Origin of the sequence: Streptomonospora arabica (genome assembly GCF_039531585.1) — a bacterium.
GTDB lineage: Bacteria > Actinomycetota > Actinomycetes > Streptosporangiales > Streptosporangiaceae > Streptomonospora > Streptomonospora halophila.
Genome location: NZ_BAAAQI010000004.1, coordinates 1 through 403439, shown reverse-complemented (window position 1 = coordinate 403439; position 403439 = coordinate 1). Strand labels below are relative to the sequence as shown.

At 73.6% G+C, this 403439-nt stretch carries 332 protein-coding genes, 2 tRNA genes, 4 pseudogenes and 1 riboswitch; of the genes and pseudogenes, 192 read left to right on the top strand and 146 right to left on the bottom strand.

Annotated features, from left to right (window positions below):
• Nucleotides 1-149: 149 nt before the first annotated feature.
• Nucleotides 150-500: a hypothetical protein gene (locus tag ABD284_RS10190; protein WP_344142435.1), complete on the bottom strand. Its 351-nt coding sequence runs from the start codon at nucleotides 498-500 to the stop codon at nucleotides 150-152.
• Between the two features lie 152 nt (nucleotides 501-652).
• On the opposite strand from ABD284_RS10190, the gene ABD284_RS25775 reads away from it, so the two are divergent.
• The 4 genes from ABD284_RS25775 to ABD284_RS10170 all read left to right on the top strand — a co-directional run bounded on the left by ABD284_RS25775 (nucleotide 653) and on the right by ABD284_RS10170 (nucleotide 4801).
• Nucleotides 653-1345: a hypothetical protein gene (locus ABD284_RS25775; protein WP_386699460.1), complete on the top strand. Its 693-nt coding sequence runs from the start codon at nucleotides 653-655 to the stop codon at nucleotides 1343-1345.
• A complete protein-coding gene (locus tag ABD284_RS10180; protein ID WP_344142434.1) occupies nucleotides 1342-1938 on the top strand; it encodes a DNA-3-methyladenine glycosylase I in 597 nt (198 codons plus the stop codon). Before ABD284_RS25775 ends, ABD284_RS10180 begins: the two co-directional genes overlap by 4 nt.
• Before the next feature lie 400 nt (nucleotides 1939-2338).
• Complete coding sequence (locus ABD284_RS10175; protein WP_344142433.1) at nucleotides 2339-2920, top strand: hypothetical protein; 582 nt, start codon at nucleotides 2339-2341, stop codon at nucleotides 2918-2920.
• A 60-nt stretch (nucleotides 2921-2980) separates the two neighbouring features.
• Nucleotides 2981-4801 (top strand): serine/threonine-protein kinase, encoded by a 1821-nt coding sequence (locus tag ABD284_RS10170; protein ID WP_344142432.1) that lies wholly within the window; start codon nucleotides 2981-2983, stop codon nucleotides 4799-4801.
• Nucleotides 4802-4840: 39 nt separating this feature from the next.
• Here ABD284_RS10170 and ABD284_RS10165 read toward each other — a convergent pair whose 3' ends face one another.
• Entirely contained in the window at nucleotides 4841-5557 is a 717-nt protein-coding gene (locus tag ABD284_RS10165) for an enoyl-CoA hydratase-related protein (RefSeq protein ID WP_386699608.1), read from the bottom strand.
• 418 nt (nucleotides 5558-5975) lie between these two features.
• Between ABD284_RS10165 and ABD284_RS10160 the strand changes: the two genes are divergently transcribed.
• On the top strand, nucleotides 5976-6143 hold the full coding sequence (locus tag ABD284_RS10160; protein WP_084722758.1) for a DUF3117 domain-containing protein: 168 nt from the start codon (nucleotides 5976-5978) through the stop codon (nucleotides 6141-6143).
• A gap of 109 nt (nucleotides 6144-6252) precedes the next feature.
• Nucleotides 6253-7791, top strand: a complete 1539-nt coding sequence (locus ABD284_RS10155; RefSeq protein WP_344142430.1) for a leucyl aminopeptidase — start codon at nucleotides 6253-6255, stop codon at nucleotides 7789-7791.
• A 29-nt stretch (nucleotides 7792-7820) separates the two neighbouring features.
• On the opposite strand, the gene ABD284_RS10150 is transcribed toward ABD284_RS10155, so the two are convergent.
• A complete protein-coding gene (locus ABD284_RS10150) occupies nucleotides 7821-8444 on the bottom strand; it encodes an O-methyltransferase (RefSeq protein WP_344142463.1) in 624 nt (207 codons plus the stop codon).
• Between the two features lie 408 nt (nucleotides 8445-8852).
• Between ABD284_RS10150 and sigE the strand changes: the two genes are divergently transcribed.
• The 7 genes and pseudogenes from sigE to ABD284_RS25770 form a co-directional block, all read left to right on the top strand.
• Nucleotides 8853-9464, top strand: coding sequence for an RNA polymerase sigma factor SigE (gene sigE / locus ABD284_RS10145; protein ID WP_344142428.1), 612 nt, complete (start codon nucleotides 8853-8855; stop codon nucleotides 9462-9464).
• Between the two features lie 2 nt (nucleotides 9465-9466).
• The gene (locus tag ABD284_RS10140; RefSeq protein ID WP_344142427.1) at nucleotides 9467-10141 is read left to right on the top strand and encodes an anti-sigma factor family protein; all 675 of its coding nucleotides are present in this window, start codon (nucleotides 9467-9469) and stop codon (nucleotides 10139-10141) included.
• A complete protein-coding gene (locus ABD284_RS10135; RefSeq protein WP_344142425.1) occupies nucleotides 10138-11241 on the top strand; it encodes a sigma-E factor regulatory protein RseB domain-containing protein in 1104 nt (367 codons plus the stop codon). Before ABD284_RS10140 ends, ABD284_RS10135 begins: the two co-directional genes overlap by 4 nt.
• 177 nt (nucleotides 11242-11418) lie before the next feature.
• Nucleotides 11419-13137 carry a S1C family serine protease gene (locus ABD284_RS10130; protein WP_344142424.1) on the top strand — a complete coding sequence of 573 codons (1719 nt, stop codon included), beginning with the start codon at nucleotides 11419-11421 and terminating at the stop codon, nucleotides 13135-13137.
• A 59-nt stretch (nucleotides 13138-13196) separates the two neighbouring features.
• Nucleotides 13197-13997, top strand: coding sequence for a helix-turn-helix domain-containing protein (locus ABD284_RS10125; RefSeq protein ID WP_344142422.1), 801 nt, complete (start codon nucleotides 13197-13199; stop codon nucleotides 13995-13997).
• A 10-nt stretch (nucleotides 13998-14007) separates the two neighbouring features.
• Nucleotides 14008-14394, top strand: coding sequence for a VOC family protein (locus ABD284_RS10120; RefSeq protein WP_344142421.1), 387 nt, complete (start codon nucleotides 14008-14010; stop codon nucleotides 14392-14394).
• A gap of 28 nt (nucleotides 14395-14422) precedes the next feature.
• Nucleotides 14423-14578 (top strand): annotated as a pseudogene (locus ABD284_RS25770) (IS982 family transposase); the annotation flags it as partial.
• A 311-nt stretch (nucleotides 14579-14889) separates the two neighbouring features.
• On the opposite strand, the gene ABD284_RS10115 reads toward ABD284_RS25770, so the two are convergent.
• Nucleotides 14890-15363, bottom strand: a complete 474-nt coding sequence (locus ABD284_RS10115; protein WP_344142419.1) for a nucleoside deaminase — start codon at nucleotides 15361-15363, stop codon at nucleotides 14890-14892.
• Nucleotides 15364-15623: 260 nt separating this feature from the next.
• Nucleotides 15624-16769, bottom strand: a complete 1146-nt coding sequence (locus ABD284_RS10110) for an Mrp/NBP35 family ATP-binding protein (RefSeq protein ID WP_344142418.1) — start codon at nucleotides 16767-16769, stop codon at nucleotides 15624-15626.
• A gap of 406 nt (nucleotides 16770-17175) precedes the next feature.
• Between ABD284_RS10110 and ABD284_RS10105 the strand changes: the two genes are divergently transcribed.
• From ABD284_RS10105 to ABD284_RS10090, 4 genes are all read left to right on the top strand, one after another.
• Nucleotides 17176-18531, top strand: coding sequence for a CPBP family intramembrane glutamic endopeptidase (locus ABD284_RS10105; protein ID WP_344142417.1), 1356 nt, complete (start codon nucleotides 17176-17178; stop codon nucleotides 18529-18531).
• A gap of 166 nt (nucleotides 18532-18697) precedes the next feature.
• Nucleotides 18698-19354: a DUF6758 family protein gene (locus ABD284_RS10100; RefSeq protein ID WP_344142416.1), complete on the top strand. Its 657-nt coding sequence runs from the start codon at nucleotides 18698-18700 to the stop codon at nucleotides 19352-19354.
• A gap of 51 nt (nucleotides 19355-19405) precedes the next feature.
• Nucleotides 19406-20296, top strand: a complete 891-nt coding sequence (locus tag ABD284_RS10095) for a PHP domain-containing protein (RefSeq protein WP_344142414.1) — start codon at nucleotides 19406-19408, stop codon at nucleotides 20294-20296.
• 166 nt (nucleotides 20297-20462) lie between these two features.
• Nucleotides 20463-21614, top strand: a complete 1152-nt coding sequence (locus ABD284_RS10090; protein WP_344142413.1) for an MBL fold metallo-hydrolase — start codon at nucleotides 20463-20465, stop codon at nucleotides 21612-21614.
• 245 nt (nucleotides 21615-21859) lie between these two features.
• Here ABD284_RS10090 and ABD284_RS10085 read toward each other — a convergent pair whose 3' ends face one another.
• Nucleotides 21860-22750, bottom strand: coding sequence for an alpha/beta fold hydrolase (locus ABD284_RS10085; RefSeq protein ID WP_344142412.1), 891 nt, complete (start codon nucleotides 22748-22750; stop codon nucleotides 21860-21862).
• Nucleotides 22751-23206: 456 nt separating this feature from the next.
• Entirely contained in the window at nucleotides 23207-24685 is a 1479-nt protein-coding gene (locus ABD284_RS10080) for a DEAD/DEAH box helicase (RefSeq protein WP_344142461.1), read from the bottom strand.
• 914 nt (nucleotides 24686-25599) lie between these two features.
• Here ABD284_RS10080 and ABD284_RS10075 point away from each other — a divergent pair.
• From ABD284_RS10075 to ABD284_RS10065, 3 genes are all read left to right on the top strand, one after another.
• Nucleotides 25600-26373, top strand: a complete 774-nt coding sequence (locus ABD284_RS10075; protein ID WP_344142410.1) for a ferritin-like fold-containing protein — start codon at nucleotides 25600-25602, stop codon at nucleotides 26371-26373.
• A 166-nt stretch (nucleotides 26374-26539) separates the two neighbouring features.
• Entirely contained in the window at nucleotides 26540-26851 is a 312-nt protein-coding gene (locus tag ABD284_RS10070; RefSeq protein WP_344142409.1) for a DUF6401 family natural product biosynthesis protein, read from the top strand.
• Between the two features lie 255 nt (nucleotides 26852-27106).
• Nucleotides 27107-27355, top strand: coding sequence for a hypothetical protein (locus ABD284_RS10065; RefSeq protein ID WP_344142407.1), 249 nt, complete (start codon nucleotides 27107-27109; stop codon nucleotides 27353-27355).
• Between the two features lie 158 nt (nucleotides 27356-27513).
• Here ABD284_RS10065 and ABD284_RS10060 read toward each other — a convergent pair whose 3' ends face one another.
• The 3 genes from ABD284_RS10060 to ABD284_RS10050 form a co-directional block, all read right to left on the bottom strand.
• A complete protein-coding gene (locus ABD284_RS10060) occupies nucleotides 27514-28350 on the bottom strand; it encodes a mechanosensitive ion channel family protein (protein ID WP_344142406.1) in 837 nt (278 codons plus the stop codon).
• Nucleotides 28351-28618: 268 nt separating this feature from the next.
• Nucleotides 28619-29242 (bottom strand): TetR/AcrR family transcriptional regulator, encoded by a 624-nt coding sequence (locus ABD284_RS10055; protein ID WP_344142404.1) that lies wholly within the window; start codon nucleotides 29240-29242, stop codon nucleotides 28619-28621.
• A gap of 202 nt (nucleotides 29243-29444) precedes the next feature.
• The gene (locus ABD284_RS10050; protein WP_344142402.1) at nucleotides 29445-29645 is read right to left on the bottom strand and encodes a hypothetical protein; all 201 of its coding nucleotides are present in this window, start codon (nucleotides 29643-29645) and stop codon (nucleotides 29445-29447) included.
• A gap of 234 nt (nucleotides 29646-29879) precedes the next feature.
• On the opposite strand from ABD284_RS10050, the gene ABD284_RS10045 reads away from it, so the two are divergent.
• The 4 genes from ABD284_RS10045 (at nucleotide 29880) to ABD284_RS10030 (ending at nucleotide 33182) form a co-directional block, all read left to right on the top strand.
• The gene (locus ABD284_RS10045) at nucleotides 29880-30863 is read left to right on the top strand and encodes an alpha/beta fold hydrolase (protein ID WP_344142401.1); all 984 of its coding nucleotides are present in this window, start codon (nucleotides 29880-29882) and stop codon (nucleotides 30861-30863) included.
• A gap of 155 nt (nucleotides 30864-31018) precedes the next feature.
• The gene (moeZ, locus tag ABD284_RS10040) at nucleotides 31019-32179 is read left to right on the top strand and encodes an adenylyltransferase/sulfurtransferase MoeZ (protein WP_344142399.1); all 1161 of its coding nucleotides are present in this window, start codon (nucleotides 31019-31021) and stop codon (nucleotides 32177-32179) included.
• Nucleotides 32180-32356: 177 nt separating this feature from the next.
• Nucleotides 32357-32737: an SPW repeat domain-containing protein gene (locus ABD284_RS10035; RefSeq protein ID WP_344142397.1), complete on the top strand. Its 381-nt coding sequence runs from the start codon at nucleotides 32357-32359 to the stop codon at nucleotides 32735-32737.
• Between the two features lie 94 nt (nucleotides 32738-32831).
• The gene (locus ABD284_RS10030; protein WP_344142395.1) at nucleotides 32832-33182 is read left to right on the top strand and encodes an MGMT family protein; all 351 of its coding nucleotides are present in this window, start codon (nucleotides 32832-32834) and stop codon (nucleotides 33180-33182) included.
• A gap of 142 nt (nucleotides 33183-33324) precedes the next feature.
• On the opposite strand, the gene ABD284_RS10025 is transcribed toward ABD284_RS10030, so the two are convergent.
• Nucleotides 33325-34290 carry an arginase family protein gene (locus ABD284_RS10025; RefSeq protein WP_344142394.1) on the bottom strand — a complete coding sequence of 322 codons (966 nt, stop codon included), beginning with the start codon at nucleotides 34288-34290 and terminating at the stop codon, nucleotides 33325-33327.
• A gap of 729 nt (nucleotides 34291-35019) precedes the next feature.
• Between ABD284_RS10025 and rsmA the strand changes: the two genes are divergently transcribed.
• The gene (gene rsmA / locus ABD284_RS10020) at nucleotides 35020-36006 is read left to right on the top strand and encodes a 16S rRNA (adenine(1518)-N(6)/adenine(1519)-N(6))-dimethyltransferase RsmA (RefSeq protein ID WP_344142393.1); all 987 of its coding nucleotides are present in this window, start codon (nucleotides 35020-35022) and stop codon (nucleotides 36004-36006) included.
• Between the two features lie 31 nt (nucleotides 36007-36037).
• On the opposite strand, the gene ABD284_RS10015 is transcribed toward rsmA, so the two are convergent.
• Nucleotides 36038-38065 carry a serine/threonine-protein kinase gene (locus ABD284_RS10015; RefSeq protein ID WP_344142391.1) on the bottom strand — a complete coding sequence of 676 codons (2028 nt, stop codon included), beginning with the start codon at nucleotides 38063-38065 and terminating at the stop codon, nucleotides 36038-36040.
• A 237-nt stretch (nucleotides 38066-38302) separates the two neighbouring features.
• On the opposite strand from ABD284_RS10015, the gene ABD284_RS10010 reads away from it, so the two are divergent.
• The 4 genes from ABD284_RS10010 (at nucleotide 38303) to ABD284_RS09995 (ending at nucleotide 43175) form a co-directional block, all read left to right on the top strand.
• On the top strand, nucleotides 38303-39238 hold the full coding sequence (locus ABD284_RS10010; RefSeq protein WP_344142390.1) for a 4-(cytidine 5'-diphospho)-2-C-methyl-D-erythritol kinase: 936 nt from the start codon (nucleotides 38303-38305) through the stop codon (nucleotides 39236-39238).
• 217 nt (nucleotides 39239-39455) lie between these two features.
• Nucleotides 39456-40151: a transketolase gene (locus tag ABD284_RS10005; protein ID WP_344142387.1), complete on the top strand. Its 696-nt coding sequence runs from the start codon at nucleotides 39456-39458 to the stop codon at nucleotides 40149-40151.
• A 50-nt stretch (nucleotides 40152-40201) separates the two neighbouring features.
• Nucleotides 40202-41101, top strand: a complete 900-nt coding sequence (locus tag ABD284_RS10000; RefSeq protein ID WP_344142459.1) for a transketolase family protein — start codon at nucleotides 40202-40204, stop codon at nucleotides 41099-41101.
• Between the two features lie 289 nt (nucleotides 41102-41390).
• Entirely contained in the window at nucleotides 41391-43175 is a 1785-nt protein-coding gene (locus ABD284_RS09995) for an ABC-F family ATP-binding cassette domain-containing protein (protein WP_344142386.1), read from the top strand.
• A 1806-nt stretch (nucleotides 43176-44981) separates the two neighbouring features.
• Here ABD284_RS09995 and ABD284_RS09990 read toward each other — a convergent pair.
• The 4 genes from ABD284_RS09990 to ABD284_RS09975 all read right to left on the bottom strand — a co-directional run bounded on the left by ABD284_RS09990 (nucleotide 44982) and on the right by ABD284_RS09975 (nucleotide 48433).
• The gene (locus tag ABD284_RS09990) at nucleotides 44982-46049 is read right to left on the bottom strand and encodes a GDSL-type esterase/lipase family protein (RefSeq protein ID WP_344142385.1); all 1068 of its coding nucleotides are present in this window, start codon (nucleotides 46047-46049) and stop codon (nucleotides 44982-44984) included.
• A gap of 113 nt (nucleotides 46050-46162) precedes the next feature.
• The gene (locus ABD284_RS09985; protein WP_344142384.1) at nucleotides 46163-46651 is read right to left on the bottom strand and encodes a MarR family winged helix-turn-helix transcriptional regulator; all 489 of its coding nucleotides are present in this window, start codon (nucleotides 46649-46651) and stop codon (nucleotides 46163-46165) included.
• Nucleotides 46652-46787: 136 nt separating this feature from the next.
• Entirely contained in the window at nucleotides 46788-47453 is a 666-nt protein-coding gene (locus ABD284_RS09980) for a TetR/AcrR family transcriptional regulator (protein WP_344142383.1), read from the bottom strand.
• A gap of 14 nt (nucleotides 47454-47467) precedes the next feature.
• Nucleotides 47468-48433, bottom strand: a complete 966-nt coding sequence (locus ABD284_RS09975) for an acyl-CoA desaturase (protein WP_344142381.1) — start codon at nucleotides 48431-48433, stop codon at nucleotides 47468-47470.
• A 310-nt stretch (nucleotides 48434-48743) separates the two neighbouring features.
• On the opposite strand from ABD284_RS09975, the gene ABD284_RS09970 reads away from it, so the two are divergent.
• From ABD284_RS09970 to ABD284_RS09925, 10 genes and pseudogenes are all read left to right on the top strand, one after another.
• Nucleotides 48744-48815: transfer RNA gene (locus tag ABD284_RS09970), tRNA-Gln, on the top strand.
• A gap of 460 nt (nucleotides 48816-49275) precedes the next feature.
• Complete coding sequence (gene glmU, locus ABD284_RS09965; protein WP_344142378.1) at nucleotides 49276-50748, top strand: bifunctional UDP-N-acetylglucosamine diphosphorylase/glucosamine-1-phosphate N-acetyltransferase GlmU; 1473 nt, start codon at nucleotides 49276-49278, stop codon at nucleotides 50746-50748.
• A 30-nt stretch (nucleotides 50749-50778) separates the two neighbouring features.
• Complete coding sequence (locus ABD284_RS09960) at nucleotides 50779-51753, top strand: ribose-phosphate diphosphokinase (protein ID WP_344142377.1); 975 nt, start codon at nucleotides 50779-50781, stop codon at nucleotides 51751-51753.
• Nucleotides 51754-52101: 348 nt separating this feature from the next.
• On the top strand, nucleotides 52102-52761 hold the full coding sequence (locus tag ABD284_RS09955) for a 50S ribosomal protein L25/general stress protein Ctc (protein WP_344142376.1): 660 nt from the start codon (nucleotides 52102-52104) through the stop codon (nucleotides 52759-52761).
• A 116-nt stretch (nucleotides 52762-52877) separates the two neighbouring features.
• Entirely contained in the window at nucleotides 52878-53558 is a 681-nt protein-coding gene (gene pth, locus ABD284_RS09950) for an aminoacyl-tRNA hydrolase (RefSeq protein WP_344142374.1), read from the top strand.
• Nucleotides 53559-54095: 537 nt separating this feature from the next.
• A pseudogene (locus ABD284_RS09945) lies at nucleotides 54096-54603 on the top strand (sugar transferase); the annotation flags it as partial.
• Between the two features lie 5 nt (nucleotides 54604-54608).
• Nucleotides 54609-55400: a 3'(2'),5'-bisphosphate nucleotidase CysQ gene (locus tag ABD284_RS09940; RefSeq protein WP_344142373.1), complete on the top strand. Its 792-nt coding sequence runs from the start codon at nucleotides 54609-54611 to the stop codon at nucleotides 55398-55400.
• Between the two features lie 50 nt (nucleotides 55401-55450).
• On the top strand, nucleotides 55451-56383 hold the full coding sequence (cysD, locus tag ABD284_RS09935; protein ID WP_344142371.1) for a sulfate adenylyltransferase subunit CysD: 933 nt from the start codon (nucleotides 55451-55453) through the stop codon (nucleotides 56381-56383).
• Between the two features lie 40 nt (nucleotides 56384-56423).
• The gene (gene cysN / locus ABD284_RS09930; protein ID WP_344142369.1) at nucleotides 56424-57692 is read left to right on the top strand and encodes a sulfate adenylyltransferase subunit CysN; all 1269 of its coding nucleotides are present in this window, start codon (nucleotides 56424-56426) and stop codon (nucleotides 57690-57692) included.
• A gap of 135 nt (nucleotides 57693-57827) precedes the next feature.
• Nucleotides 57828-58154 (top strand): annotated as a pseudogene (locus tag ABD284_RS09925) (sulfotransferase); the annotation flags it as partial.
• Between the two features lie 109 nt (nucleotides 58155-58263).
• Here ABD284_RS09925 and ABD284_RS09920 read toward each other — a convergent pair.
• The 4 genes from ABD284_RS09920 to mfd form a co-directional block, all read right to left on the bottom strand.
• Complete coding sequence (locus ABD284_RS09920; protein WP_344142367.1) at nucleotides 58264-59139, bottom strand: sulfotransferase domain-containing protein; 876 nt, start codon at nucleotides 59137-59139, stop codon at nucleotides 58264-58266.
• Between the two features lie 142 nt (nucleotides 59140-59281).
• Entirely contained in the window at nucleotides 59282-60511 is a 1230-nt protein-coding gene (locus tag ABD284_RS09915; protein ID WP_344142365.1) for a phosphotransferase, read from the bottom strand.
• Between the two features lie 234 nt (nucleotides 60512-60745).
• Nucleotides 60746-62419, bottom strand: coding sequence for a Wzz/FepE/Etk N-terminal domain-containing protein (locus ABD284_RS09910; protein WP_344142364.1), 1674 nt, complete (start codon nucleotides 62417-62419; stop codon nucleotides 60746-60748).
• Between the two features lie 256 nt (nucleotides 62420-62675).
• Complete coding sequence (gene mfd / locus ABD284_RS09905) at nucleotides 62676-66293, bottom strand: transcription-repair coupling factor (protein WP_344142363.1); 3618 nt, start codon at nucleotides 66291-66293, stop codon at nucleotides 62676-62678.
• Nucleotides 66294-66930: 637 nt separating this feature from the next.
• Between mfd and cysC the strand changes: the two genes are divergently transcribed.
• Nucleotides 66931-68490: an adenylyl-sulfate kinase gene (cysC, locus tag ABD284_RS09900; protein ID WP_344142362.1), complete on the top strand. Its 1560-nt coding sequence runs from the start codon at nucleotides 66931-66933 to the stop codon at nucleotides 68488-68490.
• Nucleotides 68491-68559: 69 nt separating this feature from the next.
• Nucleotides 68560-69339, top strand: coding sequence for a MazG family protein (locus tag ABD284_RS09895; protein WP_386699474.1), 780 nt, complete (start codon nucleotides 68560-68562; stop codon nucleotides 69337-69339).
• Between the two features lie 12 nt (nucleotides 69340-69351).
• Here the strand turns inward: ABD284_RS09895 and ABD284_RS09890 are convergent, their stop codons facing one another.
• Both ABD284_RS09890 and ABD284_RS09885 read right to left on the bottom strand, forming a co-directional pair.
• Nucleotides 69352-70791, bottom strand: a complete 1440-nt coding sequence (locus ABD284_RS09890; RefSeq protein ID WP_344142361.1) for an FtsW/RodA/SpoVE family cell cycle protein — start codon at nucleotides 70789-70791, stop codon at nucleotides 69352-69354.
• A 226-nt stretch (nucleotides 70792-71017) separates the two neighbouring features.
• Nucleotides 71018-71941, bottom strand: a complete 924-nt coding sequence (locus tag ABD284_RS09885; RefSeq protein ID WP_344142360.1) for a sulfite exporter TauE/SafE family protein — start codon at nucleotides 71939-71941, stop codon at nucleotides 71018-71020.
• A 567-nt stretch (nucleotides 71942-72508) separates the two neighbouring features.
• On the opposite strand from ABD284_RS09885, the gene eno reads away from it, so the two are divergent.
• The gene (gene eno, locus ABD284_RS09880) at nucleotides 72509-73792 is read left to right on the top strand and encodes a phosphopyruvate hydratase (protein ID WP_344142358.1); all 1284 of its coding nucleotides are present in this window, start codon (nucleotides 72509-72511) and stop codon (nucleotides 73790-73792) included.
• 164 nt (nucleotides 73793-73956) lie between these two features.
• Entirely contained in the window at nucleotides 73957-74550 is a 594-nt protein-coding gene (locus tag ABD284_RS09875) for an FtsB family cell division protein (RefSeq protein WP_344142357.1), read from the top strand.
• Between the two features lie 33 nt (nucleotides 74551-74583).
• Here ABD284_RS09875 and ABD284_RS09870 read toward each other — a convergent pair whose 3' ends face one another.
• A complete protein-coding gene (locus ABD284_RS09870; RefSeq protein WP_344142356.1) occupies nucleotides 74584-75198 on the bottom strand; it encodes a mycothiol-dependent nitroreductase Rv2466c family protein in 615 nt (204 codons plus the stop codon).
• Between the two features lie 82 nt (nucleotides 75199-75280).
• Between ABD284_RS09870 and ABD284_RS09865 the strand changes: the two genes are divergently transcribed.
• The 5 genes from ABD284_RS09865 to ABD284_RS09845 all read left to right on the top strand — a co-directional run bounded on the left by ABD284_RS09865 (nucleotide 75281) and on the right by ABD284_RS09845 (nucleotide 80680).
• On the top strand, nucleotides 75281-75880 hold the full coding sequence (locus ABD284_RS09865; protein WP_344142354.1) for a DUF501 domain-containing protein: 600 nt from the start codon (nucleotides 75281-75283) through the stop codon (nucleotides 75878-75880).
• Entirely contained in the window at nucleotides 75877-76902 is a 1026-nt protein-coding gene (locus tag ABD284_RS09860; RefSeq protein WP_344142353.1) for a Ppx/GppA phosphatase family protein, read from the top strand. Before ABD284_RS09865 ends, ABD284_RS09860 begins: the two co-directional genes overlap by 4 nt.
• 414 nt (nucleotides 76903-77316) lie before the next feature.
• Nucleotides 77317-78696 carry an NAD(P)/FAD-dependent oxidoreductase gene (locus ABD284_RS09855; protein WP_344142351.1) on the top strand — a complete coding sequence of 460 codons (1380 nt, stop codon included), beginning with the start codon at nucleotides 77317-77319 and terminating at the stop codon, nucleotides 78694-78696.
• Nucleotides 78697-79133: 437 nt separating this feature from the next.
• Nucleotides 79134-79207, top strand: a tRNA-Leu gene (locus ABD284_RS09850).
• 612 nt (nucleotides 79208-79819) lie between these two features.
• Nucleotides 79820-80680, top strand: a complete 861-nt coding sequence (locus tag ABD284_RS09845; protein WP_344142349.1) for a nitroreductase/quinone reductase family protein — start codon at nucleotides 79820-79822, stop codon at nucleotides 80678-80680.
• A 21-nt stretch (nucleotides 80681-80701) separates the two neighbouring features.
• On the opposite strand, the gene ABD284_RS09840 is transcribed toward ABD284_RS09845, so the two are convergent.
• Entirely contained in the window at nucleotides 80702-82516 is a 1815-nt protein-coding gene (locus ABD284_RS09840; RefSeq protein WP_344142348.1) for a PucR family transcriptional regulator, read from the bottom strand.
• Between the two features lie 138 nt (nucleotides 82517-82654).
• Here ABD284_RS09840 and pruA point away from each other — a divergent pair, with 138 nt between their 5' ends.
• The 3 genes from pruA (at nucleotide 82655) to ABD284_RS09825 (ending at nucleotide 86621) form a co-directional block, all read left to right on the top strand.
• Nucleotides 82655-84280, top strand: coding sequence for an L-glutamate gamma-semialdehyde dehydrogenase (gene pruA, locus ABD284_RS09835; RefSeq protein WP_344142346.1), 1626 nt, complete (start codon nucleotides 82655-82657; stop codon nucleotides 84278-84280).
• A 235-nt stretch (nucleotides 84281-84515) separates the two neighbouring features.
• Complete coding sequence (locus ABD284_RS09830) at nucleotides 84516-85442, top strand: proline dehydrogenase family protein (RefSeq protein ID WP_344142345.1); 927 nt, start codon at nucleotides 84516-84518, stop codon at nucleotides 85440-85442.
• A 285-nt stretch (nucleotides 85443-85727) separates the two neighbouring features.
• Nucleotides 85728-86621, top strand: coding sequence for a Bax inhibitor-1/YccA family protein (locus ABD284_RS09825; protein WP_344142344.1), 894 nt, complete (start codon nucleotides 85728-85730; stop codon nucleotides 86619-86621).
• Between the two features lie 147 nt (nucleotides 86622-86768).
• Here the strand turns inward: ABD284_RS09825 and ABD284_RS09820 are convergent, their stop codons facing one another.
• The 3 genes from ABD284_RS09820 to ABD284_RS09810 all read right to left on the bottom strand — a co-directional run bounded on the left by ABD284_RS09820 (nucleotide 86769) and on the right by ABD284_RS09810 (nucleotide 89681).
• The gene (locus ABD284_RS09820; protein WP_344142343.1) at nucleotides 86769-87017 is read right to left on the bottom strand and encodes a DUF4287 domain-containing protein; all 249 of its coding nucleotides are present in this window, start codon (nucleotides 87015-87017) and stop codon (nucleotides 86769-86771) included.
• A gap of 269 nt (nucleotides 87018-87286) precedes the next feature.
• Entirely contained in the window at nucleotides 87287-88510 is a 1224-nt protein-coding gene (locus ABD284_RS09815; protein ID WP_344142342.1) for an acetyl-CoA C-acetyltransferase, read from the bottom strand.
• A 64-nt stretch (nucleotides 88511-88574) separates the two neighbouring features.
• The gene (locus tag ABD284_RS09810) at nucleotides 88575-89681 is read right to left on the bottom strand and encodes an SGNH/GDSL hydrolase family protein (RefSeq protein ID WP_344142341.1); all 1107 of its coding nucleotides are present in this window, start codon (nucleotides 89679-89681) and stop codon (nucleotides 88575-88577) included.
• Between the two features lie 377 nt (nucleotides 89682-90058).
• Here ABD284_RS09810 and ABD284_RS09805 point away from each other — a divergent pair, with 377 nt between their 5' ends.
• Together ABD284_RS09805 and ABD284_RS09800 are read left to right on the top strand one after the other, a co-directional pair.
• Complete coding sequence (locus ABD284_RS09805) at nucleotides 90059-91426, top strand: cystathionine beta-synthase (RefSeq protein ID WP_344142339.1); 1368 nt, start codon at nucleotides 90059-90061, stop codon at nucleotides 91424-91426.
• Between the two features lie 1265 nt (nucleotides 91427-92691).
• Nucleotides 92692-93387, top strand: coding sequence for an acyltransferase (locus ABD284_RS09800; RefSeq protein ID WP_344142338.1), 696 nt, complete (start codon nucleotides 92692-92694; stop codon nucleotides 93385-93387).
• A gap of 173 nt (nucleotides 93388-93560) precedes the next feature.
• Here the strand turns inward: ABD284_RS09800 and ABD284_RS09795 are convergent, their stop codons facing one another.
• Both ABD284_RS09795 and ABD284_RS09790 read right to left on the bottom strand, forming a co-directional pair.
• Nucleotides 93561-94679, bottom strand: coding sequence for a lysylphosphatidylglycerol synthase domain-containing protein (locus tag ABD284_RS09795; protein ID WP_344142336.1), 1119 nt, complete (start codon nucleotides 94677-94679; stop codon nucleotides 93561-93563).
• Nucleotides 94680-94788: 109 nt separating this feature from the next.
• The gene (locus tag ABD284_RS09790) at nucleotides 94789-95823 is read right to left on the bottom strand and encodes an alpha/beta fold hydrolase (RefSeq protein ID WP_344142334.1); all 1035 of its coding nucleotides are present in this window, start codon (nucleotides 95821-95823) and stop codon (nucleotides 94789-94791) included.
• Nucleotides 95824-96116: 293 nt separating this feature from the next.
• On the opposite strand from ABD284_RS09790, the gene ABD284_RS09785 reads away from it, so the two are divergent.
• Nucleotides 96117-96830: a class I SAM-dependent methyltransferase gene (locus ABD284_RS09785; protein ID WP_344142456.1), complete on the top strand. Its 714-nt coding sequence runs from the start codon at nucleotides 96117-96119 to the stop codon at nucleotides 96828-96830.
• On the opposite strand, the gene ABD284_RS25765 is transcribed toward ABD284_RS09785, so the two are convergent.
• Entirely contained in the window at nucleotides 96715-97305 is a 591-nt protein-coding gene (locus ABD284_RS25765) for an SgcJ/EcaC family oxidoreductase (RefSeq protein ID WP_386699484.1), read from the bottom strand. The two genes, ABD284_RS09785 and ABD284_RS25765, sit on opposite strands and share 116 nt — an antisense overlap.
• Nucleotides 97298-97939 carry a PadR family transcriptional regulator gene (locus ABD284_RS09780; RefSeq protein WP_344142332.1) on the bottom strand — a complete coding sequence of 214 codons (642 nt, stop codon included), beginning with the start codon at nucleotides 97937-97939 and terminating at the stop codon, nucleotides 97298-97300. The genes ABD284_RS25765 and ABD284_RS09780 overlap by 8 nt, the downstream gene beginning before the upstream one ends.
• A 185-nt stretch (nucleotides 97940-98124) precedes the next feature.
• Between ABD284_RS09780 and ABD284_RS09775 the strand changes: the two genes are divergently transcribed.
• The 3 genes from ABD284_RS09775 to ABD284_RS09765 all read left to right on the top strand — a co-directional run bounded on the left by ABD284_RS09775 (nucleotide 98125) and on the right by ABD284_RS09765 (nucleotide 102348).
• Nucleotides 98125-100752: a bifunctional FO biosynthesis protein CofGH gene (locus ABD284_RS09775; RefSeq protein WP_344142330.1), complete on the top strand. Its 2628-nt coding sequence runs from the start codon at nucleotides 98125-98127 to the stop codon at nucleotides 100750-100752.
• Nucleotides 100753-101023: 271 nt separating this feature from the next.
• Complete coding sequence (locus ABD284_RS09770) at nucleotides 101024-101710, top strand: RNA polymerase sigma factor (RefSeq protein WP_344142329.1); 687 nt, start codon at nucleotides 101024-101026, stop codon at nucleotides 101708-101710.
• On the top strand, nucleotides 101707-102348 hold the full coding sequence (locus tag ABD284_RS09765; RefSeq protein WP_344142328.1) for a hypothetical protein: 642 nt from the start codon (nucleotides 101707-101709) through the stop codon (nucleotides 102346-102348). The genes ABD284_RS09770 and ABD284_RS09765 overlap by 4 nt, the downstream gene beginning before the upstream one ends.
• Nucleotides 102349-102656: 308 nt before the next feature.
• Here ABD284_RS09765 and ABD284_RS09760 read toward each other — a convergent pair whose 3' ends face one another.
• Nucleotides 102657-103640, bottom strand: a complete 984-nt coding sequence (locus ABD284_RS09760; RefSeq protein WP_386699609.1) for a chitinase — start codon at nucleotides 103638-103640, stop codon at nucleotides 102657-102659.
• A 555-nt stretch (nucleotides 103641-104195) separates the two neighbouring features.
• Between ABD284_RS09760 and ABD284_RS09755 the strand changes: the two genes are divergently transcribed.
• Nucleotides 104196-104396 carry a DUF397 domain-containing protein gene (locus tag ABD284_RS09755; protein WP_344142327.1) on the top strand — a complete coding sequence of 67 codons (201 nt, stop codon included), beginning with the start codon at nucleotides 104196-104198 and terminating at the stop codon, nucleotides 104394-104396.
• A gap of 45 nt (nucleotides 104397-104441) precedes the next feature.
• Here the strand turns inward: ABD284_RS09755 and ABD284_RS09750 are convergent, their stop codons facing one another.
• Nucleotides 104442-105173 (bottom strand): DUF1266 domain-containing protein, encoded by a 732-nt coding sequence (locus ABD284_RS09750; RefSeq protein ID WP_344142326.1) that lies wholly within the window; start codon nucleotides 105171-105173, stop codon nucleotides 104442-104444.
• A gap of 360 nt (nucleotides 105174-105533) precedes the next feature.
• On the opposite strand from ABD284_RS09750, the gene ABD284_RS09745 reads away from it, so the two are divergent.
• On the top strand, nucleotides 105534-105689 hold the full coding sequence (locus tag ABD284_RS09745) for a hypothetical protein (RefSeq protein ID WP_344142325.1): 156 nt from the start codon (nucleotides 105534-105536) through the stop codon (nucleotides 105687-105689).
• A gap of 15 nt (nucleotides 105690-105704) precedes the next feature.
• Here ABD284_RS09745 and ABD284_RS09740 read toward each other — a convergent pair whose 3' ends face one another.
• From ABD284_RS09740 to ABD284_RS09720, 5 genes are all read right to left on the bottom strand, one after another.
• Entirely contained in the window at nucleotides 105705-107114 is a 1410-nt protein-coding gene (locus tag ABD284_RS09740; RefSeq protein WP_344142323.1) for an L-serine ammonia-lyase, read from the bottom strand.
• A 104-nt stretch (nucleotides 107115-107218) separates the two neighbouring features.
• Nucleotides 107219-108490: a serine hydroxymethyltransferase gene (locus tag ABD284_RS09735; RefSeq protein ID WP_344142321.1), complete on the bottom strand. Its 1272-nt coding sequence runs from the start codon at nucleotides 108488-108490 to the stop codon at nucleotides 107219-107221.
• Nucleotides 108491-108494: 4 nt separating this feature from the next.
• Nucleotides 108495-108875 carry a glycine cleavage system protein GcvH gene (gene gcvH / locus ABD284_RS09730; protein ID WP_311544711.1) on the bottom strand — a complete coding sequence of 127 codons (381 nt, stop codon included), beginning with the start codon at nucleotides 108873-108875 and terminating at the stop codon, nucleotides 108495-108497.
• 176 nt (nucleotides 108876-109051) lie between these two features.
• The gene (gene gcvT, locus ABD284_RS09725; protein ID WP_344142320.1) at nucleotides 109052-110173 is read right to left on the bottom strand and encodes a glycine cleavage system aminomethyltransferase GcvT; all 1122 of its coding nucleotides are present in this window, start codon (nucleotides 110171-110173) and stop codon (nucleotides 109052-109054) included.
• 46 nt (nucleotides 110174-110219) lie between these two features.
• A riboswitch (glycine riboswitch) is annotated at nucleotides 110220-110319 on the bottom strand.
• A 327-nt stretch (nucleotides 110320-110646) separates the two neighbouring features.
• Nucleotides 110647-111702 carry a 3-deoxy-7-phosphoheptulonate synthase gene (locus tag ABD284_RS09720; RefSeq protein WP_344142319.1) on the bottom strand — a complete coding sequence of 352 codons (1056 nt, stop codon included), beginning with the start codon at nucleotides 111700-111702 and terminating at the stop codon, nucleotides 110647-110649.
• A 496-nt stretch (nucleotides 111703-112198) separates the two neighbouring features.
• On the opposite strand from ABD284_RS09720, the gene pip reads away from it, so the two are divergent.
• Both pip and ABD284_RS09710 read left to right on the top strand, forming a co-directional pair.
• Nucleotides 112199-113158, top strand: a complete 960-nt coding sequence (gene pip / locus ABD284_RS09715; RefSeq protein WP_344142318.1) for a prolyl aminopeptidase — start codon at nucleotides 112199-112201, stop codon at nucleotides 113156-113158.
• 136 nt (nucleotides 113159-113294) lie between these two features.
• Entirely contained in the window at nucleotides 113295-113486 is a 192-nt protein-coding gene (locus tag ABD284_RS09710; protein WP_344142317.1) for a ferredoxin, read from the top strand.
• On the opposite strand, the gene ABD284_RS09705 is transcribed toward ABD284_RS09710, so the two are convergent.
• On the bottom strand, nucleotides 113470-114681 hold the full coding sequence (locus ABD284_RS09705) for an NAD(P)/FAD-dependent oxidoreductase (protein WP_344142454.1): 1212 nt from the start codon (nucleotides 114679-114681) through the stop codon (nucleotides 113470-113472). The genes ABD284_RS09710 and ABD284_RS09705 overlap by 17 nt on opposite strands.
• A 209-nt stretch (nucleotides 114682-114890) precedes the next feature.
• Nucleotides 114891-115871 carry an asparaginase gene (locus ABD284_RS09700; RefSeq protein WP_344142316.1) on the bottom strand — a complete coding sequence of 327 codons (981 nt, stop codon included), beginning with the start codon at nucleotides 115869-115871 and terminating at the stop codon, nucleotides 114891-114893.
• A 139-nt stretch (nucleotides 115872-116010) separates the two neighbouring features.
• Between ABD284_RS09700 and ABD284_RS09695 the strand changes: the two genes are divergently transcribed.
• Nucleotides 116011-116976: a 3'-5' exonuclease gene (locus tag ABD284_RS09695; protein ID WP_344142314.1), complete on the top strand. Its 966-nt coding sequence runs from the start codon at nucleotides 116011-116013 to the stop codon at nucleotides 116974-116976.
• A gap of 13 nt (nucleotides 116977-116989) precedes the next feature.
• On the opposite strand, the gene ABD284_RS09690 is transcribed toward ABD284_RS09695, so the two are convergent.
• The 3 genes from ABD284_RS09690 to ABD284_RS09680 form a co-directional block, all read right to left on the bottom strand.
• Entirely contained in the window at nucleotides 116990-117184 is a 195-nt protein-coding gene (locus ABD284_RS09690) for a hypothetical protein (protein ID WP_344142313.1), read from the bottom strand.
• A 115-nt stretch (nucleotides 117185-117299) separates the two neighbouring features.
• The gene (locus ABD284_RS09685; RefSeq protein WP_344142312.1) at nucleotides 117300-117938 is read right to left on the bottom strand and encodes a TetR/AcrR family transcriptional regulator; all 639 of its coding nucleotides are present in this window, start codon (nucleotides 117936-117938) and stop codon (nucleotides 117300-117302) included.
• 180 nt (nucleotides 117939-118118) lie between these two features.
• Nucleotides 118119-118748: a biliverdin-producing heme oxygenase gene (locus ABD284_RS09680; RefSeq protein WP_344142453.1), complete on the bottom strand. Its 630-nt coding sequence runs from the start codon at nucleotides 118746-118748 to the stop codon at nucleotides 118119-118121.
• A gap of 478 nt (nucleotides 118749-119226) precedes the next feature.
• On the opposite strand from ABD284_RS09680, the gene ABD284_RS09675 reads away from it, so the two are divergent.
• The 4 genes from ABD284_RS09675 (at nucleotide 119227) to ABD284_RS09660 (ending at nucleotide 123274) form a co-directional block, all read left to right on the top strand.
• Entirely contained in the window at nucleotides 119227-120402 is a 1176-nt protein-coding gene (locus tag ABD284_RS09675) for a PP2C family protein-serine/threonine phosphatase (RefSeq protein ID WP_344142452.1), read from the top strand.
• Nucleotides 120399-122231, top strand: a complete 1833-nt coding sequence (locus ABD284_RS09670; RefSeq protein WP_344142311.1) for a sensor histidine kinase — start codon at nucleotides 120399-120401, stop codon at nucleotides 122229-122231. The genes ABD284_RS09675 and ABD284_RS09670 overlap by 4 nt, the downstream gene beginning before the upstream one ends.
• A gap of 29 nt (nucleotides 122232-122260) precedes the next feature.
• Nucleotides 122261-122674: a response regulator gene (locus ABD284_RS09665; RefSeq protein ID WP_344142450.1), complete on the top strand. Its 414-nt coding sequence runs from the start codon at nucleotides 122261-122263 to the stop codon at nucleotides 122672-122674.
• 66 nt (nucleotides 122675-122740) lie between these two features.
• A complete protein-coding gene (locus ABD284_RS09660) occupies nucleotides 122741-123274 on the top strand; it encodes a low molecular weight protein-tyrosine-phosphatase (RefSeq protein WP_344142310.1) in 534 nt (177 codons plus the stop codon).
• A 43-nt stretch (nucleotides 123275-123317) separates the two neighbouring features.
• Here ABD284_RS09660 and ABD284_RS09655 read toward each other — a convergent pair whose 3' ends face one another.
• The 5 genes from ABD284_RS09655 to ABD284_RS09635 all read right to left on the bottom strand — a co-directional run bounded on the left by ABD284_RS09655 (nucleotide 123318) and on the right by ABD284_RS09635 (nucleotide 127977).
• Nucleotides 123318-123989, bottom strand: coding sequence for a methylated-DNA--[protein]-cysteine S-methyltransferase (locus ABD284_RS09655; protein WP_344142308.1), 672 nt, complete (start codon nucleotides 123987-123989; stop codon nucleotides 123318-123320).
• A gap of 93 nt (nucleotides 123990-124082) precedes the next feature.
• The gene (locus tag ABD284_RS09650) at nucleotides 124083-124643 is read right to left on the bottom strand and encodes a hypothetical protein (protein ID WP_344142307.1); all 561 of its coding nucleotides are present in this window, start codon (nucleotides 124641-124643) and stop codon (nucleotides 124083-124085) included.
• Nucleotides 124640-124975: an SHOCT domain-containing protein gene (locus tag ABD284_RS09645; RefSeq protein WP_344142306.1), complete on the bottom strand. Its 336-nt coding sequence runs from the start codon at nucleotides 124973-124975 to the stop codon at nucleotides 124640-124642. The genes ABD284_RS09650 and ABD284_RS09645 overlap by 4 nt, the downstream gene beginning before the upstream one ends.
• 195 nt (nucleotides 124976-125170) lie before the next feature.
• Nucleotides 125171-127168, bottom strand: a complete 1998-nt coding sequence (locus ABD284_RS09640) for a helix-turn-helix domain-containing protein (protein WP_344142305.1) — start codon at nucleotides 127166-127168, stop codon at nucleotides 125171-125173.
• The gene (locus ABD284_RS09635; RefSeq protein WP_344142304.1) at nucleotides 127153-127977 is read right to left on the bottom strand and encodes a 3-hydroxybutyrate dehydrogenase; all 825 of its coding nucleotides are present in this window, start codon (nucleotides 127975-127977) and stop codon (nucleotides 127153-127155) included. Before ABD284_RS09635 ends, ABD284_RS09640 begins: the two co-directional genes overlap by 16 nt.
• A gap of 300 nt (nucleotides 127978-128277) precedes the next feature.
• Between ABD284_RS09635 and ABD284_RS09630 the strand changes: the two genes are divergently transcribed.
• The 4 genes from ABD284_RS09630 to lon all read left to right on the top strand — a co-directional run bounded on the left by ABD284_RS09630 (nucleotide 128278) and on the right by lon (nucleotide 134299).
• Nucleotides 128278-129648 (top strand): MFS transporter, encoded by a 1371-nt coding sequence (locus ABD284_RS09630; RefSeq protein WP_344142303.1) that lies wholly within the window; start codon nucleotides 128278-128280, stop codon nucleotides 129646-129648.
• Nucleotides 129649-129804: 156 nt separating this feature from the next.
• Nucleotides 129805-131082, top strand: coding sequence for a sensor histidine kinase (locus tag ABD284_RS09625; protein ID WP_344142301.1), 1278 nt, complete (start codon nucleotides 129805-129807; stop codon nucleotides 131080-131082).
• Nucleotides 131079-131735: a response regulator gene (locus tag ABD284_RS09620; protein ID WP_344142300.1), complete on the top strand. Its 657-nt coding sequence runs from the start codon at nucleotides 131079-131081 to the stop codon at nucleotides 131733-131735. Before ABD284_RS09625 ends, ABD284_RS09620 begins: the two co-directional genes overlap by 4 nt.
• Nucleotides 131736-131887: 152 nt before the next feature.
• Nucleotides 131888-134299 (top strand): endopeptidase La, encoded by a 2412-nt coding sequence (lon, locus tag ABD284_RS09615; protein WP_344142299.1) that lies wholly within the window; start codon nucleotides 131888-131890, stop codon nucleotides 134297-134299.
• 78 nt (nucleotides 134300-134377) lie between these two features.
• Here lon and ABD284_RS09610 read toward each other — a convergent pair whose 3' ends face one another.
• Both ABD284_RS09610 and ABD284_RS09605 read right to left on the bottom strand, forming a co-directional pair.
• A complete protein-coding gene (locus tag ABD284_RS09610; protein WP_344142298.1) occupies nucleotides 134378-134689 on the bottom strand; it encodes a hypothetical protein in 312 nt (103 codons plus the stop codon).
• Nucleotides 134686-135006 (bottom strand): AbrB/MazE/SpoVT family DNA-binding domain-containing protein, encoded by a 321-nt coding sequence (locus ABD284_RS09605; protein ID WP_344142297.1) that lies wholly within the window; start codon nucleotides 135004-135006, stop codon nucleotides 134686-134688. Before ABD284_RS09605 ends, ABD284_RS09610 begins: the two co-directional genes overlap by 4 nt.
• A gap of 306 nt (nucleotides 135007-135312) precedes the next feature.
• On the opposite strand from ABD284_RS09605, the gene ABD284_RS09600 reads away from it, so the two are divergent.
• Complete coding sequence (locus ABD284_RS09600; protein ID WP_344142296.1) at nucleotides 135313-136389, top strand: Gfo/Idh/MocA family oxidoreductase; 1077 nt, start codon at nucleotides 135313-135315, stop codon at nucleotides 136387-136389.
• A 90-nt stretch (nucleotides 136390-136479) separates the two neighbouring features.
• Here ABD284_RS09600 and ABD284_RS09595 read toward each other — a convergent pair whose 3' ends face one another.
• A complete protein-coding gene (locus tag ABD284_RS09595; protein WP_344142295.1) occupies nucleotides 136480-137136 on the bottom strand; it encodes a TetR/AcrR family transcriptional regulator in 657 nt (218 codons plus the stop codon).
• A 54-nt stretch (nucleotides 137137-137190) separates the two neighbouring features.
• Between ABD284_RS09595 and ABD284_RS09590 the strand changes: the two genes are divergently transcribed.
• From ABD284_RS09590 to ABD284_RS09575, 4 genes are all read left to right on the top strand, one after another.
• Entirely contained in the window at nucleotides 137191-138426 is a 1236-nt protein-coding gene (locus ABD284_RS09590) for an MFS transporter (protein WP_344142294.1), read from the top strand.
• 172 nt (nucleotides 138427-138598) lie between these two features.
• On the top strand, nucleotides 138599-139735 hold the full coding sequence (locus ABD284_RS09585) for an MFS transporter (protein ID WP_344142449.1): 1137 nt from the start codon (nucleotides 138599-138601) through the stop codon (nucleotides 139733-139735).
• Between the two features lie 66 nt (nucleotides 139736-139801).
• Nucleotides 139802-141175 carry a four-carbon acid sugar kinase family protein gene (locus ABD284_RS09580; protein WP_344142292.1) on the top strand — a complete coding sequence of 458 codons (1374 nt, stop codon included), beginning with the start codon at nucleotides 139802-139804 and terminating at the stop codon, nucleotides 141173-141175.
• 253 nt (nucleotides 141176-141428) lie between these two features.
• Nucleotides 141429-142547 carry an adenosine deaminase gene (locus ABD284_RS09575; protein ID WP_344142291.1) on the top strand — a complete coding sequence of 373 codons (1119 nt, stop codon included), beginning with the start codon at nucleotides 141429-141431 and terminating at the stop codon, nucleotides 142545-142547.
• A 139-nt stretch (nucleotides 142548-142686) separates the two neighbouring features.
• Here ABD284_RS09575 and ABD284_RS09570 read toward each other — a convergent pair whose 3' ends face one another.
• The 3 genes from ABD284_RS09570 to ABD284_RS09560 all read right to left on the bottom strand — a co-directional run bounded on the left by ABD284_RS09570 (nucleotide 142687) and on the right by ABD284_RS09560 (nucleotide 145686).
• Entirely contained in the window at nucleotides 142687-143001 is a 315-nt protein-coding gene (locus tag ABD284_RS09570; protein WP_386699610.1) for a DUF4873 domain-containing protein, read from the bottom strand.
• A 15-nt stretch (nucleotides 143002-143016) separates the two neighbouring features.
• Nucleotides 143017-144534: a flavin-containing monooxygenase gene (locus ABD284_RS09565; RefSeq protein ID WP_386699611.1), complete on the bottom strand. Its 1518-nt coding sequence runs from the start codon at nucleotides 144532-144534 to the stop codon at nucleotides 143017-143019.
• 198 nt (nucleotides 144535-144732) lie between these two features.
• Nucleotides 144733-145686 (bottom strand): AurF N-oxygenase family protein, encoded by a 954-nt coding sequence (locus tag ABD284_RS09560; RefSeq protein WP_386699496.1) that lies wholly within the window; start codon nucleotides 145684-145686, stop codon nucleotides 144733-144735.
• A gap of 265 nt (nucleotides 145687-145951) precedes the next feature.
• Here ABD284_RS09560 and ABD284_RS09555 point away from each other — a divergent pair, with 265 nt between their 5' ends.
• Nucleotides 145952-146806 (top strand): MerR family transcriptional regulator, encoded by an 855-nt coding sequence (locus tag ABD284_RS09555; RefSeq protein ID WP_344142285.1) that lies wholly within the window; start codon nucleotides 145952-145954, stop codon nucleotides 146804-146806.
• Between the two features lies 1 nt (nucleotide 146807).
• Here ABD284_RS09555 and ABD284_RS09550 read toward each other — a convergent pair whose 3' ends face one another.
• Nucleotides 146808-147746 carry an alpha/beta fold hydrolase gene (locus ABD284_RS09550; RefSeq protein ID WP_344142284.1) on the bottom strand — a complete coding sequence of 313 codons (939 nt, stop codon included), beginning with the start codon at nucleotides 147744-147746 and terminating at the stop codon, nucleotides 146808-146810.
• 101 nt (nucleotides 147747-147847) lie between these two features.
• A complete protein-coding gene (locus ABD284_RS09545; protein WP_386699612.1) occupies nucleotides 147848-149593 on the bottom strand; it encodes a GMC oxidoreductase in 1746 nt (581 codons plus the stop codon).
• Between the two features lie 347 nt (nucleotides 149594-149940).
• Between ABD284_RS09545 and ABD284_RS09540 the strand changes: the two genes are divergently transcribed.
• Entirely contained in the window at nucleotides 149941-150564 is a 624-nt protein-coding gene (locus ABD284_RS09540; protein ID WP_344142282.1) for a DUF6230 family protein, read from the top strand.
• A 4-nt stretch (nucleotides 150565-150568) separates the two neighbouring features.
• On the top strand, nucleotides 150569-152155 hold the full coding sequence (locus ABD284_RS09535) for a DUF6114 domain-containing protein (RefSeq protein WP_344142281.1): 1587 nt from the start codon (nucleotides 150569-150571) through the stop codon (nucleotides 152153-152155).
• A gap of 140 nt (nucleotides 152156-152295) precedes the next feature.
• On the opposite strand, the gene ABD284_RS09530 is transcribed toward ABD284_RS09535, so the two are convergent.
• Nucleotides 152296-154200 (bottom strand): UvrD-helicase domain-containing protein, encoded by a 1905-nt coding sequence (locus ABD284_RS09530; protein ID WP_344142280.1) that lies wholly within the window; start codon nucleotides 154198-154200, stop codon nucleotides 152296-152298.
• Between the two features lie 1343 nt (nucleotides 154201-155543).
• Here ABD284_RS09530 and ABD284_RS09525 point away from each other — a divergent pair.
• Nucleotides 155544-156152, top strand: a complete 609-nt coding sequence (locus tag ABD284_RS09525) for a DUF1707 SHOCT-like domain-containing protein (protein ID WP_344142279.1) — start codon at nucleotides 155544-155546, stop codon at nucleotides 156150-156152.
• A 97-nt stretch (nucleotides 156153-156249) separates the two neighbouring features.
• Here the strand turns inward: ABD284_RS09525 and ABD284_RS09520 are convergent, their stop codons facing one another.
• The 6 genes from ABD284_RS09520 to ABD284_RS09495 form a co-directional block, all read right to left on the bottom strand.
• Nucleotides 156250-156780 carry a hypothetical protein gene (locus ABD284_RS09520; RefSeq protein WP_344142278.1) on the bottom strand — a complete coding sequence of 177 codons (531 nt, stop codon included), beginning with the start codon at nucleotides 156778-156780 and terminating at the stop codon, nucleotides 156250-156252.
• A gap of 392 nt (nucleotides 156781-157172) precedes the next feature.
• On the bottom strand, nucleotides 157173-158918 hold the full coding sequence (cydC, locus tag ABD284_RS09515; RefSeq protein WP_344142447.1) for a thiol reductant ABC exporter subunit CydC: 1746 nt from the start codon (nucleotides 158916-158918) through the stop codon (nucleotides 157173-157175).
• A gap of 95 nt (nucleotides 158919-159013) precedes the next feature.
• Nucleotides 159014-161320, bottom strand: coding sequence for an ABC transporter ATP-binding protein/permease (locus ABD284_RS09510; RefSeq protein ID WP_344142277.1), 2307 nt, complete (start codon nucleotides 161318-161320; stop codon nucleotides 159014-159016).
• A 21-nt stretch (nucleotides 161321-161341) separates the two neighbouring features.
• Entirely contained in the window at nucleotides 161342-162436 is a 1095-nt protein-coding gene (gene cydB / locus ABD284_RS09505) for a cytochrome d ubiquinol oxidase subunit II (protein ID WP_344142276.1), read from the bottom strand.
• A 12-nt stretch (nucleotides 162437-162448) separates the two neighbouring features.
• Complete coding sequence (locus ABD284_RS09500) at nucleotides 162449-163924, bottom strand: cytochrome ubiquinol oxidase subunit I (RefSeq protein ID WP_344142275.1); 1476 nt, start codon at nucleotides 163922-163924, stop codon at nucleotides 162449-162451.
• Between the two features lie 165 nt (nucleotides 163925-164089).
• Nucleotides 164090-164782 (bottom strand): DUF305 domain-containing protein, encoded by a 693-nt coding sequence (locus ABD284_RS09495; RefSeq protein ID WP_344142273.1) that lies wholly within the window; start codon nucleotides 164780-164782, stop codon nucleotides 164090-164092.
• Nucleotides 164783-164896: 114 nt separating this feature from the next.
• Between ABD284_RS09495 and ABD284_RS09490 the strand changes: the two genes are divergently transcribed.
• Nucleotides 164897-165592 carry a thioredoxin-like domain-containing protein gene (locus ABD284_RS09490; protein ID WP_344142272.1) on the top strand — a complete coding sequence of 232 codons (696 nt, stop codon included), beginning with the start codon at nucleotides 164897-164899 and terminating at the stop codon, nucleotides 165590-165592.
• 73 nt (nucleotides 165593-165665) lie between these two features.
• Here the strand turns inward: ABD284_RS09490 and ABD284_RS09485 are convergent, their stop codons facing one another.
• Both ABD284_RS09485 and ABD284_RS09480 read right to left on the bottom strand, forming a co-directional pair.
• The gene (locus ABD284_RS09485; RefSeq protein ID WP_344142271.1) at nucleotides 165666-166130 is read right to left on the bottom strand and encodes a DUF3515 domain-containing protein; all 465 of its coding nucleotides are present in this window, start codon (nucleotides 166128-166130) and stop codon (nucleotides 165666-165668) included.
• Between the two features lie 68 nt (nucleotides 166131-166198).
• Nucleotides 166199-166432, bottom strand: coding sequence for an Lrp/AsnC family transcriptional regulator (locus ABD284_RS09480; protein WP_344142270.1), 234 nt, complete (start codon nucleotides 166430-166432; stop codon nucleotides 166199-166201).
• A gap of 159 nt (nucleotides 166433-166591) precedes the next feature.
• On the opposite strand from ABD284_RS09480, the gene ABD284_RS09475 reads away from it, so the two are divergent.
• The gene (locus tag ABD284_RS09475) at nucleotides 166592-167617 is read left to right on the top strand and encodes a thiamine-phosphate kinase (RefSeq protein ID WP_344142269.1); all 1026 of its coding nucleotides are present in this window, start codon (nucleotides 166592-166594) and stop codon (nucleotides 167615-167617) included.
• A 266-nt stretch (nucleotides 167618-167883) separates the two neighbouring features.
• Complete coding sequence (locus ABD284_RS09470; protein ID WP_344142268.1) at nucleotides 167884-168567, top strand: cellulose binding domain-containing protein; 684 nt, start codon at nucleotides 167884-167886, stop codon at nucleotides 168565-168567.
• 147 nt (nucleotides 168568-168714) lie between these two features.
• Here the strand turns inward: ABD284_RS09470 and rpmB are convergent, their stop codons facing one another.
• The gene (gene rpmB, locus ABD284_RS09465; protein WP_184636557.1) at nucleotides 168715-168900 is read right to left on the bottom strand and encodes a 50S ribosomal protein L28; all 186 of its coding nucleotides are present in this window, start codon (nucleotides 168898-168900) and stop codon (nucleotides 168715-168717) included.
• 401 nt (nucleotides 168901-169301) lie between these two features.
• Here rpmB and recG point away from each other — a divergent pair, with 401 nt between their 5' ends.
• The 13 genes from recG (at nucleotide 169302) to ftsY (ending at nucleotide 184570) form a co-directional block, all read left to right on the top strand.
• The gene (gene recG / locus ABD284_RS09460; protein ID WP_344142266.1) at nucleotides 169302-171521 is read left to right on the top strand and encodes an ATP-dependent DNA helicase RecG; all 2220 of its coding nucleotides are present in this window, start codon (nucleotides 169302-169304) and stop codon (nucleotides 171519-171521) included.
• Between the two features lie 58 nt (nucleotides 171522-171579).
• Nucleotides 171580-172161: a 16S rRNA (guanine(966)-N(2))-methyltransferase RsmD gene (rsmD, locus tag ABD284_RS09455; RefSeq protein WP_344142264.1), complete on the top strand. Its 582-nt coding sequence runs from the start codon at nucleotides 171580-171582 to the stop codon at nucleotides 172159-172161.
• A gap of 86 nt (nucleotides 172162-172247) precedes the next feature.
• Entirely contained in the window at nucleotides 172248-172736 is a 489-nt protein-coding gene (gene coaD, locus ABD284_RS09450) for a pantetheine-phosphate adenylyltransferase (protein WP_344142263.1), read from the top strand.
• A 340-nt stretch (nucleotides 172737-173076) separates the two neighbouring features.
• Nucleotides 173077-173619: a YceD family protein gene (locus tag ABD284_RS09445; RefSeq protein WP_344142262.1), complete on the top strand. Its 543-nt coding sequence runs from the start codon at nucleotides 173077-173079 to the stop codon at nucleotides 173617-173619.
• 142 nt (nucleotides 173620-173761) lie between these two features.
• A complete protein-coding gene (rpmF, locus tag ABD284_RS09440; protein ID WP_344142261.1) occupies nucleotides 173762-173935 on the top strand; it encodes a 50S ribosomal protein L32 in 174 nt (57 codons plus the stop codon).
• A 492-nt stretch (nucleotides 173936-174427) separates the two neighbouring features.
• On the top strand, nucleotides 174428-175192 hold the full coding sequence (gene rnc, locus ABD284_RS09435) for a ribonuclease III (protein ID WP_344142259.1): 765 nt from the start codon (nucleotides 174428-174430) through the stop codon (nucleotides 175190-175192).
• Between the two features lie 7 nt (nucleotides 175193-175199).
• Nucleotides 175200-176066, top strand: coding sequence for a bifunctional DNA-formamidopyrimidine glycosylase/DNA-(apurinic or apyrimidinic site) lyase (mutM, locus tag ABD284_RS09430; protein ID WP_344142258.1), 867 nt, complete (start codon nucleotides 175200-175202; stop codon nucleotides 176064-176066).
• Between the two features lie 84 nt (nucleotides 176067-176150).
• Nucleotides 176151-176441 (top strand): acylphosphatase, encoded by a 291-nt coding sequence (locus tag ABD284_RS09425; protein WP_344142257.1) that lies wholly within the window; start codon nucleotides 176151-176153, stop codon nucleotides 176439-176441.
• Nucleotides 176442-176729: 288 nt separating this feature from the next.
• Nucleotides 176730-176921, top strand: a complete 192-nt coding sequence (locus ABD284_RS09420) for a hypothetical protein (protein ID WP_344142256.1) — start codon at nucleotides 176730-176732, stop codon at nucleotides 176919-176921.
• 418 nt (nucleotides 176922-177339) lie between these two features.
• The gene (gene smc, locus ABD284_RS09415) at nucleotides 177340-180900 is read left to right on the top strand and encodes a chromosome segregation protein SMC (protein ID WP_344142255.1); all 3561 of its coding nucleotides are present in this window, start codon (nucleotides 177340-177342) and stop codon (nucleotides 180898-180900) included.
• Between the two features lie 369 nt (nucleotides 180901-181269).
• Entirely contained in the window at nucleotides 181270-182211 is a 942-nt protein-coding gene (locus ABD284_RS09410; RefSeq protein WP_344142254.1) for an ABC transporter substrate-binding protein, read from the top strand.
• Nucleotides 182212-182216: 5 nt separating this feature from the next.
• A complete protein-coding gene (locus ABD284_RS09405) occupies nucleotides 182217-183251 on the top strand; it encodes a FecCD family ABC transporter permease (RefSeq protein WP_344142252.1) in 1035 nt (344 codons plus the stop codon).
• A 125-nt stretch (nucleotides 183252-183376) separates the two neighbouring features.
• Complete coding sequence (ftsY, locus tag ABD284_RS09400; RefSeq protein ID WP_344142251.1) at nucleotides 183377-184570, top strand: signal recognition particle-docking protein FtsY; 1194 nt, start codon at nucleotides 183377-183379, stop codon at nucleotides 184568-184570.
• An 82-nt stretch (nucleotides 184571-184652) separates the two neighbouring features.
• On the opposite strand, the gene ABD284_RS09395 is transcribed toward ftsY, so the two are convergent.
• Together ABD284_RS09395 and ABD284_RS09390 are read right to left on the bottom strand one after the other, a co-directional pair.
• Complete coding sequence (locus ABD284_RS09395) at nucleotides 184653-185450, bottom strand: ABC transporter permease subunit (protein WP_344142249.1); 798 nt, start codon at nucleotides 185448-185450, stop codon at nucleotides 184653-184655.
• Entirely contained in the window at nucleotides 185437-186378 is a 942-nt protein-coding gene (locus ABD284_RS09390) for an ABC transporter ATP-binding protein (RefSeq protein WP_344142247.1), read from the bottom strand. Before ABD284_RS09390 ends, ABD284_RS09395 begins: the two co-directional genes overlap by 14 nt.
• Nucleotides 186379-187313: 935 nt before the next feature.
• On the opposite strand from ABD284_RS09390, the gene ABD284_RS09385 reads away from it, so the two are divergent.
• The 10 genes from ABD284_RS09385 to ABD284_RS09340 all read left to right on the top strand — a co-directional run bounded on the left by ABD284_RS09385 (nucleotide 187314) and on the right by ABD284_RS09340 (nucleotide 197132).
• Nucleotides 187314-188624, top strand: coding sequence for an ammonium transporter (locus tag ABD284_RS09385; RefSeq protein ID WP_344142246.1), 1311 nt, complete (start codon nucleotides 187314-187316; stop codon nucleotides 188622-188624).
• A 432-nt stretch (nucleotides 188625-189056) separates the two neighbouring features.
• Nucleotides 189057-190289: a LolA-like protein gene (locus ABD284_RS09380; protein ID WP_344142245.1), complete on the top strand. Its 1233-nt coding sequence runs from the start codon at nucleotides 189057-189059 to the stop codon at nucleotides 190287-190289.
• 103 nt (nucleotides 190290-190392) lie between these two features.
• Complete coding sequence (gene ffh, locus ABD284_RS09375) at nucleotides 190393-191985, top strand: signal recognition particle protein (RefSeq protein WP_344142244.1); 1593 nt, start codon at nucleotides 190393-190395, stop codon at nucleotides 191983-191985.
• A gap of 325 nt (nucleotides 191986-192310) precedes the next feature.
• Nucleotides 192311-192790: a 30S ribosomal protein S16 gene (rpsP, locus tag ABD284_RS09370; protein ID WP_344142243.1), complete on the top strand. Its 480-nt coding sequence runs from the start codon at nucleotides 192311-192313 to the stop codon at nucleotides 192788-192790.
• A 1-nt stretch (nucleotide 192791) separates the two neighbouring features.
• The gene (locus ABD284_RS09365) at nucleotides 192792-193034 is read left to right on the top strand and encodes an RNA-binding protein (protein ID WP_179769298.1); all 243 of its coding nucleotides are present in this window, start codon (nucleotides 192792-192794) and stop codon (nucleotides 193032-193034) included.
• 142 nt (nucleotides 193035-193176) lie between these two features.
• On the top strand, nucleotides 193177-193689 hold the full coding sequence (gene rimM, locus ABD284_RS09360; protein ID WP_344142241.1) for a ribosome maturation factor RimM: 513 nt from the start codon (nucleotides 193177-193179) through the stop codon (nucleotides 193687-193689).
• Between the two features lie 138 nt (nucleotides 193690-193827).
• Nucleotides 193828-194610: a tRNA (guanosine(37)-N1)-methyltransferase TrmD gene (gene trmD / locus ABD284_RS09355; RefSeq protein WP_344142239.1), complete on the top strand. Its 783-nt coding sequence runs from the start codon at nucleotides 193828-193830 to the stop codon at nucleotides 194608-194610.
• 468 nt (nucleotides 194611-195078) lie between these two features.
• Nucleotides 195079-195423: a 50S ribosomal protein L19 gene (gene rplS / locus ABD284_RS09350; RefSeq protein ID WP_344142238.1), complete on the top strand. Its 345-nt coding sequence runs from the start codon at nucleotides 195079-195081 to the stop codon at nucleotides 195421-195423.
• A gap of 276 nt (nucleotides 195424-195699) precedes the next feature.
• Nucleotides 195700-196575, top strand: a complete 876-nt coding sequence (lepB, locus tag ABD284_RS09345; RefSeq protein ID WP_344142237.1) for a signal peptidase I — start codon at nucleotides 195700-195702, stop codon at nucleotides 196573-196575.
• Between the two features lie 233 nt (nucleotides 196576-196808).
• Entirely contained in the window at nucleotides 196809-197132 is a 324-nt protein-coding gene (locus ABD284_RS09340) for a DUF2469 domain-containing protein (RefSeq protein ID WP_131099733.1), read from the top strand.
• 260 nt (nucleotides 197133-197392) lie between these two features.
• Here ABD284_RS09340 and dprA read toward each other — a convergent pair whose 3' ends face one another.
• The 3 genes from dprA to ABD284_RS09325 all read right to left on the bottom strand — a co-directional run bounded on the left by dprA (nucleotide 197393) and on the right by ABD284_RS09325 (nucleotide 200682).
• Nucleotides 197393-198622, bottom strand: a complete 1230-nt coding sequence (dprA, locus tag ABD284_RS09335) for a DNA-processing protein DprA (RefSeq protein WP_386699507.1) — start codon at nucleotides 198620-198622, stop codon at nucleotides 197393-197395.
• Between the two features lie 150 nt (nucleotides 198623-198772).
• Entirely contained in the window at nucleotides 198773-200320 is a 1548-nt protein-coding gene (locus tag ABD284_RS09330; protein ID WP_344142236.1) for a YifB family Mg chelatase-like AAA ATPase, read from the bottom strand.
• Nucleotides 200320-200682: a YraN family protein gene (locus ABD284_RS09325; RefSeq protein WP_344142445.1), complete on the bottom strand. Its 363-nt coding sequence runs from the start codon at nucleotides 200680-200682 to the stop codon at nucleotides 200320-200322. Before ABD284_RS09325 ends, ABD284_RS09330 begins: the two co-directional genes overlap by 1 nt.
• Nucleotides 200683-201525: 843 nt before the next feature.
• Here ABD284_RS09325 and ABD284_RS09320 point away from each other — a divergent pair.
• The gene (locus ABD284_RS09320; RefSeq protein ID WP_344142235.1) at nucleotides 201526-201900 is read left to right on the top strand and encodes a RidA family protein; all 375 of its coding nucleotides are present in this window, start codon (nucleotides 201526-201528) and stop codon (nucleotides 201898-201900) included.
• A gap of 128 nt (nucleotides 201901-202028) precedes the next feature.
• Nucleotides 202029-203033 carry a tyrosine recombinase XerC gene (locus ABD284_RS09315; RefSeq protein WP_425573286.1) on the top strand — a complete coding sequence of 335 codons (1005 nt, stop codon included), beginning with the start codon at nucleotides 202029-202031 and terminating at the stop codon, nucleotides 203031-203033.
• Here ABD284_RS09315 and ABD284_RS09310 read toward each other — a convergent pair.
• The gene (locus ABD284_RS09310; protein ID WP_344142234.1) at nucleotides 203006-203698 is read right to left on the bottom strand and encodes a murein hydrolase activator EnvC family protein; all 693 of its coding nucleotides are present in this window, start codon (nucleotides 203696-203698) and stop codon (nucleotides 203006-203008) included. The two genes, ABD284_RS09315 and ABD284_RS09310, sit on opposite strands and share 28 nt — an antisense overlap.
• A 314-nt stretch (nucleotides 203699-204012) precedes the next feature.
• Here ABD284_RS09310 and rpsB point away from each other — a divergent pair, with 314 nt between their 5' ends.
• From rpsB to ABD284_RS09285, 5 genes are all read left to right on the top strand, one after another.
• Entirely contained in the window at nucleotides 204013-205023 is a 1011-nt protein-coding gene (gene rpsB, locus ABD284_RS09305) for a 30S ribosomal protein S2 (RefSeq protein ID WP_344142233.1), read from the top strand.
• Nucleotides 205024-205140: 117 nt separating this feature from the next.
• Nucleotides 205141-205977, top strand: a complete 837-nt coding sequence (gene tsf, locus ABD284_RS09300) for a translation elongation factor Ts (RefSeq protein WP_344142231.1) — start codon at nucleotides 205141-205143, stop codon at nucleotides 205975-205977.
• A gap of 181 nt (nucleotides 205978-206158) precedes the next feature.
• Nucleotides 206159-206887, top strand: a complete 729-nt coding sequence (gene pyrH / locus ABD284_RS09295; protein WP_344142443.1) for a UMP kinase — start codon at nucleotides 206159-206161, stop codon at nucleotides 206885-206887.
• A 58-nt stretch (nucleotides 206888-206945) separates the two neighbouring features.
• The gene (frr, locus tag ABD284_RS09290) at nucleotides 206946-207503 is read left to right on the top strand and encodes a ribosome recycling factor (RefSeq protein ID WP_344142229.1); all 558 of its coding nucleotides are present in this window, start codon (nucleotides 206946-206948) and stop codon (nucleotides 207501-207503) included.
• Nucleotides 207504-207508: 5 nt separating this feature from the next.
• Nucleotides 207509-208570 carry a phosphatidate cytidylyltransferase gene (locus tag ABD284_RS09285; RefSeq protein ID WP_386699510.1) on the top strand — a complete coding sequence of 354 codons (1062 nt, stop codon included), beginning with the start codon at nucleotides 207509-207511 and terminating at the stop codon, nucleotides 208568-208570.
• A gap of 287 nt (nucleotides 208571-208857) precedes the next feature.
• Here the strand turns inward: ABD284_RS09285 and ABD284_RS09280 are convergent, their stop codons facing one another.
• Both ABD284_RS09280 and ABD284_RS09275 read right to left on the bottom strand, forming a co-directional pair.
• Nucleotides 208858-210108, bottom strand: a complete 1251-nt coding sequence (locus ABD284_RS09280) for an MFS transporter (protein WP_344142227.1) — start codon at nucleotides 210106-210108, stop codon at nucleotides 208858-208860.
• Nucleotides 210105-210731 carry a helix-turn-helix domain-containing protein gene (locus ABD284_RS09275; RefSeq protein ID WP_344142225.1) on the bottom strand — a complete coding sequence of 209 codons (627 nt, stop codon included), beginning with the start codon at nucleotides 210729-210731 and terminating at the stop codon, nucleotides 210105-210107. Before ABD284_RS09275 ends, ABD284_RS09280 begins: the two co-directional genes overlap by 4 nt.
• A 187-nt stretch (nucleotides 210732-210918) precedes the next feature.
• Between ABD284_RS09275 and ABD284_RS09270 the strand changes: the two genes are divergently transcribed.
• On the top strand, nucleotides 210919-211188 hold the full coding sequence (locus ABD284_RS09270) for a hypothetical protein (protein WP_344142223.1): 270 nt from the start codon (nucleotides 210919-210921) through the stop codon (nucleotides 211186-211188).
• A gap of 63 nt (nucleotides 211189-211251) precedes the next feature.
• On the opposite strand, the gene ABD284_RS09265 is transcribed toward ABD284_RS09270, so the two are convergent.
• Nucleotides 211252-212337: a suppressor of fused domain protein gene (locus tag ABD284_RS09265; protein WP_344142222.1), complete on the bottom strand. Its 1086-nt coding sequence runs from the start codon at nucleotides 212335-212337 to the stop codon at nucleotides 211252-211254.
• A 248-nt stretch (nucleotides 212338-212585) separates the two neighbouring features.
• On the opposite strand from ABD284_RS09265, the gene rlmN reads away from it, so the two are divergent.
• Together rlmN and ABD284_RS09255 are read left to right on the top strand one after the other, a co-directional pair.
• Nucleotides 212586-213683, top strand: a complete 1098-nt coding sequence (gene rlmN / locus ABD284_RS09260) for a dual-specificity RNA methyltransferase RlmN (RefSeq protein WP_344142221.1) — start codon at nucleotides 212586-212588, stop codon at nucleotides 213681-213683.
• 41 nt (nucleotides 213684-213724) lie between these two features.
• Nucleotides 213725-214201, top strand: coding sequence for a VTT domain-containing protein (locus tag ABD284_RS09255; protein WP_344142220.1), 477 nt, complete (start codon nucleotides 213725-213727; stop codon nucleotides 214199-214201).
• Nucleotides 214202-214271: 70 nt separating this feature from the next.
• Here the strand turns inward: ABD284_RS09255 and ABD284_RS09250 are convergent, their stop codons facing one another.
• Together ABD284_RS09250 and ABD284_RS09245 are read right to left on the bottom strand one after the other, a co-directional pair.
• Nucleotides 214272-214760 carry an Lrp/AsnC family transcriptional regulator gene (locus tag ABD284_RS09250; protein ID WP_311547148.1) on the bottom strand — a complete coding sequence of 163 codons (489 nt, stop codon included), beginning with the start codon at nucleotides 214758-214760 and terminating at the stop codon, nucleotides 214272-214274.
• 117 nt (nucleotides 214761-214877) lie between these two features.
• Complete coding sequence (locus ABD284_RS09245; RefSeq protein WP_344142218.1) at nucleotides 214878-216509, bottom strand: PucR family transcriptional regulator; 1632 nt, start codon at nucleotides 216507-216509, stop codon at nucleotides 214878-214880.
• Nucleotides 216510-216665: 156 nt separating this feature from the next.
• On the opposite strand from ABD284_RS09245, the gene ABD284_RS09240 reads away from it, so the two are divergent.
• Both ABD284_RS09240 and ABD284_RS09235 read left to right on the top strand, forming a co-directional pair.
• Complete coding sequence (locus ABD284_RS09240; protein WP_344142216.1) at nucleotides 216666-217958, top strand: aspartate aminotransferase family protein; 1293 nt, start codon at nucleotides 216666-216668, stop codon at nucleotides 217956-217958.
• A gap of 214 nt (nucleotides 217959-218172) precedes the next feature.
• Nucleotides 218173-219631, top strand: a pseudogene (locus ABD284_RS09235) (CoA-acylating methylmalonate-semialdehyde dehydrogenase); the annotation flags it as partial.
• A gap of 959 nt (nucleotides 219632-220590) precedes the next feature.
• On the opposite strand, the gene ABD284_RS09230 reads toward ABD284_RS09235, so the two are convergent.
• Nucleotides 220591-221388, bottom strand: coding sequence for a carbon-nitrogen hydrolase family protein (locus ABD284_RS09230; protein WP_344142214.1), 798 nt, complete (start codon nucleotides 221386-221388; stop codon nucleotides 220591-220593).
• Between the two features lie 301 nt (nucleotides 221389-221689).
• Here ABD284_RS09230 and ABD284_RS09225 point away from each other — a divergent pair, with 301 nt between their 5' ends.
• Nucleotides 221690-225280, top strand: a complete 3591-nt coding sequence (locus tag ABD284_RS09225; protein ID WP_344142212.1) for a hypothetical protein — start codon at nucleotides 221690-221692, stop codon at nucleotides 225278-225280.
• A gap of 253 nt (nucleotides 225281-225533) precedes the next feature.
• Here the strand turns inward: ABD284_RS09225 and ABD284_RS09220 are convergent, their stop codons facing one another.
• Together ABD284_RS09220 and ABD284_RS09215 are read right to left on the bottom strand one after the other, a co-directional pair.
• Nucleotides 225534-226163 (bottom strand): phospholipase, encoded by a 630-nt coding sequence (locus ABD284_RS09220; RefSeq protein WP_344142211.1) that lies wholly within the window; start codon nucleotides 226161-226163, stop codon nucleotides 225534-225536.
• A gap of 1502 nt (nucleotides 226164-227665) precedes the next feature.
• The gene (locus ABD284_RS09215; RefSeq protein ID WP_344142210.1) at nucleotides 227666-228418 is read right to left on the bottom strand and encodes a hypothetical protein; all 753 of its coding nucleotides are present in this window, start codon (nucleotides 228416-228418) and stop codon (nucleotides 227666-227668) included.
• Nucleotides 228419-229326: 908 nt separating this feature from the next.
• On the opposite strand from ABD284_RS09215, the gene ABD284_RS09210 reads away from it, so the two are divergent.
• Entirely contained in the window at nucleotides 229327-230730 is a 1404-nt protein-coding gene (locus tag ABD284_RS09210; RefSeq protein ID WP_344142209.1) for a GH1 family beta-glucosidase, read from the top strand.
• A gap of 102 nt (nucleotides 230731-230832) precedes the next feature.
• On the opposite strand, the gene ABD284_RS09205 is transcribed toward ABD284_RS09210, so the two are convergent.
• Entirely contained in the window at nucleotides 230833-231678 is an 846-nt protein-coding gene (locus ABD284_RS09205) for a DUF8017 domain-containing protein (protein ID WP_344142207.1), read from the bottom strand.
• A gap of 187 nt (nucleotides 231679-231865) precedes the next feature.
• On the opposite strand from ABD284_RS09205, the gene ABD284_RS09200 reads away from it, so the two are divergent.
• The 4 genes from ABD284_RS09200 to ABD284_RS09185 all read left to right on the top strand — a co-directional run bounded on the left by ABD284_RS09200 (nucleotide 231866) and on the right by ABD284_RS09185 (nucleotide 237121).
• Entirely contained in the window at nucleotides 231866-233482 is a 1617-nt protein-coding gene (locus tag ABD284_RS09200; protein WP_344142205.1) for a serine hydrolase domain-containing protein, read from the top strand.
• A gap of 82 nt (nucleotides 233483-233564) precedes the next feature.
• Nucleotides 233565-234023 carry a helix-turn-helix transcriptional regulator gene (locus tag ABD284_RS09195; protein ID WP_386699613.1) on the top strand — a complete coding sequence of 153 codons (459 nt, stop codon included), beginning with the start codon at nucleotides 233565-233567 and terminating at the stop codon, nucleotides 234021-234023.
• Between the two features lie 5 nt (nucleotides 234024-234028).
• Nucleotides 234029-234439 carry a VOC family protein gene (locus ABD284_RS09190; protein WP_344142203.1) on the top strand — a complete coding sequence of 137 codons (411 nt, stop codon included), beginning with the start codon at nucleotides 234029-234031 and terminating at the stop codon, nucleotides 234437-234439.
• 291 nt (nucleotides 234440-234730) lie between these two features.
• Nucleotides 234731-237121 (top strand): ATP-binding cassette domain-containing protein, encoded by a 2391-nt coding sequence (locus ABD284_RS09185; protein WP_344142202.1) that lies wholly within the window; start codon nucleotides 234731-234733, stop codon nucleotides 237119-237121.
• 66 nt (nucleotides 237122-237187) lie between these two features.
• Here the strand turns inward: ABD284_RS09185 and ABD284_RS09180 are convergent, their stop codons facing one another.
• From ABD284_RS09180 to ABD284_RS09170, 3 genes are all read right to left on the bottom strand, one after another.
• Nucleotides 237188-238123, bottom strand: a complete 936-nt coding sequence (locus tag ABD284_RS09180) for a 3-methyladenine DNA glycosylase (protein ID WP_344142201.1) — start codon at nucleotides 238121-238123, stop codon at nucleotides 237188-237190.
• Nucleotides 238124-238236: 113 nt separating this feature from the next.
• Complete coding sequence (dacB, locus tag ABD284_RS09175) at nucleotides 238237-239868, bottom strand: D-alanyl-D-alanine carboxypeptidase/D-alanyl-D-alanine endopeptidase (protein ID WP_344142200.1); 1632 nt, start codon at nucleotides 239866-239868, stop codon at nucleotides 238237-238239.
• Nucleotides 239869-240294: 426 nt separating this feature from the next.
• The gene (locus tag ABD284_RS09170) at nucleotides 240295-241353 is read right to left on the bottom strand and encodes a trypsin-like serine peptidase (protein ID WP_344142199.1); all 1059 of its coding nucleotides are present in this window, start codon (nucleotides 241351-241353) and stop codon (nucleotides 240295-240297) included.
• Nucleotides 241354-241558: 205 nt separating this feature from the next.
• Here ABD284_RS09170 and dxr point away from each other — a divergent pair, with 205 nt between their 5' ends.
• From dxr to ABD284_RS09145, 5 genes are all read left to right on the top strand, one after another.
• Entirely contained in the window at nucleotides 241559-242758 is a 1200-nt protein-coding gene (gene dxr, locus ABD284_RS09165) for a 1-deoxy-D-xylulose-5-phosphate reductoisomerase (RefSeq protein WP_344142441.1), read from the top strand.
• A 22-nt stretch (nucleotides 242759-242780) separates the two neighbouring features.
• On the top strand, nucleotides 242781-244139 hold the full coding sequence (locus tag ABD284_RS09160) for a M50 family metallopeptidase (protein ID WP_344142198.1): 1359 nt from the start codon (nucleotides 242781-242783) through the stop codon (nucleotides 244137-244139).
• Nucleotides 244140-244567: 428 nt separating this feature from the next.
• A complete protein-coding gene (gene ispG / locus ABD284_RS09155; RefSeq protein ID WP_344142196.1) occupies nucleotides 244568-245725 on the top strand; it encodes a flavodoxin-dependent (E)-4-hydroxy-3-methylbut-2-enyl-diphosphate synthase in 1158 nt (385 codons plus the stop codon).
• Between the two features lie 352 nt (nucleotides 245726-246077).
• Nucleotides 246078-247505: an alpha/beta hydrolase gene (locus ABD284_RS09150; RefSeq protein WP_425573285.1), complete on the top strand. Its 1428-nt coding sequence runs from the start codon at nucleotides 246078-246080 to the stop codon at nucleotides 247503-247505.
• A gap of 195 nt (nucleotides 247506-247700) precedes the next feature.
• Entirely contained in the window at nucleotides 247701-248543 is an 843-nt protein-coding gene (locus tag ABD284_RS09145) for a GNAT family N-acetyltransferase (RefSeq protein ID WP_344142192.1), read from the top strand.
• Nucleotides 248544-248664: 121 nt separating this feature from the next.
• Here the strand turns inward: ABD284_RS09145 and ABD284_RS09140 are convergent, their stop codons facing one another.
• The 5 genes from ABD284_RS09140 to ABD284_RS09120 all read right to left on the bottom strand — a co-directional run bounded on the left by ABD284_RS09140 (nucleotide 248665) and on the right by ABD284_RS09120 (nucleotide 255444).
• Complete coding sequence (locus tag ABD284_RS09140; RefSeq protein WP_344142191.1) at nucleotides 248665-250383, bottom strand: ABC transporter ATP-binding protein; 1719 nt, start codon at nucleotides 250381-250383, stop codon at nucleotides 248665-248667.
• A complete protein-coding gene (locus tag ABD284_RS09135) occupies nucleotides 250380-251282 on the bottom strand; it encodes an ABC transporter permease (RefSeq protein ID WP_344142190.1) in 903 nt (300 codons plus the stop codon). Before ABD284_RS09135 ends, ABD284_RS09140 begins: the two co-directional genes overlap by 4 nt.
• Complete coding sequence (locus ABD284_RS09130; RefSeq protein WP_344142189.1) at nucleotides 251279-252229, bottom strand: ABC transporter permease; 951 nt, start codon at nucleotides 252227-252229, stop codon at nucleotides 251279-251281. The genes ABD284_RS09135 and ABD284_RS09130 overlap by 4 nt, the downstream gene beginning before the upstream one ends.
• 88 nt (nucleotides 252230-252317) lie before the next feature.
• Nucleotides 252318-253895 (bottom strand): ABC transporter substrate-binding protein, encoded by a 1578-nt coding sequence (locus ABD284_RS09125; RefSeq protein ID WP_344142187.1) that lies wholly within the window; start codon nucleotides 253893-253895, stop codon nucleotides 252318-252320.
• 580 nt (nucleotides 253896-254475) lie between these two features.
• Complete coding sequence (locus ABD284_RS09120; protein WP_344142186.1) at nucleotides 254476-255444, bottom strand: ATP-binding protein; 969 nt, start codon at nucleotides 255442-255444, stop codon at nucleotides 254476-254478.
• Between the two features lie 419 nt (nucleotides 255445-255863).
• Between ABD284_RS09120 and ABD284_RS09115 the strand changes: the two genes are divergently transcribed.
• Nucleotides 255864-256430, top strand: coding sequence for an ATP-binding protein (locus ABD284_RS09115; RefSeq protein ID WP_344142185.1), 567 nt, complete (start codon nucleotides 255864-255866; stop codon nucleotides 256428-256430).
• A 131-nt stretch (nucleotides 256431-256561) separates the two neighbouring features.
• Complete coding sequence (locus ABD284_RS09110; protein WP_344142183.1) at nucleotides 256562-257509, top strand: alpha/beta hydrolase; 948 nt, start codon at nucleotides 256562-256564, stop codon at nucleotides 257507-257509.
• Nucleotides 257510-257587: 78 nt separating this feature from the next.
• On the opposite strand, the gene ABD284_RS09105 is transcribed toward ABD284_RS09110, so the two are convergent.
• From ABD284_RS09105 to ABD284_RS09075, 7 genes are all read right to left on the bottom strand, one after another.
• Nucleotides 257588-258439: an AMP-binding protein gene (locus ABD284_RS09105; RefSeq protein ID WP_344142182.1), complete on the bottom strand. Its 852-nt coding sequence runs from the start codon at nucleotides 258437-258439 to the stop codon at nucleotides 257588-257590.
• 401 nt (nucleotides 258440-258840) lie between these two features.
• Complete coding sequence (locus ABD284_RS09100; protein ID WP_344142181.1) at nucleotides 258841-261375, bottom strand: ATP-binding protein; 2535 nt, start codon at nucleotides 261373-261375, stop codon at nucleotides 258841-258843.
• Between the two features lie 217 nt (nucleotides 261376-261592).
• On the bottom strand, nucleotides 261593-264028 hold the full coding sequence (locus tag ABD284_RS09095; RefSeq protein ID WP_344142179.1) for an ATP-binding protein: 2436 nt from the start codon (nucleotides 264026-264028) through the stop codon (nucleotides 261593-261595).
• Nucleotides 264029-264257: 229 nt separating this feature from the next.
• On the bottom strand, nucleotides 264258-265574 hold the full coding sequence (hisS, locus tag ABD284_RS09090) for a histidine--tRNA ligase (protein ID WP_344142178.1): 1317 nt from the start codon (nucleotides 265572-265574) through the stop codon (nucleotides 264258-264260).
• Between the two features lie 116 nt (nucleotides 265575-265690).
• Nucleotides 265691-267127, bottom strand: a complete 1437-nt coding sequence (locus tag ABD284_RS09085; RefSeq protein ID WP_344142177.1) for a YlbE family protein — start codon at nucleotides 267125-267127, stop codon at nucleotides 265691-265693.
• A 91-nt stretch (nucleotides 267128-267218) separates the two neighbouring features.
• Complete coding sequence (locus ABD284_RS09080) at nucleotides 267219-268715, bottom strand: AllF/FdrA family protein (RefSeq protein WP_344142176.1); 1497 nt, start codon at nucleotides 268713-268715, stop codon at nucleotides 267219-267221.
• Nucleotides 268712-269473: an oxamate carbamoyltransferase subunit AllH family protein gene (locus ABD284_RS09075; RefSeq protein WP_344142175.1), complete on the bottom strand. Its 762-nt coding sequence runs from the start codon at nucleotides 269471-269473 to the stop codon at nucleotides 268712-268714. Before ABD284_RS09075 ends, ABD284_RS09080 begins: the two co-directional genes overlap by 4 nt.
• A 381-nt stretch (nucleotides 269474-269854) precedes the next feature.
• On the opposite strand from ABD284_RS09075, the gene ABD284_RS09070 reads away from it, so the two are divergent.
• On the top strand, nucleotides 269855-271474 hold the full coding sequence (locus ABD284_RS09070; RefSeq protein ID WP_344142174.1) for a PucR family transcriptional regulator: 1620 nt from the start codon (nucleotides 269855-269857) through the stop codon (nucleotides 271472-271474).
• Between the two features lie 63 nt (nucleotides 271475-271537).
• Here the strand turns inward: ABD284_RS09070 and ABD284_RS09065 are convergent, their stop codons facing one another.
• A complete protein-coding gene (locus tag ABD284_RS09065) occupies nucleotides 271538-272278 on the bottom strand; it encodes a lytic polysaccharide monooxygenase auxiliary activity family 9 protein (protein ID WP_344142173.1) in 741 nt (246 codons plus the stop codon).
• 469 nt (nucleotides 272279-272747) lie between these two features.
• Between ABD284_RS09065 and ABD284_RS09060 the strand changes: the two genes are divergently transcribed.
• The 14 genes from ABD284_RS09060 (at nucleotide 272748) to ABD284_RS08995 (ending at nucleotide 291137) form a co-directional block, all read left to right on the top strand.
• Nucleotides 272748-274232 carry a uracil-xanthine permease family protein gene (locus ABD284_RS09060; RefSeq protein ID WP_344142171.1) on the top strand — a complete coding sequence of 495 codons (1485 nt, stop codon included), beginning with the start codon at nucleotides 272748-272750 and terminating at the stop codon, nucleotides 274230-274232.
• A 64-nt stretch (nucleotides 274233-274296) separates the two neighbouring features.
• A complete protein-coding gene (locus ABD284_RS09055) occupies nucleotides 274297-275208 on the top strand; it encodes an FAD binding domain-containing protein (protein ID WP_344142170.1) in 912 nt (303 codons plus the stop codon).
• Nucleotides 275205-275789 (top strand): (2Fe-2S)-binding protein, encoded by a 585-nt coding sequence (locus ABD284_RS09050; RefSeq protein ID WP_344142168.1) that lies wholly within the window; start codon nucleotides 275205-275207, stop codon nucleotides 275787-275789. The genes ABD284_RS09055 and ABD284_RS09050 overlap by 4 nt, the downstream gene beginning before the upstream one ends.
• On the top strand, nucleotides 275786-278275 hold the full coding sequence (cutA, locus tag ABD284_RS09045) for an aerobic carbon-monoxide dehydrogenase large subunit (RefSeq protein ID WP_344142166.1): 2490 nt from the start codon (nucleotides 275786-275788) through the stop codon (nucleotides 278273-278275). The genes ABD284_RS09050 and cutA overlap by 4 nt, the downstream gene beginning before the upstream one ends.
• On the top strand, nucleotides 278272-278925 hold the full coding sequence (locus ABD284_RS09040) for an SRPBCC family protein (RefSeq protein WP_344142165.1): 654 nt from the start codon (nucleotides 278272-278274) through the stop codon (nucleotides 278923-278925). Before cutA ends, ABD284_RS09040 begins: the two co-directional genes overlap by 4 nt.
• A gap of 360 nt (nucleotides 278926-279285) precedes the next feature.
• Nucleotides 279286-279879, top strand: coding sequence for a GTP-binding protein (locus tag ABD284_RS09035; protein ID WP_344142164.1), 594 nt, complete (start codon nucleotides 279286-279288; stop codon nucleotides 279877-279879).
• 151 nt (nucleotides 279880-280030) lie between these two features.
• Nucleotides 280031-282343 (top strand): accessory Sec system translocase SecA2, encoded by a 2313-nt coding sequence (secA2, locus tag ABD284_RS09030; protein ID WP_344142163.1) that lies wholly within the window; start codon nucleotides 280031-280033, stop codon nucleotides 282341-282343.
• 591 nt (nucleotides 282344-282934) lie between these two features.
• Nucleotides 282935-285067 (top strand): hydantoinase/oxoprolinase family protein, encoded by a 2133-nt coding sequence (locus ABD284_RS09025; RefSeq protein WP_344142162.1) that lies wholly within the window; start codon nucleotides 282935-282937, stop codon nucleotides 285065-285067.
• On the top strand, nucleotides 285064-286995 hold the full coding sequence (locus ABD284_RS09020) for a hydantoinase B/oxoprolinase family protein (protein ID WP_344142161.1): 1932 nt from the start codon (nucleotides 285064-285066) through the stop codon (nucleotides 286993-286995). Before ABD284_RS09025 ends, ABD284_RS09020 begins: the two co-directional genes overlap by 4 nt.
• Nucleotides 286992-287933: a carbamate kinase gene (locus tag ABD284_RS09015; protein ID WP_344142160.1), complete on the top strand. Its 942-nt coding sequence runs from the start codon at nucleotides 286992-286994 to the stop codon at nucleotides 287931-287933. Before ABD284_RS09020 ends, ABD284_RS09015 begins: the two co-directional genes overlap by 4 nt.
• Before the next feature lie 49 nt (nucleotides 287934-287982).
• Nucleotides 287983-289092 carry a barbiturase gene (bar, locus tag ABD284_RS09010; RefSeq protein WP_344142159.1) on the top strand — a complete coding sequence of 370 codons (1110 nt, stop codon included), beginning with the start codon at nucleotides 287983-287985 and terminating at the stop codon, nucleotides 289090-289092.
• 250 nt (nucleotides 289093-289342) lie between these two features.
• Nucleotides 289343-289612: a DUF6406 domain-containing protein gene (locus ABD284_RS09005; protein WP_344142158.1), complete on the top strand. Its 270-nt coding sequence runs from the start codon at nucleotides 289343-289345 to the stop codon at nucleotides 289610-289612.
• Nucleotides 289613-289710: 98 nt separating this feature from the next.
• Nucleotides 289711-290487 (top strand): class I SAM-dependent methyltransferase, encoded by a 777-nt coding sequence (locus tag ABD284_RS09000; RefSeq protein WP_344142157.1) that lies wholly within the window; start codon nucleotides 289711-289713, stop codon nucleotides 290485-290487.
• A 344-nt stretch (nucleotides 290488-290831) separates the two neighbouring features.
• A complete protein-coding gene (locus tag ABD284_RS08995) occupies nucleotides 290832-291137 on the top strand; it encodes a Dabb family protein (RefSeq protein ID WP_344142156.1) in 306 nt (101 codons plus the stop codon).
• 369 nt (nucleotides 291138-291506) lie between these two features.
• Here ABD284_RS08995 and ABD284_RS08990 read toward each other — a convergent pair whose 3' ends face one another.
• The 6 genes from ABD284_RS08990 to ABD284_RS08965 all read right to left on the bottom strand — a co-directional run bounded on the left by ABD284_RS08990 (nucleotide 291507) and on the right by ABD284_RS08965 (nucleotide 298138).
• On the bottom strand, nucleotides 291507-291875 hold the full coding sequence (locus ABD284_RS08990; RefSeq protein WP_344142155.1) for a hypothetical protein: 369 nt from the start codon (nucleotides 291873-291875) through the stop codon (nucleotides 291507-291509).
• Nucleotides 291876-292444: 569 nt separating this feature from the next.
• Nucleotides 292445-293563, bottom strand: coding sequence for a cytochrome d ubiquinol oxidase subunit II (locus ABD284_RS08985; RefSeq protein WP_344142154.1), 1119 nt, complete (start codon nucleotides 293561-293563; stop codon nucleotides 292445-292447).
• Nucleotides 293564-293609: 46 nt separating this feature from the next.
• Nucleotides 293610-294863, bottom strand: coding sequence for a cytochrome ubiquinol oxidase subunit I (locus tag ABD284_RS08980; protein ID WP_344142153.1), 1254 nt, complete (start codon nucleotides 294861-294863; stop codon nucleotides 293610-293612).
• Between the two features lie 220 nt (nucleotides 294864-295083).
• A complete protein-coding gene (locus tag ABD284_RS08975; protein WP_344142152.1) occupies nucleotides 295084-295749 on the bottom strand; it encodes a response regulator in 666 nt (221 codons plus the stop codon).
• Nucleotides 295746-297002: a sensor histidine kinase gene (locus ABD284_RS08970; protein WP_344142150.1), complete on the bottom strand. Its 1257-nt coding sequence runs from the start codon at nucleotides 297000-297002 to the stop codon at nucleotides 295746-295748. The genes ABD284_RS08975 and ABD284_RS08970 overlap by 4 nt, the downstream gene beginning before the upstream one ends.
• A 128-nt stretch (nucleotides 297003-297130) precedes the next feature.
• Nucleotides 297131-298138 carry a DMT family transporter gene (locus ABD284_RS08965; RefSeq protein ID WP_344142149.1) on the bottom strand — a complete coding sequence of 336 codons (1008 nt, stop codon included), beginning with the start codon at nucleotides 298136-298138 and terminating at the stop codon, nucleotides 297131-297133.
• Nucleotides 298139-298550: 412 nt separating this feature from the next.
• Here ABD284_RS08965 and ABD284_RS08960 point away from each other — a divergent pair, with 412 nt between their 5' ends.
• Nucleotides 298551-299237 carry a hypothetical protein gene (locus tag ABD284_RS08960; RefSeq protein ID WP_344142148.1) on the top strand — a complete coding sequence of 229 codons (687 nt, stop codon included), beginning with the start codon at nucleotides 298551-298553 and terminating at the stop codon, nucleotides 299235-299237.
• 14 nt (nucleotides 299238-299251) lie between these two features.
• Here the strand turns inward: ABD284_RS08960 and ABD284_RS08955 are convergent, their stop codons facing one another.
• Nucleotides 299252-300088, bottom strand: a complete 837-nt coding sequence (locus ABD284_RS08955; protein WP_344142147.1) for a spermidine synthase — start codon at nucleotides 300086-300088, stop codon at nucleotides 299252-299254.
• Between the two features lie 338 nt (nucleotides 300089-300426).
• Here ABD284_RS08955 and ABD284_RS08950 point away from each other — a divergent pair, with 338 nt between their 5' ends.
• The gene (locus tag ABD284_RS08950; RefSeq protein ID WP_344142439.1) at nucleotides 300427-302166 is read left to right on the top strand and encodes a proline--tRNA ligase; all 1740 of its coding nucleotides are present in this window, start codon (nucleotides 300427-300429) and stop codon (nucleotides 302164-302166) included.
• Nucleotides 302167-302426: 260 nt separating this feature from the next.
• Here the strand turns inward: ABD284_RS08950 and ABD284_RS08945 are convergent, their stop codons facing one another.
• Both ABD284_RS08945 and ABD284_RS08940 read right to left on the bottom strand, forming a co-directional pair.
• Nucleotides 302427-302888: a ferritin-like domain-containing protein gene (locus ABD284_RS08945; RefSeq protein WP_344142146.1), complete on the bottom strand. Its 462-nt coding sequence runs from the start codon at nucleotides 302886-302888 to the stop codon at nucleotides 302427-302429.
• Nucleotides 302889-303401, bottom strand: a complete 513-nt coding sequence (locus ABD284_RS08940) for a ferritin-like domain-containing protein (protein ID WP_344142145.1) — start codon at nucleotides 303399-303401, stop codon at nucleotides 302889-302891.
• 515 nt (nucleotides 303402-303916) lie between these two features.
• Between ABD284_RS08940 and rimP the strand changes: the two genes are divergently transcribed.
• From rimP to ABD284_RS08885, 11 genes are all read left to right on the top strand, one after another.
• Nucleotides 303917-304399: a ribosome maturation factor RimP gene (gene rimP / locus ABD284_RS08935; protein ID WP_344142144.1), complete on the top strand. Its 483-nt coding sequence runs from the start codon at nucleotides 303917-303919 to the stop codon at nucleotides 304397-304399.
• Between the two features lie 24 nt (nucleotides 304400-304423).
• Nucleotides 304424-305464, top strand: coding sequence for a transcription termination factor NusA (gene nusA, locus ABD284_RS08930; RefSeq protein WP_344142143.1), 1041 nt, complete (start codon nucleotides 304424-304426; stop codon nucleotides 305462-305464).
• On the top strand, nucleotides 305448-305762 hold the full coding sequence (locus tag ABD284_RS08925) for a YlxR family protein (protein ID WP_344142142.1): 315 nt from the start codon (nucleotides 305448-305450) through the stop codon (nucleotides 305760-305762). Before nusA ends, ABD284_RS08925 begins: the two co-directional genes overlap by 17 nt.
• A gap of 215 nt (nucleotides 305763-305977) precedes the next feature.
• On the top strand, nucleotides 305978-308950 hold the full coding sequence (infB, locus tag ABD284_RS08920; RefSeq protein ID WP_344142141.1) for a translation initiation factor IF-2: 2973 nt from the start codon (nucleotides 305978-305980) through the stop codon (nucleotides 308948-308950).
• A 159-nt stretch (nucleotides 308951-309109) separates the two neighbouring features.
• Nucleotides 309110-309406 carry a DUF503 domain-containing protein gene (locus ABD284_RS08915; protein WP_344142140.1) on the top strand — a complete coding sequence of 99 codons (297 nt, stop codon included), beginning with the start codon at nucleotides 309110-309112 and terminating at the stop codon, nucleotides 309404-309406.
• Nucleotides 309407-309412: 6 nt separating this feature from the next.
• On the top strand, nucleotides 309413-309853 hold the full coding sequence (gene rbfA, locus ABD284_RS08910; RefSeq protein WP_344142139.1) for a 30S ribosome-binding factor RbfA: 441 nt from the start codon (nucleotides 309413-309415) through the stop codon (nucleotides 309851-309853).
• A gap of 192 nt (nucleotides 309854-310045) precedes the next feature.
• A complete protein-coding gene (truB, locus tag ABD284_RS08905; protein ID WP_344142138.1) occupies nucleotides 310046-310933 on the top strand; it encodes a tRNA pseudouridine(55) synthase TruB in 888 nt (295 codons plus the stop codon).
• Between the two features lie 293 nt (nucleotides 310934-311226).
• Complete coding sequence (locus tag ABD284_RS08900; protein WP_344142137.1) at nucleotides 311227-312177, top strand: bifunctional riboflavin kinase/FAD synthetase; 951 nt, start codon at nucleotides 311227-311229, stop codon at nucleotides 312175-312177.
• 325 nt (nucleotides 312178-312502) lie between these two features.
• On the top strand, nucleotides 312503-312772 hold the full coding sequence (gene rpsO, locus ABD284_RS08895) for a 30S ribosomal protein S15 (protein ID WP_311543892.1): 270 nt from the start codon (nucleotides 312503-312505) through the stop codon (nucleotides 312770-312772).
• 405 nt (nucleotides 312773-313177) lie between these two features.
• Nucleotides 313178-315478 (top strand): polyribonucleotide nucleotidyltransferase, encoded by a 2301-nt coding sequence (locus ABD284_RS08890; RefSeq protein WP_344142136.1) that lies wholly within the window; start codon nucleotides 313178-313180, stop codon nucleotides 315476-315478.
• A gap of 139 nt (nucleotides 315479-315617) precedes the next feature.
• Complete coding sequence (locus tag ABD284_RS08885; RefSeq protein WP_344142135.1) at nucleotides 315618-316952, top strand: M16 family metallopeptidase; 1335 nt, start codon at nucleotides 315618-315620, stop codon at nucleotides 316950-316952.
• Nucleotides 316953-317030: 78 nt separating this feature from the next.
• Here the strand turns inward: ABD284_RS08885 and ABD284_RS08880 are convergent, their stop codons facing one another.
• From ABD284_RS08880 to ABD284_RS08855, 6 genes are all read right to left on the bottom strand, one after another.
• On the bottom strand, nucleotides 317031-317504 hold the full coding sequence (locus ABD284_RS08880; protein ID WP_344142134.1) for an Hsp20/alpha crystallin family protein: 474 nt from the start codon (nucleotides 317502-317504) through the stop codon (nucleotides 317031-317033).
• Between the two features lie 19 nt (nucleotides 317505-317523).
• Nucleotides 317524-319176, bottom strand: a complete 1653-nt coding sequence (locus tag ABD284_RS08875; protein WP_386699615.1) for a BCCT family transporter — start codon at nucleotides 319174-319176, stop codon at nucleotides 317524-317526.
• 898 nt (nucleotides 319177-320074) lie between these two features.
• The gene (locus ABD284_RS08870) at nucleotides 320075-320290 is read right to left on the bottom strand and encodes a hypothetical protein (protein ID WP_344142133.1); all 216 of its coding nucleotides are present in this window, start codon (nucleotides 320288-320290) and stop codon (nucleotides 320075-320077) included.
• 273 nt (nucleotides 320291-320563) lie between these two features.
• Nucleotides 320564-320944, bottom strand: coding sequence for a VOC family protein (locus ABD284_RS08865; RefSeq protein ID WP_344142132.1), 381 nt, complete (start codon nucleotides 320942-320944; stop codon nucleotides 320564-320566).
• Nucleotides 320945-320986: 42 nt separating this feature from the next.
• A complete protein-coding gene (locus ABD284_RS08860; RefSeq protein ID WP_344142131.1) occupies nucleotides 320987-321367 on the bottom strand; it encodes a VOC family protein in 381 nt (126 codons plus the stop codon).
• A gap of 203 nt (nucleotides 321368-321570) precedes the next feature.
• Nucleotides 321571-323160: an MFS transporter gene (locus tag ABD284_RS08855; protein WP_344142130.1), complete on the bottom strand. Its 1590-nt coding sequence runs from the start codon at nucleotides 323158-323160 to the stop codon at nucleotides 321571-321573.
• 224 nt (nucleotides 323161-323384) lie between these two features.
• On the opposite strand from ABD284_RS08855, the gene ABD284_RS08850 reads away from it, so the two are divergent.
• The gene (locus tag ABD284_RS08850) at nucleotides 323385-324611 is read left to right on the top strand and encodes an MFS transporter (RefSeq protein WP_344142129.1); all 1227 of its coding nucleotides are present in this window, start codon (nucleotides 323385-323387) and stop codon (nucleotides 324609-324611) included.
• A gap of 127 nt (nucleotides 324612-324738) precedes the next feature.
• Nucleotides 324739-325098 carry an ArsR/SmtB family transcription factor gene (locus ABD284_RS08845; RefSeq protein ID WP_344142128.1) on the top strand — a complete coding sequence of 120 codons (360 nt, stop codon included), beginning with the start codon at nucleotides 324739-324741 and terminating at the stop codon, nucleotides 325096-325098.
• Between the two features lie 21 nt (nucleotides 325099-325119).
• Here the strand turns inward: ABD284_RS08845 and ABD284_RS08840 are convergent, their stop codons facing one another.
• Nucleotides 325120-325653, bottom strand: coding sequence for a hypothetical protein (locus ABD284_RS08840; protein ID WP_344142126.1), 534 nt, complete (start codon nucleotides 325651-325653; stop codon nucleotides 325120-325122).
• A 421-nt stretch (nucleotides 325654-326074) separates the two neighbouring features.
• Here ABD284_RS08840 and ABD284_RS08835 point away from each other — a divergent pair, with 421 nt between their 5' ends.
• Nucleotides 326075-328261 carry a HelD family protein gene (locus tag ABD284_RS08835; protein WP_344142125.1) on the top strand — a complete coding sequence of 729 codons (2187 nt, stop codon included), beginning with the start codon at nucleotides 326075-326077 and terminating at the stop codon, nucleotides 328259-328261.
• Between the two features lie 206 nt (nucleotides 328262-328467).
• On the opposite strand, the gene ABD284_RS08830 is transcribed toward ABD284_RS08835, so the two are convergent.
• A complete protein-coding gene (locus ABD284_RS08830; protein ID WP_344142124.1) occupies nucleotides 328468-328647 on the bottom strand; it encodes a hypothetical protein in 180 nt (59 codons plus the stop codon).
• Between the two features lie 272 nt (nucleotides 328648-328919).
• On the opposite strand from ABD284_RS08830, the gene ABD284_RS08825 reads away from it, so the two are divergent.
• The gene (locus ABD284_RS08825) at nucleotides 328920-329846 is read left to right on the top strand and encodes a helix-turn-helix domain-containing protein (RefSeq protein WP_344142123.1); all 927 of its coding nucleotides are present in this window, start codon (nucleotides 328920-328922) and stop codon (nucleotides 329844-329846) included.
• A gap of 538 nt (nucleotides 329847-330384) precedes the next feature.
• Here the strand turns inward: ABD284_RS08825 and ABD284_RS08820 are convergent.
• The 3 genes from ABD284_RS08820 to ABD284_RS08810 form a co-directional block, all read right to left on the bottom strand.
• A complete protein-coding gene (locus tag ABD284_RS08820) occupies nucleotides 330385-330810 on the bottom strand; it encodes a PPOX class F420-dependent oxidoreductase (RefSeq protein WP_344142122.1) in 426 nt (141 codons plus the stop codon).
• A gap of 180 nt (nucleotides 330811-330990) precedes the next feature.
• Nucleotides 330991-331593, bottom strand: coding sequence for a DUF4352 domain-containing protein (locus ABD284_RS08815; protein ID WP_344142121.1), 603 nt, complete (start codon nucleotides 331591-331593; stop codon nucleotides 330991-330993).
• 617 nt (nucleotides 331594-332210) lie between these two features.
• A complete protein-coding gene (locus tag ABD284_RS08810) occupies nucleotides 332211-332642 on the bottom strand; it encodes a MarR family winged helix-turn-helix transcriptional regulator (RefSeq protein WP_344142120.1) in 432 nt (143 codons plus the stop codon).
• A 63-nt stretch (nucleotides 332643-332705) separates the two neighbouring features.
• On the opposite strand from ABD284_RS08810, the gene ABD284_RS08805 reads away from it, so the two are divergent.
• On the top strand, nucleotides 332706-333038 hold the full coding sequence (locus ABD284_RS08805) for an antibiotic biosynthesis monooxygenase family protein (RefSeq protein WP_344142119.1): 333 nt from the start codon (nucleotides 332706-332708) through the stop codon (nucleotides 333036-333038).
• Between the two features lie 127 nt (nucleotides 333039-333165).
• On the opposite strand, the gene ABD284_RS08800 is transcribed toward ABD284_RS08805, so the two are convergent.
• From ABD284_RS08800 to ABD284_RS08780, 5 genes are all read right to left on the bottom strand, one after another.
• Nucleotides 333166-334128, bottom strand: a complete 963-nt coding sequence (locus ABD284_RS08800) for a PfkB family carbohydrate kinase (RefSeq protein WP_344142117.1) — start codon at nucleotides 334126-334128, stop codon at nucleotides 333166-333168.
• Nucleotides 334125-335360 (bottom strand): AGE family epimerase/isomerase, encoded by a 1236-nt coding sequence (locus ABD284_RS08795; protein WP_344142115.1) that lies wholly within the window; start codon nucleotides 335358-335360, stop codon nucleotides 334125-334127. Before ABD284_RS08795 ends, ABD284_RS08800 begins: the two co-directional genes overlap by 4 nt.
• 277 nt (nucleotides 335361-335637) lie before the next feature.
• Entirely contained in the window at nucleotides 335638-336660 is a 1023-nt protein-coding gene (locus ABD284_RS08790; protein WP_386699539.1) for a LacI family DNA-binding transcriptional regulator, read from the bottom strand.
• Nucleotides 336661-336836: 176 nt separating this feature from the next.
• Complete coding sequence (locus ABD284_RS08785; protein WP_344142113.1) at nucleotides 336837-337727, bottom strand: LacI family DNA-binding transcriptional regulator; 891 nt, start codon at nucleotides 337725-337727, stop codon at nucleotides 336837-336839.
• The gene (locus ABD284_RS08780; RefSeq protein ID WP_344142112.1) at nucleotides 337724-340237 is read right to left on the bottom strand and encodes a glycoside hydrolase family 2 protein; all 2514 of its coding nucleotides are present in this window, start codon (nucleotides 340235-340237) and stop codon (nucleotides 337724-337726) included. Before ABD284_RS08780 ends, ABD284_RS08785 begins: the two co-directional genes overlap by 4 nt.
• 207 nt (nucleotides 340238-340444) lie before the next feature.
• Between ABD284_RS08780 and ABD284_RS25760 the strand changes: the two genes are divergently transcribed.
• Nucleotides 340445-341818, top strand: coding sequence for an alpha-galactosidase (locus tag ABD284_RS25760; RefSeq protein WP_425573284.1), 1374 nt, complete (start codon nucleotides 340445-340447; stop codon nucleotides 341816-341818).
• Here the strand turns inward: ABD284_RS25760 and ABD284_RS08775 are convergent.
• Both ABD284_RS08775 and ABD284_RS08770 read right to left on the bottom strand, forming a co-directional pair.
• Complete coding sequence (locus ABD284_RS08775) at nucleotides 341815-343398, bottom strand: PQQ-dependent sugar dehydrogenase (RefSeq protein WP_344142111.1); 1584 nt, start codon at nucleotides 343396-343398, stop codon at nucleotides 341815-341817. The two genes, ABD284_RS25760 and ABD284_RS08775, sit on opposite strands and share 4 nt — an antisense overlap.
• A gap of 300 nt (nucleotides 343399-343698) precedes the next feature.
• Complete coding sequence (locus tag ABD284_RS08770) at nucleotides 343699-344535, bottom strand: poly(ethylene terephthalate) hydrolase family protein (protein ID WP_344142110.1); 837 nt, start codon at nucleotides 344533-344535, stop codon at nucleotides 343699-343701.
• Between the two features lie 702 nt (nucleotides 344536-345237).
• Here ABD284_RS08770 and ABD284_RS08765 point away from each other — a divergent pair.
• Nucleotides 345238-346473 (top strand): ROK family protein, encoded by a 1236-nt coding sequence (locus tag ABD284_RS08765; protein ID WP_344142109.1) that lies wholly within the window; start codon nucleotides 345238-345240, stop codon nucleotides 346471-346473.
• Nucleotides 346474-346557: 84 nt separating this feature from the next.
• On the opposite strand, the gene ABD284_RS08760 is transcribed toward ABD284_RS08765, so the two are convergent.
• The 4 genes from ABD284_RS08760 to ABD284_RS08745 all read right to left on the bottom strand — a co-directional run bounded on the left by ABD284_RS08760 (nucleotide 346558) and on the right by ABD284_RS08745 (nucleotide 350023).
• Nucleotides 346558-347091 carry a dihydrofolate reductase family protein gene (locus ABD284_RS08760; RefSeq protein WP_344142107.1) on the bottom strand — a complete coding sequence of 178 codons (534 nt, stop codon included), beginning with the start codon at nucleotides 347089-347091 and terminating at the stop codon, nucleotides 346558-346560.
• Between the two features lie 45 nt (nucleotides 347092-347136).
• The gene (locus tag ABD284_RS08755; RefSeq protein ID WP_344142106.1) at nucleotides 347137-347856 is read right to left on the bottom strand and encodes a helix-turn-helix domain-containing protein; all 720 of its coding nucleotides are present in this window, start codon (nucleotides 347854-347856) and stop codon (nucleotides 347137-347139) included.
• An 86-nt stretch (nucleotides 347857-347942) separates the two neighbouring features.
• Nucleotides 347943-348755, bottom strand: a complete 813-nt coding sequence (locus ABD284_RS08750; protein ID WP_344142104.1) for an ArsR/SmtB family transcription factor — start codon at nucleotides 348753-348755, stop codon at nucleotides 347943-347945.
• Nucleotides 348756-349045: 290 nt separating this feature from the next.
• Nucleotides 349046-350023 carry an aldo/keto reductase gene (locus ABD284_RS08745; RefSeq protein ID WP_344142103.1) on the bottom strand — a complete coding sequence of 326 codons (978 nt, stop codon included), beginning with the start codon at nucleotides 350021-350023 and terminating at the stop codon, nucleotides 349046-349048.
• 228 nt (nucleotides 350024-350251) lie between these two features.
• On the opposite strand from ABD284_RS08745, the gene ABD284_RS08740 reads away from it, so the two are divergent.
• Nucleotides 350252-351151: an alpha/beta fold hydrolase gene (locus ABD284_RS08740; protein ID WP_344142102.1), complete on the top strand. Its 900-nt coding sequence runs from the start codon at nucleotides 350252-350254 to the stop codon at nucleotides 351149-351151.
• A 27-nt stretch (nucleotides 351152-351178) separates the two neighbouring features.
• Here the strand turns inward: ABD284_RS08740 and ABD284_RS08735 are convergent, their stop codons facing one another.
• Nucleotides 351179-351409 carry a DUF397 domain-containing protein gene (locus tag ABD284_RS08735; RefSeq protein WP_344142100.1) on the bottom strand — a complete coding sequence of 77 codons (231 nt, stop codon included), beginning with the start codon at nucleotides 351407-351409 and terminating at the stop codon, nucleotides 351179-351181.
• Nucleotides 351393-352217, bottom strand: coding sequence for a helix-turn-helix domain-containing protein (locus ABD284_RS08730; protein WP_344142099.1), 825 nt, complete (start codon nucleotides 352215-352217; stop codon nucleotides 351393-351395). The genes ABD284_RS08735 and ABD284_RS08730 overlap by 17 nt, the downstream gene beginning before the upstream one ends.
• A gap of 431 nt (nucleotides 352218-352648) precedes the next feature.
• On the opposite strand from ABD284_RS08730, the gene ABD284_RS08725 reads away from it, so the two are divergent.
• Entirely contained in the window at nucleotides 352649-353113 is a 465-nt protein-coding gene (locus ABD284_RS08725; protein WP_344142098.1) for an ATP-binding protein, read from the top strand.
• Between the two features lie 7 nt (nucleotides 353114-353120).
• The gene (locus ABD284_RS08720; protein WP_344142097.1) at nucleotides 353121-353402 is read left to right on the top strand and encodes a hypothetical protein; all 282 of its coding nucleotides are present in this window, start codon (nucleotides 353121-353123) and stop codon (nucleotides 353400-353402) included.
• 105 nt (nucleotides 353403-353507) lie between these two features.
• Here ABD284_RS08720 and ABD284_RS08715 read toward each other — a convergent pair whose 3' ends face one another.
• From ABD284_RS08715 to ABD284_RS08700, 4 genes are all read right to left on the bottom strand, one after another.
• On the bottom strand, nucleotides 353508-355049 hold the full coding sequence (locus tag ABD284_RS08715) for a tetratricopeptide repeat protein (RefSeq protein ID WP_344142096.1): 1542 nt from the start codon (nucleotides 355047-355049) through the stop codon (nucleotides 353508-353510).
• Nucleotides 355050-355803: 754 nt separating this feature from the next.
• Nucleotides 355804-356025 (bottom strand): hypothetical protein, encoded by a 222-nt coding sequence (locus tag ABD284_RS08710; protein ID WP_344142095.1) that lies wholly within the window; start codon nucleotides 356023-356025, stop codon nucleotides 355804-355806.
• 670 nt (nucleotides 356026-356695) lie between these two features.
• Nucleotides 356696-357451 (bottom strand): DUF4429 domain-containing protein, encoded by a 756-nt coding sequence (locus ABD284_RS08705; RefSeq protein WP_344142094.1) that lies wholly within the window; start codon nucleotides 357449-357451, stop codon nucleotides 356696-356698.
• A gap of 98 nt (nucleotides 357452-357549) precedes the next feature.
• Nucleotides 357550-358521: a DUF1206 domain-containing protein gene (locus tag ABD284_RS08700; RefSeq protein ID WP_344142092.1), complete on the bottom strand. Its 972-nt coding sequence runs from the start codon at nucleotides 358519-358521 to the stop codon at nucleotides 357550-357552.
• Between the two features lie 361 nt (nucleotides 358522-358882).
• Between ABD284_RS08700 and ABD284_RS08695 the strand changes: the two genes are divergently transcribed.
• The 3 genes from ABD284_RS08695 (at nucleotide 358883) to ABD284_RS08685 (ending at nucleotide 362134) form a co-directional block, all read left to right on the top strand.
• Nucleotides 358883-359989 (top strand): oxygenase MpaB family protein, encoded by a 1107-nt coding sequence (locus tag ABD284_RS08695; RefSeq protein WP_344142090.1) that lies wholly within the window; start codon nucleotides 358883-358885, stop codon nucleotides 359987-359989.
• Nucleotides 359990-360306: 317 nt separating this feature from the next.
• Complete coding sequence (locus tag ABD284_RS08690; RefSeq protein WP_344142089.1) at nucleotides 360307-361017, top strand: acetate uptake transporter family protein; 711 nt, start codon at nucleotides 360307-360309, stop codon at nucleotides 361015-361017.
• A 589-nt stretch (nucleotides 361018-361606) separates the two neighbouring features.
• On the top strand, nucleotides 361607-362134 hold the full coding sequence (locus ABD284_RS08685) for an EF-hand domain-containing protein (RefSeq protein ID WP_344142087.1): 528 nt from the start codon (nucleotides 361607-361609) through the stop codon (nucleotides 362132-362134).
• Nucleotides 362135-362335: 201 nt separating this feature from the next.
• On the opposite strand, the gene ABD284_RS08680 is transcribed toward ABD284_RS08685, so the two are convergent.
• The 6 genes from ABD284_RS08680 to ABD284_RS08655 form a co-directional block, all read right to left on the bottom strand.
• Nucleotides 362336-362788 (bottom strand): DUF6917 domain-containing protein, encoded by a 453-nt coding sequence (locus ABD284_RS08680; protein ID WP_344142086.1) that lies wholly within the window; start codon nucleotides 362786-362788, stop codon nucleotides 362336-362338.
• Nucleotides 362785-363765, bottom strand: coding sequence for a Gfo/Idh/MocA family protein (locus ABD284_RS08675; protein ID WP_344142084.1), 981 nt, complete (start codon nucleotides 363763-363765; stop codon nucleotides 362785-362787). The genes ABD284_RS08680 and ABD284_RS08675 overlap by 4 nt, the downstream gene beginning before the upstream one ends.
• Entirely contained in the window at nucleotides 363765-364991 is a 1227-nt protein-coding gene (locus ABD284_RS08670; RefSeq protein WP_344142083.1) for an Ldh family oxidoreductase, read from the bottom strand. Before ABD284_RS08670 ends, ABD284_RS08675 begins: the two co-directional genes overlap by 1 nt.
• Before the next feature lie 185 nt (nucleotides 364992-365176).
• Nucleotides 365177-366529, bottom strand: a complete 1353-nt coding sequence (locus tag ABD284_RS08665) for a M20/M25/M40 family metallo-hydrolase (protein ID WP_344142082.1) — start codon at nucleotides 366527-366529, stop codon at nucleotides 365177-365179.
• Nucleotides 366526-367479 (bottom strand): sugar phosphate isomerase/epimerase family protein, encoded by a 954-nt coding sequence (locus ABD284_RS08660; RefSeq protein WP_344142080.1) that lies wholly within the window; start codon nucleotides 367477-367479, stop codon nucleotides 366526-366528. The genes ABD284_RS08665 and ABD284_RS08660 overlap by 4 nt, the downstream gene beginning before the upstream one ends.
• Nucleotides 367463-368572, bottom strand: coding sequence for a Gfo/Idh/MocA family oxidoreductase (locus ABD284_RS08655; RefSeq protein ID WP_344142078.1), 1110 nt, complete (start codon nucleotides 368570-368572; stop codon nucleotides 367463-367465). The genes ABD284_RS08660 and ABD284_RS08655 overlap by 17 nt, the downstream gene beginning before the upstream one ends.
• A 540-nt stretch (nucleotides 368573-369112) precedes the next feature.
• On the opposite strand from ABD284_RS08655, the gene ABD284_RS08650 reads away from it, so the two are divergent.
• From ABD284_RS08650 to ABD284_RS08615, 8 genes are all read left to right on the top strand, one after another.
• Entirely contained in the window at nucleotides 369113-370351 is a 1239-nt protein-coding gene (locus ABD284_RS08650) for a DegT/DnrJ/EryC1/StrS family aminotransferase (protein WP_344142077.1), read from the top strand.
• Nucleotides 370348-371502, top strand: coding sequence for a DegT/DnrJ/EryC1/StrS family aminotransferase (locus ABD284_RS08645; RefSeq protein WP_344142075.1), 1155 nt, complete (start codon nucleotides 370348-370350; stop codon nucleotides 371500-371502). The genes ABD284_RS08650 and ABD284_RS08645 overlap by 4 nt, the downstream gene beginning before the upstream one ends.
• A 9-nt stretch (nucleotides 371503-371511) precedes the next feature.
• Nucleotides 371512-372501 carry a UbiA family prenyltransferase gene (locus ABD284_RS08640; RefSeq protein WP_344142074.1) on the top strand — a complete coding sequence of 330 codons (990 nt, stop codon included), beginning with the start codon at nucleotides 371512-371514 and terminating at the stop codon, nucleotides 372499-372501.
• A 49-nt stretch (nucleotides 372502-372550) separates the two neighbouring features.
• Nucleotides 372551-373891, top strand: coding sequence for a protoporphyrinogen/coproporphyrinogen oxidase (locus tag ABD284_RS08635; RefSeq protein WP_344142073.1), 1341 nt, complete (start codon nucleotides 372551-372553; stop codon nucleotides 373889-373891).
• Complete coding sequence (locus ABD284_RS08630; RefSeq protein ID WP_344142071.1) at nucleotides 373888-375513, top strand: AMP-binding protein; 1626 nt, start codon at nucleotides 373888-373890, stop codon at nucleotides 375511-375513. The genes ABD284_RS08635 and ABD284_RS08630 overlap by 4 nt, the downstream gene beginning before the upstream one ends.
• A 289-nt stretch (nucleotides 375514-375802) precedes the next feature.
• Nucleotides 375803-377722 (top strand): CoA transferase, encoded by a 1920-nt coding sequence (locus ABD284_RS08625; RefSeq protein ID WP_344142070.1) that lies wholly within the window; start codon nucleotides 375803-375805, stop codon nucleotides 377720-377722.
• A complete protein-coding gene (locus ABD284_RS08620) occupies nucleotides 377719-379440 on the top strand; it encodes a class I adenylate-forming enzyme family protein (protein ID WP_344142068.1) in 1722 nt (573 codons plus the stop codon). Before ABD284_RS08625 ends, ABD284_RS08620 begins: the two co-directional genes overlap by 4 nt.
• Nucleotides 379441-379474: 34 nt before the next feature.
• On the top strand, nucleotides 379475-380353 hold the full coding sequence (locus ABD284_RS08615; RefSeq protein ID WP_344142067.1) for a class I SAM-dependent methyltransferase: 879 nt from the start codon (nucleotides 379475-379477) through the stop codon (nucleotides 380351-380353).
• An 86-nt stretch (nucleotides 380354-380439) separates the two neighbouring features.
• Here the strand turns inward: ABD284_RS08615 and ABD284_RS08610 are convergent, their stop codons facing one another.
• On the bottom strand, nucleotides 380440-380775 hold the full coding sequence (locus tag ABD284_RS08610) for a hypothetical protein (RefSeq protein ID WP_344142066.1): 336 nt from the start codon (nucleotides 380773-380775) through the stop codon (nucleotides 380440-380442).
• A 513-nt stretch (nucleotides 380776-381288) separates the two neighbouring features.
• On the opposite strand from ABD284_RS08610, the gene ABD284_RS08605 reads away from it, so the two are divergent.
• The 4 genes from ABD284_RS08605 to ABD284_RS08590 all read left to right on the top strand — a co-directional run bounded on the left by ABD284_RS08605 (nucleotide 381289) and on the right by ABD284_RS08590 (nucleotide 387499).
• Entirely contained in the window at nucleotides 381289-381543 is a 255-nt protein-coding gene (locus ABD284_RS08605; protein WP_344142065.1) for a response regulator, read from the top strand.
• A gap of 452 nt (nucleotides 381544-381995) precedes the next feature.
• The gene (locus ABD284_RS08600; RefSeq protein ID WP_344142063.1) at nucleotides 381996-385205 is read left to right on the top strand and encodes an AfsR/SARP family transcriptional regulator; all 3210 of its coding nucleotides are present in this window, start codon (nucleotides 381996-381998) and stop codon (nucleotides 385203-385205) included.
• A 483-nt stretch (nucleotides 385206-385688) separates the two neighbouring features.
• Nucleotides 385689-386981: a hypothetical protein gene (locus ABD284_RS08595; protein WP_344142062.1), complete on the top strand. Its 1293-nt coding sequence runs from the start codon at nucleotides 385689-385691 to the stop codon at nucleotides 386979-386981.
• Nucleotides 386981-387499, top strand: coding sequence for a hypothetical protein (locus ABD284_RS08590; protein WP_344142061.1), 519 nt, complete (start codon nucleotides 386981-386983; stop codon nucleotides 387497-387499). The genes ABD284_RS08595 and ABD284_RS08590 overlap by 1 nt, the downstream gene beginning before the upstream one ends.
• Here ABD284_RS08590 and ABD284_RS08585 read toward each other — a convergent pair.
• Both ABD284_RS08585 and bla read right to left on the bottom strand, forming a co-directional pair.
• Entirely contained in the window at nucleotides 387411-389573 is a 2163-nt protein-coding gene (locus ABD284_RS08585) for a hypothetical protein (protein ID WP_344142059.1), read from the bottom strand. The two genes, ABD284_RS08590 and ABD284_RS08585, sit on opposite strands and share 89 nt — an antisense overlap.
• A gap of 320 nt (nucleotides 389574-389893) precedes the next feature.
• Nucleotides 389894-390835, bottom strand: coding sequence for a class A beta-lactamase (gene bla, locus ABD284_RS08580; RefSeq protein ID WP_344142058.1), 942 nt, complete (start codon nucleotides 390833-390835; stop codon nucleotides 389894-389896).
• A 206-nt stretch (nucleotides 390836-391041) separates the two neighbouring features.
• On the opposite strand from bla, the gene ABD284_RS08575 reads away from it, so the two are divergent.
• From ABD284_RS08575 to ABD284_RS08560, 4 genes are all read left to right on the top strand, one after another.
• The gene (locus tag ABD284_RS08575; RefSeq protein ID WP_344142057.1) at nucleotides 391042-391932 is read left to right on the top strand and encodes a LysR family transcriptional regulator; all 891 of its coding nucleotides are present in this window, start codon (nucleotides 391042-391044) and stop codon (nucleotides 391930-391932) included.
• Complete coding sequence (locus tag ABD284_RS08570) at nucleotides 391929-392852, top strand: serine hydrolase (protein WP_344142055.1); 924 nt, start codon at nucleotides 391929-391931, stop codon at nucleotides 392850-392852. The genes ABD284_RS08575 and ABD284_RS08570 overlap by 4 nt, the downstream gene beginning before the upstream one ends.
• Nucleotides 392853-393041: 189 nt before the next feature.
• On the top strand, nucleotides 393042-393524 hold the full coding sequence (locus tag ABD284_RS08565; protein ID WP_344142054.1) for a carboxymuconolactone decarboxylase family protein: 483 nt from the start codon (nucleotides 393042-393044) through the stop codon (nucleotides 393522-393524).
• 177 nt (nucleotides 393525-393701) lie between these two features.
• Nucleotides 393702-394955 (top strand): Nramp family divalent metal transporter, encoded by a 1254-nt coding sequence (locus ABD284_RS08560; RefSeq protein WP_344142053.1) that lies wholly within the window; start codon nucleotides 393702-393704, stop codon nucleotides 394953-394955.
• A gap of 68 nt (nucleotides 394956-395023) precedes the next feature.
• Here ABD284_RS08560 and ABD284_RS08555 read toward each other — a convergent pair whose 3' ends face one another.
• Nucleotides 395024-395485 carry a MarR family winged helix-turn-helix transcriptional regulator gene (locus tag ABD284_RS08555; protein ID WP_344142052.1) on the bottom strand — a complete coding sequence of 154 codons (462 nt, stop codon included), beginning with the start codon at nucleotides 395483-395485 and terminating at the stop codon, nucleotides 395024-395026.
• Nucleotides 395486-395548: 63 nt separating this feature from the next.
• Between ABD284_RS08555 and ABD284_RS08550 the strand changes: the two genes are divergently transcribed.
• Nucleotides 395549-396307, top strand: coding sequence for an SDR family oxidoreductase (locus tag ABD284_RS08550; RefSeq protein WP_344142051.1), 759 nt, complete (start codon nucleotides 395549-395551; stop codon nucleotides 396305-396307).
• A gap of 167 nt (nucleotides 396308-396474) precedes the next feature.
• The gene (locus ABD284_RS08545) at nucleotides 396475-397332 is read left to right on the top strand and encodes an SAM-dependent methyltransferase (protein ID WP_344142050.1); all 858 of its coding nucleotides are present in this window, start codon (nucleotides 396475-396477) and stop codon (nucleotides 397330-397332) included.
• A gap of 43 nt (nucleotides 397333-397375) precedes the next feature.
• Here ABD284_RS08545 and ABD284_RS08540 read toward each other — a convergent pair whose 3' ends face one another.
• Both ABD284_RS08540 and ABD284_RS08535 read right to left on the bottom strand, forming a co-directional pair.
• Entirely contained in the window at nucleotides 397376-398077 is a 702-nt protein-coding gene (locus tag ABD284_RS08540) for a formylglycine-generating enzyme family protein (protein WP_344142049.1), read from the bottom strand.
• Between the two features lie 67 nt (nucleotides 398078-398144).
• Complete coding sequence (locus ABD284_RS08535; protein ID WP_344142047.1) at nucleotides 398145-399173, bottom strand: LacI family DNA-binding transcriptional regulator; 1029 nt, start codon at nucleotides 399171-399173, stop codon at nucleotides 398145-398147.
• A 299-nt stretch (nucleotides 399174-399472) separates the two neighbouring features.
• Here ABD284_RS08535 and ABD284_RS08530 point away from each other — a divergent pair, with 299 nt between their 5' ends.
• The 3 genes from ABD284_RS08530 to ABD284_RS08520 all read left to right on the top strand — a co-directional run bounded on the left by ABD284_RS08530 (nucleotide 399473) and on the right by ABD284_RS08520 (nucleotide 403214).
• Nucleotides 399473-400567, top strand: a complete 1095-nt coding sequence (locus ABD284_RS08530) for a class I mannose-6-phosphate isomerase (protein ID WP_344142046.1) — start codon at nucleotides 399473-399475, stop codon at nucleotides 400565-400567.
• 179 nt (nucleotides 400568-400746) lie between these two features.
• Nucleotides 400747-401706, top strand: a complete 960-nt coding sequence (locus tag ABD284_RS08525; protein ID WP_344142045.1) for an ABC transporter substrate-binding protein — start codon at nucleotides 400747-400749, stop codon at nucleotides 401704-401706.
• A complete protein-coding gene (locus ABD284_RS08520; protein ID WP_344142044.1) occupies nucleotides 401703-403214 on the top strand; it encodes a sugar ABC transporter ATP-binding protein in 1512 nt (503 codons plus the stop codon). Before ABD284_RS08525 ends, ABD284_RS08520 begins: the two co-directional genes overlap by 4 nt.
• Nucleotides 403215-403439 lie beyond the last annotated feature (225 nt).

Genomic DNA, 403439 nt, shown 5'->3' with positions numbered 1-403439 from the left:
CGACGTGGTCGTCGAGGAAGGCATAGAGTGCGGTCAGAAGGGTGTCCAGGTCTCGTGTCACAGCAAGACTCTGCGACACCCTTCGTTGTGTCCGCGACCTGATCAGACTTCGGACTCACTCATCTAGGGACGGGCCCGTCGAACACGCGCTAAGCCAGCCCGCGACGGGCGACCGCGGGCGGGCGGCGGCCCTGTACCGACGCCACCAGGTCCAGCGCCTGGCGGACCGCGTCGGGCCGCCCGGTGGCGAAGACCCGGGCGCCCAGCCACGCGTAGACCGACGCCAGCGCCACCTCCTCCGCCGCGGCACCGGCCTCCGGCGCGGGCCAGTCGCCGGAGCCCCGCGGGGGAGTGCAGCGGACCAGCACCGTGCGCCCGCGTTCGGCGAGGCGCCGCACGTCCTCGGGGGCGGGCCGGTAGCCGAGGTCCTCGGCGCCCTCGACGACCGCGCCGGGCGCCACCACTCGGACGCCGCGTGTCTCGTCCGGCGCCGTGTCCATCGCCGGTCCCTCCTGTCGGTCCGCGCTGGTCGGGCCACCGCCCCGCGCGGTCGGCGGAGCGCCCGGAGGAGGCCGCGGAGCGGCCCGTGCGCTGCGCGTCGCCGCGGCGGCGACGGCGCCGAGCCCTCGCGGTTGTGGCACCATTGAGGCTAATGTCTCCGATCATCAGCGTCCTGATCGCCCTCGCTGCGGTGGCGGTACTCGCCGGCGTGGCGTTCGTGGTCATGGGGAAGGGCGGTGAGCTGGCGCGCTTCGAGGCCGACCACCCGCCGTTGGACCTCCCCGCCGACCGCCCGCTGTCCGGTTCCGACGTGAGCCGGGTGCTGCTGCCGCTGTCGCTGTGGGGTTACCACGTGCGCGCGGTCGACGACGTGCTGCGCCGCGTGGTGGGCGCGCTTTCCGAGCGCGACGCCCGGATCGCCGACCTGGAGCGGCGCCTTCAGGAGACCGGGCGGCCCGCGCCGGACACCGCCGCTTCCGAGACCGCCCCGGGGACGGGCCCCGGGACCGGTTCCGGGCCGCGCTCCGGCTCGGTCTGGGACGCACCGCGCGAGCCCGAGGCCCCCGACCGCACCGGTGGCGACACCGGCGCCGCCGCGGCCGTCCGCACGGGTGCCCACGCCCGGGGCGGCGCGTCGCCGAGCGGCGCCGCGGGTTCCGGCGACCGGCCGGGCGCGGGCGGGCCGGGCGAGTCCGGCGGCGCGGGTGAGGACGGCGACGACCCCGGACCCCCCGGCGACCGCGAGGGCTCCGAGGGCGGCTCGGCGGCCGCGGACGGCTCCGGCGCGACGGCCTCCGACCGCGGGTCCGAGGCCACCGGGGCACAGCGCCAGAGCGCCCGATGACGGCGGACGACGCGACCGCGCGGCCCGGCCCCGACGGCCTCCGCCGCTGCCACTGGGCGCTCGCGGGCGAGGAGCTGCTCGACTACCACGACACCGAGTGGGGCGTGGCGATCACCGGCGACGACGCCATGTTCGAGCGGATCTGCCTCGAAGGCTTCCAGGCCGGTCTGTCGTGGCTGACGGTCCTGCGCAAGCGCCCCGCCCTGCGCGAGTCCTTCGCCGGGTTCGTCCCCGCGACCGTGGCCCGCTACGGCGAGGCCGACGTCGAGCGCCTGCTGGGCGACGCGCGGATCATCCGCAGCCGCGCCAAGATCGAGGCGGTGATCCGCAACGCGCGGGCCGCGCTGGACCTTCCCGCGGGACTGGCCTCGCTCGTGTGGGAGCACGCGCCGCAGGACCACCGGGTGCCCGACCGCGTCACCGACGTTCCGGCCTCCACACCCGAAAGCGCCGCGCTGGCCAAGGCGCTCAAGCGGCACGGGTTCACGTTCGTCGGTCCCACCACCGCCTACGCGACGATGCAGGCCGCGGGGGTCGTCGACGACCACCTCGGCGGGTGCTTCCGCCGGTTCCGCAAGGCGCGCCCGGCCTGATACGGCGGACCCGCGCGGGAACCGCGCCGCGGCCCGACGCGTTGTAGGCTCCTGCTGCACACTCGGAAACCGGCGCCGCCTTGTCCCCGGGCGGTCGGCGGGGCGGAGGCGGGCGCGTGCTCCTCCGTTCGGTCCCGCCCTCGCACCGGCTCGCCGCGCCGTTCGATCCAGCCCGCCCCCGGCCCTCGACGGCCCCTCGTCTCCGTGCCGGATATGGGTGATTTGGGGCTGGATTTCATCTGCTGTGTGCCTCATCGCCTTTTGTCGGCGACGGTGGCCGAACGCGTCGCTTATTCTCTGTCGCTGTAGCCGCGAGCGGACACCTGCGCCTGTTCGCCTTGGAGGTCAACGCCATGATCACAGCCAAAGCCCGCGTGCGGGCCGTGCCCTGGAGCCCGCGGTGAGCGGCCCTCCCGGCTCCGCCTCCCACGACGACGGCGCCGATCCGCAGAGCGGCGGCTCGCCGATCCGGCAGATGTCGCTGTGGCCGCCGCCGCGCTCCACCCGCCACAGCGCCAAGCGTCGCAGGAGCCTCATCGTCGGCGTACTGGCCGTGCTCCTGCTCGGAACGGGCCTCGGCACCGCCGCGGTGTGGGCGCTGCAGCGCGGCGACGCGGCGACGGCCGACGGCTCGTCCGTGCCGGAGTCCTACGCGGGGACCTGGCGCGGCGAGATGAGCCAGGTCGACGAGCAGGGCGAGCACGTCGTCGACTGGGGTGCCGAGGTCAAGCTGGAGCAGGGCGAGGAGCGCGGTGTCTCGGAGTGGTACACCCTGGACTGCCGCGGCAGCCTCGACCTGACCGAGCGCACCGGCGACCGCCTCTCGTTCGACTACGTCGAGACCTACGACCCGGGGGAGAACTGCGTGGACGAGTCCGAGCTCGTCCTGGAGAGCGGCGGCTCCGCAGGTACGCTCAAAGCCCGCTGGACCGCCGTCTCGCATGACGGTACTCCGATGACCTCCACCGGGACTCTCCGTTAGGGTGGGCGCCGCTGAGGTCCGCGCGCCCGCTGTGCGCGGAACACGGCCCGTGGAGGGAAGATGACCGCTACCCAGCCCCTGACAGACGACGATCCAAGGCGCATCGGCGGATACGCGCTGACCGCCCGCCTGGGGCAGGGCGGCCAGGGTGTCGTATACCTCGGCCAAGACGACTCCGACGGCGCGCCCGTGGCGGTCAAGACCCTGCACTCCGACGGCATCGACGCCGCCGGGCTGCGTCGGCAGCTCGGCGAGGAGATCGAGACCGCCCGCCGGGTCGCGCGCTTCTGCACCGCCCAGGTACTGGCCGCCGACGTCGACTCCGACCCCCCGTACGTCGTCAGCGAGTACATCGAGGGGCCGACCCTGCGCGAGATCGTCCGGCGGGACGGCCCGATGCGCGGCGCGTCCCTGGAGCGGCTTGCGGTGGGCACGCTGACGGCGCTGGCGGCCATCCACCAGGCCGGGATCGTGCACCGCGACTTCAAGCCGGGCAACGTGCTCATGGGCCCCGACGGGCCGCGAGTGATCGACTTCGGCATCGCCCGCGCCCTGGAGGGCACCGCCATCCTCACCAGCCAGATCGCCGGGACGCCCGCCTACATGGCGCCCGAGCAGATCGCCGGCGAGGCGCTGGGACCCGCGGTCGACCTGTTCTCCTGGGGCTCGACCATCGTCTACGCGGCCAACGGGTCGAGCCCGTTCGGCCAGGACTCGCTGCACGAGGTCCTGCACAACGTCACCAGCGAGCCGCCGGAGTTGGGCGCGCTCGACGGGCGGCTGCGCGAAATCGCCGCGCGCTGCCTGGCCAAGGACCCCGCCGAGCGGCCCACGGCGGCCGAGACGCTGATGGGCGTGCTCGGCGTGGCCATGGCCGACCCCGCGGCGGCGGCACCGGAGGAGCCCGAAACCCCGGCCGGCGACGCGGGGGCGCTGCCCGTTCACACCCTGGCGGCCGGGGCGGTCGCGGCGGCCGCTCCCGAGGCGCGTGAGCGCACCGCCGCCGAACTGCGCGACAGCCTGCCGCACGGCGCCGGAGAGCCGGGCGGCGACGAGGGCGTCTTCCGCTCGTTCCCGCCCACCGCGCCCCCGCCGGGGACGGGACCGCACTACGGCCCGGCGGCGCAGACCCCGCCCGCGGCGCCGAGCGGCCCGCAGACGCCCCCGCCGCCCGCTGGACCGACCGGCGGCGCGCCCCGGCCGAACCCGCCCGCCGGCGACTGGTCGGCGCCCGGTTCGGGAGCCGCCTCGCAGCCGCCGCATGGAGCGTCCTCCGGGCCGCAGCGCCCCTACCCGGGCGGCGGGCCTGCTCCGATGCCCCCGACCGGCGGCCAGCAGCCCTTCGGTCCCGGTCACTCCGCGCCCGCGTCGGGCCCGCAGCCGCCGCTCGCGCCGGGACCCGGCGGCGGGCCGGGCGGCCCGCCGCCGGGGCAGCAGCAGGCCTACGGTCCGGGGCCCGCGACGCCGCCTCCCTCGCCCTACGCTCCCCAAGCCGCGGCGGGACCGACCGGCGGACAGGCTCCCCCGGGTCCGGGGCCCCAGCCCCCGCAGCGGCCTTCGGGGCCCGCGTCGGGCCCGCAGTCGCCCTACGGTCCCGCCGGAGCCGCGCCGCCGCACGCTCAGTCCGGGCCCCAGACCCCCTACGCGCCGGGACCCGGCGGCCCCGGCGGTCCGGTCTCAGGGCCGCAGGCGCCCGCGCCGTACGGGCCGGTCGGCGCCGGTCCGCAGACCGGTGGCCAGCAGCCGTACGGCCCCGCCGGGACCGCGCCGGCCAAGCCCTCCGGCGGCAGCGGGGCCGGCGTGATCGTCGGCATCGTCGCGGGTGCGTCGCTCCTGGTCGTGGTCCTGGTGGGGATCGTCATCGCCGTGATCCTCTCCTGAGGGGACCGCGGCGGCGAGCGCACCCGCGGCGGGAGGCGGCTAGTGCCCCTCGAACTCCGGCTTCTCCTTCTTCAAGAAGGCCACGGTGGCGGTGAGGTGGTCGTGTGTCTCGGCGCACTGGTCCTGCAGGCTGGCCTCCATCTCCAGGGCGTTGGCCAGGTCCAGCCCCGAGCCGAACGTCAGCTCGGCCTTGATGGTGGCGTAGGCGACCGTGGGCCCCTCGGCCAGGCGCACCGCGAGCTCCCGTGCGGCCGATTCCAGCTCGTCGTCCGGCACCAGCTTGCTGACCAGGCCGATGTCCAGGGCGCGCGCGGCCGGGACGGGTTCGGCGAGCATCAGCATCTCCATCGCGCGGGCGTGGCCGACCAGGCGCGGCAGTGTCCACGAGGCGCCCGAGTCCGAGCCCAGCCCGACATTGGCGAAGGCCATCAGGAACGACGCGCTCTCGGCCGCGACGCGCAGGTCGCAGGCGAAGGCCAGCGAGGCGCCCGCGCCCGCGGCCGTGCCGTTGACCGCCGCGACGACCGGCTTGGGCATGCGCGCCAGGCCCAGGACGATGGGGTTGTAGTGGTCGCGGACGGTACCGTTGAGTCCGCGGCCCTCATTGAGGTTCTCCGCGTGTTCCCGCAGGTCCTGTCCGGCGCAGAACGCCTTGCCGCTGCCGGTGAGCAGCACCGCGCGGGCCCCGGTGTCGTTCTTGGCGCGCTCGATCGCCGACAGCAGGGCCTGCTTGGTCTGCACGGTCAGCGAGTTCATGGCCTTCGGCCGGTTCAGCCGGATCGTGGCGACGCCGTCGGCGAGCTCGTAGCTGACAGCGGAGTCGCCGGTGTCCGCACCGGATCTCCCGTCGCCCGCTTCGGCGTTATTGCCGGCGGTGCCTGCAGTGTCTGACTCGGACAAGCCAATCTCCCGGTCTGTTCGGCTGCTGGCGCGGTCCCCGCGACCGCGAAAGTGCGCTGCGGCTATAACCTTACTGTTCGGATTCCTCGGGACCGATGGTCCCGGCACTGTCCGATCGTTCCCAATCGGTTCCCAAAACCGAGATAATGGCAGAACAGTGATTCGTTCCCTGAGTCACGCGGATGCGGCGCGACCGGACCGGCGCCCCGATGCAGGGGGTATCTCCGCCCGAGCGGCCCATTCACTGCAGTCTTCCTATGAAAGGGGATACGGCATGGCGGCGATGAAGCCGAGGACCGGTGATGGTCCGATGGAGGTCACCAAGGAGGGCCGCGGCATCATCATGCGGGTCCCGCTTGAGGGCGGCGGGCGACTCGTCGTCGAGCTCACGCCGGACGAGGCCGCCGAGCTCAAGGAGGCCCTGGACGGCGTCGTCGGCTGATCCGCCGCTCCGCCCGGCGGCGACTCCGACCGCCGCGCGAGCGTGCCGCTGCCACCGCGACGCGGGGCCGCGGCTCTACCGAGACCCCACCCCACGATTGCGAGCATCCGTGCCGATCGCTACGGAGATCCGCCCAGTTGCGGGCACCCTCATCGACTCGGCCGCCGATCTGGTGGCCATCCCCGTCGTCCGCGGCGAGGCGCCGGCCGCCGTCACCGTCGGCGCGGGTCCCGACCCGGCCGAACTGGCCGCGCGGCTGCCCGCATCGCTCGCGGACCTGGTCGCGCACTACGAGCTGACCGGGAAGCCGGGTGAAATCGCGCAGTTCCCCGCCGACTTCGGTGCTGGGCTCGTGCGGGTCGTGCTGCTGGGCGTCGGCGAGGCGGCCCCTGCCGACCTGCGCGCCGCCGGTGCCGCCCTGGCCCGCGCGGCCAGGGGCCACACAGCGGCGGCGACCACAGTGGCGCTGCTGGACGCGGCGGCCGAGAACGGTGCGGCAGGGGTGGAGGCGTTCGTCGAAGGCGTCCTGCTGGCCTCCTACCGCTTCACCCTGGCCTCCTCGGCCACAGGCGCCGCGGCGGTGGCGGCCCTCGAACTGGTCGGCGCCGACTCCGGCTCCGCCGCAGCGGCGGTCGAGCGCGGCAAGGCCCTGGCACAGGCCACCGGCATGGCCCGGGACCTGATCAACACGCCCTCGGCCGAGAAGGACCCGGCGTGGCTGGCCGCGCGTGCCGGAGTGGTCGCCGCGGAGTCCGGTCTGACGGCCGGGATCTGGGACGAGCGTGCGCTCGTCCGCGACGGCTTCGGCTCGATCCTGGCCGTGGGCGCCGGCTCGGACCGGCCGCCGCGGCTGGTGCGGCTGGACTACCGGCCCGAGAACCCCGGCGGCCACGTCGTCCTGGTCGGCAAGGGGATCACCTTCGACACCGGCGGGCTCTCCCTCAAGCCCAACGACAACATGAAGCTGATGAAGACCGACATGAGCGGCGCCGCCGTGGTCCTCGGCGTCATGTCGGCGCTGGCCGGGCTGGGCTCCGGCGTGGCCGTCACCGGTCTGCTCGCCGTCGCCGAGAACTCCTTCTCGGGCTCGGCGCAGCGGCCCGGCGACGTGATCACGACCTACGACGGGCACACCGTCGAGGTGCTCAACACCGACGCCGAGGGTCGGCTGGTCATGGCCGACGCCCTCGGCTACGCGGTGGCCGAGCTGGAGCCGGACGCCATCGTCGACGTCGCCACCCTCACCGGCGCGGCGAAACTGGCGCTCGGCACCGGTATGGGAGCCCTGTTCAGCGGCGACGACGATCTCGCCGCCGCGCTGAGCGAGGCGGCGGAGCGATCCGGCGAGCCCGTGTGGCGGCTGCCGCTGACCGAGGAGTACCGCGACTGCCTGGACTCCCGGGTGGCCGACCTGGCCAACATCGGCAACGGCGACTACGGGCGGCCGGGCGCCGCCGAGGCTGCGCTCTTCCTGCGCGAGTTCACCGGCGGCGTGCCGTGGGCGCACCTGGACATCGCCGGTCCCGGGCGCTCAATGAGCGACGAGGGCGTACTGAGCAAGGGCGGCACCGGGTTCTCCACCCGGCTGCTGCTGCGCTGGCTGTCGGGCGAGAAACCGCCGGTCGCCCCGGCCCGAGGCGCGGGCTAGCGCGGCGCCGCCTCCTGCGGGGCCGGCGCTCAGCTGTCGGCAGGGGCCTCCTCGCGGATCGCCGCGAGGAGGCCCTCGCCGATCGGCAGCAGCAGCGGGATGAGCTGCTCGTCGTCGCGGACCAGGCGGGCGACCTCGCGCACCGCCGCCGTGCCCGCATCGGGCGCGCTCAGCGGTCCGTCGGAGCTGGTGGCGGCCTCCAGGGCGTTGTTGAACACCACAATCCCGCCGACGCGCAGCAGCCGCAGCGCCTCGGCGAGGTACGCCGGGTAGGAGGCGGGCTCGGCGTCGACGAAGACCATGTCGTAGGCGCCGTCGGTCAGGCGCGGCAGCACGTGCAGGCCGCGCCCCAAAATCAGCCGCACCCGGTTGGCCGGAAACCCGGCCCGGCGGTAGGCCGCGCGCGCGAGCTCCTGGTACTCGGGCTCGATGTCGACGCTGGTCAGCACCGATTCCCCGCGCATGCCCCGGAGCAGCCAGATCCCGGAGCTGCCGCACCCGGTGCCCACCTCGACCACGGCCCGGGCGCCGATCGAGGCGGCCAGGAAGCGCAGCGCAGCCCCGCCGGAGGCGCTGATCGGCGATGACTCGGCCCGCTGCCCGGTCTCGCGCGCCGAGGACAGCGTGGCGTCCTCGACGGCGTACTGCTCGATGTGGGCCAGTGTGTGGGCCAGTGTGTCGTCTCGGCTGGCGATGGCGGCCTCCCCGCGTGTGACTTTCCTGGGTGCCCGAGCCGGGCGGCCCCGTCGCGGGACCTGGTTCGGCCGGATGGCGGACGCGGCGTGCGCCGGCTTGCGCGGACCGCGGAACGCGCCGGGCGCACCCGGGCTCACTCAGCGTGCCGATGTGCTCACCCGCCACCGGGTCCAGGGCACAGACTAGCCTGCCAGGGGCGTGCGCGGCGTGTTCGCGGCCCCGGGAACTTATTCGCCCTGTGGCGGCGTTGCAAACTGGGTAGGGACGATTCGACAATCCGACTGCCCGGTGGTGGCCCCAGCACGACCGGTCTGACGTCGCAGAGGCGGTTCGCCGCCGCTGCGAGGGCACGCGATCCGAAGGGAGTGGCGGTGGCAGACTCCGACGCTGCCGTGGACTTCGAGCCGTGGGAGCCGCCGAGCTGGGATGAGGTCGTGCGCAACCATTCGGCCCGGGTCTACCGGCTGGCCTACCGCCTCACCGGAAACAAGCACGACGCCGAGGACCTCACCCAGGAGGTGTTCATCCGCGTCTTCCGGTCGCTGTCCAGCTACACCCCCGGCACCTTCGAGGGCTGGCTGCACCGGATCACCACCAACCTCTTCCTCGACACCGCGCGGCGCAAGCAGCGCATCAGGTTCGAGGGGTTCTCCGACAACGCCGACGACCGCCTCCAGGGCCGCGAGCCTTCGCCCGCCCAGTCGTTCGACGACCGGCACTTCGACGCCGACATCCAGGCCGCGCTCGACGACCTGCCCGCGGAGTTCCGCGCGCCGGTCGTGCTGTGCGACATCGAAGGCCTGTCCTATGAGGAGATCGCCGCGACTCTGGGTGTCAAGCTCGGCACCGTGCGCAGCCGGATCCACCGCGGACGCGCCCAGCTGCGCAAGGCGCTGGAGCACCGGCGGCGGCTGGCCGCTCAAGAGTCCCCGCTCGGTGCGCAGGGCGCCGAATCGAGTATCGGGGAGGTGGAGTGAACATGGACCACATGGAAGAGCGCCTGTCCGCTCTGGTCGACGGCGAGCTCGGCCACTCCGAGCGCGACCGCGTCCTGCGGCACCTGGCCTCCTGCGAGAACTGCCGGTTCGAGGCCGAGATGCTGCGGGGCCTCAAGCGCCGCCTGCACGGCCTCGACTCCCCTGAGCCCTCCACCGACTTCCTGGGACGCCTGTCGGCGATGAGCGGTCCGCCGGGGCAGCCGCCGGGACAGGGCCCGCAGCCGCCCATGGGCGGCGCCGGCGGGTTCGGCTCCATGCCGCCGCTGGGCTCCAGCCGACCGATCGGCGGCGGGCTGCCCCGCGCCTTCGGCGGCGACACCGCCCTTGCCGTGGCCGAGGAGGCGCCGGCCCCGGCCCCAGCTCCGGCGCGCCCCCGCCGCCCGCGCCCGCAGCGCCCGCTCTCGGTGCTGCGCCCGCGCTGGGAGCGCACGCGCTACGCGGTCGCCGGGGTCTCGGTTCTGGCGGTCGCGCTCGGGACGGCCTTCGTCGTCGGCGGCGACGTCGAGGACGCCCCGGTCGTCATCCCCAACGTCGACGACTACGCCATCGAGCACGCGGTGACCTCGCGCCAGGCCACCGTGCCCGAACCCGAAAGCAGCGCCCCGGAGACCGGTGCGGTGGCGAAGGCCTCCGCACCGGCGTCCGAACCGCGGTGAGGGGCGCGGGGCCGTCGAACGGCGGCGCGCCCTCCCGCCTCCCGCCGCCCGCGAGGGCGGCACAGCACTCCGGCCCGCCCGTCAGGGTCCCGCTCGTCCTGCTGTCCCTGTCGCTGGTCGTCCTGGTGCTGCTGCCGGGGTCGGCCACCGCCCGGGCCGACGACGTGCCGGCCGCTGGCGAGGACGACGGCATGGCACTGCTGCGCCGGGCGTCCGACTCGGCCCGATCGGTCTCCTTCGAGGGCGTGCAGCTCGTGAACGCGGGAGGCGACTCCCGGTTGGTGGACGTCGTGCACCGGGCCGGCGAGGCGACCGGCTACCGCTACTCCGGCGGAGCGCGCCCCGACCGCGAGGTGGTGGTCGGCGAGACCCCGCCGCTGACGAAGGCCGACGACGAGCTGCTGGACCAGCTGGCCGCCAACTACCGGGTGACCCGCTCCGGAACGGGTCGGATGTGCGGGCGCCCGGCGACCGTGGTGGAGGCGCGCCGGACCGACGGCACCGTCGCCGGGCGGATGTGGATCGACCGGTCCACGGGACTGCCGCTGCGCCGGGAGACCCGCGACCACTCCGGCGCTCTCGTGCACGCCTTCGAGTTCGTCGAGGTGCGCGTGGACGGCGATCCCGAACCGCTGGCCGCGAAGGCGGCGCGGGCGCAGCCGTGGTCCGAGGACCTCTCCGACGGTGAGCTGGCGGACCTGCGCGAGCGCGGCTGGCACATTCCCGAGCGGCCGTCCTGGAACCTGCTCCTCGTCCGGGCCTGGACCAAGCCGGCCGAAGGCGGCCGCGTGGTCCACCTGGCCTACTCCGACGGGCTTTCGGTCGTCTCGGTGTTCGCCCAGCGCGGACGCCTTCCCGGCGGATCCGAAGGAACCGGCGAGGGTGCCCCGAAGGTCGTAAAAGGGGACGGCGCCGGCGGGTCCGGCACCGGGCAGCAGCGGATTTGGGACGCCGACGGCTTCGTCTACACGGCCATGGGCCAGGCGCCGCGGGGTCTGCTCGACGCGGCGGCCGACGGCTTCCCCGACGCGGAGCCGCTCCTCTTCTGGGCGCGGGTCCTGCGGGGGTTCGGCCACCTCTCCGCGACTGTGACCGAGTGAAGCGCGGCCAGTAGGGTCCAGAAAGGTCCGTCATGGGCGGACTCATGCTGCCAATCGCTGCGAAACCCCCACCGGCGGGCATAGGGTCCGCCGGTGGCGATGCCCGGCAGCGGACCTAACAGCCGGTTTATGCGGACTGCTCCACCATTGGGGCGGCGGCGACAGACGGAGAGTTGGATGACCGACGAAACCGGACCCCGTTCCCCCGACGGCGGGCCCGACCAGACCTGGTCGCACCCGCAGTCCCCGGCGGAGGGGCGACCGGAGGCCGCACAGCCCCCCGCGGACGCGCCCGCCGCTGAGCAGCAGCCCGAACTGCCGGCTCCGCCGCAGCAGCCCGCCGACGCCGGGACCGGTGAGCAGCAGGCCGAGCCGCCCGCACCGCCGCAGCAGCCGGCCGACCCCTGGGCCGGCGGGCCCGCCGGCCCGCCGCCCGATGCGGGCGCGGGCGCGGCACCCGACTCCCCCTATGCGCAGCAGTGGCAGCCTCCCCAGGGGCCGCCGCCGGCGGGTGCGTGGGCGGCCCGCCCCCCTCAGCACCCGGGCGCCCCCGTGGCCGGAACCGGCCAGTGGCCGATCCAGGGCGCGGGCGGCCAGGCGCCGGGAGCCCCCCATTACGCGCAGCAGGGCGGCGCCCCCGGCATGGGCGGTCCCGGAGCCCCGCCGCCCGGTGCACCCGGCGGACCGGGCGGACCGGGCGACCCGGGGGGTGCCGGGCCCTTCCCCGCGCCCGGCTTCCCGCCGCCCCGGCCGCCGAAGCAGCGGCGCGGCATGCCGCTGTGGGCGGTGCTGATCGTCGTCGCGGTGGTGGCGGTCGGATCGGCGGGTGTCGGCGGCGCCCTCGGCGGTTCGCTGGGTGTGCAGACCGCCGCTCCCTCGCCCGGCGAGTCCTCGCCCCGGCTCAACACCGACCTGCCCTCCGACGCCCCGAGCCGGGCCCCCGACACCGTCGCGGGCGTCGCTCAGCGCGTCAGCCCCAGCGTGGTCTCCATCCAGGACGGCGGCACATCGCTGAGCGGGAACGGCTCGGGCTTCGTCATCGAGAACGACCACGTCGTCACCAACAACCACGTGGCCTCGGCGCTGCAGGGCGGCGACATGGAGGTCGTCTACAGCGACGGCCAGACCAGCGGCGCGAGCATCGTCGGCACCCGGCCCGAGTCCGACCTGGCCGTGCTGGACCTGGAAGACCCCATGGACGTCCAGCCGCTGGAGTTCGGCGACTCCGAGAAGGTGACGGTCGGGGACGAGGTCATCGCGATCGGGGCGCCGCTGGGGCTGGCGGGCACCGTCACCTCCGGCATCATCAGCGCGGTCGACCGCCCCGTGAACCTGGGAGAGGGCTCCTCCGGCGGCGGGACCGCCATCAGCGCCCTGCAGACCGACGCCGCCATCAACCCGGGCAATTCCGGCGGACCGCTGGTCGACGCCCAGGGCCGGGTGATCGGCGTCAACACCGCGATCGCCACCCTCGGCGGCGGCGGGGCGCAGGGCGGCCAGGGCGGCAGCATCGGACTCGGCTTCGCGATCCCCTCGGCGGAGGTCGAGGGCGTCGTCGACGACATCATCAGCGGTGCGGGCGGGGGCGGCTCCGGTTCGCAGGGCGGCGCCGAGATTGGCGTGCTGCTCGACGAGAGCTACGACCAGGGCGCGCGCATCGCCGTCCCCGACGGGCAGAGCGGCGTCTCGGCGGTCGAGCCCGGCGGCCCGGCCGACGAGGCGGGCCTGCGCGAAGGCGACGTCGTCATCCGGTTCGACGGGCGGGACATCTCCGACGCGGACACGCTGGTCCGCCTCATCGGCGAGTACGAGGCCGGCGACCGGGTGGAGATCGTCTACGAGCGCGACGGCGAGCGCCGCACCACCGACATCACCCTGGGCTCGACCACGGACTGACGACCGTCCCGCCCCCGCCCGTCCGGCCCCGGCCGGCCGGGCGATGCGAGAATGCAGGGGTGGAGCTGGGTCACGCGTGCCGCGAGGCCGGTATCGGTGTGGTCGCCGCGGGTGAGCACACCGGCCCCCCGCGCCTGCACAGAGCCCTGCCTGCGCTGTCCACCCGACTGGTCCTCAGCCTGGGCGCCCCCGTCGAAATCCGCTACGACGGACACACCAGCAGCATGCAGGCGGTCGTCGCGGGGCTGATGCGGCCCGGGAAGGCGACCCCGTCCCTGGTCCTCCGGCCGCACCAGCCGACGGTGTACGTGGAGCTGTCCCCTCTGGCCATGCATCGCCTGACCGGGGTGCCGCTCGGCGAAGTGGACGCCGGCGGGGTCGGCGCCGACACCCTCCTGCCGTGGCTGCGCCGGCTGAGCGAGGAGCTGGCGGGCCGCACGGCCGGGCAGCGGGAGCGGCTCATGCGGGTCCGGCTCCTGGAGCGGCTGGAGCGGACCGACCGGCGCGCCGTTTCCCGAGACGCCCTCGAACCGCTGAAGATCATCGGGGCCGGTGCCGGGCGGGTGCCCGTGGACGACCTGGCTCGGCGCGCGCACCTGAGCCCGCGCCACCTGCGGCACGTGATGCGCACCGCGCTCGGGATCGGCCCGAAGCTCGCGTCGCGCGTCGCTCGCCTGTCGGCCGCCGTCGATCGGGCCGCCGACGGAGCCGGCTCCTGGGCCCAGGTGGCGGCCGAGAGCGGCTACCACGACCAGAGCCACCTGGTGCGCGACTTCCGGGATCTCATGCACACGACACCGTCCGCATGGCTGGCCGAGGAGGGCCGGAATCTACAAGGCTGGCGCCGCCCCTCGCCGTGATCATCGGAACATGACCACAGAGATCCGTCCCAAGCTGCTCGTATCCGACGCCGATGCGGCGATCGGCTTCTACACCGAAGCGCTGGGCGCCACGCTTGCCTTCCGGGCGGCCGATGAGCGCGACGTGGTGAACCACGCCGAGATCACCCTCGGGTCCGCCGCCTTCGCCGTGGCGCAGAGCGTCGAGGAGTGGGGGTGGAACGATCCCCGCTCGACGGGCGGCTCGCCCGTCCTCATCATGGCCGAGGTGCCCGATCCGGACTCGACCGCGGACCGGATGGTGCGGCTGGGGGCCGAATCGGTGATCCCGGTCGAGAACCGCCCCTACGGCAGGCGCCAGGGCAGGGTCAGAGACCCGTTCGGACACCTGTGGGTGATCAGCGGCGACCTTCGCTGAAGGGGAACCGCGGCCGATATGCCTGGGGCTGAAGAGCCGGCTCGGGCTGGAACGCCACGCCGCCCGCACCACCGAGGGCCTGTGGGCGCGGGTGTGCCGGCGCATCTGCGCGCTCAGCGCGGCGATCCGGCACAACCGGCTGATCGGCGCCCCGGTCAAGCGGTCCCTGATCGCTTATGACCATCGATCCCGGGCGCCCGACAACTTCCAGCAACGATCCCGCCGTGCTCGGCCATCGGGTTGATGACACATCGGCGTTGTCCGTTGGTCCACAACGACGACCTCCAGTGGTGTTGAGGCGGCCGTCCGCACACCACTGGAGGTCGTCGCGGCCCACGCCGGCGCGCGCCTGACCGCCTGCGGGCGAAGGCTCATCGTCCAGCGCGTCCGCCACCGGGGACGCCCGGTGGCCAGTGACGCCTCCGAACCCGGCGTATCGCGCCGATGCGCCCACACTGATGAGCCGCCTTCCACCGACGCCATGACCGCGTACAGCTAGCCGTCGGTGGCCGCGCCGATGTCCTCGTTCCACAGGTCGGGGCGGTCGCGGACGAACTCCGCCATCATGGCCGCGCAGTCGGGGTCGTCGAGCACCGTGACGGCCACGCCGTGCTCGGCCAGCCAGCCGTGTCCGCCGGTGAACGTGCGCGACTCGCCGACGACCACGCGCGAGATCCCGAACTGGCGCACCAGGCCGCTGCAGAACCAGCAGGGCGAGAGCGTGGTGACCATGGTCGTGCCGGTGTAGCCGCGCTGGCGTCCCGCGGCGCGGAACGCCGCGGTCTCGGCGTGCGCCGACGGGTCGCCGTCCTGCACCCGGCGGTTGCGGCCGCGGCCCAGGACCGCGCCGTCGCGGCCGATCAGCGCGGCGCCGATGGGGACGCCGCCCTCGTCGAGCCCGGCGCGCGCCTCCTCGGCGGCGACGGCGAGCCACTGCCGGAAGCGGACGGTGTCCGCGGGCTCGGGCAACGGGACCTCCGGAGCGTCGGTGTCGGCGGCGCGGCGGCTCCGCCCGGTCGGCGGGCCGCGGCGGCCTCCGATGCTACCGGCGGGCGCCGGGGCGCGGGCGGAGCGCGCCCGCGCGTCCTGTGGGCGCCCGCGCGTCCTGTGGGCGCCCGCGCGTCCTGTGGGCGTACGCGCCGCTTGAAAAGAGACCGGCCGACAGCAAAGCCGGGGGCCGCCGTCGGCGACGGCGGCCCCCGGCGGGGTCGGTGGAGCGGTCCGCGGAGCTACCGGCCGCCCCCGATGGGCGTGACGCCGAGCTGCATGCCTGACAGCCCGCGCGGCTTGCCGACGAGGTCCTCGGCGATCCCGCGCAGGAGCCGCGAGACCTCGGTGTTGGGCTCGCTGAGCACGAGCGGCTGGCCGGCGTCGCCGCCCTCGCGCAGGCGCATGTCCAGCGGGACCTCGCCCAGAAGCGGCACCTCGGCGCCGAGGGCCTTGGTCAGGCCGTCGGCGACGCTCCGGCCGCCGCCCTCGCCGAAGAGGCGGGTGCGCTCCTCGGTGCCGGGCGCGACGAAGTAGGACATGTTCTCGATGACGCCCGCGACGCGCTGGTGGGTCTGGGCGGAGATGGCCCCGGCCCGCTCGGCGACCTCGGCCGCGGCCTGCTGCGGCGTGGTGACGACGAGGATCTCGGCGCCGGGCAGCAGCTGGGCCACCGAGATGGCGATGTCGCCGGTCCCCGGGGGCAGGTCCATCAGCAGGATGTCCAAGTCGCCCCAGAAGACGTCGGCGAGGAACTGCTGCAGCGCGCGGTGCAGCATCGGGCCGCGCCACACCACGGGCTGGTTGCCCTGGGTGAACATGCCGACCGAGATGACCTTGATGTTGTGTGCGGTCGGCGGCATGATCATGTCCTCGACCTTGGTGGGGTGGCCGGAGACACCGAGCATCCGCGGCACCGAGTGGCCGTAGATGTCGGCGTCGACCACGCCGACCTTGTGCCCGAGGTCGGCCATCGCCGCCGCGAGGTTCACGGTCACCGACGACTTGCCCACGCCGCCCTTGCCTGAGGCGACCGCATAGACCTTCGTCAGCGAGTTGGGCTTGGCGAAGGGGATCTCCTTCTCCGCCTGCCCGCCCCGCAGCTTGGTCTGCAGGGCCTTGCGCTGTTCGTCGCTCATGACGTCGAGCTCGACGGTCACCCGGGTGACGCCCTCGACCTTGGATACGGCGCTGGTGACGTCGCTCTCGATCCGCCCCTTCATGGGACAACCGGCCACCGTGAGGTAGATGCCGACGTGTACGACACCGCCGTCGGCGACCTCGACGCTCTTGACCATGTCGAGATCGGTGATGGGGCGGTGGATCTCGGGGTCCTGGACGGTCGCCAGAGCCGCGTTCACCAGCTCGGTGGTGGGTGTGGAGGACATGTCCCCATGGTATGCAAGAAGGTCCGGAGACCCCGACTCCCTGCGCAGCCCGATTCCGCGGCCGCCCCCGGACGGGCGGCCGCCGCCGCGCGCCGGGAGGGGATCGCGCCCGTGCGGAGGGGTGTGCGGTGCAGCGCGCGCCTCGGATGTGACATAACTCACCAGCTTCGGGACTGGAGTACCGGCCGGTAACCGCCCTCTCGGCGCGGCGCCGGCAGCGCCCCCGGCCTGCTCCGCGGAGTGCGCCCGGCGCCGGCGGGGCCCGTACCGGGCGGCCGGTGCCGCGCGGGCGGGGCGGGGGCGAGCGCCGGGACCGGAGTCCGCCCAGGTCGGATGCGGTAGTCGGGTGGTGCCTGTGCGTTCTTAACACGGCCAATACAACCTCGGAGGGTAATCTCGGCAAACGATGAGAAACTCGCCGCCGCCACCCGGCTCGTCCTGGTCGTCTGAACCGCAGGGGCCCATCGGCCCGGACGGGTCGGCGCACCAGCATGAGCAGGTCTGGGCCTGGCCGCCGGCGGCGAGCCGGGACGAGCTGCACACCTCCTCCGCTTGGGCGTGGCCGCCGCCGGCTCAGCCGCGCCGCGGCCCCTCGGGGACCGTCCCGCCGCCCGCCGGGGCCCCCTACCACCGACTCGCACGCACCCGCCGCCACCGCTGGTGGATGCCGCCGCTGGCCGTCCTCGCCGCGGTGCTGGCGATCGTGGTCGTGCAGCTCATCATGGCCACCGCCGCGGTGGTGGTCGCCGTGGTCGCCGGCATCCAGGGCACCGGTGACGACGTCTTCCGCTCGCCGCTGGCCAACCTGGTGCTGCAACTGGTCGTCGTCGCCACGATGGCGCCCATCGTCTTCGCCGCCGCCTGGACGGTGCAGCGGCGGCCGGTGGGCACCCTGTTCTCGGTGGCCGGACGGATGCGGTGGCGCTGGCTGCTGTGCTGCCTGGCGCCGGCGGTGCCCGCGCTGGTGATCTCCTTCGCCGTCCTGTTCGGCCTCCACCGGATCACCTCGCCGGGCACGCCCTTCATCGGCGAGTACGCGGGCGGTCCCGGTTTCGTCTGGGCCCTCGTGCTGATCGTGCTGCTGGTGCCCTTCCAGGCCTCGGCCGAGGAGATCGCGCTGCGCGGCTTCCTGATGCAGGCGGTGGGCTCGATCGGCGCCGGAGCCGGCGAGCGGCGCGGGGCGAGCCACATCTCCTGGTTCCTGCGGACGCCGTTCCTGGCGATCCTGCTCAGCGGCACCGTCTTCACCCTGCTGCACGACTACTCCGGCTGGGGACTGGCCGACGTCGCCGTGTTCGGCCTCGCCATGGCCTGGCTGACCTGGTTCACCGGCGGCCTCGAAGCCGCCTTGGGGCTGCACGTCCTGCACAATCTGACCGCGTTCTCCATCAGCGCCTACGAGGGCACCCTCGACCAGGTGGCCACCGGCGGCGGCTCCTGGCAGGGCGTCCTCAGCACCTCGATCGAGGTCGCCCTCTACTGCGCCGCGGTGGTGTGGCTGGCCCGGCGGCTGGGCGTGCGCCGGTCCGTCGCCGACGACGAGGGCGACCGGAACACCGCCGGTGCCTCTGCCGCGCTTCCCGAGTGGGGCGCTCAGCCCCCCTCCGCGCCGTGGCAGCTTGAGCAGCCCGCGCACCCCGGCTGGGAGCGCCAGGCCGACCGGGTACCGGGCCCCGCGCAGTGGCGGTCGGGGTATCCCCAGGGTCCCTCCGGCGGCCCGGGCGGCGGATCGCCGTGGACGGCGCCGGGCTCCGGCGGATAGCGGACTGCGCCCCGGTGCGCCCGGCGCGGCGAACGGCCGCACCACGGGCGCCGCGCGGGGCAGCGGGCGTCGCGCCCCCACCTGTGGCGACACGGGCAACGCGGGTGCCGCAGCGTCCCCCCGACCGCGTTTCCCCACTGTGGGCACGGGTATCCTCCCGGCAGTCATGAAGTCGGATCCGTCGTGCCCCCGTTGCGGACGCGCCGTCCACCCGCCGGGACTGTGGTCGAGTGCGTGGCAGTGTGACGCCCACGGCCCCGTCGCCCCGCTGAACCCCGTGCGGGCACCCGGCAGCGCCTCCCTGGAGGTCCTGCTCGACTTCACCCAGGTGCCGGTCTGGCTGCCGTGGCCGCTTCCCGCGGGATGGCTCGTCACCGGCTTCGCCGACGCCGGCGACGAGCGCAGCGGCGCGCTCGGGGCCGCAGTCGCGCTCTCCGGGCCCGCTCCGCTGGGCGGCGTCGGCGAGCTGGCGCTGGTGGCCGAAGATCCCGGAATCGGCGTCGGCGCCCGCCTGGCCGGGCTCGACGGCCCCGATCCCGGCACCGGGTTCGGCTCCGGGCCGCCCGACGCCAAGGTCCGCTACGACGGCCACGACATCGCGCTGTGGAGCGTCGACACCGGCAGCGGGCGCGCGGCCTATGCGGGCGAGGCCATGGCCGACTGGCTGTGGGTCGTCTTCAGCCCCGCCGACGCCGCCGTGCTCATCGCCGAGTTGACCGACCTGCGCGACCTGCGCGACCGCCACGACGGCGGGGCCGCGCTGGAGCCCCCTTTCGGCGCTCCCTCGCCCTTCCTCGCCTCCGCGCTGAAGCCCGTCGCCTAGGCGGTCGCGCCGGGCGGCCGGAGTCGCGCGCAGGCGTGGAATGATCGGCGGATGCGCATCGACTTGCACGCCCACAGCTCGGTGTCCGACGGCACCGAGCCCCCCGCCGAGGTCGTCCGGCGCGCGGCGGAGGCCGGTCTGGACGTCCTCGCCCTGACCGACCACGACACCGTCTCCGGCATCGCCGCCGCCGCGGCCGCCCTGCCTGCGGGGTTCACCCTGGTCCCGGGCATGGAGCTGTCCTGCCTGCACGAGGGCGCCGGCGTGCACCTGCTCGCCTACCTCCTCGACCCCGCCCACCCCGAACTGGCGGCCGAACTGCGGCGCATCCGCGACGACCGCGCCATCCGGGCCCGCTCCATGGTCGAGCGGTTGCGGAACGCGGGTGTGGCTGTCGGCTGGGAGCGTGTGTGCGAGCTGGCGGGCGTGCCCGCCGGGGGTGACGGGCCGGCGGGAGCCGCCGGCGAGAGCGTCATCGGGCGCCCCCACATCGCCCGGGCGATCGTGGAGGCCGGTGCCGCCGCCGACGTGCCCGAAGCCTTCGACACCTGGATCGGGTTCGGCCGCCCCGGCTACGTGGCGCGCTACGCGCTCGACGCGCTGAGGGCGGTCGAGCTGGTGCGCGCCGCCGGCGGGGTGTGCGCCGTCGCCCACCCGGCCCGCGGTGAGGCGACCCCCGACGGCGCGGTCCCCCTGGCGCTGGTCGAGCAGATGGCCGAGGCCGGGCTCGGCGGAATCGAGGCCGACCACCCCGCGCACGACGAGGAGGAGGCCGCGTTCTGGCGGGGTGTGGCGAAGCGGTTGGAGCTGGCCGTCACCGGTTCCAGCGACGACCACGGCGAGCTGACGGGCCACCGCCTCGGTTGCCGCGAAACCGCCCCCGAGGAGTACGCTCGCCTGATTCGACCGGCGACCGGAGCCGCTCCCATCACCGCCGAATGAGGCGGTCCGCGCGGCGCGAACGCCGCGCTGAGAAGTCTTATAGGCGGTTTAGCCGCCGAATGGGATAATCGGCGGCCGTCTGGTGCGGGTACCGATGTGGCCCGCGTGGCGGTGACAATGGTCCCGTTAGTCAAGTGTTCGAGACGGACAGCGAAGGGTCGGCACCGTGTTCTGGAAGCGGAAGGGCAAGAAGAAGGACGGCGAGGAGGCCGGGGAGCCCGGTGCGGCGTCGGTGGCCACCAAGGGCGCCGACACCGAGGGGACCGCCGACGACGCCGCCGCCGAGAGCGCGGAGCCGTCGACGGCGGACGCCGCGGCCGGCAAGCCGGACACGGCTGCGAAGTCCGGCGGGGCGACGAAGAGGGACGCCGCCGCGAAGCCGGACGGCGGGGCCGCGGGCACCGAGTCCGAGGACTCCGGGGGCGGCGAGGCGGCGGCGGACGAGGACGCCGAGAACGCTCCCGCGGGGAAGGGCTCCGCGCAAGCGTCGACGAAGGCCGGAGAGTCCGACGAGGACACGGGCGCGACGGACCCGAAGGCGGACGCCGCGGAGGACGAGGACGAGGACGCCTCCGACGAGGACGGCGACCGCGAGGAGGCCGACGACGCCGCCCCGGTCGTCGCGGGCGGGAAGCCGCTGTTCGCCGACGAGGACGAGCCCGAGACCGCCGGCGTGTCCGAGCGCGACGAGGAGGGTGTGCAGCGCGTCCGCACCATCGGCGTGCTCAAGGCCGAGGACCAGGAGGTCGACGTCGTCAGCAACACCTGGATCGTCGACGCCGACGACGAGGGCGTCGTGGTGATCGACCCGGCGCACGACGCCGAGGCGATCATGGAGGCCGTGGGCGACCGCGAGGTGTACCTGGTGGCCTGCACCAACGGCTACAACACCCACATCGCGGCCGCCATCGAGGTCGCCGAGCGCGACGAGGCGCCGATCGCCCTGCACCGGCGCGAGCTGCGGCCCTGGCGGCGCCTGCACGGCGCCGAGCACCGCCCCGACCTGGAGGTCGAGGGCGGCGGCTCGCTGAAGGCCGGCGACATCGAGGTCGACATCCTGCCGATCCCGGGCACCTCCGTCGGAAGCGTCGCCTACTACGTCGCCGAAAAGGGCGTCGTCTTCACCGGCGACTCGCTGCGCAAGGGCGAGGTCGGCACCGTCGCCGGCGGCTACATCGACTACACCCAGCAGCTGCACTCCATCGGCGAGATGATCCTGACGCTGCCGCCCGACACCCGCGTCCTGCCCGACAGCGGCGCCGAGACGTCCGTGGGCGCGGAGTCGGACAACTTCGACACCTGGGTCTCCACGAACTGATCCCCGCCGGGGTGCGGGCCGCGGCGTCCGACCGGCGCCGTGCGCGGTCCCGCCTCCGGCGGGCTCGCGGGCGTCCGGAACGCGCGGGGCCGCGAGCGGAGACCACCCGCGCCCCGCTGCCGCCGTCTCGGCTCTGCCCGACGCGCGTCCGGCAGATGTCCGGGAGCGGCCTGCACCCGGGCCCGTGCGGGCGAGTTCGTGTCCGAACCCGCCGCGGCGGCCCGGACGGTGGCCTGCTCGCCGGTCTACGCGGTGCCGCTGCGGTCCTTGGACTCGACCTGGTTCCAGAACGCCGTCAGGGCCTCGGCCGTGGTCTCGGGCGCCTCGACGTTGGGCGAGTGGGCCGCGCCCGGGATGACCACCCGCTCGGCGCCCAGGTGCCCGGCCATCGCCGACTGCGCCTCGGGCGGCCAGGCGTCGTCGTTCTCGCCGTAGAGCACCAGCACCGGCAGCGCCGACCGGGCGAGTTCCGGGGTGCGGTCGGTCGCGTTGAGCAGTTCCTCGGCCATGTGCACCAGCGCGTCGGGGTGGTTGGCGACCATGCGTTCGCGCAGGAAGGCGTGGATCTCGGGGGAGACGCCGCTCGCGCGGGTCGGGGCGTCCAGGTGCTCGGCCCAGATCTCCTCCAGGCGCTCGCGCGTACGCGCCCGGCCGATGGCGTCCGCGAGCCGCCGGGCGTCGACGGCGCGGGCCCCGCCGATCGCCGAGGGGCCGGAGCTCATCAGCGTGAAGGACAGCAGCGGAACCGCGGCCGAGATGACGGTCTCGCGGGCCACCAGCCCGCCGAAGGAGTGGCCGAGCAGGTGGACGGGGCCGTCGTCCAGGGTCAGCGCGACCTCGCCGACGATCGCGCCCAGGCCGATGCGGGTGTACTCCCCGGGGTCGACCAAGCCGGGGGACTCGTACTGCCCGGGCAGGTCGACCGCCGTCACCGAGCGCCCCGCGGCCGCCAGCGTCTGCAGCAGCGCGATGAAGTCCTCTTTGCTGCCGGTGTAGCCGGGGACGAGCAGCGCCGGCTGCCGTTCGCAACCGCCGGCCGACGGCGTGGCCTGCAAAGCCGCGACGTTGCCCATGGGGGTGCGGACGGTGGTGTTCCGGACGCCGGGCGGGAGGCCCAGGAAACGAGGAGTACTCACGTCGGCTCACTATATGCGCCACTGTGCGACCGCAGATGCGGACGGAACGCGCCTGACGAGCGTGTGGTGCGAATCGCCGCCGCGGGGTGGCGGCCGGTCGCGGGAGGGGAGTCGCGATGGGGGGTCCGGGAGCGGTGGGAAGCCCCGGCGCGGTGCGGGACCGGGGCGGGCACCCGGGACGGGGCGCCGTTCGGGGACGCTGCCGCCGGGGCGGGCGGCGCCGGAGCGGCGGGGACGGGCTTGCGCCGCGCGGAGGCGCGCGGGGCGCTGTCCGAACGGTACGGGGGCGCCGGGGGACGGGGCCGGTGCGCGCTGGAACCGGCGCGGGCCCCGTCGGCGGACCGCTCCCTCGTGCCCGGTCGCGGCCTTGCGCCCGCGACCGGTGCCGTGCTTCGCCGGATGCCGCCCGGTCGGCGGCTCCGGCCTCCTGTGCCGCGTGGAACGCGGGTGCGGCGGTTACTGCGCCTGGTCGTTGCCGGGCTGCTCCACTCCGCTGCGGGTGCGCCGGCGCCGCCGCCGGCGGGGAGCCGGGGACTCGCCGCCCGAAGCGCCGTCGGGCTCGGGCTTGGCACCGGCGCCGGAACCGCCTTCGGCGGCCTTGCCGGTGTCGCCGGAGGCGCTCGCGGGTGCTCCGCCCGAGCTGCGGGTGCGCCGCCGGTTGCGTGAGCGGCCGCGCCGCTCGCCGCCCTTGCTTCCGCGCTCCTCGCGCCCGTCCTTGCCGCCGCGTTCGGTGCGGTGCCGCCCGGTGTCGCCGATGTCCTCGACCTCCTCGGCCTCCAGGCCGGCGCGCTCACGCCGGTCGGCGGCCAGGCGGCCCTTCGTGCCCTCCGGGATGCCCATCTCCTCGAAGAAGTGCGGCGAGGTGGAGTAGGTCTCGAGCGGGTCGGTGTGCGGCAGGTCGAGAGCCGTGTTGATCAGCTTCCAGCGTGCGACCTCCTGCCAGCTGATGAAGGTCACGGCGGTGCCCGAGCGCCCGGCGCGGCCGGTGCGGCCGATCCGGTGCGTGTAGGTCTTCTCGTCCTCGGGGCACTCGTAGTTGACCACGTGGGTGACGTCGTCGACGTCCAGACCGCGTGCGGCGACGTCGGTGGCCACCAGCACGTCGATCTTGCCGGCGCGGAAGGCCCGCAGTGCGCGTTCGCGCTGGCTCTGGCCGAGGTCGCCGTGCACGGCGGCGGCCGCGAACCCGCGGTCCTTCAAGTCGGCGGCGACCTTGTCGCAGGCCCGCTTGGTCTGGCAGAAGACCATCGTCAGCCCGCGGCTCTCGGCCTGGAGCAGGCGCCCGAGCATCTCGGGCTTGTCCATCGGGTGGGTGCGGAAGACGTGCTGGGAGATGTCCAGGATGCGCGCCTGGCCCGGCTCGTCGTCGTCGCCGGCCCGCACGTGGGTGGGACGCCGCAGGTAGTTGCGTGACAGGGAGACGATCTCACTCGGCATGGTGGCCGAGAACAGCATGACCTGGCGCTCGTCGGGGATCTTGCTGAGGATCTTCTTGATGTCGGGCAGGAACCCGAGGTCGAGCATCTTGTCGGCCTCGTCCAGCACGACCGCCGATACGTCCCGAAGGCTCAGGTGCTTCTGGTTCTCCAGGTCGAGCAGGCGCCCCGGAGTGCCCACGACGATGTCGATGCCGTCCTTGAGGCCGTCGATCTGCGGCTCGTAGGCGCGGCCGCCGTAGACGGTCAGGATCCTCCCGCCGGTGCGCTTGCCGGCGGTGCCGAGGTCGGCCGCGACCTGTATGGCCAGTTCGCGGGTCGGCACCACCACCAGGGCGCGCGGCTTCTTGGACGAACCCGGCGTCTCCTTGACGCGCTGAAGCAGCGGGAGTCCGAAGGCGAAGGTCTTGCCGGTGCCGGTGCGGGCCTGGCCGATGATGTCGGAGCTCGCTAGCGCGAGCGGGAGGGCTAGGGTCTGGATGGGGAAGGGCTCGACGATGCCTTCCGCTTCGAGTGCGTCCGCGATCTCGGGTTCGACTCCGAGTCCGCGGAACGTCTGGCGTTCTTCGTTCGTGTCTGCGCTTGTCAGGGCTCATGCCTCCTCTGGGCGGGCCGTTCTTGCGTTCGTGGCCGTGGTGTGTGGCGGACGGTGGCCCGATGGGCGGGCAGGGCGCTCCTCGCGCACGTGCCCGCTGGGGGGCTCGGCCGGCGCGGCTCGGGGACCGGTTCGGGTCCCCGGCGCGGCCCGGCGGCACGGTTCGGCACCGTCGCAGGGCCGTCCGCCTCCTGTCGTCGGGCGTCAGCGGCCGCCGGGTGCTGACGGGTGGGCGTGTGAGGGCATGTCCGCCGCACGTTCACGCTCCTTAGCCCGCCGCAGTGTCCCGGCGGTCCCGGCACTTGCGGGCGGTCGACGCTGACGCTCGCTCGTTCACCTTCGCGTTCGTGGCGCCGGTGACGGTTGTTGTCATGGTTCGCCGCGGTGCACACCGCGCGGCGGCGGCGCGGGGAACCGCGTGGAGACCGCCGCGCGCGGCCTTGCAGCAGCGCGTCCGCGCCCGCTGGGTGCGGTACGGCTGCGGCGAGGGCGCCGCGCGATGGCCGACTCCTAGCGGCCACTGCGACCGATTCTAACCCGCCGCTCTGCTGCTGGATATGCCGCGTTTCCGTACGCAGCGGCAGAACGGCGTCACTCTCGCGAGCGGTCTTCCGAGCGGCCTTCTCCGTGCTGGTCAACGCGCGGGGGCCGGCGAAAAGTCCCGAGCGCCGCCCGGCGCCTCGCGAACGCGTGCGCCGGCGGGCGTTCGAGCGGCTCCGGGGCGCGGCGCCGTGCCGGGGCGGTAGCCTGTCCGCCATGACCACGCGTGCTCGAAGGGCAGTGCAGCGGCCGTTCCACTCCTCGACGGGCGGGACGCGGTGAGCGAGCAGAACCCCGTCGCGTCCGACGCGGCACAGGACGCCCCGGCGGCCGCCGAAGGTGCGAGCGACCTGCTCGGCCTGCTGGCCTACGCGCGCCTCGTGGCCTTCTTCCGCCTGGCCGGCGATGCCGAACTGGCGCCGACCCTGGCGAGCAAGGGCGCGCTGGCCGACCTCGCCGCCGCCGAGCACGCCAACTACCGGCGGCTGCACGACCGCCTGGCCGAGCTGGGCGCCGACCCGGAGGCGGCGATGGAGCCCTTCGTCGTCCCGCTGGACGCCTGGCACGCGCGCACCGAGCCGCAGAGCTGGCTGGAGAGCCTGGTCAAGGCCTACGTCGGCGACGGCATCGCCGGCGACTTCTACAGCAAGGTCGCCGAGCTGTGCGATCCGAACACCCACGCGATCGTCCGCGACACCCTTGTGGAGTCCGGCCGCGCCGAGTTCGTCGCCGCGCAGGTGCGTGCCGCCATCGCCGAGGACCCGAGGCTGGCCGGCCGCCTGTCGCTGTGGGCGCGCCGGCTCGTGGGCGAGGCGCTCAGCCAGGCGCAGAGCGTGGCCGCGCGCCGGCCGGAGCTGGCGGCGCTGCTGGCCTCGGGCATGCGCTCGGCCGCGCAGGGCGAGGACTCCGGCGCCGCCGATCGGGAGGCCGCGGAGGACGGGGACCGTGCCCAGGCGGCCGAAGCCGCCGACCTGGCCATGGTGAGCCGGATGTTCGCCGACCTCACCGAGGCCCACACCGCCCGGCTGGAGGCGATGGGCCTGAGCACCTGACGGGAGCGCTGCGGCGGGGCGGCCGGCACCGTTCCCGCTCGGCGCGCGGGGCTGTGTCCAGGGCGTCCGTCTTGTGGGCTTTACAATGGCGCGTCACGATTTGCTCTTCGTTTCGTATATAGTCGGTCGCGTTCTTGCTCCGTCCCCTGTGCTGAGGTAGCCATCCATGCGTCCTGGGTTCTATGCCGAAGGCCCCCTGGCCCGGCTCTCCCGCGAGTTCGGGCTGCTCGGTCCCCTTGGCGACACGATGGAGCCCTGGATGACCGCTGAGCTGGACCAGCACGCCGCCGCGGTGCGCGATTCCATCGCCGCCGACAGCGGACCGATCACCCGCATCAGCCTCTCCCGCTACCTCGACGGGTTCATGGACGGATGCCGCGAACGGGGCTGGCACTCCTCCTGCGACGGCTACGACTGGGAGACACTGCGCGTGCTGGCGGTCTGCAGACTGGCCAAGGAACACGGATTCGTCCGCTAGGTTTGTTCTCACTCTCACCTGAAACGGGGGCTCGGACGGTGCCGCGGCGCCGATCCGCGAAGTCCCCTCACGAACGTGGTGACTGAGCGTAGGCTTGGCCCGATCCGGAGTGGCCGCGCAGCTCGCGGCTGAGGCGCGTCGGCGCGCCGGTGTCCCCGGGAACGGGTGCCGGGACGCGGGCCCGCAGCCGCCCGCGTGGAGCCGCACTCCGGGACGAGTACGCGCGGTGCCCGCACCGCAAGAAAGGAAGAGCGCATGGGGAGCGGCCGGCATGGTGCGGCGCGACCGCCGATCGGCGTCCTGATCCAGCAGGACCGCGTCGACTTCTCGCTGTTCACCTCGATCATGGTGATCGCATTGGCGGTCATGGTGCTTATCGGCGTCGGCTGGGCGAGTATCGCCTTCTGGCTCGCCGTGATCCCGGTCCTGGTCGCCGGGGTGCTCATCGTCCGCCGCATCAAGCGGCTCGCGCGCGAGGAGCTCGGCAACGACGAGCTGCTCTGAGACCGCCGGGGCAGCGCCGGGCGCGGTGGCGCGGCGCAGCCGGCGGCCGGGAGACCGCGGAAGCGCGCAAAGGGGGCGGAGCCGATCGATCGGCTCCGCCCCCTTTGCGCGCTTCCGCGGGACCGGATGAGCCGGCGCCGCACGGCGCCGGCCCGGGGTCACTGCTCGGGCGGGGGCGGCTGCTCACCGCCGCGGCGGCCGCTCTGGGCGGGCCCGCCCATGGTCGCCGGGCCGTGAGTGCTGTGCTCGCGCGTGGGCTGCTGCTCCGGCGCGCCCTGACCGGGACCCTGCTGCATGGCGTCGGAGCGTCCTGCCCGGTAGGAGTCCTCGCGCAGCCTCCCGGTCTCCCGCTCGGCGGCGTCCAGCCAGTTGGCCCAGCGCCCCTGCATCGGCCGGATCAGGCCGCCGCCGACGCCCACGACGAGGATTCCGCCGACGGTGGCGAGTACGGCGATCAGCACCGGCTGGGTGACGGTGGTCGCGACGCCGATCTGGTTCAGCGCGGCGATCACACCGAGGCCCATGATGAAGAGCCCGGCGATGTTGGCCAGCAGGCGCCCGTACCCCAGGCCCGCCAGAGCGCTGGAGATGATGTCGCGCGCGGCCTTGGCGATCATGCCGGCCACCACGACGATGACCAGCGCGACGATCGCAAGCGGAATCCAGGCGACCACCTCGTTCAGCAGCTGCGTGATCGGGTTGTTGGGCCCGAAGACGCTGAACGCGAGCTGCAGCGTGATCAGGAGCAGGACGTAGTAGACGATCCTGCCGCAGAGTTCGCTGGCGCTGTAGCGGCTGCGCTGGAAGTACTCACCCACACCGCTGCGCTCGAGGCCGCGGTCGAGGCCCGCTTTGCCCAGTCCCTTGCCCACGAGCCGGCCCACGATTTTCGAGATGATCCAACCGATGATCAGGATCACCAGGAATGCGGCCAGCAGTGGGACGAAGGAGGCGACGGCGCTCCAGGCGTCCGTTAACCCCTGCTGGATGTTCATGCGATTTCACCCCCATGGCGCCCCGCCGGTACCCGGGTCGCGCCCCGCGTCCGCCCGGCGAAACCGAGACGACTGTTTCTCACCACCGCGACTACCCGGTAACGGATACAGCGAATCACCAGAGAGTGACGATCGAACACGTAAAGTAATTGTTTGTGGTTCGTTGACGCGGAGTTGAACAACCGCGCGGGAGCGCGATCGTCGGGAAAAACCGCCGTTGGGAACGCGATGGCGAGGGGCGGCCCGCCGAGGGGCCCGCGGGATCCGCTCAGCCGCGGGTGAGGTCCCAGCCGCTGATGCCGCGCCAGGCCAGGCGCGCGATGAGCTGCTCGGCCGCCTCCTGCGGGATGCCTCCGTAGTTGCTCAGCCAGTACCGGGCGCTGGTTTCGGCCATACCGACCAGCCCGATGCTGAGCAGGTGCGCCTCCTCGCCGGAGATGCTGGTGTCCTGGCGGATGACGTCGCTGATCAGCTCGGCGCAGCGCTGGAGGGTCTGCTCGGTCTTCTCGCGTACCGCGGCGACGTTGCGCAGGTCGGACTCGAAGACCAGCCGGAACGCCTCGCCCTCGCCGGCGACGAAGTCGAAGTAGGCCTGGAAGCTGGCGGTGACCCGCTGGCGGTTGTCGTCGGTGCTCTCCAGCGCCTCGCGCTGCTTCTCGACCAGCGCCTCGGAGTGCTGCTCCAGCAGCGCCAGATAGAGCTCCAGCTTGCCGGGGAAGTGCTGGTAGAGGACGGGTTTGCTGACTCCGGCGCGCTCGGCGATCTCGTCCATGGCCGCGGCGTGGTAGCCGTGGGCGACGAAGACCTCCTGGGCGGCGGCCAGCAGCTGGCGGCGGCGGGCCATCCGGGGCAGGCGGGTCCCCCGCGGGCGGGCGTCTGAAGGAGCTGTCACGGCGACACCCTCCGAACTCCTCGCGGCCTGCAGCCTGCCGCGCTCGACGACCTTGCACTGGAACGCACCATCGGATCCGGTTGCACGTCCTCGACCCGGCGTACCGCCCCAATCTTACTCGCACGTAGCTTGGCCGCCGCCAGCGGCCGGGAGCCCGGGTGGCCGACGCCCCGCAGCCGCGGCCGCGGCGGCGGTCCCCGAGCTAGCGATACTCGTCCTCGTCGAGGTCGATCTCGCGCAGCTGCTCGACGGCGTCGGCCTCGGACACCTCGTCCTCGGCGTCCAGCCGCCCGCGGCGCGTCCAGTCGGCCCCTTCGGGAGCCAGCTCGGCGCGCTGCTCGTCGAAGTCGGCTTGGCCGGTCTCGACCGGGCGGTCGGTGTCGTCGTCCTGAGGCTGAGCCACTGCATCCCCCTGCATGGTCGGCTGGTGCCCACGGTACTGGGTCGACGGCCCCGGCCGCGGGCGCCGAACGGAAATCCGTCCGGAGCGGCCGCCGTCCCGGTCCCGCTACCCGCTCTTGCGCGCCTAAGCGCGCTTTGTGGAGCATGGAAGGCGCGCCGAGCGTTCGGTCCCCGGCCGCGCCCCGGCGCACCCGTGCACCAGCGCCAACCGCAGCCGGCCCCCGGGAGGACGCACATGGCAGAGCCCATCGACCCCTGGCCGGGCGGGCCCGTAGGCATCGGCGACGGCCGCGAGGTCTTCGTCCGCACCGACGCCGCCGCGCACGGCGGCGAGCGCGGCCGCGCCGTCTACGTCCACGGGCTCGGCGGCTCCTCAAGCAACTGGACCGACCTGATGGGCGTCCTGAGCTCCGAATGGGCCGGCGAGGCGCCCGACCTGCCCGGCTTCGGCGGGTCCCCGCCGCCGCCCGACGGCGACTACAGCATCGACGCCCACGCCGGCGCCGTGGCCCGCCTGATCGGCGCCGGCCGGCACCCGGTCCACCTGATCGGCAACTCCATGGGCGCCGCCGTGGCGGTGCGCCTGGCCGCCGAGCGCCCCGACCTGGTGCGTTCGCTCACCCTCGTCTCCCCGGCGCTGCCCGACCTGCGCCCGCGGCTGATCCCCTACCAGATGGCCGCCTCCCTGTTTCCGGTGCTGGGCCCGGCCGTCTACGCGATGATGCAGCGGCGCCCGCCCGAGGTGCGCGTGCAGGACATGCTCGCCACCACCTACTTCGACCCTTCCTCCGCGCCGACCCGGCGGGTCCTGGAGGCGCTTGAGGCCGAGCGCGAACGCGACGCACAGGAGCACGCCGCGACGGCGGTGCTGCGCTCGCTGCGCGGCATGGTCGCGGAGTACGTGCGGCGCGGGCACCGCTCGCTGTGGGCGCAGGCCGCGCGCGTGCGCTGCCCCGTGCTGCTCGTCTACGCCACCGGCGACAGGTTCGTGGACCCGCGCATGGCCGCCCGCGCAGCGCACGCGTTCCGCCGCAGCCGGCTGGTGCTGATGCCCGAGACCGGCCACGTGCCGATGATGGAGTGCCCCGAGCGGGTGGGGCGCGAGGTGCGCGCGTTCCTGCGCGCCGTCGACGGCGGTTCCGCGGAGCGCTCGGGTCCGGCGCGCACCGGTGCGCGCGGCTCCGCGGGCGCTTCGGAGGCAGGCCCCGACGAGGAGTGACGCACGCGGCTCGAACGCTCGGGTCGCGGCGGGAATGCGCAGCCCCACCCCGTAGGTTGGCTATGAATGCAAGCTCGTCACGTGCCCGTACGCCCCCGCGTCCACCGGCGACGCCCCGGGGACGTGACACCGATGAGGAATGCTGAGGAGCTGCTGTGTCGCTGCCGCCGCTGGTCGAACCGGCCGACGAGCTCACCGTCGACGAGGTTCGCCGCTACTCCCGCCACCTGATCATCCCCGATGTGGGCATGGACGGCCAGAAGCGCCTGAAGAACGCCAAGGTGCTGGTGGTGGGCGCCGGAGGGCTCGGCTCGCCCGCGCTGCTGTACCTGGCCGCCGCCGGCGTCGGCACGCTGGGCATCATCGACTTCGACGAGGTCGACGAGTCCAACCTCCAGCGCCAGGTCATCCACGGACAGAGCGACATCGGCAAGCCCAAGGCCGAGTCCGCCCGTGAAAGCATCGAGGAGATCAACCCCTACGTCACGGTCAACCTCCACAAGGAGCACCTCGACTCCGACAACGCGCTGGAGATCTTCCGGGGCTACGACCTCGTCCTCGACGGTACCGACAACTTCGCGACGCGGTACCTGGTCAACGACGCCTGCGTGCTGCTGAACAAGCCCTACGTGTGGGGCTCGATCTTCCGCTTCGACGGCCAGGTCAGCGTCTTCTGGAACGAGTACGGCCCCCAGTACCGCGACCTCTACCCCGAGCCCCCGCCGCCCGGGATGGTGCCCTCCTGCGCCGAGGGCGGCGTGCTCGGCGTCCTGTGCGCCTCGATCGGCTCGATCATGGTCAACGAGGCCATCAAGGTGATCACCGGGATCGGCGACCCGCTGGTCGGCCGCCTGATGATCTACGACGCCCTGGAGATGACCTGGAAGACGGTCAAGGTCCGCAAGGACCCCGAGGGCGAGCCGGTCACCGAGCTGATCGACTACGAGGCGTTCTGCGGTGCCGTGTCCGGCGAGGCCGAGGAGGCCGCCCAGGGCTCGACCATCACCGCTGGCGAGCTCAAGGACATGATGGACAACGGCGAGGACTTCTACCTCGTCGACGTCCGCGAGAAGAACGAGTACGAGATCGTCAGCATCCCCGGCGCCGTGCTCATCCCCAAGGGCGAGTTCCTCAACGGCGAGGCGTTCGGCAAGCTGCCGCAGGACAAGCGCGTCGTGCTGCACTGCAAGTCGGGCGGGCGCTCGGCCGAGGCGCTGGCCGCCCTCAAGGGGGCCGGCTTCAGCGACGCCGTCCACGTCGGCGGCGGGGTGCTCTCCTGGATCAACCAGGTCGACCCCAGCCTGCCCACCTACTAGGCGGCGGGCGGGCACGCGCCCCGCGGGGCCCGCCCCCGCCGCATCCGGGCCGCCGCGGCGACTGCGCCGCGGCGGCCCGCGGCGTCCGGTGCCGCGGGCGGGCAGTCCGTTGGCTCGCCCGCCCTGTGGGTAGGTATGCCCCCGGCGACGGAACCCGACGCTCGGAGGTGGGTCCACATGCGCGGCACCCGAAGGTTGGCGGACTGGGCGGCCCTGGTCGCGGGCTGCGTCGTGGTCGTCAGCTACGCCTGGCACGGGATGCTGGGCCTCGCCATGGCCACGCTGTTCCTGGTCGGCATCCTCATGGTGTTCCTGGCCTGTCTGTCGGTCATCCACCCCGAGCTGTTCGTCACCGAGATCGCGCTGGCCGTGACCGGGCTGTTCCTGATCACCACGCCGTGGCTGCTCTCCTTCACCGGCAACGCACCCGCGTCCTGGACCGCCTGGGTCTGCGGCGGGATCGCCGTGGTCGTCGGAGTGGTCACCCTGCCCGACGCCACGGCCATGTACCGCCGCATCGTCCCGCCGCAGCCTGCGAGCCGGCGGCTGACGAGCTGAGCGGCCCGACCGGTCGGCCCCGCCGCCGTCCGGGCCCCGACCCCCGGAGGGGCGGCGGCTCGGCCCGGTGCCCGGCCGCTACTACGATCGGCCCATGCCGCACGCCTTCAGCCGCCCCACCGAGTACGTGGACCGGGTGCTCGACGTCGTCGAGGCGATACCGCCCGGCAACGTGATGAGCTACGGCGACATCGCCGAGTACCTGGGCGAGGGCGGTCCCCGCCAGGTCGGCGCGGTGATGTCGGCGTGGGGCGGCGGCGTGTGCTGGTGGCGGGTCGTCCGCGCCGACGGCTCCCCTCCGCAGGGCCACGAGGTCGAGGCCCTGTCCCACTACGCCGCGGAGGCGACCCCCACGCGTCCCGGCGGCGACCGCGTCGACATGTCCCGGGCCCGCTGGGACGGCAGCGCGCCGCCCCGGCACACGGGCCTGCCCGAAGACCTGTAGGCCGGCCCCCGACCCGCCGCCAACCCGTGCCGGTGTTCCACCGCCGCACCCGTGCCCGCTCCCCTCCGGAGCCGGAGAACGGCGCCGGACGACCGGAATCCTCCGCCGCACGTCCGCAGAAGGCGCGGCCGGGTCCTGCGTGCTACGCGGAGGGCGGTGTCTCAGCACTCTGCGCGAAGGCGGAAACGAGCAGCTCCGCCAGCCTGCGGCCGCAGTTCAGCTGCGGATCGAGGTCGGGGTCGTAGATCGTCACATCGAGCCCGGCCAACCGGGGGTCGGCCAGCACCGGGGCGAGCGCAGCGGCGAGATCCTCGAACGAGAGCCCCTCAGGTTCGGGACTGTCGACGGCGGGCATCTGGCCCGGGTCGATGACGTCGGCGTCGACATGGACCCAGAACCCGTCGAGCTCGGGGCGGGTGACCACATCCAGCGCCTCGCGCGCCGCTCCTTGCGGATCCCGCCCAGTCATCCGGCTGTCGATGACGCGTATCCCGTTGCGGACCGCGTCGGCGGAGTACTCGTCGTCCGGGCGCGGGCCGAGGGAAACCACGTCCTCGGCCTGGAGGTAGGCACGCCGGCCCTCCAAATCCGCGAGTGATCCGCCCAGCCCGGTCACGAGGGCCAGGCTTTCGCCGCCGGCGGATCCAACGGCATCGCTGTTTCCCGGGTGCCGATAGTCCAAGCCGTCGAAGGACACAAGCCCGAACCGGCCGCGGCGACGCAACGCCAGCCCTACACCCACGAGGATGCTGCAATCGCCGCCCAGTACCACGGCTGTGTGCTGGTGAGCGGCGATCTCCCCCAACCGGTGGGCGAGACGCAGCGAGAGGTCGGCGATCGCCGCCTCGTTGCGCAGTGCGCCGGGAGTGCGAGCGGTCTCGTAGGGGGCGGGAACGACCGCTCCCGCGTCCTCGGCGCGGAGGTCGCGGACAAGCCCGGTGCCGCGGAGTACGCCCGGTGCCTTGTAGCTTCCTGAGATCCCGCCGTTCGCGGTCGGCCGCAAACCGAGACTCGACGGCGCGTCGAGGACGGTCAGCCGGCGGGCTCGATCGGCGGCGGGGGGCGTCGCACCCGCCTGCGGCTCCACACGCTTGTCCGTGTTCGTCATCAAGGGTCCTTTCCGGTGGTTTCCTGTCGATGGTTCACTGCGGATCGCGGAGCGCCGCCCGACGGAGCCGCCCTCGCCGCCGACCCCGGCCGGGTGCAACCCGTCGGTCTCCGTTCCACGGGTGCACCGCTGAGGCTGCTCGGCCGGCGGCGTGCGCCGAACGACGCGTGCCACCCCTCGCCGATCGTGCCCGGTCGTCCCCTCTGAGGGCCGCGTGTGCCGACGACGAGCCGACGACGAGCTGATCCTGGGCGGCTCCGATACGCAGGTTCGCAGCGCGGGCGCGCGAACCCGGGCCCACCGCCAGGAGGGTCCGTCGCTCGGCATCGGCGCGGAGTCCCAGGCCGAGAGTGCGGCGAATCCGGGCTCGGGCTGAGGTGCCGAAACCGATCCCGGGCTACGGAAAACGGGCGCCGCGTGATCGCTCATCGTGCCATCCCCGGCGTTCCCAGGGAAGCCGTGCCCCTGGTCCCCCTGCTGCCTCGACGGCGGCGGCCGCTCCAGCGCTTCAGGCCCGACCGGAGCGGGAGCGAGGACACCGAGGAAGGCGGCCGACGCCGGGCCCCACGTGACGGGCGGCCGGTGACGCCCCGGACCGCGCGAGTCCGCCGGCGGCACGCAGCCGGGAGCGGCAGAGCGCGCCCGGCGGGCGGCACGCGACGTCCCGCCGGGCGCTCGGCTCGCCGCCTCGCGCGCGTCGAGGAGCGCGTGTGCTGGCACAATGTTGCGGTGAACGAATCCGACTCCTCCGGCGGCGCGCGGCTGCTCACACCGGCCGACGTGCGGCGGCTGGCCGAGCGTACGGGCGTTCGACCGACCAAGACGCTCGGGCAGAACTTCGTGATCGACGCCGGGACCGTGCGGCGGATCGTGCGTACCGCCGGGGTCGGAGCCGAGGACACGGTGCTGGAGGTCGGTCCCGGACTCGGGTCGCTGACGCTCGCGCTGCTGCCGCACGTCCGCGCGGTGACCGCAGTCGAGATCGACCCCCGTTTGGCCGATGAGCTGCCGCGGACCGCGGCCGGGTTCGCCCCCGCCCACGCCGACCGGCTGCGGGTGCTCACCGCCGACGCGATGCGCGTTGCGGAGATCCCCGGCCCGGCCCCGACGGCGCTGGTGGCCAACCTGCCCTACAACGTCGCCGTTCCGGTGCTGCTGCACCTGCTGGAACTGCTGCCGAGCCTGCGCCGAGCACTGGTCATGGTGCAGGCCGAGGTCGCCGACCGGCTCGCCGCGGGGCCGGGCAGCCGGACCTACGGGTCGCCCTCGGCCAAGGCCGCCTGGTACGCCGAGGTGCGCCGGGCGGGGTCCGTCGGGCGGGGCGTGTTCTGGCCTGTCCCCAACGTCGACTCCGGGCTCGTGGCGCTGACCCGCAGGAGCGCGCCTCCCGGCGCCGACGGCTGCGAGGGCGGCGGGGCTTCGGCGCCGGACCGCCGCGCGGTCTTCGCCGTCGTCGACGCCGCGTTCGCCCAGCGGCGCAAGACCCTGCGCGCCGCCCTGGCCGGATGGGCGGGCTCGGCGCCGGCCGCGGAGCGGGTGCTGCGGGCCGCCGGCGTCGACCCGCGCGCCCGCGGCGAGTCGCTGGACATCGCCGCCTTCACCAGGATCGCCGCCTGCGCAGGCCATGCGGAGGAGCCCGAGGACGGCACCGGCGGACCGGCGGACGGCGGCGGCAAGGACGGCTCGCGGCGGCGGTCGTCCGGCAGGAGAGCCTGAGCCCGCCTGCCACTCTCGGCGCCCGGGCCGGTCAGCCCGCCTTGGTGACGGCGGCGACGTCGACGACGGCGGGCGAGCCGCCGTCGCCGCTGCTCAGATGCAGGGCGCCGGAGTCGACCTCCGACTCGTCCAGTACGAGGAACACCAGCTTGCCCTCGGCCTCGGCGCCCGCGGGGATCGACTGCCACAGCGGGGCCTGGCTCTCGCTGATCGACGGCTCCGACGCCGACAGGAACTCCTGCTCGCCCTTTGCCAGCCGCTGCTGGTCGTGCTCCAGCGTGATGCGCTCGGAACCGGTGTTCTGCACGTTCAGCGCGAAGACGCAGTAGGTGCCGCGGTGGACGGTGGACCTGCCGTCGATGCGCGGTGAGCACTCGTACTCGCGCACCTCGAAGACCATGCGGCTGTCGCTGGCGGTGTTGGCCGCCGAGGTCTCGTCGGACTGCTGACCCTCCGCGCCGGGAGCCGCACCGGCGTCGTCGTCGCCGGAGCCGCCGCTGTTGGACTGGTTGCCGCCTTCCTCGGAACCCGCGGCCGAGCCGGGCCAGATCAGGTTCTGCATGCCCAGCAGGGTGAGTGTGGTGAACAGCAGCAGCACGAGGATCGCGGCGGCGATCGCGGTGAGGGCCACCCACCGCTTGCGGCTGCCCGGCTGCATGGGCCGGTGTGGCGGCAGCGAGGCGGGCGGGACGTAGGGCTGGGCGTGCGGGCGCGAGCCCTGGCCCTGATCGGGGCCGGGCGGCACCTGCGGGATCGGGCCGGTCTGGTTCGGCGACATCGCGGGGAACTGGCCGGTCTGCCGGCCCTGCTGGCTCTGGGGGCCGGGTCCCTGCGGTCCGCCGCCCTGGCCCGGAGGCTGCGGTCCGGGCCCCTGCGGCGGGCCTTGCGGCGCCTGCGGCGCCGGAGCTCCCGGGGCCGCCTGGGCCTGGGCACCCTGCGGCCCCATGCCCGCCGGACGCGGCATGGGCTGGCTGTGGTGGCCCGGCTGTGCGGGCATCGGCGCGGGCTGCGGCGGGCCCGGGTAGGGCTGACCGGGGGGAGCGCCCGGGGGCGGACCGTGAGGGGCCGGCGGCGGGTGCGGCATGCCGGTGGCGGTCTGGTGCGGGTTGGGCGGCGGGCCGGGCTGCGGCATCGGCGCCATCGGCGGCAGGTTGGGCCGCCACGAGTTGTGCAGCGCGTGGCTGACCATCTCGTTGGCGTCACCGCCGCCGCTGGAGGCCTCACCCTCGCCGCCGGTCAGCTCCAGCAGCAGGTCCTGGGCCTTGGGGCGGCGCTCGGGCTCCTTGGCCAGCGCCTGGGCGACCAGCCGGTCCAGCGGGCTGTCGAGGTCGCCGATCTGCGGCTCGGCGAACAGCACGCGCTTGCCCAGCGTCATGGCGTCGCCGTTGCCGAACGGGTGCACGCCGCTGCCGGCGAACGCGACCAGGCACCCCCACGCGAAGATGTCGGCGGAGGTGGTGACCTTCTCCTCCAGCAGCTGCTCGGGCGCCATCCACCCGGGGCTGCCCATGACGATGCCGGTCTGGGTGTGGTTGGTGGCCGTGTTCATGGCCCGCGCGATGCCGAAGTCGATCACGCGCGGCCCCGACAGCGACAGCAGCACGTTGGCCGGCTTGAGGTCGCGGTGCACCAGCCCGGTGCGGTGGATGGCCGCCAGCGCCGCCGCCACGCCCAGCGCGAAGCCGTGCAGGGTGCTGGAGTCCAGCGCGCCGTGCTCGGAGATGTGCTCGGCCAGCGCGGTGCCGGCGATGTACTCGGTCACCATGTAGGGGCGGCCCTCGAAGGTGCCGTGGTCGAGGACCTTGGCCGTGCAGAACGAGGCGACCCTGCGGGCGTTCTCCATCTCGTCGCGGAAGCGCGCGCGCGTGGGCTCGTCGAAGGCGAGCTCGGGCCGGATCACCTTGATCGCGACTTGGGCGCCCTTCTCAGGGGTGCGGCCGAGGTAGACCGTCCCCATTCCTCCGCTGCCCAGGCGACCGGCCAGCACATAGGGACCGATGGTCGCCGGATCTCCGGCAGCCAACGGTTCCAAATTCTTCGGGAGCCCATCCGACGGCAAGCGACCCTCCCCGACGGTGTCCAAACTCCGCCTGGCCCCAAGGTAGCGGTGATCGGGTCCGGATACCCACCCGGGCAGGCCACGGCGCCCGCATCCGGACAGCCGTGACCCCGGGGCGGGCGTGTGACCGCCGAAGAGCCGCCCACCGCCGTCAGCCGACCGCAGGGCCCGCGCAGGCGCCCGGGTTCGCGGAAGGGGGATTCACGGGGGTGGGTGTTCCTTTACGATCTAGGACTCGTGACCACTACGACCGCCGTGACCGTTCGGGTCCCCGCGAAGGTGAACCTCCAGCTGGCGGTGGGGCCGGCGCGCGAAGATGGATACCACGATCTGGTCAATGTCTTCCACGCAGTAGCGCTGTTCGACGAGGTTACCGTCACCGGTGCCCGAACGCGCGCAAACGGGGGTGCTGCGGGACTTTCGGCGGAGGACGCCGGCGGCGGTCCGGCCTCCCACGTGGACCGCGTTCCGCTGGACGCGTCGAACCTGGCCTGGCGCGCCGCCGACCTCCTCGCGCGCGAGAGCGGCGCGCGGGAGCCGGTTCACCTGCACCTGCGCAAGGCCATCCCGGTCGCCGGCGGGATGGCGGGCGGCAGCGCCGACGCCGCCGCCGCGCTGGTGGCCTGCAACGCCTTCTGGGGCATCGGGCTGGACCGCGAGCGGCTGCTGGACCTGGCCGCCCGGCTGGGCAGCGACGTCGCGTTCCCGCTCGTCGGCGGCACCGCCGTGGGGACCGGGCGCGGCGAGGTCCTCGCGCCCGCGCGCTGCGCCGGGCGGCTGCACTGGGTCTTCGCGCTCTCGGAGGGCGGGCTGTCCACTCCCGAGGTGTTCGGCGCCTACGACCGCCTGCGCCCCGGCGCTCCGGCGCCCCGGGGCGACCCGGCGCTGATGGCTGCCCTGGCCGAGGGCGACGCGCGGGCGGTCGGCGCCGCGCTCAGCAACGACCTGCAGCCCGCCGCGCTCGCGCTGCGTCCTGCGCTGGCCGAGACCCTGGAGGCCGGCAGGGCGGCGGGGGCGCTCGGGGCGTTCGTGTCGGGTTCCGGCCCGACATGCGCGTTCCTGGCCGAGTCCGCCGAGCACGCCGACCGGATCGCCGATGCGGTGCGGACCGCACCGGACTGCGCGCACGCCGTCACCGCCCACGGGGACGTGCCCGGGGCGACCGTGGTCTGAGCGGGCCGGGCCGACCGGAGACCGACCGGGGCGGGCCGGGCCGGCCGGGCCGTGCGCGGTCGGGTGCGGTCGGCGGTGGGTCGGGGCTTTTCGCTCGGGAGCCCGCGCGCTCGTTGGCCCATCCGGGTAGGGAGTGGCCCACCTCACTTCCGGCGGCGTGTGCGGCGGGTTCCGCGGGTCTTGACCTCAACTTTGGTTGAAGTCTGAGACTGGCGCCATGACTACCGCACCACCGCTCACCAGATACGCCGATCTGCCCGCACTGATCGGGCTCATGACCGGCGACGAGAAGCACCAGCTCGCGGCCGAGTCCACCCGCGAAGTGCTGTGGGTTCTCTACGACCGCGTGCTCGACGTCTCGCCCGAGACCGCGGACGACCCCGACCGCGACCGGTTCCTGCTGTCCAAGGGGCACGGCCCCATGCCCTACTACGCGGTGCTCGCCGCCAAGGGCTTCCTCGACCTGGCCACCCTGCGCCGCTGGGCCGACTTCGACTCGCCCCTGGGCCACCACCCCGACCGCGTCCTGGTCCCCGGAGCCGAGATCAGCAGCGGTTCGCTCGGCCACGGGCTCGGCCTGGGCGTGGGCACGGCACTGGGGCTGCGCGCCCAGGGGCGCACCCGGCCGCGCGTGTTCGTGCTCATGGGCGACGGCGAGCTGGACGAGGGCAGCAACCACGAGGCGATCGCCGCCGCGGGGCGCCTCGGGCTGGACAACCTCACGGCCGTCGTCGTCGACAACGCATCGGCCACCCACGGCTGGCCCGGCGGGATCGAGACGCGCTTCTCCGGCGAGGGCTGGCAGACGCGCTCCGCGCCCGGCCGGGACCAGGCCGCCCTGTACGACGCCCTCACCGCCCCGCACAGCGGCCGGCCGCTCGCCGTGGTCGCCCGCATCCGACCGAAGGGATGAACGCCATGACCGCCGCACCGCCCGAACCCGCAGCCGTCGTCGCGCAGCCGATGCGCGACGCCTTCGCCGACACCGTCTCCGCAGCGCTGGAGACGGACCCGAGGCTGGCCGTCGTGCTCGCAGACATCTCCGCCGACCGCTTCACCGAGGCGGCCCGGCGCCACCCCCAACGCGTCGTCAACCTGGGCATCCGCGAGCAGCTGATGATCGGCGTCGCCGGAGGGCTGGCGCTGACCGGAATGCGCCCCGTCGCCCACACGTTCGCGCCGTTCCTCGTCGAGCGGCCCTTCGAGCAGGTCAAGCTGGACCTGGGTCACCAGGGAGCGGGCGCGGTGCTGGTCAGCTCCGGCGCCTCCTACGACGGCGCGCACTACGGCCGCACCCACATGGCGCCCGGCGACGTCCACCTGCTGGACTCGCTGCCGGGCTGGACCGTGCACGTGCCCGGGCACGCGGCCGAGGTCGCCCCGCTGTTGGAGGAGGCGCTGCGCCGGGACGGCAACGTCTACGTGCGGCTGAGTGAGCGCGGCAACGCCGCCGCCCGGCCGATCGGCCCGGGGCTGCAGACCGTCCGCGCCGGTTCGGGGCGCTCCAGCGGCGTGGTCGTCGCGGTCGGCCCGATGCTGGACCGCGTCCTTGCCGCCACCGAGGGCCTCGACGTCACGGTCGCCTACGCCGCCACCGTGCGCCCGTTCGACCGCGAAGGGCTGAACCGGCTGGTGGCGCGAGCAGGGCAGGCCGACGTGCTCCTGGTCGAGCCGTACCTGGAGGGCACCTCCGCGCACGAGGTCGCCGCGGCGCTGGAGGACCGCCGCCACCGGCAGCGCTCGCTGGGTGTGCGCAGGGACACCGAGGTCCGCGGCTACGGCACCCCGGCCGACCACGACAGGGCGCACGGGCTGGACACCGCGGGGATCGCCGAGCGGGCCCGCGATTTTTTTGCGGCCTGACGGCCTGGTCTCGGCCGTTGGTTTTGGTGGTTTCCGTTCCTTGTCGTTGGTCCTGGTTCTGGCCCTGGTTCGGGTTCTGGTCGGCCGGTCGGCCGGTCGGCCGTGCGATCGTCTGACCGGGCGGTCGGCCGGTCGTGCGACCGTGCGATCGTGCGGCCGCTCACCGGTGGGGGCGGGGTGGCGGGCCCGGTTTCGGTCCGGGGGTTGGCCGGGGGCGGGCCGGGAGCGCGGCGGCGCCTGTGGACCGTGGTCGCAGGCGCCCGCGCAGGCCACCACAATGGATAGCACGATGACGAATCTCGTGAACCTGCAAGACGTGTCCCTGGCTTACGGGCCGCTCGTACTGCTCGACGACGTCTCCCTCGGCATCGACGAGGGAGACCGCATCGGCGTGGTCGGGCGCAACGGCGGCGGCAAGTCCACCCTGGTCTCCGTGCTGTCCGGCCGCACCCCGCCCGACACCGGCCGGGTCGTGCACAGCCGCGGCCTGCGCATCGGGTTCCTGCAGCAGCGCGACACCTTCCCCGAGGCCACGGTCGGCGGGTTCGTCCTGGGCGACCTCGCCGAACACGAGTGGGCTGGCGACGCCCGCGTGCGCGACGTGCTGCGCGGCCTGCTGTCCGGTTGGGACCTCGACGCGCCGATGGCCACGCTCTCCGGCGGTGAGCGTCGCCGCGCCACCCTGGCGCGGCTGCTGATCGACAGCCACGACCTCGTCGTGCTCGACGAGCCCACCAACCACCTGGACATCGAGGCCATCGCGTGGCTGGCCGAGCACCTGCGCGGCCGCCGCGAGGCGCTCACCGTCGTCACCCACGACCGGTGGTTCCTGGACGCCGTCACCAACCGCACCTGGGAGGTCGTCGACGGCCGCGTCGAGCGCTACGAGGGCGGCTACGCCGCCTACGTGCTGGCCAAGGCCGAGCGCGAGCGGCTGGCGGCCGCCGCCGAGGAGCGGCGGCAGAACCTGATGCGCAAGGAGCTGGCCTGGCTGCGCCGCGGCCCGCCCGCCCGAACCTCCAAGCCGAAGTTCCGCATCGACGCCGCCAACGAGCTGATCGCGGGCGAGCCGCCGGTGCGCAACACCGTCGAGCTCGTGCGCTTCGCCAGCACCCGCCTGGGCAAGACGGTCGTCGACACCGAGGACCTCACCCTCGCCGCCGACGACACCGTCCTGCTGGACCGGCTGACCTGGCAGCTCGGCCCGGGCGACCGCATCGGCCTGGTCGGCGTGAACGGCTCGGGCAAGACCACGCTGCTGCGCGCGCTGGCCGGCGAGCGCGCTCCCGACGGCGGGCGCGTGCGACACGGTAAGACCGTCAACCTCGCCCACCTCTCCCAGAGCCTCGTCGAGCTGGCTCCCGACCTGCGGCCGCTGCAGGCGGTCGAGGAGATCCGCCGGCACATCACCATCGGCGGGAGGGAGTTCACCGCCAGCCAGATGCTGGAGCGGTTCGGCTTCCGCGGCGAGCGCCAGTGGACACCCATCGGCGACCTCTCGGGCGGCGAGCGGCGGCGCCTGCAGCTGCTGCGGCTGCTGATGAACGAGCCCAACGTGCTGCTGATGGACGAGCCCACCAACGACCTCGACATCGAGACCCTGACCGAGCTTGAGGACCTGCTCGACGGATGGCCCGGCTCGCTGGTGGTGGTCAGCCACGACCGCTACTTCCTGGAGCGCGTGTCCGATCGCGTGATGGCGCTGCTGGGCGACGGAGACCTGCTGTTCCTTCCCGGCGGCATCGAGGAGTACCTCCAGCGCCGCGCGCGCCAGACCGACGCCACCGCAGCGGTCCCCGGCCGGCGCGCCGAGCCCGGCACCCCGGCGGAGCCCGACTCCGCCCCGGCGCTCTCGGCCGCCGAACGCCGCACCGTGCAGAAGGAGGCGCAGCGCATCGAGCGCCGACTCGACCGCATCGGCACCCGCGAGTCCGAGCTCCACGAGCAGATGGCCCAGGCGGCCGACGACTACGCCCGCTTGGCCGAACTCGACTCCGAGCTGAAGACCCTCCAGGCCGAGAAGGAGGAGCTGGAGGAACAGTGGCTCGCGGAGGCTGAGAAGCTGAGCGATTGATGCGGCGGCCGCGCAGCTTGCGGCGAATGCGTCGCATGCGGCGCCCCTGAACGCCTGCGGTCACCGGTGCTGGTGCCCGGTGGTCGGTGGCCGCGCGGTCGCGACGGGGGTGGCGGTTGTGACGGGGCGGCGAGGGTGGCGAGGGTGATAGGCGGCGGGTGGTTGGGCCTGCGGTTGTCGGTTCGGGTGCTCGGCGGTGGTGGTTGCGGCGGGGCGGTGAGGGCGGTGGGTGGTTGGGCCCCGCGGTTGTCGGTTGGGGTGCGCGGCGGTGGTGGTTGCGGCGGGGCGGCGAGGGCGGCGGGTGGTTTGGCCCGCGGTCGTCGGTTCGGGTGCCCGGTGGGTCGCGCATGCGACGGGGCGGCGGCGATGGGTGGCGGGCGGTGGCGGAGTCGGTGAGGGGCGGGAGTGCTGCGTGCTGTGCGGTGGGCATTTCGGGCATATCGGGTTTGGCTTGGTGGGGCGGGGTGCGCGAGCCGAAGCGAACCAGCGCAGCGGCACCGCCACCCCACTCGGCTTCCGCGATGCGAAATGAAGCAGGGTAGTTTGTCCCATTCTTCCGATTCTGCGGGTGTCGCGGGGGCCCAAGGTGCGACGAGACCCCTGAAAACCGCGCTTCAGGGCCGCTGCGGGGTGCATTCGGGCCGACTCGTCGCTGCCGGCGGCCCGCAGAGGCCCTTGGGCTGGGGTGCAATTCGGGCATACATGCCGGAATCGCCTCGTGTGGCGGGGGTATGCGGCGCTCTAAAGTGCGGCAACCTGCATTAGGGCGGTCTCGTCGCATGCCGGGGACGCCGAATGCCCGCAATGCCCGGTTTGTGCCCGCCGTCGGCGCCACCGCCCCGCACGGCCATCGTCATGGAGTTAAATTAAATCGGGCATGGGGCGCTCTGGTCCGGCCCGCGCGGGCGAAGAGCCGCGCCGAAACCCTCACTCCATTCCGGGCCCCCTGCGCCCACCGCCCTCGCTGCCCCGGCACGTGGGTAACCGGCGGGCACCGGAACCGATGGGCTCGGGCTTGACCGCCCGTCGCCCTCGCTGCCTCGTCGCAGGGATAATCAGTCAGCACGCGAACCGACGACCGCGGGCTCGACCATCCGCCGCCCTTGCTGCCTCGTCGCGACCGCCACCGGCGGGCACCATTGCCGGTGGTCGCGGGCTGGGTCGTCCGCTGTCGTTGCTGCCTCGTCGCGGCCGTCACTGGCGGGCATGGGAACCGATGCTCGCGGGCTGGACCATTCGCCGCCCTTGCTGCCTCGTTGCAACCGGCCACCGGCGGGCACCATTGCCGGTGGTCGCGGGCTCGGCCTTCCGCTGCCGTCGCCGCTTCGTCGGGTGCGTGACCGGGGGCATCGGATCCGGTGGTCGTGGGCTGGGTCGTCCGCTGTCGTTGCTGCCCCGGCACGTGCGTAACCGGCGGGCACGCGAACCGACGACCGCGGGCTCGACCATCCGCCGCCCTTGCTGCCTCGTCGCGACCGCCACCGGCGGGCACCATTGCCGGTGGTCGCGGGCTCGGCCTTCCGCTGCCGTCGCCGCTTCGTCGGGTGCGCGACCGGGGGGCATCGGGTCCGATGCTCGCGGGCTGGACCATCCGCCGCCCTTGCTGCCTCGTCGCGACCGCCACCGGCGGGCACCATTGCCGGTGGTCGCGGGCTGGGTCGTCCGCTGTCGTTGCTGCCTCGTCGCGGCCGTCACTGGCGGGCATGGGAACCGATGCTCGCGGGCTGGACCATCCGCCGCCCTTGCTGCCTCGTCGCGACCGCCACCAACCGGCGGGCACCGGGACCGCCGGCCGCACGGGCTCGGCTAGATTTCCACGCGGGCGGCGAAGGCCCGGGCGATTGCGGCGGCGCCGGCCCGGTTGGTGTGGATGTCGGGGCCGCGGGCCGTGTTGCACATCCAGGTGTAGTCGCAGATCCGCTGCACGTTGGCGGGCATGCCGGTCTCGCTGCCGGCGGGTACGTCGAAGTCGGAGGAGTGGAAGGCCCCGGCCACGTCGGCGACCCCGATCCCGGCGTCCTCGTAGGTCTCGGTGATGACGGTGTTCATCTCCTCGAAGACGCCGGTGGCGTACTCGACGGTCTCGTTCTCGGGCTGCTCTGCGCCGTCCCCGCCGCCGTCCCCGCTCTGCGCCCCGGCGGCTCCGCCGTCCAGGAGCAGCGCGGCCAGGAAGGGGTTGTAGTAGGTCATACCGACGATCCGGGTGTCGGGGCCCGCCGCGTCGCGCAGACGGGTGGCGATGACGGGCAGTTCCTCGCGGAGGCGCTCCAGGCCGTCGTCGACGCAGCCGCGGTCGATGCTGCCCAGTCCGGACAGCCCGGGCCCGCCCCCGCTTCCGCCGGACCCGCCGGCCTCACCGGCCCCGCCCGATCCCGAGTCGGCTCCTCCCGGCTCATCCGACTGCGCGTGCTGCCCCGCCTGCCCCTCCTGCCCCTGCACGGCCTCCAGGACGCAGCCGGTGAAGTTGTTGGCCCCGATGCCCACTGTCACCAGCGCGGTGCGGTCGCGGTGCTCCTTGAGGAACCGCTCGGCCTGCGCCAGCTGCGACTCCTCCTCGTAGCGCTCGGCGCAGTGCTCCAAACCGCCGTTGACGAAGGTGGTGCTGTCCTCGCCGCCGCACCCCATGCGCTCGTGTTCGAGTGTGGAGTCGCGGTCGTAGAGGGTGCGGTACAGGGCGTCGGTGTAACCCTGAGAGGTCTCCTCGGCCGTCCCGTCGGGCTGCGGCTGCACCCCCACGGCCAGCGAGTCGCCGAGCGAGAGGTAGTAGCGCTTGCGCGGCTCCTCCTGCCCGTCATCGGCCGAGCAGGCCGCCAGTGAACCGGCCAGCACCAGGGCCGCCGCCGCTGCGGCGGCGGAACACCAGCGGTTGTGCATGTCGTCGACTCCGTCTCCTGCTCCTGCTTCCGGGGGCCGGTGGCGCGCCGGTGCGGCGTCCCGGTGCGAGCGGGGACGACGCCGCCGGGTCACAAGAGTGGCCGACGCGGCGGCTACTCGTCGAGGGGGGACAGTACCGACCTCAGCAGGGCGGCCAGGCTCTGGCGGTCCCTGCGCGAGACTCCGGTCAGCAGGGACTCCTCGTAGCTGAGCAGGGCGGCCAGCGCGCCGTCGACGCGTTCCCGCCCCTCGGGGGTCAGCCGGACCAGGACGCCGCGCTTGTCGGCCGGGTCGGGGCCGCGGCGGACCAGGCCGGCGTCGGCGAGGCGGTCGATGCGGTTGGTCATGGTGCCGGACGTGACCAGCGTGGCCCGCAGCAGTCGCCCGGGGCTGAGCTCGTAGGGCGGCCCCGAGCGGCGCAGCTCCGCCAGGACGTCGAACTCCCAGGGCTCCAGATCGTGCTCGGTGAAGACCGCGCGCCGCGCACGGTCCAGGTGCCTGGCCAGCCGGGACACCCGGCTCAGTACCTGGAGGGGCTCGATGTCGAGATCGGGGCGCTCGGCGCGCCACGCTTCGACCAGACCGTCGACCTCATCACGCATGCGGCCCAGCATATCTCTTGATATCAAGATAGTCGCCGCCGGTGCACGGACCCGTGCACGGACCAGTGTCCGGCCCCGCACACGCACAGGCCGGTCCGGCGGGCCCGGAGGCCCGCGGACCGGCCCGGCGCCGCTGCTAGGTGTCGCCGCGCTTGTGCTGGACGTGGTCCAGGCGCGGCTTGGGCTCCAGGTTCGACAGCCCGTTCCAGGCGAGGTTCACCAGGTGGGCGGCTACGACCTCGCGCTTGGGCTTGCGGACCTCGAGCCACCACTGGCCGGTCAGGGCCACCATCCCCACCAGCGACTGCGCGTACATCGGGGCGAGCTTGGGATCGTAGCCGCGGCTGCTGAACTCCTCGGCCAGGATGTGCTCGACCTGCGTGGCGATGTCGCTGATCAGGCTGGCGAAGCTGCCGGTGCCCGAGGCGGCGTGGGAGTCGCGGGCCAGGATGCGGAAGCCCTGGCTGCACTCCTCGACGTAGCGCAGCAGCGCCAGCGCCGCGTTCTCGATCTTGCCCCGGGGGGTGTCGGCGGCCAGCGAGTCGCCGACCATGCTCAGCAGGATCTGCATCTCGCGGTCGACGACGACCGCGTAGACGCCCTCCTTACCCCCGAAGTGCTCGTAGACGACCGGCTTGGACACCCCGGCCCGCGCCGCGATCTCCTCGACCGAGGTGGCGTCGAAGCCGCGCTCGGCGAAGAGCTCGCGCCCGATGTCCAGGAGTTGCTCCCGGCGCTGCTTGCCGGTCATGCGCTTGCGGCGCGACCGTGTGCCCTTCTCGCTCCCGCTGACCGTTGCCATGGTGGAGACTCACTTCAGCTCTCGGCGCCGACGCGCTTGGCGGCAAGGCGCTGGGTGTTGGGCCACCGGACCTTGCTCGCCCATCCGAGTTTCTCAAAAATCCAGATGACGCGGGCGGAAATGTCGATCTGCCCCTTGAGCACCCCGTGGCGGGCGCACGTGGGGTCGGCGTGGTGCAGGTTGTGCCAGGACTCCCCGAAGGACGGGATGGCCAGCCACCACACGTTGCGCGAGCGGTCGCGGACCTCGAAGTTCTCCTCGCCGATGGTGTGGCAAATGGAGTTGATGGACCAGGTGACGTGGTGCAGCAGCGCGACGCGCACCAGGCCGGCCCAGAAGAACGCTGTCAGCGCGCCCCACCAGGACATCGTGACCAGGCCGCCGATCAGTGCCGGGCCCAGCAGCGAGAACAGCACGATCGGACCGAACAGGCGGTCGACGCGGCGGATGTCGTCGTCCTTGAGCAGATCGGGTGTGAAGCGCTTGGGCGAGGTCTTCTCCTCGTCCAGGTAGAGCCAGGCCATGTGCGCGTAGTACAGGCCCTTGGCCACCGAGCGCCAGTCGTCGCCGAAGCGCCACGGCGAGTGCGGGTCGCCCTCGGCATCGGCGTACTTGTGGTGGCGGCGGTGGTCGGCCACCCACTTGATCACCGAGCCCTGGATGGCCACGCTGCCGGCCACGGCCAGCGCGATGCGCAGCGCGCGGTTGGCCTTGAACGATCCGTGGGTGAAGTGCCGGTGGAAGCCCACCGTGATCCCCAGGCCGCTGACGACGTAGAAGACCGCCCCGATGACGATGTCGGTCAGCGTGAGGCCCCAGCCCCAAGCGAAGGGCACAGCCGCCACCAGAGCCAGGAGCGGGATGAAGACGAATGCGAAGACGGTGTAGCGCTCGACCCTGCCCCGGCCCTCGGGGTCGAGTTCGGGTTCGGGCCTCCGCCTGGTCGCCTGGTCGGGCGAGAGCTCGGGTGCTGCGGTCATGTGTCCACCTCGTTCGCGGGCCTGACTGCTGAAGTCGGCGCGGAGTCTTCCTGGCCGGCCACCGACTGCGCCGGTCGCCGGAACCTATACCTACGTAACCGTAACCTACGCCCTCGTAAGTTCGAAAGGGCGCCGGCGAAAGTCGCAGCGCGCCGGCTGCGCAGAGCGGTGCCGCTTGCGGTCGGCCGCCGGGCGGTGCGGGCGGGAAACGCGCCCGGCCGGTGCGGGCACGACGGATGTGCCGACGTCCGGGCGGAGCCGCTATCGTTGGCATGCGGATCGCGCCGCCCCGCGGGCGGCGGAGTCCCCTTCCCGGGTGGTCTAAAGGCAGGACACAGGCTTTTGGTGCCTTGAGGTGAGGGTTCGAATCCTTCCCCGGGAGCCGAGCGGGCACCGGCCCCCCGTGCCGCCGAGCACGGTCGGCCGGTGCGATCGGCGCTTCCCGCCGTCGTCCCTCCCCGCGTCCCTGCCGCCCGAGGCCGCGGCGCGTCGCGAATTTCACAGCCCCGCCGCCCCCGGCTGTTTCCCCGCTGTTTCCGCCGGACGGCCGCTCGGGCCTGCCGTTTCCGGGCCGCCGGAGTCCCCGGTGCGCACGCGGCGGGCCCGGCGGCCGCAACCGCGCCGTCCAAAGGCCACATGTATCCTGCCCATGTCGGCCCGCGCGGTCTGGCCTGTCTGCGTTCCGCCTGCCAGGTACCCGTCGAGCGCCGTCAACCGAACGGATACGTCGTGTCGACCCCGCGGTCACCGCGGGGAGCCGCGTCGCGCCGCGTCCGCGACACCCCGCCCGCGCCGGCGCGGGGATCATCCGCATCCGCCAGCGACATGAGGAGTCTCCGCCAGTGAGCGTGAGCCGTCCGGCTGCCGTCATCGTCCTTGCGGCGGGCGAGGGCACCCGTATGAAGTCCAGGCTTCCCAAGGTCCTGCACGAGATCTGCGGCCGCAGCATGCTCGGCCATGTCCTGGCCGCCGCCGACGAGCTGGAGCCCGAGCGCACCGTGGTGGTGGTCGGCCACGCGCGCGAACGCGTCGCCCAGCACCTCAAGGACACCGCCCCGGCGGTCTCCACCGCGGTGCAGGAGGAGCAGAACGGCACCGGCCACGCCGTGCGCATGGCCGTGGAGGAGCTGGCCGCCCAGGGTGTGTCCCTCTCCGGCACCGTGGTCCTGGCCTATGGCGACACGCCGCTGCTGCGCGGGCGCACCCTCGCCGACCTCGTCGAGGCCCACGAGGCCGCCGGCAACGCCGTCACCGTCCTCTCCGCCGAGGTTCCCGACCCCGCTGGCTACGGCCGCGTCGTCCGTGACCCCTCGGGGGAGTTCACCGCGATCGTCGAGCACGCCGACGCCACCGAAGAGCAGCGCGCCGTCGACGAGATCAACTCCGGCATGTACGCCTTCGACGGCGCCCTCCTCGCCTCGGTCGTGGGCCGGCTGACCACCGACAACGCCAAGGGCGAGGAGTACATCACCGACGCCGCGGCGATCCTGCGCGGCGACGGCCACCGCGTCGGCGCCTCCGTCGCGCGCGAGTGGACCGAGATCCAGGGCGTCAACGACCGCGTGCAGCTCGCCGAAGCGCGCCGGATGCTCAACGACCGGCTGCTGGCCGAGCACATGCGCGCCGGCGTGACCATCGTCGACCCCGCCTCGACCTGGGTCGACGCCGAGGTCGAGATCGGCGCCGACGCGGTCGTGGAGCCCCAGACCCAGCTGCTGGGCCGCACCGTCGTCGACGAGGGCGCCGTCGTCGGTCCGGGCTGCCGGCTCAGCGACACCCGCGTTGGCGCCGAGGCCCGGGTGCGCCACGTCGTCGCCGACGACGCCGAGGTCGGCGCGAACACCAGCATCGGCCCCTACGCCTACCTGCGCCCGGGAACCGTGATCGAGCCCGCCGGCAAGATCGGCGCGTTCGTCGAGGTGAAGAACTCCACCGTCGGCGAGGGCTCCAAGGTCCCGCATCTGACCTACGTCGGCGACGCCGACATCGGTGTGGGCGTCAACATCGGCGCCTCCTCGGTGTTCGTCAATTACAACGGTGTCGCCAAGAACCGCACCACCATCGGCGACCACGCCCGCACCGGCAGCGACAACACCTTCGTCGCGCCGGTGCACGTGGGCGACGGCGCCTACACCGGTGCCGGCACCGTGATCCGCGAAGACGTCCCGCCCGGTGCGCTGGCGGTTTCGGCCGGCAATCAGCGCAACATCGAGGGCTGGGTAGGGCGCAAGCGCCCGGGAACGGCCGCCGCCGAGGCGGCCGAACGGGCGCAGGACGGGCCTTCGGGGTCCGCCGAGCGCCGCGATGAAGGTTGACTGAGTCAGTGTCTGTGGGGGATCTCTGAAGTGACCGGCATGAAGGCCGCGGGTCAGAAGAAGCTCATGCTGTTCGGGGGGCGCACGCACCCCGATCTGGCGGAGCAGGTGGCCGATCAGCTCGGCATCGAGGTCGCGCCGACGAAGTTCCAGGACTTCGCCAACGGCGAGATCTTCGTGCGCTACCTGGAGTCGGTGCGCGGGTGCGACGCCTTCGTGCTGCAGTGCCACTCCGACCCGATCAACGAGTCGATCATGGAACAGCTGATCATGGTCGACGCTCTGAAGCGGGCTTCGGCCAAGCGCATCACGGTGGTGACACCGTTCCTGGGCTACGCGCGCCAGGACAAGAAGCACCGGGGCCGCGAGCCCATATCAGCCCGGCTGATGACCGACCTCTTCCGCACCGCGGGAGCGGACCGGCTCATGGCGATCGACCTGCACACCGACCAGATCCAGGGCTTCTTCGACGGCCCGGTGGACCACCTGTTCGCGCTGCCGCTGCTGGCCGACTACGTGCAGTCGCGCGTCGGTTCGGCCGACGAGTCGACCGTCGTCTCGCCCGACTCCGGGCGGGTGCGCACCGCCGACCGCTGGGCCGACCGCATGGGCTCGCCGCTGGCGATCATCCACAAGCGGCGCGACCCCGACGTGGTCAACCAGGTGAAGGTGCACGAGGTCGTGGGCCAGGTGAACGGCCGGACCTGCGTGCTCGTCGACGACATGATCGACACCGCCGGCACCATCGTGAAGGCCGCCGACGCCCTGTTCGAGCAGGGCGCCCGCGAGGTCATCGCGGCGGCGACCCACGGTGTGCTCTCCGGGCCCGCCGCCGAGCGGCTGCAGAACTCGCGCATCTCCGAGGTCGTGATCACCAACTCGCTGCCGATCCCCAAGGACCGTCGGTTCGAGAAGCTCACGCAGCTGTCGATCGCTCCGCTGCTGGCGCGCGCCATCAGCGAGGTCTTCAGCGACGGCTCGGTCACCAGCCTCTTCGAGGGCTGACCCGGCGGCACGGCGGTCCGCCTGCGGGTGCGCGGTGAGCGTGTCCGCAGGCGTCGGTATATGTTCGAGGGGCCCGGCAGAGCCATTAGACTGGATCGGGTGTCCCCAGCTCCCGCTGGGACGCGTTGGGCGCTGGACAGGAACATGGCCGCACCGCCGCGGCCGGTGCGGCGCCGTCGGCGAGTGTTCGCGCCCGTTCCGGGTGTGCTCCACGCGGCGCGGGTCCGTTCCCGCCGTCGGCAGGCAGCGGCCCCTCGGCCCCTGAGGACGTCGCCGTCTACGCGGGAGCCGTTTTACGTAAAGTCGTGTTCCCCGCGGTTCGCGGGGACGATCCCGAGGAGTTTTGTCGTGTCCGAGGTACGCATCGCTGCCGAGCCGCGCACGGAATTCGGCAAGGGCGCCGCACGGCGCGTCCGCCGCGCGGGTAAGGTGCCGGCCGTCCTCTACGGCCACGGCACCGACCCTCGCCACATCACGCTTCCGGGCCATGAGCTGATGCTGGCCCTGAAGACCCCGAACGTGCTCCTGCGTGTCGACGGCCTCTCCGGCTCCGACAACCTCGCGCTGCCGAAGAGCGTGCAGCGCGACCCCATCAAGGGCTTCCTCGAGCACGTCGACCTGATCGTGGTGAAGAAGGGCGAGAAGGTCAACGTCGAGATCTCGGTGACGCTTACCGGTGAGATCGCGCCGGGCGGCGTGCTCAACCAGGAACTGGTCACCGTCGAGGTCGAGACCGAGGCCACCCACATCCCCGAGGGCGTCGAGTTCGACGTCGAGGGCTTGGAGGTCGGCGTGCACGTCACGGCGGCCGACCTGAAGCTGCCCAAGGGCACCGAGCTGGCGACCGACCCCGAGACCAACGTGCTGACGATCTCCCCCGAGCGCAGCGACGCGGAGGTCGAGGCGCTGGAGACCGAGGAGGCCGACGTCGCGGCCGAGGCCGTCGAGGCGGCCGCCAAGGGCGAGTCCGGCGAGTCGTCGCCGGAGGAGTCCTCCTCCTCGGAGTAGGTCCGAGACCTCGGCCGGGAGCGCCCGCACCGCGGGTGCCCCGGCCGCAGCAGTGCGCCGCGCACCCGTGGGGGAGCGCGGCGCACGCGACACACGGAACCAGACGGCGGACGGCTATGCGTGCTCTCCTGCGGCGGATCCTGCCCGGCGGCGTGCCGCCGTCCTCCGGCGCGTCCGCGGGCGCGCCGGCCGAGGAGCGGAGCGGTGAGGTGGCCCCGGTCGAGACCGAGCGCTGGCTGGTGGTGGGCCTGGGCAACCCCGGCCCCTCCTACGCCGGCAACCGGCACAACATCGGCTTCATGGTCGCCGATGCCCTGGCCGAGCGCGGCGGGCAGCGGTTCAAGGCCCACAAGGCGCGCGCCGAGGTCGCCGAGGCCCGCATCCAGGGCGTGCCCGCTGTCGTGGCCAAGCCGCGCTCCTTCATGAACCTCTCCGGCGGCCCCGTCGCGGCGCTCAGCCGCTTCTACAAGGTGCCGCTGGAGCGCGTCCTGGTGATCCACGACGAGCTGGACGTCCCCTTCGGCACGCTGCGGCTCAAGCGCGGCGGCGGCGCGGGCGGCCACAACGGGTTGCGCTCGATCAGCGCGTCCCTGTCCGACCCGGGCTACCTGCGGGTGCGCGTGGGCGTCGGCCGCCCGCCCGGCCGGATGGACGCGGCCGCCTATGTCCTCAAGGACTTCTCCTCCACCGAGCGCAAGGATCTGGGCGTCGTCGTCGAGCGCGCCGCCGACGCCGTCGAGACCGTGCTGACCGACGGCCTGGAGAAAGCCCAGAACATCTACCACACCGCGGCCTGACCCCCGGCACCGCCGGGCACCGCCGGCCTCCGCTCCCACCGCGCCGGACCGCTCGGCTCGCGCCTGCGCACGCGGGGCGGCAGCGCCACCGCTGCACGGCGGTCCCGATCCGGCAAGGCCGAAGCCTGTACAACGGCGCGGCCTTTTCCGGTGACGACCCGTCACGTCACGCGACGAGGTGATCACCTTTGGCTATGATCTCTCGCGTCAGATCGGGTCTACGCACCCCTCGTCCCCGCGCACCGGCTTCGGCCGCGCGCCGTGCCGCCCGCAGAGCCGATGGCGCAGGGCGCCGCCTGCGCACCGCGCCGTCGCACGGTCCGGGCGTTTGCCCGGGAGCCGGGCGGGCGGGGAGCGGGGGCTGCCGAGGTGGGGGTTCATGGTCGCAATCGAACGGGTCCCGGCACAGGCCGCAGTCGCGTCGACCCTCCGAGCCGCTCCGGCCCGGATGCGCTCCTACGTCCGCGGGCTCCGGTGGATCGGCGCCGGCGCGCTCGCGGGCGCGTGCGCGCTCCAGATCGCCGGCGGGGCACCGGTATCCGCGCGCCGGACCGCGGCCCGGCGCTGTTCCGCCAGACGAGAGTCGGCAAGGACGGTGTCGAGTTCACGGTCTGCAAGTTCCGTACCATGGTGGTCGGGGCGGACGACCTCAAGCGGGGACTCCGTCCTGCCAACGAGCACGACGGCGTACTCTTCAAGATGCGCCGGGACCCCCGGGTGACCGCGATCGGCGGCTGGTTGCGCCGTTGTTCGCTGGACGAGCTCCCGCAGCTGATCAACGTCGTGCGGGGAGATATGTCACTGGTGGGTCCGCGGCCCCCGCTGCCCGGAGAGGTTGCGCGGTACGGCCGCGACGTTCGTCGGCGCCTGGTGGTCGAGCCGGGCATGACAGGGCTGTGGCAGGTCAGCGGCCGGTCGGACCTCTCCTGGGAGGAAGTCCGTCCGACTGGACCTGCGATACGTGGAAAACTGGTCGTTGACCCTGGACGTCCAGATCCTGTGGAAGACATGGTCAGCAGTTGTCCGCGGAGCGGGAGCGTACTAAGGCCGGTGAGCAGCATCCGAAACGATCATGAAGTCGCGCGTGACCTGGCGACCGAGGCGGGGCAGCAGTTGCTCCGGCTCCGGGCCCGGCAGGGGTTCGACGAGCCCGAGGTTCTGCGCACACTCGGCGACCGCACGTCGCACGAGTTCCTCTTCTCCAGTCTGGGCCGCCTGCGTCCCAGCGACGCGGTGCTCTCCGAGGAGGGCATCGACGACAAGGCGCGGCTGAGCGCCCGCCGGGTGTGGATCATCGACCCGCTCGACGGCACTCGGGAGTTCTCCGAGTCGGGCCGCACCGACTGGGCCGTGCACGTGGCGTTGTGGGAGAACGGCGAGCTCGTCGCGGGCGCGGTCGCGCTGCCCGCCCAGGGGAGCACGGTCTCGACCGTCGACCCGCCGTGGCTGCCCGAGGAGCGCCCCGCCGCGCAGCGGCTGCGTATCACCACCAGCCGCACCCGCCCTCCGGAGTTCGTGCAGCGCCTGGCCAACCAGATGGGCGCCGAGATCGTCCCGATGGGCTCGGCCGGCGCCAAGATCTGCGCCGTGCTGCTCGGCATCGCCGACATCTACGTGCACGCGGGCGGTCAGTACGAGTGGGACAGCGCGGCCCCGGTGGCGGTCGCGCACGCGGCGGGCCTGCACACGTCGCGCATCGACGGAAGCGAACTGTCCTACAACAGGACCGACCCCTCGCTCCCGGATATTCTTGTCTGTCGACCGGAATTGTCGAATATGTTGTTGGCCAGTATCCGCGGCGTTGCCGAACGCGACGGCGCGGACCCACACGCGGCGGGCTGAGTGCACGGCAGCCACCCCTCGTGTGCGTCATAGGAGCGTGAGGCGGGTTCATGAGTCAGGCCAGTACGGCACCGCTCGGCAGGTACCAGCTCTCCCAGCTGGACTTCCTGGAGGCCGAGGCGATCTACATCATGCGCGAGGTGGCCGCGGAGTTCGAGCGGCCGGTGCTGCTCTTCTCGGGCGGCAAGGACTCCATCGTCATGCTGCGGCTCGCCGAGAAGGCCTTCTGGCCGGGCGCGATCCCCTTCCCGGTGATGCACGTCGACACCGGGCACAACTTCCCCGAGGTGATGGAGTTCCGCGACCGCCGCTTGGCGGAGGCCGGGGTCAAGCTCGTCGTCGCCTCGGTGCAGGAGCAGATCGACTCCGGCAAGGTCGTCGAGCCCACCGGCCGCTGGGCCAGCCGCAACCGGCTGCAGACCTCGGCGCTGCTGGAGGCTCTGGACGAGCACGGCTTCGACGCCGCGTTCGGCGGCGCCAGGCGTGACGAGGAGAAGGCCCGCGCCAAGGAGCGCGTGTTCTCCTTCCGCGACGAGTTCGGCCAGTGGGACCCCAAGGCGCAGCGCCCCGAGCTGTGGAACGTGTACAACACGCTCATCAACCGGGGCGAGCACATCCGGGTGTTCCCGCTATCCAACTGGACCGAGCTGGACGTGTGGGGCTACATCGCCCGCGAGAACCTCGACCTGCCGCCGATCTACTACTCGCACAAGCGCACCGTCTTCGAGCGCGACGGCATCCTGCTCTCCGAAAGCCCCTACATCGCCCGCAACGATGACGAGGAGCTGTTCGAGGCGACCGTCCGCTACCGCACGGTCGGTGACATGACCTGCACCGGTGCGGTGCGCTCCTCGGCCACGAGCTTGGAGGAGATCATGGCCGAGATCGCCGCGACGCGCATCACCGAGCGCGGCCAGACCCGCGCCGACGACCGGTCGAGCGAGGCGGCCATGGAAGACCGCAAGCGCGAGGGCTACTTCTAAGCCCCGGCGCCCTCTCCCCACCCACTTGGAACGCGTGCATATGAGTACTGACATTCTGCGGTTCGCCACTGCCGGCTCGGTCGACGACGGCAAGTCGACCCTGATCGGCCGCCTCCTCTTCGACTCGAAGTCGATCTTCGAGGACCAGCTCGACGCCGTGGAGCGCACCAGCCGCGGCCGCGGCGAGGAGCAGACCAACCTGGCTCTGCTCACCGACGGCCTGCGCGCCGAGCGCGAGCAGGGCATCACCATCGACGTCGCCTACCGCTACTTCGCGACGCCGCGGCGGACCTTCATCATCGCCGACACCCCCGGGCACATCCAGTACACCCGCAACATGGTGACCGGGGCGTCGACCTCCGACCTGGCGGTCATTTTGGTCGACGCGCGCAAGGGCCTGCAGGAGCAGAGCCGGCGCCACGCCTTCCTGGCCACCCTGCTGCAGGTGCCCCACCTGGTGGTCGCCATCAACAAGATGGACCTCGTCGACTACTCCCAGGAGCGGTTCGAGGAGATCAAGCAGGAGTTCACCGACTTCGCCACCAAGCTCGACGTCAGCGACCTGACCTACATCCCGATCTCGGCGCTGCACGGCGACAACGTGGTGGACCGCTCCATCAACATGCCGTGGTACGACGGCTCGTCGCTGCTGCACCACCTGGAGCACGTGCACATCGCCTCCGACCGGAACCTGATCGACGCGCGGTTCCCCGTGCAGTTCGTCATCCGGCCGCAGCGCGCCGCCGACCCCGAGCTGCACGACTACCGCGGCTACGCCGGGACGGTCGCGGGCGGCGTGTTCAAGGCCGGCGACGAGATCATGCACCTGCCGTCGGGGCTGACCAGCCGCATCGCGAAGATCCTCACCGCCGACGGCGAGCTGGACGAGGCCTTCCCGCCCATGTCGGTGACGATGCTGCTTGAGGACGAGATCGACATCTCGCGCGGCGACATGCTGTGCAGGCCCAACAACCAGCCCGTGGTCTCCCAGGACATCGAGGCGATGGTCTGCTGGATGGCCGAGAGCCGCAAGCTCACACCGCGGTCCCGGCTGGTCATCAAGCACACCACCCGCAACGCCAAAGTCATGGTGCGCGACATCCGCTACCGGCTGGACGTCAACACGCTGCACCGCGACGAGGACGCCGAGGACCTCTCGCTGAACGAGATCGGCCGGGTGAGCATGCGGGCCACCCAGCCGCTGTTCGCCGACGAGTACAAGGAGAACCGGCTCACCGGCGGCTTCGTGCTCATCGAAGAGGGCACGAACACCACCGTCGCCGCCGGCATGATCGTCCGCGCCGAGTAGGCCGCCCCGGGGCCGGTCCGCCCGTGCACGCGCCGCTCTCGTCCGGAGCGGGGCGGACCGGCCTTGACGCATCGTCGCCGAGAGCGTCCGGACGGACATGCACCGTACTAGTGTGCGCCCGCGGACGATTTCCAACTGCTCTTCGTCGGCGGCACGGGCCGCTCCGGCTCCACTCTGGTCGAGCGGCTGCTGGGCGAGCTGCCCGGCATCTGCTCGCTGGGCGAAGTGGCGCACAGGCGGCGCCGGGCGCTGATCGACGGCGAGGCCTGCGGTTGCGGTGCCCCCTTCGCCGAGTGCGGCTTCTGGCAGGAGGTCGGGGCCGCCGCGTTCGGCGGCTGGGAACGCCTCGACCCGGCGGAGGTGCTCGCGATCCAGGCCGCGGTCGACCGGACCAGGGTCGTTCCCGCCCTGCTGAGCGGTCGCCCGCCGGTGCGCAGGGCCGAGTCCCTGATGCGCTACACGGCGGGCGGCGTGTCCGGGCGGCCGGTACCGTCACCTTCTCCTCCGACGACCCCTCTCCCGACGGGGACAACGCGGGCGCCGCCGCGGGGCCGGCGGTGGCCGGGGGCGCTCACCTGCGCCACTGCGGGTCACGTCCCCACCAGTCGGCCAGGTCCTGGTCGTGCCCGGCGAAGTGCTCGGCCAGCCGGGCGCGCAGCCGCACGGGGATCGGGTCCCGCGTGCTCGTCTTGTGCCTGGCGAACCGGATCCGTTCGCAGTGGGCGATGCCCAGGAAGTCCTCGATGCCGGCGAAGACCTGCTCGGGGCGGTCGAAGTACGCCGCACTCTCGACCACGTGCAGCCGGTGGCGTCCCACATGGCGCTCCAGCCGGCGCAGCTGCTCGGCGTAGCGGCCGCGCGCCAGATAGGCGTGGTGCTGGTGGGAGTTGGAGCGCGCGGCGGGGTCGGCGCGCAGCCGCTCCTCCTCGCCGCGCAGCCGCTCGGGCTCCAGCTCCAGCGCCCGTTCGAACGGCTCGGTCTCGAAGCCGCGCGCCATCTCGTGGCTGTGCGCGGAGTAGGCGCGCTCGACCGGGTCGCGCACCATCACCACCACCTTCACGCCCGGCAGGTCGCGGGAGATCCGCTCGGGCGCCAGCGGGTGGAACACGTAGTAGGGGCTGGACTCGCCCACCTCGATGCGCGGGCGCCCGCTGCCGGGGCGCACGAGGGCCCGCAGCGGGAAGTGCCCCCGGTACCAGTCCAGACCGCGGTAGTAGTCGGTGTCGAAGTAGTGCACCCCATTGCGCAGGGGCGGGCCGAAGACCTGCGGGTGCTGGACCAGGGCGCGAAACAGCGACGTCGTGCCGCACCGCTGCGCGCCGGCCACGAGGAACGTCGGCAGGGCGCGGACGCCCCGGGTGGCCTGGCCGAGCGCGGTGTGCACCGAGCGGACCGAGCGCTTGACCGGATCCGGCACCGGCAGCCACGGGGTGTTGGCGTCGGACATCGTCTACCTTCCGTGAAAGTTCCGGATCCCGCGGTACCGGCGACGGGGCGCGGGCGGATCAGGCGGACAGGGGGGTGCGCGGGCGCCCGTCTCGCGTGCGGCGGTAGCCGGCGGTGCGCGTGCGGCGGGGGACCGGTGCGGCTCATCCGGCCTCCCCGATCTCGCGGGCGGCGCGGTCCCGCAGCCCGGACAGCGCCGGAAGCAGCCAGTCGTCGACGGCCGCCAGGCTGCCCCCCGCCTCGGCCTGGCGGTCCTGCAGGTAGCGCGTCGCCAGGTCGAGCAGGTACAGCGCCATGACCGTGGCCTCGGTGCCGGGCACCAACCCTGCTCCGGTCATCAGCGGGTCGCGCAGCAGGCGGGCGCCGGTGTCCAGCCAGCGGTGCACACCGGGGTGCACGCCGTCCTGGACGCACTCGTTCAGCTCGTAGTGCAGAGCGTCGAAGCCGACGGGCACGCCGAAGGCCAGGCGCTCCCAGTCCCACACGAAGGCGCGCCGCGGGGTTCCGGCGATGTTCCACCGGGTCAGGTCGCCGTGCCAGGCGCCGAACGGGAGCCGGGCGTCGGGCAGCGCGTCCAGGCACGCGCGCAGCGGCGCGGTTTCGGGGCGCCCGCCCAGCGCGGCGATCCGTTCGGCCAGCGCCTCGCGGTAGGGGCTCAGCGACAGCCGGAGCACCCGCACCGGTTCCAGGCCGCTGATCTGTACGACGCAGCGCAGCAGCTGGCGGCGCGTGGGCCGGTCGGTCTGGTTGCCGACCGGCAGCGCGTCCTGCACCAGCAGCGGGCGGCCGTTCCACTCGCCTTCGTGCAGCAGCCGGGGCACCGTGATGTCGCGCAGGTGCGACTCCGCCAGCAGCTCCAGCGCGCGGGTCTCGGCGCGCACCAGCCGCGAGGTCAGCTCGTTGACCCCGATCTTGGCGTAGCCGACGGTCCGGCCCGCCGGGGTGAGCAGCAGCAGGACCGGCTTCCGGTTGGCGCGCGGCGGACCGACGTGGACGGCGATGACCACGCGGCGGTCCAGCGCCGCCGACAGCTCGTGCTCGACGGTGTGGCCCGGTCCCACGTGCAGCCGGTCGCGCAGCAGCAGCGGCGCCAGCCCGCTGGCGAAGGCCGCGGTCAGGGCCGCCGCACGCAGCCGCTCCCGAAGCGAATGGCGCTGGGCGAAGGCGCCGACCGCGCGGGCCGCGGCGTAGCGGTTGCCGGCCGGCAGGATCATCCGCGGGTTGTGCGCCGAGGGGACCGGCAGGTAGGCGCGGCCGTCGCCGTCGGGCGCCGACCCGCCGCGGACCGTCCCCGGCTCGCCGCGCCCCAGCAGGCCGCCGCAGGGCCACAGCACCTCGGCGAGACCGGTCAGGTACGTGGTCTCGCCGTTCACCGCGCACCTCCCGGCGCGGGAGCGCCGGCGGCGAACCCCGGTCCGGTCGGGGAGGGCACGGCGGTCGGCGGTGCGGCGCCGGCGGCTTCCGCCGGAGGTTGCGGAGACCGCCGGCTCATCGTCTCGTCCTTCCCCGGGCGACCGTGCGGGCCGCAGCGGCGCCGCCGGTCGGCCGGCCGGCGCGGCGGCGGGTTCTCCGGGCGGTGCCGGGAGGCGGGATTGCGGGCATCCCGATCAGCGCTGCAGGGTGAGATCGGTGCCGTCCTGCCGGTCCTCGCCGGGGAACCCGGCCGGCGAACCGTGCGGTGCGCAGGCCGAGTGGGCCGCGTCCGGTTCCCCCGTTCCGGTGGCGGGCTCCTCCGCCCTGCGGGTCCGGTCGCCCGCTCGGCCGTGGCGGCCGCGGTGCGGCCTCCGCTTGCGGGCCCGGGCGGACTCCGCGACGAGTGCGCCCGGGACGCGGGCGCCGACGGCGGCGAACGCCTCCAGCGCCGACAGCAGGGCGCCGACGCGGTCGGTGTCCAGCTCGACCACCGGGACGACGGCGTCGGCGCAGCGGGCCAGTGCGTAGGCGTCGGCGCGCTCGGCGGTGGGCGCGGTGGCCACCACGACGACGTCGGCCTGCTCGCGCAGCCGCTCCAGCAACCTGGCCGTGGCGGGGCGCTGCAGCACGCCGGCCGCGTCGGCGCCGCCGTAGTCCAGGATGCGCAGGCCGGGCGCCGCCGCAGTGCGGCGCTCCAACGCGACGGGGTCGGCTCCGCCGAGCAGTACGTCGGCCAGACCCGCCCCGGCCGGCGAGGACTCGGCTCCGTCGCGCGCCTCGGCGGACGGCGGGTCGGCGCGGACCAGCAGTACGTCGGTGCCGACGCGCGCCAGGGCGGCGCCGAGCTCCTCGGCCGCCGCAGCCGCCGATCCGCCGCTGATCCCCGGCACGAGTACCACCGCGCCGCCGGACCGGTCGCCGCCGGGGCGGCCGAGGCCGGCGACCAGGCTCAGCGCGCCCCGGTTGGCCTCCTGGTGCGCTCGCGCTCGCGCCCGCGCCCGCTCGCCACGGTGCGCGCGGCCGCCGGGACGCGGCGCGCGCAGCAGTACGGCAACACCCGCGGCGCGCTCGGCGTCGCGGACGGTGCGCAGCCTGCGGTCGCGCCGCTCGGCGCCGAAGGCCGCCGCGAGGCCGGCCGCCAGCCCCAGCGCGCCTCCCGCGGCCGGCCACACCGCCGGGGCCGGTGACGTCGCCTCCTCGGGCGTGGTGGCGGGGGTGATGACCTGCGCGGGAACCACCGACGAGCGCAGCGCCGCGAGCGGGTGGATCTCCTTGTTCAGTTCGGTGATCTCGTTCTGCAGTGCGGCGATGCGGCCCTGCTCGAGGCCGCCGCCGTCCGCGGAGAGCCGGTCGAGCTCGGTGTACCGGGAGTCGGCCTCGTCGCGGAGGGCGGAGAGGGTGTCGCCGATCTGGCGGTCGGCCTGGTGGGCCCGGTAGTCGAGATAGGCGCCGGCCAAGGCGGCCGAGGCGCGGCGCGCCTCGGCGGGGTCGGGGCCGGGTGCGGAGATGCGCAGGACGCTGCTGTTGGGGGGCACGCTGACCTCGACCTCGCGCCGCAGCTCGACGGGATCGGCACCGGGCCCGATCCGCTCGGCGGCCGCCGCGGTCACCTCGGCCGACTGCACGATCTGCGCCTCGGTGTCCAGGTTGACCTCGCCGTTGGTGCGGCCCGCCCGCTCACCGGTGATCTCGGGGACGCCCGTGGGGCGGACGTGCACGGCCGTGGTGGAGGTGTAGGTGGGCGGCACGGCCAGGAGCGCACCCGAGGCCAGCAGCGGTCCGGCCAGGGCGCAAGCCGCCACGAGCCGCCACCGGCGCCGCAGTGTGGCCGCCGCGTGCGCGAGGTCTCCTTCGGCGGAGGTGTCCATACCGGCCCGCCCCCCTTCCCGAATACCACTACCAGTGCTGTAGAGAACACCAAGAGTAGTCGCCATGCGGTCGGGTGCCGGTGATCCACGCGCAAGACCGGCCCGGTCGGCCGCCCCGAGTGCGGCGGTGACTGCGGGCGCGCGAAGGCGCCGCACCCCGGCTCGCCGCCGCGTGAGCGCCGGCGCCGGGTGCGGCGCGCCGTTTCCGGGCGGTCGCGCGCTTCCGGTGTATCCGAAGCCGGAGTGCGGCCCCGGGTCAGGCGGAGGCGGCCGTGTCCTGCTTGCCGGGTTCGAAGACGGCCCCCACCAGCTCGCGGCACCAGGTCAGCAGTTCCAGGTCGCGCAACTGGCGGCCGCCCAGGCCACCCGCCTTGGGTGCGGGGACCAGCAGGGTCTGGGCCGGCTCCTTGTACACGGCCTTGGGGTAAAGCCGCCGCAGCCGCAGCCGCTGGGACTCGCGCAGCTCGACCGGCGCGAACCGGATCTGGCTGCCCTGCAGCACGACGTCGGTGAGACCCGCGCGCTTGGCCAGCACCCGGAACCGGGCGACCTCCAGCAGGTTGGCCACCGCCTCGGGCGGCGGGCCGTAGCGGTCCACCAGCTCCTCGCGGGCCGCGGCGATGTCCTCCTCGCTGCCGACGCCGGCGATGCGCTTGTAGGCCTGCAGCCGCAGCCGCTCGCCGGGCACGTAGTCGTGCGGTATGTGGGCGTCGATCGGCAGCTCGACCTTGGTCTCGGACTCCTCGGCGCCCGCGTTCGGGTCGCCCTTGAGCTCGCGCACGGCCTCGCCGACCATGCGCACGTACAGGTCGAACCCGACTCCGGCGATGCTGCCGGACTGCTCGGCGCCCAGGATGTTGCCCGCGCCGCGGATCTCCAGGTCCTTCATCGCCACGTACATGCCCGCGCCGGTCTCGGTGTGCTGGGCGACCGTGGCCAGCCGTTCGTGCGCGGTCTCACTCAGCGGCTTCTCCGGCGGGTACAGGAAGTAGGCGTAGGCGCGCTCGCGGCCGCGCCCCACGCGCCCGCGCAGCTGGTGCAGCTGCGAGAGGCCGTAGGTGTCGGCGCGGTCGACGATCAGCGTGTTGGCGTTGGGGACGTCCAGCCCCGACTCCACGATCGTCGTGGAGACCAGCACGTCGTAGTTCTTCTCCCAGAAGTCGATCATGACGCGTTCGAGCTGCTGCTCGTTCATCTGGCCGTGCGCGTACGCCACCCGGGCCTCGGGCACCAGGCGGCTGATCGACGACGCGACCTTGTCGATCGAGGCCACCCGGTTGTGCACGAAGAACACCTGGCCCTCGCGCATCAGCTCGCGCCGGACGGCGGCCGCGATCTGCTTCTCCTCGTAGGGCCCGACGAAGGTGAGCACCGGGTGGCGCTCCTCCGGCGGTGTAAGGATGGTGGTCATCTCGCGGATGCCGGTCATGCCCATCTCCAGGGTGCGCGGGATAGGCGTCGCCGACATCGCCAATACGTCGACCTGGGTCCGCAGCCGCTTGAGGGTCTCCTTGTGCTCGACGCCGAAGCGCTGCTCCTCGTCGATGACGATCAATCCGAGGTTCTTGAACTTGGTCTCGCTGGACAGCAGGCGGTGCGTGCCGATCACGACGTCGATCTCGCCCCTGCGCAGGCCCTCGCGGGTGGCCTCGGCCTCGCTGTCGGTCTGGAAGCGCGACATGGCACGCGCCGTCACGGGGAAGGAGGCGTAGCGCTCGGAGAAGGTGGACATGTGCTGCTGGACCAGCAGCGTGGTGGGCACCAGCACCGCCACCTGCTTGCCGTCCTGCACCGCCTTGAACGCGGCGCGCACCGCCACCTCGGTCTTGCCGTATCCGACGTCGCCGCAGATGAGCCGGTCCATCGGCACCGGCTTCTCCATGTCCTGCTTGACCTCCTCGATCGCGGCGAGCTGATCGGGGGTCTCGACGTAGGGGAAGGCGTCCTCAAGCTCGCGCTGCCACGGCGTGTCGGCTCCGAAGGCGTGCCCGGGCGAGGCCTGGCGGGCGCTGTAGAGCCGGATGAGGTCGCCGGCGATCTCGCGTACGGCCTTGCGTGCGCGGCTCTTGGTCTTGGACCAGTCGGCGCCGCCCATCTTGGACAGCGTCGGGGCCTCGCCGCCGACGTAGCGGGTGACCTCTTCGAGCTGGTCGGTGGGCACGAAGAGCCGGTCGCCGGGCTGGCCGCGCTTGGTGGCCGCGTACTCGATGACCAGGTAGTCGCGGGTGGCGCCCTGGATGTTGCGGCTGACCATCTCGATGTAGCGGCCCACGCCGTGCTGCTCGTGGACCACGTAGTCGCCGGACTTCAGCTGCAGCGGGTCGACCGTGCCGCGGCGCCGGCTGGGCATGCGGCGCATGTCCCGGGTGGAGGAGCGCTGCCCGGCCAGGTCGGTCTCGGTCAGCACGACCAGCCGCACCGAGCGCCATACGAACCCGTGCTCGATCACGCCGGTCGCCACCGTGGCCACGGAGCGGTCGGGCGGGGTGTCGACCTCCGAGCGCAGCTGTGCGCCCAGGCCGGCGTCGCGCAGCATGGCCACGAGCCGCTCGGCGGGCCCGTGCCCGGGGGTCAGCAGCACGACGCTCCAGCTGTCGTGCAGCCACGACTTCACGTCCGCCAGGGCGCGCTCGGTGTCGCCGCGGTAGGTGTCGGCGGCCGACGCGCCCATCTCCAGTCCGGCGTCGCCGGCGCGGCCGCCCCCGTCGTCCGCGGACTCGGCCGAAGCGGCGCCGGAGCCGGAGTCGAACGGCGAGATCGACCACCAGGGCAGCCCGAGCGCGTCGGCGTCCGCGCGGACCTCGGCGATGGACTTGTACGCGGAGCCGCCCAGGTCGATGGGCGCCTCGCCGCCGGACGCGGCGTTGATCCAGGACGCGTCCAGAAACTCCCGGCTGGTGGCCTCCAGCTCCAGGGCCCGGGTGCGGATGCGCTCGGGGTCGCAGCCGACGATGTGCGCGCCCTCGGGCAGGTAGTTGAACAGCGGCTCCATGCGCTCGGCCAGGACCGGGGCGAAGGCCTCCATCCCCTCGACGGAGGAGCCCTCGGCGAGCTTGTCCAGCACCTCGGCGAGGGCCGGATACCGCTGGGCGAGCTCGCGGGCGCGCTCGCGCACCGGCTGGGTGAGCAGGAGCTCGCGGCACGGCGGCGCGAACAGCCCCGACGCCGCCTCGGACTGGTCGCCCTCGCCGATCGAGCGCTGGTCGGCGACCTGGAAGTACCGGATCTCCTCGACCTGGTCGCCCCACAGCTCCAGGCGCAGCGGGTGTTCCTCGGTGGGCGGGAACACGTCCAGGATCCCGCCGCGCACGGCGATGTCGCCGCGCTTCTCGACCAGGTCGACCCGGGCGTAGCCGGCGTCGACCAGCGACTGGACCAGGTCCTCCAGCTCGACCTCGTCGCCCGGGCGCACGCGCACCGGCGTGAGGTCGCCGAGCCCCGCCACCAACGGCTGCAGGACGCTGCGGATCGGTGCGACGACGACGCGCAGCGGCGCGGTCAGCGGGTCGGCGGGGTCGGGGTGGGCCAGGCGGCGCAGTACGGCCAGGCGCTGACCGACCGTGTCCGAACGCGGCGACAGGCGCTCGTGCGGCAGGGTCTCCCACGCGGGGAACAGGGCGACCGAGTTCTCCGGTAGCAGGGACTCCAGCGCCTCGGCGAGGTCGCCGGCCTCGCGCTCGGTCGCGGTCACGGCGAGCACCGGCCGCTCGGCGCCCACGGGGGCGCCGGCGGCCAGCGAGGCGATCACGAACGGGCGCAGCGACGGCGGCGCGACGAGGTCGAGGTGCGGGTCATGGCCGATGCGGGCGGTCTCGACCGCCTGGCTGAGGGCCGGGTCGTCTGCGACGACCGAGAGAAGTCCGGTAAGGCTCATATCACCAGAGGGAAGGCTGTGACAGGGATTCGGCCGTGCTGCGCTCCGCGGTGCGCGGTCGGGGGAGCGGGTGTCCGGCGGATGCGGCGGCCGTGTGCAGGGCATCGGCCGCGAGCCGCCGAGGACCGGTGCGCGGGCCGCGGCGGGTGGTCGTACTCCCCATGGGCAAGCCTACGCCGCCCGCCGGTCGCGGGTGCACGGAGTCGGGTATCCGGAATGTGGTCCGGGTCATGTCTCTCCGTTCTGCCCGTCGGGCCGCGCATGCGGCGGCGGTCGGGGCGCGGTCGTCCGGAGAACGTGTCGGCGGGCTGCGCCGAAGGCGCACGGGACCCCCGCCGGTTCGGTCGACGGAACCGTACGGACCTGTGCACGCCCGATTGCCGGGCGCGCTGGAGCGGGCCGTACCGGGACGGCCTGTCGGTCGCTGTCCTGCACGACCAATACCGGTAACGCCTTCGCCGCCCCGGGTGTTCCCGGCGGTCGCGCGGGCGGCCGGCACCGCCGACCCGCGCGGCGCGCCTCGTCGGGGCGCCCGCGGGCGGTGGCGGGATGCCGTCCACACGCATCCCCGAATACGCTGTTGCGCAGATGCGGCAGCGCAGACGGTGTGGCAGCGCAGACGAACGGGGAGGCCGGGTTGAGCGACAGCAGTGACCGCAGCGGGGACGAGGCGGCGGCACCGGTGTTCGCGCCCGATCCGGTGAGCCTGGCCCATCTGGAGCTGATCCTGAACGGCGCCTACCCGCTGGCCGGGTTCATGACCCGCGAGGAGGCCTCCTCGGTCGCCAAGCGCGGCCGCCTGCCCGACGGCACCCCGTGGCCGGTACCGGTCACCTTGCCCGTGCCCGACCAGCTCGCCGACGCCGAGCGGCTGACGCTCACCGACCCCGAGGGGGCGCCACTGGCCGAGCTGCGGGTCGGGCAGCGCTGGTGGGCCGGTGCCCAGGACGGCGACGGCGCGGCCGCGCCCGGCCACCGGCTGGCCGGCGAGGTCCGCTTCGCCCAGCCTCCCGTCTACGGCGCGCTGCGCCACCTGCGCCTCTCGCCGGGAGAGATCCGCGGCCAGCGCGAACTCGCCGGCGACGGCGGCGTCCCGGTGCTGGCCGTGGTCACGGCCCGGCCCCTGCACCACCGCGAGCTCCACCAGATCCGCGCCGCCGCCGAGGAGCTGGCCGGCGACGACCGTGCCGAGGTGCTGGTGATCATCGACGCCCCGCTGGAGACCGAGGGCCTGGCCCCGGTCGTGCTGGCCGCCGAGCCGCTGCTGCCCGCACCCGCCCGGTTCGTCGTGGCGACCCTGCCCCGCTGGAGCTCCGACGGCGCCGCCGGGCCGGCCCTCGGGCGCCGCGTCCTGCTGCACGCCCACGTCGCCGCCGCCTACGGCGCGACGCGCCTCCTGGTCCTCGACTCCGCGCCGTCGGCCGGCACCGAGGAGGAGACCCCGATCCCGGTGGCCGCCGCCCCCGGTTGGGCCTACGACACCGCACAGGAGCAGTGGCGCCCGGTCGGCGAGGTGGCGCCGGAGGCGGCCGCCGACCTGCCGGACGAGGCGGAGGTCGAGGAGACGCTGGCGCGGGGACTCGCGCTGCCCGCGTGGTTCACCCCGGCGCGCGTGGCCGCGGAGCTGGCGCGCATCCGGCCGCCGCGCACCGAGCGCGGACTCACCGTCTTCTTCACCGGGTTCTCGGGCTCGGGCAAGTCCACGATCGCGCGCGGCGTGGCCGAGGGCATCCGCCGGTCGGGACGCACGCTCACGCTGCTCGACGGCGACGTCGTACGCCGCATGCTCTCGGCGGGCCTGACGTTCTCCCGCGCCGACCGCAACCTCAACGTGCGGCGGATCGGGTATGTCGCGGCCGAGATCTCCCGCCACGGCGGCGTCGCGGTCTGCGCGCCGATCGCGCCCTACGCCGCCACGCGCGCCGAGGTGCGCGCGATGGTCGAGGAGGTCGGCGACTTCTTCCTGGTGCACGTGGCCACCCCGCTGGAGGTGTGCGAGGCGCGCGACCGCAAGGGCCTCTACGCCAAGGCGCGGGCGGGCGAGATCCCCGAGTTCACCGGGATCTCCGACCCCTACGAGGAGCCGGAGGACGCCGAGCTGGTGCTGGACACCGAGGGCCGCTCCGTCGGCGAGTCGGTCGCCGAGGTGCTCTCCGCGCTGCGCGCCGGGGGCTGGCTGCCGGCCGAGAGCATTTGAGGGCCGAGTGCCGGAAGCCGGGGAGTCCGTAGGAATCGGGAGTCTGGGAGCGGAAGGGGCCACCGAGCCATGAACCCGAACAGCGGCGGGACCCAGCCGGACGGCGGCGCCGGGCCGAGCGGTGCAGCGGGTGGTGATGCGGGCGGCACCGGCGGCGCCGCGCCCGGCAGCCGGGTGCTCGACCTGGTCGAGGTGATGGACGTGCTGCGGCGGGAGTGCCCGTGGGACGCCTCGCAGACGCACTCCTCGCTGGCCAAGTACCTCATCGAGGAGGCCTACGAGACGCTGGAGACCATCGAGCAGGGCGACCTGGCGACTCTGCGCGAGGAGTTGGGCGACGTCCTGCTGCAGGTGGTCTTCCACTCCCGGGTGGCCCAGGAGCGCGGCGCCGACGGGTTCACCATCGACGACGTCGCCGCCGGCATCGTCGACAAGCTCACCCGCCGCCACCCGCACGTCTTCGGCGGCGCGGAGGTCGGCGGCGCCGACGACGTCCGGGCGAACTGGGAGGAGATCAAGGCCGCCGAGCGCGCCGAGAAGGGCCTCGGGGACTCCGTGCTGGAGGGCGTGCCCTTCGGCCAGCCCGCCGCGCTGCTGGCCTACGAGCTGCAGAAGCGGGCGGTGAGCAACGGGGTGCCCGACGATCTGGTGGGCGACGACGGCGAGGGCGGCGGTGCGCTGTTCGCCGGCGTCGCCGACGAGCGGCGCCGCGGCGCCGACCCCGAGATCGACCTGCGCTCGGCGGCACGGCGCTTCGACGCCCGGGTCCGCGCGGCCGAGGCGGCCGCCCGCGCCGACGGCCTCGACCCGCGCTCGCTGACCCCCGAGCAGTGGCGCGCCTACTGGTAGGCCGGGCGGCCTTCAGGGTGACGGGAAGAACGCCCGGCCCGGCCGCTGCCCGGCTTCGGGCATGCCGGCGGAGTCGCGGTTGGGCACGGCGGAGCTGGGGCGGCGCGCGGTGTCGCTGAGCCGCAGCCACAGGCCCATGATCATCCACGTCGAGACCAGCGACGAGCCGCCCGCCGACAAGAACGGCGTGGTCATGCCCGTCATCGGGATGAGCCGCGTTACGCCGCCCAGCACCACGAACACCTGGAAGCCCAGCAAGAACGCGCTTCCGGAGGCGGTCAGCTTGGCGAATATGTCGCGCGAGACCAGAGCCGTGCGGTAACCGCGCTCGGCCAGCAGGAGCAGCATCAGTACGACGGCCATCAGACCCGCCAGGCCCAGCTTCTCGCCGACGGAGACGAGGATCAGGTCACTGTCGGATGCGAAGAGGCCGGCGGTGCGGCCGTGCCCGAACCCGATCCCGGTCAGACCGCCGTCGGCCAGCGCGAACAGGCCCTGTACCAGCTGGCGGCTGCCGCCGACCGCCCGGTAGACGTCCGGGTCGAACGGGGAGTGCCAGATGGCCACCCGCTGGCGCACGTGCCAGAAGACCTGCCAGGCCACGGTCGCCCCCGCCAGGAACATCGCCAGGCCGATTCCCACCCACGACTTGCGCCGCGTGGCGACGTAGAGCATCGCCAGGAAGACGCTGAACAGCACCAGGGAGGTGCCCAGGTCGCGGGTGCCCACCAGGAGGAGGAGGGCCACGCCCCAGGCGGCGGTCATCGGCCCCAGGTCGCGCATCCGCGGCAGGCTGAAGACCTTCACCTCGCCCACCCGCAGGTGGCGCGCCGCCAGGGCCAGCACGTCGCGCTTGTGGCCGAGGTAGCCGGCCAGAAAGACGATCAGCAGGATGCGGGCGAACTCCGAGGGCTGAACGGTGTAGCCGCCGAAGCCGATCCAGCGCCGCGCACCGAACACCTCGATGCCGACGCCGGGCAGCATCGGCAGCATGATCAGCACCAGCCCGCCGATGAGGGTGATGTAGCGGTAGCCCTGCAGCGCCGCCGGGCGGCGGACGGCCGCGAGGACCGCGATGCAGGCGGCCATGCCCAGCGCGGTCCACAGAAGCTGCCGGTCGGACTCGTGCGGCCCGTCGCCCGCAGAGGCGTGCAGTCCCCAGATCACGGCCACGCCGATGCCGTTGAGCACGGTGGCCAGCGGCAGGATCAGGGGGTCGGTCCAGGGGGCCAGGAAGCGCACGGCGATGTGCGCTGTGGCGGCGAGCCCGCCGAAGACGCAGGTGTAGAGGGCGAACCGGTCGGGGACGCGGCCGTCGACCTGCAGGCCGGCCAGGCTCAGGATCAGTGCGAACACGCCTACCGCGAAGAGCGTCATCACCAGCTCGGCGTTGCGGCGGCGCGTCGGAACGCTCGGCAGCGGGGCGTTCGCGCCGGTTGCTGGTGTCGCCATTTCCGTCTCGCCTCGGTGCGCTGCGCCGGTCGGTCCCGCCTCTCCACGCGCCTGCGGCCTGGGGCCGCGGATCGAGCGGGGTGCGTGGCGCGAGGGGACGGGCACCGGCCGCGGCAGGTGGGTCGGGCATGGGCGCGCGTCTGCCATCTTCCCTGTAGCCAGGGCCGAAAACGCGGTTTCGGATACAGCCCCGGCGGCGGCGCGTGGTCGCCCCCGCCGGACGGGCTCAGTCGGCGGCCTCGGTGGCGCCGACGTGCTCGGGCGCCGCGGCCGCGCGCCGCATGCGCCGTTCGACGGTGTGGGCGCGCAGCGACCAGGCGACGGCGGCCGCCCACCCCAGGGCGACCGCGCAGTAGACGGCCAGCGAGACCCCGGCGGAGGCGCCGATAGCCTCGCTGTCCAGCAGGACCCGGGTGTTGGTGAAGATGATCAGCCCGCCCACCAGGGAGCCGAGCATGCGCGCGGGCACGTGGCTGGCCAGCCAGGCGGCGATGGGCGCGGCCAGCAGTCCGCCCAGCAGCAGGACGACCACCCAGGTGATGTTGATGCCGCCGAACCCGAGGCCGACGGCGAAGCCGATGCTGCCGGCGACCACGACCGCCGACTCGCCCACGCTGATCGACCCGATGACCTTGCGCGGCTCCAGCCGCCCGCTGGCCAGGAGTGCCGAGGTTCCCACGGGGCCCCAGCCGCCGCCCCCGGTGGAGTTCATGAACCCGGCGAACAGGCCGACCGGGGCGAGGAAGACGGTGCGCAGCGGGCGGCTGAGGTCGGGGTGCGGGAGGTCGCGGAAGGTGAACCGGGCCAGCAGATAGGCGCCCAGAACGAGCAGGATCGTCGACATCAGCGGGCCGGCGGCGTCGGTGGACAGGCGGCTGAGGAACACGGCGCCGACGAACGAGCCCAGGGCGCCGGGAAGCGCGATGCGCCAGACCACCCCCCAGTCGACGTTGCCGAAGCGCCAGTGCGCGAAGCCCGAGGCGATCTGCGAGCCGACCTGGGAGAGGTTGACCGTGGCCGAGGCGAGCGCGGGACTCGTGCCGATGACCAGCAGCGCACTGGTCGTGCTGATCCCGTAGCCCATGCCCAGGCTGCCGTTGATGAGTTGCGCCAGCAGGCCGACGAAACCCAGGAGGACGAGCGTCTGCATAACGGGCGGCCTTCCGGGATCAGGGATGTCGAAGTAACACCTCTATTTATACCTCTTTAGTAGGGATAGACGCCATGCGTCGGTGCGACGGTTGTCCGGCCGGGGAGTTCTCTGCGGAAAGCCGGTGTTCGGGCGGCGTTCATCCGTGCCTGGCGGGGACCCGGCGGCGCCGGCCCGGAGGGCGCCGCGCCTGCTGAGCGGCAGGTATCCCGGGCGTGTCGCGCCCACCGGAGGCGCACGGCACCGGTCACCCCTGGCGGCGGGGAGCGGCGCGGCGGCCGCTTAGCGTGGACTAGACCAATTTCGGGTGGCCGACACGACCGAGGCAGGCCCTAATCGCTAGGGTGTGGGGTGGACGGGCGCCGACTCCGCGCGGCCGTCGGCGCCGCTTGAGCGGGCGGTCGGCGGCACCGGTGCACGCCCGTTCCACAACGCCCGCGGCTCGGGGCGGATCGCACAGGGTGCGGGTGGGGCCTGCGCTTAGGAAGCAGGGAAGCCGCACCTGCCGAGTCCCATCCGCAACAGGGCCTGAGCCGGGTCCGCACGCGAATCGAAGGAGTTGCAACGTTGTCGTCGATCGAGGCAGTGCAGGCGAGGGAGATCCTCGACTCCCGCGGTAACCCGACGGTCGAGGTGGAGGTCCTGCTCGACGAGGGGACCACCGCGCGCGCGGCGGTCCCCAGCGGCGCGTCGACCGGGCAGTTCGAGGCGGTCGAGCTGCGCGACGGCGGAGACCGCTTCGGCGGCAAGGGCGTCGAGAAGGCGGTGGCCGCCGTCAACGACGACATCGCCGACGAGCTGATCGGCTTCGCCCCCGAGGAGCAGCGGCTCATCGACCGCGCCATGATCGAGCTGGACGGCACCCCCGGCAAGTCCCGGCTGGGCGCCAACGCCGTCCTCGGCGCGTCGCTGGCCACCGCCCACGCGGCGGCCGACAGCTCCGGGCTGCCGCTGTTCCGCTACATCGGCGGCCCCAACGCCCACGTGCTGCCGGTGCCGATGATGAACATCCTCAACGGCGGCGCCCATGCCGACACCAACGTCGACATCCAGGAGTTCATGGTCGCGCCGGTGGGAGCGGCGAGCTTCCGCGAGGCCGTGCGCTGGGGCGCCGAGGTCTACCAGGCGCTGAAGTCGGTCCTGAAGGGGCACGGGCTGGGTACGGGCGTCGGCGACGAGGGCGGGTTCGCCCCCGACCTCGACAGCAACCGCGCGGCGCTGGACCTGATCATCGAGGCGGTGCAGAAGGCCGGCTACACCCCCGGCCGCGACATCGCCCTGGCCCTGGACGTGGCCGCCACCGAGTTCTGCACCGACGGCGTCTACAGCTTCGAGGGCAAGAACCGCAGCGCCGAGGACATGGCCGCCTACTACGGCGAACTGGCCGACTCCTACCCGCTGGTCTCCATCGAGGACCCGCTTGACGAGGAGGACTGGGCCGGCTGGTCGCAGCTCACCTCCACGCTGGGCTCGCGCCTGCAGATCGTGGGCGACGACCTGTTCGTCACCAACCCCGAGCGGCTGCAGCGCGGCATCTCCGAGGGCGCGGCCAACTCGCTCCTGGTCAAGGTGAACCAGATCGGCACGCTGACCGAGACCCTGGACGCCGTCTCGCTGGCCCAGCGCAGCGGCTACACCGCGATGATCTCGCACCGCTCCGGCGAGACCGAGGACACCAGCATCGCCGACATCGCCGTGGCGACCAACGCCGGCCAGATCAAAACCGGCGCCCCCGCCCGCAGCGAGCGCGTGGCCAAGTACAACCAGCTTCTCCGCATCGAGGAGGAGCTCGACGACGCGGCCCTCTACGCCGGCGTGTCGGCCTTCCCGCGCTTCCGCCCGCAGGGCTAGTCTGACCGCTTATGCCCGAGGTGCCAGAGCAGCCGAAGCGGCCGCGCCCCGCGAAGGGCCGGCCGCCGGCCTCTGGTGCTTCGGGAGGCGCCAAAGGCGGTGGGAGCGGAACCCCGGGTGCGGGCGGGACGGCCGGCGGGGGCCGGTCGAAGTCGTCCAAGGTCGTGCCCATCGACGCAGCCCCCTCGTCCACGACCCGCGGCGGAGGCGCCAAGACCGGCGCGAAGGGCGGGTCCGGCAAGGGTGGCGGCCGCGGCACCGCTGCCACGAGCCCGGGGCGCGGTGCCGGCGGCGGATCGGGCTCCCGTGCGCCGGCGGGGCGGGGCGGAGCGCCGTCGGGCTCCGGCGGCGGGCGCACGCGCCCGGCGTTCACCAGCCGCGCCGCGATCCTCGCCCTGGTGATCTGCGTGATCGCGCTCAGCCTGGCCTATCCGCTGCGCGAGTACCTCGCCCAGCGCGCGCGCATCGCCGAACTGCGCGAAGAGAAGGCGCAGACCGAGCAGGCGGTCGCCGACCTGCAGGAGCGCAGCAAGCAGCTGAAGAACCCGGCCTACATCGAGCGCGAGGCACGCACCCGGCTGCACTACCAGTACCCGGGCGAGCGCGCCTATGTGGTGGTCTCCGACTCCGATGACCAGGACGCGGACGCCGCGGCGGGATCGGGCGAGCCGTGGTTCACCCGCCTGTGGAAGTCCGTGCTGGAGGCCGACAGCCCGGAGCAGGGCGGGAGCGCGTCCGAAGGGCGGCCCGCCGGCTGAGGCGCTGTGCCCGGCCCGCAGCGTACGGCTTGCTCAGTCCTCGATCTCGGCCTCCGGCGGGCCCTTGATGGTGTGGAACCCGGCGGTGCCCGCCACCAGCACCGCACCGTCCCACAGCCGTCCGGCCTCCTCGCCGCGCGGCACCCGGGAGACGACGGGGCCGAACATGGCGGCCACCCGCCTGCCGTCGGGCGCCGTTGCGGCCAGCACCGGAGTGCCGGCGTCGCCGCCGACGAGTCCGAAGCCCTCCTCGTGGGAAGCGCGGAGCGCGCCGTCGTAGGCGTCGGAGGTGCCGGCCCGCGCGAGTCCGGCGGGCAGTCCCGCCTGCACCAGCGCGTGCTCGAACCCCGCGGCGTAGTCGTCCGCCTGCTCACGGGAGGCCCACAGCGCGTCGTAGAAGCGGCCCAGCGCGTCGTGGCCGTGCTCGGCCTGGACCGCGGCGCAGATGCGCGCGGGAATCCACAGATAGCCCTCGGGGTCGCCTTCGGGATCGTCGTCGCGGTGCTCGTTGAGCACCGACAGGCTCATCACCCGCCAGCGCACGCTGATCGGGCGCACTCGGGCGGCCTCCGCCAGCCACCGGGCGGTGACGCGCGTGTAGGGGCAGGAGGGGTCGAACCAGAAGTCCGCGGTCCAGGTATCGGCCATGGCTTCGATGGTAGGCCGCCGGCGGCCTACCGGCCGTGCGGCGTGCCCAGCGGGTGCCACCGGGCACTACGCTGAAGTCGCGATGACTTCCGCCGAACACGCCGCCCCGCCGGACCGCGTCGACGACGCCGACGCCGCGGCGGTGCGCGACCAGATCGGGCGCCCGCCGCGCGGCCTGCGGGCGGTGGCCCACCGGTGCCCGTGCGGGCTGCCCGACGTGGTGCGCACCGCGCCGCGCCTGGAGGACGGCACCCCGTTCCCCACGCTCTACTACCTCACCTGCCCGCGCGCGGCCTCGGCCGTCGGGACCCTGGAAGCGGGGGGCACGATGCGGCGGATGCAGGAGCGCCTCGCCGAGGAGCCGGAGCTGCGCGCGGACTACGAGCGCGCCCACCGCGCCTACCTGGACGAGCGTGCCGAGCAGACCCGCCGCGACGGCGGCGATCCGCTGCCCGAGGGCATGCAGAGCGCCGGCGGCATGCCCGAGCGGGTCAAGTGCCTGCACGCACTGGTCGCCCACGAGCTGGCGCGGCCGGGTGCCAACCCCTTCGGCCGCGAGGCGCTGGACGCGCTGCCGCGCTGGTGGGCGGACGGACCCTGCGTGTGCGCCGGCGGCGAGGGCGCGGACGCCGCGGAAGGACTGCGGGCGCGAGACGACGACAGCGAGGGGACGACCAGGTGACGACCGTGGCGGCCGTGGACTGCGGCACGAACTCGATCCGGCTGCTGGTCTCGGCGCTGATCGGGGTGGAGGACGAGGAGGTCCAGCTCCTCGATCTCGAACGGCGCATGGAGGTCGTGCGGCTCGGCCAGGGCGTCGACCGAACCGGCGAGTTCACCCCCGAGGCCTTGGAGCGCACGTTCGCCGCCCTGCGCGAGTACGCCGACCTCATGCGGGAGAACGGCGTCGAGCTCGGGCCCGAAGCGGTGCGGATGGTGGCCACCAGTGCCACCCGCGACGTCCGCAACCGCGGTGAGTTCGTGCGGGGCGTGGCGGAGATCATCGGCGTGGAGCCCGAGGTCATCACCGGCGACGAGGAGGCCGAGCTGTCGTTCATCGGCGCCACGGCCGAGCTGGAGGATGCCGACACCGGTTTCGACGGGCCGTTCCTGATCGTCGACATCGGCGGCGGCTCCACCGAGTTCGTGCTGGGCCACGACGACCCGCGCAGCGTCCCGGACGGCGCGGGACCGGTGCGCGCGGCCCGTTCGGTCGACATCGGCTGCGTGCGGCTGGCCGAGCGCCACCTCGTGGACGACCCGCCCACGGCCGAGCAGATCGCCGCGGCCACCGCCGACATCGACGCCGCGCTGGACGCGGCCGCCGAGGTCGTCCCGCTGGACGAGGCCGCGTCGCTGGTCTGCGTGGCCGGCACCGCCACGACCGTCGCGGGCATCGCGCTGGAGCTGCCGGAGTACGACCCCGAGCGCATCCACCACGCTTGGGTCCCGGCGGCGCGGGCGCACGAGATCGCCGAGGAGCTGCTGGCGATGGAGCACGGGCAGCGGGCGGCGATCGGCGTCATGCACGCGGGCCGGGTGGACGTGATCGGCGCGGGCGCGCTGATCCTCTCGCGCGTGGTGGCGCGCACCGGAGCCGCCGGGTTCGTGGCCAGCGAGCACGACATCCTGGACGGGATCGCGTGGGGGCTCTGCCTGGGCGCGCCGGACGGGAGCGCGCAGGGGACCGCGGGCGCGCAGTAGGACGTGCGAAGGCCGGCGGCGTGTGACGGCGGGCACGCGGGGCGGGTTCCGGCGCGGACCGGCGCTGTGCGCTGGCACGGGGCCGCGGGGCCGATGTGACCCCGGTCGGCGGGCCCGGTGAGACGCGTCACCTGCGATCGAGTGCGTGAATCCCTTCACAAGCTCTCTGACCTGCACAAACGAACATCCGACTCCGTCTATCATGGTCTAAACCTGTGCCGTGCGCCGCTTTCATGTTAGGAGCGGCTTGTGAAAGAATGCACAAGCAGGAGGAGAGAGGAACCCTCGACTCCCGGGTGAAGAAGAGCGTTCTTTCCGTCGGAAGACGACAGGGAACATGCCAGTCAGCGAAGACTTACCGATTTTGGCGCCCCGGACCGGGGGCGTGGAACGGGACTCAAGGGCGGATGCGCGATGACCGAAGGCAGGAACTACCGCCTCGTGCACGGCGGCGGTGACAGGGAAGAGATCCCGCACGTACTCATCGTCGGTGGTGGGTACCTGGGCATGTACACCGCGAAGCAGCTGGAGAAGAAGCTGGGGCCGGGCGAAGCCCGCATCACGGTCGTCGACCCCAACTCCTACATGACCTACCAGCCGTTCCTTCCGGAGATCGCTGCCGGCAGCATCTCCCCGCGCCACGTCGTCGTTCCGCTGCGCAAGGTCTTCGACCGGGTGCGGGTGCTCACCGGCCGCGTCATCCGCGTGGACCACGCGAACCGCTCGGTCGACTTCGAGCCCGCCGTGGGCGACCCCCGCCAGATCTCCTACGACTACATCGTGATGGCCACCGGCGCCGTGTCGCGGACCCTGCCCATCCCGGGGCTGGCCGAGTGGGGGATCGGCATCAAGACGGTCGAGGAGGCCGTCTTCCTGCGCAACCACGTGCTGGAGCAGTTGAACATCGCCGACTCCACCGACGACCCCGAGATCCGGCGCAAGGCGCTCAACTTCGTCTTCGTCGGCGGCGGCTTCGCCGGTGCCGAGGCGATCGCCGAGCTGGAGGACCTCGCTCGCGACGCCACGCGGATCTACCCCTCCATCAGCGCCGACGACCTGCGCTTCTACCTGATCGAGGCGGCGGACAAGATCCTGCCCGAGGTCGGCAGCGACGTCGGCGAGAAGTCGCTGAACCAGCTGAAGCGGCGCGGGATCGACGTGCGGCTGTCCACGTTCCTGGAGTCGGCGGTCGACCAGCGCGTCAAGCTCAGCGACGGCACCGAGTTCGACGCCGGGACGCTCGTGTGGACCGCCGGCGTCAAGCCCAGCCCGGTGGTGCAGGCCGGCGACCTGCCGCTGGGCCCCAAGGGCCACCTCGACACCAGCGAGTACCTCGCCGTCAACGGCGTGGAGAACGCCTTCGCCGGCGGCGACAACGCGCAGGTGCCCGACGGCAAGGGCGGCTTCTACCCGCCCAACGCGCAGAACGCCGTGCGCCAGGCGCCGGTGCTGGCCGCAAACGTCATCGCCGCGCTGCGCGGCAAGGAGATGACCCGCTACGTCCACAAGAACCTGGGCGCGGTGGCCGGCCTGGGCCTGCACAAGGGTGCCGCCCAGCTCTTCGGCCGGATCAAGTTGACCGGCCGGCTGGCCTGGTACGCACACCGCTCGTACCACCTCTACGCAGTGCCGACCTTCAACCGGAAGATGCGCGTGCTGGCGGACTGGATCGTCGGGTTCTTCCTGCGGCGGGACTTCGCGGCCCTGCCCGAGATGGAGGACCCGCGCCAGGCCTTCGAGGACGCGAGCAAGCCCCAGGTGGAGAACGGGCAGCTGCTGCGCCGGGTCAGCTAGCGCGGTAGCGGAACGCCCCATGGCGGCCGGCCCCTGGCGGGGGGCCGGCCGTACTTCTGCGCCGAGGGCGCGCGCACGGGGCGCCGGCCGGGCCCGCTCCACCGCGCCGGGGCGATGTGACGGCGGTTGCGTTCCGGTTGAGTTGCAGGCACGTGTGACCGGAGTTCGTCGGCCGAATCCCGGCTTCCCGTCCGTTCGGCGGCCCGTGGCCGCAATGCGCCGCCGCCGAGGCCGCACAATGCCACAGTGGTGCGACGCGCCCGGGCGGGCCGCGGATTCGCGCGGGCCGGTCCGGGGCGGGAAGACGCGGGTACGCCCGTGTGACCGGCGCTGTCGCGGCGGCGGGAGGCCGCGGAGCGGACCGGCCGGATTCGCGTCTCGGCAGGTCGAACCGGCGCGAATCCCGGTGAATCGGCCATCGCCGGTATGATGGTGCCGCCCTCGTAGCCCAATGGTAGAGGCAGGCCCCCTAAAAGGGTCACAAGTGTCGGTTCGAGTCCGACCGGGGGTACAGCTGGACTCCGCGGCGGCGGTCCGGGCCGGCCCGCGCGCGTGCCCGCTGACGACGCCTCCCGAGCGCGCACCCGGCCCACCCCGCAAGCGTCCGCCGCTCCCGCCGCTTCCCGCCTCTTCGGCCCCGTATTGAGCCCCCGTCCGGATCCGGCCGGTTCCGTTGACGCGGTTGCTGTCATGAACTTGGATTCAAGGGGTGCCGAACGCCGCCGGAGAGGGACGCGGCGTGCGGGCGGCGCCCCGAACGCCGAAGGGGATGATGTCGTGAGCAGCCGATTCACAGGCGCCGTCTGACCTGACGCGGACAGCCCCGCGTCGTTCCCCCGCGTTCCGCAGCCCGGTCCGTGCCGGAGCAGCCGAGTTCTGCTCCGTGGCGTCCGGTGCGTCCCGCGTTCACCGGGCATCCCGGGCACCCGACTCCGTCCGGCTGCGCGGGCCGGGCGCGTGCTCCGGTTCCATCCCACCGCGGTCTTTGCCCGCGGCGGCGAGGCGACGCGCGTCCCGTCCGAAACCGCCGATCGCGCGCAGCGCATCCGCATGCGCGGGCACTGCGCGCCTCCGCAGACCGACCACCGCGACAGCGGTCCACCGATCCTGGAGTACGCACCGCATGACCGAAGAGCAGACCGAAGACCGCTTCGAGAGCGGCGATTTCAACAGAGCGATCATCGAGGAGTTCCGTGCGAACCACGGCCGTGTCGGCGGCATGTTCGAGGGCGCCCGCCTGCTGCTGCTGACCACGACCGGGACCCGATCCGGCAGGCGCCGCACCACGCCGGTCGCGTTCCTGCCCGACGGCGAACGCCTGCTGGTCATCGCCTCCGCCGGAGGCGGGGATCGCCATCCCGGCTGGTTCCACAACCTGCGCACCAACCCCCGCGTCACCGTGGAGAACGGGGTGTTCGTCATGGAGGCCGACGCCGTCGTCGTGGAGGGCGAGGAGCGCGACGCGCTCTTCGCCCGTGCCGCCGAGGCCGACCCCGGCTGGGCCGAGTACCAGGCCGGCACCGAGCGCACCATCCCCGTCGTCGCCCTCCACCCCGTGAGCGGCACGCCCGTCGAGCAGCGCATGGGGCAGGGCCTGAAGGTCCTGCACGACGCGTTCCGGCGCGAGCTCGCGATGATCCGCGACGAGGTCGCCCGCTCGGGTCCGAACCTCGGCGCCCAACTGCGGATCAACTGCCTGACCGTCTGTCAGGGCCTGGGCCGCCACCACACGATGGAAGACGCCGGGATGCTTCCCGGCATCGCCGAGGCCCGCCCCGAGCTCGCCGGCGTCGTCGCACGCCTCGGTGAAGAGCACAAGCGTGTGGAGAGCCTGCTGGAACGGCTCAAGTCCCGGCTCGACGCCCCCGCCGCCGGCCCCGCCGACCTCGGCGCCGAGGTCGACCGCCTGATCAACGAACTGGAGGCGCACCTCGACTACGAGGAGGAGCAGCTGGTGCCTGTCCTCGACGCCATGGCGCCGTAGGCGCGGCCGCGGGCCCGCGGGTCAGGTGGCGCGCTCCATCAGCAGTTGGAGGTGGGTGAACAGCCGCTGGGTCGGGTCGGAGAGGTCGATGCCGCTGACCGACTCCGCGCGGCGGACCCGGTAGCGCAGGGTGTTGGGGTGGATGTGCAGCCGGGCGGCCGCGGTGCGGACGTCGCCGAACTCCTCCAGATAGGCCAGCAGCGACACCACCAGGTCCGAGCCCTGCGCGGCGTCGTGGTCGGCGAGGGCGCTGACGCGGGGGTCGCGCAGGGCGGGCGTGCCGCGCAGGTAGGCCAGGGTCTCGCTGATGAGGACCTGGGTGCGTACGTCGGACATGGTGGCGACGTCCATCGCCAGATCGCGCCCCATCGCGTCCAGGATGCGGTCGGCCTCGGCACGGGAGTCGGGAATGGCGGCCAGCGAGTCCACCGGCGAGCCCACGGCGCCCTGCACCGCCACGCCCAGCGTGGCCCGCGCCGCCTCGACCGTCTTGCGGGTCAGCGCCAGCACCGACGACTCGGCCGACCGCCGGGAGGAGTCGGTCGGGGAGTCCGAGCCGCCCGATCCGCCGGAGCCGCCGCCGCGCACGAGGTCGGGCATGAGCACGTAGATCCGCCCGCCCACCGCCGTGACCAGCGACGTGCGGCGGTAGGCGGCGGTGTGCACGGTGATCAGGTCGACCAGCCGCCGACGGTTCAGCTCCCGGCCGGAGCGGTCGGTCCCGCCGCCGCGGGCGGGGTCGGTGCGGCCGCCCGCGCCCGGCGCCCCCGAGGGCGAGATGGCGAAGGCGGCGACGAGCGCCGGCCGGTCGGTGGTGACCTCGATGGTGTCGGCCAGCGCCGCCGCTTCGATGCGGCCCTCCAGCAGGCTGGCCAGCAGGTCGTCGCGCAGCCGCAGCCCCACTGTGGCCTCGGTGCGGTGCCGCACCAGGTGCAGCGCCGTCATCCGCGCCGCGCCCAGCAGCGCCTGCTCGGCGTCCTCGGCGAGGGGCTGGGCGCCCTCCTGCACCCAGATCGTGCCCAGCGGCTGCGAGCCCGCGTGGATGCCCACCGCCAGCCGCCGCCTGATGCCCAGCTGCGGGTGCTCGTCGATGCGCACCACCTCCTCGCCGGCGCGCAGCCGGGAGAACACGCCCCACTCCCGCAGCAGCGCGAGGTACTGCTCGGGCCCGCGGCGCCCCAGCACCGAGAGCCGGCGCAGCTCGTCGGCCTCCTCGCCGCTCGAATGGGCCAGGACCCGGCTGGCCGAGTCCTCGATGGTCACCAGCCCGCCCGTCAGCGCGGAGATCGTCTGCGCCAGCGAGTACAGGTCGCCCGCGGTCTCGCCCAAATCGGCCTCGGAGGTCAGCCGGGCGTCGTCGAGCACGCTGCGGCACAGCGACTGCAGCTGGTCCCAGCGCACCTCCGGACGCACGCCCAGCAGCGCCACCCCGGCCTCGCTGGCCTCGGCGCGCAGCAGCGCGACCTCGTCACCGCCGCGCCGCACCTGGGGCGCCGTGCCCCAGCCCTGCGGCGGCGGATACGCGGGCTCGTCGGAGTGCACCTTGACCGCCACCGCCGCCGCGCCGCGCCGCGCGGCCGCGCGGACCAGGTGCCGGGCGGCGCTGCCGCGCGCTCCGATCAGCAGCACCAGGTCGCCGGCGAAGGCCTCGGCCTCGTCCTCGGGGTCGACGATGACCACATTGTCCACCCGCACATCCAGGCCCGCGGGAGCGGCGAGCACGTCCACGAGCGGGTCGCCGACCGCCAGCAGCAGCCGGCGCAGCGGTATGCCCGCGCTCTCACCTGCGGTACCGGCCGCGGCGGGCGCTGCGTAGGGATCCGATGGCACGTCCATGACCGTCCATTCTGTCGCATCCCCGTTTGTCCTATCGGCCAACCGCGCGGTGCGAATCGTGGCTTCTGCGACAAGGCCGACCTCGGTCTGCTTCTTCTACGTTTGTCCGGTTCCACCAGACGAACCGAGGGAGGGCCCATGGACGCCGTCACGAACGTCCCCACCCCGGCCAACGAGCCGGTTCTGACCTATGCGCCAGGGAGCCCGGAGCGGGACGAGCTGACCGCCAAGCTGGCCGAACTGGCCAAGGAGCCCGTCGAGCTGACCATGACCATCGGCGGCGAGCGCCGCATGGGCGGCGGCGCGCGCGTGGACGTCGTGCAGCCGCACAAGCATGCGCACGTCCTGGGCACCCTCGGTACCGCGACGCAGGACGACGCCCGCGCGGCCGTGGCCGCGGCCAAGCAGGCGGCGCCCGCCTGGCGCGACATGCCCTTCGACGAGCGCGCCGCCATCCTGCTGCGCGCCGCCGACCTGCTGGCGGGCCCCTGGCGCCAGACCGTCAACGCCGCCACCATGCTCGGCCAGTCCAAGACGGCGATCCAGGCCGAGATCGACGCGGCCTGCGAGCTGATCGACTTCTGGCGGTTCAACGTCGCCTACGCCCGCAAGCTCATGGCCGAGCAGCCCTACAGTCCCGCCGGCCAGTGGAACCGCGTCGAGCAGCGCCCGCTGGAGGGCTTCGTCTACGCGGTGACGCCCTTCAACTTCACCGCCATCGCCGGCAACCTGCCCACTGCTCCGGCGCTGATGGGCAACGTCGTGGTGTGGAAGCCCGCCGTCACCCAGCAGTTCGCCGCGCACCTGCTGATGCGGCTGCTGGAGGAGGCCGGCATGCCCCCCGGCGTCATCAACATGGTCACGGGCGACGGCAAGGACGTCTCCGAGGTCGTCATGGCCGACCCGGACCTGGCCGGAGTGCACTTCACCGGCTCGACCCGCGTCTTCCAGCAGCTCTGGCGCACCGTCGGCGAGAACATCGAGAACTACCGCTCCTACCCCCGCGTCGTCGGCGAGACCGGCGGCAAGGACTTCATCGTCGCCCACTCCTCGGCGGACCCGGACGTGGTGCGCACCGCCATCGTGCGCGGCGCCTTCGAGTTCCAGGGCCAGAAGTGCTCGGCGGCTTCGCGGGCGTTCGTCGCCCGCTCGGTCTGGGAGCGGCTCCGCGACGACCTGGTCGCCGAAGTCGAGGCGCTGCCCATGGGCGACGTCACCGACCTGGGCAACTTCCTCGGCGCCGTCATCGACCGCCGCTCCTTCGACCGGCTGGCCGGCGTCCTGGAGCGCGCGCGCACCGAGGAGACGCTGGAGATCGTCGCCGGCGGCACCGCCGACGACTCCACCGGCTTCTTCGTGCGGCCCACGGTGCTGGTGGGCACCGACCCCGACGACGACGTGTTCCGCACCGAGTACTTCGGCCCGCTCATCGCCGTGCACGTCTACGAGGACGACGACTACGAGCGCATCCTCTCGGTCGTCGACCAGGGCTCGCCCTACGCGCTGACCGGCGGTGTCATCGCGACCGACCGCCAGGCGATCACCGCCGCGCACCACCGGCTGCGCTTCGCCGCGGGCAACTTCTACGTCAACGACAAGCCGACCGGCTCGGTGGTCGGGCAGCAGCCGTTCGGCGGTGCCCGCGCGTCGGGCACCAACGACAAGGCCGGCAGCGCGCAGAACCTCGCCCGCTGGGCGAGCCCGCGCTCGATCAAGGAGACCTTCGTCCCGCCGAAGTCCTCCGCCTACCCCCACCAGGGGTAGGGCGCGTTCGAGGCACCCGTCCCGCCGCGCGGCGCCCCCGCGCCGAGGGCCGCGCTTCGCGCCTCGGGCGCGCGAGTGCGCCGCGCGCGGGGGACGGAGCCATCCGGACACACCCTGTGGGCGGACACCCCACCGGGCCCGCGCCCCGACCGGGCGCAGGACCGGCGGGGCCCTAGCTAGCCGCACCGCTGGACCGCTACCCGGATCGGCGGGCACGAGGAGAACGAGGTCGCACATGCTTCGTACGACACTGCTGGCCGCGGCGCGGTCGCGCACCTGCCGCACGCTGGTCGAGCGCGCGCCGGTCACCCGGGGCCTGGTGGCCAAGTACGTCGCCGGCTCCACGCTGGAGTCGGCGCTGCCCGCCGTCGAGCGGCTGACCGCCGACCGCCTGGTGACCCTGGACCACCTGGGCGAGGACACCCGCGACGCCGGCCAGGCGCAGGACACCGTCGACGCCTACTCGCGGCTGCTGGCCGAGCTGGACCGCGCGGGCCTGGCCGAGCGCGCCGAGGTGTCGGTGAAACTGTCGGCGGTGGGCCAGTTCCTGCCCGGCGACGGCGAGAAGATCGCGCTGGAGAACGCGCGGCGCATCTGCGAGGCGGCCGCGGCGGCGGGCACCACGGTCACCCTGGACATGGAGGACCACACGACCGTGGACTCCACGCTGGGCATCCTCACCGAGCTGCGGACCGACTTCCCGTGGGTGGGCGCGGTGCTCCAGGCCTACCTGCACCGCACCCAGGCGGACTGCCGCGACCTGTCCGGAGCCGGCTCGCGCGTGCGGCTGTGCAAGGGCGCCTACGACGAGCCCGCGTCGGTCGCCTACCGGGACAAGGCCGAGGTCGACCGCTCCTACGTCCGCTGCCTGCGCGTCCTCATGGCCGGGCAGGGCTACCCGATGGTGGCCTCGCACGACCCGCGGCTGGTGTCCATCGCCGGCGCGCTCGCCGAGTCCGGCGGCCGCGGCCCCGGCGACTACGAGCACCAGATGCTCTACGGCATCCGGGAGAACGAGCAGCGCCGCATCGCCGAGCAGGGCAGGCGCATGCGCGTCTACGTGCCCTACGGCGACGAGTGGTACGGCTACTTCATGCGGCGCCTGGCCGAGCGCCCGGCCAACGTGGCGTTCTTCGCCCGGTCGCTGCTCACGAACGGCTGACCGGGCGAGCCACCGGGGGCCGCGGCCGACCGGCGTCCGCCCGCCGCCACCGGAAGGACCCGTGCGCCTCCCGGCGCCGGCGGGGGGAGGCGGACCATGTGCGCGGTGCGCCCGCTTCGGCGGGGCGGCGACCCGCGCTCGTGCGCCGCGGTCCCGTAGCGGTCCCGCCGCAATGCCGCCGGCCGAGGGCGAGTCCGACCTGTGATATGGCTCGGGAACCCGGCGGCGACGCAGTGCGTTACGTTAGCGGCAGACACGTCACGCCCTGGAAAGGCTTGCGCAGACATGCGGATGAGGAGTTCCAACCCCGTTCTCAAGCGGGCGATGCGGTCCGGCCAGGCCGGATACGGCCAGACGCCGTACGGCCAGGGCGCCCCCTACCAGGCCGGATACGCCCAGCCCTACGGCCAGCCGTCTCCCCAGACCGGATACGGCTACCCCCAGCCCGGTTACGGTCCGCAGACGCCGTCCACGGCGGAGCGGATGACCATCGACGACGTGGTCGTCCGCAGCGCGATGACGCTCGGCCTGGTCGTGCTGACCGCGGTGCCCACCTACTTCCTGGCCGTGTCGGGCAACCCGCTCGGCTTCGGCCTCGCCCTGTTCGGTGCTCTCGGCGGTCTGGTCCTGGGCCTGGTGATCGCCTTCAAGCAGTCCACCAACCCGGCGCTGATCCTGACCTACGGCGCCCTGGAGGGCCTGCTCGTCGGCGGCCTCAGCGGCGTCTTCGAGCTGTCCCTGATGTCGCAGAACGGCATGGCGATGGGCTCGCTGGTGACCCAGGCGGTCTTCGGGACGCTGATCGCGGCGGGCGCGGTGCTGGCGGTCTACCGCCTGCGGATCATCCGGGTGACCAACACCTTCGTCAAGGTCGTCACCGCCGCCGCGGCGGGCCTGCTGGTGCTGCTCCTGGTCAACTTCGTGGCCGCGCTGTTCATCCCCGGCGGCTTCGGTCTGCGCGAGCCCTCGCTCCTGGGCCTGGGCATCTCGCTGCTGGCGGTCACCCTGGCCGCCGCGATGCTCATGATCGAGTTCCGCCAGATCGAGGACGCGCTGAACATGGGCCTGCCGCGGAAGTACTCCTGGCAGCTCGCGTTCGGCCTGACCGTCACCCTGGTCTGGCTCTACATCGAGATCCTGCGCCTGCTGTGGATCCTGAAGTCGCTCTTCAGCGAGTAGCCGCCGCGCGGCCCGGCGGCGCGGCCTGAGCCCGGCGCGGGGCCCCCGCGCAGCCGGCACCGAAACGACAGACGCCCCGCCCGGTCGGACCGGGCGGGGCGTCGCCGTGCTGCGGGGTGCCGGCGCTGCGCGGGGGTGCGGTGATCATCAGCTCGTACGCTGGTTCGGGATGGGCGTGCGGTTGCGGCGGCGCCGGTCGTGCTCCTGGACGATCGCCTGGGCGTAGCCGTGGCTGAGGTTGTACTCGTCGGCGAGCCAGTTGGCGCGTTCCAGGCAGCGGGTGAGACCGGGCCCATTCTCCAGAGTGTCGAACCACTCGCTGAGTTCGCGGCCGGTGACGGTCGGGATCCGGGCGATCAATTGCGCGTGCATCTCCGGCGAGTGGGTTACCGACATTGGCACCTCCGTAGGTGAGTGGCACTTACCTGCGACACTGCATCAGGATCACGGTTCGGACAAGACCTTCGGCGTGTCTTTTACACCTGGTTTTGTCGGTCCGCCGTCCCGGTTCGGCCATCCGCTGTTCGCCCCCGCGACATGCGTACGCGCGCGAGCCCGGGGACGAAGGGCTTTCGCGGGATCGGGGGCCGGGAGCGCCCCGCGCCCCGGCCCCTGGGTCCGGCCGGCGGTCCGGCCGGCGAACCGGTCGCCGTCGAAGGGTCCGGTCAGCTCAGCCGCTCGAAGACGGCCGCCATGCCCTGGCCGCCGCCCACGCACATCGCCTCCAGGCCGTAGGTCTTGTCGTGGAAGTCCAGGCCGTTGAGCAGCGTCGTGGTGATGCGGGCGCCGGTCATGCCGAAGGGGTGGCCCACGGCGATCGCGCCGCCGTTGACGTTGAGCTGGGAGTCGATGTCGATGCCCAGGTCGTCGGCGGAGGGCAGCACCTGCGCGGAGAAGGCCTCGTTGATCTCGACGAGGTCGATGTCGCCGATGCTCATGTTGGCCCGGGCCAGCGCCTGGCGCGACGCCTCGACCGGGCCCAGGCCCATGATCTCCGGCGACAGCGCGGTGACGCCGGTCGAGACGATGCGCGCGATCGGTGTCAGGCCGAGCTGGGCGGCCTTGGTGTCGCTCATGACGACCAGCGCGGCGGCGCCGTCGTTGAGCGGGCAGCAGTTGCCCGCGGTCACCGTGCCGTCGGGGCGGAAGACGGGCTGGAGCTGGGAGACCTTCTCGTAGGTGGTCCCCCTGCGCGGGCCGTCGTCGGTGTCGGCGACGCCGCCGTCGGGCAGGGTGACGGGGGTGATCTCCCGGTTCCAGAACCCGTTGTCGATGGAGCGCTCGGCGAGGTTCTGCGAGCGCACGCCGAACTCGTCCTGGCGCTCGCGCGAGACGCCGCGGATCTGGGCGACGTTCTCGGCGGTCTGGCCCATGGCGATGTAGACGTCGGGCAGCCGGTCGTCCTCGCGCGGGTCGCGCCACGTCTCGGCCCCGCCCTCGGCGCGCTTGGCGGTGCGCTCCTCGGCCTCGGCGAACAGCGGGTTCTTGGTGTCGGGCAGCGAGTCGCTGTTGCCCTTGGTGAACCGGCTGACCATCTCGACGCCGGCCGAGACGAACACGTCGCCCTCGCCCGCCTTGATGGCGTGGTAGGCCATGCGGGTGGTCTGCAGAGAGGACGAGCAGTAGCGGGTGAGAGTGGTGCCGGGGACGCCGTCCAGGCCGAGTTGGACGGCGACGACCCGGGCGAGGTTGTTGCCCTGCTCGCCGCCGGGCAGCCCGCAGCCCAGCATGAGGTCGTCGATGCTGGACGGGTCGAGCTGGGGGACCTTGGCCAGCGCTGCGGAGACGATCTGTGCGGTGATGTCGTCGGGGCGGATGTCCTTGAGCGAGCCTTTGAACGCGCGCCCGATGGGGGAACGCGCGGTTGCGACGATGACGGCTTCGGGCATGTCCGCGGCCTTTCTGGTACGAGGCGGTTACCGACCAGTAGGTCGGTCGCTGTGATACCCGACGTTAACCTGTCGCGGAGCCTTCGCTCACCTCCGGGGCCGTATTGCCGGGCACTCCCCGGCCGCTACCCGCCGCGGCAGCGGCGCTACCGTCGCCGACCTGCTCCGCGACCGCCTGGTCGTCCTCGGCGCCCTCGCCCGAGCGCAGGTTCCACGGCCGCCGCAGGAGCGCGGCCCAGCGGCCCCGCTGCCCCCGCGCGCGCTGGCCCTCGCCGGCGCGGCTGACCTCGCTGCCGGCCTCCTCAGCCGCTTCGGCCGCGGCCCGGTGCACCGGGAGCACGTCCTCGTCGGGCGCCGCGTCGGGCTCCAGCGCCGGCTCCGGAAGCAGGCCCAGCGCCGCGCACGCCGACGGCAGCACCGCGGCGGCGGAGTACGCGTACCCCTCGGCGGAGGGGTGGAACCGGTCCGGTCCGAAAAGCTCGTGCGGCCGGGCCAGAAAGTCGGAGGCGAGCAGGTCGCTCAACGCGACCGTCCGGCCGCCCTCCTCGACCACGCCGATCGTCTGAGCCGCGGCGAGCTGGCGCGACGCGCGGCGCGCGATGGAGCGCAGCGGCTGCCCGATCGGCTGGACGGTGCCCAGGTCCGGGCAGGTCCCCACCACCACGGCGGTGCCCGCCCCGACGAGTTCGCGCACCACGTCGCGCAGGTGGCGCACGGAGTCCGCGGGCCGCAGGCGGTGGATGACGTCGTTGGCGCCGATGAAGATCACCGCGAGGTCGGGCGGCCGGTTGCGCAGCTTCTCCATCTGCGTCGGCAGGTCGGCGGAGGTGGCGCCGACCCGCGCCACCCTGCGCAGCCGCACCGGGCGGTCGGCCACCGCCGCGATGCCCGAGGCGAGCATGCTGCCCGGCGTCTCAGAGGCGTCGGCGACGGCGAAGCCCACCGCCGTGGAGTCGCCCATCATCGCGAAGGTGATCGGCTCGCCCTCGCCGTGGCCGTAGACGCCGTTGACCCGGGGCGCCTTCCACTCGGTGAAGCCCACCGCCTTCACCGCGAGGCGCGCCTGCAGGTAGAGCAGGCCGACGGTCGAGGCTCCCAGCAGCGTCAGCCCGCCCCCTCCGAACGCGGTGGCCGTGGCGATACGCCTGGCACGAGCGGCGCGCAGAACCATATCCGCCTCCCTGCAACGCACTGTCAGTTGTCGGGCCCGTCGGAAGGCGGGCCCCCGGGCGGTGCGAGCGGCGGGCACCGCGCGGCGGGCGCCTCCTCGGCGGGCGTCCGTACCCGAGGAAACGGCCTACTGTCTGCCGGTGTTCCCACTCGCGGAGGGGTTCACATCCCGTGCGCCGCGGGGCCTTCGGGGTGTCACCGCTCCTTCAGCGGGGTAGTCGGCCGCTCCGCCGCCGCGGAAGCGCAGAACGGCATCGATGTCCCTGGTGGGCGGGGCGCGCGGAGGTGGCGCCGGTTACAGTCGGGGCAGCGGCCGTCCGGCCCCGACCGGGCCCGGCGGCCCTCAGCGACGGTGCTGAACGTGAGAGGGGCTCAGCAATGCGGGTGCACAACACCCTGATCGACCTCGTAGGGGACACCCCCCTGCTGCGGTTGCACAAGGTCGTCGGCGGAGCCGCGCCGGCGGTTCTGGCCAAGGTCGAGTACTTCAACCCGGGCGGCTCGGTCAAGGACCGGATCGCGCTGCGCATGGTCGAGGAGGCCGAGAAGAGCGGGGCGCTGCGCCCTGGAGGCACCATCGTCGAGCCCACCTCCGGCAACACCGGCGTGGGATTGGCGATCGTGGCCGCCGAGAAGGGCTACCGCTGCGTCTTCATCTGCCCCGACAAGGTGGGCAACGACAAGCTGGCGGTGCTGCGGGCCTACGGCGCCGAGGTGGTGGTCTGCCCGACCACCGTCGCGCCGGACCACCCGGACTCCTACTACTCCGTCTCGGACCGCATGGCCCAGACCATCCCGGGGGCGTGGAAGCCCAACCAGTACGCCAACCAGGCCAACCCCGAGTCGCACTACCGCTCCACCGGCCCGGAGATCTGGGAGCAGACCGAAGGCCGCGTCACCCACTTCGTGGCCGGAATCGGCACCGGCGGCACCATCACCGGCGCGGGGCGCTACCTCAAGGAGGTCTCCGGCGGCCGCGTCAAGGTGATCGGCGCCGACCCGGAAGGCTCCGTGTACTCCGGCGGCAGCGGGCGGCCCTACCTCGTGGAGGGCGTGGGCGAGGACATCTGGCCCGAGACCTACGACCCCTCGATCTGCGACGAGGTCATCGCGGTCAGCGACAAGGAGTCGTTCCTGATGACCCGCCGCCTGGCCCGCGACGAGACGCTGCTGGTGGGCGGCTCCTGCGGAACCGCGGTGGTCGCCGCACTGCGCGTGGCCGAGCGCGCCGGCCCCGACGACGTCATCGTAGTCCTGCTGCCGGACGGCGGCCGCGGCTACCTCGGCAAGATCTTCAACGACGAGTGGATGGCCGACTTCGGCTTCCTCACCGAGGAGACCGGCGAGCCCACCGCCGGCGACGTACTGTCCGCCAAGGGCAGTGAGCTCCCGGAGTTCGTGCACATCCACCCGCACGAGACGGTGGGCACGGCCGTGTCGATCATGCGCGAGTACGGCGTCTCCCAGCTTCCCGTGATGAAGGAGGAGCCGCCGGTCATGGCCGCCGAGGTCGTAGGCGCCATCGCCGAGCGCGACGTGCTCGACGCGCTGTTCCACGAGCGGGCGCGGCTGGAGGAGCCGGTCGAGCAGCACATGGGCGCGGCGCTGCCGGTCGTCGGCTCCGGAGAGCCGGTCAGCCGGTGCGTTGAGCTGCTACAGCAGGCAGGTGCGGTGGTCGTGCTGATGGAAGGCAAGCCGTCGGGCGTGCTGACCCGCCAGGACATCCTGACCCATTTGTCGGGGTGAGCCGGATGGGGTGCAGGGCAGCGAGGGCGAGGCTGAGGTGCAGGGCAACGAGGCCAGGGTCCAGAGCGAGGCTGAGGCTGGGGCCTTGTGGCGTGAGGAAGAGGATGCGGTAGAGGATTCGCGGTAGGGGAGGCCGGCGGGTGGCCGAGGCCGGTGTTACCGGCTCGGGTGCTCGCCGGTGGCCCGTGTGACGGGGCGGCGGGGGTGGTGGATGGTTGGGCGCCGGCTCATCGGTTCGGGTGCCCGCCGGTGGCCCACGCGACGAGAGCAGCGGATTGGCGGCGGCTACTGTCGCTGGATGGGTCATCTCGGGCATTTCGGTGGCCCGATAGGCCGCGCAGGATTCGCGAGTCGAAACGAACCAGCACGGCAACGTCCCCCCTTCTCCTGGTTTTCGAAATGTGGAATATTCAAGGGTAATTTGCCCGATTTGCCTTTCTCTGTGGTCGCCGCGAACTGCCATGCGGGCACGAGAGTGCCCAAATTCGCTCTTCGAGGCCTCAGGGGCATGTATTTGGTGGGTTTCGTGGACATCGCTGCCGGTGAAGGGTGTTCGGATTGGGGTGTATTTCGGGCATTCGGTTATGAATTTCCTTTCGTGGAGGGGTGCGGAGAAGTGTCAGGGTGTCGCCGCGTGCATTTGAGTGGTCTCGTTGTATGGCGCGGACGCTTGCCCGTCCCGAATGCCCGATTCGTCCTCGTCGCGTGCCATCCGGTGCGACGGATGGCGACTGGGCGAGGCTGAGCTGCGTCAGCTCTCGGTCGACTACTGTCTCGCCGCCTCGTCGCCTGGGCCACTGGCGGGCGTCCGAACCGGTAGCCGCCGGACCTGGCCGTCCGCGGCCGTTGCTGCCTTGTCGCGTGGGTCACCGGCGAGCACCGATACCGATGGGCAGGGTCAGCCATCCACTGTCTTCGCTGCCCCGTCGCGTGGGTCGCCGGCGGGCACCCGAAGCGATGGGCTGGGGCTCGACCATCCGCCGCCGTCGCTGCCTTGTCGCGTGGGCCACCGGTAAGCACGCGTTCCGGTGGGCGTGGGATCAGCTATCCGCCGAAACTGCCACCCCCACCCCCACCTCCACGATCCCTCCACCCGCGCCCGTCCGGCGAGCCCCTCGCTGCAACAGCACAGCTGCAGCACCCTCGCTGCAGCACCCCCGCTGCAGCACCACGGGAGTAGCGCCAGGGGTGCGGTTTCTCCTCCGGCACGGTCGTGCATAATCTGGACACCTCCTCATTACCGACCAGTAGATTTGGGGATACGGGTGTCACGACTGGTGTCCTGGTTGCTGCGCGGGCTGTGGTCGTGGGCGCGGCGCCATGCCGACATCCGTTTCGGTTCGCGCGCCGCGCGCAGGTTCGCCGGATACGGGGCCGGTACCTCCATCGCCTTCCCTCCCGCGACGGTCTTCGGTGAGCCGTGGATCGCGATCGGCGCGCACACGCTGGTGGGCGCCGACATCACGCTCACCGCCGGCATGGTGCCCGGCCAGCGGCTGGACTCGGCGGGTCCGCTCATCCGCATCGGCGACGGGTGCACGATCGGGCGCGGGTCGCACGTGGTCGCCCACCGCTCGATCGAGCTGGGCGACGACGTGTTCACCGGTCCCTACGTCTACATAACGGACCAGAACCACGTCTACGCCGATGTGGACGTCCCGGTGGGCCGCCAGTGGCCGGCCGACGACCCTGTGCGTATCGGCGACGGCACCTGGATAGGCGCCAACGCGGTCGTGCTGCCCGGTGTGCGGCTGGGGCGCAACTGCGTGGTGGCGGCCAGTTCGGTGGTGCGGCCCGGCGACTATCCGGACCACAGCGTCGTCGCGGGGATCCCCGGCAAGGTGGTGCGCCGCTACGACCCCGAGGCGGGCTGGGTGCCGCCGCTGCGCAGCGGAGAAACCGCGGGCGACGACTCGTCGGCGCGCGTGGACGGCGGCAGCATGGCGCCGCCGGAGGTGTAGCCGCACAGCGCCCGACGATGCGCGGCGCGCCTCGGCCGAAGCGGGGGTTCTAGAGCCGGGCCCGCCGGTGTAGACGGGGATTGCGGGCGGTGCGCATCGAGCGGCGTGTAGGCGGCGCGGCGGCGGTCCGACATCACCGCTCTCGTCGGCGAGGGCGGCCGCGCGGGGTTCCGTCAGCCGGCGACCTGGTCGCCGCCTCCGTCGCCGATCCCGCCGCCGGTGCTGCTCCGCCCGCCCGCTGCCGGAGGGTCCGGGCGCGCCGTCGCGGCCGACCGCGTGGCGAGGAGCGCGCCGCCGGCCCACAGCAGGTCCGCGGCGGTCATGATCAACCGGGAGAGGGCGGCGACGACCAGCGCGGAGCCGGTGTCGAGTACCGGTGCCAGGCCCACCACCAGCACCAACTCGCGCACGCCCAGCCCTGCGGGGGCGAAGACCACCAGCACGCCGAGCGTCCAGGCCAGTGCGTAGGCCCCGGCGGCGGTCGGCAGCGCGCGGGCGTCCTGCCCGCCTCCCGCCGCCGCGACCAGCGCCCACACGTGCAGCGACAACGGCACCCATGCGGCCAGCGACCAGGCCAGCGCACCGGCCATCCCGCGCCCGGAGACGCGCTCCAGCTGAGTGTTCGCCGGAAGCGGCGTCGCGTTCGCTTCGCCGCCCGAAGCGCGCGTCCCGCCGCGGGAGCCGCCGGCCTCCGCATCGCCCGCTCGGCGCCTTGCTGTCCTGGGGCCGAGGACGTGCCGGAAGCGGTGTGTCACCCGCGTGGCCGTGTGGATCAGCGCCGTGACGGCCCGCGGATGCAGCAGCGCCAGCAGCACCGGCGCCAGCACCAGCACCCACCACCACCGGCGCGCGGCCTCGGCGCTGACGAACGGCAGCGTGGCGGCGGCGACCGCCAGGTTGACGGTGAGCGTCACCGCGACCGCCAGCACGGTCGCCGCGATCCCGCGCTGCCTCGCCACCTCGTGGTCGCGAGCCAGCTCGACCTGGGCGACGAACGCCCACACCGAACCGGGCAGGTACTTCCCGAGCTGTCCCAGGAACATCACACGCGCGGCGGTGCCCACCGGCAGGCGGGAGCCGAGGTCGGCCAGAACCGCGCGCCAGGCCATCATCTGCGCCCCGAGCCCCGCCAGCGCAGCCGCCAGCGATCCGCCCACCGCCCACGGCGACAGCGCCGCCAACGCGTCGCGCGCCTCGCCCCACCGGCTGTACAGCGCGACCCCGGCGCACGCCAGCACGACCAGGACGACGGCCAGGCGCATCCACCGGTTGGAGCGAAGGCGGTTCAGCACCCCGCCAGCCTAGTCCCGGAGCGCCCACCCGCCGCTCCGCCGACCGCGGGCGTCGGCGGAACGCCTTGCGGGACCGGCCCTCCGCCGCCGCGCGCGCCTGCCGCCGCGTTCACAGTGGGGGAAGAGCTGAGCCTCCGCGGGCGGTGCTCTGCCGGGGCGGGGCCGCCGACGGGGCGGCGCCCGGGGGGTTCCGCGGGGAACCGGCCGCGGCTCGGCTTTCGAGCCCGTAGAGGAACTCCTCGATCTCCCGGGCCACCGCCGCCGGGGCGCTGACGTGGGCCGGGAACGGGGCGTCCAGGCGCCGGGGAGTGCGGCAGGGGAACCGGGAGGCGAGCTCGTGGGCGGTGTGGGCGGCGACGATCTCGCCGAAGCGGACCGGTGCGCCGGGGATCGGCGGGAGGGGGCGGTCGGCGACCAGGGCCAAGGCAGGAACGCGCAGGCGGGCGGCCAGGGCGTCGGTGTCGTAGGAGGCGAGGTCGGCCCACAGCGCGCGCGTGGCGCGCGGGCCCGGGCGCAGGAACACCAGGCGGTCGTCGTGCACCGCCGCGCGCCTGGTCGTGGCCTGCAGCACCGCGCCGGGCAGGCCGAAGGCGCCGGCGCGGTAGCTCGTCAGCAACCGGTCGAAGACCTCGGCGGGCATCGGCGAGCAGGCCGCGGACATCTGGTCCACGGCGAAGGCGTCGGCGGCCGCCGCGTTGGCCTCGGCCTCCTCCGGGCCGAGCCCCAGGTGCTCGGCGACCAGGCCCGCGCCGGGCAGGCAGAACCCGTCGACGGTCACCGCCGCGGAGAGGTCGCCGCGACGCGTGGCGAGCAGGGTGGCCGCGACGCCGCCGAGGCCGTGGCCGGCGACGACCGGGGTGCGCAGCGCGAACCGGTCGATCACCCGCGCCAGGTCGGCGACGTGGCCCTCGACGGTCCAGTCGCCGTCGGCGGAGTGCCCGTGTCCGCGCAGGTCGTAGGTGACGACCGCGTGCCGCGGCGCGAGCAGCTCGGCCACCGGCTCCCATTCCTCCAGCGTGCTCCCGAGCCCGTGCAGGAGCACCAGCGGAGTCCCGGCGCCGTCGCGCCCCCGCGCGGCGAGTTCCGGTGCGTCGTCGCCCCCCGCGACGACGGCCTCCCAGGGCGGCGCTGTCGCCGTCGGCATTCGGGCCCCCTTCCACCTCGACTCGCGCCGCGCCGAGCGCCGCGCCTGCCGCCGACCGGCGGCCGATGGACGGAACGCTAACCGCCGCCGCTGCCGCACCCCTGACAGATCGCTGATGCGGGCGGGACCGTGCGCCGAGCCCGCGCTGGGCGCGCCGACCGCCGCAGCTCGGCAGCGCGGGGGCGCCGCGTCTTCTTGGGCGGTGCTCGGAACGCGCCCGCCCGGGGCCGCTCCTCCCGCGCAGCGGGCGCGCGGGGGTCGTGCGGCGTTCCCGTAGGCTGTGGCGCGTGGGAATGCCAGACGTCGTCGCCTTCGCCGGTCACCAGGTCCATGTCTGCCGCTACCGCGAGGCCAACGCGCTGCTTCGCTGGCTGGGCTCGGACCTGCGCGGCCAGACCGTGCTGGACGTCGCCGGGGGCGACGGCTACTGGGCCGGCCGGGCCCGGCGGCGCGGCGCCAACGCGCTCTCCGTCGACCTCGCGCGCACCAAGATGCTGCGCGGCGCCAAGCTGAGCCACGCGCCCGCGCTCGTGGAGGGCGACGCGCTGCGGCTGCCGCTGCGCGCGGCCTCGGTGGACAAGGTGCTCTCGATCTGCGCCATCGAGCACTTCGACGACGGACCCGCCGCCCTCGGCGAGATGGCGCGGGTGCTCAAGCCGGGCGGCGAGCTGGTGATGTCCGCCGACTGCCTGTCCCGGCGCGAGCGCTGGCCGCACCTGTTCGCCGCGCACAGCCGCCGCTACCACGTCAAGCGGACCTACACCCACGAGTCGCTCACCGCGCTGCTCGACTCGCTGGGGCTGGAGGTGCTCGGCCACAGCTACCAGTTCCGCGGTCCGCTGGCCGAACGCACCTACCTGTCGGTATCCGCCCGCGGTGGCCGGGTCGGCTTCAACGCCGCCGCCCCGCTGGTTCCCCTGATCGCCCTGGGCGACGCCCGCAGCCCCAACACGCGCGGCAGCATCGTGCTCGTCCGCGCGCGCAAGAAGGGCGAAGACGCCGCCTGAACCGCACAGGCGGGCCGGCCCGCCGGCCCCGGCCGGGCCCGCCGGGCGTCACGCCGCGCCGCGGCCCGCCCCCGCTCCCTCCGCCGTGCGGCGGGTGTTCTAACGCAGCGAAGCGCCACGCCTGACCGCGGCGCACCGCGAGATAGGTGATGCGGGAGTCGCGTGCGGGATCGGGGGCCTCCTGGCCGGCCAGCCGCACTCCTCCCGTCACCATCACGTGGGCGACGCCGGGAGCCACGAGTCTGATGGCGGGCGCCGCGGCCTCGACCCCGCCCAGGCTCGATCCCTGCAGCGGCCCGGCGAACAGATGGCGGTGGGCCTCGGCGATCTCGCGGGGCCCGCTCAGCAGCATCCCGTTGTAGACGATGTAGGTCGCGTCCTCGGTGAAGCAGTCGCCGTAGGCGTCGGCGTCGCCCGCGTTCCATGCGGCGGCCAGTTCGTCGAGCAGTGCGGCTACGGACTCGGTGTCATCCATCGTGTGCCCCCTTCGCTTCGGTGTCGTGCGCGGCGCCTCCCGGCAGCCGCCTCGCCAGTTCGGCGATGTCGTCGGGCCAGGTCAGGGTGCCGGAGTCGATGTCGGCGACGACCGCGCGCACCCAGGCGAGCTCCGCCCGCCTCAGCGCTCCGACGTACTCGTTCTCCAGGAGCAGCAGCCTCGGCAGCTCCCGTCCCAGGGAGGCGGCGTGCGCGTCGCCTCCGGCGATCTCCGCCTCCAGGGCGGCCGCGCGGGCCTGGAGGCAGTAGCGCGCCTCCTGCACCGGTAGGCACCCCATGAAGGACACCGCCGCGACGAAAACGGAGGTGTCCGGGTCGGGGCGCTCCAGCAGGTAGCGCAGCCGCGCCGCCAGCTCCCGGCGCCCTTCGCCGGTGAGCTCGTAGACGGTCCGCTCAGGACGGCGCCCTTCGCGTTCGGTGTCGACCGGGGCGATGAACTCGGCCTTCTCCAGCCGGTCCACCGCGTGGTACAGGCTCCGCGGCAGGCCGGTGACGAAGTCCTTGTGCGTCTGCGTGATCATCCGGTGCAGTTCGTAGGGGTGGCTGGGCCCGGTGCGCAGCAGCGCGAGCACGGTGAGCGCCGTCAGGTCACGGGCCCCGCGGCGACTCGGCATGGCGGTCTCCTTTAGAGCGTTCTTCCTTAGTGCATTTTGCACTATAGCCAGTAGCCATTGATCGCGCCAGTCGTGCGGTCCGGGAACGGGTTCGGCAGTGGGCCCGGGAGTGGACTCGGGCACACCGCGCCGCATCCGGCGGGGCGGCCTGAGCGCCGGAAAGGCGCCGCCGTATCGTGCCGACCATGACTCGTGCCGGACATCGGAACAGCGAAACCGCCGAATCCGCCCCCGCACCCTCGGCCATGCGCCGAGCGCTGGCCCGGGCCCGCGACGGAAAGGCCCTCGACCCCGCCGAAGCCGAGGTGCTGCTGCACGCCCGCGGCGACGACCTGGAGGCCCTGCTCGGCCACGCCGCCCGCGTCCGCGACGCCGGCCTGGAGGCCGCCGGGCGCCCCGGCGTCGTCACCTACAGCCGCAAGGTGTTCGTCCCGCTGACCCGGCTGTGCCGCGACCGCTGCCACTACTGCACCTTCGCCACCGCGCCCGGCCACCTGGAGTCCCCCTACCTCTCGCCGGACGAGGTGCTGGAGATCGCCCGCCAAGGCGCCGCCATGGGATGCAAGGAGGCGCTGTTCACCCTCGGCGACCGCCCCGAGGACCGCTGGCACCAGGCCGCGCGGTGGCTGGACGAGCGCGGCTACGAGGACACGCTCTCCTACGTCCGCGCCATGGCGATCATGGTCCTGGAGGAGACCGGTCTGCTGCCCCACCTCAACCCCGGCGTGCTGAGCTGGTCGGACTTCCAGCGGCTCAAGCCCGTGGCGCCGTCCATGGGCATGATGCTGGAAACCACCTCCGAGCGGCTGTTCACCGAGCGCGGCCGGCCGCACTACGGCAGCCCCGACAAGGATCCCGCGGTGCGCCTGCGGGTGCTGGAGGACGCCGGCCGCTGCACCGTCCCCTTCACCACCGGCATCCTCATCGGGATCGGCGAGACCGAGGCCGAGCGCGCCGACTCGATCTTCGCCATGCGCCGGGCCGCCCGGGAGTACGGCGCGATCCAGGAGATCATCGTGCAGAACTTCCGGGCCAAACCCGATACCGCGATGATGCACCGCCCCGACGCGGAGCTGGCCGAGCTGGCCGCCACCGTCGCCGTCACCCGCCTGGTGATGGGCGCCAAGGCGCGCGTGCAGGCCCCGCCCAACCTCATCGGCGACGAGTACGGCCTCATGCTGCGTGCCGGCATCGACGACTGGGGCGGCGTCTCCCCGCTGACTCCCGACCACGTGAACCCCGAGCGCCCCTGGCCGCAGATCGACGCGCTCGCCGACCGGACCGCCGAGGCCGGGTTCCGGCTGCGCGAGCGGCTCACCGTCTACCCCGAGTACGTCCGCCAGGGCGAGCCGTGGCTTGACCCGCGCGTCGCCGGCCACGTCGCCGCGCTCGCCGATCCCGAAACCGGCCTGGCCCGCGAGGACGCCGAGGTCGTCGGCCGCCCCTGGCAGGAGCCCGAGCCCCAGCAGGTTTCCAGCGGCCGCACCGACCTGCACACCGCCGTCGACACCGAGGGCCGCACCACCGACCGCCGCGGCGACTTCGACGCGGTCTACGGCGACTGGGAGCGCCTGCGCGAGCGTCTGCCCCGCCCCGAGCTGGGCGTCGGCGCCCCGCGCCGGTTCGACCCGGAGATCCGCGACGCCCTGAGGCACGCCGAACGCGACCCGGCCGGCCTGGACGACGAGGAGTCGCTGGCGCTGCTGCACGCCCACGGCCACGAGCTGGAGGAACTGGCGGGCCTCGCCGACGCGCTGCGCCGCGACACGGTCGGCGACGACGTGACCTTCGTCGTCACCCGCAACATCAACTTCACCAACGTCTGCTACACCGGCTGCCGGTTCTGCGCCTTCGCCCAGCGCCGCACCGACGCCGACGCCTACACCCTCTCCCTGGACCAGGTCGCCGACCGCGCCGCCGAGGCCTGGGAGGCAGGGGCGAGCGAGGTGTGCATGCAGGGCGGCATCCACCCCGACCTGCCGGGCACCGCCTACTTCGACCTCGCCCGCGCGGTCAAGGAGCGCGTGCCGGGTATCCACGTGCACGCCTTCAGCCCGATGGAGGTGGTCAACGGCGCCGCGCGCACCGACTCGCCGGTCCGAGGATGGCTGGAGCGGGCGCGGGACGCCGGGGTGGACTCGCTGCCCGGAACCGCCGCCGAGATCCTCGACGACGACGTCCGCTGGGTACTCACCAAGGGCAAGCTGCCCGCCTCGGCGTGGATCGACGTCGTCACGACCGCGCACGACCTGGGCATCCCCACCACGTCCACGATGATGTACGGCCACGTGGACACGCCCGAGCACTGGGTGGCCCACATCAAGCTGCTGCGCTCGCTGCAGCGGCGCTCACTGGAGCGCAACGGCCGCCCGGGCTTCACCGAGTTCGTGCCGCTGCCGTTCGTGCACACCAGCGCGCCCATCTACCTGGCCGGACTGGCGCGGACCGGCCCCACCGTCCGCGAGAACCGGGCCGTGCACGCGCTGGCGCGGCTGCTGCTGCACGGCTCGATCGACAACATCCAGTGCTCCTGGGTGAAGCTGGCCGAGGACACCTGCCGGCAGCTGCTCGCCGGCGGAGTCAACGACGTCGGCGGCACGCTGATGGAGGAGACCATCAGCCGCATGGCCGGCTCCGACAACGGCTCCTTCAAGACGATCGGCGACATCCGCGCCCTGGTCGAGCCCACCGGCCGCCCGCTGCGCCAGCGCACCACCCTGTACGGGCCGGTTCCGCCCGAGCGCCGCGAGATCGCCGAGGCCAACGACGGTGTGGCCGCGAGCATCCGCGGGACGCGGCTGCCGGTGGTCTGACCCCGCGCCCCTCACCTCCCGCCCGGCCGCCTCGTCCGGCCCCGCCCGGCGCCGTCCGGCCGGGGCCGGTTCGGGTGTGCGGGGTGCGCCGTACCGCGCCGCCGCCCGCCCTCCGCGTCCCCGCCGCTCCCCGTCCGCTCTCCGCCGGCCCCACCGGCTACCCTCGGCCTCCGCAGCCGGTCCTGACCTGGGCCGGTAACGCCTCGTCCCCGGTCCGCCAAGTACTCGTGAAGGCAGGCGGAACGCGATACAGGATGCTGAGAGGCGCCACGTGGCAGGTGAGAGAAGCAGACGCGCGGGACCCCGGGAAGCCGCGCGCGACCCGGACAGGTTCGAGGAGTTCTACCGGCGCCACGTCGAGAGGATCACCAGGTTCGTGGCGCGGCGGGTCGACGACCCGCACACCGCCGCCGACCTGACGGCCGACGTGTTCCTGGCGGCGATCCGCTCGGCGGACTCCTACCGTCCCGACAGGGGCGAGGAGGAGGCCTGGCTGTTCGGGATCGCGCGCAACGTGGTCGCGGCCGAGCGCAGGCGGGCGGCCCGCGAGGCCGACAGCGGCAACCGCCTGGCCGGCCGCAGGCTGCTGGACTCCGACGACATCACCCGTATGGAGGAGCGGATCCACGCCGAGGACCGGGCGCGCGCACTGCTGGGCTCGATGGCCGAGCTGCCCGAGGGCGAGCGCCAGGTGCTCGAACTCGTCGCGGTCGACCAGCTCAGCGTCACCGAGGCCGCGGCGGCGCTCGGCATCCGCAAGGTCACCGCGCGGGTGCGGCTGCACCGGGCGCGCAAGGCGCTGGCGGCCGCCGCGCGGCGGGGTCCGGCCGCGGAGGAGCCGCCGACCGGGACCTCTCCCGCTGACACCGCTCCCGGCGCTGACACCGCGCGCGCCGCCGAAAGCATGCGGACCGGGGACGCCCCGGTCGGGATCTCATACGCGAGGGGACAGGCATGACCGCAGACAAGACCGAACGCTTCGAGGACCGGCTGCTCGCCGAGCTGAAGAAGGAGGTCGCGCTCAACGCGGCCGAGCGCGCCGCGGAGCGGCGGCCCGCCGCACGGCGCCTGGTGACGCTCCCGCGGGTCGGTATGGCCCTGGCCGGGGGAGCCGCGGTGGCGGCCGGGTTCGTGGTGGTGCCGGGAATGACGGCGACGCCCGCCTACGCCATCGAGGAGAAGCCGGACGGCAGCGTGCAGGTGAGCATCAGGGACCTGACGCTGGATCGGGACGAGCAGCGGGATCTGGCCGCCGACCTGCGCGCAGCGGGGGTGGCGGTCGAGATCAGGAACCCGGAGCCGGGCACCCGGTGCGCCTCCGATCTGAGGGTGGGATCCATGACGGTGCTTCCCGGACGTTCCGGCGGCGACGGGGAGTTCTCCGTGGGGCGTGCATACTCGCCGGACTCTGCGGTGGATGCACAGGAGCCTCAGCCCTCGGTGGGCTCGCGGGTGCCCTGGGCCTTCGCGATGGACGCGGATGACTCCATGGTCATCGAGAACTTCGTGCCGGAGGAGGGGGCGCAGCACCGGACGAACTTCCTCATCGCTCAAGGCGCCCCCATGGCGTGCGAGGAGGTACCGGTCGAACGGTGAAGAAGCGGCGGCTCTTGAGGAGCCGGAAGCGAGAGGGTGCGGCGCCAGGGGATGAACGGTGCGCCGCACCCTGTGGGGAGGGCCTTCCGGTCCGGGCAGGGGCCGGGCGTGCCGGTGGGGGGCGGATCGGAGGCGGAGGCGGGAATCCGGTCCTTGAACGGGGGCCGAAGCCGTCTGGCGGTGGCCGGTCCCGGCGAGGGGAGTTGCCGGGACCGGCCACCTTCTCCGGCGGGGTCAGGGCCGGACGGTGCGCCTGCGCTTCACACGCCGGCGCGGGCGCGGCCGATCGGCGGCCGCCGCCCTGCGGATCAGCCGGTACCCAGCCGCGCGCCGAGGGCGTCGGCGAAGGCGTAGCCGTTCGTGGCGTCCCAGTTGATCGACCACGTCATGGCGCCGCCGATCGGCCCGTAGGGCTGGCTCGGGGTGAAGGACCCGCAGTTGCGCCCCTGTTCGAGGCAGTCCAGGGCCCGGATGACGTTGTGGGTCGACTGGTAGCCGCCGCCCGCCGCGGAGGGGGTGGCGGGCAGCCCCAGTCCCACCTGGTCGGGGCGCAGGCCCAGCTCCAGCTGAATGCACGCCTGGGCCGTCAGGAAGTCCACGCTGCCCTGCGAGTAGACCTGGTCATCGCAGCCCAGCATGGAGCCGGAGTTGTAGTACTGCATGTTGATGATGGTCAGGATGTCGCCGATGTTCTGGGCGAGCTTGTAGTAGGCGTAGCTGGGCGCCTGGAAGTCGATGGTCTGGGGCGCCATCGTGATCATCAGGTCCGAGCCGGCCTTGTTCCGCAGCGAGCGGAGCGCCTCCTCCATGTACCGGGCGTTCATGCCGTGTTCGAGGTCGATGTCGATCCCGTCGAACCCGTACTCCTGCATCAGGGCGTAGGCGGAGTCGGCGAAGTTGGCGGCCTCGGTGGAGTTGGTGACGTCCACGTGGCCGTTCTGGCCGCCGATGGACAGCACCACCTTGCGGCCCTCGGCCTGGACGCCGGCCACGTCCTGCTTGAACTGCTGGTCGGTGTAGCCGCCCAGTTCGGAGTCGGCGACGTCGAAGGTGATGCCGCCGGGGCTGCCGGCCTGGTTGCCGGCGAAGGCCACCGCGATGAGGTTGTAGGCGGAGGGCACCTCGCTGATCGGCATCGTTGTCGAGCCGTTGGAGAAGTTGTGCCAGTACCCGGTGAGCCACTGGCCGTCCGCCGCGGCAGGGGTGGCGGAGGTGGGCTCGGAACCGTCCAGCACAGTCGGTGCGGCGACCGCGCCCAGGCCGAGGGTGGACAACGCGGCTGCGCCGGCCAGGGCCGCGGAGAGCCGCGGGAAGCGGCGGAAGACACCGCTGAAGCGGTGTCCGCCGGGGGCGTGTCGGGGATGTCGGGGAGCGTTCACGAAAGAGGGCTCCTTCCAGGCGTCTCGCGTCCGTGAGCGGGGAATGGACGCGAATCCGGGTTGCATGCCGACCGGATTCGCTCTCAGTGTTCGGATCCGCACCTGAAGTGTTAAGAAACCTAGGAGTTGGCGTCCGAGACGTCAACCTATCTGGAAGCATTATTTCCAAAAACACTCGGTCGTGTATCGGGTACACAGCGCGCCCAGGCGGCTCCGCGCAGGTCGCGGGCGGGTCGGAGGAAGGGCGCGGGCCGAGGATCCGCGGGCGGATCCGCGGCGCCGGCACCGGGGCGGGCCTGACGCCCCGTGGTCGCGCGATCCCCGGGAAGCTGTTACGGTCCCTGCGGCAGTGGCGACGGGCCGCTGCCGCGCGGATGAAGGAATGCTTCGCAGGCGGGCGCGCGATGGAAGCTTTCTTCGTCGGTCCGCGCAGGGTTCCCGGCTCCGAGTCGGGGGAATCCTGCCGCCATGGACCTCCCTGCAGAAGCCGCGCGGCTCCACTTCCGCAAGTCGAGCTACTCGTTCAAGGAGAACTGCGTGGAGGTCGCGGACCGGCCGGATGCCGGCATCGCCGTCCGCGACTCGAAGGACGCCGCTGCGGGGCACCTGGACTTCCCCGGCGCCGCCTGGGCGGCGCTCCTCGGGCTCGTGAAGGCGGACAGCGCCTGAAGCCCCGTAGGTCCGCGCCCGCGCGCCGACCGCGCACCCGCGCGCTCAGCCGCGGAACGGCAGGTTCAGCCAGGGGCTCTGCGGGTGCGTCATCATGAGGTGGTGCACCTCCAGAGGCGTGGTGTACCAGTGGCTGAAGGCGCCCTGGTCGAAATGCAGGCAGCGCCCCAGGATGTAGCCCGCTGAGAAGTCCCACCACGTGGTGTAGTAGCGGAGCGCCTGCTCGCTCGCGCGCATCGCGAACCACTGCGACGTCTGCATGTCGGTGTAGCCGCACTGCACGCCCCAGCGCGCCATGTTCGCGCCGCGGCCGAGGTCCCACGCCTTGATCGCGGTGACGATCCCGCCCGGCGGCAGCAGGCCGTCGGCCGTGAACCGCTTCTCGTAGTCCAGGATGGTCCCGGCCAGGTCGATCAGCCGCTGGTAGACGGCGTTGTCCAGCCCCCGCTGCTGGCACATCCGCGCGATCGCGTCGCGCCAGAGTCCGGCGTCGATGGGGCGGCCGACGGCTTGGGAGGAGACCATGCGCAGCTCAAGCAGCGCGGCAGCGGGCGCGTTGCTGTCGCCGCCGACCAGTGCCTCGGCCTGCTGCAGCCAGTCGTCCGGGGACTCGATTCCCCAGTCCTCCCGCAGTCCCTCCCGCTTCTGCTCGGGCGTGCAGCAGGAACAGCCGCCGGGGCTGTTCCACGCCGCCTCGTTGGAGACCTGGATGTGGACGGCACAGGCGTAGGCGTGCGCGAGAGGGCCGTGGAAGGGGCCGTAGGGATCCGCGTTCAATGCGAGTCTGCTGCCCTGCACCGTGCCCCCTGACAGACCGCCGCCGCGAGGCGGCACTCGTAATCGTCGCGGGCCCCGGTATACCACGCCGCGAACACCGGTGCAGACGGGGGTTTCGGGCATCCGGCCTCGCAGGCGGCCGGTCGGCGCGCCCCTGGCGTTCAAGATGCAGGTCTGCGTCGCCGATGCCGGTGTCGAAGATCAGCTCCGGGGTGACGCGGGAGTCGATGCACACGACCACGACGGCGAACGGGTGCTGGCCCCGCGCCACCTCCTCCCGGGGCGGCGCTCCTCCAATCCTTGGCCCGCAACCCTGTCTTCGTCGACGGGAACAAGCGGGCCGCTTGGAACTGCACAGCCGTGTTCCTGGAAGTGAACGGCGCGTCATTGATCACGCCGGTCGACGAAGACAGGGCGGAGCGCTTCGTCCTCGGCGTGACCACGGGTGCGATGCCAGACGTGTCTGACATCGCCGTGGAACTCAGGGCCTTCCACCGCGCCGGTCCGATCGGCTGATGTCCGGCTCCGGTTTCAGCACTCGATGACGTTGACCGCGAGGCCGCCGCGGCTTGTCTCCTTGTACTTGTCCATCATGTCCCGGCCGGTGTCGCGCATGGTGCGGATCACCTTGTCGAGGGAGACGAAGTGGCTGCCGTCGCCACGCAGCGCGAGGCGGGCCGCGCTGATCGCCTTGATCGAGGCCAGGGCGTTGCGCTCGATACAGGGAACCTGCACCAGGCCCCCGATGGGGTCGCAGGTCAGGCCCAGGTTGTGCTCCATGGCGATCTCCGCCGCGTTCTCGATCTGGGCCGGGGTCGCGCCCCACGCCTCGGCCAGGCCCGCTGCCGCCATGGACGACGCCGAACCGACCTCGCCCTGGCAGCCGACCTCGGCGCCGGAGATCGAGGCGTTCTGCTTGTAGAGGATGCCGATCGCCCCCGCCGCGAGCAGGAAGCGCATCGTCCCCTCGTCGCCCGCGCCCTGGGTGAAGTGCGCGTAGTAGTGCAGCACCGCCGGGACGATCCCGGCCGCGCCGTTGGTGGGTGCGGTGACCACCCGGCCGCCGGCGGCGTTCTCCTCGTTGACCGCCAGGGCGTACAGCGTGATCCAGTCGGTGCCGCGCATCGGGTCGCCGGGGTCGCTGTGGTCGGGGCCGGCCAGACCCTCGGGGCCGCAGTGGCCGCCGAGTTGGCGGTAGAGCCGCGGCGCGCGGCGCGAAACCTTCAGGCCCCCGGGCAGAGTGCCCTCGGTGGTCACGCCCCGGCGCACGCACGCGCGCATCGCCCGCCAGATCTCCAGCAGGCCCTCGCCGATCTCCTCGTCGGTGCGCCCGAACGCCCGCTCGTTGGCGAGCATGACGGCGCTGATGGACATGCCGGTCTCGCGGCAGGTCTCCAGCAGTTCGGCCGCGCTGGAGAACGGGTAGGGCTGCGGAGTCTCGTCGGCCGTGATCCGGTCGGCGCCCACGGCCTCCTCGTCGACGACGAAGCCGCCGCCCACCGAGAAGTAGGTGTGGGCCCGCAGCTCCGTGCCCGCGGAGTCCAGGGCCAAAAAGCGCATGCCGTTGGGGTGGCCCGGGAGCGTCTCCTTGCGGCGGAAGTCCAGGTGCGTCTCGGGGTCGAAGTCGACCTCGCGGACGCCGGCCAGGGCGAGCCGGTGCTCCGTGCGTACACGCTCGACCGTCGCCGCGGCGGCGTCGACGTCGACGCCCTCGGGCGTCTGCCCGAGCAGCCCGAGTACCACGGCGCGGTCGCTGCCGTGCCCCTTGCCGGTCAGTGCCAGCGAGCCGTACAGCTCGGCGCGCACCGCGGCGGTGCGCTCCAGCAGCCCGGACTCGGCCAGCCCCTCGGCGAACCTGCGTGCGGCCCGCATCGGCCCCACGGTGTGCGAGCTCGACGGACCGATGCCGATGGTGAACAGGTCGAAGACGCTGATTGCCATTCCTGCCCTCCTTGCGGGTAACAGGAGCGATTTCGGTGTTCGGTGCGGCCGGGGCGGAGTGCCGAGCACGCCCCGGCCGCACCAGGAGGGCAGGGGACTGCCCTCTACAGCTCCGGGTAGAGCGGATTCTTGCGTACGAGCGCCTCGACGCGGCCGCGCAGCGCCGCGGCGTCGTATTCCGGCTTGAGCGCCTCGGCGATGACGTCGGAGACCTCGGTGAAGTCCTCGTCGCCGAACCCGCGCGTGGCAAGCGCGGGGGTGCCGATGCGCAGTCCCGAGGTCACCATGGGCGGCCGCGGGTCGTCGGGTACGGCGTTGCGGTTGACCGTGATGCCGATCTCGTGCAGCCGGTCCTCCGCCTCCTTGCCGTTGAGCTGGGAGTTGACCAGGTCGACGAGTACGAGATGGACGTCGGTGCCACCGCTGAGCACCCGCACGCCCGACTGCACGGCGTCCTCGCGCATCAGCCGATCGGCCAGGATCTTGGCGCCGGAGACGGTGCGCCGCTGCCGGTCGGCGAACTCCTCGCCCGCCGCGACCTTCAGCGAGACCGCCTTGCCGGCGATCACGTGCTCCAGCGGTCCGCCCTGCATGCCGGGGAACACGGCGGAGTTGATCTTCTTGCCGAACTCCTCCTTGCTGAGGATGAGCCCGCCGCGCGGACCGCCCAGGGTCTTGTGCGTGGTGGTGGTGACCACGTCGGCGTGGGGCACCGGGCTGGGGTGCAGCCCGGCCGCCACCAGGCCGGCGAAGTGCGCCATGTCGACCATGAACAGGGCGTCGACGTCGTCGGCGATCTTGCGGAACCGCGCGAAGTCCAGCTGGCGCGGATAGGCCGACCAGCCGGCGACGATCATCTTCGGCCGGTGCTCCTTGGCCAGCTTCTCGACCTCGTCGTAGTCGACGGTGCCGTCCTCGGGGCGGACGTGGTAGGCGACCGCGTTGAGGATCTTGCCGGAGTAGTTCAGCTTCATGCCGTGGGTCAGGTGGCCGCCGTGCGCGAGGTCCAGGCCCAGGATCGTGTCGCCCGGCTTGAGCAGCGAGAAGTAGACGGCCGTGTTGGCCTGGGCGCCCGAGTGCGGCTGCACGTTGGCGTGCTCGGCGCCGAACAGCGCCTTCGCCCGGTCGATCGCGAGCTGCTCGACCACGTCGACGTGCTCGCAGCCCCCGTAGTAGCGCTTGCCGGGGTAGCCCTCGGCGTACTTGTTGGTCAGGACCGTACCCTGGGCCTCCAGCACCGCCTGCGGAGCGAAGTTCTCCGAGGCGATCATCTCCAGCGTGTCGCGCTGCCGGTTGAGCTCGGCGCCGACGGCTGCGGCGATTTCCGGATCGAGCTGTTCGAGGGACTGGTCGAGCAGATTCCGCTGAGAGGGCATGTGATCAACCTTCGCCTTCGGTCAACTGCGTGTACTGCTCCGGAGAGAGCAGCTCGGACGGTTCCTCGGTGACCTCCACCTTGAAGAGCCACCCCTGGCCGTAGGGATCGGTCCCGATGACCTCGGGATTGTCCACCGCAGCCTGGTTCACGTCGACGACCTCGCCGTTGACCGGCGCGTACAGGTCGCTGACGGACTTGGTGGACTCCACCTCCCCGCAGGTCTCACCGGCGGCGACGGTGGTGCCCGTCTCCGGCGGTTCGACGTAGACGATGTCGCCGAGCGCCTCGGCGGCGAATGCGGTGATGCCGACTGTGGCGACACCGTCGCTGACCGCCACCCACTCGTGGTCGCTCGTGTAGTTCAGCTCCGCGGGAACGCTCAATTCAAATCTCCAGGAGGTCGTCGTTGTCCGGGTCTGGGACCGGGTAGGGCGCGGCGCCTTCGCGTGTGGCCGCCCGACCGGTTCGGCGTGGACCGTCGGCGGTTCCACCCAGTCGAATTCTGCCGCTTCGGCCTGCGGCCGCGCACGCTGTGTGCGCGCTTCGGCCGCCGCCGGGGTCAGCGCTCCCGGCGGTAGAGCGGCAGGTCGACGACGTCGACGGCCTCGGCGCGGCCGCGCACGTCCACGGCGGTCTCGCCCGAGGACGGGTCGGCCCCGCTGTCCATGTAGGCCATGGCGACGGGCTTGCCCAGCGTGGGCGAGGGCGCCCCGCTGGTGACCACGCCCACGGGCTCGCCGTCCAGCAGGACCGTGTTGTCCTTGCGCAGCGGACGGCGGCCGCGGGCCACCAGGCCGACCAGGCGGCGGCGCGGGCCGGAGTCGGCGACGCTCTGCAGCGCGTCGCGGCCCACGAAGTCGCCGGGCTTGTCCAGTTTGACGACCCGGCCGAGGTTGGCCTCGAAGGGGGTGGTCCGGGCGTCCAGTTCGTTGCCGTAGAGGGGCATGCCGGCTTCGAGGCGCAGCGTGTCCCGGGCGGAGAGCCCGGCCGGGAGCAGGCCGTGCGGCTCGCCCGCCTTGATCAGGGCGTCCCACACGGCGGGCGCGTCGTCGCCGGGGCTGAGGAAGATCTCGAAGCCGTCCTCGCCGGTGTAGCCGGTGCGGGCCAGGAGCACCGGGTGCCCGGCGACCTGGTGGGAGTATCCCGCGAAGTACTTGATGGTGCTCAGGTCGGCGTCGGTGAGCGGCGCCAGGATGTCGACGGCGGCCGGGCCCTGCACGGCGATCAGCGCGTAGTCGGCGGAACGGTCCTCGACGAGGGCGCCGAAGCCCGCCGCGCGCTCGCTGAGGGCGGCGAGCACGGTCCCGGTGTTGGCCGCGTTGGCCACCACCAGGTACTCGTCGTCGGCGAGCCGGTACACGATGAGGTCGTCGAGGACGCCGCCGTCGGCCGCGGTGATCATGGTGTAGCGGGCGCGGCCCGGCGCGACCTTGGACAGATGGCCCACGAGGGCGTAGTCCAGCATGTCGGCGGCTTGGGGGCCGGTGATGTGGATCTCGCCCATGTGGGAGAGGTCGAAGAGTCCGGCCGTCTCGCGCACGGCCGCGTGCTCGGCGCGCTCGCCGCCGTAGCGCAGCGGCATCTCCCAGCCCGCGAAGCCGACCAGGGTGGCCCCGGCCCGCTCGTGGACGGCGTGCAGCGGCGTTGTCCGCAGTGCCGATCCGTCGTCCGGCGCAGTCATTCTCACTCCCGAGAGGATGGACGTCGTTTCGTGACAGGCGTTGCCATCCTCCCCCTCTGTCATGATGCCTGAGAGCTTCGCCGCGCGAACGCGGCTTGCACCTTCGGCGAGGGGCTCGAACGCCCCTGCTTTCCAGAGTGGTCTCGACCGTACGGTCCGGCGCGCCTGAGAGGTTCTCTGGGGAGGAATTGCTCCTTCGGCGGCCCGTGCCGGCTGCACGGACTCTCTCCCGTACGGATTCAACGACCGGTTCCAGGCTAGCAGTGCGGCTTTCGCGCGAACAGCCAAGGGGACACGAAACGCCCACTTCACCGCACCTGCCAGCGGAGACGCCGACCGCCGCGGAGCCGGGGGCGCCGGCGGCACCCGAGCGCCGGGTCCCTCCGGCGGCGCCCCCGAAAGGCGTCCGCGGCGCGCGGCCCGCGGCGAGTCCGGGCGCCCTCGGCCGCGGGCGGGGCAGCGGGCTCCGGCGCTTAGACCGAGCGGCGCTTGCGTACCGCCTCGGCGAGCCGGCCCAGCACGTCCTCGGTGGTCGACCAGCTCATGCACGTGTCGGTGATGGAGCGCCCGTAGGAGAGCTCCGCGGGGTCGCCCAGCTTCTGGGCGCCCTCCTCGATGAAGCTCTCCAGCATCACGCCGATGATGCCGCGCTGACCGTCGGCGACCTGCGCCGCGATGGCGTCGGCCACCCCCGGCTGGCGGGTGTGGTCCTTGCCGCTGTTGGCGTGGCTGGCGTCGATCATCAGCCGCCGCGGCAGTCCGGAGCGCTCGACGACCTCCAGCGCGGGCGCGACGCCGGCCGCGTCGTAGTTGGGGCCGCTGCGTCCGCCGCGCAGGATGACGTGGCAGTCGGGGTTGCCCGCGGTGACCACGACCGAGCCCGCGCCCGAGGGGTCGATTCCGAAGAAGGTGTGCGAGGCCGCGGAGGCGCCGCAGGCGTCCACTGCCACCTGCACGTCGCCGTCGGTGCCGTTCTTGAAGCCCACCGGCATGCTCAGGCCGCTGCCGAGCTGGCGGTGGACCTGGCTCTCGGTGGTCCGGGCGCCGATCGCGCCCCAGGCCACCGCGTCGGCGATGTACTGCGGGGTGATGGGGTCGAGGAACTCGGTGCCGGCCGGCACGCCGATCGAGCCGATGTCGAGCAGCAGCTTGCGCGCGGTGCGCAGGCCGCGGTGCACGTCGTAGCTCTCGTCCAGCCCGGGGTCGTTGATGAGCCCCTTCCAGCCCAGCGTGGTGCGCGGCTTCTCGAAGTAGACGCGCATGACCAGGCAGAGGTCCTCGCTCAGGGACGGCGTCAGCGCCTTGAGCCGCTCGGCGTAGTCCAGCGCGGCCTCGGGGTCGTGCACGGAGCAGGGCCCAACGATGACCAGCAGGCGGTCGTCGGCGCCGTCGAGCACGCGCTTGACCTCGCCGCGGGCGTCCTCGACCAGCGCGGCGCGCTCCGGTCCCATCGGGAGCTCGGCGAGGAGGTCCTTGGGCGCGATCAGCGGCTGGTAGCTGGCGACGCGCGTGTCATTGGTGTTGGGCATGCCTTCTGTGTCCCTACTTCCGTCTCACCTGCGGACCCACTCAGAACACTAACGCGGGTGGGCGGCGTGCGGGGTGCCGGAGTGTTCCGGGGCGCCGCCCCGCGCACCCGGCCGCGGCCCTTTCGGAGCCGCCGGGTGTGGTGCGCCTCGGCGCGCACGGCCCGAAGCCGGTGTCCGCGCAGGTTCGCGGCGTTTCATGTGACCCTGGACACACTCTGGAGCCGGGCTCCGCCGCGGGGACGCCCGGCGGCCGCGGCGCGCCCGGCAGCGCGGGAGGCGCAGGCGCGGGGCGGGCAGCGGGGACGATGCCGTGCGCTGGAACGATCTTGGCGCGCAAATCCGCCGCGGCGTGCGAAACCCTCGGCGTGGCCGGGCTTCCGGCGCTGCGCCCGAGTGCCGGGAAACGCCGTCCCGCGGCGGACGCGCGGCACTGCGCCCGGTCGTCCCGGTTCTAGGATTGTCCGCGGCCACATCTGCGACGAAGGACGCCTAACCCATGCGCACGCTGTACCCGTCCATCGAACCCTACGACTCCGGCATGCTCGACGTGGGCGATGGACACCGGATCTACTGGGAGCTGTGCGGGAACCCGGCGGGCAAGCCTGCGGTGTTCCTGCACGGGGGACCGGGTGCGGGCTGCTCACCCGACCACCGCCGCCTGTTCGACCCCGAGCGCTACCGCGTGCTGCTCTTCGACCAGCGCAACTGCGGCCGCAGCACCCCCCACGCCGCCGGCATGGACGTGGACCTCAAGACCAACACCACCTGGGCGCTGGTGGAGGACCTGGAGCGCCTGCGGACGATGATGGGCGTGGACCGCTGGCAGGTGTTCGGCGGTTCGTGGGGCAGCGCGCTGGCGCTGGCCTACGCCGAGGAGCACCCCCGGCGGGTCAGCGAACTGGTCCTGCGGGGGATCTTCACCCTGCGCAACGAGGAGCTCCGCTGGTTCTACCAGAACGGCGCCAGCTACCTCTTCCCCGACCTGTGGGAGCACTACCTCGCGCCCATCCCCGAGGAGGAGCGCGACGACCTCATCGGGGCCTACGCGCACCGGCTGTCCTCGCCCGACCCCGATGTGCGCCTGGCCGCGGCCCGCGCCTGGAGCTTGTGGGAGGGCTCGACCATCACCCTGCTGCCCGACCAGCGCGTGCGCGCCCAGCACGCCGAGGCGGAGTACGCGCTGGCCTTCGCCCGCATCGAGAACCACTACTTCGCCCACGGCGGCTTCTTCACCCCCGGCCAGCTGATCGACGGCGCCGACCGGCTGAGCGGCATCCCCGGCGTGATCGTGCAGGGCCGCTACGACGTGTGCACCCCGGTCAAGACCGCACACGACCTGCACCGGGCCTGGCCCGAGGCGCAGTTCCACCTGGTCGACGACGCCGGCCACGCCTTCAGCGAACCCGGCATCCTGCACCACCTCATCGAGGCCACCGACGCCTTCGCCGACGCCTGAGAGGGGGCTGAAAGCGTCTGGGAGGCGTCTCCAGTGGCGGGGGGCGCGCCATCCGCCCGCGGGTCCGCGGCCGCTCGGTGCGGGATTAGGCTCGGACGCGCAAGCAGCGGCCCGACGGCGCAGAGCGAGGAGAACCATGCGGGTCAACGTCGACTTCGACCGGTGCGAGAGCAACGCGGTGTGCATGGGCGTGGTGCCGGAGGTCTTCGAGGTGCGTGAGGACGACTTCCTCTACGTGCTGCAGGAGGAGCCCCCGGAGGACCTGCGGGCCGAGGTCGAGGAGGCCGCCCGCATGTGCCCCAAGCAGGCCATCACGATCGAGGGCTGACCTCGGCCAGCGCGTCCTCCCAGGTGGTGGGCTCGGCCAGGAGCCGGCGCAGGCGCATCACCTTCGGCGTGGAGCGCAGGCCCAGGATGCCCACGAGCATCCCGGCGCGGCCGAGGAGGGCGACGAACTTGCGGTCCTCGGCCGAGCCGTGCACGATCTCGGCGGTGTCGGCGGGCGCGGCCTGGCCCAGCAGCTGGATCTTCATCCCGTACTGGTCGGACCAGAAGTAGGGGACCGGGGTGTAGGGCGTGCCGCCGCCCGCCAGCAGGTTGCGCGCAGCGGCGGCCGCCTGCTCGCCTGCGTTGGTCCAGTGCTCCAGGCGCATCAGGCCGCCGTAGCGCGGGTGCGGCCAGGCGGCGATGTCGCCCGCCGCATACACCCCGGGCAGGGCGGTGCGGCAGTACTCGTCGCAGAGCACTCCGCCGGTGCCCCCGGCCAGTTCGACGCCCGAGCCCTCCAGCCAGCCGGTGTTGGGCAGTGCGCCCAGGCCCGCCACGACCAGCGACGCCTCGACCGCGCTGCCGTCGCCGAGCCGTACCCGCTCGACGCGCCCGCGCCCCTCGAACCCGGTCACGCCCACGCCCAGCCGGAGGTCGACGCCGTGGTCGCGGTGCAGCTCGGCGAACACGCCGCCGACCCGGGGGTCGACGACGCGGGTGAGCGGGGTGGGTTCGGCCTCCAGCAGCACGACCTCCAGCCCGGCCGCGCGGGCGCTGGAGGCGACCTCGGCGCCGACGAACCCGGCTCCCACGACGACGACGCGCTCGGCGTCCTTGAAGGAGTCGCGCACGGCCTCGGCGTCCTCGACGGTGCGCAGCACGTGCACCCCCTCCAGCGCGGTGCCGGGGCGGCGGGCGCGGGAGCCCGTGGCGATCACCAGGCCGTCGGCGGCCACCTGCGAGCCGTCGTCGAGCTCGACGGCGCGCTCGCGCGGGCGCAGCCGCCGCGCGGACCGGCCCAGCCGCAGGTCCAGCCCCAGGCCGTCGAACGCGGAGTCCTCGCGCAGGTCGATGCCCGCACCGGCGCCCTTGCCCGTCAGGAACTCCTTGGACAGCGGCGGGCGCGAGTAGGGGCGGTGCGGCTCCTCGCCGACCATCGTGATCCGCCCCTCGAAGCCGGCTTCGCGCAGGGACTCGGCCGCGTGCAGCCCGGCCATGCCCGCTCCGGCGATCGCGACGCTGCGGATGTCGCCCATGTGCCGCCCTTCGTCGGTGGTGGTCACGCGCGTGGAACCGGCGAACCGGTGGGCCGCCGCTTCGGGGCCGCCGCACGGCCCCGTCTGGTCGAAACATAGCCCAGTGCCTTCCGATTCCGCCCACCGCGCGGACAGGGCCGGTACCGCGGTCGCGCCGTCCCCGGCGCCCGCACCGGCGCCCGCCGCCGGGACCGCCGGGGAGGGACGGGTCAGGCGAGCGCCTCGTCGGCGACGGGGCGAAGGCGGCCCACCGCCCTGCCGCCGCCGCGGACCTCCGCAGCGGCCAGGTCGCGAACGGGGGAGACGTCGGCGCCGACCGCCGCGAGGGCCTCCAGCGCCGCCAGGGTGCGCGCACGGAACAGCGGGTCGCCGTCGCTCAGCTTCACCGCCGCCACCTCGCCGGCGGGGGCGGCCACGACGAGCACGCCCTCGGCCCCCATCTTGGCCACCGCGCCCGGGAGGCCGCGCATCAGCAGGGTGTCGGTGCGCCCCTCGCCGGCGACGTACTCGGGCCGGTTCCGCATGGCCTCCAGCACCGCGGCCTCGGGCGAACCCTCCGGTGCCAGGGTCATCTCCCGCAGGCCGCGCGCCAGGCCCAGCAGGGAGACCGCCAGCTGCGGCGCGCCGCACCCGTCGACGGTGGTGTGGGCGACCGGCTCGCCGCACATCTCCTCGACCTCCCTGCGCACCAGCTCCTGCACCGGGTGGTCCGGTTCCAGGTAGTCCCCGGTGCTCCACCCGCGCGCGACGCAGGCTGCGAGCATGGCCGCGTGCTTGCCCGAGCAGTTCATGAGCAGCGGCGAGGGCGCACCGCCGTCCATGAGCAGCCGTTCGCGCTCGCCGCGGTCCAGGGGCCAGTCGGCCGGGCAGCGCAGCGCGCCGGCGTCCAGGCCGGCGCCGGCCAGCATCCCCTCCACCGTCTCGACGTGGCGCGGCTCCCCGCTGTGGCTCCCCGCGGCGATCGCGGTCTGCGCGGGTCCCAGGTCGGCGCCGGCGCGCAGCACGGCCGCGGCCTGGAAGGGCTTGGCGGACGAGCGCGGGAGCATCGGGGCCTCGGCCCCGCCGCGGACGTAGCCGATTTCACCGCGGGCGGTGAGCCCCACCGCCGTGCCGAAGTGCACGCCCTCGGCGAATCCGGACCGGACCACCTCGACCAGCGGGACGTACTGCGGCTGCGGGCTCTGCTGCATGGGGAACTCCTCGGTCGGGGGCGCTCATACGTCACGGCCGGAGCCCAGGGGGTGGCGGGTCCGGGCCGCTGGTTCAACGCCGTTCGCGGCAGCGGTCTTCCCGAGCGTGTCGTAGTGTCTGGCCGCGGGAGGTGCCGCGATGAGGATCGGACGGGGTGTGGACGACGTGCTGGACGCCGAACCCGACGCCGGGCGGATGGTCCGGATGGGTGCCCTGACCCGCCGCCGCGGCGCGGCCCGCGGCGCGCGCGATCTGGAGTACGCGGTCGTCGACGTCGAGACCACCGGGCTCTACCCCGGTGAGGGCGCGCGCATCTGCGAGATCGCGGTGGTGCGCATGCGCGGCGACGGCACCCTGCTGCGGGAGTTCACCACGCTGGTCGACCCCGGCTCCGCCGTCACCGGGCAGGAGTTCCACGGCATCGGCGCCAGCGACGTCATCGGCGCGCCCAAGGCCGCCGAGCTGGTGGACGCGCTGCGCGGCCTGTTCTCCGGCGCGGTGCTGGTGGGGCACAAGCTCGACTTCGAGGGCCGCTTCCTTGCCTCGGAGCTGCTTCCGGCCGGTCTTCCGGGCGGCCTGCCGGGCCTGTGCACGCTGCTGTCGCTGCGCTCCCAGCTCGACCTGCCCCGCTACTCGCTACCGCGCGCCTGCCACACGCTCAGCGGTCATTGGCCCACCGGACAGCACACCGCGCTGGGCGACGCCCGCGCCTGTGCCCAACTGCTGGCCGAGCTGCTGGCCAACGCCCCGGGCACGCTGCGCTACACCGGCCCCGCGCCGATCGAATTGGATTCGGGCGAACCGGATCCGGCCCCGCTCAAGCCCCGCACCTCCTACGCCGCCACGCCCTCGGCGGTCGCCCTGCGCGGCCACCCCGAGCGGCCGCCGGCCGAGTGGCCGGTCCGCTGGCGCCGGCTGGAGCTGGACCCGCGCGACTGCGGGGGCCGCTTCAGCCCCGAGCAGCGCGCGGCCGCCCAGCGCGACGCCGAGTGCCGCAGTGCGGCGCTGGAGGCCGCGGCGGCCTCGGCGGCGGTGGCCACGGCCCTGGCGGCCACCAGCGCCGCGCGGCTGGCGGCGCGCCGGCTGCGCACGGTGCTGGGCTGAGTCGGCGCCGCGGTCACATCCCCGACAGCGCCAGGAAGAAGGCGACGATCAGCGCGCTGCCGCCTACCGCGGTGAGCGTCGCCCGACCGGCCTCGGTCAGCCGCGCTCGTACCAGCTGGGGTGCTGCGCGGGCCTGGAACCGGGGCACGCGGTTGAACATCGCGACGGCGACCAGGAGGGCGCCGGCCAGGATCAGGAGCAGGGACACCGGGGGCTCCTCCGGAGCGGGGGCTGGCTGGGCGGTGCCCGATTTTGCCCCAGCTCCGGTGCGGGTGCGCAGCCGAAGAGCGGCCGCTGCCGGTTCCGGTCGCGCCGGTATGACCTCAGGTGAGCGAGGGTGACACGGAGTGACCGGCGGCGTCGGTTGCGCGGGCGCCGAGCGCGCGCAGCGTGAAGGCCGCCACCAGGCGCCCGGCGTCGCCGGGGGTGGTCTCGCCGTGCAGGAGGGGCGCCCGCTGGGCGCCCAGCATCGCCAGCACCAGGCGGGCCACGGGCTCCACCGGCGCCGCCGCGAACTCGCCGTCGTCGACGCCCTGGCGCAGGATGCCGGTGAGCAGCCGCTGCATCGGCGCGACGTGCTCGGCGAGGGCCTGGTAGGCGTCGGGGCCCAGGCTGGCGCCGAGCTCAGCGGCCGCGGGGTGGGGGTGCTCGGCCAGGGCCTCGACCTGGAGCCGCACGAAGGTCTCCAGCCGCTCGGCCGCGCCGGCGCCCGCGGGCAGCTCGCGGTGGTAGCGGTCGACGAACCCGGTGGTGGCCTGCTCGGTGAAGGCCAGCAGCAGCGCGGGCTTGTCGGGGAAGTAGTTGTACAGCGCCGTGCGCGTGATGCCCGCCTCGGCCGCCACGTCGGTCATGGAGATCTCGTCGATGCCCTGCACGCGCGTGAGGGCGGCGACCGCCTCCAGGATGCGCTCGCGGGTCTGCGCGCGGTGCGCTGCGATGGTGGGCGCCGAGATCTTGGGCATGCGCCCATGGTGTCACGCGGCGGCGGCGCCCGGTAAGCGCCGCGGTGGCGGCACACCGGCAGTACACCGGCACCAGGGCCGGGGTCGGGCGGGCGGCGGCGCGCCCGCCGGCGGCGGCGCCGTAGGTCCCCCGGCGGCGCCCGGCACGGGTGCCGCGGCCGGCGGAGCGCGCGCCCGGGTTCAGGCCGCCGTGTCGGCGGCGAAAATGTGGCCGAGATCGGCCAGTACCGCGACGTTGAGCCGGTATGCCAGCCGCGTCTCGCTTACGACGTGGTCGCGCGCGGCCTCGTCCAGCTCCAGCGCGTCCAGCCGCGCGCGGTAGCCGGCCTTGAACCGCGGCAGGCTGCCCAGCTCCGAGAAGTCGTAGAAGGCGGTCCCGCCGCGTTCGTCGAGCCCGTAGGCGCCGGCCGCGACCTTGCGGATGAACTGCCCGCCGGAGAGGTCTCCGAGGTAGCGGGTGTAGTGGTGGGCCACGTAACCGGCGGGGTCGCCGGCCGTGCGCTCGATGCGCGCGGTGTAGGCGCGGGTGGCCGCTGTGGGGGCGATGCGCTCGCGCCAGTCGCCTCCGTAGAGGGCCTCCAGGTCGCGCTCCAGCGCGGGCACGCGGAACAGGCCGGGGTGGACGACCGCGCCGGCGACGGGGTCGCCGGCCAGCGAGCGGCCGACCCGCTCCAGCGCGACGTAGGCGAAGTAGTGCTGCGCGACCATCGCCGCGTACCCCTCGCGGGGCAGCCGGCCGTCCAACAGGGCGCGGGTGAAGCCGTGCTGCTCGGCGTCTTCGTGCGCCGACCAGGTGGCCCGCTTGAGCAGCTCGGAGAACGGCGTGCGCGCGTCCTCGCGGGCGGCGGTGCGGGCGCGGAAGTCGGGGTCCTCACTGGGGCGGCGGCCTTCCGCAGTGGGCACATGCCCTCCTTTGTTGGCGTTTATCCCGATTGGGATACTGACATGATGTCAGCACGTGGGGGAGGTCTTCAAGAGTGAGATGACACAGTGTCGAGAAAGCAGGCTGGCGGAAGGCGGGTAGCCTGGACGGGCACGCAGGTGCGATCGAGCGCACCGAAGGCGCGGTGTCCCCAGCCGCCGTTGAATCCCTCCCGTGCAATCCCGCTAGCGACAAGACGTGCAGGCGATTATCGTTTGACTGCCGCAACGGCTGACGACGCGCACCGCGCACTGGTCGACGTAGAGGCGATGTGTGGATACCAGCAACCCCGGACCCGAGCCCGTGACCATGACCGATACCGAGCAACCGTGGCCGGCCGACCCCGGCCGCGCGGTTGAGGCCGTCATGGAGCGGCAGTCCCCCTCGACCGCGGAGGCGGTCGACGTCCTGCTCGTCGAGGACGACACCCAAGACGCGTTCCTGGTCGAGGAGCTCCTCGCCGACGCCGCACTCGACACCCGCATCACCTGGGTGCGCACGCTCGACGAGGCGCGCGAGCACCTCGTCGGCTTTCGCGGATGCGTGCTGCTCGACCTCAACCTCCCCGACGCCCGCGGCATGAGCCTGCTGCGCGAGGTCCTCACCACCGCCTCCGCGGCCGCCGTCGTCGTGCTGACCGGATTCAACGACGAGCACGAGGGCATCGCGGCCGTGGCCGCCGGCGCGCAGGACTACCTGGTCAAGGGGCAGGTCGACGGCTCCCTGCTGGCGCGCAGCCTGCGCTACTCCGTCGAGCGCCAGCGCGCCGACGAGAACGCCCGCCAGCTGCGCGAGGCCGAGCTGTACGCCCGCGAGAACATGCGCCTGGAGCGCGGCCTGCTGCCCCAGGTGCTGCTGGACAGCTCCCCGCTGAGCCACCGCTCCTTCTACCGGCCCGGCCGCAAGCGCGCCCTGGTCGGCGGCGACTTCTACGACGCCGTGCAGAAGGACGGGACCACTCACGTCATCGTCGGCGACGTCAGCGGCCACGGCCCCGACGAGGCCGCGCTGGGCGTGAGCCTGCGCATCGCCTGGCGCGCCCTGGTCATGGGCGGCGTCGCCGAGGCGGAGGTGCTGCCCGCGCTGGAGGAGATCCTCGTCAGCGAGCGGGCGCAGGAGGAGATGTACGCCACGCTGTGCCAGACCAGCCTGGACACCGGCAGCGAGGACGCCCGGATCCGGCTGTTCGGCCACCCGCCGCCGCTGGTCCTGCACGGCGGCGCCGTCGAGGAGGTCGCCGTCGCCCCCCGGCCGCCGCTGGGCGTGTTCCCCGAGCACGAGACCGAGATCGACGGCTTCCGGCTTCCCCGCGGCGCCACGCTGATGCTCTACACCGACGGCCTGGTCGACGCCTACGACGGCAAGCCGCCCGGCCGCCTGGAGGTCGGCGGGTTGCGCCGCATGGTCGGCGACGTGCTGGAACGCGGCACCTCCATCGTCGACCTGCCCGAGCACCTGGTCGACGAGGCCGAGCGCTACAACGGCGGCCCGCTGCAGGACGACGTCGCCATGCTGCTCATCACGCACGAGGACCGGACTTGAGAAGGTGGCCCCTGCGCCGCCGCGTGACCGTCCTGCTCGCCTCCGTGGCGGTGGTGCTGGTCGCGTCGGTGTCGACGATCACCCTCGCCGCGTTCAACGCCCGCGACGCCCTGGACCGCCAGGTCGACGAGCTCACACCGGCGCAGAGCGCCGTGCGCCAGACCATGTCGGCCTACCTGAACATGGACAACGGCATTCGCGGCTACGCACTGACCAACGACATCGAGTTCCTGGCCCCGTACCAGCAGGGAAAGCAGGACCTCGCTGAGAGCCTGCCGCAGCTGCGCGCCGTGGCCCAGCAGAACAGCCAGGTCGACGGCTACATCCACCGGCTGATCGCGGCCGGAGAGGCCTGGCAGGACGACTTCGCCGAGCCCACCCTGGAGAAGGTGCACGGCGGTCAGGAGATCACCTCGGCCGACTACCAGATGGGCCGCGACCGCTTCGACGACCTGCGCGCCGCCGGCGCCCGCACCGAGCAGCGCATCGACGACGAGCTGAGCCAGGCGCGCGACGGGCTCACCTTGGCCACCCAGCAGGTCATGGCCCTGCTCGTGCTGGTCGGAGCGGTGGTCGTGGTGCTGTGCTGCTTCCTGTGGGTCATGCTGCAGAACTGGGTCCTGCGGCCGCTGGACGAGCTGGGCCGCCACCTCATACAAGTGTCCGAGGGCTATTACGCCCACCGCATCGAGCTGCACGGTCCGCCCGAGATCGAGCGCGTCGGCCGCGACGTCGACGCCATGCGCGAACGCATCGTCCGCGACCTGGACGAGGTCGGCACCGCCCGCCGGACCCTCCAGGAGCAGTCGGAGCTGCTGGAGCGCCAGACCGACGAGCTGCGCCGCTCCAACCTGGAGCTGGAGCAGTTCGCCTACGTCGCCTCACACGACCTGCAGGAGCCGCTCCGCAAGGTCGCCAGCTTCTGCCAGCTCCTCCAGCGCCGCTACCAGGGCCGGCTGGACGAGCGCGCCGACGCCTACATCGACTACGCGGTCGAGGGCGCGAAGCGGATGCAGACGCTCATCAACGACCTGCTGGCGTTCTCGCGCGTGGGCCGCACCAAGGACGACCAGCCCGTCGACCTGAACGAGGCGCTCGCCGACGCGCTCAGCAGCCTGGAGACCCGGCTGGAGGAGGCCGATGCGCTGGTCACCTCCGACGGACTGCCCACGGTCCGCGGCGACCGCACGCTGCTCACCCAGGTGTTCTTCAACCTGATCGGCAACGCCGTCAAGTTCCGCGGCGAGGACCCGCCGCGGGTGCACATCGGGGCCGGGCAACAGGGCGACGAGTGGGTGTTCTGCTGCGCAGACAACGGCATCGGCATCGAGCCGCAGTACGCCGAGCGCGTGTTCGTGATCTTCCAGCGGCTGCACACCCGCGACAGGTACGGCGGCACCGGGATCGGCCTGGCGATGTGCAAGAAGATCGTGGACTTCCACGGCGGCCGGATGTGGCTGGACACGTCCTTCGGCGACGGCGACGGCGACGGCGAGGATGACGCCGAGCCCTTGCGGGGCACACGCATCTGCTGGTCGCTGCCCGTCGGCGACGGCGCCGCGGACGAGGCGGCCGAGCTGGAGCGGCCCGCGGGCGCAGCGGAGCCGGCCGGGCCCGAGCCGGCCGCGGAGGTCGAGGGGGCGCGCGATCCGCACGGCGCCCCCGGCGCCCGCGAGCGGGGCGCGCAGGAGGCGGAGCCCGCCGAGGCCGGGGCGGGCGCCGCCGGCCCCGCCGAGGAGGGCGGCGAAGACCCGGCGCCCCGGTCCGAAGGAGACGACACCGCCCCGGGCGCGCCCGGGGCCGATTCGGGACAGGTCGGACGAGATTGAGCGAGGACAACTTGGTGCAAGCCATTGAGGTGCTGCTGGTCGAGGACGATCCCGGCGACGTCCTGATGACCAAGGAGGCCTTCGCGGAGCACAAGGTGGGCAACCGCCTGCACGTGGTCTCCGACGGCGTCGAGGCGCTGCGCTTCCTCCGGCGCGAGGGCGAGCACGCCGGCGCCCCGATGCCGCACCTGATCCTGCTCGACCTCAACCTGCCCCGCAAGGACGGCCGGGAGGTGCTGGAGGAGGTCAAGAAGGACGAGGCGCTCTCCCACATCCCGATCGTGGTGCTGACCACCTCCGAGGCGGAGGAGGACATACTGCGCAGCTACCGGCTGCACGCCAACGCCTACGTCGCCAAGCCGGTCGACTTCGACCAGTTCATAAGGGTCGTCCGCCAGATCGACGACTTCTTCGTCACCGTGGTGCGCTTGCCCAAGGGGTGATTCCGCCGATACCGGGTCCGGCCGCCCGCCGGACGGGCGCGCCCGGCCTGGGCTACCGTGGTGATCATGAGCCTGCCTGATCCCCTCGACCCGACGGGGCCCTACCGGATCGCGCTGGTGTGCCTGGGCAACATCTGCCGGTCGCCGATGGCCGAGAAGGTCCTCACCGCCGACCTCGCGCGCGCCGGCCTCGGCGGCGCGGTGGCCGTCGACAGCTCCGGCACCGGCGGCTGGCACATCGGAATGGGCATGGACCCGCGTGCGGCCGCCGCACTGCGAGTGCACGGCTACGCAACCGACCACACGGCGCGCAGGTTCGACCCCGCCTGGTTCGCCGAGCGCGACCTGATCCTGGCGATGGACCTGGACAACTTCGACGAGCTGGTGCAGCTGGCCCCCGACCCCGCGTCGGCGGGCGACCGGCTGCGGCTCTTCCGCGGCTTCTCGCCCAAGCTCGGCGGCGCAGCCAACCCCGAGGTCCCCGACCCCTACTACGGCGGAGAGGACGGCTTCAGCAACGTGCTGGGAATGGTCGAGTCCGCGTCGAAGGGCCTGACCGGCGAGCTCGTCGCCCGATTCGGCCGCCGGGCCGCACGCTGACCGCACCGGGCCACGCGCTGACGCGCCGGGCCGGTGGCGGCGCTCACGCGTCGGCGTGCTCGGCCTCCAGCGCCAGCAGCCCCCGTTTGGCCGCCGTGCCGCCCGCGTACGGCCCCGGATCGTTCGGGTAGTCGTCGCCGACAACGCGGTGGCAGGGCAGGAACAGGCACAGCGGGTTCTCGGCGAGCGTGCTCGCGACGGCGCGGCGCGCGTTGGGCCGGCCGATCCGCGCGGCCAGGTCGCCCGGTGCGATGGTGGAGCCGTAGGGGACGTCCAGCAGCGACCGCAGCACCACGCGCCCGAAGTCGCCGGTCAACCGCAGGTCTAGCGGGACGGTGAACGTGCTCAGCCGCCCCGCGAAGTAGGCGCCGATCTCGCGGCGCACCGGGTCCAGGTGGGCGTCGTGCGGGCCGATGTTGGCCGAGACCGCCCGTTCCAGCCGCTCGACCACGGCCTCCTCGGGGGCGAACGAGCACGCCGCGAGCCCCGTCTCGGTCATCGCGCAGAACAGGAAGCCCACGGGGGTCTCGACCACGCCGGTGACCACGTCGAAGGGGACGCCGCGCGCTGCGGGCGCCGCAGCGGCGCCCCCGGGGCCGGCGCGGTCCTCCCCGGCCGCCGGGGAGGTGGCGCGGACCAGGGCGTCGATGTCGTCCGTGCCGCTTCCCGGCCCGTCGGTGCCTTCGAAATCGGCGTAAAGGTCGCCGTGCCACATGCCGGCCAATGATCCTCCCGCGTCTGGCTCGCCCGGACGAGGATGCCACGGCGCCGCGCGGCTGTCGCTTCGCCGCCCGGGCGGCGCCCGAATTCAGCGGGAGACGCGCTGCGCGGCGCGCGCGGACCCGCGCGGGGCCCCGGACCCGTCCTCCTCGCGGGAGCGCCTGCGGGGCCGGATGCGGCCGAAGGGCTTGACCGTCGACAGCAGGCTGGCGGCCACGAGCACCGACAGGGCCACCGAGAGCGCGATGACGAGGCTGAGGCGGTCGGCGAACGGGGGCAGCACGGTGCCTCCGCGCGTCGCCTCGGCCAGTCCGGCCGTCGCGGGCATCAGCTGCAGGTTGCTGCCGGCCACCAGCACCGCGGTCAGCGCGAGCTTGGCGGCCACCCAGTAGTGGCGGAACAGTCCCCACTGCGTACCCAGCGCGCAGACCAGGCCGGTGGCCAGCGCTGTCAGGCTCAGTACCGGGACGAGCAACCCGCCCAGCGTCGCGGCGGAACCGTAGAGCGCGCCGGCCCGCGCCGCGCCGTCGGCGGCCAGCCCGGCGGCCACCAGCGTCAGGACGCCGGCGTGCACGCCGAGCCAGCCCACCGAAGCGATCACGTGCAGGCTCAGCACCGCTTTGCGTTGCGGGCCCGGGCGGAGTCTCACTTGCGGCCGCCCTCCTGCGCACCGGGCGTCCAGTTCAGGACGCTGGCGCGCTCCAGGAACTCGTCGACGGTGATGTCGCCGCGGGCGAAGCGCTCGGCGAGCACCTTGCGGGCGGCGTACTCGGGCGGCTCGGGCGCGGCGGCCCACGGCGGCCGGCGGCCCTTCGACCGCGAGATCAGCAGGTAGGCGGCCAGGCCCAGCAGAAGCAGGACGAGCAGCATTGCGACTCCCATCATCGGGAACGGCGGGTGGGCGTGGAATCTCGCGGCGGGTCCGGCGAACAGGGCCGTCGCATCGGCCAGTCCGGCCGCCGCTGTCAGTGGTTGTGCCATGCCCCAAGCCTGCGTGGACCGACCCCCGCCGCGCGTCGCCCCAGCGGCGGGGATCGCGCTACGCGCCGGGCACCAGAGCGCCTACGCCCGGGGGCGGCGGAGTGCCCGCGCGGGCCGTCCGAACGGGGGCGTCCGGCTCCCGCGAACACGCTTCCCGCCTGCGGACCCGAGCGGGCAGGAGTGGACGCGGGCGCGTCACGGTCCGCCGCGCTCGGCTTCCTCGGCCTCGGCCAGCCCGCCCCGCAGCAGCGCGTGCAGCCGCAGCGCCAGTTGGATCTCCAGGGCCCGGCCGGGCTCGTGCCAGTCGGGACCGATGAGTCGGCCGACGCGCTCCAGGCGCTGAGCGACCGTGTTGACGTGCACGTGGAGCGCGTCCTTGGCCCGCGACATGCTGCCCCCGTGCGCGAAGTAGGCGCGCAGCGTCTCCACCAGCGCCGTCTCGCGGCGGCGGTCGTAGTCCAGCAGCGGTCCCAGGACCGAGTCGACGAACCCGGCCACGTCGCGGTCGCCGCCCAGCAGCACGCCGAAGAACCCCAGGTCCTCCGGTGCGGCGACCTCGCCCGAGCGGCCCAGGGCCACCAGGGTCCGCAGGCACCGGCGCGCCTCCGAGAAGCGGGCCGCGTAGTCGGCCAGTCCCGAGGTCGGCCCGGAGACGCCGGCGGTGACCGCGGTGTTGACCGCGGCGGCCAGCGCGCCGGCGGCCCTGCGTCCCGCCTCCGCCGGCCGCGGACCGGGCAGCACCAGCACGGTCGTGCCCGCCCGGGCGCCCGCCAGGCCGCCGGAGGTCTCGGCCAGGTGCATCGCCGCCGAACGCAGCCGTCCGGGATGGGCGCCGGGAGCCTCGGCCACCACGACGGCGTGCTCGGCGTCCAGGTCGGCGCCCAGCCGCTCGGCGCGGCGGCGCAGCGTGTCGGGGTCGCGTCCGGGCGCGTCCAGCACGGCGTCCAGCAGGTCGCCGCGCACACGGTTCTCCGCCTCGCTGGCCGACCGGCGCATCACCAGCAGCAGCGCGATCACCATCGCCGCGCGCTCCAGGATGCGCTGGTCGGCGGCGCCGAGGTCGACCCCCTCCAGCACCACCGCGCCCAGCGGCTCCCCGCCGGCCACGGCGGCGGCCACCCACCCGCTGCCGGAGCGCACCGCGCGCCCGCTGGAGCGGGATGCGCCCGCCGCCTGGGCCAGCTCGGGAGCGAGGCGCTCGGCGTGTCGCGAGGCGTCGTAGACGGTGACGGCTCCGCCCAGCACCGCGCTGACAGCGGCCTCGACCTCCTCGATGCCGCCGCCGCGCAGCACCAGGTCGGTGAGCCGGTCGTGGGCGTCGGCGGCGCGCTCGACCGCGCGGCTGTGGTCGGTCAGGCGCTGGTTGACCTCGTTCAGCTCCTCCAGCGCCGCGCGGGTCTTCTCCAACAGGTTGGCGCTGTCGATGGCGATCGAGGCGTGGGTGGCCAACGACCCGAGCAGGGCCACCTCCGCGTGGGAGAAGGGGCGCTCGCGCCGGTTGGCGGCGAAGAGCACGCCGATGACGCGCCCGTTGAGCTGCAGCGGCACGCCCAGGATCGCCACCAGGCCCTCGTCGAGCACGCCGGCGTCGATGGTGTCGGTGTGCTCGAACCGGCTGTCGGCGAAGTAGTTGGCGGTGACATAGGGCAGCGCCGTCTCGGCGACGAGCCCGCCCAGGCCCTCGCCCGGCCCCAGCCGCAGCTGCTGGAAGCGCGCCGAGACCGAGCCGGAGGTCACCCGCATGACCGTGTCGCCGTCCTCCACGGCGGTGTCGCGCAGGGTCAGGTAGGCGGTGTCGGTGCCCAGCAGGTTGCGGGCGCGGTCGACGATCGCCCGCAGCACCTGGTCGAGGTCGCGCATGCCCGCCAGGTCGTTGGCGGTCTCGAACAGGGCGCTCAGCTCGGACTCCCGGCGCCGCCGGTCGGAGAGCACCGTGCGCACGCGCAGCGCCAGCACCTTGGCCTCCTCCAGGTCGGCCAGCTCCTCGGCGCCGCCGCCCGCCGCGCGGGCCCGCACGAGCGGGCGCTCGTACTCCACGGCGGGCGCGTCCCGCAGCAGCAGCCGCAGGAACTGCGCCTGCGCGCCGCCTCCGCCCGCCTCGGCGGCGGTCGGGTCCGGCACCGCCTGCGCCCGGGGCCGGGTCTGCTCCCGGTAACGGTCTCGATCCGTGTGCTCGCTCAGCTCGCGCTCCATGCTCCGTCCATCGCCAGGGAGGCCCCGTTGACATGGGACGCCTCGGGGCCGCACAGGTACGCGGCCATCGCCGCCACCTCGGACGGCTCGATCAGCCGCTTGAGCGGGCTGCGGGCCAGCAGCACCGAGTCGACCACCTCGTCCTCGGGGATCGCGTGCGCGCGCGCCTGCTCGGCGATCTGGCGCTCGACCAGGGGAGTGCGCACGTAGCCGGGGTTGATGCAGTTGGAGGTGACGCCGCGGGCGGCGCCCTCGATCGCGGCGACCTTGGAGAAGCCCTCCAGGCCGTGCTTGGCCGCGACGTAGGCCGACTTGTAGGGGGAGGCGCGCAGCCCGTGCACCGAGGAGATGTTCACGATACGCCCCCAGCCCCGGGCGTACATGTGCGGCAGCGCCGCCCGCACCAGGTGGAACGGCGCCTCCAGCATCAGCCGCAGGATCAGCGCGAAGCGGTCGGGCGGGAACTCCTCGATCGGCGCGACGGTCTGCACTCCGGCGTTGTTGACCAGGATGTCGGCGCCGCGCGCGACCTCGGCCGCCGCGTCGAGGTCGGTCAGGTCGACGGGCACGGCGGTGCCGGTACCGGCCTCCTCCAGGGCGCGCAGCCCGTCCGCATCGCGGTCGGCCAGGAGCACCGCGGCGCCGGCGGCGCTCAGCCGCTCGGCGCACGCCCGGCCGATCCCGCCGGCCGCGCCGGTGACGACGGCGGTGCGGCCGCGCAGGTCGGGGCCTCGGGCGGCCGCGGCGGTGTCGGCGAGCAGCGGCTCGGGCGCGGACGGGGCCGCCCGGGGGGATTCGCGGGTCGTCATGGCGCCAATCTAGGGTTCCTCCTCCCCGGCGGCGGATGGCCGTCGCGCCCACACGAGCGCCTCCCGGTATGTAGCCGACGACCATAACCTCCCGGGGCCGCGGCCGGCACCCCCGGCAGCAGGCGGGCCCGACGCCTCGGCCGTCGACCGCGTGGCCGCCGCCCTCCCGGCCGGGGGCGGGGTGTGTGGCCGCGGCACACACCCCGCCCCCGGTATCGGTGCCCGGCGGATATGGCCCCCCTCACACGCCCGCTCCTACGCTGCGACGACGCACCCCCATACCGAGCGGAAGACGATCACATGGCTGTGCCAAACTCCCCCTCCGACGCCCCGGCCGCAGCGCCTCGCGGATCGTTCGCGAAGGTCGTGACCTCCAGCCTCATCGGCACCACAGTGGAGTGGTACGACTTCTTCCTCTACGGCTCGGCGGCGGCCCTGGTCTTCGGGGTCGTGTTCTTCCCCGAGTCCGACCCCCTCACCGGAGTGCTGCTCGCCTTCGGCACCTACGCGATCGGGTTCGTCGCACGCCCCCTGGGCGGCCTGGTCTTCGGCCACTTCGGCGACCGCGTCGGCCGTAAGAAGCTGCTGGTCATCAGTCTGCTGATGATGGGCGGGGCCACCTTCGCCATCGGCCTGCTGCCCGCCTACGCGACCATCGGAACGGCCGCTCCGCTGCTGCTGATCACCCTGCGGGTGATCCAGGGCTTCGCCCTCGGCGGCGAATGGGGCGGCGCCGTCCTGCTGGTGTCCGAGCACGGCAGCCCCAAGCACCGCGGGTTCTGGGCGTCGTGGCCGCAGGCGGGCGTGCCCTGCGGCAACCTGCTGGCGACCGCCGTGCTCGCGGTGCTGGCCGCCACCATGGCCGACTCCGCCTTCGAGGCCTGGGGCTGGCGCATCCCGTTCCTGCTGTCGGGGATTCTGGTCATCGTGGGCCTCTACGTCCGGCTCGCCGTCGAGGAGTCGCCGGTGTTCCAGGCCGCGGCCGCCCGCGCCGCGCAGGCGCGCGCGGGGCGGGACGCGGGCGAGCGCGCCCCCGTCGTCGAGGTCGTGCGCCGGCACTGGCGGGAGATCCTGGTGGCCATGGGGGTGCGCCTCGCCGAGAACATCTCCTACTACGTGATCACCGCGTTCATCCTCGTCTACGCGGTGCAGGAGGCCGGAGTCGAACGCGGCACCGTCCTCAACGCCCTGCTCGCGGCCGCGGCGGTGCAGCTCGTGGCCATCCCGATCTGGGGGACCCTCTCCGACCGCTTCGGCCGCCGCCCCGTCATCGCCTTCGGCGCGATCGGGACCGGGCTGTGGGCGTTCGCGTTCTTCCCGATCATCGACGCCGGCGGGTTCGGGATGGTGCTGGCCGCCGCGGGAGTCGGCCTGGTGCTGCACGCGGCGATGTACGGGCCCCAGGCGGCGTTCTTCTCCGAGCTGTTCGGCACTCGGACGCGCTACTCCGGCGCCTCCATCGGCTACCAGCTCGCGTCGATCGTCGCCGGCGGGCTCGCGCCGCTGATCGCCACCTGGCTGCTGTCGACCTTCGGCACCTCCGTTCCGGTGTCGGTGTACGTCGCCGCGGCCTGCGTGCTGACGGTGGGGGCGGTGGCGGCCTCGCGCGAGACGCGCGGCCGCGACCTGGACGACCCGGTGTTCGCCGAGCGCTCCGCCGGGAAGGGCTGAGGCGCCGCGGGACGAGCGCGGGTCCGCGCGCGTCCGGCGCGGTCCCGCGGTCCCGGCGGTCCCGCACCGAGCGGCTCCGGTCTGCGCTCGCCGCACCAGTGCGGATACGACGCGGCGCTGACGACCCGGGCGGCGGGGCCGACTACCGTCATGGGCGTGAGCCAACGTATCGCCCGCGTCCTCGCGCTGGACGTGCCGATCGCCCTGTTCGTGGGCGTGGTGTCGCTGGGCGCCGCCCAAGCCCGGGGGCCGTGGCCGCAGTCCGGTTCCGGACCGCCGTGGGCTCCGGGCGGTCCGCTGTCGGACGGGCGGCCGCCGTGGGCCCAGGGCTCCGGCCCCGAGTTCGCCGCACTGCCGCCGGCGGCCTACGTGTGCGTCGCGGTGGTCGTCGCGGCCCTGGCCCTCCGCCGCTTCCGCCCCCGCACGGCCTTCGCCTTCGCCATGGTCGCGACAGCCGTGTTCTACGCCCTGGACCAGCAGGGCGGCATGCTGCGGATCGGGCCGGCGGTGCTCGTCTACACGATGGCGGTGCGCCTGCCGCTGCGGCAGTGGACGCCCTGGACCGCCCTCGCGGTCCCCCTCTTCCTGGCCGAGCGCGCCGACCGCCCCTACCTCGGGTTGTTCGAGCCTGACACCGTCGGCTCGCTGGCGATCCTGCTGGCCCTGCTCCTGGCGCCCGCCGCGGTGGGCGTGATCGTGCGTTCGCGCCGCGAGAGCAGCCGGCGCGAACGCGACGACGAGGTGCGCCGCTCGGTCTACGAGGAGCGGCTGCGCATCGCCCGCGAGGTGCACGACGTGGTCGGCCACAGTCTCTCGGTCATCAACATGCAGGCGGGCGTGGCCCTGCACGTGCTCGGCAAGCGCCCGCAGCAGGCCGAACCCGCGCTCCAGGCGATCCGCCAGACCAGCAAGGACGCGCTGGAGGAGCTGCGCGGGACCCTGGCGGTGTTCCGCAGCGACGGCGCGGACGACCGCGGCGCGGAAACGCCGGACGAGCCGTCCGGGGAGGACGCACCCGTCGGCGGGCCGTCCGGGTCCGCGCGCGAACCGGTTCCCGGCCTGGACCGAATCGACGAGCTCGCAGCGGGTATCGATCCCGCGGGCGACCGGGTGCGGGTGCGCATCGAAGGGGAGCGCACCGCACTCCCGGCCGCCGTCGACCACGCCGCGTTCCGCATCGTCCAGGAGGCGCTGACCAACGCCGTCCGGCACGGCGGCGGCGCGGCGGCCGTTTCCATCGGCTACCACCCCGAGGAGTTGACCGTGGAGATCACCGACAGCGGGCCCGCGCGCCCCGGCCAGGCCTACGAGGAGGGCAGCGGCATCGCGGGCATGCGCGAGCGTGCCCGCGCCGTCGGCGGACGCCTGGAGGCCGGGCCGCGCGCCGACGGCGGGTTCCGGGTGCGCGCCGAGCTGCCCGCGGGGGAGCGGTGAGCGCCGTCCGCGTCGCCGTCGCCGACGACCAGGCCCTGGTGCGCATGGGCCTGCGCGTGCTGATCGAGGCCGAGGACGACATGGAGCCCGCCGGCGAGGCCGCCGACGGCCGCGCGGCCGTCGACCTGGTGCGCCGCGAGCGCCCCGATGTCGTGCTGATGGACGTGCGCATGCCCGGGATGGACGGCATCGCGGCGCTGCGCGAGATCGCCGCCGACGACTCGCTGGCGTGCACCCGCGTGGTCGTGCTGACGACGTTCGAGCTCGACGAGTACGTCTTCGACGCGCTGCGCGCCGGTGCCGCCGGGTTCCTGATCAAGGACAGCGACCCCGGCGAGCTGCTGCGCGCCATCCGGCTCGCCGCGGCGGGGGAGTCGCTGCTCTCGCCCTCGGTCACGCGCAGCGTCATCGCCTCGTTCACCTCGCGCGCGCCCGCCGGCGGGCCGCGCCCCGACCTCGGCGAGCTGACCGAGCGGGAGCGCGAGGTCCTGGCCCTGGTCGGTGAGGGCCTGTCCAACGGCGAGATCGCCGATCGGCTCGTCGTCAGCCCCGCCACCGCGCGCACGCACGTCAGCCGCGCCATGGTCAAGCTGCACGCCCGCGACCGCGCCCAACTCGTCGTGATCGCCTACCGCGCCGGACTGGTGCGGTGAAACGGGACGAGGCGCGGCGCAGCAGGTGCGGCCCGACCCTCGGAAGGCTCCCTGGGCAGGGCGTACAGCCGATCGCTCACGGCGAACACAACAGGGGGAACAAAAGCGGACTCTCGTTTATTGAGTGATAGTGACTCAACAAGGAGGGTCTGATGACTGAAGCGCAGTCCAACGCGACGTTCCCCGTGCTTCCCCTCGACGAAGAGGTCGTCCTCCCCGGAATGGTCGTGCCGGTGGACATCGGCGACTCCGAGGTGCGTGCCGCGGTCGACGCCGCGCGCGCCGGCGGCGACGGCGCTGCGAAGGGTCCCGGAGTCCGGTCCGCGAGCAAGCCGCGGGTGCTGATCGTCCCCCGCATCGACGGCAACTACGCCGCGGTCGGCACCATCGCCGTGATCGAGCAGGTCGGCCGCACCCCCGAGGGGGAACCGGCCGCGGTCGTTCGGGGTACGGCGCGGGCCCGTGTCGGCAGCGGGACCACCGGGCCCGGCGCCGCCCTGTGGGTCTCGGCCGAGGTCCACAGCGAGGAGCCGCCGGAGGGCGGCCACCCCGGCAAGGTCCATGAGCAGGCGCGCGAGTACAAGTCCCTGCTGACCACCTACCTGCAGAAGCGCGGCGCCTGGCAGATCCTGGACGGTATCCAGCAGCTGGAGGACCCGGGCAGCCTGGCCGACCGCGGCGGCTACTCCCCGTTCCTCAAGACCGCGCAGAAGCTCCAGCTCCTGGAGACCTACGACGTGTCGGAGCGGCTGCGGCTGCTCGGCGACTGGACCCGCGAATACCTGGCCGAGCTCGACGTCGCCGAGACCATCGACCAGGACGTGCAGGAGGGCGTCGACAAGCAGCAGCGCGAGTTCCTGCTGCGGCGCCAGATGGAGGCCATCCGCAAGGAGCTCAACGAGCTCTCCGGCCGGCCGGGCAGCGAGGAGGACGACTACCGCGAGCGCGTGGAGTCGGCCGAACTGCCCGACCACGTCCGCAAGGCCGCGCTGGAGGAGGTCGACAAGCTGGAGCGGGCGGGCGACTCCTCGCCGGAGTCCGGCTGGATCCGCACCTGGCTCGACACGATCCTGGACATGCCCTGGAACACCCGTACCGAGGACGCCTACGACATCGCCGGCGCCCGAGAGATCCTCGACGCCGACCACGCCGGCCTCGACGACGTCAAGGAGCGCATCGTCGAGTACCTGGCGGTGCGCAAGCGGCGCGAGGACAAGGGCCTGGGCGTGGTCGGCGGGCGGCGCAGCGGTGCCGTGCTGGCGCTGGTCGGCCCGCCCGGCGTGGGCAAGACCTCGCTGGGCGAGTCCGTGGCCCGATCGATGGGCCGCCAGTTCACGCGGGTCGCCCTGGGCGGTGTGCGCGACGAGGCCGAGATCCGCGGCCACCGGCGCACCTACGTCGGTGCGCTGCCGGGGCGCATCGTCCGCGCGATCAAGGAGTCGGGCTCGATGAACCCGGTCGTGCTGCTCGACGAGATCGACAAGGTCGGCAGCGACTTCCGCGGCGATCCCACCTCGGCGCTGCTGGAGGTCCTCGACCCCGCGCAGAACCACACCTTCCGCGACCACTACCTGGAGGTGGACCTCGACCTGTCCGACGTCGTCTTCCTGGCCACCGCCAACGCCCTGGAGACCGTCCCCGGCCCGCTGCTGGACCGGATGGAGCTGGTGCAGCTCGACGGCTACACCGAAGACGAGAAGGTGACCATCGCGCGCGACCACCTGCTCCCGCGCCAGCTGGAGCGGGCCGGGCTGGAGTCCGGCGAGGTGGAGCTCGCCGACGGCGCGCTGCGCCGGATCGCCGCCGAGTACACGCGCGAGGCGGGCGTGCGCGAGCTGGAGCGCACGGTCGCCCGGGTGCTGCGCAAGGTGGCCTCGGGCCTGGCGCTGGGCGAGCGCGAGCTGCCGGTGTCGGTCGGCGCCGACGACCTGCCCGGCTTCATCGGGCGGCCCAAGCACACCCCCGAGACCGCCGACCGCACCTCGGTCCCGGGAGTGGCCACCGGCCTGGCGGTCACCGGCGCCGGCGGCGACGTGCTCTTCGTCGAGGCGTCCCTGGCCGACCCCGAGTCCGGGGCCGGCGGGCTGACCCTGACCGGCCAGCTGGGCGACGTGATGAAGGAGTCCGCCCAGATCGCGCTGTCCTACCTGCGCTCGCGCGGCGCTGAGCTGGAACTGCCGGTCGGCGACCTCAAGGAGCGGGGCGTCCACCTGCACGTCCCCGCGGGCGCGATCCCCAAGGACGGGCCCAGCGCCGGTGTCACCATGACCACCGCCCTGGCCTCGCTCCTGTCGGGCCGCCCCGCGCGCTCCGACGTGGCCATGACCGGCGAGGTCTCGCTGACGGGGCGGGTGCTGCCGATCGGGGGCGTGAAGCAGAAGCTCCTGGCGGCGCACCGCGCGGGGATCACCACGGTGCTGATCCCGGCCCGCAACGAGCCGGATCTCGACGACGTCCCCGAGGACATCCGCGAACAGCTCACCGTCCACCCGGTCGGCGACGTCCGCGAGGTGCTCGAACTGGCCCTCGACCCGGCGAAGGCCCCGCAGCCGCTGGCGGCGTAACCGAACGGGGACCGGGCGAGAACCGGTAACGCGCAACCGCGGTGTGGGCCGTCCCGCCCGGGGCGGCCCACACGCGGGTCACGGGTCCTTGTAAATGGAGTGGTCGCCGATGCGACGCCAGACGAGGACGGTGTCCCCTTTTTCGTCCTTCTCGAAATGGAAGGTGGCCCGACCGTCGGGACCACTGAAGTTCCATGTCAACGTATAGATCTCGTGCTGGTGGAGTCGATGGATGCGAAGGCGGAGCGGCCACGGCGGATCACCGCTCAAGGCCCCAGCTTTGAGCGCCGGGAGGAAATGCTCGTAAACAGCGCGGCGAAACAAGCGTTGCTGCTGTTCGGGGAGGCGAAGGAGTTGGCGGTCGAAGGCACTCGACGTGCGGAACTTCACGTGGCCTCACCGGGTTTCCGGCCTGTCACCTCATCGAGGTGGGCGAGGAACTCCTCTTCATCTTCGAACGTCGTGTAGCGGCCGGCCGCGAGGTCGTCTTCGGCTTCCTGCTCCGCGGCCTGGCCCTCCGGGCTCCAGAACCACGCGTCATCAGGATGGACAGAGACGCGGGGCCGCAGCACGATCTCACCGTCGCGTTCGACGTATTCGACGATAGCGTGCGGATTCCCCAGCCCGAGCCTACGCCGCACCTCTGGAGGTACTGTCAGCGTGGAATCGGGCGAAGTGAGGTCACCGACACCAAGGTGCTCATCCATATCCCCACCGTAGTCGGTGGGGCAGGATTCAGTCCGCACGGACATAGGGGAGGTTCTCCTCAGCCACGCGTGTCGACGGGGTCGGCAGAACCGTAGCGATCGGCCACTCTTCGTGTCCGGCGTTTCCTGCATGCGGGTGCAATTCGTCCGCGAGCTGTTCGGCCGATCCGGGCGGCAGTCGCGAGCAAGGTCGTCCGCACCGGCTGGCCCAGCACAGCGGCTTCCGCGCACGCCGCCGCGCACCGCGCGGGCGGATTCGACACCGCCCTCGGGCACCGCGCGGCGGCGCATGGCTACCGTGGGGGGATGACCTCTGCGAACGACGCTGAACGAGAACTGCAGGTCGCCGTCATCGGGTACGGCAAGGGCGGCGAGGTGTTCCACGCGCCGCTCGTCGACGCCACGCCGGGACTGCGGCTCGCGGCGGTGGTGACCGGGAACCCCGAACGCCAGGCGGCCGTGCGGGAGCGCTATCCCGGGGCCGAGGCGGTCTCCTCGGCCGACGAGCTGTGGAAGCGCACCGGCGACATCGACCTCGTGGTGGTCACCACGCCCAACGAGACGCACGTGCCGCTCGCACGCGCGGCGATGGAGGCCGGGTTCGCCGCGGTGGTGGACAAGCCGTTCGCGCTGACCGCGGCCGAGGGGCACGAGCTGGCCGAGGACGCGCGGCGGCTGGGCCAGGTGCTGACCGTCTACCAGAACCGGCGCTGGGACTCCGACTTCTTGACCTTGTGGAAGCTGGTGGAGGAGGGCGCGCTCGGCCGGGTGCACCGCTTCGAGTCGCGGTTCGAGCGGTGGCGCCCCGAGGCCAGGGGCACCTGGCGCGACAACGGCGACCCCGACGCCGGCGCCGGAATCCTCTACGACCTCGGCCCGCACCTGATCGACCAGGCGGTCAACCTGTTCGGGCCGGTGGAGTCGGTCTACGCCGAACTGGACGCCCGGCGCGGCGCGGCGGCCGACGACGACGCCTTCCTCGCGCTGACCCACACCGGCGGCGTGCGCTCGCACCTGTGGATGAGCGCCCTCGCCGCCCAGCTCGGGCCGCGCTTCCGGGTACTGGGCGACCGCGCGGCGTTCACCGTCGACGGGCTGGACTCCCAGGAGGAGCGCCTGGAGAGCGGTGAACGGCCCGACGCGCCCGACTGGGGCGTCGAGCCGGAGTCGGCGTGGGGCCGGCTGGGCACCGTCGAGGAGTCGCACCCGGTCCGCAGCGAGCGCGGCGCCTATCCGGCGTTCTACGCGGCCGTGCGCGACGCGGTCGGCGAGGGCGAACCGCTGCCGGTCGAGCTGCACGAGGTCGTCCACGGCTTGGAGATCATCGAGGCCGCGCGCCGCAGCGCCCGCACCGGCCGGGTGGCGGCGGTGCGGCCGTCCTGACGGGCCGCGGAACGTTGAACCAACCACTTCGTTGGTTCGAGGTGGCCGGAGTCGTCCACCGGGCGGCTCCGGCCAGGCCTGCCAGGCCTGTCAGGCCTGTTGGCTTTCGCCTTCGCCTTCACTCTCGTGCCCGTCGCCGGTGCCGCTCCCGGCGGCGGGCGTGTGCTCGACGCCGCGCACCGCTGCATTCGCCATGGCCACGATGTGGGCGCGCAGGTCGGCCGAGCCCTGGGCAGTGAGCACCCGGGGGCCCACCACCAGGCGCGCCAGATGCGGCATGGCGAACGGCCACGCGCCCATCCCGATCAGCGAGAGCAGGCTCATCGCGGCCGCACTGTCGGGCTCGACGCCCAAACTGCCGGCCAGGGCGAGCACCTTGGCGGCGTAGACGTCGGAGCGGGCGCCGTCCTCGGGCAGGGGGCGGTCCTCGAAGTACAGCGCCTCCCACATCAGCAGGCGCACCATCGTGCCGTTGGCGGCGTGGGCGTCGTAGAGCCGCCCCACCCACTCGCCGACGTCCTCGCCCGGCCGCGGGAGCGAGGCGGCGTGCTCGGCCTTGACCGCCTCCAGCACCGCCTGGAACAGCTTCTCCTTGCTGCCGAAGTGGCCGTAGACGCGCTCCTTGTTCACGCCCGCGCGCTCGGCGATGCGGTCGATGCGCCCGCCGGCGATCCCGTGCTCGGCGAACTCCTCGCGCCCGGCTTCCAGCAGCTTGCGGCGGGTGGCCGCGCTGTCCCTAGGTGACATGCCGCCAGCGTATCGAACTTGACACCCAAACGGTTGGTTGGTTTCGTGGGTGACATGCTCAAGCAGACCTCCGATCGCGCAGCCGCTGAGCCTGCCCTGAAGCGGGCCTCCGCGCCGCGCCCGACCGCGCAGATCCTGGTCATCTCCGCGGCCGCCCTCGTGGTCATCGGCCAGCTCTACCTGGCTCTTCCGCTGCTCTCCCCGATCGCCGACTCCACCGGATCCACGGTCGACCGGGCCAGCTGGGCGGTCACCGCGTTCGGCGCCGCCTACGCACTGGGGTTCCTGGTCGTCGGCCCCCTCGGGCCGCGCGTCGGCTACCGCCGGCTCATCGTCACCGGAGTGGGCGCCACCGCTCTGTTCGCCTGCGTCACGGCCTTCATGCCCACGGTCGAGACCGTCGTCGCGGCCCGCGCCCTCCAGGGGTGCGCCGCCGCGGCCTTCGCGCCTACAGCGATCGCCTACCTGACCCGCACCATCCCGCCCCACCGCAGAGCCTTCGCGTTCACCACGCTGACCAGCTCGTTCCTCGCCGCCGCGGTCGTCGCGCAGGTCGCGGCCCAGCTCATCACCGCCCGCTGGGACTGGCCGGCGGTGTTCCTCATCTCGGGCGCGGCCACCGCCGCCGTGGCCGTGCTCGCCCGCTTCCTGCTGGTGCCCGACCGGCCGGAGCAGGCGGTCTCGCCCGCCGCCGCCTACCGCGGTCTGGCCCTGGCCGCGGTCCGGCCGCACCTGCTGCCCTTCTACGGGATCGCCATCACCGTGCTCTTCGGCTTCGTGGGGCTGTACGCGGCGATCCGGCTCGCCGACCCGCTCGGCGTGGCCGCCGACGACGGCGCCCTGCTCGCGCTCCGCGCCGGCGGGCTGCCCGCCATCCTGCTCGCGCCCCTGGTGACACCGCTGCTGTCGAGGCTCTCGGTGCTGCACCGGCTCGCGGCGGGCCTGGCGGCCTCCGCCCTCCTCGTCGCGGCCGCCGGGCTGTCGGTGCCGCTCGTCGGCTCGGTCGGCCTGTTCACCCTGCTGATCGCGGGCTACGTGCTGGCCACGGCCGTGGCCCTGCCCGCCGCGATGCAGGGCTCCCAGGCCGCCGCCGGCGAGCAGGCCGCCGCGGTCGGCGCCATGTACGGCTTCTGGCTCTACATCGGCTCCAGCCTCGCGGCACCCGTCGTCGCGGGGACGTCCGACCTCGGATTCCCGGCGCTGAGCGGGCTGTTCGCCGGCGTCCTGCTCGTCGGCGCCGCGTTGGCCCTGGTCACCGCATTCGCCTCCCGCGGCTCGGGCGGGCGCTAGCGCCTTCGGAGTCCGGTCGCCGTGCGCGGATGCACGCACACGCAGCGGCACCCTCGCGCCATCGAACTGGGGTGCCGCGACTAACGTCGGATGGGTGGATGAGGGGACTGCGATAGGGGGACACGTCGGCCACCGGGCCGGCAGCGGCGGATACCGGCGCATCGTCGCGGCGATGACCGCCGCCGGGGTCGCCACGTTCGCGCAGCTCTACGCGGTCCAGGCGGTGCTTCCCGGCCTGGCCGACAGCTTCGCGGCGTCCGCCTCCAGCGTGGCGCTGAGCGTCTCCTTCGCCACCGGCGGCCTGGCGGCGTTCGTGCTGGTCTGGAGCGGCATCGCCGACCGCATCGGCCGTGTACGGGTCATGGCGCTCTCGCTGACCGTGTCCACGGCGCTCGGACTGGCGGCACCCTTCGCGCCGGACATGTGGACCCTGCTCGTCCTGCGCGGCCTGCAGGGCGCGGCGCTGGGCGGGGTGCCGGCCGTGGCCATGGCCTACCTCGCCGAGGAGGTCCACGCCGCCCACCTCTCCCGCGTGGCCGGGATCTACATCGCGGGCAACACGGTCGGCGGGATGAGCGGGCGCCTGGTGGCCGGCGCGGTCGCCGACCTCGGCGGATGGCGCTGGGGCGTGGCCGCCGACTCGCTGCTCGCGCTGGCCGCGCTGCTCGTGTTCGCCGCCGCGATCCCGCGCACCCGCGGATTCACCCCCCGGCGCGGCGGATCGTCCGGCCCGGGCCTGGCGCGGCGCGTGCGCTCCGCCGTCGGCGACCCCGGCCTGATCGCGCTGTACTGCCAGGCGCTGTTCCTCATGGGCGCCTTCGTTACCGTCTACAACTACCTCGGCTTCCGGATGACCGGCCCGCCCTTCGGCCTGTCGCAGACGCTCGTGGCGTTCCTGTTCGTCGCCTACCTCTCGGGCACCGCGGGCTCGGCCGCCGCCGGACGGCTGGGCGAGCGGCTGGGCCGGCGGGCCGTCCTGCTGTGCGGTGTCGCCGGGATGGCCGCATCCGCCGCCGTCCTGCTCGTCCCCGCGCTCTGGGCGGTCGCCGCCGGGCTGCTGGTGTTCACCTTCGCCTTCTTCTCCGCGCACGCCACCGCCTCGGCGTGGGTGGGCCATCGGGCCACGACCGCGCGCGCCCAGGCGGCGGCGCTGTACACACTCGCCTACTATCTGGGCTCCAGCACTTTCGGCTGGCTGGGCGGGCTCTTCTACGACGCCGTCGGCTGGACCGGCGTGGTCGCCTACGTCATCGCGCTGTGCGCCGCCTCCGCCCTGGCCGGAACCGTGCTGCTCCGGCGCCGGGGATGAGAGGCTCGTAGACCCGCGGGCGGTGCCGCCGCGACCGGCACAGTGCAGCACGAAGGGGAGGAAGCCGTGGCCCAGGTACTCGTCGTCGCCGACGACCTCACCGGCGCCAACGCCACCGGCGCCCGGTTCGCACGCGCCGGGATGCGGGCCGCCACCGTCACCCCGGAGCACGTGAGCGCCGTCGCCGAGGAGTACGACGTCGTGGTGGCCAACCTCGACAGCCGGCACGCGTCGCCGGAGCAGGCCGCGGACCTGGTGACCGACGTCGTCGAGGCGATCTGGCCGGTCGGCCTGGTCGTCAAGCGCTTCGACAGCACCCTGCGCGGAAACGTGGGCGCCGAACTGGAGGCGGCCTGGCGCGCCGTGCGCGAGCGTGTGGCCGCCCGCTGGGCCGTGCGCGCGCTGGTCGTGCCCGCGTTCCCCACCGGCGGGTGCACCACCGTCGACGGTGTGCAGCTGCTCGGCGGGCAGCCGCTGGAGGCCACCGACCTGGCCCGCGACCCCTTCTGCCCGATGGACACCGGCGACGTCGCGGCGATCCTGGCCCGCCAGAGCACTCTAGGAGTGCGGCGGCTGCCCGCCCGCCAGGTCACCGAGAGCATGCTCGTCGCCGAACTGCGCTCCGGCGACGAGCCGGCGCTGCTCTGCGACGCCGCGGACGAGCAGCGCATCGAGGGCCTGGCGCAGGCCGCCGCGGAGGTGCACCGCGAGGACGGAACGGTGTGGGTGGCCGCCGACCCCGGCCCCAGTGGCGCACTGCTGGCCTATGCGCTGCGGCTGCGCGGCCAGGCCGGGGCGCCGGGACCGCTGCTGGCCGTGGCCGGCAGCACCACGGGACTGACCCGGCGCCAGTTCGACGCCCTCGCCCGCTCGGGTCCCGCACGGTTCGTCGACGCCGACCCCGTCCGCCTGGGCGGCGGCGACCGGAGCCACGCCGCCGACGTCGCAGAGCAGCTCGTCGACCGGCTGACCTCTGCGGTCTTCCCCGACGTCGTGGCGCTGCGGCTGCTCGACCCCGGCCCGGCCGCCGAGTCCCGCCGGTCCGAGCGGGCCCTTCCCGCCCGCCTCGCCGAACTGCTCGCCGAGGTGGTGGAGGAGGTCGGGGAGCAGGCCGGCACCCACGCCCTGCCCAGCGGGCTGTTCCTCACCGGCGGCGACGTCACCTCCAGCGTGTTCGACGCGCTGGGCGTGCACGGGTTCGTCGTGGCCGGGGAGGTGCTGCCGCTCGCCGTGCACGGCACGCTGAACGGCGGACCGCTGGACGGCGTGCCCGCCGTGGTCAAGGGCGGGTTCGTCGGCGACGAGTCGGCGGCGGTCGAGTGCCTGGGCCGCCTGCGCCGCGCCGCGCGCGCCCGGCTCCAGCAGGTGCACTCCGAGGTCTCCGAGCACGTGCTGCCCCCGGCGGGGCCGCCCGCGAACCAGCCGTTCGCCGGCGCCTGAGGCGGCGGCCGACCGCCGGGCGGAGCCCGGCGCGTCCGTCCTCGGCGCGCGGCATCCGGCGGCGTCCGGCGTGCGGCGCCTCGGACCGGCGGCCGGCCCGTGCCCCGCCTCGGGCGGAGCGGGGGTGGGACGGGCATCACCCGCCCCCTCCGACCCGCGCCGGCGGGTGGTCGTCTAGACTTCCGGGCAATTTACCCACATGAGGGCGGTGACCGCCCTCAGCGCCTGAACACGGCGGACACCAAGGAGGAAGATGACACCACTCGGATACGAGACGATCCGGCGCCTACCCAAGGTGCTGCTGCACGACCACCTCGTCGGGGGTGTGCGCCCGCAGACCGTGCTGGAGATGGCCGCGCGCTCCGGCGCCGAACCGCCCGCCGGCGACCCCGCCCGCCTGCGCGACTGGTTCGCCGCCGCCGCGCCCACCCCCGAGGAGCGGGCCCGCCGACTCGACCCGGTTCTTGCCCTGCTGCAGGACACCGGGTCCCTGATCCGCGCGGCCGCCGAGTGCGCCCAGGACCTCGCCGACGACGGCGTGGTCTACGCCGAGGTCAAGCTCGCGCCCGAGCAGCACACCGAGGGCGGGCTGACCCGCGAGCAGGTCGTCGACGCGGTGCTGGAGGGGCTGCGGGTCGGCCAAGCCAAGGCGCGGCTGTTCGGCGCGCACACGGATGTGCGGCTGCTCCTCACGGCGATGCGCCAGGCCGCCGACTCCCTGGAGATCGCCGACCTGGCGGTGCGCTACCGGCACCGCGGCGTGGTGGGCTTCGACATCGCCGGACCCGAGGCCGGCTTCCCGCCCACCCGCCACATCTCCGCCTGCGAGCACGTCAAGCGGGCCAACTTCCACCTCACACTGCACGCCGGCGAGGGTTTCGGGCCGTCCTCCATCTGGGAGGCGATCCAGTGGTGCGGCGCCGACCGGCTCGGCCAGGGCGTGCGGATCGTCGACGACATCGCCCTCGCCGACGACGGCTCGGCCAAACTGGGCGAGCTCGCCGCCTACATCCGCGACAAGCGCATCCCGCTGGAGCTGTGCCCGACCTCCAACGTCCGCGCCGGGGTGCTGCCGTCGCTGGCCGAGCACCCGGTCGACACGCTGCGCCGACTGCGGTTCCGCGTCACCGTGAACACCGACAACCGGCTGCTGGACAGCACCTGCCTCAGCGAGGAGCTGGCGCGGATCAGCGCGGAGTTCGGCTACACCGCCGAGACGCTGCGCTGGTTCACGGTCAACGCGATGAAGTCGGCCTTCATCGGCCATGACGAGCGCCTGGCGCTTATCGACCGGGTGATCAAGCCCGGCTACGCCGACCTGGAGACCCACCGGGCCAGCGCGGCGTTCTTCCGCCAGGAGGACCCCTGGTAACAGGCCGGCGGCGGCCGCACTCGGCCCCGGTGCGCGCCACCGCGCGCCCCGCGCCCGATGGAGGGCGCAGGGCGCTTCGGTGCGCGCCGGCAGCGGACGGTCCCCTGGTGTCGACGCGCCCTCGGACGGCTGTGGGGCCTCAGTCCTCGTCGAGCGCGACCTCGGGCACGGCGAACGGCGGCGCCCCGGTGCCCACGACGCGGTACCCGCCCCAGACGTTGGTCTCGGTCAGCGTGCCCGCGCCCTCGTGTCCCCCGGGCGTGCGCAGCAGGACCCGGGTGTCGCCGGACCGGTAGGCGGCGTCGGCCGCCGGGTCGGCGGAGACGCGGCCGACCCACCGGTAGGCGCCCACCAGCGGGTCGAAGCGCCCGGCGAGGTGCGCCTCGACCTCGGCCTCGACGCCGCCCGCGACCAGGGTCGCCGACCCGTGGTACTCCTCCTCGTCGTCGCCCATCCCGCTCACGGCGGCCTACCCCCTTCCCGCTTCCGGTGCGCTCGTGCCGCTCACTGCCGCCCCGATCCGGCGCCGCGCCGGCGCACGGCCCCGCCCGGCCGGGAGCGTGCGCGCGGGGCCGGGTGCGGGCCGCAGGCGGTAGCCGGCGGGGTCGAAACGGCTGGTGCGCAGCCTGTAGTCCCAGGTGAAGCCGGGCCACAGCGTGGTGTTGCGGCCCTGGTCGTTGAGGTACCAGCTGTCGCAGCCGCCCGCGACCCAGACGGTGCCCCGCATCTTGTCCTGGACCCACCGGGTGTAGGCCTCCTGCGCGTCGGCGCGCGGCTCCAGCCGCTCGACGCCGTGGTCGTGGGCATAGCGCAGCGCGGCCATCGTGTAGCCGATCTGGGCCTCCAGCATGAAGAGCTGGGAGGTGTGGCCCAGTCCCGTGTTGGGTCCGGCCAGCACGAACAGGTTGGGGTAGCCGGCGACGGTGGTGCCCCGGTGCGCCTGCATGTCCGTACCCCGGCGCCAGCGGTCGGCGAGCAGCACTCCCTCGGCGTCGCGGATGCGGTGCGAGATGGGGCTGTCGGTGACCTGGAAGCCGGTGCCGAAGATGAGCGTGTCCACCTCGTGTCGGGCGCCGTCGCGCGTGACCACGGCGTCGGGCTCGATCGCGGCGATGGGCTCGGTGACCACGTCGACGTTGGGGGCGTCCAGCGCCGGATAGTAGTCGTTGGACATGAGGATGCGCTTGCACCCGATGGTGTAGTCGGGTACCAGCTTCCGCCGCAGATCGGGGTCGGTGACCCCGCGGCGGAGGTTGGCCAGGGCGAGCTTCTCGACGATCCCGAGCAGCCGCAGGTTCTTGGCGAACCCGAGGACGTAGGTCTCCCGCCCCCAGTAGATGCAGGTGCGGGCCAGGCGCTGGAGCAGCGGCACGGCGTTGTAGAGCCGCCGCTCCACCGCGGTGATGTCGCGGTCGTGGCGCGGGATCACCCAGGGCGGGGTGCGCTGGAACACCCGCATTCCGCTCACGGCCGGCTGGATCTCGGGGATGAACTGGATCGCCGACGCGCCGGTGCCCACGACGGCGACCCGCCGGCCGGCGAGGTCGCGCCCGTGGTCCCAGGTGGCCGAGTGGAAGACGGATCCGCGGAAGGTGTCGAGCCCGGGAATGGCGGGATAGGCGGGGTCGGCGAGCGGGCCGCAGCCGCTCACCAGGAACTGCGCGGTGACGGTGCCGCCGCTGGTGCGCACCCGCCACCAGCCGTGCCCGGGCTCCCACCGGGCCTCCTCCACGTCGTGGCCGAACCGGATGTGGCGCACCACGTCGTAGTCCTTGGCCACCCGGCGCAGGTAGTCCCAGATCTCGGGCTGCGGCGAGAAGCTGCGGCTCCAGTCCGGGTTCGGGGCGAAGGAGAAGGAGTAGAGGTGGGAGGGGACGTCGCAGGCGGCGCCGGGGTAGTCGTTGTCGCGCCAGGTGCCGCCGACGTCGCCGGCGCGTTCCAGGAGCACGATGTCGTCGAGTCCGGCCTGCTTCAGGCGGACCGCCATGCCGATCCCGGCGAAGCCGGTGCCGATGACGGCGACCCGGTAATGGGGAGGCGCCGCCTCCGAAGCCTCGGTCACGTCCTGGTCGTCGGTCACGTCAGCCGATCCTTTCCGGCCGGTGGAGCGGAATGGCGCCCGGCCGGGCCGCGGCCCGGCGGCGCGCGGTTCGGCCGGGGCCGGCGGGGAAGCCGGCCCGGACGCTCAGGCGCGTTGAGCTTCCGGGCCGGCGGTCGAGGGGGCCGCGCCGCGACGGCCCAGGAGTCCGGCCTTGCGCCAGAGGTACCTGCCGGGACCGGAGATGGCGCCGGCGCGGTCGAGGGTGGCCACGACCTTGCGGGCGGCCCAGGTCTTGGTGTCGGTCCAGCGCGGGTTGCGCCGGGCCGCCTTGCGGGCCGCGCGGGGGTCCAGGCCGATGCGCTCGTAGACCTCGGGGCTGATCAGCCGGGTCGCGGAGTAGTAGGCGACCGCTCCCAGCACCAGGCGGCTGTAGTGCTGCACGAGGGCGCCGCGCCGGTGCCAGTCGCGGGCGAACTCCTCGCGGGCGTAGCGCATGTGGCGGGCCTCCTCCACCACGTGGATGCGCGAGACCGCTCGGGTGAGCGGTTCCAGCGCCTCGTCGGCCATGATCTCCCGCTGCAGCTGGTCCAGGATTTCCTCGACGAACAGGGCGGCGCTGAAGGTCAACGGCCCGTTGGAGACGGTCTTGAAGACCTTGCCGAGGAGGTGGGTGAACGGGTCGAGCCGGTAGAAGGGCGCGTCGAGCTTGTCCAGCAGCTTGGCGAACATGACGGAGTGGCGGCACTCGTCGGCGATCTCGGTGTAGGCGTACTGGACGTGGTGGGTGGTGGGGTCCCGGTCGTAGGCGTGGCGCACCAGCATCTGCATCAGGATCGTCTCGAACCAGATCCCGATGCTGGCGACGCTGGCGATCTCCTGCCGGCTGAGCTCCTTGCGCTGCTCCTCGGTGAGGGTCTCCCACAGCTCGGTGCCGTAGAGGGACAGGCGCTCGGGCCGTATGGCGTAGCGGTCCGGGTCGACGAGGGCGTCCCAGTCGATCTCCACGAGGGGGTCGAAGGACGCCTTGGCCGACGAGCGCAGCAGGCGCTTGGCGATGTCTTCGCGGTCGGTCGTGCGGGTCTGCGGCTCAACGGTCACGTCGGTCCTCCTCGTCCTCATCCGGCGGCGGCCCGGCTGGCTGCGGGCGGCGGATCCGGTGGTCCCGCCGGCGGGCGCCGGGCCGCGCCCTGAGGGGCGGATGTGATCTCGTCCACACCGTGGATGCCGAAACATTACAACGGCCATTGTCACAATTCAACCGGTAGTCGAATGCGGAGCGGAGCGCGGTGCCTGCCCGGCCGCGGACGCCCGCCCGCGCTCGCGGTGAACCGCCGGCCGGGCTGCGACGCCATAGGCTTGGGCCATGGCCGAATACCGCATCGACGAGTTGGCGCGGCTCGCGGGTACCACGGTGCGAAACGTCCGGGTGTACCAGGACCGCGGGCTGCTCTCTCCGCCGCGCCGCGAAGGGCGCGTGGGCATCTACACCGAGGCCCACCTGGCGCGGCTGCGGCTGATCGGCCAGCTGCTCAAGCGCGGCTACACCTTCGCCAACATCAGCGAGCTCGTCACCGTCTGGGAGCGCGGCGGCGACCTCACCGACATCCTCGGCTTCGAGTCGGCGGTGGGAGACCCCTGGTCGGACGAGATTGCCGGCTACGTCACCATGCGCGAGCTGCGCGAGATGTTCCCCGGGCAGGTGAACGCCCCCAACATCACGCGTTCCCTGCGACTGGGCCTGCTGGAGCGCGAAGGGCTGCGCTTCCGCGTACCCAGCCCGAGGCTGCTCAACGCCGGCGCCGAGCTGGTCGCCGCCGGCATGGAGCTGAGCACCGTGCTGGACATCTCCGAGCGGCTCAAGGAGCGTGTGGGCGCCCTCGCCGGCGAGCTCGTGCGCGCGGTGGCCGACCACATCCTGGCCGAGCACGCGCCGCAGGGCCTCCTGCAGGGCGACGAGATCGCCGAGACCGCGGCGCTGGTGCGCCGGCTGCGCCCGCTGGCCCAGACCGCGGTCGACGCCATGCTCGCCGACGCGATGGCCCGCAGCCTGCACGAGGTGATGGGCGAGCACTTCGCCGAGGTGCTGGAGCACATCAACGAGCGCAAGGGCGCCGGCGGCGCAACGGCCGTCACGGACGCCGGCGCGGCCGGCGAGGTACCGCCGGACGAGGCGCCGGACCGGGGCGCGCCCGGCGGCGCCGGGCGGCGCTCGGCCTGACTCAGCCCTCCCGCGGACCGGCCGCCGCACGGCACAGCGCCGCCAGCTCCTCGCCGACCGCTTCGGGTGCCTCCAGCGGGAGCATGTGGCCGCAGCCCGCCAGCACGCGCAGGCGCGCATGCGGCAGAGCGCGGGCGAGCTCGCGGGGGTGGCGCGGCCCCACCAGCCGGTCGCGGCCGCCCGCCAGCACACGCACCGGCAGGCCGCCGAGCGCGCCGAGCCCCGCGGAGAGGTCCTGGTCGGCGAGCGACGCGTAGAACCCGGCCACCACCCGCGTCGGCGTGCCGTGGATCAGCTCGGCGCACTCGCGTACGTGCAGCGGATCAGCGACGGTTCCGAAGGCGGTCCGCCGCACCGCGGCGCGGTAGGCGCCGGTGTGCGGCGGCAGCAGCCGGCGCAGCCGGTCGACCGCCTCGGGCGCCAGCCGCAGCGCGCGCATCGCGGACCGGCGGGCGGCGGCCCCCGCCCGCGCGCCGAGCGGTCGGCCGGGGCCGGTCGCCTCCAGCCGGCCCGCTCCGGTCGCCGCCAGCAGGACGCCCGAGACCCGCTCGGCCGCGAAGCCGGGGTGGGCGGCGGCCAGCGCGATGACCGCGCGCCCGCCCATCGAGTGGCCGCCCAGCACCACCGGCCCCTCCGGGGCGCAGGCCTCCAGCACGCGCATCAGGTCGTCGCCGAGCACGGCGCTGTTCAGCGGGCGCGAACCCAGCGTGGAGCCGCCGTGGCCGCGCTGGTCCCAGCGGACCGTGCGCACGGCGACGCCGGGCTCGGCGGCCAGCCGGGCGGCCTGCGGCCGCCAGGTGTCCGACGCCAGCGCCCAGCCGTGGGCCAGGACCGCGGTCACCGGCGCGTCGGCCGGTCCGCGGATGTGCGCCCGCAGTTCGGCGCCGTCGGGCGTCTCCACGATCCGCGCCCGGTCGACGGCGTGGCGGAGCGGGGGCACGGGCGCCTCCTTCGCGTTCGGGGGCAGGGGCGGCCGCGTTCCCGGCGACCGGGCCCGCGTGGAGCGGGCGGACGGGCGGGCCGTCGCGGCGGCCCGCCCGGTCAGACACGGTCGGCTTCCTCCGCCGGCTCGGAGTCGGGTCCGCGCTGCTCGACCACGCTCAGCGGCAGCGGCGCGGTGAAGCGCAGCTCGCCGCCGGCCCCTGCGGGCACGGCCGGGCTGTGCGGGAACACGGGGGCGACGCGCCGGTAGTCCTCGCCGGGCGAAGGCCGGGGGTCCTCCCCGCCCCTGTTGGGCCACAGCGACATCGCCCGCTCGGCCTGGGCGGTGATGGTCAGCGACGGGTTGACGCCCAGGTTCGCCGAAACGGCCGACCCGTCGACCACGTGCACTCCGGGGTGGCCGTAGAGCCGGTGGTAGGGGTCGATGACCCCGTCCTCGGGCGAGGAGGCGATCGGGCAGCCGCCGAGGAAGTGCGCCGTCAGCGGGATGTCGAACACCTCGCCGACAGTGCCGCCGGGGTGCCCGTCGATCTCGTCTGCCAGCCGGGTCATCACCTCCTGGCCCTGCGGGATCCACGTGGGGTTGGGCTCGCCGTGGCCCTGGCGCGAGGTCAGGACCCGGCGGCCGAGCAGGCCGCGCTTGGTGAACGTCGTCAGCGAGTTGTCCAGGGACTGCATCACCAGGCCGATGATGGTGCGCTCGGAGAACCGGCGAACCGAGAGGCTGCGCGCCAGGACGTAGGGGTGGCGCGCGGCCAGCCCCAGGAAGCGCAGCCACCGGGGCACGCGGCCGCCTCCGGGGACCTGGATCGTGGCGAGCAGGCCCATGGCGTTGGAGCCCTTGCCGTAGCGGACCGGCTCGACGTGGGTGCGGGCGTCGGGGTGCATCGACGAGGTGATGGCCACGCCGCGGGAGAAGTCCTCGACCGGCGTGGTGCTCTTGCTCATCGCACCCGCCAGCGACTCGGAGTTGGTGCGCGTCAGCGAGCCCAGCCGCGCGGAGATCCGCGGCAGCATGCCGGTGTCGCGCATGCGGTGCAGCAGGGTCTGGGTGCCGTAGGTGCCCGCGGCCACCACCACCTGGCGGGCGGTGAACGTGCGGGCGTACTTGCGCTTGCGCGGCGCGCCGGTGGACAGCGCGTCCACGGCGTAGCCCGCGCCCCGGCCGCCCTCGGCGGGCAGCTCGCGCAGGCGCTCGACCGTGGTCAGGGGGTGGATCACCGCGCCGTCGCGCTCGGCGAAGTAGAGGTAGTTCTCGGTGAGGGTGTTCTTGGCGCCGTGGCGGCAGCCGGTCATGCACGAGCCGCACTCGATGCACGCGCGGCGCCGGGGACCCGCGCCGCCGAAGTAGGGGTCGCCGCCGACGGCGCCCGGGGCGGCGGTGTGGCGGCCGTCGCCGTCCTCGCTATCGCCGAAGTAGACGCCGACGGGCGCCAGGTGGAAGCTGTCGCCCACGCCCATGTCCTCGGCGACCTTCTTCAGGTGCACGTCAGAGGGGGTCATGGTCGGGTTGGTGCGCACTCCCAGCATGCGGCGGGCCTGGTCGTAGTAGGGGGCCAGTTCCGAGCGCCAGTCGGTGATGTCGCGCCACTGGGGGTCGTCGTAGAAGTCGTCGAGGGGGGTGTAGAGCGTGTTCGCGTAGTTCAGCGACCCGCCGCCCACGCCGGCGCCGGCGAGGATCATCACGTCGCGCAGCAGGTGGATGCGCTGGATGCCGTACATGCCCAGGGCGGGGGCCCAGAGGAAGTTGCGGACGTCCCACGAGGTCTCGGGCAGCGTTTCGGGCGTGAAGCGGCGGCCCGCTTCCAGCACGCCGACACGGTAGCCCTTTTCGGTCAGTCTCATGGCGCTTACTGCGCCTCCGAATCCCGAGCCGATCACGACGACGTCGTAGTCGAAGTCGTCCTCGAACCCGTCGGCTCCGGGGGTGGGAGCCGCGCCGTCCCCGGGCTCAGTACTCTTGTCGTCCGTTGCCACGGCCTCGCCTTCCTGAACCGTCCATGCTGCTGAAGCCGTCCTCGCGGCGGAAAGCGCGCGCGAGTCGGGCGGTTGGAAATGTGACATCGACTATTGTAATGTTCCTCACCTACCGGCCGGTAAGGTGTCCTGGGTAACACACCGCCGCCTACCTCCCACAACCCCCTCGCCCCGTCACGGGCTCCGGTATCGGTGTCCGTAAAGGAGGAAGTGCAATGGCAGAGGAGACGCAAGCGGAGGCCCCCCGCGCCTCCGGAGGCACCGCCTGGAAGCGGTTCGCGCTCGCCTTCATCCCGGCGCTGGGCGCCGCGGGAGTCCTCGTCGGCCTGACCGCCCAAGGCACCCTCGCCGCGTCGTTCGCCGTCTCGGGCGAGAGCTTCAAGGTCTCCGCCGACCAGCTCAAGGGGTCCGGCTTCGCCCAGTTCGCCGACACCGCGACCTCCGCCGACGGCACCGAGCACCCGGTCGCCATCTCGGTCATCGACCACGCCGAGCTGAGCAACCTCTGCCAGTCCGTGCTGATGGACACCGGGGTCGGGAAGGTGACCCTGCTGGTCCGGGCCGGCCAAGGCGACAAGCCGGCCGTCGCCGAAAACATGGTGATCGACGTCCAGCAGCTGTCCGGCGACGCCGAGTTCACCGAGATGGAGATCGGCCGCGACGCGAGCACGGTCGAGAACGCCAGCGGCGAGAGCGGCGAGCCCGGCGTCTTCGGTCAGCAGGCCGACACCATCACCATCGACGGGCTCCGCCAGACCGCATGGTCGGTCAACGCGGGCACCTTCAGCCTCACCGGCCTGAAGCTGAGCGTGAAGCCCGGCAACCACGAGTGCTACTGATTCGATGACCCCTTACGGCACCTCCAGCGGGTGGAAGACCGCGCGCTCGGCGTTTCGGGTGTGGCGCAGGAGCCGCCCATTCTGGGGCGGCCTGCTGGTCCTCCTCGCCGGCATCGTGATCGTCGCGGCGCCCGCCCTGAACCCCCTCGACCTGATCGTGCAGCAGGGCATCGCGGGCATCTCCGGGTACTTCGCCGGACTGCTGCTGATGGCCGTCGGCGTACTGGTGTGGCTCCAGCCGCCGCAGCGGGTCTTCTACGGCGTCGCGGCGGTGCTGCTCTCGCTCGTCTCCTTCGTCACCTCGAACTTCGGCGGGTTCGGATTCGGGATGCTCTTCGGCCTGGTCGGCGGTGCGCTGGCCGCGGCCTGGGTGCCCCACCGCGAGCGCACGGCGCGCGCGGGCCGGCGCGGCCGCCGGCGCGGGCCCGCCAGTGAGGAGCGGACCGACGTCCCGCCTTCCGGCGGTGCGGTCGAGGACGAGGCCGCGGCGCGCGGCGGGGACGAGCCGCCGGCCGACGCCGGCGCACCGGAGCGTGAGCGCGCCGCCGGGCGCGGCGAAGCGGATGTGGTGCGCGGTCCCGCCGAGGACGCCGAGGACGCGGGCGGGACCGCTCGGGGCGGTGCGGGAGTCGGCGGCGCCACCTACCTCACGTCGCCGGAGGGCCCGCCCGGCAAAGACTCCGCCGGGCACCCGCGTCGGCACAGCGCGTACGGCCCGGGCTCGGTGGGCCGGGACGACCCCGCCTCCGGGGGGAGCAGCGGCTCCGGCGGCCCCTCGGGCGGCGACCGGCTGCACTCCCTGGCCGCGGTCGCCGCGGCGCTGGCCATCGCGGTCCCCGTGCCCGCGACCGTCACCTGGCCCTGGGACGACTGGTTCGGCGGCGGTGAGGAGACCCCCGCCCCCGAGGACCCCTCCGCCGGGCCGACTCCCGCGCCCACGCCCGCGCCGTCGCCTTCGGGCGGCGCGGACGGCGGATCCGACGGCGGTCCGGGCACCGGCGAGCAGGACGGGCAGGGCGGTTCCGGGCAGGAGAGCGAGGAGGAGCCCTCGACCGGCGCGGAGTGCGAGGTCCACGAGGGGCCGTCCTCCATGAGCGAGCAGGAGTACCGGGCTCTGCTCGAAGCCTGCCGGCAGGCCAAGGAGAACGGCGAGGCGCCCGAGTTCCAGGTGCACGAGGGCGACGGGCGGTGGCTCGCCCACACCGATACCTCCGGGCTGAGCGCCGACGAGCTGAGCATGGAGGGTGCGGCCTTCGAGGGCGTGGTGGAGTACCCCGTGAAGGGCGGAACCGTGCGCTACCTCAAGCTGACCATGGACACCGCGGAGTTCAGCGGTGCGCGGCAGTGGAGCGAGCACGACGGCACCACCACCTCGCTCGACATCCCCGCGATGACCATGTCGGGCGACGTCGTCATGCACGTCACCCGGATGAAGGTGCGGATACTGGGCATCCCGCTGGAGTTCACGCCGGACTTCCCGCCCCCGCTGCTTCTGCCGTCGATGACCGTCACCGACCTTGAGGCCGACCAGCCGCTGGCCCAGGCCCAGACGGTGGACATCACCGGCCTCGATGAGCGGGTGAAGCCCTGAGCGCAGGGCCGGGGCGACGGTGCCGGCCATCGTCGGGCCCGGTGGCGGTCGGCGGCCGGCGCCCCGCTGGTGAACGGACGGTGGGGCGGTCCGCGGACCGCCCCACCGCACTGCCGCGCCGACCGGGCCGGCTCAGCCCGTCAGACTCCGGACAGCGCCCCGGCGGCCTCCGCCGCCCCGGCGTGCGGGGCGGCGCCCTCCACCTGCGGCAGGAGCCGGCTGGGCGCACCGGCGTAGGAGACGTAGAGGGCGTCGCGTGCGCGGGTGCCGGCCACGAACAGCAGGTTGCGCTCCTGCTGGTAGACCTGCTCCAGCGCGACCGGGTCGCCCTCGGCGGAGTCGACCGCGGCCTTGGGCGGCAGCAGCGGCTCGCTCATGCCGACGATCGCCAGGCACCGGAACTCCTGGCCTTTGAGCCGGTGCATCGTGCCGACCCGGACCGCGCGGACGTCCTCGGCGGAGTCCAGGGGAGCGGTGGGAACGCCGCGGGCCTGCAGTTCCTTGGCGATGTGCCGGACCACCCACTGGTTGCGGCCCGCCACCGCGATCGAGCTGGGAGCGACGCCGGCTTCGAGCCACACCCGCACCCAGTCGCCCATGGCGGTGCGCTCCTCGGCTCGTGACGCGCAGCCGCGCACCACGGGCTCGGGGCCGTGCAGCAGTGAGCGGTATCCGGCGAGGGTGTCGGCGTTGTCGTCCATGCCCAGCGCCGGATGGCGGCCCAGGATCGGCATCGCCCAGCTGAGGATCTCCTGGGAGACGCGGTAGCTCACGCGCAGCCGGTGGCTGCGGCCGCGCACGTTCACCCCCAGCGAGGCCAGGGACACCCGGTTGTCGTAGATGCGCTGGTGCGGGTCGCCCACGATGAACAGGTCGTCGGGACCTGCGGGCACCGCGGCGCGCAGCATCCGCCACTGGGTCGGGTGCAGGTCCTGGGCCTCGTCGACGACGACGTGGCGGTAGCGGGGGCCCGAGCGCCCGAGCACGCGCGCGGCCTCCAAGGCGACCTGCGGGTAGGACCACTCGTTGGCGACCTCCATCGCGCCGGTGTAGCGCTGGACGGTCTCCCACACCCGGGTGCGGTGCTCGGGCGCCAGGTGCAGCATGCGGCCGCTGCGCTCGCAGCGGATGTAGTCGGGCAGGCGGGTGATGTTCTGCGCCAGGATCACCTGCTCCCACTCGTCGACGAGGAACCTGCCGGAGTACGGCAGGCCGTCGGCGCGGGCGGCGTCGCGCCAGCGCTCGCTCAGTTCCTCGCGGCCGAGCGTCTCGGGGCTGCGCCCGCTGCGCTCCTGGACCAGGGAGCGGGCGAGGCTGTCAACGGTGGCGACCTCGACCCGGTCGCGCAGCGCGCGGTCGGGTAGGACGCGGTCGAGCTGCTGGGACAGGATCTGGGCCAGCACCCGGTTGAACGTGGTGACCAGGATGCTGCGCCGCTCGTCGTCGGGGTACCGGGCCGCGTCGCGGTGGGCGAGGTGTGCGGCGCGGTGCAGCGCGAGCACCGTCTTGCCGGTGCCCGGACCGCCGGTGACCTGCGCCGATCCGGCGAAGCGGGCGTCGACGATGCGGTGCTGGCGCGGGTGCAGGGTGATCTGCCAGTCGGCGAAGGACTTGTCGAGGACGGCGGAGAGCTCCTCGGGGCCCGACACGCGGGGCGGCCCGGTGAGCGCGGGGGAGTCGTCCGAGCCGGGTTCGACGAGCTCGATCGTGCCGTCGTCGGGCGCTGCGACCTGGGACGACCCGGCCCGGGACGCCGACGGAAGCTCCGCCGCGGGCAGGTCCCGCGCCAGCGCGGCCGCGTCGTCGTGCCGGCGGATCGCGATCAGCCACGCGGAACCCTCGGCGCCGGGCGCGACCACCCCGCTCCACTCCTGGCCGACGTGCAGCAGTCGTACCCGGGGGTCGGATGCATCGGCCACGGTCTCGGTCCGGGCGTCGTCGCCCGTCATGTACGCCTGCACGGCCGTGAGCGCCGCGGTCTGGATCGCATGGTCGAGTCGGGAGAATTCGGAGAGGAAGGTCGGGGAAATGGCGAGCTTCGGCACGTCTGCGTATTCCTCCGGTCGCGTTCCTGAGGTGCTGTGTCGAGGTCGGGTGGGGAGGGGTTTTCGGGGGCGGATCGGCCGCCGACCAGCGCGTTCGTTAACAGACATGCTCGCGGCGGAATTTGGGCAAACGCGGCGGGAAAGCGGATGTCGGTCGGGTTCCGGCGCGTCGTGGCCGCCGATGAATAGGCAGGTCACGGCGCCCGTTTCGGAGATGTTTTCGAGTCGGTGGGTGGGGTGGTGCCTATGCGGGTGGTGAGGGCCGGATCAGCGGGGACGCGTGGGGTCCGGAAAGCGTCATTCGGGATGACCGAAAACGGGGCGGCTGATCCGGAAACGCCCGGAGACAAGCCGAACAAGGCGGGTCCGTCCTCGGGGCGGGAGCGGTGTCAGGGGTGTCCGTTAAAGGCGGGACGGAGGAGCCGGGCCTTTGAGACCGCCTGCCTCTCCGGGGCATATCCCCGAGCCGCGCGGACCGCCCGTCAGCCGCCGTCGCGCCGATCGCCGGCGACGCTTCGTTCCCGTGCCGTCGACTGCAAGCGCGCCCCGCACGCGGGCTCGCGTCCACCGGGCGCCGCCGGGTACGGCTCTGCGCGGGGTCTCGAAGGCGGCCGCCCGCGAAGGCGGCGGCCGTGCGCGCTCGGCCGAGCGAGCGCGTGCGGGCGCCGCCGGCTCGCCTGTGCCGCCTCGCTGCGGGCTGCGGCACGAGGGGGGCCTCGCGGCGTCCGGTCGCCGTCCGGTCGCCCGTACGTCCTCAGGCGCCGCCTGACAGGCGCCGGGCGCGCACCGGACACCGGAGGCGGAGGCAGGGCTCAGGGCCCTGCCGGGGCCCGTCCTACCCCGGCAGGGGCCTCAGCCGACGTCTCCGGTGGGCCGGCTCCTCCGGCCCGGAGGCCGTGCCGCCGCCGGGCAGGCGTCACTGCGGGGCCGAACACTCGGGCTCCCGGCCGGGCGCGCGGGCGGCCGCATGCGAAGAACCGATCCGCATGGCACATCGGCGGCGCGGGCATGCTGTCCGCGGCACCGACCGCCGGGCTGCGCCCGGGCCGGGCATGGGAGATGTCCTCGCGTCGCACCCACCGATCAATCGACGAACAATCATCGCATGGACAGCGGAATCCTGAGCACCTTTCTCAGGGTCTTGTTTTGCTTACCTTGAGATGATTCCGTCCCTCTATAGGCCTCTGGGATGATTTGCCGCTATAAGTGATATCGGGTCGACCGGACAGGACTTTCGCGCACGCTGAGGGCACGGAAACGGCGCGGCGCGCACGGCCTCGGACGGCGCCCCGATCGGGCACGGCGACGGGAGCGGAGTGGAGCCGGAAAGCGATGCGCGGTTGATGCGGGCGTCGGACGACGACCGCGACGAGGTGGCGCGCCTCCTGCGCGACGCGGTCGCCGAAGGCCGCATCACGCTCGACGAACTGCACGAACGCCTCGATCTGACCTACCGTGCCCGCACCTACGCCGATCTCGCGCCCATCACGGCCGACCTCCCCGTGGCGGGGGTGGCGCCGCCCGCGCCGGTGCCCGCACCGCGGGTCGGCGCCGGCGCGCCGGCGCCGACCGGCCCCTCCACACCGCTGGTGATCCGTTCGACGGCGGGAACCGTGGTCCGGAACGGAAACTGGCGCGTGCCCCAGCGGGTCGAGATCGGAAATCCCTACGGCGACACCCGCCTGGACTTCTCCGAGGCGAACCTGCTCGTCGACACCGTCGATATCGTGCTGCACGGCCCCTGGGGCTTTATCAAGATCATTCTCCCGGACGCGGCCACCGCCGTCGCCGCCGTGGACACGTCCTGGTTCGGCAGTTGCGATTCGGCCGTGCCCGACATACCCGCTCCGCCGGCACCGCACTTCCGGATCACCGGCAGCCTCAAGGGCGGGGCGCTGCGGGTGCGCTATCGGCGGCCGATGGACGACTGGGTGGACTGGACGATGTGGTGAGGGCGCGGCCCCGCCGCGGCAACGGCGCGTGCGGCGACGACCCGGCGGCGCGCACGGCGCCGGACCGGCCTGGTCGGCCGCGTCCGCTCGGCGGAGGTCAGCCGCTGCGCTTCGCCGGCTCCACCCGTCGCACACCGAGCGCGGTCGCGGTGAGCTCGGATTCGCCGAACCGGGCCGGATCCAGACGCACTTCCACCACGAGCCCGGGCTCCACCAGCCAGAACACCAGGCCGTCGGTCCGGTGCCCGGCCGCCGCGCCGTGGCGGAACGGGCGCAGGTCCCAGGCGGCCGCATCGCGCTCGTGGTACTCGGAGAGGAAGGCCCGCACCGACGGGAGGTCGCCGAGCCGCTCGCCCCGCAGGACGTTGAGCTTCAGGTCGACGGTGTAGCCGCCGTCGGGGAGTTCGCGCTCCCACACCCGCGAGGAGAACGCCACGCCGCCCCACTCGGTGTGGAAGTCGGAGACCTGGCCGCCGACGCCCTCGGGCAGGTGTCCGACGGTGAAGCCCGCCAGCTCGTGCATTCCGACCCCCTTGACCGCGCCGCCGGCCGGCGGCGGTGGCACAGGCCCGATGCCGACGGCGAGCACTGTGCAGACGAGGACAGTGAACAGGACGCGGGCGGTCATGCCCATGGTGCACCTCCGATGGAGCCGAGGACATCCTTTGTGGACGCCCGACCGACCTCCATGCTCGAAGCGCCGGGCACCGCGGCTCCAGCCGGATTCACCGCCTGTGGACAACGCCCGCAGCCCGCTCGTCCACGCGTGGAAAGGGGCGAGCGGGCTCGGCGGCGAGCCCACTCGCACGCGGGGCCGGTGCGCACGCCGCCTCGGCCTGTGGGGCGCGGCGCTGTTAGGGGTGAAGATCACCGGCCTGGAGGAAGCCCGTCGCGGGCGGCCGGTGGCCGGTACACCGCCCCCGTCTTCGAGACCCCGACGTGCCGCGACGCATCGCCGACGCGCACTGCGGTCGGCGCGTCCGTCGCCCCGGCGCCGGTCGGCGCGCCGCGCCCGACGCCCTACACGCGCAGGGCGCGCGCGTACCAGCCGTCCTGATCCGCCAGCTCCTCGTGTGTGCCGACCTGGACGACCTCGCCTTCGGCGACCACGTAGACGGTGTCCACCCGCTCCAGGCCCGCCAGATCGTGGGTGATCAGCAGCGTGGAGTACCCCTCGGCCGCCGTCAGCAGGTCGTCGGTGACAGCGTTGCGCGTATCGGGGTCCAGGTGCGCCGTGGGCTCGTCCAGGACGAGCACCCGCGGCGCCGCCAGTAGCGCCCGCGCGAGCGCGAGCCGCTGCCGCATGCCGCCGCTCAGCCGCATCCCGTGCGAACCCACCTCGGTGTCGAGCCCCCGGGGCATCGCCCGCACATCGCCGGCCAGCCGGACGCGCTCCAGCGCCTCCCACAACCGGTCGTCGTCCGAGGCCGGTGCGGCCAGCCGCAGGTTCTCCCGCACGGTACTCGCGAAGATGTGCGGGTCCTGGGGCACGCCGGTGACGGCCCCGCGGACCTCGTCGGCGTCGTAGCGGGTGATGTCGGCGCCGTCCAGCTCCACTGTGCCGTCGTCGGGGTCGCGGAACCGCAGCAGCACGGCCGCCAGGGTGCTCTTCCCTGCGCCGCTGGGTCCGACGACCGCGACGGTGCTTCCCGGTGCGACGCCGAGGTCGACGCCCTTCAGCGCCCACGGCTCCTGCGGTCCGTACCGGACACTGAGGGAGCGAACGCGCAGTCCCTCCACCGCGCCGCCGCTGTCCGAACCGTCCGACCCGTCCGTGCCGCCCGAGCCCTCCGCCGACGGCAGCCGGCGCCCCGGCTCCGGGGGCGGTGCGACCTCGGGCGGGGTGTCCAGGATGCCGAACAGCCGCTCGCCGCCCGCGCGGATCGCCCCGAGCCGCGCAGCGACGGCGGGGAGCGGCGCCACGATCTCGAACGCCGCCAGGGCCGTCAACACCAGCACGGCCAGCGAGACGGCGCTGAACGAGCCGCCCTCCACGGCCGCGACGCCGAGCAGCAGTGTGCCCCACACCGTCAGGCCGGTGATCAGCGATACGGCGCCCGCCCCGAAGCCGAGGACCGCCGCGTCGCGCCGCGCGATCCGCGTCAGCTCCTCGTCCGCGTCGTTCACCCGGGCCACCGCACGGTCCATCGCCCCGTAGGCCACCAGGTCCGGCGCTCCGTAAAGGGTGTCCACCAGCGCCGTGGCCAGCTCGCCGCGGGCCGCGGCCTGGCGCTGCCCGGGGCGCCGCCCCAGCGCCGCCGCGAACAGCGGCACGGCCAGGCCTGCCAGCACGAGCCCCGCGCCCAGCGCCAGTCCGCCCGGCACCAGCAGCACCGTGCAGAAAACCACCGCCGAGCCGCCGGTCAGCACCGCCGCCAGCGGCGGCGTCAACCCGCGGACGAGGAGGTCCTGGGTGGCGTCGGTGTCGCTGACCAGGCGCGACACCAGGTCGCCGGAGCGGAACCGCCGGACCGGCTCGGTGCGGGCCAGCCGCTGGTAGACCCGCACCCGCACGTCGGCCAGCGTCCGGAACGCGGCGTCGTGGGTCACCAGGCGCTCCAGGTAGCGCGTGACGCCACGGGAGATGCCCAGCGCCCGGGTGGCGACGACGGCGATGCTCAGCGCCGTGATCGGCGGGTGTTCGGCCGCCCGCGCGATCAGCCACGCGGCGACGCCGAGCAGGGCCACCCCCGACCCGGTCGCGAGCGCGCCCAGCACCACCCCGAGCACGAAGCGGCTGCTGCGCGGCCGCGCCAGCGCGATCATCCGCCACAGCGGGTCCCGGCCGGGAGCGGCCGGACGGGCGTCGTGCCCGGCCTGCGCCGCGGCCCCGGCGGGGGACTGCGGGATGCTGTCGCCGCTCACGAGGCCACCCCCGATTCGACGCGTCCTTCCCGCACCGAAACCACCTCGTCGACGGCGTCGGCCCAGCGGGTGTCATGGGCGACGACCACGCCCGTGCGGCCGGAGAGCAGCCGCGTCACCGCTGTACGCACCGCCGCTGCGTTGTCGGGGTCGAGGTGGGCGGTGGGCTCGTCCAGCAGCACGATCGGGGCGTCGCGAAGGAACGCGCGCGCCACGGCGATGCGCTGCCGCTGCCCGGCGGACAGGCGGGCGCCGCGCTCTCCCAGGCGGGTCTCGTAGCCCTCGGGCAGCGCGCGGACGAACTCGTCGGCCTCGGCGCGCTCAGCGGCCAGCCGGACCTCGTCGATGCCCGCCTCGGGCGAACCCAGGCGGATGTTGCCGGCGACCGTGTCGTCGAAGAGGTAGGGCGACTGCGGGACCCACGCGATGCGCCTGCGCCACGCGTCGGCGGGAATGCTCTGCAACGGGGTCCACTCCGCGCCGTCGGGGGCAGAGCCGTCGGGCGTGTGCTCGGCGCCGCCGGCACCCGGGCGGTCATCGGCGCCGCGTACCACGATCCGGCCCGACACGGGCTCGGTGAACCGCAGCAGCAGCGAGAGCAGGGAGCTCTTGCCGGACCCGCTCGGCCCCACCAGCAGCACCGACCGGCCCGGCTCGATCAGCAGGCTCGCACCGTCGAGCGCGGGAGTCTCGCGGCCGGGATAGACGAGCCGGACGTCCTCCAGCCGGATCCACGCCGCATCGCGGCGACCTGCGGGTGCGGCGTCCGCTCGGCTGCGCGGACGCCGGGTGTCGCCTTCGGTGTCGCCGTCGTCCACTCCGCTCGCTGGTTGGGTCTCCAGCTCGGTGTTTTCTTGGAGCGTTCGGTTCCTCGCTCCGCTGCGCGGACGCTGCGTGGGGGCGGGGCGCTCGGCATCGTCCACTCCGCTCGCTCGTCGCCTCTCCAGCTCGGTGTTTTCTTGGAGCGTTCGGCTCCTCGCTCGGCTGCGCGGACGCCGGGTGTCGCCTGCGGTGTCGCCGTCGTCCACTCCGCTCGCTTGTCGCCTCTCCAGCTCGGTGTTTTCTTGGAGCGTTCGGCTCCTCGCTCGGCTGCGCGGACGCCGGGTGTCGCCTTCGGTGTCGCCGTCGTCCACTCCGCTCGCTCGTCGCCTCTCCAGCGGGGTGCTTTCTTGGAGCGTTCGGTTCCTCGCTCCGCTGCGCGGACGCTGCGTGGGGGTGGGGCGCTCGGCGTCGTCCACTCCGCTCGCTCGTCGCCTCTCCAGCTCGGTGAACACCTGCTCTGCCGCCGCAACCCCCTCCATGCTCGCGTGGAAGCGCGAGCCGACCTCGCGCAGCGGGAGGTAGGCCTCCGGAGCGAGGATCAGCACGAGCAGCGCGGTCTGGTAGTCGAGCATGCCGTACATCAGCCGGATGCCGATCTCGACCGCGACGAGGGCCACGGCCAGGGTCGAGAGCAGCTCCAGCACGAACGCCGACAGGAAGGCCACGCGCAGCGTGGACATGGTGGTGCGCCGGTGCTCGTCGGTGATGCGGCGGATGATGGCGGCCTGCGCCTTGGCCCGGCGGAAGATCGCCAGAGTCGGCAGCCCTTCCACCACGTCCAGGAAGTGGCCGCCGAGCCGGTTGAGCAGCTGCCACTGCCGTTGGGTGCGCGCCTGCGTGTGCAGGCCGACCAGCGCCATGAACAGCGGGATCAGCGGCAGCGTCACCGCGATGACGGCCGCCGAGATCCAGTCCGCGCTCGCCACGACGACGAGGACGGCGGCGGGGACGAGCGCCGCCAGCGCCAGTTGCGGGAGATACCGGGCGAAGTAGTCATCCAGCGCATCGAGGCCACGAGTGGCGAGCGTGACCAACTCACCGGCGCGTGGCGTGCTCGTCCCCTCTTCGGAACCGGTCTGCCCTGACAACCAGACCGCTTCCACCCCCGAGCCCTGCGCGGGCCCGCGGGAGTCGTCATCCCCCCTGCCCTCCCGGGGGCCGTCCGCACCGGCGGTGCCGGTCACGTGCGCCACCAGCCGCCGGCGCAGCTGCGACTTCGCCTTCGCCGCCGAACGCAGGGCGGCGGTCTCCGCGCCGTAGGCCATGGCCGCCCGTGCCACGGCCACGGCGGCGACCGCGCCGATCGCCCAGCCCAGCTCGGCCGTGCCCGCCCCCGACGCCGCACCGGTGATAACCCGAGCCAGCAGCCACGCCTGGACCAGGATCAACCCGGTCACCGCGGCCCCGGTGGCCACTGTGACGGCCAGGTGCACCCGAACGGCGCTTGCGGTGCGCACCAGGCGGGGGTCGAGGGGCTTCATGGACCACGTCCTCCCGGGTCGTCAGTCGCCGGACGGGCTCGGCGCCGGGGCGGACGGCGTCCCGGCGTCCGGGCGTTCCCCGCCGCCCGCGCGTGCCGGCTCACGGCCACCATAGGCGGGGGCGGGGTCGATCTGCTCCCGGCTCACCCGCTTGCGGAAGACCCAGTAGCTCCACGCCTGGTAGGCCAGGACGAGCGGCAGGAAGACCACCGCCACCCACGAGAGGACGGTGAGCGTGTAGGGGGCCGAGGAGGCGTTGGCCACCGTCAGGTCGTAGGCCGCGTCGGTGGTCGAGGGCAGCACCGCCGGGTAGAGCGACCCGAACAGCGTGACCGTCGCCGCGCCGATCGCGACGGCGGTCGCCGTGAACGACCAGCCCTCGCGCCCCGCGGCGGCCAGGAACGCGCCGGCCACCAGCGCCATCGCGGCCGCGGCGGCGACCGGCAGCGTCCAGGCGGCTCCGTAGGCGTACTGCGTCCACGCCAGGAACCCCGCGCCCGCGGGCACCGCGACGGCCGCCGTGCGCAGTGCGGCCGCGCGGGCGCGGGCCCGCACCGGCCCGGAGGTCTTGAGAGTTAGGAACACCGCGCCGTGCAGGGTGAACACCGCCAGCGTCGTCAGCCCGCCCAACAGTGCGTAGGGGTTGAGCAGGTCGGTGATCCCCGCGGCCACGATGCCGTCGGCGTCCATCGGCACACCGCGCACGAGGTTGGCGAAGAACACCCCCCACAGCACCGCCGGCGCCGTGCTGCCGAAGACGATCGCGCGGTCCCACCAGGCGCGCCAGCGGTCGGTGTCGCCCTTGCCCCGGTACTCGAAGGCGACGCCGCGCGCGATCAGCGCCAGCAGCACGATCAGCAGCGGCAGGTAGAAGCCGCTGAACGCCGAGGCGTACCAGGCGGGGAACGCGGCGAACATCGCGCCGGCGGCCGTGATCAGCCACACCTCGTTGCCGTCCCACACGGGGCCGATCGCGTTGATCATCACCCGCCGGTCGGTGTCGTCCCGGCCGATGAGGGGCAGCAGGACGCCCACGCCGAAGTCGAAGCCTTCGAGGACGAAGTAGCCGGTCCACAGGACCGCGATGGCGATGAACCAGATGTCGGGCAGTTCCATGGTCGTCGGCTCCTAGTAGACGAAGGCCGGCACGGGGGAGTCGGCGGTCTGCTCGTCCTCGTCGTCGCGGTCGGGGATGACGTGGGACGGGCCGGCCTTGACGTAGCGCCACAGCAGCCCGGCCTCGACCACCGCGAGCACGGCGTAGATCCCGGTGAAGGCGGCGAGCGAGAACGCGACGGTGCCCAGGCTGACGCCGGGGGAGACGCTGGCGGCGGTGAGCAGTTCGCCGTGCACGGTCCAGGGCTGGCGGCCCATCTCGGTGAGGACCCAGCCCAGGATGTTGGCGGCCAGGGCGGCGGGCAGCGCGAGGACCGCCGCGTAGTAGAACCAGCGGGTCCGGGGCAGGCGGCGGCGCCGGGTCAGCCACAGGCCCAGCGCGGAGACGCCGACACCGAACAGCCCGAGGCCGATCATCAGCCGGAAGGACCAGTACAGGACGAAGACGTTGGGGATGTAGTTCCCCTCTCCGTAGGTCTGCTCGTACTGCTCCTGCAGGTCGTTCATGCCCTCGACGGTGCCGTCGATCTTTCCGGTGGCCAGGAAGCTCAGCACGTGCGGCACGTTGACGTCGACGACGTTGAGCCGCTCGTCGGTGTCGCCGACGGCGAAGGTCGAGAAGGGGGCGCCCTCCTCGGTCTCCCAGTGCGCCTCGGCCGCGGCCAGCTTCATCGGCTCGTAGGCGGCTGCCAGCTTGGCCTGGTGGTCGCCGGAGTAGACCGCCAGCACGCCCGCGATCAGGGTGACGACCATGCCGGCCCGCAGCGTGGTCCGGAACAGCTCCCGCTCGCGGCCGGCGGGGGTGTTCGCCCCGGGGGCCGGGTCCTCGCCGTCGGTGCCCCCGCCCGGCCCGCTCGGCCGTGAGGTCCAGAGCTTGTAGGCGCTGACCGCGGCGACGAACATCCCCGCGGTGATGAACGCGGCGGAGACCACGTGCAGGTAGGTGGACCACGCCTGGGTGTTGCCCAGTACCGCCCAGATGTCGGTGAGCTGGGCGCGGCCGGTCTCCTCGTCGCGGGTGAAGCCGACCGGGTGCCGCATCCAGGCGTTGGCCGCGAGGATGAAGTAGGCCGACATGTTGGTTCCGACGGCCGCGGCCCAGATGCAGGCCAGGTGGACCCGGCGCGGCAGCCGGTCCCAGCCGAAGATCCACAGGCCGATGAACGTGGACTCCAGGAAGAACGCCAGCAGCGCCTCCATCGCCAGTGGGGCGCCGAAGACGTCGCCGACGAAGCGGGAGTACTCGCTCCAGTTCATCCCGAACTGGAACTCCTGCACGATGCCGGTGACCACGCCCATGGCGAAGTTGATCAGGAACAGCTTGCCGAAGAACTTCGTGGCCCGCAGGTACCGGTACCTGCCGGTGCGGTGCCAGGCGGTCTGCAGCGAGGCGACGATCACCGACAGCCCGATCGTCAGCGGCACGAACAGGAAGTGGTAGACGGTCGTGATGCCGAACTGCCACCGTGCGAGATCCAGAGCGTCCATGCCCGCCTCTCCAAGGGTCCTTATGTAGACGGCCCGTAGTACTACAAACTGTAGTTCTACAGAGCGTCGTAAGTCGACCGGGTTCGGAGAGGGACACGTCACCCGGACCCGCCGCAACGCGGGCGGATCCGGGGATCCGGATACGGAGCGGGGCCGCTCCCGCTGTTACTCGGGATCGACGCCGCGGTCGCGCAGCATGCGCTCCATCAGCTCGATCTCGCTGTTCTGCGCCTCGACCATGCCCTGGGCGAAGTCCACGACCATCTGCTCGCCGCCCAGGTCGGCCTCCGCCTGGGCCATGTCGACGCCGCCCTCGTGGTGGTCGATCATCAGCTGCAGGAAGAGGACCTCGGCCTCCTCGCCCTCCGCCGCGCGGAGCTCGTCCATCTCCGCCTCCGTGGCCATGCCTGCCATCCGCGCCGAGCCCTCGCCGCCGTCACCGCCCCTGCTGCCGCCGTGCCCGCTGTGGCTGCCGTGGCCCTCCATCCAGGCCATGGACGGCTGCGCACCGCGTGCGGGCAGGCCCCACTCGACCAGCCAGCCCTGCATCCGGCCGATCTGCTCCTGCTGCGTGCGGAGGATGTCGGTGGCCAGGGTCCGCAGCACGCGGTCGTCGGCCTCCTCCAGCACGATCAGCGACATGTCCACGGCCTGCGAATGGTGCACGCTCATGTCACGCAGGAATCCCGCGTCGGCGGATCCGTCGACCGGGTACGCGGGCCGTCCGAGCAGGTAGCCGCCGACCAGTGCCACGACGACCAGGGGGACGGCGATCAGCAGCGGCACCGTGCGCCGACGCCGGGCGGGGGCGGCTTCGTCGCCGTCCTGCGAGGTGTCTTCGTCCACGGTCTCTGTCATATGCTCTTCGCCACCTATGGGAACCTTTCCGGCGATACGCGCGTTCGCAAATGGCGCACCGTGCATTGAGCGTAACGGTGTATAACGCGTGACCACCCACCCGGGAGAAGCACAGTGGCCAAGAACGCAGCCGAACGCCGCCGGAAGGCCGAGGAGCGGCGCCGACAGCGCGAGCGCGCGGAGAGGCGGTCGCGCATCGTGCGCGTCACCGCCTTCACGGGGGCCGGAGTGCTCTTCGCCGGACTCGTCGGTTTCGGGATCTGGGTCGCCTACGACCGCGGAGCGGGCGGAGGCGGCGCCGCCCAGGCGTCCGACATCGCGAACCTGCAGACCTTCGAGGGGCTGACCAACCAGCACGTCACCGAACCCGTCGACTACAAGCAGACCCCGCCCGCCGGCGGCGACCACCACGCCGTCTGGCAGAACTGCGGGGTCTACGACGCGCCCCTGTCCTCCATGAACGCGGTGCACTCCCTGGAGCACGGGGCGGTCTGGATCACCTACTCCCCCGACCTGGCCGGGGAGAAGGTCGAGAAGCTGGAGTCCCTCTATAGCCAGGGCAGCTATGTCCTCGTCAGCCCTTACGACGAGAAGGAGATGCCGGCGCCGATCGTGGCCACCGCCTGGGGCAACCGGATCGAGGCCACGTCGCCCGACGACGAGCGGATCACCCAGTTCCTGCGGGCCTTCGAGCGCAGTCCGAACGTGCCCGAGCCGGGCGCGGCCTGCACCGGCGGGCTCGACCTCACTGCGCAGGAGCTGGAGGAGGCCGGCGGCCTCGACGCGCTGACCGGGGGGATGCAGCGCTGAGGGGACGCCCTCCGACCGGCGGCGCTCGCGGACGACGGTTCGCGGGCGCCGCCGCCGTCGCTCCGCCTCGGCCTCAGAGCTCGCCGGGAGGAAGCGCCGGTATCTCCTGCTTGATCAGGTTGCTCACCTCCACCAGGCCCTCGGCGGGCGCGCCGTAGGAGGCCGGAACCGTCATCTCGACGTAGGCCTCGCGCCCCACCGCGGTGAACAGCTCGGGGCGGTCCTCCGAGCCGGGCAGCCAGGCGATCTCGTTGACCACCGTGAGCCGGGAGTCGCGCCGCAGGTTGGCCGGGCTCCCCACACCGCAGCGCAGCGCGATCGGCGGGTCGCCCCACGCCGCCGAGTAGGGGGTCTCGGGCCGGACCTCGACCCGCTCCTGGTCGAAGAGGGTCTGGGGCAGGCGGTTCACGAGCGCGCGGCACATCTCCGCCGCGGCCGGCTCGGGAGTGGGCGCGGGCATCTCCACCGCGCCGGCCGAGCAGCTCGCGAGCACGCCCGCTGCGCAGAGCGCGGCGATCCCCGTCGCGGCACGTCGCATGTCCTCGCCACCGGTCCCCGTCGTGTGCTGGACGATCCCTGCCTGCCGACCCGTGCCCGGCCGCCGCGTCAGATGTTGACGATCGGGCAGGTCAGGGTGCGGGCGATGCCGTCGAGGCGCTGGATCCGCGCGACGACGAGGCGGCCGAGCGCGTCGATGTCGCCGGCCTCGGCCCGCACGATCACATCGTAGGGGCCGGTCACGTCCTCGGCCTGGGTGACCCCGTCGATGGCGGCGATGTCGCGCGCGACATCGGCCGCCCGGCCCGCCTCGGTCTGGACCAACACGTACGCCTGCACCATGGAACCCTCCATTGCTCATCCTCGCCCGGCCGTGCCGATCCCGCCGGTCCGTCCCGGTCCGCCGTCCTGTCCCGCTCGTGCGCCGGACCGCCGGCCGCGCTTGCCTGCCCAGCAGGGTCTAGACCACTGGTGCCGAGGCGTCACCGTACCCTGATAGCTGTGTGGAGCACCATTGGGGAACTGGGCGAATTCGGCCTGATCGAGCGCGTGACGGCCAGATTCCCGCGAACAGGCGACGTAATCCTCGGTCCCGGCGATGACGCCGCAATCGTGACCGCCCCGGATCGGCGCGTTGTGGCCACGACCGACCTGCTGGTCGAGACCAGGCACTTCCGCCGCGAGTGGTCGTCGGCCGAGGATGTGGGGCGCAAGGCCGCCGCGCAGAACCTCGCCGACATCGCCGCGATGGGCGCCCGCCCGACGGCGCTGCTGGTCGGCCTCGCCGCACCGCCCGATCTGCCCGTCGACTGGGCCGACGGTCTCGCTGAAGGCCTGCGCGCCGAATGCGCCTTTGCGGGGGCCGCCGTGGTCGGCGGCGACACCGTCTCCGCGGGCGAGATCACCGTCGCCGTCACCGCGCTGGGCGACCTGCAGGGTCTGCCGGCGGTGCGCCGCGACGGCGCGCTGCCGGGCGACGTCGTCGCCGTCACCGGGTGCCTCGGGCTGTCCTCCGCCGGCTTCTCGCTCCTGGAGGCCGGGATCGGCGGAGCCGAGGACGCGGCGCGGGTGCTGGGCCTGCGGGCGCCTGCGGGCGGTCCCGGATGGCTCGCCTGCCTGCGCGAGCACCGCAGGCCGCGCCCGCCCTACGCGCGCGGCCCCGAGGCCGCGCACCTGGGCGCGCGGGCGATGCTCGACGTCAGCGACGGGCTGGTGCAGGACCTCGGACACATCGCGCGTGCCAGCGGTGTGGGCGTGGACGTCGACTCCGCCGCGCTCGTGCCCGAGCCCGCGCTGTGCGAGGCCGTTGCCCTGCTGGAGGAGCTGGGCCGCCCCGGGCACCCGGCGCTGCAGCGCATGCTCTTCGGCGGCGAGGACCACGCCCTGGCCGCCGCGTTCCCGCCCGAGACCGATCTGCCGCCGCAGTGGCGCCCCGTCGCGGCCGTCACCGCGCCCGGTGCCGGCGGGCCGGGTGTCACCGTCGACGGCGCCGCCGCCGAGCCGCAGGGCTGGGAGCATTTCCGCTGACACGCGCCCGGACCGTCGTTCAGCGGGGCTCGAATCGGCCATTCGCCGACATGCATCTCTTGAGATAACGAATGGGGCAGATCCGGCGAACGTTATGTCATCCGGCGCGGACGCCGGGTTAAGATGTCGGTTTTGAAGGCCAACTCACGCTAAGCTCTGCCTGTTTCTTCAGTCTGCACCGGAACGGGGTCACCGTGCGGCCACGTGGAAGGGACGACCGGTCCCGGGCGGATTCGCCGAAGCCGCGGCCGGACATTTCCGAGCGCATGCGAGCCGACCGCCGCGATCCGCTCGCCGAACGGCCCCAGAGAGGCGCCCACCGCTCCGAGCCCGCGGAGAAGGGCAGGGTGGCCGCCGTCGGCTACTTCCTCGGCAGCACCGTGCCCCGGCGGGTGCAGCCGCCGCGCCTGCTCAACGTGCTGCTGATCTCCGGCGTCACGCTCGCGCTCACCCTCTTCGGCTACAGCACGACCCAGATCTACCTGCGCTTCAGCGAACCCCCCACGGCGCAGGAGAGCAACCCTTCGGCCCCCGGGACGAGCGAGCCGCTGGCCCCCGGCGGCGCCACCGCCGCCCCCGGCCCCGAGGCCACCGCCGGTACCGGCTCCCGAGCGGAGATGGTCAGCGTCGTCTCCTACGAGGCCGTCGAGTCCTCGGCCACCGGGTTCACCGGCGAGGTCACCGTCACCAACACCGGCTCCGCCGTCCTCGACGACTGGGAGCTCGCCCTGGAGTTCGCCGACGCCGAGGTCACCTCGGTATCGGACGCGGAGTGGCGGTCCACCGAGAACGGCATCGTCGCAAGCGAGCCCGCGGACGCCGCCGGGCTGCGGCCGGGGGAGTCGGTGACCGTCAGCTTCACCGCCGAGGGGCGGGCGCAGAACCCGGTCTCCTGCTCGATCAACGCCAGCCCCTGCGACTGGGCCGGCGCCGACTCGGCGCAGAACTGAGCGGAGGCCGAACGGCCGCGCGTCTACGCGGCGGGTCCGCGCTCGCGGCGGATCGGGCCGTCCGGCCGCCGCAGCGCACGCCGAAAAGCGCCACGGCGCGATGCCGTGGCGCTCATGGACGCCGTGGAGCGCGGAGCGGGTCCGCGGTCAGCGATCGACCTTGCCGGCCTTGATGCAGGAGGTGCACACCTGCATGCGCTTGGGCGTACCGCCCACGCGCGTGCGCACGGTCTGGATGTTGGGGTTCCAGCGGCGGCGGGTGCGGCGGTGCGAGTGGGAAACACTGTTACCGAACCCTGGTCCCTTGCCGCAGACGTCGCAGACGGAAGCCACGGTAACTCCATTCAAGCGCTCGGATCCGCACGCGCGCCGATACGGTGCGGACAACCCGAGAGAGGTCTGATGAGCAGGTTGGCGCGGCGCGCCAACCGTCGGAGCGTACACGACGACCTGCGCCGACTTCCAATCGGGAAGGAACGCAGAACGCTTACCGCGCACGCGGGAGCGGGGTCGCCGGAGAGCGTGCCCCGGACCCGGATGCGGGCGGCACGGCCGAGGATCCGGCGCGGACGCCGCACGTCCGCCCACCACTATACCGGCTCGCCCCGGCCCCGGGGACCGCACCCTCGCGCGCGGACGCCCGCGGACGTCGGCACCGGGGTGTAGAAACGCACTAGCGTGCACCGTGAGGCGGTCTGCGAACCGTCCGCCGCCGGCGAGAGGGGGAGACCGGAGTGACCAGCTGGGACGAACCGCTGCGCACACCCTTGGGCGCCACCGCCGCGAAGAAGCTCGCCGGCGAGCTCGGCCTGCACACCGTGGGCGACCTGCTGCGCTACTACCCCCGCCGCTACGCCACGCGCGGCGAGCTGACCGACCTCTCCTCGCTGGCCGAGGGGGAGCAGGTCACGGTCGTCGCCGAGGTCCACTCCGTGCACAAGCGCGACCTGCGCCGCGGTCCCGGGGGCAAGCCCCGCAGCCTGCTGGAGGCGGTCATCACCGACGGCACCGGGCGGCTCACCCTGGCCTTCTTCGCCAAGGTCGGCTACCACCAGCGCGAGCTCGTCACCGGGCGGCGGGGCATGTTCGCCGGCCGCGTCTCGACCTACCGCGGCAAGAAGCAGCTCGCCCACCCCGTCTACGAGATGCTGCCCGAGGACTCCGCCGACGACGGGCGCGCCCGCGAGTTCGCCGAACGCCCCATCCCCGTCTACCCGGCGACCAAGGACCTGCCGTCGATGACCATCGCCCGGTGCGTAAGCCTGGTGCTCGACCAGATCGGCGACTCCGGCCCCGCCGACCCGCTGCCGTCGGACCTGCGTTCCCGGCACCGCCTGCTCGACCTGCGCGAGGCGCTGGAGCGCATCCACCGCCCCGCCGACTCCGACGACATCCCCCGTGCCCGCATCCGCCTGAAGTGGGACGAGGCCTTCGTGCTCCAGGTCGCCCTGGCCCGGCGCCGCCGCGAGGCGGCCGAGGTCGCCGCCCGGCCCCGGCCGGGCCGCTCCGGCGGTCTGCTCGACGCGTTCGACGCCGCGCTGCCGTTCGACCTCACCGAGGGGCAGCGCGAGGTCGGCGCCGCCGTCGCCGAAGGGCTGTCGTCCACCCATCCCATGCACCGGCTGCTGCAGGGCGACGTCGGCGCGGGCAAGACGCTCGTCGCACTGCGGGCCATGCTCCAGGTCGTCGACTCCGGCGGCCAGGCCGCCCTGCTCGCTCCCACCGAGGTCCTGGCCCAGCAGCACCACCGCTCCATCACCGCGATGCTCGGCCCGCTCGCCCAGGCCGGCATGCTCGACGGCGCCGAGAACGCCACCCGGGTCGCCCTGCTCACCGGCTCCCAGGGCGCCGCAGCCCGCCGCGAGAGCCTGCTCGACGCGGCGTCGGGAGCGGCGGGGATCGTCGTGGGCACCCACGCGCTGCTGCAGGAGCACGTCTCCTTCGCCGACCTCGGGTTCATCGTCGTCGACGAGCAGCACCGCTTCGGCGTCGAGCAGCGCGACGCCCTGCGCGAGAAGTCCGCCGAGGGGCGTCCGCACGTGCTCGTGATGACCGCCACACCCATTCCCCGCACCGTGGCCATGACCGTCTACGGCGACCTCGACACGGTGGCGCTGAACCAGGTGCCCGCCGGTCGCGCGCCGGTGTCCACCCACGTCGTGCCGGCGCTGGAGAAGCCCCACTTCCTGGAGCGGGCCTGGCGGCGCGTCCGCGAGGAGGCCGCCGAGCAGCGCCAGACCTACGTCGTCTGCCCGCGCATCGGCGACGGCGACCAGGCCGGGGCCGAGGACCCGTCCCCGGCCGACGGTGCCGAGGCGCCGGGCGACGGCGAGGCGCGCCGCCCGCCGCTGGCCGTGACCGAGGTCGCGAGCGAGCTCGCCGCCGGCCCGCTCGCCGGGCTGCGCGTCGAACCGCTGCACGGCCGCCTCTCGCCCGAGGACAAGGACGCCGCCATGCGCCGCTTCGCCGAGGGGCGCACCGACGTGCTCGTGGCCACCACGGTGATCGAGGTCGGCGTGGACGTCCCCAACGCCACGGTCATGGTGATCACCGACGCCGACCGCTTCGGCGTCTCGCAGCTGCACCAGCTGCGCGGCCGCGTGGGCCGCGGCGGGCTGCCCGGCCTGTGCCTGCTGGTCACTGAGGCCGAGGAGGGCTCGCCCGCACGCGAGCGGCTGGACGCCGTCGCCGCCACCACCGACGGCTTCGCGCTCTCCCGGGTCGACCTTGAGCAGCGCCGCGAGGGCGACGTGCTCGGCGGCGCCCAGTCCGGGCGGCGCTCGTCGCTGCGCATGCTCACCCTGCTGCGCGACGAGGAGCTGATCGGCCGGGCCCGCGAGGAGGCCGCCCGCTACGTCGACGAGGACCCCAAGCTCGAAGGGCACCGGCCGCTGGCCGAGGCCCTCGACGCGCTGCTCACCGAGGAGCGCGCGGAGTACCTGGAGAAGACCTGAGCCCCCGCCGGCCCCGGCCGCGTGTGGCGCCCGCACTCCGCGCGCTACCGTGACCCCCATGACCCGCATCATCGCCGGCGCCGCCCGCGGGCGGCGGATCGCCGTCCCCGGAGGACACGGCACCCGGCCCACCAGCGACCGGGCGCGCGAGGCGCTGTTCGCCTCGGCGCTGTCGGATTTGGGCGGTTTCGACGGGCTGAGGGTGCTCGACCTCTACGCGGGCTCGGGCGCGATCGGCCTGGAGGCGCTCTCCCGCGGCGCCGAGCACGCCCTGCTGGTGGAGTCCGACCGCAGGGCGGTGTCCACGCTGCGCGCCAACATCGCGTCACTGGGGCTGGAGGGCGCCCGCGTGGCCGCCGGTCGCGTGCGCCGGGTGCTGGAGGAGGGGCCGCGCGACGGCGCCTACGACCTCGCCGTGGCCGATCCGCCCTACGCTTCCGGCGACGCCGAGGTCGCGGCCGTGCTGGAAGGGCTGCGCGACCACGCCTGGCTGCACCCCGCCGCGCTGGTGGTGGTCGAGCGCGCCAGCCGGAGCGGCGACCTGGCCTGGCCCGAGGGGTACACCCCGGACCGGGTCCGCCGGTACGGCGAGGCGGCGCTTTGGTACGGTCGCGCAGCGAGCCATTCCGGTCCGCGCTGAGCGCCGCGGCCCGCGCCCCGCGAAGACCGCTCGCCCCGGTAGGGCCCGCGGGCCCACAGGGATCGTCCGTCGAGAGGAACGAGCCAGTGCGTCGCGTCGTCTGCCCCGGGTCCTTCGACCCGGTAACCAACGGACACATCGACATCATCGGGCGCGCCGCGCGGCAGTACGACGAGGTGGTGGCGGCCGTGCTGACGAACGTCAACAAGCGCGGCCTGTTCAGCGTCGAGGAGAAGGTCGCCATGCTCCGCGAGTGCACCGCGGACCTGGAAAACGTGCGGATCTCGCAGTTCAACGGGCTGCTGGTGGACTTCTGCCGCGACAACGGGATCGGCGCGATCATCCGCAGCCTGCGCTCGGTCAGCGACTTCGACTACGAGCTGCAGATCGCCCAGATGAACTACCGCCTGGCCGGGGTGGAGACGCTGTTCATGACGGCCAACCCGCAGTACTCGTTCCTCAGCTCCAGCCTCGTGCGCGAGATCGCGCAGTACGGCGGCGACGTCAGCAGCCTGGTCACGCCCAACGTCGATCAGCGGCTGCGCGACAAGTACAAGGACCGCGAGTCCTCCTGAGGCCCCACCCGCCGCCGGCCGGTCAGCGGGCGGGGCGGGCCCCGGGATCGCAGGGCCCACGGGATCGGCCGCCCGGCGGCCGCCTCCCGGTCTGCCCACCGGCGCGGCAGCGGCCGCGCAGGCGGGCCTTCCGCCGGATTTGGGCCGGGTCTGCGGCCGTAGCTATACTTGCTGATCGGCTGCGCCCTCATCTCGGGCGCGGCCGCTCCGCCTCTACCGAGGTGGTCCGTTCTGTCCGAGAGGTCGTCCCGACGACCACCGACCGCCGCACCCGCCGCGCGGGGGCGGCACTGCCGAAAGCGCGATCACTCTGTCACGTCTAGACGCCCGGGCCCCTCTGGTGGTCGACACCCGGCCGCTGGGGCGCCAACCCGGCTCCATGCGGACCGTCGAGCGCTCCGCGCCCGCACCCGCGCACCTCGCTACGGGGATGGCGCGCGTGCCCGAGGGGGCGCCGATCGAGCTCCAGTTGCGGCTGGAGGCCGTGATGGAGGGGGTCCTTGTCACCGGGAAGGCCCGCGTCGCCTACGAGGCCGAGTGCGCCCGGTGTTTGGACCCGGTGGGCGACACCGTCGAGGCCCCGTTCCAGGAGCTGTTCCGCTATCCCGGCGAGGACGGCCTCGGACCGCAGGACTCGGACACCGAGGACGAGGAAGAGGATTACTATCTAGAGGGCGAACTCCTCGACCTCGACCAAGTGGTGCGCGACGCCGTCGTGCTCTCGCTGCCGCTGTCGCCGCTGTGCCGGGAGGACTGTCCCGGGCTGTGCGCCGAGTGCGGGGTGAAACTCGCCGAGGCCGGGCCCGAGCACGGCCACGGCGAGCGCATCGACCCCCGCTGGGAGGCGCTGCGCGACATCGGCGAGGAGTTCGGCGACCGATGACGAGCCCCGCTCCGCGGTAGCCCCACCACTTCGCCTCCGGGCGGAGGAGGGCCGCCGGAGCACCGTGGCGCTCCCCGGGCAAGCGGGGGCGCCCTGCCAGTAACGCTCCCGCGACCGCGCGGGATGACCCAGGAGGATTGACGTGGCTGTCCCGAAGCGGAAGATGTCGCGGAGCAACACCCGCAAGCGCCGTTCCCAGTGGAAGGCCTCGCGCCCGACGCTGGTCACCTGCCCGCGCTGCCGCGACCCCAAGCTCCCGCACACGGCCTGCCCGACGTGCGGCACCTACAACAACCGCCAGGTCCTCGACGTCTGAGGACTCCGGGCGATGACGACCGGACGGGGGAGCGGCGCCGCCCTACCCCCGTCCGGTCGTCTCGGCTCGCCGGTCTGCGAAAATCGGAGCCGAAAGCGCCGGTTCGGGCATATCCCGAGGCCGTGGTGGCCGCCGGGCAGGGGCAGCGCCCCTCCTCGACGCTCACCTCGCCCTCGAGCGTCCCTGATCGGCTCAGTCGAGCGCAGAGCTAGCGGAGCTGAAGTTGGCCTCCTCCCGCAGCCCAGGCGGCTGGGATATCCGGACCGGCGCCGCGCGTCGGGCGGACCGCCGCCGCGCGGGTTCCACCGGTTCCCGCCCCGCGGACCGGGAGGTCCCGAGTCTCCTCCGGCCGGCACGGCGGTCCCTGCCGTGCCCCGCTCGGCCGCCGCGACATCTTGAACCCAGCGCACACGTTCGATCAGAGTGGCTGAACTCACGGCCCAGGCCGCGATCCGCGCCACCGGGAGCCCCGATCAGGAGTGTGAACGTCGAGTGGCCACACAACTCAACGCGGCCGAGGCCCGCGAGTTCTACCAGGCGATCGGCGTCGAGATCGACGCCAAGGTGCTGGCGCGGGCGCTGACGCACCGCTCCTACGCCTACGAGAAGGGCGGTCTGCCCACGAACGAGCGCCTGGAGTTCCTCGGCGACTCCGTGCTCGGCCTGATCGTGACCGACACCCTCTTCCGCGAGCACCCCGACCTGCCCGAGGGCCAGTTGGCCAAGCTGCGTGCGGCCGTGGTGAACATGCGCGCGCTGGCAGACGTCGCCCGCGGGCTGGGCATCGGCGAGTACATCCGGCTGGGCCGCGGCGAGGAGGGCACCGGGGGCCGCGACAAGTCCTCCATCCTCGCCGACACCCTGGAGGCCATCATCGGCGCGGTCTACCTGGACCGCGGCCTGGACGTCGCCTCCGACTTCGTGCACCGGCTGTTCGACCCGCTCATCGCCACCGCCTCCGGGCTGGGCGCCGGGCTCGACTGGAAGACCTCCCTGCAGGAGCTCACCGCGGCCGAGCTGCTCGGAGTGCCCGAGTACCACGTCGACGAGAGCGGCCCCGACCACCAGAAGACCTTCCGTGCCACCGTGCGGGTCGCCGGAGACGACTACGGCATGGGCGAGGGGCGCAGCAAGAAGGAGGCCGAGCAGCAGGCGGCGGAGTCGGCCTGGAAGGCCATCCGCGCCGCCTCCGCTGCGCGCGCAGAGAAGGCCGAGGCGCTCGACGCCGAAGCCGCCGACACGGCCGACGAGAGCTGAGACCGCCGTGCCCGAGCTTCCCGAGGTCGAGGTCGTCCGCGCCGGGGTCGAGCACTGGGTGGCCGGCCGCACCGTCGACGACGTCGCCGTCCTGCATCCCCGCTCGGTCCGCCGTCACACAGCGGGCGCCGAGGACTTCTCCCTGAGGCTCAAGGAGCGCTCCTTCACCGCCGTCCGGCGCCGCGGCAAGTACCTGTGGCTGGAGCTCGACTCCGGCGATGCGATGCTGGCCCACCTGGGCATGAGCGGCCAGCTGCTGGTCCAGCCGCGCGAACACGCCGCCGAGCGCCACCAGCGGGTGCGCATCGGGCTGGGGCCGGCCGAGCGCGAGCTGCGCTTCGTCGACCAGCGGACGTTCGGCCACCTGATGATCGACCCCCTGGTCGACGACACGCGAGGAGGCTCGGCCGGGGTGCCCGCGGTGATCAGCCACATCGCGCTGGACCCCTTGGACCCGGCGTTCGACGACGACGTGTTCTCCGCCACGCTGCGGCGAAAGCGCACCGAGATCAAGCGCGCGCTGCTGGATCAGTCCCTCATCAGCGGGGTAGGCAACATCTACGCGGACGAGGCGCTGTGGCGCGCGCGGCTGCACTGGGCACGCCCCACGGCGCACCTGCGCCGCCCGCAGGTGAGCGGCCTGCTGGAGCACCTGCGCGACGTGTTGCGCGAGGCGCTCGCCGCGGGCGGCACCTCGTTCGACAGTCTGTACGTGAACGTCAACGGCGAGAGCGGGTACTTCGAGCGCGGACTCAAGGCCTACGGCCGTGCTGGCCAGCCGTGCGGGCGCTGCGGCGCCGCGATCCGGCGCGAGGCGTTCATGAACCGCTCGTCCTACAGCTGCCCGGGGTGCCAGCGCGCTCCGCGGGGCTGAAGCGCGGTACGGCGGACGCGGCCCCGGCGCCGCGTACCGGGCCGCGGGCGGCGGGTGTCCGGCGAGGAAGACGAGGGAGGTTGCGTGGACGCCGAACAGGACTCCGCGGCACGTCTGACGGCATGGGTGCGCGGCCGTGTGCAGGGCGTCGGATTCCGCTGGTGGGTGCGTGCGCGCGCCCTGGAGCTGGGGCTGACCGGCGCGGCGACCAACCTGGACGACGGCAGGGTCGAGGTGGTGGCCGAGGGGCCCCGCAAGCACTGTGAGGAGCTTCTCACCCTGCTGCGCGGCGGCGACACGCCGGGAGAGGTGGCGGGGGTTGTCGATAGATGGGAGAATCCCCGGGGCGCCTTCTCCGGATTCATCGAGCGATGAGTATCCTTGGAGGCGCGACGCGATTCGCGGGCACCCGTCCCGGCGCCGTTATCGGCGATCGGATGCGCGCACGGGGGTGTTCCTGGCCGGATCGTGCGGTGTGATATGCCCGATTACGGTGCGTAACCAACTGTTTCGTTCAACCTTGACCAGCAACGCCCATGGTGAGACTCTGGAAAGCAGACCGCGCGCCTTTCCTTAACCGGGGGCAGCCGAGCAGTTCTGGCGCTCCCGAAGCTCATATGGGCGTGAATCGAATCTGGTCACTCAGTGTGGAGGACCCACATCATGGCGAAGGCTCTGTTTGGCCACGTCGGAGGTCCTGACCCTCAGATGGTTCAGGAGATGCGGCGGCTGCAGAAACGAGTACGTGACCTCGAAGACGAGATCAGTCGGCTTCAGGCGCGAAACGACCAGCTCTCCGCGGCTGTGACCGATGTCGCTGTGCCGGCGACCGATCGCGAGCCCGCGCTCGCCTGAAGCCCCGCGAGAACACGCGACGCGACAACAGGGACGCCCTTCGACCGGCGTCCCTCAGCGTGTCATAGGGGCGGCGAGCGTCCCCGGCCCGAACTAGTGACAGACGGCGATCCTGGACCCGGTCTACCCGGGAACCTGATCGCGCAACCCCCGGCGGCAACGCCGCTCGGCCGCTCCGCACCGTGTGTAGCGGAGCCCCCGCCGATCCCACCCGCGCGTCCCAGCCGCCCCAGGCGGCACGGGGCGCGCCTTCGGGGGGGCGGCGACGCCCACCCCGCACCGGATCCCCCTCCGCGTCTGTGCGGCCCCGCTCCGACATGGGGCGGTTGCGCGGACGCGGCGCACCGGTTCATGGCACCCTTGGTCACTGAGTCGTGCGAGCGCGGCGGGCGAACGTACAGGTAAGGGGGCCGGTGGCGTGTACCTGAAGAGCCTCACGCTGCGCGGTTTCAAGTCCTTCGCCTCGGCGACCACCCTGCGCTTCGAGCCCGGTATCACCACCGTCGTGGGCCCCAACGGCTCCGGCAAGTCCAACGTGGTCGACGCGCTGGCCTGGGTCATGGGCGAGCAGGGCGCCAAGTCGCTGCGCGGCGGCAAGATGGAGGACGTCATCTTCGCCGGGACGTCCTCCCGGGCCGCACTGGGCCGCGCCGAGGTCAGCCTCACCATCGACAACAGCGACGGCGCACTGCCCATCGACTACTCCGAGGTCACCATCAAGCGGACCATGTTCCGCAACGGCGGCTCGGAGTACGCCATCAACGGCGACACCTGCCGCCTGCTCGACATCCAGGACCTGCTCAGCGACTCCGGCATCGGCCGCGAGATGCACGTCATCGTCGGCCAGGGCCAGCTCGACACCGTCCTGCACGCCGGCCCCGAGGAGCGCCGCGCCCTCATCGAGGAGGCCGCGGGCATCCTCAAGCACCGCAAGCGCAAGGAGAAGGCGCTGCGCAAGCTCGACGCGATGCAGGGCAACCTCGACCGCGTCACCGACCTCACCTCCGAGCTGCGCCGCCAGCTCAAGCCCCTGGGCCGCCAGGCCGAGCTGGCGCGCAAGGCCGCCGTCATCCAGGCCGACCTGCGCGACGCCCGGCTGCGGCTGCTCGCCGACGACATCGTCACCCTGCGCGAGGCCCTGGAGAAGGAGGAGGCCGACGAGGCCGCCGTGCGGAGCCGGCGCGAGGCCGCCGAGAAGGCGCTGGCCGACGCCCAGGCGCGCGAGACCACGCTGGACGCCGCGGCCGGCGAGGCCGCGCCGGTGCTGGCCCGCCACCAGGACACCTACCACGGGTTGTCCCGGCTCAAGGAGCGCCTCAACGCCGTCGCCTCGCTGGCGGCCGAGCGCCACCGCAACCTCGCCGCCGAGCCCGAGGAGGCGGGCTCCGGGCGCGACCCCGCCGAGCTGGAGCGCGAGGCCGAGGAGGCCCGCGCCCAGGAGGAGGAGCTGCAGTACCGGCTCGACGACGCCCGGGAGAACCTGGAGGGCGCCGTCGCCGAGCGCACCGCCGCGGAGGAGGCGCTCAAGGCCGAGGAGGAGCGCGTCGCGGCCGCCGCCCGGGCCGCCGCCGACCGCCGCGAGGGCCTGGCCAAGCTCCGCGGGCGCGTCGACGCGCTGCGCAGCAGGCTCGCCGCCAGCGAAGCCGAGGTCGAGCGCCTTGACGCCGCGGCAGTCGAGGCCCGTGAGCGCGCCGAGGCCGCCAAGGAGGAGTACGAGGCGGCCGAGGCGGAGTCCGCCGGTCTCGCCGAGGGCGACGCCGAGCTCGACACCGCTCAGGAGGAGGCCAAGAGCCGCCTGGATGCGATGGACGACCGGCTCAACGAGCTGCGCGAGGCCGAGCGCACCGCCGAGCGCGAGCGCGCAGCCCTGGCCGCGCGCAAGGAGGCCTTGGAGACAGGGCTGAGCCGCAAGGACGGTGCCGCCGCTCTGCTGGAGGCCCGTGACCGCCTGCCGGGCCTTATGGGCTCGCTGGCGGCGCTGGTCGAGGTCGAGGCGGGGCACGAGACCGCCGTCGCGGCCGCCTTCGGCGCCGCGTCGGAGGCCGTCGCCGCCGAGGACGCCGACGCGGCCCGCGCGGCCGTGGAGCTGCTGAAGGAGCAGGACGCCGGACGCGCGAGCGTCGTCGTGGCGGCCGCCGGCCCCGGCGGCACGCCGCGGGCGGACTGGCCCGAGCTGTCCGGCGGACTGCGCTACGCCGCCGACGCGGTGGCGCCGCCGGCGGCACTGCGCCCCGCCGTCACCGCGCTGCTCGACCGCGTCGTGCTGGTCGCCGGCGCCGACCAGGCGCGCGAGCTGCTGTCCGCCCGGCCGGAGCTGCGCGCCGTCACCGCCGAAGGCGACCTCTACAGCGCCGGCCTGGTGCAGGGCGGCTCGGCCAGCGCTCCCAGCCTGCTGGAAGTGCAGGCGGCCGTGGACGAGGCCGCGGAGCGGCTCGACGCCGCGTCCGCCGCGGCCGAGGAGGCCGCCGAGCGCCTCTACGCCGCCAAGGACGAGCGCACCGAGCTCGCCGCCGCCCTGGAGGAGGCCACCGCGCGCCGCCGCGCCGCGGACAAGCAGCGCAACGACGTCGCCCAGCAGCTGGGCAGGCTCGGCGGACAGGCCCGCGCGGCCGCCGCCGAGGTCGAACGGCACACCTCCGCCGCCGCCAAGGCCGCCGCCGGCCGGCAGAGCGACCTCGACGACCTCGCGGCCCTGGAGGCCCGGCTGGGCGAGGCCGAAGCCGAGCCGGTCGACGACGGCGAACCCGACACCGGCCACCGCGACGAGCTGTCCGAGGCGGCCCGCGCCGCGCGCGCGGCCGAGACCGAGTCCCGCCTGGCCGTGCGCACGTCCGAGGAGCGGGTGCGCTCGATCGCCGGGCGCGCCGACGCGCTGCTGCGGTCGGCCGAGGCCGAGCGGGAGGCCCGCCGCCGGGCCGCCGAGCGGCGCGCCCGGCGACGCAGCCAGTCGCGCGTCGCCGAGGCGGTGGCCGAGTCGGCGGCGCGGGCGCTGGAGCGCATCGAGCACTCGCTGGCCGACGCCGACGCCCGGCGCAACCGGGCCGAGGAGGAGCGCGCGGCGCGCGACGCCGAGCTCAAGACGGTGCGCGCCCGAGTGCGCGAGCTGTCGGTGGAGCTGGAGAAGCTGGTCAACGTGGTCCACGGCAGCGAGGTCGCGCGCGCCGAGCGCAAGATGCGCCTGGAGCAGCTGGAGACCAAGGCCGTCGACGAGATGGGCGTCGAGGTCTCCGTGCTCGTCGCCGAGTACGGTCCCCGGGTGCCGGTGCCGCCGCCCTCCGACGCCCAGGAGGACGAGGCGGTCGCCGTGCCCTATGTGCGCGAGGTCCAGGAGAAGCGCGCCCGCGCGGCCGAGCGCAAGCTCAACCAGCTCGGCAAGATCAACCCGCTGGCGCTGGAGGAGTACGCGGCGCTGGAGGAGCGCCACGCCTTCCTCAGCGCCCAGCTGGAGGATCTGAAGAAGACCAAGCGGGACCTGCTCGACGTGGTCGAACAGGTCGACGCGCGCGTGCAGGAGGTGTTCTCGGCCGCGTTCGCCGACGTCGAGCGGGAGTTCGCGCAGATCTTCGGCCGCCTGTTCCCCGGCGGTGAGGGCCGCCTGGTACTCAGCGAGCCCGGCGACATGCTCGTCACCGGTATCGAGGTCGAGGCCCGCCCGCCCGGAAAGAAGGTCAAGCGGCTGTCGCTGCTCTCCGGCGGCGAGCGGTCCCTGACGGCCGTGGCGTTCCTCGCAGCGATCTTCAAGGCCCGGCCGTCGCCGTTCTACGTCATGGACGAGGTCGAGGCGGCGCTGGACGACACCAACCTGCAGCGGCTGCTGGTGATCTTCGACGAGCTGCGGGAGTCGTCCCAGCTCATCGTCATCACGCACCAGAAGCGCACCATGGAGGCCGCCGACGCGCTCTACGGCGTGACCATGCAGAACGACGGGATCTCCCAGGTCATCAGCCAGAAGCTCGACCGCGCCGTACCGGGCCCCTGAGACCGCCGCCGACGGGTCGGCGCCGCTCCGGCGGTCCGGCCGCTCCGGCGTCCGCGTCGGTGCAGGTCGCCGATGGGTCGACCCCCCGCGCGGAGAGCCGCCGTTGAATGCGACTAAACTGGACAAAGTGCTCTGCGGTGCGAACCCGCAGGGCAACGGCACCGTGCGAGCGAAGTCCGGTGCGGGACCGGCCCGGCCGGCCCGCGAACCCGGCGCTGCCCCGCAACTGTGAGACCCGCCGGCGGGCGGGTGAGCCAGGCCGCCTCCGCGGTGCCGCGGCCCACTGTCCTCGCGGGAGGGCGGACCGCACCGCGCCGCGCGCGGGCTCCGCCTCTCCACCGCGCCCACCGAGACCCCTGAAGGAGCCCCGTGCCAAGCGCACGCCGCCTGCCCGCAGCACTGCTGCTGGCGGCACTCACGCTCTCCGCCTGCGGCGGCCCGCAGAACTCCGGCCAGGACGACCAGGCCTCCGGCGGCCAAGGCGGCTTCCCCGTCACGGTCGAGGACGCCACCGGCGAGGTCACCCTCGAATCCCCGCCGAAGCGCATCGTCTCGCTGTCGCCCACGGCCACCGAGATGCTCTTCGCCGTCGGCGCCGGAGACGACGTCGTCGCGGCCGACGAGTACTCGAACCACCCCGAGAACGCCCCCACCACCGACCTGTCCGGGTTCACCCCCAGTGTCGAGGCCGTCAGCGAGTACAACCCCGACCTGGTGGTGCTCGCCCGCGACGCCGCGGAAGCCGCGCAGCAGCTGCGCACGGTGGACGTCCCGGTGCTGGTGATCCCCGCCGCCACCACCCTGGACGAGGCCTACGGGCAGATGCGCATGCTCGGCAGGGCCACCGGCCGCCCGGAGAAGGGCGACGAGGTCGCCGACCGGGTGAAGTCGCAGGTGGACGAGATCGCCGAGCAGACCGCCGACGAGATCGGCGACGCCGACCTGAGCATCTACCACGAGCTGGACGAGGGCATGTACTCGGCCACCTCCGACACGTTCATCGGCCAGCTCTACGACCGCTTCGGCGTGCAGAACATCGCCGACTCCGCAGAGGACACGGCCGGGGGATACCCCCAGTTGTCCTCGGAGTACGTCGTCGAGCGGAACCCGGACCTGATCTTCTTGGCCTACGGGGGCGAGGGCGCCGTACGGGCCGTGAGCAACCGGCCGGCCTTCGACGAGATCACGGCCGTACGCAACGACGACATCGTCCGCCTCGACCCCGACATCTCGTCGCGCTGGGGGCCGCGCGTGGTCGGTCTGGCCGAAAGCGTCTCCGAGGCCCTGACCGCCGCCGCCCAGGAGGGGTAGCGCGGGTGAGCAGGAAGCGGGCGGCCTGGCTGTGGCCGCCGCTGGGGCTGGTGCTGCTGGCCGTCAGCGCGCTGATGGGCGTGGCCGCCGGCGCCGCGTCCATCAGCCCTCTCGACATCGCCGGGGCGCTGTTGGGGCGGCTGCCGTTCACCTCGGTCGACTCGCCGCTGAGCGGGCTCCAGGAGGCGGTGCTCGTCGAGCTGCGGCTGCCCCGCGTCGTGGTGGGCGCGCTGGTGGGCGGGCTGCTGGCCAGCGCCGGCGCCGCCTATCAGGGCGTCTTCCGCAACCCGCTGGCCGACCCGTTCCTGCTGGGCGCGGCCGGGGGCGCCGGCCTGGGCGCGACCCTCGTGCTGGCCTTCGGCCCCCAACTACTGGACTCGCCGCGCGCCCTCGTGCCGGTGGCGGCCTTCGCCGGCGCACTGGCGGGGGTGGCCGCCGCCTACGCACTGGGCACCATCGCCGGCGGCAGCGGCACGACCACCCTGGTGCTGGCCGGAGTGGCGGTATCGTCCTTCCTCTCGGCCGGGCAGAACCTCGTGCAGATGATCCGGGTCGAGGACCTGCGCCTCATCTACGCCTGGATGATGGGCGGGCTCGGCCGCGGCGGCTGGGACGACGTGGCGATGATCGCTCCCTATGCCGCGGTGAGCGTGCTGGTGCTGCTGGGCTGCGGATATCTGCTCGACCTGCTGGCCCTCGGCGACGAGAAGGCGCTCAGCCTGGGGCTGAACGCCACCGGCGCGCGGATCCTGGTGATCGCCGCGGCGTCGCTGGCCACCGCGGCGGCGGTTTCGGTCAGCGGCCTGATCGGTTTCGTGGGCATCGTCGTGCCGCACATCGTCCGGCGCCTGGTGGGCACCGGGTACCGGATGATCCTTCCCATGTCGCTGCTGACCGGCGCGGCGTTCCTGATCCTGGTGGACATCGCCGCCCGCACCCTGATCGCGCCCGCCGAGCTTCCGCTGGGCGTGGTGACCGCGTTCCTGGGCGCCCCGTTCTTCGTGTTCATCCTGCGGACGACACGCAACAGAGCCGGCTGAGACACCGGCGCGTGACCTGATCGCAAGGGGTGGTCTGGGAGACTGGAAGCCGTTGTGGCTCCTCCCCGGTCCGAGGCTTGAGCGCGGCATCGGCTTCCAGGGCGCACACACACGCTAGGAGACTGATGGACTACACGATCTTCGCCGTAATCATCTTCGTCGTCGCCCTCCTGGTGGTCGGCGGCGCGTTCCTGATCCGGCCGCGGCGCACGGAGACCCCGCCGGAGCCCCCGGCCGGGGAGCGCGAGGGCGGCGCCGCGGGCACGGCGACGGCGGAGCCCGACGAGGAGACCGGGGAGCGGGAGCGCGCCCCCGGTACCGCAGCGCTGGCCGAAGCCGAGGCACCGGCCGTACCCGAGATCGAGACCCCGCCGCCGTCGGCGGGGCGCCTGGTGCGGCTGCGCGCCCGCCTCGCGCGCTCGCAGAACGCCTTCGGCCAGGGCCTGCTGAGCCTTCTGTCGGCGGACAAGCTCGACGAGTCCGCGTGGGAGGAGATCGAGGACACGCTGATCACCGCCGACGTCGGCGTGACCTCGGCGGCGCAGATCGTCGACAGCCTGCGTACCAAGGTCAAGGTGCTGGGCAGCCGCACGCCCGAGGAGGTGCGGGGCCTGCTGCGCGAGGAGCTGCTCGCCCAGATCGACACCGACCAGGACCGGGCCGTGCACACCGAACCGCACCCCGGAGCGCCCGCGGTCGTCATGGTCGTCGGGGTCAACGGCACCGGCAAGACCACCACGACCGGCAAGCTCGCCCGGGTGCTGGTGGGAGACGGCCGCAGTGTGGTGCTGGGCGCGGCCGACACCTTCCGCGCCGCCGCGGCCGACCAGCTGGAGACCTGGGGCTCGCGCGTCGGCGCGCCCGTCGTGCGCAGGGACGAGGGCGCCGACCCGGCGAGCGTGGCCTTCGAGGCGGTCGCGCGGGGCGTGGACGACGGCGCCGACACGGTCATCGTCGACACCGCCGGCCGCCTGCACACCAAGACCGGGCTGATGGACGAGCTCGGCAAGGTCAAGCGCGTCATCGAGAAGAAGAGCCGGGTCGACGACGTGCTGCTGGTGCTGGACGCCACCACCGGGCAGAACGGCCTGCGCCAGGCGCGGGTCTTCGCCGAGGTGGTCAACATCTCCGGCATCGTGCTCACCAAGCTCGACGGCACCGCCAAGGGCGGCATCGTGATCCAGGTCCAGCGCGAGCTGGGCGTGCCGGTCAAGCTCGTCGGCCTGGGCGAGGGGCCCGACGACCTGGCGCCCTTCGACCCCGAGGCGTTCGTCGACGCGATCCTCGAAGGCGGTCCGGAAGGCGCGGGGACCGAGTAGTGAGGCCCCGGTACCGCCCGACCGGCGGTATCGGGGCCTTCGCCTGCGGCACGGCCGACCGGGGCCCGGTCGGCCGACCCCGCTAGACCAGGACGTCGCGCCGGGCGAACACGGCGGTGCCCAGCGCCGCCAGCACCAGCGGGATCGCCGCCAGCACCGCGGTGTATCCGGCGTCGACCCCGTTGACCAGCGGCTCGGGGTCGAGCGCGTAGTAGAAGGGCGAGAGGAACCGCAGCCACTCCAGCTGCTCCTGCTGCAGCGCGAAGGTGTTGCCCAGATAGCCCACCACTGCCAGCACGGCGGCACCACCCATCGCGTAGGCCCGCCGGCCGGTGATCGCGCCGAGGGCCAGCGCCGCCGCTCCGTAGCTGAACCCGATCAGCGCCGTGGCCAGTGCCGCCGCGGCGATCCTCGCCACCGCGATGCCGAGGTCGAGTGCGGGGCCCAGCGCCACCAGCACCACCCAGACGGTCGCGCCCAGCAGTGCGACGAACACCGCAAGCGCGGCGAAGCGCTGCAGGAACACCCGGTAGCGGCTGACCGGGTGGGCCAGTACCAGCTCCAGGCCGCCTTCCTCCTCCTCGCCGGCCACGGCGCGGGTGCCGACGGCGATCGCGGCGATGGTGACCAGGATCGGCGTCAGCAGGCCGAACACGGTGCTGCCCAGGTAGCCCTCGGCCGTGGACAGGTCGCTCCAGCCCATGGACTCGGCGAGTTGGGGCATCTGCTGGACGAAGGCCTGCATCGCCTCGTCGGTCTCGCGCATCGACGGCCAGAAGGAGCTGTAGAGCGCGGTCACGGCGCCGACGCCGATCATCCAGCCGACGATCCCGCGCCGGCTGTCCATCAGGAACCTGCCGAAGATGTCATGCAGCAGCATCGGAGCCCTCCTCCTGCGGCCCGGTGCCGCGGCCGTTGTTGTAGTGGGTGAAGAACAGCTCCTCCAGGTCCGGCTCCTCACTGGTGAGCCCGAGCACCGTGTGCGCCGCCGCCGCCTTGACCAGTGCGTCGGGGCTGCCCTCGACCGTGCAGGTCAGGGTGGTGCCGTCCGCGGACGCGTCGCGCACGTGGTCGAGCCGGGCGAACTCCGCGGCGTCGACCGGCGCGGCGAAGGTCAGCGTGACCCGGCGCAGCGCCCGCTCCCGCAGGTCGTCCATGTCCTCCAGTGCGACGATCCGCCCGGCGCGGATGATCGCCGCCTGGTCGGCGACGTCCTGGACCTCGCTGAGGACGTGCGAGGACATGAACACCGTGCGGCCGTCCTCGCGGACCTCGCGCACCAGGTTCAGGAACTCCTGCTGCAGCAGCGGATCCAGGCCGCTGGTGGGCTCGTCGAGGATCAGCAGCCGCGGCCGGTGCATGAACGCCTGCACGAGGCCGACCTTTTGCTTGTTGCCTTTGGACAGGCCGCGTACCGGCCGGTTCAGGTCCAGATCGAAGCGCTTTGCCAGCGCGTCGATCTCGCGCCGGTCGACGCCGCCGCGCAGGTGCCCCAGGAACGACAGCAGTTCCCGGGCCGGGCGCCTGCTGGTCATGGGCAGCTCTCCCGGCAGGTAGCCGATGTCGCGGCGCAGACGCACCCCCTCGCGGCGGGGGTCGCCGCCGAGCAGGGTGACCTCGCCCGCGTCGCGGCGGATGAGGTCCAGCAGTACCCGGATCGTGGTGGTCTTGCCGGCCCCGTTGGGACCGAGGAAGCCGAAGACGTCGCCTTCCGCGACGGCCAGGTCGACTCCCGAAAGGGCGCGGTGGCGCCCGTAGCTCTTGGTCAGCCCTGTGCAGCTGATGACCGGTAGGGGATGAGCGGTCATGGCATTGTCTCGATTCTGCGCTGGCCACCGGTTCCCGGCTCGGACACCGGGAACCGCATGGTCGTTCCCGTGAGGGCGGTGCAGGCGGCCGGCGCGCCGCGGCGCGGGAGCACCGCACCCCGCTGCCGCCGGTGCGCAGCACGCATCGGAGGGGTGGCGGGGCGGGCGGCGGCCGCCGAACGGGCCGGTCCGCCGAAGGTGCGCCGTGTGCGTTTAGCGCGCCGGAACGCCGGTGCGGGCCGCAGCGATCGGTACCGCCGGCCGCCCGGTGCGGTCGGTCGGTCCGTGCTGCGGCCGCGGCGGGCGGGGCCGGGCAGCCGGCACGCCTCCGGTACCGAAGGCGGGCGGGGGCCGACCGGCGCCGCGCCGAAGGATCGACCCGTCGCCGACGGCACGGCCGGGAGAGGACGCGGCGCTTCGGGGCGCCGCGCCGTGCGCGTCAGATCGGACGCGCCGCGCTTCCCGCGTGCTCGGGGGTCGGCGCATGGGCCGCCGGGACGCGGCCGGCCGTCCGGGACGGCGCCGCGTACCCCTCTGCGGTGCCCGCGGGCGGGTCCCGCGGACTCTCTTCGGCCTTGAGCATCGCTCTTCGCGTCCGTTCGAGCGGCTGGATGTGCGCACTGCCACCATTCCCCACAGCACGCCGCTTCAGCCGGGGCCTAGCGCGTTCTTAACGACGGTCCGCACGCCGACCGGCGCCGCGCGTGCGCGTGTCGTAACCGCAACGGCGCTTCACGACCGTTATGACCTGTCGGTTCACCATCCCGTAACACCTCGGCCCATCTCTTTACGCCGGTGCAACACACCTGGCCGCGCCGGGAAACACGCGGATCCGAAGGTGGCGGCGTGGTGATCTTCGCCGAGCCCGATGACGTGCTCGCCGATCCATCCCTCGGACGAACACGATCCCCCGCCCGATCTATGGAGGCGACACAATGGAAGGCATCGACAGCGGCACCACGGCGTGGCTGCTGATCTCCTCCGCGCTGGTGATGCTGATGACGCCCGGCCTGGCGTTCTTCTACGGAGGCATGTCCCGGGCCAAGAGCGTGCTGAACATGATGCTGATGAGCTTCGCGAGCATCGCCGTCGTCAGCGTGGTCTGGGTGGTCGTCGGATACTCGCTGGCCTACGACACGGCCGGCCCGCTCGTCGGCGGCCTCGGGTTCCTCGGCGTGACCGGGCTCATCAGCGACGTCGACGGCGGCATCCCGGTGCTGCTCGACGTCGCCTTCCAGATGATGTTCGCGGTCATCACCGTGGCCCTCATCAGCGGCGCCATCGCCGACCGCGCGAAGTTCGGCGCCTGGCTGCTCTTCGTGCCGCTCTGGTCGGTCCTGGTGTACTCGCCGGTGGCCTACTGGGTGTGGGGCGACGGCTGGATCGGCGGCCTGGACATCGGCGGCTACGGCGTCGTCGACTTCGCCGGCGGTACCGCGGTCCACATCAACGCCGGCGCGGCCGCGCTCGCGCTCACCTTCGTGCTGGGCCGCCGCAAGGGCTTCGGTTCGGAGTCCATGCGCCCGCACAACCTGCCCTTCGTGCTCCTGGGCGCGGCCCTGCTGTGGTTCGGCTGGTTCGGCTTCAACGCCGGCTCCGCCTACGCCGCCGACGGCACCGCCGCCCTCGCGCTGCTCAACACCCAGGTCGCCACGGCAGCCGCCACCGGGGCGTGGATGCTGGTCGAGCGCATCCGCTACGGCAAGGCCACAGCGCTGGGCTTCGCCTCCGGCGCCGTCGCGGGTCTGGTCGCCATCACCCCGGCCGCGGCCGACCTCACGCCGCTGGGCTCGGTCGCCCTGGGCCTGATCGCCGGTGCCGTCTGCGCCTACGCCATCAGCTGGAAGTACAAGTTCAAGTACGACGACGCCCTGGACGTGGTCGGCATCCACATGGTCGGCGGCATCATCGGCTCGCTGCTGATCGGCCTGCTGGCCGCCTCCTCGGCGAACGGCTCGGCGGGGCTCCTCTACGGCGGGAACGCGGGCCTGCTGGCCGTGCAGTCGATCGGCGTGGTGGGCGTCCTGGTCTACTCGTTCGTCGTCACCTACGTCATCGCCAAGATCATCGACCTGGTCATGGGCTTCCGCATCCCGGAGCACGTCGAGACCAACGGACTCGACGCCGAGCTGCACGCCGAGACCGCCTACGCCTTCGACGAACTGGACGACGAGTTCGAAGGCGCCGAGCCCTCCTCGCCGACGCCTCCGGGCGAGGAGGTGGCCTCACAGCAGGCGCGGTCCTGATTCCGGCTCAACGTCGAGGCGGTGCGGCCGAGCCAGACGACATGCCGTGAGGTGACGGCCGGGCCGGCGGGGAACCTTCCCCGTCGGCCCAGGTGTGCGCCGGGCGTGGGCTGCCTCACCCGCGCCGGCGCGGGGAGGTGCGGCTGCGGTACGCGCTCGCCCGCGCACACCGGCCTCCGCGGCCGGGACCGGCCACTTCGCTATGATCGGCAGGCGGTCGGCGCCGCTTCGCAGCACCGGCGGGTTGGGTACGCTTGTGCGGCAACCAGGAGGGCGTCGGATCATGCGCCGCGGCCCCTGCCCGCCTCCCGTGCAGTCCCGAGCTCTCCTGCGAGTACGTGCCCGGAGCCGAATCGGCGGCCCGCGCGTCCCATCCATTCAGGCCAGTTCCGCAGACACACGTGCACCCCACCCCAGGGGGCAGGAGGCAAGATGTCGCCGGTTCAACCCACTACACGTCGATCGCGCGGACTCCTGACGTCCGTCGCGGCGGCGGCCGCTGTCGTGATCGGCGCGTCCGGTTGCTCCATCGACCTCAGCGAGTTCCGCCCGGGCGGCGGCGAGGAGCCCTCGCCCTCGCCCACCCCGGTCGATGCGGCCCCGCTTCTGGAGTCGGCGCTGGACACCCTGCGCGACCAGCCCGCCGTGGCGGTGCAGGGGCAGGTCTCCGAGACCAAGAACAGCGTGGTCAGCGACGTTTCGCTGACCACCACCAGCGGGGGCACCACCAGCGGCACGGTGCAGACCAACGAGAACGAGGCCGAGGTCGTGCAGGCCGACGGCAAGCTCTTCGCCAGCGCGCCCAGCGAGTTCTGGCTCGACAAGAGCATCGCCAACCCCGACTCCGACGAGTACGACGGCAGCTGGGTGCGTATCAGCGGCAGCCAGCTCGGCATCGACCCGGCCGCCACGCTCGCGCCGGACGCGCTGGCCGACATCCTCAGCGGCATGGCCCCCAACGGGGGCAAGGCCAAGCTGGAGAACCTCGACGGCACCACCGCCTACCGGGTCGACCTGCAGGGCAGCGGCAACAGCCGGGTCTGGATCGGCGAGGAGTCCGGCGAGCTGCTGCGCGCCGAGGTCGAGGAGCTGACCCCCGAGGGCGCCGAATCCGGACCCCGCACCCGGCTGGACTTCACCGCCCCCGAGACCGGCGACGTCCAGACGCTCTACGAGGACGTGCTCACCGTGGCCAACGGCGAGCTGAAGGGCGCGCCCGACGCGCGCATGCCCGTCAACTGGAACGAGCAGCTGAGCCTGGACTGCGAGACCGGCGGCTCCTGCACCGTCTCCGGCACGGTCAAGGACGACTCCTCGTCCACCGACAACGGCGGGGGCGGCGACCTGAGCGTCACCGTGCGCATGGACGCCAAGGTGTCCAACGACGAGCTCGGCTCCAAGAAGTGCAACGACTCCGGAACCCTCAAGTCGGGCGGCACCGTCGACCTCTCCTGCGGCGTGGACTTCAACCTCGCTCCCAGCTCCTCGCCGGTGAGCTACGAGATGAGCGGCGACGCCCAGCTGTCCACGAGCGCGCTCAGCGGTGACGCCCGCAGTGCACTGGTCTCCGCCATCGAGGAGGAGCGCGACGCCGCCGCCGACGGCTCCACGCCGTCGGCCGGCGCCTCGGAGTCCCCCGCCGCCGAGGAGACCGGCGGCAACTGAGCGCCGACCGGGCGCCGCGAACGCGTCCCCGCCGGGGCGCGCGCGGCGCGTCCCGGCAGGTAACCTAGGAAGCCACTCCCAATACGAAGGACTGGCCACACTCGTGTTCGAGACGCTTTCCGACCGGCTGACCTCGGTCTTCTCCTCGCTGCGCGGCAAGGGGCGGTTGTCCGAGGAGGACATCAACGCGACCGCGCGGGAGATCCGTCTCGCGCTGCTGGAGGCCGACGTCGCGCTGCCCGTGGTCCGTGCGTTCATCGCGCGGATCAAGGAGCGCGCCCAGGGGGCCGAGGTCTCCAAGGCGCTGAATCCGGCGCAGCAGGTCATCAAGATCGTCAACGACGAGCTCATCGAGATCCTCGGCGGCGAGACCCGCGAGGTGCGCTTCGCCAAGAACCCTCCGACCGTCATCATGCTGGCCGGTCTGCAGGGCTCGGGCAAGACCACGCTGGCGGGCAAGCTCGGGCGCTGGCTGGCGGGGGAGCGCAACACCCCGCTGCTGGTCGCCGCCGACCTCCAGCGCCCCAACGCCGTCACCCAGCTCCAGGTGGTGGGCGAGCGTGCCGGGGTTCCGGTGTTCGCACCCGAGCCCGGCAACGGCGTGGGCGACCCCGTCGAGGTGGCGCGCGCCTCGATCGAGCAGGCCAAGCACAACAACCACAACGTCGTCATCATCGACACCGCCGGCCGCCTGGGCATCGACAGCGAGATGATGCAGCAGGCCGCCGACATCCGCGACGCGGTCAGCCCCGACGAGGTCCTCTTCGTCGTCGACGCGATGATCGGCCAGGACGCGGTGAACACCGCGCAGGCGTTCCTTGACGGCGTCGGCTACGACGCGGTGGCGCTGACCAAGCTCGACGGCGACGCCCGCGGCGGTGCCGCGCTGTCGATCCGGCACATCACCGGCCGGCCGATCATGTTCGCCTCCACCGGCGAGAAGCTCGAGGACTTCGACCTCTTCCACCCCGACCGGATGGCCTCGCGCATCCTCGACATGGGCGACATGCTCACCCTGATCGAGCAGGCGCAGCGCACGTTCGAAGAGGACGAGGTCGCCAAGATGGCCAGCACGCTGGCCTCCGACGACGACTTCACCCTCGACGACTTCCTGCAGCAGATGGGCATGCTGCGCAAGATGGGGCCCATCAGCAACCTGCTCGGCATGATGCCGGGCATGGCGCAGATGCGCGACCAGATCAGCGGCGTCGACGAGAAGGACCTCGACCGCGTCACCGCGATCATCCGGTCGATGACCCCGGCCGAGCGCGGCAATCCCAAGATGATCAACGGCTCGCGCCGGCTGCGCATCGCCAACGGCTCGGGCACCCAGGTCAGCGACGTCAACGGACTGGTCACCCGCTTCTTCGAGGCGCAGAAGATGATGCGCCAGATGAAGAACAGCGGGGGTATGCCGGGGATGCCCGGTATGCCCGGCGGAGGCGGTAACCGCAAGAAGGCCAAGGCCCAGGCGAAGAAGACCAAGAAGGGCAAGCAGCGCAGCGGCAACCCGCTCAAGGCCAAGGAGCAGGAGGCCGAGCGCCAGGCCGAGCGCGAGCGCCGCCGCGAAGAGGGCGGCGACCAGCAGCCGCCGCCCCAGCTTCCTCCCGGCCTGGGTGGCGGCGGTCAACTGCCCCCGGGGCTCGGCGGTGGTTCCATGCCCGACCTCTCGAACTTCAAGCTGCCCAAGAAGTAGCGGCCACGCCGCCCGAGAAGCGGCGCAAAACCGCCCCGCGACCTGCGCCGAGCCGGGCGCGGGGCGGATTCGCGGCGGCTGCGGACGGCGGCGCGGCCGACTGCGCCGGGCGATGAGACGCCTCTCATGCGAGCGGACGCGCCGAACGCCTCCGTGAAGCGCAACGCGCACCCCGGGGTCTGGCACAATGGGTTAACGACTAACGGTGTTGCGGGCCGGCCCTCTAACTAGCCCGGGCACCTAACGTCCCCGCCTGAACACTCCGCCGCATCCCCACGCGGCGCGATGACGGGCACTCGCATCGCAACTGGGAGATACCACACCCGTGGCTGTCAAGATCAAACTCAAGCGTATGGGGAAGATCCGTGCGCCGCAGTACCGAATCGTCGTCGCCGACGCCCGCACCAAGCGCGATGGCCGAGCCATCGAGGAGATCGGGAAGTACCACCCGAAGGAGGAGCCGAGCTTCATCGAGGTGAACTCGGAGCGGGCGCAGCACTGGCTTTCCGTGGGGGCGCAGCCCACCGGCCCGGTCACGACCATCCTGAAGCTGACGGGTGACTGGCAGCGGTTCAAGGGGCTGCCGGAGCCGGCGCCGATCAAGGTCGCCGAGCCCAAGGACAAGGAAGCCGAGGAAGCGGCCTTCCAGGCCGTGCTCAAGGAGCTCGTGCTTCCGGACAACGAGTCCACCAAGGGCGGCGGGAAGTCCAAGAAGTCCTCCGGCTCGGAGAAGAAGTCCGAGAAGGCCGAGAAGACCGAGGCCACCGGCGAAAACACGACCACGGAGCCTGAGGGCGAGGCCTGACGTGCTGGAAGAGGCGCTTGAGCACCTGGTTCGGGGCATCGTCGTGAACTCCGACGATGTCCAGGTGAGAGCCCGCAGGCTCCGCAAGGGCAAGGTGCTCGAAGTCCGGGTCCATCCCGACGACCTCGGGAAGGTCATCGGCCGCAACGGGCGCACCGCCAAGGCGCTGCGCACCGTCGTCGGCTCGCTCGCGGGCGGTCGCTACGTCCGCGTCGACCTGCTGGACCTGAACGAAGTGCGCTGAGCGCCGGTCCCGGCCCGCGACCGCCCGCACGCGCGGGCGGCCCGGTCGCGGCCGGGGCCTCCGCGCCGCTCCGCCGGAGCGGCGCGGCGTCGCCGTGTGCGCGGCCTCTTCCCGCGCGCCCGCCCATGAACGCAGGAGGACGATGCGTCTCGTAGTCGGCCGGATCGGCCGCGCCCACGGGATCCGCGGCGATGTGGCCGTGGACGTGCGCACCGACGACCCCGAGTCGCGCTTCGCGCCCGGGTCCCTCCTGCAGACCGACCCCGCCGATGCCGGTCCGCTCACCGTCGCGTCGGCGCGCAGGCACTCCGGTCGGCTGCTGGTCCGCTTCACGGGGATCGGCGACCGCACCGCCGCCGAAGGGCTGCGCGGGACCACCCTGCTGGTGGCGTCCGAGGACGTGCCGCCGGTGCAGGACCCCGACGAGTTCAACGACCACGAGCTCATCGGGCTGCGCGCCGAGACCTCCGACGGCGCCGAGGTGGGCACCGTCGCCGACGTGCTGCACAACGCCCAGGACGTGCTGGTGATCACGCGCGCGGACGGCCCCGAGGTGCTGGTGCCCTTCGTGCGCGACCTCGTGCCCGAGGTGGACACCGGCTCCGGCCGCCTGGTGATCGACCCGCCGCCCGGCCTACTGGAACTGGGCGGCTGACCGCCGCGCACGGGAGGGCGCCGGTGCGCCCCGCAGTCCCCGTGTCCGGCAGCCCGCAGCCCCCCGCCCGTATCCGGACCACTACCGCACCGCCGGCGGCCGCTCGCCGGAACCGCCGCCGGGAGCCCTCGCACACCTATGCGCATCGACATCATCACGATCTTCCCCGACTACTTCGCGCCGCTGGAGCTGTCGCTCATCGGCAAGGCGCGTGCGGCGGGCATCCTCGACATCCGACTGCACGACCTGCGGTCCTGGACCCGTGACCGGCACAACACGGTTGACGACACCCCCTACGGCGGCGGCCCGGGCATGGTCATGAAGCCCGAGCCCTGGGGCGAGGCCCTGGACGCGGTGGCCGGCGGCGCCGGCGCCCCGCCCCGGCTGGTGCTGCCCACCCCCAGCGGCACCCCCTTCACGCAGGAGCGCGCCAAGCGGCTGTCGGATGAACCGTGGCTGGTGTTCGCCTGCGGTCGCTACGAGGGCATCGACGCCCGGGTGGTCGCCGACGCCGAGCGGCGCATGCCGGTGGAGGAGCTGAGCATCGGCGACTACGTGCTGGCCGGCGGCGAGTCGGCCACGCTGGTCATCGTCGAGACCGTGTCGCGGCTGCTGCCCGGCGTGCTGGGCAACGCGGAGTCGGCGGTGCAGGACTCCTTCGCCGCCGGAGCCATGGAGCACCTGCTGGAAGGCCCCGTCTACACCAAGCCGGCGCACTGGCGCGACCAGGAGGTGCCGCCGGTGCTGCTGTCGGGAGACCACGGCGCGGTGGACCGCTGGCGGCGCCATGAGGCGCTGCGCAAGACGGCGCGCAACCGCCCCGAGCTGCTGCGGGAGCTGGCCGCCCGGCGTCTGGACGAGCTGGAGCGCAGCGACCGCGAGCTGCTGCTGGAGCTGCTGGAGCGGCTGTCTCCGCAGTAGTCGGCGATGGGCCGGCGGGCCGGCGGGCCGGCGGCATGGCCGAGGAGCCGGGCGGCCGGCGGGCGGTGCCGCTTGCCTGCGTGTGTCTAGCGGGTGCGCCGGGCGGACGCGGCCGCTGAGCGCGCTCGCCGTGTGTCCGCCGTGTCCGCCGGGGAGGCTCCTCGGGGGCCGCACGGGCTGCGGAAGCGTGCGCAGGGCCGGTACAGGCCCGGTCCCGGCCCGTCCATCCCGGCCCGACCGGGGACGGGCCGGGGCACCGGCCTTAGGGATCGGTTACAAACCGGGTCTCAACGTGTGGCAGACTGGGGGAGTTGCCCCTGCCGTCGCGCGTTGTTCGCATGCCGCCGTCTCACCGCTCGCGCCCGCGCAGACCCGGCAGAGGCTCACCGTAAGACCCCAGCAGCAGATCCGCCCGCGCGAACCGCACTGTCCGTCGCCGCGGCGCGCAATCGATGAGGAAACGCTGAGATGCACACCGCTATTCAGGAAATTGAGAAGGCCCAACTGCGCTCGGACATTCCCGATTTCCGCCCGGGCGACACGCTGAACGTGCACGTGCGCGTCACCGAGGGGAACCGCTCGCGTGTCCAGGTCTTCAAGGGTGTCGTGATCCGGCGCCAGGGAGCCGCCAACCGCGAGACGTTCACCGTCCGCAAGATCAGCTACGGCGTGGGCGTGGAGCGCACCTTCCCGGTGCACAGCCCGGTGATCGAGAAGTTCGAGATCGTCTCTCGCGGGCGCGTGCGCCGGGCCAAGCTGTACTACCTGCGCAACCTGCGCGGCAAGGCCGCCCGCATCCCCGAGCGCCGCTAGGCCGCCGGTCGCGGATCGATTACGCGGCGTATCGCCTCTCGGCTGTGGCTTAACCGACACGCAGCGCCGCGCTCGGATAGGCTTCGGTTCCGATGACCAAAGAAGACACGGCCTCCGGTGGGGTGATCGACGCTGTCGGTCCCACCTGGGGGACCCGGTCCGACTGCCCTGGCTCCCCCGCGCGCCCGCGCGGGGGAGCCAGAGTCGTGTCGGGGCGGTGCCCATGAGACGGCCGGTGCAGCCGGTGAGGCCGACGCGGCCGAGAGCGGGGGTTCGATGAACGCCAAGAGGGAGAGCACGGACGAGAAGGCGCAGAAGTCGGGGTCCTTCTGGAAGGAACTCCCGATCCTGATCGCCATCGCGCTCGTCTTGGCCTTCGTCATCCGGACCTGGATCGCCCAGCCCTTCTACATCCCCTCGGGGTCGATGGAGAACACGCTGCTCATCGGCGACCGGGTGATCGTGAACAAGCTGGTGTACCAGGTACGCGAGATCAAGCGCGGCGAGGTCGTCGTATTCAACGGCGAAGGGTCCTGGGACGAGGGGCCGTCCATGGTCCAGCCCGACGAGTCGGCCAACCCCGTGGCCCGCGTGTTCAACTGGGTCGGTCAGCAGTTCGGGCTCGCACCCAACGGCCGCGACTACATCAAGCGCGTCATCGGGGTGCCCGGCGACACCGTGCAGTGCTGCGACGAGCAGAACCGCGTCCTGGTCAACGGCGAACCCCTGCAGGAGAAGCCCTACCTCTTCCCCGGCAGCATCCCCGAGCACCGGGCGTTCGGTCCGGTGAAGGTGCCCGAGGACCACGTGTGGGTGATGGGCGACCACCGCGGGGTCTCCCGCGACTCGCGCGAGCACCAGAACGAGCCCGGCGGCGGTGCTGTACCCACAGACCACGTGGTGGGCCGTGCGTCGGTGATCGTCTGGCCCGTCGACCGCTGGTCCACGCTGCCCCGGCCGGACACGTTCGAGGCGCTGGACGAGACCCTCGCTGAGAACGCCGGGTCCGGCGAGGGGGCCGGTCAAGGCGCCGACCAGAGCGCGGGTCAGGGCGCGGGCCAAGGCGCCGGTCAGGGCGCCGGTCAGGGCGCCGGACCAGGAGCCGAACAAGGGGCCGGACAAGGGGCCGGACAAGGGGTCGGCGCGGGATGACCGACCGCGTGCACGCCGCCGCGGGCGGCCGCCGGAACCGGGCCGAAGCACCGGACAGCACCACCGTGCAGGGGGCCGCCGGATGTCGCCCGTTCCGCTTCCGAACGGTTGACACGTGTCGCATCATGGTTTTGTAGTCGATCGATCAACGCGGGAACGGGTTCCCGCGAGACCCCACAGGCGAAGGGGGCCGGGCCGCTCAACCGGGACTGCACGACGAAAGCGAGCGCGAAATGAGTTCTGAGGACCTGGAGAAGTACGAGGCCGAGATGGAGCTGCAGCTCTATCGCGAATACCGCGACGTCGTCGGCCTCTTCAGCTACGTGGTCGAGACCGAGCGCCGGTTCTACCTCACCAACCACGTGGACCTGCAGCCGCGCAGCACTGAGAACGGCGAGATGTACTTCGAGGTCACAATGGAGGACGCCTGGGTCTGGGATATGTACCGCCCGGCCAGGTTCGTCCGAAACGTGCGCGTGGTGACGTTCAAGGACGTCAACGTCGAGGAGATCACCAAGTCCGATCTAGAGGTCCCAGCAACGGGCAAGCCACAGTAACCGCGCCCCGTCCCGCCGCCCCAGCCGGTCGGGACCACAGTCATCCGCCGCCGGGCGGCGCCGAGCGCGCCCCCGGCGGCATTCGTATGCCCGGAAGGCGCGGCGCTCAGGCCGGCAGAGGGCCTGCGGGGCGGCCCGGCCCCGGGACCGCGCCCGGTGCGCAGCGGTCGCCTCGGCGCGGCCCCCGGCTCTCGGCCCCCGGCGCCCCGGTGGCCGGAAGCAAAGCCGGAGCGCGTAGGCCGAAGCCCGGAGCAGCGCCACTATCCGCGTCCGGGACCGCGTCCGGTCGTGGTGCGCCAGCCTGACGGGCCGCGTTCGACGAACCCTGCCGCGGCCAGCAGACCCAGACTGCTCAGGGCGGCGTCGAGGCCGAGGTCCGCCGCCTCGGCGACGGAGGCCGTCCCTGCGCAGGCGCGATCGGGAACCGCGTCGAGGACCCGGCGGGCGGTGGCGTCGAGGGAGTCGCGGTCGAGCGCGGTACCGCCCTCCTCGGAGCGCAGGTCGGCGCCGATCCTGCCCACCTGCTCCACCACGTCGTCGGTGCCGGTGACGCAGACGGCGGCGCCGTCGCGGAGCAGCCGGTGGCAACCCGCCGACAGGGCCGAGGTGACCGGACCCGGCACGGCCATGACGGTCCGATGCAGGTCCTGCCCGTGGCGCGCGGTGTTGAGAGCGCCGCTGCGCAGGCCCGCCTCGACGACCACCGTGCCGGGGGTGAGCGCGGCGATGATCCTGTTGCGCACGAGGAACCCGTGCTTGCTGGGCGGGTTCCCGGGCGGGTGCTCGCTGACGAGCGCGCCGCGCGCGGCGATGTCGGCGAACAGCGCTTCGTTGCCGCGCGGATAGGAGAGGTCGAGGCCGCAGGCGAGAACGGCAACCGCGGACGCGGCGGCGGCGAGAGTGCCGCGATGGGCCGCGGAGTCGATGCCGTAGGCGCCCCCGGACACGACCGCCCACGAGCGTTGGCCCAGGCCCCACGCGAGCTCGCCCGCCACGTGGGTGCCGTAGGCCGAGGCTGCGCGCGCTCCGACCACCGCGACCGAGCGCAGGCACGCGTGCCGCAGGTCGTGGGCGCCGCGGACCCACAGCGCGTAGGGGCGGCGCCGCCCGAGCTGGTCGAGCTGGGTGGGCCAGCCGGGATCGCCCGGAACGATCAGTCGGCTGCCGAGTTCGGCCGTGGTGGCCAGCAGGGCGTCGGGGTCGATCCGCGCCGCACGGTCGCGCCAGCGCGCCGCCCGCCGGGCGACGGTGTCGGGGCGGGCACCGGGCGGCGGCTGAGGTGTCTCTCCATCGCGCAGCGCCTGCCAGACCGCGGCGGCGCCGTGTTCATCGAGCAGTGCGCCCATGGCGGTGTCGCCGGGATCGGCCACGGCGGTCAGGCACGCCCGTGCGGTGGCGTCGTCTCCGACGGGGCCCGGGCGCGGACCGGACTCCGAAGGCGGTTCGTACTCCCCGGGTTCGGGTGCGGACGAGGGATCGGAACAGGTCATGGCCGTGGCGGCGCCGTCGCGGCCGGTCGAACGCCGCCTTCCTCCCTTCGGGCGGATGGATGCGCGGGAGCACGGTGTTCGGGCGCAGGCGGGCGCGGATGGGCCGCGACGCGGATGGGCCGTGATGGGAGGCCGGCTGCGCCGATCGACTCACTGGACGCGGCCGGTCCACAGGGCGTAGGCGTAGGCGGTGTCCTCCGCCGTGGGTTCGGGGCGGTCGGCGAGGTCGGCGACGGTCCACGCGACGCGCAGCGCGCGGTCGAGCCCGCGGGCGCTGATCTCGCCGCGCTCAAGGGCGGCCGCGAGGATGCGCAGGGCATCGGGAGGGACGGGGAAGTGCCGTCGGAGTTCGGCGCCCGGAACCTCCGCGTTGGTGCTCCACGGCGTGCCCGACAGGCGTGCGGCGGAGCGTTCGCGGGCACGGGCGACCCGTTTCGCGACGGTGGCCGAGGACTCGGCGTAGGCGCGGTCGGCGAGCAGTTCGGCGTGGGCGACGGGTTGGAGCTCGACCTTGAGGTCGAGCCGGTCGAGCAGCGGCCCGGACAGCCGGGCCAGGTAGCGGCGGCGCTGGACGGACGTGCAGGTGCAGGCGGTTCCGGACTTGCCGCAGGGGCACGGGTTGGCGGCGAGCACCAGCAGGAACCGCGCGGGGAAGCGCACAGTGGCGGCCGAGCGCGCGACGACGACCTCGCCGCTCTCCAGCGGTTGGCGGAGCGAGTCGAGGACGCCGCGAGCGAACTCGGGCGCTTCGTCGAGGAACAGTGCGCCGCGGTGGGCCAGCGAGACGCACCCGGGGCGCAACCGGGTGCTGCCTCCGCCGACGATCGCGGCTCGGGTGGCGGTGTGGTGGGGTGCGCAGAACGGCGGATCGACGATCAGCGGCGACCGGTCCGGCAGGGTTCCCGCCACGGAGTGGACCGCAGTGACCTCGATGGACTCTTCCGAGGCGAGTCGGGGCAGGACGGTGGGCAGGCGTTCGGCGAGCAGGCTCTTGCCGGTGCCGGGCGGACCGACCATCATCAGGTGGTGGCCGCCGGCCGCGGCGATCTCCAGCGCGCGGCGGGCGACCGGCTGGCCGAGGACGTCGGAGAGGTCGGGCTTGCGAGCGCCTGCGGAGGAGTCGGTTTCCTCGGTCCGCTCCTCCGGCTCGGAGCCGTCGTCGCCGGGAAGCTCCTCGGCGACGGGCTCGCCGCGCAGCCGCGCGAGCAGCTCGCCCAGCGAGGCGACCGCCATCACCGACACGCCGGGCACCAGCGCGGCCTCAGCGGCGTTGCCGCGCGCCACGACGAAGGTGGTGTGACCGCAGCGAACACCGGCCAGGACCGCGGGAAGCACGCCGCTGACCGGACGCGTGCGGCCGTCGAGCGCGAGCTCGGCCAGCACGACGGCGGTGCGCAGCGACATCGGCGGCACGGCGCCCTCGGCCGCCAGGACGGCGGCGGCGATCGCGAGGTCGAAGCCGCTGCCGCGCTTGGGCAGGCTGGCCGGCGACAGGCTGACGGTGATGTGCCCTTCCGGCCAGTGCTCGCCGGAGTTGACCACGGCCGCCCGGATCCGGTCGCGCGCTTCGCGCAGTGCGGTGTCGGGCAGGCCGACGAGGGTGAGTCCCGCAGGGCCGTCGCCGAGGTGGGCCTCGATCTCGATGATGTGGCCGTCCACGCCGATCAGGGCCATGGAGCGCGTGCGGGCGAGCGCCATCACGCCACCCCCTGGTGGTGGCGGACGTAGACCCGGTCGCCGGGCAGGACGAGGACGCAGACGACGTCGATTCGCAGGGGCCTGCTCGCCGCCCGGTGGGCGGCGGCCCACCGCCGCGCCAGCCTGCGCAGCCGCAGCCTCTTGGGTTCGGTGACCGCCTCCAGCGGCGACCCGAATCGCAGACCGGTGCGGGTCTTGACCTCGGCGACGACGATGGTGGCGCCCTGGCCGGCCACGATGTCGATCTCGCCCTCGGCGCAGCGCCAGTTGCGCGCGAGAATGCGCAGCCCGCCGCGTGCCAGGTAGGCCGCCGCCACGTCTTCGCCTCGGGTGCCGAGCGCGGATCTGTACCCGCCCGGGATGGTGGACGGCGCGGAGGGAGCGTGGTCACGGTCGCGTCGAGGGGCGGGGCGCACGGAGCGGCGGAAGGAGCTCATGCTCACAGCCTGAGCAGTCTGCCGCCGCCGATCCACGCCGATTTCCGACCTGTGGACAACCGAGACCCGGGAGGGGTGGGGACGGGGATCGGGGGAGAGGGGCGCTTGATCGGGGGTGAAGGGAAGTCGGGCACCGACCAATGCCAGCGCCGGGCCAGCCTGAAGCCGGGTGCCCGCACCTTCCCACCCACGGGGCCTCGCCCCAACGCCCGTCGCCGCCCTCGTCGGGTGCTCGGCTGGCGGGCATCAGGACCGATGGGCGTTGGGCTCAGCCGTTCGCGGTCGTCGCCGCCTCGTCGGGGGCTCAGCCGGTGGGCATGCTTTCCGGTGATTGCGCGCCGTGCCGGTGCTGTCGTCGCTGCCGACGTCGCATGCCTAGCGGATGATCTCCGGGACCGGTGGGCGCCGGGCTCAATCGTTCGCCGTCCTCGCTGCTTCGTCGGGTGCGCAACAGGCAGGCATGCTTTCCGGTGATCGCATGCCGGGCCCCGTGCTGCCGTTGCTGCCCCGTCGGGTGCGCAACCCCCGGGGTCCGATCCGGTGATCGCATTCCGGTGCCCGTGTTGCCGTTGCTGCTCACGTCGCGTGCCTAGCCGATGGTCTCCCGGACCGATGGGGGGACGTGGCACCCCCGGGGAATCCGGCCTCCCCGGGGAACATGGCGTACTCGGGTAATCCGGCCTCCCCGGGTAAAAGGGTTGCGGTGAGGGGGCCGGGTGTTCCAGGTTGGCGCTGACAGCGTCCGCAGTGGTGGAGAGGGGGAACACGATGGCGCAGAGGTACAGCGACGCCCTTGTGGCCGACGGGCCGCTGGTGTTCGTCGCGGGGCAGGCGCCGATGGACGCCGACGGGATGGTCGCCGTCGGCGACGCGCTCGCGCAGACCCGGCAGGCGCTGCGCAACGTCGACTCCGCTCTGGCCGAGCATGGGGCGGACGTGCGGCACCTGGTCAAGCTCACCTACTACCTGCGCCATATGGCCGACCTCGACGAAGTGCGGAGGGCGGTCGACACGTACCTGGTCCACGAGCCCCGCCCCGCGAGCACCCTCGTCGAGGTCAGCGGGCTGGTGGACTCCCGGTTCCTGATCGAGGTCGACGCCGTCGCCGTGCTGCCGCGCGGGCGGGGGGCGGAGGCGCGGTGAGCGCCGATTCCGCCGGCCCCACCCGGCCCACCGGCTCCACCGGCTCCACCGGCTCCAGCCAGTCCACCGGGCACACCGGGCCCACCGGGTCCAGGGGAGCCGCCGAGTCGGCCGAGCGGCGGGAGCTGATCGAGGACCTGCGCGGCCATCTCGCGGTCGACAGGTCGCCGCACACCGTGCGCGCCTACCTCGGCGACGCCCGCGCGCTGCTGGGCTACCTCGACGACACCGGGCGCGGGCTCGACGGCCTCGACCTCGCCGCGCTGCGCGGCTGGCTGGCCCGGATGCGCGACGGGGGCGCGGAACGCTCGACCATGGCGCGGCGGGTCGCCGCCGCTCGTGTGTTCACCGCGTTCCTGCACCGCAGCGGCAGGATCGCCCACGACCCCGGCCCGCAGCTTGCCGCGCCGCGACCGCATCGGTCACTGCCCGACGTCCTCAGCGAGCGCGAGACCGCCGCCGCTCTCGCCCCCGGCCCCGGCCCGACTCCGGAGTCCGCCCCCCAGCGCGACCCGAATGCCGCCCCGGCCTCCCACTCCGGCATCCGCCCTGATCTTGGCTCCACCTCCGGCCCAGGCCCTGCCTCCGGCTCCGCCCCCGCCCCCGCCACCCGTCCCGCCTCCGCCCCCGATCCCGTCGCGCTGCGGCGCCGCACGGTGGTCGAGGTCCTCTACGCCACGGGCATCCGCGTGGCCGAGCTGTGCGCTCTCGACGTCGACGACGTCGACCGGGAGCGTCGCACGCTGCGGGTGCTGGGTAAGGGCGGCAAGGAGCGTGTGGTGCCGGTGGGGGTGCCCGCTCTGGAGGCGGTGGTCGCCTGGCTGCTGGAGGGCCGCCCGCCGCTGACCGTGCCGGCGAGCGGCCCGGCCCTGTTCCTCGGGGCGCGCGGCGGGCGGCTGGGCACCAGGTCGGCCCGCCGTGACGTGCACGCCTACCTGCAGGCACACGGCACCGACTCCGCCCCCCACGGGCTGCGCCACAGCGCCGCCACCCACCTGCTCAACGGCGGAGCCGACCTGCGCAGCGTGCAGGAGATCCTCGGCCATGCCTCGCTGTCGAGCACCCAGATCTACACACACGTCTCGATCGAGCGCCTGATGAACACCTATAACCAGGCGCATCCCAGGGCGTGAGCGCGGTGCGCGCGTCCCCTCCGCCCCCGCCCCCAGCCCTCCGGCTCCGCGTGGCGCCGGTCCCGCCCCGTGCCCCCCTTGCTCCCCTCTCGCCACGACCCAACGCCGCCCAGGCCCCGCCCCGGCCTCCCGTTGCGCCGGGGAGCGGGACCGGGCAGCAGGCGCATCCGCCCGGCTCCCAGCGGCGCGAGGGGGTCGAGGTAGGCGTCGCCGCTGCGCAGCCCCCAGTGCAGGCAGTGCCGTGTGCCGCAGTGCCGCCCGGCCCCGGCGACGGACGCGACCACCTGCCCCGCCGCCACCCGCGTGCCCGGCTCGACCCGCGGCACCACCGGCAGGTAGGTGGTGCGCAGACCGCCGTGGTCGACGCTGACCACGCCGGTGCCCGCCACGCGGCCCGCGAACGCGACGCGGCCGCCGCCGGTCGCGCGGACCTCGGCGCCGGGATCGGCCGCGAGGTCGACGCCCCGGTGGCCGGGCAGCCATGGCCGGGCCGGGGGGTCGAAGTCCCGCAGCACGCGCACCGGCCCCCCAAGCGGACGCTGCCAGGGGCTCTCCAGCGCCCGAGCGGGAGCCGCAGCCCCCAGGGGCGCCAGGACGAGCGCCGCCAGTCCGACGGCCAGGGCGCGGGCCGGACGGCGGGCCAGGAAAAGACGCGACGACGGCATCTACCCAGCCTGGCGCGCCCGCCCCCGCCCCGCCAGGCCGCTCCTGAGCCTGTGGAAGAAGCGCCGCCTCGGCGGGATCCGGACGCTCGGCGGTCCTTGACACCGGCGAGGGCCGCCGATAGGCCCCGACGCACCCCGAGGGCGGCTAGAATTCCATGAGGCTCGATACGAGCCGACCAATACGCACGCCTCCGTGCCTTCCCGGCAAGGGGCCGCTCTCACGGTCCGCACCCCTAGCGGCGGTGCGGCGGAGCGGTCGGGGCGTCAGGAACAACCGGGGCGGGAAAGACCCGCCGTACGAGGAGGACCGAGTCATGGCCACAGTCGTGACCATCCGGCAGCTGCTGGAAAGCGGTGTGCACTTCGGGCACCAGACGCGGCGCTGGAACCCGAAGATGAAGCGCTTCATCTTCACCGAGCGCAACGGCATCTACATCATCGACCTGCAGAAGTCGCTGGCCTACATCGACCGCGCCTACGAGTTCGTCAAGGAGACGGTGGCCCACGGCGGCACCATCCTCTTCGTCGGCACCAAGAAGCAGGCGCAGGAGGCCATCGACGAGCAGGCCCGCCGTGTCGGGATGCCTTTCGTCAACCAGCGCTGGCTGGGCGGCATGCTCACGAACTTCTCCACCGTCCACAAGCGGCTCCAGCGCCTGAAGGAGCTGGAGGAGATCGACTTCGACGACGTCGCCGCCTCCGGGCTCACCAAGAAGGAGCTGCTCGGGCTGCGCCGTGAGAAGGAGAAGCTGGAGCGCACCCTCGGCGGTATCCGCGACATGGCCCGCGTGCCCAGCGCGGTGTGGATCGTGGACACCAAGAAGGAGCACATCGCGATCAGCGAGGCCCGGAAGCTGAACATCCCGGTCGTCGCGATCCTGGACACCAACTGCGACCCCGACGAGGTCGACTACCCGATCCCGGGCAACGACGACGCCATCCGCAGCGTCAGCCTGCTCACCCGCGTCGTCGCCGACGCCGTCGCCGACGGCCTGCTCGTCCGGTCGGGCGCGTCCGCCTCGGCCGGTGCCGAGAAGTCCGGCGAGGAGCCGCTGGCCGAGTGGGAGCGCGAGCTGCTGGAGAAGGGCGAGGCCACCGCCGAGACCCCGGTCGCCGAGACCCCGGCTGCCGAGGCCGCCCCGGAGCAGGCCGCTGAGGCCCCGGCCGCCGAGGCCGCTCCGGAGCAGCCCGCCGAGGTGCCCGCGGCGGAGACCCCGGCTGCCGAGGCCGCCCCGGAGCAGCCCGCCGAGGCCCCCGTCGCCGAGGCCCCCGTCGCCGAGGCGACCGCCGCCGAGGCCGAGGCCGAGGGCTCGAAGGAAGCCTGAGCCCTTCAGGCGATTGCGGCTCCCCGCCGCCCCACCGGGCGCGGGGAGCCACGCCGGGCCGCGCGGCCCGGCTCCCGTGAGACCCGTCGACCCACACCGAGGGATTAGAGAAACGCCATGGCGAACTACACCGCCGCCGACGTGAAGAAACTCCGCGACCAGACCGGCGCGGGCATGATGGACTGCAAGAAGGCGCTGGAGGACAGCGACGGCGACTTCGACAAGGCCGTCGAGTTCCTGCGCGTCAAGGGCGCCAAGGCCGTCGGCAAGCGCGCGGAGCGCTCCGCCGACAACGGCCTGGTCGTGCTCAAGCAGGACGACGACGCCTCGGCCGTGCTCGTCGAGCTGGGCTGCGAGACCGACTTCGTCGCCAAGAACGAGCAGTTCCAGGAGCTTGCCTCCGAAATCGCCGGCTTCGCCGCCGCCAACGACGTCGACGACCTCGCCGCGCTGGCCAACAGCGAGTTCTCCGACGGCAAGACCGTGCAGACCGTCGTCGAGGAGCGCAGCGCCGTAATCGGCGAGAAGCTGGAGCTCCGCCGCTTCGCGAAGTTCGAGGGCGCCTTCGTCGCCAGCTACCTGCACAAGTCCGACCCCGACCTGCCGCCGACCATGGGCGTGCTGGTCGAGCTGGACAAGGCGGACGCCGAGGTCGGCAAGGACGTCGCCCAGCAGATCGCCGCGCTCGCGCCGTCCTACGTCAGCAAGGACGACGTCCCCGAGGAGACCGTCGCCAACGAGCGCCGCATCGCCGAGGCGACCGCCCGCGAGGAGGGCAAGCCCGAGCAGGCGCTGCCCAAGATCATCGAGGGCCGGGTGAACGGCTACTTCAAGGACGCCACGCTGCTCGCGCAGCCGTTCGTGAAGGACAACAAGAAGACGGTCCAGCAGATCGTCGACGCCGCCGGCGTCACCGTTCGCCGCTTCGTGCGCTTCAAGGTCGGCCAGTCCTAGTCCGTTTGACATGATGGAGGTGTCGGGGCGTGCCGTGCCCCGGCACCTTCGGTGGATCAGGCGGGGGTCGGCCCGGTGGACGCCCGGCCGCCCCGCATTCGCATAACCACTCGGGGGAACCAGAAGGAGGCCGAGCGCCGTGTCGGAGACCGAAGGCCATACCGCCGCGGAGGCCCCAGCGATGCACGACTCGGGGTGGAACCGCGTCGTACTGAAACTGTCCGGCGAGGCGTTCGCCGGCGGTGAGGACCTCGGGATCGAAGCCGTCGTCGTCGAGTACCTGGCCGAGGCGATCGCCTCCGCCGTGGCCGAGGGGATCGAGGTCGCCGTGGTCGTGGGCGGCGGCAACATGTTCCGCGGCGCCGCGATGTCGGAACGGGGGATGGAGCGCGGCCGGGCCGACTACATGGGGATGCTGGGCACGGTGATCAACTGCCTGGCACTGCAGGACTTCCTGGAGCGCCAGGGCGTCGAGACCCGCGTGCAGACCGCCATCCACATGAGCCAGGTCGCGGAGGCCTACATTCCGCGCCGTGCGGTCCGCCACCTGGAGAAGGGCCGCGTCGTCATCTTCGGCGCCGGACTGGGGGCGCCGTTCTTCTCCACCGACACCACGGCCGCCCAGCGCGCCCTGGAGATCGGGGCCCAGGCGGTGCTCAAGGGAACCCAGGTCGACGGGGTCTACGACTCCGACCCGCAGCGCAACCCCAACGCGGTCAAGTTCGACCGGCTGGAGTACAACGAGGTGCTGACCCGCGGCCTGAAGGTCATGGACGCCACCGCGGTCAGCCTGTGCATGGACAACGGCCTGCCCATCGTCGTCTTCGACCTGATGGCCGAGGGCAACATCGTCCGGGCGGTGCGGGGCGAGAAGATCGGCACCATCGTGTGCACGGCCGACCAGAGCTGACGCGGCGCCGACCTCCGACAGCCCGACAGATGGACTGAAGCGACACACGGGAGCCCCAATGATCGAAGAGACCCTCCTCGAGGCCGAGGAGAAGATGGAGAAGGCAGTCGTGGTCGCCAAGGAGGACTTCGCCGCGATCCGCACGGGCCGTCCGGGCCCGGCGACCTTCAACAAGATCACGGCCGAGTACTACGGCGCCCAGACCCCGATCAACCAGCTCGCGTCGTTCTCGGTTCCCGAACCGCGCATGGTGGTCGTGTCCCCGTTCGACAAGACCTCGATGGGCCAGATCGAGAAGGCGATCCGCGACAGCGACCTCGGGGTGAACCCGGCCAACGACGGCAACGTCATCCGCGTGGTGTTCCCGGACCTGTCCGAGGAGCGCCGCAAGGAGTACATCAAGGTGGTGCGCAGCAAGGCCGAGGACGCCCGCGTCTCCATCCGCAACATCCGGCGCCACGCCAAGGACGCGTTCGACAAGGCCGTGAAGGCCGGCGACATCGGCGAGGACGAGGGCCACCGCGCGCAGGAGGAGCTGGAGGAGATCACGCACAAGTACGTCGCGGAGATCGACGAGCTGCTCAAGCACAAGGAAACCGAGCTGCTCGAGGTCTAGAGTCCGTGACGTTCATCGAGCCCGGTTCCGAGCAGGACGACGACCGCGCGCGGCACGATCCGCCGCCCACCGGCCCCGGTGCGCCCGAGGAACCCGAGGACGGGTCGGGGCGCCCTGAGGGGCGGGCGGGCTCCGGCGCGGGCTCCTCGGACGAGGCGCCGGCACCGGACGGCGGCGCCGGCGGCGGCGCCGCCCTCGGCGCCGAGGGCGACGACGGCGCCCGGCAGCGCTTCGTGCTGCACAAGCCCGACGGCGAACCCGTGCGCACCGGCCGCAACCTGCCGCTGGCCATCGCCAGCGGCGTTGCGCTGGGTGCGCTCGTGCTGCTGTCCATCTACCCCTTCTCGGCCGGGTTCGTGGCCATCACCGCCGCGGCCACACTCATCTGCCTGCGCGAGCTCAACCGCGGCCTGGACGCCAAGGGCGGTCGGCTCGCGGTCTGGCCGCTGGCGCTCGGCGGCGCCGCCATGCAGGTGTGCGCCTATTTCGGCGGCGCCGAGTGGCTGGTGGGCGCCACGGCGCTGACGGCCATCGCCGCGCTGTCGTGGCGGCTGCGCGACGGAGCCGAGGGGTACGTCCGCGACGCCGGCGCGAACCTGCTCACCCTCCTCTACGTCCCCTTCCTGCTGGGCACCTGGCAGCTGCTGATCGCCACGCCGGGCGACGGCCAGGAGCGGCTGATCGCGTTCATCCTCGTCACCATCAGCAGCGATATCGGCGGGTACTTCGCCGGCATCCTGATGGGCCGGCACAAGATGGCCCCGGTGATCAGCCCGAACAAGACCTGGGAGGGCTTCGGCGGCTCGGTGCTGGCCTGCATGCTGGCAGGCGGACTGACCGTCGCGCTGATGCTGGACGGCCCCGTGTGGGCCGGCGCCGTGCTGGGTGTGGCCGTCGTCCTGGCGGCGACGGTGGGCGACCTGATCGAGTCGCTGCTCAAGCGGGACCTCGGCCTGAAGGACATGGGCCGGTTCATGCCCGGCCACGGCGGCCTGCTGGACCGGGTCGACTCGCTGCTGATCGCCGGACCGGTCGCCTGGGTCGTGCTGACCCTGCTGGTGCCGTAGGCGTGTTCGACGGTCCGCCGGTAGCGGCGGCGCACGCGGGTGCGCCCCGTGCCCGATGCGCGAAGCGCCGTCTTTTCCGGCGGAGGGCTGCGATGGGGACCGTACCGCTCTCGCGATGCCGAGGAGGGAGTCAGGCGGGTGCCCTGCCGGCCGGCGAGAACGCGGCGGGAGTGGTGCCGGGGCGCCGCGCAGGAGGACGGCGACCCGGCAATCAGGCCCTGGTAGGCGGCGGGGGAGGCCGGGGCGGCCCGGCGTATGCGGGCCGCGCGGCCGGGGTCGCCCTCGGCTCACCGGGTCGTGAGCCTGCGTACTCCCGGCACGCTGAGCGCGGCGAGGCAGGCGAGCACGATCAGGGCCGCGCCGCCCCCCAGCGTCGGCCGGATCCCCACCAGCGCCGCGAGCGGTCCCGCAGCGGTCTCGCCGAGCGGCAGGGCGACGAAGGATCCCAGCGCGTCGTAGGAGTAGACCCGCGCCAGCTTCTCCGGCGGGATGTTCTGCTGCAGCGACACCTCCCAGGCCACGCCGAACTGCTCCAGCGCGACGCCGGTGAGGAACATCGCGGGCAGCAGGAACGGCACCGTGGGCGCGTAGCCCAACGTCAGCAGCGGCAGCGCGTCCAGCGCGACCAGTGACACCCCGAACAGCAGCGCCCGGCGGGGCTGCCAGCGCGCCGCCAGCAGACCGCCGGCCAGGGCGCCGAAGGTCTCCGCGGAGAGGACGACGCCCCACAGCCCGCGTCCGATCGTGGCGTCGGCCACGGCGGGGCCGAGCACCTTCACCCCGCCCGACCAGACCGCGTTGACCACCATGAACTGCAGCACCACGATCCACACCCACGGCCGCGCGGTGAACTCGGTCCACCCCTCGGCGAGCTCGCGCATCGGGTTGCCGCCCCCTCCCCTGGGCGGGGCGACCCGCACGAAGCCGAAGGCCGCACCCGCTGCGGCGAATACCGCGGCGTCGGCCGCCAGAGTCCAGCCCGGGCCGACGAGTCCCACCGCGCCGCCGCCGGCCGACATGCCCACGGCCATGCCGAGCATGATGCCCATGCGGGCCACCGCGTTGGCCTGGCGCAGCAGGTGCGCGGGCACGGTCTGCGGGGTCAGTGAGACCGCGGCGGGCAGGCCCACGGCGGCCACCCCGCCGTTGACCAGGCTGAGCGCGGCGAGCAGGGAGACCGACGCCGTGCCGGTCAGCACGGCGGCGGCGATCGCCGCCTGCGAGGCCGCCGCCAGCGCGCAGGCGCCCTGCAGGACGACCGAGCGCGGCAGCCGGTCGGCCAGGACACCGCCGAGCAGCGCGAAGACGACCAGCGCCACCGACCGGGCGCCCAGCACGATCCCCAGGTCGACCGGGGAGCCCGTGAGGTCGAGCACGGCGAAGGCCAGCGCGACGGTGGCCAGCGCGTTGCCGAAGTACATCAGGCCGCGCCCGGCGGCCAGCCCGCGGAAGTCCCGGTAGCGGAGTGGGGCGCGGACGCCCCGCTCGGATCGGGGCGGTCGCTCGGTGCGCGGCGCCGGTGGGTCGCCCGCGCTCACCGTCCCCGCCGCTCGCCGGCGTCGGCGCTTCCGCCGCCGTGTCCGCCGTCGCCGCTGCCACCGCTCTCGCCGCCGTCACGGGCTCCGCTGTCGTCGAGGGTGAACATGGCCAGGGTGGTGCTGGTGGGGACCGTGCCGGGGGTGTGCGGAGGGCGGGCCGCAGCGTGCAGGCGGTCGGCTGCGCCGGAGACGGCCTCGACGATGCGGTGCCATTCCCCGGGGTCGACCCAGACCTCGGCATCGGTGATGTGGCCGCGGTCGTCCGCGCGGCGCCGCGCCGCACGGCGCTGGAGCTCGGCGGCCAGCGCGGCCGCGACGGCCCGGTGGTCGACGCCGGTCGCGGCCGGGCCCGCGGCCAGCGCGGACGGCCCGCTCGCGGGGTCGTGCCGGTACCGGCGCGCGCGCCCGCCCGAGACCCGTACCTCCTCGGCGACCTCCAGCAGTCCACCGCCGTGCAGGCGGCGCAGGTGGTAGCTGACGTTGGCCTGGGACTCGCCCAGTTCGCGGGCGGCCTCGGCCGCGCTCATCGCCTGGGCGGTGAGCAGCGACAGCAGCCGCAGGCGGAGCGGGTGCGCGAGCAGCCGCAGGCCGGCGAGGTCGGGGGAGTCGGAGGGCGGGGACATGGCGGTCACACTAGGCGGTTCCCGGTCAACCGTCAAAGAGTTGTTTGGCGGTTGTCCGGGCGGCCGGCCGGGCGGGCGGCGACCGCGGGCCGCCGTCCGGCGGAAGCCGGGGGGAGATTGCGCCGAGTGGCCGACTCCGCGGCGCCGGTCCTGGCACGCTGGTGCCAGGACGAAGCGAGGAGAGCCCATGGAATCCTGGCCGCCGCGGGACACGCTCGGCCGGATCCTGATGGATCTGGCCGGGCTGAAGATCATCGACTACCACAGCACCGAGGACACGCCCGAGGGCCGTCTCCACCGCATCACCACCGCGCACGGCTACGAAGTGGCCCTGAGCGACGCCGACGTGGCCCCCTTCGCGCTCGGGGCCGGAGCCGCGGAGTTCAACCAGACGCACACCTACAACGCGGTCTCCGACCTGATCGACGAGGTCGTCGCGCAGCGCTGGACCGCCTGACCCCGCGCCGTCGCCGAGCGGGCCGTCCCGGTCCCCCGGTCCCCCGGTCCCCCGGTCCCCCGGTCACCCCAGGATCCAGCTGCGGCCCTCGGCGGCGAGCTTGTCGATCAGCGTGGCGGAGTCGTGCTCCTTGGCGAAGAGGTGCTCGGGCCGCGTGATCGGGACGATCCACAGCCACGTGACCGGGTCGCCGTGGAAGGTGAGCCCGGAGATGTCGGGGGGCAGCTGACCGGAGGGCCCGCTCAGCGGGGCCGGGTCGGCCACCAGCAGAACAGCCGCGCTGCCGCCGCGCATGGCGGTGTCCTCCGGGTTGTCCAGCCACTTCACGCTGTGCCCGGTGCCGAACCAGGTCACCGCCCGCCAGGGGAAGGCCCCGATCCAGCGGAAGATCCGGGCGGCCACGTGGGCCTGTGTGGTGGTGGCCAGCGCCAGCTCGATGCGGGCGTAGGCGGAGGTGTCGGCCATGTAGCGGTCCAGCGTGGGCATGCGCTGCCCGCACATGCCCACGGTGCTCAGGACCGTGTAGGGCCGGTCGTCGGTCGGTGGGCGCTCGGAGACCCGGATCAGCGGGGCGTGGCCGTCGGAGACGTCCCAGTAGTGCCCGGCGGGTCCGACGGTGCGGGTGAGGTGGTTGAAGACCGTGCGCTGGACGCTGCGCCAGGCGTTGGGGGCGGCCCGCCAGTCCCAGTAGGCCTCGGCGTGCACCACCCGGGGCCACAGCTGCTCGGCCACCGGGTCCAGCGCCCAGGCGTAGGGGCTGCGGCCGATGGCCTCGCGGGCGTAGCCGGGCAGGCCGCTGTCGGCCTCGGCCCAGCCCGGGATGATCGCCAGGAGGCCGTCGTCGTCGAGCAGGGCCACACCGTCGCCCTCCTCGAACCAGACGGCGCGCAGCGCGGACTCGTCGAAGGGGGCGCGGCCCTGGGGGTGCTTGGTCTGCGCGGCGGGCATCAGCGGCGCCTGCCCGCGGTAGAGGCCCTCGGGATCGCTGGTCTCCGGAGCCATCCCGTGGTTGGCCAGCCACACCGGCACGCGGATGGAGCCCCGGGCGTCCAGGAGGTAGGCGGAGGTGGTGCGGGAGTCGTGCTCGACGATGACGCGGCGGCTGCGGTAGGGGCTGAACTGGTCGAGGAGGACGCGCGCTCCGGCCACCTGCCCTCCTTGTCGGCTCTCGTCTGCTTCGGCTGGTCCCACGGCCGAGCGACCCGCGAGGGGAGCGGACCGGCCGGTGCCGGACGGCGCCGGCGTGAGCGCCGCATATCATGAACCGTAGTGCCCGACCGGGCCGCGCCGGCGGTACCACGGCTTCCGTCGCCGATGGCCGTATAGGCCCCCAAAGTACCGCGCATCGCCGGTCCCGTCTGCGGTTGCCGTCCGACTCCGATCCGCCTTGGATACCGATGCCTGCCGAGCTCACCTTCGCCGCGCCCCGACGGGCCGCGCCGCCCCGCCACCTCGCCGACCTCAGCCCGCAGGAGCGCCGGGACGCCGTGACCGAACTCGGCGAGAAGCCCTTCCGCGCCAAGCAGCTCGCGCAGCACTACTTCGGCCGGCTGGAGTCCGACACCTCCGCCATGACCGATCTCCCTGCGGAGGTGCGCGAGACGCTCGGCGACGCCCTGCTGCCGCCGCTGCTCACTCCGGTGCGCCATGTCACCTGCGACAACGGCATGACCCGCAAGACGCTGTGGCGCGCCTTCGACGGTGTGCTGTTCGAGTCGGTGCTGATGCGCTATGCCGACCGCATCACGCTGTGCGTCTCCTCCCAGGCGGGCTGCGGCATGAACTGCCCCTTCTGCGCCACCGGGCAGAACGGGCTCACCCGCAACCTCTCCACCGGCGAGATCACCGACCAGGTGGTCTCGGTCGCGCGCGACCTCGCGCGCGGCGAGGTCGCCGGCGGTCCGGGGCGCATCAGCAACGTCGTGTTCATGGGCATGGGCGAGCCGTTGGCCAACTACCGGCGGGTGCTGGAGTCCGTGCGCCGGATGACCGATCCGGTACCGGGCGGGCTGGGCATGTCCCAGCGCGGGGTGACCGTCTCGACCGTGGGCCTGGTGCCGGCGGTCGACAAGCTGATCGCCGAGCAGCTGCAGGTCCGGCTGGCCATCTCGCTGCACGCCCCCGACGACGAGCTGCGCGACGAGCTGGTGCCGGTGAACAACCGCTGGAAGGTGGCCGAGGTCCTCGACGCCGCCTGGCGCTACTCCGGCACCACCGGGCGGCGGGTCTCGATCGAGTACGCCCTCATCCGCGACATCAACGACCAGGCCTGGCGGGCCGACCTGCTGGGCCGCCTTCTCAAGGGCCACCTGGCGCACGTCAACCTGATCCCGCTGAACCCGACTCCGGGCTCGAAGTGGACGGCCTCCCGGCCCGAGGACGAGCGCGAGTTCGTGCGCCGCCTGGAGGCGCACGGGGTCCCGGTCACCATCCGCGATACCCGCGGCCAGGAGATCGACGGCGCCTGCGGCCAGCTCGCCGCCGCGGAGGACTAGCCGCCGGCGCTGTCGCCCCCCGACAACCGGAAGTTGAGGACGTGACCGAGCCCGCCGCCCAGATCGCGCTGGCCTTCCTGGTCGGGGCGGCGTCCGCGCTGTTCCCGGTGATCAACGTCGAGCTCTACCTCGTGGGCGTGGGCGCGCTGGGCGGCGGCGTGCCGGCGGCCATGGCGGTGGCGGCCGGGGTCGGCCAGACCGCCGGCAAGATCGCCTACTACTACATCGGGCGCGGCGCGCTGAACGTGCCGTGGCTCAAGCGCCGGGCGCGGACCCCGCAGCGGTGGACCGCGCGCGTGGAGCGCTGGCGGGCCAAGGCCGAGGGGCGCCCCTGGTGGACGGTCGGCCTGGTGGCCGTCAGCTCCTTCGCCAGCATCCCGCCGTTCATGGTCGTCGCGGTGCTGGCGGGCACCCTGCGCATGCCGCTGGCGTGGTTCGTCCTGGTGACCTTCGTGACCCGCACCGCGCGGTTCGCGATCCTGGTCTACGCCCCCGGCCTGGCCATGTGGGCGCTCTAGCCAGCGGCAGGCCGCCGACCGGGGTTCGGCGGCGGCCCGGACGGCTCGGCGCCGCGCCTCCGAGTCCCGCTCAGCGAGTGCCCCACGCGTAGGTCTGCTTGTGCAGCCGCAGGTACAAGAACGTCTCCGTGCCGGTGACGGTGGGCACCGAGCGGATGGCGCTGAGCAGCTCCAGCAGCTGCTCGTCGTCGGCCGCAACGACCTCGACCAGGATGTCGAAGGACCCGGCGGTGACGACGACGTAGTCGACGCCTTCCAGCTCGGAGATCTGGTCGGCCACAGCGGTGAGGTCCCCGTTCGAGCGCACCGCGATCATGGCCTGGCGGCTGAAGCCCAGCATCATCGGATCGGTCACGCCCACCACCTGGACGACCCCGGCCTCCAGCAGCCGCTGGACGCGCTGGCGCACGGCCGCCTCCGACAGGCCCACGGCCTTGCCGATCGCGGCGTAGGAGCGCCGTCCGTCCTGCTGCAGCTGCTCGATGATGCGCTTGGCCGTCGCATCGAGGTGGGGGTGCTTGCGAGCGGCGGCCGGCGCAGTATCACCGTTGTCGGTCACAGGGTCCTCCGATTGGCATAAATGACAGTTCTTGCGCCACTAGGATCGTGAATCGGTGGTATTCGAGGATCAGTGCAACTGAATCAGAATACTCCAGGGGGATGCCGGTCAGCGCCTCTAGGACGAGAGTCTGCCCCGTACCGATTCCAACGACAGTAGCGCCACATGGAGGGAGAGGCAGGTCTCGACGGAGTCGAGGTCGGCCTCCAGCACGTGGGAGATGCGCCGCAGCCGTTCGTAGAAGGCCGGGCGCGACAGATGGGCGTTGGCGGCGGCCAGCGCCTTGTTGCGTCCCGAAGCCAGGTACTGGCGCAGCATCTCGGTGAGATCGCTGCCGTGGCGGGCATCGTAGTCCAGCAGCGGCCCGAGTTCGCGCTCGACATAGGTCTGCAGCCGCTCGTCGTCGCGGAACAGGTGCAGCAGGCCGCGCAGGTGCAGGTCGGGCAGGCGGTAGAAGGGGCGGTCGGGGCCGCCGTCGCCGTCGCCGTCCTCCTGGTGCAGCGCCACGTCGCCGACCTGGCGCGCCTCGAGGAACGAGCGGCGCACGTCGCGGACGCCCTGGGCGGTGGAGCCCACCGCGAGCACCGCGCTCGCCCCCACCCGCTCGCGGATGGCCTCGGACAACCGGTGCAGGTGCGACTCCAGCTTCCCGGAGTCGGGCACCGCCAGCAGGACCCCCACCCGCAGGTCGTCGATCGAGCCGACGAGGGCCGTCAGCCGCAGCGCACGGCAGGCGCGCGCCACCCCTTCGGCGGTGTCGGACAGCCGCGCCTGGGCGGCCAGCCCGGTGCCCGCCTCGCGCAGCCGCAGCACCAGCCCCACCAGCCGGCGTCCGGACAGCGGGACACCCACCGCGCGGGCGCGCACGAGCGCCTCCTCGGGGTCGGAGTAGGCGCGGTCGATGATCCCGGCGATGATCGTGCGGTGCGTCTGCCGCTCCAGGCTCTCCTGGTGGCGCTCCAGCAGGCGGCCGAGGGCGAGCGTGGTCGCCGCCCGCTCGATCAGCATGGTCTGCCGCGCCGCGGGTGCGGCGCCGGTGATCAGGATCAGCCGCCCCCAGTCCTGGCCGCGGGCGCCCACCATGGTCACCAGCCACCCGGTGGGAGCGTCGTGCGAGGTGCGCCCGCTGACCCGCACGCCGCGCGAGCGGGTCTCCCACGACGCCAGCAGGCGCCCGGGGTCCTCGCCGTTGAGGTCGCAGACCAGCACCTGGTGGGCGAGGTTCTCCAGCACCACCGGGCAGCCGGAGAGCTCGGCGATCTCCCGGAGCACGCGCGAAGGGTGGGCGCCCTCGACGGACAGTTCCGTGAAGACCTCGTGCAGCCGCTCGGACTCGCGGAGCTCCTCCAACTGCCGGTTGACCACCCGGATGTGCACCGCCTCGGTGATCTCCACGAAGCGCGCCTCGCGCTCCAGCGCGACCACCGGGATACCCGCCTTGCGGGCCGGCTGCAGCAGCTCCTCGGGCAGCTCCGCGTCGTACTTGCGGCCCAGCTCCACGGCGATGCCCGCTACTCCGGCGGAGGCGAGGCCGTCGATGTAGGCCTGCAGCGACTCGGGGTCGTCGGGCATCGCGATCCCGGTGGTCAGCACCAGCTCGCCGCCGCGCAGCAGGTGCGCCAGATCCGTGACCTCGGCGATGTGCACCCAGCGCACGGGCGCGTCCAGGCGGTCGGCGCCTACCACGACCCGCGGGCGCGCGCGACGCACGGCCGGCAGTTCGAGCACGTCGGCGAGGGTGGGCAGCACCCACCCAGTCTAGGCCCGCGTCCGCCTCCGACCCGGGGCGAAAGCCTCGGCCGACCCGCGCGCCCGGCCGCGGTGATGACACGTTGTCAACCAGTCGGGACCGAAACCGACACCCTGCCGCTGGCGGCCGGGCGCGATGGGAGTGAGACTGAGGTCATGTCGGAACTTCTCGCTCGTCACCGCGCCGTCATGCCCTCGTGGCTCGCCCTCTACTACGACGAACCCGTCGAGATCACCGGAGGCAAGGGGGTCCGCCTCACCGACGCCGACGGCAACACCTACCTCGACTTCTTCGCCGGCATCCTGACCAACATGCTCGGCTACGACGTGGCCGAGGTCCGCGAGGCGGTGGAACGCCAGATCGCGACCGGCGTGGTGCACACCTCCACGCTGTACCTGCTGCGCGGCCAGGTCGAGCTCGCCGAGAAGATCGCACGCCTGTCCGGCATCCCCGACGCCAAGGTCTTCTTCACCAACTCCGGCACCGAGGCCAACGAGACGGCCCTGCTGCTGGCCACCTGCGCACGCGGCAGCGACCAGGTGCTGGCCATGCGCAACAGCTACCACGGCCGCTCCTACGGCACCGTCGCGGTCACCGGCAACCGCGGGTGGAAGAACTCCGCGCTGTCCCCGCTCAACGTCCACTACCTGCACGGCACCGACCGCGACGCCGCCGCGTTCCGCGGCATGTCCGACGACCGCTACATCGACGCATGCGTGGCGGACCTGCGCGACGTGCTGGCCACGGCCACGGCCCGCGAAGTCGCCTGCCTGATCGCCGAGCCGGTCCAGGGGGTCGGCGGGTTCACCATGCCGCCGCCCGGCCTGTTCGCCGCCTACAAGGAGGTCCTCGACGAGGAGGGCGTGCTGTTCGTCTCCGACGAGGTGCAGACCGGCTGGGGCCGCACCGGCACCGGGTTCTGGGGGATCAGCGAGCACGGGGTCGCCCCCGACGCCATCACGTTCGCCAAGGGCCTGGGCAACGGTTTCGCGGTCGGAGGTGTCGTGGCGCGCGGCGACCTGATGGACGGCCTGACGGCCAACGGGGTCTCCACCTTCGGTGGCAACCCGGTGGCCATGGCCGCCGCCAACGCCACGCTCGACTACGTCCTCGACCACGACCTGCAGGCCAACGCCGCCCGCCTGGGCCCGATCGTGCTCGACGGCCTGCGGCCGCTGACCGGCCTGGCCGCGGTGGGCGCGGTACGCGGCAAGGGCCTGATGTACGCGGTGGACATGGTCGACCCCGGCACCGGCGCGCCCTCGCCCCAGCTCGCTTCGGCGGTGCTGGAGGCCGCTCGGCGCCGCGGACTGCTGATCGGCAAGGGCGGACTGCGCGGCAACGTCCTGCGGGCGGCACCGCCGCTGACCGTCGGGGAGGCCGACGTCCGCGAGGCCCGCGACATCCTCGTCGACGCCGTCACCGAGGTCGACGCCCAGGCGCGCTGACCCCGCCGCGCATCCCGGCCGCGACCCGCCGGCGCCCCGAAGCGTGCCGGACGTCCGTGTGCGGGCGCCGCCGACCGCAGCGTCGGCGCGCCCGCGGGCTCCGCCGGACGCTCCCGCGGGTACCGCACGCCCGCAGGCCCCCCTTACGCCTTCGCGCGTACCGCAGAGCCCGCATGCCCCGCCCCCATCCGCACGACCCTGCAGAGGTCTTCTCATGAGCAAGCACGTCACCCACTGGATCGGCGGCAAGCCCTTCGACGGGGCGAGTGCCGAACAACGCCGCGCCGACATCGCCAACCCCGCCACCGGCGCCGTGGCCGGAACCGTCGATCTGGCGGGCCCCTTCGAGGTCGGCGCCGCCGTCGCGGCGGCCCGCGATGCGTTCCCCGCCTGGCGCGACGCGTCACTGTCCGCGCGCACCTCGGTGCTCTTCCGCTTCCGGGAACTGGTCGACCGGCACTCCGACGAGCTGGCCCGCATCATCAGCGCCGAGCACGGCAAGGTGGTCTCCGACGCCGCCGGCGAGGTGGCGCGCGGCCTTGAGGTCGCCGAGTTCGCCTGCGGCATCCCGCACCTGCTCAAGGGCGGGTTCTCGGAGAACGTCTCCTCCCGGGTGGACGCCTACTCGATCCCCCAGCCGCTCGGCGTCGTCGCGGCGGTCACCCCGTTCAACTTCCCGGCGATGGTGCCGATGTGGATGTTCCCCGTCGCCATCGCCTGCGGCAACACGGTCGTGCTCAAGCCCAGCGAGAAGGACCCGTCGGCGGCCGTGCGCCTGGCCGAGCTGTGGGCTGAGGCCGGTCTGCCGGACGGCGTGTTCAACGTCGTGCACGGCGACCGTGTCGCGGTGGACGCACTGCTGGAGCACCGCGACGTCAAGGCGGTCAGCTTCGTCGGCTCCACCCCGATCGCCCGCTACATCTACGCCGCGGCCGCGGCCAACGGAAAGCGTGTTCAGGCGCTCGGCGGAGCCAAGAACCACATGCTGGTGCTGCCCGACGCCGACCTGGACGCGGCGGCCGACGCGGCCGTCTCGGCGGGCTTCGGCTCGGCCGGGGAGCGGTGCATGGCGATCTCGGCGGTGGTCGCCGCCGACTCCGTCGCCGACGACCTGCTGGAGCGCATCCGCCGGCGGGTCGAGCGTCTCCGGGTGGGGCCGGGCGACGACGAGCGCAGCGAGATGGGGCCGCTGGTCACCCGCGAACACCGCGAGCGGGTCGCCGGCTACCTGGAGTCGGGTGTGCGCGAGGGTGCGACCCTGGCGATCGACGGCCGCACCCACCCGGTGCTGGGCGGGGGCGGCGACGGCTTCTGGCTGGGGCCCTCGCTGCTGGACCACGTGACCCCGCGGATGAGCTGCTACACCGACGAGATCTTCGGTCCGGTGCTGAGCATGCTGCGCGTGCCCGACCTGGACGCCGGCCTGGAGCTGATCAACGCCAACCCCTACGGCAACGGCACTGCGGTGTTCACGGGCGACGGCGCGGCCGCGCGCCGCTTCCAGAACGAGGTGGAGGTCGGGATGGTGGGGATCAACGTGCCGATCCCGGTGCCGATGGCCTACTACTCCTTCGGCGGGTGGAAGGACTCGCTGTTCGGCGACTCGCACATGCACGGCACCGAAGGGGTGCACTTCTACACCCGCACGAAGGCGGTGACGGCGCGCTGGCGGTCGGCGGCGCCGGCCGGCGGTGGAGGGGCGAGTGGAGCGGCGGGCCGAGGCGGGGCCGCCTCCGGGGCGGCGACCGGTACGGAAGCGGCGTCCTCGGCCGAGAGCGGCGGAGTCGACCTCGGGTTCCCGACCAGCGGATGAGCCCGGCTCGGATTGAGCCGATTCAACGGAACGGAATTCGCCTACACGGGGTTCCGCGCCCGCGACAGTCGGTATTGTGGTGTGCGGACCGCCGCGGCGCCACACCCCCGGTGCCGCGGTCGGCGACGCGGACCATTTCCCGAGACGCGCTCTTCCCCTCCTCCCCCTGGAAGCGAGCGCGTGGGTGGTGGCGCTCCGGGCGCGGTTCCCCCGTCTCCCGGAGCGCCCCACTTCTCTCCTGCGGCGGGCGACCCTTCGTTCCCGCCGGTGGCCGCACCGCCGCGTCGCGCGCGAACCGGCTGTGCGCGGGCCCGACCGGCCCTGCTACGGCCGCTGCGGCGCTGCGGACGCGGTCAGTGCGCGACCAGCGCGTGCTCCAAGGCGCCGGAGTCGTACCCTGCGGCGAAGCCGACGCACTCGCGGCACCCGAACACGGCACCGCCGTCGGATGAGACTCCGATCCGGTGCCGGGGCCGCGGCCAACGGGCGTGGCAGACAGCGCAGGCCTCGCCCATGAGCTGCGAGACCGTGAGTGCTCCTGCGTCAAAGAGGTGAATGTCGGTTGTGTCCGTATTTTCGATGTCTGAATCGCACATAATGCTCAGACCGCTCAACGTCCCTGCTCCCCCCGTGGTTTAGGACAGTCTGGCGGGCTTGCCGTGATCGGGTCTTATTGAATCAGAAGCGGTCTGCAACGGGAATAGCCCAGGCCGATTTTTGTTACAGAGCGACGAACTTCAGTAACCATCTGTGACTGTGACGGAATGTGTGATGGGATGACCAGGGCAGGGGAAGGAAATATCGGACAGTTCTCCGGTGCTACGCGGGGGTCACCGTGAACCGGCGCAGCCGCAGGGCCGGGTTCTTCGTCCGGACTTGTGCCAGGCGGTCCGTCGAAATAGGTGCGACCGCAACCCCGGCCTGCTCACCGAGCGCCACGATCCGGACGCCCATGGGGTCGACGACCATGCTGTTGCCCGCGCCGGTCGGCGCGTTCTGCCCGGCCGCGGCGACGTAGAGCGTGTTCTCGATCGCCCGGGCCCGCACGAGCGTGTCCCAGTGGTCCTCCTTCTGCGGGCCCGGCACCCATTCGGCCGCGAGCAGCAGCACCTGTGCGCCGGCGTCGGCGATGCGCCGGGTCACCTCGGGAAAGCGCAGGTCATAGCAGGTCTGGAGGCCGAAGACCACGCCGTCCCGCGAGAACGTCTCGGGCTCGTCGATCGGCCCGGGCTCCACGACGTCGGACTCGGTCACCCCGAAGGCGTCGTAGAGGTGCAGCTTCCGGTACAGCGCCGCGATGGAGCCGTCGGGCTCCAGCGCCACCAGGGTGTTGCGGAACCGCTCGCCGCCGGGCACCTCCTCGTTGACGCCGGCCACGACCACCGCACCCGACTCGGCGGCCAGGCGCGCCAGTCCGCTGACGAAAGCGCCGTCCAGGGGCTCGGCGGCCTCGACGAACCGCCGGTCGGTGCGCGGTGCGGTGAACATCGCGTACTCGGGGAGCAGTACGACACCGGCGCCGCGCTCGACCGCCTCGGCGACCAGCCGCCCCGCGGCCGCCAGGTTCTCCATCTTGTCCTCGCCCGGGGCGAACTGCGCGACTGCGACGTGGACCATGGGGCTCCCTCTGGTGCGGATCGACCGCCTCCGGCGCCTCGGCCGCCCTTGGCGCGGCCGTACCGGGGGCGCGCCGCCGTTCCGCCCGATGCGGGACGGCCGCGCCTGTTCCCCAGATTGTCCCCGAAGGGGGCGGCGCCGACGCACGTGGGGGCGTGGTGCCGGGCCGCGCTCGGCGAGGCGCTTCGTCGGCTTTTTCTGCGAAGAATCCGGGGCGTGACGGACAATGGGCATCGCCGTACGTGACTGGTCGGACACGATGCGGCGCAATCGTCCGGTCGAGCCCGCTGTGAGGTGTGCGATGCGCGTGTCCCCCTCCGCTCCGGCAGTCGCGGAGTCCGCGAGTGGCGCACGCGCGGCCGGGGGCGCCCCGGGCGCCCCCGGCCGCGCGCCGGGCCCGACGGGCGCCGGAGCCGGGGCGGCGGCCGCCGCCCCGAGCGGGGGCCGCGCTCCTGCGAGCGGCGCCGCCGACGGGAACGAGCCGCCCCCGCTGGAACGCCTGCCGGCACTGCTCGCCTACTACCGGCGCTGCCTGCGGCGCGAGGCCGTGCTGGACTCCGCGTGCCCACTGAACGCGGAGGTAGCGGAGGGCGGAGCCGCGGTCGTGTGCCTGCCCGCCGGCCCGGAACCGCTGTTCAGCGGCGCCGAGGAGGCACCGCACCTGCCGCCCTCGGCCGACGCGCTGGTGCGGTCGGCCGCGGCGAGCGGGCGCGCGCTGCGCTACGGCTACCCGCTGGTCCTGCTGCGCCCTGGGCTCGGCGGGCCGGGGGCGGCTCTCCATGCCGCTCCGCTGCTGGTCGCCGACATCGAGGCCGTCGAGGACGGCGACGGGCTGCGCGCGCGGGCCGTGTCCGGCTCCGACATCAACCCTGTCCTGTTGCGCGCGCTGGGTGTCCACTCCGCCGCCGAGACCGCGGAGCTGCGCGCCTGGCTGCGCTGCGGCGCGACCGGTGCCGGCCCGCTGCCAGGCGGAGGTGGAGGGGGAGGCCGAGGCGGGGGTGGTGCCGGCGGCCGAACCGGGGGCGCAGGCGGTGCCCGCCTGCCGCGCGACCTGGAGCAGACGGTGCGCGCCCTGCTGGTGGGGCTCGGGATCGAGCGCACCGATCCCATCCTGCCGTCCCGGTTGCGCGGCACCCTGCCCGCTCCCGACGCGGCTCCGGGGGCCCGCAACGTCGCCGTGGTCTACGCCGCGGGCGGGGCCGGCTGGCCGGAGCCGGGTGCGGGCGGCGCTGCACCTCTCGCAGGTCTGATCGCCGAGCTCGGCCGTCCGGCCGCCGACGGCCCGCGCTCCGGCGGCGTCGCGCAGACCGCGCTGGGCGCCCTGCTCGGCGGTCCCGGGCGGCCCGGTACCGAATCCCCGGTCTCCCCGGTCCCCCCGGTCTCCTCCGCGCCGCTGGACGAAGCCGGGCACCGGATCGTCCGGGCCGCGCTGCGCGACCCGCTCACCGTCGCCGCCGCGCCGCCCGGCACCGGCGGAGCGGACTTGGCCGACGCGGTGCTGCGGACGGCCGCCGCGGCCGGGCTGACCGCGGTGCTCGGCGGTGCGGAGGACCGCGTGCTGGACCGCATCGCCGACCGCGCCGGACAGCCGCCCGGCCACACGGTCGTGCGCGCCGGTGGACCTGGACAGCGGGCCGCCGAGGTGCGTGTGCTGGAGCGGCTGCGCGACCGCGCCGTGCCCGGCGCCGGGGAGGTCGCCGACATCGGCGCTCTGCAGGCGCAGGCGGCCGGGGACTGGAAGCGTGTCGAGAGGCTGCGGCGCTGCCTGGACGCCTCCGCCGCCGTGGGCCGCGCCCTGGCTCGGCTGGCCGAGGAACGCCGCTCTATGGCCGACTTCGGCTGGCGGCCCGACCGGCTGTTCGGGCCCGGCCGCGGCGGACCGGACTACTGGCTCGGCCGGGCGGAACGCGCTTCGAGCGGCGGCTTCACCGGTGCGAAGCACCGTGCGGCGATCCGCCGCGAACTGGGTGTCGAACCCTACCCCGAGAACCTCCGGCGGCTGTGCTGGGTGGCGAGGGTCGAGCGCGACTGGCGTGCCGCGCTGGAGCGATGCCACGGCAGTCCGCCACCGGAAGAGTTCGCCTCCGGACTCGCCGAGGCGCTGGAGCGCCACCGCGCATCGGCCGGGGCCCTGGCCGACGGCATGGCCGCCCAGCGCGCGGCACGCGGCAGGTCCGCCGTCCGGAGCCGGCTGGAGAGCCTGAACTGGTACTGGAAGCGCGCGGCGGCGAAGGCGCCGGGCGATGCGGGAGCCGCCGCGGCGCCGGGCCGCGGAACCGGTGCGGACGGCGCCGCGGGCGCGGTCCCCGCCGCATACCCCGGGTTCACCCCGCTGCTCGGCGCCCTGCCTGTGTGGGCGGTCAACACCCGTTCGACCGGCCCCCTGCCCGGGGAGGCGGGCCTCTTCGACCTCGCGGTGGTCGTCGACGCCGACCAGCTCACCGTGCCCGACCTCGTCCCGCTGCTTTACCGCGCGAAGCGGGCCGTCGTCATCGGCGACCCGGCGCGCCCGGCGCGGTGGAGCGCGCTGGAACCGGGAGAGGACGAGCGCCTTCAGCGGGAGGCCGGGCTGACGCCCGGGCTGCTCGGGAGGTATGCGCTGGTCTACGGGGATGACTCCGCCTACGGGGCGTGCGCGGCCGCGGTCTCCGCCGCAGGGCGCCCGCCGCTGTGGCTGGAGGAGCACCGCGGCGGCCGACCGGAGATCGCGGGGGTCGCGGCGCGGCACTGCTACGGGGGCCGGTTCGCGGTGGCCGGCGCCGATCGGGCGGCCGGCGGCGATCGGGCGGCCGGCGGCGGCGCGGTCCGTCGACCGGTTCCCGGACTCGGCGGCACCGCGGGCCGGAGGCGGAAAGACGTGGGTCGGGGAGTCGCGCGTCGGGGAGTCGTGAGCGGGGGAGCCGTGAGCGGGGGGCGGGGAGAACGGGGCGCCGACTGGAGCGGGGTCGACCGGAGCGAGGAAGAGTGGAGCGGCGCCGACCCGACAGGGGAAGATTGGAGCGGGGCCGACCGGAGCGGCGCCGACCGGGCCGGGGCCGGGACAGCGGACAGTGGCGCCGTGGCGAGCGGCGCAGACGAGGGCGGTGTCGAGGAAAGCGGTGCGGCGGACGGCGGTGCCGCCGTCGAGTGGCGCAACGGCTTCGGCGACTGCGAGCCGGTGCCGGGCGGCGTGTGCTTGAACCGCGCCGAGGCGCACCAGGTCGTGTTCGCCGTCCACGAGATCGACGCGCGGCTGCCGCAGGGAACGCGCCTGGCCGTGTTCTCTCCGGTCCAGCCGCAGCGCGCGCTGCTGCGGCGGATTCTGGACCGCCACGGCCGTGGGCGCAATGTCGGCGTGTACGGGCCCTCGGATCTCGTCGACGACGAGGACGATGCGGTGGACGTGCTCGTGGTCTCGCCGGTCTGCTCGGGTGCGCGGATGCCCGTAGGCCTGCTGGAGCGGATGCGCGCAGCCGACACGTGGTCGGGAGCGCTGGGCAGAACGGCGGATCGGCTGGTCGTCGTGGGCGACCGCGCGTTCTGGCGGCGCGAGCGCGGTCCGCTGGCGGAGCTGGCGCGGAGCCTGGAGGCGGGCAGCGAGCCGGTGCTTGGCACCGCGGCGCTGCGGACGCTGACACGGGTACTGCGCGAGACCGGCGCCCAGGTGCAGTCGGGGCCCTATTCGCACGGCCATCGGGCCGACCTGCGGGTCGAGACTCCGCGGGGTCCGCTGCTGGTCCTGCTCGACGCAGCCCGCACGGGAGCCGAGCTGCGCCGACTCTCGATCCGCGTCGACGTGCTGGCCCGGGTGACGGGAGAACCGGTCCTGCGCGTTCCGGAGTGGCGCTGCCTGCACGAGCCTGAGGTGGTCGCGGAGGAGATCGGAAACGGGACGGCGGTCGCGGCGGGGTGAATCCGTCCGGCCGACGGGCCTATGGGCCGACCGACCGATGGGCCTACGGGTTGACCGATCGACGGTCGGCGGGCGGATCGGTCGGCCGGACGGATTGATGGACGGGCGGCTGACCGGACGGGTCTGCCGGCGTAGGGGTGTGCCGGGGCCGGGGCCGGGGCCGGAGGCGGTTGCCGGGGGCGCGCGGGGTGGGGGGAGTGTGCCCGGCGGCACGCATGTCGCCGGGCACACGTGAGGACTCGTCGGGTTCGGGTCAGCTTCCGACCGGGTACTCCCTGGTGATCCGGACGTCGTTGTCGTGCTCGAAATCGGTGATGAGGCGCTCTGCCTCGGCGTCGGTGTCGACCTCTTCCAGTTCCTCATGGACCGCGACGAACTCGTTCGTCTGCTGCTCCACGTCGGCGGTGCGCAGCGCGGCGGCGGTGTCCGCGCTGCTCGCGCCGAACTCGCGGACGGCCGAGTAGTAGATGTCGGCCACGCCCTGGCACAGCCAGTCGCCGTCGCAGATCCCGTAGAGGTCGTCGCGGAAGTTGTTGTCGATGGCCAGGCGGTTGGCCTCGGTGAACCGGTTCTGCAGCTTGTAGTTGCGGTAGCCGAAGTCGTGGCGCTTGCAGCCCGGGTCGAAGTTGTAGCCGACCGGCTCGTCGGGCGACCAGCTGCAGGAGTCGCTGCTCCAGTCGAGCTGGTCGCTGTAGGGCGCCTGGGCGCGGACGTCGATGAAGCTGTTCAGCGAGATGCCGAACAGGTAGTTGTCGGTGACGCGCCTCAGTTCGTCGGGAGGGAGCGCGGCGGCGTTGGCGATCCCTGACCCGGTGAGGGCGAGGAGCCCGGCGGCGGAGGCGGCGATGACGGACTGTCCGATACGTCGAGCGGGAAGACGCATGGGGGATTCCCTTTCGGGGAGCCGTGGATGTTCGGGTCGCGGACAGGGTGACTACAGCTTGATAAACGACCGTGTTCGCTCCACGAAAGAGGCGCGCGGGAAATGAGAAGTGATGGTTGTGTAACCGCGCGGATACGTCGCGCGTTGGCGCGTATCGCTTGGGGGAGTTTCTCGTATTTTCTCGGAGTTCGACCGCAGGTCGGGGCGGGTGCGTGAGGGAAGCGCGGTTTTCAGCGGGGCGGCGGAGGTTTAGCCCGCGGGAAACTCGGGGGTGAGGGTGGCGGATGGTCGGGCCGGTGATCATCGGTTCGGGTGTTGGCCGGTGGGGTGTGTGACGGGGCGGCGAGGGTGGTGGGTGGTCGGGCCTGCGGTGGGCGGCGAGGGTGCTGGCCGGTGGGGCGTGTGACGAGGCGGCGAGGGTGGCGGATGGCGGGGCCTGTGATCAGCGGTTCGGGTGTTGGCCGGTTGCGCGCCTTACGAGGGCGGCGAGGAGACGGATGGTCCGGCTCGCCGGCACGTCTGCCCTCGCCTCGTGGAGGGGGCCATCCTGCGTCGCACTTATCCGGGCATTTCGGGTGCATGGATGTCCGGGGCGGGGTGTCAGGAGCGCGAGCGAGCTCAAGCAGCAGGGGTGCCGCCTTGGCCTGACCAGATTCCGCGATGCAGAATTCCATAGGGGGATTTGTTGCGTTTGTCGGTCTCTGGGGTCGCTGTCGAGCGGCGAGTGGCGACGAGAGTGCCCAAATCCGCACTTGGAGGCCTCTGAGAGGTGCATTTGCCGTGTCTCGTCGCCACCGACGCCGGATGGGGTCGTCTTGTCGGGGGTGCAATTCGGGCATTCATGGATTAATTACCTCGCGAAGAGCAGGGGCGGCGCGCGCTGGTGCGCCGCAGTCTGCATCAGGGCGGTCGCGTCAAGCACCTCGGACCGAATGCTGCCTCGAATGCCCGGTTCGTTCCCGCCGTGCGCGCCCCGCCCCCGCGCTCCGCCGAATGGCGCCGGGTCGGCTGTCCGCGGCCTTTGTTGCTGCCGTTGCTTGGGTTGCTGGCGGGCACGCGGGCCGGTGGGCGCGGGGCTGCCATCCGTGGTCGTCGCTGCCTCGTCTGGCGCGTAACCGGCGGGCACGCGGGCCGGTGGGCGCAGCCCGAGTCCCTGTTGTCGTCGGTGCCTGGTTTGGTGCTCAACCGGAGGGCGTGGGGACCGATTGGCGCGGGCTCGGCTGTCCGTGGCCTTTGTTGCTGCCGTTGCTTGGGTTGCCGGCGGGCACGTGGACCGCTTGGCGCGGGGCTGCCATCCGTGGTCGTCGCTGCCTCGTCTGGCGCGCAACCACCGGGCACGCGGGCCGGTGGGCGCAGCCCGAGCCCCTGCTGTCGTCGCTGCTTCGATCGGTGCTCAACCGGCGGGCACGCGGGCCGATCGGCTCGGGCTCGGCCGTCCGCGGCCTATCGCCGCACCAGGTGTCGCCCTCGCGCAGTAGTCCCGACCGCCGCAGCGGCGCGGTCTACCCCTCCTGCTGAAGGCGGCGGCCGATGACGCCCGTGGTCAGGGCGTGCACAACCTCGTCCAGGTCTCCCAGGTGGCCGAGGTGGTCGGTGCGGCGGCGCAGTTCGGCGCGGATGGCCGAGGCCACCGGGTCGCTGCGCAGCACCTCGGCCAGCGGCTCCGGCGCCAGGGCGGCGCGCCAGGCGCGCAGGTTCTCCAGTCGGCCGTGGGAGACGGCCTCGCGCGCGAGCGGGAACAGGGCGTCCACCCGGGCGGTCAGCGGGGTCTCACCGAGCAGGTCGACGTCGACGACGATGCCCGTGCCGTCTTCCCCGTCGCCGACGTGGTGCACCTGCCACACTCGGCCGTTGGTCAGCACCACCCAGGAGACCCCTTCGGCGCCGGCGTGCAGTTTCGCCTGGCGGAGGTTGCGCGCGTCGAGGTCCGTGCCGCACGGCTTCACCTCGATGAAGGCGAAAAGGTCGCCGTCGAGGGTGATCCCGTAGTCGACGGATTCGCCTTTGGTGCGGTATTCGGTGGTCAGTTCGACGTATTTGTTGTAGCTGAGGGCTTCGCTCAGGAAATCGGTGACGAGCAGCCGGGTGTCGCCCTCGTTCGCGTCGCGTTCCAGCAGTTCGGTCAGCGGCTGGGTGAATCGCTTGACGGCCTCGGAGATGCGGATGCGGGCGTCGGCCTCCCATTCCGGAGTCGAATCTCCGAACTCCGGGAATTCCGCGGTCCTGTTTAGAATCTGCGTAGCATCCGAGTCCATGGGGTGCCGCCGTTCCCGTTCCGTGCCTGTCCTCCGGCCGGCCGCCGGAAGTGCGGAATACCGCCGGGTCGGAACGATAACCGTCGCCGGTGCACTTGGCAAAGCGGGAGAGAGCGGGAACCCCGGCGGCTCAGCGGCTGTGCGCGGAGAGCCGACCGCCCCGGCGCTCTCCGTGCCCCCGCCCTCAGTGCCCCTCCGGTCCGCTCCCTGCCGTGCCTCCCCGCTTCACCGCCCGCCCCCGCCAGTGCCCGCGCCCCATGACCCATGACCCGTGCCCCGCGGCCCGGGCCCGCGGCCTCCGCCTCCCAGCCCCGCTCCACCGGCACGGCTGCCGCTCCACCCGCTCCTCCGCCCCCTGCGGCCTCCCGCCCGCTCCACTCTCCGCTCCCTCCGCCACCACTCCGGCCCCACGGGCCCTCCGCGCCCCGCTGCCAGCGGATTTTCGCAGCACATCCCATGATCAGGCATTGACCCCTTGTGGACGCGTTCCTAACATCCGTAGTGAAGGTGAATCGGTTCAGTAGCCGGAGGGTCGCCCGTGGCGCGGCTGCCGAACCGATTCGATCCGAGCAGAAGCCGGGAAGGGTGGGCGTGGCCGTAGTGCGAGCAGACGCAGCGCGCAGGCCGCGGGCTCCCGACCCGTTACGCCGAGGGCGGCGTCCCTGCTCGCTCCTGGCCCGCGCTGGCCCCTGCCGTGCGAATGCCCCCGACCCCCTGGGTCCGCACGGCGGGAAAGGGAGTCCACGGCCGGCACCCCGGCCCCCTTCGCTGCTTGGGAGCGCTCCCAGCAATACGCGGACCGCGCCGAGGCCGGTCCCCGTGCTGCGCGGTGGCGCCCACGACGCCCCTTGCCCGTGTCCGCCGCGCCGACCGCGCGGCGGGACGACGACGACCGAGGACGGATGACCATGACTTCCAACGGACTCCCCGAGCTGCCCGCCGACTTCCTGTTCGGCGCTGCCACCGCCTCCTACCAGATCGAGGGCGCCGTCCACGAGGGCGGGCGCGGCCCGTCGATCTGGGACACCTACAGCCACACCCCCGGCGCCGTGGACCGCGGCGAGACCGGCGACGTCGCCTGCGACCACTACCACCGCTACAGGGAGGACGTCGCCCTGCTCAAAGAGCTGGGCGTGGACGCCTACCGGTTCTCCATCGCCTGGCCGCGCATCCAGCCCGCGGGCAGCGGCCCGGCCAACCCCGAAGGGCTGGCCTTCTACGACCGGCTGGTCGACGAGCTGCTGAACGCGGGGATCGAGCCCGTTGCGACCCTGTACCACTGGGACCTGCCGCAGGCGCTCGAGGACGAGGGCGGCTGGCGCGTCCGCGCCACCGCCGAGCGCTTCGGCGAGTACGCGCGCATCGTCGCCGACCGCCTGGGGGACCGGGTGGCCCGGTGGATCACGCTGAACGAGCCGTTCTGCGCCGCCTTCATCGGCCACGCCATCGGCCGCCACGCCCCGGGCACCCGCGAGGGCACCCCCGCCCTCGCGACCTCCCACCATCTGCTGCTGGCCCACGGCCTGGCCACCCAGCAGCTGCGTGCCTCCGCCGCCGAGCACGGCCGCCGCGCCGAGGTCGGCATCACGCTCAACCTCGACCGGCTGATCCCGGCCACCGACTCCGCCGAGGACCGGGCCGCCGTGGACCGCGCCGAGACGCTGCACAACCGCGTCTGGCTGGACCCGCTGCTGGGCGGCGCCTACCCGGAGAACGAGGCCGAGACCTGGGGGGAGCTCGCCGACGGCTCCTACCGGCGCGACGGCGACCTGGAGATCATCGGCCGACCCCTGGACTTCATGGGCATCAACTACTACCGCCCGACGAAGCTCAAGGACGCCCCCTACGACCAGGCCGACCCCGCCCGCCGCACCGCCACCGACATCCGCGTCGCCGACGTGCCCTTCGACGGGGTGCGCCAGACCCGGATGGGCTGGCCGGTGGTGCCCGAGAGCTTCACCGACCTGCTGGTCGACGTGCAGCGCCGCTACCCGGACCTGCCGCCCGTCTACATCACCGAGAACGGATCGGCCGAGGCCGACCTGGACCGCACCGGCGACCGCGTCCACGACAGCGAGCGCATCGACTACATCCGCGACCACCTCAGCGCCGTGGCCGAGGCGATCAAGGCGGGTGTGGACGTCCGCGGCTACTTCGTGTGGTCGCTGATGGACAACTTCGAGTGGGCGTTCGGCTACGACCGCCGCTTCGGGATCGTGCGGGTCGACTACGAGACCCTGGAGCGCACGCCCAAGGACAGCTACCACTGGTACCGCGACCTGATCCGGGAGCACGCCGCCAAGCGCGTCTGACCCCGCCCGCGGCGCACCCCGCGCCGCGAGAAGGCCACCGGCCCCGCACGGCGGAGGAAGCGCCGCCGCGCGGGGCCGGTTGCTTCGCCGTGCGGCGCCCGGTCAGGGCAGCGGCCGCAGGGAGGCCGTCATCGTGTCGAGGTCGACCTCGGGCGCCAGCGGTCCGGCGGTGTCGGCGAAGACGATGAAGTTGAAAACGTCGTCGCCGGCCGGCGACAGGAACGACACCACCCGCAGGACGGCCTGCGTCGGGTAGCAGTCGAACTCGGGCGCCTGCACCTCGACCGTGACCTGGTGGCCGACCAGCCCGTTGGCCGCGAACGGCACGGGCTCGGTCGCCGACACCTCGGCCCGGCCCTCCTCGTTGCTGTAGGCGAGGCCCGCCCAGGTGTCCGCCGTCTCGGCTGCCGTCTGAGCGGTGTCGGCGACCTGCCCGACCGCCGCGATCCCGGCGCGTCCCGGGGCGGGCGGGTAGCTGTAGCAGGGCCCCTCGCGCGCGCCGGAGACCGCGCTGCCGCCCATGCCGACGCCCTGCCCGTCATCGGTGAATCCGCTGACGAGGTCGGGAGACTCGACGAACCAGGCTTCGGGAACGTCGTAGGCGATCCCGCGCTCCTCGACCTCCACCCCCTGCCAGCCCGGCGTCAGTTCGGCGGTCACCGCCCGCAGGTCGTCGGAGTCCGGCGTGGCGATGGTGACCGGAGACTCCTTCGGGCTCGGGCTCGCGGTGCCGCTCCCGCCCTCGCCGCCGTCGCCCCCGCCCCCGGCGGCCGGCATCTGCGGCATCTGCGGCAGGGAGATGCTCTGGAACATGAGCACGATCAGGACGACGACGCCGACACCGAGCACGGCGACCGTCGACATGACGGCGACGGCGATGCCGCGGCCCTGGTTGTTCGGCCGGTGCGGGGCGGTCTGCGGAGGCAGGGGCGGTTCAGGGGGGTTCATGGCCTATCCGACGGTCGTGGTGGAGTATCGGGTTCCCGCTGGTGGACAGGGGAGAGCCCGGCCATTGTCGCGGAGACCGCGATCGGGGTGCGAGGCGGTCCCGTCCACGGGCCCCGTGACAGGTGTCATGGCGCTTCGCTGACATCGCCGACTACAGCGCGCGGCCGTCCGCGGCGACGCTGGGGCGATGGACTCCGAACAGCCCTACGCCCACCCCTCAGCGCCGCCACCGCCCGCCCCGGCTCCCGCGCGCCCGCGGCGCACGCCCACCCCCCGCGCGCCGGGGCGGGTGTGGGCGGCCGCCTGCGTGCTGGGCGCCGTCGCCGCGGTGGCCGCCTACCTCGTCATGCCGGGCAAGCCGCCCGCATCCGGCGGCCCGGAGCTCACGGGGGATCCGGTGCTTGCGGACTCGGTGGCCGCGACGATCGAAGGGCGCGAAGACCGGGTGCAGTCGCTGGCGGTGCTGGAGGTCGACGGCGGCCGCACGCGCACGCTGATGGGCGGCACGACCGCCTCGGGCGAGTCCGTCACCGCGCAGACCCCGTTCGAGACGGGTTCGGTGTTCAAGGTCGTCACCGCCATGGCGCTGGCCGACCTCGCCGCCGACGGCGGGACCTCCCTCGACCGCACCCTCGGCGAGGTCTTCCCCGACCTCGGCTTCGCCTCTCCCGCCACCGCGGACATCACCCTGGAGGAGCTGGCCACCCACCGCTCGGGATTGCCCCGCATCCCCGCCGAGACCATGCTCGCGGGTGCGGCGACCCCCTTGACCCTCACCGACCCCTACCGGAGCATGCCGCCGGTGCTGGAGTCGCTGGCCGCGGCGGTGCCTGCACAGGGCGGAGACGAATGGACGTACTCCAACTTCGGCTACGCCGTCCTGGGCGCCGCACTTGCCGAGGAGTCCGGCACCCCGTACCCGCGGCTGGTGCGCGAACGCGTGCTCGACCCGCTGGGCATGGACGACACGCTCATGCGCGGCGCCGACCTGGAAGGCGTCCCCGAGGGCGCCGCCCTGCCGCACGCGACGCCGGGCAAGCGCGCCGAACCGTGGAAGGCGCCCGACTACCTGCCCGTCGGCATCGGCACCTGGACCACCGCCGCGGACATGGAGAAGCTGCTGCGCGCGGTGATGGACGGCACGGCACCCGGGGCGGCCGCGACGGAGCCGATCCACGACGGCCCTTCGGCCGAAAGCCGGATCGGGCTGGGTTGGCTCACCACGGATGTCGGCGACGGCGCCGACCTGGTGCAGCACAACGGTGCGACCTACGGCTCCACCGCGTTCATCGGCTTCCGAGGGGACCGAGGAGCGATCGTGCTGTCCGACAGCTTCACCGCCGACGCCGCGATCATCGGTCCGCGCGTGCTGGACGCCCCCGACGTGGCCCCGCTGGCGGCGTCGCCGCGAGCGGGGTCGACGGCCCTGGGCCTGGCCGCCACCCTGCCGCTGGTCCTGCCGCCCGCGCTGCTGCCGGTCCTGCTGATGCTGCGCCGCCGCACGCTGGTGGGCCAGCGGCCGCTGGACCGGCTGCGCGTGGTCTCCATGACGGCGGGAGCCTCCGCCTCGCTCCTGGCGGCGCTGGTGGTCGGCGACTGGGTCAGCACGCCGCCCGCGGTGTGGGCCGCCTCGGTGGGCGCCGTGGTCGCGGCGGGCGCGGTCGGAGTGCGGCAGTGGCCGGGACTGGCCACGGAGGCCGGCCGGTGGCGGTGGCTGCACACGGCCTTCTTCTGCCTCTCGGTACTGGTATCCGCCGTGGTGACCCTGACTGCGGCCGACGCGCTACTGGCCGCCTACGGCTGATTCTCCGCCTCCCGTCAGCCGCGACGCGGCGGACGGGGGCGCCGGTGTGCGGCGCTGGGAAACTCCTCGGCAACGTGGCACGATTGTGCAGGTGACGAACAGATCACCCGCTGAGCAGCACCTGCGCGAACTCGCCCAGCTGCGCCGCGTCCGCGACCGCATCGACCGGGAGTACGCGCAGCCGCTGGACGTCGAGGCACTCGCGCGGGGTGTGAACATGTCGGCCGGGCACCTCAGCCGCCGGTTCCGGATCGCCTACGGCGAGTCGCCGTACTCGTACTTGATGACCCGGCGCATCGAGCGCGCGATGGCGCTGCTGCGCGTCGGCGGACTCAGCGTCACCGAGGTCTGCTTCGCTGTGGGCTGCTCGTCGCTGGGCACCTTCAGCACCCGCTTCTCCGAGCTGGTCGGCATGCCGCCCAGCGTCTACCGCCGGCAGTCCGAGCGCGCGACGGCGGGCATGCCGGCCTGCGTCGCCAAGCAGGTGACCCGACCGGTCAGGAATCGAGAAGCGCCCGCGGCCCAGCCGGATCTAGCGTGACTGCCATGGACATCAGCATTCACTACGCCTTCCTGCCGCACGAGGACCCGGAGGCGTCACTGGCCTTCTACCGCGACATCGTCGGTTTCGAGGTCCGCAACGACGTCGGATACGGCGGGATGCGCTGGATCACGCTCGGTCCCGCCGACAAGTCCGGGACGGCCGTCGTCCTGTACCCGCCGGCCGCCGACCCCGGCATCACCGACGACGAGCGCCGCACCATCGCGGAGATGATGGCCAAGGGCACCTACGCCATGCTCGCCCTGGCGACCCCCGACCTCGACGGGACGTTCGCGCAGCTGCAGGCCGGCGGCGCCGAGGTCGTTCAGGAGCCGACCGACCAGCCCTACGGCGTCCGCGACTGCGCCTTCCGCGATCCCGCGGGCAACATGCTCCGCATCAACCAGCTCAGCTGATCAGCCGGGGGCCGCGACCGCCCCCCGCACACCGGAAAGACCGCGACTGGAGCCCGCGCGGCGGCCGCTGCACGCCGAGCAGGGGCGGCTCAGGCCGTCCCAGAAGGGGGCCGGGCCGCAGCGTTGCGCACTCCCGTGCCCGACGCCCGCGCCGGGGCACGCCGACAAGGCAGGCGCCGACCGCTGACGCGGCCGCGCCGACGAAGGAACCGGACTCGGAGCCGCCCGCGTCGAGCCGGGCGACGCCGCCGGAGGCCGCGAACGCGGTCCCGTGAAGCAGATGGAGGCACGATGAGCACGGCCACGGGGACGGAAACGCAGCCGCCCGCACTGCACGCCGCAGACAGCCACGACCTGATCCGCGTGCACGGAGCGCGCGTGAACAACCTCGACGACGTCAGCGTCGAGATCCCCAAGCGCCGGCTGACGGTGTTCACCGGGGTCTCGGGGTCGGGCAAGAGCTCGCTGGTGTTCAGCACGATCGCCGCGGAGTCGCAGCGGATGATCAACGAGACCTACAGCGCCTTCGTGCAGGGTTTCATGCCGACACTGGCGCGGCCCGACGTGGACGTGCTCGACGGCCTGACGACCGCGATCATCGTGGACCAGGAGCGGATGGGCGCCGACGTCCGGTCGACGGTCGGCACCGCCACCGACGCGAACGCGATGCTGCGCATCCTCTTCAGCCGCCTCGGGAAGCCGCACATCGGCTCGCCCAACGCGTTCTCCTTCAACACGCCCTCGGTCCGGGCGAGCGGAGCGATCACGGTCGAGCGCGGCAACAAGACGACCGAGAAGCAGACGTTCACCCGCACCGGCGGCATGTGCCCGGCGTGCGAGGGCCGGGGCACGGTCTCCGACTTCGACCTGACCCAGCTGTTCGACGACTCCAAGTCGCTCACCGAGGGCGCGATCACGGTCCCCGGCTACAAGTCGGACAGCTTCTGGACCGTGCGGGTCTACGCCGAGTCGGGCCTGCTCGATCCGGACAAGCCGATCCGCGACTACACCGAGACCGAGATGCGGGACTTCCTGTACCGCGAGCCGATGAAGGTGAAGGTCGACGGAGTCAACCTCACCTACGAGGGGCTGATCCCCAAGATCCGCAAGTCGATGCTCGCCAAGGACCGCGAGGGGATGCAGCCGCACATCCGGGAGTTCGTGGACCGGGCCGTGGTGTTCACCCCCTGCCCCGACTGCGGCGGCACCCGGCTCAGCGAGGCCGCCCGGTCGTCGCGCATCGACGGGGTCAGCATCGCCGACGCGTGCGCGATGCAGATCAGCGACCTGGCCGAATGGGTCGGGAGCCTCGGCGAGCCCTCGGTGGCGCCGCTGCTCGCCAAACTGCGCCACACCCTCGACTCGTTCGTGGAGATCGGCCTGGGCTACCTCTCGCTCGACCGGCCGTCGGGCACGCTGTCGGGCGGCGAGGCGCAGCGCACCAAGATGGTCCGGCACCTCGGCTCCTCGCTCACCGACGTCACCTACGTCTTCGACGAGCCCACCACCGGCCTGCACCCGCACGACATCCAGCGGATGAACGACCTGCTGCTGCGGCTGCGGGACAAGGGCAACACGGTTCTCGTCGTGGAGCACGAGCCCGAGACGATCGAGATCGCCGACCACGTGGTCGACATCGGGCCGGGCGCCGGCACGCACGGCGGCAAGATCGTGTTCGAGGGCGCCGTCGACGGCCTGCGCGCCTCCGACACGCTCACCGGCCGCCACCTCGACGACCGCGCGCGCCTCAAGGAGGCGCTGCGCACGCCCAAGGGTGCGCTGGAGATCCGCGGCGCGAACGCGCACAACCTGCGCGACGTCGACGTGGACATCCCGCTCGGGGTCCTCACGGTCGTCACCGGCGTGGCCGGCTCCGGCAAGAGCTCGCTCGTGCACTCGTCGGTGCCCGCCGGCGCCGGGGTGGTCTCGATCGACCAGGCGGCGATCCGCGGTTCGCGGCGCAGCAACCCGGCGACTTACACGGGACTGCTGGACCCCATCCGCAAGGCGTTCGCGAAGGCCAACGACGTCAAGCCCGGGCTGTTCAGCGCCAACTCCGAGGGCGCCTGCCCCAACTGCAACGGCGCCGGGGTCGTCTACACCGACCTGGCGATGATGGCAGGCGTCTCGACGACCTGCGAGGAGTGCGAGGGCAAGCGCTTCGACGCGTCGGTGCTGGAGTACCGCCTCGGCGGCCGCGACATCAGCGAGGTGCTCGCCATGCCGGTGACCGAGGCGACGGAGTTCTTCGGCGCCGGCGAGACGCGGACGCCGGCCGCGCACCGGATCCTGGAGCGCCTGGACCAGGTGGGGCTCGGCTATCTCAGCCTCGGCCAGCCGCTCACCACACTCTCCGGCGGCGAGCGGCAGCGGCTCAAGCTGGCCACGCACATGTCCGAGAAGGGCGGCGTCTACATCCTCGACGAGCCGACCACCGGTCTGCACCTGGCCGACGTCGAGCAGCTGCTCGGCCTGCTCGACCGGCTCGTCGACTCCGGCAAGTCGGTCATCGTCATCGAGCACCACCAGGCGGTGATGGCGCACGCCGACTGGATCGTCGACCTCGGCCCCGGCGCCGGCCACGACGGCGGCCGCGTCGTCTTCGAGGGCACGCCCGCCGATCTCGTCGCCGCCCGCTCGACCCTCACCGGCGAGCACCTCGCGGCCTATGCCGACGCCTGAGCGCGGCTTGGGCGGGTACGGTCGGCGCCCCGGTGCCTTCGAGCCGGAGCACCGGGGCGGGCCGGCTCAGGCCGCTGCGAGGCGGTCGCAGACCTCCAGCAGCCGGGTACGCAGCGCGTCGGCGCGCTCGGCGAACCCGCGCTGGGCCTCGACGTAGGCGGCCTTGCCCTCCGGCGTCTCGATCGCGACCGGCTCGTAACCGTGGTCGCGCAGGTCGTAGGGCGACGCGCGCATGTCCAGCTCGCGGATGTCGCGGGCCAGCTCGAAGCAGTCGGCCACCAGCTCGCCGGGCACGCCGGGGGAGAGCTTGTAGGCCCACTTGTACAGGTCCATGTTGGCGTGCAGGCAGCCCGGCTGGTCCAGCTCCGCCTGGGACTCGCGCGTGGGCCGCAGCCGGTTCAGCGGGCGCGCCTCGTCGGTGAAGAACCGGAAGGCGTCGAAGTGGGAGCAGCGGATGCGGTGGGACTCCACGACGCGGTCGGTGCCCTCGGAGCCCAGACGCAGCGGCACCTGGGCGTGGCGTACACCATCGGGCGGCAGCCGGTAGACCATCGCCCATTCGTGCAGCCCGAAGCAGCCCAGGTGGGCCGGTCGCCGCTGCACGGCGCCCAGCAGGGAGCGGACGAACTCCACGGTGGCCCCGCGCCTGTCGGCGAAGGACCGCACGTCCAGCGTGTGGCCGCGCACGGTGCGCCCTTCGGCGTCGGTGCCGGCGGCCTCGCGGTACCAGCCTCCGCCGGAGGGCGGTCCGCCGTCACCGGCCAGCAGCACGCCGGGTCCGGGGTGCCAGCGGCGCAGCTGGGCGGGCCGGTGGCTGTAGTAGGTGAAGAGGAAGTCCTCGACCGGGTGGGCGACGCCGCGGCGCCGCCGGTCGAGGTGGGCGGCCAGCAGCGCGTCGACCCGCTCGTGGTGGCGCTGTTCGCGCTCGCGCCGGGTGTCGGCGGCGAGCACGTCGAGCCCGCCGGAGGGCGGGGCCGCCTTGGCCGCGGTGCCGGTGTCCATCGCTCTCAGCATAGGTCGGCGCCCCGACCGCGCCGTCCGCGCAGGTGGCGCGGGACGGATGCGGCAGGGGCGCCGGTGGCGCCGGGGCGCGGCGGCGCTTGCGCGCCGCGCCGTCAGCAGGTGCCGGCCCAGGTGCACTCCAGGTCGGCGGCGGGGGAGTCGGGTGCCGTGCGCTGCGCGGCCAGGGGGCGGGCGACCTCGACCGCGCCGCCGCGGGTGAACTCGGCCAGGCGCACGGCGATCGCGTCCTGGATGTCCCGCGGCGCGGCGCCGGCGTAGCCGTTGTTGATGATCGAGAAGACCAGGCGCTCCCCGCCGGCGGTGGTCACATACCCCGACAGGGCGCTGACACCGCTGAGCGTGCCGGTCTTGGCCCGCACGTTGCCCGCGGCCGCGGTGCCGCCCATGCGGCCGGACAGGGTGCCGCCGACCATGTGCTCGGGGGCGCCCGCCAGCGGCAGCGCGTCCCGCCAGGTCCCGAACCAGGGCTGGTGGCGCACCCGCTCCAGCAGCCGCACGGTCGTGGCGGCGGTCAGCCGGTCCGAGCGCGCCAGGCCGGAGCCGTCGTCCAGCTCGACGGCGTGCGTAGGCACGCCGAGCCGGTGCAGCGCCCGGGTCGCCACGGCGATGCCCGCGTCCCAGCCGCCCTCGCCGGCGGCCTCGCGGCCCATCGCCTTCATCAGGATCTCGGCGTGGCCGTTGTTCGACAGCTTCAGGAACGGTGTCAGCAGCTCGCCCAGCTCCATGGAGGAGCGCTCGGCGACGGGCACCGACCGCTGCGGAGCGGTGCCGCGCTCCACGTCCCCGGCCACCTTGACCCCGTGCTCCTCCAGGGACGCGGCGAAGAGGTGGGCGGCGTGGTCGGTGGGCTCGTCCACCGTCCGCAGGGTGGAGTAGGTCCGGCCGACCGGCAGTTCGCCCTCGGCGGTGAACTCGTTGGTGTCGGGCTTGCGGGAGACACCGAAGGTGGACGGGGCGTCGGCGGCGCCGGTCGCGGCCTCGTTGGCGAGGCTGAGGTTGTCGGTCATCGGCGACAGCGCGACGTCGACCGCGTCTCCTCGAGCCCTGCCGGGGGTGGCGTCGACGTCGACCACGCCGGTGTCGTAGTCGCTGTTGGCGGCGAGTGTGAGCGCCGAGATCTGCGCCGAGTAGTAGTAGGGCCGGTCGGCGGGGTCCCACGCGGGGGAGAGGCGCTCGGCGTCGAACCAGGTGTCGTCGGCGATCAGGTCGCCGGTCACCGCGCCGACTCCGGAGTCGGCCACCTCGGCGGCGAGTTCGTCGACGGCGTCGGAGGTGAGCGTCGGGTCGCCGGTGCCGACCAGGTGCAGGTCGCCGTCGACGACGCCGTCGCCGGGGTCCTCGCCCGCGGAGACGGTGGTGGTGAAGCGGTAGTCAGCGCCCAGGACCTCCATCGCGGCGGCGGAGGTGAGCAGCTTGGCGTTGGAGGCGGGGATCAGCTCGGTTCGGGCGCTGCCGCGGTAGAGCACGTCGCCGCGGGTGAGGCTGCGCACCAGGACGCCCGAGGTCGCACCCTCCAGGCGCGAGTCGGCGAGCAGGGAGTCGATGTCGGAGCGGAGGTCGGCGACGCCGGTGGCGGATTCGGCTGAGGCCGGCACGGCTCCGGCGGCCAGCAGGGCCGCGCTCGCCGCGGCCGCGACGGCGGCCGAACCGGCGCGGACGGCGGTGCGGCGCGGGCGCGGCGAGCTGACCGGGGCGGACGGCGCAAGGTCGTTACGGTTCGGCATAGCGACGTAACCTACAGCAGCCGCGGGCTCGGGGAAAGCAGGCGGACCGGGCCGCGCCGCGGGCGTGCGAAGCCCCTCCGGCGGCGGCCTGCGAAGGGCGGTGCGGCGCCCGCCCGGGCGGGCGGGACGTCGCGGCGCGCGCCGCACGCCCGCCTACCCCGCCTTCGGGGACAGGCCGCCGGTGCTGCAGCCGCTCTTCGGTGGCGGCCCGGTGGCCGCGGCCGCGATCCCGCTGATCGTGGAGTTCGGGCCCGCGCCGCTGCCGGCGGTGATGACCGTGCTGCCGGCGGCCTCGCCGAGGGCGGGCCTGCCGCCGGCGCCGCCGCGGGGCCCCGGTGAAGCCCGAGGAAGCGATGCGGGAGCGGCCCGGTCCCGCGCGCATTGGTGCGCCGGACCGGGCCGGCACCCGCGCCGCCCGCCCCGGCCCTAGTAGGACCGGGCGCGGTCGTAGACCTTGCGGGCGGCGCCCCCGAGGTGCGGGCCGTACTGGGTGCGGCTGTCGTCGGCGTACTTGAAGCTGATCACCGAGACCACGGTGCCCTTGCCCGACCCCTCGTCGAAGCCGCTGAGCCATGGGCCGCCGCTGGAGCCCTCCGTCAGCTTGCAGGCCATGCCGTTGGCGGTGGTCCCGCCGTCGTCGTCCACGGTCGGGCCCGAGCAGTAGTGCAGCCGCCGGCCCTCGTACCTGCCGGTGGCCGGGTAGCCGAACGCGTAGGTGGGGTCGGTCGGCTCGGTGCCGAAGGCGATGGGCTGGGCGCCGACCTCGTCCTGGACGTGCGCGCCGTCGGAGCGGTTGAGCACCGCCATGCCGAAGTCGTAGCTGTCGTCGGCGCCGCCGGCCCACTGCGGTGCGACAAACATCTGCCGCGCGGTGTAGCGGCCGTGCGGGCTCCGGCCGTCGTCGTAGCCGGGGACGAAGGCCCAGTTGGCCGCCCACGGGCCGGTGCCGTCCTTGAGGCAGTGCCCGGCGGTGATGACGGTGTCGTGGTTGTCGGCCGAGACCACCGAGGCCGAGCAGGTGAAGTCGCGTCCGTCGAGGGTGAGGAAGACCTTGCCGGTGGTGCGGGTCACGCGGCCGCCGCCCTGCCAGGGCTCGCCGGTGCTGGAGCCCCCGGCGGCCTGCTGCTCGGCCTCGCCCGTGCCCGGCAGCAGGCTGCCGGCGAGGTCGTTGAGCGCGGGTACCAGGGGCTCCGCCTCGGCCATGCGCTGCCGGGTCCAGTAGTCCAGTACCTCGCGGTGCTCGTCGGCGCCGACGGCGGCGGCCTGCCGGACGACGCCGTCCTGCTCGTGTCCGGCGGGCGCTGTCCGATCCCGCGCGTCCTGCGCGGGGGCCGCGGCCTCCGACGAGGGGGCCGCCTGCGCGGCTGCGCCGGCCTGGGCCCCGCTTGCGGCGTCGTGGGCGGGTTCGGCTCCGGGAACTCCGGCCAGCGCCGTGACAGCGCTGAGCAGGGTGCCGACGAGCTTGCGGGAGACGGGTGAGTACATGGCCCCGGATCATGCCACACTTTGTGTAATCGAATGACTACTTTAGGAATGAGCGGCGGGTCGGCTGGGTAGGGGCCGCGGTCCTGCCGCGGCCGCGGCCCCTGTGGACGGCGCCGACCGGTCCGCGGACATGGGCGACAATGGCAGTGTGCGAATCGCGGAGAAGCTGCTTGCGGACGTCCCTGCCCAGCGCCGGCGCGAGGTGGTGATCCTCGGCTCCACCGGCTCGATCGGGACCCAGGCCATCGAGGTCGTCACCGCCGATCCCGACCGCTTCCGCGTCGTCGGCCTGGCGGCGGGGGGCGGCAGGGCCGACCTGCTGGCCGACCAGGCCGCGGCGCTGGGCGTCGAAGCCGTGGCCGTGGCCGACCCCCGGGCGGCGGAGGGGCTGTCCGCGCGCCTGCGCGAGCGCGGATCGGCGGCGAAGGTCCTGGCCGGCGCCGAGGGCGTGGCGGAGCTCGCGGCCTGGGAGTGCGACGTCGTCCTCAACGGCATCACCGGTGCGCTGGGCCTGGAGTCCACGCTGGCCGCGCTGCGGGCCGGGCGGCTGCTGGCGCTGGCCAACAAGGAGTCGCTGATCATCGGGGGGCCGCTGGTGCGCCGGGCTGCCGAGCCCGGCCAGATCGTGCCGGTCGACTCCGAGCACTTCGCCCTGGCCCAGTGCTTCCCGCGCGCCGCGCCCGGCGAGCTGGCCAGCCTCGCTCAGGGGCAGGTCGACGCACCGCTGGACGAGGTGCGCCGGCTGGTCATCACCGCCAGCGGCGGCCCGTTCCGCGCGCGCGGCCGCGACGAGCTGGCCGGGGTCACCCCCGCCGAGGCCATGAACCACCCCACCTGGGACATGGGGCCGGTGATCACCGTCAACTCGGCCACCCTGGTCAACAAGGGGCTGGAGGTCATCGAGGCCCACCTGCTCTTCGACATCCCCTTCGACCGCATCGAGGTGGTGGTGCACCCCCAGTCGGTCATCCACTCCATGGTCGAGTACGTCGACGGCTCCACGCTGGCCCAGGCCAGCCCGCCGAGCATGCGCATCCCCATCGCCTACGGCATCGGCTGGCCCGAGCGCGTGGGCGCGGCGGCGCCGCCGATCGACTGGACCTCCGCCCACACCTGGACCTTCGCCCCGCTCGACCACGAGGCGTTTCCGGCCGTGTCGCTGGCCTGCGAGGTCGGGGCGGCCGGGGGCACCGCGCCCGCCGTGTACAACGCGGCCAACGAGGTCGCCGTGGCCGCCTTCCTCGACGAGACCCTGGCATTTCCCGCCATCGTGGACACGGTGGCACAGGTAGTCTCAGAACACCGGGCGGGCGCGGCGGCGTCCGACCTGTCGCCGGCCGAGCTCTACGCGGCCGACGACTGGGCGCGCCGCCGCGCCCGCGAACTGATCGCGCGGGCGGCATGACGAGAGGTACGGGGAGAGTCACATGGTCACGTTTCTGACCGCGCTCGGGATCGTACTGTTCTTCCTCGGGCTGCTCCTGTCGATCGCCTGGCACGAACTCGGCCACCTGGCCACCGCCAAGATGTTCGGCATCCGCTGCACCCAGTACATGGTCGGCTTCGGCAAGACCCTGTGGTCGCGCAAGTGGGGCGACACCGAGTACGGCGTGAAACTCGTGCCGCTGGGCGGCTACGTGCGGCTCGTGGGGATGATCCCGCCCGCGGCCAAGCCCCGCGACACCTCCGGCAAGCCGATCTCGCGGTGGCGGGCGATGATCGAGGACGCCCGCGAGGCCAACAGCGTCGAGCTCGAACCCGGCGACGAGGACCGCCAGTTCTACCAGCGCGCCCCCTGGAAGCGGATCATCGTCATGGCCGGCGGGCCGGCGATGAACCTGATCCTGGCCGTGCTGCTGTTCGCCGCCATCATGATGGGCATCGGCGTCCCCCAGCAGACCACCACGGTGAACACGGTCTCCACGTGTGTGCTGCCGGCCGACTCGGCCACCACCGACTGCCCGCCCGGCGCCGAGCCCAGCCCGGCCATGGAGGCCGGCATGCAGCCGGGCGACGAGATCGTGGCCGTCGCCGGCGAGCCCACGCCCGGCTGGCAGGCCGCCAACTCCGCCATCCGCGAGCACACCGGGCCCACGCAGTTCACCGTCGAGCGCGACGGCGAGAGGCGAACGCTCACCGTCGACCTCATCGAGAACCAGGTCGTCGCCCGCGACGCCGAAGGCGAGATCGTTTACAAGACCGGGCCCGACGGCGAGCCGGTCACCGACGACCGCGGCTTCCGGGTGCCCGCCACCGAGACCGCCGGGTTCCTGGGCATCACCTTCGCGCAGGAGCGCAGCCCGCTGACCGTGGGCGAGTCGGCCGAGCGCATGTGGGAGTCGGTCGTGGGGGTGGCCGACGCCCTGATCGGACTGCCCGCGAAGGTCGACGACGTGTTCCGCGCCGCCTTCCTGGGCGAGGAGCGGACCGTCGACTCCCCGGTGGGGATCGTGGGCGCCTCGCGCATCGGCGGCGAGGTGCTGTCCCAGCCCATCCCGATGACCGACCGCGTGGTGTTCCTGGTCAACATGCTCGCCGGGGTCAACCTGTTCCTGTTCGCGTTCAACATGGTGCCGATACTGCCGCTGGACGGCGGGCACATCTTCGGCGCGCTGTGGGAGTGGGTGCGCCGCGGCTTCGCGCGCCTGTTCCGCCGTCCCGACCCCGGACCCTTCGACGTGGCGCAGCTGATGCCGGTCGCCTACATCGTCGTGGCCTGCTTCGTGGTCTTCAGCGTGATGCTGCTCGTCGCCGACGTGTTCAACCCGGTGCGCCTCACGCAGTGACCCCGGCGCCGGTGGCCCGGCCGCCCGCGGGCGGCCGGGCCACCGGCGCGGATGTCCCCATACGCGCTGGATGTCGGCGATGGCCGCGGCCGCCCGCTATCGTGCCGCCTGGGACGCAGGGGGCCTGCGGGACGCGAGTGACCGCCCCTCCCCGAACCCGCGTGCTCCCTTCGCCCCGCTTCGCCGGTGATCTCCGGAATGCGATGCGGGGTGAATCACCGCAATCACGCTGCGAACGGTCACCCTCTGTTCTCTTGGTCACGGCGTAACGTCCTGCTCGATACGGGTAGCCTTGGCAGCGTGTCGGAGCGCCCGGAGTCTGATCCCGGCGCCCCCGGCGGCGGCTCTCGCTGTCCGCTGCCCCGATTTCAAACCGACTTCTAACGACGCTGCCGGCCGAGCCCCCGGCAGCCGTGAGGTGAAAACGCGTGACCGTCGATCTTGGAATCCCCGCCGCCCCGCCCCGTCCGCTCGCTCAGCGGCGGAAGTCGCGGCAGATCATGGTCGGCAACGTACCGGTCGGTGGGGACGCCCCCGTTTCCGTGCAGTCGATGACGACCACCGTCACGTCCGACATCAACTCGACGCTGCAGCAGATCGCCGAACTGACGGCTTCGGGTTGCCAGATCGTGCGCGTCGCGGTGCCCAGCGCCGACGACGCCGAGGCGCTGCCCATCATCGCCAGGAAGTCCCAGATCCCGGTCATCGCCGACATCCACTTCCAGCCCAAGTACGTCTTCGCCGCGATCGAGGCGGGCTGCGCCGCGGTGCGTGTCAACCCCGGCAACATCCGCAAGTTCGACGACCGCGTGGGCGAGATCGCCAAGGCCGCGAGCGACGCCGGCGTGCCCATCCGCATCGGCGTCAACGCCGGGTCGCTGGACAAGAGGCTGCTGGAGAAGCACGGCAAGGCCACCCCCGAGGCGCTGGCGGAGTCCGCGCTGTGGGAGTGCTCGCTGTTCGAGGAGCACGGCTTCCGCGACATCAAGATCTCGGTCAAGCACAACGACCCGGTGGTGATGATCAACGCCTACCGGCTGCTCGCCGGGAAGTGCGACTACCCGCTGCACCTGGGCGTGACCGAGGCCGGCCCCGCCTTCCAGGGCACCGTCAAGTCCTCGGTGGCCTTCGGCGCGCTGCTGGCCGAGGGCATCGGCGACACCATCCGCGTGTCGCTGTCGGCCCCTCCGGCCGAGGAGGTCAAGGTCGGCAACCAGATCCTGGAGTCGCTGGGCCTGCGCGAGCGGGGCCTGGAGATCGTCTCCTGCCCCAGCTGCGGGCGCGCCCAGGTCGACGTCTACAAGCTCGCCGACGAGGTCACCGCGGGCCTGGAGGGCATGGAGGTCCCGCTGCGCGTGGCCGTCATGGGCTGCGTGGTCAACGGCCCGGGTGAGGCCCGCGACGCCGACCTCGGTGTGGCCTCGGGCAACGGCAAGGGCCAGATCTTCGTCAAGGGCGAGGTCATCAAGACCGTGCCCGAGTCCCAGATCGTCGAGACGCTGATCGACGAGGCGATGCGCATCGCCGAGGACATGCAGTCCGACGGCGCCGAGCCCGGCGCGCCCTCGGTCTCGGTCGCGGGCTGAGGCCGCGCGGCCGGCGTGAGGACCGGCCGCACCGTGCGCCGACACCCCGGCGGGCACCGCGCCCGCCGGGGTGTCGGCACAGCGGCCCCCCGGCACCGGACCGCCCTCGGTCCCCTCCGCCGTGTCGCTTCCGCACATCCCGGTCGGATACGGAGAGAATTCGTCCGATGACGCGAGGTCGAAGGAGGCGGGCGTGGCTTCTTCCCGATGGGCGGCCGCGGCGGCGCACACGGCGGCGCTGGCGACGGCGGCGCTGGCCCTCGTTCCCGGCACCGCCGCGGCCGCGAACGCGCCGCAGCAGCGGCTGGAATGGGGCGCGTGCTCCGGGCTGGAGGCGCCCGAAGGCACCCCGATGGTCTGCGCGCGGCTGACGGTCCCCCTCGACCGCGGCGCGCCGGCCGCGCAGCGCGGCACCGCCGAACTGGCGCTCTCGCGCGTGCCCGCCCGCGAGCAGCGCACCGGGACGCTGGTGGTCAACCCCGGCGGACCGGGCAGCCCCGGCCGGATCTGGGCCGCGCGCACCGCGGCGTCCCTGCCCGACGACCTGCGCGACCGCTACGACGTCGTCGGCTTCGACCCTCGCGGCACGGGAGCCAGCACCCCCGCGGTCTCCTGCGACCCCGAGTTCTTCCAGGCGCCCCGCCCCGACACCGTTCCGCGGACGGCCGCCGACTCCGCCACCCTGACCGACCGGGCCGCCGACTACGCGGCGGCCTGCTCCCGCTCCACCGGCGGCGACCTGCTGGAGCACATGAGCACCGCCGACTCCGCAGACGACATCGATGCCATCCGGGCGGCCCTGGGTGCCGAGCGCGTCGACTACCTCGGCTACTCCTACGGCACCCTGCTCGGCGCGGTCTTCGCCACCCGCCACCCCGACCGGGTGCGCCGCCTGGTCCTGGACAGCGTCGTCCACCCCGGCCGCCCCTGGTACCGGGCCAACCTCCGGCAGAGCCGGTCGCTGGACGCCGCCGCGCAGAACTTCTTCGCCTGGACGGCGCGCCACGACGACGCCTACGGCCTGGGCGACACCGCCGGCGAGACCGCCGCGGCCTACTACGGCACCCGCGCGGACCTTGCCGAAGCCCCCGCCGAAGGCGCCGTCGGGCCGACGGAACTGGAGAACACCTACCTCACCGCCGCCTACTCGGCGGCGACCTGGCCCGAGCTGGCGCGCGCCCTTTCCGACCACACCCGCGACGGCGACACCGCCGGCCTCACCGAGGTGCACCGCGCATACGGCGACAGCGCCGAGAGCGACGCCTCCTACGGCGCCTACCTCGCCACCCAGTGCACCGACGCCCGGTGGCCGCGCGACACGCGCACCTGGCTGGATGACGGCGAGAAGGCGCATGCCGAAGCCCCGTTCCAGGGGTGGAACAACATCTGGTACAATATGCCGTGCGCGTTCTGGTCCGCCCCCGGCGGCACCTGGCCGGACGTGGACGGCAGCGGTGTCTCCGGCGCCCTGCTGGTCCAGGCCGAGGACGACGGCCCCACGCCGGTCGAGGGCGCCTTCGCGATGCGCGAGCGCTTCCCCGGCGGCCGGCTCGTGCTGGAGAGCGGCGGCGTCTCCCACGGCGTCTCGCTGGGCGGCAACCCCTGCGTCGACGGCGCCGTCGCCGACTACCTGCGCGACGGCACGCTGCCCCCGGCCGGCGGCCGCCCGGACGCGGCCGACCTCGTCTGCCCCCCTTCCCCCGAGCCCGCACCCGCAGCCGAGTCCGGCGACGCCTCCGGTTCCCGCGGACCGCAGGCCGCGCCGGACCTGCGCCGGTGACCGCCCGACCCGGCACCCGGCCCGTCCGTGTGCGGACGAGCCGCGCTCGCACCGGGAGCGGTGCGCTACCCGCGGTCGATTAGTCTGGGAAGCGAGGAACATGACTGTTCACGGCGCGGGCCCGACCCACCGGGCCGCTGATCGGCGGCCGAGCGCGCACGGCGGGGCCGCCCGCTACCGGACGGGGTGATGCGGGTGCTGCGGACCTCATCGGTACGTGTGCTCGACGAGCGCGACCGCGACAGCGTCCAGGCCCTGCTCGACGCCGACCCCGTAGGAAACGTCTTCGTCAGCTCGCGCCTGCGCAGCGGCGGCATCGACTCCGGCCGGCTCGGCGCCGAGCTGTGGGGCTACATCGAACGCGGCCGCATCACGGCGCTGTGCTACTCCGGCGCCAACCTGGTGCCGGTCAACGCCGGCCCCGACGCCGTGCGCCAGTTCGCCGAGCACGCCCGCTGGCAGGGGCGGCGCTGCTCCTCCATCGTCGGCCCGGTGGACCCGGTGGCCGATCTGTGGGCCCGCCTCGGCCCCGCTTGGGGCCCGGCCAGGACCATCCGCGAGCGGCAGCCGGTCATGGAGATATCCGAGCCGCCTCGGCGCGAGCCGGACCCGCTGGTGCGCCGGGTGCACCCCGGCGAGATCGGCATCCTGCTGCCGGCCTGTGTGGCGATGTTCACCGAGGAGGTCGGCGTTCCACCCGACTCCGGCGACGGCGGCTCGCTCTACCGGGCCCGGATCGAGGAGCTGGTACGCACCGGCCGCGCCCTCGCCCGCATCGAGGACGGCCGGGTGGTGTTCAAAGCCGAGATCGGCGCGGTCACTCCGCACGCCTGCCAGGTGCAGGGCGTGTGGGTGCACCCCGAGCTGCGCGGGCGCGGCCACTCGGTCCCCGGCATGGCCGCCGTCGTGCGCTACGCCCTCGCCGAGATCGCGCCGCGGGTGACCCTCTACGTCAACGACTTCAACAGCCCCGCCCGCGCCGCCTACCGCGCGGTGGGGTTCCGCGAGGTCGGGGCCGTGCGCTCGGTGCTGTTCTAGCGGCGGCGCCGCCGCGCCCCGGAGCCGAAGCGCCCCCCGCAGAGGGTGCGAGCGGGCCGGGGACCGCGGCGGCCGAGGCGCCGCGGTCCCCGTGCCGAGCTCGGCCCGGTCCCGGCCCTGTTCAGTCGCGGCCCGCGGCGGGTGCGCCGGTAGCGGGGGCATCCGACTGCGGCGCCTCGCCCAGGGACAGCTCGAAATCGGGCGTGTCGGCGATCAGGGCCCGGGTGTAGGAGTGCGTCGGGCTGGACATCACCGTGCCCACGTCGCCGTACTCGACGATCTCGCCCTTGTTGAGCACCGCCACGCGCTGGGCGATGTTGGAGACCAGCGCGATGTTGTGGGTGACGAACAGCAGCGCCATCCCGTCGCGCTGCAGGTTGCGCAGCAGCTCCACGATCTCGGCCTGCACCGACACGTCCAGCGCCGACGTGATCTCGTCGCAGATCAGCAGGTCGGGCGTCGTGGCGATCGCGCGGGCGATCGAGACCCGCTGGCGCTCGCCGCCGCTGAGCTGGTCGGGGTAGCGGTTGCCGTAGGAGGCCGGCAGCGCGGCGCGCTCCAGGGCGTTGCCCACGATCCCGTCGGCGTCGGCCGGCTTGCCCACCAGGTGGGTGTAGGGCGCCAGGACCAGGTCGCGTACGCGCTTGCGCGGGTTCAGCGCCTCGTAGGGGTTCTGGAAGACGTACTGCACCCGTCGGCGCTGCTCGGCGGTGCGCCGGTAGCTGCTGGTGGCCAGCTGCTCGCCGTCGAAGACCGCCTCGCCGCTGAACTGGTGGTGCAGGCCCACCAGCGAACGCGACAGCGTGGTCTTGCCCGACCCCGACTCGCCGAGCAGCGCGACGCACTCGCCGCGGTCGACGTCGATGTCGATGTCGCTGAGCACCGTCGTCGAGCCGTAGCCCGCTCGCAGGCCACGGACCCGCAGAAGCGGCCCGGGAGCGTCCTCGGCGGGTTCGGCCGGGGCGGTGTGGCCTTCGGTCTTGAGCAGGGGCACCGCGCGCAGCAGCTGCATCGTGTAGGGGTGCTGCGGGCGCGAGAGCACCTCGGCGGCCGGGCCGTGCTCGACGACGTCGCCCTTGTACATCACGGCGAGGTCGTCGGCGAGGTCGGCCACCACCGCCATGTCGTGGCTGATGTAGACGCCCGCGGTCCCGTATTCGCGGGTCATCCGGCGGATGGTCTGCAGCACGTGCGCCTGCGTCGTGACGTCCAGCCCGGTGGTGGGCTCGTCCATCACGATCAGGTCGGGAAAGGCGATGAACGCCATGGCGATGGCCACGCGCTGCTGCTGCCCGCCGGAGAGCTGGTGCGGGTAGCGGCGCAGGAACCGGTCGTCCTCGGGCAGGGCGACCTCGCGCAGCACCTCGCGTACGCGCGCGTCGGTGTCCGAGACGGCCGCGGCGGACTCGGAGTCCTCACCACCGGCGGTGGCGTCACCGCCGGTCGCGTCGTGCAGCGCCTCGCGCAGCTGGGTGCCCAGCCGCAGCGCCGGGTTGAGCGCCGACGCGGGGGACTGCGGGATGTAGGCGACCGCGCGACCGCGCATCCGCCGCACGTCCGCGGGGCCGCGGCCCAGCAGCGGCTCGCCGGAGAGCGTGATCCCGCCCGCGGTGACCTCGGTGGCGCGCTTGCAGTGGGCGAGCAGCGCCAGGCCCAGGGTCGTCTTGCCCGACCCGGACTCGCCGACCAGGCCCAGGATGTCGCCGCGGCGCACCTGCAGGGAGATGTCGGAGATGATCTCGACGTCGGAGGGGCGGCCGATGACCGTCAGCCCCTCGACCCGGAGCGCCGTGCGCTCCTCCTCGTCGGCGTTGTGCTGGGCGGTGTCCTGGATCGTCATTGCTTCTCCACCCCGCGATCGATACCGATCGACGCTCGCGAGAGTCCGTCGGTGATGAGGTTGGCCCCGATGGTCAGCAGCGCCACGGCCGCGACGGGCAGGACCACGGACCAGGGCTGCACGGTGACCGCGATCCGGTTCTCGTTGATCATCAGACCCCAGTCGGCCGTGGGCGGCTGGAGGCCCATGCCGAGGAAGCTCAGCGTCGCGATCAGGCCGACCGAGTAAGTGATCCGCAGACCCAGCTCGACCAGCAGGGGGCTGGTGATGTTGGGCAGGATCTCGGCGGTCATGATGCGCCAGCGGGGCAGGCCGATGGCCTCGGCGGACTTGACGAAGTCCTGCTCGACCACCTTCAGCGTGGCCTCGCGGGCCACGCGCGCCACCCGGCAGGCGTGGGAGACGCCGATCAAAGCGACGATCAGCCACACCTGCGGGCCGACGATCGACATGACGAGCAGGGCGAGGACCAGCTGCGGGAACGCCAGCGCCATGTCGTTGACGCGCATGATGGCCTCGTCCAGCCATCCGCGCTGGTAGCCGGCGATGACGCCGAGCACGGTGCCCAGCAGGACGCCGCCCAGCGCCGCGGATACGGCGATGGAGATCAGCGTGTAGCCGCCGTGCAGGAACCGGCTGAGCACGTCGCGGCCGATGCCGTCGGTGCCGAAGACGGTGCCGTCCGCGGAGGCCCGGTTGGGGATGCCCACGAGCTCGGTGGGCGAGTACGGGCTGACGAACGGCCCGACGACGGCGATCAGCACGATCACGCCGACCAGGGTCACTCCGGCCTTGGTGCGCCCGTGCCGCCACGCCGCGCGGAACAGTCCTTCGCGTCGCTGCTGGGAGGCGGGCGCGGGTGCCGCGGCCTCGGGTGCGGTAGCGGTTGCTGTACTCATCGGGCGGACACCCTCACCTTCGGGTTGGCTGCCAGGCCCACGACGTCGGCCAGCAGGTTGACCACGATGTATACGGCGGCGATCAGCAGCGTGATCGCCTGGATCACCGGGATGTCGCGCGTGGCGATGGCGTCCATGAGGGCCAGGCCGATGCCCGGGAACGCGAACAGGAACTCCACGGCCACCACACCGCCGGCGAGCCAGCCGAGCTGGACGGCGATCACCTGGGCGACGGGGCCGATGGCGTTGGGGGCGGCGTGGCGCCAGATGACCACCCGCTCGGACAACCCCTTCAACCGGGCCTGCTGTACGTACTCGCTCTCCAGGACCTCGATCATCGAGGCGCGCATCATCCGGACGATGGGCGGGCTCACCGCGATCGCCAGGGTCAGCACGGGCAGGATGAGCTGCACCGGATCGGCGAGGACCGAGCTGGCCGTGCCCGCGAACACGGGCGGGAGCAGGTGCAGCCAACCGGTCGACAGCGCCAGGATCAGCAGGATGCCGACCGCGAACTCCGGAAGCGAGGCCAGCACCAGCGAGACCATGGAGGTCGCGTGGTCGGCGGCGCGGTCGCGGCGGATGGCGCTGAGCGCGCCGAGCAGCAGCGCGATCGGCGTGGCGAGCAGCGCGGACAGTCCCAGCAGGGTCAGGCTGCCGGCCACCCGCGGGCCCAGGTACTCCGCGACCGGGCGGGCGTTGGCGAAGGAGTCGCCGAGGTCGAGCGTGAACACACCGGCTATCCACTTGCCGTACTGCAGGGCGAGCGGGTCGTTGAGGTTGAGCTGGTCGCGCAGGACGGCGACGCGCTCGGCGGTGGCGTCGCGGCCCAGGATGGCGCGGGCCGCGTCGCCGGGCAGGGCCTGGGTCGCCAGGAAGACGACGAGCGACACCACGAAGAGTGTCAGCAGCCCGTAGCCCAGGCGGTACAGGATCAGACGTGACATGTGTGACGACCTTTGCGAGACATCGGTCAAAGGGGATCGGAGGCGGCACGGTACGGGTGCCGCGCCGCGGGGAGCGGCTAGGGCGCCGTCACTCCTCGATACGGACGCGGTAGAAGCCGTAGGAGGTGAGCGGGTGTCCGGTGGCCGAGGGCTCCAGGCCCTTCACCTTGCGGTGGAAGCCGTCGAGGATGTTGACGAAACCCCAGATGATGTAGCCGCCGCGCTCGTGCTCGATCTCCATCGCCTTGCGGATCAGCCGGTGGCGCTCGTCGTCGTCGACGGTGGCGCGGGCCTCGCGGACCACCTCCAGCCACTCCTCGTCGTCCCAGTGGGTCTCGTTGAACGCGGCGTCGGGCATCGACCCCTGCGCCGCCTGGGAGAGGTAGTTGCGGGTACTCCAGAAGTCCTGGGCGAAGGTCCACTTGAGGTAGTTGTCGCCGTAGTACTCGGTGGAGTTGGTCTGGTTGAGCTGGACGGTCACGCCGGCCTTGCTCGCCTGCTCCTTGAACACCTGTGCGGCGGCCTCGGCTCCGGTGCTGATGGGGCCGGTGACCAGCGTGACCTCCAGGCCGTCGCCGTGGCCGGCCTCCTCCAGCAGCCGCTTGGCCTCGGCGATGTCCTGCTCGCGCTGGTCGGGCAGCTTGTCCTCGTCGTAGGCGGGGTCGAACCGGCCGTAGATGTCGTTGGCGACGCTGCCGTACCCGGCCAGGGCCTGGTCGACCATCTGCTGGCGGTCGACGATCAGCCGGAAGGCCTGGCGCACGCGGACGTCGTCGAACGGGGCCTTGTCCACGCGCATGGTGAACGGAACCCACATGCCGGTCTCGGACTCCAGGGTCCGGATGTTGGGGTTGGCCCGCACGACCTCGATCTGGCTGGGCGGAAGCTGGCTGATCGCGTCGACCTGGCCGCCGAGGAGCGCGTTGACGCGCGCGGTCTCGTCGGGGAAGTTGACGATCTCCAGCTCCTCCAGCTGGGGAGCGCCCTTCCAGAACCCGTCGAACTTGGTGAAGAGACTGCGCTGGCCCGGCGTGAACTCGGCGAACTTGAACGGCCCCGCACCGATGGGCTTCTCGGGGTCGTATCCCTCGGGCACGATCCCCATCGAGTACTCGGCCAGCAGGTCCAGCAGCATGACGTAGGGCTCGCTGAACGGGAGCTGCACGGTGCGGTCGTCGACCCGTTCGAGCTCGTCGCGCTTAAGGGTGGACAGCTGCTCGCTGTTGACGGCCAGCTCATCGGGGTCGGTGATCCGGCGCATCGTGAAGATCACCGAGTCGGCGTTGATCGGCGAGCCGTCGTGGAAGGTCAGCCCCTCTTTCAGGGTGATCGTCCAGACCGTGGCATCGTCGTTGGGCTCGATCGACTCCGCCAGCGCCATCTGGATCGAGTAGTCGGTCTCGAAGTAGCACAGGCTGGCGTAGAGGTTGTGGCAGCGGGCGATGTCGGTGTTGTCGGTCGGGGTGTGTGCGTTCAGGGTGTCCTGCGCCGATCCGCCGGCCACGCCAACGCGCAGCCGCTTGCTGCCGGCCTCGCTGGAACCGCCACCGCCGCACGCCGCGAGGGCGGGGACGACGACGGCACCGGCGGCGCCGGCCTTCAGAACGCTTCTGCGGGTGGGAGGAGCCTCGGTTCCCGGATGATCGCTGTCGACAGAGGGCGGCACGGGGACCTCGATTCGGTTGGGGATCGGACACGGCGCCGGTCCGCCGACCAGGCCTCCCGCGGGGAGAGGGTCGGTTGCAGCGGTCGCGCCGGCCGACGCAGACGGGGGGAGCGCGCCGACTGTTCGATGGTTGTCACCGGAAACACGCACGTCAACCCGTGTTCAGTCGGTCACTTACCGTGATTCGCGCGTCCGTGCAGCCGATCTTGTCGCTCGATCACCCGTTGTCACAATTTCGCCGCCCACCTGCGGGTTTGCGATAATCGCAAGACCCGCCGCGCGTGCCGAGCCGCAGGCGGGTCGAGCGTCGTTCACGGGGTGGAAGATGTCAGTTCCGCGCCTTGTTTCGTGATGCAATCGATGCACGCGGGTAGTCAAGTCTTGTTGTTTGCTGACCGAAATGCGTGATTTGTCGGATTCGATGGTGCGGCTCGGCTGTTCGGTCGGCGGCCCAGTCGCCTCCGGGGCGCAGCCGAGTCCCGGCGGCGGGGGCGCCTTCCGCTCCGTGCGGGTGAGGAGCCCCCGCGGCTCCGGCGGGCGGCCGGGCTTCCACCGCCGCGGGTGCCCCGGCATCGGGACCTCAGGCCCGCTGCGCCTCCAGCGCCTCGGGACCCATCACGAACTCCGGGTCGATCTGGGACTCCAGGTCCGCGCCGGTGGCGGCGTTGGCCCACCTGCGGGCGTTGCGCGCGTGGAACTCGGCGCTCTGCCGGGTGAAGCGGGCCCAGTCCCTGGTCGCGGCGTCGACACTGTCGCGCATCCACGCCAGCGTCTTGACGTTCTCCCCCTCCAGTTCCGAAAGGTCGGGGTGGCGGCCCTTCTCCATGGCGCGCACGAACGGCGAGTGGCCGAAGCACGCCGCCAGCGCCGAGCCCACGTGCTCGCGCAGGAACTCCACGTCGGACTCGTCCTGCACCTTGTTGCCGATCACGCGGATCTCGACGCCGTGGTCGCGGGCGTACTCGGCGTACTGGCGGTAGACGCCCACGCCGCGCAGCGTGGGCTCGGCCACCAGGAACGTGACGTCGAACCGGGTGAACAGGCCCGAGGCGAAGGAGTCGGCACCGGCGGTCATGTCCACGACCGCGTACTCGCCGGGGCCGTCGACCAGGTGGTTCAGGTACATCTCGGCGGCGCCGACCTTGGAGTGGTAGCAGGCGACCCCCAGGTCGTCCTCGCTGAACGGCCCGGTCACCATGAGCGTCGCGCCCGATGCGGGCAGGCCGAAGCGGCTGTGGAGCGGGTTCCGCGGCGACATGTCCAGCAGGCGCGAGCCGCGCCCGGGAGGCGTGGTCTTGACCATGGCGTCGGCCGAGGCGATGCGCGGGTTGTCGCCGCGCAGGATCTCCTTGATCTCGTCCAGGTGCGTGCCGAGCGGCGGGATCCCCGCCAGGTCGTCGGGCGACGCCCCCAGCGCGGCGCCCAGGTTCTGGTTGATGTCGGCGTCGACCGCGACGACGGCCGCGCCGGCTGCGGCCAGGTAGCGGGTGAACAGGGCCGACAGCGTCGTCTTTCCACTGCCGCCCTTGCCGGCGAACGCGATCTTCACAGCTGGCCTCCTGGTCTTGTCCGGTGGTCTTGCGGACGGGTTCGACGCCCGCGGCTCCGCTCCCGCGGCGAAGTCCACGGTAATGGAAACGATTATCGTTGCTTGCACGTCGCCTGTCAGGTAATTCACCCGATCGTGTCCTGGCGGCCCGGTGGCGGATCCGGCGGCGGGCGGCCGCGAGCGCCCCGAGATGCCCGCGCGGGCACACCGCGGCGGCCCGTATCATGAACGTGCAGGTCAAAGGGTTGTCTGTGGTTCCGTCGGCTTTCCCCCGGATCGAATCGGCGCCGACACGGAACCGTGTTCTGCGGGGTATGCGGGAGTGATCGCGGCCGGATGTGCTGTCCTGGTGGAGGTGTGGCGTTGTCTAAGGTGAGGCCGTCGGCTGTCGCCCGGTGGTGATGGGGAGTGAGACGGGAATGAGCGATTCGCAGCGACTCCGGGAACACGCCGCTGCCGACACGGCCGCCTCCGACGTCTGCCCCGGCACCCGCCGACAGCACGGCCCCGACTCCTCCGCCGGGTTCGAAACCGAGGCGCTGGAGTCCGGCGAGCACTCCGGCACCGCGACCGACCACACCGTCTGGAGCTGCGTCGGCAACCTCACCGCCGTGCGTTCGATCCGCGCCCGCGTGCGCGAGTTCTTGGAGCGGGCCAAGCCGCCGGAGTCCGTGCTCGACGATGCCGAGCTGGCCTCAAGCGAGCTCGCCACCAACGCACTGCTGCACTCCCGCTCCGGCCAGACCGGCGGCGTCATGACCCTGTTCATCCGCTCGGAGCGCGACCGCGTGCGCGTGGCGGTCGCCGACCAGGGCGAGAAGGCCCAGCCCGCCGACTCCGCCGACTCCTCCCGCACAGACAACGACGACTACGGGCGCGGCAAGCTCATCATCGAGAGCTGCACCACCCGAAGCGGGGAGTACTGGACCGACACCACCCACGTGGCGTGGTTCGAGATCGACATCGAGCCCCTCGCCGCGTCCTGAGCCGTCCCGGGAGTCGAGGGAGGCGGTGGGCGGGTACCGGCCGCCGGGGTCCTTGCCGACGCGGCTCCCGGCCGCCGGGGTCCTTGCCGACGCGGCTCCCGGCCGAACCGACGAGAGGAGCGCAGGCCGCCGTGACCGCCCGGCTCGATCCCGCACTGGAGGACTACCTGGCCGACCGTCCCGATGTGGTCTGGGACGACTCCCTCGACCTCGCCGCGGAACGCGCCCGTGAACGGGCCGAGAGCCTGGCCGCCCCCCGGCTCGCCGAGCCCGCCGAGATCCGCGACCTGGTGATTCCCGGCCCCGACGGCGCGCCCGGTATCGGCGCCCGCGCCTACCGGCCCACCGATGAGCAGAACCTGCCCGCGACGCTCTACCTGCACGGCGGCGGCTTCGTCGCCGGCGGGCTGGAGACCCACGACAACGCCGTCCGGCTGCTGGCGGAGCAGGCCCGCACCGTCGTGGTCGCCGTCGACTACCGCCTCGCCCCCGAGCACACCTATCCGGCGGCGGTCGAGGACGCCTACGCCGCCTACCTCTGGGTCCTGGCCGAGGCGGCGTCGCTGGGCGCCGCCCCCGACCGGGTGGCCGTCGCCGGCGACAGCGCCGGCGGCTTCCTCGCCACCCAGGTCGCCTTCACGGCCGCCGAGCGCGGCGCCCCTCCGCCCGCCTTCCAACTGCTGATCTACCCCGCCACCGGCGGCGGCGCCGACAGCGGCGGCGGCACGGAGCCGGACTCCGCGGGCCTGCGGCCCGAGGACATGGACTGGTACCTGAGCAGCTTCCTCGGCGGATTCCCGGCCGAGCGGCTGCCTCCGTACTTTCCCCCGGCCACGGCGCCGGACCCGGGGGCCCAGCCGCCGACGTTCGTGCTCACCGCCGAGCTCGACCCGCTGCGCGCGGACGGCGCCGCCTACGCGGACCTGCTCCGCGAGGCCGGGGTGGACGCCCGATGGCGGGACAGCCCGGGGCTGGTGCACGGTTTCCTGCGCTTCATGCACGCCGTGCCCGCGGCCCGCGCCGCCGCCCAGCCCGCCTTCGACGCGCTGCGCGCCGCCCTGCACGGCCCCCGCGCCTAGCGGGGGCGTTGCGGGGCGGCCGGGCCCGGTAGGCGCCGGGCGGGCCGGGAGCGCGGCGGAACAGTGCGCCGCCGGGGTTCACCCCGCGGGGTGCGCGACGGCGATCCGCTGCGGCGACGGAGAGCAGCGCACGGTGGCACCGTGCGCCTCGGCCGCGGCGGCGGCCTCGCGCTGGTCGCGGGCAGGCGTGGTGATCACCGAGGCGCCGGCCCAGAGCGCGGCCGCGCCCAGCACCGCGCGCTCGGACTCGTCGCAGGCGGCGTCCAGCAGGACGGTGTCGCTGCAGGTGAGCGCGAGCTCGGCGCTGACCGCGTGGAAGCGCCCGAGCAGCTCGCGGTGGCCGTGCAGGGTGCTCTCGATGCCGGACTCCCCCTCGGAGCAGTCCAGGATCCCGTTGTCGAAGAGCCCGCGCGCGGGGTCGTAGCCGCTGCCGTCCGGGCTGGGCAGCAGCAGTTCGCCGAAGGGCGTCGTCTCGGGTGCGTCGCCGAAGGCCACCACCTGGCGCACGCGGGAGTGGTCGGCCAGCTCGCGGGCGATCCCCGCCAGCGGCGCCGTCACCAGGATCATCCGGGCGTCCACGGCGGTGAGTATCTCCGTGATCGTCTCCAGGTCGGAGTCGAGGTCCAGCGGCAGGGCCAGCCCGCCCATCGCCATGACCGTGTAGACGGCGGTGAGCCGCTCCGGGCACACCGGCGCCAGCACGCCGACGATGTCGTCCGGGCACATGCCCCGCCTGCCGAGCCCGGCGGCGGCCCGTTCGACGGTGGCGGCGAAGTCCGCGCCCCGGACCGCGCCCCCTCGGGAGTCGCCCACCAGCGGCCGGGCCTCGGTGCGGCGCAGGCGGGCGAGCAGCCCGCCGGTCAGCGACCCCACCGGTGCGGCGCCGCCGAGGAAGGGCGGTCGGTCGTCGTCGGCTCCGTCGGCCCTCATCGGTCCCCCATCTAGCCGCGATCGCGTGCCGGGCTCGTCACGCCCCCTCCACGTGGCGAGCCCGGCACTCCCGTGCGGCGGGTGTCACGGGCGCCTCCCCTCTGCGCGCCCGAGACACCGCACGGTTCCAGCGTCACCGCCGAGATCGCGGCCGGTGTCCCACTCCATCGCCCCCGATCGGCACGAAGCGGGGGCGCTGGTCGGGCCGGCCACCGGCACGGCCTCCACGGCATCCCGGAGCGGCTCCGGGAGGTCGGAGTCGCGCCCGCTAGGGGCTTTGTGCCCCGGGCGCGATCCCATGTCTCCGACTCTAGCGTTTTACCGCGCGTTTGCACATGCATAAACGTGTGCACCTGCATATGTAGTTTCCGGTTCACCGGATGTAGGCGCGGCCATGCCGGTCACCCGCGGTCGGTGCGGCCCGAATGCCGGGTGACCCACTCGGCGATCTGCGTGCGGGAGTTGAAGCCCATCTTGCGGTTGATGTTGGCCACGTGGCGGGCGACCGTGGCCGGCGCGATGACCAGGCGCTCGGAGATAGTGCGGTTGCTGCATCCCTCGCCGACGAGCTGGGCGATCTCGCGCTCACGGCGGGTGAGCGCCTTCCTCGGCGGCGCGGAGAGGGGGGCGGGCGCCGGGCGCGGCCGGGGCATGCGCCCGGACTCGGCGATGCCGGCCGCCAGCTCCACCGCCTCTTCGACACCCAGCCGGCGACCCTCCTCCCAGGAGGCGCGGAGCTCCGCGTTGGAGTCGATCCCCGTGACGTCGCCCGTCAGCGGGAAGCGCGGCGAACCGAAGCCGGACCAGCCGCTGGACTCCAGCAGCGCCGACGCCGCGCCGGCGCACCGGGCCGCCTCCGTGCGCATGCCCTGCTGGTCGGCGACGCCGGCGATCGAGGCCAGCGTCTCGGCGAGCCCTCCGCGCTGGCCGGTGGTGTGGCTGAGGCGCAGGCTCTCGCCGAGGTAGTCGCAGGCCTGGGTCACCGACCCCAGCCGCCGGGCGACGCGGCCGACGCCCGCGAGGCATGCCGCCAGCTCCCCCGGGGCGCCGATGGTGCGGTGGATGTCCATCGCCTCGCGGTAGCAGCGGTCGGCGGTCTGCATGTCGCCCTGGCCCTCGGCGGCCGCGCCGTGGGCCATCAGCGTGGTGCCCACACCCCAGCGGTGGTCCATGCCGCGCATGATCATCAGCGCTGTGTTGAAGCGCGTGTCGGCCTCGGCGAAGGCGCCGTCGCGGGCCGCCATCGACCCCTGCACGTTGAGCGCGAGGGCCTCGTTCCACAGGTCGCCCGTGGACCGCGCCAGCTCCAGCACGCCGGCGACGTGCCGACTGGCGGCGGCGGCGTCGCCGCGGACACTGGCGATCAGCGCGAGCAGGTTCTCGGCCAGGCAGACGGTGGCCCAGTCCTCCGCCGCGCGGCACAGGCCCGCGCCGGTGCGGGCCATCGCGGCGGTCTCGTCGAACCGCTTCCGCGGCCAGGCGAGCTCGGCCCGGTAGACGAGGACCCGGCCGCGCAGCGCGCCGGTGGCCGGGCCGCCGTCGCCCGGGTCGGCGCCGGCGGCCTCGTCCGGCCCGTCACGCCCGTCCGGACCGGCCTCCGCCGCCGACAGGAACGCGGCATACCACTCCTCGCCCTCGGCGAACTGGCAGGAGGTGAACCACAGGGGCCGCATCCCCGCGCAGAGTCGCAGCCCGTCGCGCACCCGGCCCTCGCGCGCCGCCCAGTGCAGGGCGGCACGGATGTTGTCGTACTCCGAGACCGCCCGGTCCCAGTAGGCGAACCGCTCCCGCCACGGCATCGCGCGGCTTGCCAGCGCGACGCGGCCCAGGTCCTCGGCGACCGCCGTCACGCGGGAGGTGTGGCGGGCGCGGACACCCACGTCCTCGCCCGCCTCGGCCAGCCGCTCGCGGGCATGCTCGCGCACGGGGGCGGGCAGCCGGTAGCGCACCCGGTTCAGGTGCTCGCCGGTCAGCGTGATCAGCGATCGATCGAGCAGTGCCGAGAGCAGGTCGAGGACGTCGTTCTCGGCCAGCGGCTCCTCGGCGCAGACGCTTTCGGCCAGCTCCAGGCACCAGTTCGGAAAGACCGAGAGCCGCCGCAGCAGGACGCGCTCGGGCATGCTCAGCAGCGAGTGGCTCCAGCCCACCACCGCGTCGAGCACGAGGGAGCGCGGCGCGCCGTTGCGCTCCGCGCCGGCCCCCGCGCCCTCCAGCGCCGCGGCCAGTCCGGCGTCGATGCCGACGGCGTCGACCCGCCCCGCCCACGCGGCGGCCAGCTCCACGGCCAGCGGTATACCGTCCACCCTGCGGCAGATCCGGTTGACGGCGGCCAGCTCCTCGGGAGAGGAGGCGTAGTCGGAGACCGCGGCGCGTGCCCGTTCCAGAAACAGCCGCACCGCGCCGTCGGCAGCGGGCTCGGCGCCGTCGCAGGCGGTCGGGACGGGCAGCGGCGGAACCCGCCACACGGTCTCGCGTCCGACGCGGAGCGGTTCGCACCCGGTCACCAGCAGCGACACTGAGGGGCAGGAGGACATCAGCGTCCCGGCGATCTCGGCCACGTGGTCGGCCACACCGTCGACGCCGTCGAACACCAGCAGCAGCGTGCGCCCGCGCAGCGCGTCGCAGACGGTCTCCAGCGGATCGCGGTTGCCCTCCTCGGTAACACCCAGTGCGCCGCAGAGCCGTGCGGCGACCTCGGCGCGGGTGGAGACGTCGGCGAGGGCCGCGAGCCAGACACCGTCGGGGAAGGACGCGGTGGCCTGGGCGGCCAGGCGCAGCGCGAGCCGGGTCTTGCCGATCCCGCCGGCACCCGTGAGCGTGAGCACGCGGTCGGTTTCCAGCAGCCTGAGCAGTTCGCTCAGATCGCGGTCGCGGCCGATGAGGCTGTCGGATTCAACGGGGAGGTTCTGCCGCGCGGGCGCGGTCTGAGTTGCCATGGCCTTCACGCGAGTAGGCGGTTCGGGGGCCGCGCTCACCTTGCCTGGGGGTAAGGGCGGGGTCGGGTACGTGATGGTGCGTGCTCGTGCCTAGGGCTCTGTCTTATTAGGTGCACTCTCGGTATGCAAGCGATACGGCGGAATCGGCTCCGCGGTGCTGCGCCTGTGCAGGTGGCGGCGCCGAAGCCGGTCGCGGGGCGGGCGGACGCGGAGCGGATCAGCGCTCCAGCCGGTGCTCGTCGACCCATGCCGCCAGCTGCGCGCGCGAGGTGATCAGCAGCTTGCGGAAGATGTTGGCCACGTGGCGGGCGACGGTCGCCTGGCTGATGGTCAGGTGGTCGGCGATCTGCCGGTTGGACATGGACTCGCCCACCAGCACGGCGATCTCGCGCTCACGGCGCGTCAGCAGGGAGGGCAGCGGCCGGCGGGGCGCGGGGAAGGACACGGCCTGTTCGACCACCTGGTCCAGCGACAGCGGGCGCCAGGCCTTCCACGCTTTGTCCGCGACATCACTCGGCAGCATGTGCCCGACCTGCCGGTAGAGGCGCTCGGCGCGCGGAGAGGGCTGCTGCAGCGCCGTGTAGAGCCGAGCGGCGACCCCCGCCAGCGACGCCGCGCGCTCGGGCTGCTCCTCGGTGAGGGCGAGCTCGGCCAGCGCCTCCAGCGCCCGTGCCATGGCGCCGCGCCGGCCCGCTGCGGAGCTGATGCGCAGGGCGCCGGAGAACAGGCGCCGGGCACCGGAGATGTCGCCGCGCGCCAGTTCCAGGTAGCCCATCGACGCCGAGCAGCGGGCGGTCTGGGGCGCCACGCCCATCTCGGCGAGTATCCGCAGCGCGCGGTCGAGCCGGCGCGCCGCGGCCTCAAGCTCGCCGCGCTGGGTGGCCAGCACGCCCAGCCCTTGGAGGGAGCGCGCCACGCACCAGCGGTCGTCCAGGCGCTCGGCCGCGGCGATGCTGCGGTGCAGGTACTCCTCGGCGATGCTGGCGTCGCCGCGCCTGCGGGCCAACCGCCCGAGCGTGCCCAGCGCGTAGACCTCGGTGAAGTGGTCGCCCGCCTGCTCGGCGGCCGCCAGCGCCATGTGCGCGTGGCCGGTGGAGGCGCCGTCCTGGCCCATGCGCAGCGCCGCCGCGGCCAGCACGCCCAGCGCGACGGCCTCGGCGGGAGTGTCGTCGCACTCGCGCGCGGTCTCCAGCGCCGAGGTGGCGATGGAGACCGCGGTGCCGGCGCCCTCGACCTCCAGGCACAACTCGGCGTGCACCGCGAGCGCGCGGGCCCGCACCGGGGGCGGCTGGGACTCGGGGGAGATCCACAGCAGCTGGCGCAGCGACCGGGTGCCGTCGATGAAGAGCCCGCGCACGAACCAGTAGGGGCGCAGCGCCACGCACAGCCGCAGCCCCTCCTCGGCGCGGCCGTTGCGCTGCGCCCAGGTGAGCAGGCGGGCGGTGTTCTCGCGGTGGTGGTCGAGCAGGTGCAGCAGCGCCAGCCGCCGCGACCAGGGCAGCGGCCGGGCGATCGCGGCGGCCATCGCCTCCGCCCGGCCGACCGCCTCGTCCAGGCAGCGCCGCCAGCAGTCGTCCTCCTCGCCGGCGGCGGCGAGGCGCTCGGCGGCGTAGGCGCGCACGGTTTCGGGCAGCCGGTAGTAGACGGTTTCGTCGACCTCGGTGTCGAGCACGACCAGCGACTTGTCCAGCAGCGAGGAAAGCAGCTCCAGCACGTCGCCGGGATCGACGTCGCCGTGCCCGCACACCTTCTCGGCCTGCTCCAGGTTCCAGGTGCCGAATACGGTGAGTCGGCGCAGCAGCACCTGTTCAGGGTGGCTGAGCAGGTCGTGGCTCCACTCCAGGACCGCGCGCAGGGTCCGCTGCCGGGCGGGCAGCGCGTCGCCCGCCGCCACCAGCAGCCGGAAGCGGTCGTCCAGGCGGTTGAGGATCTGCTGGACGGAAAGCACGCGCACCCGGGCGGCGGCGAGTTCGATGGCCAGCGGGACGCCGTCGAGCATCCGGCAGATCCTGGTGATGCCGTCGGCGTTCTCGGCGGTCAAGCGGAAACCGGGGCGCGCCTGCTGCGCGCGGGCGGCGAAGAGGCGCACCGCCTCGTAGCGCCGGGTGTGCTCGGGCGGGACCGGCCGCACGCGGGCGCCGTCCTCGCGCAACCGCGGCGCCGGCGGCAGCGACAGCGGGGGTACGCGCCAGACGGACTCGCCGGGCACGCGCAGCGGCTGGCGGCTGGTCGCCAGGATGTGCACCCCCGGGCACGAGGCGAGCACCTCGCGGCACAGGTCCGCCAGCGGCGCCACCGCGCGCTCGCAGGTGTCCAGCAGCACTAGTGCGCGCTTGTCGCGCAGGTCGGTGACGATGGCGTCGAGCGGCGGTTTCTCGCTGTTCTCCAGCACCCGCAGCGAGCGGGCGACGGCACGGACCACCTGGTCGGGCGAGGCCGCCTCGCCGAGGTCGGCGAAGCGGACGCCGTCGGCGAAGCGCGGCTCCGCCAGTTCCATGACCCGCACGGCCAAGCGGGTCTTGCCCATTCCGCCGCTGCCGGTGAGGGAGACAAGCCGGTTGCCGCCGACGACCCTGCAGAGGTCGGCGATGTCGCGTTCGCGGCCGATGAGTTCGCCGGCCGCGCGGGGCGGGGATGGGCGCGGGGTGGTCATGGCCTCGTTCACTAGGCGGCCGCGTCGTCGTGGCCGCGCCGGGGCGCGCAGAGGCACCCACACCGGCGTCGGCCGTGCTCAGCAGTCTTGCACGCGGGTAGGGGGTTGTCTTGGGAATGGCCGGTTCCGGCACCGGCTGTGAACAGGCGGGAGGAAGCCGCCCCGCCGTGGTACCGGGGCGGCGGGAGCGCCCTGTGGCCCGCTCAGCGCCCCGCCGCCGGGCGGCGGATCAGGGTCGCCACTCCGCGGGGTCGGCCGGGGCCTGCTCGCCGCTGCCGAGGTCCTTGACCTCGTGCTCGCGGCCGTCCTCGAACGGCGGGAACCAGACGTAGGGGATGCCCTTGCGCGAGGCGTACTGGATCTGCTTGCCGATCTTGGCCGCCTGGTGGAACACCTCGGTGTTGATGCCGCGCCCGCGCAGCAGCGCACCGGTTCGCAGCGCCTCGCCGCGGCGCTCGGCCGAGGGCACCGCCACCAGCACGTCGGTGGGGCAGGAGCGCCCGGGCGCGATGCGGCCCTCGGCCACCAGCTTGGCGAAGATGCGCGTCAGCCCGATGGAGATCCCCACGCCCGGCAGCCGGCGCCGGATGAACTGCCCGGCCAGGTCCTCGTAGCGGCCCCCCGCGCAGATGCTGCCGTATGCGGGGTCGTCGTCGAAGGCGGCCTCGTAGACGGTGCCGGTGTAGTAGTCCAGGCCGCGCGCGACGGACAGGTCGGCCACCACGCTGCCCGCGGGCAGGTCGGCCAGCGACTCCAGGACGAAGCCGAGCTCCTCCAGGCCCTCCTCCAGCAGCGCGGACTGCACGCCCAGCCGCTTGACCTCGGTCACCACCGAGGCGTCGGCGCCCTTGACCGAGGCGAGCTCCAGGCACGCCGCCGCCTGCTCCACGCTCAGGCCGGCCCGCTCCAGCAGGATCGCGCGCACGCCGTCGCCGCCGATCTTGTGCAGCTTGTCCACGGCGCGGATCACCGCGATCGGGTCGGCGATGCCCAGGCCCTCGTAGAACCCCTGCAGCACCTTGCGGTTGTTCACGCTGATGGTCCACGCCGGCAGGTCGAGCCCGGTCAGCACCTCGTGGACGATGCGCGGAAGCTCGGCGTCGAAGTGCAGCGGCACCTGGTCGACGTTGATCACGTCGATGTCGCACTGGGTGAACTCGCGGTAGCGGCCCTCCTGCGGGCGCTCGCCGCGCCACACGCGCTGCATCTGGTAGCGCTTGAACGGGAACGTCAGCTCGTTGAAGTGCTGGGCGACGTAGCGCGCGAACGGCACGGTCAGGTCGAAGTGCAGCCCCAGCCGGGCGTCGGAGCCGTCGTCGGCGTCCTCCTGCAGCCGGTGCAGGGTGTAGACCTCCTGAGAGGTCTCGCCCTTGGCCATCAGCACGTCGAGGGCCTCCACCGACGGCGTCTCGACCGAGGCGAAGCCGTAGCGCTCGAACCCGGTGCGGATATGGTCCAGCCAGGCCTGCTCCACGGACCGGATCTCCGGCGACCACTCGGGGAAGCCGCTGATGGGTGTCGGGCGGAGGACGCGCTGGTCGGACATGGGTTCGGGTGGCTCCTTGCGGCCGGTAGTGGGATCAGCTCAATGGTAGGCCCTCCGCGCGGTCGCGGCGGAACCCCGGCGAGGCCGCGTCCCTGGGCAGCACCCGGCCCGGCGGGCTACCCGGCGGCCGGCGCCCCCGACGGTTCGGGCGCCTGCAAGGCCAGCGCCGCCACGGCCGCGGTGAAGCACTCTGCGGGCGGGGTCACCAGGCCCGCCCCGACCTGGCCGGTGCCCGGCACGCGCCCGGCCATACCGGTGTTGATCTGCGGCAGTATCCCCGAGCGCACCACCCGGGTCACGTCGATTCCGGTCGGCGCACCGCGGAAGTCCAGGATGGGCAGCTGGAAGGCGGGGTTCTCCTCCAGCGTGATCTCGTACATGCTGCGCGTGGTGCGCAGCGCGAAGCCGGCGTCGCCGCCGACGAAGCGCACGATCGCCGGCGCCGCGGCCATGGCGAACCCGCCCAGCCCGCAGGTCTCGGTGATGGTGGAGTCGCCGATGTCGGGGTTGGCGTCCTCAGGCCCGTAGGAGCCCAGGAACAGGCCTTCGGGGGTCAGCGCGGGCGCGGTGAACCACCGGTCGCCGCAGCCGGAGACCTGGATGCCGAAATCGGTGCCGTTGCGCGCCATCGCCACCACGGCGGTCGAGCCGGGGACGCCGCGGGCGGCGTCGGCCATGAGCTTGGCGGCGGGCATGGCCAGGTTCAGGAAGAAGTGGTCGTTGCCGCCGATGAAGTCGGCCGCCGCGGCGACGTCGGAGGCCGGCGCGCCGACCGTCAGCAGGTCGGGCAGCAGGGCGCGCAGCAGCATCAGGGTGCCCGAGCGGTTGCGGTTGTGGCCCTCGTCGCCCATCTGCAGCATCTGGGCCAGGACCGCGCCGAGGTCGAGCGGACCGTGTGCGCGCACCGCGTCGCGCAGCAGGGGGCCCAGCACCTCCGACATCCAGCGCAGCCGCTCGACGACCTCGGGGCCATAGGCGCCGTAGCGCAGTACCGCGCCCAGCCCTTCGTTGAGCGAGCACCACGACCGGCGGCCGGTCTCGGCGTCGGCCACCTCGAAGACCCACATCGACGGGCTCACCACGCCGGCCATGGGTCCCACCGCGCCGCGGTGGTGGCAGGGCTCCAGGTCGGCTCCGCCCCGCCGCAGCTCGGCCTCGGCCTGTTCGGGGCTCTCGGCGAGCCCTTCGAAGACCGCCGCGCCCATCAGCGCGCCGCGCAGCGGGCCCGAAGCGCGCTCCCAGCCGACGGGCGGTCCGGCGTGCAGGAACGAGCCGCGGCGCAGGCCCAGCGCCTCGCCCGCCGGACGCACGTCCACCAGGCGGGGGCGCACCGCGAGGAGCCGGCGCACGGCCTCGGCGTTGGCGGCGGCGCGGCGCGGGTCGGCCATGACACGCGCGAGGTCCGCCGCAGTGTCGCCCTCGGCCCCGGCCATCGGCGGGCGGAACCCGGTGTCGGCGACCGGCACGGCCTGGGCGGCCAGCGCCTCCGACAGCAGCCGCGCGCCGGAGGCGACCACGACGGGGTCGTCGGTGAGGAGTCGGGACGTGCTCATCGCATCCTGCCCTTCGCGAGGCGCCACCCGGGTCGGGCGCTGCCGTTGTCGGTTCCCCCGGGCGCCGGCGGCGGTACGGCGCGGCCGGCCATCAGGCGGGCTCCGCGCCGGAGGCGAGCGCGGCCGCGCGGCGCGCGGCGGCGGAGTTGGCCAGGTGCACCTCGGCGCCGGCCCGGCGCAGCCGCTCGGCCTGCCCCGCAGTGCCCTGCACGTCCGCCTCGGCGCCGCAGAGCGACACCACGACGTGCGGGCGCCGCGGCCCGGCCGCCTCCAGCGCCGCGGCCAGGCCCGCCGCCGGGTCCGGGTGGGCGCCGTGGCCCAGCACGACGTCGGCCAGCACAGCGGCGGTGCCCGGGTCGGCGAGCTCCGCGGCGAAGCGCTCGGTGCGCAGGGCCGGGTCGATCATCGGATGAGGGCGGTCGAGGGTGAAGGCGTCCTCGCCGAAGTCGACCACCAGGTGCCCGGGCGCCCGCGCCTCGGCGGGGCCGGCGGCGAAGGCGACCGGGCCGAGGGTGCGGGCGGCGACGGCGGCGGCCTCCTGGGCGAGCGTGCCCCCGCAGAAGAGCCCGCGCAGCGCGCCCTCGCGGCGCGGGGGTGCGCTGTCCGGCAGCCACCGCGGCCAGTGCGGCGGCTCGCCTCCTGCCGCGGCGGCGACCTCGGCGACCGCCGCGGCGATGTCGGAGTCGCCGGTGCCCACGAGCACCGTGTGCACCGGCGTCGCCAACCCGGCGGCCAGCCGGTGCACCTCCTCGGCGGCTCCGGGTGCGGGAGGCTTGGAGACCAGGACGATCCGCTCGGTGGCGGGGTCCTCGTCGAGCATCCGCAGCGCGCGGCGGGTGGAGATCCCGCCGACCTCCGCGGACAGGTCCCGCCCGCCCACGCCCAGGCAGTGGCTGATACCCGTCCCGGCCGCGTCCAGCAGGCACATCACCTGCTGCGCACCGGTGCCCGATGCGGCGACGACGCCCACCGGTCCCGGCCGCACCGCGTTGGCGAAGCCGAGGCCGGCTCCGTTCACCACCGCGGTGCCGCAGTCGGGCCCCATCACCAGCCGGTCCAGCCCCTCGGCGGTGCGCTTGAGCGCCACCTCCTGTTCGACGGGCACGTTGTCGCTGAAGACCATCACGTCCAGCCCGGACTCCAGCGCGTCGAAGGCCTCGGCAGCGGCGTAGCGGCCGGGCACCGACACCAGCGCGATCGTGGCCGGGTTCCCGTCGGCGGCGGCGCGCCGGGCCGCGGTGCGCAGCGTGCGCGGCGGCTCATCGGACGGCTCGCCCGCCCCGGCCCCGCGACCGCCCGCCGACATCGCCGCGAGCTCGGTTTCGGCTGCGGTCAGTGCACCGGCCAGCGCCTCCTCGTCGGCCGCGCGCACCGCGATCAGCAGGTCGTCGGGCCCGGCGCCCTCCGGCGCGTCGGCGCCCATGTCGGCGAGGATGCCCAGGTTGAGGTCGGTGGCCATGGCCACCAGCGCCGACTCCACCCCGGGCGCGGCCGCCACCTCGCGGGTGACGCGCATCAAAGCCACCGAGTCGCGGTAGGCGCCCTTGCGCACCTCGACGCGCACCGCGGTCGCCGGTTCCGTGGTCATGGACTGCTCCCTGTGTCGTGGGTACCGGCGCTGCGCAGCGCCGCGCGGGCACCGGCCGAAAGGCCCAGCGCCAGGTCCGTGCCGGAGGTGTGGCCGATGCCGCGCAGCGCTCGCAGAGCGGGGGCCAGCGGGGCGCGGCCGGAGAGGGCGTCGAGTACGCCGACCGCCTGCGGGCAGGCCCGGCCGGCGGCCGCGTGGCGCAGCAGGTCGGCTGAGAGCGCGGTGGTAGCCGGCGCCGCGCGCCGCACCGCGGCGGCGAGGGCGTCCGCGGCGGCCGGCGCGCCCAGGTGGCGGGCCGCGAGCAGGTAACCGCAGAGCAGGTCGTCGCCGCTGGGGGTGAGTCCGGGGCCGAGGCCGACCAGGCGCCTGCAGGCCTCCTCGGCCGCGTCGGGGCGTGCGAGGTCGGCGTCGAGCGGGTCGGCGGCCGCGGCGGGCAGGCCGCCTGCTGCGCCGCGCAGAGCACGGTCGAGTTCCGCGGCGGCCGCGGCCAGGCGGTCGGGGCGTGCGGTGCGCGGCAGGGGAGGACGCCACCACCGGCCCGCGCGGACGGTACGCGGGCCGGTGGGGCCGTCGAACACCGCGGAGCATCGACCGATGCGGACCGACGTCGCCTCGGCGACGTCGGCGAACGGCCCCACGCTCTGCGTGTCGACGAGGACCAGCCCGTTGGGCAACCGGACGGCGTCTCGTGCCAGGAGAGCGATCACCGTCGCCTCGTGCGGGTCCTCGATTTCAAGGTAGACCGCCAGACGTGACACGCCCAGTATTCGCGACGGCCGAAATGGGCCGCTCACAATGTCATAAAGCGCGGAGGATGCCGCGGCGGGCCACGCGCGCCCCGCGGAGCGGGCGTGTTCGGGCCCGGGCGTCTCGCGCGCACCGTCCGCCCGCGCGCCCTCGCCCGGGCCCGGCGGGCCGGTGCCCGGCGCCGCCACCGCGAACGGCGGCCCGGCTGCCATGGCACCCCTCCCTTCACGCCGCCGCACGGCCCGTATCCAGCGGACCCGCAAGCCGACGCTACGGGCGGGGGCTATCGTCGACCCATGGAAAACGTTGCCAACGATGGGACCCGAGCTGGACAGGATCTGCCTAGCGCCGACCCGGTCCACACGGCGAGCACGTTGGCACGGGGGCTCTCCGTGGCCGACGCGCTCAGCCTGTCGAGCCTGGCCGGAACCGAGGTGCTGGCGGGCGCGAGCGGTCTGGACCGGGTGATCCAGCGGCTCAACGTCATGGAGGTCCCCGACATCCTGCCCTGGGTCAAGCCCAACGAGCTGCTGCTGACCACCGGCTACCCGCTGCGCAGCGCGGGCGACCTGGCGGGGCTCGTGCGCGAGCTGGACGGGCGCGGGCTGGCCGCGGTGGCCATCAAGCTCGGCCGCTACGTCGACACCCTGCCCGACGAGGTGCTTCGCACCGCCGACGCGCTGGGACTGCCGCTGCTGCGGCTGAGCGGTGCGGTGGCCTTCGACGACGTCCTCAACCAACTGCTCACCGACATCCTCAACCGCCAGGCCGCCACGCTGGCTCGCGCCGAGGAGGTGCACCGGGTACTGGTCGACGTCATCCTCGCCGGGGGAGGGCTGGCGGCGATCACGCGGAAGCTGCCGGATCTGCTCGACGGCGGCGTCATGGTCACCACGCCCGACGGCCGCGTGCTGGCCCGGTCGGGGATGGACGAGGCACTGCTCGCCGACCCGGCGTACTTCGACACCCACGGAGGCCGGTTCCGGGTGGAGGACTTCAAGCACGGCGCACGCGCGCTCGACGACGAGGAACCGCGCGTGGTGCAGGTGCCGGTGCTGGCGGGCAGCCTCGACCACGGCCGCGTCGTACTGATCACCCGCGGGCGCAGCGCCGAGCCCGCCGATGTGCACCTGCTGGAGCGCGCGGCGGCCACCGCGGCTCTGGTCATCACCCGCGACCTGGCGGTGGCGGCGGTCGAGGGCAAGTACCGGGGCGACTTCCTGCGTGACCTGCTGGCCGGGCGCGCCGGCGGCGACGAGCACGTGAGCAGCCACTGCGCGAGCCTGGGCTGGGACATCGACCGGCCGCTGGTGGTCGTGGTGGCCGAGCTGGACGGCGAGGCGGGCTCGCCGGTGCCGGCGGCGGGCGAACTGCGGCCGGCTCACGAGCGGTTCGCCGCGGCCTGGAGCATGGTCGTGCGCGAACGCGACCCGGGAGCGGCGGTGGTGGGCTACAGCCAGGAGGTCGTGGTGCTGATGGGCGCCGACGGCGGGGGCGCCGGACCGGGCCGCCACGTCCGCCAGGCGATCGCCCAGGTCGCCGGCGACGGGGGAGGGGGGCGGCGGCCCTTCGCCACCGGGATTAGCCGGGTGGCCGAGCGCCCCGCGGACCTGCCCCACGCCTACGACCAGGCCCGCCAGGCCGCGCGGGTCGGACGGCGGCTGAGCGGACCGGGTGCGGTGGCCGAGTTCGACGACCTGGGGGTCTACCGCCTGCTCAGCCAGATCCCCGACACGGCCGAGCTGCGCTCGTTCACCGAGGAGGTCCTGGGGGAGCTGGCGCGAACAGGATCGCCCGAGCAGGACGACCTGCGCACCACGCTTGAGACCCTGCTGGACAACAACCTCAACGTCGCCGAGACCGCGCGGCTGCTGCACTTTCACTACAACACCCTGCGCTACCGCATCGGCAAGCTCGAACGCATGCTCGGCCCCTTCAGCACCGACCCCCACCTGCGCCTGAACCTCATGGTCGCGCTGCGCGCCGTCCGGATGCGCGACCTCCGCGGCTGACGCGGCCGGGCGCCCCGCCCGCCCGCCGGTGCGGCTCGGCGGGCGGGGCGCCCGGGGCGCGGATCAGGCCTGGGGGAAGGAGACGTCGCTGCAGGCGTAGAACACCTGGTCGTAGTGGCTGGCCTGCCAGATCATGTACACGATGTGGTGGCCGGTGCGGCCGGGTGCGCTGACGTCGATGTCGATCGAGACACCGTTGAGGGACTCCCCGTCGGAGGGCGAGCCCTCGCCCGGCGGAATGGTTCCGGTGTCGGCGAGCAGTTCGAGGTCGTCCCAGGCCGGCCGCTGGGTGGTGGGGTCGAATCCCTGCTCGGTGACGAAGACGCGGATGTAGTCGGCGCCGTGCAGAGCCTGGTCGTGCACCGTGACGGTGAAGTCGTTCTGCACCGGGGTGGTGTGCCATGGGCCGGGCTCGTCCAGCGCGGCGTAGCGGTCGCCGCCGGTGCGCCCGGCGCTGCAGAGCTGGCCGTCGGGGATGGCGCCCCGGTGGTCTCCGCCGACGTTCTCGCGGTAGAGGCCGTTCCAGTTCCACATCGCGGTGCTGTCGGCCTGCCAGGCCTGCCAGCACATGGGGTCCTCGGTGGCCATGTCGGGGTTCTGGAAGTCGTCGCCCCAGCGCTCCCAGCAGCCGTAGTTGCGCGAGGCGGGATCGACGGTCGAGCCGTGGGCGAAGGCGCTGCCGGTGAACAGGGTGGTCAGCGCGAGCGGGACGACGGCGCCGATGACCAGGGTCCGCCGCAGGGCGGTGCGGACCGGGGACGAGGGGCGCGGCGGGCGCGCGGGCGAGGGGGATTGCGCAGACATGAGTCCTCGAAGCGGTTCGACAGTAGGGCGGAGGATGCGGCCTCGACCCGTCGGGCCCGTATCACGCGGACCCGTATCGTAAACCCGGCACGCTCGGCCATCAAGAGGGCGCGCACGGTGTTCGCGCTCGGCCCGCGGAAGCCGGCGCCCCGGCGGTCCGCGCGCTTGGCCCCTGCGCCGCGCCGGTATCGGTTACCGCTGCGCAACCGGGCGGCGACGGCGCCGTCACACTCCTGTGCCGGACTGTGGGAGCACATGCGGCCGGAGTCGGATCCGGGGTGCCGCCGCGCCAACGACCGGGCGGTGCTTTGGCAGAAATCGCCAGTGCCGCCGCCCCGGCCGGGACCTAAGGTTGCCCGGAAGTGAACTGGATCACGTAGCGGTGACCCGCCGAACCGAGCGCGTGCCCCGCATCAGGCGCGCCCCGCGCCCCGGCCGCAACGGACACGTCACACCTGGAGGCCCCCCAGTGAACCTCGGCTTGCGGTGGAAGCTCTACGGCGACGGCAGCGCACCGCCTCCCGGAGAGGTGGTCCGCCCCCAGGAGCGCCTGTCGTGGGGGCGCACCACGGGACTGGGCGCCCAGCACGTCGTCGCCATGTTCGGCGCGACCTTCGTCTTCCCCGTCATCATGGGCCTGGACCCCAACCTCGCCATCATGATGTCGGGTCTGGCCACCATCCTCTTCCTGCTCATCGTCCAGGGCCGGGTACCGAGCTACCTGGGCACCAGCGCCTCGTTCGTGGCCGCCGCGGCCGCGATCTCTCCCGGCGGCGCCAACCCCGCCCTGCTCACCGGCGCGATCATGGTCGCCGGCCTGGTACTGGCCCTGTCGGGCATCGCCATCCACCTGCTCGGCCCCCGAGCCGTGCTCGCCGCGTTCCCGCCCGCGGTCACCGGCGCCGTCGTGATGCTGATCGGCTTCAACCTCGCGCCGGTGGTGGCCGAGAACTACTGGCCCTTCGACCAGTGGGTCGGGCTGCTCACCATGGCGTTCGTCATCCTGGCGACCGTGCTGCTGCGCGGCTTCCTCGGCCGCATCACCATTCTGCTCGGCCTGGTCTTCGGCTTCGTGCTCTCGTGGCTGTTCGACCTGGTGCTGGGCGCCGCAGCGCTGCCCGAGGGCCAGGGCGGGGGCGCCGCGCCGCGCGTCGACCTCTCCGCCGTCGGCGAGGCCGCCTGGATCGGCCTGCCCGACTTCCACGCGCCCGCCTTCCAGGCCTCCGCCGTGCTCGTGGCGCTGCCCGCCGTCATCGCGCTGATCGCCGAGAACGCGGGCCACGTCAAGGCCGTCCAGGAGATGACCGGCGACGACCTCAACCCCTACATGGGCCGTGCGATCTTCGCCGACGGCCTGGCCACCAGCCTGGCGAGCGCGGTCGGCGGCTCGCCCACGACGACCTACGCCGAGAACATCGGCGTCATGGCCGCCACCCGCGTCTACTCCACGGCCGCCTACTACGTGGCCGCGATCGTGGCCGTGCTCTTCGGGCTCTGCCCCAAGTTCGGCGAACTGGTCGCCGCCACCCCCGCCGGCGTGCTCGGCGGCATCACCGTGGTCCTCTACGGCATGATCGGCCTGCTCGGCGCGAAGATCTGGGTGGAGAACCGGGTCGACTTCGGCAACCCGATCGTGCTGGTCCCCCTGGCGGCCGGGCTGATCGCCGGAATCGGCGGGGTCAGCCTGCGCATCACCGAGGGCTTCGCGCTGGAGGGCATCGCCCTGGGCACGATCATCATCCTCGCCGGCTACCACCTGCTCCACCGCTTGGCGCCGCAGAGCATGCGGCCCGCACCCGACGGCGACGCCGGTGTGCGCAAGCCCGACTCCGGTGCCGGTGTCGTCCTGGGCAGCGGCGTCGACGCGGTGTCCGGGGAGGACGCGGAGTCCGGCAGCACTGGAGGCGGTGAGACCGGGAAGGAAGGGCGTGACGGGTCGGGCGCCGGCGCCTGACCCCGCGTGCCGCCGCCCGCCCGAAGCCCGCCGCAGGCTGCGGGCCCGCCGCGAAAGGAGTGCCGTGAAGCCACCGCCGTTCGCCTACCACGCGCCCACCGAGCTGGACGAGGCCGTCGGCCTGCTGGCGGAGGCGGGCGAGCAGGGCAAGGTCCTGGCCGGCGGGCAGAGCCTCATACCGCTGCTGAACATGCGCCTGGCCCAGCCGCGGGTCGTCGTCGACATCAACGGCGTCGCCGGGCTGGGCGGGATCGGCACGGGCGCCGACGGCGTGCGGGTCGGCGCGCTGGTGCGCCATTCGCAACTGGAGGCCGACACCGCCGCGGCCGCGGCGGTGCCGCTGCTCCGGCAGGGGCTGCGGTTGGTCGCCCACCCGGTGATCCGCAACCGGGGCACCACCGTGGGCAGCATCGTCCACGCCGACCCCGCCGGGGAGATGCCCGCCGTGCTGGCCCTCATGGACGGCGCGGTCGAGCTTCGCGGCCCCGCCGGAGCGCGCACGGTGCCCGCCGCCGAGTTCACGACCGGCCCGATGGAGACCGCCCTGGCGCCCGGCGAGATCGCCGTTGCGGCCCGGTTCCCCCGGCCCGCGCCCGGCACCGGCACCGCGTTCGTCGAGATCGCGCGGCGCCACGGCGACTACGCCCTCTGCGGTGCGGCCGCGGCGCTCACCCTGGACCCCGACGGGCGCGTCACCGCCGCCCGATGCTGCCTGGTCTCAGCGGCGCCCGTGCCCCTCCTGGTCGACCTGACGCCTCGGCTGTCGGGTACCCGGGCGCTGCCCGGCGAGCTGGATGAGGCCGCCGCCGCGGCCGCCGAGCGCTCCGACCCCGAGGACGACATCCACGCAAGCGCCGACTACCGCCGCCACCTCGCGCGGATCCTCACCGGGCGCGCCCTGGCCCGGGCGGCCGCCGCCGCGGCTTCCGCCGACACCACAGCCGCCCCCGCCGCCGACACCGGAGCGATCCGATGACCGAGGAACAGCACGACATCCGGCTGCACGTCAACGGGGTCCGCTACAGCGCCCGGGTACCCGCCCGCCGCCTGCTGTCGGACTGCCTGCGCCACGAGCTGGGGCTCACCGGCACCCACGTCGGCTGCGAGCACGGTGTCTGCGGCGCCTGCACCGTCCTCGTCGACGGGCAGCCGGCGCGCTCCTGCCTGATGCTGGCCGTCAGCGCCGCCCGGCACGACATCACCACCGTCGAGGGGCTGGCGGCGCCCGACGGCACCCCGCACCCCGTTCAGCGCGCCTTCTCCGAGTGCCACGCGCTGCAGTGCGGGTTCTGCACCCCGGGCTTCCTCACCCTGGTCGCCGCGTATGTGCGGGACAACCCCGACCCCGGCGAGGACGACGCCCGCGAGGCCGTCACCGGCAACCTGTGCCGCTGCACCGGTTACCAGAACATCGTCGCCGCCGTGCTGCGCACCGCCGAGATCACCCGCGAGCACGGCGCCTCCGGCGCTCCCGAGGCGCGCCGCCCCGCCGGGCGGGCCGGTGCGGCGGACGGCCCGCACTCCGCCGCATCCCCGAAGGAGGGAGGCCGCCCGTGAGCACCCGCATGTTCGGCGCGCCCGTCCAGCGCAGCGAGGACGAGCGCCTGGTCGCCGGCCGCGGCGCGTTCCTGGACGACCTGGGCGCGGGCGCGTGCGCCGCCGCGTTCGTGCGCAGCCCGCACGCCGACGCCCGCATCCTCGACGTGGACGCCGCCGACGCGGTCGACGTCGACGGCCTCATCGCCGTCTACACCTACGAGGACCTCACCGGCCCGATGGCCGAACCGCTGCCGCTGCTGATCCCGCACCCCTCGATCGTCGACGGCCGCACCCCCTACCCGCTGGCCCGCGAGTACGTCCACCACGTCGGCGAAGCCGTCGCCATGGTCGTAGCGCACGACCGCTACGCCGCAGAGGACGCCGCCGCCCGCATCCGCGTCGACTACGAGGTCGGCGGTGCGGTGGTCGGCATCGAGGCCGCCGCGACCGCGGAGCGCACCGTGCACGAGGGCATGGCCGACAACGTCGCCGCCCACCTGGTCCAGGAGGTCGGCGACGCCCGCGCCGCCGTCAGCGCGGCGCCCAACACCCTGGAACTGGACCTGGACATCGAGCGCTCCGCCGCCACCCCCCTGGAGGGCCGCGGCGTCTATGCCCGCTGGGAGCCCCCGACCGGCTCCACAGGCAGCGACGACGGCCGCCTGCGCGTCTACAGCTCCACCCAGACCGCCACCGGCGTACGCGCCGCCGTGGCCGCCAAACTGGAGCTGGCGCTGGGCCAGGTCGAGGTGGTGGTGCCCGACGTCGGCGGCGGGTTCGGCGTCAAGATCGTGCACCCCTGGCCCGAGGAGGTCATGGTCCCCTGGGCCGCCCGTCGGCTGGGCCGCGAGGTCAAGTGGGTCGAGGACCGCCGGGAGCACTTCGTCGCGGCGGCGCACGAGCGCGCGCAGCGCCAGCGGGTGCGGGTCGGATTCGACGACAGCGGTCGGCTGCTCGGGCTGGACGTCGACATCCAGCACGACAACGGCGCCTATCTGCCCTACGGCGTCATCGTGCCCATCGTGACCTCCACCCAGCTGCTCGGCCCCTACAAGCCCGGCGCCTACCGCGTGGAGTTCCGCAGCCTCTACACCAGCACCGCCATCGTGACCCCCTACCGCGGCGCCGGCCGCCCCCAGGGGGTCTTCGCGATGGAGCGCACCATGGACGCGATCGCCGACCACCTGGGCCTGGACCGGCTGGCGGTGCGCGCGGCCAACGTGATCACACCCGCCGAGATGCCCTACGACCAGGGCCTGCTGTTCCAGGACGGCCGCCCGCTGATCTACGACTCCGGCGACTACCCGCGGATGCTGGAGATGATCGGCGAGCTGGTGGACTGGCCCGGATTCGCCGAGTACCGCGAGCGGGCCCGCGAGGCGGGCCGGCGTGTGGGCATCGGCGTGGCCTGCTACGTCGAGGGCACCGGTCCCGGCCCCTACGAGGGCGGCCACGTCCAGGTCGAGACCAGCGGCAAGGTGCGCGTGGCCACCGGCCTGACCAGTCAGGGCCAGGGCCACGGCACGATGCTCGCCCAGGTCGTCGCCGACGAGCTGGACGTGCCCCTGTCCGATGTCGAGGTCACCACCGGCGACACCCGGCGCATGGGCTATTCGGTCGGCACCTTCGCTTCGCGCGGCGCCGTGACCAGCGGCAGCGCGGTGGCGCTGGCGGCCCGCCGACTCAAGGAGAAGGCGCTGCGCATCGCCGCCGACGCGCTGGAGGCCGACACCGGCGACCTGGAGTTCTCCCAAGGGCGGATCCAGGTCAAGGGCAGCCCCGCGCACGGCGTCGAGCTGGGCACCGTCGCGGTGCTGTCCAACCCGCTGCGCTACGCCTTCGACGCCGCCTCCGCCGCGGCAACCCAGTTCAGCGGCGCCGGCGACCCCGACCGGCCGCCGGTGGCCGAAGGCGACGCGCCGGGCCTGGAGGGCACCGACTACCACTCGCCGCTGCGCTGCACCTTCGCCAACGGCGCGCACGCGGCCGTCGTCGAGACCGACCCCGACACCGCCGAGATCCGCATCCTGCGCTACTGCGTCGTCCACGACTGCGGCAACCTGATCAACCCGCGCATCGTCGAGGGGCAGGTCCACGGCGGTGTCGCCCAGGGCGTCGCCGGCGCGCTGTACGAGCGCATGGCCTACGACTCCGACGGCCAGCTGCTCAACGCCTCGCTGATGGACTTTCTGATGCCCTACGCCAGCGAGGTCCCGACCGTGGAGATCGCGCATATGCAGACACCCAGCCCGCTCAACCCGCTGGGCGTCAAAGGGGCCGGCGAGGCCGGGGTCATCCCCGCCTCGGCGGCGCTCGCCGCGGCCGTGGAGGACGCCGAGGGATTCCGCATCGACCGCATGCCGATCTCCCCGCCGGATCTGTTCGAGCTGCGCCGCCGCCACGCCGCCGGAGACCCGCGGGTGCCCCCGGTCCCCGCTCGCCCGCCGTCCGCCGGATCCGTCGACCCCGACCCGTCCGTCCCGTCCGCGAGGGAGCCCCGTTGAAGATCTCCGGCAGCGCCACACTGCAGGCACCCGCGCAGCGGGTCTGGGACCGCATGCTCGACCCCGAGGCGCTCGCCCGGGCGATCCCCGGCTGCGAGAGCCTGGAGCGCGTCGGCCCCGACGAGTACCGGGGCACGGTCAGCGCCGGAGTCGGCTCGATCAAGGGGACCTTCCAGGGCGGCGTGCGGCTGTGCGACCTGCGGCCGGCGGAGTCGCTGACGATGCGCGCCCAGGGCTCGGGCGCACCTGGAACGGTCACCGCCGAGATCGGGGTGCGCCTGGCGGACCTGGGCGACGGGCGCACCGAGCTCTCCTACGACGCCGACGCCGTGGTGGGCGGCATGGTCGGCGGTGTCGGGCAGCGCATGCTCGCCGGCGTGGCCAAGAGGATGGCGGGGGAGTTCCTGGGCCGGCTGGACGACGAGGTCGCGGGCCGCCCGGCGGCCTCCGCATCCGCGCCCGAGGCGGATACCCCGGCGCCCGCACCCGACGCCGCTCCCGTGCCCGGCGCCGCTCCCGCGCCGGCGGCGGCCCCGGCCGCGACGGGCGGCGACGGTGCCGCGGCGTTCATGCGGGGCGCCCTCTTCGGCGCCGCGGCCGCGCTTGCGGGCGTGGCCGTGGGCGCATGGGCGGGGCGCCGGGCCCGGTGACCCCCGCGGCACCGGGCGTGCCGCGGGTATTGCGTGCGTCACCCGTGCTGCGCCGGGGAGCTCCGGCGCCGGGCCGCAGCGCGGGCGGCGCACGTCCGTGATCATGGGCTCCCGGGCGCGGAACGCCCCGCCGACAGGGCGTTCGGGCCTTTTGCGGCACGTTGTCGCAATCTCGTGACCTGCTGCCGTAGTCGAGTGGTCACCGGACGCCGCCGGGCGGTGCTAGGTTCACTGCGTGGTGTCCGAGAGCCACCGCCAGGAGCCGCAATCTCCGTAGTCGCAGGCGTTCTCGCATCGTCTGACGCCTTCCGCTACGAACATCCTGCTTTGCCCCAGCGTCGCGAGGGAGCCGAGATCCACGTGAGTGAAGCACCGAAACTCTCTACGAAGATCATCGTCGCCGGCGGTTTCGGCGTGGGGAAGACGACCTTCATCGGCGCCGTCTCGGAGATCCCGCCCGTGCGCACGGAGGCGGCGGTCACGGCCGCCAGCGCGGGGATCGACGACCTCTCCCACACCCCCGACAAGACCAGCACGACGGTGGCCATGGACTTCGGCCGCATCTCGCTGGAGACCGACCTGACCCTGTACCTCTTCGGTACGCCCGGCCAGCAGCGGTTCTGGTTCATGTGGGACGACCTGGTGCGCGGCGCCCTGGGCGCGATCGTCCTGGTCGACACCAGACGCCTGGAGGACTCCTTCCAGGCCCTCGACTACTTCGAGAAGCAGTACCGGCTGCCCTTCCTCGTCGCGCTGAACTCGTTCGACGGCGACCCCGGTCACTCGACGGAGGACCTGCGCGACGCGCTCGACCTCAGCCCCGAGGTCCCCATCGTGCGCTGCGACGCCCGCGAGAAGAACTCGGTGGTCGAGGTCCTGGCCGCGCTGGTGCGGCACGGCATCGCCATGGAGGCCGCGCAGCGCAACGGGCAGCGGGGCCAGCTCGTGCGCTGAGCGCGCAGGCCCGCGAAGGCGTTCGGCCGTGCGAAAGCCCCTGTGTGCCGGGCCCTCCGAGCGCCGCGGACGCGAATCCGCCCCGTGTGAATGGCGCCGCAGGGAACCACGAGGGGTCTGTGGGCGTTACCCTTGCGTGGTGTTCGGACGAATGGCTGATAGCGTCCGCCGACTTCTGGGCAAGCCCGGAGCGGTGGACCTGCGCCCCTATACGAAGCTTCTGGAATCGATCGAGGCCCGCGAGCCCGACCTCCGCGAGCTCAGCGACGCCGAGCTGACGGAGAAGGCGACCGACCTCGGCAACGCCGACCTCCCCTACGACCGGCACGACCTCGTCGAGCTGTGCGCGGTCGGCCGCGAGGCGGCTCGCCGGACGCTCGACGAACGCCCCTACGACGTGCAGCTCCTCGGCGTCATGGCGCTGCTGGACGGCCACATCGCCGAGATGGCCACCGGCGAGGGCAAGACCCTCTCGGGCGCCCTCGCGGCCGCCGGCTTCGCGCTGCGCGGTCAGCGCGCGCACGTCCTCAGCGTCAACGACTACCTCGCCCGCCGCGACGCCGAGTGGATGGCGCCCCTGTACGACATGCTGGGCGTCGCCGTCTCCTGGATCGGCGAGGAGTCCACCCGCGAGGAGCGCCGCGCCGCCTACTCCGCCGACGTCACCTACGCGTCGGTCAGCGAGCTGGGCTTCGACGTGCTGCGCGACCGCATGGTCACCGACCTCGACGAGCGCGTGGTGCCCGCGCCCGACATCGCCATCATCGACGAGGCCGACTCCGTCCTGGTCGACGAGGCGCGCGTGCCGCTGGTGCTGGCGGGCGCGGCCGAGACCGCCGGCGCCGACGCCGAGATGGCCGAGCTCGTTCGCCGCCTGACCCCCGGCGTCGACTACGAGATCGACCCCGAGGGCCGCAACGTCCAGCTCACCGACGCCGGCATCGACAAGTGCGAGCAGGAGCTCGGCGGCGTCGACCTCTACGACGAGGACGACACCTCCGTCCTGCCGCGCGTCAACCTCGCCCTGCACGCCCACGCGCTGCTGCAGCGCGACGTGCACTACGTCGTCCGCGACGGCGAGGTGCGGCTGATCAACGAGTCGCGCGGGCGGATCGCGCTGCTGCAGCGCTGGCCCGACGGCCTGCAGGCCGCGGTCGAGGCCAAGGAGAAGGTTGACGTCTCCGACACCGGAGAGGTCCTGGACTCCCTCACCGTGCAGTCGCTCGTGCTGCGCTACCCGACCCGCTGCGGCATGACCGGCACCGCCATGGCGGTCGCCGAGCAGCTCCGGGAGTTCTACGAGCTCGAGGTCGCGGTCATCCCGCCCAACAAGCCCTGCATCCGCGAGGACGAGGGCACCCGGCTCTACGCCACGCGCGAGGAGAAGGAGGACGCCCTCGCCGAGGAGATCGCCGAGGTGCACGCCACCGGCCGGCCCGTCCTCGTCGGCACGCAGGACGTCGCCGAGTCCGAGCTGCTGGCCAAGCGCCTGACCGGCGACGGTCTGGAGTGCGTCGTCCTCAACGCCAAGAACGACGCCGACGAGGCCGCCGTCATCGCCGAGGCCGGCACCTACGGCGCCATCACCGTCTCCACCCAGATGGCCGGGCGCGGCACCGACATCCGGCTGGGCGGCAGCGACATGGCCGACCGCGACCGGGTGGTCGAGCAGGGCGGCCTGTACGTGATGGGCTACGGCCGCTACCCCAGCAGCCGCCTCGACGACCAGCTGCGCGGGCGCGCCGGGCGCCAGGGCGACCCCGGCGCCTCGGTCTACTTCGTCTCCGTCGAGGACGACCTGGTGGCCAACAACGCCCCCGAGACCCGCGGATACGAGGCCCAGGGCGACGGCGCGATCACCGACGACAGCTGGCTGCGCATGGTCGACCACGCCCAGCGGGTCTCCGAGGGCAAGCTGCTGGAGGTGCACCGCAACACCTGGCGCTACAACAAGCTGATCGACGTGCAGCGCAGCGTCGTGCTGGAGCACCGCGAGGCGGTGCTGGCCGACGACCTGGGCGACCGCCAGCTCCGCGTCGACTGCCCGGCCCACCACGCCGAGCTGGTCGAGGAGGCCGGCGCCGAGGAGACCGCCCGGGCCGCCCGGCTCATCACCCTGTACCACCTCGACCGGGGCTGGACCGACCACAACGCGTACCTGGCCGAGCTGCGCGAGGGCATCCACCTGCGCTTCCTGGGCCGGCGCGACCCGCTGGACGAGTTCAACGCCGACGCCGTCCCCGCGTTCAAGGGCTTTTTGGACGAGGCCCGCGCCCGCGCGGCCGAGACCTTCGCCGAGACCGAGGTCGACGAGAACGGCACGATCGACGTCGCCGAGGTCGGCGTCAAGCGTCCGACCATGACCTGGACCTACATGGTCCACGACCACCCGTTCTCCTCTGCGCTGGAGACCGTGGTCGGCCGCTTCCGCGGCAAGCTCGCCGGCGCCGGCGAGACCGCCTGAGGCGACACGGACCCACCGCCCCGGCGCCCGCACACGGCGGCGCCGGGGCGCGGCCCGGACCCCGGAAACGCCGCCGAACCCCGCAGCTCTAGGCTCCGGTGCGCAGTCGCCCGGTGCCCGCACGCCGCCGGACAGGACCGCAGCCTTCCGATTCGAGGGGCATGCGCATCGGGAGGACGAACGCTTCCGCGGCAGGGCACTTGGTACAGCGGCGGCAAGCGGCGGTGCAACAACGTCGTGGGCGCTCCGGTGTACGTGTCGGTCGGGGAAGGCCGCCTTCCAACCGGACCCGGACACGATCGTCGGGTACATGGACACCGACCCGAGCCGGTTCACGTGCAATCGCGACGGCCAGGCCTGCGTGGGCGGCCCCCACCCCACCCGCTGGGAGCCGGCCGTCGCCGGCAACGGCGAGTCCGGCTGGATGGGGGACACCGGCCGCGCCGGTCCCGGCTCCCCGCGTCACCAACGTCCCGTCCCGGTGTTGGCAGGTCTTGCCGATTCACCGATCGCCGCGGACCGTTTGAATCCCTAGTGCGGCCCGCGTCCGCGGCGGCCGCGGCGAGTCGGCCGACACGCAGGGGCGGGTGAATGGCAGGGCAGCGCAGGGTCCGCATCGGCATCGACACGGGCGGCACGTTCACCGACGTCGTCGCCCTCGACGAAGACACCGGCGAACTGCTGGCGACCAAGACCCCCTCCACTCCCGCCGACCCCTCCGCCGGGTTCATGAACGGCGTCGCCAAGGTGCTGGACCTGCTCGGGCCCCCGACCGCGGTCAGCGCGCTGTGCCACGGCACCACCGTCGCCACCAACCTGCTGCTCGAGGGCAGAACCGGCCCTCTCGGGTTCATCACCACCGAGGGCTACGAGTTCATCCTGGAGATCGCCCGCCAGGCCGTGCCCGACGGCTACGGCAACTCCTACTTCTGGGTCAAGCCCGACCGGATCGTGCCCGCCGACCTGGTGCGCACCGTCGGCGGCCGGCTCGACCACACCGGCGCCGAGATCCGCCCGCTCGACGAGGGCCAGGCCGCCGCTGCCGCCCGCTGGTTCCGCGACCGCGGCGTCGACACCATCGGCGTCTGCCTGCTGCACTCCTACGCCGATCCCTCCCACGAGCGGCGGCTGCGCGAGGTCCTGCGCGCCGAGCACCCCGGCGCGACCGTGTCCATCAGCTCCGACGTGCTGCGCGAGTACCGCGAGTACGAGCGCTCCATGACCACCCTGGTCGACGCCGCCGTCAAGCCCGGCGTCACCCGCTACATCCGCGGCATCGGCGCGCGCCTGGCCGAGGCCGGCGCCGGGCCCGGCGGCGAACGGCCCCCGTTTCTGGTGATGAAGTCCAACGGCGGCGTGCTCTCGGCCGACGAGGTCGTCCACCAGCCCATCAGCACGGTGATGTCGGGGCCGGCGGCCGGCGCGCTCGGCGCCGCGCTGCTGGCCGGGCGCGCCGGCTACGACCGCGTCCTCACCCTGGACGGCGGCGGAACCTCGACCGACGTGTCGGTCGTGCTCGACGGCGAGCCGGGGCTGACCACGGAGGGCTCCGTGGGCCGCTACCCCTCCAAGATTCCGATGATCGACGTCGTGACCGTCGGCGCCGGAGGCGGTTCCATCGCCCGGATCTCCCCGGAGGGCGCGCTCAAGGTCGGCCCCGCCTCGGCGGGGGCCGAGCCCGGCCCGGCCTGCTACGGCAGGGGCGGCGCCGAACCCACCGTCACCGACGCCCACGCCGCCCTCGGCCGCATCCCCCCGCACCTGCTGGGCGGCGAGATGCCCCTGGACGTCGCCGCTGCGGAGGCCGCCGTGGCGGCGCTGGGGGACAAGCTCGGCATGGACGCCGCGGAGACGGCCGAGGGCATCCTGCGCATCTCCGCATGGAACCAGGCCAACGCGCTGCGCCAGGTCACCGTCCAGCGCGGCCTGGACGTGCGCGACTTCCACCTGGTGGCCTTCGGCGGCTCGGGCTCGCTGCTGCTGTGCCCGCTGCTCGACATCCTGGGCCCGGCGGGCGCGTTCGTGCCGCCCGACCCCGCCAACGTCTCGGCGTTCGGGCTGCTGAGCGTGGACGTGCGCAACGACTACGTGCGCACCCGCGTGGCCCGCCACGCCGACCTCGACCCGGGCGCGGCCGAGGCCGTCTTCGCCGAGTTGGCCGGCGAGGCCGCCGAGGTCCTGCGGGCCGAGGGGTTCGCCGGCGAAGGCGGCCCCGGCGGCGTCGGCGGCTTGCGCCTGGAGCGCAGCGCCGACCTGCGCTACTTCGGCCAGGCCTACGAGGTGCGCGTGCCCGTCCCCGCCGACCCGCTGGACGCCGCCGCGGCCGACGCCGTCGCCGACGCGTTCCACGCCGCCCACCGCGACCTCTACGGCTACGACCTGCGCGACAACCCCGAGCAGCAGGTCGAGTGGGTGAACCTGCGGGTCACCGGCATCGGCCGCATCCGCCGACCCGAACCGCGCGGCCTCGCCGGCCCCGGCGGGGCGCGCGACGCGCGGACCGGCGTGCGGGACGTGTGCTTCGACGGCGCCGTACACCGCGGCACCCCCGTGTACCTTCGCGACGCGCTCGCGCCGGGCAGCACCGTGCGCGGGCCCGCGGTGATCGAGGAGTACGCGTCGACCCTGCCGCTGCATCCCGGCTTCACCGCGCGCGTGCACCCCGACGGCGGCATCGCCGTCACCGCCGAGCCCGCACCCGCAGCCGAGGAGGTCCAGCGTTGAACCGCGACCCTGCCCGCCCCGCGCCGCCGCAGGAGGCGCCGCGCGCCGTAGGCACCGCCCCCGCGGCGGACGGCCGCCCGCCTGCCGACCCCGTGCTGGCGGAGATCGTCGAGGGCACCCTCGCGTCGGTGGAGATGGAGGTCGAGACGGCGATCGCGCGCACCTCGCGCTCGCCCATGATCCGCGACGCCCACGACTTCCGGGTGGGCATCCACGACCGGCGGCTGCGCAAGCTCACCGGCCGCTCCTACTCCGCGCTGGTGCACCCGGTCGCGCGCGACTTCCCGCCCGAGACCATGCGCCCCGGCGACGTGTTCTTCCACAACGACGTCTACGAGTCCGAAGGCGGGATCGGGCACCTGCCCGACCTGTGCGTCACGGTGCCGGTCTTCCACGACGACGGGGCGGGTCCCGAGGTGGTGGCGTTCGTGCAGGCCTTCGGCCACCACGACGACATCGGCGGCGCCTGCCCCGGCTCCATGCCGCCCAACGCCACCTCGGTGTTCGAGGAGGGCCTGATGGTCCCGCCGATCAAGCTGTGGGACCAGGGCGTGCCCAACCGCGCCGCGCTGCGCATCATGGTGCGCAACTCCCGGATGCCGGACTCGCTGGCCGCCGACCTCGACGCCGAGTGCTCGGCCTGCCTGATGGGGGCGCGCCGGCTCGCCGACCTGTTCGCCCGCTACGGCCGCGCGGCCGTCGAGCGGTGCTTCGACGCCGTGCTGGACGCCACGACCGAGACCTACCGGCGGGAGATCCTCGCCAAGATCCCCGACGGCACCTACGTGTGGGAGGACTACGCCGAGCACGACGGCGTCGACGAACCCCGCCTGCACCGGCAGCGCATCACCCTGACCAAGGTGCCGGACCGGCTGATCATCGACTTCGCCGGCACGTCGCCGCAGGCCCGGGGGCCGATCAACCACTGCGGCGACTACGCCGACGGCAACTTTCTGAAGAAGTGGCTCGCGCCCGTCCTGCGCAACCTGGCCGAGACCCCGGAGCGGATGGCCGAGCTGGACGTCAACGAGGGCGTGGTGCCGCTCATCGAGATGCGCTTCCCCGAGAAGGGCACCCTGCTGACCCCTGTCTTCCCCGCACCGACCAACGCGCGCACGTTCGTCATCCTGCGCCTGCTGGGCGTGCTCGCCGGCGTCCTGGCCAAGGCCGTGGACGGCTACATGCCGGCCGACCAGGAGACCATCCGCTACACCGGAGTCTTCGGCACCGGCGCCGACGGCCGCCCCTACCTGATGCGCGAGGTCCTGGGCGGCGGCTCGGGCGGGCGCCACTACGCCGACGGCGAGGACACCATCCACGTGGTGCCCGACTCCCGCAACCTGCCCACCGAGTTCACCGAGTCGCGGTTCCCGTTCATCGTCGAACGGCTCGGCCTGGCCGTCGACTCCGGAGGGGCGGGCCGCTACCGGGGCGGCCTGGGCTATGAGAAGCACATCCGGATGCTGCGCGACGCGTCGTTCATGTCCATCGCGGACCGCTCCATCCTGTCCTGCTGGGGTGTCAAGGGCGGCCGCGCCGGGGCGCCCTTCCAGGTGACGATCGACCCCGGCGGCCCCCGCGAGCGCGAGCCCGGCGGGCTGGTGGAGGCCGAGCCGGTGCGCGCCGGCGAGGTGGTGCGCATCCGTACCACCGGCGGCGGGGGCTGGGGCGACCCGCTGGAGCGCGGTGTCGAGGCGGTCGTGGCCGACGTGCGCTGCGGCAAGGTCTCGCGCAGAGCCGCCCGCGAGGACTACGGCGTGCCGGTGACCGGCCCTGACGACGCGCCCCGCGCCGACCCGGCCGAGGTGGAGCGGGTGCGCGCCGGGCTGCGCAGCGCGCGGCCGGGCGACGCCCCCTTCTTCGACCGCGGCCCCGGATACGCCCTGCTGTCCGGCGGCGCAAAGAGCGCGGAGGTCGATCGCCTGTGAGCCTTTCCCGAGTCGTGGTCGCCTTGGGCGGCAACGCCATGACGGGACCCGACGGCAGCGCCCGCCCCGACGACCAGCGCAGCGCCCTTACCGCGGCCATGGAGCACGTCGCCGACCTCGTCGCCGGCGGTACCGAGGTGGTGCTGACCCACGGCAACGGCCCCCAGGTCGGCAACCTGCTGGTGAAGAACGAGCTCGCCGCCGACGTGGTGCCGCCGGTGACCCTGGACTGGTGCGGCGCCCAGACCCAGGCGACGATCGGCTTCACCATCGCCGACGCCCTGGAGTCGGCGCTGGCCCGACGCGGGCGGCCCCGGCCGGTCAGCGCCGTGGTCACCCGGACCCTGGTCGACCCCGCCGACCCCGCCTTCGACCGCCCGGCCAAGCCGGTGGGCCGCTACCTGCCCGCGCCTGAAGCGGCCCGCTTCGCCGCGCTCGGCCAGGACTGGGCCGACTTCGGCGCGCGCGGATGGCGCCGCGTGGTGCCCTCGCCCCAGCCCTGCGAGATCCTCGACGCCCCGGCCGTGCGGGCGCTGCTGGAGGCCGGCGTCGTGCCGGTCGCGGCCGGCGGCGGGGGAGTTCCGGTGGTCCGCGACCCCTCGGGGACGCTGCACGGAGTGCAGGCGGTGCTGGACAAGGACCGCACGGCCGCGCTGCTGGCCTGCGTGCTGTCGGCGGACACGCTGGTCGTCGCCACCGACGTGGCCTGCGCGGTGCTGGACTACGGTACCGACCGCGAGCGCCCCATCGGCCGCATCTCAGCCGCCGAGCTGCGCGGGTACCTCGCCGCCGGGCACTTCGCCGAAGGCAGCATGGGGCCCAAGGTCGAGGCGGCCGTGCGGTTCGTGGAGTCGGGCGGGCGGCGCGCCGTCATCACCGGACTCGACGGTGTCGCCGCCGGATCGGCCGGGCAGGCGGGTACCGTCGTCGAACCATGACCCGCCGTCCTGATCAGCAGTGAGAACCGCAGACGAGAGGTGGACCCAGATGCCCACGCCCATCGAGGTGCACAAGGTGGCGATCGAGAGCGTCACCGACGCGTCCGGGCTTGCCCGGCTGATCGACGACGGCGTCGTGCGCGCCGACGACGTCCTGGCCGTGATCGGCAAGACCGAGGGCAACGGCGGCGTCAACGACTACACCCGCATCCTGGCCGACCGGGCGTTTCGCGAGGTACTCGTGGGCAAGGGCTCGCGGGCCGAGGAGGAGGTGCGGCGCATCCCGCTGGTGTGGTCGGGCGGGACCGACGGCGTGCTCTCCCCGCACGCCACCGTCTTCGCCCGCGCGCCCGAGGGGCGCTACGCGCCCACCGACGAGCCGCGGCTGGTCGTGGGGATCGCGATGAGCGAGGAGATCCTGCCCGAGGACATCGGCCGCCCGGCCATGGTGCGCAAGGTCGCCGCGGGTGTCCGCACGGCGATGGACGAGGCCGGGGTCGCCGACCCGGCCGACGTGCACTACGTGCAGACCAAGACGCCGCTGCTGGTGCTGGAGACCATCAACGACGCGAAGGCGCGCGGCCACGACGTGGTCACCCAGGACACGCTGAAGTCCATGGACATCTCCAACTCCACCACCGCGCTGGGCATCGCGACCGCGCTGGGCGAGATCGACGAGCCCGCGGCCGAGCAGATCCACGCCGACCTGGGGCTGTACTCCTCGGTCGCCTCGTGTTCCTCGGGCGTGGAGCTGGACCGCGCCCAGATCGTGGTGGTCGGCAACGCACGCGGCGTGGGCGGCCGGTACCGCGCCGGCCACGGTGTCATGCGCGACGCACTGGACGCCGACGGGATCTGGTCGGCCGTCCGCTCGGCGGGGATCGACCTGCCCGAGCGCCCCCACCCCGACGACCTGGGTGACCGGCTGGTCAACGTGTTCCTCAAGTGCGAGGCCGATCCCTCCGGTCGGGTGCGCGGGCGGCGCAACATCATGCTGGACGACTCCGACGTGCACTGGCACCGGCAGATCAAGGCCACCGTGGGCGGGGTGGCCGCCGCGGTGACCGGCGACCCCGCGGTGTTCGTCTCGGTCGCGGCGGTCCACCAGGGCCCGTCGGGAGGAGGCACCGCGGCGGCAATCGCCGATCTCGGAGCGTGATGTTTCCGACACCGAATTCCGGTCGCGCCCGACCGCGACCGGAATCCGGTGGTCCGGGGCGCCCGGCGGGCAATTGCGAATTCGTGCGCACGGAGAATCGGGGCCCCGGATGAATCGAGCCTTCCTGCAATTGCACGCGGAGCGGAGTAAGGTTCGGTATACCTGAAGGCGGAGCACCATTCCCCGGGCCCGCCTATCCTCGGCATGGGCGCAAAACGGACTGGCGCGCACAGACGGGAGTCGGTCGGACGTGGAGCACGAGATCGGTGCGGAAGAGAAGATCACCTACGGCCGCAACGACCGCTTCGTCGGCGGCCCCGTGGGTGGCGGGCGGTTCTGGCTCGAAGACGACGGATCGCCCGCGGCCAAGCTCGGCGGCCCGGAGGAATGGCGCGAGCAGGGCATGATCGACGTCCGCAGAGGCGACACGTTCAGCGTCGGCGGCCAGACGTGGCGCATCACCGACATCGTCAACGCCGATGGCGAGGACGCCTACCTCACGGCGGTCCGCGTGGGCTGATCCGCGACCGCTCCACCGGACCCGCAGCCGCAACGGCGCCGGGCGCCCGCGCGGAAAAGTCGTTGTGGGCGGGCGGCGCTCCGGGGTCCAATGGTGCGATGCCGACGGACGCGCACGCCGAACCCCCCGCCCCGCACGTCGCCGTCAACCGCGCCTTCTGGGACGAGGGCGCGGCCGCGTACTTCGCCACCCTGGCCCCCGGCCAGTGGTCGCGCGCCGAGCCCGCCTGGGGCCACTGGGCGGTGCCCGAGTCGCGGCTGCGGCTGCTGCCCGACGAGCCGGCCGGAACGGCCGCCGTCGAGCTCGGCTGCGGCACCGGCTATGTATCGGCGTGGCTGGCGCGGGCCGGCGCGCGGCCGGTGGGGGTGGACGTCTCGGCCGCGCAGCTGGACACTGCGCGCCGGATGCAGCGCAGGTTCGGGATCGACTTCCCGCTGGTGCTGGGCGACGCCGAGAACGTTCCGTGCGGCGACGGCGTGTTCGGCCTCGCGATCAGCGAGCACGGCGCGTCCCTGTGGTGCGATCCCCACCGCTGGATCCCCGAGGCCGCGCGTCTGCTGGCTCCGGGCGGCCGCCTGGTGTTCCTGCGGTACTCGCCGCTGTTCGCGATGTGCCGTCCGGAGGAGGGGCGGGCGGGAGCCGCCCTGCGGCGCCGGCAGTTCGGCCTGCGCCGGCTGGAGTGGGGCGGATCCGTCGAGTTCACCCTGCCCCACGGCGACATGCTGCGGCTTCTGCACTCCTGCGGCTTCGAGGTCGAGGACCTCATCGAGATCGAGGCGCCCGCGGACGCCGGCTACGACTACCCCTACCTTTCGGCGGACTGGGCGCGCAGCTGGCCCGGCGAGGAGGTGTGGAAGGCGCGGCTGAAGGGCTGAGAGCCCGCCCGGTGCCCCGCGCGGCGGGCGCCGGGGCAGCCGACGCCTGTGCGTTCGGTGTCGTTTACTCGTGGTTTATCACGGCACGTGAGGCTGTCGGAGGCGGAGATCGGCTCCCGGCGATCGAGACATTCCGGTTATGCGATCAGGCCGTCGGTGTGACCGGACCCCGGATACCGTCGTCAACGACGCGGTGCCCCACCGCACGGTCTCGCCTTCGACCCGCACAGTCCGAAGGCCGTGCGTCCGCGATTCCCCCTCGCCCGGCCCCAGGAGCTGTCCCCCGCCCCTGGGGCCGGATCCGTTGCCGGAGGGCAGCGCCGGCGTCTAGTAGCTTCACCCCCATGGCACTACGGCATATCGCACTGTTCCGCTGGTCCGAGGGCACCACGCCCGCCCAGGTCGCCGAGGTCGAGGAGGTCCTCGCCCGGCTGCCTGAGGCGATCCCGGAGCTCGACGCCTACAACTTCGGGTCCGACCTGGGGATCGGGTCCGACACCTTCGACTTCGCGGTGGTGGCCGACGTCGCCGACGAGCAGGCCTACGCCGCCTACCGCGACCACCCCGACCACCAGGCGGCGCTGGGCGTCATCCGCCCGCTGCTCGCCGAGCGGGCGTCCGCGCAGATCCGCACCGGCGGCGCCGGCTGAGCCGAACGCGCCGGCCCGGCGGGGCGGCCGCGGAGCGCCGGTCGGGCACCGCTTCCCGAGCGGATCCGGAGTGGATCGCGTTCTCCCTCCGCGCTCGCCCGGCGGGAGCCCGTCGTCATCAGCCTGCGCCGAGCGTTTGCGGGCTATTGCGGTGGAACCGGTTCTACATTTATTTTCGGTAGTGAGGCCCGGCATGGTGAGTGTCCGCAGCGGGGTTCCCGCGCGGACCGGACACCGGGCGCCTACGCGCCGCCTGCCGGCGGTGGATCGCGCCCCGCCGCCGGCGGGTGGCGCTTCAGGAACCGCCCGCGCAGTGGCGTCCGGAGTGCAGCGGTACGGCCCCGGCGGGCCGGCGGGCGCCGCAGGCGGTCAGTCCACCAGCCGCGCCATCTCGCGCACGGTGGGGCAGGGCCAGCGCAGCATGCAGCAGCGGCACCGCTGCGCCGGAGTCACCCTGCCGCTGCTGAGGGCGCCCGCATCGCGCGGGCGGTGGGAGTCCAGCAGGGCGAGGCAGAAGTCGGCGAAGGAGATGATCTCCTCGCGGGCGTTGGCGTAGAAGGCGATGTCGTTGATCCGCATCAGCGCGTTCTCGCCGGCTTGCGCCGGAAGCCCCACGGTGTCGGGGCCCCACGGCACCGCTTTGGCCGCGCGCTCGCGGATCCCCTCGACGTAGATGCGCAGCCGCTCGTGGTCGTCGAGCTGGCCGGTCGTGGACGCGAAGATGTCCGAGAGCGACATGCGGCCTCCCCCTGCGGCGCCGGCGCCGCCCGCGCGCGATGCGCCGCGGCCGTCGGCGGTGTTACCCCGAACGTGGATTGTCGCAGGTTACCGAGCGTGATGTCGGCTGGACGCGCCGTTTCGTTCCGTGTTCGCGTATCGCCGACCGGAGGGATCTGGGGTCCGGCCCCGCACGGTCGGCCGGGCGCGCCGCTCGGAGACCGCGCGCCCGCCGGCTCCGGCGCGGGCGCGGAACCGGCGGCACGGGGCGGTCAGCCGCAGCTGCCGCCGCAGTTGCACGGACCGCCGCTCTGGCAGCCGCAGGTGCAGCCGGAACCGCAGCTGCAGCCGGCCGGGGCGGGCGGATTGGGGGCGGACTCGGGCATGGTGCCTCCTCGGAGCGGGTCGCCGGATGCCCACATGGGCGGCATTGCATTTCGACACGTGCCCGCTGCACGGCACGGCCAACCGGTCCCCGGGGTTCGACCGGTGTTGCCTCCGCGGCGCCGGGCCCCGCCGCTCCGGCTTCGCGATCGGCGCGGCGCCGGGCGGGCGCTTTGGGCGGGCCCGCGTGCCCGCCCGCTCCCGGATCAGGCGAAGAACCCCGGCCCCGGCGCGGGTCGGCGCACCATCCGGTACAGCCAGACCTGGCCGAGCACCATGAACGGGGCGACGGGCGCCATGGCCGACCAGAACAGCACGCTTACGCCGTCCGGAACCGGGGCGACGGGCAGGTTCACCGCCGCCGCGACGAGCACCGGAACCGCCGCCAGGGCCGCCGCCGAGGTGTGCCGCGACAGCCGCGGCCCCCACAGCCCCGAGGTCGCGGCGAGCAGCCCCAGCAGCACGAGCGCGACCGCCGCGGCGGCCAGCGGGCGGTCCGGCGCCGCGCCGCCGGGCAGCAGCGACGCGCCCGCTGCGAGGAGACCCGCGGCGAGCGCGGCCCGTGCCAGAGGGCGCGTGGCCCGGGCGGCGGTGTCGGCCGCGACAGCGGTGTCGGCGGTTCCCTCACCGCCCGCCGGGAACGCACCACCGGTTGCGCCGGTTCCGCCGAGGCCGGTCTCCGCCGAGCGGCCTGCCACCTTCGGCGCTGCGGCCCCGCCCGCGGCGAGCACACCGACGGAGCCGGCACCGGCGGGCCCGGCCGCCGCCGCGCGAGCGGGCTCCCGCCCGCCCGCCTCTCCCGCACCCGCGGCGGGCACCAGCCGCTCGGCGCCGAACGCCGCACCGCGCAGGGCGAACAGCGCGGCCGCGGTCAGCGCGCAGGCGATCGCGAACGGGGTCAGCACCGCGCCGCCGCCCAGCAGCCCGCCCACGATCAGCCCCCAGCTCAGCGCCAGCGTCCAGCTTCCGCCGACGATCCCCATGTCGCAGACCGCCCGCCCCGCCCTCGCGCGCATGCGGCCGCGCATCCACAGCCCCGCGTCGCGGAACAGCCAGCCGCCCAGCAGCGCCACGAACACCGGCCACATGCCGGTGATCACGGCGGCCTTCAGCTCGGGGAGCAGGCCCATGGCCACACCGACCGCGCCGAGCAGCCATACCTCGCTGCCCAGGAAGTAGGGCGCCATGGCCGAGACCGCGCGCCGCCGCTCGGTTCCGGTGCGGGCCGCATAGGGCATCAGCATGCCCAGCCCGATGTCGCATCCGGCGAGCACCAGATACCCCGCCACCAGTCCGGCGAGGAGGACAACGGCAAGGATTTCCACGGCGTGCTCCAATGGGCGAGAAGGATCGGTCGGCGAATGCCGCGGGTCAGAACGTGTGCACCGGCGGGTCCTCCGCGACCCCGCCGGGTTCCGTGCCGCCGGTGCGCGCGGGCGCCAGCGGACCGCCTTCGGGGCCGAGCCGGGCGAAGCGCACCAGCAGCACGTAGGTCACCGTCGCCAGTACCGCGAAGGCGAGGGTGAACAGCGAGAACGAGACCGCGGCCATCGCCGGCGTCATGTCGGTCATCGCGTCGGCGGTGGTCAGCAGGTCCTCCACCGCCCAGGGCTGGCGCTGCGTCTCGCGCACCAGCCATCCGCCGACGCTGGCCCCGAACGGCAGGAACGGCAGCAGCACGAGCGGCCACAGCACGCCCCGCCAGCGGTCCAGGCGGCGCAGCAGCCACACGACCAGCAGCACCGGCGCGATCAGGAACATCAGCGCCCAGGACCCCATCATCAGCGCGTCGCCCAGGCCGCCGAACACGCCGGGCGCGCGGCCGCCGGCCTCGATCTCGGCGATCTCCGCGGGGCCGTAGGTCAGTCCGCTGGCGGGCGGAGTGCGGTCGTAAAGAATGAACTGCATGCTTCCGATCGCGGCCGTGGGCAGCAGCGCCAGCGAGAACACGGCGGTGCCCCAGCGGACGCCGCGGCGGAACATCCGGTCGGGGTCGTGGCGCCGGGCCAGGTGGTAGGCGCTGACGGCGATGACCACCGACGAGCCCACCAGAAGTGCACTGACGCAGACGTGGCCGAACGCCATGAGCGTCGACGGGTTCGCCATCAGCGCCGCCGGGTCGGCGACGTGCGCCACGCCGTCCTCCATCCGCAGGCCCACCGGGTAGCGCAGGAACCCGTTGGCCACCAGCACCCAGTAGGCCGACAGGTAGGCCGTCGCCGTCACGACCGCGAAGCAGGCCAGGTGCGCCCAGCGGCTCATCCGGTCCCAGCCGAAGATCCACAGGCCCAGGAAGGTCGACTCGACGAAGAAGGCGCCCATCGTCTCGACGGCCAGCGGAGCGCCGAAGGCGTAGCCGAACATGTCGCTCAGCCCGCTCCAGTTCAGCGCCAGCTGCAGCTCCATGACCAGCCCGGAGAGCACGCCCATGGCGTAGTTGACGACGTAGAGGCCGCCCCAGAAGCGCACGGCCCGCATCCGCGCGTCGTCGCGGCGCACAGTGGCGCCGAGCTGGCCGAACAGAATGAACGGAGCCAGCCCGAGGGTCAGGGCGACGAAGAGGTAGTGGACGCCGGCGGTGAGCGCGAACTGCACGCGTGCCAGCAGGAGCGGGTCGTCGAACATGGCGGTGGCGCCTCACGGGTCCGGTGGAGGATGACGTCGCCGATCATGGCCGCGCGGCACCGCGCCGCACATCGTCCACCGGGAGGCATCCCCGCTACTCCGGCCGGGGCGGCCGGAAGGGGCCGGCTACCGCTCCGGGCGTAAGGGGGTTCCCGCAGAAAGCGTCGGGGGTCCCCGAGGGGCAGCGGAAGCGAGCCGCATCGGCCGCCCGTCGGGGCCGTCAGTCCATCCAGCCGGGCGCCACCAGCGAACTCTCGTACGCGAGGACGACGAGCTGCGCGCGGTCGCGGACCCGCAGCTTCACCATGGTCCTGCTGACGTGGGTCTTCGCGGTGGCGGGGCTGACGACGAGGCGTTCGGCGATCTCCTCGTTGGAGAGCCCGGCGGCCACCAGCACCAGCACCTCGCGTTCGCGCTCGGTCAGCTCCGCCAGCCGCGCCGAGGGTTCGGGGCGCTTGGGCCGCCCGGCGTAGTCGGCGATCAGGCGCCGCGTCACCGCCGGCGACAGCAGCGCGTCGCCGCGCGCCACCACACGCACACCCTGCAGCAGGTCCTCGGGCTCGGTGTCCTTGACCAGGAACCCGCTGGCACCCGTGCGCAGCGCCTCGAAGATGTACTCGTCCAGGTCGAAGGTGGTCAGGATGACGATCCGCACCGACTCCAGCGCGGGGTCGGCGAGTATCCGCCGGGTCGCCGCCAGGCCGTCGAGCACCGGCATCCGGATGTCCATGAGGACCACATCGGGGCGCTCGGCCGCGGCCAGCCGCACGGCCTCCCGGCCGTCGGCGGCCTCGGCCACCACGGAGACGTCCTCGGCGCTGTCCAGCAGCGCGCGGAACCCGGCGCGCACCAGCGCCTGGTCGTCGGCCAGCAGAACCCTGATCACCCGCGCCGCTCCCTTCGCACCCGGTCCCCGCGGCCGCCGTCATCGCCGTTCGCGGCCGAATCCGCCGCCTCGGCCGTGGCCCCGGCCGGGGCGCCGGCGTGTGCGGTGGCGGGCAGCCGGGCCCGCACGGCGAATCCTCCGCCCGGACACGGCCCCACCGCAACGTCCCCGCCCAGGGCGGCGACCCGCTCGCGTATCCCCGTGATGCCGTTGCCGGAGGTGAAGCCGTCCGCCGAGGCGGCGCCGTCGTCGCGGACCAGCACCCGCACATCGTCGTCGCCGCAGTCCACCTCGACCGTGACGGCGGCGGCCCCGGAGTGGCGCACCGCGTTGGTCAGCGCCTCCTGCACGATGCGGTAGGCCGCGGCCTCGGCGCCCGCAGCGCCCGGTGGCGGGGCGCCGCCCCTGCGCACCACGCGCACCTCCAGTCCGGCACCGCGGGCGCCGTCGGCCAGTTCCTCGATGCGTTCCAGACCCGGCGCCGGAGCGCGCGGCGCCTGCTCGTCGACGGACCGCAGCACGTTCAGCGTCGCGCGCAGCTCCCGCAGGGTGTCCTTGCTGGTCCTCTTGATCGTGGCCAGCGCCTCCGCCGCCCGCTCGGGCTGGGAATCCATCAGGTAGAGCGCCGTGCCCGCCTGCACGTTGATCAGCGAGATGTTGTGCGCGACGGCGTCGTGCACCTCGCGGGCCAGCCGCACCCGCTCCTCCGAGGCGCGGCGCAGGAGGACCTCCTCCCGGCCGCGCGCGGCCTCGTCGGCGCGGTCGCGCTCCAGCGTCCGGTTCTCCCGTCGCCGGCGCACCACCTCGCCGGCGATCAGCACGACCAGCACCATCTCCAGCACGGCCACCGCCGAGTCCAGGCGCGGCGAGCCGAAGACGACCGCCTCCCAGACGTGGATGACCAGGAACTGGGCCAGGCCCAGAGTCCAGGCCTGCCATCGGTATCCGTCGGCGGCCAGCCCGAACAGGGCGACGACTCCGGCCAGCCCGACGGCGCCGTCGGGAAAGCCCAGCGGGTAGTAGACGGTGGACGCCGCGACGGCCACCAGCGCGACGGGCACGGGAAAGCGGCTGCGCCACGCCAGCGCGGCGACCGCGGCGACCATCAGCGCCATGCCCCACGGCATCACCGCCCGCCACACGTCCGCGGTGCCGGAGGCCCCCTGGACGACCGTGAGCGAACCGATGACCACGACGGCCGCGACGGCGGCCGTCAGCGCATCGCCGCGCAGGGGCATGAGTCCAGACAGCACCCTTCGACGTTACGCTCCGGACTGCCCGCGTCCCGTCCTCCGCGGGAAGGTTCCGCGGGCGCGCGGCTACTCCGCCGGGAGTACACGGCGGCACCGCGCTGTCCGCGCCGTCCGCGCCGTCCGCGCGGTCACGCCGCCTTCCGCCTCCGGCGCCGCCTGCGCCGGTCCCGCACACCGGCGGCGTAGTCGGTGGCCATCGACGCGGCCAGGAGCACGCCGCCGACCGCGCCGATCGCCGTCATCTCCTCGCCCAGCAGGGCCATCGACAGCAGCGCCGCCGTCAGCGGCTCGGCGAGCGTGCCGACCGCGGCCCCGGCGTCGGAGGCGCGGCTCACGCCGCCGAAGTAGGCGAGGTAGGCGAACACCGTGGGGACCAGGCCCAGGTACACCAGCAGGGCCGCCGGCGCGGGCTCCAACGGGACCGCCATGCCCGCGGCCAGACCGGCGGGCAGCAGGAGCACGCCGCCGATCAGCAGCCCCAGGCCCGCGTTGGACAGGGGGTCCAGTCCGGCCACCGGCGACCGGTTGAGCAGCGTCATCACCGCGAACGTCAGCCCGGCGCCGAGCGCCAGGGCCATGCCCAGCGCGATCTCGCCTGCGCCGGCGGCGGTCGCGGGGAACCCGATCAGCAGGGCCAGTCCCGCCACGGCGAGCAGCACCGACAACGCCAGCCGGGCCTGCGGCGCGCGCCGTGCGGCCAGGCAGATCCCGGCGGCGACGAACACCGGCACGCTGCCGATCTTGACCAGGGTCGCCAGGCCGACGGGCAGCTGCGTCAGCGAGGCGAAGTAGCAGCACTGGAAGACCGCGTGCAGCAGCCCGTTGACCAGCAGGCGCACCACCACCCCGCGAGTGCGCGGCAGCCGCCGCAGCCGCCCGGCCAGCGCGAGGCACCCGCCGATCACCGCCCCCGCGAACAGCAGCCGGTAGCAGGCGACGGCGAGCACCGTCACCCCGGCGGCCTGCAGGCTCTGGCCCGCCGGCCCGCTGGTGCCCCACAGCAGCCCGGCGGCCGCCAGCAGGGCGAATCCGCGGCGCGTGCCTTCGGCGCGGTCGGAGCCGCCCGCGGGCGGCGGGGCCGGAGGAAGCGCGCCGGCAGCGGCGGCGCGGGCGAAAGGGAGAGCGGGATCGGACACGGTCGGCGCTCCGGAGTCGACAGCGGTCGGGGGACCCGTCGGCGGGGCCGCGGCGCAGACCCGTGCGCATTCGGGCACGCCCGTGCGGCGGCGCGCCCGGTGCCGCCCCGCGGCGCGGCCCTCGGTCAGCTCCAGAGCGGGGGAGCGGCGAAGAGCCGTGTTCCACACAGCATGGCGGTGAGGCTAGCGCACCGCACCCGGTCACCGGATCACCGGGCCATCGGCGGCGCGGACGGCCGCCCGCGGATGCGATACTTCCGACGACGCCGTTCGCGGCCGTCGCGGACCGCGGCCCCGCCCCGACCGCACCCCGCAGGCGCCCTGCCCCCGGCCCACGGCCGCGACGGGCGCCCGGGCGGCGGACAGACGCCGGCCCGCCGACCGCAGCCAGTCAGGAGCGACCGAAACCGCGATGAACGCCCCCTACAACCCCCACGGGCAGCCGGCGCCGCCCGACGCGCACAGCCGGCTGCTGGCCGAGCCGTTCGCCGCAGCACAGCCCCACCTGCGGATCGTCCTGACCGGCGACCCCTCGGGCCTGGGCACCGACAAGCTCGCGTACTCGGTCAACCCGCGCCTGACCGCGCTGCTGTGCTACCGGACCAACCCGCAGACCTACGAGGCCGCCGTGCTGGACGTCCGGCACGCGCGCGCATGGGGGGTCGGCAAGCAGGACCTGTGGTTCGCGGCCATGCGCAACCTTGCCTACGAGCCCTACGACCTGCAGACCTTCAACACCAGTGCCGACACCCCGGTGCACGTGGTCCACGGGATCGGCTGGCCGGGATCCTCGCATGTGATGCGGCTGGTCGACGTCGCCCAGGAGCCCATGCCCTACGGCGCGGTGGTCATGCTGCCCTCGCCCAACACCATGCTCTACGCGGTCTTGCGCAGCAAGCGCTCGGCCTCGCTGATCCCGTTCCTCTACCAGACGTTCCAGAGCCTGGTGCAGGACGGCGACCCGGTGACCGACCAGATCATCTGGTGGCGCAACGGCCGCGTCACCGGCATGGCGACCCAGCCCGACGCCGACGGCGGTGTCGGCATCCGCCAGACCCCGGAGTTCTCCTTCCTGCTGGACCACGAACTGCCCGACTGACCGGCGGGCGGGGCTCAGCGCGCGAACACGTCGTCGGGCGGGGCGGGGGAGTCGGTCGCGTCGGCGTCGCCGACCGCCTTGGCGCCGGCGACGAACCGCTCCAGGGTCGCGCCCTCCAGCAGTGCGGCCATGTCGGGGTCGCGGTGGGCGCGCCGGGCCAGCTCGGCGGTGGGCAGCGGGCTCTGGGAGCCCAGCAGCACGAAGTTGCCGAACCGGCGGCCGCGCAGCACCCCGGGGGCGGCGATCAGCGCGGTGTGGGCGAAGACGGCGGCGAGCGTGGCCGCCTGGGCGCGCACGTGGCGCAGCCGGCGGCCGTCGCCCACGTTGGCCGCGCACAGGCCGCCCGCGTCCAGCACCCTGTCGACCTCGGCGAAGAACTCCGCCGAGGTCAGGGCCGCCGGAGTCCGCGCGCCGGTGAAGACGTCGCACACGACCAGGTCGGCGCTGCCGCTGCGCCGCTGCGCCAGCCACTCCCGCGCGTCGCCGGTGGCCACCCGCAGGTCGGCGCGGCGGTCCCAGGGCAGCGACCCGCGCACCAGCTCGATCAGCCGCGGGTTGTCGTCCACGGCCCGCTGGCGCGATCCGGGCCGGGTGGTCGCCACGTAGCGGGCCAGCGTCAGCGCGCCGGCGCCCAGGTGCAGTGTCCGGACCGGGGCGCCGCCGGGAAATGCCAGGTCGATCGCGTGACCGATCCGCTGGACGTACTCGAAGTCCAGGTAGGTGGGGTCGGCCAGGTCCACGTGCGACTGCGGGGTCCCGTCGACCAGCAGCAGCCAGGAGTCGGCGCGGTCGGCGTCGCGCATCAGCTCGACCTCGGGCCGCCGCGTCTGTGCCCCGTTCCCGTGCGCCATGTGCCGACCCCGCCTGTTCGCGTCTCGCCGCCGATTCCCGGCCGCATCCCAAGGTAACGGGCGCCGCGGTGCGGCACGGAGCCCGCGGCCGCCCCCGAGGCCCCGAAGCGCTCACCGCCGGGCGTATGCCCGCACCCGCCGTGGGCGCTAGCCTGGAACTCCTCTCACCTACCGCCCGCGGCGGGCGAGGCGCGCTGTTGCGGAGCCGCCCCCGTACCCGGGTGCGGTCGGACGGCGCGCGACCCGCGGCCCGCCCGCACGGAGCCGGAGCGGGCGGCTGAGGCGACCGGACCTGGCCGGACCTAGTGACACCGATTTGAGGAGTGGCCGTGCTGCGGATGTCGACCCTGTTCCTGCGCACCCTGCGCGAGGACCCGGCGGACGCCGAGGTGCCGAGCCACCGGCTGATGGTGCGCGGAGGCTACGTCCGCCGCGCCGCGCCCGGCATCTACTCCTGGATGCCGCTGGGCAAGATCGTGCTGGACAACGTCGCGGCGGTGATCCGCGAGGAGATGGGCCGCATCGGCGGCCAGGAGATGCTGCTGCCCACGCTGCTGCCCAGCGAGTACTACGAGGCCACCGGCCGCTGGACCGAGTACGGCGACGCCCTGTTCCGGCTGCGCGACCGCAAGGGCGGCGACTACGCCCTCACCCCCACCCACGAGGAGCTGTTCACCTCGCTGGTGAAGGGCGAGTACACCTCCTACAAGGACTTCCCCGTGATCCTGTACCAGGTCCAGGAGAAGTTCCGCGACGAGGCCCGCCCGCGCGCCGGCGTACTGCGCGGGCGCGAGTTCCACATGAAGGACTCCTACTCCTTCGACCTCGACGACGAGGGCCTGCAGCACTCCTACGACCTGCACCGCCGGGCCTACATCCGCATCTTCGACCGGCTGGGGCTGCGCTACGTCGCGGTCTCGGCCCAGTCCGGCGCCATGGGCGGCTCCGCCTCGGAGGAGTTCCTGGCCGAGACCCCCACCGGCGAGGACACCTTCGTCCGCAGTACCGCCTCCGACTACGCCGCCAACGTCGAGGCCGTGAGCACCCCCGCGCCGCCCGCCGCGTCCGTTGAGGGCCTGCCGGAGGCGCAGGTGCACCACACCCCCGACACCCCCACCATCGAGACGCTGGTGGGCTTCTTCAACGCCGCGGGGCTCGGACGCACCTTCACCGCCGCCGACACGCTGAAGAACGTGCTGGTCAAGACGCGCGCTCCCGGCGCCGACGACTGGGAGGTCCTGGGCATCGGGGTGCCGGGCGACCGCGATGTCGACATGAAGCGCCTGGAGGCCGCCCTGCACCCGGCCGAGGTGCAGCTCCTGGACGACGCCGACTTCGCGGCCCACCCCTTCCTGGTCAAGGGCTACGTGGGCCCCAACGGGCTGCTCGCCAACAAGCTGCGCTACCTCGTCGACCCGCGCGTCGTCGAGGGCACCTCCTGGCTCACCGGCGCCGACAAGGCCGACCACCACGTGCTGGACCTGGTGTGCGGGCGCGACTTCGTGCCCGACGGCACGATCGAGGCGGCCGAGGTCCGCGAGGGCGACCCCTCGCCCGACGGCCGCGGCACGCTCTACTCCGCCCGCGGAATCGAGATCGGCCACATCTTCCAGCTCGGCCGCAAGTACACCGACGCCTTCGAGTTGGACGCGCTGGGCGCCGACGGCAAGCCCAAGCGCGTCACCATGGGCTCCTACGGCATCGGCGTCTCGCGCGTGGTCGCCGCCGTCGTCGAGCAGTCGCACGACGACAAGGGCATCGTGTGGCCGCGCGAGATCGCACCCGCCGACGTGCACGTGGTGGGCACCGGCAAGGGCGAGCAGATCGAGGTCGCCCTGCGCCTGGCCGAGGAGCTGGAGCAGCGCGGCGTGCGGGTGCTCGTCGACGACCGCAAGGGGGTGTCCCCGGGCGTGAAGTTCACCGACGCCGAGCTGCTGGGCGTGCCCACCAGCCTGATCGTGGGCAAGGGCCTGGCCGAGGGCAGACTGGAGCTGCGCGACCGCGCCTCCGGCGAGCGTGCGGAGATCGCGCTGGAGGGGGCCGCGGAGCGCGTCGCCTCGGCCGTCGCGGCGGGCTGACCCCCGCCGAACGCGCACGGGTGTGCTTGACGGGTCCGTCTGTAGCGGGCGGCGCACTCGGGTGCGCCCCGCGCCCGAGGCGCGGGGGCCGTTGTTCCGGCGCGGGGCGCTGCGGCAGGAGGCGGTGCCGCTCTCACGCGGCCGGGGAAGGAACCGGGGCGGGGCGCCTGTCGACTGAGGAGAACGCGGCGGGAGCGGTGCCGGGGCGCCGCGCAGGAGGACAGCGACCCGTCAGACGCGCCCCGACGCGCACCGCCGCCTCAGCTTCCGGCTTGGGACGGCGGTGTGCCCTGCACGAAGCCCGGGAACACCGGCAGCCGGGTCCCCCACTCCATCCCGCGCAGCGTGGTGTCCTGCAGTGAGCGCAGCGCGAGGCCGCGCACCGCCGCCGCGGGCGCGGCCGCCAGTTCGAGGTAGGCCTGCGCCGCCTGGCGCTCGACCCGCTGGGCGTAGGCGTCCAGGTCGGAGTCGCGGTCGCTTTCGGGCAGCTCGTAGGCGGGCCGGCCCGGGTCGGGCGTGGCGCCGCGCTCGTTCAGCTCCACCCGCAGGGTGTCGCGCTGGGCCCGGTGCGCCTCCAGGTGCTCGTAGCACCGTTCGCGCTGCCGGCCGCCGGACCGGGCGCCGATGTAGGTGTAGGCGTACACGGCGGCGTGCTCGGCGTGCAGTGCCGCCTGGAGGGCGGGAACGGTGCCGAACTCGCCGTTCTCGGGACTCGCGGACAATCAGGCCTCCGAGAGCAGTCGGGCGTGGCCGGTCTCGCAGGCGCCGATGGACGCGACGAGCTGCGCCAGACCGGAGTCGGACAGGCGGGCGAGCTGGCGGGCGCGCGAGGCCGCCGCGCTCTGCTCGGCCACCCGCAGCCCCGACACCGGCACCGGTTCGTCGCCCACGGGAGCGGGACCGGGGCCGGGGCTCTTCTCGGTCTCCGGGGCCTCCGGTTCGCGGCCCGGCCGCTCGGGCAGCCGCTCGCGCAGCGCGGCCAGGTGGTCGCGGTGGTGTCCCAGCACCCGCTCCAGCAGGTCGACCGGGCCGTCGCCCGCGGAGACACCGGCCTCATAGCGCGCGATGAGCCTGCGCTTCTCGGTTATCACCGCGCGCAGTACGTACTCGTCGGGGCTGATCTCGCTCGGGTACCACCGGGGCCCCTGGCAGCCGCTCAGCGCCGCCGCGGCGATCCCCGCCAGCGCGCCGGCGACGACCGTACGGCGGCTGACGGCGCCGTAGTCGTTGCCCACCTTCCCTCCTCACCAGGAAGATCCCCGGACGTGCCGGGGTGAGACCGTTCGCCGTGCCAGCGGGGTGCCGCACACTGCCGGCGGCCGCGCCGGGCCGTCCGGCAGCGGTTGCCGGCGACATCCCGGACACCGGGGTGCGGATCGGTCCCCCATCCTTCCATGACCGGCGCTGTGGGTGCGCGCAGGCGCACGGGTGCAGGCGGCCCGCCGCGGGGCCGGGGGCCCGAACGGAGGCGCCGAGCCGGGCGGGCGCCCGTATCCGGACGCCTCACGCTCCGGCGGCCGCGCCTGCGCCGGGCGCCCCGGACGACCGATCGCGCGCCGGTGCCGCCGCGCATCGCGGCGTCCGGCGAGGACTCTGCGCTGACAAGGAGGGTTGTTCGGGCATGGGCAACCGCCGACAGTGGATACCCTTGACATCACACGACGTCGCCGCGACGTGCGGTGGACGACCGCTATAGCTGGACCGCCCCGGACATCCGTCCGCGGGCGGAATTCGCCGAGGAGGATCACCGATGGGCGCGCAGGCTCGCCACGACCGTCTCGCCGAGCTGGTCGAGCCGGTCCTGGCCGAAGTCGGCCTGGAACTGGAGGCGATCGAGGTCACCCCGGCGGGCAAGCGGCGGCTGCTGCGGGTCGTCGTCGACTCCGACGACGGCGTCGACCTCGACGCCGTGGGCGAGGTGAGCCAGGAGATCTCCGCGGCGCTCGACGGGTCCGACGCCATGGGCAAGGCGCCCTACGTGCTCGAGGTGACCTCGCCGGGTGTCGACCGCCCGCTTACCCTGCCCCGCCACTGGCGGCGTGCGCGCGGCCGCCTCGTGCGGGCCGCGACCGCCGACGGCGGCCAGGTGGAAGGGCGCGTGACCGGCGCCGACGATTCCGGTGTCACCCTGGAGGTCGACGGTCAGAACCGCTCCTATGGCTATTCTGACCTGGGGCGCGGCAAGGTCCAGGTGGAATTCCGCCGCGGATCCGACGTGGACGCGGCGGACTAGAGGGGGAGCCCCGTGGATATCGATATGAGTGTCCTACGCAGCCTTGAGCGCGAGAAGGACATCTCGGTTGACCTCGTCGTCAAGGCGATCGAGGACGCTCTGCTGATCGCCTACCACCGCCAGGAGGGAACCGAGTCCTCCGCGCGCGTCGAACTGGACCGCACGAGCGGGCACGTGACCGTATGGGCGGCCGAGACCGACGAGGGCGGCGCCGTCCTGCGCGAGTACGACGCCACGCCCACCGGGTTCGGCCGCATCGCGACCTCGACCGCCAAGCAGGTCATCCTGCAGCGCCTGCGCGACGCCGAGGACGAGCTCACGCTGGGCGAGTTCGCCGGGCGCGAGTACGAGATCGTCTCAGGCCTGATCCAGCAGGGCAAGGATCCCCGCAACGTGCTGGTGGACCTGGGCAGGGTCGAGGCGATCCTGCCGCCCCAGGAGCAGGTGCCGGGCGAGGACTACGGCCACGGCGAGCGCCTGCGCGCCTACGTGGTCCAGGTCCGCAAGGGCCACCGCGGCCCCTCGGTCACGCTCTCGCGCACCCATCCCAACCTGGTGCGCAAGCTCTTCGAGCTGGAGGTGCCCGAGATCGCCGACGGCACCGTCGAGATCTCGGCCATCGCCCGCGAGGCCGGCCACCGCACCAAGATGGCGGTGCGCTCCAACAAGTCGGGAGTCAACGCCAAGGGCGCCTGCATCGGCCCGCTGGGCAGCCGTGTCCGCAACGTCATGGCCGAGCTCAACGGCGAGAAGATCGACATCATCGACCACGCCGACGACCCCGCGGTCTTCGTGGGCAATGCGCTCTCGCCCGCGCGCGTCAGCCACGTCGAGGTGCTCGACGAAGCCGAGAAGGTGGCCCGCGTCACCGTTCCCGACTACCAGCAGTCGCTGGCGATCGGCAAAGAGGGGCAGAACGCCCGCCTCGCCGCCCGGCTGACCGGTTGGCGCATCGACATCCGGTCCGACGCGGACCCCGGCGACCCCGACGAGACGTCCATCGACGCCTCGCCCGACGACGACCCCGGAAGGCCCACCGGGCACGCAGATGCGCCGACGCGCTAGACTGGGGAGCCGCGGCCGATCCCGTCCCGTACGCACGTGCGTCGGGTGCAGGTCGCGGGCAGCTCAGTCCGACCTGATGCGGCTGGTGGCCTCTTCCGGGGCCGCGGTGCCGGACCCTCCCGGGCGTATGCCCGGTCGGGGTGCGTATCTGCACGCGGATCCCGGTTGCTGGGAGTCGGCGAAGCGGCGGGGAGGCCTGGCGCGGGCGCTTCGGTCCGCGCAGGGCCTCGACACCTCGCGCGTCGACGCCCTGTTCGCCGCCGGTCCGCGCGTTGGCGACGCACCGGGATCCGGATAGGGTTGGAATGATCACGCCGCCCCAATGGTTGTAAAAACCGTACGGCGGCGGGTCTTGCCATGTCGGCATCTGCGACGTGGTCGACCCATTGTTGTGTAACGACGAGGAAGCGGGTCGAGATTGCGATGAGCGCTCGATGAGTACGCAGCGATGAGTACGTCAAGCTAGCGACGGTCCGGAACAAGCCCATGTCCCGGACCGAGTAGAGGAGAGCAGTGGCGAAGGTCCGGGTATACGAGCTCGCGAAGGAGTTCGGAGTCGAGAGCAAGGCCGTTCTGGCCAAGCTCAACGAAATGGGTGAGTTCGTTCGGTCGGCGTCATCGACCATCGAGGCGCCCGTCGTTCGTCGTCTCAAGGAAGCTTTCAACAACGGTTCCGGCGAGTCCCGCCCCCAGCAGTCCGGTGGCGGCGACCGCGCGAAGCCGCGTCCGCAGGCACCCGCGAACGGGGCCGAGGCAGGCGCCTCGCCCGCGCGCCCCGCGGCGCCCAAGCCGGGCCCCAAGCCCGGCCCGCGCCAGGAGCCTGAGCGCGGCGAGCAGGAGCCCGCGCGCGGCCAGTCCGAGCGCGCCGCCCAGGCACCGCAGTCCGGTCCGCGCTCCGGCGCGGGCGCCGGCTCCGGTCCGCCCAAGGGCGCCGCGCCCAAGCCTGGCCCCAAGCCCGGACCGCGTCCGGGCCAGTCCAAGTCCGAGAAGCCCGGCGGCGGCCGCCCCGAGCGGAGCGAGCGTTCCTCCTCCGACGGCGGCAAGGCCCCGCGCCCGGGTCCGCGTTCGACCGGGCCGCGCCCCGGCAACAACCCGTTCGCGTCGACGGCGACCGGCATGGGCTCCAAGCCCGCGCCGCGCCCGGGCCCGCGGCCCGGCCCGCAGCAGGGCGGCGGCCAGGGCGGCCAGAGCGGCGGTCAAAGCGGCGGCCAGGGCGGTGCCGGCACGCGTTCCGGCGGCGGTGACCGTGCGCCGCGTCCGGCCCCGCGCCCGGGTCCTCCCGGCGCCGGCGGTCCCCGGCCCAACCCGGCGAACGCCGGTCCCCGGCCGGGCGGTCCGCGGCCCAGCCCGATGAACATGCCCTCGTCCCGTCCGGCGCCCGCGGGCGGCGGACGCAGCGGCGGCGGTGGCGGCCGCCCCGGCGGCGGCGGTGGAGGCGGTCGCGGGCGCGGCGCTCCTGCCGGCACCGGCGCGGGTCCGCGCCCCGGTAGCGGTGGCGGCGGCGGTCGTCCCGGCGGCTTCGCCGGCCGTCCCGGCGGCGGTCGCGGCCGCGGCGGCGGTACGGCGGGCGCGTTCGGTCGTCCCGGCGGGCGTCCGGGTCGCCAGCGCAAGTCCAAGAAGCAGCGCCGCCAAGAGTTCAACGACATGCAGGCGCCGTCGTTCGGCGGCGTGAAGATCCCGAGCGGCAACGGGCAGACCATCCGCCTGTCGCGCGGGGCCTCGCTGGCCGACTTCGGCGACAAGGTCGAGGTCAACCCGGCGTCGCTGGTGCAGGTGCTGCTGCACCTGGGCGAGATGGTCACCGCCACGCAGTCCCTGCCGGACGAGACCCTGCAGCTGCTCGGCGACGAGCTGAAGTACAACGTCGAGGTCGTCAGCCCCGAGGACGAGGACCGCGAGCTCCTGGAGTCCTTCTCCATCGAGTTCGGCGAGGACGCCGGTACCGACGAGGACCTGCGTCCGCGTCCGCCGGTGGTCACCGTCATGGGCCACGTCGACCACGGCAAGACCAAGCTGCTGGACACCATCCGCAGCTCCAACGTGGTCGGCGGCGAGGCCGGGGGCATCACCCAGCACATCGGCGCCTACCAGGTCGGCACCGAGGTCGACGGCGAAGACCGCAAGATCACCTTCATCGACACCCCGGGCCACGAGGCGTTCACCGCCATGCGTGCCCGCGGTGCCCAGGCCACCGACATCGCGGTGCTGGTGGTGGCGGCCGACGACGGCGTGAAGCCGCAGACGGCCGAGGCCATCGACCACGCCAAGGCGGCCGAGGTCCCGATCGTGGTGGCGATCAACAAGATCGACGTCGAGGGCGCCGACCCGCAGCGGGTGCGCGCCCAGCTCACCGAGTACGGCGTGGTCGCCGAGGAGTTCGGCGGCGACGTGCAGTGCGTCGAGATCTCCGCCCTGCGGGGCGAGAACCTCAACTCGCTGCTTGAGGCGGTCGTGCTGACCTCCGACGCGGCGCTGGACCTGCGGGCCAACCCGGAGATGGAGGCCCAGGGGCTGGCGATCGAGGCCTACCTCGACCGCGGCCGCGGCTCCATGGCCACGGTGCTGGTGCAGCGGGGCACGCTCAACGTCGGCGACTCCATCGTCTGCGGCGACGCCTACGGGCGCGTCCGGGCCATGCTCGACGAGCACGGCATCAACGTGAAGAGCGCCGAGCCCTCGCGTCCGGTGCAGGTGCTGGGTCTGACCAACGTGCCCAGCGCCGGCGACAGCTTCCTGGTCGTCAAGGACGACCGGGTGGCCCGCCAGATCGCCCAGCAGCGCGAGGCCCGCGAGCGGTTCGCCCAGCAGAGCCGGTCGACCCGCAGGGTCACCATCGACACCTGGAAGGACGCGCTGGCCGAGGGCGAGCGCAACGAGCTGCTGCTGATCGTCAAGGGCGACATGTCCGGGTCGGTCGAGGCGCTCGAGGAGTCGCTGTCCAAGATCGACGTCGGCGGCGAGGAAGTCGACATCCGCGTCATCGGCCGCGGCGTCGGCGCGATCACGCAGAACGACATCAACCTGGCCGCGTCGGCCGGTGCGATCATCGTCGGGTTCAACGTCCGCCCGGAGGGCAAGAACAGCGAGCTCGCCGACCGCATGGGCGTCGACATCCGCTACTACTCGGTCATCTACCAGGCGATCGACGAGATCGAGGCGGCGGTCAAGGGGCTCCTCAAGCCCATCTACGAGGAGGTCCAGCTCGGCTCCGCCGAGATCCGCGAGGTCTTCAAGGTCCCGCGGGTCGGCAACATCGCCGGTTCGATCGTGCGCGGCGGCACCATCCGGCGCAACACGAAGGCGCGGCTCATCCGCGAGGGGATCGTCGTCTCTGAGAACCTCAACGTGGATTCGCTGCGGCGGTTCAAGGACGACGCCACCGAGGTCCGCGAGGGCTTCGAGTGCGGTATCGGCGTCGGCTACAACGACGTCCGCATCGGCGACACGATCGAGACCTACGAGATGCGCGAGAAGCCTCGCGACTGATCGGGGCCGCGGTCCTCCGCGGACCCCCGGCCGTCCGGCCGGGGGTCCGCGGGTCGGCGCCGCCCTTCTTCTTCCACGACCGGTCCGGCCGCTCCGTCATGCGGCCGCCACATGACATCTGAATCGCGATCCGCGGCGCGCGGCACACAGGGTGGGCGCATGTTCGTCGGGGCATTGACACTGGACATCCTGCTCGGAGACGTGCGTTCCCTGAAGCAGAAGCGCTCGGTGGTGCGGCCCATCGTGGCCGAGCTGCAGCGCGCGTGCTCCGCGTCGGTCGCCGAGACCGGCGACCAGGACCTCTACCGCAGGTCCGAGATCGGTGTGGCCGTCGTGGCCGCAACCGCAGCCCATTGCTCGCAGTTGCTGGACACATGCGAGCGGCTCGTCGCGGAGCGCCCCGAGGTCGAGCTGCTCTCCGCGAGGCAGCGGCTCTTCAGCCCAGAGGAAGACTAGAGAACGATGGTTGACGCCGCACGAGCGCGCAAACTCGCCGACCGCATTCAGCGGATCGTCGCGGAGATGCTGGAGCGCCGGGTCAAGGACCCGCGCCTGGGCTTCGTCACGGTGACGGACGCGCGGCTCACCAACGACCTGCGCGACGCCACGGTCTACTACACGGTGTTCGGCTCCGACGAGGAGAAAGCCGGCACCGCGGCGGCCCTGGAGAGCGCCAAGGGCATCATCCGCACCGAGGTCGGCCGCCAGACGGGCCTGCGGCACACGCCGAGCCTGACGTTCAAGAGCGACGATGTGCAGCGCAACGCCGAGCACATCGAGACGCTCCTGGCGCAGGCCCGCCTCTCCGACGCCGAGGTGGCCCAGGCCGCCTCCGCCGCCACGCCGGCGGGCGACCCCGACCCCTACAAGGAGCCGCGGCGGCCCGAAGACGACGAGGAGTAGATCCTCCGGCGCCGCGGCACCCGTGCCCGGCCCGCACACCTCCGCCGGCCGGCGCCGCACGCGCCCGGTCGGCGGAGGCGTCGGTTCCGGCGGGCCTCCCGCCCCCGGACGGAGCGCCTGCTCCGTCCGGCCGCCCCCGTCTCCCCGCGCGGAACGCGGGGCGACTCGTCCGGACAAGGAAACCCGACCCCCATGACCGACAGCGGCGTCGTGATCGTCGACAAGCCGGCCGACTGGACCTCCCACGATGTGGTCGCCCGCACCCGCCGACTGGCCGGAACCCGCAAGGTCGGCCACGCGGGCACGCTCGACCCCATGGCCACCGGCGTGCTCGTGCTCGGTATCGGCAAGGGCACCAAGCTGCTCGGGCACCTCACCCTCACCGAGAAGGCCTACACCGCGACGCTGCGCCTGGGGCTGACCACCAACACCGACGACGCCGAGGGCGAGGCGGGCACGCGCACCGACGCCTCCGCCGTGGCGGACGAGGCCGTGCTGGCCGGCGCCGCCGCGCTGACCGGGACCATCAGCCAGGTTCCGCCGCAGTTCAGCGCGATCAAGGTCGACGGCAGGCGCGCATACAAGTCCGCGCGCTCGGGCGAGGAGGTCGAACTGGCCTCCCGCGAGGTGACGGTCTCGGAGTTCGCGGTCGAGGACGTCCGGCGCGTCGACGGCCCCGACGGCGCGTTCGTCGACGTCGACGCCCGCGTCACCTGCTCCAGCGGGACCTACATCCGCGCGCTGGCGCGGGACCTGGGCGCCGCGCTGGGCGTGGGCGGCCACCTCATCGCCCTGCGCCGGACCCGCGTCGGCCCCTACGACATCTCCCAGGCCCGCACTCTGGAGCAGCTGGCCGAGGAGTTCACGGCCGTGCCGCTGGCGCAGGCGGTCGCGTCGGCGTTCCCCGTGCGGGTGCTCGACTCCGACGAGGTGCGCAGGATCGCCCACGGCAACCGGATCTCGCCCGGCGAGCAGGGCCCCGGCCCCGTCGGGCTGTTCGCACAGGACGGCACCGTCGTCGCGCTGGCCGAGGACCGCCCGGGCTACGCCAAGCCGATCGTGGTGTTCGAGGCGGCCTGAGCGCACCGCTCGGGGGACGGCGCAGGGACGCGAGCCGCGCCTCCACCGGGCGTCCGCGGCCCGTTCCGCCGACCCGCAGGCCCTGCCGCGCCGCGGCCTCGCTACGCCGCCCCCGTCCGCTCGGGCGGTACGGTTGAGCCGAGCGCGGCCGGGGGTACACGGCCGCGCGCGCCGCGCCCGGACCCGCGTGCCCGTGTGGGCCGGGACACGGCCGCCCGCGCGCGCAGAGCCCGCGCGGCCGTGCGAACCTGGGCAGCGGACGAGGCGACGCATCCGGAGGGGAGCTGTTGGACGTGCGGGCTTGGCACGGTCTGGAGGAGGTGCCCCGCGACTGGGGCCGTTCCGTCGTGACCATCGGCGTCTTCGACGGCGTGCACCGCGGGCACCAGGCCATCGTGCGCACCGCTGTGGAGCGCGCCGGCGAGCTGGGGCTGCCCGTCGTGGTGGTCACCTTCGAGCCCCACCCCGACGCCGTCGTGCGCGGCGGCGAGCCGCCCGCGGTGCTGACCCCCGAGCCGCGCAAGACCGAACTGCTGGCCGAGTGCGGGGCCGACGCGGTGTGCGTGCTGCCCTTCACCGCGGAGCTGTCCCGCCTGAGCGCCGACGACTTCGTGCGCCGGGTGCTGGTCGAGGGCCTGGGCGCGGCGGCCGTCGTCGTCGGTGAGGACTTCCGCTTCGGGCACCGCGCCGCAGGCACCGTCGAGACCCTGCGCGAGCTGGGGGAGAAGTACGACTTCGCGGCCGAGGGTCTGCCGCTGGTCGCCGGCGCCGACACCGTCACCTCCACGCGCATCCGCGCGACGCTGGAGGGCGGCGACGTCGAGGGCGCCCGACTGGAGCTGGGCCGACCGCACCGGGTCGAGGGCGTGGTCGTGCACGGCGCGGCGCGCGGCCGCGAGCTGCTGGGCTTTCCCACCGCCAACCTGGACCACCCCGCCGGCACCGCAGTGCCCGCCGACGGGGTCTACGCCGGGCGGATGCTGCTCCGCGACGCCGAGCCCGGTACCGACGCGGTGTGGCCCGCCGCGATCTCGGTGGGCACCAACCCGACCTTCGAAGGCGCGGCGCGCACGGTCGAGGGCTACGCGCTGGACCGCGACGACCTCGCCCTCTACGGGCGGCCCATGGCCATGGAGTTCACCCACCGCATCCGCGGCCAGCTGCGCTTCGACAGCGTGGACGAACTGATCGAGGCGATGGCGCGCGACGTCGACCGGGCGCGGGAGCTGGCGGCCGAGTCCTGAGGCCTCCCGGGGCGGCGGTGGAGCGGCGCGGCAAGGGCGCAGGCCGCGGCGCACGTCCGCGGGGGCGCGGCCGCATCGTGCCGGACCGCGCCGTGTCCCGGCGGCCCGCGCGGTGCTATAGACTGGCCGACGAAGGCCGCATACACCTGCCCGCATGTCGGGCCGAGCATCCGGATGCGGCGCCCGCCGGCTCGCCGCGGGAGTTTCCGGACCGCTGACGGTGACTGTTCGTACGCGTGGTCACCGGCCCGTGCTCGCTGCCGATCCGATCGAAGCGCGCCGGGGTCCCTGACGTCTGCGTACCGATTATCCGAGAAGGAGCGACGTGTCGATCGACGCCGCCACCAAGCAGAGGATCCTCGCCGACTTCGGCACGAAGGAAGGCGACACCGGCTCCCCCGATGTCCAGGTCGCACTGCTGACCCACCGCATCACGGAGCTGACCGAGCACCTCAAGACCCACAAGCAGGACCACCACAGCCGCCGCGGGCTGCTGCTGATGGTCGGCCGGCGCCGGCGCCTGCTGAAGTACATCCAGAAGCAGGACATCAACCGGTACCGCCAGCTGATCCAGCGGCTGGGGCTGCGCCGCTGACGACGCGGCGATAGGGGAGTGGCCGGGGCCACTCCCCTTCTTAGTAGTGTGGACCTATCGGCCTCGGCCCCGATCGGCGGGTATCGTCCCAAGTGGCGGCTCCCGCCGGGCGGGCCGACGCTACAACCGCACAGAAGACCGCACCGAGCCGACAAGGCTCGTGGCAGAGCGCTCCCGCGCTCCCCGCCTCGGCTGCCGTGTCGAGGCCGGTCCTCGGTAGTGGTCTGCGGCCTGTCCCAGGGCGAGCCGCAGGCTTCGATCGATGGCCGGCCGCCGCCGGTCCTGCTGCGCCGGCAGGCATCGAGCCGCCCGCGCCGCCGGGCGGCGGCGACTCTCGACAATCCTCCGGGGCTACGGGCGCGGGACGAGTCCGAACAGCCGTAACCCTGTATGAGGAGGACGCCCATGGAGGGCGCGTATTCCGCCGAAGCCGTGATCGACAACGGCACCTTCGGCTCCCGTACCATCCGCTTCGAGACCGGCCGCATGGCCCGCCAGGCCGCCGGTTCCGCAGTGGCCTACCTCGACGACGAGACCATGGTGCTCTCGGCCACCTCGGCCTCCAAGCGCCCGAAGGAGTCGCTGGACTTCTTCCCGCTGACGGTCGACGTCGAGGAGCGCATGTACGCCGCGGGGCGCATCCCCGGCTCGTTCTTCCGGCGCGAGGGGCGTCCGTCCGAGGACGCGATCCTGACCTGCCGGCTGATCGACCGCCCGCTGCGGCCGTCGTTCAAGCACGGCCTGCGCAACGAGATCCAGGTCGTCGAGACGATCATGTCGCTCGACCCCGAGCACCTCTACGACGTGGTCGCCATCAACGCCGCGTCGATGTCCACCCAGCTCGCCGGCCTGCCCTTCTCGGGCCCGATCGGCGGCGTGCGCGTGGCGCTGATCCGCGGCCAGTGGGTGGCCTTCCCCACCCACACCGAGCTGCAGGAGGCCACCTTCGACATGGTGGTGGCGGGCCGCGTCCTCGACGACGGCGACGTCGCGATCATGATGGTTGAGGCCGAGTCCACGGTGCGGACCCTGCAGCTCGTGGCCGACGGCGCGGTGGGCCCCAACGAGCAGACCGTCGCCGAGGGCCTTGAGGCCGCCAAGCCGTTCATCAAGGTGCTGTGCCGGGCCCAGCAGGCGCTGGCCGACCAGGCCGCCAAGGAGGTCGGCGAGTTCCAGATCTTCCTGGACTACGAGGACGACGTCTACGGCGCCGTCGAGACCGCGGTGCGCGACCAGCTCAGCGAGGCGCTGACCATCGCCGAGAAGCAGGACCGCGAGACGGAGCTGGACCGCGTCAAGGCTCTGGCCGCCGAGAAGCTCGGCGAGGACTTCGAGGGCCGCGAGAAGGAGATCGGCGCGGCGTTCCGCTCGCTGACCAAGCAGCTCATGCGCGAGCGCGTGCTGCGCGACAAGGTCCGCATCGACGGCCGCGGCCCCAAGGACATCCGCCAGCTCGGCGCCGAGGTCTCCGTGGTGCCGCGGGTGCACGGCTCGGCCCTGTTCGAGCGCGGCGAGACCCAGATCCTGGGTGTCACGACCCTGAACATGCTGCGCATGGAGCAGATGGTCGACACGCTCAACCCCGAGCGCACCAAGCGCTACATGCACAACTACAACTTCCCGCCCTACTCCACCGGCGAGACCGGCAGGGTGGGATCGCCCAAGCGCCGCGAGATCGGCCACGGCGCGCTCGCCGAGCGGGCGCTGCTTCCGGTGCTGCCCTCGCGTGAGGACTTCCCCTACGCGATCCGGCAGGTGTCGGAGGCGATCAGCTCCAACGGCTCCACCTCCATGGGGTCGGTCTGCGCCTCGACCATGTCGCTGATGCAGGCCGGCGTGCCGCTGAAGGAGATGGTCTCGGGCATCGCGATGGGCCTGATCAGCGAGGGCGACGAGTACGTCACGCTGACCGACATCCTCGGCGCCGAGGACGCCTTCGGCGACATGGACTTCAAGGTCGCCGGCACCCGCGAGCTGATCACCGCGCTGCAGCTGGACACCAAGCTCGACGGCATCCCCGCCTCGCAGCTGTCGCAGGCGCTGCAGCAGGCCCGCGGCGCGCGGCTGGCCATCCTGGAGGTCATGCAGGAGGCCATCACGCGTCCGGCCGAGATGAGCCCGTACGCGCCGCGCATCCTCACGGTCAAGGTCCCGGTCGACAAGATCGGCGAGGTCATCGGCCCCAAGGGCAAGATGATCAACTCGATCCAGGACGACACCGGGGCCGACATCACGATCGAGGACGACGGCACGATCTACATCGGCGCCACCGACGGCCCCTCGGCCGAGGCGGCGCGCGACACGATCAACAGCATCGCCAACCCGACCATGCCGGAGGTCGGCGACCGCTACCTGGGCACGGTCGTCAAGACCACGGCCTTCGGCGCGTTCGTCTCACTGCTGCCCGGCAAGGACGGCCTCCTGCACATCTCGCAGATCCGCAAGCTGCACGGCGGCAAGCGGATCGAGAACCTGGAGGACGTCGTCAGCATCGGCGAGAAGATCCAGGTCGAGATCCGCGAGATCGACGACCGCGGCAAGCTCTCGCTCGTGCCGGTCGAGGTCGTCGAGGCCGAGTCCGCCTCCGCCAACGGCTCCGAGCCCGCGGCCGAGGAGGAGGGCGACGACGACGCCGAGTCCGCCTCCGGCGGGGCGGGGACCCGACGCCGGCGCCGCACCCGCAGCGGCGGCGGCGAGAACACCTGATCAGCGCCTAGGATCGAGGGGGCGGTCGCACCTGGGGTGCGGCCGCCCCGCGTCGTCGGTGCCCCCGGCGGCGGCACACCACCGCATCCGGTTGCTCCCCGCCCGACCCACGCCACGTCCAGGAAGGCGACACTCGAGTATGACCTCTGCGCCCATCGCCGCCGAGCAGGACCCCGGCAGCACCGTCACCCTGCTGGAACCGGGCGACGGTTCCGGGCTGGTGCGGCGGACCGTCCTGCCCGGCGGACTCCGGGTCGTGACCGAGGCGATGCCCGGACTCCGCTCGGCGGCCTTCGGGATATCGGCCACCACCGGTTCGCGCGACGAGGACCCCCTCCACGCGGGCTCCGCCCACTTCCTGGAGCACCTGCTGTTCAAGGGCACCCGGCGGCGCGGCCCGATGGAGATCTCGGCGCTGCTCGACAGCGTGGGCGCCGACCACAACGCCTACACCACCAAGGAACACACCTGCTACTACGCGAAGGTGCTGGACCGCGACCTGCCGCTGGCGATCGACGTCGTGGGCGACATGGTGGCGGGCTCGGTGCTGGACGCCGGTGAGGTCGAGACCGAGCGCGGGGTGATCCTCGAAGAGATCGCGATGAACGAGGACGAGCCGGCCGACCTCATCGACGACGTCTTCGCCGAGCACGTCTACGCCGACTCCGCCCTGGGCCGGCCGATCCTGGGCACCAACGACTCCATCGCCTCCCTGACCCGCGACCGCATCTTCGAGCAGTACCGCTCCGCCTACGTGCCCGGCGAGCTGGTTGTGGCCGCCGCCGGGAACCTGGACCACGACGCGGTCGTCGCGCAGGTGCGCGAGCTGTTCGCTGAGCAGCGCGCCGCCGCCGGCGATGCGCGGCCCGCCCGGCCGCGCATCGGCGGCGAGCGGGTACCCGCCTACAACGGGACCCGGGCGGTCGCCCGCGACACCGAGCAGGCGCACCTGATCCTGGGACGCGAGGGCCTGCCGCGCACCGACGGGCGCTGGTACGCGCTGCGCGTGCTGGCCTCGGCGCTGGGCGGAGGCATGTCCTCCCGGCTGTTCCAGGAGGTGCGCGAGAAGCGCGGACTGGCCTACGCCGTTCAGGCCTTCCACAGCTCCTACGCCGACACCGGCCTCTTCCAGGTCTACGCGGGCTGCCTGCCCGACAAGATCGACGAGGTGCTGGGCGTGTGCCGCGAGGAGCTCGCGAAGGCGGCGGCGACCGGTATCGGCGGCGAGGAACTGGAGCGCGCCAAGGGCCAGATCAAGGGCTCATGGGTGCTGGGAGCCGAGGGCAGCAACGCCCGCATGGGGCGGCTGACAGTGCACGAGCTGGCCTACCCGCGGCACTTCTCGCTGGACGACGACCTCGCCCTGTTCGACGCGGTGACGGCCGAGGACGTCGCCGAGGTCGCCGCGGACGTCCTGGGCGGCCCGGAGGTGCTGGCGGTCATCGGCCCCTACGACCAGGGCCGCGTTTTCTAGGGCGCGCCTCTTTCGACGCGAAGGCGCCCGGCCGATCCGATCGGCCGGGCGCCTTCGTTCATGCGCAGTCCGCTGGCGTCAGCGGGGCTTCTTCTTGCTGTTCACCTGGATGCGGCTGGGGCCCTCGGCGTTGGCGGCGCCTGCGACGCGGATCGTCAGCAGTCCGTCGTCGAAGTCGGCCGAGACGTCGTCGTCGTCGGTCCCCTCCGGCAGGGTGATCTCCCGCCGGAAGTTGCCCAGGTAGCGCTCCGACGCGTAGTAGATGACATCGGTGTCGTCCCGCTTGCGCTCGCCGGCGATGGTGAGCTGTCCGTGCGAGAACGAGACATCGACGTCCTCGGACATGACGCCCGCCAGCTCGCACCGGATGAAGAGGTCCTCGCCGCGGGCGAAGATGTCGGTGGGCGGGCTCCATGCGTCGGAGAACCCGCGCGGCGTCGCCGTCGCCGAACTGGTCTCCAGGTTGGACATGGTGTCGGAGATGCGGTTCATCTCGCTCATCATGTCCAGGACGCCGCGGAACGGATTCGTCCTTCTCCTCTTAGTGGGCATGCTCATTCCTCACTGGATCTCAAGCGCCGCTGTCGCTGCTGTCCGAGGACGACGAGCCCGGCTCCTCGGCCGAGCCGGTCGCGGACCCCGACCGGGCCTTGGCCCGGTCCACGTCGCCGGGCGGGTCGACGTGCACCCTGCTCTCGCCTCCGCGGGTCGGAGGCGTCGTTCCGGGGACCATTACCCGTAGGTCCTCGCTTCGCAACGCCTTGACGATGCCGAAGCAGATGACGATCAGGACGACGGCGAACGGCAGTCCGGTGACCAGTGACGCCGACTGCAGTGTCGACAGCGGGTCCGCGTCGCCCTCCTGCATGCCGATCGCCGACATCAGCAGGACGATGGTGACCAGGCCCTCCGTGACGGCCCAGAAGAACCGCTGCAGCTTGATCGGGTGGGGGTCGCCGCCGTTGGTCAGCATGTCCACGACCAGCGAGCCCGAGTCGGAGGAGGTGGCGAAGAACAGCACGACCACCACGATCGTCAGCACCGAGAGCAGCGCAGCCATGATCTCCGGCATGGGCAGCTGGTCGAGCAGGGCGAACAGCGCCAGTTCGGCGGGCTGCTCGGCGATGCCGGCGTCCTTGAGGTTGTCGTAGTACAGCCCGGCGCCGCCGAAGACGCTGAACCACACGATGGAGGCGCCGACCGGGGCGAACAGGGTGCCGGTGATGAACTGGCGGATCGTGCGCCCGTAGGAGATGCGCGCGATGAACATGCCGACGAACGGCGACCAGGAGATCCACCAGCCCCAGTAGAAGAGCGTCCAGGACTGCTGGAAGTCGAAGCCGTTCGGGTCCGTCGCGGGGTTGGCGACGTAGAGGCTCGTCTGCGGCAGGTGCTGCAGGTAGAAGCCGGTGAAGTCGGCCATGCCGGTGAGGATGTACAGCCGCGGGCCGAACAGGAACACCAAAAGCATCAGGATGACGGCGAGCCAGAGGTTGATCACCGACAGGCGGCGGATGCCCTTGTCGATGCCGAGCATCACACTCAGCACCGCGACGCTGGTGATGAGCGCGACGATGATGACCTGCATCCACCAGACGTTGGGTACGCCGAACAGGGAGGTGAGACCCGCGTTGACCTGGCGGGCGCCGATGCCCAGCGAGGTGGCGAGGCCGAACAGGGTGCCGAACACGGCCAGGACGTCGACCAGGTTGCCGATCCACCCGTAGATGCGGTTGCCGATCAGCGGGTACAGCGCTGAGGCGGGCCGCATCGGCAGGCCCTTGCGGAAGCAGAAGTAGCCCAGGGCCAGGCCGAGCACGATGTAGATCGCCCACGGGTGGAAGAGCCAGTGGAACAGCGTGGAGTTCATCGCCTCGGAGGCGGACGCCGACGTGTTGGCGGTGACCTCGTTGGGATGGGCCGGATTGGCGTTGTAGCCGACCGGCTCACTGACGCCGTAGAACACCAGGCCGATGCCCATGCCGGCGGTGAACAGCATGGCGAACCACGCGGTCGTCCCGAACTCCGGACGTGACGAGTCCGGGCCGAGACGGATGTTACCGAATCGGCTGAACATCACCCAGAGTACAAACACCAGGAAGAAAGTGGCCGCCATAATGTAAAACCAGCCGAAATACGTGGTGATCCACGTAAGTACGCTGCTGGCGACCGTAGCGAGCCCACTGGTGAAGAGCGCGCCCAGGATCAGGAAGACGAGGACGATCCCGCCTGAGACGAAGAAGACCGGTGGGTTCGTATGTTCTTGTATGTAGGACCTGAATCGAGAGATGACAACTCCTTCCCGAGGTCCGGACCGGGAGTCCCGGGGCAGGTACCGTCGTTGTGACGCCTTCGGCGTGCAGGGCCCGGCCCTCTCCCCCCGACCCCGTGAAGGTGCCTGCACGGGACCGCTACTGGTGCCGGAGTAAATTCCGTTGCGCTATTCGCAGTCCTCGACCGGAAACTCTACGGCCAATCGGTGCATACTTCCCTTATGCGCGCCGAATGGTTATAGGATATTGATCCTGGCGCTGTCGTGCCGGGACCTTCCGCGATAATGAGCGGCTCCGTTCGTGCGTGAAGACGGTAGCGCAGCGCCTGTCGCGTGCCGCGGTTGCGACACGGGGTGGAAATCGCGAGACGCGCCTTTCGTTTTTCGCTTTCGCAACGCTCCTCTCCCGTTCGTCTCCGGTCGGCGGTCTCCGAACCGGTTCGCGCGGCCGATGGCCACCGGGGCGCCATGATAGGGGCGGTGCGGCCGTGGCCGGTGTGCCCTCGGGGGCGCCGCGGCCCCCGGTCGGCTCCGGGAGGGTCCCCGGGCCGGCGCGGCACCGAGGATCCCTGCTGCGCACGGGGGTTCCGGAGACCGTGCCTGTGCGCTCTGTACCCGCGTTCCGGCGGATTCATGTGGGGCTGGGTGCGATATTCGTCGCAGCACAACGGGGCGCCGCGGACTCCGGTGCCGGCGCGGTGCGCGCACCGCCGGGAGCGGTCTGCGCCGTCCACTACTGCGGTCCTCCTGCGAAAGTACGGACAGGGCGGAGCCGCGCCGGGCGGGGGCCGCGGCGGGCCCGGCGCACGCGGAGTCCGGGGCAGGGGATCGCCTGGGCCGATCGGGAACGCTACCAGTCGGGCAGCTCGCGGCGGATCAGCTCCGACCACAGCTCCTCGACGCGTGTGGGATTTAGCTCGACGCGGGGGGCGGGTGCTGCGGGGGCGGGCACGCCCGCAGTCGCGCCGAGCGCGTCGGCGGGCAGGATCGGGCACAACCACGCCCCGCCCAGCAGCATCCGGTGCACAGCCGAGCGGAACGACTCCAGGGTCAGCCAGGGCAGCATGCCGACTCTTTACCCGCTGCGGCACGGACGATTCACCGCTGAGGGGCCGGCGTGGGCGGTGCCCGGTTCCGCCGGCACCGGGCACGCGGCGAGGACGCACGGGAACCCCCGGGTGCGGAGGTCCGCCGGGGCGCTGCGGCATTCCGTCCCGGGCCCCGGGCCCCTCCCGCCCGCCTCTCCCGTCCGGTCGGCCCGCCGGGCCGCCGAGAGGCGGGCGGGAACCGGCGCGCGCCGCGCCCGCGGCTGGGGCGCGCGCCGGGTCCGAGGGCGGGCTCAGTCCTGGACGAGTCCCAGGACGTTGCCCGCAGGATCGGTGAACCACGCGTTGCGCGGGCGTCCGAGGGTGATCCCCTTCGCGTCCTGCTCGAAGGCGTCGTAGCGCAGGAACTCCACGCCGCGCGCCGCGAGCTCGTCGACGGCCTTGTCGATGTCGTCGACCGGGAAGTGCATCACCGTGTAGGACGCCGGTACGAAGTCCGGCTTGGGATAGATCAGCACCCCGCGGTCCTGCGCCAGGCGCAGGTCGAGGAGCCCGTACTCCTCCATCCCCGCGACACCGGTGACCGTGAGGCCGAGCGTCCCGGTGTAGAACCGCTCGGCTGCCGCGGTGTCGTCGACCGCGAAACTGCTGAAGGCCCTGCTTGCGTCGAGCATCGCGCTCTCCTCCTCCTCCGGCGGCTGCCGCCGCCCCACCGGCTACATCGCGTTCCGGTGCTCTTCACTCAACTGGATGACCTGCACGTAGTTGCCGTCGGGGTCGGTGGCCGTGGCGAACAGGCTGCCGTCGCGGTCCTCCAGGGGAGCGACCCACCGGGTGCCGGCCTGCTCCATGCGCTTGACGGCGGCGCGGGCGTCCTCGACGTCGAAGTTGAGGACGACCCTCGCCGGGTCGGGGTTGGTGGCCGCGACGTCGTCGCGGTGGTCGATGACCAGGTAGAAGGTGCGGAACTTGAGCATGCGGTACTGGTCCTGCTCGAACTCCTCCTGCGGCTCCAGTGCGGAGGCGTACCAGGCGCGCAGCCGCTCCGGGTCGCGGCTGGCCAGGAGCATCCCGTCGAGACCTGTTCCGTTCGGCATCGGATCGCCTTTCTGTGTCGTCGTGAGCGGCGGTGCGGAAACCATCGGTGCGGTCCCGCGGCCGGGCGCCGCCGCCTCATGCGGCGGTTCACCGGTACCGACTCCGGCGGCCCGGCGAACTCATCGCTTCGGCGCGGTGCGGTTCGCACCGGACCGGCCTTCGCAGGGGCGGCCGCCCGCAGAGGCGCGCGGGCCGGGGAGGGTCACGCCTGAGCGCGGACCGGTGCGTGCCCGGCTTCGCCGGCGTCATCGGTCTCGCGCGCGGGGGCGGGACCGGAGCGGCGGGCGCGCAGCAGCAGGACGGCGGCCGCGCCGCACCCGCCCATCACGACCGCGCCGACCACGGCCGCCGCGTTCAGGCCCAGTGCGAACGCCTCCCGTGCGGGGGCGAGCAGGTGCGCGGCGGTGTCGGCGGGCAGCTCCGCGGAGGCCGCGACGGCCGAAGCGAGGCCGTCGCGCGAGGCGGCCGCGGCCTCCGGCGGAACCCCGGGGGGAACGGTGACCAGCCCGCGGTAGACGGCGGTGCTCAGGCTGCCCAGCAGCGCCACCCCCATGGCGATGCCGAACTCTCCGCTCGTCTCGGACATCGAGGCCGCGGAGCCGGCCTTCTCGGGCGGCGCCGAACCGACGACCACGTCGGTCACCAGGGCCGCGCCCGGCCCCAGGCCCAGGCAGGCCACGGCCAGGCCCACGACCACGAGCCCCGTGCCGTTCGCGGCGCCGACCTGCGTCAGCACGAGCATCCCGACCGCGGCCAGCACCATGCCTCCCCCGATGACGTTGGCGCTGCCCGCCTTCCGGGCCGCCCAAGGGCCCAGCATGGTGCCGGCGATCATCAGGACGGACGGCGGCACCAGCCAGAGCCCGGCCTGGAGAGCGGTGAGGCCGGCGACGAGCTGCAGGTACTGCGACATGAGCAGGAACATGCCGCCCATGGCCACCGCGCCGATCATCATCACGCCCAGGCCGGCGGTGAAGCCGCGGTCGGCGAACAGGCGCAGGTCCAGCAGGGGGTCGGCCATGCGCAGCTGGCGGCGTGCGAAGAGCGCACCGACGACGGCGCCCGCCGCGATCGCCGCGAAGGCGACCGGCGCGGGGCCGTGCGCGGCGATCTCCTTGAGCCCGTAGACGAGGGGCAGGATCGCCGCCAGCGACAGGGCGACGCTGACCAGGTCCAGCCGTCCGGCATCGGGATCGCGGTGCTCGGGAAGCAACAGGGGCGCGCTGACCAGCAGCAGCACCATGACGGGCACGCCCAGCAGGAACACCGAGCCCCACCAGAACCACTCCAGCAGCACGCCGCCCACGACCGGGCCGACGGCGGTCCCGCCCATGAAGCAGCTCGCCCACGCCGCGATCGCGGTCGCCCGCTGGCGCGGGTCGTGGAACATGTTGCTGATCAGCGCCAGCGTCGAGGGCATGAGGGTCGCACCGGCGATGCCGAGCACCGTGCGGGTGGCGATGAGCATGGCCGGGCTCGTGGAGTAGGCCGCCGCGATCGAGGCGGCGCCGAAGGCCGCGGCGCCGATCAGCAGCAGCCGGCGGCGCCCGATCCGGTCGCCGACCGTGCCCATGGTGATCAGGAACCCGGCGATCATGAACCCGTAGACGTCCATGATCCACAGCAGCTCGCTGCTGCTGGGGCGCAGGTCGGCCGCGAGATGCGGCAGAGCCAGGTGCAGGACGCTCATGTCGAGCGAGAGAAGCAGGGTCGGCAGCGCGAGCACCGCCAGCCCCGCCCATTCCCGCCGCCCGGCCCGAGGGGGCGCGCCGGTCGGTGAGGTGGTGTCCATGTCGATCCCTCCGTGGCGTCGGGCGAACCCGTGTTCGTCGCAGAGGAAGGACCGGGAGTCCGCGGGAAAGTCATCGCGGCGGCCCGCGGAGCTTGTGTGGCGTGCGCCATACGGCCGGACATCACTGTGGTTCTGTGCGCATAGATGTCTAGTGCGCATATACGCACATGTTTGTTATGTTGACCCGCGACGGTCATCGGGTTCTCCGGCGGGGAGGGTGCGACATGCTGGGCCTGCTGCTGCGCCCGGGTGCCTATCGGCGGCTGCTGGCCGCCCAGGCGGCCGCTCTGGCGGGAACCGGGCTGGCGACCGTCGCGCTGGGTCTGCTCGCGTACCGGCTCGCCGGGGACGACGCCTCCCGGGTGATGGCGACCGCGCTGACGATCAAGATGGTCGCCTACGTGGCAGGCGGGCCGCTGCTCGCCGGGATCACCCTGCGCCTGCCGCGCCGCGCCGTGCTCGTCGGATCGGACGCGGTGCGCGCCGCCGCGGTGGCGCTGCTGCCCTTGGCCGACCAGGTCTGGCACGTCTACGCGCTGGTGGCGCTGCTGCAGACCGCCTCGGCCGCGTTCACGCCCGCGTTCCAGGCGCTCATCCCCGAGATCGTCGACGACGCCGACTACACCGCCGCCCTGGCCCTGTCGCGGCTGGCCTACGACCTGGAGGCGGTCGGATCGCCGCTGCTCGCCGCCGGCCTGCTGCTGCTCGTGCCCTTCAGCGCGCTGTTCGCCTTCACCGGGATCGGGTTCGCCGCCTCCGCGCTGCTGGTTGCGGGCACGCGGCTGCCGGGGACGGCCGGCCGCGGGTCTCCGTCACGACTCGCCGGAGCGCTGTCGGGGGTCCGCGCCTTCGCCGTCCGACCCCCGCTGCGCGCGCTGGCGGCCCTCAACCTGGCCGTCGCGGCGCCGACGGCGCTGGTGCTGGTCGACACGGTCGTCTACGTGCGCGGGCCGCTCGGCGGAACCGACACCGGCGTGGCGGCGTCCCTCGCCTGCTTCGGCGCCGGATCGATGGCCGTGGCCCTGGCCCTGCCCCGGGTGCCCATGCCCTCGGGTGTGCGGCCGGTGATGCTGGCGGGTCCGGCGCTGCTGGCCGCGGCCGGGGGGGCGCTCGCCGCCGGCTGGGCGATCGCGCCGACCGCGGCCCTGCTCGCCGGGGCCTGGGCCCTGCTGGGAGCCGGCTGCTCGCTCGTGGCGACCCTCACCGGGCGCCTTCTGCGCGACAGCGCCGCCGACTGCGGTCTGCCGCCGCTGTTCGCCGCCCAGTTCTCCCTCTCCCACCTGTGCTTCCTGGCCGCCTACCCCCTCGCCGGCTGGGCGGGCGCCGCTCTGCCCCCGGAGGCCGCATTCGCGGGATCCGGCCTGGTCGCCGCGCTCGCGGGAGGCGCGGCGGCACTGCTGTGGCGGCCGCCGGTACGGCGCCGCGAAACCGCCGCGGCAGCGGGCCGCTGACAGCGCCGCCCCCGGGCGCGGGACCCGCCGACGGCCGCGAACGCGCCGGTCCGGCCGGGCGCGGGCACGGCTCGGCCGCGGAAGGCGAGGACGCATGGGGAGCCCGGCGCGGACCTAGACTGCCCCCATGGAGACCCGAGAGACCCCGGCAGCCGCGAGCCTGTCCCACGAGACACCGCCCGAGGCCGAGCGCCTGGCCGTGGCCGCCGACGTCTTCCGGCTGCTCTCCGACCCCACCCGGCTGCACCTGCTGTGGGTGCTCGGGCACCGCGAGGCCGACGTCACCGAGCTCACCGAGGCCTGCGCGGCCTCGCGCACCGCCGTCTCCCAGCACCTGGCCAAGCTCCGCCTGGCCGGGTTGGTGGAGTCGCGCAAGCAGTCCCGGCGCGCGATCTACCGGCTGCGCGACGGCCACCTGCGGCGGCTGGTCCTGGAGGCCGTCAACCACGCCGACCACGTGGTCACCGGCGAACCCCCGCACCACTGATTCCGGTGGCTCCCCGCCGCGTCACACGACGGCGGCGCCTCCCGCCCAGAGCGCGAAACCCAGCAGTACCGCGCCCGCCGGGACGCCCGTAGCCAGGCTCACCGGAACGCGGGTCCGGGCGGCGGCGAACGGCGCGGCCAGCGACGCCGCGGTGAGCAGCACCGCCAGGCCGTACAGCGCCGGATTGCCCAGGACCGACGCCATCGGGAAGAAGTGCACGCCGACCACCAGGCAGATCCACGCCGAGATGTAGCGGGCGCGGCGCAGCAGCGCCAGGATCGCCGCACCGGCCGCGGCGGTCGCGAACTCCACTCCCACGATCACCAGGTAGTCACCGAGCGCGTCCGGCGCGTCGAGCACCGAACCGCTGTCCCAGTTCAGTCCGGCGACGGCGCCCGCGGCGGCCGCTACCAGCAGACCGCCGACCGACCCGGCCGTCAGCGGCGCCCGCCACCCCGGACGCGGGTGCTCCTGCGCCCAGCCGAACCAGGCCGCGGCGAAGAAGGCCAGGACCGCGGCGGTCATGGCGGCGTCGCGCAGCAGCAGGTCGTGCACAGGTCACCTCGCGGGGGAAGGAGGGGCGCGGCGGCCGCCCGGGACTCCCCGAAGCCTGCCACGGCGGGCGGGTGCGCGAATCCTGCGCGCTACCGACTTCGCTCGTGTTCTTGCACCGCCTCCGGGACGGCCGGAGTCCTGCCCGCGGAGGACGCGGCCGCGCCGGCCTCCCGCCGCCCGGATGAGAGGACGGGCGGGGCACTGCGTCGGCGAGCGCGGACCCGGTCTCGGCGGTGTCGCCGTCTGCGCCCGGTGTCTTGACCAGACGGTCAGCGGCGGGTATAATGTCACGCTCTTGCCTGGCGGCAATTCTTTCTCCGCGCGCTGAGGATCGCGACGCACCGGGTGTCATCCCGGGGCGGGACCCGCGCTGCCGCCGTCGACACCGTGTCCCGCCGAAACCTCCGAGGCTGCCCTCATCATGGCCGAACGCCTGCCCGATTCCGCCGCCGATCCCGAAATCCGCTCCGAACGCGCCTTCCTCGCCGAGGCCCGCGCCGCGCTGCGGCGCATGCACGAGGACGTCGTCACCACCGAGACCGTGCAGGACAGCGCCGAGGACGCCGACTACACCTTCACCAACCGCCTTCTGCGGATGGACCGCCGGCGCCGCGCGGCGGAGCTGGTCGACCTGCCCGACGTCCCGCTGTTCTTCGGCAGGCTCGACTACCCCCGCGGCCGCGTCTACGAGGACGGCGACGGCCCCGGCGCAGGCGCCGGGCCCACCCGCGCCGCCGACACCGACCGGGTCTACATCGGACGGCGCCACGTCCACGACGGCCGGGGCACGCCCCTGGTGATCGACTGGCGCGCGCCGATCTCGGCCGCGTTCTACCGCGCCGGGCCCGGCGACCCGCAGGGGGTGCTGCTGCGCCGCCGCTACGGGTTCTCCGACGCGGCCGAGCTCACCGCCTACGAGGACGAGCCGCTGGCCGCCGCCGCCACCGCGGACGGCCGCGACCCCGCCGCAGGCCCTCGGCTCGGCGACGAGCTGCTGCACGCCGAGATCGAGCGCCCCCGCACCGGTCCGATGCGCGACATCGTGGCCACCATCCAGCCCGAGCAGGACGACCTGGTTCGCGCACCGATACGCCCCACGCTCTGCGTGCAGGGAGCGCCCGGCACCGGCAAGACCGCGGTGGGCCTGCACCGCATCGCCTACCTGCTCTACACCGAGCGCGACCGGCTGCGCCGCGACGGAGGCGTCGCCATCCTCGGACCCAACCGGTCCTTCCTCTCCTACATCCGCCGGGTCCTGCCCGCCCTCGGCGAGGTCGGCGTCCGCCAGACCACCGTCGACGAGCTGATCGCCCCCGCACCCGTACGCCGGGCCGACACACCCGAGGCCGAGCGCGTCAAGGGCGACGCCCGCATGGCCGAGGTCATCCGGCGCGACCTGTGGTCGCGTCCGCAGCCGCCCGAGGAGACCCTGGTCGTCGAGCGCGGCTCGCGCCGCTGGCGCGTCCCCGCGGCCGAGCTGGCCGAGGTCCTGGACGAGCTGCGCGCCCGCGACATGGCCTACGGCGCCGGTCCCGGCCTGCTCGCCCAGCGCGTGGCCCACCTCGTGATGCGCCGGATCGAGAACTCCGGCGAGGCCGTGGAACCGGGCACGCTGAGCGGCCTGCGCCGCAACCGCGCTGTCAGCGCCGTGGTACGGCGCATGTGGCCCAAGGCCGATCCCCTGCGCCTGGTTCTCGGCCTGCTCACCGACCCCGACCGGCTGTACCGCGCCGCCGAGGGCGTCCTCACCCCCGAGGAGCAGCGGGCCGTCCTGCTGCCGGGCCGCCCGCGCGGCCCGAAGTCGGCGAAGTGGTCGAACGCCGACCTGGCGCTGATCGACGAGGCGACCGGACTGGTCGAGCGGCCCGACACCATCGGCCACATCGTCGTCGACGAGGCCCAGGACCTCAGCCCCATGCAGTGCCGGGCGGTCGCCCGGCGCTGCTCGCGGGGCTCGCTCACCGTGCTCGGCGACATCGCCCAGGCCACCGCTCCCTCGGCGGTGGACCGCTGGGAGACGCTGCTGGAGCACCTCGGCCAGCCGGACGCCCGCCTCGCCGTACTCGACCGCGGGTTCCGCGTGCCCGCCGAGATCATCGACTACGCGGCCCGGCTGCTGCCCGCGATCGCGCCCGGGCTGGGCCGCCCGACCGGCGTCCGCCAGGGGAGCGGCGCGCTGCGCATCGCCTCCGCCGCCGCGGCCGAGCGGCTCGCCGTCCTCACCGCGGCCTGCCGGGAGGCACTGGAGGGCGAGGGCTCGGTCGGCGTCATCACCGCCGACGACGAGGCCGCCGCGGTCGCCGGGCGGCTGCGCGCCGAGGGGCTGCGCACCGCGCTCGTGGGCGAGAGCGAGGACGCGCTGGAGGCCGAGCGGCTGGTGTGCGTCCCGGCGACGCTGGCCCAGGGGTTGGAGTTCGACGCGGTGGTCGTCGACGAGCCGGCGCGCATCGCCGCGGCCGAGGAGCGGGGCCTTCACCGGCTCTACGTGGTGCTCACCCGGGCGGTCACGAGCCTGCGCATCGTGCACGCCGAGCCGCTGCCGCCGGTGCTGGAGGCCCCCGCCCGCGAGGCGGTCGGCGCGGCGGACCACGCCTGCCGGGCGGTGTAGGTCGGCCGGTCTGCGAGCGGGTCGGTTTGCAGGCGGGTCGGGTGGTGCAGGGGGCCGACGGGTGGGGCGGCGGCGCGCTCGGCCCCGTCCGGCTGCGCCGCCGCCCCGAGCGGGAGCGGGCCCCTCCCGGCCGGCTCCCGCCCGTCTTCTCAGTCGACTGCTGTCGGGCCGTGCGGCGGGGCGCCTCCGCCGCGCGGCCCCCGGTCTCAGGACGCCTTGCGCATGTTCTGAGCCAGCTCGGCGGCGTGCTCGCGCAACGCGATGATCTCCCGCTGCTGTCGGTTGACGATCCGGCCCATCTCCCAGGCCGAGTACGACGACGTGAGCACCCAGCCGGCGGCGAAGCCGCAGACGAGTGCCGCGATCGCGACTATCAGGACAGCCATTGCCTCTCTCCCTTCCCTGACGGGACCGGTGGGCTCCCACCGCCTGGCCGCCGTTGGACATTCGGGTGGAGACCATCTATGAAGAGGGCACCACAGCCGCGACGTGCTTGCCGATAGGCCAGTTTCCGCGGCAAGCAAGCAAGACTCGGCAAGCAAGAACGGCAAGCAAGCGGGCCGGCGCGTGAGGAGGCGCCGGGACCGCCGCGCGCACGCGGGGCCGCGCACTCCGTCGGCCCTCCCGTGGAATCGGGCGGAACTGGATAATGGGCCGAATGACGCCTCCGAGAGAGCCGGGCCCGCCGCGCGACCGCGTACCCGTCAGTGAGGAGCACCTCCGGCTCGGCCGGCTGCTGCGCGAAGCGCGCCAAGCCGCGGGAGCCACCACCCGCGACGTGGCGCTGTACAGCAGCGGCCACATATCGAATGTCGAAAACGGGCATGTAATGCCGTCGACTGAGCTGGTCTACTACTATGTGACCGAATTCGGCTGCGATGAAGGTCTGGCGAGGCGGGCGCTGGAGCAGGCTCGAAGAGTCACCGAGGAACGGCGGCGGAGCCAGCGGTTCAACCAACGCAGCCGGAGCCGCAGTTCCGTCCCCTTCTCCGTCACGCCGGACGCGGCGTCCGATGCCATTCGGCAGGGATACCACGTGCGCGAGAGTGAAGCTCACTATCATATCGACGGCCGGGGTGTAATAACCGAAATCGATGTTATTCGGCGTGTATTCCCGCTTCATCCGGGAGTCTCACTTGTGTCGGCGGCCTATAACTACCACCGCGACACGGGCACCGGTGTGCTGTCCATCGAGCCGGGCCTGGGATGCACCGTGGCCGCGGTGCGCGAAACCGGATTCGGCTACTTGTCGGCGGTCCTGAGGCTCGATCGGGTGTTGGACCCGGCCGACGGCGAGCTCTTCTCGTTCGGCTACCGGGTGCGGGTGCGGAGTTCGGTCCCGACACGCCCGATGCTCCGGTATCGGGCCCGGCCGGGCGGAAAGCGCTATGCTCTGCGGGTATTCTTCGCGCCGACCGTGGTCCCGCAGGCTGTATGGTGGTTCTGCGAGCGCGACGTGTTCGAAACGGAAGGCACGGCTCCGCTCAAGAGCGACCGCATGTTTCCGAACAACCCGAGCGGATTCTACTTCAAAGACTTCTCGGGCGTCGATGAATGGCATTCAGGTATGCTATGGCAATGGTAGATAGGTGGATGTATCCGGTGGACGACGAATAGATTGCTTGCTGCCGTTCGCCCTCGTGTGGACCCGGCCATATGGGATTCGGCGACCGGTTGCTGGTATTCCCGGGAGTCGAGCATCGTCGGTCGGCCCTCCGGGGGACACGGGCGGATGCGGGACACCCCCTGGAAGAGGGCTTCCAGGGGGTTAGTCTAATCGTCGTCGTCCACGATCACCTTCCAAGTGTGAAGGTTGTGCCAGGGGTCGGCCGGCGTTGAATCGGCGGCTTCATTGGAATGAATCCGCCAATGGCAGCGAGTGTTTCAGCGCCAATTGGCGGCGGCTGGGGGATGTGCAGGCGTCGTCCTTCTCACGGGGGCGGCTATCTCATCGGATAGTTACCCACAGCCGCCTTTATTGATTCCGGTTCCGCGTAAAAACAGGAATCGACGGACGGTGAAAGAGCCGTCTTGCCCGCGGTGACCTGCGCAGACGTCTGCTGCCTGCCCTGATGGCCGGATCGTGCCCGGGCGGCGTGCCACGGCGCGCCGCGTGGCGGGCGCTAGCCGGTCGTGTCGAAGCCGGCGATGACCTTCGTGGGGCGGAGGCGGACGACGAGTTCACCGGGGACGCCGTTGCGGCGGCCGAACTCGTCGGCGCGGTCGGCTCCCATGTAGCGTCCGCCGATGACCGTGGCGGTGCGCAGCAGCTCATCCGGGTCCGCCGAGGTCGCGGCCACCCCCTGCACCTGGACGAACCCGTACGGCGGGGCGTCGATGTCGACCACGAGCGCCAGCCGGGGGTCGCGGGCGATCGCTTTGCCCTTGGCCGTGGCCTGCCCGGTGTTGAAGACGATCTCGTCGCCCTCCAGGATGAACCACACGGGCGCGGCGAGCGGGCGGCCGTCGGAGGCGGTGTAGGCGAGGATCCCGGTGCGCGTGCCCTCTTGGAGGAAGTCCCGGACGCGCGGATCTGCGATGGAAGCCACGCCGCAACCCTAGCGGGGCCGCCCGCCGCGTCCCGCGACCGGTGCGAGCTGTCGGCGGGTGGCGCCGCCGCGGAGCGGAGAGCCCCCGGCCGTGCGCGCCGCGGCAGGCCCCGGCACGGCTGAGCCCGGCCGCTCCGTCCGCGGAGCGCCGGGCTCGCCGGTAGCCGGACCGGGACGGGTTCAGGCCACCTCGGCGGTGTAGGAGTCGCCCATGACGCCGGTGTGCGTGACGCTCACCGGCTCGGAGGTGCCGGGGAACACGACGACGCCGCTCTCGCTCTCGCCGTTGGCCAGGTCGAGGGCCTCGAAGTTGTCCTCCTGGCCCGCGGACTCCATCAGGTCGGCGTCCTGGGTCTGGCCGTTCGCGTCCTCCATGCTGAAGTACAGCGGGTTGACGGAGAGCGGCTCGTCGCTGTTGTTGGTGATCGTGACGTGCACGGCGACGAAGTCGCCGCCCTGGCTGAGGGCGCCGGCCTCGTACTCGGCCGGCTCGGCGACGACCTCGACCGGCTCGCCGGAGCCCGCGGGCTCGTCGTCGGCGGGGGCGGTCTCCTCCTGCCCGCTTCCCGCATCGTCGCCGGCGCCCGCCGACGACGACGGCTGGTCACTGGCGGAGCCGCCCGAGTCGTCACCGCTGCTCACCACGACCAGGAAGATGATGACGATCCCGGCGACGAGGGCCAGCGCGCCGCCGCACCCGAAGCATCCGATCAGCCAGTAGTTGGGCTTCTTCTCGGGCTGGGGCGGCGGGTAGGGCTGCGGCTGAGGATACTGAGAGTACACGGGGGTCCCTGTCGGTCGTTGTGCGGCTTTTGTCGCGAATGCGAGTTCTGGGGGCCACAAGAGCGTACAGCGGGCAGAAGCGCCGGAGGGCTGGACCGGCCGTTGGGGGCACCGGCCTGAATGGGCCGCCGGTCGGCCGCTGCATGCCCGCTCGGCTTTCCGGCACTTCCTAGGACGGCCGCCCCGGGGTGCCGGTTCCGTCCTTTCCGTCCGATGGCTTCCCGGCTGCGCGGATCGCCCGCGGCGCCGGACGACCCGCGGCTGGCCGCATCCGGCCAGCCGAAATCGGGAAGAGGCGTGCAGGGCGACGCCGCCCGAGCGGCGCGCGCGATGCGTCGGCGCCGACCGTCTCGGGTCCGGTCCGCCCAGGTCCGCCCAGGTCCGCCCCGGGGCGGACCGGCGTGTGGCCGACGTCGGCCGCCCGGACCCTCCGGACTCCTCGAAACAGACTGTTACCGTTGGATCGCTCGGCGCTCGGGCGGCCCGCTGCTCCCCTCGACGGGCCGCCCGGGAGCCGCTTCCGTCGCCGGACAGCGGTACTGCCGAACGCCGCTTGCGCGGCACCCGGCAGTCCCTCCGGCATCGAGGAACCCGGTGCGGCGACCTCCGGCACCGCCTTAGCCGAGCCCGGCGCGGCACCGGCGCAGGAGGTCCGCCAGCCGTTCCGCGTCGTCGCCGCTCAGGTCGGCGGTCATCCGCGCCTCGGTCTCCAGCACGATCGCCTCGGCCTCCGCCAGCAGCGAGCGTCCCGCGTCGGTCAGCGTGACCGGTTGCGCCCGTCCGCCCGCAGGCGGCTCCGCGGCCACGGCGGCCAGTCCGCGCCTGGTGAGCCCCGACAGGACGTCGCGCAGCGACTGGCGCGTGACGAAGGTGCGCCGGGCGAGTTCGGCGGCGGGCGCCCCGGGCGCGTCCCGCAGGGCCGTCAGCACCGCGTACTGCGCCATCGACAGGCCGATGCCGCGCAGGCGCTCCTCGCTGGCCGAACGGAAGGCCTGGGCCACCTGTTTGACGAGGTATCCGATGCGGTCCCGCACGTCTTCTTGACTCATGGCAGGAACCTTACATAGGTTGGCGGTTGCTCACGATGTAAGGAACCTGACACGGAGGTCGCCATGCCCGAGTCCACCGTCATCGAGGCCGGCGCGCCGGTGGCCACGCTGATCAACGTCTTCACCGTCCGGCCCGAGCGGCAACGGGAGCTGGCCGACTGCCTGGCCGCCGCGACCGACGAGGTCATGCGGCACGTCCCGGGCTTCGTCTCCGCCAACATCCACATCAGCGGCGACGGTGAGCGCGTCGTCAACTACGCCCAGTGGGAGAGCGCCGAGTCCTTCCAGCGGATGCTCCAGGACCCGGTGGCCAAGGAGCATATGGACCGCGCCGCCGCGATCGCCGACGGGTTCGAGCCGCACCTCTACACGGTCGATTCCGTCCACCACCGGTGACAGCAGCGGCCCGCTGCACATCCGCCCTACCGGCTAGGCTTCACACCAACAAGAATCACCGGTTCCACACCGCGATCGGCGGCCCACCCGCTTCCCGCCTTCCCAACACCACCGGACAGACCGGCCACTAGCGCGCCTCGTGGAACCGCGCGAGCTCGTCGGCCGTGGGCGGGTCCGCGCCCGGTCGGGTGCAGTTGATCGCGGCGCAGGCCGCGGCCGTTGCCAGCAGCGCGCGCAGCTCTCCCGCCTCCGTCGGCACCCTGCCTCCGTCGGCCGCGCATCCGCTGACCAGGGCCGCCATGAACGTGTCGCCCGCGCCGATCGTGTCGTGCACCGCCACGCGGGGACTGGCGATCTCCGCGCGCCCTTCGGCGCTGAGTGCGACGGCGCCGTCGCCGCCGCGCGTGACCACCACCGCCCGGGGCCCCAGCTCCAGCAGCCGCTGCGCGGCCTCCTCGGTCGGCGTGCCCGGATACAGCTCGGCGAGGTCGTCGTCGCTCGCCTTGACCAGGTGGCTGACCCGGCAGAAGTCCTCCACGCGCGCGCGGGCGTGGTCGGCTCCGGGCAGCGCCGCCATGCGCACGTTCGGGTCGAAGGCGATCGTGCGGCGCTCCCGCTCGCGGCGGGCCAGCTCCAGCAGCTCGGCGTCGCCCGGAGGGCGCAGCGCCGCGATCGAGCCCAGGTGCAGCACCCGCACCGCGTCGGGCAGCGCATCGGCAAGCTCTGCGCGCGTCCAGGACCAGTCGGGCGCGTCCTCCAGCCAGAAGTCGTAGCGCGCGGAGCCGTCGTCGGCGAGTGTGGCCACCGCCAGCGCCGACGATCCCAGCCCGGTGGGGCAGCGGCTCAGGTCGACCGACTCGGCGGCCATCCGGGCGCGCAGCCGCTCGGCGAAGGCGTCGGCGCCGAACCGCGACAGCAGCATCGTCGACGTGCCCAAGCGGGCGGCGGCCACGGCGATGTTGGCCGGTCCGCCGCCGGGAACCGGCCGCAGCACGCCGCCGTCCTCCGGAAGCAGGTCCATCACGTGTTCGCCGGCGATCGCCGCCTGCGGCGCCGGCTGCGTGCTCGACGCGCTCTGCTCGGTGCTCACGCGTTCGCGCTCCCCTCGGACGCGGCACCCGCGCCCAGCACCGCGTATCCGGGGATCGAGGTGCCCGAGGCGAACGCCAGGGCCGTGTAGGCGTGGTAGACGTCGGGACGCCCGCTCCAGACGGTGGTGCTGGGCCGGTGCCGGGCGTCGGTCTCGTGCCGCCAGTTCTGGCCGCCGTCGACGAAGCACGTGCGCACGTGGGTCCACCACGTGCGGGCGAGCTCGGCGTAGCCGGCCCCGCCTGTGCGGGTGTGCAGGGCGTGCGCGGCCGCGACCGCCTCGGTGGCGACCCAGTGCATGCGCTCGTGGATCACCGGCCGGTCGTCCCAGTCCAGCGTGTAGCAGAAGCCGTCGGCGCCGTCGCGCGCCCAGGCCGCCTCGACGGCGGTCGAGAACAGCGCCTCGGCGGCGGGCAGCAGCCACTCGGGCGGCTCCTCCAGCGCCGCCTCGACGTGCAGCAGCAGGCGCGCCCACTCCAGCGAGTGGCCGGGGGTCCAGCCGTACGGGCGGAACGGGTCGGCCGGGCGGTCGCGGTTGTACTCCGGCAGCACCTCCCACCGGGCGGTGAAGTGCTCGGGGAGCCGGTAGCCGTGCGCGGCGGCCTGGCCGCGGATGAGGAAGTCGGCGATGCCCAGCGCGCGCCGCGCCCAGGCGGGGTCGCCGGTGGCGGCCCCGGCGGCCAGAAACGCCTCGACCATGTGCATATTGCTGTTGGCGCCGCGGTAGTCCTCGCCGCGGGTGAAGGCGCGGTCGAACGACTCGACCGAGAGACCGGCGTCGGCGTCCCAGAACCGGTCGAGAACCGTGGCCGCCGCGTCGCCGAGCAGCTCATCGGCCCCCGGCGTCCCGGAGGACGCCGCGGTGGAGGCGGCGAGCAGCACGAAGGCGTGCTGGTACGCGGCCTTGTCGGTGTCGGCGGGCGAGCCGTCGAAGGCGACGGTGGAGAACCAGCCGCCGTGCTCAGGGTCGCGCAGCGACTCGCGCAGGCTGCGCACCCCGTGCTCGGCCAGTCCGGCCGCCGCGCCGCCGCCCTCGCGCGAGCACAGCGCGCTGACGTGCGTGGTGCGCGAGGTGATCCAGGTCTGCACTCCCTGCTCGGTGCGTTGGCGCCCGGCGTCGTCCAGCCAGGCGAACCCCTGCGCCTGCCGGGAGCGCTCCGCCCAGGCGATGAGGCCGTCGGCCTGCTCCCGCGTCCAGGAGGGCGGTGCGGGATCGTCGGCGGAGAAGTCCATGGCGGCTCCCTTCATACTCGGCGCGTGTCTGCCGCGGTCCGCCCGCGGCGCGCCCGGTGGTGCCCGCCCTCGGGCGTCGGCCCGCGCAGTGCGCGGCGGCCCGCGCCGACCGCGGAGTCGGGCGGCGGGCCGTTCGGCCGGGGGACGGGACCGACGGTTACTGAACCGGTTAAGTTTTGAGGTCTGCACAGGTCAGCGCCAGCCCGTCGTTCGGCCTCGGCGGCCGCCCCCACAGGAGCGTACATGCACGCCCGCAGCGGCGAAGCGGGTGCCCCGCTCACGGCTCCGCGGGCGGGCGGCCGGTGCTGGCGCGGGGCACGAGGCGGGCCTCGGCGCCCCGCCGGTTCCCGGGTGCGCCTCCGGCTACAAGCTCCAGCAGGACCCGCGCCGCCTGCTCGCCGTAGCCCTTGACGTCGCGCCCGATGGCGGTCAGCGGCGGACGGGTCATGCGGCACAGCGGGGAGTCGTCCCAGGCGACCACCGACAGGTCCGCGGGCAGCGCGAAGCCCATCTCCTGGGCCACGCTCAGCCCGGCCACGGCCATGAGGTCGTTGTCGAACATGAGCGCCGTGGGGCGCGGCACCCCTGACAGCAGCCGCCGCGTGGCGTCGGCGCCGGCCTCGTCGGTGTAGTCGGCGTGCACGACCGTGTGCCGTTCCAGGCCGAGCTCCGCCGCCGCCTCCTCGAAGGCCCGCGTGCGCCGCGAGGTGTGCAGCAGCGCCGGCGGCCCGGCGACGCGGGCGACCCGGCGGTGTCCCAGGTCGGCGAGGTGGCGCAGGGCCATCGCCGTCCAGGCGGCGTCGTCGGACCACACGAACGGCTGCGCGGCGTCCGGCAGCGGGCCGCCCACGACGACCGCGGGCAGGCCGATCTCGGCGAGCGCCGCGGGCCGCCTGTCGCCGCTGAGCAGGTCCACGACGAGCACGCCGTCCACGCGCCGCTGGGCGTGCCACTGCCGGTAGGTGCGGATCTCGTGCTCCTGGCCGGCGGCCACTTGGAGCAGCAGCGACGTGGAGATCTCCGAGAGCGCGGTCTGCACCCCCGACATCAGCTCCATGAAGAACGGCTCCAGGCCGATCGTCCGCGCCGGCCGGTCGACGACCAGGCCGATCGCGTCGGCGCGGCCGTCCGACAAGGCGCGTGCGGCGGTGCTGGGGGCCCAGCCCAGCTCCTCGGCGATGGACAGCACACGCACCCGGGTGGCCTCCGAGACGCCGGGCCTGCCGTTGAGCGCGTAGGAGACCGAACCCTTGGAGACGCCCGCGGCCTGGGCGATGTCGGCGATAGTCGGACGGCGCACGGTCTTCATCCTTTGCGTATCGGCGGGCGGCGGCACCGGCCGCGGCGGCGCCGCAGCCGGCTGTGGCCGGTCCGTGCCCACCGGCCCGACCGAAGGTACCCCGAGCGCCGCCGATCGTGTAGCCGAGGTCGCCGGATTCCGGGCACCGGCCCGCCGTGCGGGGCGCGGTGCCGCGTTCAGCCGCTGCCCTGCACGGCCGCGTGCACGCCCGGCCGGGCCGTGCTGCCGCGCGGGGTGATGCGGGCGGCCGGAGAGCACCGCTCGGCCACGGGAAGGCCGTCGGCGGCCTCCAGCACCGATTCGGCGACCGTCATCCCGTGCTGGTGCACGTCCACGCTCATCGTCGTCAGCGGCGGCGAGGACAGCCGGCACTGGGTGGAGTCGTCCCAGGCGATCAGGCTCACCCGTTCGGGGACGGCCACGCCGAGTTCCTTGGCGGCCTGCAGCCCCGCCACCGCCATGACGTCGTTGTCGTAGAGGACGGCCGTGGGCGCCGGCGTGCGCCGCAGCAGCGCCGCCGTCAGGTCCGCACCGGCCTCGCTGGAGTAGTCGCCTTCGAGGACGACCGGCGGCTCGATGCCGGCCTCGCGGCAGCCCTCCTCCAGCGCGGCGGTGCGCTTGTGCGTGTGCAGCAGGGAGGCGGGCCCGCTGACCCGGGCCACCCGGCGGTGGCCCAGGTCCAGCAGGTGCCGCAGTGCCTCGTGCACCGGCGCGGTGTTGTCGGTGCGCACCGACGGTGCGGCCGGGGCGCCCTCCCAGGCGCCGACGAGGACCGCGGGCAAACCGAGTTCGGCGAGTACCCGCGGGCGCTCGTCGTCGACGGTCAGGTTCACCACGGCCACGGCGTCGACCAGGCCCCGCTCGGCCCAGCGCCGGTAGGCCTCCAGCTCGGCGCGGTGGTCGCCGACGATGTGCAGCAGCACCGACATGTCGCGTTGGGCGAGGCGCTCCTCGATCCCCCCGATGAACTCCATGAAGAACGGCTCGACACCGAGCAGGCGCGCCGGCCGGGCCAGCACCAGCCCGATCGCGCCCGCCGCGGCGACGGGGTGCTGCGGCGCGGTCATGCAGGACCGGCCGCGTGTACGGAAAGGCCGTTGGCGCAGCGCAGCACGAGCGGGGCGGTCAGCTCCCCCGGGTCGATGCGGGCGCCGGTGCGCACCGTGAACGACCGGGTCTCGCCGGCCAGCATCGGCACCAGCATGTCGTCGACCTCGGCGTCGGGCGCCGCCCGGTCGGCCAGCACGGCGACGTCGCGGGCGAACGACCGCGCACGGACGTCCACCCGATAGCCCTCGGGCACGGCGGTCGCCACGGCGCTGAGCGGCTCGGGGTCGTAGGCCAGCTCCGGGTCCTCGCGGAAGGTGTGGACGGTGCGGGCGTCGTCGGTGGCGGCCACGAGTAGCTCCTTGCCCGGGTCGGCCGGCGTGGTCAGCGACTCGGCCGGGTCGAGGCGGGCGGCCGACCGGGCCTGCACGGACAGCTCGATCTTAGTCGTGTCCAGCACCTCGCCCGCGAAGTTCTGGCGCTGGAGGCGCACGTGGCCGGACCAGGCCTCGCCGGTGTCGTTGACCGCGATCAGCGCGAGCCCGCCATCGCGCGGCTGGAAGGTGAGCAGGCGCGGCGCGTAGGCGCGGCGCAGCGAGTAGTAGAGCGGCTTGGGGCGCTCGTCGCCGTCGACCGCGGCCCACGAGGTCACCGGCCAGCAGTCGTTGAGCTGCCAGACCAGGGTGCCGGAGGTGCGCGGCCACCAGGAGCGGAAGTGCTCGACGCCGAAGGCCACCGCCCGCGCCTGGTTGAGCTGTGTGGCCCAGTGCCAGTCGGCGAAGTCGTCGGGAACGGGCAGGTGCCCCTCCATCCCCCGGTGCAGCTTGCCGTTGCCGTCTCCGGCCTTCTGGTGCAGCAGGAACGCCGGCGAGGTGGGGGTGAGCGGGGAGTCGTGGATCCAGTCGGTCAGGGTCGTCCACGTGGGCGGGCCCTGGAACCCGAACTCCGCGCAGAACCGCGGGACGGTGTCGCGGTAATGGGTGTAGTCGACCTGGTTCCACACCTGCCACTCGTGGCGGCAGCCGTGCTCGGGGTCGTTGGGGTGCAGCTCACCGGGGCGGTGTCCGGGGCTGCACGGGCTGCCGTCCACGTAGGGGCGAGTGGGGTCCAGCTCGGCGACCACGCGCGGGAACAGCTCGTAGTAGTAGTGCTCGCCCCAGGTGCGACCGGCCAGCGCCTCGGGCCAGCCCCAGTCGGCGAACCCCCACAGGTTCTCGTTGCCGCCGTTCCACACCGCCAGCGACGGGTGCGAGCTGAGCCGGGCGACGTTCTCGCGCGCCTCGGCCTCGAACTCGGCGGCCAGCGGCTCCTCCTCGGGGTAGGACGCGCAGGCCAGCGCGAAGTCCTGCCACACCAGCACGCCGCGCTCGTCGCACACGTCGTAGAAGTCGTCGGTCTCGTAGATGCCGCCGCCCCACACGCGCAGCATGTTCATGTGCGCGCCCAGCGCCTGGTCGACGCGGCGGGCCAGCCTCTCGCGGGTGATGCGGGTGAGGAAGTGGTCGTCGGGGATCCAGTTGGCGCCCTTGACGGCGATGGGGCGGCCGTTCACCGTGACTGTGAAGCGGGCGCCGATCTCGTCGGGCGAGGTGTCGACGTCGACCGTGCGGAACCCGATGCGCCGGTGCACGGTGTCCGCCTCGGCCTCCGACCCGCCCGCGGCCTCCCGCCCGCCCGCAGCCTGCTCGGACAGCGTGACGTCGAGGTCGTAGAGCGGCTGGTCGCCGTAGCCGACCGGCCACCACAGCCGGGCCTCGGGCACCTCGACGACCGCGACCGCCTCGTCCGCGCCCGCCGGGACGGCGACGCGGGTCTCGCGTCCGGCGACGCGGACCGCAAGCACGAGGCCGCCTCCGCTGCCCCCGGGCCCGGCGTGCTCGACGCCCACGTGCGCCTCGACGCGGCCGGTGCCCCGCCCGTCCACGGTGACCAGCGGGCGTACCCCGGTGATGCGGGCGCCGCGCCAGCGCTCCAGCCGGACCGGCTTCCAGATGCCGGCGGTCTGCAGGTCGGGGCCCCAGTCCCAGCCGAAGGAGCAGGCCATCTTGCGGACCATGTTGTAGGGGTGGGCGTTGGTGTGCGGGCGGTGGCCCAGCCGCTCACGCTCCCGTTCGGCGTACTCCAGGGCGGGGGAGAAGTCGACGGTGAGCTCGTTGGCTCCGCCGCGCAGCGCCTCGCGGACGTCGAAGCGGTAAGCGCGGTGCATGTTGGCGGTGCCGCCGAGCAGCCGGCCGTTGAGGCGTACCTCGGCGATCGTGTCCAGCCCGTCGAAGGCCAGGTCCACGCGCTCGCCGGGCCGCGGCGCGTCGGCCTCGAAGGTGCACGTGTAGCGCCACGACGTGCGGTGGGCCCAGGCGAGGTCGGTCTCGGCGGTGTCCAGGTAGGGATCGCCGATGAGTCCTGCGGCGAGCAGGTCCGTGTGAGCGCTTCCCGGCACCTGCGCCGGGACGCTGCGCCCGGCGATCTCCTCGGGCACCGGGCCTCGTGTCGTGGACAGCAGCCAGTCCTCGTGCAGGGTCTGACGCATCATCTGCGATCACTCCAGGGTGCGCCCGCCGCGCGGCGGGGTGGTGGGGGCAAGTCGGCGGGGGATGCGGGGTGCGACGGCCGGGACGTCTGCGGACAGATTCTTACGTCACCAAATTAAGTAAGTCAATCACGTTGGTCTGCCGACGGCCCGGACCGAGTCGTGGTGGCACAGCGACGCACCGCCCGTTGGCTCCCCCGTGCCCTGCGCATGCGGTTGCGGTGGCGACCTCGCCGTCGACCAGCGCCGACGGCGGCCTGCCGTGCGCCCCGCACCGGGGCCGACCTCGGCCCGCTGACCGGAGCCGACCGGGAGGACCGGCGCCCGCCCACGCGGCCCCAGCCTATCGGCTTCTCTCCCGACGGCCCCGCGGCGGCGTCGGTGCTGCCCGAGCAGCGCCGGCCGGCCGGGCACCCCCGGTGTCGTTGCCGACCGCGCGGGCGCCTACTTCTCCGCCGCGTTCCGCGTCGAGCGCGCAGAGCGGGAGACCGACCCCGACCGGCCGGTCGGCGACCGGATCACGGCGCGAGCCGCGGACGACACCGCCGGCCTCGGGCTGGGCAGGGAGATCGAGGTGTGCCCGGCCGGTTGTGCTGCGCCGGCGCGCCGCCCTCGCCGACCGCGCCCGACACCCCCTGCACCGTCGACGCGGTCAACCCGGTGCTGCCGGTGCCGCCCGAAGCCGCCGAACTGCTCGACTCCACCGGCCGCCGCATGCGCGAGCGCACACCGCAGCGCACCCCCTTCACCCGGGGCGTTTGGGTGCGCGAGGGCCGCACCGGCTACGACTCCGCCTACCTCCTCGCAGCCGGCTCCGCCGGGTTCGGCGCGCGCCTCGGGCGAGGTTTCGGGCGAGCACCCGGTCGGGCGACAACCGCAGCTCCGCCGAACGCACCTTCCACGCCGGGATCTCGCCGCAAGGCTTCGGCGAGCCGATGCTCGCGCCAAGGCGCCCTGGAGCCCGGCGCCGCCTCCACCCCATCCTGGCAGTACGCCTCACACAGCGACGCGGGACCGCGCCCACCGCCACCTGCGCGGCCGCGGCAACCACCCCGCATCGCCGCGACCCGTGGTCAACACCTGGACCGGCTACGCGAGCCGGCCGACGCCGCCCCCTCGGTCGGGGTGAAGCGGTTCGTCCTCCACGACGACTGGTTCGGCGGCCCCCGCGCCGACGCCCGAGGGCCGGGCGACCGGTACGTCTCGCCGAGGCCCGGCGGCCTCAATCCCCTCGCCGCCCGTGTGCCGGGACCGGGCATGGAGCTCGGCATCTCGGTGAAGCCGGAGATGGTCGACGAGGACTCCGAGCTCGCCCGCGCCCACCCCGACGGGATCATGGCACCCCGCCCCGGCGCCCGCCTGCGCGGCCGCGCTCGCTCGCAGCGGTGCTCGGCCTCGGCCGACCGGAGGCCCGGGGCCCCACCCTCCAGCGGCTGGACGCGCCGCTCACCGAGCACCCCGTCGCCTACCTGGAGTGGGAGACCACAACCGCGGGTCCCGCACCCGGTCAGCGGCGCCGCCCCGCCGCGCGGGCCCCGAGGGGCGGGCGGGACGGGGCGGCGCCGCTCAGCCGCGCCGGTCTAGCCTTCGCAGACCGAGCCGTTCACCCGGAACTCCTCGGGAGCCGGGTTGGTGGCGGTGATGGTGCCCTGGAGGCCGAAGCGCCGGGATCCGCCCGCCGGGATCACCCGGTTGTAGTCCAGGCCGCTCGCCGAGACGGTCGTGCCCTCCTGGCTGACGTCGGCCTGCCAGGCGGTGGTGACCTGCTGCCCACCGGTGTAGTCCCATCGGGCGGTCCAGTCCTCGATCGGCTCGTCGCCGGTGTTGGTCACGACCACCGACGCGCTGAACCCGTCGCCCCACTCGCTGTCCACCGTGTAGTCGACGGTGCAGCGCACGGGCGGGGGCAGCGCCTCGAAGCCGACGCGGTGCAGGCCGCCGGGCAGGTCGGTGACCGCGTACAGCTCTCCCGACGCGTCGGCTCCGAACGCGGTGACCTGGATCGGCAGCTCACCGATGTGCTCGGTGGTGTAGCCGCCGTCACCGGTGCGCCGGATCCCCCAGGTGTTGGCGCTGCAGTAGTCGGTCATGACGTAGGTGCCGCCGGCCAGGTCGGCGTACTCGTCGCCGCGGTAGACCACGCCGCCGGTCACCGAGCAGTTGCCGTCCAGGTGGTCGTAGGCGAAGACCGGGTCGGTGTAGTCGGCTCCGGTCTCGCACCGCTCGGCGTCGAACTCCTCTGAGCCCTCGCGGCAGGGCCAGCCGAAGTTGGTGCCGCCCTCGCCCGCGGGCAGGTGGTTGACCTCCTCCCAGCTGCCCTGGCCGACGTCGGCGATCCACAGCGAGCCGTCGGCCGGGTCGAAGGAGAACCGCCAGGCGTTGCGCAGCCCGTAGGCCCAGATCTCCGGGCGGGCACCGGGATCGGACACGAACGGGTTGTCCTCGGGGACGCAGTAGGCGAGGTCGCCGCAGGAGTCGCTCACGTCCAGCCGGACGATGCTGCCCAGCAGCGTGCCGAGGTTCTGCCCGTTGTCCAGGCTGTCGCCGGCGTTGCCGCCGTCGCCCAGGCTCCAGTACAGGTAGCCGTCCGGGCCGAACTCCACCTCGCCGCCGTTGTGGTTGGTGTACTCGCTGTGCGGCTCGGTCAGCAGGACTTCTTCGCCGTCGGCGGGGACGCTCGCCTGGTCGGGGCTCTGCATCGGGAAGCGAGAGAGGGTGAGTTCGCCCTCGTCGGCGCTGGTGTAGGCGGCGTAGAGCGCGGGATCGTGCTCGAAGTCGGGCGCAAGCGCGATCCCCAGCAGTCCCTGCTCGTTGCCCTCGCTGGTGATGCGGTCGCCGATGTCGAGCAGCGGCTCGGCGGCGAGCCCGCTGTCGGGGTGGTAGACGCGGACCGCGCCCGCCTCCTTCTCCGTGATGAACATCCGCCCGCTGCCGTCGCCCGGTGACTCGATGTCGGTCGGCCGGTCGAGGCGGTCGGAGTCGGTGCGGGTGCTGGTCACCTGCAAGCGGTTCAGCGGTAGTCGGGCATCCGCGGTGGCGGACGGCTTCTGGTCGGCGGCGGAGGCGGACTCGTCGGACGCGGCCGGTCCGGCCGGGCCCAGCGCCGCGAGAACGAGTGCGCCAGCGGTCGCGGCCAGCCGCCGCGCCCGTCGGTGGTTCGACATTTTCGGCTCCTGGGAATACGGAATCGACCCACTCGGCACGCGAATCCCCCAGTGTGTGCCACCTCGCTCGGAGTGGTGTGTGCGGCCTTGAGGGTAAACCGGTAAAGCTCCCGGCCGCCAGGGATGTACGAGGTTTCGTGGGAGGGCTCCCACGGATCGTGCCTGGTCGATTCGGATAAACCCGCCGGAGAAATTCCGCGCGGAAAGGGCAGGCGAGTGGCGCGGCCCCGACTCCGCCGGCCGCGGCGGGGCCGGGGCCGAGCGCATGCCGGCCCCGAGGAAGCCGTGCGGCGGCCGGGTCTACAGGTTCCGGCGCCTGATGTCCCACTCGGTGGAGCACAGGCCGCAGTCGGACCCGGTGAACGCCTGTCCGGCCTGCAGGTCGCCCTTGAGCCGCCACTTCAGCCACAGGGCGCCGACCCGGCCGTACTCGCCGCCGTCCGGCTCGCCGAACGTGCCGGTGTGGCCCACGTCCAGGCTGCCCAGGAACGCCGGGAGGCCCGAGGGGATCCGGTCCCAGTCGTCCAGGGCGTTCTCATGGGCGATGTCGTCCGGGCCGCCGGTGAAGTAGGCGATGGGCGCGTGGAGTCGGCGCAGGCGCCAGTTGTCCAGGTCGCTGAGCATGCCGCTGTTCCACAGCACCGTGGTGTCCACGCGCTCGTCGCCGGAGGCCTCGTAGGCCTCGATACCGCCGCAGGACTGGCCCATCACGGCGATCGAACCGGTGTCGAGGCGTCCCCGGTAGGGGCTGAACAGTCGGCCGTTCTCCTCTACCGCCCAGTCGATCGCCTCGGTGAGCATGTCGGCGTCAGTGCTGCCGGACCCGCCGGGGCGGCCGTTCGCGATCACCAGGAAGCCGTGCGAGGCGATCTCCAGCAGGAACTTCTCGAACATCGTGCCGTCGGCCAGGCATCCGCCGTTGCCCCAGACGACGATCGGCAGCCGCTCGTTCGCGGGCAGGTCTGCCGGGCGGTAGACCGTGTGGCCGTACAGCCGGAGCGTGGTCGTGTATTCGGCGTCGTAGGGGCCGGTCCCGGCGGCCGAGGCGGAGCCGGCCGAGCCCGCGAGAAGGGCGGCGGCCGTGATTAGAGCGACGACCGCGGCGGAAAACCGGTGGGCGGGGTTTCGTGATCTCATTCCGCTGCTCCTCGAAATCCGTGCTGGGGGATGGTCCGGTACGTTCTCCGGTTTGGCGACCTGCGTCCCCTCCGCGGGAGCGCTTCGCGTCGGATTCTGCACAGCGCGCTGCAAACCGAATATTCGGCATCGGGAAAACGGAGTCAACGCCGGACCGGGAACACGGGTGATTCCACCGATGCGGGTTCGGTGACGGGTTAACCAAAAATGGCGCGGGAAAACAGCGGAGAACGGCTCGGAAAGCGCAAAGGATGCGCGCGTCCCGTCCCGCGGCCGCGGCCGCCGCCGCGCCCCGGCGCGGCGGCGGGGCGGTCCTGTCGGCGGGGCGGGGCCCCGCCCCGCCGCGGTGGGTGGTGGCCGGTCCTGGGACACCGTCTGCACGGGCGCGGTACTCCCCCGCGCCCACGGTCCGGCCCGGGGGTCGGTGAAGCCGACGTGGCCGACGACGCGCAGCCGAACGGGGAGAGGCCGTGCGCGACCGTGGGGAGCGGTCACGGCGACCGGCGCTCTCCGTCGAACAGGGGCGGGTCGCGCCCGGTCGCGCCCGCAGCCCGGTACGGCCGCGGCGGTAGACTGCCCGCGTGCCGGAGGCGCCCGCGCGCATCGCCGCAGGTGCGCCGGGTGGCGACGGGGGAAGTGAAGCGGAGGTTCCAGGTGGGCGCGCCGGCTCGGGCAATACCCCACGCGAGCAGCCGGGCGGCCGTGCTCGACGTGATCCGCGCCGCCGGCACCATCAGCCGCGTCGGCCTCATCCGGGCCACCGGCTTCACCGGCGCGACGATCTCCACCGTCGTCCGCAAGCTCATCGAGGACGGTCTCGTCGTCGAGACCGGCCGCGCGGAGTCCACCGGCGGCAAGCCGCGCGTGCTGCTCCAGCTCAACCAGTCCTCGCGCTACGCCGTGGGCGTGCACCTGGACCACTCCGGCATCGCCTACGTGCTCACCGACCTCGGCGGCTCGGTCGTGGCCCGGATGACCCGGGCGGGCGCGGGAACCGACGACCCGCCCGCCGTCGTGGAGCGCATGGCCGCCGAGGTGTCGACGCTCATCGAAGGCGTGGGGGTCGACGAACGGCTCGTGCTGGGCGTGGGCCTGGTCTCGCCCGGGCCGCTCACCCCCGCCGCCGGCATGCGGCTGGCCCCGCCGATCATGCGCCACTGGGAGGACTTCCCGCTCGACGAGGAGGTGCGGCGGGCGATCGGGCTGCCGGTCGTGCTCGGCAACGACGCCACCGCCGCCGCGCTGGGGGAGTACTGGTCCGGAGCGGTCAGCGGCGCCTCGACCTTCGCCGCCGTCTACGTCTGCACCGGCATCGGCTCGGGCATCCTCATCAACGGCATCCCGTACCACGGCTCCAGCGGCAACGCCGGCGAGATCGGGCACATCTGCCTGGACCCCGACGGCCCCGAGTGCTGGTGCGGCGCGCGCGGGTGCACGGAGGTGATGGCGGGACCGGCCGCGGTGGTCGCCCGTGCCCGCGCGGACGCCGAGGTCGCGCGTGCGGCGGGGCTCGACGACGAGGGCGCGCGCCGCCACTCCTCGGTGGCCGCCGACTTCGCCGCCGTGGCACGCGCGGCGCGCCGCGGCGAGCCCGGCGCCCGCGCCATCGTCGACCGCTCCGCGCGCTACCTGGCGGTGGCCACCCGCACCCTGGCCAACGTGCTCGACCTGGACCGCGTCGTGCTCACCGGGCAGAGCCTGGCCGTGGCCGGATCGATGTACCTGCCGGTCGTCCAGGAGGAGCTGGACCGCTCGTTCTTCGCCCGCGCCACCCACCCGGTCGCGGTGCGGATCTCCACGTCGGCCGCCACCGCACCGGCCATCGGCGCGGCCACCATGGTGCTGCAGTCGGAGCTGGTCCCGCTCCAGGCCGGCACCCGCATCCCCGGCGACCTCGCCGAACCGGAGCAGGCCGCCGCCCGCCCGGCCGGCGGCTGAGCGCGCCGTAACCGGGGCGCGCTCCCGGCCCGGTCGGCTCCCGGTGCGGCGCGTGCCGCACCGCCCGGCCGCCACCGCGGTGCATCAGGAGGCCGGCGTGTAGGCGAGGTCGAGTACCCCGGACGACAGGGTCCTGCTCCGGGTCAGCGCGAGCTTGTGCGTCGCCGTGTCCTCGAACAGGCGCTGACCGCGGCCGACGACGATGGGATGCACGAGCAGGCGCAGCTCGTCCAGCAGGCCGCCGGCCAGCAGCCGGCGCACGGTGGTCGCGCTGCCCGACATGCCGATGTCGCCGTCGGTGGCGTCCTTGATTCGCCGTACCGCCTCGACGTCCCGCAGCACCGTGGTGTTCTGCCAGGCGGGGTCCGTCAGCGACGACGAGAGTACGTACTTCGTGGCCTCGTTGAAGTGGCTCGCGAACGGCTCGTCGGTGCTTTCGGGCCAGTAGGCGGCCCATTCGTCGTAGAGCGTGCGCCCCATGAGGAACGCGGTGTTCGCGGCCATGCCGTCGCTGACGACGGCGCCCATGTCGTCGTCGAAGTACGGGAAGTGCCACTTGTCCGGCGCCTCGACGACGCCGTCGAGCGAGATGAAGAAGTTCGAGATGATCCTGCCCATGGTCTCCTGCCCTCTCTGCGGACGCGGGTGTCCTCCGAGGTCAGGCTAGGAGCGGCCGCAGGCGTCCGTCTTGTACAGCAGCGACAGCGGTTCGCCGGCGTCCTCGCGCCGCAGCTGCGTCGCCGTGCGGCCGATGTAGCGCGTGAGCGAGCGGGCCAGGTGCGGCTGGTCGTAGTAGCCGAGCCGGTGCGTCACGTCGAGGGGCGCGGCGCCCTCGGCGAGCAGGACCGCCGCCTGGCGGGCGCGTTCGATGCGCTGGATGGCACCCTGGGCCAGGCCGGTGGACGCGGCGACGCGCCGCTGCACCGAGCGCGTGCCGGCGCTCGGGGGCGCGCCCCCGAGCGCCTCCGCCACGAGCGGGTCGCGCACCAGCACCCCCGCGCGGACCAGGCGGGCCGCGAACTGCTCCGCGGTGGAGAAGCCGGGCAGGGGCCACTCCTCGCCGCGGAGCACGAAGGAGCGCGGCGTCGCGTGCGGGGACTCCAGCTGCGTGTTGACGAGCCGCGGCACCGGCAGGTGCGGCATGCGGGTGCCGTGCGAGAACGTGATCCCGAACGACTCGGAGCCGTCGGGCACCGCGGCCGCGCTCGCCGCAGTCTCCGGGCCGCGGACCGCGGCCCGGACGACGCCCTGCTCCGTCCAGAAGACGAGTTCCCAGTTCGCCGTGGCCACCGACGTCATCCGCTCGACACCGCAACTGCGGCCCCGCCACACGCGTGCGATGTAGGGCGAGTCCGACTCCCGGTCCTCGGTCTCCAGCGCCATTCCGCCTCCCCGGTCCCCCTGGCCACCCGGGCCCAGTCTGGCGCGTGCGGCCACCGCCGCGGAAGCGGGTTCAGCCCACCGCGCATCTACTCCATCTGCAGCGTCTCACCGGACTCCAGCAGCGTCTTCAGGTTGGACAGGATCGCCGGCCAGCCCTGGCTCACGCTCTGCAGCATCGCGCTGCCGGGCTCGAAGTCGTCGTGTGTGACGGTCAGCTTCACCGCCGCGCCGGCGGGCTCGACGTCGAAGGTGACCTTCGAGCGCCGTTCGCTCCGCCGCCGCTCGATCTCCTCCAGGCTCCAGCCGGTGTGCTCGGCCATCTCGGGCTGGTAGGTGTGCCAGCTGTAGGAGAGCCGGCGCGGAGGGTCGGCTTCGAGGACCCGCTGGTCCCAGTCGTGCCACTCGTCGTCGGCGGTCATCTTCCACAGCACCGGCGAGCCGGGCTTCCAGTCGGAGCCGGGGCCGCCGCCTTCGAAGTAGCGGCTGATGAACGCGGGATCGGTCAGCGCCTGCCAGAGCCGCTCGGGCGTGGTGCTGATGTAGGTCACGTAGACGAAGCTCGTCGCGCCGCCGGTGTCGTCGCCACTCATGGGACTCCCCTCCAAAGCCTGTTTCAGGTCGGCGAGGGCGCGCGCCCTCGCGCGGTCGTAGCGGTGGATCCAGCGGTCGGCGATGTCGTTGATGGGCGCGGCGTTGAGGAAGTGCAGCTTCTCCCGGCCGCGCCGGGCCGTGGCCACCAGCCCGGCCGCCTCCAGCACCGCCAGGTGCTTGGCGACGGCCTGGCGCGTCATGTCCAGCTCGGAGCACAGCTCGCGCAGGCTCTGCCCGTTGCGCGTGTTCAGCGCGTCGAGCAGCCGGCGCCTGCTGGGGTCGGCCAGTGCCTTGAAGACCTCGTCCATTCCGTCCAACGATCCTAAATGCAACCGCTTGGTTGCTTATCAGTTTAGGCAACCTAGAGGTTGCATGTCAATGGATGTGCGGGTGGGGCACAGTGCCGGTTCAGCGGGGAGCGCGCGGGGATGAGCAGGGGCTATGGTGCGCCGCAGTGCGGCGGCGGTGCCCTGCACCGCCGCCGCAGCGGCCCCGGACACGAGGGCCCGGCGCCGCCGGGCGCCGGGCCGCGGCCGCCGCGAGGAGGCCGCGGGGAGGAGGCCGCGCGACCCGCGGCGCGGCCTCCTCCCCGCGGCCGTCACCAGCGGTGGTGCACCTGGGGGCGGATCAGCTCGTCGTAGACCTCGCGGACGGTGCTGTGCACCTCCGGCGGAAGCGGCGCAAGGAAGGCCGCGGCGGCGTTGCCGCGCGCCTGCTCGGCGTTCCGCGCGCCGGGGATCACCGTGCTCACGCCCGGCTGGTCCAGGATCCAGCGCAGCGCGAACTGCGCCATCGTCATGCCGTCGGGTACGGCCTCGCGGATGCGCTCCACCGCCGCCAGCCCGGTCGCGAAGTCGACGCCGGAGAACGTCTCGCCCACGTCGAACGCGTCGCCGGCGCGGTTGAAGTTGCGGTGGTCGTCGTCACCGAAGGACGTCTGCGCCGTGTACCGGCCCGACAGCAGTCCGCTGGCCAGCGGCACCCGCGCGATGACGCCGACCCCGGCCTCGCGCGCGGCGGGCAGCACCTCCTCCAGCGGCTTGTGCCGGAAGGCGTTCAAGATGATCTGCACACTCGCCACTCCGGGCCGCTCGATCGCCGCGAGCGCCTGCGCGCAGGTCTCCACGCTGACCCCGTAGGAGCGGATGCGGCCCTCGGAGACCATCGCGTCCAGGTCGTCGAAGACCGCATCGGACGCGTAGACCGCATCGGGCGGGCAGTGCAGCTGCACCAGGTCGATCGTGTCCACGCCCAGGTTGGAGCGGGAGTCGTCGTTCCACGACCGGAGGTTCTCCGGGTTGTAGTTCCCGGCCTCCTGGGGCGCGCGCCGTCCCATCTTGGTCGCCACGGTCAGGTGCGGGTACTCCTTGAGGATCTGCCCCACGAGCCGCTCACTGCGGCCGTCGCCGTAGACGTCGGCGGTGTCGATGAAGCTGACCCCCGACTCCACGGAGGTCCGCAGCGCCGAGAGCGCGTCCTCCTCACTGACGTCACCCCACGCCGCCCCGATCTGCCAGGCGCCGAAGCCGACTGCGCTGACGCCCCTACCGGTCTTGCCGAGCTTGCGTTCGTCCATGGCCACCGACCCTAACGGGCCCCCGAACCGCTCCCAACGCCCCGCACCCTCCCCGACGCGGGCACGGCCGGGGCCACCGCGGTACAGACCAATGCGCCGCGGCAGGGGCCGGGGTCGCGCGCCGCGGCCCGGTCGGGGGTGCGTTCGGGCAGCCGGGCGTAGAGTGTCGCCGCGGACTCCGCGGCGGGTGCGGCGGGGGCTGAATCCGCCTTCGCGACTGGAGGAGACGTGGCTCCGACGACGCTCATCCCCGGGTTCGACGCGGCCGACCTCGACACCGGGGAAGGCGTCGGCATCCGCGCGGCGACCGGCGGGAGCGGACCGCCGGTTCTGCTGCTGCACGGGCACCCGCAGACCCACGCCACCTGGCGCGACGTCGCCCCGATGCTGGCGGAGCGCTTCACCGTGGTCGCGACCGACCTGCGCGGCTACGGCGACTCGGCCAAGCCCGGCAGCGGCGGCGACCACGCCCCCTATAGCAAGCGGGTGATGGCCGCCGATCAGGTGGCCGTGATGCGCGAGCTCGGCCACGAGCGCTTCGCGGTCGTCGGGCACGACCGCGGCGGGCGGGTTGCGCACCGAATGGCGCTGGACCACCCGGGCGCGGTCGAGCGGCTGGCGGTTCTCGACATCGCGCCCACCGCCACCATGTACGCGCGGGCCGACAGGGACTTCGCCACCCGGTACTTCTGGTGGTTCTTCCTGATCCAGCCCGAGCCGCTGCCCGAGGAGATGATCGCCGGCGCCACCGAGACCTACCTGCGCATGCACCTGAGCGGGCAGAGCCGTACGGAAGGTGTGCCCGCGGAGGACCTGGTGCAGGAGTACCTGCGCTGCTACCGCGATCCGCGCATGGTGCACGCGGTCTGCGAGGACTACCGCGCCGCCGCGAGCATCGACCTCGACCACGACCGCGAGGACGCGGCGGTGGAACGGCTGCTGACACAGCCGCTGCTGGCACTGTGGGGCGCCGAGGGCACGGTCGGCCGGACCTACGACGTGCTCGCGACCTGGCGCGAGGTCTCGACCGGATCGGTGGACGGCCAGGGCCTGGCCTGCGGGCACACCCTCCAAGAGGAGCTGCCCGACCAGGTGGCCGACCACCTCACCGGGTTTCTTGCGGGGTAGGGGAGTGGGGAGTAGAGGAAGGTCGGGTTACAGCTCGGCAGTCCTGGCGGCGGTGAGGAAGGCCGCCCACTCGGAGGCGGGGAAGTCCAGGTGGCCGAGGGGGCGGTGCTGGGTGTCGCGAATGAGGACGGAGGGCGTCGGAGTGGCGACCTCGACGCAGTTGGCACCGCCTGTGCTGTAGCTGGACTTGCGCCAGGCAACTTCTACGCAGTTGGCGCCCGTCCCATTGCTGTAGCTGGACTTAGTCCATCTCTCCATGGTGCTCACCGCTTATCGTGCCTATGAGTTCGAGGGAGGCGGAGGGCGATAGAGCCTCGCCCAGCAGAGTCTCGAAGAAGGTGATCAAGTCGTCTACCTGCTGCGCTAGTGCCTTGACCTCTCCTCCAAGAGCATGCTCAACATACCCGATTGTGTTCGCCCCCTCGATGGTCATCACTCTGAACGCCTCGCACAGCGCTGCCGGAGCCGGCGCGGAATCGGGAATGACCTGAATCCGAACGACGCCCTCCGTGCACAGCTTGGTGAGATGCGCCAACTGGCCCCGCATGATGGCTGGGTTCCCCATGTTCTGGGTAAGCGCTGCCTCTCTGATGACGAACCACAACAGAGGAAGCTCTCCTTGCCGCAGCTTCTCCAGCCGATTCAGCCGGGTCTCGACCAGGTGATCCACCTCTTCCTGCGAGGACGTGATTCTCCGCGTGCGTATAAGGGCGCGCGCATAGTCGCGCGTCTGAAGGATCCCCGGAACTATCTGTGCGTTGAACTCCCTGATCTGCCGGGACTGCTGCTCTAGGTGAAGAACGTCGCGGAAGCCCGCAGGTACGTTCGACGCCGTCGTAAGCTCGTCCCAGATCTGGCTCAGGATTCCGCCTGTTGCCAACGTGGTGTCGAAATCGGCTACTTGGTCCTTTTGTGGACGACGTTGGGCTCGCTCGATCGCCCCGATCATGGCGTGCGACAGGCCGACCTTGATGCCTAGGTCGCGCTGCGTCATACCTGATGCAGCCCTTGCCTTTCGCATCTCATCGCCAAACTTGGCCCACCGTGCTCGCTCTTCGCGGCTCATGGAAACAGGTTGCCAGAGTCTGGATACAACCGGCTACAGATTTCCGCAACAAGCGACAACAATGTCACCCCTATGGCTAGCTCCGCGAGCAGGTGACACGGTGGCTATTGACACGGCAGGAGATCTGCCAAAGCAGTCGAAAACGGCCCTGGCCGGTGCAGCAACACCGAACCAGGGCCTTGACCCCCAACCTGCAACACCAGGTGGAGACCCGTGTGCAACACTATCGGCCCAATTCGGACCCGAACCGCCCAACCACCGCCACTGCCACCGCCGCCACAACCACCACGCTCCCGCCGCCGGTACCGGCCGCGACACGCGCTCTCCTCCCGCATCCGGCCCTACGTCCTGCTCATCCAGGAGCGCGGCGAGCTGTTCGTCTCCGGCTTCTCCCGCCTCCCCGACTTCACGCTGTTCTGGGGAGGTTGGCGATGACCGCCGCCGCCCGCACCCGCACCCCCTCGCCCACGCGCGTCCGCACCCGTACGCGCACCCGCACGTTCCCCGGACGCCGCACCGGCGTCGCCGACGCTCGCCACTGGCTGGAGGGCGTTCTCTCCCGGGCGACCGACCCGCCGGTACCGGAGTCGACCGCAGCCATCGCCGCGTTGCTGCTGTCGGAGTCCGCAGCCAACGCCGTGCGCCACACGGCGTCGGGCAGTCGGCCGGGCGGCACCTTCACCGTCCGGGTGCGCATCGGCGACGCGCTCACCGTCGACGTCGAGGACGAAGGCGCCGCCACCGTCCCCACCCTCGGCACGCCCGGCGGCGACGACGAAACCGGGCGCGGCCTCCTCCTTATCGACGCCTTCGCCGACGCCTGGGGAGTCCGGCCCGAGGGACGCGGCCTCTACTTCACGCTCGCCCCATACGACTCTCCGACCCCCCGGCGGTGATGCGGCCATGACCACACGACAGTCAGACGGCGCCCCGCACGGCGACCACCGCGAACCCGCGGTCATCGACAGCCCGCACACCGACGGACTCGACATCTGCTTCGATGCGCCGAGCAGGGTCTTCACCATCACGCTCGCCCCGGGCGTCCAAGCCCGACTGCACATGGGCGCCGCCGACGTCCACGAGCAGCGGCGCTGGCTCATCGAGTTGATCAACCACCTGACCGTCACCGAGCGGTCCCTGCGCTGGGGCTGGGTTCCCCCGTCCCTGCGCACGACCCAAGGGTGACACCGCGCCCCGGCGCGGTCGGCTCGCAGGGGTGGCCGACCGCGCCGAGGGAAGCCTTGCAGGCCGCAGACGCCGGCGGGGCAGGGACCGGCGGGCGCGGTTCGCCTAGCCGAGGTCTGCGATCTCGGCCTCCACCTGCGCGGCCCTGGGGTCTTCCATGGACTCCAGGATGTCCAGGGCGGCGGTGAGCTGGGTGCGCGCGTCTTCGGGCCGGTCGGCGGCGGCCAGCGCCCGGCCCGCGCCCGAGCGCGCCACGGCGACGCCTTCGAGGTGGCGGGCCTCCTCGAAGACCGCGGTGGCCGCCTCGTACTCCGCCACGGCCTCGTCGAAGCGGCCCGCCGCTGAGAGGACCGCGGCCAGCTTGCAGCCGGCCCACGCCGCGGTCCAGGTGTCGGCGATCTCGGTGAACAGCGCGATCGCGGCGCGGACGTGCTCCTCTGCGGCGCCGGTGCGGCCCTCGTCGCGCTCATAGGCGGCCAGGCTCAGCAGCGCCATGCCGCGGCCGCGCCGCTCGCCGGCGCGGTGGAACACGTGGGTCGCCTCCCACAGCAGCGCCTCAGCCTGCGGGTCGCGGTCGCGCTCCCAGCGCAGCTCACCGAGCTGGCGCAGCGCGAAGCCCTCCGTCCAGCCGTCGCCCGCCTCGCGCGCACCGGCCAGCGCGGCTTCGTAGACGTCCAGGGCGGTCGCGATCTCGTCGCGCGACCACTCGGCGTCGCCGAGCCCGACCATGTTGCGCGCCTCGCCGTACCGGCTGCCCGCGGCCCGCGCGGCTTCGAGGCCGATGAGGTGGATCTCGCGCCAGTCCGACCAGTGCCACCCGTACTCGAAAAGCGGGTAGGCGGTCGCGGGCAGCCGCCACGCGAGGTCGTCGAGCCGCTGTTCGAGCGCGGCGCGCAGCGTCTGCACGATGCCGTCGCGTTCGGCGGCGAACCACGCGACGGCGTCCGCGGGCGAGCCGAACTCCGGCGCGTCGCCCCGCTCGTAGCCCTCCAGCGGCACGAAGCGGAAGTTCGGCAGGATGACACGCACCGCTTCTCGGGAGCTCCTCAGGTACCAGCCGCCCAGCCGTTCGATCACCGCGGCCTCGCGCCCTTCGGGCTCCTCGGTGCGGAACCGCTCCGCGGCGTAGACCCGCAGCAGGTCGTGCATGCGGTAGCGGTCGTGCCTGAGCCGCTGCACCAGGCTCGCCGCGGCCAACTGCTCCAGCAGCCGCCGAGCCCGGGAAGGGCGGAGCCCGGCGGCGACCGCGCAGCCGGCGGGGGTGAAGTCGTCGCCGGGGTACACGCCCAGGCTGCGGAACAGCCCGGAGGCCTCGTCCTGCAGTGCGCTGTAGGAGGCGGAGAACACCGCGCGGACGTCGCTCAGCTCGTCGCCGGTGACGCCGAGCGCGTCGAGCCGCTCGTCCTCGGCGGAGAGCTCGGCCGCGATCGTGGAGAGGGGGAGGTCGGGCAGTTCGTTCAGCCGCTCGGCGAGGACGCGCAGCGCCAGGGGCAGTCGAGCGCAATGGTCCACCAGCGCGCGGGCGGTGCGGGGCTCGGCGTCGACGCGCGCCGCACCCAGGTGCTCGCGCAGCAGGGCGAGCGACTCCTCGACCGAAAGCGTCTCCAGCGTCACTTTGCGCGCCCCCTCGCGGAGGGAGAAGACCACGAGTGTTCAGGCTCCGTTGAGTCTGGGGCGGAGGAATGCGGGACGGCCGTCGAGGTCGGCGGTGATGATGCGTTCGATTGCGATGGCGACTTCGCGCAGCAGCGCCTCCTGGGGTGTTGCGGGGATCGGACGGGAGGGCGAGTGGTTGAAGAGACCACGCGGAGCCTTTCGTCAGAGGGCGTTCCTGCCTTGACTCTTATCGGCATGGGCATGGTCGTGTCAGTCGAACGGCGATTCACCCGGCTATGCGGCGTTCTCCTGGTTTAAATCCATCCGGCACCTATGGTCGTTCAGGGATGGAAACACTGGATTGCCGGGAGAAGCGGCGAACGCGAATCACGCGTGTTCAGGAGGGCGCAAGCGCCAGTCGTGACAGGGTCCGGCAGGAGCCTCAGGGAAACTCGCGGGATGGGCGCCTGAGAAGCTGAGGCAATGGGGTCCGCACGCGCGAAGCGCCGATGACGGCTCGCCGTCGAGCACAAGCCGCACCGCTCCGCCGAGCCGAGCCCCGGCCACCGGCGGTGCGGCTCCGTCCGAAACGTCCAGCGTGCGCTCGGCGGCGGGCTGTGCCGCGCGCTACGCGAACCGCACCCACTGCCGCAGCCCCGGTGGTGGCAATGAACCTTCACCGGCTTCGTGTTCTCACCGATTTTGTAGTTACCGCCGCGACACGCCGCCGACAGCGGCAGTAGCTACAAGATCGGCGGGCTATCGGGGACGCATGGAACTCGGAAAGGTCTCCGGTCAACCCACTCTAAGCGGTTTCGCTCTGTCTGAATCGCTCGATCGCCTCGATCACGATCTCCGGATCGATGCGGACCGCCGCCTCTCCTTCGAGAGGGTTCTGTACTTCAGACATCTCGGAACCGGTCAGCTCTACACCCTGAACGACCAGGTCGCCTGTGTCGGCGACGTAGACCGAGGGGCATCCTTTGCCGCCGGACAGCTTGTCCTTCGCGAGCAAGGTGAGTTTCATGGTTATCCTGCTTTCGATAGAGGGCGGGCAAACTCACGCTAACATGCGTAATTCGGGCTTTCCAGGGTGATTCCGGTCGTAGGGACTACGACAATGACGTACTTGGCCCGGGGAAATTCGCCGAAGTGCTGGCCAGCGGAGCCTGTCGCGGGACGAGGCGGTGGGATGCCTTCCCTCCATGCCGACTCTTCGCTGCATCGCTGAGTCGGCCTCCGGAGCTGGTGAGCGGAGAGGCCGAGGTCCACGCGCGGGTGCGCCTGGGGGAATCCGGGAAGGCGTGGCACGCGCGGGCGCTCGGGGATCCGGACCAGAGCACATGATGCCTGCGGACGCCGGTTCCACCATTGGCGTCGCTGTGCTTCAGCGGCGTGCGGCGCATGGCCATAGCGTCGGCCCATCGCGGGGCGGGGCAACGGGTGGGGCCCTGCTCGCTGCGGTCCTCGACCGCGCCTTCGGGTACCGAAGTGCGCATGGGGCCTGCTGGACGTCAAGTCGCGCAACCATCGTGCCCGCACCCTCTACGAATCGGCGGCTTGAGCCTCGTCGGAACCTGCACAGCAGTTGTCGCGGAAGATGACGGCACCGCACTGACCTCCGCTCATGGAGCGGCTTCCCGGTGCGTGCGGCGGCTCCGGCCGCGCCTGCGGTTCCCCGCACGCGGCCCCGGTGGTCAGGACTCCAGTTCCCCCATCGCGCCCTGGTCGCGCGCCCACAGGTGGGCGGTGATGGTGGCGGCCATCATGAGGGCCCGGGCGCCCTCTTTGCCCTCGTCGCAGAGCAGGCACGCGAGGTCGTGCTTGGGCTTGGTCACCTCGGTCCGCACCGCCTCGACCGTGTTGAGGCGGAGGTGGCCGTACTCCCAGCCGTCCGAGGGCACCCATTCGACGCCGGTGAGCTCGCTGAGCCGGATTTCGCGGCGATGCGCCTTCTTCTTGCGCGCGGCCGCCGAGACGCCGGTCCAGATCAGCCGCACCGTCGCGCCGTCGAACACGGCGGCGCCCTCCGACGTCTGGATGTGCAGGGGCAGCGGGCGCACGAGGCGGGTCGCCAGGCGGGGGTCGGGGCCTGAGCCGCCGGCCTCCTCGGCCGCACGGTGCGCGGCGAAGCGGATCTGGTCGGCGAGGTACTCGGCGACCAGTTCGCTGCTCGCCGGCCCCACCAGCCGGAAGGGCTCCGAGCCCTCGCTCAGCATCGCGCCCGCGGCGGCGTAGGGGTCGGTCCGGTCGTGCAGCCGCAGTCGCAGCGTCCAGCGCTTTCGCCTGCTGTCGGCCAGGTCGAAGTCGACAGCGGAGATCGCCGACACGGGGACCGTGCACCGGCCCAGCTCCTTGAGCATGGCGTCCTTGAACGCGCCTGTGTGGAAGCGGATGTCGACCGACTCGCCGTCGAAGGTCCACTCCGCCCGATCGCCGCGCAACACGTCCATGGACGCCGATCCTAGACGCCGAGCCCCGTCCTGCCGACCCGGCACCGTCCTCGGGCGTCCGGTCCCGGCCGTGTTCCCCTGCGGCTCGTGCGCGCCCGCTACGGCCGCATCCACCGGGCCTTGCAGAAGCAGTACAGCCCGTAGGAGACCAGGCCGAAGGCGATGGCGCCCAGCAGCAGCGGTCCGGCGGGGGCCTGGCTGACCGTCCGCAGCGTGTCGTCCAGGCCCTGCGTGCTGTCCGGAGCCCGGACCAGCGCCGCCCGGACCACGAAAGCGCCGGCCAGCGTGACGATCGACAGCCGCGCCAGGTTGCCGGGAATGTTGATCGCCACCACGGCCGGGCGCAGCCGGCGCGGCATCGCGGCGAAGTCGATGTCGTGGGTGTAGGCGTTCCTGCGGACCATGGTGAACGCCAGCGCCGCGCCGAACCCGACGAGCGTCAGACCGATCAGCGCTACCAGGACCCGGCCGTAGGGCAGCGACAGCAGCTGCGCCGTCAGGTGCTCGCTGCGCCGGTCCTGGTTGGTCGCCGCCGCGCCGACCGCTACCCGCAGGACCGTGGCGAACAGCAGGCCGTAGACGACGCTGCGGCCGACGGCGGCGACCCGCCGCGTGGTCCACACCCGCAACCGCGCGCCGAAGACGAGCAGGGCCAGTTCACGCAGCGCGAGGCCGCCGAGGCCGCCGAGCGCGACCCAGAGCGCGATCCCGCCGACGGGGGTGGCCGCCACCATCTCCAGTGCGCCGCGGGCGCTGGCCTGCTCGCCGGAGTGGCCGGTGGCGGCGATGTGGGCGCTGATGTAGCCCACCAGCACGTAGAGCAGGCCCTTGGCGACGAGGCCCACGCGGGCCGAGAACCGCAGGGCCGTACTGCCTGCGGCGTCGCCGCCGGCGCCGCGCGCCTTGCGCTCGGTCTCCTTCGCCGGGTCCGCGGCCGCCTCGCCGTCTCCGCTCGGCGCCTCGGCCGGAGGAGCGGACCGGCGGTCGACGGGGCGGCGATCGGACGTGCCGCCCCGGTGCGGGCGCCCGATCTTGCGGTCCTCCCGTCCGGGGCCGCGGAGCGCGAACATACCTGTCCCGCTTGCCCCGGCCCGGTGCGGGCAAACACCGCCGCCACCGCCCGATCCGCGGCGGCGCGCACGAGGGCTCGGGCCTCCTCCCGGCCGGCGCACTGGTTGCGGTCCGGGGTAGCGGGTGCGCGACCGTGACCGAATCCGGGCTCTGACCTGGCATTCCAGGATCGCGTGGAACGTTTGCCGTGCCGGTGCCGGGAGCAGGTACGCCACGGCGATCGGACCCGCGGTGACCGCACGGATTCGGAGAGTTCCCGAATGCGTCGCAACGTCCCCCCAGCAGCGGCACTGCGCCGCGGACACGGGGCCGCGACCGCGCGCCGACGGACCCTTGACCGCGTGCACAGGAGGCCACCGCATGGCCATGGACTACACCGGCTTCGCCGCCGAACTGCGCGACCTGGGCGACCCCCTCGCCGATGAGGTCGTCAAGGAACTGCTGGACGAAGGCCGGATCAACAGCGTCAACAACCTCTTCCGCGAGATCGGCGCGGCCGATTCCCCGATCCCGGGGCAGACCCCCGGCGCGCTGCGCGAGTTCTTCGAGTCCACGCGCGCCTTCCCCGACTGGGTGGAGGACTCGCGCCTGCGCGACACCGCCGCATTCTTCCGACACCACCACATGGCCGCCTCGGCGATGCAGGCGACAGTGGGGCTCGTGGGCACCTACCTCTCGCCGGTGGGCGCCTACACGCTGCACTCCACCCACCGGCTCTCCCACCAGCCGCACCGACGGCTCTCCCAGTCGACGCGGATCTTCATGGGCATGGGCGACTCCGACGCTTTCACCGAGCACTCGAAGCTCGTGCCGACCTGCCAGAAGGTGAGGCTGGTGCACGCGGCGATCCGGGAGCTGCACCGCCGCTCGGGCGAATGGGACTACGAGGCGATGGGCATGCCCGTCTCCCAGCTCTACACGGCCGGAGCGGCGCTGGTGTTCTCGGTGGGCGTGCTCGACGGCATGGAGAACATCGGGCTGACGGTGGATCGCGACGAGGCCGAGGGGTTCATGTACGCCTGGGCGATCGTCGCCCACTTCCTCGGGGTTCCCGACACCTACATCCACGAGGCGATGAGCTCCCACACGCGTGCCGCCGACCTCTGGCACGAGGGGCGCGAGCACGAGTGGGCCTCCAGCGAGGAGGGCATCCTGCTCACCCGGGAGTGCATCGACCTGTACGAGTCCTACATGCCGCCGGGCTTGGAGGGCGCGGTACCGGCGTTCCTGCGCCAAGCGCTGTCCGACCGGTTCGCCGACATGGTCGAGGTGCCGACCTCCGCGTTCGACCTCGGCGCCGACGCCGCGTCGGTGGGCGCCTCAACGCTGCTGGGCTCCCCGGTCGGGCACAACCCCGTGTCCGACGAGGTCATCGGGCATCTGGGCAAGGCGGTGGAGCGCGTCTGCCGTGAGGCGTTCACCGCCGGGCAGGAGACCGAGCCGCAGATGGCCGACCGCATCGGCTGACCGGCGGCAGGCGTCGGCCGCCTCGTCCGAAGAGGCGGTCGGCGCAGGCGGCCCCCGGCTCCCCCACGGACTGCCGGGCCGGCGCCGTGCGGAGGCCGCCGCGATCGGCGCGGCGGCCGCGCGCTACGGTGCCCGGGTAGGCAGTGCGGCTCGGCTCACGCCGCTTCGGCCGCCCGAGCCGCGGCGGCACGCGGGCGGCGGCCCGCGCAGCGCGCGTCCCCGCCCCGAGGGTCTCCGGTGCGGTGACCGGGCCGCCGGCCGGGCCGCGCCGGCGACACGCGGTGTCCGGCGCGGAAGCGAGTCGCCGAGGAGCCACCGTGACCGGACCCGCCCCCGAGAGCGCGTCGGACGAAGGGACCGATCCGGACCGGCCGGCCGTGCGTATCGGCCTGCGCCCCATCGCCAGCCCCGCACCGGTGGGCTTCATGGCGCTGGCGGTGGCCACCCTGATGCTCAGCTCGCTCCAACTGGGCTGGCTGCCCGCAAGCGAGCGGGACCACGTGTCCCTGGTGCTGATCGCCTTCGCCTTCCCGCTGCAGCTGCTCGGCTGTGTTTTCGGCTTCCTGGGCCGCGACATCGTGGTCGGGACCGGAATGGGAATGCTGGGCGGTACCTGGCTGTCCACCGCGGTGGTCTCGCTGACCTCCCCGCCGGGCGTGATCGCCGTTCCCACGCTCGGTGTGCTGATGCTGGCGGTTTCGGTGGGCCTGCTCGTGCCCGCAGCGGGTGCGGCGACGGGCAAGCTGCTGGCCGCGGCCGTGCTGCTGGCGGCCTCGGCGCGCTTCGCGCTGACCGCCGGCTACGAGCTGACCGGGGCGCCGATATGGGCGACGATCTCCGGAACAGCGGGGGTCGCGTTGAGCGTGCTGGCCCTCTACGGTGCGCTCGCGCTGCTCATCGAGGACATCAGCAAGCGCACGATCCTGCCCGTGTTCCGCCGGGGCGGCAGCCGGGCATCGATGCGGGGCAACCTCGGCTCCCAGTTGGGCAGCATCGAGCGCGAAGCCGGCGTGCGCGAGCAGCTCTGATTCAGCACGCGCCGGCAGGGGGCTCCGCCCCGGCACTGTCGGCGCTCGGCGGACGGGCTCGCGCGCCGCCGCTCGCCGCGCCCGGCGCACACGACGAGGAGGCTTCGCATCGTCGTGCCGCGGCCGACGGGGGCGCTGCAGGCGATTCCCGGCGGCGTCCTGCGGTGCGGTTCGCGCGTGCTCGGGCGCGTGGAGGGACTTCGGCGCCCGATCACGGTGAAAAAGGATGCGGGAGTCCGCTACCCGAATTTCGGGCCTCCTGAACAGTGAAACAGGGAAAGGGGAAAGCGCCGGCCGTTTTCCAGGGGCACGCGAAGACGGACATGCGGCGAATTTCCGGATCAGTGGCCAACCGCGGCATACCCGAGCGAACGCGGCGAATCGACGGAGCTTTTCCTGTGATTTGTTCCGAAATATCGGCAGTGCCGTCGAAGGCGCCGGATGCCGCGCGAAAGATCTCCCCTTATTCGACGCCGGATTTTCTTTATGCGGCGGCACGCGCGGTGGTAATGTATTTCTTGCGAAGCTTCGCCTGCCGGTTGCACGGCACCTCCGCGTGTCCATCGTTCATTTATATGAAGGGTCGATTATGGCGAACGGCGTGAAAGAGCGCGAGCGGCTGAACGAGCGGTTCGCGCACTGGGACAACAACGGCGACGGAACCATCGACCGCTCCGACTTCGAGGCCGAGGCGCGCGAGATCATGCGCAACCTCGGTGAGGACGACACCACTCCCCGCGGCCGCGCGGTCTTCGACGCCTACACGCAGATGTGGGACTACCTGTCGAGCAAGGCCGGCAAGACCTCGCTCAACGCCGACGAGTTCGCGGAGGTCGCCGAGGCCGAGATCATCAGCCAGGGCGATGAAGGCTTCAGCCGCGTGCTGCGTCCGACCATCAGGGCGATCGTGGACCTCCTCGACCAGGACGGCGACGGCCGGGTCAGCCCCGACGAGTTCGCGCGCTGGCTCGACGCGGTCGGCGTGGCAGGCGACCCCCAGGCCGTCTTCCGCAGCGTCGACACCAACAGCAACGGCTATCTGACCGTCGACGAGCTCATGGCCGCCGTGCGCGACTACCACCTGGGGCGCGCCGACGTCCCGCTCCTCGGCCGGTAACCGGTCAGCTGTGCCTGGGCCGCCCACAGCACAGGGGGTGTGGGCGGCCCCGGTTCCTGCCGCCGGGCGCGCCCCGATCCCCTCGGGCACGCCCGGCGGCGATGCGGTGTCCGACCGGATCCCTCGGATCCGTCCGATCCGCCGGAGCGGCACCGGCGCCGCTCCGGCACCGGAGCCGGTGCCGCTTTCGAAGGCTCCCGCTCAGCCCGCTCGGCCCGCCCCCGCCGCCGCGGCGGTCGGCCCCCCGGTCCGGGACGCGGGCGCGAACTCGACCCGGTCCTCCGGCCGCAGCCCCAGTTCGTCGCCCGTCAGCGGGGAGCGGGTGTGCACGAGGATGTTGTAGTGGTTGGGGAAGTGGCACCCGTCGAACCCCAGCACGGTACCGACCACGCGCCCGTTCACCCGCAGCTCGTCACCGCGGTCGACGACGCCCGCGCACTCCATCTCGGCGAAGCCGAGGAACGCGACGCGGTCGATCCGCGACCCCGCCGCCGTCTCCGCGTGGTCGGTGGCGACCAGCTCGTGCACCTCGCCCGCCCGCACACACCGGCCGGCGAACGCCAGCAGCTCCATCCCGCGCTCCTCGCGCCGATGGATCAGCACCTTGACCACCGTGCCCGTGACCGCCCGCTTGGGCCCGTCCTCCCCGATCACCGGCCCGCTCCTTCCGCGTCGTTTGCGGTGCCCTCGGGCACCGGCTCCCCTCCGGGCCGCGCCCGGCACTCGGACCGGTAGGCGGCGTCCACGAGGGCGAGCGCCGCCGGCCCGCCGTCGTCGTCCCGCGTGCCGGGGCTGCGCAGACGGCTCTCGAAGTCGCCCAGCACGCCCCGGTACTCGTGCCACAGCGAGTCCTTGAAGCCCGGGAAGCCGCCCAGCATGTCGGCGGAGTCGGTCCTCCCGTCGGCCAGCCGCACCCAGACGTCCTTGAGCTCGCCGTCGTAGGACCAGTCCAGCTCCACCGCCGCGGTGGCGCTGTCTGCGGAGATCAGCCGGACCGCGGCTCGCCGGTCGACCGCCTCGCGGTCGCGGGCGATGTGCGCCTCGGCCACCGAAAGCTCACCCAGCAGCATCCGTGCCAGGTCGAAGGCGTTGGGGCCGTTGTCCGCCACACATCCCCCGCCGCTGCGGTCCGGGTCCAGGTACCAGGAGTCGCGGCCGATGTGGTCCTCGATCCGCTCCAGGTAGCGCACACGCACCTCGGCCACCGGCACCCCCTCGGGCAGCCGTTCGGCGAGGGCGCGCACGGCGCGGTTGTAGCGCCGGTGGAAGGCGGTGAACAGCGTGACACCGCGCAGCCGGGCCTCGGCCCGCAGCGCCTCGCCGTCGGAGGGCAGGAGGGCCAGTGGCTTCTCCACGCAGACCGGCACGCCGGCGGCCAGCACGTCGCGGCACAGCGGCGCGTGCATGTGGTTGGGCGCACTGACCACCGCCGCGTCGAGCCCGCCGCTGGAGAGCATCTCGCGGTGGTCCGCGTAGCAGCGGACGCGGCCGCGCAGCGCGGCGAGCGCCTCGGGGCGGCGGTCGCACACCGCCGCCAGCCGCAGCGACGGCATGCTCTCCAGCGCGGCCAGGTAGAAGCGGGAGATGGCGCCCAGACCGATGACGCCGACGCGCAGGGGGGTCTCGGGCATCAGCGCCCTCCGACGACAGGCGGCGCCGCGACCCCCGCGACCCCCGCGACCCCCGCGGCCTCGGCGGCCTCGGCGAGTTCGCGCAGGAGCGCGGACGGCAGCCGGACGCCGTCGCGGCGGTGGCGCAGCGCCGACTCGGCCTCGTGCCAGCCCGGGTAGCGCACCGGCGACTCGGCGTCGGTCGGCGGCGCTGCCAGCACCGCTGAGAACAGGTCGCCGGCGTCGGCCCCGAAGCCTTCGCGCAACCGGTCCGGGGCGACGGCAGCAGCGAGGAAGCCGATGTCGTCGTCGCTGCGGCCGTCGCCCCTCCGGTCCGCCTGCACGGGGCCGAGGCCCGCGCCGGGCAGCAGCGCCGCCAGCACCTCCACGGCCAGCGCCAGTCCGAACCCCTTGTACGCGCCGCCGGAGCGGGCCGAGGCGCCCGCGCCCAGCCACAGCAGGTGCGCGTCGCCGCGGTCGAAGGCCGCGGGGTCGGTGACGGTATCGCCGGCGGAGTCCGCCAGCCAGCCGGCGGGGACGCTGCGCCCCGCCCGCGCGGCCTCGCGCACGCGGCCCGTGGGAGCCGCGGTCGTGCTCATGTCCAGCACGAACGGGTGACCGGGCAGAGCGGGCGCGGCGACGCTGAGCGGGTTGGTGCCCAGCAGCGGAGCCAGCCCACCGGGCGGCGGAGCGATGCGCTGGCGGCCGCAGTTGGCCGCGACGACGCCGATCATGCCGTGCTCGGCGGCGCGCGCCGCATGGTGGCCGGCGCAGCCGAAGTGGGTGGCGCCGCGCACCGACACCAGTCCGACCCCGTACTCCCGCGCCCGCTGCACAGCCGTGTCCACGGCCGCGCCCGCCTGCCACAGGCCCGGCGCGCGGCAGGCGTCGATCAGCAGGGACGCGCCGTTGTCGGCCAGGGTGCGCGGCCGCGCCCGGGGGTCCACGCGGCCGTCGGCGAGCGCGGGCAGGTAGATGCGCGCGAGGTTGGCCAGCCCATGGGAAGGGTGGCCGCACAGGTCGCCGTAGCACAGGGCCTCGGCGGCGGCCCGGGCGCGCTCGGACGGCAGGCCGTGCGCGGCGAACAGGCGCTCGGTGAAGGCGAGAAGTTCGGCGGCGAAGACGTGCTGGCCGCCGCCGTGCGGCTCAGGCGGGGCGCCCGGTTCCGGAACGGGGGCGGGGGGAGCCGGGGTGCCGGCTCCCCCCCCCCCCGCGGCCGGGGACTGCTGCGTGTCTGGGGCTACCACGGTGGGTACCGCCTTCCTCTCCTCGTCGTGTACTGGGATTGCGTCCCTCGGCAGGTCCGGCACCGGTCCGGCGGCCCGCCGCGGGAGGGGGCCGCCGGACCGGTGCCGGCGGAAGGACCGCCCCCCGGTCGCGGGCGGGGGGCGGTCGAAGCGCCCGGCGGGGGGCGCTGGGGGACCGCGGCCGGTCATGCGGAGCGGTCTCCCGTCCGGGACGGCGGGGCCGGCGGGGCGCAGGCCCGCGGATCGGGCCGGTACTCGCGGGCGAAGGCCGTGAGGACGCGCGCGACCGCCTCGGCGAAGCCTTCGAGCTCGGCCAGGCGGGCGAACTCGCCGTCGGCGTGGGCGTTGTTGGCGGCCAGGTCGCCGGGCCCCAGCACCGCCGCGGCGGTCCCGGGAACACCGTCCATCCACACCGCGTCGCAGGTGAACGCCTGCTCGTCGGGGGGCCAGAGCGCCAGACCCGCGCGCTCGCCCAGCAGGCGGTGCATCCAGGGGTCGCGGCAGTCGAGGGTGGGCAGGCCGCTCTTGAGCCACTCCAGGTGGGTGACCTGCCGTGCCTCGGCGGCCGTCAGCGCGAACCCGGGGGCCTGTGCGAAGCGCGCCGCGAACGCGTCGAGCCCGCCGTCCAGGGCCGCCGCGACCGCCGCGCCCAGCCGCCGTCCGGCCTCGGTGCCGGCGTAGGGCAGGTTGAGCAGCAGGTCGCCGCTGCCGTAGACCCGGTTGTGCCGCGTGCCGGTGCACAGCCCCGCCACGCACACCGGCTCGGTCTCGCCCGCCCGCTCCGCCAGGGACGCGGCCAGGTGCTGGGCGAGGAAGCCCAGCAGCACCGTGGCGTTGTGGCCGCCGCCGGGGCGGTCGTCGACGGAGTCGCGCCCGGCGACCCGCACGCGGGCGGTCATGGCGGCGGTGGATCGCGGCAGGTAGCGCAGGCCGGTCGGTTCGCAGAACAGGTTCAGCCGGCCGACGTGGCCCTGCTCGACCAGCGGGCGCGTGCCGAAGGTGCCCATGGCGCCGCCCTCCTCCCCGGCGACCGCCTGGATCAGCACGCCGATCCCGGAGCCGGTGCCGATGGAGGGCTCGGCGCGCAGCGCCGCGCGGACGCCGGCGAGCAGCGCCACGGCCGGGCCCTTGGCGTCGACGGCGCCGCGTCCGTGGAAGCTCTCGCCGTCGAATCGCGGCGGCTCCCAGCCGGAGACCGTGTCGAGGTGGACGTTGAACATGGCGGTCGCGGCGCGCGGGCGCGGCGGGCCCAGCCGCAGCACCAGGCTGGGCTCGGCGGCCAGGAACCCGGGGTTCTCGGCCGCGGCCTCGCGCACGGCCAGGGGGACGTCGGCGCGGTCCACCCGGGCCGGGTCCGGGGCCGCGTGGTGGACGGCGGCGAAGCCCAGGGCGGCGGCGGCGCGCGCGTAGGCGTCCTGGGCCTCGCGCAACCGGGGCGGTGCGGCTCCAGGGCCGGTCTCCAGCAGTCCGGCGGTGGGCAGTTCCAGCAGGCGCAGCAGCAGCCGGCGGTCGGCCTCCGACAGGGGCGCCGGGCTCACCGCGGCGTCCCCGCGCCGGTCGCCCCTGTGCCCGCCGCCGCGGCCACGACCTCCGCGGCGAGGCGGCGCAGCGCCTCGCCCGAGGCGGCGAATCCGTCGGGGTCGCCCGACCCCGCCGCGCGGCCCAGATGCGGACGCAGCGCCAGGTGCGGCTCGATGGACCAGACACCCCGGTAACCGCGCTCCACCAGCATGCGCAGGCACTCGGCGACGCCGGCCCGGCCCTCGCCGGGCGCGGTGTAGACGGGCTCGCCGCCCCCGGCCGCGGGCAGCGCGTCCTTGACGTGCACGTGCGCCACGCGGTCGGCGATGTCGGCGAGCAGGGCGGGGGAGTCGTAGCCGTGCGCGACGCCGTTGCCGGTGTCGAACAGCAGGCCCAGAGCGGGGCTGGCGGCGGCGTCGAGCAGGTCGAGCATCCGCTCGGCGCGGTCGGCGGCCCACCCGGCGCAGTTCTCGGCCAGCAGCAGGACACCGCGGCTCTCGGCGACGGCGCACAGGCGGCGCACCCGCTCCACCGCGCGGCGGCGCCACTCGGGCTCGGCGAGGCCGTCGTTCGGGTAGGTCATGATGCGGATCGCGCCGGCGCCCAGCGCGGCGCAGCGCCCGGCGAGGACCTCCAGCTCGCGCAGGTCGGCGTCGAAGTCGGCGGTGACGGGCCGCGCCCAGTCGCCGATGCGGGAGTCCAGGCAGCAGACGGCGACGCCGCGCACCTCCAGCTCGGCGGCGATCCCGGCGAAGGCGCGGTCGTCGATGTCGGCGACGGCCCGCCCGCCGACGCTGCGCAGCTCCAGGCAGCGCCAGCCGAGGCGGTCGAGCGCGGAAAGCTGGTCGCGCAGGCCGCTGCCGGCCTCGTCGCCGATGCCGGCGAACACGATGCCGGGTGCGGGCCCGGGCGGACCGGCGGAGGAGGGCGGAGCGGAGCCGGGCCGGAGATCAGGCGGGGTCGGCATGGCGGATCCTCTCCCCGGCGCGCACAGGCGAGCCGGGCCCCGCGGCCGCCCGTTCGGCGCACATCGCCTTCGCGGCCGAGAGCAGGCGCACCGCGCGGACCTGCAGGCCGAAGGCGTCCTCGACGGGCGGTCTGCGCAGCCCGGCGAAGTGCTCGTAGGCGCCCAGGACGAAGTCGGCCAGCGCGTCGTCGTGGAAGACCAGGTGCAGCGAGCCGTCCTCGGTGGCGGCCCGAAGCTGGGAGGTGTCGTCGTCCTCGCTGCAGGGGTAGTGGCCGACCAGCGTGCCGCGCTCGAACTCCAGGGTGATGCGGCGTTCGCGGGTGGGTGCGGTCAGGTCGGAGAAGATCTCGGTGGCGGCGCCGGAGTCGTGCTGCAGCACCAGGCCCGCCTGGCCGAGGCGGGGGACCTCGACGTTGCCCAGCGCCATGTCGCTCCAGCTGGCCGACGCGACGCGGGCGCCGCCGGCCAGGGCCAGCGCGACCCCCACCGAGTGGGGCAGCTCGACGTCGAAGACGGTCGGGTGGGCGCGGCTGGTCAGCGAGCGCACGAACCGCGGCTTGCGCTGGACGACGGACACGCTGCGCAGGCCGCCGAGCTCGGGCGGCGGAACCGGAGCGCCGTCGCCGTGCGGGCTGAGCCCGTGCAGCCGGCCCTCGCGGACGGCGGCTCGCAGGCGGTGGGTGAGCGCGCTGGTCAGCCACTGGGCGACCACGGCCAGGTGCAGGTCGAAGCGGCGGCGCAGCGCCACCACGGCCTCCAGTTCGCGTTCGTCGGCGGCCAGCGGCTTCTCGACGAGGATGCGGCGGTAGCCGAGGCCGGCGAGCTCCTCCAGCAACCGGATGCGCGTGCCGGGCGGGGTGCACATGTGGACGACGGTGTCCGCGGCATCGGCGGTGTCGGCGGCCGCGCGCAGGGACGCGACCGGCTGCGTCCCCGGGGGCGGGGGGTCGGGGCGGCCGAGCGGGTCGAAGCAGAGGACGGGCCGGGGGGCGAAGACGGGGCGCCGGCCGGCCAGGGACCTGGCCCGCGCCAGCGCCGGGAGGTGCAGGCCGCGTCCCGCGCGGCCCAGCCCCACGACGAGCGTCTGCAGCATGGCGGCCACATCATCCCTTCTCGAGCTGGGTGATCTGCGAAATGTGCTTCGGGTGCGGGTGGGCGGACACGGCCGCTTCCGGCGCACCGGGAAATGCGAACCGGTCGATTTCCGCGTGCGGAGGCGGGGCGGGTTTTCGGTGCGGCGCGCAATGGCGGTTTCGTGAACGGGTCCAGATTCGTGCCGCGGCGCCGCGCTTGTCAACCGCTATCCGGCGTTATTCGAGCCGAGTGGACCGGGCGCGATTGATTCCGTGCAATTGCTTCTCGGATATGGCGGTAAGCGCGGGGAAGTGCGGTTTCTGTCAGTCCTGTGTCGTATTGAGGGGAAATAGCCCTTCCGGGATCCGCCTTCACGGCGCCTCGTCGCCCTGCCGGCCCTGCGGCCCGCAGTCCGGTGGACGGGTTTCCGGATTTCCCGGTTAGATTCGCCGCGGCCCGGGCATAATCGGGTCCGCCTTGGAAAACCGGCAGTCGAAAACGGTGCCCCCCGTCGTTCGAGTTGTTTCGCCGGCCCCCCGATATTCGACCTAGGTGTTATATGGAACGCGAGATTTCGGACGCCGTTTCAGCGGTTTCCGCAGCGGTGGCCGATCATGTCCCGCAGACCGCCGCGGAACCGTCGCCGGTACCGTTCTTCACCCAGCGCGACACGTTCGCGCGCCTGTGGCCCGACATCCGCCGTCACTGCTGCGAGGTGCTCGACAACGGCAAGTTCTCGCACGGCGGCAAGGTCGCCGAACTGGAGGCCGCGCTCGCCGAGTGGACCGGCGCCGGCCACGTCGTCGGCGTCAACTCCGCCACCGACGCGCTGGTGCTGCTGCTGCGCGCCGTCGGCCTGCGCCCGGGCGACGAGGTCGTGGTGCCGGCCTTCAGCTTCATCGCCTCCGCTTCGGCCGTCGCGCTGGCCCGCGGCCGCCCGGTCTTCGCCGACATCGACCCCGTCAGCTACGCGATGGACCCCGCCTCCGCCGGGGCCGCCGTCACCGACCGCACCCGCGCGCTGATGCCGGTGCACCTGTTCTGCCAGATGGCCGACATGGCGGAGCTGGGCGCGCTCGCGGCCCGCCACGGGCTCACCGTCGTCGAGGACAGCGCCGAGGCCATCGGCATGCGCTGGAACGGGACCCACGCCGGCCTGCTCGGCGCCGGCGGCGTGCTCTCCTTCTTCCCCGCCAAGACGCTCGGCGCCGTCGGCGACGCGGGCGCGGTCATCACCGACGACGCCGAGACCGCCCGCACCACCGCCGCCCTGCGCCACCACGGGCGACGCGGCGACACCCTCGACGCGTTCTCCCGCATCTCCACGACCACCAGCCTGCCCGGCCACAACAGCAAGATGGACGACCTGCAGGCGGCGGTGCTGCTGGCCAAGCTGCCCGACCTGGGGGCCGGCATCCGGCGCCGCGCCGAACTGGCCGCCGCCTACACCGAGCGGCTGCGCGGCGTGCCCGGCATCGTCCGCCTGCCCGCTCCGGTGCCGCGCCCGGCGGCCGTCGACCCCGTCTACTACGTCTACCTGGCCGAGTTCGAGCGCCGCGACGAGCTGGCCGCCCACCTGGCCGACCACGGCGTGGGCACCGAGACCTACTACCCGGTGCCGCTGCACCTGCAGCCCTGCTTCGCCGACCTCGGCCACCGCCCCGGCGACTTCCCCAACGCCGAGGCCGCCTGCGCCCGCGCGCTCGCGCTTCCGCTCTACCCCGACCTCACCCTGGACGCGGTCGACCGGGTCTGCGCGCTCATCACCCGCTTCTACACCGGAAGGGAGCCGGCGTGATCCCGTTCTTTCCGCCCGACCTGTTCGAGGCCGACCGGGCGGAGCTGCTGGAGGCCCTGCACGCGGTGGGCACCGACCCCGACCAGCGGTTCATCCTCGGCCGGCGCACCGCCGCGTTCGAGGACGCCCTGCGCCGGCGGCTGGGTGCGGCCGACGCCGTCGCCTGCTCCAGCGGCACCAGCGCGCTGAGCCTGGTGCTGGCGGCGATGGACGTCGAGCCCGGCGACGAGGTCGTCGTGCCCGCCTTCGGCTGCGCGCCGCTGGCCGCCGCGGTCTGCGGGCTCGGCGCGGTCCCGGTCTTCGCCGACATCGACCCCCGGACCCTGGTCGCCGATCCCGCGTCCGCCGAGGCCGCCGTCACCGGCCGCACCCGCGCCCTGATGCCCGCGCACATGTTCTCGGTGATGGCCGACATGCCGCGCTTCGCCGAGATCGCCCGGCATTGCGGGCTGCGCCTGGTCGAGGACTCCGCGGTGGCCCAGGGGGGAGTACTGGCCGGCCGCCCGGCGGGCCTGTGGGGCGAAGCCGGGGTGTTCTCGTTCGTCCAGGTCAAGACGTTCGGCACCGCGGGCGAGGGCGGAGCCGTGGTTACCGGCGACCCCGGCCTCGGCCGGGCCGTGCGGATGCTGCGCAACCACGGCCAGGACGGCGCCCGCCGATTCCTGCACCACCGCGTGGGCTACAACAGCCGCTTCGACGAGGTCCTCGCCGCGTTCCAGCTGCACCGGCTGCCCGGGCTCGCCGACCGCCTGGAGCGCCGCGCGCGGATCGCCGACTACTACACCGACCGCTTCGCCGACCTCGCCGACCGCGGCGTGGTCGCGCCCCCGCCCGGCCGCGAAGGCCGCTGCTACTACGTCTACACCCTGCTGGCCGAGCACCGCGACGACCTCAAGGCCCACCTGGCCCGCGACGGCGTCGGCAGCCACGTCTACTACCCGCGCCCGCTGCCGCGCCAGCCCGCCTTCGCCCCCTACGCGCCGCCGGGCGCCGCGTGGCCCAACGCCGAATCCGCCGCCCGGCGCAACCTGTCCCTCCCGCTCTACCCGCACCTGAGCGACTCCCAGGTCGAGCACATCGCCGACTCCGTGTGCGCCCACACCCGCCACGGCGGGAGCGCCCCCCTCGTTCCGAGCCGACGAGCACTCTAGGAGGACCCGATGGCACCCGAGGACCCCCCGCGGACCGCCGCCCCCCGCCCCCTCCAGCGTCCCGCCCTGCCGGCCAAGGCCGGCGCCTACGCCCGTCTGGCCAAGCTCGACATCATCGACTACTACCTCGGCCTGCTGGTGGCGTGGAGCCTGCTGGCCCCCGTCGAGCGCACCGACCCCGCCGTGCTCGCCGCGCTGGTGCTGCTGCTGGCGGGCGAACTGTGCATGGTCGCGGTCATGACCTCGTTCGACGACGTCACCGGGCTGCGTGACGGCAGCGACGCCGCCAACTACGGCCCCGACGCCCCCCGCCGCAAGCTCGTCCGCAAACCGCTGATCGCCGGCACGCTCAGCGAGGCCGAGGCCATCCGCTTCGGCTGGGCGGCGGCCGCCGCGACGGCGCTGATCTGGGGCGCGGCGGTCGCCGTCGCGCCGCACAGCCCGCTGTGGGCCGTCGGCGCGCTCGCGCTGTGCCTGGTGTGCTCGGCCCAGTACTCCTGGGGCCTCAAGCTCAGCTATCACGGCTGGCAGGAGGTCTTCCTGGTCGCGCTGGGCGTGGGCCTGCTGGCCGGACCCTACGGCCTGCTCTCCGGCACGCTCGACGCGTTCGTGCTCGTCCAGGGTGTGCTCTTCGGACTGGGCCCCCTGCTGTTCGGGGTCTACTCCAACACCAACGACATCCCCGGCGACGCCCGGGTACACCGCCCCACCGTCGCGGTGCTGACCTCGCCGCGCGGCAACGCCGCCTTCGTCGCGGCGGTCTCCGCGGCCGAGGCGGCCATCATCGTCGGGGCCGCGGTCGCGGGCGTCGCGCCCTGGTGGTTCGCTTTGGCCCTGTCGCCCGTCGTCGCCCTGCGCGCCCTCCAGTGGACCATCGGCTTCGTCCGCGGCGACATCCTGCGCGCCCGGAACCTGGGCATCAGGATCCACCGCGTGGCCGTCGCCCTGCTGATCGCGGTCAACCTGGCGCACCCCCTCGTCCCGGGGGCATCCCTGTGACCCCGCGCCGCCGGGCGGGGGCGGGCCGCCGGCGCGCGGGCGGGCCGCGATGACGGCCGCACCCCCCGACATCGACGCCGCGGTCGTGGGGGCCGGGATCGGGGGCCTGGCGACGGCCCACTTCATGCGCCGGGCGGGCCGCGAGGTGCACGTGTTCGAGGCGGCCGACTCCGTCGGCGGGCGGATGCGCACCCTGCGCCGCGGCGGATGGACCGTCGACACCGGCGCCGAGATGATCCCGTCCGCCGGCTACCCCGCCACCTGGGCGCTGATCCGCGAACTGGGCCTGGCCGCGGCCGACGTCCCGCGCGTGCCCGGCGCCCTGTCCCTCTGGCGCGACGGGCGCGCCCGCCCCAACGCGGGGCGCCCGCTCGGTCTGCTCACCGGCGCCGGGCTCTCCGCGCGCGCCCGCGTGGAGCTCGTGCGGCTCCTGGCCGGCGGCGCCGGCGACCAGGCGGCCGGCACCCTGGAGGAGTTCGCCGAGCGCCACAGCCCTGAGCTGCGCGAGGGGTTCCTCCACCCGCTCGCGGCGGGGTTCTTCGGCTGGCGCCCGGAGCGCTCCGCCGCCGCGCCGCTGCTCGCCCACCTGCGGTCAACCGGCAGCACCGCGCACTGGCGCACCTACCGGGGCGGCATGGACACCCTCGCCCGCAGGCTCGCCGCGGGCCTGGAGGTCTCAACCGGCCGTGTGGTGCACGAGGTCGCCGCGGCCCCCTGCGGCGCGCGCCTCACCCTCGACGACACCGCGGTCACGGCGCGCTCGGCGGTGCTCGCGGTACCCGCGCCGCTCGCCGCAGGACTGCACCCCGGCGCGCCTGCGGAGGAGCGCGACTTCCTCGCCGCGTGCTCCTTCGCGCCGATGCTGCGCGTGAGCCTGGAGCTGGAGCGCCGGCCCTCCGCGGCCGCGGGCATGCGCGGATTCGCCGTCCTCGTCCCCTCCACCGAGGACGACCTGGTCAACGTCGTCACCCTCGACCACAACAAGCATCCCGACCGCGCGCCCGCCGGGCGCGGCCTGGTCTCGCTGATCAGCACGCCGCCCGCCACCGCCTCGCTCATCGGCGCGAGCGACGCCGAGATCACAGCGGCGCTCGCCGAGCGGGCCGAGCGCTACCTGCCCGGACTGCGCGGCATGGTCGGCCGCGTCCACGTCCACCGCTTCCCCCACGGGCTGCCGGAGGCCGCGCCCGCGGCGCTGCGCGCCCGCGCGGCGTTCCGCGCGCGCTCCGCCCGCGCGATCGACTACGCCGGCGACTGGGTGGAGCTGCGTCCCTGCAGCGAGGGCGCGGTCGCCTCCGCGCACGTCGCCGCCTCCCGCGTCCTCGCCGACGCCGCCGAACGGTGCCCCGCCCACCGAGTCAGTCCAGTCCCCGGGAAGGACAACCGATGAAACGGCTCGACGTCGCCACGCTGTTCGACACGCTCGCCGACCGGCGCAGCCCCACCACCGCCTACCTCAGCCGCCCGCTGGACGTCCACCCCGGCGCCGCCGTCGAGCTGGGCGTCGCCGACCTGGCCGCGCTGGTCGAGGACGCCGCCGGCTGGCTGGCGGCGGCGGGGGCGGGCCCCGGTGACCGGGTCGCGCTCGTCAAGCGCAACCACTGGGACATCGTGCTGCTGGCGATGGCGGCCATCCGCCTGGGCGCGGTGCCCGCCCCCATCTCCGCGCACATCGCCCCGCCCACCCTGGGCACGATGCTGGCGCGGCTGCGCCCCGAGGTGCTGGCCCTCGACGGCGCCACGGCCGAGCGCCTGCGCGCCGCCGGCGTCGACCCGCCCGCCCGCCGCCGGCTGCTGCTCGACGGCAGCCGCGAGGCGCTGCCCGGCGCGGTACCGCTGGCCGACGCCCGCGGCCACCGGGCCCCCGCGCCGCAGCGGCGGCGCGACGACGAACCGCTGATCATCGTGCACACCTCCGGCACCACCGGTACCCCGAAGCTGGTGGTGCACTCCACGCGGACGATCGTGCGCCGCCTCATCGGCTTCGAGGCACACCGCTGGCCGGTGCTCAGCAGCCGCCCCGACGACACGGTCGCCTCGGCCACGTCCTTCGTGCACGGCCGCGCGTTCGCCTGGACGGCGAGCGTGTTCTGGCTGCGCCCGCGCGCGGTCGCGCTCGTGGCCGACCACGCGCCGGAGAGCGCCGAGCCGTTCCTGCGCGAGCACCCGCCCACCACGCTGGAGGCGCTGCCGGCCACCTATGTTCGCTGGCAGCCGCTGGCCCGCGCGCAGGGCGCCGGCAACGTGTTCCGCCGGGTCCGGCTCTACATCAGCACCTTCGACGCCGTTCACCCGCCCGCCGTGCGCGGCTTCCTCGCCGCCAGCGCCCGGCGCCGCCCCGTCTGGCTGCAGGGCTGGGGCCAGAGCGAGACCGGGCCGCTCACCTTCCGGTTCCTGACCCGCAAAGCGCTGGCCGGTGTCGGGGAGCGCCGCCCCACCACCCGCGACCTCGGCCGCCCGGTTCCGGGCCGCACCAGGCTGCGCGTCGTCGACCCCGCCACCCTGCGCCCGCAGCCGCGGGGCCGCCCGGGGCTAATCCTGGCCCGCACGAAGGCGCTGGGCCACGGGTACGTGGGCGAACCCGAGCGCTGGGCCGCCAAGGAGCTGGGCGGCTGGTGGAACACCGAGGACATCGGCGAGGTGACCCGGAGCGGGTCGGTGCGGGTGCTGGACCGCGAGGTCGACGCCGTGGAGCGGATGAGCTGCATGGAGATCGAGGACGTCGTCGACGACCGGATTCCCGAGGTGCTGGAGTGCGTCGTCCTGCGCCCGCGGGAGGGCCCGCCGCTGCCGGTCGTGGTCACCGAGTCGGGCCGGCTCCACCCCGGCGTCTGGCGCCGGGCCACGTCCGACCTTCCGCGGTTGGCCGATCCCCTGGTGGCGGTCTGGGACGACCTCCCCCGCACCGGGACCGGCAAGGTCCGCCGCCTCGAACTCCGCGCCCGCCTGCTGGGCACCGCCCGCCGCATCCCGCGTCCGCGCGTCGCCGGCTCCGCCTCGGCCGAGCAGTGAGCCGCGGAGCGGACCCGCGCAGCGGCCGCGGACCGATGCCCGTGATCGGCGGCGGGCCCGCCGCCGCCCGGGCGGCCGCAGGACTCCGGCGGAGGTGCGGCGCGCGGCGGACCCCTCCGGCCGGTCTCGGCTGTGCCCGGCCGCCGCAGGGGCGCCCGCACCCGGCGTGCCCGCCTTGCGCACACGGCCGCCCGCTCGGCGGCTCCGGCGGGCGGGAGCGGTCGGCCGGGCGAAGGCGCGGCACACAGCGGCTCCGGTGCGGCCGGGACGACGGAAACGGGGGAGTGCGATGACGCTGTCCGATACGGGCGTCGCCGCCGGCGACACGGCGGCGCCGCTGGCGGGTCTCACCGTGGAACGCGCGGGGGAGTCCGTCGCGGCGCGCGTCGCCGAGACCCACCTGCGGATGCTCGGGGCCGGCTCCGCCGCGGAGCCGGGCGGCGACCCGCCCGAGGGCGCACCGCCGGACGCGCCGGCAGGTCGCCTGGTGGTCGGCGTGCCCGGCGGGCGCATCGGCTGCGACATCGACTGGGCCGGTCCCCTCGGCGTACCCCTCGGCGACGAGACCGCCGTTCAGGCCGCCTGCGGCATCATGCACGTCCACGGGCGCGCGGTGGGGGAGCCGCGTCCGCTCGGGCTGGACTACGCCTCCGCGGTCGGCGGCGTCCTGGCCGTCCACGGCCTGCTCGCCGCCGCCATCGGCCGGTTGCGCGGCTCCGGCGCCGCCGGTGTGCGCACCTCGGTCGCCCAGGCGGCGCTGCTCAGCGTCGGCCAGTACCTGGCGGCGGCGACCGCGCCGGAGGCCGGGCGGCCGGAAGAGCCCCGGCACGGCGGCCCGCCGTTCGACTCGGCCGACGGCGTGCGCTTCGAGATCGAGACGTTCGACGCCGAGACCTGGCAGCGGTTCTGGGCGCTGCTGGGCGCCGACCAAAGCGCGCTCGCCCGCGGATGGCGCCCCTTCCTGCACCGCTACGCCGCAGCCGCCTGCCCGCTGCCGCCGGAGCTGCAGGCCACGGCCGCAGCGCACGTCTTCCGGGCGATCGCCGACGCGGCCCAGGCGGCGGGGATCAGCCTCGTGCGGGTGCGCGGCGCCGACACTTCGACCGCCGTCCGCGCCGACCGCGCCCCGTGGCGGCTGTCCGCCGCTCCGCGGGCGGGGACGCCGGAGCCGGTTCCCGGGGCCCGCGGCCCCGGAACCGCATCGCCGCTGAAGGGACTGGTCGTCGTGGAGTCCGCGCGACGCGTCCAGGGGCCGCTGGCGGGCCACGTGCTGCGGCTGCTCGGCGCCGAGGTCGTGCGCATCGAGCCGCCCGGCGGCGACCCGCTGCGCTGGATGCCGCCGACGGTCGGCCGGTGCTCGGCCCGGTTCCTCGCGCTGAACCGCGGCAAGCGGGTCGTCGAGATCGACATCAAGTCCCCGGCGGGCCGGCGCGAGGTGTGCGAGCTCGTGGCCGGGGCCGACGTCTTCCTGCACAACTGGGCGCCGGGAAAGGCCGCCGCCTTCGGGCTGGACGCCGCCGACCTGCACGCGGTGCGCCCCGACCTGGTCTACGCCTGCGCCTCGGGCTGGGGCCGCGCCGAGGGAGCGGGCTCCGCGATGGGCGGAGCGCAGCCGCTGGGCACCGACTTCCTGGTGCAGGCACACAGCGGGGTCGGCGCGCTGGTGCGCCCGCGGGGCGAGCCCCCCGCGCCGTCGCTGATGACGCTGACCGACGTACTGGGCGGCCTGATCAGCGCGGAGGGGATCCTCGCCGGACTGCTGGCGCGGTGCCGCGGAGCCGGCGGCGCCCGGGTCGACTCCTCCCTCTACGACGCCGCGACCGTGCTCACCGGCTCGGCCGCGGCGGCCGGAGCGAGCGCGGGCGTGCACGGCCGCGCCGACCGGCGCCCGCTGCGGGGACCGCTGCACGATCCGCTGCCCGCACGCGACGGCCGGCTCGCGCTCGGGTCGCGCGCTCGCGGCGCACCCGACCGGGTCGCCCGCGCTCTGGGCGCGGCCGCGCCGGCCGGCGACGTCCGGGCGGCCCTCGCCGCGCACTGCCGCGCCTACCCGGCGGCCGAGCTGGCCGGGCGGCTGCGCGCCGCCGGGCTGGACGCCACCCCCGTGTGCACCGACCTGGCTGAGCTGGCCGCCGACCCCCGGTTCGGCGCCGCCGTCGAGGCCGCCGGCGCCGCATTCGTCCGCTCACCCTGGGAGTTCTCACCGTGAACGCTGCCTGGACGTCGAACAACGGGATCGTGCTCACCGACCTCGTACCCTCGCGCCTGCGCCGCGCGTGGGTGGAGCAGGGGTACTGCCCCGACACCGACCTCTACACGCTCTTCCGCCGCCGTGTGCGCGAGCACCCGCACCGCGACGCCGTCGTCGACGCCGAGGGCGCGCTCGACTACTCCGCCCTGGACGCGCGCGTGCGCGGCCTCGCCGCGGCCCTGTCGGAGGCCGGGTTCGGCCCGGGCGACATCGTCGCGCTCCAGATCTCCGACGGCTGGCGGGCCGCGGCCGCCGAGCTGGCGGTCGCCGCGATCGGCGCGGTGTCGCTGCCCTATCCCGCCATGCGCGGGCGCGCGGGGATCTCGGCGCTGCTGCGCCGCTCGCGGGCGAGCGCGGTGATCGCGGGCGACGCCACCGGGCGCACCGACCCGCTCACCGAGCTGGCGCGGCTGCGGCCGGAGCTGCCGCACCTGGCCGCGGTGTTCTCCCTGGGCGCGGGCCCCGACCCGCGCGCCGGAGCCGTGCCGCTGGACGCGGCCGCCGCCGACGGCGGGGCGGGGTTCGACGGGCCCGGGGCCGCGGCCCCGCCCGAGTCGCCGGCGCGCATCCTGGTGACCTCCGGTTCGGAGTCCGAACCGAAGATGATCGCCTACTCCCACAACGCGTTCGCCGGCGGGCGCGCCAACTACGTCGCCGCGCTGCACGACGGCTCGGTGCCCATGCGCAATCTGGTGCTGGTGCCGCTGGCCTCCTCCTACGGATCGCTCGGCGTCCCGGTGACCCTCGCGGGACTGGGCGGCACGCTGATCGTGCTGGAGAGGTTCGACCCCGCCGCCGCCCTGCGGGCGACGGCCGAGCACCGGCCCACCCACCTGTTCGCGGTGCCCACCATGCTGCGCCGGATGGCGGCCCGGCCGCACCGCCCCGACGAGGACACGTCGTCGCTGCGCACCGTCGTGACCAGCTCGGCGATCCTGGAGGCCGGGGTCCTCGACGCCGCGCGCGCCAGGTTCCGCCGCCCGGTGCTCACCGTCTACGGCTCCGCGGACGGCATGAACTGCCACACCCCCCACGGCGCCGGCGCGCGGCCGGGAGGGGTGACCGGGCCCCCGGACCCGGCCGCGGCCGAGATCCGCATCGTGGCCTCCGACGGACTCGACGCCGCGCCCGGCGGCGAGGGCGAGATCTGGGCGCGGGGGCCGATGAGCCCGCTGTGCTATGTCAACGCACCCGAGTTGGACGCGCGCTACCGGTCGCAGGACGGCTGGGTGCGCAGCGGCGACCGTGGCAGGTTCGAGGACGACGGCGCCCTGCGGGTGATCGACCGGCTCAAGCGCGTAGTCAAGCGCGGCGGCTACTCCGTCAGCCCGCGCGAGGTCGAGCGGCACGTCGCAGCGCATCCGGCCGTCGCCGAGGCGGTGTGCGTGGGGGTGCCCGACGAGGACCTGGGCGAGCGGCTGTGCGCGTGCGTGGTGCAGCGCGCGGGCGCGGAGCCGATCGCGCTGGCCGAGCTGAGGGCGTTCCTGGAAGACGGCGCCGGGCTGGAGCGCGTGAAGCTGCCGGAGGCGCTGCTGCGGCTGAGCGAACTGCCGCTGGGAGCCACCGGCAAGGTCTGCCACCGCACGCTGGCGGAGTGGGCGGCGTCCCTCGGCGACCGGGCGCCCGCGCCCGGTTCCGGGCCGGCACCCGCGGTCGCGGCCCGGCACGGCAGGTAGGCGCGGGACACCGGGCGGAGGACAGGGGGAGGACATGGCGGACGCCACAGACGCGGTCGACGCGGTCGACGCGGTCGACGCGAACGAGAGGGCCCCCGCGGCGGCGGAGCCGGAGGCGGCGGGGCGGCCGGGGCCCACGGGGTACCTGTTCGACAACGACAGCGACCACGCCGTCGAGCAGCACGACTGCCTGGCGGCGGCCTACGATGCCGCCACCACGCAGGCCCTCGCCCGGACGGGTGCGGGCCCCGGCTGGCGTTGCCTGGAGGTCGGCGGCGGAGGCGGCAGCGTGGGCCGGTGGCTGGCCCGGCGCGTGGCGCCGCAGGGCGCGGTGGTGGTCACCGACATCAAGCCCGAGCGCATCCCGCGCGAGCCGGGCATGCGGGTGGTGCGCCACGACGTCGTGCGCGAGCGCTTGCCCGAGAGCGCCTTCGACCTGGTCCACGCGCGGCTGGTGCTGATGCACCTGCCCGAGCGCGACGCCGTCCTGGCCCGGCTGCTGCGCACGCTGCGCCCGGGCGGGTGGCTGCAGCTGGACGAGCTCGACGCCAGCCACGCGCCGGGGTTGGCGATGCCCGACGCGGCGGGGGCACGGCTGTACGCGCGCTTCCAGCGGGCCAAGCTCCGCGCGCTCACGGCGTCGGGGGCCGATCCCGCGTGGGGCGCGCACGCCGCTGCGGCGCTGCGCCGGGCGGGGTTCGCCGACGTCGACCCGCGGCCGCACGTGTCGGTGTGGTGCGCCGGGTCGCCGGGCGCGCGCCTGCAGGCGCACCACACCCGCCACCTGCGCGGAGCGCTGCTGGAGGCCGGCATGACCGAGGAGGAGCTGGAGCGGGTGCGCCGCCTGCTGGCCCACCCGGACTTCCTCGCGTGCTCGCCCGCGTTCTACACCGTCCAGGCCCGCCGCCGCTAGCGGCCGGCCAAGATGCCGCCGCAATGACCCGTTCCCCGCCCCGGGAGCAGGGGCGGGGAACGGGTTTCTCGGGAAAGGCGCGTCGGTCAGCCCACGGAGAAGCTGAAGGGGCCGGTTAGTCCGCTCGGGGGCGCGTGCCAGCCGTGGTTCGGCTGGACAGCGACCCCGGGCAGCATGCAGTTCGGAGTCGCGTGGATCGTGACCTCGGAGTCGGTCTGGTTGAGCAGGACGTGCGCGGTCCCGGGAAGGGCGTAGCACGCCCCGTCCGGCGGATTGTCGTAGGTTTCCAGGGCCTGGAGCTCGGACTTGTAGACGACGACCCTTCCCGTGGCGGCCTGTGCCGTACCGGCCATGGCCAGCACCAGCGCGCCGGAAAGAGCCGCGGCGGATATCACGGGAAGGGTTGCGGAAAACAGGCGCATTCGGTCTCCGATGGACTCGTGCGTGCATATTCGGACACGTGCGCTGCTTCGCGTCCGGCGTTGCGATCTGATTCTGACCCTGCTCGATCCCCAGGTCAACCGGATCTGTGAGCGCGATCGCGACTATCCTTTTTCGGAATTCCCTTCCGGGTGGCCGAAAACGAGTACCTCGAAATCGTTGCCCGGTGAATGTGCGGGATGGCGGGCGTGCATTCCCGGAAAAAGAGGGGTCGAACGGCTCGGAGCCGGAGGAGTCGAGGGGCCGGAGCGGTTCGCCGTGTCCGCGGCCGCGCCCCGTGCCCCCGCCGAAGGCAGTACCGCTGACGCGCGGGTCGGCCCGGCCGCGCCGTTCGGCGGGTGCGCCACCCACGCCCCGCAAGGCACCCCGAAGCCGCGCCGGGCGTCTGAACAGGAACGACGGGGTCCGTGCGGCGCTGCGGTGCCCCCGGCGACCGCGTCGGGGCACGCGCTTCTCACCGTGCTCTCATCCGCCTCGGCTTCACCGGACCACCCATGGCCGGACCCGGAGTCCTCGTCGCCGACGATGAGCCCGACATCGTCGACACGGTGAGCACCGTCCTGGAGTCCCACGGCTTCGACACGGCCGCGGCCGCCACCGCATCGGCGGGGTCCCGGAGGTCATGCCGTCCGGGTCGTACCGCGGCGGCGATCATGGTCATCGTGTCCGCGTCGTTCGTGTTCGGCGACAACGCGATGGTCGAGCCCATCCCCTTCGAGCCGGCGGCGGCGCCTTCCTCGCCCGCCTGACCCCGGTGCCGTCGGTGACGGCCCTGTTCGGCCGGTCGGCCTGGTGGCTGCCGCCGACCGGTAGCCCGCCGGAGCCGAGGAGGACCGGCCGCGGTCGGCCGCCTCGGCTCGTCCAGCCCCCGCCCATCGCCCGGGACGGTGCGGCGGGGACACGCTGTGTCACCCCGAAGCCGCCCCGGGCGTGGCGCGGCCCGCGGGCGCCGGGCGGTGATCCATTCATGTGCATCGGTACGTGAAGCAGGCCATGCATTTTCTTTTCCGTTTTCCCGATGCGCGAGTCGTTCTGGTGGTGGTGTGCCCCGTTGTTTACGCGTGCGTCCCGGTTGGCGCATGGTGTCGGGAAAAGGCCAGCTCAGGGCGATTGTTCAATGCCTCCAAAAAGGATCATACGTTTGTGTGTGGCTTGACCGGAATTCCGGTGTGACCATGGTTCGCGGGAGGAGTGGTGGCCCGTGGAGATCCGCCTGCTCGGGCCGGCGGTGCGCGTCCTGGTCGACGGTCGGGTCGCCGACGCCGGAACTCTGAAGGAGCGCTCGATACTCGCGGTGCTCGCCCTGTCGGCCGGCAGCGCCGTGCCGACCGGCACGCTGATCGAACGGGTCTGGGGCCCTTCGCCTTCGGCGTCGGTGCGTTCCAGCCTCTACGCCTGTATCGCCCGCATCCGGTCGCGGATGCGGGCGGCCGGCGCGGGCGCAGGACTGCGCAAGCGCTCCGACGGCTACAGCCTGGAGATCGCGCCCGAGGCGGTCGACTGGCTGCGCGTGAAAGCGCTGCGCAAGCGGGCACAGGACCTCGCGGAGGCGGGGGAGCACCGCGCCGCGAGCGTGCTGCTGACCGAGGCGCTGGACCTGTGGGAGGGCGATCCGCTCTCGGAACTGCCGGGCGAGTGGACGCACGCCACACGCGCGGAGATGAACCAGACGCGGCTGATCCTGGTCAACCGGTGGGCCGAGGCGAGCATGCGCATCGGCCACCACGACGACGTGGTCGCCGTCGTCTCCGAGGCGGCCGCTGGGCACCCCGACAACGAGCAGCTCACCGTGCGGCTCATGGAGGCCCTGGCCGCCACCGGCCGCCACGCCGAAGCCGTCGACTCCTACAACCGGCTGCGCGGCGTGCTCGCCGAGGAGGGCAACAACCCGGGCGCAGCCACGCAGGAGGCCTTCCAGCGGGTCCTGGCCGGGCAGACGCGTGTCGCCGACGAGCCGGCCTCGCGCGTCCCCGCGCCCGGCGCACCGGGCGCAGGCGCCGAACGGGCCGCCCCGCCGCCCCGCGTGTACGACAGCCTCGCCCGCGACATCGGGGACTTCACCGCGCGCGGCCCCGAGCTGGCGGAGATCCTCTCCTTCTGCCGCGGCGCGTCCGACGCGACGACGGTGGCGGTCATCAGCGGCATGGCCGGCGTCGGCAAGACCGCGCTCGCGGTCCGCGCCGCGCACCTGCTGCGCGACGACTTCGACATCCGCCTCCAGCTCGACCTGCACGGGCACAGTCAGGGACAGGAGCCGCTGGAGCCTGCGCAAGCGCTGCACACCCTGCTGCGCGAGCTGGAGGTGGAGGCCGATCGCATCCCGGCCGAACCGCAGGCGCGCGCAGCCCTGTGGTCGAGCCGCCTCGCCGGGCACCGGACCCTGCTCGTGCTCGACGACGCCGCCCGCGGCCGGATCGCCCCGCTGATCCCTGGCACGCCGGGCTGCGTGGTACTCGTGACGAGCCGGTGGCGGCTGACGGAGCTGGACGGGGTGCACCACGTCCGCCTGTCCGAGCCGAGCGGTCCCGAGGCGGCCGGGATGCTCGCCGCGTTCGCCGCCCTCGGCGGCGGTGAGGACGACCCCGACGTGCGGAGGATCGCGGCGTCCTGCGGGAGGCTGCCGCTCGCCCTGCGTGTGGTCGGCGCCCGGCTGCGCCTCCACCCGGCGTGGACGCCGGCCCACGTCGCCGACCGGCTCGCCCGCAAGGGGCTCGCGGAGATGCGGGACCTCGGCCACGACGTCGCCGCCGTCTTCGAGATGTCGTTCCAGGCACTGGGAGCCGGTGCCCGCGCGGCCTTCCTGCGGATCGGCGCCCACCCCGTCGCGGAGCCGTCCCTGCCGGCGCTCGCGGCCGCGCTCGGCGACGCGAGCCCCGGCGCCGCGGCCGCCGAAGCGGCGGCGGAGGAGCTGCTGGAGACCAACCTCGTGGAGGAGACCGCGCCCGGCCGGTACCGCATGCACGCCCTGCTCCACGAGTTCGCCCGGAAGCGCGCCGCCGAGCTGCTGCCCGAGGAGGAGCGGCGCGCCGCACTGCTGCGGACGATGGACCACTACTGGTCGGCGGCCGATGCGGCCGACCGGGCCGTGCACCCCGAGCGCCGCCGCCCGGCGGAGCGGCCCGGCGGACCCGCCCTGCTGCCTCCGTTCGCCGGGGCCGCGGACGCCCGCCGCTGGTTCGACGAGGAGTACTCGGCGATCGACGCCGCGATCACCGGTGCGCGCGAGGGCGAGTTCGCCGACGCGCCCGATGTCCGCCGCTACGCCGTTCGCCTGCCCTTGGCCGTGGCCGGGCTGGCCGACTCGGATGGACCGTGGGAGCGCTCCGAGCGCCATCTCGCCGCCTGCCTGGAGCTGTGCCGCGCCGGGGCCGACGAGGAGAACGCGGCGCTGGCGGCCTTCGAGCTGAGCCGGGTGCAGCGCCGCCTGCGCCGCCTGGACGACGCGAAGGCCAACGCCGAGGCCGCCCTGGAGCAGTGGCGGCGCGAGGGCGACGTAGGGGGAGAGGCTCTGGCCCGAGATCAGCTCGGGCTCGTGCACTTCGAGGCCGCGCGCAACAGCGCCGCATTGCGCGAACACACGGCGGCCCTGGAGCTGTTCCGCCGCGCCCGCGACGCCCGTGGGTGTGCCGAAACGCTGGACCATGTCGGGGTCTGCCGGGGCAACCTCGGCGACCTCGCCTCCGCCGAGTCCGCGTTCACCGAGGCTTCGGCGATCGCGCGGGCCGCGGGAGACCGCCAACTGGAAGCTAGGAGCCTGGGGAACATGGCGGGCTCGCTGTACCTGCGGGGCAGGCACCGGGACGCCGTGCGCATCTGCGAGCGGGTGCTCGCCGTCTTCGAGGAACTCGGCGACCAGCGCAAGCTCGGACAGACCATGCAGAACACGGCTGCGCTGCTGGTCTACGAAGGGATGTACGACGAGGCGGTGGACCTGTTCGGGCGCGCGCACGAGGTGCTGGTGCGTGTAGGTGAGGAAGGGCCCGCGATCAGGGCCCTGGCGGGGATGAGTGAGGCTCTGGTGGAGCTCGGGCGCCGCTCCGAGGCCTGGGCGGTGACCGAGCGCGCGTTCGAGCTGGCCGGGACGCTGGTCGACCCCGTCACGGAGTCCCAGCTCATGCGCTGCTACGGCGACCTGCTGACTTCGGTGCAGCGCACGTCCGAGGCCCGGCTCTACTACCGCAACGCGTGCGGCCTCGCGGGAAACGGGGTCTCCGTCCACGACGAGATGCTGGCTCTCGACCGCCTGGGCGACGTGTACGCGAGAGCGGGGCGCGGCTCCGAGGCCACCGCGCACTGGCGGCGCGCGTGGAATCTGGCGGAGGCAATGCAGGCACCGCAGTCGTCGGCACTCCGCATCAAAATCGAGTCATTCGGAGATTCCGGTCATTCGGGGCATGTTTTCATCGGATGAATAGTCAATCGCCCGGGTATGTCCGGTCGTGTTATCATGATCACGACTGCGCCGCAGATCCCCCCTGTTCTATATCTGGTGTAGTCTCCTGTCTCGTCGCTGATTAGGCGAGCATCCGTATTTCTTAGCGAATGTCGAGGGGACGAGTTTGTCCAGTGTCGGTGATCTTGTCTGGCTTCTTCTGGGCCTGCTCTCCTTTCTTGCCGGCGCCCCGGGGCGGGTGAACGCCATTCGGGTAATCGGCGCCGCCTTCCGAACCGCCGGATGGGTGTGGATGAATGTGATTCGACCGCTCCTCGGGCCGTAGGCGGCCATCGGCTCGGTCGTCCGCGCGCCGCTCCGTTCCGCCGCACCGCGGTGACCGGCGGTGCAAGTGATTCCTCAGGCGGACCGCAAGGTCGTGCAGGGATTCGCCAAGGCGCGTCGCAGGTTGTGGCGCGCACCATTGTCCTCGCAGGTCGACTGCGGCTAATGGGAGGGACAATGGTCGACGGAGGACGGACGGAAAGACCCGAGGCATCGGGCCGGTGGGGCGACACGGGCCCGCTCGCGCCGCTGACCTGGCCGGTGGAGCGGCGCGCACTGGCGATGGTGCATTCGTGGCAGGCGGGCGACCGCCTGGCCGACATCGCCCCGGCCGTGGTGGAGGGCGACCCGCGGGTACAGGTCGTCTACTCCGCCACCGGCGGTTCGCCGTTCTCGGCTTCCGGAGCGGAGTACGCCCGCCGCTTGGACGCAGCGGTGCTCCCCTGGGAGCGGGCCCGGACGCACCGATACGACCTGGCGATCGCGGCCCATCTGGACGACTTCACCGACGTGCGCGCCCCGGCCCTCGTCGTGGCGCACGGCGTCGGCCTCTCCAAGCTGGTCCCGCGCAAGCCCGGTTACGGTCCGCCTGCCCGCCGCCCCATCGGGGGCGCGGTGGCCGGCGCGCTCGTGCGCTACGGCCGGGTGGGACCCGCGGTCATCGGAATCGCGCACGAGCGGCAGCGCGCCATCGTCGCCCGGGAGTCCCCCGACGCCGCGCGCGTCTGCCGGGTGGTCGGCGATCCCACGTGGGACCGGATGTCGGCGAGCCTTCCGCTGCGCCGCGCCTACCGCCGCGCTCTCGGCGTAGGCGGGCACCAGCGGCTGATCGTGCTCTCCAGTACCTGGGGACGCTCGGGGCTCGCGGGCCGGTGCCCCGAACTGCTCACCCGCCTGCCCGCCGAGCTGGGCGGCGACTGCGTGGCCGCCGCGGTGCTGCACCCCGCGATCTGGTGGACGCACGGCCGCCGCCAGGTCGCCGCCTGGCTGGCCGAGGCCCGGCGGTCCGGGCTCCGGCTGCTGGCGCCCGGCGCCGCGTGGCAGGCGGCGCTGGTGGCCGCAGACGTCGTGATTGGGGACCACGGAGCGGTGACGGCCTACGGCGCCGCCCTCGGCGCGCCGACGCTGCTGGCGGCGGGTGAGCCCGCCGACATCGTGCCCGGCTCGCAGGTCGCCGAGGTCTACCGGCGCGCCCGCCCGTTCCGCCCGGACGAAGGGGCGCGCCGGCAGGTCGACCGGGCGATCCGCGATCACGACCCCGGACACGGCGCGGAGATCGCCGGGCTCCTGACCTCCGCGCCGGGCCGCTCCGCCGAGCTGCTGCGCTCGTGCTCCTACAGCCTGATGGACTGCGCCGAGCCGCCCCACCCGCCTGCTGTGCACCGGCTGCCCGCACCTCAGGTGCTCGTCTACGGTCCCGCGGCCCTCGACGCGCAGGGCGGCGGAGCGCCGGGGGAGCGGGCCGCGTGATGGCCCCCCTCCGCGCCCGCGTGCGCACCGAGGCGGCGCTGCACACGACCGGCGGCGCCCCGCCGCGCCTGGTCGCCGACGACCAGGTGTGGGCGGCCGACGATGCCGAGCGCCCGTGGCTGCTGTGTGCCGACGTCGTGTCGGTCCGGAGGCTGCAGAGTGCTCCGCAGCGGCCGGACCGCGACCGAGGGCGGTCCGAGGCGCTCTGGCGGGCGACCGCGGGCGCCGTGGCCCGCTTTGCCCCGGCCTGCCGCGTGGTGGTCGTGTGCGCGCCGCGCCCGTGTGTCCTGCTTCGCGGCGCGGGCGCCCTGCCCGCGCGCTCGGGCTGGGACGCCCGGCTCCTCGGCTCGCTCGCCCACACGTGGCTCGCGGCCGGGCTCGACCCGGCCGAACTGGGCCGCGCCTGGCCGGGGCGCGTGCTCAGCCGGTTCACGGCGGGGGCAGGGCGTCGATCCGTCGCTGTATCTCTTCGGCTCGGGGAGGCCGAAGCCTGCTGTAAATGGACGCTGCGGAGGTGAGGTGCTCGCGCTCGTCGGCGGTACGGTCCTCGGCGGCAGCGGCGTCGGCCATCAGCACGTGGGCCCCGGCGGCCTCGGCGTCGGCCCCCAGGGCCGCGGCGATCCGCAGCGCGTCGCCGAGTGCCGCGCCGGCGTCGGCGCCGGTTGCGAGCCGGCAGGCCGCCAGCCCGACCAGCGTGCGCAGCCGCATGTAGGGCTCGTCCGCCTCGGTGAAGTACTCCAGCGCCGCCCGGAAGTGCCCCTCGGCCGCAGGGTGGTCGCCCCGGTCGCGGGCCGCCTCGCCCAGGCGGCGCCGCATCAGCGCGATCCCCCGGCGGCGCCCCAGCCGCCGGTGGATCCGCATCGCCCACGCGAAGTGCTCCGCGGCCGCCGCCGGGGCGCCCAGAGCCAGCTCGGCGACGCCGGAGTCCTCCAGGGCCGAGGCCCGGCCCAGGTCGTGGCCGGCGCGGGTCCACAGCTCCAACGACGCGCGCAGGGGCTCGCGAGCGGCCGCGGGCTCGCCCCGGTGCAGCCGCAGCACGCCCAGTCCGTCGAGCATGAACGCCTGCGCCGCCGGGTCGTCCAGGGCGCGCGCCGCCGCCAGACCCGCCGTGAAGGTCTCCGACCAGGCGTCGAAGTGCTTGCGCTGCACGAACAGGCTCCGCAGCGCCTCGCACAGCTGCCAGCTCGCTTCGCCGCGGCCTTCGTCGCGGCAGACCGCGACCCACGCGCGCAGGTTGGCCAGCTCGGCTTCAAGCCAGGCCAGCGCCGCGTCGCGGCCGTCGAAGCGCTGACCGCCGCGCTCCTCGGCGTAGCGGGGGGCGAGATGCCAGCGGCCGGGGTTGAGGGCGAGGTCCGCGTTCACGGCCGAGTCGAGGTAGTGGTCGGTCAGCCGCCGCCGGGCCCGCTCGCGCTCGGCGGCGCTCTCCTCGTCCTCCAGCAGCCGGCGCGCGTGCAGGCGGTTCAGGTCGTGCTGGCGGAAGCGGCCGGGCGCATGCTCCTCCAGCAGGTTGGCCGCCACCAGTTCGTCGGCCGCCGCCTCCGCCTCCTCGGCCCCGGCGTCCGACAGCGCGGCCATCGCCGGGAGGCAGGTGTCGGGCCCCGCCACGTGGCCGAGCCCGCGGTACAGCCGCCTCCCGGCCCCGCTCAGCGCGGCGTAGGAGGCGTCCAGTGAGGTGCGCACCGACAGGTCCTCCTCTCTGCTGAGCCGGGCGAGGCGGCCGCGCTCGTCGGCGAGCCGGTCGGCGAGGCCGCGGACGCTCTGCCGCGGGCGCAGCGAGAGCGGGCTCGCGGCGGCGCACAAAGCCAGCGGCAGGCGGCCGCACAGCGCGACCAGGCGCTCCACCGCCTCGGCCTCGCCGCGGGCGCGCTCGGCACCCAGCACCCGCTCGACCAGGCGCGCGGCCGCGGTCCGGCCGAGCGGGTCGACCTCCACGAACACGGCGCCGTCGGCGGCCAGCCCGGCGAGCCGCAGCCGCGTGGTGACCAGCACGAGGTGGGCGCCCGCGCCCGGAAGGAGAAGCCGCACCTGTGCGGCCGAGGCGGCATTGTCCAGCAGCAACGCCATACGGCGCCCCGCCGTGCCGGAGCGGAACTGGGCGGCGCGCCCCGCCGGGTCCAGCGCGATCCGGGCGGGGTCGGCGCTCATGGTGCGCAGGAAGCCGTCCAGCACGCCCGCCGGATCGACGGGACCGTCCTCGGCGAAGCCGCGCAGATCCGAATACAGCAGGCCGTCGGGAAAGGAGTCGGTGACGGCGTGCAGGAAACTGGCCGCCAGCGCCGTTTTGCCCACTCCTCCCGGGCCCGTGAGGACGACCACGCGCGGCGATCCGTCGTCGGGCGCGGCGGTGGCGGCGGCGCCGATGCGTTCCGACTCGGTTTCGCGGTCGGTGAAATTGCGGGGAGCCGGCGGAATCTGGCGCGGAATCCCCGGAGCGGAGGGGGAATGGACGTGGAGATCGCCGTGGACCGCTCCCGCCTGCACGACGGCGCCCACGTGTCCGCCGGATACGGCGGTGTCGTTGTGCTGGTCGGACTGTGTGCGCGGTCGGCCGGAGGCGTTGCGGCCGTCGAATCCGTGGGGGGATGCGCGCATCGGCGTTCTTTCCTCGATCCGGCGGAGAATCGATCGTAACACCCGGTTTTCAAACGATCACCGACCGGGGGTTTCCCTCGCCGTTCGCGCTCGGTGGAATCGCGGCCCGCGGTCGTCAGTTCCGCCGTCGATCGCGACTCCGCCGTGGCGCGCGCGCCCGCAGGGGCGCGAGTGGCACCGACCGGCGCCGGCCGGTGCCCGTGCGGGACCGGGGACATGAACCGCCGGGAGGGCGCCGGGGAACCGCCCGTGCCCCGCCGCCGCGGCCTTCGTGGCCCGCGGCGGCGGGGCGGCTCCCGGCGGTGCGGGGTTGCCCGGGATCAGGCCAGTGCGTCGACCGCGACCTCCGCCGACTCGGCCACCAGGGCGTCGTCGGTCTCGGCGTCGGGCTCGTCGTGCTTGGTCATGACCGCCATGACGATGGGGTCGTCATCCGGCGGCCAGACCACGGCGATGTCGTTGCGGGTGCCGTATCCGCCGCTCCCGGTCTTGTCGCCGACCGTCCAGCCCTCGGGCACCCCCGCGCGGATCAGGGCGTCGCCGGTGGTGTTGCGGCGCAGCATGTCCACGAGGATCTCCCGCTTCTCCTCGGGCAGCACGTCGCCGAGGGCGTAGGCGCGCAGGCTGGTCGTCATGGCCTTCGGCGTGCTGGTGTCGCGGATGTCGCCGGGCTCGTAGTCGTTGAGTCCGGGCTCGATCCGGTCGACGTGGGTGGTCTCGTCACCGATCCCGTGCAGCGCCTCCTGCAGGCCCTCCGGCCCGCCGAGCTCCTCGAAGAGCAGGTTGGCCGCCGTGTTGTCGCTGTAGCGCACGGCCGCGTCGATCACCTCGCGCAGCTCCATGCCCTCGTCGACGTGCTTCGAGGTGATGGGGGCCCACTCGAGCAGGTCGTCCTCGGTGTAGGTGATGCGCCTGTCCAGTTCGTCCATCGGGGTCTGCTCCAGCACGGCCCCCGCGGAGAAGGCCTTGTGCGTGGAGGCGTAGGCGAACCGCTCGCCGGCGTTGTAAGCGACGGCCGCGCCGGATCCGGTGTCGAGGGCGTAGACCCCGACGTCCGCGTCGTGCTCCTTCTCCAGCCGCTTCAGGTCGGGTACGTACTCGCCGCGCGGCACCGAGGGCGCGGACCCAGACGCGGGGGTCGAGGCCGCGACGGGGGAGGCGGTGGGTGCGGCGCCCTCGTCGGCGGCGCATCCGGCGAGCGGAGCGAGGACGAGCGCGGCGGCCGCGGTCAGCCCCGCACTGCGGCGGAATCGGAGGTTCATGGGTGAAGCCTTCCTCTGGTGCGAACTCTGCCGGCCGCGCGCATGCGGATTCGGAGCCGTGACCAGGCACGGGAGTCCCCCGACCGCCCTGCGCGCGGGCGGGAGGCCCCCGTTCGGCGGCCACGCAGCAGAGTCTGGCCGTGCCCGCTGATGCTGTCTAAGACGGAAACAGCGGTTCCCATGCGATTCCGGCATAGGATCAGGCCATGGATCTCGTCGGCGCCTGCGTCGCCTTCGTCTACGTGAGCGAACGCGGCAGCTTCACTCTCGGCGCGGCGGCCGCCCGCATCCCGCAGCCGGTCGCCAGCCGCCGCATCGGCGCGTTGGAGCGGCATCTGGGCGGGCGGCTGTTCGACCGCTCGACCCGCCGCGCCACCCTCACCCCCTTCGGCCGCGACATGCTGCCCTCGGCCCGGCGGCTGGTCGCCCTGGCCGAGGCCATGGAGCACGACGCCGAACGCGCCCGCCTCGCGCCGCTGCGGCTGGCCGTGCCCGACGTGTGCGGCACGCGCGAGCTGGCGCTGCTGGGCGCCGCCGCGCTGCACCAGGACGTCCGCCTGGACCTGCACCCTGCGCCGCCGCGGGCGCGCGAGGACCTGCTGCGCACCCGGCAGGTGCGCGCGTCCCTCGCCGCCGTGCCCGCCGACGAGGCCGCATGGCGGGTCCGGCTGGGGTTGGCGAGCGTGGCCGAACACCACTCCGCGGCCGTGCATCTGGAGACGCTGCGGGTGGGCCGGGGCGACTCCGAGGTCCGGCGCCGCGTGTGGATCCAACCCGAGGACGACGTCCCCCACATCCGCGACCGGGTCCGGCGGCTCGGCGAGTCGGTGGGCCTGCAGCCCGCCCAGATCGCGGTGGCCTCGGCCTTCACCACCGCCGCGGCGCACGTGCTGGACTCCGCCGATCTCCTGCTGTGCTCGGCGGCCCAGGCCGCCGAACTGGGCCTGCACTGGCGCCCGGCGGGCGGGATCGACCCGGTGCGCGGCTACGCCGTCGCCGCCGGGGAGGGCGAGGACGCCGAGCGCATCGAGCGCGACCTCGCGGAGGGCCTGGCCGCCTGCCTCGGCGCCGACCGCGGCGAGGAGGCGCTCCGGTGAGCCCGGACCCGTTCGGCGGCGGCGAGTCCGCCCTGCTCCGCGACGTCCGCCGCGAGCTCGACGATGGCGGTCTGCACGGCTCCTTCCTGGTGCGCGACCTGGACACCGGGCAGGAGATCGGCATCGACCCGGACCTGGACTACCCGATCGCCTCGCTGGTGAAGGTGCCGCTGGCGGCGGCCACCCTGGAGCGCGTGCGCCGGGGCGAACTGGACGGCGCGGAGCCGGTCCGGGTGGAGCCGGGCCGCGTCACCACGCCCGGGCCCATGGGGCTGACCAGGTTCCGCCATCCCGCGTGGGCGGCGCTGGAGGACCTCGTCTACCTGAGCACCTGCATCAGCGACACCGCCGCCGCCGACGCCCTCTTCGCACTCACCCCGCCCTCCGGGGTGGCCCGGTGGCTGGAGTCGGCGGGCCTGCGGGGGCTCACTGTGCGCCACACGCTCAGCGAACTGCACGAGACCCCGGCCGAGCGCCTCGACCCCGGCGAGACGCACCTGGCCCACACCCTGGCCATCCAGGCGGGCACGCCCGGGCGCGGGCACGGTCTGGCCCTGCTCGACGCGACCCGCGCCAACTCCGGTTCGGCGCGGGCGCTGGTCGAGCTGCTGCAGGCGCTGTGGCGGCCCTCTGCGGTCCAGCCAGCGGTGGCCGAGCGGGTTCGCGAGCTGATGGGCGCCAACGTGCTGCGGCAGCGGCTGGCGCCCGACTTCGCCTCCGACGCGGCCGCGTGGTCGTCCAAGACCGGCACCCTGCTGAACCTGCGGCACGAGTTCGGCGTGGTCGAGCACGCCGACGGGCAGGCGTTCGCCGTCGCCGCGCTCACCGCCTCGCGCGTACCCGCCACCGTCCAGCCCGCGGCCGAGGCGCTGATGGGGCGCACCGCCCGCCGCCTGCGCGACCACCTGCGCGGAGGCTGAGCGGGCCCGGCCGCGGCAGCCGCGCCTGCCGCCCGCCGAGCCTGCCGCCCGCCGCGCGGGTCCGCGCCGGGTAGGGGGAGACGCTCGTCACATCCGCGCTCGTCGCATCCGCGCGTGTCACATCCGTCCGGGCCACTCCGTCAGTCCTGTGTACGCCGACTACACCGAACCCAGCAGAAGGAGTCCGGCATGGAGCCCCGTTTGGACGTCATGAGCAACCCCACCGCAGGCAGGATCCTCAAGCACCTCGTCGCCACGGGCAAGGCGCTCGCGGACTCGTCCCTGCCGGCCGCGACGCAGGAGCTGGTGAAGATCCGCGCGAGCCAGATCAACGGATGCGGCTTCTGCGTCGACATGCACACCAAGGACGCCACTGCCGCGGGTGAGACCCAGACCCGCCTCAACCTGGTCGCCGCCTGGCGGGAGGCCGCGGTCTTCACCGACGCCGAGCGCGCCGCCCTGGAACTGGCGGAGCAGGGCACCCGCATCGCGGACGCGGCCGGCGGCGTCACCGACGAGGCCTGGGAGAACGCCGCCAAGCACTACGACGAGGACCAGCTCGTCGCCCTGGTCTCCGCGATCGCCGTCATCAACACCTTCAACCGCCTCAACGTCATGGTCCAGAACCCCGCGGGCGACTACCGGCCCGGCCAGTTCGACCAGTTCGGCTAGTTCCGGGCAGCGCGGTGCGGCCGGCCGCTCCCCGGCCGACCGCGCCGCGCGTCCGGTCGATCCCGGAATCCGGAGAAGCTGTCCCGCTGCACGGGTTGCCTCCGATGTGGGGAATGTCGTGGAATCGCACTACGCCGCGGCACCCTCACCCGGCGCGACGACCTCGAAGGGACACTTGTGGCGCAACAGCAGCAGGAGCAGCACAAGCCCAGATGGCGGCTCATCGGTCCGGGGATCGTCGCGGCCGCCACGGGTGTGGGATCGGGCGACATGGTCGCCAGCCTCGTGGCGGGTGAGCGGTTCGGATACACCCTGCTGTGGGCGGTCGTGGTCGGCTGCCTCGTGAAGATCGCGCTGGCCGAGGCCACCGGGCGCTGGCACCTCGCCTCGGGCCAGACCATCTTCGACGGCTGGCGCGGCATGGGCCTGTGGACGTTCGTCTTCTTCGGCCCCTACATCGTGCTGTGGGGCTTCGTCTACGGCGCCACCGCGATGTCGGCGACGGCGCTGCCCCTGCAGGCGCTGTTCCCCTCGGTGCCGCTGTGGGTGTTCGCGGTCCTGGCCGGGATCTCGGGGCTGGGGTTCGTCTGGTTCAACCGGTACCCCGTGCTGGAGCGGGTGATGACCGTGCTGATCGGGGTCCTGTTCGTCACCGTGGTCGGACTGGCGGTCTACCTCGTACCGGACATCGGCTCCATGGCGGCGGGCCTGGTGCCGACCACCCCGCCCGACTCGCTCTTCTACTCCCTCGGCCTGATCGGCGGCGTCGGGGGCACGATCACCATGGCCGCGTACGGCTTCTGGTGCAACGCCAAGGGCTGGCGCGACGCCGGCTGGATCCGGATGATGCGGCTGGACAACAGGGTCGCCTACATCACCACCGGCGTGTTCGTCGTGGCGATGCTGATCGTCGGCGCCGAGCTGCTGAACAGCGCCCAGATCGCGCTCGCCGAAGGCGACGAGGGACTGATCCAGCTCGGCGAGGTGCTGCAGGAGCGCTTCGGGACGTTCGTCTCGGTGCTCTTCCTCATCGGCTTCTTCGCGGCCGCCTATTCGTCGCTGCTGGGCGTCTGGCACGGCGTCAGCCTGATGTTCGCCGACTTCGTGGGCAACATCCGCGGGCGCGCCGACCGGCCGGTGGAGGAGCGGGAGTCCAGCTGGGAGTTCCGCGCCTTCCTGCTGTGGCTGACGTTCCCGTCCATGCTCCTGCTGCTGTTCGACAAGCCGATCCAGCTCGTCATCGCCTACGGCGTCCTCGGTTCGGCGTTCATGCCCTTCCTGGCCTTCACCCTGATGTGGCTGCTGAACACCCGCCGCACGCCGCAGGAGTGGCGCAACGGCGTGGTGAGCAACGTCGGCCTGGCGGTGGCGGGCGGGCTCTTCCTCGTCCTGTGCGGAAACGAGATCTGGAGCCGACTCACCGCCGCGTGAGCGCGCCGCGAGGGCCGGCCGCGCGAGGTGCGGCCCTCCGGCCGGCCGCGGCGCCGCTGCCGGTCGGCCTACTCCTCCGCCAGAACCGCCTCCGCGACCTGCTCGCGGAGGCGGTCTCCGGCGTCCTCCAGCGCCTCGACGACGGCCTCCCGCCGCTCGCGCGTCAGTCCGCCCAGGGCCTCCTCGGCCAGCTCGTCCCAGACGGCCTCGATCCGCGGGACCAGGCGGCGCGCCTCCTGCGTCAGCACGACGCGCACCTGGCGCCGGTCGGCCGGCACCGGCTCGCGGCGGAACAGCTCCCGCTTCTCCAGCCGCGCCAGGGTGCGCGTGGCCGTCGGAGGCTCGATGCCCAGGCGCGCCGCGAGCTGCGAGACGGTCATACCGCCCTCCTCCTGGGCCAGCAGCCACAGCAGCACGTCCTGACCGGGGTGCAGACCCAGCTCGGCGAGCTTGCGGGACTTCACCTCGCGGTAGAGCTTGCCCATCTTGTTCAGCGCGCGGTTGACCCGCCTGGCCTCTTCGCTTTCCACCCGCCCATGCTACTGATGTATAGTCGGCTAATAAGTAGTCGGCTATCTAATTGGGAGGGTGGCATGGACCTGCAACTCGACGGAAGAACGGTCCTGGTGACCGGCGGTTCGGGTGGCATCGGCCGCGCCGTCGCCACCGCGTTCGCCGCAGAAGGCGCCGCGGTCGCGGTCGGCTGGCACAGCGACGGCGCGGGTGCGCAGGAGTCCGTGGGCGCCGCCGAAGCGGCGGGCGCCCGGGCGGTGGGCGTGCAGCTGGACCAGGCCGACCCGGCGTCCTGCGCCCGGGCCGTGGCCGAGGTGGAGCGGAGGCTGGGCGGCGTCGACGTCCTGGTGGTCAACGCCGTCGTCTGGCCCTCCTCCTTCGAGTACAGCTGGGAGGAGCTCACCGCCGGGCTCACCGCCAACGCCGCCGGCCCGGTGGCGCTGGTGGAGGCGGCGCTGCCGGCGATGCGCAGCGCCGGGTGGGGGCGCGTGGTGCTCGTGTCCTCCGACGTCCTCGCCCAGCCGATACCCGCGGCGGCCGCCTACCCGGCCGCCAAGGGCGCGCTTGAGGCGGCCGCGCGGGTCTTCGCCGTGCGCGAGGCCCGCCACGGCGTCCTCACCAACGTCGTGCGCCCCGGGTTCACGCTGACCCAGCGGGCGCTCGACCACCCGCGGATGGGCCGCTCCGCGGTCGAGGCGGAGGGGGAGGAGACGCCCACGGGCCGCATCTGCACCCCCGAGGACGTCGCCGGCGCCGTCGCCTTCCTCGGCTCCGGCGCCAACGGGCACGTCAACGGCGAGGTGCTCTCCGTCGCCGGCGGCCGGCAGCTCACGCGCTGAGCAGCGGCGGGCGCGCGCCGCGCCGTCGGACCGGCACCGGCGGCGGGCGGCGGCACGGCCGCCGCTTCCGCAAGGCCCGGCGCGCAAGGGATCGCGGGATCGGCCGGGTGGCTCTAGAGTGGCTGGAGTCGAGGCGATTCCTCCTGAATCGCCGTTTTTCTGCACGCATGGAAACGGGTTTCGCCATGACCGACGCGCCCTCCACCCCCGATCCGGCCGCGCCCGCCGGCATCGACACCACGGTCCCCAGCCCCGCCCGGCTCTACGACTACTACCTGGGCGGCAAGAACAACTATGCGGTCGACCGGGAGCTGGGCGACCGGATCATGCAGAGCCTGCCCGAGACCAGGCAGAGCGCCGTGGCCAACCGGCTGTTCCTGGGACGGGCGGTGGACTTCCTCTGCGAGCAGGGTATCGACCAGTTCATCGACATCGGCTCGGGTCTGCCCACCCAGGACCCCGTCCACGAGGTCGCCCGCCGCCGCCACCCCGACGCGCGCGTGGTCTACGTGGACTATGACCCCGCCGTGCGCGTGCACGCCGAGGCGCTGCTGGCCGACGACCCCGAGCTGACCGGCGTCGTCCAGCACGACATGCGCGAACCCGAGGGGCTCTACCGCCACCCCGAGCTCACCGCGCGCATCGACCCCGAGCGGCCGGTCGGACTGCTGATGCTGGCGCTGCTGCACTTCGTCACCGACGACCAGCACCCCTACGACCTGGTGCGCCGCCACCTGGAGCACCTGGCGCCCGGCTCCTACCTGGTCATCAGCCACGCCGAGTCCGACAGCCACCCCGACCGGGCCGACTACGCCAGCCAGGAGTACCGCTCCTCCAGCGCCAACCTGCGCGTGCGCACGCAGGAGGAGATCAAGGCCTTCTTCGCGGACGTCACCCCGGTGCCGCCCGGCGTGGTGCACCTGGCCGACTGGCGCCCGCGCGACAACCAGCCCTACTACACCTCCCAGCAGGTCTCCGGGCTCGCCGGTGTCGCCCGCTGGGACGGCCCGCCCGAGCGGGACTGACGGGGGCCGGGGGCGCTCCGCGCTTCCGGACCGGGGCCTCCCGCTACGCCGGCTGCGACCGGGCCAGGCGGAACCCCAGGTCGTCGGTGCGCAGCGTCGGGTGGCTCTTGCGGCGGCACGAGGCGCGGCAGCCGCGCGGCAGGTCGTTCCAGCCGCCGCCGCGGAAGACGCGGTAGGGGCCGTAGACCCGCGGGTCGAAGCGGTCCCAGCACCACTCCCACACGTTGCCGAGCATGTCGTGCAGCCCCCAGGCGTTGGGGGCCCGGGTCGCGACCTCGCGGGCGGCGCCGCCGGAGTTGCCGCGGTGCCAGGCGATGTCGTCCAGCTCGCCGTAGCGGACCGCGGCGCCGCCGGCCCGGCAGGCGTACTCCCACTCCGCCTCCGTGGGCAGCCGGTAGCCGTCGGCCGTCCAGTCGCAGGCGATGCCCAGGCCGTCGGGGCCCGGCTCGCCGGAGTAGCAGGGGCGCAGCCCCGCCGCGAGCGAGAGCCGGTCGCAGAAGCGCACCGCGTCGATCCAGGAGACCTCGGTGACCGGTGCGCACGGCCCCGCGCCGTCCGCGGCGCCCTCGCCCAGCACGGCGCGGTAGAGGCCCAGCGTGACCGGACACGCCGCGATGGAGAACGCGTCGAGGGCCACCCGCCACTCCCGCCGCGTGCCCTCGTCCCGCAGCACGATCTCCCCCGCGGGTAGGGCGGTCGTCTCAGGTCCGGCCGCCGGGTGCGGCGCCGGTTCGAGTCCGGTCATGGGCGCCACATTACGCGCGCCGCGCCGCGCGGCGCCGGGCCCGGGCGGGCACGCCCGCCGGGGGCGATCACGCCGGGTCGGCCGCCATGCCGCGGTCCACCAGGTAGGTGGGGACCACGTAGTTCGCCGGTGCCGAGCGCGGCCTGCGCAGCCGCTGGAACACCAGCTCCGCCGCCAGGCGTCCCAGGGTGCGCGTGTCATAGCCGACGACGGTCACCGGGCGGGGCAGCAGTTTGGCGAACTCGAAGTCGTCGAACGCCGCCAGCCGCGTCCGGTCGCGCCTGCGTGCGAGTTCCTCGACGGCGCCGAGCAGGATGCGGTTGTTGCCGCAGAACAGCGCGGTGGGCGGCTCGGAGGAGTCCAGCATGGCGCCGACCGCGTCGCCGGCGTCGTGCGGGCGGTCGGAGTAGATCCTCCGGAAGTGCCGGCCGGTCTCGATCCCCGCCTCCTCCAGGGCCTCGGCGGCCCCGGCCAGGCGCTCGCGCATCGTGAAGTCGTTGAGCGAGTCGGTGATCACCCCGATCTCGCGGTGCCCCTCGGCGAGCAGCCGGCGGATGAGGTCGCGGGTGCCGGTGCGGTTGTCGATCAGCACCGTGTCGGCCAGGCACCCGCTCGGCGGGCTGTCGATGAACACCGCCGGCATGCCCCGCGCGATCTCGGCGCCCAGGTAGGACTGGTCGTCGCCGGTGGGAGCGACGATCAGCCCGTCCACCCGGCGCTCGCACAGGTCGAGCACGAGTTCGCGCTCGCGGACCGCGTCCCAGCCGGAACTGGCGGTGATCAGCTGGGTGTCGAACCGCTCGGCCACAGCCGCGGCCGCCGCGGCGATCGTGGAGTAGAACGGGTTGGCCAGATCGAGGATGATCAGCCCGATCGTGGCCGTGGTGCGGCCGCTGCGCAGGTTCGCGGCCACGTTGTTGCGCTGGAACCCCAGCTCGGCCATCGCGTCGCGGACGCGCTCGGCGAGGTCGGCGCGCACCGTGGGCACCCCGTTGGCCACGCGCGAGACGGTTTTGAGGCTCACCCCGGCGGCCTGCGCGACGTCGACCATCGTGGGCCGGCGGCCGGGGTCCGGCCCAGCGGCCTGGTCGGTCATGGCTGGGCTCCTCGGACTCGTCGGCGGCGCGGAGGACGACCGCGGCCCTGCCTCGGCCTGGGGGCGGGGCTCGGCGACTCGGCGCGGGGCGGCGCCGGTGCCGTCAACGTACTGGATGCACGGGGGCGAGGCAACGTTGTCTTGCGGCCGTTCCGGGCCACGCGCCCGGCCCCCTCCGGCATCGCCGCTGCACCCCGCTATGCAGGTCGAATGTCCGGATACCTCTTGACATGTCCAAGTGAGCCGGATCACTGTACTGGGGACAACGTTGTCTGTCCTGGAGGTCGAAGGAGGTGCGGATGCGTCCCCTGCGGATGCCGGTCGCGGCGATGGAGCACTTCTATCGCGGAGGTGCGGCCATAGCCGACCTGCGCGGCGGCCCGCCGCGTTGTGAACGCTCACCCGAGGAGTGGCTGGCCTCGACGACCGCCCGGTCCGGCGCCGAACCCGCCGGGCTGAGCCGCCTGGAGGACGGTTCGCTGCTGCGCGACGCCATCGCCGCCGACCCGGCGGCCTGGCTCGGCCCCGTGCACGTGGAGCGGTTCGGCGCGCAGCCGGAGCTGCTGGCCAAGCTACTGCACGCCGGCGAGCGCCTGCCCGTCCACCTGCACCCCGACCGCGCCTTCGCCGGACGCCACCTCGGGTGCGCCCACGGCAAGACCGAGGCCTGGGCCGTCCTCGACGCGGAGGACGCCACAACCGTCCACCTGGGCTTTCGCGTTCCGGTCGAGCGCGGTGAGCTCGCCGGCCTGGTCGAACGCCAGGACACCGCCGGCCTGCTGGAGCGGATGCACGAGGTACCGCTGCGGACCGGCGACACCGTCGTGGTGCCCGCGGGCGTGCCGCACGCCCTCGGCGCCGGCGCGTTCGTACTGGAGGTCCAGGAGCCCACCGACTTCTCCATCCTGCTCGACTGGCGCGGCTACGCCATCGACGGTCCCAGCGAGGGCCATCTCGGGCTGGGGTTCGACGTCGCGCTGGACGCGGTACGCCGCACCCCGCTCAGCGCCGCCGAGGTGGAGGCGCTGCGCGTGCCCGCCGCACTCGCGGCCGCGCCCGCCGAGGGGCCCCGGCCGCTGCTGGCGCCCGCGGCCGCGCCCTTCTTCCGCGCCGACCTGCTGCGGCCGCCGGAAGGGGCCGATACAAGCGTCCCCGCCGGGTTCGGCGTGCTGGTCGTGCTGGACGGCTCCGGCACGCTGCGCACCGCCGACACCGATCTCCGCCTGGCACGCGGCGACGTGCTGGCGCTGCCGCACGGCGCCGGTCCGCTGCGTATGAGCGGCGCGGCAACCGCCGTATTGTGCCGGCCGCCCGACCCCGCGCTCGAGCGCACCTCCGAACCCGCCGCCGAACCGGCCGCCGCGACCGGCGCCGATACCGGCGCGCCGCACTGACCGCACCCGCCGCGCCCGCCCCGCCCCCGCACCGGCGCGGCACCGGACCGTCCGCCGGCCGGCAGACCCCGTCCGAGACCGCCGTTCCCCACCCATTGCAGGCCGTCCCCTCGAAACCCCGACCCCTCCCCGGCGCCGGAACCCCGACCTCCGGCGCAGCAGATTCCCGAAGGAGCACCATGTACCGCCTGCCGCACACTAAGACCGTCCTCGCCGCCCTGGCCGCCGGCACCCTCCTGCTCTCCGGATGCAGCTCGCAGAGTCCCGTCGACAACTCGGACGAGGGAGGCGAGATCGAGACGATCGGCCTCATGGTCCAGGACCTGAGCAACCCCTTCTTCACCGCGATGCAGTCCGGTGTCGAGGACGCCGCCAAGGAGATGGGCGCCGAGGTCGTCACCGAGGACGGGCGCCAGGACCTCGGCGCCCAGAACGAGCAGATCGACGCCTTCATCCAGCAGCAGATCGACGTGCTGCTGATCAATCCCGTCGACTCCGAGGGCATCGGTCCGGCCGTGCAGCGCGCGGTCGACGCCGGGATCACGGTCGTCGCGGTCGACGTCACCGCCAAGAACGCCGAAGCCTTCATCACTTCCGACAACGTCCAGGCCGGGCGCCTCGCCTGCGAGCACCTGTTCGAGTCGATCGGCGGAGAGGGGCGCATCCTCATCATCGACGGCACCCCCATCTCCTCGGTGCAGGACCGCGTCAAGGGCTGCGAGCAGGTCATGGAGGACTACCCCGACATCGAGGTCGCGGGCCACCAGCACGGCGACAACAACCGCGAGGAGGCGCTGACCGTCGCCACCGACATGCTCACCGCCAACTCCGACGTCGACGGGATCTTCGCCATCAACGACCCCACCGCGCTCGGCGCCAACCTGGCCGCCGAGCAGACCGGTGTCGAGGACCTGGCGATCGTCGGCGTGGACGGTTCGCCCGCCGCCGAGAAGGAGCTGGCCGACCCCGAGTCCATGTTCGAGGCGACCGCCGCGCAGGACCCCAAGCAGCTCGGCGTCACCGGCCTGGAGATGGCCACGAAGCTGTACAAGGGCGAGCAGGTGGAGAACACCGAGCAGCTCGTCGAGACCGAGCTGATCACCGCCGACAACCTCGACGAGTACGAGGGCTGGGAGTGACCGCGGCTCCGCTGCTGCGCATGACCGGGGTCAGCAAGGCGTTCCCCGGTGTGCAGGCGCTCACCGACGTCCATCTCGAACTGCGCTCGGGCGAGGTGCACGCGCTGATGGGGGAGAACGGCGCCGGCAAGTCGACGTTGATCAAGATGCTGGCCGGGGTGCACACCCCCGATTCGGGCACGATCGAGATCGACGAGAACCCGGTGTCGATCAGCACTCCGCAGCGCGCGGTGGACCTGGGGATCGCGGTGATCCACCAGGAGCTCAACCTCGCACCCAACCTCACCGTCGCGCAGAACCTCGCGCTGGGCCGCGAGCCCCGCACCCGGTTCGGTCTGCTGGACCGGGCGCGCATCCGGCGCGAGGCCGCCGCCAAGCTGGAGCGCGTGGGCGGCGGCATCGACCCCGACACCGTCCTGGGCACCCTCAGCGTCGGCATGCAGCAGGTCGTCGAGATCGCGCGGGCGGTCGCGCAGAACGCCCGCCTGCTGGTGCTCGACGAGCCCACCGCCGCCCTGTCCGAGACCGAGGCCCAGCGCCTGTTCTCCCTGGTGGAGGAGATGCGCGGGCGGGGGATGGGCCTGCTCTACATCAGCCACCGCATGGAGGAGGTCTACCGGCTGGCCGACACCGTCACCGTCCTGCGCGACGGCCACTGGGTGGGCACCTCGCCGCGCACCGAGCTGGAGCCCGAGGACATCGTCACCCGCATGGTCGGGCGCACCCTCACCGACCTGTACGCGCGTCGGCGGCAGGAGCCGGGCGAGCCGGTACTGGAGGCCGAGGGGATCGGCGACGGCGCCGGCATCGGCCCGGTCGACCTGACGCTGCGGGCCGGGGAGGTCGTGGGGCTCGGCGGTCTCATCGGCGCGGGCCGCACCGAGCTGGCCCAGCTGCTGTTCGGTGCGGCCCGCGCCCGCAGGGGGCGGCTGCGCGTGGGCGGGCGCCCGGTCCACCACCGCAGTCCGCTCGACGCGACCAGGAACGGCGTCGCCTACGTACCCGAGAGCCGCAAGGAGCAGGCGCTGTTCCCGGACATGTCCATCCGCGACAACGTCGTCACCACCGGGCTGGGCCTGGGACAGGTCAGCGATCTGGGGGTACTGCGGCGCGGACGCGTCTCACGGCGCGTCGCGTCGCAGATCGACGCGCTGCGGGTGCGCTGCTCGTCGGTGCTGCAGCGGGTGGCCGAGCTGTCGGGCGGCAACCAGCAGAAGGTCGTGCTGGGCCGGTGGCTGGCCGTATCCCCGCGGGTGCTGCTGCTGGACGAGCCCACACGCGGCGTCGACGTCGGCGCCAAGCAGGAGATCTACCGCATCGTCGACCGGCTGGCGGCCGAAGGCGTCGCGGTCCTGGTCATCTCCTCCGACCTGCCGGAGCTGCTGGGCATCAGCGACCGGGTGCTGGTCATGCGCAACGGAACCGTCGCCGCCGAGCTCTCCCGCGCGGAGGCGACCGAGGAGGCGGTCATGCTGCACGCCACGGGCGTCGCCGCCGGGACCGGTTAGGCACCCGCCGGGCCGGGCCGCGGGTCGGCGAGACCGGCGGCCCGGCCCGGCGGCCCCCCCCCCCCCCCCCCCCCCCCCCCCCCCCTCCCCCCCCCCCCCCCCCCCCCCCCGCGGAACGCGGGGCGACTCGTCCGGACAAGGAAACCCGACCCCCATGACCGACAGCGGCGTCGTGATCGTCGACAAGCCGGCCGACTGGACCTCCCACGATGTGGTCGCCCGCAC

Coding starts and splice junctions, on each gene's coding strand:
- ABD284_RS10190 (WP_344142435.1), bottom strand. CDS start 500: ATGGACACGGCGCCGGACGAGACACGCGGCGTCCGAGTGGTGGCGCCC.
- ABD284_RS25775 (WP_386699460.1), top strand. CDS start 653: ATGTCTCCGATCATCAGCGTCCTGATCGCCCTCGCTGCGGTGGCGGTA.
- ABD284_RS10180 (WP_344142434.1), top strand. CDS start 1,342: ATGACGGCGGACGACGCGACCGCGCGGCCCGGCCCCGACGGCCTCCGC.
- ABD284_RS10170 (WP_344142432.1), top strand. CDS start 2,981: ATGACCGCTACCCAGCCCCTGACAGACGACGATCCAAGGCGCATCGGC.
- ABD284_RS10165 (WP_386699608.1), bottom strand. CDS start 5,557: ATGAACTCGCTGACCGTGCAGACCAAGCAGGCCCTGCTGTCGGCGATC.
- ABD284_RS10160 (WP_084722758.1), top strand. CDS start 5,976: ATGGCGGCGATGAAGCCGAGGACCGGTGATGGTCCGATGGAGGTCACC.
- ABD284_RS10140 (WP_344142427.1), top strand. CDS start 9,467: ATGGACCACATGGAAGAGCGCCTGTCCGCTCTGGTCGACGGCGAGCTC.
- ABD284_RS10130 (WP_344142424.1), top strand. CDS start 11,419: ATGACCGACGAAACCGGACCCCGTTCCCCCGACGGCGGGCCCGACCAG.
- ABD284_RS10120 (WP_344142421.1), top strand. CDS start 14,008: ATGACCACAGAGATCCGTCCCAAGCTGCTCGTATCCGACGCCGATGCG.
- ABD284_RS10110 (WP_344142418.1), bottom strand. CDS start 16,769: ATGTCCTCCACACCCACCACCGAGCTGGTGAACGCGGCTCTGGCGACC.
- ABD284_RS10105 (WP_344142417.1), top strand. CDS start 17,176: ATGAGAAACTCGCCGCCGCCACCCGGCTCGTCCTGGTCGTCTGAACCG.
- ABD284_RS10100 (WP_344142416.1), top strand. CDS start 18,698: ATGAAGTCGGATCCGTCGTGCCCCCGTTGCGGACGCGCCGTCCACCCG.
- ABD284_RS10095 (WP_344142414.1), top strand. CDS start 19,406: ATGCGCATCGACTTGCACGCCCACAGCTCGGTGTCCGACGGCACCGAG.
- ABD284_RS10070 (WP_344142409.1), top strand. CDS start 26,540: ATGCGTCCTGGGTTCTATGCCGAAGGCCCCCTGGCCCGGCTCTCCCGC.
- ABD284_RS10065 (WP_344142407.1), top strand. CDS start 27,107: ATGGGGAGCGGCCGGCATGGTGCGGCGCGACCGCCGATCGGCGTCCTG.
- ABD284_RS10060 (WP_344142406.1), bottom strand. CDS start 28,350: ATGAACATCCAGCAGGGGTTAACGGACGCCTGGAGCGCCGTCGCCTCC.
- ABD284_RS10045 (WP_344142401.1), top strand. CDS start 29,880: ATGGCAGAGCCCATCGACCCCTGGCCGGGCGGGCCCGTAGGCATCGGC.
- ABD284_RS10035 (WP_344142397.1), top strand. CDS start 32,357: ATGCGCGGCACCCGAAGGTTGGCGGACTGGGCGGCCCTGGTCGCGGGC.
- ABD284_RS10030 (WP_344142395.1), top strand. CDS start 32,832: ATGCCGCACGCCTTCAGCCGCCCCACCGAGTACGTGGACCGGGTGCTC.
- ABD284_RS10025 (WP_344142394.1), bottom strand. CDS start 34,290: ATGACGAACACGGACAAGCGTGTGGAGCCGCAGGCGGGTGCGACGCCC.
- ABD284_RS10005 (WP_344142387.1), top strand. CDS start 39,456: ATGACTACCGCACCACCGCTCACCAGATACGCCGATCTGCCCGCACTG.
- ABD284_RS10000 (WP_344142459.1), top strand. CDS start 40,202: ATGCGCGACGCCTTCGCCGACACCGTCTCCGCAGCGCTGGAGACGGAC.
- ABD284_RS09995 (WP_344142386.1), top strand. CDS start 41,391: ATGACGAATCTCGTGAACCTGCAAGACGTGTCCCTGGCTTACGGGCCG.
- ABD284_RS09990 (WP_344142385.1), bottom strand. CDS start 46,049: ATGCACAACCGCTGGTGTTCCGCCGCCGCAGCGGCGGCGGCCCTGGTG.
- ABD284_RS09985 (WP_344142384.1), bottom strand. CDS start 46,651: ATGCGTGATGAGGTCGACGGTCTGGTCGAAGCGTGGCGCGCCGAGCGC.
- ABD284_RS09980 (WP_344142383.1), bottom strand. CDS start 47,453: ATGGCAACGGTCAGCGGGAGCGAGAAGGGCACACGGTCGCGCCGCAAG.
- ABD284_RS09975 (WP_344142381.1), bottom strand. CDS start 48,433: ATGACCGCAGCACCCGAGCTCTCGCCCGACCAGGCGACCAGGCGGAGG.
- pth (WP_344142374.1), top strand. CDS start 52,878: ATGCGTGCTCTCCTGCGGCGGATCCTGCCCGGCGGCGTGCCGCCGTCC.
- cysD (WP_344142371.1), top strand. CDS start 55,451: ATGAGTCAGGCCAGTACGGCACCGCTCGGCAGGTACCAGCTCTCCCAG.
- cysN (WP_344142369.1), top strand. CDS start 56,424: ATGAGTACTGACATTCTGCGGTTCGCCACTGCCGGCTCGGTCGACGAC.
- ABD284_RS09920 (WP_344142367.1), bottom strand. CDS start 59,139: ATGTCCGACGCCAACACCCCGTGGCTGCCGGTGCCGGATCCGGTCAAG.
- ABD284_RS09910 (WP_344142364.1), bottom strand. CDS start 62,419: ATGGACACCTCCGCCGAAGGAGACCTCGCGCACGCGGCGGCCACACTG.
- mfd (WP_344142363.1), bottom strand. CDS start 66,293: ATGAGCCTTACCGGACTTCTCTCGGTCGTCGCAGACGACCCGGCCCTC.
- ABD284_RS09895 (WP_386699474.1), top strand. CDS start 68,560: ATGAACCCGAACAGCGGCGGGACCCAGCCGGACGGCGGCGCCGGGCCG.
- ABD284_RS09890 (WP_344142361.1), bottom strand. CDS start 70,791: ATGGCGACACCAGCAACCGGCGCGAACGCCCCGCTGCCGAGCGTTCCG.
- ABD284_RS09885 (WP_344142360.1), bottom strand. CDS start 71,941: ATGCAGACGCTCGTCCTCCTGGGTTTCGTCGGCCTGCTGGCGCAACTC.
- ABD284_RS09870 (WP_344142356.1), bottom strand. CDS start 75,198: ATGGCCGATACCTGGACCGCGGACTTCTGGTTCGACCCCTCCTGCCCC.
- ABD284_RS09865 (WP_344142354.1), top strand. CDS start 75,281: ATGACTTCCGCCGAACACGCCGCCCCGCCGGACCGCGTCGACGACGCC.
- ABD284_RS09855 (WP_344142351.1), top strand. CDS start 77,317: ATGACCGAAGGCAGGAACTACCGCCTCGTGCACGGCGGCGGTGACAGG.
- ABD284_RS09845 (WP_344142349.1), top strand. CDS start 79,820: ATGACCGAAGAGCAGACCGAAGACCGCTTCGAGAGCGGCGATTTCAAC.
- ABD284_RS09840 (WP_344142348.1), bottom strand. CDS start 82,516: ATGGACGTGCCATCGGATCCCTACGCAGCGCCCGCCGCGGCCGGTACC.
- pruA (WP_344142346.1), top strand. CDS start 82,655: ATGGACGCCGTCACGAACGTCCCCACCCCGGCCAACGAGCCGGTTCTG.
- ABD284_RS09830 (WP_344142345.1), top strand. CDS start 84,516: ATGCTTCGTACGACACTGCTGGCCGCGGCGCGGTCGCGCACCTGCCGC.
- ABD284_RS09825 (WP_344142344.1), top strand. CDS start 85,728: ATGCGGATGAGGAGTTCCAACCCCGTTCTCAAGCGGGCGATGCGGTCC.
- ABD284_RS09820 (WP_344142343.1), bottom strand. CDS start 87,017: ATGTCGGTAACCCACTCGCCGGAGATGCACGCGCAATTGATCGCCCGG.
- ABD284_RS09815 (WP_344142342.1), bottom strand. CDS start 88,510: ATGCCCGAAGCCGTCATCGTCGCAACCGCGCGTTCCCCCATCGGGCGC.
- ABD284_RS09810 (WP_344142341.1), bottom strand. CDS start 89,681: ATGGTTCTGCGCGCCGCTCGTGCCAGGCGTATCGCCACGGCCACCGCG.
- ABD284_RS09805 (WP_344142339.1), top strand. CDS start 90,059: ATGCGGGTGCACAACACCCTGATCGACCTCGTAGGGGACACCCCCCTG.
- ABD284_RS09790 (WP_344142334.1), bottom strand. CDS start 95,823: ATGCCGACGGCGACAGCGCCGCCCTGGGAGGCCGTCGTCGCGGGGGGC.
- ABD284_RS09785 (WP_344142456.1), top strand. CDS start 96,117: ATGCCAGACGTCGTCGCCTTCGCCGGTCACCAGGTCCATGTCTGCCGC.
- ABD284_RS25765 (WP_386699484.1), bottom strand. CDS start 97,305: ATGGATGACACCGAGTCCGTAGCCGCACTGCTCGACGAACTGGCCGCC.
- ABD284_RS09780 (WP_344142332.1), bottom strand. CDS start 97,939: ATGCCGAGTCGCCGCGGGGCCCGTGACCTGACGGCGCTCACCGTGCTC.
- ABD284_RS09775 (WP_344142330.1), top strand. CDS start 98,125: ATGACTCGTGCCGGACATCGGAACAGCGAAACCGCCGAATCCGCCCCC.
- ABD284_RS09765 (WP_344142328.1), top strand. CDS start 101,707: ATGACCGCAGACAAGACCGAACGCTTCGAGGACCGGCTGCTCGCCGAG.
- ABD284_RS09755 (WP_344142327.1), top strand. CDS start 104,196: ATGGACCTCCCTGCAGAAGCCGCGCGGCTCCACTTCCGCAAGTCGAGC.
- ABD284_RS09740 (WP_344142323.1), bottom strand. CDS start 107,114: ATGGCAATCAGCGTCTTCGACCTGTTCACCATCGGCATCGGTCCGTCG.
- ABD284_RS09735 (WP_344142321.1), bottom strand. CDS start 108,490: ATGCCCTCTCAGCGGAATCTGCTCGACCAGTCCCTCGAACAGCTCGAT.
- gcvT (WP_344142320.1), bottom strand. CDS start 110,173: ATGACTGCGCCGGACGACGGATCGGCACTGCGGACAACGCCGCTGCAC.
- ABD284_RS09720 (WP_344142319.1), bottom strand. CDS start 111,702: ATGCCCAACACCAATGACACGCGCGTCGCCAGCTACCAGCCGCTGATC.
- pip (WP_344142318.1), top strand. CDS start 112,199: ATGCGCACGCTGTACCCGTCCATCGAACCCTACGACTCCGGCATGCTC.
- ABD284_RS09710 (WP_344142317.1), top strand. CDS start 113,295: ATGCGGGTCAACGTCGACTTCGACCGGTGCGAGAGCAACGCGGTGTGC.
- ABD284_RS09705 (WP_344142454.1), bottom strand. CDS start 114,681: ATGGGCGACATCCGCAGCGTCGCGATCGCCGGAGCGGGCATGGCCGGG.
- ABD284_RS09700 (WP_344142316.1), bottom strand. CDS start 115,871: ATGCAGCAGAGCCCGCAGCCGCAGTACGTCCCGCTGGTCGAGGTGGTC.
- ABD284_RS09695 (WP_344142314.1), top strand. CDS start 116,011: ATGAGGATCGGACGGGGTGTGGACGACGTGCTGGACGCCGAACCCGAC.
- ABD284_RS09685 (WP_344142312.1), bottom strand. CDS start 117,938: ATGCCCAAGATCTCGGCGCCCACCATCGCAGCGCACCGCGCGCAGACC.
- ABD284_RS09675 (WP_344142452.1), top strand. CDS start 119,227: ATGGAGCGGCAGTCCCCCTCGACCGCGGAGGCGGTCGACGTCCTGCTC.
- ABD284_RS09660 (WP_344142310.1), top strand. CDS start 122,741: ATGAGCCTGCCTGATCCCCTCGACCCGACGGGGCCCTACCGGATCGCG.
- ABD284_RS09655 (WP_344142308.1), bottom strand. CDS start 123,989: ATGTGGCACGGCGACCTTTACGCCGATTTCGAAGGCACCGACGGGCCG.
- ABD284_RS09645 (WP_344142306.1), bottom strand. CDS start 124,975: ATGGCACAACCACTGACAGCGGCGGCCGGACTGGCCGATGCGACGGCC.
- ABD284_RS09640 (WP_344142305.1), bottom strand. CDS start 127,168: ATGGAGCGCGAGCTGAGCGAGCACACGGATCGAGACCGTTACCGGGAG.
- ABD284_RS09635 (WP_344142304.1), bottom strand. CDS start 127,977: ATGACGACCCGCGAATCCCCCCGGGCGGCCCCGTCCGCGCCCGAGCCG.
- ABD284_RS09630 (WP_344142303.1), top strand. CDS start 128,278: ATGGCTGTGCCAAACTCCCCCTCCGACGCCCCGGCCGCAGCGCCTCGC.
- lon (WP_344142299.1), top strand. CDS start 131,888: ATGACTGAAGCGCAGTCCAACGCGACGTTCCCCGTGCTTCCCCTCGAC.
- ABD284_RS09605 (WP_344142297.1), bottom strand. CDS start 135,006: ATGGATGAGCACCTTGGTGTCGGTGACCTCACTTCGCCCGATTCCACG.
- ABD284_RS09600 (WP_344142296.1), top strand. CDS start 135,313: ATGACCTCTGCGAACGACGCTGAACGAGAACTGCAGGTCGCCGTCATC.
- ABD284_RS09595 (WP_344142295.1), bottom strand. CDS start 137,136: ATGTCACCTAGGGACAGCGCGGCCACCCGCCGCAAGCTGCTGGAAGCC.
- ABD284_RS09590 (WP_344142294.1), top strand. CDS start 137,191: ATGCTCAAGCAGACCTCCGATCGCGCAGCCGCTGAGCCTGCCCTGAAG.
- ABD284_RS09585 (WP_344142449.1), top strand. CDS start 138,599: ATGACCGCCGCCGGGGTCGCCACGTTCGCGCAGCTCTACGCGGTCCAG.
- ABD284_RS09575 (WP_344142291.1), top strand. CDS start 141,429: ATGACACCACTCGGATACGAGACGATCCGGCGCCTACCCAAGGTGCTG.
- ABD284_RS09570 (WP_386699610.1), bottom strand. CDS start 143,001: ATGGGCGACGACGAGGAGGAGTACCACGGGTCGGCGACCCTGGTCGCG.
- ABD284_RS09565 (WP_386699611.1), bottom strand. CDS start 144,534: ATGGCGGTCCGCCTGAAGCAGGCCGGACTCGACGACATCGTGCTCCTG.
- ABD284_RS09555 (WP_344142285.1), top strand. CDS start 145,952: ATGGCCGAATACCGCATCGACGAGTTGGCGCGGCTCGCGGGTACCACG.
- ABD284_RS09545 (WP_386699612.1), bottom strand. CDS start 149,593: ATGAGACTGACCGAAAAGGGCTACCGTGTCGGCGTGCTGGAAGCGGGC.
- ABD284_RS09540 (WP_344142282.1), top strand. CDS start 149,941: ATGGCAGAGGAGACGCAAGCGGAGGCCCCCCGCGCCTCCGGAGGCACC.
- ABD284_RS09535 (WP_344142281.1), top strand. CDS start 150,569: ATGACCCCTTACGGCACCTCCAGCGGGTGGAAGACCGCGCGCTCGGCG.
- ABD284_RS09525 (WP_344142279.1), top strand. CDS start 155,544: ATGCGGGCGTCGGACGACGACCGCGACGAGGTGGCGCGCCTCCTGCGC.
- ABD284_RS09520 (WP_344142278.1), bottom strand. CDS start 156,780: ATGACCGCCCGCGTCCTGTTCACTGTCCTCGTCTGCACAGTGCTCGCC.
- cydC (WP_344142447.1), bottom strand. CDS start 158,918: ATGATCGCGCTGGCGCGGCCGCGCAGCAGCCGCTTCGTGCTCGGGGTG.
- ABD284_RS09510 (WP_344142277.1), bottom strand. CDS start 161,320: ATGAAGCCCCTCGACCCCCGCCTGGTGCGCACCGCAAGCGCCGTTCGG.
- cydB (WP_344142276.1), bottom strand. CDS start 162,436: ATGGAACTGCCCGACATCTGGTTCATCGCCATCGCGGTCCTGTGGACC.
- ABD284_RS09500 (WP_344142275.1), bottom strand. CDS start 163,924: ATGGACGCTCTGGATCTCGCACGGTGGCAGTTCGGCATCACGACCGTC.
- ABD284_RS09495 (WP_344142273.1), bottom strand. CDS start 164,782: ATGACAGAGACCGTGGACGAAGACACCTCGCAGGACGGCGACGAAGCC.
- ABD284_RS09485 (WP_344142271.1), bottom strand. CDS start 166,130: ATGCGACGTGCCGCGACGGGGATCGCCGCGCTCTGCGCAGCGGGCGTG.
- ABD284_RS09480 (WP_344142270.1), bottom strand. CDS start 166,432: ATGGTGCAGGCGTACGTGTTGGTCCAGACCGAGGCGGGCCGGGCGGCC.
- ABD284_RS09470 (WP_344142268.1), top strand. CDS start 167,884: ATGCGAGCCGACCGCCGCGATCCGCTCGCCGAACGGCCCCAGAGAGGC.
- rsmD (WP_344142264.1), top strand. CDS start 171,580: ATGACCCGCATCATCGCCGGCGCCGCCCGCGGGCGGCGGATCGCCGTC.
- ABD284_RS09420 (WP_344142256.1), top strand. CDS start 176,730: ATGGCGAAGGCTCTGTTTGGCCACGTCGGAGGTCCTGACCCTCAGATG.
- ftsY (WP_344142251.1), top strand. CDS start 183,377: ATGGACTACACGATCTTCGCCGTAATCATCTTCGTCGTCGCCCTCCTG.
- ABD284_RS09395 (WP_344142249.1), bottom strand. CDS start 185,450: ATGCTGCTGCATGACATCTTCGGCAGGTTCCTGATGGACAGCCGGCGC.
- ABD284_RS09390 (WP_344142247.1), bottom strand. CDS start 186,378: ATGACCGCTCATCCCCTACCGGTCATCAGCTGCACAGGGCTGACCAAG.
- ABD284_RS09385 (WP_344142246.1), top strand. CDS start 187,314: ATGGAAGGCATCGACAGCGGCACCACGGCGTGGCTGCTGATCTCCTCC.
- ABD284_RS09380 (WP_344142245.1), top strand. CDS start 189,057: ATGTCGCCGGTTCAACCCACTACACGTCGATCGCGCGGACTCCTGACG.
- rimM (WP_344142241.1), top strand. CDS start 193,177: ATGCGTCTCGTAGTCGGCCGGATCGGCCGCGCCCACGGGATCCGCGGC.
- trmD (WP_344142239.1), top strand. CDS start 193,828: ATGCGCATCGACATCATCACGATCTTCCCCGACTACTTCGCGCCGCTG.
- rplS (WP_344142238.1), top strand. CDS start 195,079: ATGCACACCGCTATTCAGGAAATTGAGAAGGCCCAACTGCGCTCGGAC.
- lepB (WP_344142237.1), top strand. CDS start 195,700: ATGAACGCCAAGAGGGAGAGCACGGACGAGAAGGCGCAGAAGTCGGGG.
- ABD284_RS09340 (WP_131099733.1), top strand. CDS start 196,809: ATGAGTTCTGAGGACCTGGAGAAGTACGAGGCCGAGATGGAGCTGCAG.
- dprA (WP_386699507.1), bottom strand. CDS start 198,622: ATGACCTGTTCCGATCCCTCGTCCGCACCCGAACCCGGGGAGTACGAA.
- ABD284_RS09330 (WP_344142236.1), bottom strand. CDS start 200,320: ATGGCGCTCGCCCGCACGCGCTCCATGGCCCTGATCGGCGTGGACGGC.
- ABD284_RS09320 (WP_344142235.1), top strand. CDS start 201,526: ATGGCGCAGAGGTACAGCGACGCCCTTGTGGCCGACGGGCCGCTGGTG.
- ABD284_RS09310 (WP_344142234.1), bottom strand. CDS start 203,698: ATGCCGTCGTCGCGTCTTTTCCTGGCCCGCCGTCCGGCCCGCGCCCTG.
- rpsB (WP_344142233.1), top strand. CDS start 204,013: ATGGCCACAGTCGTGACCATCCGGCAGCTGCTGGAAAGCGGTGTGCAC.
- tsf (WP_344142231.1), top strand. CDS start 205,141: ATGGCGAACTACACCGCCGCCGACGTGAAGAAACTCCGCGACCAGACC.
- pyrH (WP_344142443.1), top strand. CDS start 206,159: ATGCACGACTCGGGGTGGAACCGCGTCGTACTGAAACTGTCCGGCGAG.
- frr (WP_344142229.1), top strand. CDS start 206,946: ATGATCGAAGAGACCCTCCTCGAGGCCGAGGAGAAGATGGAGAAGGCA.
- ABD284_RS09275 (WP_344142225.1), bottom strand. CDS start 210,731: ATGTCCCCGCCCTCCGACTCCCCCGACCTCGCCGGCCTGCGGCTGCTC.
- ABD284_RS09270 (WP_344142223.1), top strand. CDS start 210,919: ATGGAATCCTGGCCGCCGCGGGACACGCTCGGCCGGATCCTGATGGAT.
- rlmN (WP_344142221.1), top strand. CDS start 212,586: ATGCCTGCCGAGCTCACCTTCGCCGCGCCCCGACGGGCCGCGCCGCCC.
- ABD284_RS09240 (WP_344142216.1), top strand. CDS start 216,666: ATGTCGGAACTTCTCGCTCGTCACCGCGCCGTCATGCCCTCGTGGCTC.
- ABD284_RS09230 (WP_344142214.1), bottom strand. CDS start 221,388: ATGGTCCACGTCGCAGTCGCGCAGTTCGCCCCGGGCGAGGACAAGATG.
- ABD284_RS09225 (WP_344142212.1), top strand. CDS start 221,690: ATGCGCGTGTCCCCCTCCGCTCCGGCAGTCGCGGAGTCCGCGAGTGGC.
- ABD284_RS09220 (WP_344142211.1), bottom strand. CDS start 226,163: ATGCGTCTTCCCGCTCGACGTATCGGACAGTCCGTCATCGCCGCCTCC.
- ABD284_RS09215 (WP_344142210.1), bottom strand. CDS start 228,418: ATGGACTCGGATGCTACGCAGATTCTAAACAGGACCGCGGAATTCCCG.
- ABD284_RS09210 (WP_344142209.1), top strand. CDS start 229,327: ATGACTTCCAACGGACTCCCCGAGCTGCCCGCCGACTTCCTGTTCGGC.
- ABD284_RS09205 (WP_344142207.1), bottom strand. CDS start 231,678: ATGAACCCCCCTGAACCGCCCCTGCCTCCGCAGACCGCCCCGCACCGG.
- ABD284_RS09200 (WP_344142205.1), top strand. CDS start 231,866: ATGGACTCCGAACAGCCCTACGCCCACCCCTCAGCGCCGCCACCGCCC.
- ABD284_RS09190 (WP_344142203.1), top strand. CDS start 234,029: ATGGACATCAGCATTCACTACGCCTTCCTGCCGCACGAGGACCCGGAG.
- ABD284_RS09185 (WP_344142202.1), top strand. CDS start 234,731: ATGAGCACGGCCACGGGGACGGAAACGCAGCCGCCCGCACTGCACGCC.
- ABD284_RS09180 (WP_344142201.1), bottom strand. CDS start 238,123: ATGGACACCGGCACCGCGGCCAAGGCGGCCCCGCCCTCCGGCGGGCTC.
- dacB (WP_344142200.1), bottom strand. CDS start 239,868: ATGCCGAACCGTAACGACCTTGCGCCGTCCGCCCCGGTCAGCTCGCCG.
- ABD284_RS09170 (WP_344142199.1), bottom strand. CDS start 241,353: ATGTACTCACCCGTCTCCCGCAAGCTCGTCGGCACCCTGCTCAGCGCT.
- ABD284_RS09160 (WP_344142198.1), top strand. CDS start 242,781: ATGGTCACGTTTCTGACCGCGCTCGGGATCGTACTGTTCTTCCTCGGG.
- ABD284_RS09150 (WP_425573285.1), top strand. CDS start 246,078: ATGGTCTGCGCGCGGCTGACGGTCCCCCTCGACCGCGGCGCGCCGGCC.
- ABD284_RS09140 (WP_344142191.1), bottom strand. CDS start 250,383: ATGACGATCCAGGACACCGCCCAGCACAACGCCGACGAGGAGGAGCGC.
- ABD284_RS09135 (WP_344142190.1), bottom strand. CDS start 251,282: ATGAGTACAGCAACCGCTACCGCACCCGAGGCCGCGGCACCCGCGCCC.
- ABD284_RS09130 (WP_344142189.1), bottom strand. CDS start 252,229: ATGTCACGTCTGATCCTGTACCGCCTGGGCTACGGGCTGCTGACACTC.
- ABD284_RS09115 (WP_344142185.1), top strand. CDS start 255,864: ATGAGCGATTCGCAGCGACTCCGGGAACACGCCGCTGCCGACACGGCC.
- ABD284_RS09105 (WP_344142182.1), bottom strand. CDS start 258,439: ATGAGGGCCGACGGAGCCGACGACGACCGACCGCCCTTCCTCGGCGGC.
- ABD284_RS09100 (WP_344142181.1), bottom strand. CDS start 261,375: ATGGCAACTCAGACCGCGCCCGCGCGGCAGAACCTCCCCGTTGAATCC.
- ABD284_RS09095 (WP_344142179.1), bottom strand. CDS start 264,028: ATGACCACCCCGCGCCCATCCCCGCCCCGCGCGGCCGGCGAACTCATC.
- hisS (WP_344142178.1), bottom strand. CDS start 265,574: ATGTCCGACCAGCGCGTCCTCCGCCCGACACCCATCAGCGGCTTCCCC.
- ABD284_RS09085 (WP_344142177.1), bottom strand. CDS start 267,127: ATGAGCACGTCCCGACTCCTCACCGACGACCCCGTCGTGGTCGCCTCC.
- ABD284_RS09080 (WP_344142176.1), bottom strand. CDS start 268,715: ATGACCACGGAACCGGCGACCGCGGTGCGCGTCGAGGTGCGCAAGGGC.
- ABD284_RS09065 (WP_344142173.1), bottom strand. CDS start 272,278: ATGTCTGCGCAATCCCCCTCGCCCGCGCGCCCGCCGCGCCCCTCGTCC.
- ABD284_RS09050 (WP_344142168.1), top strand. CDS start 275,205: ATGACCGAGGAACAGCACGACATCCGGCTGCACGTCAACGGGGTCCGC.
- secA2 (WP_344142163.1), top strand. CDS start 280,031: ATGGCTGATAGCGTCCGCCGACTTCTGGGCAAGCCCGGAGCGGTGGAC.
- ABD284_RS09025 (WP_344142162.1), top strand. CDS start 282,935: ATGGCAGGGCAGCGCAGGGTCCGCATCGGCATCGACACGGGCGGCACG.
- bar (WP_344142159.1), top strand. CDS start 287,983: ATGCCCACGCCCATCGAGGTGCACAAGGTGGCGATCGAGAGCGTCACC.
- ABD284_RS09000 (WP_344142157.1), top strand. CDS start 289,711: ATGCCGACGGACGCGCACGCCGAACCCCCCGCCCCGCACGTCGCCGTC.
- ABD284_RS08995 (WP_344142156.1), top strand. CDS start 290,832: ATGGCACTACGGCATATCGCACTGTTCCGCTGGTCCGAGGGCACCACG.
- ABD284_RS08990 (WP_344142155.1), bottom strand. CDS start 291,875: ATGTCGCTCTCGGACATCTTCGCGTCCACGACCGGCCAGCTCGACGAC.
- ABD284_RS08980 (WP_344142153.1), bottom strand. CDS start 294,863: ATGTTCGACGACCCGCTCCTGCTGGCACGCGTGCAGTTCGCGCTCACC.
- ABD284_RS08960 (WP_344142148.1), top strand. CDS start 298,551: ATGAACGCCCCCTACAACCCCCACGGGCAGCCGGCGCCGCCCGACGCG.
- ABD284_RS08955 (WP_344142147.1), bottom strand. CDS start 300,088: ATGGCGCACGGGAACGGGGCACAGACGCGGCGGCCCGAGGTCGAGCTG.
- ABD284_RS08950 (WP_344142439.1), top strand. CDS start 300,427: ATGTCGACCCTGTTCCTGCGCACCCTGCGCGAGGACCCGGCGGACGCC.
- rimP (WP_344142144.1), top strand. CDS start 303,917: ATGGGCGCGCAGGCTCGCCACGACCGTCTCGCCGAGCTGGTCGAGCCG.
- nusA (WP_344142143.1), top strand. CDS start 304,424: ATGAGTGTCCTACGCAGCCTTGAGCGCGAGAAGGACATCTCGGTTGAC.
- ABD284_RS08925 (WP_344142142.1), top strand. CDS start 305,448: ATGCGCCGACGCGCTAGACTGGGGAGCCGCGGCCGATCCCGTCCCGTA.
- ABD284_RS08915 (WP_344142140.1), top strand. CDS start 309,110: ATGTTCGTCGGGGCATTGACACTGGACATCCTGCTCGGAGACGTGCGT.
- rbfA (WP_344142139.1), top strand. CDS start 309,413: ATGGTTGACGCCGCACGAGCGCGCAAACTCGCCGACCGCATTCAGCGG.
- truB (WP_344142138.1), top strand. CDS start 310,046: ATGACCGACAGCGGCGTCGTGATCGTCGACAAGCCGGCCGACTGGACC.
- ABD284_RS08890 (WP_344142136.1), top strand. CDS start 313,178: ATGGAGGGCGCGTATTCCGCCGAAGCCGTGATCGACAACGGCACCTTC.
- ABD284_RS08885 (WP_344142135.1), top strand. CDS start 315,618: ATGACCTCTGCGCCCATCGCCGCCGAGCAGGACCCCGGCAGCACCGTC.
- ABD284_RS08880 (WP_344142134.1), bottom strand. CDS start 317,504: ATGCCCACTAAGAGGAGAAGGACGAATCCGTTCCGCGGCGTCCTGGAC.
- ABD284_RS08870 (WP_344142133.1), bottom strand. CDS start 320,290: ATGCTGCCCTGGCTGACCCTGGAGTCGTTCCGCTCGGCTGTGCACCGG.
- ABD284_RS08865 (WP_344142132.1), bottom strand. CDS start 320,944: ATGCTCGACGCAAGCAGGGCCTTCAGCAGTTTCGCGGTCGACGACACC.
- ABD284_RS08860 (WP_344142131.1), bottom strand. CDS start 321,367: ATGCCGAACGGAACAGGTCTCGACGGGATGCTCCTGGCCAGCCGCGAC.
- ABD284_RS08855 (WP_344142130.1), bottom strand. CDS start 323,160: ATGGACACCACCTCACCGACCGGCGCGCCCCCTCGGGCCGGGCGGCGG.
- ABD284_RS08850 (WP_344142129.1), top strand. CDS start 323,385: ATGCTGGGCCTGCTGCTGCGCCCGGGTGCCTATCGGCGGCTGCTGGCC.
- ABD284_RS08845 (WP_344142128.1), top strand. CDS start 324,739: ATGGAGACCCGAGAGACCCCGGCAGCCGCGAGCCTGTCCCACGAGACA.
- ABD284_RS08835 (WP_344142125.1), top strand. CDS start 326,075: ATGGCCGAACGCCTGCCCGATTCCGCCGCCGATCCCGAAATCCGCTCC.
- ABD284_RS08830 (WP_344142124.1), bottom strand. CDS start 328,647: ATGGCTGTCCTGATAGTCGCGATCGCGGCACTCGTCTGCGGCTTCGCC.
- ABD284_RS08825 (WP_344142123.1), top strand. CDS start 328,920: ATGACGCCTCCGAGAGAGCCGGGCCCGCCGCGCGACCGCGTACCCGTC.
- ABD284_RS08810 (WP_344142120.1), bottom strand. CDS start 332,642: ATGAGTCAAGAAGACGTGCGGGACCGCATCGGATACCTCGTCAAACAG.
- ABD284_RS08805 (WP_344142119.1), top strand. CDS start 332,706: ATGCCCGAGTCCACCGTCATCGAGGCCGGCGCGCCGGTGGCCACGCTG.
- ABD284_RS08795 (WP_344142115.1), bottom strand. CDS start 335,360: ATGGACTTCTCCGCCGACGATCCCGCACCGCCCTCCTGGACGCGGGAG.
- ABD284_RS08785 (WP_344142113.1), bottom strand. CDS start 337,727: ATGACCGCGCCGCAGCACCCCGTCGCCGCGGCGGGCGCGATCGGGCTG.
- ABD284_RS08780 (WP_344142112.1), bottom strand. CDS start 340,237: ATGATGCGTCAGACCCTGCACGAGGACTGGCTGCTGTCCACGACACGA.
- ABD284_RS25760 (WP_425573284.1), top strand. CDS start 340,445: ATGCGGTTGCGGTGGCGACCTCGCCGTCGACCAGCGCCGACGGCGGCC.
- ABD284_RS08775 (WP_344142111.1), bottom strand. CDS start 343,398: ATGTCGAACCACCGACGGGCGCGGCGGCTGGCCGCGACCGCTGGCGCA.
- ABD284_RS08770 (WP_344142110.1), bottom strand. CDS start 344,535: ATGAGATCACGAAACCCCGCCCACCGGTTTTCCGCCGCGGTCGTCGCT.
- ABD284_RS08760 (WP_344142107.1), bottom strand. CDS start 347,091: ATGGGCAGGATCATCTCGAACTTCTTCATCTCGCTCGACGGCGTCGTC.
- ABD284_RS08755 (WP_344142106.1), bottom strand. CDS start 347,856: ATGGCGCTGGAGACCGAGGACCGGGAGTCGGACTCGCCCTACATCGCA.
- ABD284_RS08750 (WP_344142104.1), bottom strand. CDS start 348,755: ATGGACGAGGTCTTCAAGGCACTGGCCGACCCCAGCAGGCGCCGGCTG.
- ABD284_RS08745 (WP_344142103.1), bottom strand. CDS start 350,023: ATGGACGAACGCAAGCTCGGCAAGACCGGTAGGGGCGTCAGCGCAGTC.
- ABD284_RS08735 (WP_344142100.1), bottom strand. CDS start 351,409: ATGGAGAGATGGACTAAGTCCAGCTACAGCAATGGGACGGGCGCCAAC.
- ABD284_RS08730 (WP_344142099.1), bottom strand. CDS start 352,217: ATGAGCCGCGAAGAGCGAGCACGGTGGGCCAAGTTTGGCGATGAGATG.
- ABD284_RS08725 (WP_344142098.1), top strand. CDS start 352,649: ATGACCGCCGCCGCCCGCACCCGCACCCCCTCGCCCACGCGCGTCCGC.
- ABD284_RS08720 (WP_344142097.1), top strand. CDS start 353,121: ATGACCACACGACAGTCAGACGGCGCCCCGCACGGCGACCACCGCGAA.
- ABD284_RS08710 (WP_344142095.1), bottom strand. CDS start 356,025: ATGAAACTCACCTTGCTCGCGAAGGACAAGCTGTCCGGCGGCAAAGGA.
- ABD284_RS08705 (WP_344142094.1), bottom strand. CDS start 357,451: ATGGACGTGTTGCGCGGCGATCGGGCGGAGTGGACCTTCGACGGCGAG.
- ABD284_RS08700 (WP_344142092.1), bottom strand. CDS start 358,521: ATGTTCGCGCTCCGCGGCCCCGGACGGGAGGACCGCAAGATCGGGCGC.
- ABD284_RS08695 (WP_344142090.1), top strand. CDS start 358,883: ATGGCCATGGACTACACCGGCTTCGCCGCCGAACTGCGCGACCTGGGC.
- ABD284_RS08685 (WP_344142087.1), top strand. CDS start 361,607: ATGGCGAACGGCGTGAAAGAGCGCGAGCGGCTGAACGAGCGGTTCGCG.
- ABD284_RS08675 (WP_344142084.1), bottom strand. CDS start 363,765: ATGCCCGAGACCCCCCTGCGCGTCGGCGTCATCGGTCTGGGCGCCATC.
- ABD284_RS08660 (WP_344142080.1), bottom strand. CDS start 367,479: ATGCCGACCCCGCCTGATCTCCGGCCCGGCTCCGCTCCGCCCTCCTCC.
- ABD284_RS08655 (WP_344142078.1), bottom strand. CDS start 368,572: ATGCTGCAGACGCTCGTCGTGGGGCTGGGCCGCGCGGGACGCGGCCTG.
- ABD284_RS08650 (WP_344142077.1), top strand. CDS start 369,113: ATGGAACGCGAGATTTCGGACGCCGTTTCAGCGGTTTCCGCAGCGGTG.
- ABD284_RS08640 (WP_344142074.1), top strand. CDS start 371,512: ATGGCACCCGAGGACCCCCCGCGGACCGCCGCCCCCCGCCCCCTCCAG.
- ABD284_RS08635 (WP_344142073.1), top strand. CDS start 372,551: ATGACGGCCGCACCCCCCGACATCGACGCCGCGGTCGTGGGGGCCGGG.
- ABD284_RS08630 (WP_344142071.1), top strand. CDS start 373,888: ATGAAACGGCTCGACGTCGCCACGCTGTTCGACACGCTCGCCGACCGG.
- ABD284_RS08625 (WP_344142070.1), top strand. CDS start 375,803: ATGACGCTGTCCGATACGGGCGTCGCCGCCGGCGACACGGCGGCGCCG.
- ABD284_RS08615 (WP_344142067.1), top strand. CDS start 379,475: ATGGCGGACGCCACAGACGCGGTCGACGCGGTCGACGCGGTCGACGCG.
- ABD284_RS08610 (WP_344142066.1), bottom strand. CDS start 380,775: ATGCGCCTGTTTTCCGCAACCCTTCCCGTGATATCCGCCGCGGCTCTT.
- ABD284_RS08605 (WP_344142065.1), top strand. CDS start 381,289: ATGGCCGGACCCGGAGTCCTCGTCGCCGACGATGAGCCCGACATCGTC.
- ABD284_RS08595 (WP_344142062.1), top strand. CDS start 385,689: ATGGTCGACGGAGGACGGACGGAAAGACCCGAGGCATCGGGCCGGTGG.
- ABD284_RS08590 (WP_344142061.1), top strand. CDS start 386,981: ATGGCCCCCCTCCGCGCCCGCGTGCGCACCGAGGCGGCGCTGCACACG.
- ABD284_RS08585 (WP_344142059.1), bottom strand. CDS start 389,573: ATGCGCGCATCCCCCCACGGATTCGACGGCCGCAACGCCTCCGGCCGA.
- bla (WP_344142058.1), bottom strand. CDS start 390,835: ATGAACCTCCGATTCCGCCGCAGTGCGGGGCTGACCGCGGCCGCCGCG.
- ABD284_RS08575 (WP_344142057.1), top strand. CDS start 391,042: ATGGATCTCGTCGGCGCCTGCGTCGCCTTCGTCTACGTGAGCGAACGC.
- ABD284_RS08565 (WP_344142054.1), top strand. CDS start 393,042: ATGGAGCCCCGTTTGGACGTCATGAGCAACCCCACCGCAGGCAGGATC.
- ABD284_RS08550 (WP_344142051.1), top strand. CDS start 395,549: ATGGACCTGCAACTCGACGGAAGAACGGTCCTGGTGACCGGCGGTTCG.
- ABD284_RS08545 (WP_344142050.1), top strand. CDS start 396,475: ATGGAAACGGGTTTCGCCATGACCGACGCGCCCTCCACCCCCGATCCG.
- ABD284_RS08540 (WP_344142049.1), bottom strand. CDS start 398,077: ATGACCGGACTCGAACCGGCGCCGCACCCGGCGGCCGGACCTGAGACG.
- ABD284_RS08535 (WP_344142047.1), bottom strand. CDS start 399,173: ATGACCGACCAGGCCGCTGGGCCGGACCCCGGCCGCCGGCCCACGATG.
- ABD284_RS08530 (WP_344142046.1), top strand. CDS start 399,473: ATGCGTCCCCTGCGGATGCCGGTCGCGGCGATGGAGCACTTCTATCGC.
- ABD284_RS08525 (WP_344142045.1), top strand. CDS start 400,747: ATGTACCGCCTGCCGCACACTAAGACCGTCCTCGCCGCCCTGGCCGCC.